Annotated in this window: 428 protein-coding genes, 7 tRNA genes, 1 other RNA gene and 1 riboswitch (1 of these 437 only partly in view); of the genes, 255 read left to right on the top strand and 181 right to left on the bottom strand. The window is 63.6% G+C overall.

Annotation, left to right across the window (positions count from 1 at the left end; translation table 11 throughout):
- On the top strand, window positions 1-48 hold the 3' portion of the coding sequence (locus tag ACGYK4_RS02180) for a nitrilase-related carbon-nitrogen hydrolase (protein WP_394431441.1). 873 nt of this gene lie to the left of the window's left edge; only the last 48 of its 921 coding nucleotides appear in the window; the start codon falls outside the window, past its left edge; it ends in the stop codon at window positions 46-48.
- Window positions 49-111: 63 nt separating this feature from the next.
- Here the strand turns inward: ACGYK4_RS02180 and fsa are convergent, their stop codons facing one another.
- Entirely contained in the window at window positions 112-765 is a 654-nt protein-coding gene (fsa, locus tag ACGYK4_RS02175) for a fructose-6-phosphate aldolase (RefSeq protein ID WP_067263530.1), read from the bottom strand.
- 122 nt (window positions 766-887) lie between these two features.
- Between fsa and ACGYK4_RS02170 the strand changes: the two genes are divergently transcribed.
- The 4 genes from ACGYK4_RS02170 (at window position 888) to ACGYK4_RS02155 (ending at window position 5,969) form a co-directional block, all read left to right on the top strand.
- Window positions 888-3,077, top strand: a complete 2,190-nt coding sequence (locus ACGYK4_RS02170) for a primosomal protein N' (protein WP_394454903.1) — start codon at window positions 888-890, stop codon at window positions 3,075-3,077.
- Window positions 3,078-3,326: 249 nt separating this feature from the next.
- Window positions 3,327-4,559 (top strand): MFS transporter, encoded by a 1,233-nt coding sequence (locus ACGYK4_RS02165; RefSeq protein WP_394454902.1) that lies wholly within the window; start codon window positions 3,327-3,329, stop codon window positions 4,557-4,559.
- A gap of 82 nt (window positions 4,560-4,641) precedes the next feature.
- Window positions 4,642-5,514, top strand: coding sequence for a 50S ribosomal protein L11 methyltransferase (locus tag ACGYK4_RS02160; RefSeq protein WP_271688066.1), 873 nt, complete (start codon window positions 4,642-4,644; stop codon window positions 5,512-5,514).
- A 110-nt stretch (window positions 5,515-5,624) separates the two neighbouring features.
- Window positions 5,625-5,969, top strand: coding sequence for a hypothetical protein (locus ACGYK4_RS02155; RefSeq protein WP_394454901.1), 345 nt, complete (start codon window positions 5,625-5,627; stop codon window positions 5,967-5,969).
- 89 nt (window positions 5,970-6,058) lie between these two features.
- On the opposite strand, the gene ACGYK4_RS02150 is transcribed toward ACGYK4_RS02155, so the two are convergent.
- Window positions 6,059-6,277, bottom strand: a complete 219-nt coding sequence (locus tag ACGYK4_RS02150) for a DUF1127 domain-containing protein (protein ID WP_394431449.1) — start codon at window positions 6,275-6,277, stop codon at window positions 6,059-6,061.
- A gap of 353 nt (window positions 6,278-6,630) precedes the next feature.
- On the opposite strand from ACGYK4_RS02150, the gene ruvC reads away from it, so the two are divergent.
- The 17 genes from ruvC to folD all read left to right on the top strand — a co-directional run bounded on the left by ruvC (window position 6,631) and on the right by folD (window position 22,779).
- A complete protein-coding gene (ruvC, locus tag ACGYK4_RS02145; RefSeq protein WP_067263543.1) occupies window positions 6,631-7,137 on the top strand; it encodes a crossover junction endodeoxyribonuclease RuvC in 507 nt (168 codons plus the stop codon).
- Window positions 7,134-7,811 carry a Holliday junction branch migration protein RuvA gene (ruvA, locus tag ACGYK4_RS02140; protein ID WP_394431453.1) on the top strand — a complete coding sequence of 226 codons (678 nt, stop codon included), beginning with the start codon at window positions 7,134-7,136 and terminating at the stop codon, window positions 7,809-7,811. The genes ruvC and ruvA overlap by 4 nt, the downstream gene beginning before the upstream one ends.
- 76 nt (window positions 7,812-7,887) lie before the next feature.
- Window positions 7,888-8,907 carry a Holliday junction branch migration DNA helicase RuvB gene (gene ruvB, locus ACGYK4_RS02135; RefSeq protein WP_067263549.1) on the top strand — a complete coding sequence of 340 codons (1,020 nt, stop codon included), beginning with the start codon at window positions 7,888-7,890 and terminating at the stop codon, window positions 8,905-8,907.
- A gap of 30 nt (window positions 8,908-8,937) precedes the next feature.
- Window positions 8,938-9,561 (top strand): hypothetical protein, encoded by a 624-nt coding sequence (locus ACGYK4_RS02130; RefSeq protein WP_394455107.1) that lies wholly within the window; start codon window positions 8,938-8,940, stop codon window positions 9,559-9,561.
- Window positions 9,558-9,956, top strand: coding sequence for a YbgC/FadM family acyl-CoA thioesterase (locus ACGYK4_RS02125; protein WP_209218189.1), 399 nt, complete (start codon window positions 9,558-9,560; stop codon window positions 9,954-9,956). The genes ACGYK4_RS02130 and ACGYK4_RS02125 overlap by 4 nt, the downstream gene beginning before the upstream one ends.
- A 130-nt stretch (window positions 9,957-10,086) precedes the next feature.
- Complete coding sequence (tolQ, locus tag ACGYK4_RS02120) at window positions 10,087-10,782, top strand: protein TolQ (protein WP_271688060.1); 696 nt, start codon at window positions 10,087-10,089, stop codon at window positions 10,780-10,782.
- A gap of 3 nt (window positions 10,783-10,785) precedes the next feature.
- On the top strand, window positions 10,786-11,259 hold the full coding sequence (tolR, locus tag ACGYK4_RS02115; protein WP_209218187.1) for a protein TolR: 474 nt from the start codon (window positions 10,786-10,788) through the stop codon (window positions 11,257-11,259).
- Window positions 11,260-11,319: 60 nt separating this feature from the next.
- Entirely contained in the window at window positions 11,320-12,399 is a 1,080-nt protein-coding gene (locus ACGYK4_RS02110) for an energy transducer TonB (protein WP_394454899.1), read from the top strand.
- 1 nt (window position 12,400) lies between these two features.
- Window positions 12,401-13,744 carry a Tol-Pal system beta propeller repeat protein TolB gene (gene tolB / locus ACGYK4_RS02105; protein ID WP_209273931.1) on the top strand — a complete coding sequence of 448 codons (1,344 nt, stop codon included), beginning with the start codon at window positions 12,401-12,403 and terminating at the stop codon, window positions 13,742-13,744.
- Window positions 13,745-13,842: 98 nt separating this feature from the next.
- On the top strand, window positions 13,843-14,373 hold the full coding sequence (gene pal, locus ACGYK4_RS02100) for a peptidoglycan-associated lipoprotein Pal (RefSeq protein WP_394454898.1): 531 nt from the start codon (window positions 13,843-13,845) through the stop codon (window positions 14,371-14,373).
- 73 nt (window positions 14,374-14,446) lie between these two features.
- Window positions 14,447-15,307, top strand: coding sequence for a tol-pal system protein YbgF (gene ybgF / locus ACGYK4_RS02095; RefSeq protein ID WP_394448071.1), 861 nt, complete (start codon window positions 14,447-14,449; stop codon window positions 15,305-15,307).
- Between the two features lie 6 nt (window positions 15,308-15,313).
- Window positions 15,314-16,585: a tRNA lysidine(34) synthetase TilS gene (gene tilS, locus ACGYK4_RS02090; protein ID WP_394454897.1), complete on the top strand. Its 1,272-nt coding sequence runs from the start codon at window positions 15,314-15,316 to the stop codon at window positions 16,583-16,585.
- 101 nt (window positions 16,586-16,686) lie between these two features.
- Window positions 16,687-18,603, top strand: coding sequence for an ATP-dependent zinc metalloprotease FtsH (gene ftsH / locus ACGYK4_RS02085; protein WP_394454896.1), 1,917 nt, complete (start codon window positions 16,687-16,689; stop codon window positions 18,601-18,603).
- Window positions 18,604-18,748: 145 nt separating this feature from the next.
- The gene (locus tag ACGYK4_RS02080) at window positions 18,749-19,402 is read left to right on the top strand and encodes a hypothetical protein (RefSeq protein ID WP_394454894.1); all 654 of its coding nucleotides are present in this window, start codon (window positions 18,749-18,751) and stop codon (window positions 19,400-19,402) included.
- A gap of 39 nt (window positions 19,403-19,441) precedes the next feature.
- A complete protein-coding gene (locus tag ACGYK4_RS02075) occupies window positions 19,442-20,026 on the top strand; it encodes an MOSC domain-containing protein (RefSeq protein WP_394454893.1) in 585 nt (194 codons plus the stop codon).
- Between the two features lie 111 nt (window positions 20,027-20,137).
- On the top strand, window positions 20,138-21,814 hold the full coding sequence (locus tag ACGYK4_RS02070) for a formate--tetrahydrofolate ligase (protein WP_394446983.1): 1,677 nt from the start codon (window positions 20,138-20,140) through the stop codon (window positions 21,812-21,814).
- Between the two features lie 74 nt (window positions 21,815-21,888).
- A complete protein-coding gene (gene folD, locus ACGYK4_RS02065) occupies window positions 21,889-22,779 on the top strand; it encodes a bifunctional methylenetetrahydrofolate dehydrogenase/methenyltetrahydrofolate cyclohydrolase FolD (RefSeq protein ID WP_394454892.1) in 891 nt (296 codons plus the stop codon).
- Here the strand turns inward: folD and ACGYK4_RS02060 are convergent.
- From ACGYK4_RS02060 to ACGYK4_RS01985, 16 genes are all read right to left on the bottom strand, one after another.
- Window positions 22,776-23,198 (bottom strand): PaaI family thioesterase, encoded by a 423-nt coding sequence (locus ACGYK4_RS02060; RefSeq protein WP_394431476.1) that lies wholly within the window; start codon window positions 23,196-23,198, stop codon window positions 22,776-22,778. The two genes, folD and ACGYK4_RS02060, sit on opposite strands and share 4 nt — an antisense overlap.
- Window positions 23,198-23,869, bottom strand: coding sequence for a ligase-associated DNA damage response endonuclease PdeM (pdeM, locus tag ACGYK4_RS02055; protein ID WP_394431478.1), 672 nt, complete (start codon window positions 23,867-23,869; stop codon window positions 23,198-23,200). The genes ACGYK4_RS02060 and pdeM overlap by 1 nt, the downstream gene beginning before the upstream one ends.
- 285 nt (window positions 23,870-24,154) lie before the next feature.
- The gene (locus ACGYK4_RS02050; RefSeq protein WP_394454890.1) at window positions 24,155-26,608 is read right to left on the bottom strand and encodes a ligase-associated DNA damage response DEXH box helicase; all 2,454 of its coding nucleotides are present in this window, start codon (window positions 26,606-26,608) and stop codon (window positions 24,155-24,157) included.
- Window positions 26,609-26,652: 44 nt separating this feature from the next.
- Window positions 26,653-27,960: an ATPase gene (locus ACGYK4_RS02045; RefSeq protein WP_394454889.1), complete on the bottom strand. Its 1,308-nt coding sequence runs from the start codon at window positions 27,958-27,960 to the stop codon at window positions 26,653-26,655.
- 121 nt (window positions 27,961-28,081) lie between these two features.
- Window positions 28,082-28,576 (bottom strand): prepilin peptidase, encoded by a 495-nt coding sequence (locus ACGYK4_RS02040; RefSeq protein ID WP_322328221.1) that lies wholly within the window; start codon window positions 28,574-28,576, stop codon window positions 28,082-28,084.
- 3 nt (window positions 28,577-28,579) lie between these two features.
- Window positions 28,580-29,431, bottom strand: coding sequence for a tetratricopeptide repeat protein (locus tag ACGYK4_RS02035; protein WP_394431484.1), 852 nt, complete (start codon window positions 29,429-29,431; stop codon window positions 28,580-28,582).
- A gap of 27 nt (window positions 29,432-29,458) precedes the next feature.
- A complete protein-coding gene (locus tag ACGYK4_RS02030; protein WP_394454888.1) occupies window positions 29,459-30,058 on the bottom strand; it encodes a tetratricopeptide repeat protein in 600 nt (199 codons plus the stop codon).
- Window positions 30,058-31,035 (bottom strand): type II secretion system F family protein, encoded by a 978-nt coding sequence (locus ACGYK4_RS02025; RefSeq protein WP_394431488.1) that lies wholly within the window; start codon window positions 31,033-31,035, stop codon window positions 30,058-30,060. Before ACGYK4_RS02025 ends, ACGYK4_RS02030 begins: the two co-directional genes overlap by 1 nt.
- Window positions 31,036-31,045: 10 nt before the next feature.
- Complete coding sequence (locus ACGYK4_RS02020) at window positions 31,046-32,008, bottom strand: type II secretion system F family protein (RefSeq protein ID WP_271693166.1); 963 nt, start codon at window positions 32,006-32,008, stop codon at window positions 31,046-31,048.
- 11 nt (window positions 32,009-32,019) lie between these two features.
- Window positions 32,020-33,489 (bottom strand): CpaF family protein, encoded by a 1,470-nt coding sequence (locus ACGYK4_RS02015; RefSeq protein ID WP_394446992.1) that lies wholly within the window; start codon window positions 33,487-33,489, stop codon window positions 32,020-32,022.
- Window positions 33,490-33,513: 24 nt separating this feature from the next.
- Window positions 33,514-34,758 carry a CpaE family protein gene (locus ACGYK4_RS02010; protein ID WP_394454887.1) on the bottom strand — a complete coding sequence of 415 codons (1,245 nt, stop codon included), beginning with the start codon at window positions 34,756-34,758 and terminating at the stop codon, window positions 33,514-33,516.
- A 289-nt stretch (window positions 34,759-35,047) separates the two neighbouring features.
- Entirely contained in the window at window positions 35,048-35,743 is a 696-nt protein-coding gene (locus ACGYK4_RS02005; RefSeq protein ID WP_394431494.1) for an OmpA family protein, read from the bottom strand.
- Window positions 35,730-37,157, bottom strand: a complete 1,428-nt coding sequence (locus ACGYK4_RS02000; protein WP_067267251.1) for a type II and III secretion system protein family protein — start codon at window positions 37,155-37,157, stop codon at window positions 35,730-35,732. Before ACGYK4_RS02000 ends, ACGYK4_RS02005 begins: the two co-directional genes overlap by 14 nt.
- A gap of 204 nt (window positions 37,158-37,361) precedes the next feature.
- On the bottom strand, window positions 37,362-38,222 hold the full coding sequence (gene cpaB / locus ACGYK4_RS01995; protein WP_394431496.1) for a Flp pilus assembly protein CpaB: 861 nt from the start codon (window positions 38,220-38,222) through the stop codon (window positions 37,362-37,364).
- Window positions 38,223-38,364: 142 nt separating this feature from the next.
- Window positions 38,365-38,532, bottom strand: a complete 168-nt coding sequence (locus tag ACGYK4_RS01990) for a hypothetical protein (protein ID WP_394431498.1) — start codon at window positions 38,530-38,532, stop codon at window positions 38,365-38,367.
- A gap of 107 nt (window positions 38,533-38,639) precedes the next feature.
- Entirely contained in the window at window positions 38,640-38,843 is a 204-nt protein-coding gene (locus ACGYK4_RS01985; protein WP_394431500.1) for a Flp family type IVb pilin, read from the bottom strand.
- A 359-nt stretch (window positions 38,844-39,202) separates the two neighbouring features.
- Between ACGYK4_RS01985 and ACGYK4_RS01980 the strand changes: the two genes are divergently transcribed.
- The gene (locus tag ACGYK4_RS01980) at window positions 39,203-40,018 is read left to right on the top strand and encodes a lytic transglycosylase domain-containing protein (protein ID WP_394454886.1); all 816 of its coding nucleotides are present in this window, start codon (window positions 39,203-39,205) and stop codon (window positions 40,016-40,018) included.
- A 45-nt stretch (window positions 40,019-40,063) separates the two neighbouring features.
- Here ACGYK4_RS01980 and ACGYK4_RS01975 read toward each other — a convergent pair whose 3' ends face one another.
- The 6 genes from ACGYK4_RS01975 to tldD form a co-directional block, all read right to left on the bottom strand.
- Window positions 40,064-40,687 (bottom strand): CoA transferase subunit B, encoded by a 624-nt coding sequence (locus tag ACGYK4_RS01975; protein ID WP_067267257.1) that lies wholly within the window; start codon window positions 40,685-40,687, stop codon window positions 40,064-40,066.
- On the bottom strand, window positions 40,687-41,391 hold the full coding sequence (locus ACGYK4_RS01970) for a CoA transferase subunit A (RefSeq protein ID WP_394431505.1): 705 nt from the start codon (window positions 41,389-41,391) through the stop codon (window positions 40,687-40,689). Before ACGYK4_RS01970 ends, ACGYK4_RS01975 begins: the two co-directional genes overlap by 1 nt.
- A 95-nt stretch (window positions 41,392-41,486) precedes the next feature.
- Window positions 41,487-42,074 (bottom strand): L,D-transpeptidase, encoded by a 588-nt coding sequence (locus tag ACGYK4_RS01965; protein WP_394454884.1) that lies wholly within the window; start codon window positions 42,072-42,074, stop codon window positions 41,487-41,489.
- Between the two features lie 151 nt (window positions 42,075-42,225).
- Window positions 42,226-44,895 (bottom strand): type I DNA topoisomerase, encoded by a 2,670-nt coding sequence (gene topA, locus ACGYK4_RS01960; protein WP_394454882.1) that lies wholly within the window; start codon window positions 44,893-44,895, stop codon window positions 42,226-42,228.
- 243 nt (window positions 44,896-45,138) lie between these two features.
- Entirely contained in the window at window positions 45,139-46,293 is a 1,155-nt protein-coding gene (gene dprA / locus ACGYK4_RS01955; protein WP_394454881.1) for a DNA-processing protein DprA, read from the bottom strand.
- Window positions 46,294-46,389: 96 nt separating this feature from the next.
- Window positions 46,390-47,811, bottom strand: coding sequence for a metalloprotease TldD (gene tldD / locus ACGYK4_RS01950; protein ID WP_394411254.1), 1,422 nt, complete (start codon window positions 47,809-47,811; stop codon window positions 46,390-46,392).
- A 179-nt stretch (window positions 47,812-47,990) separates the two neighbouring features.
- On the opposite strand from tldD, the gene coxB reads away from it, so the two are divergent.
- The 10 genes from coxB (at window position 47,991) to ACGYK4_RS01900 (ending at window position 57,042) form a co-directional block, all read left to right on the top strand.
- Window positions 47,991-48,908, top strand: a complete 918-nt coding sequence (gene coxB, locus ACGYK4_RS01945; protein WP_394454880.1) for a cytochrome c oxidase subunit II — start codon at window positions 47,991-47,993, stop codon at window positions 48,906-48,908.
- A gap of 60 nt (window positions 48,909-48,968) precedes the next feature.
- Window positions 48,969-49,904 carry a heme o synthase gene (cyoE, locus tag ACGYK4_RS01940; RefSeq protein ID WP_067267787.1) on the top strand — a complete coding sequence of 312 codons (936 nt, stop codon included), beginning with the start codon at window positions 48,969-48,971 and terminating at the stop codon, window positions 49,902-49,904.
- Window positions 49,904-50,071: a cytochrome C oxidase assembly protein gene (locus ACGYK4_RS01935; RefSeq protein ID WP_271688021.1), complete on the top strand. Its 168-nt coding sequence runs from the start codon at window positions 49,904-49,906 to the stop codon at window positions 50,069-50,071. The genes cyoE and ACGYK4_RS01935 overlap by 1 nt, the downstream gene beginning before the upstream one ends.
- The gene (locus ACGYK4_RS01930; protein WP_394410158.1) at window positions 50,071-50,646 is read left to right on the top strand and encodes a cytochrome c oxidase assembly protein; all 576 of its coding nucleotides are present in this window, start codon (window positions 50,071-50,073) and stop codon (window positions 50,644-50,646) included. The genes ACGYK4_RS01935 and ACGYK4_RS01930 overlap by 1 nt, the downstream gene beginning before the upstream one ends.
- A 35-nt stretch (window positions 50,647-50,681) precedes the next feature.
- Window positions 50,682-51,488, top strand: coding sequence for a cytochrome c oxidase subunit 3 (locus ACGYK4_RS01925; RefSeq protein ID WP_271688018.1), 807 nt, complete (start codon window positions 50,682-50,684; stop codon window positions 51,486-51,488).
- Window positions 51,489-51,583: 95 nt separating this feature from the next.
- Entirely contained in the window at window positions 51,584-52,270 is a 687-nt protein-coding gene (locus ACGYK4_RS01920; protein ID WP_394416709.1) for an SURF1 family protein, read from the top strand.
- A gap of 4 nt (window positions 52,271-52,274) precedes the next feature.
- The gene (gene thrC / locus ACGYK4_RS01915) at window positions 52,275-53,663 is read left to right on the top strand and encodes a threonine synthase (RefSeq protein WP_394454879.1); all 1,389 of its coding nucleotides are present in this window, start codon (window positions 52,275-52,277) and stop codon (window positions 53,661-53,663) included.
- The gene (locus ACGYK4_RS01910; protein WP_394454877.1) at window positions 53,660-54,922 is read left to right on the top strand and encodes a M16 family metallopeptidase; all 1,263 of its coding nucleotides are present in this window, start codon (window positions 53,660-53,662) and stop codon (window positions 54,920-54,922) included. The genes thrC and ACGYK4_RS01910 overlap by 4 nt, the downstream gene beginning before the upstream one ends.
- Window positions 54,919-55,503, top strand: a complete 585-nt coding sequence (locus ACGYK4_RS01905; RefSeq protein WP_067267819.1) for a GNAT family N-acetyltransferase — start codon at window positions 54,919-54,921, stop codon at window positions 55,501-55,503. The genes ACGYK4_RS01910 and ACGYK4_RS01905 overlap by 4 nt, the downstream gene beginning before the upstream one ends.
- A 123-nt stretch (window positions 55,504-55,626) precedes the next feature.
- Complete coding sequence (locus tag ACGYK4_RS01900) at window positions 55,627-57,042, top strand: FAD-binding oxidoreductase (protein ID WP_394454875.1); 1,416 nt, start codon at window positions 55,627-55,629, stop codon at window positions 57,040-57,042.
- Here ACGYK4_RS01900 and ACGYK4_RS01895 read toward each other — a convergent pair.
- Complete coding sequence (locus tag ACGYK4_RS01895) at window positions 57,039-57,569, bottom strand: adenine phosphoribosyltransferase (RefSeq protein ID WP_067267801.1); 531 nt, start codon at window positions 57,567-57,569, stop codon at window positions 57,039-57,041. The genes ACGYK4_RS01900 and ACGYK4_RS01895 overlap by 4 nt on opposite strands.
- 167 nt (window positions 57,570-57,736) lie before the next feature.
- Entirely contained in the window at window positions 57,737-58,609 is an 873-nt protein-coding gene (locus ACGYK4_RS01890; protein WP_271688012.1) for an S-methyl-5'-thioadenosine phosphorylase, read from the bottom strand.
- 267 nt (window positions 58,610-58,876) lie between these two features.
- On the opposite strand from ACGYK4_RS01890, the gene ACGYK4_RS01885 reads away from it, so the two are divergent.
- Window positions 58,877-60,508: a SulP family inorganic anion transporter gene (locus ACGYK4_RS01885; protein WP_394454874.1), complete on the top strand. Its 1,632-nt coding sequence runs from the start codon at window positions 58,877-58,879 to the stop codon at window positions 60,506-60,508.
- A gap of 247 nt (window positions 60,509-60,755) precedes the next feature.
- Here ACGYK4_RS01885 and ACGYK4_RS01880 read toward each other — a convergent pair whose 3' ends face one another.
- Complete coding sequence (locus ACGYK4_RS01880) at window positions 60,756-61,361, bottom strand: flavin reductase family protein (protein WP_394454872.1); 606 nt, start codon at window positions 61,359-61,361, stop codon at window positions 60,756-60,758.
- A 105-nt stretch (window positions 61,362-61,466) separates the two neighbouring features.
- Between ACGYK4_RS01880 and ACGYK4_RS01875 the strand changes: the two genes are divergently transcribed.
- Both ACGYK4_RS01875 and ACGYK4_RS01870 read left to right on the top strand, forming a co-directional pair.
- Window positions 61,467-61,946 (top strand): GNAT family N-acetyltransferase, encoded by a 480-nt coding sequence (locus ACGYK4_RS01875; RefSeq protein ID WP_394455106.1) that lies wholly within the window; start codon window positions 61,467-61,469, stop codon window positions 61,944-61,946.
- A 51-nt stretch (window positions 61,947-61,997) separates the two neighbouring features.
- The gene (locus ACGYK4_RS01870; protein WP_394410133.1) at window positions 61,998-62,765 is read left to right on the top strand and encodes an EcsC family protein; all 768 of its coding nucleotides are present in this window, start codon (window positions 61,998-62,000) and stop codon (window positions 62,763-62,765) included.
- Here ACGYK4_RS01870 and modC read toward each other — a convergent pair whose 3' ends face one another.
- Genes modC through modA form a run of 3 tightly spaced genes read right to left on the bottom strand, consistent with a single transcriptional unit; the run spans window position 62,766 to window position 65,270 of the window.
- Entirely contained in the window at window positions 62,766-63,851 is a 1,086-nt protein-coding gene (gene modC, locus ACGYK4_RS01865; protein ID WP_394454871.1) for a molybdenum ABC transporter ATP-binding protein, read from the bottom strand.
- Window positions 63,851-64,543 carry a molybdate ABC transporter permease subunit gene (modB, locus tag ACGYK4_RS01860; protein WP_394454870.1) on the bottom strand — a complete coding sequence of 231 codons (693 nt, stop codon included), beginning with the start codon at window positions 64,541-64,543 and terminating at the stop codon, window positions 63,851-63,853. The genes modC and modB overlap by 1 nt, the downstream gene beginning before the upstream one ends.
- Window positions 64,533-65,270, bottom strand: coding sequence for a molybdate ABC transporter substrate-binding protein (gene modA / locus ACGYK4_RS01855; protein ID WP_394454868.1), 738 nt, complete (start codon window positions 65,268-65,270; stop codon window positions 64,533-64,535). The genes modB and modA overlap by 11 nt, the downstream gene beginning before the upstream one ends.
- 110 nt (window positions 65,271-65,380) lie before the next feature.
- On the opposite strand from modA, the gene ACGYK4_RS01850 reads away from it, so the two are divergent.
- The 5 genes from ACGYK4_RS01850 to ptsP all read left to right on the top strand — a co-directional run bounded on the left by ACGYK4_RS01850 (window position 65,381) and on the right by ptsP (window position 70,812).
- Window positions 65,381-65,848, top strand: coding sequence for an NUDIX hydrolase (locus tag ACGYK4_RS01850; RefSeq protein WP_067267814.1), 468 nt, complete (start codon window positions 65,381-65,383; stop codon window positions 65,846-65,848).
- Window positions 65,849-65,942: 94 nt separating this feature from the next.
- Window positions 65,943-66,410, top strand: a complete 468-nt coding sequence (locus ACGYK4_RS01845; RefSeq protein ID WP_394454866.1) for a DUF1178 family protein — start codon at window positions 65,943-65,945, stop codon at window positions 66,408-66,410.
- Window positions 66,411-66,436: 26 nt separating this feature from the next.
- Complete coding sequence (locus ACGYK4_RS01840) at window positions 66,437-67,081, top strand: SDR family oxidoreductase (RefSeq protein ID WP_394454865.1); 645 nt, start codon at window positions 66,437-66,439, stop codon at window positions 67,079-67,081.
- A gap of 87 nt (window positions 67,082-67,168) precedes the next feature.
- Window positions 67,169-68,407: an aspartate kinase gene (locus tag ACGYK4_RS01835; RefSeq protein ID WP_136720516.1), complete on the top strand. Its 1,239-nt coding sequence runs from the start codon at window positions 67,169-67,171 to the stop codon at window positions 68,405-68,407.
- A gap of 161 nt (window positions 68,408-68,568) precedes the next feature.
- Complete coding sequence (gene ptsP, locus ACGYK4_RS01830) at window positions 68,569-70,812, top strand: phosphoenolpyruvate--protein phosphotransferase (protein ID WP_067263814.1); 2,244 nt, start codon at window positions 68,569-68,571, stop codon at window positions 70,810-70,812.
- Window positions 70,813-70,821: 9 nt separating this feature from the next.
- Here ptsP and ACGYK4_RS01825 read toward each other — a convergent pair whose 3' ends face one another.
- On the bottom strand, window positions 70,822-71,844 hold the full coding sequence (locus ACGYK4_RS01825; protein ID WP_394454863.1) for an NAD-dependent epimerase/dehydratase family protein: 1,023 nt from the start codon (window positions 71,842-71,844) through the stop codon (window positions 70,822-70,824).
- Window positions 71,845-72,041: 197 nt separating this feature from the next.
- Here ACGYK4_RS01825 and ACGYK4_RS01820 point away from each other — a divergent pair, with 197 nt between their 5' ends.
- Entirely contained in the window at window positions 72,042-73,670 is a 1,629-nt protein-coding gene (locus ACGYK4_RS01820) for an alkaline phosphatase family protein (RefSeq protein WP_394454862.1), read from the top strand.
- A gap of 115 nt (window positions 73,671-73,785) precedes the next feature.
- On the opposite strand, the gene ACGYK4_RS01815 is transcribed toward ACGYK4_RS01820, so the two are convergent.
- Window positions 73,786-73,859, bottom strand: a tRNA-Cys gene (locus ACGYK4_RS01815).
- 143 nt (window positions 73,860-74,002) lie between these two features.
- On the opposite strand from ACGYK4_RS01815, the gene ACGYK4_RS01810 reads away from it, so the two are divergent.
- From ACGYK4_RS01810 to ACGYK4_RS01785, 6 genes are all read left to right on the top strand, one after another.
- Window positions 74,003-74,656, top strand: a complete 654-nt coding sequence (locus tag ACGYK4_RS01810; RefSeq protein ID WP_271687992.1) for a protein-L-isoaspartate O-methyltransferase — start codon at window positions 74,003-74,005, stop codon at window positions 74,654-74,656.
- Between the two features lie 121 nt (window positions 74,657-74,777).
- Window positions 74,778-76,214: a TolC family outer membrane protein gene (locus ACGYK4_RS01805; RefSeq protein WP_394454860.1), complete on the top strand. Its 1,437-nt coding sequence runs from the start codon at window positions 74,778-74,780 to the stop codon at window positions 76,212-76,214.
- Window positions 76,215-76,308: 94 nt separating this feature from the next.
- Window positions 76,309-77,472 (top strand): hypothetical protein, encoded by a 1,164-nt coding sequence (locus ACGYK4_RS01800; protein ID WP_394454859.1) that lies wholly within the window; start codon window positions 76,309-76,311, stop codon window positions 77,470-77,472.
- A gap of 126 nt (window positions 77,473-77,598) precedes the next feature.
- Entirely contained in the window at window positions 77,599-78,057 is a 459-nt protein-coding gene (locus ACGYK4_RS01795; protein ID WP_394454858.1) for a (2Fe-2S)-binding protein, read from the top strand.
- 1 nt (window position 78,058) lies between these two features.
- The gene (locus ACGYK4_RS01790) at window positions 78,059-80,299 is read left to right on the top strand and encodes a molybdopterin cofactor-binding domain-containing protein (protein WP_394431553.1); all 2,241 of its coding nucleotides are present in this window, start codon (window positions 78,059-78,061) and stop codon (window positions 80,297-80,299) included.
- Window positions 80,296-80,877: a hypothetical protein gene (locus ACGYK4_RS01785; protein ID WP_394454856.1), complete on the top strand. Its 582-nt coding sequence runs from the start codon at window positions 80,296-80,298 to the stop codon at window positions 80,875-80,877. The genes ACGYK4_RS01790 and ACGYK4_RS01785 overlap by 4 nt, the downstream gene beginning before the upstream one ends.
- Here the strand turns inward: ACGYK4_RS01785 and ACGYK4_RS01780 are convergent.
- Window positions 80,868-81,809: a YihY/virulence factor BrkB family protein gene (locus ACGYK4_RS01780; protein WP_067267703.1), complete on the bottom strand. Its 942-nt coding sequence runs from the start codon at window positions 81,807-81,809 to the stop codon at window positions 80,868-80,870. The two genes, ACGYK4_RS01785 and ACGYK4_RS01780, sit on opposite strands and share 10 nt — an antisense overlap.
- 168 nt (window positions 81,810-81,977) lie before the next feature.
- On the opposite strand from ACGYK4_RS01780, the gene ACGYK4_RS01775 reads away from it, so the two are divergent.
- The 5 genes from ACGYK4_RS01775 to ACGYK4_RS01755 all read left to right on the top strand — a co-directional run bounded on the left by ACGYK4_RS01775 (window position 81,978) and on the right by ACGYK4_RS01755 (window position 86,798).
- Window positions 81,978-82,051 (top strand) — tRNA-Gly (locus ACGYK4_RS01775).
- A gap of 154 nt (window positions 82,052-82,205) precedes the next feature.
- On the top strand, window positions 82,206-84,017 hold the full coding sequence (locus ACGYK4_RS01770) for an ABC transporter transmembrane domain-containing protein (protein WP_394454855.1): 1,812 nt from the start codon (window positions 82,206-82,208) through the stop codon (window positions 84,015-84,017).
- 148 nt (window positions 84,018-84,165) lie between these two features.
- Window positions 84,166-86,046 (top strand): acyl-CoA synthetase, encoded by a 1,881-nt coding sequence (locus tag ACGYK4_RS01765; protein WP_394454854.1) that lies wholly within the window; start codon window positions 84,166-84,168, stop codon window positions 86,044-86,046.
- Window positions 86,047-86,305: 259 nt separating this feature from the next.
- Window positions 86,306-86,548: a DUF1127 domain-containing protein gene (locus tag ACGYK4_RS01760; protein ID WP_067267708.1), complete on the top strand. Its 243-nt coding sequence runs from the start codon at window positions 86,306-86,308 to the stop codon at window positions 86,546-86,548.
- A complete protein-coding gene (locus ACGYK4_RS01755) occupies window positions 86,538-86,798 on the top strand; it encodes a hypothetical protein (RefSeq protein WP_394431563.1) in 261 nt (86 codons plus the stop codon). Before ACGYK4_RS01760 ends, ACGYK4_RS01755 begins: the two co-directional genes overlap by 11 nt.
- 191 nt (window positions 86,799-86,989) lie before the next feature.
- Here the strand turns inward: ACGYK4_RS01755 and dtd are convergent, their stop codons facing one another.
- The 9 genes from dtd to ACGYK4_RS01710 all read right to left on the bottom strand — a co-directional run bounded on the left by dtd (window position 86,990) and on the right by ACGYK4_RS01710 (window position 95,026).
- The gene (dtd, locus tag ACGYK4_RS01750) at window positions 86,990-87,436 is read right to left on the bottom strand and encodes a D-aminoacyl-tRNA deacylase (RefSeq protein WP_394454852.1); all 447 of its coding nucleotides are present in this window, start codon (window positions 87,434-87,436) and stop codon (window positions 86,990-86,992) included.
- A 1-nt stretch (window position 87,437) separates the two neighbouring features.
- A complete protein-coding gene (locus ACGYK4_RS01745) occupies window positions 87,438-88,115 on the bottom strand; it encodes a nitroreductase (protein WP_394454850.1) in 678 nt (225 codons plus the stop codon).
- A complete protein-coding gene (locus ACGYK4_RS01740) occupies window positions 88,112-89,224 on the bottom strand; it encodes a primosomal protein N' (replication factor Y) - superfamily II helicase (RefSeq protein WP_394454848.1) in 1,113 nt (370 codons plus the stop codon). The genes ACGYK4_RS01745 and ACGYK4_RS01740 overlap by 4 nt, the downstream gene beginning before the upstream one ends.
- A 110-nt stretch (window positions 89,225-89,334) precedes the next feature.
- Window positions 89,335-90,453 carry an SPFH domain-containing protein gene (locus ACGYK4_RS01735; RefSeq protein ID WP_394454846.1) on the bottom strand — a complete coding sequence of 373 codons (1,119 nt, stop codon included), beginning with the start codon at window positions 90,451-90,453 and terminating at the stop codon, window positions 89,335-89,337.
- A gap of 35 nt (window positions 90,454-90,488) precedes the next feature.
- Entirely contained in the window at window positions 90,489-91,451 is a 963-nt protein-coding gene (locus ACGYK4_RS01730; RefSeq protein WP_394454845.1) for a DUF2927 domain-containing protein, read from the bottom strand.
- Between the two features lie 22 nt (window positions 91,452-91,473).
- On the bottom strand, window positions 91,474-92,670 hold the full coding sequence (locus tag ACGYK4_RS01725; protein WP_394454844.1) for a toxic anion resistance protein: 1,197 nt from the start codon (window positions 92,668-92,670) through the stop codon (window positions 91,474-91,476).
- Window positions 92,670-93,584 (bottom strand): 5-bromo-4-chloroindolyl phosphate hydrolysis family protein, encoded by a 915-nt coding sequence (locus ACGYK4_RS01720; RefSeq protein ID WP_394454842.1) that lies wholly within the window; start codon window positions 93,582-93,584, stop codon window positions 92,670-92,672. The genes ACGYK4_RS01725 and ACGYK4_RS01720 overlap by 1 nt, the downstream gene beginning before the upstream one ends.
- 3 nt (window positions 93,585-93,587) lie before the next feature.
- Window positions 93,588-93,818 (bottom strand): hypothetical protein, encoded by a 231-nt coding sequence (locus ACGYK4_RS01715; RefSeq protein ID WP_271693214.1) that lies wholly within the window; start codon window positions 93,816-93,818, stop codon window positions 93,588-93,590.
- 113 nt (window positions 93,819-93,931) lie between these two features.
- A complete protein-coding gene (locus tag ACGYK4_RS01710; protein ID WP_394454840.1) occupies window positions 93,932-95,026 on the bottom strand; it encodes a pseudouridine synthase in 1,095 nt (364 codons plus the stop codon).
- A 62-nt stretch (window positions 95,027-95,088) separates the two neighbouring features.
- Between ACGYK4_RS01710 and ACGYK4_RS01705 the strand changes: the two genes are divergently transcribed.
- A complete protein-coding gene (locus ACGYK4_RS01705; protein WP_067267564.1) occupies window positions 95,089-95,544 on the top strand; it encodes a nucleoside deaminase in 456 nt (151 codons plus the stop codon).
- 170 nt (window positions 95,545-95,714) lie between these two features.
- On the opposite strand, the gene rpmG is transcribed toward ACGYK4_RS01705, so the two are convergent.
- The 6 genes from rpmG to gatC all read right to left on the bottom strand — a co-directional run bounded on the left by rpmG (window position 95,715) and on the right by gatC (window position 99,803).
- Complete coding sequence (gene rpmG / locus ACGYK4_RS01700; protein ID WP_007119221.1) at window positions 95,715-95,882, bottom strand: 50S ribosomal protein L33; 168 nt, start codon at window positions 95,880-95,882, stop codon at window positions 95,715-95,717.
- A 159-nt stretch (window positions 95,883-96,041) separates the two neighbouring features.
- Window positions 96,042-96,522: RNase P RNA component class A (rnpB, locus tag ACGYK4_RS01695), an RNA gene on the bottom strand.
- An 11-nt stretch (window positions 96,523-96,533) separates the two neighbouring features.
- Window positions 96,534-97,223, bottom strand: coding sequence for an N-acetylmuramoyl-L-alanine amidase (locus ACGYK4_RS01690; protein ID WP_394454839.1), 690 nt, complete (start codon window positions 97,221-97,223; stop codon window positions 96,534-96,536).
- A 3-nt stretch (window positions 97,224-97,226) separates the two neighbouring features.
- Window positions 97,227-97,991, bottom strand: coding sequence for a hypothetical protein (locus ACGYK4_RS01685; protein WP_271687965.1), 765 nt, complete (start codon window positions 97,989-97,991; stop codon window positions 97,227-97,229).
- Between the two features lie 37 nt (window positions 97,992-98,028).
- Window positions 98,029-99,516: an Asp-tRNA(Asn)/Glu-tRNA(Gln) amidotransferase subunit GatA gene (gene gatA / locus ACGYK4_RS01680; protein ID WP_394454837.1), complete on the bottom strand. Its 1,488-nt coding sequence runs from the start codon at window positions 99,514-99,516 to the stop codon at window positions 98,029-98,031.
- Complete coding sequence (gatC, locus tag ACGYK4_RS01675) at window positions 99,516-99,803, bottom strand: Asp-tRNA(Asn)/Glu-tRNA(Gln) amidotransferase subunit GatC (protein ID WP_209219074.1); 288 nt, start codon at window positions 99,801-99,803, stop codon at window positions 99,516-99,518. Before gatC ends, gatA begins: the two co-directional genes overlap by 1 nt.
- 327 nt (window positions 99,804-100,130) lie before the next feature.
- Between gatC and ACGYK4_RS01670 the strand changes: the two genes are divergently transcribed.
- The 3 genes from ACGYK4_RS01670 to ACGYK4_RS01660 all read left to right on the top strand — a co-directional run bounded on the left by ACGYK4_RS01670 (window position 100,131) and on the right by ACGYK4_RS01660 (window position 101,761).
- Entirely contained in the window at window positions 100,131-100,823 is a 693-nt protein-coding gene (locus ACGYK4_RS01670; protein ID WP_394454835.1) for a metal-dependent hydrolase, read from the top strand.
- 73 nt (window positions 100,824-100,896) lie between these two features.
- Complete coding sequence (locus ACGYK4_RS01665; protein WP_394409825.1) at window positions 100,897-101,055, top strand: hypothetical protein; 159 nt, start codon at window positions 100,897-100,899, stop codon at window positions 101,053-101,055.
- Between the two features lie 16 nt (window positions 101,056-101,071).
- A complete protein-coding gene (locus ACGYK4_RS01660) occupies window positions 101,072-101,761 on the top strand; it encodes a VIT family protein (RefSeq protein WP_067267575.1) in 690 nt (229 codons plus the stop codon).
- A 78-nt stretch (window positions 101,762-101,839) separates the two neighbouring features.
- On the opposite strand, the gene ACGYK4_RS01655 is transcribed toward ACGYK4_RS01660, so the two are convergent.
- Window positions 101,840-102,616 (bottom strand): Bax inhibitor-1 family protein, encoded by a 777-nt coding sequence (locus ACGYK4_RS01655; protein WP_394454833.1) that lies wholly within the window; start codon window positions 102,614-102,616, stop codon window positions 101,840-101,842.
- Window positions 102,617-103,241: 625 nt separating this feature from the next.
- Between ACGYK4_RS01655 and ACGYK4_RS01650 the strand changes: the two genes are divergently transcribed.
- From ACGYK4_RS01650 to ACGYK4_RS01635, 4 genes are all read left to right on the top strand, one after another.
- Window positions 103,242-103,616: a helix-turn-helix domain-containing protein gene (locus tag ACGYK4_RS01650; RefSeq protein ID WP_168612238.1), complete on the top strand. Its 375-nt coding sequence runs from the start codon at window positions 103,242-103,244 to the stop codon at window positions 103,614-103,616.
- 83 nt (window positions 103,617-103,699) lie between these two features.
- The gene (hisN, locus tag ACGYK4_RS01645) at window positions 103,700-104,500 is read left to right on the top strand and encodes a histidinol-phosphatase (protein ID WP_394454831.1); all 801 of its coding nucleotides are present in this window, start codon (window positions 103,700-103,702) and stop codon (window positions 104,498-104,500) included.
- A 134-nt stretch (window positions 104,501-104,634) separates the two neighbouring features.
- Complete coding sequence (locus tag ACGYK4_RS01640) at window positions 104,635-105,969, top strand: 8-oxoguanine deaminase (RefSeq protein WP_394454830.1); 1,335 nt, start codon at window positions 104,635-104,637, stop codon at window positions 105,967-105,969.
- Window positions 105,966-106,385, top strand: coding sequence for a CAP domain-containing protein (locus ACGYK4_RS01635; RefSeq protein ID WP_394454828.1), 420 nt, complete (start codon window positions 105,966-105,968; stop codon window positions 106,383-106,385). The genes ACGYK4_RS01640 and ACGYK4_RS01635 overlap by 4 nt, the downstream gene beginning before the upstream one ends.
- 24 nt (window positions 106,386-106,409) lie before the next feature.
- Here the strand turns inward: ACGYK4_RS01635 and guaD are convergent, their stop codons facing one another.
- Window positions 106,410-107,711, bottom strand: a complete 1,302-nt coding sequence (gene guaD, locus ACGYK4_RS01630; protein WP_394454826.1) for a guanine deaminase — start codon at window positions 107,709-107,711, stop codon at window positions 106,410-106,412.
- Between the two features lie 122 nt (window positions 107,712-107,833).
- Here guaD and mgtE point away from each other — a divergent pair, with 122 nt between their 5' ends.
- From mgtE to ACGYK4_RS01610, 4 genes are all read left to right on the top strand, one after another.
- The gene (mgtE, locus tag ACGYK4_RS01625) at window positions 107,834-109,237 is read left to right on the top strand and encodes a magnesium transporter (RefSeq protein ID WP_067267584.1); all 1,404 of its coding nucleotides are present in this window, start codon (window positions 107,834-107,836) and stop codon (window positions 109,235-109,237) included.
- On the top strand, window positions 109,234-109,821 hold the full coding sequence (locus ACGYK4_RS01620; protein ID WP_394454825.1) for a 5-formyltetrahydrofolate cyclo-ligase: 588 nt from the start codon (window positions 109,234-109,236) through the stop codon (window positions 109,819-109,821). The genes mgtE and ACGYK4_RS01620 overlap by 4 nt, the downstream gene beginning before the upstream one ends.
- Window positions 109,822-109,860: 39 nt before the next feature.
- Window positions 109,861-110,673 carry a TIGR00282 family metallophosphoesterase gene (locus ACGYK4_RS01615; RefSeq protein ID WP_067267593.1) on the top strand — a complete coding sequence of 271 codons (813 nt, stop codon included), beginning with the start codon at window positions 109,861-109,863 and terminating at the stop codon, window positions 110,671-110,673.
- 94 nt (window positions 110,674-110,767) lie between these two features.
- Window positions 110,768-112,540, top strand: coding sequence for an SLC13 family permease (locus ACGYK4_RS01610; protein ID WP_394454824.1), 1,773 nt, complete (start codon window positions 110,768-110,770; stop codon window positions 112,538-112,540).
- Between the two features lies 1 nt (window position 112,541).
- Here ACGYK4_RS01610 and ACGYK4_RS01605 read toward each other — a convergent pair whose 3' ends face one another.
- Window positions 112,542-113,576, bottom strand: coding sequence for a hypothetical protein (locus ACGYK4_RS01605; protein ID WP_394454823.1), 1,035 nt, complete (start codon window positions 113,574-113,576; stop codon window positions 112,542-112,544).
- 319 nt (window positions 113,577-113,895) lie between these two features.
- Between ACGYK4_RS01605 and ACGYK4_RS01600 the strand changes: the two genes are divergently transcribed.
- Window positions 113,896-115,125, top strand: coding sequence for a hypothetical protein (locus ACGYK4_RS01600; RefSeq protein ID WP_394454821.1), 1,230 nt, complete (start codon window positions 113,896-113,898; stop codon window positions 115,123-115,125).
- Between the two features lie 68 nt (window positions 115,126-115,193).
- On the opposite strand, the gene ACGYK4_RS01595 is transcribed toward ACGYK4_RS01600, so the two are convergent.
- The gene (locus tag ACGYK4_RS01595; protein WP_394454820.1) at window positions 115,194-116,051 is read right to left on the bottom strand and encodes a bile acid:sodium symporter family protein; all 858 of its coding nucleotides are present in this window, start codon (window positions 116,049-116,051) and stop codon (window positions 115,194-115,196) included.
- 75 nt (window positions 116,052-116,126) lie between these two features.
- Window positions 116,127-117,899 (bottom strand): SLC13 family permease, encoded by a 1,773-nt coding sequence (locus tag ACGYK4_RS01590; protein WP_394454819.1) that lies wholly within the window; start codon window positions 117,897-117,899, stop codon window positions 116,127-116,129.
- A 119-nt stretch (window positions 117,900-118,018) separates the two neighbouring features.
- On the opposite strand from ACGYK4_RS01590, the gene ACGYK4_RS01585 reads away from it, so the two are divergent.
- Window positions 118,019-118,759: a YebC/PmpR family DNA-binding transcriptional regulator gene (locus ACGYK4_RS01585; RefSeq protein WP_394454817.1), complete on the top strand. Its 741-nt coding sequence runs from the start codon at window positions 118,019-118,021 to the stop codon at window positions 118,757-118,759.
- Here ACGYK4_RS01585 and ACGYK4_RS01580 read toward each other — a convergent pair.
- Window positions 118,756-119,637 (bottom strand): LysR family transcriptional regulator ArgP, encoded by an 882-nt coding sequence (locus tag ACGYK4_RS01580; protein ID WP_394454816.1) that lies wholly within the window; start codon window positions 119,635-119,637, stop codon window positions 118,756-118,758. The genes ACGYK4_RS01585 and ACGYK4_RS01580 overlap by 4 nt on opposite strands.
- Before the next feature lie 91 nt (window positions 119,638-119,728).
- On the opposite strand from ACGYK4_RS01580, the gene ACGYK4_RS01575 reads away from it, so the two are divergent.
- The 6 genes from ACGYK4_RS01575 to ACGYK4_RS01550 all read left to right on the top strand — a co-directional run bounded on the left by ACGYK4_RS01575 (window position 119,729) and on the right by ACGYK4_RS01550 (window position 126,068).
- Window positions 119,729-120,328, top strand: a complete 600-nt coding sequence (locus ACGYK4_RS01575; protein WP_168612261.1) for a LysE/ArgO family amino acid transporter — start codon at window positions 119,729-119,731, stop codon at window positions 120,326-120,328.
- A 55-nt stretch (window positions 120,329-120,383) separates the two neighbouring features.
- Window positions 120,384-121,313 carry a DMT family transporter gene (locus ACGYK4_RS01570; RefSeq protein ID WP_136720479.1) on the top strand — a complete coding sequence of 310 codons (930 nt, stop codon included), beginning with the start codon at window positions 120,384-120,386 and terminating at the stop codon, window positions 121,311-121,313.
- Window positions 121,314-121,405: 92 nt separating this feature from the next.
- Window positions 121,406-121,981, top strand: a complete 576-nt coding sequence (gene betI / locus ACGYK4_RS01565; protein WP_209219056.1) for a choline-responsive transcriptional repressor BetI — start codon at window positions 121,406-121,408, stop codon at window positions 121,979-121,981.
- A gap of 76 nt (window positions 121,982-122,057) precedes the next feature.
- Window positions 122,058-123,515 carry a betaine-aldehyde dehydrogenase gene (gene betB, locus ACGYK4_RS01560; RefSeq protein WP_394454814.1) on the top strand — a complete coding sequence of 486 codons (1,458 nt, stop codon included), beginning with the start codon at window positions 122,058-122,060 and terminating at the stop codon, window positions 123,513-123,515.
- A gap of 158 nt (window positions 123,516-123,673) precedes the next feature.
- On the top strand, window positions 123,674-125,332 hold the full coding sequence (betA, locus tag ACGYK4_RS01555; RefSeq protein ID WP_394454813.1) for a choline dehydrogenase: 1,659 nt from the start codon (window positions 123,674-123,676) through the stop codon (window positions 125,330-125,332).
- 61 nt (window positions 125,333-125,393) lie between these two features.
- Window positions 125,394-126,068, top strand: a complete 675-nt coding sequence (locus ACGYK4_RS01550; protein ID WP_394454811.1) for a thermonuclease family protein — start codon at window positions 125,394-125,396, stop codon at window positions 126,066-126,068.
- Here ACGYK4_RS01550 and ACGYK4_RS01545 read toward each other — a convergent pair whose 3' ends face one another.
- The gene (locus ACGYK4_RS01545) at window positions 126,069-127,469 is read right to left on the bottom strand and encodes a short-chain fatty acyl-CoA regulator family protein (RefSeq protein WP_394431625.1); all 1,401 of its coding nucleotides are present in this window, start codon (window positions 127,467-127,469) and stop codon (window positions 126,069-126,071) included. It lies immediately after the preceding gene.
- A gap of 78 nt (window positions 127,470-127,547) precedes the next feature.
- On the bottom strand, window positions 127,548-128,762 hold the full coding sequence (locus ACGYK4_RS01540; RefSeq protein WP_394440501.1) for a multidrug effflux MFS transporter: 1,215 nt from the start codon (window positions 128,760-128,762) through the stop codon (window positions 127,548-127,550).
- 169 nt (window positions 128,763-128,931) lie between these two features.
- Here ACGYK4_RS01540 and ACGYK4_RS01535 point away from each other — a divergent pair, with 169 nt between their 5' ends.
- From ACGYK4_RS01535 to ACGYK4_RS01505, 7 genes are all read left to right on the top strand, one after another.
- A complete protein-coding gene (locus ACGYK4_RS01535; protein WP_168612268.1) occupies window positions 128,932-130,464 on the top strand; it encodes an acyl-CoA carboxylase subunit beta in 1,533 nt (510 codons plus the stop codon).
- 105 nt (window positions 130,465-130,569) lie between these two features.
- Complete coding sequence (locus ACGYK4_RS01530; RefSeq protein ID WP_394454809.1) at window positions 130,570-130,824, top strand: Rho termination factor; 255 nt, start codon at window positions 130,570-130,572, stop codon at window positions 130,822-130,824.
- Entirely contained in the window at window positions 130,722-131,222 is a 501-nt protein-coding gene (locus ACGYK4_RS01525) for a DUF6497 family protein (RefSeq protein WP_394454807.1), read from the top strand. The genes ACGYK4_RS01530 and ACGYK4_RS01525 overlap by 103 nt, the downstream gene beginning before the upstream one ends.
- A 214-nt stretch (window positions 131,223-131,436) precedes the next feature.
- Window positions 131,437-131,577 carry a hypothetical protein gene (locus ACGYK4_RS01520; RefSeq protein ID WP_168613065.1) on the top strand — a complete coding sequence of 47 codons (141 nt, stop codon included), beginning with the start codon at window positions 131,437-131,439 and terminating at the stop codon, window positions 131,575-131,577.
- Window positions 131,578-131,658: 81 nt separating this feature from the next.
- Complete coding sequence (locus ACGYK4_RS01515) at window positions 131,659-132,006, top strand: hypothetical protein (protein ID WP_271693800.1); 348 nt, start codon at window positions 131,659-131,661, stop codon at window positions 132,004-132,006.
- 319 nt (window positions 132,007-132,325) lie between these two features.
- The gene (locus tag ACGYK4_RS01510) at window positions 132,326-132,532 is read left to right on the top strand and encodes a hypothetical protein (protein WP_067261646.1); all 207 of its coding nucleotides are present in this window, start codon (window positions 132,326-132,328) and stop codon (window positions 132,530-132,532) included.
- A gap of 137 nt (window positions 132,533-132,669) precedes the next feature.
- Entirely contained in the window at window positions 132,670-134,715 is a 2,046-nt protein-coding gene (locus ACGYK4_RS01505) for an acetyl-CoA carboxylase biotin carboxylase subunit (RefSeq protein WP_394454806.1), read from the top strand.
- A 42-nt stretch (window positions 134,716-134,757) separates the two neighbouring features.
- Here the strand turns inward: ACGYK4_RS01505 and ACGYK4_RS01500 are convergent, their stop codons facing one another.
- Window positions 134,758-135,213, bottom strand: coding sequence for a DUF4174 domain-containing protein (locus ACGYK4_RS01500; protein ID WP_394431633.1), 456 nt, complete (start codon window positions 135,211-135,213; stop codon window positions 134,758-134,760).
- A gap of 165 nt (window positions 135,214-135,378) precedes the next feature.
- Here ACGYK4_RS01500 and scpA point away from each other — a divergent pair, with 165 nt between their 5' ends.
- The 5 genes from scpA to ACGYK4_RS01475 all read left to right on the top strand — a co-directional run bounded on the left by scpA (window position 135,379) and on the right by ACGYK4_RS01475 (window position 140,218).
- Window positions 135,379-137,520: a methylmalonyl-CoA mutase gene (scpA, locus tag ACGYK4_RS01495; protein ID WP_394454805.1), complete on the top strand. Its 2,142-nt coding sequence runs from the start codon at window positions 135,379-135,381 to the stop codon at window positions 137,518-137,520.
- Window positions 137,520-138,041 carry a GNAT family N-acetyltransferase gene (locus tag ACGYK4_RS01490; protein WP_394431636.1) on the top strand — a complete coding sequence of 174 codons (522 nt, stop codon included), beginning with the start codon at window positions 137,520-137,522 and terminating at the stop codon, window positions 138,039-138,041. Before scpA ends, ACGYK4_RS01490 begins: the two co-directional genes overlap by 1 nt.
- A 52-nt stretch (window positions 138,042-138,093) precedes the next feature.
- Entirely contained in the window at window positions 138,094-138,774 is a 681-nt protein-coding gene (locus ACGYK4_RS01485; RefSeq protein WP_394431638.1) for a TerB family tellurite resistance protein, read from the top strand.
- Entirely contained in the window at window positions 138,774-139,775 is a 1,002-nt protein-coding gene (locus ACGYK4_RS01480; protein WP_394431640.1) for an endonuclease/exonuclease/phosphatase family protein, read from the top strand. The genes ACGYK4_RS01485 and ACGYK4_RS01480 overlap by 1 nt, the downstream gene beginning before the upstream one ends.
- 77 nt (window positions 139,776-139,852) lie before the next feature.
- Entirely contained in the window at window positions 139,853-140,218 is a 366-nt protein-coding gene (locus ACGYK4_RS01475) for a hypothetical protein (RefSeq protein ID WP_276153849.1), read from the top strand.
- On the opposite strand, the gene ACGYK4_RS01470 is transcribed toward ACGYK4_RS01475, so the two are convergent.
- From ACGYK4_RS01470 to ACGYK4_RS01455, 4 genes are all read right to left on the bottom strand, one after another.
- Window positions 140,215-141,798 (bottom strand): Ppx/GppA family phosphatase, encoded by a 1,584-nt coding sequence (locus ACGYK4_RS01470; protein ID WP_394409900.1) that lies wholly within the window; start codon window positions 141,796-141,798, stop codon window positions 140,215-140,217. The genes ACGYK4_RS01475 and ACGYK4_RS01470 overlap by 4 nt on opposite strands.
- Window positions 141,799-141,881: 83 nt before the next feature.
- A complete protein-coding gene (locus ACGYK4_RS01465; RefSeq protein ID WP_394454804.1) occupies window positions 141,882-144,056 on the bottom strand; it encodes an RNA degradosome polyphosphate kinase in 2,175 nt (724 codons plus the stop codon).
- Window positions 144,057-144,117: 61 nt separating this feature from the next.
- Entirely contained in the window at window positions 144,118-144,798 is a 681-nt protein-coding gene (locus ACGYK4_RS01460) for a DnaA ATPase domain-containing protein (protein ID WP_271693247.1), read from the bottom strand.
- 1 nt (window position 144,799) lies between these two features.
- A complete protein-coding gene (locus tag ACGYK4_RS01455; RefSeq protein ID WP_067265471.1) occupies window positions 144,800-145,882 on the bottom strand; it encodes an AI-2E family transporter in 1,083 nt (360 codons plus the stop codon).
- 188 nt (window positions 145,883-146,070) lie between these two features.
- Here ACGYK4_RS01455 and proS point away from each other — a divergent pair, with 188 nt between their 5' ends.
- The 4 genes from proS to ACGYK4_RS01435 are packed head-to-tail and all read left to right on the top strand — an operon-like array spanning window position 146,071 to window position 149,952.
- Complete coding sequence (gene proS, locus ACGYK4_RS01450; protein ID WP_394454802.1) at window positions 146,071-147,411, top strand: proline--tRNA ligase; 1,341 nt, start codon at window positions 146,071-146,073, stop codon at window positions 147,409-147,411.
- A gap of 8 nt (window positions 147,412-147,419) precedes the next feature.
- Entirely contained in the window at window positions 147,420-147,926 is a 507-nt protein-coding gene (locus ACGYK4_RS01445; RefSeq protein WP_394454800.1) for a DUF2937 family protein, read from the top strand.
- 54 nt (window positions 147,927-147,980) lie between these two features.
- Window positions 147,981-149,276, top strand: a complete 1,296-nt coding sequence (locus ACGYK4_RS01440) for a lipoprotein-releasing ABC transporter permease subunit (protein ID WP_394409915.1) — start codon at window positions 147,981-147,983, stop codon at window positions 149,274-149,276.
- A complete protein-coding gene (locus ACGYK4_RS01435) occupies window positions 149,269-149,952 on the top strand; it encodes an ABC transporter ATP-binding protein (RefSeq protein WP_394431650.1) in 684 nt (227 codons plus the stop codon). Before ACGYK4_RS01440 ends, ACGYK4_RS01435 begins: the two co-directional genes overlap by 8 nt.
- Window position 149,953: 1 nt before the next feature.
- Here the strand turns inward: ACGYK4_RS01435 and ACGYK4_RS01430 are convergent, their stop codons facing one another.
- The 6 genes from ACGYK4_RS01430 to ACGYK4_RS01405 form a co-directional block, all read right to left on the bottom strand.
- Window positions 149,954-150,631 (bottom strand): hypothetical protein, encoded by a 678-nt coding sequence (locus tag ACGYK4_RS01430; RefSeq protein ID WP_394431652.1) that lies wholly within the window; start codon window positions 150,629-150,631, stop codon window positions 149,954-149,956.
- A 190-nt stretch (window positions 150,632-150,821) separates the two neighbouring features.
- On the bottom strand, window positions 150,822-151,295 hold the full coding sequence (locus ACGYK4_RS01425; protein WP_394431654.1) for a GIY-YIG nuclease family protein: 474 nt from the start codon (window positions 151,293-151,295) through the stop codon (window positions 150,822-150,824).
- Entirely contained in the window at window positions 151,288-153,243 is a 1,956-nt protein-coding gene (gene parE, locus ACGYK4_RS01420) for a DNA topoisomerase IV subunit B (RefSeq protein ID WP_271693252.1), read from the bottom strand. The genes ACGYK4_RS01425 and parE overlap by 8 nt, the downstream gene beginning before the upstream one ends.
- Before the next feature lie 96 nt (window positions 153,244-153,339).
- Window positions 153,340-153,717: a type II toxin-antitoxin system death-on-curing family toxin gene (locus ACGYK4_RS01415; RefSeq protein ID WP_394454798.1), complete on the bottom strand. Its 378-nt coding sequence runs from the start codon at window positions 153,715-153,717 to the stop codon at window positions 153,340-153,342.
- Window positions 153,714-153,962 carry a hypothetical protein gene (locus ACGYK4_RS01410; RefSeq protein WP_093926785.1) on the bottom strand — a complete coding sequence of 83 codons (249 nt, stop codon included), beginning with the start codon at window positions 153,960-153,962 and terminating at the stop codon, window positions 153,714-153,716. The genes ACGYK4_RS01415 and ACGYK4_RS01410 overlap by 4 nt, the downstream gene beginning before the upstream one ends.
- A 47-nt stretch (window positions 153,963-154,009) precedes the next feature.
- Window positions 154,010-154,897, bottom strand: coding sequence for an alpha/beta fold hydrolase (locus ACGYK4_RS01405; protein WP_394454796.1), 888 nt, complete (start codon window positions 154,895-154,897; stop codon window positions 154,010-154,012).
- A gap of 149 nt (window positions 154,898-155,046) precedes the next feature.
- On the opposite strand from ACGYK4_RS01405, the gene ACGYK4_RS01400 reads away from it, so the two are divergent.
- Window positions 155,047-156,402 (top strand): MATE family efflux transporter, encoded by a 1,356-nt coding sequence (locus tag ACGYK4_RS01400; protein WP_394454794.1) that lies wholly within the window; start codon window positions 155,047-155,049, stop codon window positions 156,400-156,402.
- A 3-nt stretch (window positions 156,403-156,405) separates the two neighbouring features.
- Here the strand turns inward: ACGYK4_RS01400 and ACGYK4_RS01395 are convergent, their stop codons facing one another.
- Together ACGYK4_RS01395 and ACGYK4_RS01390 are read right to left on the bottom strand one after the other, a co-directional pair.
- Entirely contained in the window at window positions 156,406-156,807 is a 402-nt protein-coding gene (locus ACGYK4_RS01395) for a hypothetical protein (protein ID WP_271693256.1), read from the bottom strand.
- A gap of 11 nt (window positions 156,808-156,818) precedes the next feature.
- On the bottom strand, window positions 156,819-158,021 hold the full coding sequence (locus ACGYK4_RS01390) for a pyridoxal phosphate-dependent aminotransferase (RefSeq protein WP_394454792.1): 1,203 nt from the start codon (window positions 158,019-158,021) through the stop codon (window positions 156,819-156,821).
- Between the two features lie 85 nt (window positions 158,022-158,106).
- On the opposite strand from ACGYK4_RS01390, the gene ACGYK4_RS01385 reads away from it, so the two are divergent.
- The 3 genes from ACGYK4_RS01385 to ACGYK4_RS01375 all read left to right on the top strand — a co-directional run bounded on the left by ACGYK4_RS01385 (window position 158,107) and on the right by ACGYK4_RS01375 (window position 159,352).
- The gene (locus ACGYK4_RS01385) at window positions 158,107-158,508 is read left to right on the top strand and encodes a multiprotein-bridging factor 1 family protein (protein WP_394454791.1); all 402 of its coding nucleotides are present in this window, start codon (window positions 158,107-158,109) and stop codon (window positions 158,506-158,508) included.
- On the top strand, window positions 158,501-158,767 hold the full coding sequence (locus tag ACGYK4_RS01380; RefSeq protein WP_394447126.1) for a succinate dehydrogenase assembly factor 2: 267 nt from the start codon (window positions 158,501-158,503) through the stop codon (window positions 158,765-158,767). The genes ACGYK4_RS01385 and ACGYK4_RS01380 overlap by 8 nt, the downstream gene beginning before the upstream one ends.
- A gap of 84 nt (window positions 158,768-158,851) precedes the next feature.
- A complete protein-coding gene (locus tag ACGYK4_RS01375) occupies window positions 158,852-159,352 on the top strand; it encodes a MarR family winged helix-turn-helix transcriptional regulator (RefSeq protein ID WP_067262129.1) in 501 nt (166 codons plus the stop codon).
- Here ACGYK4_RS01375 and ACGYK4_RS01370 read toward each other — a convergent pair.
- Window positions 159,346-160,089: a DUF1194 domain-containing protein gene (locus ACGYK4_RS01370; RefSeq protein ID WP_394454790.1), complete on the bottom strand. Its 744-nt coding sequence runs from the start codon at window positions 160,087-160,089 to the stop codon at window positions 159,346-159,348. The two genes, ACGYK4_RS01375 and ACGYK4_RS01370, sit on opposite strands and share 7 nt — an antisense overlap.
- 106 nt (window positions 160,090-160,195) lie before the next feature.
- Window positions 160,196-160,630 (bottom strand): VOC family protein, encoded by a 435-nt coding sequence (locus ACGYK4_RS01365; RefSeq protein ID WP_394454789.1) that lies wholly within the window; start codon window positions 160,628-160,630, stop codon window positions 160,196-160,198.
- Between the two features lie 234 nt (window positions 160,631-160,864).
- On the opposite strand from ACGYK4_RS01365, the gene ACGYK4_RS01360 reads away from it, so the two are divergent.
- The 4 genes from ACGYK4_RS01360 to ACGYK4_RS01345 all read left to right on the top strand — a co-directional run bounded on the left by ACGYK4_RS01360 (window position 160,865) and on the right by ACGYK4_RS01345 (window position 163,782).
- Window positions 160,865-161,698, top strand: a complete 834-nt coding sequence (locus ACGYK4_RS01360; RefSeq protein WP_394454788.1) for a thymidylate synthase — start codon at window positions 160,865-160,867, stop codon at window positions 161,696-161,698.
- Entirely contained in the window at window positions 161,698-162,177 is a 480-nt protein-coding gene (locus tag ACGYK4_RS01355; protein WP_394409945.1) for a dihydrofolate reductase, read from the top strand. The genes ACGYK4_RS01360 and ACGYK4_RS01355 overlap by 1 nt, the downstream gene beginning before the upstream one ends.
- A gap of 43 nt (window positions 162,178-162,220) precedes the next feature.
- The gene (locus tag ACGYK4_RS01350) at window positions 162,221-163,405 is read left to right on the top strand and encodes a cytochrome P450 (RefSeq protein WP_394454787.1); all 1,185 of its coding nucleotides are present in this window, start codon (window positions 162,221-162,223) and stop codon (window positions 163,403-163,405) included.
- Between the two features lie 83 nt (window positions 163,406-163,488).
- Complete coding sequence (locus ACGYK4_RS01345; RefSeq protein ID WP_394454786.1) at window positions 163,489-163,782, top strand: hypothetical protein; 294 nt, start codon at window positions 163,489-163,491, stop codon at window positions 163,780-163,782.
- A gap of 54 nt (window positions 163,783-163,836) precedes the next feature.
- Here the strand turns inward: ACGYK4_RS01345 and ACGYK4_RS01340 are convergent, their stop codons facing one another.
- Complete coding sequence (locus ACGYK4_RS01340; RefSeq protein WP_067262111.1) at window positions 163,837-164,043, bottom strand: cold-shock protein; 207 nt, start codon at window positions 164,041-164,043, stop codon at window positions 163,837-163,839.
- Between the two features lie 168 nt (window positions 164,044-164,211).
- On the opposite strand from ACGYK4_RS01340, the gene ACGYK4_RS01335 reads away from it, so the two are divergent.
- A complete protein-coding gene (locus tag ACGYK4_RS01335; protein WP_394454785.1) occupies window positions 164,212-164,532 on the top strand; it encodes an ArsC/Spx/MgsR family protein in 321 nt (106 codons plus the stop codon).
- Here ACGYK4_RS01335 and ACGYK4_RS01330 read toward each other — a convergent pair.
- From ACGYK4_RS01330 to thrS, 5 genes are all read right to left on the bottom strand, one after another.
- Complete coding sequence (locus ACGYK4_RS01330; RefSeq protein ID WP_394454784.1) at window positions 164,529-165,062, bottom strand: DoxX family protein; 534 nt, start codon at window positions 165,060-165,062, stop codon at window positions 164,529-164,531. The two genes, ACGYK4_RS01335 and ACGYK4_RS01330, sit on opposite strands and share 4 nt — an antisense overlap.
- On the bottom strand, window positions 165,059-165,817 hold the full coding sequence (locus ACGYK4_RS01325) for a putative DNA-binding domain-containing protein (protein WP_394454783.1): 759 nt from the start codon (window positions 165,815-165,817) through the stop codon (window positions 165,059-165,061). Before ACGYK4_RS01325 ends, ACGYK4_RS01330 begins: the two co-directional genes overlap by 4 nt.
- Entirely contained in the window at window positions 165,814-166,659 is an 846-nt protein-coding gene (locus tag ACGYK4_RS01320; protein WP_394432716.1) for a DUF692 family multinuclear iron-containing protein, read from the bottom strand. Before ACGYK4_RS01320 ends, ACGYK4_RS01325 begins: the two co-directional genes overlap by 4 nt.
- A gap of 59 nt (window positions 166,660-166,718) precedes the next feature.
- Window positions 166,719-167,021 carry a DUF2282 domain-containing protein gene (locus tag ACGYK4_RS01315; RefSeq protein WP_271687884.1) on the bottom strand — a complete coding sequence of 101 codons (303 nt, stop codon included), beginning with the start codon at window positions 167,019-167,021 and terminating at the stop codon, window positions 166,719-166,721.
- Window positions 167,022-167,246: 225 nt separating this feature from the next.
- Window positions 167,247-169,193 (bottom strand): threonine--tRNA ligase, encoded by a 1,947-nt coding sequence (thrS, locus tag ACGYK4_RS01310; RefSeq protein WP_394454782.1) that lies wholly within the window; start codon window positions 169,191-169,193, stop codon window positions 167,247-167,249.
- A 172-nt stretch (window positions 169,194-169,365) separates the two neighbouring features.
- On the opposite strand from thrS, the gene ACGYK4_RS01305 reads away from it, so the two are divergent.
- The 3 genes from ACGYK4_RS01305 (at window position 169,366) to ACGYK4_RS01295 (ending at window position 172,309) form a co-directional block, all read left to right on the top strand.
- Window positions 169,366-170,652 (top strand): MFS transporter, encoded by a 1,287-nt coding sequence (locus tag ACGYK4_RS01305; protein ID WP_394454781.1) that lies wholly within the window; start codon window positions 169,366-169,368, stop codon window positions 170,650-170,652.
- Between the two features lie 51 nt (window positions 170,653-170,703).
- Window positions 170,704-171,456 (top strand): alpha/beta hydrolase, encoded by a 753-nt coding sequence (locus ACGYK4_RS01300; RefSeq protein ID WP_394454780.1) that lies wholly within the window; start codon window positions 170,704-170,706, stop codon window positions 171,454-171,456.
- A gap of 142 nt (window positions 171,457-171,598) precedes the next feature.
- A complete protein-coding gene (locus tag ACGYK4_RS01295) occupies window positions 171,599-172,309 on the top strand; it encodes an alpha/beta fold hydrolase (RefSeq protein WP_394454779.1) in 711 nt (236 codons plus the stop codon).
- A 9-nt stretch (window positions 172,310-172,318) separates the two neighbouring features.
- Here ACGYK4_RS01295 and phaZ read toward each other — a convergent pair whose 3' ends face one another.
- A complete protein-coding gene (gene phaZ, locus ACGYK4_RS01290; protein WP_394454778.1) occupies window positions 172,319-173,650 on the bottom strand; it encodes a polyhydroxyalkanoate depolymerase in 1,332 nt (443 codons plus the stop codon).
- A 50-nt stretch (window positions 173,651-173,700) separates the two neighbouring features.
- On the opposite strand from phaZ, the gene ACGYK4_RS01285 reads away from it, so the two are divergent.
- The 3 genes from ACGYK4_RS01285 (at window position 173,701) to phaR (ending at window position 176,793) form a co-directional block, all read left to right on the top strand.
- Window positions 173,701-175,506 carry a PHA/PHB synthase family protein gene (locus ACGYK4_RS01285; RefSeq protein ID WP_394454777.1) on the top strand — a complete coding sequence of 602 codons (1,806 nt, stop codon included), beginning with the start codon at window positions 173,701-173,703 and terminating at the stop codon, window positions 175,504-175,506.
- Between the two features lie 151 nt (window positions 175,507-175,657).
- Window positions 175,658-176,101 (top strand): phasin family protein, encoded by a 444-nt coding sequence (locus ACGYK4_RS01280; RefSeq protein ID WP_067260985.1) that lies wholly within the window; start codon window positions 175,658-175,660, stop codon window positions 176,099-176,101.
- Window positions 176,102-176,244: 143 nt separating this feature from the next.
- Complete coding sequence (gene phaR / locus ACGYK4_RS01275) at window positions 176,245-176,793, top strand: polyhydroxyalkanoate synthesis repressor PhaR (RefSeq protein ID WP_271687875.1); 549 nt, start codon at window positions 176,245-176,247, stop codon at window positions 176,791-176,793.
- Window positions 176,794-176,824: 31 nt separating this feature from the next.
- Here the strand turns inward: phaR and ACGYK4_RS01270 are convergent, their stop codons facing one another.
- The 15 genes from ACGYK4_RS01270 to secG all read right to left on the bottom strand — a co-directional run bounded on the left by ACGYK4_RS01270 (window position 176,825) and on the right by secG (window position 191,031).
- Complete coding sequence (locus ACGYK4_RS01270) at window positions 176,825-178,003, bottom strand: DegT/DnrJ/EryC1/StrS family aminotransferase (protein ID WP_394454776.1); 1,179 nt, start codon at window positions 178,001-178,003, stop codon at window positions 176,825-176,827.
- Between the two features lie 204 nt (window positions 178,004-178,207).
- A complete protein-coding gene (locus ACGYK4_RS01265) occupies window positions 178,208-179,512 on the bottom strand; it encodes an NAD(P)/FAD-dependent oxidoreductase (RefSeq protein ID WP_394454775.1) in 1,305 nt (434 codons plus the stop codon).
- Window positions 179,513-179,526: 14 nt separating this feature from the next.
- Window positions 179,527-180,888, bottom strand: a complete 1,362-nt coding sequence (locus ACGYK4_RS01260) for a glutamine synthetase family protein (RefSeq protein ID WP_394454774.1) — start codon at window positions 180,886-180,888, stop codon at window positions 179,527-179,529.
- Window positions 180,888-181,577: a type 1 glutamine amidotransferase gene (locus tag ACGYK4_RS01255; RefSeq protein WP_394432736.1), complete on the bottom strand. Its 690-nt coding sequence runs from the start codon at window positions 181,575-181,577 to the stop codon at window positions 180,888-180,890. The genes ACGYK4_RS01260 and ACGYK4_RS01255 overlap by 1 nt, the downstream gene beginning before the upstream one ends.
- 10 nt (window positions 181,578-181,587) lie before the next feature.
- Entirely contained in the window at window positions 181,588-182,922 is a 1,335-nt protein-coding gene (locus tag ACGYK4_RS01250; protein WP_067260995.1) for a glutamine synthetase family protein, read from the bottom strand.
- A 100-nt stretch (window positions 182,923-183,022) separates the two neighbouring features.
- Window positions 183,023-183,829 (bottom strand): ABC transporter permease, encoded by an 807-nt coding sequence (locus tag ACGYK4_RS01245; RefSeq protein WP_394432738.1) that lies wholly within the window; start codon window positions 183,827-183,829, stop codon window positions 183,023-183,025.
- Window positions 183,826-184,710, bottom strand: a complete 885-nt coding sequence (locus tag ACGYK4_RS01240; protein WP_394416527.1) for an ABC transporter permease — start codon at window positions 184,708-184,710, stop codon at window positions 183,826-183,828. Before ACGYK4_RS01240 ends, ACGYK4_RS01245 begins: the two co-directional genes overlap by 4 nt.
- 79 nt (window positions 184,711-184,789) lie before the next feature.
- On the bottom strand, window positions 184,790-185,527 hold the full coding sequence (locus ACGYK4_RS01235) for a transporter substrate-binding domain-containing protein (protein WP_394454773.1): 738 nt from the start codon (window positions 185,525-185,527) through the stop codon (window positions 184,790-184,792).
- 24 nt (window positions 185,528-185,551) lie between these two features.
- Window positions 185,552-186,328, bottom strand: a complete 777-nt coding sequence (locus tag ACGYK4_RS01230; protein WP_209219002.1) for an ABC transporter ATP-binding protein — start codon at window positions 186,326-186,328, stop codon at window positions 185,552-185,554.
- 111 nt (window positions 186,329-186,439) lie between these two features.
- On the bottom strand, window positions 186,440-186,880 hold the full coding sequence (locus ACGYK4_RS01225) for a TerB family tellurite resistance protein (protein WP_209219001.1): 441 nt from the start codon (window positions 186,878-186,880) through the stop codon (window positions 186,440-186,442).
- A 36-nt stretch (window positions 186,881-186,916) separates the two neighbouring features.
- Window positions 186,917-187,354 carry a TerB family tellurite resistance protein gene (locus tag ACGYK4_RS01220; RefSeq protein WP_394400120.1) on the bottom strand — a complete coding sequence of 146 codons (438 nt, stop codon included), beginning with the start codon at window positions 187,352-187,354 and terminating at the stop codon, window positions 186,917-186,919.
- An 85-nt stretch (window positions 187,355-187,439) separates the two neighbouring features.
- Window positions 187,440-187,733 (bottom strand): DUF1330 domain-containing protein, encoded by a 294-nt coding sequence (locus ACGYK4_RS01215; RefSeq protein WP_067261008.1) that lies wholly within the window; start codon window positions 187,731-187,733, stop codon window positions 187,440-187,442.
- Between the two features lie 3 nt (window positions 187,734-187,736).
- On the bottom strand, window positions 187,737-188,528 hold the full coding sequence (locus ACGYK4_RS01210; RefSeq protein WP_394454772.1) for a 23S rRNA (adenine(2030)-N(6))-methyltransferase RlmJ: 792 nt from the start codon (window positions 188,526-188,528) through the stop codon (window positions 187,737-187,739).
- 314 nt (window positions 188,529-188,842) lie between these two features.
- Complete coding sequence (locus ACGYK4_RS01205) at window positions 188,843-190,486, bottom strand: CTP synthase (RefSeq protein WP_067262354.1); 1,644 nt, start codon at window positions 190,484-190,486, stop codon at window positions 188,843-188,845.
- A gap of 179 nt (window positions 190,487-190,665) precedes the next feature.
- Complete coding sequence (gene secG / locus ACGYK4_RS01200) at window positions 190,666-191,031, bottom strand: preprotein translocase subunit SecG (protein WP_067262351.1); 366 nt, start codon at window positions 191,029-191,031, stop codon at window positions 190,666-190,668.
- A 341-nt stretch (window positions 191,032-191,372) separates the two neighbouring features.
- Here secG and nthA point away from each other — a divergent pair, with 341 nt between their 5' ends.
- The 5 genes from nthA (at window position 191,373) to ACGYK4_RS01175 (ending at window position 194,592) form a co-directional block, all read left to right on the top strand.
- Window positions 191,373-191,990 (top strand): nitrile hydratase subunit alpha, encoded by a 618-nt coding sequence (nthA, locus tag ACGYK4_RS01195; protein WP_394454771.1) that lies wholly within the window; start codon window positions 191,373-191,375, stop codon window positions 191,988-191,990.
- Window positions 191,987-192,661 carry a nitrile hydratase subunit beta gene (gene nthB / locus ACGYK4_RS01190; protein ID WP_394432751.1) on the top strand — a complete coding sequence of 225 codons (675 nt, stop codon included), beginning with the start codon at window positions 191,987-191,989 and terminating at the stop codon, window positions 192,659-192,661. Before nthA ends, nthB begins: the two co-directional genes overlap by 4 nt.
- Window positions 192,658-192,984 carry a nitrile hydratase accessory protein gene (locus ACGYK4_RS01185; RefSeq protein WP_271687861.1) on the top strand — a complete coding sequence of 109 codons (327 nt, stop codon included), beginning with the start codon at window positions 192,658-192,660 and terminating at the stop codon, window positions 192,982-192,984. Before nthB ends, ACGYK4_RS01185 begins: the two co-directional genes overlap by 4 nt.
- A gap of 80 nt (window positions 192,985-193,064) precedes the next feature.
- A complete protein-coding gene (locus ACGYK4_RS01180; RefSeq protein ID WP_394432753.1) occupies window positions 193,065-194,360 on the top strand; it encodes an adenylosuccinate synthase in 1,296 nt (431 codons plus the stop codon).
- A 4-nt stretch (window positions 194,361-194,364) separates the two neighbouring features.
- Window positions 194,365-194,592, top strand: coding sequence for a DUF2842 domain-containing protein (locus ACGYK4_RS01175; RefSeq protein WP_067262328.1), 228 nt, complete (start codon window positions 194,365-194,367; stop codon window positions 194,590-194,592).
- 58 nt (window positions 194,593-194,650) lie between these two features.
- On the opposite strand, the gene ACGYK4_RS01170 is transcribed toward ACGYK4_RS01175, so the two are convergent.
- Window positions 194,651-196,780 carry a hypothetical protein gene (locus tag ACGYK4_RS01170; protein ID WP_394454770.1) on the bottom strand — a complete coding sequence of 710 codons (2,130 nt, stop codon included), beginning with the start codon at window positions 196,778-196,780 and terminating at the stop codon, window positions 194,651-194,653.
- Window positions 196,781-196,833: 53 nt separating this feature from the next.
- Here ACGYK4_RS01170 and ACGYK4_RS01165 point away from each other — a divergent pair, with 53 nt between their 5' ends.
- Window positions 196,834-197,529, top strand: coding sequence for a thiamine diphosphokinase (locus ACGYK4_RS01165; RefSeq protein WP_394454769.1), 696 nt, complete (start codon window positions 196,834-196,836; stop codon window positions 197,527-197,529).
- Here the strand turns inward: ACGYK4_RS01165 and ACGYK4_RS01160 are convergent.
- Together ACGYK4_RS01160 and ACGYK4_RS01155 are read right to left on the bottom strand one after the other, a co-directional pair.
- The gene (locus ACGYK4_RS01160) at window positions 197,465-198,391 is read right to left on the bottom strand and encodes a DMT family transporter (RefSeq protein ID WP_394454768.1); all 927 of its coding nucleotides are present in this window, start codon (window positions 198,389-198,391) and stop codon (window positions 197,465-197,467) included. The genes ACGYK4_RS01165 and ACGYK4_RS01160 overlap by 65 nt on opposite strands.
- A 235-nt stretch (window positions 198,392-198,626) precedes the next feature.
- Window positions 198,627-200,021, bottom strand: coding sequence for a diguanylate cyclase (locus ACGYK4_RS01155; RefSeq protein ID WP_394454767.1), 1,395 nt, complete (start codon window positions 200,019-200,021; stop codon window positions 198,627-198,629).
- Between the two features lie 98 nt (window positions 200,022-200,119).
- Here ACGYK4_RS01155 and ACGYK4_RS01150 point away from each other — a divergent pair, with 98 nt between their 5' ends.
- Together ACGYK4_RS01150 and ACGYK4_RS01145 are read left to right on the top strand one after the other, a co-directional pair.
- A complete protein-coding gene (locus ACGYK4_RS01150; RefSeq protein ID WP_271687853.1) occupies window positions 200,120-200,404 on the top strand; it encodes a DUF3572 domain-containing protein in 285 nt (94 codons plus the stop codon).
- Complete coding sequence (locus ACGYK4_RS01145) at window positions 200,395-201,090, top strand: HAD family hydrolase (protein ID WP_394454766.1); 696 nt, start codon at window positions 200,395-200,397, stop codon at window positions 201,088-201,090. The genes ACGYK4_RS01150 and ACGYK4_RS01145 overlap by 10 nt, the downstream gene beginning before the upstream one ends.
- 7 nt (window positions 201,091-201,097) lie before the next feature.
- Here ACGYK4_RS01145 and ACGYK4_RS01140 read toward each other — a convergent pair whose 3' ends face one another.
- The 3 genes from ACGYK4_RS01140 to ACGYK4_RS01130 all read right to left on the bottom strand — a co-directional run bounded on the left by ACGYK4_RS01140 (window position 201,098) and on the right by ACGYK4_RS01130 (window position 202,479).
- The gene (locus tag ACGYK4_RS01140; RefSeq protein ID WP_394454765.1) at window positions 201,098-201,619 is read right to left on the bottom strand and encodes a DUF421 domain-containing protein; all 522 of its coding nucleotides are present in this window, start codon (window positions 201,617-201,619) and stop codon (window positions 201,098-201,100) included.
- Window positions 201,619-202,266 (bottom strand): DUF998 domain-containing protein, encoded by a 648-nt coding sequence (locus tag ACGYK4_RS01135; protein ID WP_067261619.1) that lies wholly within the window; start codon window positions 202,264-202,266, stop codon window positions 201,619-201,621. Before ACGYK4_RS01135 ends, ACGYK4_RS01140 begins: the two co-directional genes overlap by 1 nt.
- Window positions 202,267-202,332: 66 nt before the next feature.
- Window positions 202,333-202,479 carry a hypothetical protein gene (locus ACGYK4_RS01130; protein ID WP_394454764.1) on the bottom strand — a complete coding sequence of 49 codons (147 nt, stop codon included), beginning with the start codon at window positions 202,477-202,479 and terminating at the stop codon, window positions 202,333-202,335.
- A gap of 192 nt (window positions 202,480-202,671) precedes the next feature.
- Here ACGYK4_RS01130 and ACGYK4_RS01125 point away from each other — a divergent pair, with 192 nt between their 5' ends.
- The 4 genes from ACGYK4_RS01125 to ACGYK4_RS01110 all read left to right on the top strand — a co-directional run bounded on the left by ACGYK4_RS01125 (window position 202,672) and on the right by ACGYK4_RS01110 (window position 206,343).
- Entirely contained in the window at window positions 202,672-203,256 is a 585-nt protein-coding gene (locus ACGYK4_RS01125) for a heme NO-binding domain-containing protein (protein ID WP_394432767.1), read from the top strand.
- The gene (locus ACGYK4_RS01120; RefSeq protein ID WP_394454763.1) at window positions 203,253-204,278 is read left to right on the top strand and encodes a diguanylate cyclase domain-containing protein; all 1,026 of its coding nucleotides are present in this window, start codon (window positions 203,253-203,255) and stop codon (window positions 204,276-204,278) included. The genes ACGYK4_RS01125 and ACGYK4_RS01120 overlap by 4 nt, the downstream gene beginning before the upstream one ends.
- Window positions 204,279-204,358: 80 nt before the next feature.
- Window positions 204,359-205,414, top strand: coding sequence for a glycosyltransferase family 2 protein (locus ACGYK4_RS01115; protein WP_394454762.1), 1,056 nt, complete (start codon window positions 204,359-204,361; stop codon window positions 205,412-205,414).
- Window positions 205,411-206,343, top strand: a complete 933-nt coding sequence (locus ACGYK4_RS01110; RefSeq protein WP_394454761.1) for a glycosyltransferase — start codon at window positions 205,411-205,413, stop codon at window positions 206,341-206,343. The genes ACGYK4_RS01115 and ACGYK4_RS01110 overlap by 4 nt, the downstream gene beginning before the upstream one ends.
- A gap of 3 nt (window positions 206,344-206,346) precedes the next feature.
- Here ACGYK4_RS01110 and ACGYK4_RS01105 read toward each other — a convergent pair whose 3' ends face one another.
- Window positions 206,347-207,093, bottom strand: a complete 747-nt coding sequence (locus tag ACGYK4_RS01105; protein WP_394454760.1) for a WecB/TagA/CpsF family glycosyltransferase — start codon at window positions 207,091-207,093, stop codon at window positions 206,347-206,349.
- Window positions 207,094-207,243: 150 nt separating this feature from the next.
- On the opposite strand from ACGYK4_RS01105, the gene ACGYK4_RS01100 reads away from it, so the two are divergent.
- The 8 genes from ACGYK4_RS01100 (at window position 207,244) to ACGYK4_RS01065 (ending at window position 225,992) form a co-directional block, all read left to right on the top strand.
- Entirely contained in the window at window positions 207,244-208,737 is a 1,494-nt protein-coding gene (locus ACGYK4_RS01100) for a hypothetical protein (RefSeq protein WP_394454759.1), read from the top strand.
- Window positions 208,738-208,906: 169 nt separating this feature from the next.
- Entirely contained in the window at window positions 208,907-215,341 is a 6,435-nt protein-coding gene (locus tag ACGYK4_RS01095) for a type I polyketide synthase (RefSeq protein ID WP_394454758.1), read from the top strand.
- Entirely contained in the window at window positions 215,341-216,348 is a 1,008-nt protein-coding gene (locus tag ACGYK4_RS01090; RefSeq protein ID WP_394455104.1) for a glycosyltransferase family 2 protein, read from the top strand. Before ACGYK4_RS01095 ends, ACGYK4_RS01090 begins: the two co-directional genes overlap by 1 nt.
- Window positions 216,348-220,931 carry a MupA/Atu3671 family FMN-dependent luciferase-like monooxygenase gene (locus ACGYK4_RS01085; protein WP_394454757.1) on the top strand — a complete coding sequence of 1,528 codons (4,584 nt, stop codon included), beginning with the start codon at window positions 216,348-216,350 and terminating at the stop codon, window positions 220,929-220,931. Before ACGYK4_RS01090 ends, ACGYK4_RS01085 begins: the two co-directional genes overlap by 1 nt.
- A 67-nt stretch (window positions 220,932-220,998) precedes the next feature.
- Window positions 220,999-221,613: a 4'-phosphopantetheinyl transferase gene (locus ACGYK4_RS01080; protein WP_394454756.1), complete on the top strand. Its 615-nt coding sequence runs from the start codon at window positions 220,999-221,001 to the stop codon at window positions 221,611-221,613.
- Window positions 221,614-221,617: 4 nt separating this feature from the next.
- Complete coding sequence (locus ACGYK4_RS01075) at window positions 221,618-222,562, top strand: hypothetical protein (protein ID WP_394454755.1); 945 nt, start codon at window positions 221,618-221,620, stop codon at window positions 222,560-222,562.
- Complete coding sequence (locus tag ACGYK4_RS01070; protein ID WP_394454754.1) at window positions 222,559-225,150, top strand: hypothetical protein; 2,592 nt, start codon at window positions 222,559-222,561, stop codon at window positions 225,148-225,150. The genes ACGYK4_RS01075 and ACGYK4_RS01070 overlap by 4 nt, the downstream gene beginning before the upstream one ends.
- Window positions 225,141-225,992: a glycosyltransferase family 2 protein gene (locus tag ACGYK4_RS01065; RefSeq protein WP_394454753.1), complete on the top strand. Its 852-nt coding sequence runs from the start codon at window positions 225,141-225,143 to the stop codon at window positions 225,990-225,992. The genes ACGYK4_RS01070 and ACGYK4_RS01065 overlap by 10 nt, the downstream gene beginning before the upstream one ends.
- Here the strand turns inward: ACGYK4_RS01065 and ACGYK4_RS01060 are convergent.
- Window positions 225,989-227,194, bottom strand: coding sequence for a glycosyltransferase (locus tag ACGYK4_RS01060; protein ID WP_394454752.1), 1,206 nt, complete (start codon window positions 227,192-227,194; stop codon window positions 225,989-225,991). The two genes, ACGYK4_RS01065 and ACGYK4_RS01060, sit on opposite strands and share 4 nt — an antisense overlap.
- Window positions 227,195-227,353: 159 nt before the next feature.
- On the opposite strand from ACGYK4_RS01060, the gene ACGYK4_RS01055 reads away from it, so the two are divergent.
- Entirely contained in the window at window positions 227,354-228,664 is a 1,311-nt protein-coding gene (locus ACGYK4_RS01055) for an oligosaccharide flippase family protein (protein ID WP_394454751.1), read from the top strand.
- Window positions 228,665-228,669: 5 nt separating this feature from the next.
- On the opposite strand, the gene ACGYK4_RS01050 is transcribed toward ACGYK4_RS01055, so the two are convergent.
- The 8 genes from ACGYK4_RS01050 to ACGYK4_RS01015 form a co-directional block, all read right to left on the bottom strand.
- Window positions 228,670-229,971: a GumC family protein gene (locus tag ACGYK4_RS01050; protein ID WP_394454750.1), complete on the bottom strand. Its 1,302-nt coding sequence runs from the start codon at window positions 229,969-229,971 to the stop codon at window positions 228,670-228,672.
- A gap of 114 nt (window positions 229,972-230,085) precedes the next feature.
- Entirely contained in the window at window positions 230,086-230,997 is a 912-nt protein-coding gene (locus ACGYK4_RS01045) for a CpsD/CapB family tyrosine-protein kinase (protein WP_394432798.1), read from the bottom strand.
- Between the two features lie 71 nt (window positions 230,998-231,068).
- A complete protein-coding gene (locus tag ACGYK4_RS01040; RefSeq protein ID WP_394410453.1) occupies window positions 231,069-231,785 on the bottom strand; it encodes a sugar transferase in 717 nt (238 codons plus the stop codon).
- A gap of 616 nt (window positions 231,786-232,401) precedes the next feature.
- Window positions 232,402-232,476: transfer RNA gene (locus tag ACGYK4_RS01035), tRNA-Glu, on the bottom strand.
- Between the two features lie 121 nt (window positions 232,477-232,597).
- Window positions 232,598-234,337, bottom strand: coding sequence for a single-stranded-DNA-specific exonuclease RecJ (gene recJ / locus ACGYK4_RS01030; RefSeq protein ID WP_394454749.1), 1,740 nt, complete (start codon window positions 234,335-234,337; stop codon window positions 232,598-232,600).
- 52 nt (window positions 234,338-234,389) lie between these two features.
- Window positions 234,390-235,352, bottom strand: a complete 963-nt coding sequence (gene glpX, locus ACGYK4_RS01025) for a class II fructose-bisphosphatase (protein WP_394454748.1) — start codon at window positions 235,350-235,352, stop codon at window positions 234,390-234,392.
- Window positions 235,353-235,676: 324 nt separating this feature from the next.
- On the bottom strand, window positions 235,677-236,963 hold the full coding sequence (locus tag ACGYK4_RS01020; protein ID WP_394454747.1) for a homoserine dehydrogenase: 1,287 nt from the start codon (window positions 236,961-236,963) through the stop codon (window positions 235,677-235,679).
- Window positions 236,964-237,079: 116 nt separating this feature from the next.
- Window positions 237,080-237,448, bottom strand: coding sequence for a hypothetical protein (locus tag ACGYK4_RS01015; protein WP_394454746.1), 369 nt, complete (start codon window positions 237,446-237,448; stop codon window positions 237,080-237,082).
- 75 nt (window positions 237,449-237,523) lie between these two features.
- On the opposite strand from ACGYK4_RS01015, the gene ACGYK4_RS01010 reads away from it, so the two are divergent.
- Window positions 237,524-238,108, top strand: a complete 585-nt coding sequence (locus tag ACGYK4_RS01010; protein ID WP_394454745.1) for a TetR/AcrR family transcriptional regulator — start codon at window positions 237,524-237,526, stop codon at window positions 238,106-238,108.
- 19 nt (window positions 238,109-238,127) lie between these two features.
- On the opposite strand, the gene ACGYK4_RS01005 is transcribed toward ACGYK4_RS01010, so the two are convergent.
- Together ACGYK4_RS01005 and ACGYK4_RS01000 are read right to left on the bottom strand one after the other, a co-directional pair.
- Window positions 238,128-239,039 carry a pirin family protein gene (locus ACGYK4_RS01005; protein WP_394454744.1) on the bottom strand — a complete coding sequence of 304 codons (912 nt, stop codon included), beginning with the start codon at window positions 239,037-239,039 and terminating at the stop codon, window positions 238,128-238,130.
- 94 nt (window positions 239,040-239,133) lie between these two features.
- The gene (locus tag ACGYK4_RS01000; RefSeq protein WP_394454743.1) at window positions 239,134-240,507 is read right to left on the bottom strand and encodes an L-serine ammonia-lyase; all 1,374 of its coding nucleotides are present in this window, start codon (window positions 240,505-240,507) and stop codon (window positions 239,134-239,136) included.
- 253 nt (window positions 240,508-240,760) lie between these two features.
- Between ACGYK4_RS01000 and rpiA the strand changes: the two genes are divergently transcribed.
- The 6 genes from rpiA to ACGYK4_RS00970 all read left to right on the top strand — a co-directional run bounded on the left by rpiA (window position 240,761) and on the right by ACGYK4_RS00970 (window position 247,229).
- Entirely contained in the window at window positions 240,761-241,549 is a 789-nt protein-coding gene (gene rpiA / locus ACGYK4_RS00995; protein ID WP_394454742.1) for a ribose-5-phosphate isomerase RpiA, read from the top strand.
- Window positions 241,550-241,639: 90 nt separating this feature from the next.
- Window positions 241,640-243,019 carry a glutathione-disulfide reductase gene (gorA, locus tag ACGYK4_RS00990; protein WP_168612717.1) on the top strand — a complete coding sequence of 460 codons (1,380 nt, stop codon included), beginning with the start codon at window positions 241,640-241,642 and terminating at the stop codon, window positions 243,017-243,019.
- A 68-nt stretch (window positions 243,020-243,087) separates the two neighbouring features.
- On the top strand, window positions 243,088-244,302 hold the full coding sequence (hflK, locus tag ACGYK4_RS00985) for an FtsH protease activity modulator HflK (RefSeq protein WP_394416455.1): 1,215 nt from the start codon (window positions 243,088-243,090) through the stop codon (window positions 244,300-244,302).
- Window positions 244,302-245,369, top strand: a complete 1,068-nt coding sequence (gene hflC, locus ACGYK4_RS00980) for a protease modulator HflC (RefSeq protein ID WP_394454741.1) — start codon at window positions 244,302-244,304, stop codon at window positions 245,367-245,369. The genes hflK and hflC overlap by 1 nt, the downstream gene beginning before the upstream one ends.
- Window positions 245,366-245,560 carry a DUF2065 domain-containing protein gene (locus tag ACGYK4_RS00975; protein WP_394454740.1) on the top strand — a complete coding sequence of 65 codons (195 nt, stop codon included), beginning with the start codon at window positions 245,366-245,368 and terminating at the stop codon, window positions 245,558-245,560. Before hflC ends, ACGYK4_RS00975 begins: the two co-directional genes overlap by 4 nt.
- A gap of 235 nt (window positions 245,561-245,795) precedes the next feature.
- Window positions 245,796-247,229 (top strand): Do family serine endopeptidase, encoded by a 1,434-nt coding sequence (locus ACGYK4_RS00970; RefSeq protein WP_394455103.1) that lies wholly within the window; start codon window positions 245,796-245,798, stop codon window positions 247,227-247,229.
- Between the two features lie 57 nt (window positions 247,230-247,286).
- On the opposite strand, the gene ACGYK4_RS00965 is transcribed toward ACGYK4_RS00970, so the two are convergent.
- Window positions 247,287-247,838 carry a peptidoglycan-binding domain-containing protein gene (locus tag ACGYK4_RS00965; RefSeq protein WP_394454739.1) on the bottom strand — a complete coding sequence of 184 codons (552 nt, stop codon included), beginning with the start codon at window positions 247,836-247,838 and terminating at the stop codon, window positions 247,287-247,289.
- A gap of 164 nt (window positions 247,839-248,002) precedes the next feature.
- On the opposite strand from ACGYK4_RS00965, the gene ACGYK4_RS00960 reads away from it, so the two are divergent.
- Both ACGYK4_RS00960 and ACGYK4_RS00955 read left to right on the top strand, forming a co-directional pair.
- Window positions 248,003-248,326: a 2Fe-2S iron-sulfur cluster-binding protein gene (locus ACGYK4_RS00960; RefSeq protein ID WP_067266186.1), complete on the top strand. Its 324-nt coding sequence runs from the start codon at window positions 248,003-248,005 to the stop codon at window positions 248,324-248,326.
- Complete coding sequence (locus ACGYK4_RS00955; RefSeq protein WP_394454738.1) at window positions 248,326-249,021, top strand: FG-GAP repeat domain-containing protein; 696 nt, start codon at window positions 248,326-248,328, stop codon at window positions 249,019-249,021. Before ACGYK4_RS00960 ends, ACGYK4_RS00955 begins: the two co-directional genes overlap by 1 nt.
- A 34-nt stretch (window positions 249,022-249,055) precedes the next feature.
- Here ACGYK4_RS00955 and purD read toward each other — a convergent pair whose 3' ends face one another.
- Window positions 249,056-250,321 (bottom strand): phosphoribosylamine--glycine ligase, encoded by a 1,266-nt coding sequence (purD, locus tag ACGYK4_RS00950; protein WP_394454737.1) that lies wholly within the window; start codon window positions 250,319-250,321, stop codon window positions 249,056-249,058.
- A gap of 70 nt (window positions 250,322-250,391) precedes the next feature.
- Here purD and xseA point away from each other — a divergent pair, with 70 nt between their 5' ends.
- Entirely contained in the window at window positions 250,392-251,954 is a 1,563-nt protein-coding gene (gene xseA / locus ACGYK4_RS00945) for an exodeoxyribonuclease VII large subunit (RefSeq protein WP_394454736.1), read from the top strand.
- A 6-nt stretch (window positions 251,955-251,960) separates the two neighbouring features.
- Here xseA and ACGYK4_RS00940 read toward each other — a convergent pair whose 3' ends face one another.
- Window positions 251,961-252,350 (bottom strand): hypothetical protein, encoded by a 390-nt coding sequence (locus ACGYK4_RS00940; protein WP_394454735.1) that lies wholly within the window; start codon window positions 252,348-252,350, stop codon window positions 251,961-251,963.
- Window positions 252,351-252,391: 41 nt separating this feature from the next.
- Window positions 252,392-253,393, bottom strand: coding sequence for an alkane 1-monooxygenase (locus tag ACGYK4_RS00935; RefSeq protein ID WP_394432831.1), 1,002 nt, complete (start codon window positions 253,391-253,393; stop codon window positions 252,392-252,394).
- 158 nt (window positions 253,394-253,551) lie between these two features.
- On the opposite strand from ACGYK4_RS00935, the gene ACGYK4_RS00930 reads away from it, so the two are divergent.
- The gene (locus ACGYK4_RS00930; RefSeq protein WP_394454734.1) at window positions 253,552-255,264 is read left to right on the top strand and encodes an NAD(P)H-dependent oxidoreductase subunit E; all 1,713 of its coding nucleotides are present in this window, start codon (window positions 253,552-253,554) and stop codon (window positions 255,262-255,264) included.
- 95 nt (window positions 255,265-255,359) lie between these two features.
- Complete coding sequence (ftsY, locus tag ACGYK4_RS00925) at window positions 255,360-256,715, top strand: signal recognition particle-docking protein FtsY (RefSeq protein ID WP_394454733.1); 1,356 nt, start codon at window positions 255,360-255,362, stop codon at window positions 256,713-256,715.
- Between the two features lie 33 nt (window positions 256,716-256,748).
- Here ftsY and ACGYK4_RS00920 read toward each other — a convergent pair whose 3' ends face one another.
- Window positions 256,749-257,234, bottom strand: a complete 486-nt coding sequence (locus tag ACGYK4_RS00920) for an MgtC/SapB family protein (RefSeq protein WP_394454732.1) — start codon at window positions 257,232-257,234, stop codon at window positions 256,749-256,751.
- Between the two features lie 63 nt (window positions 257,235-257,297).
- Between ACGYK4_RS00920 and ACGYK4_RS00915 the strand changes: the two genes are divergently transcribed.
- From ACGYK4_RS00915 to ACGYK4_RS00890, 6 genes are all read left to right on the top strand, one after another.
- Window positions 257,298-258,200, top strand: coding sequence for a DMT family transporter (locus ACGYK4_RS00915; RefSeq protein ID WP_271693343.1), 903 nt, complete (start codon window positions 257,298-257,300; stop codon window positions 258,198-258,200).
- Window positions 258,201-258,210: 10 nt separating this feature from the next.
- Window positions 258,211-258,816: an inner membrane-spanning protein YciB gene (locus ACGYK4_RS00910; RefSeq protein WP_394454731.1), complete on the top strand. Its 606-nt coding sequence runs from the start codon at window positions 258,211-258,213 to the stop codon at window positions 258,814-258,816.
- Window positions 258,817-258,878: 62 nt separating this feature from the next.
- A riboswitch (SAM riboswitch) is annotated at window positions 258,879-258,955 on the top strand.
- A gap of 64 nt (window positions 258,956-259,019) precedes the next feature.
- A complete protein-coding gene (gene metZ / locus ACGYK4_RS00905; protein ID WP_067262840.1) occupies window positions 259,020-260,210 on the top strand; it encodes an O-succinylhomoserine sulfhydrylase in 1,191 nt (396 codons plus the stop codon).
- A 77-nt stretch (window positions 260,211-260,287) separates the two neighbouring features.
- The gene (folE2, locus tag ACGYK4_RS00900; protein ID WP_271693344.1) at window positions 260,288-261,379 is read left to right on the top strand and encodes a GTP cyclohydrolase FolE2; all 1,092 of its coding nucleotides are present in this window, start codon (window positions 260,288-260,290) and stop codon (window positions 261,377-261,379) included.
- Between the two features lie 215 nt (window positions 261,380-261,594).
- On the top strand, window positions 261,595-261,843 hold the full coding sequence (locus ACGYK4_RS00895) for a hypothetical protein (RefSeq protein WP_067262845.1): 249 nt from the start codon (window positions 261,595-261,597) through the stop codon (window positions 261,841-261,843).
- A gap of 81 nt (window positions 261,844-261,924) precedes the next feature.
- The gene (locus tag ACGYK4_RS00890; protein ID WP_322328020.1) at window positions 261,925-263,373 is read left to right on the top strand and encodes a TrkH family potassium uptake protein; all 1,449 of its coding nucleotides are present in this window, start codon (window positions 261,925-261,927) and stop codon (window positions 263,371-263,373) included.
- Window positions 263,374-263,439: 66 nt separating this feature from the next.
- Here the strand turns inward: ACGYK4_RS00890 and ACGYK4_RS00885 are convergent, their stop codons facing one another.
- Window positions 263,440-265,290 carry a serine protease gene (locus ACGYK4_RS00885; RefSeq protein WP_394454730.1) on the bottom strand — a complete coding sequence of 617 codons (1,851 nt, stop codon included), beginning with the start codon at window positions 265,288-265,290 and terminating at the stop codon, window positions 263,440-263,442.
- 155 nt (window positions 265,291-265,445) lie between these two features.
- On the opposite strand from ACGYK4_RS00885, the gene ACGYK4_RS00880 reads away from it, so the two are divergent.
- The 10 genes from ACGYK4_RS00880 (at window position 265,446) to ACGYK4_RS00835 (ending at window position 277,459) form a co-directional block, all read left to right on the top strand.
- Window positions 265,446-266,393 carry a glycine--tRNA ligase subunit alpha gene (locus tag ACGYK4_RS00880; RefSeq protein WP_394454729.1) on the top strand — a complete coding sequence of 316 codons (948 nt, stop codon included), beginning with the start codon at window positions 265,446-265,448 and terminating at the stop codon, window positions 266,391-266,393.
- Window positions 266,390-266,905, top strand: a complete 516-nt coding sequence (locus ACGYK4_RS00875; RefSeq protein WP_394454728.1) for a DUF6446 family protein — start codon at window positions 266,390-266,392, stop codon at window positions 266,903-266,905. The genes ACGYK4_RS00880 and ACGYK4_RS00875 overlap by 4 nt, the downstream gene beginning before the upstream one ends.
- 81 nt (window positions 266,906-266,986) lie before the next feature.
- Window positions 266,987-267,802, top strand: a complete 816-nt coding sequence (locus ACGYK4_RS00870; RefSeq protein WP_271687773.1) for a DUF1206 domain-containing protein — start codon at window positions 266,987-266,989, stop codon at window positions 267,800-267,802.
- A gap of 92 nt (window positions 267,803-267,894) precedes the next feature.
- Window positions 267,895-270,132 carry a glycine--tRNA ligase subunit beta gene (glyS, locus tag ACGYK4_RS00865; protein WP_394454727.1) on the top strand — a complete coding sequence of 746 codons (2,238 nt, stop codon included), beginning with the start codon at window positions 267,895-267,897 and terminating at the stop codon, window positions 270,130-270,132.
- Window positions 270,133-270,206: 74 nt separating this feature from the next.
- The gene (ppdK, locus tag ACGYK4_RS00860) at window positions 270,207-272,744 is read left to right on the top strand and encodes a pyruvate, phosphate dikinase (protein ID WP_209217889.1); all 2,538 of its coding nucleotides are present in this window, start codon (window positions 270,207-270,209) and stop codon (window positions 272,742-272,744) included.
- A gap of 129 nt (window positions 272,745-272,873) precedes the next feature.
- Entirely contained in the window at window positions 272,874-273,515 is a 642-nt protein-coding gene (locus ACGYK4_RS00855; RefSeq protein ID WP_067262593.1) for a cell wall hydrolase, read from the top strand.
- Between the two features lie 106 nt (window positions 273,516-273,621).
- Window positions 273,622-274,548, top strand: coding sequence for a dihydroneopterin aldolase (locus tag ACGYK4_RS00850; RefSeq protein ID WP_394433032.1), 927 nt, complete (start codon window positions 273,622-273,624; stop codon window positions 274,546-274,548).
- Window positions 274,548-275,555 (top strand): dihydropteroate synthase, encoded by a 1,008-nt coding sequence (gene folP, locus ACGYK4_RS00845; RefSeq protein WP_394433034.1) that lies wholly within the window; start codon window positions 274,548-274,550, stop codon window positions 275,553-275,555. The genes ACGYK4_RS00850 and folP overlap by 1 nt, the downstream gene beginning before the upstream one ends.
- A 2-nt stretch (window positions 275,556-275,557) precedes the next feature.
- Window positions 275,558-276,907: a phosphoglucosamine mutase gene (gene glmM, locus ACGYK4_RS00840; protein WP_394433036.1), complete on the top strand. Its 1,350-nt coding sequence runs from the start codon at window positions 275,558-275,560 to the stop codon at window positions 276,905-276,907.
- A 60-nt stretch (window positions 276,908-276,967) separates the two neighbouring features.
- Window positions 276,968-277,459, top strand: coding sequence for a hypothetical protein (locus ACGYK4_RS00835; RefSeq protein ID WP_394433038.1), 492 nt, complete (start codon window positions 276,968-276,970; stop codon window positions 277,457-277,459).
- Between the two features lie 42 nt (window positions 277,460-277,501).
- On the opposite strand, the gene ACGYK4_RS00830 is transcribed toward ACGYK4_RS00835, so the two are convergent.
- Together ACGYK4_RS00830 and ilvC are read right to left on the bottom strand one after the other, a co-directional pair.
- Window positions 277,502-278,422 (bottom strand): DMT family transporter, encoded by a 921-nt coding sequence (locus ACGYK4_RS00830; RefSeq protein WP_394433041.1) that lies wholly within the window; start codon window positions 278,420-278,422, stop codon window positions 277,502-277,504.
- A 76-nt stretch (window positions 278,423-278,498) separates the two neighbouring features.
- Window positions 278,499-279,521, bottom strand: a complete 1,023-nt coding sequence (gene ilvC / locus ACGYK4_RS00825; RefSeq protein WP_168611968.1) for a ketol-acid reductoisomerase — start codon at window positions 279,519-279,521, stop codon at window positions 278,499-278,501.
- Window positions 279,522-279,655: 134 nt separating this feature from the next.
- On the opposite strand from ilvC, the gene ACGYK4_RS00820 reads away from it, so the two are divergent.
- The 3 genes from ACGYK4_RS00820 (at window position 279,656) to ACGYK4_RS00810 (ending at window position 281,750) form a co-directional block, all read left to right on the top strand.
- The gene (locus ACGYK4_RS00820) at window positions 279,656-280,111 is read left to right on the top strand and encodes an Lrp/AsnC family transcriptional regulator (protein ID WP_394433043.1); all 456 of its coding nucleotides are present in this window, start codon (window positions 279,656-279,658) and stop codon (window positions 280,109-280,111) included.
- Window positions 280,108-280,563 (top strand): Lrp/AsnC family transcriptional regulator, encoded by a 456-nt coding sequence (locus tag ACGYK4_RS00815; protein ID WP_394433045.1) that lies wholly within the window; start codon window positions 280,108-280,110, stop codon window positions 280,561-280,563. Before ACGYK4_RS00820 ends, ACGYK4_RS00815 begins: the two co-directional genes overlap by 4 nt.
- A 62-nt stretch (window positions 280,564-280,625) precedes the next feature.
- A complete protein-coding gene (locus ACGYK4_RS00810; protein WP_394454726.1) occupies window positions 280,626-281,750 on the top strand; it encodes an aminotransferase class V-fold PLP-dependent enzyme in 1,125 nt (374 codons plus the stop codon).
- Window positions 281,751-281,768: 18 nt separating this feature from the next.
- On the opposite strand, the gene ACGYK4_RS00805 is transcribed toward ACGYK4_RS00810, so the two are convergent.
- Together ACGYK4_RS00805 and ACGYK4_RS00800 are read right to left on the bottom strand one after the other, a co-directional pair.
- The gene (locus ACGYK4_RS00805) at window positions 281,769-282,968 is read right to left on the bottom strand and encodes a UbiH/UbiF family hydroxylase (RefSeq protein WP_394454725.1); all 1,200 of its coding nucleotides are present in this window, start codon (window positions 282,966-282,968) and stop codon (window positions 281,769-281,771) included.
- Complete coding sequence (locus ACGYK4_RS00800) at window positions 282,968-283,615, bottom strand: pyrimidine 5'-nucleotidase (protein ID WP_394455102.1); 648 nt, start codon at window positions 283,613-283,615, stop codon at window positions 282,968-282,970. The genes ACGYK4_RS00805 and ACGYK4_RS00800 overlap by 1 nt, the downstream gene beginning before the upstream one ends.
- A gap of 101 nt (window positions 283,616-283,716) precedes the next feature.
- On the opposite strand from ACGYK4_RS00800, the gene ACGYK4_RS00795 reads away from it, so the two are divergent.
- The gene (locus ACGYK4_RS00795; RefSeq protein ID WP_209217897.1) at window positions 283,717-284,370 is read left to right on the top strand and encodes a GntR family transcriptional regulator; all 654 of its coding nucleotides are present in this window, start codon (window positions 283,717-283,719) and stop codon (window positions 284,368-284,370) included.
- Here the strand turns inward: ACGYK4_RS00795 and ACGYK4_RS00790 are convergent.
- The gene (locus ACGYK4_RS00790; protein WP_394454724.1) at window positions 284,321-286,264 is read right to left on the bottom strand and encodes a glycosyltransferase; all 1,944 of its coding nucleotides are present in this window, start codon (window positions 286,262-286,264) and stop codon (window positions 284,321-284,323) included. The genes ACGYK4_RS00795 and ACGYK4_RS00790 overlap by 50 nt on opposite strands.
- A 93-nt stretch (window positions 286,265-286,357) precedes the next feature.
- Window positions 286,358-287,518: a glutamine-hydrolyzing carbamoyl-phosphate synthase small subunit gene (carA, locus tag ACGYK4_RS00785; RefSeq protein WP_394454723.1), complete on the bottom strand. Its 1,161-nt coding sequence runs from the start codon at window positions 287,516-287,518 to the stop codon at window positions 286,358-286,360.
- A 195-nt stretch (window positions 287,519-287,713) separates the two neighbouring features.
- Here carA and ACGYK4_RS00780 point away from each other — a divergent pair, with 195 nt between their 5' ends.
- Window positions 287,714-288,172 carry a GatB/YqeY domain-containing protein gene (locus tag ACGYK4_RS00780; RefSeq protein ID WP_394454722.1) on the top strand — a complete coding sequence of 153 codons (459 nt, stop codon included), beginning with the start codon at window positions 287,714-287,716 and terminating at the stop codon, window positions 288,170-288,172.
- A gap of 68 nt (window positions 288,173-288,240) precedes the next feature.
- Here the strand turns inward: ACGYK4_RS00780 and ACGYK4_RS00775 are convergent, their stop codons facing one another.
- The 5 genes from ACGYK4_RS00775 to ACGYK4_RS00755 all read right to left on the bottom strand — a co-directional run bounded on the left by ACGYK4_RS00775 (window position 288,241) and on the right by ACGYK4_RS00755 (window position 294,788).
- The gene (locus tag ACGYK4_RS00775) at window positions 288,241-288,723 is read right to left on the bottom strand and encodes a DUF2244 domain-containing protein (RefSeq protein ID WP_168611976.1); all 483 of its coding nucleotides are present in this window, start codon (window positions 288,721-288,723) and stop codon (window positions 288,241-288,243) included.
- Window positions 288,724-288,802: 79 nt separating this feature from the next.
- The gene (locus ACGYK4_RS00770; protein WP_394433054.1) at window positions 288,803-289,177 is read right to left on the bottom strand and encodes a VOC family protein; all 375 of its coding nucleotides are present in this window, start codon (window positions 289,175-289,177) and stop codon (window positions 288,803-288,805) included.
- A 49-nt stretch (window positions 289,178-289,226) separates the two neighbouring features.
- Window positions 289,227-292,667 carry a pyruvate carboxylase gene (locus tag ACGYK4_RS00765; RefSeq protein WP_394454721.1) on the bottom strand — a complete coding sequence of 1,147 codons (3,441 nt, stop codon included), beginning with the start codon at window positions 292,665-292,667 and terminating at the stop codon, window positions 289,227-289,229.
- 101 nt (window positions 292,668-292,768) lie between these two features.
- Entirely contained in the window at window positions 292,769-293,917 is a 1,149-nt protein-coding gene (locus tag ACGYK4_RS00760) for an alpha-hydroxy acid oxidase (protein WP_394454720.1), read from the bottom strand.
- A gap of 97 nt (window positions 293,918-294,014) precedes the next feature.
- The gene (locus ACGYK4_RS00755; RefSeq protein ID WP_209217903.1) at window positions 294,015-294,788 is read right to left on the bottom strand and encodes a hypothetical protein; all 774 of its coding nucleotides are present in this window, start codon (window positions 294,786-294,788) and stop codon (window positions 294,015-294,017) included.
- A 194-nt stretch (window positions 294,789-294,982) separates the two neighbouring features.
- Here ACGYK4_RS00755 and ACGYK4_RS00750 point away from each other — a divergent pair, with 194 nt between their 5' ends.
- Window positions 294,983-297,400: an ATP-dependent helicase gene (locus ACGYK4_RS00750; protein ID WP_394454719.1), complete on the top strand. Its 2,418-nt coding sequence runs from the start codon at window positions 294,983-294,985 to the stop codon at window positions 297,398-297,400.
- A 238-nt stretch (window positions 297,401-297,638) separates the two neighbouring features.
- Here ACGYK4_RS00750 and ACGYK4_RS00745 read toward each other — a convergent pair whose 3' ends face one another.
- Window positions 297,639-297,851, bottom strand: coding sequence for a DUF1127 domain-containing protein (locus ACGYK4_RS00745; RefSeq protein WP_067262642.1), 213 nt, complete (start codon window positions 297,849-297,851; stop codon window positions 297,639-297,641).
- Between the two features lie 598 nt (window positions 297,852-298,449).
- Here ACGYK4_RS00745 and ACGYK4_RS00740 point away from each other — a divergent pair.
- Entirely contained in the window at window positions 298,450-299,514 is a 1,065-nt protein-coding gene (locus tag ACGYK4_RS00740; protein ID WP_271693368.1) for an Mrp/NBP35 family ATP-binding protein, read from the top strand.
- 18 nt (window positions 299,515-299,532) lie between these two features.
- On the opposite strand, the gene ACGYK4_RS00735 is transcribed toward ACGYK4_RS00740, so the two are convergent.
- On the bottom strand, window positions 299,533-300,300 hold the full coding sequence (locus tag ACGYK4_RS00735; protein ID WP_271693369.1) for a hypothetical protein: 768 nt from the start codon (window positions 300,298-300,300) through the stop codon (window positions 299,533-299,535).
- Window positions 300,301-301,077: 777 nt separating this feature from the next.
- On the opposite strand from ACGYK4_RS00735, the gene mraZ reads away from it, so the two are divergent.
- From mraZ to mraY, 7 genes are read left to right on the top strand one after another with little or no spacing between them, the layout of a single operon-like run.
- Window positions 301,078-301,569, top strand: coding sequence for a division/cell wall cluster transcriptional repressor MraZ (mraZ, locus tag ACGYK4_RS00730; RefSeq protein ID WP_082851962.1), 492 nt, complete (start codon window positions 301,078-301,080; stop codon window positions 301,567-301,569).
- A 4-nt stretch (window positions 301,570-301,573) separates the two neighbouring features.
- Window positions 301,574-302,557: a 16S rRNA (cytosine(1402)-N(4))-methyltransferase RsmH gene (rsmH, locus tag ACGYK4_RS00725; RefSeq protein WP_394440700.1), complete on the top strand. Its 984-nt coding sequence runs from the start codon at window positions 301,574-301,576 to the stop codon at window positions 302,555-302,557.
- A gap of 3 nt (window positions 302,558-302,560) precedes the next feature.
- Window positions 302,561-302,935, top strand: a complete 375-nt coding sequence (locus ACGYK4_RS00720) for a cell division protein FtsL (protein WP_394412071.1) — start codon at window positions 302,561-302,563, stop codon at window positions 302,933-302,935.
- A complete protein-coding gene (locus tag ACGYK4_RS00715) occupies window positions 302,932-304,719 on the top strand; it encodes a peptidoglycan D,D-transpeptidase FtsI family protein (RefSeq protein ID WP_394454718.1) in 1,788 nt (595 codons plus the stop codon). The genes ACGYK4_RS00720 and ACGYK4_RS00715 overlap by 4 nt, the downstream gene beginning before the upstream one ends.
- A 12-nt stretch (window positions 304,720-304,731) precedes the next feature.
- Complete coding sequence (locus ACGYK4_RS00710) at window positions 304,732-306,213, top strand: UDP-N-acetylmuramoyl-L-alanyl-D-glutamate--2,6-diaminopimelate ligase (RefSeq protein WP_394454717.1); 1,482 nt, start codon at window positions 304,732-304,734, stop codon at window positions 306,211-306,213.
- Window positions 306,210-307,643 (top strand): UDP-N-acetylmuramoyl-tripeptide--D-alanyl-D-alanine ligase, encoded by a 1,434-nt coding sequence (gene murF, locus ACGYK4_RS00705; RefSeq protein ID WP_394454716.1) that lies wholly within the window; start codon window positions 306,210-306,212, stop codon window positions 307,641-307,643. Before ACGYK4_RS00710 ends, murF begins: the two co-directional genes overlap by 4 nt.
- A gap of 39 nt (window positions 307,644-307,682) precedes the next feature.
- Entirely contained in the window at window positions 307,683-308,765 is a 1,083-nt protein-coding gene (mraY, locus tag ACGYK4_RS00700; RefSeq protein ID WP_168611989.1) for a phospho-N-acetylmuramoyl-pentapeptide-transferase, read from the top strand.
- Between the two features lie 4 nt (window positions 308,766-308,769).
- Here the strand turns inward: mraY and ACGYK4_RS00695 are convergent, their stop codons facing one another.
- Entirely contained in the window at window positions 308,770-309,696 is a 927-nt protein-coding gene (locus ACGYK4_RS00695) for a glutaminase (protein ID WP_067261778.1), read from the bottom strand.
- A gap of 74 nt (window positions 309,697-309,770) precedes the next feature.
- Here ACGYK4_RS00695 and murD point away from each other — a divergent pair, with 74 nt between their 5' ends.
- Complete coding sequence (gene murD, locus ACGYK4_RS00690; protein ID WP_394454715.1) at window positions 309,771-311,171, top strand: UDP-N-acetylmuramoyl-L-alanine--D-glutamate ligase; 1,401 nt, start codon at window positions 309,771-309,773, stop codon at window positions 311,169-311,171.
- 8 nt (window positions 311,172-311,179) lie between these two features.
- Here the strand turns inward: murD and ACGYK4_RS00685 are convergent, their stop codons facing one another.
- Window positions 311,180-312,355: an NAD(P)/FAD-dependent oxidoreductase gene (locus ACGYK4_RS00685; protein WP_394454714.1), complete on the bottom strand. Its 1,176-nt coding sequence runs from the start codon at window positions 312,353-312,355 to the stop codon at window positions 311,180-311,182.
- Between the two features lie 111 nt (window positions 312,356-312,466).
- On the opposite strand from ACGYK4_RS00685, the gene ACGYK4_RS00680 reads away from it, so the two are divergent.
- The 16 genes from ACGYK4_RS00680 to ACGYK4_RS00605 all read left to right on the top strand — a co-directional run bounded on the left by ACGYK4_RS00680 (window position 312,467) and on the right by ACGYK4_RS00605 (window position 329,383).
- Window positions 312,467-312,994, top strand: a complete 528-nt coding sequence (locus ACGYK4_RS00680; RefSeq protein WP_394454713.1) for a peroxiredoxin-like family protein — start codon at window positions 312,467-312,469, stop codon at window positions 312,992-312,994.
- 172 nt (window positions 312,995-313,166) lie between these two features.
- Window positions 313,167-314,333 (top strand): putative lipid II flippase FtsW, encoded by a 1,167-nt coding sequence (ftsW, locus tag ACGYK4_RS00675; RefSeq protein ID WP_067261784.1) that lies wholly within the window; start codon window positions 313,167-313,169, stop codon window positions 314,331-314,333.
- Complete coding sequence (locus tag ACGYK4_RS00670; protein ID WP_394433082.1) at window positions 314,333-315,457, top strand: UDP-N-acetylglucosamine--N-acetylmuramyl-(pentapeptide) pyrophosphoryl-undecaprenol N-acetylglucosamine transferase; 1,125 nt, start codon at window positions 314,333-314,335, stop codon at window positions 315,455-315,457. Before ftsW ends, ACGYK4_RS00670 begins: the two co-directional genes overlap by 1 nt.
- The gene (gene murC / locus ACGYK4_RS00665) at window positions 315,454-316,872 is read left to right on the top strand and encodes a UDP-N-acetylmuramate--L-alanine ligase (RefSeq protein WP_394454712.1); all 1,419 of its coding nucleotides are present in this window, start codon (window positions 315,454-315,456) and stop codon (window positions 316,870-316,872) included. Before ACGYK4_RS00670 ends, murC begins: the two co-directional genes overlap by 4 nt.
- Window positions 316,869-317,120 (top strand): DUF2484 family protein, encoded by a 252-nt coding sequence (locus ACGYK4_RS00660; RefSeq protein ID WP_271693380.1) that lies wholly within the window; start codon window positions 316,869-316,871, stop codon window positions 317,118-317,120. Before murC ends, ACGYK4_RS00660 begins: the two co-directional genes overlap by 4 nt.
- A complete protein-coding gene (locus ACGYK4_RS00655) occupies window positions 317,117-317,383 on the top strand; it encodes a DUF2484 family protein (protein ID WP_394454711.1) in 267 nt (88 codons plus the stop codon). Before ACGYK4_RS00660 ends, ACGYK4_RS00655 begins: the two co-directional genes overlap by 4 nt.
- Window positions 317,380-317,679, top strand: coding sequence for a hypothetical protein (locus tag ACGYK4_RS00650; RefSeq protein WP_394454710.1), 300 nt, complete (start codon window positions 317,380-317,382; stop codon window positions 317,677-317,679). Before ACGYK4_RS00655 ends, ACGYK4_RS00650 begins: the two co-directional genes overlap by 4 nt.
- A gap of 39 nt (window positions 317,680-317,718) precedes the next feature.
- Window positions 317,719-318,666: a UDP-N-acetylmuramate dehydrogenase gene (gene murB, locus ACGYK4_RS00645; protein ID WP_394454709.1), complete on the top strand. Its 948-nt coding sequence runs from the start codon at window positions 317,719-317,721 to the stop codon at window positions 318,664-318,666.
- A gap of 85 nt (window positions 318,667-318,751) precedes the next feature.
- Window positions 318,752-319,675: a D-alanine--D-alanine ligase gene (locus ACGYK4_RS00640; RefSeq protein ID WP_394412105.1), complete on the top strand. Its 924-nt coding sequence runs from the start codon at window positions 318,752-318,754 to the stop codon at window positions 319,673-319,675.
- The gene (locus ACGYK4_RS00635) at window positions 319,663-320,544 is read left to right on the top strand and encodes a cell division protein FtsQ/DivIB (protein ID WP_322327986.1); all 882 of its coding nucleotides are present in this window, start codon (window positions 319,663-319,665) and stop codon (window positions 320,542-320,544) included. The genes ACGYK4_RS00640 and ACGYK4_RS00635 overlap by 13 nt, the downstream gene beginning before the upstream one ends.
- Window positions 320,545-320,574: 30 nt before the next feature.
- The gene (gene ftsA / locus ACGYK4_RS00630; RefSeq protein WP_067263257.1) at window positions 320,575-321,909 is read left to right on the top strand and encodes a cell division protein FtsA; all 1,335 of its coding nucleotides are present in this window, start codon (window positions 320,575-320,577) and stop codon (window positions 321,907-321,909) included.
- Window positions 321,910-322,082: 173 nt separating this feature from the next.
- On the top strand, window positions 322,083-323,693 hold the full coding sequence (gene ftsZ / locus ACGYK4_RS00625) for a cell division protein FtsZ (protein ID WP_394454708.1): 1,611 nt from the start codon (window positions 322,083-322,085) through the stop codon (window positions 323,691-323,693).
- A 207-nt stretch (window positions 323,694-323,900) separates the two neighbouring features.
- Window positions 323,901-324,824: a UDP-3-O-acyl-N-acetylglucosamine deacetylase gene (gene lpxC, locus ACGYK4_RS00620; protein WP_394454707.1), complete on the top strand. Its 924-nt coding sequence runs from the start codon at window positions 323,901-323,903 to the stop codon at window positions 324,822-324,824.
- A gap of 241 nt (window positions 324,825-325,065) precedes the next feature.
- Window positions 325,066-325,932, top strand: coding sequence for an outer membrane protein assembly factor BamD (locus ACGYK4_RS00615; RefSeq protein ID WP_271693389.1), 867 nt, complete (start codon window positions 325,066-325,068; stop codon window positions 325,930-325,932).
- Window positions 325,933-325,964: 32 nt separating this feature from the next.
- Window positions 325,965-327,635, top strand: a complete 1,671-nt coding sequence (recN, locus tag ACGYK4_RS00610) for a DNA repair protein RecN (RefSeq protein ID WP_394454706.1) — start codon at window positions 325,965-325,967, stop codon at window positions 327,633-327,635.
- 62 nt (window positions 327,636-327,697) lie between these two features.
- Window positions 327,698-329,383, top strand: a complete 1,686-nt coding sequence (locus ACGYK4_RS00605) for a chloride channel protein (protein ID WP_394454705.1) — start codon at window positions 327,698-327,700, stop codon at window positions 329,381-329,383.
- A 7-nt stretch (window positions 329,384-329,390) separates the two neighbouring features.
- On the opposite strand, the gene ACGYK4_RS00600 is transcribed toward ACGYK4_RS00605, so the two are convergent.
- The 5 genes from ACGYK4_RS00600 to ACGYK4_RS00580 form a co-directional block, all read right to left on the bottom strand.
- The gene (locus ACGYK4_RS00600) at window positions 329,391-329,735 is read right to left on the bottom strand and encodes a DUF427 domain-containing protein (protein ID WP_394454704.1); all 345 of its coding nucleotides are present in this window, start codon (window positions 329,733-329,735) and stop codon (window positions 329,391-329,393) included.
- Between the two features lie 30 nt (window positions 329,736-329,765).
- Window positions 329,766-331,556, bottom strand: a complete 1,791-nt coding sequence (locus ACGYK4_RS00595) for an aminopeptidase P family protein (RefSeq protein ID WP_394454703.1) — start codon at window positions 331,554-331,556, stop codon at window positions 329,766-329,768.
- A gap of 42 nt (window positions 331,557-331,598) precedes the next feature.
- Window positions 331,599-333,476: a cobaltochelatase subunit CobT gene (gene cobT / locus ACGYK4_RS00590; protein ID WP_394454702.1), complete on the bottom strand. Its 1,878-nt coding sequence runs from the start codon at window positions 333,474-333,476 to the stop codon at window positions 331,599-331,601.
- Window positions 333,477-333,581: 105 nt separating this feature from the next.
- Window positions 333,582-334,568, bottom strand: coding sequence for a cobaltochelatase subunit CobS (cobS, locus tag ACGYK4_RS00585; protein ID WP_067263280.1), 987 nt, complete (start codon window positions 334,566-334,568; stop codon window positions 333,582-333,584).
- Between the two features lie 131 nt (window positions 334,569-334,699).
- Window positions 334,700-335,326 carry a J domain-containing protein gene (locus ACGYK4_RS00580; protein ID WP_168612010.1) on the bottom strand — a complete coding sequence of 209 codons (627 nt, stop codon included), beginning with the start codon at window positions 335,324-335,326 and terminating at the stop codon, window positions 334,700-334,702.
- 77 nt (window positions 335,327-335,403) lie between these two features.
- On the opposite strand from ACGYK4_RS00580, the gene ACGYK4_RS00575 reads away from it, so the two are divergent.
- On the top strand, window positions 335,404-335,661 hold the full coding sequence (locus tag ACGYK4_RS00575; RefSeq protein ID WP_067263286.1) for a BolA family transcriptional regulator: 258 nt from the start codon (window positions 335,404-335,406) through the stop codon (window positions 335,659-335,661).
- A gap of 9 nt (window positions 335,662-335,670) precedes the next feature.
- On the opposite strand, the gene ACGYK4_RS00570 is transcribed toward ACGYK4_RS00575, so the two are convergent.
- From ACGYK4_RS00570 to ACGYK4_RS00555, 4 genes are all read right to left on the bottom strand, one after another.
- The gene (locus tag ACGYK4_RS00570; RefSeq protein ID WP_394454701.1) at window positions 335,671-336,159 is read right to left on the bottom strand and encodes a DUF4177 domain-containing protein; all 489 of its coding nucleotides are present in this window, start codon (window positions 336,157-336,159) and stop codon (window positions 335,671-335,673) included.
- Between the two features lie 45 nt (window positions 336,160-336,204).
- Window positions 336,205-336,690, bottom strand: a complete 486-nt coding sequence (locus ACGYK4_RS00565) for a thioesterase family protein (RefSeq protein ID WP_394454700.1) — start codon at window positions 336,688-336,690, stop codon at window positions 336,205-336,207.
- Window positions 336,687-338,201: an Asp-tRNA(Asn)/Glu-tRNA(Gln) amidotransferase subunit GatB gene (gene gatB, locus ACGYK4_RS00560; RefSeq protein ID WP_168612013.1), complete on the bottom strand. Its 1,515-nt coding sequence runs from the start codon at window positions 338,199-338,201 to the stop codon at window positions 336,687-336,689. The genes ACGYK4_RS00565 and gatB overlap by 4 nt, the downstream gene beginning before the upstream one ends.
- 71 nt (window positions 338,202-338,272) lie before the next feature.
- Complete coding sequence (locus ACGYK4_RS00555; RefSeq protein WP_394454699.1) at window positions 338,273-339,547, bottom strand: hypothetical protein; 1,275 nt, start codon at window positions 339,545-339,547, stop codon at window positions 338,273-338,275.
- A gap of 252 nt (window positions 339,548-339,799) precedes the next feature.
- On the opposite strand from ACGYK4_RS00555, the gene ACGYK4_RS00550 reads away from it, so the two are divergent.
- Window positions 339,800-340,540 carry a transglycosylase SLT domain-containing protein gene (locus tag ACGYK4_RS00550; RefSeq protein WP_322327975.1) on the top strand — a complete coding sequence of 247 codons (741 nt, stop codon included), beginning with the start codon at window positions 339,800-339,802 and terminating at the stop codon, window positions 340,538-340,540.
- A 1-nt stretch (window position 340,541) separates the two neighbouring features.
- Here ACGYK4_RS00550 and ACGYK4_RS00545 read toward each other — a convergent pair whose 3' ends face one another.
- Both ACGYK4_RS00545 and pepN read right to left on the bottom strand, forming a co-directional pair.
- Window positions 340,542-340,973, bottom strand: coding sequence for a hypothetical protein (locus tag ACGYK4_RS00545; protein WP_394454698.1), 432 nt, complete (start codon window positions 340,971-340,973; stop codon window positions 340,542-340,544).
- Window positions 340,974-340,995: 22 nt separating this feature from the next.
- Window positions 340,996-343,554 (bottom strand): aminopeptidase N, encoded by a 2,559-nt coding sequence (pepN, locus tag ACGYK4_RS00540; RefSeq protein WP_394454697.1) that lies wholly within the window; start codon window positions 343,552-343,554, stop codon window positions 340,996-340,998.
- A 103-nt stretch (window positions 343,555-343,657) separates the two neighbouring features.
- Between pepN and ACGYK4_RS00535 the strand changes: the two genes are divergently transcribed.
- The 3 genes from ACGYK4_RS00535 (at window position 343,658) to ACGYK4_RS00525 (ending at window position 346,967) form a co-directional block, all read left to right on the top strand.
- Complete coding sequence (locus ACGYK4_RS00535; RefSeq protein ID WP_168612016.1) at window positions 343,658-343,882, top strand: hypothetical protein; 225 nt, start codon at window positions 343,658-343,660, stop codon at window positions 343,880-343,882.
- Between the two features lie 81 nt (window positions 343,883-343,963).
- Window positions 343,964-346,126 (top strand): malate synthase G, encoded by a 2,163-nt coding sequence (locus ACGYK4_RS00530; RefSeq protein ID WP_394454696.1) that lies wholly within the window; start codon window positions 343,964-343,966, stop codon window positions 346,124-346,126.
- 58 nt (window positions 346,127-346,184) lie between these two features.
- Window positions 346,185-346,967 (top strand): gamma-glutamyl-gamma-aminobutyrate hydrolase family protein, encoded by a 783-nt coding sequence (locus ACGYK4_RS00525; protein WP_394454695.1) that lies wholly within the window; start codon window positions 346,185-346,187, stop codon window positions 346,965-346,967.
- A gap of 147 nt (window positions 346,968-347,114) precedes the next feature.
- Here ACGYK4_RS00525 and ACGYK4_RS00520 read toward each other — a convergent pair whose 3' ends face one another.
- Both ACGYK4_RS00520 and ACGYK4_RS00515 read right to left on the bottom strand, forming a co-directional pair.
- Entirely contained in the window at window positions 347,115-347,702 is a 588-nt protein-coding gene (locus ACGYK4_RS00520; protein ID WP_394454694.1) for an REP-associated tyrosine transposase, read from the bottom strand.
- Window positions 347,703-347,746: 44 nt separating this feature from the next.
- A complete protein-coding gene (locus ACGYK4_RS00515; RefSeq protein WP_394433122.1) occupies window positions 347,747-348,499 on the bottom strand; it encodes an SDR family NAD(P)-dependent oxidoreductase in 753 nt (250 codons plus the stop codon).
- A 236-nt stretch (window positions 348,500-348,735) separates the two neighbouring features.
- Here ACGYK4_RS00515 and ACGYK4_RS00510 point away from each other — a divergent pair, with 236 nt between their 5' ends.
- The 4 genes from ACGYK4_RS00510 to ACGYK4_RS00495 all read left to right on the top strand — a co-directional run bounded on the left by ACGYK4_RS00510 (window position 348,736) and on the right by ACGYK4_RS00495 (window position 354,197).
- The gene (locus ACGYK4_RS00510) at window positions 348,736-349,452 is read left to right on the top strand and encodes a hypothetical protein (protein ID WP_394433124.1); all 717 of its coding nucleotides are present in this window, start codon (window positions 348,736-348,738) and stop codon (window positions 349,450-349,452) included.
- A gap of 244 nt (window positions 349,453-349,696) precedes the next feature.
- Window positions 349,697-351,271: a Re/Si-specific NAD(P)(+) transhydrogenase subunit alpha gene (locus ACGYK4_RS00505; RefSeq protein WP_394454693.1), complete on the top strand. Its 1,575-nt coding sequence runs from the start codon at window positions 349,697-349,699 to the stop codon at window positions 351,269-351,271.
- Window positions 351,272-351,284: 13 nt separating this feature from the next.
- Window positions 351,285-352,718, top strand: coding sequence for an NAD(P)(+) transhydrogenase (Re/Si-specific) subunit beta (locus ACGYK4_RS00500; RefSeq protein ID WP_394454692.1), 1,434 nt, complete (start codon window positions 351,285-351,287; stop codon window positions 352,716-352,718).
- A 210-nt stretch (window positions 352,719-352,928) separates the two neighbouring features.
- A complete protein-coding gene (locus ACGYK4_RS00495) occupies window positions 352,929-354,197 on the top strand; it encodes a DUF3422 family protein (RefSeq protein ID WP_394454691.1) in 1,269 nt (422 codons plus the stop codon).
- On the opposite strand, the gene ACGYK4_RS00490 is transcribed toward ACGYK4_RS00495, so the two are convergent.
- The 4 genes from ACGYK4_RS00490 to ACGYK4_RS00475 all read right to left on the bottom strand — a co-directional run bounded on the left by ACGYK4_RS00490 (window position 354,133) and on the right by ACGYK4_RS00475 (window position 359,284).
- Window positions 354,133-355,206, bottom strand: coding sequence for a YeeE/YedE family protein (locus tag ACGYK4_RS00490; protein WP_394454690.1), 1,074 nt, complete (start codon window positions 355,204-355,206; stop codon window positions 354,133-354,135). The two genes, ACGYK4_RS00495 and ACGYK4_RS00490, sit on opposite strands and share 65 nt — an antisense overlap.
- Before the next feature lie 207 nt (window positions 355,207-355,413).
- On the bottom strand, window positions 355,414-356,412 hold the full coding sequence (locus ACGYK4_RS00485; protein ID WP_394433132.1) for an ABC transporter permease: 999 nt from the start codon (window positions 356,410-356,412) through the stop codon (window positions 355,414-355,416).
- A complete protein-coding gene (locus tag ACGYK4_RS00480; protein WP_067263329.1) occupies window positions 356,405-357,442 on the bottom strand; it encodes an ABC transporter permease in 1,038 nt (345 codons plus the stop codon). Before ACGYK4_RS00480 ends, ACGYK4_RS00485 begins: the two co-directional genes overlap by 8 nt.
- A 120-nt stretch (window positions 357,443-357,562) precedes the next feature.
- Window positions 357,563-359,284, bottom strand: a complete 1,722-nt coding sequence (locus tag ACGYK4_RS00475) for a peptide ABC transporter substrate-binding protein (RefSeq protein ID WP_168612027.1) — start codon at window positions 359,282-359,284, stop codon at window positions 357,563-357,565.
- A 313-nt stretch (window positions 359,285-359,597) separates the two neighbouring features.
- Here ACGYK4_RS00475 and ACGYK4_RS00470 point away from each other — a divergent pair, with 313 nt between their 5' ends.
- The 5 genes from ACGYK4_RS00470 to ACGYK4_RS00450 all read left to right on the top strand — a co-directional run bounded on the left by ACGYK4_RS00470 (window position 359,598) and on the right by ACGYK4_RS00450 (window position 366,466).
- Window positions 359,598-361,430 carry an ABC transporter ATP-binding protein gene (locus tag ACGYK4_RS00470; RefSeq protein ID WP_168612028.1) on the top strand — a complete coding sequence of 611 codons (1,833 nt, stop codon included), beginning with the start codon at window positions 359,598-359,600 and terminating at the stop codon, window positions 361,428-361,430.
- Between the two features lie 10 nt (window positions 361,431-361,440).
- On the top strand, window positions 361,441-362,604 hold the full coding sequence (gene argE, locus ACGYK4_RS00465) for an acetylornithine deacetylase (protein WP_394454689.1): 1,164 nt from the start codon (window positions 361,441-361,443) through the stop codon (window positions 362,602-362,604).
- Between the two features lie 94 nt (window positions 362,605-362,698).
- A complete protein-coding gene (locus ACGYK4_RS00460; RefSeq protein WP_394433136.1) occupies window positions 362,699-364,045 on the top strand; it encodes an NAD(P)/FAD-dependent oxidoreductase in 1,347 nt (448 codons plus the stop codon).
- 23 nt (window positions 364,046-364,068) lie between these two features.
- Window positions 364,069-365,235, top strand: coding sequence for a M20 aminoacylase family protein (locus ACGYK4_RS00455; RefSeq protein ID WP_394433138.1), 1,167 nt, complete (start codon window positions 364,069-364,071; stop codon window positions 365,233-365,235).
- Window positions 365,236-365,302: 67 nt separating this feature from the next.
- Window positions 365,303-366,466, top strand: a complete 1,164-nt coding sequence (locus ACGYK4_RS00450; RefSeq protein ID WP_394454688.1) for a M20 aminoacylase family protein — start codon at window positions 365,303-365,305, stop codon at window positions 366,464-366,466.
- 57 nt (window positions 366,467-366,523) lie between these two features.
- Here ACGYK4_RS00450 and ACGYK4_RS00445 read toward each other — a convergent pair whose 3' ends face one another.
- The 3 genes from ACGYK4_RS00445 to moaA are packed head-to-tail and all read right to left on the bottom strand — an operon-like array spanning window position 366,524 to window position 369,864.
- Window positions 366,524-367,567: a glycosyltransferase family 4 protein gene (locus ACGYK4_RS00445; protein WP_394454687.1), complete on the bottom strand. Its 1,044-nt coding sequence runs from the start codon at window positions 367,565-367,567 to the stop codon at window positions 366,524-366,526.
- Entirely contained in the window at window positions 367,560-368,852 is a 1,293-nt protein-coding gene (locus ACGYK4_RS00440) for a 3-deoxy-D-manno-octulosonic acid transferase (protein ID WP_394433144.1), read from the bottom strand. Before ACGYK4_RS00440 ends, ACGYK4_RS00445 begins: the two co-directional genes overlap by 8 nt.
- 4 nt (window positions 368,853-368,856) lie before the next feature.
- Window positions 368,857-369,864, bottom strand: coding sequence for a GTP 3',8-cyclase MoaA (gene moaA / locus ACGYK4_RS00435; RefSeq protein ID WP_394433146.1), 1,008 nt, complete (start codon window positions 369,862-369,864; stop codon window positions 368,857-368,859).
- Between the two features lie 85 nt (window positions 369,865-369,949).
- Here moaA and ACGYK4_RS00430 point away from each other — a divergent pair, with 85 nt between their 5' ends.
- Window positions 369,950-370,465: a hypothetical protein gene (locus ACGYK4_RS00430; protein WP_394433148.1), complete on the top strand. Its 516-nt coding sequence runs from the start codon at window positions 369,950-369,952 to the stop codon at window positions 370,463-370,465.
- Between the two features lie 3 nt (window positions 370,466-370,468).
- Here the strand turns inward: ACGYK4_RS00430 and ACGYK4_RS00425 are convergent, their stop codons facing one another.
- Genes ACGYK4_RS00425 through glmU form a run of 3 tightly spaced genes read right to left on the bottom strand, consistent with a single transcriptional unit; the run spans window position 370,469 to window position 374,339 of the window.
- Complete coding sequence (locus tag ACGYK4_RS00425) at window positions 370,469-371,167, bottom strand: DNA alkylation repair protein (RefSeq protein WP_394454686.1); 699 nt, start codon at window positions 371,165-371,167, stop codon at window positions 370,469-370,471.
- Complete coding sequence (gene glmS, locus ACGYK4_RS00420) at window positions 371,164-372,984, bottom strand: glutamine--fructose-6-phosphate transaminase (isomerizing) (protein ID WP_394433152.1); 1,821 nt, start codon at window positions 372,982-372,984, stop codon at window positions 371,164-371,166. The genes ACGYK4_RS00425 and glmS overlap by 4 nt, the downstream gene beginning before the upstream one ends.
- A gap of 2 nt (window positions 372,985-372,986) precedes the next feature.
- Window positions 372,987-374,339 (bottom strand): bifunctional UDP-N-acetylglucosamine diphosphorylase/glucosamine-1-phosphate N-acetyltransferase GlmU, encoded by a 1,353-nt coding sequence (glmU, locus tag ACGYK4_RS00415; RefSeq protein WP_394454685.1) that lies wholly within the window; start codon window positions 374,337-374,339, stop codon window positions 372,987-372,989.
- Between the two features lie 138 nt (window positions 374,340-374,477).
- Here glmU and ACGYK4_RS00410 point away from each other — a divergent pair, with 138 nt between their 5' ends.
- The gene (locus tag ACGYK4_RS00410; protein ID WP_394454684.1) at window positions 374,478-375,152 is read left to right on the top strand and encodes an HAD-IIIA family hydrolase; all 675 of its coding nucleotides are present in this window, start codon (window positions 374,478-374,480) and stop codon (window positions 375,150-375,152) included.
- Window positions 375,152-376,345, top strand: a complete 1,194-nt coding sequence (locus ACGYK4_RS00405; RefSeq protein WP_394454683.1) for a DegT/DnrJ/EryC1/StrS family aminotransferase — start codon at window positions 375,152-375,154, stop codon at window positions 376,343-376,345. The genes ACGYK4_RS00410 and ACGYK4_RS00405 overlap by 1 nt, the downstream gene beginning before the upstream one ends.
- Window positions 376,346-376,347: 2 nt before the next feature.
- Here ACGYK4_RS00405 and ACGYK4_RS00400 read toward each other — a convergent pair whose 3' ends face one another.
- On the bottom strand, window positions 376,348-376,824 hold the full coding sequence (locus ACGYK4_RS00400) for a pyridoxamine 5'-phosphate oxidase family protein (protein WP_394454682.1): 477 nt from the start codon (window positions 376,822-376,824) through the stop codon (window positions 376,348-376,350).
- A gap of 144 nt (window positions 376,825-376,968) precedes the next feature.
- Here ACGYK4_RS00400 and ACGYK4_RS00395 point away from each other — a divergent pair, with 144 nt between their 5' ends.
- From ACGYK4_RS00395 to ACGYK4_RS00230, 34 genes are all read left to right on the top strand, one after another.
- Entirely contained in the window at window positions 376,969-378,129 is a 1,161-nt protein-coding gene (locus tag ACGYK4_RS00395) for an isovaleryl-CoA dehydrogenase (RefSeq protein WP_271693430.1), read from the top strand.
- On the top strand, window positions 378,129-378,614 hold the full coding sequence (locus tag ACGYK4_RS00390; RefSeq protein WP_394433546.1) for a lysozyme inhibitor LprI family protein: 486 nt from the start codon (window positions 378,129-378,131) through the stop codon (window positions 378,612-378,614). The genes ACGYK4_RS00395 and ACGYK4_RS00390 overlap by 1 nt, the downstream gene beginning before the upstream one ends.
- Before the next feature lie 42 nt (window positions 378,615-378,656).
- Window positions 378,657-379,058: a DUF1622 domain-containing protein gene (locus tag ACGYK4_RS00385; RefSeq protein WP_271693432.1), complete on the top strand. Its 402-nt coding sequence runs from the start codon at window positions 378,657-378,659 to the stop codon at window positions 379,056-379,058.
- Window positions 379,051-379,767 carry a flavodoxin family protein gene (locus ACGYK4_RS00380; protein ID WP_394454681.1) on the top strand — a complete coding sequence of 239 codons (717 nt, stop codon included), beginning with the start codon at window positions 379,051-379,053 and terminating at the stop codon, window positions 379,765-379,767. The genes ACGYK4_RS00385 and ACGYK4_RS00380 overlap by 8 nt, the downstream gene beginning before the upstream one ends.
- A gap of 1 nt (window position 379,768) precedes the next feature.
- Window positions 379,769-381,274, top strand: coding sequence for an AMP-binding protein (locus ACGYK4_RS00375; protein ID WP_394454680.1), 1,506 nt, complete (start codon window positions 379,769-379,771; stop codon window positions 381,272-381,274).
- The gene (locus ACGYK4_RS00370; RefSeq protein WP_394454679.1) at window positions 381,271-382,875 is read left to right on the top strand and encodes a carboxyl transferase domain-containing protein; all 1,605 of its coding nucleotides are present in this window, start codon (window positions 381,271-381,273) and stop codon (window positions 382,873-382,875) included. The genes ACGYK4_RS00375 and ACGYK4_RS00370 overlap by 4 nt, the downstream gene beginning before the upstream one ends.
- Window positions 382,876-382,950: 75 nt before the next feature.
- A complete protein-coding gene (locus ACGYK4_RS00365) occupies window positions 382,951-384,891 on the top strand; it encodes an acetyl/propionyl/methylcrotonyl-CoA carboxylase subunit alpha (RefSeq protein WP_394454678.1) in 1,941 nt (646 codons plus the stop codon).
- Window positions 384,888-385,556, top strand: coding sequence for a glutathione S-transferase family protein (locus tag ACGYK4_RS00360; protein ID WP_394447291.1), 669 nt, complete (start codon window positions 384,888-384,890; stop codon window positions 385,554-385,556). Before ACGYK4_RS00365 ends, ACGYK4_RS00360 begins: the two co-directional genes overlap by 4 nt.
- Before the next feature lie 31 nt (window positions 385,557-385,587).
- Window positions 385,588-386,442: a hydroxymethylglutaryl-CoA lyase gene (locus ACGYK4_RS00355; RefSeq protein WP_394454677.1), complete on the top strand. Its 855-nt coding sequence runs from the start codon at window positions 385,588-385,590 to the stop codon at window positions 386,440-386,442.
- Window position 386,443: 1 nt separating this feature from the next.
- On the top strand, window positions 386,444-387,226 hold the full coding sequence (locus tag ACGYK4_RS00350; RefSeq protein WP_394454676.1) for a crotonase/enoyl-CoA hydratase family protein: 783 nt from the start codon (window positions 386,444-386,446) through the stop codon (window positions 387,224-387,226).
- A gap of 162 nt (window positions 387,227-387,388) precedes the next feature.
- Window positions 387,389-387,754 (top strand): NADH-quinone oxidoreductase subunit A, encoded by a 366-nt coding sequence (locus ACGYK4_RS00345; protein WP_067263411.1) that lies wholly within the window; start codon window positions 387,389-387,391, stop codon window positions 387,752-387,754.
- Window positions 387,745-388,359, top strand: coding sequence for an NADH-quinone oxidoreductase subunit B family protein (locus ACGYK4_RS00340; RefSeq protein WP_231886322.1), 615 nt, complete (start codon window positions 387,745-387,747; stop codon window positions 388,357-388,359). The genes ACGYK4_RS00345 and ACGYK4_RS00340 overlap by 10 nt, the downstream gene beginning before the upstream one ends.
- Window positions 388,360-388,460: 101 nt before the next feature.
- On the top strand, window positions 388,461-389,090 hold the full coding sequence (locus tag ACGYK4_RS00335; protein WP_136720172.1) for an NADH-quinone oxidoreductase subunit C: 630 nt from the start codon (window positions 388,461-388,463) through the stop codon (window positions 389,088-389,090).
- Window positions 389,090-389,263: a hypothetical protein gene (locus ACGYK4_RS00330; RefSeq protein WP_169306047.1), complete on the top strand. Its 174-nt coding sequence runs from the start codon at window positions 389,090-389,092 to the stop codon at window positions 389,261-389,263. The genes ACGYK4_RS00335 and ACGYK4_RS00330 overlap by 1 nt, the downstream gene beginning before the upstream one ends.
- The gene (locus ACGYK4_RS00325; RefSeq protein ID WP_067263416.1) at window positions 389,263-390,507 is read left to right on the top strand and encodes an NADH-quinone oxidoreductase subunit D; all 1,245 of its coding nucleotides are present in this window, start codon (window positions 389,263-389,265) and stop codon (window positions 390,505-390,507) included. The genes ACGYK4_RS00330 and ACGYK4_RS00325 overlap by 1 nt, the downstream gene beginning before the upstream one ends.
- A 79-nt stretch (window positions 390,508-390,586) precedes the next feature.
- Window positions 390,587-391,738, top strand: coding sequence for an NADH-quinone oxidoreductase subunit E (locus tag ACGYK4_RS00320; protein WP_394433566.1), 1,152 nt, complete (start codon window positions 390,587-390,589; stop codon window positions 391,736-391,738).
- Window positions 391,739-391,830: 92 nt separating this feature from the next.
- Window positions 391,831-392,703: a hypothetical protein gene (locus ACGYK4_RS00315; protein ID WP_394454675.1), complete on the top strand. Its 873-nt coding sequence runs from the start codon at window positions 391,831-391,833 to the stop codon at window positions 392,701-392,703.
- An 18-nt stretch (window positions 392,704-392,721) separates the two neighbouring features.
- Window positions 392,722-392,955, top strand: coding sequence for a DUF5337 domain-containing protein (locus ACGYK4_RS00310; protein ID WP_067263425.1), 234 nt, complete (start codon window positions 392,722-392,724; stop codon window positions 392,953-392,955).
- A gap of 5 nt (window positions 392,956-392,960) precedes the next feature.
- On the top strand, window positions 392,961-394,256 hold the full coding sequence (gene nuoF, locus ACGYK4_RS00305; RefSeq protein WP_209218008.1) for an NADH-quinone oxidoreductase subunit NuoF: 1,296 nt from the start codon (window positions 392,961-392,963) through the stop codon (window positions 394,254-394,256).
- Between the two features lie 140 nt (window positions 394,257-394,396).
- The gene (locus ACGYK4_RS00300; RefSeq protein ID WP_394433572.1) at window positions 394,397-394,723 is read left to right on the top strand and encodes a hypothetical protein; all 327 of its coding nucleotides are present in this window, start codon (window positions 394,397-394,399) and stop codon (window positions 394,721-394,723) included.
- A gap of 120 nt (window positions 394,724-394,843) precedes the next feature.
- Window positions 394,844-395,254 (top strand): DUF5333 domain-containing protein, encoded by a 411-nt coding sequence (locus ACGYK4_RS00295; RefSeq protein WP_271693446.1) that lies wholly within the window; start codon window positions 394,844-394,846, stop codon window positions 395,252-395,254.
- Between the two features lie 4 nt (window positions 395,255-395,258).
- Window positions 395,259-397,274, top strand: a complete 2,016-nt coding sequence (gene nuoG / locus ACGYK4_RS00290; RefSeq protein ID WP_394454674.1) for an NADH-quinone oxidoreductase subunit NuoG — start codon at window positions 395,259-395,261, stop codon at window positions 397,272-397,274.
- A 5-nt stretch (window positions 397,275-397,279) separates the two neighbouring features.
- On the top strand, window positions 397,280-397,654 hold the full coding sequence (locus tag ACGYK4_RS00285; protein WP_067263450.1) for a hypothetical protein: 375 nt from the start codon (window positions 397,280-397,282) through the stop codon (window positions 397,652-397,654).
- A 6-nt stretch (window positions 397,655-397,660) separates the two neighbouring features.
- Window positions 397,661-398,701, top strand: coding sequence for an NADH-quinone oxidoreductase subunit NuoH (gene nuoH / locus ACGYK4_RS00280; protein ID WP_394440813.1), 1,041 nt, complete (start codon window positions 397,661-397,663; stop codon window positions 398,699-398,701).
- Between the two features lies 1 nt (window position 398,702).
- Window positions 398,703-399,197, top strand: coding sequence for an NADH-quinone oxidoreductase subunit NuoI (gene nuoI / locus ACGYK4_RS00275; protein WP_067263454.1), 495 nt, complete (start codon window positions 398,703-398,705; stop codon window positions 399,195-399,197).
- Window positions 399,194-399,610 (top strand): carboxymuconolactone decarboxylase family protein, encoded by a 417-nt coding sequence (locus ACGYK4_RS00270; protein ID WP_093926559.1) that lies wholly within the window; start codon window positions 399,194-399,196, stop codon window positions 399,608-399,610. Before nuoI ends, ACGYK4_RS00270 begins: the two co-directional genes overlap by 4 nt.
- Complete coding sequence (locus ACGYK4_RS00265) at window positions 399,607-400,209, top strand: NADH-quinone oxidoreductase subunit J (protein ID WP_067268146.1); 603 nt, start codon at window positions 399,607-399,609, stop codon at window positions 400,207-400,209. The genes ACGYK4_RS00270 and ACGYK4_RS00265 overlap by 4 nt, the downstream gene beginning before the upstream one ends.
- Before the next feature lie 261 nt (window positions 400,210-400,470).
- Window positions 400,471-400,776 carry an NADH-quinone oxidoreductase subunit NuoK gene (nuoK, locus tag ACGYK4_RS00260; protein ID WP_007119508.1) on the top strand — a complete coding sequence of 102 codons (306 nt, stop codon included), beginning with the start codon at window positions 400,471-400,473 and terminating at the stop codon, window positions 400,774-400,776.
- Between the two features lie 4 nt (window positions 400,777-400,780).
- Window positions 400,781-402,913, top strand: coding sequence for an NADH-quinone oxidoreductase subunit L (gene nuoL / locus ACGYK4_RS00255; protein WP_394454673.1), 2,133 nt, complete (start codon window positions 400,781-400,783; stop codon window positions 402,911-402,913).
- The gene (locus tag ACGYK4_RS00250; protein ID WP_271687634.1) at window positions 402,913-404,475 is read left to right on the top strand and encodes an NADH-quinone oxidoreductase subunit M; all 1,563 of its coding nucleotides are present in this window, start codon (window positions 402,913-402,915) and stop codon (window positions 404,473-404,475) included. The genes nuoL and ACGYK4_RS00250 overlap by 1 nt, the downstream gene beginning before the upstream one ends.
- Before the next feature lie 14 nt (window positions 404,476-404,489).
- Window positions 404,490-405,935, top strand: coding sequence for an NADH-quinone oxidoreductase subunit NuoN (gene nuoN, locus ACGYK4_RS00245; RefSeq protein ID WP_394454672.1), 1,446 nt, complete (start codon window positions 404,490-404,492; stop codon window positions 405,933-405,935).
- Window positions 405,936-405,967: 32 nt separating this feature from the next.
- Complete coding sequence (locus ACGYK4_RS00240) at window positions 405,968-406,699, top strand: biotin--[acetyl-CoA-carboxylase] ligase (RefSeq protein WP_394454671.1); 732 nt, start codon at window positions 405,968-405,970, stop codon at window positions 406,697-406,699.
- Window positions 406,700-406,721: 22 nt separating this feature from the next.
- Entirely contained in the window at window positions 406,722-407,498 is a 777-nt protein-coding gene (locus tag ACGYK4_RS00235) for a type III pantothenate kinase (RefSeq protein ID WP_394454670.1), read from the top strand.
- Between the two features lies 1 nt (window position 407,499).
- Window positions 407,500-409,167, top strand: a complete 1,668-nt coding sequence (locus tag ACGYK4_RS00230) for a ribonuclease J (RefSeq protein ID WP_067268157.1) — start codon at window positions 407,500-407,502, stop codon at window positions 409,165-409,167.
- Here the strand turns inward: ACGYK4_RS00230 and ACGYK4_RS00225 are convergent.
- The 4 genes from ACGYK4_RS00225 to ACGYK4_RS00210 form a co-directional block, all read right to left on the bottom strand.
- Window positions 409,151-409,810: a hypothetical protein gene (locus ACGYK4_RS00225; protein WP_394454669.1), complete on the bottom strand. Its 660-nt coding sequence runs from the start codon at window positions 409,808-409,810 to the stop codon at window positions 409,151-409,153. The genes ACGYK4_RS00230 and ACGYK4_RS00225 overlap by 17 nt on opposite strands.
- A 100-nt stretch (window positions 409,811-409,910) precedes the next feature.
- On the bottom strand, window positions 409,911-411,419 hold the full coding sequence (locus ACGYK4_RS00220) for a DEAD/DEAH box helicase (protein WP_394433586.1): 1,509 nt from the start codon (window positions 411,417-411,419) through the stop codon (window positions 409,911-409,913).
- Between the two features lie 149 nt (window positions 411,420-411,568).
- Window positions 411,569-412,504 carry a glycosyltransferase family 2 protein gene (locus ACGYK4_RS00215; protein ID WP_394454668.1) on the bottom strand — a complete coding sequence of 312 codons (936 nt, stop codon included), beginning with the start codon at window positions 412,502-412,504 and terminating at the stop codon, window positions 411,569-411,571.
- A gap of 77 nt (window positions 412,505-412,581) precedes the next feature.
- Complete coding sequence (locus ACGYK4_RS00210) at window positions 412,582-414,201, bottom strand: peptide chain release factor 3 (RefSeq protein WP_394455100.1); 1,620 nt, start codon at window positions 414,199-414,201, stop codon at window positions 412,582-412,584.
- A 104-nt stretch (window positions 414,202-414,305) separates the two neighbouring features.
- Between ACGYK4_RS00210 and ACGYK4_RS00205 the strand changes: the two genes are divergently transcribed.
- Entirely contained in the window at window positions 414,306-414,689 is a 384-nt protein-coding gene (locus ACGYK4_RS00205; protein ID WP_394454667.1) for a SnoaL-like domain-containing protein, read from the top strand.
- On the opposite strand, the gene ACGYK4_RS00200 is transcribed toward ACGYK4_RS00205, so the two are convergent.
- Window positions 414,686-415,699 (bottom strand): Hint domain-containing protein, encoded by a 1,014-nt coding sequence (locus ACGYK4_RS00200; RefSeq protein ID WP_394454666.1) that lies wholly within the window; start codon window positions 415,697-415,699, stop codon window positions 414,686-414,688. The two genes, ACGYK4_RS00205 and ACGYK4_RS00200, sit on opposite strands and share 4 nt — an antisense overlap.
- Window positions 415,700-415,835: 136 nt before the next feature.
- On the opposite strand from ACGYK4_RS00200, the gene ACGYK4_RS00195 reads away from it, so the two are divergent.
- The 5 genes from ACGYK4_RS00195 to ACGYK4_RS00175 all read left to right on the top strand — a co-directional run bounded on the left by ACGYK4_RS00195 (window position 415,836) and on the right by ACGYK4_RS00175 (window position 419,944).
- Entirely contained in the window at window positions 415,836-416,615 is a 780-nt protein-coding gene (locus tag ACGYK4_RS00195) for an SDR family oxidoreductase (RefSeq protein ID WP_394454665.1), read from the top strand.
- 143 nt (window positions 416,616-416,758) lie between these two features.
- Complete coding sequence (locus ACGYK4_RS00190; RefSeq protein ID WP_394454664.1) at window positions 416,759-418,117, top strand: sodium:proline symporter; 1,359 nt, start codon at window positions 416,759-416,761, stop codon at window positions 418,115-418,117.
- A 42-nt stretch (window positions 418,118-418,159) separates the two neighbouring features.
- Entirely contained in the window at window positions 418,160-419,248 is a 1,089-nt protein-coding gene (locus tag ACGYK4_RS00185) for an ABC transporter ATP-binding protein (RefSeq protein WP_067268171.1), read from the top strand.
- Window positions 419,245-419,595: a Lin0512 family protein gene (locus ACGYK4_RS00180; RefSeq protein WP_394454663.1), complete on the top strand. Its 351-nt coding sequence runs from the start codon at window positions 419,245-419,247 to the stop codon at window positions 419,593-419,595. Before ACGYK4_RS00185 ends, ACGYK4_RS00180 begins: the two co-directional genes overlap by 4 nt.
- Window positions 419,588-419,944 (top strand): Lin0512 family protein, encoded by a 357-nt coding sequence (locus tag ACGYK4_RS00175; RefSeq protein ID WP_394433594.1) that lies wholly within the window; start codon window positions 419,588-419,590, stop codon window positions 419,942-419,944. The genes ACGYK4_RS00180 and ACGYK4_RS00175 overlap by 8 nt, the downstream gene beginning before the upstream one ends.
- Window positions 419,945-419,962: 18 nt before the next feature.
- On the opposite strand, the gene ACGYK4_RS00170 is transcribed toward ACGYK4_RS00175, so the two are convergent.
- Window positions 419,963-420,625, bottom strand: coding sequence for a helix-turn-helix transcriptional regulator (locus ACGYK4_RS00170; protein ID WP_394454662.1), 663 nt, complete (start codon window positions 420,623-420,625; stop codon window positions 419,963-419,965).
- A gap of 183 nt (window positions 420,626-420,808) precedes the next feature.
- Here ACGYK4_RS00170 and ACGYK4_RS00165 point away from each other — a divergent pair, with 183 nt between their 5' ends.
- The 4 genes from ACGYK4_RS00165 to ACGYK4_RS00150 are packed head-to-tail and all read left to right on the top strand — an operon-like array spanning window position 420,809 to window position 423,354.
- The gene (locus ACGYK4_RS00165; RefSeq protein WP_067268177.1) at window positions 420,809-421,075 is read left to right on the top strand and encodes a twin-arginine translocase TatA/TatE family subunit; all 267 of its coding nucleotides are present in this window, start codon (window positions 420,809-420,811) and stop codon (window positions 421,073-421,075) included.
- A gap of 4 nt (window positions 421,076-421,079) precedes the next feature.
- Window positions 421,080-421,646 carry a Sec-independent protein translocase protein TatB gene (gene tatB, locus ACGYK4_RS00160; RefSeq protein WP_394414477.1) on the top strand — a complete coding sequence of 189 codons (567 nt, stop codon included), beginning with the start codon at window positions 421,080-421,082 and terminating at the stop codon, window positions 421,644-421,646.
- Window positions 421,647-421,651: 5 nt separating this feature from the next.
- Complete coding sequence (gene tatC, locus ACGYK4_RS00155) at window positions 421,652-422,509, top strand: twin-arginine translocase subunit TatC (protein WP_067267932.1); 858 nt, start codon at window positions 421,652-421,654, stop codon at window positions 422,507-422,509.
- A complete protein-coding gene (locus ACGYK4_RS00150; RefSeq protein ID WP_394454661.1) occupies window positions 422,506-423,354 on the top strand; it encodes an ATP-binding protein in 849 nt (282 codons plus the stop codon). Before tatC ends, ACGYK4_RS00150 begins: the two co-directional genes overlap by 4 nt.
- Window positions 423,355-423,411: 57 nt before the next feature.
- Here ACGYK4_RS00150 and ACGYK4_RS00145 read toward each other — a convergent pair whose 3' ends face one another.
- The 11 genes from ACGYK4_RS00145 to cysG form a co-directional block, all read right to left on the bottom strand.
- Entirely contained in the window at window positions 423,412-424,653 is a 1,242-nt protein-coding gene (locus ACGYK4_RS00145) for a peptidoglycan DD-metalloendopeptidase family protein (protein ID WP_394454660.1), read from the bottom strand.
- A gap of 61 nt (window positions 424,654-424,714) precedes the next feature.
- Entirely contained in the window at window positions 424,715-425,371 is a 657-nt protein-coding gene (locus tag ACGYK4_RS00140) for a protein-L-isoaspartate(D-aspartate) O-methyltransferase (protein ID WP_067267929.1), read from the bottom strand.
- Window positions 425,368-426,153, bottom strand: a complete 786-nt coding sequence (gene surE, locus ACGYK4_RS00135) for a 5'/3'-nucleotidase SurE (RefSeq protein WP_394454659.1) — start codon at window positions 426,151-426,153, stop codon at window positions 425,368-425,370. Before surE ends, ACGYK4_RS00140 begins: the two co-directional genes overlap by 4 nt.
- 72 nt (window positions 426,154-426,225) lie before the next feature.
- Window positions 426,226-426,879: an SDR family NAD(P)-dependent oxidoreductase gene (locus tag ACGYK4_RS00130; protein WP_394454658.1), complete on the bottom strand. Its 654-nt coding sequence runs from the start codon at window positions 426,877-426,879 to the stop codon at window positions 426,226-426,228.
- A 64-nt stretch (window positions 426,880-426,943) separates the two neighbouring features.
- Complete coding sequence (locus tag ACGYK4_RS00125) at window positions 426,944-427,141, bottom strand: pilus assembly protein PilZ (RefSeq protein ID WP_248646410.1); 198 nt, start codon at window positions 427,139-427,141, stop codon at window positions 426,944-426,946.
- A 253-nt stretch (window positions 427,142-427,394) separates the two neighbouring features.
- Window positions 427,395-428,243 (bottom strand): ferredoxin--NADP reductase, encoded by an 849-nt coding sequence (locus tag ACGYK4_RS00120; RefSeq protein WP_394454657.1) that lies wholly within the window; start codon window positions 428,241-428,243, stop codon window positions 427,395-427,397.
- Window positions 428,244-428,311: 68 nt separating this feature from the next.
- Entirely contained in the window at window positions 428,312-428,743 is a 432-nt protein-coding gene (locus tag ACGYK4_RS00115) for a DUF934 domain-containing protein (RefSeq protein WP_394454656.1), read from the bottom strand.
- The gene (locus tag ACGYK4_RS00110; RefSeq protein ID WP_394454655.1) at window positions 428,740-429,531 is read right to left on the bottom strand and encodes a phosphoadenylyl-sulfate reductase; all 792 of its coding nucleotides are present in this window, start codon (window positions 429,529-429,531) and stop codon (window positions 428,740-428,742) included. Before ACGYK4_RS00110 ends, ACGYK4_RS00115 begins: the two co-directional genes overlap by 4 nt.
- Window positions 429,521-431,197, bottom strand: coding sequence for a nitrite/sulfite reductase (locus ACGYK4_RS00105; RefSeq protein WP_394454654.1), 1,677 nt, complete (start codon window positions 431,195-431,197; stop codon window positions 429,521-429,523). The genes ACGYK4_RS00110 and ACGYK4_RS00105 overlap by 11 nt, the downstream gene beginning before the upstream one ends.
- On the bottom strand, window positions 431,197-431,493 hold the full coding sequence (locus ACGYK4_RS00100; RefSeq protein ID WP_136720162.1) for a DUF2849 domain-containing protein: 297 nt from the start codon (window positions 431,491-431,493) through the stop codon (window positions 431,197-431,199). Before ACGYK4_RS00100 ends, ACGYK4_RS00105 begins: the two co-directional genes overlap by 1 nt.
- Before the next feature lies 1 nt (window position 431,494).
- Window positions 431,495-432,889 (bottom strand): siroheme synthase CysG, encoded by a 1,395-nt coding sequence (gene cysG, locus ACGYK4_RS00095; RefSeq protein ID WP_394454653.1) that lies wholly within the window; start codon window positions 432,887-432,889, stop codon window positions 431,495-431,497.
- 144 nt (window positions 432,890-433,033) lie between these two features.
- On the opposite strand from cysG, the gene ACGYK4_RS00090 reads away from it, so the two are divergent.
- The gene (locus ACGYK4_RS00090) at window positions 433,034-433,495 is read left to right on the top strand and encodes an Lrp/AsnC family transcriptional regulator (protein WP_067265010.1); all 462 of its coding nucleotides are present in this window, start codon (window positions 433,034-433,036) and stop codon (window positions 433,493-433,495) included.
- Between the two features lie 40 nt (window positions 433,496-433,535).
- Here the strand turns inward: ACGYK4_RS00090 and tpiA are convergent, their stop codons facing one another.
- From tpiA to ACGYK4_RS00050, 8 genes are all read right to left on the bottom strand, one after another.
- The gene (gene tpiA, locus ACGYK4_RS00085; RefSeq protein ID WP_394454652.1) at window positions 433,536-434,285 is read right to left on the bottom strand and encodes a triose-phosphate isomerase; all 750 of its coding nucleotides are present in this window, start codon (window positions 434,283-434,285) and stop codon (window positions 433,536-433,538) included.
- An 83-nt stretch (window positions 434,286-434,368) separates the two neighbouring features.
- A complete protein-coding gene (locus ACGYK4_RS00080; protein WP_067265014.1) occupies window positions 434,369-434,731 on the bottom strand; it encodes an iron-sulfur cluster assembly accessory protein in 363 nt (120 codons plus the stop codon).
- Window positions 434,732-434,784: 53 nt separating this feature from the next.
- Window positions 434,785-435,498: a DUF3307 domain-containing protein gene (locus ACGYK4_RS00075; RefSeq protein WP_394454651.1), complete on the bottom strand. Its 714-nt coding sequence runs from the start codon at window positions 435,496-435,498 to the stop codon at window positions 434,785-434,787.
- A 113-nt stretch (window positions 435,499-435,611) separates the two neighbouring features.
- Window positions 435,612-436,229, bottom strand: coding sequence for a hypothetical protein (locus tag ACGYK4_RS00070; RefSeq protein WP_394454650.1), 618 nt, complete (start codon window positions 436,227-436,229; stop codon window positions 435,612-435,614).
- A gap of 117 nt (window positions 436,230-436,346) precedes the next feature.
- The gene (locus tag ACGYK4_RS00065) at window positions 436,347-437,558 is read right to left on the bottom strand and encodes a glycerophosphodiester phosphodiesterase family protein (protein ID WP_394454649.1); all 1,212 of its coding nucleotides are present in this window, start codon (window positions 437,556-437,558) and stop codon (window positions 436,347-436,349) included.
- 187 nt (window positions 437,559-437,745) lie between these two features.
- Window positions 437,746-438,108: an SUF system Fe-S cluster assembly protein gene (locus ACGYK4_RS00060; protein ID WP_209218051.1), complete on the bottom strand. Its 363-nt coding sequence runs from the start codon at window positions 438,106-438,108 to the stop codon at window positions 437,746-437,748.
- A gap of 93 nt (window positions 438,109-438,201) precedes the next feature.
- On the bottom strand, window positions 438,202-439,584 hold the full coding sequence (gene rimK / locus ACGYK4_RS00055; protein ID WP_067265023.1) for a 30S ribosomal protein S6--L-glutamate ligase: 1,383 nt from the start codon (window positions 439,582-439,584) through the stop codon (window positions 438,202-438,204).
- A gap of 68 nt (window positions 439,585-439,652) precedes the next feature.
- A complete protein-coding gene (locus ACGYK4_RS00050; protein ID WP_394454648.1) occupies window positions 439,653-441,278 on the bottom strand; it encodes a mechanosensitive ion channel family protein in 1,626 nt (541 codons plus the stop codon).
- Between the two features lie 371 nt (window positions 441,279-441,649).
- Here ACGYK4_RS00050 and tgt point away from each other — a divergent pair, with 371 nt between their 5' ends.
- The 9 genes from tgt (at window position 441,650) to ACGYK4_RS00005 (ending at window position 448,953) form a co-directional block, all read left to right on the top strand.
- On the top strand, window positions 441,650-442,777 hold the full coding sequence (tgt, locus tag ACGYK4_RS00045) for a tRNA guanosine(34) transglycosylase Tgt (RefSeq protein ID WP_394454647.1): 1,128 nt from the start codon (window positions 441,650-441,652) through the stop codon (window positions 442,775-442,777).
- Window positions 442,778-442,882: 105 nt separating this feature from the next.
- Window positions 442,883-443,977, top strand: coding sequence for an alkene reductase (locus tag ACGYK4_RS00040; protein ID WP_394454646.1), 1,095 nt, complete (start codon window positions 442,883-442,885; stop codon window positions 443,975-443,977).
- A gap of 232 nt (window positions 443,978-444,209) precedes the next feature.
- Window positions 444,210-446,621 (top strand): endopeptidase La, encoded by a 2,412-nt coding sequence (gene lon / locus ACGYK4_RS00035; RefSeq protein WP_394403451.1) that lies wholly within the window; start codon window positions 444,210-444,212, stop codon window positions 446,619-446,621.
- A 152-nt stretch (window positions 446,622-446,773) separates the two neighbouring features.
- A tRNA-Val gene (locus ACGYK4_RS00030) sits at window positions 446,774-446,848 on the top strand.
- Window positions 446,849-446,981: 133 nt separating this feature from the next.
- A complete protein-coding gene (locus ACGYK4_RS00025) occupies window positions 446,982-447,563 on the top strand; it encodes a histidine phosphatase family protein (protein WP_394454645.1) in 582 nt (193 codons plus the stop codon).
- Window positions 447,560-448,129 carry a histidine phosphatase family protein gene (locus tag ACGYK4_RS00020; protein ID WP_394454644.1) on the top strand — a complete coding sequence of 190 codons (570 nt, stop codon included), beginning with the start codon at window positions 447,560-447,562 and terminating at the stop codon, window positions 448,127-448,129. The genes ACGYK4_RS00025 and ACGYK4_RS00020 overlap by 4 nt, the downstream gene beginning before the upstream one ends.
- A gap of 41 nt (window positions 448,130-448,170) precedes the next feature.
- Window positions 448,171-448,246 (top strand) — tRNA-Val (locus ACGYK4_RS00015).
- Window positions 448,247-448,648: 402 nt separating this feature from the next.
- Window positions 448,649-448,725, top strand: a tRNA-Asp gene (locus ACGYK4_RS00010).
- Window positions 448,726-448,876: 151 nt separating this feature from the next.
- Window positions 448,877-448,953 (top strand) — tRNA-Asp (locus ACGYK4_RS00005).

The raw sequence follows: 448,953 nt of genomic DNA, 5'->3' as shown, positions 1-448,953 counted from the left end.
GGCCTGTGGTCGGGCGATCACCTGACGGTCGAAGGGAGTGCGGCCTAAGGCAAAGAAAAACCCCCTCCGCCACGGGCGGAAGGGGTTTGATGTTCGCGCGTTAAGGCCGGATCAGAGGATGTTCTGACCGGTCTTTTTCCAATCGGCCATGAACTGCTCCAGCCCCTTGTCGGTCAGCGGATGCGCGGCCAGTTTCTTGATCACCTCGGGCGGCGCGGTCATCACATCGGCACCGATGCGCGCGGCGTCCAGAATGTGGTTCACGCTGCGGATGGAGGCGGCGAGGATCTGCGTCTCGAAACCGTAGTTGTCATAGATGGTGCGGATGTCTTGGATCAGGTCCATGCCATCGAGGTTGATGTCATCCAAACGGCCAATGAAGGGCGAGATGAAGGTCGCGCCCGCCTTGGCCGCGATCAGCGCTTGGTTCGCCGAGAAGCAGAGTGTCACGTTGATCATGTGACCTTCGCCCGACAGAACCTTACAGGCTTTCAGCCCGTCCCATGTCAGCGGCAGTTTGATGGTGATGTTGTCGGCGATCTCGGCCAGTTTGCGGCCTTCGGCGATCATCGCGTCGGCTTCCAGCGCCACGACTTCGGCGGAAACGGGGCCATCGACGAGGTCACAAATCTCTTTGGTGACTTCAAGGATGTTGCGGCCCGATTTCAGGATCAGGGAGGGGTTGGTGGTCACGCCGTCGACCATGCCAAGGTCGTTGAGTTCGGCGATGGCGTCGATCTCGGCTGTATCTACGAAGAATTTCATGGGCTTTCCTTCCGGGTTGGAATGTGATCGCTATCGGGTCAATTCGTTGCCTTGGCTTTACCGCATGATCTGCGATGCTTAAAGCCTCAATTCCCCCAAGTGACACGGAGCATGCAGCAGGTATGGCTGAATTCTACCACCATGGTGAGTTGTTGTCGGTGATGACCACCCAGCCTTTGGGCCGCGCGCTGGATTATCGCGCGCCCGAGGGCGGTTGCCGTGCAGGGGCCTTTGTCGAGGTGCCGCTGGGGCCGCGCAAGGTGATGGGTGTGGTCTGGGGGCCGGGTGCCGGGGATTACGACATCAACAAGGTGCGCCACGTGATCCGGGTGCTCGACGCGCCGCCGATGCGCGAGGAGATGCGCGAGTTTCTGCTACGGTCCGCAGCCTATACGCTGACCCCGCTGCCCGCCATGCTGCGGTTGGCAACCCGTGCGCCGGGGCTGGGCGATCCGCCCTCGATGCGCAAAATCTACCGGGCCGGTGAGGGCGTGCCGTCGCGCATGACCGATGCGCGCCAGCGGGTCATGGCGGTGCTGGAGGAATATGGCGATCTGGCTTTCACGCTGAAGGAGCTTTCTGAGATGGCCGGGGTGACGTCCTCGGTCGTGAAAGGGCTGGTCGACCAAGGCGCCGTGCGCGAGGAGGAAAGCCCCCGCGACCTGCCGTTCCGCCCGCTCGATCCCTCGCTGCCGGGCAAGGCGCTGACCGAGGATCAGGCCAAGGCAGCGGCGGTGCTGCGCGAGGGGATCAAGTCCGAGACCTACGGCACGACGCTTTTGCGCGGGGTCACCGGCTCGGGCAAGACGGAGGTCTATCTCGAAGCCGTGGCGGCGGCGGTGCAGGCGGGGCGGCAGGCGCTGGTGCTGCTGCCCGAGATCGCGCTGACCGAGCAGTTTTTGGAGCGTGTCGAAGAGCGTTTCGGCGCCAAGCCCGCCGAATGGCACTCGGGCGTGACCATGACCGAGCGGCGCCGCATCTGGCGCATGGTGGGGCAGGGCAACGCGCAGCTGGTGATCGGCGCGCGCTCGGCGCTGTTCCTGCCGTTTCAGAATCTCGGGCTGATCGTCGTGGATGAGGAACATGACACCTCCTACAAGCAGGAGGACGGCGTGCTCTACAATGCGCGGGACATGGCGGTGCTGCGGGCCTCAATCTGCGGCGCGCAGGTGGTGCTCGCAAGCGCCACGCCGAGCCTCGAGACATGGGCCAATGCCGAGGCCGGGAAGTACCGGCGGCTGGAGTTGACCTCGCGTTTCGGCCCGGCGGTAATGCCGCAGATGGGCGCGATCGACATGCGGCAGGCGGGGCTGCCGGGGGACAAGTGGATTTCCGCGCAGATGAAGGCCGAGGTCGATGCGCGCTTGGCGCGGGGCGAGCAGGCGATGCTCTTCATCAACCGCCGCGGCTATGCGCCGGTCACGCTTTGCCGTGCCTGCGGCGAGCAGATCGGCTGCGATCAATGCGATGCGCGGATGGTCGAACACCGGTTTCTGAAACGCCTCGTCTGCCACCAATGCGGCGAGAGTAAACCGATGCCCGAGGCCTGCCCCTCATGCGGGGTCGAAGGCAAGCTCGCGCCCGTGGGTCCGGGGGTGGAGCGTCTGGGCGAAGAAGCGGCGGCACTCTGGCCCGAGGCGCGGATCGCGACGCTGAGTTCGGACATGTACGGCTCTGCCCGCGCGCTCAAGGCCGAGATCGCAGGCATCGCCGAGGGGGTGGCGGATATCATCATCGGCACGCAGCTGGTGGCCAAGGGGCATAACTTTCCCAAGCTGACGCTGGTGGGGGTGATCGACGCCGATCTCGGGCTCACGGGGTCGGACCTGCGCGCGGCGGAGCGGACGTTTCAACTGATGCGGCAGGTGGCGGGGCGTGCGGGCCGGGCCGAGGCGCCGGGCGCGGCGCTGTTGCAGACCTATCAGCCTGAGCATCCGGTGATCCGGGCGATCTTGGCGGGTGAGGAGGAAGCCTTCTGGGCCGCCGAGGCCGGGGAACGGCGGCAAGCCGGGGTGCCGCCCTATGGGCGCATGGCGGGGATCATCCTGAGCGGCAGCGATGCGGCGGCGGTCTTCGATCTAGGCAACCATCTGGCGCGGCATGACGGGCCTTTGCGTGCGGTAGGGGCGCAGGTTTTCGGCCCCGCCCCCGCGCCAATCGCCCGGGTGCGCGGGCGGCATCGTGTGCGGTTGTTGGTGAAGGCGGACAAGGGCGTGGCGCTGCAGGAGGCGCTGGGCCGCTGGGTCGGTGGGCTGCGGCTTAAGGGGGATTTGCGTCTGGCGGTGGATATCGACCCGCAGAGTTTTTATTGAGGCTGGCTGGCAGGGCATCTGCATTGAACAAAACAGCCCGGAATCAAGGCCGAAGGCCGCCGGGCAGCGCCAGACCGTCCCATGGTCTGGCGCTTTTTCTATCGGAGTGGCAGCTTGCGCATGTGTCATATGAGTAGCCGCCATAAAGTGCCCAACTGAAAGATCATCTGCGCCAGCCCCCGGTCTGGCGCTGCCCGGCTCTGCGCGTTTTCTCTCGCCATCCCCGGGCCTTAGGCGTAATGAAATCCCATGACCCGTTTCATCACCCTCGAAGAGGCCAAGCGCCTGCCGTTCTGGCGCCGTCCCGTGGCCCTGCTGTTTCTCATGGCGCTGGCCATGCCTATTGCGTTCAACACATGGTCGGCGCTGCTCAATAACTTCGTCATCGAGGTCGCCGATTTCGACGGGTCCGACATCGGGCTGCTGCATACGGTGCGCGAGATCCCGGGCTTCTTCGCCATCGGTGTCATCGCCATTCTGCTTTTCATGCGCGAACAGGTGCTGGGGCTGGTCTCGCTCGCGCTTCTGGGCGCGGCCACGGCGGTCACGGCCTATTTCCCCTCCATGGGCGGTATCCTGACGATCACCATGCTCAGCTCCATCGGCTTTCACTACTACGAGACGGTGAACCAGTCGCTGCAACTACAATGGCTGAAGATTGAGGACGCCCCGCGCATGATCGGCTGGCTCATGGCCGCGGGCTCACTGGCCACGTTGGTGGCCTATCTGGCGATCATGGCGCTGTGGGAGACGCTGAGCCTGAGCTACAGCATCGTCTATATGATCGGCGGCGGTGTCACCGTCGCCATCGCACTCACCGCCATGCTGGCCTATCCGCAGTTCGAGGCACCCACGGTGCAGAACAAGAAGATGGTGCTGCGCCGCCGCTACTGGCTTTATTACGCGCTGCAATTCATGTCCGGCGCGCGGCGGCAGATTTTCGTGGTCTTCGCGGGCTTCATGATGGTCGAACGCTTCGGCTTTGAGGTGCATGAGATCACCATGCTGTACCTCATCAACCTTGTCGCCAATATGCTCTTTGCCCCGCTGATGGGCCGCGCGGTGGGCCATTTCGGCGAACGCCGGACCTTGGCAGTGGAATACATCGGGCTGATCTTGGTCTTTCTGGCCTATGGCGGGGTCTATTACCTCGGCTGGGGCGTGGTGATCGCGGCGGCGCTCTATGTCATCGACCATATGTTCTTTGCCCTCGCACTGGCGTTGAAGACCTACTTCCAGAAGATCGCGGACCCTGCGGATATTGCGCCCACGGCGGCGGTGGCCTTCACCATCAACCATATCGCCGCGGTCTTCCTGCCGGTGCTTCTGGGGCTCTTGTGGCTGGCCTCTCCGGCGGCGGTGTTCTTCCTCGCGGCTGGCATGGCAGCAGTGTCGCTGATGCTGTCGCTGCTGATCCCGCGCCACCCCGCTCCGGGGCATGAGACGATCTTTCAACCTGTCGTGCCGCAGGCCGCCGAATAAGGCGCAAAACCCAGCATGGCTTGACCCGGCGCGCGCGCGGCCCTAGGCGAAACGCAACCGCACCGCAGCAAAGGACCGCGCCATGCCCACTTTCACCGCCCTGACCACCCTCGAAGGCCGCGACCCCGCCTATGCCCTGGGCGAGGCGATGGAGCGGCTGACCCCAGAGCCCACCGGCGTGGGTGTTTTCGAGGTCGAGGACGGCTCGGGCCTGTGGGAAGTCGGCGGCTACTTCGAAGAAGCGCCCGATACCGCAGCACTTGCCGTGCTGGCCAAGGCCATGGGCGCCAAGGAATTCACCGTCTCCGAACTGCCCGAGACCGACTGGGTCGCCCATGTGCGGCGCGAATTGGCGCCGGTGGAGGCGGGCCGCTTCTTCGTCTACGGCAGCCATGACGCGGACAAGGTGCCCGAAGACTGCGAGCCGTTGCTGATCGAGGCCGCCATGGCCTTCGGCACCGGGCATCACGGCACCACCTTGGGCTGTCTCAAGGCGCTCGACCGGCTGGCGAACGAGGGGTTCCACGGCCGCAACGTCGCCGACATCGGCTGCGGCACCGCGGTGCTGGCGATGGCCGCCGCGCGCATCTGGCCGGAAACCGTGCTGGCCAGTGACATCGACGAGGTCGCGGTCGAAGTGGCGCAGGCCAATGTCGATGCCAACGGGCTGACGGGCCGCGTGACCTGCGTGGAGGCCGCGGGTTTCGACCACCCCGCGTTGGCCGAAGCCGCCCCCTTCGATCTGGTCTTCGCTAATATCCTCAAAGGCCCGCTGGTGGCGCTGGCCCCCGACATGGCGGCGGCGCTGCAACCCGGCGGCTATGCGATTCTCTCCGGCCTGCTGAACGAACAGGCGGAAGAGGTGATCGAGGTTTATGCACGATCCGGCATCAATCTGACCCACCGCGAGAGCATTGGTGACTGGACGACACTAACGCTTCAAACGAAAGTATAATTCACGCCTCATTTTCGTTGCATTCGACCCTTTTGCCGCTTTGTTGCCACATTTGGACTTTATTCAAATTGGCAGCAAACGGTGGGGGCCGGATTGCTACGGAGGCTGTGATGGCTGAAGGACACGCTCAATTCGCGAAACGGATCGAACTTCTGGTGCGCAAGCATCGGAAGCTGGAACGAGGATATGTCACCCGCGTCGGACGCGATGGGTTGATCTCTGTCTTGCCGAAACGCGCCCGCCGGGGCTTCCCGATGACAGGGCTTTTCCTGATAGTGCTGGTGTTTTCCGGCTTTAAAGCCTTCACCCTCGCCGCGATTGGCCCGGTGACCTATAACGAACGCCTCTCGCGCCTCGCCAATGGGTCGAACCTTGAGCAGATCGGCGCCAAGATGATGGCCATCGACCCGGTGACCCAGACATTGGCCGAGCTGACCGGCCCGATCATGCGGTAACGGGGCATCGCCCCTTGCGTAAAGAAAAAGCCGTAGCGGAGGCTCTCCGCTACGGCTTTTCTAATTGGGCTGGTGCTTATCCCTTAGGGTCAACGCACGAAGTGGTTTTGCGCCACAAGGTCGATGTCGCCCCGGATCAAGCCGATGTCTTGCAGTTCAAGATCGGTCAGGTCCGACAGCGCCTTGCGGGTGGCGCGGCTGTCTTGCCAAGCTTCGACCGCGGCGAAGAAGGTGCCGAAAAAGCCAAGGATGCGTGTGACGGCCGAGGGGGAGCCGTAAGCGGTGCGGGTAGTGTCGAAAGCTGCCATGGGGCCGTCCTTTGTTTGATCTCAGGTTGCGTCGGCAGGGGGGCGGGATGGCGTTCCTTACCGAACGGAATTTTCGGCAAGTATGCCCGAAATTCGCCCCGCGCAATCCCTCAAAAACGACAGTGAGCCTTGCGTTTTTTGCATGGGTCGAGAACAGGGTTAACCCACTATCATTAAGGGAAAAATTCACCGCGCGGCATGTCGGTTTTGAGCCATGGAGAGGCGCAATTCGACGCTGCGGTTCAAAAGCGACAGAGCGCCTGTCGTAAAGCGCCCGCGGCGCATGAGGGCTTTGCGATGTTCGCCTTTCGTGCTAGTGCACCAAAAAAGCAACAATTTTATCGAGGGCAGAGATGATACGGGTGATCGGTATAGATCCGGGGCTGCGCAATCTGGGTTGGGGCGTGATCGATGTCTCGGGCAGCCGAATCGCCCATGTGGCCAATGGCATCTGTCACTCCGAAGGCGACGACCTTGGCGCTCGGCTCTTGTCCTTGCATGGGCAGCTTACGCGCGTGCTGACGGCATGGCGGCCCCAAGCGGCAGCGGTTGAGCAGACCTTCGTGAACAAGGATGGCGCCGGGACGTTGAAACTGGGGCAGGCGCGGGGCATCGCCATGCTGGTGCCCGCGCAGTTTGGTTTGACGGTGGGCGAATATGCCCCCAACAAGGTCAAGAAAACCGTGGTCGGCGTCGGCCATGCGGATAAGGGGCAGGTGGCGCATATGGTTAAGATGCAGATGCCGGGGATCGAGATTGCCGGGCCGGATGCCGCCGACGCGCTGGCCATCGCGATCTGCCACGCGCATCACGGCGGGGCGAGCACCTTGGCCCAAGCGGTGGCGAGGGCAAGCGCATGATCGGCAAGCTTTCGGGCCGCATCGACTACCGCGCCGCCGATCACGTGCTGATCGACGTGCGCGGGGTGGGTTACCTCGTCTATGTCTCCGACCGAACCATGGCAGTACTCCCGGGCGTGGGCGAGGCGGTGGCGCTTTATACCGACCTCGTGGTGCGCGAGGACCTGATGCAGCTCTTTGGCTTCCAGACGCTGGTGGAGAAGGAATGGCACCGGCTACTGACCTCGGTGCAGGGGGTGGGGGCCAAGGCCTCGCTCGCGATCCTCGGCACGCTGGGGCCGGATGGCGTGAGCCGCGCCATCGCGCTTGGTGACTGGAACGCGGTGAAGGCCGCGAAGGGCATCGGCCCGAAAATCGCGCAGCGCGTGGTGCTGGATCTCAAGGACAAGGCGCCCGGCGTCATGGCGATGACCGGCACCGTGGCCGACGCCATGGGTGAGACTGCGGCCGCCGCCGACGAGGCGGTGATCGAAGCCGCCGCCCCGCGCCCCGCGCCGAAACCTGCCGCCGCCAACGCCTCCGCCCAGTCCGAGGCGCTCTCGGCGCTCGGCAACCTCGGTTATGCGCCGGGCGATGCGGCGGGCGCCGTGGCGCAGGCGGCAGGCGAGACGCCCGAGGCCGATACCAAGGCGCTCATTCGCGCGGCGCTGAAGCTGCTGGCGCCGAAGGGGTGAGCACGAATGCGCGCGGCGGCTGGTGCGTGAACCTTCCGCTGGAAGAACCACGCACCCTACGGCATAACGAGGCCCTATGACCGACATCGACCCAACCGTGCGGCCCGACCCGCTGCCCGAAGACACCGACCGCGCGCTGCGGCCGCAGATGCTTGGCGAATTCGTCGGGCAGGCGGAGGCGCGGGCGAATCTGTCGGTCTTTATCCAATCCGCCCGCCAGCGGGGCGAGGCGATGGACCACACGCTGTTTCACGGGCCGCCGGGCTTGGGCAAGACGACACTGGCGCAGATCATGGCGCGCGAGCTTGGCGTCGGCTTTCGCATGACCTCCGGCCCGGTGCTGGCCAAGGCCGGTGACCTCGCCGCGATCCTCACCAATCTCGAGGCGCGCGATGTGCTGTTCATCGACGAGATCCACCGGCTCAATGCCTCGGTTGAAGAGGTGCTCTACCCTGCGATGGAGGATTTCGAGCTCGATCTGGTGATCGGCGAAGGCCCCGCCGCGCGCACCGTGCGGATCGAATTGCAGCCCTTCACGTTGGTCGGCGCCACCACCCGCATGGGGTTGCTGACCACGCCGCTGCGCGACCGGTTCGGCATCCCGACGCGGCTGCAATTCTACACCGAGGACGAGCTTTACATCATCGTCGACCGCAACGCCCGCAAGCTCGGCGCCCCGGCGGACGAAGGCGGCGCGCGCGAGATCGCCAAACGCGCCCGCGGCACGCCGCGCATCGCGGGCCGACTGTTGCGCCGGGTGGTGGATTTCGCCGTGGTCGAAGGCGATGGCCGCGTGACGCGCGAGTTGGCCGATATGGCGCTGACCCGGCTCGGGGTTGATCACCTCGGCCTCGACGGAGCCGACCGGCGCTACCTGCGGCTGATGGCGGAGAACTATCAGGGCGGCCCGGTGGGGATCGAGACGCTTTCCGCCGCGCTTTCGGAAAGCCGCGATGCGCTGGAGGAGGTCATTGAGCCGTTCCTGTTGCAGCAGGGGCTGATCCAGCGTACCCCGCGCGGCAGGATGTTGGCCGCCAAAGCGTGGAGCCATCTCGGGCTTGCCGCGCCCAGAGGGCAGAGCGACCTTTTTGGCTGACGTTTCGGAGCGAAGGTAGACAAGATGACGATGACCGCAGAGCAGATCGAGACCCTTTTCACCCGCCGCGACGGGCAGTTCGCCTTTGCCCGCTGGGGCCGCCCCATCGCTCCTGTGGCCTTTGGGATCGAGGAAGAGGCGCTGCCGGTGGTGAAAGGCGCGCTCGAAGCGGTGGCCAAGCTTGCCGGTCACGACATGGCCGAAACCGACCCGGAGTTGGGCAGCAACCTGATGATGTTCTTCTTCGCCGATTGGGCGGAACTGCTCGACGTGCCGGGTATGGATGGGCTGGTGCCCGACCTCGCGGCGCAGGTCGAGCGGCTGCAGGCCGCGGGGGCGAACCAGTACCGTTTCTTCCGTTTCGACGAGAACGGCGCGATCAAGGCGGCTTTCGTCTTCCTGCGCATGGACAAGAGCCTGCAAGACATGTCCGCGCAGGTGCTGGCGCTGAGCCAAGCGGTGCAGGTCATTCTGCTGTGGTCCGAGGATGCCTTTCAAGAGCAATCCCCGCTGGCGATGGCCGATGACGCGCTGGTGCTGCGCCCCGAGGTCGCGGATGTGATCCGCGCCGCCTATGACCCGGTGATGCCCCCTGCCGCCAATGATGCCAGCCATGCGCTGCGCCTTGCCGCGCGGGTGCAGGTGGCATCATGAGCCATAGCTTCCCGGTCCGCATCTTCTATGAAGACACCGATATGGCGGGCGTCGTCTATTACGCCAACTACCTGCGCTATATCGAACGGGCGCGGTCTGATATCGTCGAACAGATCGGCCTTGATCAACGCGCCATGCGCGATGAGGGGCTGGTCTTTGTCGTGACGCGGGTGGAGGCGGATTACCTCGGCGCCGCGCGCTTTGGCGACCGGCTGGAGGTGCAGACCACCCATCAGGCCGAAGGGCCCGTGCGTTGGGTGTTCGACCAAGACGTGCTGCGCGATGGCAAGGTCATCTTTCGCGCCAAAGTTACCGCCGTTTGCATGACGACGGGCGGAAAACCCACGCGGCTGCCAGCGAAACTCCGCCTGTCGGACGGCGATCCGGCGCGGTGATACCATAATTCTGGCAATCTAGGTTGCAGTCCGTTAGCTTTGCTCCAAATTGAGGCCGGAAAATAGGGCCCAGAGATAGAACCCAGAGGCAGAATGCCCCGAAGGGGCGGCAGTAAAAGAGCATAGTTAAATGGAAGCAGAGACGCTGGCATTGGCACAGGGGATCGATTTCTCCCTGTGGGGTCTGTTCGCGAAGGCGACGGTCACGGTCAAACTTGTAATGATCATGCTGATCGGGGCCTCTTTCTGGTCTTGGTCGATCATCATTCAGAAAACCATCCAATACCGCAAAGCCCGTGCCGAGGCGGCGCAGTTCGATCGGGCCTTCTGGTCAGGCGAGCCTTTGGATGGTCTCTTTGACACCATCGGCGCCGACCCCGATGGGCCGTCGGAAAAGATCTTCGCCGCCGGCATGTCGGAATGGCGCCGCTCGCACCGCGAGGATGGCGCGCTGATCCCCGGTGCCACCGCACGCATCGACCGGTCGATGGACGTGGCGATCGCCAAGGAAGCGGAGCGTCTGCAAAAGGGGCTGCCGGTGCTGGCGACCGTGGGCTCCACCGCGCCTTTCGTTGGCCTCTTCGGCACCGTCTTCGGCATCATGAACTCCTTCATCGAGATCGCGGCCCAGCAGAACACCAACCTCGCCGTCGTGGCCCCGGGCATCGCCGAGGCGCTTCTGGCGACCGGCATCGGCCTTCTCGCCGCGATCCCGGCGGTGGTCTTCTACAACAAACTGAGCGCCGACAGTGACCGGATCCTCGGCACCTACGAGGCCTTCTCGGACGAATTCGCGACCATCCTCAGCCGCCAGTTGGACAGCTAAGCCATGGGTGCGGGTGTCATGAAAAAGCAAGGCGGCAAGGGGCGGCGGCGCGGCCGCGCCCAGCCGATGGCTGAGATCAACGTTACGCCCTTCGTGGACGTGATGCTGGTGCTGCTGATCATCTTCATGGTCGCAGCCCCGCTTTTGACCGTCGGTGTACCGGTGGAACTGCCCAAGACCGCCGCCACGGCCCTGCCGGCCGAGCAGGAAGAGCCGCTAACCGTCACCGTCACCGCCCAAGGGGCAGTGCAGATCCAGACCACCGACACGCCACGCGACCAGCTGGTGACCAAGCTGCGCGCCATCGCGGCGGAGCGGGCCAGCGACCGGGTCTTCCTGCGCGCGGATGGCGCGGTGCCCTATGCGCAGGTTATGGAGGTCATGGGCGCGCTCAACGCGGGCGGATTTTCCAACATCGGTCTGGTGACCGACATCGGCGGCCCGGCGATGGACGGCAGCGACACGTCGGGTGGCTGAGCGGTGCATACCGGGCATTACATATCAGGTGCCGGGCATCTGGGTCTTATCGGCTGGCTTTTGTTCGGGAACATCTTCACCTCCGAACCGGACCCGGTTGAGATGACCGAGGTCTCGGTGATCTCGGCGGCGGAATATGATGCGTTGGTCGCAGCGCAGCAGGCGCCGGACTCCACCACCGAAGTGGCCCAGCCCGCCCCGCCAGACGTGAGCGAGCCAGCGCCCGAGGTCACCGCCGAACCCGATAGCCAGATTGAACAGCCCGAACCGGTCCAGACCGAGACCCCGCCCGAGGACACGCCCCCCGAAGTGACGGAACTGGAGCTGCCGCCGCAGACTGAAGTGGACGACAGCGCCCCCGAGATGAACGAGCCCATTGGCGACACTGCCGTGCTGGTGCCCGAGATCGCCCCCGAGGCCCGCCCGCGCGAAGCGCCGCGCGTCGCACCCGAGCCGGTGGCTCCGCCCGAACCCGAGGTCCGCCCAGACCTCGACGAACAACCCGCCGTCGCGCCCGAACCCGAGGCCGAGCCGGAAGTCGTCGTCGAAGAAGAGCCGCAAGAGGCGCAGACGCCCGAGGATACCACGACCGAGATCGTGACCGAAGCCGATCAGGCACCGGCGGCCTCGGCACGCCCGCCCGGTCGCCGTCCGGCCCCGCCGCCCCCCGTTGAGGTGGCCGAGGCCCCGGAGGAACCCGAGGAGGGGCCCGCGCCGGAGCCCGCCGAGGAACCTGCGCAGGACAGGACCGAGGACGCCATCGCCGATGCGCTGAGCGAAGTCCTCGGCCAGCCGGAGGCCGAGGCCCCGGTGCCGAGCGGCCCGCCGCTGTCGTCGGGCGAGCGCGAGAGCCTGCGCGTCGCGGTTTCCGCCTGCTGGAACATCGGCGCGCTGTCGACCGAAGCGGCGCGGACCACGGTGATCGTGGGGCTGCAGATGAATCAGGACGGCACGCCGGTGATCGGGTCGATCCGGATGCTCAGTGCCTCGGGCGGTGGCGATGCCGCAGCAAGGCAGGCCTTCGAGGCGGCCAAACGTGCAATCATCCGCTGCGGCAGCCGCGGCTACGACCTGCCACAGGAGAAATACAGCCAGTGGCAAGACATCGAGATGACATTCGATCCAATGAGGAGCCGATAACATGCTGACGAGACTTCTGGGACTTCTGGCACTGGGGGCCGCGACCGTCTTCGCGGCGGCCCCGGACACCGCGCGCGCCGAGCCGCTGCGCATCGTGATCGACGATCCGACCATCGAACCCTTGCCCTTTGCCGTCCCCAGCTTTCAGCCCGAAAGCGGTGAGGCGGGGCAATTGGCCGTCGACATCGCCCGCGTCGTTTCGGACGACCTGACCGGCACCGGCCTCTTCCGCGAGATTCCGGCCAGCGCCTATATCTCCACCGTGAGCGACTTCAACGCGCCGGTCGAATATGCCGACTGGAAGGCGATCAATGCGCAGGCGTTGATCACGGGGGCGGTCAATGTCACCGGCAATAGCGTGAACGTGAAATTCCGCGTCTACGACGTTTTCTCGGGTGAAGAGCTGCTGGATGCCAGCGGGCAGGGCGGTTTGCAATTCAGCGGCACCGTCGACGGCTGGCGCCGCATGGCACATAAGGTGGCCGATGCGGTTTACAGCCGGATCACCGGCGAGGGCGGCTATTTCGACAGCCGCGTGGTGTTCGTCTCTGAGACCGGGCCGAAGGACAATCGCCAGAAACGTCTGGCCGTGATGGACTATGACGGGGCGAACCTGAAATACCTCACCGAATCCGGCTCTATCGTGCTGGCGCCGCGTTTTTCGCCCAGCGGGGACCGTGTGCTCTACACCAGCTATGAAAGCGGCTTCCCGCGCATTTATGTGCTCGACATCGGCACCGTCCAACGCCGCGCGCTGCAAAGCGCCGAGGGCTCCATGGCTTTCGCGCCGCGGTTCTCGCCCAGCGGTCAGACGGTCGTCTATTCGCTGAGCCAAGGCGGCAACACGGATATCTATTCGATGGACATCAACAGCGGCCAGTCGGTGCGCCTGACGAACACGCCTGCGATTGAGACGGCGCCGAGCTTCTCGCCCGATGGCAGCCGGATTGTCTTTGAGAGTGACCGTTCCGGCAGCCCGCAGCTTTATGTCATGCCCGCTACCGGCGGAGAGGCGACGCGTATTTCCTTTGGCGAGGGGCGTTACGGCACGCCGGTCTGGTCGCCGCGCGGGGATTTGGTGGCCTTCACCAAGCAGAACAAGGGCCGCTTCCACATCGGTGTCATGCGGCTGGATGGCTCGGAAGAGCGTCTGCTGACAGCCTCCTTCCTTGATGAGGGTCCGACTTGGGCCCCCAATGGGCGGGTCATCATGTTCGCGCGCGAAACCCAAGGGGCGGGCGGGTCCTCCTCGCTCTATTCCGTCGATATTTCGGGGCGCAACCTCAAGCCTGTGCGCACGCCCGAAGGCGGCTCTGACCCCTCGTGGTCACCGCTGCAAGACTAAGGTTTCCACATGCCACCCACGGGTGCGGGCAATTCCAATGATCCCGCGCCTGTGTTAATACCAGCAACGATAACGCCACCATATAGAAGGCAGACCCCATGAAACGCATTCTGACCAGCACGCTTTTGATTTCCGCATTGGCCGTGTCGGCCTGTACGAACCCTGACCGCTTTGGTGCCGATGGCATGGGCGGGGCCGGGGCCAATGCAGGCGCAGGGGTCAACGCCGGTGTGGTGCCGGGCAGCGCGAATGACCCGACATCCACCGCCTATTTTCAGCAAGCCGTTGGCGACCGGGTGCTGTTCTTGGTCGATCAATCCACCCTGACCGACGAAGGCCGCGCCACGCTTGACGGGCAGGTCGCATGGCTTCAGGCCAATTCCGACTACCAAGCCGTGATCGAAGGCCACGCCGATGAGCAGGGCACCCGCGAATACAACATCGCCCTTGGCGGTCGCCGCGCCAACGCGGTGCGCGAATACATGATCTCACGCGGGATCGCGGCCTCGCGGCTCAAGACCATCAGCTACGGCAAGGAACGCCCGATCGAGATCTGCTCGGCCGAGGCTTGCTATGCCAAGAACCGCCGCGCGGTGACCGTGCTGGCTGGCGGCGCGTTGACCAGCTGACCGCGGCAACAGCCCAAGCAATGACCAATCCAAGGAGGCCTATGTGCTGAAGCGATATATCTTCGTGGCCGTGATGGGGCTGATGACCGCCCCCGCCGCGCTTATGGCGCAGGACAACGATCAAACGCTGGCGGATATTCGCCAGCAGTTGACCGTGCTCAACGTCGAGGTGCAAAAGCTGCGCCGCGAACTGTCGACAACCGGCGGCGCCTCGGTCGAGACCGGCGGCAACTCCGTGTTGGAGCGGGTCAGCACCATGGAGAGCGAGTTGCAGCGCCTCACCTCCAAGACCGAGGAGATGGAGAACCGGATCAACCGGATCGTCGCCGATGGCACCAACCGGATCGGGGATCTGGAATACCGTCTGGTCGAGCTTGAGGGCGGCGATCTGGGCGCTTTGGGTGAGACGTCGACCCTCGGTGGAGGGGAGGCGCCCGCCGTGGCGGCCCCCGCCCCCGAAGCGGGCCGCGAGGTGGTCGAAGTGACCCCCGGAAACGGCGAAGCGGGCGCTTCCGGCGGCATCATCACCCCGATCAACGAAGCAGAGCTGGCGGTCAGCGAGAAGGCCGATTTCGAGCGGGCGCAGGAGGCGCTCGCATCGGGTGACTTTCGCAGCGCCGCCGATCTCTTTGCGTCCTTCAATACGACCTACCCCGGCGGTCCGCTAGCCGCCGAGGCCGAGATGCGCCGGGGCGAAGCCCTGACTGGTCTGGGCGACAACCGCGAAGCCGCGCGCGCCTATCTCGCGGCCTTCAGCACCGATCCCGAAGGGCCGGTGGCCCCGCGGTCGCTCTTCGAGCTGGGCCGCGCCCTTGGCGTGTTGGAGCAGACCCAAGAGGCCTGCGTGACCCTCTCCGAAGTCGCCGTGCGCTTCCCGAACGCCCCGCAGGTCAGCCAAGCCGAGGCGCAGCGCCAGACGCTGGGTTGTTCCTGACCGCAGATGACTGCACCCGCCGCAACGGCTGATGCAGCGCTGACCGAGGGGCTGCTTTCGGGCTTGGGCGGCGCGCTGCCGGCTCGCCTTGGCGTCGCCGTCTCGGGTGGGGGCGATTCCATGGCGTTGCTGTCGCTTCTGCATGGGCTGGCGATGGCAAAGGGCAGCCATCTCGAGACCGTGACCGTCGACCATGGGCTGCGCCCAGAAGCGGCGGAAGAGGCCGCCATGGTCGCGCGCCATGCCGCCCGCCGGGGGCTGGCCCATGAAACCCTGCACTGGCGCGATTGGGACGGGCAGGGGAATCTTCAAAACGCCGCGCGTGAGGCGCGCTATCGCCTGATGGCCGATTGGGCCGTGCGGCGCGGGCTTCCCGTCGTGGCCCTTGGCCATACGGCAGACGATCAGGCCGAGACGGTGCTGATGCGCTTGGCGCGCCGGTCGGGGGTCGATGGGCTTGCGGCCATGGCACCCCGCAGCGAAAGGTTCGGTGTCACATGGCTGCGCCCGCTGCTTTTCGCCCGGCGCGCGGCCCTGCGCGATCATCTGCGACGGGCGGGGCTTCACTGGGTCGAAGACCCCAGCAACGATGACCCGCGCTATGCCCGGATCAAAACCCGCCATAGCCTTGATGCCCTCGCGCCGCTTGGCATCGATGTAGAGACTTTGGCCGAGGTCGCGCGCAACATGGCCACCGCCCGGGCGGCATTGGACGTCCAAACCGACCGCGCCGCGGGCGATATTCTGCGTATGGAGGCGGGCGCGCAGGTGATGCAGGCCGATGCCTTTTTCGCCGAGCCGGAAGAGATCCGCCGCCGCCTGATGCTCCGCGCGCTCGGGCAGATCAACGGCGGCGCTTACCCCCCGCGCCGCGGCCCCGTGGCCGCCCTGATCGCGGGGCTAGCGGAAGGGCAGGCGGCCACGCTGGCGGGCTGTCAAGCGCTGCTCCGGCGCGGTGAAATCTGGATCTTTCGCGAGTATAACGCGGTGCGCGATCTGCGCGTGCCTGCGGATCAGCTTTGGGACGGGCGTTGGCGTGCGATTCCCCCCGAAGGGCTGCCGCCCGTGGCCGAATTGCGCGCGCTTGGCCCCGAGGGGCTGGCCCAATGCCCCGATTGGCGCAGCCTTGGGCGACCCCGTGCCGCCTTGCTGTCGACCCCGGCCATCTGGCAGGGCCCTCGGCTGCTTGCCGCGCCCCTTGCCGGGCTGGACCAGAAATGGCATGTCCGGCGCGAAAGCGGCGCGGAATGGAACAAAACCGCGCCATTATCGCATTGAACATGAGCGCATCATGTCTATCTTAGTATGGTGGTTGCCCGAACGGGCGCCCCTTGGGTTGCGGGACTTGCCCGCGGCCATGTGAATTTAGGAGAATTCCCTTGGGAAATGTTCGTAACCTCGCCTTCTGGGTTGTCCTGATGTTGCTTGTGCTGGCGCTGTTCAACCTGTTCAGCGGGTCCAGCGGGTCGCTGCAAAACAACGAAGTCAGCTATTCCGAATTCGTCACCTCCGTACAGGATGGTGATGTCCGAAATGTGACATTGGATGGTGAGCAAGTGCGATTCCGCCAAGCGGATGGTGCCGACTATCTGACGATCAAACCCGGCGATGCCGAGCTGACCCAGCTTCTGATCGACAACGACATCCCCGTCAAAGCGCGCCCCCAGCAACAGTCCGGTTTCCAGACCTTCCTGATGTCGCTTTTGCCCATCGCGCTGCTGATCGGCGTCTGGATTTACTTCATGAACCGCATGCAGGGCGGCGGCAAAGGCGGGGCCATGGGCTTTGGCAAATCCAAGGCCAAGATGCTGACCGAAAAGCATGGCCGCGTGACCTTTGACGATGTCGCGGGCATCGACGAGGCCAAGGAAGAGCTTGAAGAGATCGTCGAATTCCTGCGCAACCCACAGAAATTCTCGCGCCTCGGCGGCAAGATCCCGAAAGGCGCGCTGCTGGTGGGCCCTCCGGGCACCGGTAAGACGCTGCTGGCCCGTGCGATTGCGGGTGAAGCGGGTGTGCCCTTCTTCACCATTTCGGGCTCCGACTTCGTCGAGATGTTCGTGGGTGTCGGTGCCAGCCGCGTGCGCGACATGTTCGAACAGGCCAAAAAGAACGCGCCTTGCATCGTCTTCATCGACGAGATCGACGCCGTCGGTCGCCACCGTGGCGCAGGCTATGGCGGCGGCAATGACGAGCGGGAGCAGACCCTGAACCAGCTTCTGGTCGAGATGGACGGTTTCGAGAGCAACGAGGGCGTCATCATCCTCGCGGCGACCAACCGTCGCGACGTGCTCGACCCCGCGCTGCTGCGTCCGGGCCGTTTCGACCGTCAAGTCACCGTGCCCAACCCCGACATCAAGGGCCGCGAGAAGATCCTTTCGGTGCATGCCCGCAAGACCCCGCTGGGGCCGGACGTCGACCTGCGCATCATCGCGCGCGGCACGCCGGGCTTCTCGGGTGCTGACCTTGCGAATCTCGTGAACGAGGCCGCGCTGATGGCCGCCCGCGTGGGTCGCCGTTTCGTCACCATGGTCGACTTCGAGCAGGCCAAGGACAAGGTGATGATGGGCCCCGAGCGCCGCTCGATGGTGATGACCGCAGAGCAGAAGGAAATGACCGCCTATCACGAGGCCGGTCACGCGCTGGTGGGCATGACGCTGCCCAAATGCGACCCGGTCTACAAGGCCACGATCATCCCGCGCGGCGGCGCGCTCGGCATGGTGATGAGCCTGCCTGAGATCGACCGGCTGAACATGTTCAAGGACGAATGCCACCAGCGTCTGGCCATGGCCATGGCGGGCAAGGCGGCGGAAATCCACAAATACGGGCCGGATTCGGTCTCCAACGGTCCGGCGGGCGACATCCAGCAAGCGTCTGCGCTGGCGCGTGCGATGGTGCTGCAATGGGGCATGTCGGATAAGGTCGGTAACATCGACTATTCCGAAGCCGCGCAGGGCTATCAGGGCAACACTGCGGGCTTCTCCGTCTCAGCCAACACCAAGGAACTGGTCGAGAAAGAGGTGCAGCAGTTCATCCAAGACGGCTATGACCGCGCGATGAAGATCATCACCGAGAAAGAGGTGGAGTTCGAGCGTCTGGCCCAAGGTCTGCTGGAATATGAGACCCTGACCGGCGATGAGATCAAACGCGTCATGGACGGCCTGCCGCCGGCAGAGGATTCCGACGACGACAACTCCGACACCGGCAGCGCGCCGAGCGTCACTGCGATCCCCAAGGCGAAGGGCAAGAATACCCCGCCGAAGGATGGCGGGATGGAACCTGAACCTTCGGTCTGATCCGACCTGCGACATATGACAGACCCCGCTTCGGCGGGGTCTTTTCGTTTTCGGCACTCCCTCCGGTCGGGGCGGGAATTCCACTATCGCTTCACAGTCGCCATCGCGTTAGACAGGGACGGAATTCTGGAACAAGCCGGGTCTTATGCGACGCATCCTTTCTGCCCTCGCCCTTCTCCTCGCGTTCACCGCCGGACCCGTTTGGGCCGAGCCGCAGACCTATGCTGTCGCTTTAGGTGGGCGGCAGCTGGGGACCTTGCAGTTCAACGGGCAAAGCCGGAACGCGGCCTTCCTCTTGTCGCTCGACAACGCGCCCTTCGGCATTAAGAACGGCAGCTTCAAGGCGGTCACTCAGTCGCGTGGCACCGCGGTCAGCTATCTCGGGTCCAACCGGGGGAGCGAGACGCGCGATATCGCGATTGACCGGGCTGCGGGTCAGGTCACCTCGGTGGCGATCACCCCGGCTTCGGAAATGACGAAAATGTCGGAGGCCGGAGCGGTGCCTGCCGGTGTCCTCTTCCCGCCCGAGCTTTTCGCCGCCCTTGCCACCGGCAAAAGCTGCCCCGCGCCGCTGTCGCTCTACGATGGGCGCCGCGTGGTGCAGATCGCGACGCAGAGCAGCCGAGAGGAGGGGGCTTCGGTGTTTTGCGATATGTCCTACCGGGTCGTCATGGGGCCGGGCTATGTCTCTCCCTTTTATCTCAAATCTTTCGGGATGGGGCTTGTCTATACGGCGGGTACCCTCGACAAAGCCTCATTAAGCGGGGGCGGTTTCAAGGTGCATCTGATCCGGCAATAGGCATAGGATGCCATAGCAAACCACGTCAAAGGACGCCCCATGCCCGAACTGCGCAAGACAGACCATACCGCCCGGATCACTTGGCTGGGCATGGTCCCTCAGGACCGCGAAAACATCCGCTCGGTCGCGGTGGAGCAGGCCTTTGCGACCTATGCGGGCATCAAAGGTGATTTTCACGCAGGGCTGACCCGCCCCGCCTGCGTGCGCGTGCGCAACCTGCATGCCAAGGGGACGGAGATACGCAACACGCGTCAACTCTCCATCCTCTCCGCCGAAGAGATGGCCGAGATCGCCGCCGCCATCGACCTGCCCACGCTCGACCCGACCCTGCTGGGCGCTTCGATCATCCTTGAAGGGATCCCGGATTTCACCCTTGTCCCGCCCGGGTCGCGGCTGCAAAACGAGCATGGCACCACCTTGGTCGTGGACATCGAAAACGGCCCCTGCAACCTGCCGGCCCGTGAGATCGAGGTGGAGGCCCCCGGCCATGGCAAAACCTTCAAAGCCGCCGCCCAAGGCAAACGCGGCGTGACCGCATGGGTTGAGCGGGAGGGGCCGTTGAGCTTTGGCGACACGCTGCGGCTTTTCGTGCCGAACCAGCCGGTCTGGCCGCATCTGGGCTAAGCGCGCGCCGTTTCGCGAACTTTGAGTGTCGGAAACACGGCCCCCCATCGGGGGCTTGTCGCGCTATGGCTAAAGCATAAAGATCGCCACCAACGGCAACAGGGGATTCTCATGGCTTTTAAAACCGACATTCAAATCGCCCGCGAAGCGGCGAAACGCCCTATCCAAGAGATCGGCGCGAAGCTGGGCATCTCAAGCGACGACCTGCTGCCCTATGGCCATGACAAGGCGAAGGTGAGCCAATCCTTTATCGACTCTGTACAGGATCGTGCGAACGGCAAGCTGATCCTCGTCACCGCGATCAACCCGACCCCGGCGGGGGAGGGCAAGACAACGACCACCGTCGGGCTCGGCGACGGGCTGAACCGGATCGGCAAAAAGGCGGCGGTTTGCATCCGCGAAGCCTCGCTCGGGCCGAACTTCGGGATGAAGGGGGGCGCTGCGGGCGGCGGCTATGCCCAAGTGGTGCCGATGGAAGAGATGAACCTGCATTTCACCGGCGATTTCCATGCCATCACAAGCGCCCACAACCTGCTGGCGGCGATGATCGACAACCACATCTACTGGGGCAATGAGCTGGAGATCGATACCCGCCGCGTCACATGGCGCCGGGTGGTCGACATGAACGACCGCGCCCTGCGCCAGATCACCGCCTCCTTGGGCGGTGTGCCCAACGGTTTCCCGCGCGAAACGGGCTTTGACATCACCGTAGCCTCCGAGGTGATGGCGATCCTCTGTCTGGCCAAGAACCTCACCGATCTGCAAGAGCGCCTTGGCGCGATGATCGTCGCCTACCGCCGCGACCGCAGCCCGGTCTACGCCCGCGACATCAAGGCGGATGGGGCGATGACAGTGCTCTTGAAGGACGCGATGCAGCCGAACCTCGTGCAGACGTTGGAGAACAACCCCGCCTTCGTGCACGGCGGGCCTTTCGCCAATATCGCCCACGGCTGCAACTCGGTCATCGCCACGACCACAGCGTTGAAACTGGCAGATTATGTGGTGACAGAGGCAGGCTTTGGCGCCGATCTCGGGGCCGAAAAATTTATGAACATCAAATGCCGCAAGGCGGGGCTGGCGCCTTCGGTGGTGGTCGTCGTCGCCACGGTGCGCGCGATGAAGATGAACGGCGGCGTGGCGAAAGCCGACCTAGGGACCGAGAATGTCGAGGCCGTGCAACAGGGCTGCGCCAACCTTGGCCGCCACATCGAAAACGTGAAATCCTTTGGCGTGCCCGTGGTCGTGGCGATCAACCATTTCGTCACTGATACCGATGCCGAAGTGGCGGCTGTGAAGGACTATGTCGCGGCCCAAGGGGCTGAGGCGATCCTCTCGCGCCACTGGGAGTTGGGCTCGGAAGGCTCCGCCGATCTGGCCACCCGCGTGGCAGAGATCGCCGATGGCGATCACGCGAATTTCGCCCCGCTCTATGCCGACGAGATGCCGCTGTTCGAAAAGATCGAGACCATCGCCAAACGTGTTTACCGTGCCGACGAAGTGCTGGCCGACCAAAAGGTGCGCAACCAGTTGAAGGATTGGGAGGCGCAGGGCTATGGCGATCTGCCGGTCTGCATGGCCAAGACCCAATATAGCTTTTCGACCGATCCCGACCTGCGCGGCGCGCCCACTGGTTTCAGCGTCCCCATCCGCGAGGTGCGCCTCTCAGCAGGGGCGGGTTTCGTTGTCGTCATCTGCGGTGAGATCATGACCATGCCGGGCCTGCCGCGGGTGCCTTCTGCCGAGGCAATCAAGCTCAACGCCGATGGCGATGTGGAGGGATTGTTCTAAGGCGGGTTGCAATGACCCGCCGTCGCGGTGATGTAGAGCATGTTCAACCTGCAGCGAGCGAAAGTGAGACGGATATGGCAGCGACAATCATCGATGGTAAAGCCTTTGCAGCAACGGTGCGTGAGAAGGTCGCGGGCCATGTCGACCGGTTGAAGACGGATCACGGTGTCACCCCCGGCCTCGCCGTGGTGCTGGTCGGCGAAGACCCGGCAAGCCAAGTCTATGTCCGTTCCAAGGGCAAGATGACCCGCGAGGTTGGCATGAAATCGGTCGAGCATAAGCTGCCCGCGACGGTGGATCAGGACGACCTGCTCAAGCTTATTGATGAGCTGAACAATGACCCCGAAATACACGGCATCCTCGTGCAACTGCCACTGCCGGATCATCTGGATGAAACCCGCGTGGTCAATGCCGTCTCGCCCGCCAAGGACGTGGACGGTTTCCACATCTCCAATGTCGGGCTGCTGGGCACAGGGCAGAAAAGCATGGTGCCCTGCACCCCGCTGGGCTGCCTGATGATGCTGCGGGACCATCACGGCGATTTGACGGGCATGAACGCGGTGGTTATTGGCCGTTCCAACATCGTCGGCAAACCGATGGGGCAGCTGCTCTTGGGCGATAGCTGCACGGTGACCATCGCGCATAGCCGCACCCGCGATCTGCCCGAGGTGGTGCGCCGCGCCGATATCGTGGTCGCCGCCGTTGGCCGCCCCGAAATGGTGCCCGGCGATTGGATCAAAGAGGGCGCCACGGTGATCGACGTGGGCATCAACCGGATCGAGACCGGCGAGAAAACCAAACTGGTCGGCGACGTGGACTTCGACAGCGCCAGCCAGCGCGCCGGGGCCATTACCCCGGTGCCCGGCGGGGTCGGGCCGATGACGATCGCCTGCCTGCTGGCCAATACGGTCACCGCCTGCTGCCGCGCCAATGGGTTGGCAGAGCCCGAAGGCCTGACCGCCTAAGCGCCTGGCACCGGCACGATGGTGCCCTGCAGGATGGCGATGAGCTTGGCCGCGCCATCCGTTTCCGCATGCACCTCTGCCGTGACCACACAAAGCCGCCGGCCCGGTTTGACCACCCGGCCCGTGGCAACCAGCCGGTCTCCCCGGGCGGGGGCCAAAAGGTTGATCTTGATCTCCGAGGTCACGACGTCCACCTCCGGCGGCAACATGCTCAAGGCCGCATAGCCCGCCGCGGAATCGCCGATGGAAAAGGTCAGCCCCGCATGGCCAAAACCCTGCTGCTGCATCGCGCCCGGCAGGACCGGCGCGGCAACCCTGACCAGACCCGACTGCACTTCGATGATCTCGGCCCCCAAGGTCTGCATCATGGTCTGCTTGGCAAAACTCTCCCGCACCCGGCGTTCAATCTGATCGTCCATCATCGCATCTTTCCGGGCATGGGGATCGCCACAGGGTGCGGCCCCGTCAGCACCGCACAGGCCTCTGGTCCCATCAAATCACAAAGCACCCGCGACTGGCTGCGCAGCCCGCCGGTATAGGTGCCATATGCAGGCAGGATCAGCCGCTTGCTGTCAAACAAAAACGCCGGACGCGAGATGCTGCGGCCCCGCGCACGGATCGATGCCTTGGGGTGATAATGCCCTGACACCTCGCCGCAGGCACCCTCCGCGGCAATATGCCGAAAGGTCAGCGGGCCGAGCGCCAACTCAGCCAAATGGGTACCACCCAACCCAACCGGGCCCGGATCATGATTGCCTTCGATCCAATCCCACCGCCGCCCGGCCTGCAGACCAAGAATCCAAAGCCGCTCTTCCTCTGGCAGCGCCTGCGCCGCGCCGAGGTCATCAAAACTATCGCCAAGACAGATCACATGGCGCGCCTGCGTGAAAGACAGGTCGGCCGCTAACCGGTTCAACGTATCGCGCGTCTCATAAGGCGGCAGCGCCGACCCGCCGCGCCGCGCGATCCGTTCCGACTTGCCCAAGTGAAGGTCGCTCACACAAAGCAAATCCCTTTCGCGCCACCAAAGCGCGCCAGAACCAAGCGCAGTGAGCCCGGCCCCGGCGAATGAAAACTTAAGTCCGTTCATCCTTTGTTCATCTGGGATCGGCACAGATTTGGCAAGGGGCCAAACGCGAAGGTTGCGCAGACGGAAAGGTCAGCGCAGAGGTATTTAAGAAAGGATGAATTGCAGAAAGCGCGCCCCGCGATCGGGTGGTCATTGGACCGGAGACGCGCCTTCATCCTTTGCGGTCATCGGCTCCTCAGCCTGTACCGCGAGAGGAAGATGCGCCACCTTGGTTAAAGAACCCTTAACATCTTCATCCTTTTTCAAATACCTTGCAGACCCTCTCTGCCCGCGAAACGCTCAAGTTCAACGACCATCCCGCCATGGCGGCTGATCCGACGGCGGTGGGGTGAGCTGCGCGAGGCCGGAGGCTTCCATCAAACGTTCCGCCTCTTCTGCCAACAGACGATCCTGCCCGGCGCCTTCGACCGGAACGCGGCCCATTTCGAGAAACAGCGGCGCGGCTAGGGGGCTTACGCGGGAGAGCTTGCGATGGGTGATCCGCCCGGCAATTCGCCCGAGCATTTCTTCGATTCTGCCGAAATCCACCAACCCGCTGAGGGCTTCTTCTCGGGTGATGTCGAGCATCAGGTGGTCCGGTTCATAGCGCTGCAGCGTGTCGTAGAGGATATCGCTGGAAAAGGTCGTCTGCCGTCCGGATTTGCGCGCCTGCGGGCTGTTGCGCTCGATCAGCCCGGCGATGGTGGCGGCGGCGCGAAACGTGCGTTTCATCACGGCATTGCCCGCGAGCCAACTGTCGAGCCCTTCGTGCAGCACCGTCGGATCAAGCAGCGGTGCCGGGTCGTCGACAGGGGAGAGCCCCCAGATCAGCGTGGCATAGTCCGTCGCGACGAAGCCCAAGGGGCGCAGGCCGAGGTCTTCCATGCGTTTGGTGAGCAGAAGGCCGAGCGTTTGTTGGCCGTTGCGCCCGGCGAAGCCGTAGAACACCGTCTGTTCGGCAAAGTCATGGGGGAAGCTTTCCACAAGCAGCGTGCCCGGCTGCGGCAATTGGCTGACCTCACGTTGCAGGCTGAGCCATTCGGCGGTGTGGGGCGGCAGTTCGGGCCAGCTGTCTTGGGTGAACATTTGTTGCACGCGGGCCGAGAGTTGGGTGGAGGTGGCGAATTTCGTACCGCCGAAGGTCGCCACTTTCGGCTTTTTGGCGGCGTTGCGGCTGACCTCGACCACGGTTTCGCGCAGCCCTTCGTAGCGCACGATTTGCCCGCCGATCAGGAAGGTATCGCCTTTGGTCAGCGTGGCGGCAAAGCCTTCTTCGATCTCGCCTAGGGGTTTGCCGCCGCGGTTGCGTTTCATGCGGACCTTGAGCTTGTCGGTGTCCTGAATGGTGCCGATGTTCATACGGATGCGTTGCGCGGCGCGGGGGTCACGCAGTTGCCATTGCCCATCGGGGCGTTGCAGCAGCCTTTGCCAGCGGTCATAGGCGCGCAGCGCGTAGCCCCCCGTGGCGCAGAAATCGAGGCAAGCATCGAAGGCGGCGCGCGAGAGGCTGGCATAGGCGCCGGCGGTGCGGATTTGGGCAAAGAGGTCCTCGGCGTCGAAGGGGCCAGCGCAGGCGGCGATGAGGATGTGCTGGCAGAGCACGTCGCGGGGGCCGTCCCCCCGTGGGTCGCCGTCGAGCGCGCCTTCGAGAACCGCCTCTAGGGCGGCGACGCATTCCACCACTTCGAAGCGGTTGGCGGGGACCAGAAGCGCCTTGGAGGGCGCATTGTAGCGGTGGTTGGCGCGGCCGATGCGCTGGACCAGACGTTTCACGTTCTTCGGCGCGCCGATCTGGATGATGAGGTCCACGTCGCCCCAGTCGATCCCGAGGTCGAGCGTGCCGGTGCAGACGATCGCGCGCAAATCGCCGCGTACCATCGCCGCCTCGACCTTTTCGCGCTGCGCGCGGTCGAGGCTGCCGTGGTGGATGGCGATGGGCAGGGCGTCCTCGTTGGCGAGCCAGAGCTTGTGGAAGAAGATCTCGGCCTGCGCGCGGGTGTTGTGGAAGATCAGCGTCGTCTTGTGTTGGCGCACCTGTTCGAGGACCGCGGGGATCGCATAGGCCGCGCCGCCGCCGGCCCAGGGCGGGGCCTCCTCGGTGCGCAGCATCTGGATGTCGGGGGCGGGGCCAGGATCGGCCATGAGCACTTCGCAGGGGGCGGGGTGGCGGGCCATCAAGTGGGCGATCGCGGCGGGGTCTTCGACAGTGGCCGAGAGGCCCACGCGTTTCAGACCCGGGCACAGCGCTTGCAGCCGGGTCAGCACCAACATCAGCTGGTCGCCGCGTTTGCTTTCGGCCAGCGCGTGAATCTCGTCAATCACCACGCGTTTGAGGCCCCGAAAGGTGCGCCCGGCGTCCTCATAGGAGGTCAGCAGGGCGAGGCTCTCGGGTGTGGTCAGCAGGATATGCGGCGGGTCGGCGCGTTGGCGACGGCGGCGCGCGTGCGAGGTGTCGCCGGTCCGGTCCTCAATGCGGATCGGCAGGCGCATCTCCTCGACCGGGCGGGTGAGGTTGCGCTTGATGTCTGCCGCGAGCGCCTTCAGCGGCGAGATGTAGAGCGTGTGCATCCCCTCGTGATCATGCTCGGACAGATCGACGAGGGTGGGTAGGAAACCGGCCAGCGTTTTGCCGCCCCCTGTGGGGGCGATGAGCAGCAGGGCGTGGGCCTCGGCACGGTCCAGCATCTCTTGCTGGTGCGGGTGCAAAGACCAGCCATTCTGGGCGAACCAATCGGCGAATTTTGGGGGTAGGGCGCGCATGCACCCAATGTAGTATCGGCAGGGCGCGGTGCCAGCGGCGAAGGCTATTTAACGATCACCTCATCGCGAACGAACATATTGGCCCATGCCCGGTCCACCAGATCGGGGTTCATCTGATAGGGGATGCCTTCGAAATCACAGATCGCGATCATCTGGTCGATCAGGAAGTTCGGCTGATAATTCGCATAGACATTGTCGATGGTGGGGTATTTCACCTTGAGCAGATGGACCAGCGTCGCCTCATCCAGCGGCATGCCGCGTTTGCGGGCGACCATGGCGAAGATCTTGAGGAAGTTCTCTTGGTCCGGCCCGTCGATCTTGATCTTGAAAAAGATGCGCCGCAGGGCGGCTTGGTCGAAAATCTCGTTCGGGTGGAAGTTGGTCGAGAAGATCACCAGCGTGTCGAAGGGCACCTCGAATTTCTCGCCCGATTGCAGGGCGAGGATGTCTTTGCTTTCCTCCAGCGGGACAATCCAGCGGTTGATGATGCTTTGCGGCGGCTCTTTTTGGCGGCCAAGGTCGTCGACGATGAAGATGCCGCCCGTGGCCTTGAGTTGCAGCGGCGCCTGATAGGTCCGCGCCGTGGGGTTGTAGACCAGATCAAGCATGTCGAGCGTCAGTTCGCCACCGGTGATGACCGTCGGGCGTTCGCAGCAGACATAGCGGGCGTCATAGCGGGTGACGCGGCGCAGGGAGGTGGGGTCTTGGACCTCCGCTTCGGCGGCGGAATGGACGATCGGGTCATAGACGGTGATGACTTGTCCTGCGTATTCGATGGCACGGGGGACATAGACCCGATCGCCAAGCGCGTCGCGTATGCCATTGGAAATGCTGGATTTGCCGTTTCCCGGCGGGCCGTACATCAGGATCGACCGCCCGGCAGAGACGGCGGGGCCGAGGTGATCCAGCAGGCTGTCGTGCAGCACCAAATGGCCCATGGCGCCGGTCAACTGGTCACGGGTGATTTGCAGATTGCGCACGGATTGGCGTTTGACCTGCTCGCGATAAACCTCAAGCGGGACGGGCATGGCGCCGAAATATTCCGACTGCGCCAGCGCATCCAATGCGCGCGCCTTGCCCGCATCAGTCAACTGATAGCCCATCTCATTGCCGCTGGTGGCGCTGAGCGTGCCGGTGGCTTCGATCAGGCGCTGGCTGCGGGCTTGGTCGACCATCTCCTGCGTGACCGGGATCGGCAGGCAGAGCGCTTGAGCCAGATCGCTGACCATCTCGACGTTCTTGCGAAAGATCGTTTTCAGAAGGATATCGCGCATCATCACGATGGGCAGCTTCATATCCTCCAACCGCTTGGGGGGCGGCGGGGCAAGCACGGTGCTGGTCGGGGCGTTCATCTATGGCTTCCTTGGAAAGTCATGCGGCGGTGCGGCTTGTCAGTCAGACTGGACGGTAAATCTTGAATATGGCGTGAATGTGGACGCTTTCTCGCGATGAAAAGAGTTTGCAGCGGGGCGGTCAGACCCCGAAGAGCGCCCCCAAGATCAGATAGAGCCCCAGCGTGGTGCCAAGGGCGAGGCCCATGGGGAATTTCTTGGTCTCCTGCCAGCTTTGCCAATCGGGCGCGAGACGGCGCAGGGGGGTGTATTTCACCCCGCGGTGCGTGGCGGCGGCGGCGAGAAGGGTGGCCATGAAAAGCATCATTAAGAGGCGCAGATCGCCCCATGCGATATAGGGCGCGGCGGCGGCGGCGAACTTTGCGTCACCGGCCCCCATGACTCCGGCGGCGTTCAGGACGATGCCGACCACCAGCACCACGACAAGGCTCAGCAGGCGCCAGAGATAGGTGTCAAAGGGCAGTAGAAACAGCCCCAGCAGCACAAAGATCGCGGTCAGCACTAAGACCGCCTGATTGGTGATCCGCATCTGCTTCATGTCGGTGAAGGCGACATAGAGGCAGATCGGCAGGACGAAGGGCAGAAACCACAGGGCCGCCGTGGCAGAGATCGCCATGGATCAGCCGTTTTCCAATGCGCGCAGAGAGCGGACGGCGGCTTCGAAGTGCTGGGGGTGCGTGTCGATCGCTTCGCGCAGCAGGCCCTTGCCGGTCTCCACATCGCCGCGTTTGATCGCCGACAGGGCCATCGTGTGCAAAAGCTGGGCGCGCTCAGATTGCTCCATCGGCATGACGGGCAGGGTATAGTCGCGCTGTGCGGCGCGGGCCATGACGAGGTTGTTCTTGGCGGTGAAAAGCGTGTTGTCTTGGCGGATCGCCTCGCCAAACAGACGCTCGGCTTCGGGGTAATCGCCGCGGGTTAGTTTGGAGTAGCCCCAGTTGTTCATCACGGCGGCGGGGGTCGTGGTCAGGCCGACGGCGATTTCATAAAAACTGTCGGCGCGTTCCCACTGTTCCTTGCTGTCGGCAACCATAGCCTCAAGCCGGTAGCGGGCAAAGGTCTCATGAGTGGGCGGGATGCCGTTGAGCACCGTCTCGGCCCGCGCCCAGTTGCCCGAGCGGATCAGCGCATCGGCCAATTGCACGCTGTCTTCGGGGGTGGCGCCTTCCATCTTGGTGACCTTGTCCCATTCGGAAACGGCCTCAGTCGTGCGTTTGGCGCGGACCAGTGACGCGGCGAGCCCGCGCTGGTGGTCGATCCGGTCGGGGCTTTCCTTGATGGACCTCGCGAAATAGCTCACCGCCTCATTGGGGTCGGCCACGGTCAGCATGACGTCAGAAAGGTTGGTTTCATCCACCACATTGACGTCCTTGAAGGCCCGTTCAACGGTGGCGTTCGCGTCTTTTTCACCGCAGCCTGCAAGGGCGGTGACGCCTGCCATGCAGACGGCCAGAATGATTGGATGGCGCATTTTGCGTCCTCTTACTGCTCTGCCGGGTCATGGTGTCGGACGGATCAGGTAATCCCCGCCGCCGCGCCGCACCAATTTGTAATTATCCTCATTGACTTCTGTTATAACAGATTTTTCCGTTTTTGCGAGCGCCAAGCGCAGATTGTCCCGAATTGCGTCACTTTCGCCATTATCGAGGGCATAGGCTTTGCGGAAAATCTGCTCGGCCTCGGCGGTCTGGCCGCTTTCCATCAGCACGACGCCAAGGTTGTTCCAGACTTCCGGCTCGGCGGCGTCTTTCTCAACGGCGCGGCGCAGCAGGGTTTCCGCCTGTCCCAAACGCCCAAGCCCAAGGTTGGCGCTGCCGAGAGCCGAGAGGATTTCCCCGGTCAGCCCATGCTCCAGTGCGGCGCGGTTGAAGGATTTGATGGCCAATTCATATTGCCCCGCCGCGATGAGCCTATGGCCCACCTCGATCCCATCAACCGCCTCGGCCCGTTGGTTCACGCCGGGGGCATAGAGGTTTTCGGGTGTCTGATCCCCGCGCAACGCGGAAAAGCCGCCTGTCGAACAGGCGGCCAGAGCAAGGCCCAAGATCGGCCCGATGAAAACGGCGCGGAGAAGGCTGCGCCGAATTTCCTTTTTCATTAATTCCCCATCTGACCCAGTTGCGAGATGCCATGCGCCGAGGGGCCGACCAGAATGATCAGCAGCGGCGGCACGGTGAGGCCCATAGTGGCAAGGGTCATCTTGGTTGGCAACTTGTTTGCCGCTTCCTCGGCCCGCATCACACGTTTGTCGCGCATCTCGGCGGCATAGACGCGCAGGGCGTCGGCGATGGAGGTGCCGAAAGCCGCCGATTGGATCAGCACGGTCACGAAAGAGGAGACATCCTGCACGCCGCAACGCTCGCCCATGTCGTTGAGCACCGATACCTTGTCCTTACCCGCTTTCATCTCATAGGCGACCATCTCGAACTCTTCGGAAAGGGCGCGGTAGGAGGCGCGCAGCTCGCGGGCGACGCGGACGATGCATTGGTCCAGCGATTGCCCGGCTTCGACGCAGACAAGCATCATATCCAGCGCGTCGGGGAAGCCGCGGGTGATCTCTTCTTTGCGGGAATCGACCCGGCGGCGGACCCAGTATTTCGGCAGGTAGTAACCAATGGCGCCGGGGCCGATGGCCCACATCATGGTCTGCTGCGTGGTCAGCCCTTCGCCGCCGCCCAAGACATTGGTATAGACCAGACCGCCGACCAGCCCGAGCATCCCGAGTGCAAATTGGGCAAAGTAATAAAGCCGCACCGCATCGCGCGAACGATAGCCCGCTTGGCGCAGCATCAACTGTTTGGCGCTGAGTTCGGCCACGTCCTCGGGCTCAAGAAACTTGGCGAATTTTTGCAACTGCGCGTTTTGATCCGATTGGCGCAGCTTTTCGCGCGAACTGTCGCCCGTCGGGGCAGAGCTAGTGCGCTTAAGCTTGGTCAGCGGGTCTTCGGGCTGGCGCAGCATCAAGACCAGCGTGATCGCCACCAAGGCCACGCCCAAAGTGCCGATGATGATGATCAGCCCCATCGGCCCCAAGGCTTGGTTGATCTGATCGTTAAGCTGATTGAAAAATTCCATCACCGGCCTCTCAGACTTTGATATTGGTAAGGATGCGCATCACGAAAAGGTTTAGCACAAGGAAGATCCCCACAAGGAAACAGGCGGGAATGAAATAGGGGTGATCGCGCACCTCGTCGTAGTAATGCGGATCGCCGAGGTTGATCACCACCAGCGCGGCCAGCGGGAAGCCCGACAGGAACTTGCCCGACCATTTCGCCTCGGCCGTGATGGCTTTGACACGGCGGAACAGGCGGAAGCGGGCGCGGATCACCTTGGCCAGACCGGCGAGGATCTCGGCCAAGTTGCCGCCCGATTGCTGCTGAATGGTCACGGCGACGGCGAGAAAGCGCAAATCCTGCATGTCGAGCCGTTCGGCCATATCCTTCAGCGCCTCGCCCAGATCGCGGCCATAGGCGGCCTCATCGGCGATCACGCCAAATTCCGAGGCAAGCGGGTCTTGGATTTCCTTGGACACGATGGAAATCGCGTTGGAGAAAGGGTGCCCCACCCGCAGGCTGCGCACCATCAGTTCCACCGCATCGGGAAGCTGCTCTTCGATCATCGCCATGCGTTTACTGGCCTTATGCGACACCCAAAAGAACACTGCGCCCACGCCCATGGCGATGGACATCAGCGCGCGCACCGACACGGAGGTATCGGTGCCGATGGTCAGCCCCAGAAAGGCCAAAGCGGCCAACCCGGCCATGATCATCAGCAACTGCTGCGGCGTGAAGGCAATTGCGGCCTTCTGCGCACGTTCTGACAGCAGGGAGTAGAGCGGGATCGACTTGGCGTTCATATGCTGCTGCATTTCCTTGCGCAGCTTGTCGAGCACCTCTTCGCGGCGCGCGCCTTTCTCCAGCATCTCAAGGCGGCGGTTCACGCGGCTGTTGAGGCTGATGGATTTGCCGAATGCGACAAGGTACAGCCCCTCGACCAGCACCAGAACGCCGATGAAGATCAGACCATAGATGATTGGTTCGGCACTCATTGCATCAATCCTTACTGGGCCGCCACGGGTTCGTAGATGGAGGCGGGCAGGTCATAGCCCCACATGCGGAACCGCTCAGAGAAGTGGCTGCGCACGCCGGTGGCGGTGAAATGGCCGATGATCTTGTTCTCGGGCGTCAGGCCGACGCGCTGGAAGCGGAAGATCTCTTGCATCGAGATGACCTCGCCCTCCATGCCCGTGATCTCGGTGATCGAGGTCATCCGGCGCGAGCCGTCTTGCAAGCGGCTGGCCTGCACGATCAGGTTCACAGCCGAGGAGATCTGGCTACGCATCGCCTTGAGCGGCATTTCGATCCCGGCCATGGCAATCATGTTTTCCAGACGGCTGATGCCATCGCGGGCCGAGTTGGCGTGAATCGTGGTCATGGAACCGTCGTGGCCGGTGTTCATCGCCTGCAACATGTCGATGACCTCTTCGCCGCGCGTTTCGCCGACGATGATGCGGTCGGGGCGCATCCGAAGGGCGTTTTTCAGACAGTCGCGGGGCGAGACTTCGCCCTTGCCTTCGACATTGGGCGGGCGGCTTTCCATCCGGCCCACATGGGTCTGTTGCAGTTGCAATTCGGCGGTGTCTTCGATGGTCAGAATGCGTTCGGCATTGTCGATGAAAGACGACAGCGCGTTGAGCGTGGTGGTCTTACCCGAGCCCGTACCGCCCGACACGATGATGTTAAGACGCGTGGCCACGGCGGCCTGCAAATAGGCGGCCATCTCTTCTGAGAAGGCGCCGAAGTTCACCAGATCGTCGATGCCCAGCTTGTCTTTCTTGAACTTACGAATGGACACGAGCGAGCCATCGACGGCCACCGGGGGCACCATGGCGTTGAAACGTGAGCCATCCTTGAGACGCGCGTCAACGTAAGGGTTGCTTTCATCCACCCGACGCCCCACCGCCGAGACGATCTTGTCGATGATCCGCAGCAGGTGTTTTTCGTCTTTAAAGGTGATGTCGGTCAATTGCAGCTTGCCTTCGCGTTCGACGAAAATCTGCTGCGGGCCGTTCACCAGAATATCGTTGACGCTGTCGTCTTTCAGCAGCGTCTCAAGGGGGCCAAGACCGGTGACCTCGTCATAAAGCTCGGAGTTCAGCGTCATGCGGTCTTCGCGGTTGAGCACGATGCTCTTTTCGGAAAGGATCTCGACGGCGATATCGTTGATTTCCTGCCGCAAATCAGCTTCCGAGGCATGTTCCAGCGCGGCGAGATTGAGGTTGTCCAAGAGCGCGCGGTGCAGTTCGAGCTTGATCTCACTCATCCGCTGCTTGCGCTTGACCTCACGGTCCTCGGGGGAAGCGGCGGCGGGTTTGACCGCGCGGCGCATTGAAACCGGTTTGGCTGCCGGTGTGGGCGCAGGTGCCGCGGGGGCGGGCTGGGCGGCTTTGGCTGGCTTGGCCTCACGCGCCGGCGCGGGGGCGGCGGCTTTCGAGGTGGCAGAGGCTGGTTTCTTGTATTTCGAGAACATCGGTACGCTCTTTCGCTAGGGGGCTCAGGCGGCTTGGGCCTGCTCGCCCTTGAGATCGTGGATGGAGCTTGCAAGTTTGGCGATTTCGCGGCGCAGTGGGCTTTTCGGCGCGGAATTGGCCAGTGGCAGCCCGTGGTCATTGGCCTGCGTCACCGCCTTGCCGCCATCGGGCATCTGCACGTCGATCGAAATGCTCAGCGATTCGGCCATGCGCTTGACCCGGCTCTTGGCGCTGAGATCGGTGAATTTCGGCGCGCGGTTCATCACATAGCGCAGCTTTTCAAAGGGCAGTTCCTCAGACTGCAGCGCCCGTTTGAAGCGCAGCGCGTTCTGGGCCGAGCGCATGTCGAGTTCCAGCATGGCAAAGTAGACATGCGCGCTGGTCAGCACCGTCTCGGACCATTGAACCAGCGTCGAGGGCATGTCGACGATGACATAGTCGAACTGGTTGCGCGCCATGTTGAGGATGCGGTCGATATCTTCGTTGGTCACGATATCAAGCGGCAGCATCTCTGCCGGGGCGGTCAGCACATGCAGCTTGTCCTCAAAGGTTTGCAGCGCTTGGCCAAAGATCTCTTCGTCCATGGATTCCGTGTCGGACATCATCTCATAGACCGCCTCGCGGCGTTGCAGATCAAGGAAGGTCGCGACCGAGCCATATTGCAGGTCGAAATCCAGCAGGCAGACCGAGGGCGGGTTTTTCTTGTCGGCATTTGCCAGTTCCCAAGCGAGGTTCACGGCAAGGGTCGTGGCCCCGGTGCCCCCAGCCAAACCATGCACGACGATCAGTGCGCCATCCTTTTGCGCACCGGCCTTCAGCTGCGGCGCACTGCTGTCGGCTGCGGGGGCAGGGGGGGCGTTCTCTCCGGCCCGGACGCGGGCAATGGCCTGGGCCAATTCGCCTTCGGGCAGCGGATAGGGGACGAATTCATCCGCCCCCTGCCGCAGCAGCGAATGCAACGCGGCGGGGGTCATGTCTTCGGCGATCAGGATCACCCGGATGTCGCGCGCCTTGGCCTGCGTGATGATTTCGCTCATCAAAACGAGGTTGTCCTCATCGGTCTCATCCATGGCGAGGGCGACGAATTCCATCGCCTCGGCTTCGGGTTGGCTGAAGAATGCCAGCGCCTCGGCGAATCCCAGATCACCCCAGCTTTCGCCCAAAGTGGCTTCCATATCTTCGATCAAGAGGTCGAAGTTCTGTACATCACGGCTGATTGTGCAGGCAACGATCGGCGCTGCTTCGGGTTGTGGCATAGTGCTGCTCATGACCTTTTGTCCTTTACATCAACGGTTTGGCCGGAGGGCGGCGATATTCTGTCGCTGCGAACGCTCTGACCTCTGCCTTATGCGCGGCTCTTGAGCCGGGCACATTTATCCTTCTGCGTCGAATATCACCCCCAACTGGGGCGAGATTGGGGCCAAAAAGCCTCTATTGTTGGGTATCTTGAAACGATACGTCCATTCGCGCCCGATTGGACATGGCTTTTCAGAGACGAAAACCCCCGCGGCCCAAAGGCGCGGGGGGATATTATCCATGCGAAAGAAGGGCTTACCCTTACTCCCCGCCGCCGCCACCTGCTTCGGTGGCACCGGAGCTTAGCTGAGAGGGGGGCACGGCGCTGGCTACATATTCGCGGTAGATGATCTGCGCATATTTGCCGTCCAGCAGCATCGGGTGGCCGTGGACGAAGCCGCTGACCTCGGTCACCGTGCGCCGGTTGCGACGCTCGCGGCCCTGGGTCACGATCAGAGGCTGAGTTTCGCCAAAGGAAACAACGGCTTCCAAACGGCTGGGGCTGATTCCCAAGGTCGAGAGATAGCGCACCACGGCCTGCGCCCGGCGCAGCCCCAAGGCGCGGTTATAGGCCTGCGAGCCGACCAGATCAGTGTGGCCATAGACGCGGAAGCGAATCTCGGGGAATTGGCGAATCCAGCTGGCCTGCTGGCGCAGGACGGCTTTCGCATTCGCGTCCAGTCGGGCCGAGTTGAAGGCGAAGGTCACGGTCGAGCGGACTTCGTTAGAGAAACGGTTCGCCAAATCAAAGGTCACACGCTTTTCGCCGGTCATGACTTGGCGGTTGTGCAGCGTGGCATTGCCGAATTGGCCCGTGTCCACGATCGACCCCGACTCGCGGTAGAACTGCGTATAGACCGGATCGTTGCTGGGCGCGCAGGCGGCGAGCCCGGCCAGGGCCGCGGTGCCCGCGATCAACGTAATATGTCTGCGTGTCATCGGATCAATCCAGTACATAACCGTAGGAGCCGCGGAAGTCCTGCTTGGCCACTTCGCCCGCAGCGCCCCGACTGGGGGTGCGGGTGCCATCCGCCGTGCGCCCGTGCAGGAACAGGTCTTTCTCAGAGGGCGGTTTGATGCGATCCGTGGGCAGGGCCAGCGCTTCGCCACGGGTCGGGGTGACCAGATGGGCGGTGACGATGATGACCAATTCGGTCTGGCTGCGCTGGTAATCCGCCGAACGGAACAGCGCGCCCAACACCGGGACATCGCCGATCCACGGCAGTTGCCGCGTGCTGTCGGTGAAGTCGTCGGTCAAGAGGCCCGCGATGGCAAAGCTTTCCCCGTCACGCATCTCGACCGTGGTCGAGGTTTCGCGCCGGGTGAAGGCGGAAATCTCGATGCCGTTGCCCAATGAAATGCTGTTGCTTGCGTCGATGGCCGAAACGGCGGCGTTCATCTCAAGGTTGATGATATCCTTGTCCACGACGCGCGGAATAAAGGCGAGTTCTACGCCGAAGGGTTTGAACTCCACCGATACCGTATCACTGGTTTGGGCGACTGGGATCGGGTACTCGCCCCCGGCGAGGAACTTGGCCTCTTGGCCCGAAAGCGCCACGAGGTTCGGCTCTGCCAAGAACCGGACGACGCCTTTTTCTTCCAATGCTTCCAACAGGATGCCCACTTGGGTAGAGCCTGCGTTGAAGCCGAATAGCACTGCGCCTGCGTTCTGGTTCGCCGATGGGATCGACCCGCCCAGCGAGGTGGCGACCCCGCCTGACGTATTGGTGCTGCCGGTGCCCGCGCTGAAATCGGAGCCGCCGTTGATTGCCAGCGAAGAGCCGAGCGATTTCGACACATTGCGCTGCATCTCGGCAAAACGGACCTTCATCATGACCTGCTGGATGCCGCCCACGCTCATCAGGTTGCTGACCCGTTCGGGAGCGTAGCGTTCGGCCAGATCGAGCGCGCGTTGCAGCCGTTGTGTGGAAGAGACGATGCCCGACAGCACGATACCGTCATTAGCCGTGCGCACTTCGATCTTCTCACCCGGCAGGATTTGACGCAGCCGTTCTTTGAATTCAGAGACATCCGCCGCGACGCGGACATCGACATTGGTGATCAGCTGCCCCGCCGCGTCGAGCAGCGTGAGCGTGGTCAACCCCGGCGATTTGCCCAACACATAGATCGTGCGGTCAGACAGAGAGGAAATATCCGCGATGCCGGGGTTGGCGATGCTGAGTTCCGCGAAGGGAATGTCGCTTTCCACCACCACGGCGCGGTTCATCGGGACGTCGAGGCTGGAATTAGTGCCGCGTTTGACAACGCGAAGCGTGTCGGCGCCAGCTGAACTGGGCAGGGTCAATGCCATCGGCATTGCGCCCAGTGTCAGCCCCAGCAGGGCCGCTTTCAGAAATCTATCGATTTTCATGTGACCTGCCTTTTTGATCACGCCTCGGGATGGGTCTTTTTGCCCTCGTTTGGCAACACTCTGCGGCAATTCCAAATTTATTGCAAGAATCAAGCTCTTCGCGGGCGCTGTGCATGTGGGCTATGCGCAACATACCTGCAAAAATGAAAGACGCCGCAGGGGGGTGCGGCGCCTTCGTTAACTTAGCAAGAGGTTGTTTTTAGGTCAGTTTGTGCAGGGGATCGGCAGTTCGACCACCTCAGCCCCGCGGCGGGTGCGGATCGTGCAAACCTTCTCTTTGGTTACTTCGGCGATGGTCTCTTGCGCCTCGATTCCCAGAAGCGAGCGTTGGTCGACTTCGATGGCCTCGGCCACGGTGTCGTCATTCGTGCCGACGAGGGAAAGGTAGAGTTTGCCGGTCGATTGTGCCTGTGCAAGCGCGGCAACCTGCTGCGGGTTCACGGCAACCGTCACCGTTTTGGCAATCGAGGCTTCCCCCACGACCAACGCATCGGCGCTTTGGTCGATGGCGATTAGCTGAATGGCCGATTCGATCAGCTTGGTGACATCGCCATTGCTGGACTGGTTGCCAACGTTTACGCGGCCCGTCCAATAGATATCCACCCGGTCACCGGGGCGCAGGAAGCCCGAAACGCCGCTGGAAACATCAACTTTAAGTGCAAAGGCCCGCATTCCGCGCGCAAGGCGGGAGGTCAGGCCAGAGTCCTCGCCCGGCTCGGTCACCTTCACGGCCATGATCGCTTCATCTTTCTCGATGTTGCGCAGCACGATGCGTTGTTCTTTTGTGTTTTCAGGGAACAATACGGTTTCCTCGAAGAAGGAACCCTCAGGAATGGCGTTCTCGGGCCACTTCACGGGGCGGACGTCTTCGCGGGTCAGGGGTTGCCCGTATTTCAACGGTTTGTCAGCCACCCAAACGGTCTTGGTTGGCACGACCTGCGCAAGCGCGGCCTGGGCGCGGGCGTTGGCAGCCTGATACTGTGAAATCCGGTCTTTCGCCAGATAAACGGCGCCGCCGGCAAGTGCGACACCTACCAAAAGAACCAATCCGAATACGGCTCGCATGATGTTACCTCTTTGCTATGGAAGCGAGTCTCGGCCCGCTTTGATCTCCTAGGCAGGTTAGCTGCCGAATATGGCGAGAATTGGTCTGCCCGGAGGCGATCCGAAGGAGCTTGCCGTGCCGCGTTTGGGGGGCGCTGTCGTCTTAAGCGGTCAGCTGGACCCGGATGTATTCAACTAGCACATCAAGGCTGTCCGAGAATACGCCTAGCATGAGGATCGCGAGGCCAACCAGTCCGACCGTCAAGACAATCCAATCAACGCTGATGGCGCCATTCTGGTCGCGTGCGAAGTTCGCAAAGAATCTGCTCATTTTTGTTTCCGTTGATTTGGTAGGCGACATTCGGGTCAACAAACAAAAAGGGCTGCCTTCCGGACGAAGCCAGCCCTTTAATGGAAGTGATCTATTGCCCAAACATATTAGGTGTCGTTGTCGGTGCTATCCTCAGTAACCGAAACATCACCAATCGCATCTGCAATTTCACCTGTGAGCGTTTCCGTATTCGTGCCGATTGTGTTGAAAGCAACCACGGCCAAGCCAACGATCGCAGCGGTCAGAACGACCCAGTCAACTGTCACGGCACCGTCTTCGTCTTTGCGGAAGTTTTTGATAAAGTTCATCATGTCATGTCCCTCCAAGGATCACTGAGTAAAAGGTCTTAACCTCGCCGTCCGGTGTGCCTCGTTCTCTCATTTGAGGCTGTCCGACTTGGTATGACCCTATATAGCCGTCGGATTGGGGCGCGAATTTGGCAGCAAACGTGCCTTTTCCAGACTGTCCGCGATTTTCTTGCGGAAACATGTTAACCCTTTGTTTATTGGCGTTTTAATTCTCGTATCGGGTCTTCCGCCTGCGCTTTCCCACCGTCTAACACCGCAATTGCGGCGAAATTGCCATGATCCCCGCCTCAAACGCTGGCCCGATTCCACGATTCGTGAGATATTGCCGCGCAAAGGCGCGTCAGACGCAAGGTAGAGCAGGCATGTATCGCATATTGGCATTCTCGCTGGTCACGGCTCTCATGGCCCCTGCCGCCATGGCAGAAGGGCCGAAACCGTTCCCTGAGTTCTCGGCCAAACGGGTCGGCCCGCCCAAGAAGGGGGCCAAACGCATCACCGTGCAAATCGATCCGGCGGCCCGCGCCGCGGCAGCGGCGGAGGTGGACACAGGCCCCGCGGTCGCCGCGACCCCGAGCGGCGCGATCGCGCCTTTGAACGCCGGGCAGTTCGATTGGTTCTGGGATAAAATCTCTCCCGCGGCTGAGCGGAGCGGGGCAGGGCGATTGGCCCCCGCGATGGCGGCGCTTTCGGGCGGCAAAGTGCCCGCACCGCGCCTGCAACATTTGCAAGATATCGCGCGCAGCAATGGGGCGGACATCTTGCGCGCCACCGTGGGCACCAAGGTCTCTCCGGCGCTCGTGTTGGCGGTGATCAGCGTGGAATCCGCAGGCCGGGCCGATGCGGTGAGCCGGGCGGGGGCGGCTGGCCTGATGCAACTGATGCCCGATACCGCCGCCCGTTTTGGCGTGCGCGACAGTATGATCGCGGCCGAGAATATCTCAGGCGGGGTCAAATACCTCGACTGGCTGATGGGGGAGTTCGACCGCGATCCGATTCTCGTGCTGGCGGGTTATAACGCGGGTGAGGGGTCGGTGCGGAAACATGCGGGCGTGCCGCCTTTTGCTGAGACGCGCGACTATGTGCCCAAGGTGCTGGCGGCGTTCCAAGTGGCGCAGGGGCTTTGCCTGACCCCGCCGGAACTGATCAGCGATGGCTGCGTCTTTGCCGCGATGAACTGAGCGCGACGGGCATGCCCCCGGCGGATGCCGCCGAGGGCTGTTTTCTCAAACGATCGTCGCTTGGGTCGCCGCGCGCAGCTCATCCTCGGTCACGCCATCGGCGCATTCGACGATCTTCAAGCCACCTTCGACCACATCAAGCACACCGAGGTTGGTGATGATCCGGTCGACCACGCCTTTGCCGGTCAGCGGCAGGGTGCATTCTTTCAGCACCTTCGAGTCCCCGGCCTTGTTCTGGTGGTCCATCACGACGATGACCTTGCGGACACCGGCCACGAGGTCCATCGCGCCGCCCATGCCCTTGACGAGCTTGCCGGGGATCATCCAGTTTGCCAGATCGCCGTTCTCGGCCACTTCCATCGCGCCGAGGATCGCCGCTGCGATCTTGCCGCCGCGGATCATGCCAAAAGACATGGCGCTGTCGAAATAGGCGGTGCGGCTCAGCTCGGTAATGGTCTGCTTGCCGGCGTTGATGAGGTCGGGGTCTTCCTCGCCCTCATAAGGGAAGGGGCCCATGCCCAACATGCCGTTTTCCGACTGAAGCGTGATGTCCTTGTCGCCGACATAGTTCGCCACCAGCGTCGGAATACCGATGCCGAGGTTCACATACATGCCGTCTTCGAGTTCCTCTGCGGCGCGTGCCGCCATCTGATCTCTATCCCAAGGCATTAGGCTTCCTCCCGCTTGCGTGTCGTGACCTTTTCGATGCGTTTCTCGTGCTCGCCTTGGATGATGCGATGCACATAGATGCCCGGCAGGTGGATGTGGTCGGGGTCGAGGCTGCCGCGAGGGACGATCTCTTCGACTTCAACGATGCAGACCTTGCCGCACATGGCCGCGGGCGGGTTGAAGTTGCGCGCGGTCTTGCGGAAGACGAGGTTGCCGGTGTCGTCGGCTTTCCATGCCTTCACGATCGACAGATCGGCAAAGATGCCTTCTTCGAGGATGTAATCCTCACCGTGGAACTGCTTCACTTCCTTGCCTTCGGCGATCTGGGTGCCGACGCCGGTCTTGGTGTAGAACCCCGGGATGCCGGCACCGCCAGCGCGCATGCGCTCGGCCAATGTGCCCTGAGGATTGAATTCAAGCTCAAGTTCGCCCGACAGATACTGGCGCATGAATTCGGCATTCTCCCCCACATAGGAGGAGATCATCTTTTTAACCTGCCGCGATTGCAGCAGAATGCCGATGCCGAAGTCATCGACGCCCGCATTGTTCGACGCAAAGGTGAGGTCTTTGGCCCCGTTATCCTTGATCGCCTGCAACAGCAATTCCGGAATGCCGCAAAGGCCAAAGCCCCCGGCGGCGATCAGCATGCCATCCGACAGAACGCCTTCCAGCGCCTCGGCGGCGGATCCATAGATTTTGTTCACGGGCGACCTCCCTACAGTTTCGCTGCGCCATATGTGACCCTGCGTCGGGGCAGTGTCAATTACGTGGTGCTACGCAGGAAAGGCCGCCCGGAAGGTCAGATGATGCGCACCTGCGTGCCCACGGGGCAGAGGCCGAAAAGCTCTTCGATCTTCTCGTTATAAAGCCCGATGCAACCGTCCGAGGACCGCCGCCCGATCTTGCGCGTGTCATGGGTGCCGTGGATGATATAGGCGGGCCAGCTAAGATACATCGCATGGGTGCCAAGCGGGTTGTCCGGGCCCGGCGGCATGTATTTGTAATGCGGGAAACGCTCCATCATCGAGGCGGTCGGGGTCCAGTCGGGACCGACTTTCTTGCGCACGATCTCGGTGTAGCCGCGTTTGGTCAGTTCCTCGGTGGCGGGCACGGAGGTAGGATAGACCTTGTAGATCTGGCCGTCCGCGCTCCAGTAATGCAGCGCGCGGCTGGTGGTGTCGGCGACGATGGCGCCTTTGCCAAGGCTGTCGAAGTGATCCTGCCAACGTTGGGTGGCAAAGCTCGACGTGTTGCGCGATACCGGAGGTTCGGCGGAATATTCGCGGGGCGCTTGGCCGGGTTCCTGCGCGCGCAGGATCTGCGGCGTCATCAGCGCCGCGCCGCTTGCGGCGATCAGCCCGCGCCGGGTGAATTTCATGCCTGACATTGATCTGCCTTTCATAGTGGTCTTGCCGCCGCCCCTGATCCGAAAATCGAAGGGGAATGGCAAATCACATATTCATGATGCTGGATATAAAGGCAGGCCACAGGCGGAACCGCGCCGATCCCCCGGCGCGGTTGCTGTGCCTAGGCGCGGCTTAAGCGCTGTCGGCTTTTTTCGCGGTTGTTTTCTTGGCCGCGGGTTTCTTTGTCGCTGTCTTTGCCGGGGCCTTTTTGGTGGCCGTCTTTTTCGCCGCGGGCTTCTTGGCTGCCGTCTTCTTGGCCGGTGCCTTCTTCGTCGCCGCTTTGCGTTTGGCGGGGGATTTGGCGAGCTTCTCTTCGATCAGCTCGACCGCGCGCTCCATGGTCAGGTCCGCCGGTTCGATCTCTTTCGGGATCGTGGCGTTCACCTTTTCCCATTTCACATAAGGCCCGTATTTGCCCTCCATGACGTTGACCGCGCCGCCCATATCCGGGTGCTCACCCATCTCACGGATCGGTTTCGCGGCCTTGCCCCGGCCACCGCGGCTGGCGACTTTCTCGGCCAACAACTGCACCGCGCGGTTCATGCCGACGGTCCAAACCTCATCGATACCTTCGAGATTGGCATTGGTGCCGCCCCGATGCGAGGTGCTTTCGGCGTGCTTGATGTAAGGCCCATAGCGCCCGATGTTGGCCCAGACCATGACGCCATCCTCGGGGTGGGGGCCGATCTCACGCGGGAGCGACAGGAGCATCACGCCCTGTTCCAGCGTCAGATCCTCGGGCACCCAATCCTTGGGGATCGACTGGCGCGGGGGTTTCTTGTTCTCTTCCGTCACCGGGCCGCGCTGGACGTAAGGCCCGAAGCGGCCCTTGAAAACGCGAATTTCGTCACCCTGATCTTCGCCCAGAAGCTTACCGTCGGGCGGAATGGCCGAGGCTTCGGCCTCCGGGTCTGGCGGGCCGAAGGGGCGGGTGTAGCGGCATTCGGGGTAGTTCGAGCAGCCGATAAAAGCACCGCCCGAGCGCGCGGTACGCATGGACAGGCGGCCAATCTCGCAATTGGGGCAGAGCCGCGGGTCGCTGCCGTCTTCGGTGGGCGGGAAGAGATGCGGCTCCAGCACCTCGTTAATCTTTTCCAGCACCTCGGTGATGCGCAGCTCGGATGTCTCGGCGATGGCCGCCGAGAAATCGCGCCAGAAGCGGCGCAGCACTTCCTTATAGGCGGCATCCCCGGCGCTGACCTTGTCGAGTTGATCCTCCAGATCGGCGGTGAAGTCATAGCCGATGTAGCGGCGGAAATAATTCTCAAGGAAGGCGGTCACCAGACGGCCCTTGTCCTCGGGGATCAGGCGGTTGCCATCCTTGCGAACATATTCGCGGTCCTGAATCGTGGTGACGATGCTGGCATAGGTCGAGGGGCGGCCGATGCCGAGCTCTTCCATCTTCTTGACCAGCGTCGCCTCGGTGTAGCGCGGCGGGGGCTGGGTGAAATGTTGCTCGGGCGTGACGCTGCGCTTGTCCATCGCGTCGCCTTGGCTGATCTGGGGCAGGCGTTTGTCGTCCTCGTCGACGACATCGTCGCGGCCTTCCTCGTAGACCTTCAGGAAGCCATCAAACAACACGACCTGACCATTGGCACGCAGACCCACCTGCGCGTCATCGCTGCCGATCTCCACGGTGGTGCGCTCAAGACGCGCGCTTTCCATCTGGCATGCCAGCGTGCGTTTCCAGATCAGGTCATAGAGTTTCGCCTGATCGGCGTCGAGCTTCAGCGCCTTGGCGTCCTTGGTCATATCCGTCGGGCGGATACATTCGTGGGCTTCCTGCGCGTTCTTGGCCTTGTTCTTGTAAATGCGCGGCTCTTTCGGCACGTAATCGGCGCCGAAACGGTCCTTGATCGCATCGCGCGCCATCGAGACGGCCTCTGGCGCCATGTCGATACCGTCGGTCCGCATGTAGGTGATGTGCCCGGCCTCATAGAGGCGCTGCGCGGTCGACATGGTTTGGCGCGCGCCCATCGAAAACTTGCGGCTGGCCTCCTGTTGCAGGGTCGAGGTCATGAAGGGGGCCGAAGGGTTGCGGCTCGCCGGTTTCGCCTCGACATTCATCACCTTCAGCGCCCGGCTGGTGATCGCCTGTACCGCCATTTCGGCCTGCGTGGCGTCTGCGAGATCGAACCGCTCCAGCTTCTTGCCGGCGAGCGAGACGAGACGGGCTTCGAATTCCTGACCGCGCGGCGTGGCGAGCAGCGCCCTTACCGACCAATACTCACGGGCGCGGAAAGCCTCGATCTCCATCTCGCGCTCGACGATGAGGCGCAGGGTGACCGATTGCACGCGGCCCGCAGACTTGGCGCCCGGCAGCTTGCGCCAGAGCACGGGCGAGAGGTTGAACCCCACCAGATAGTCCAGCGCCCGGCGGGCGAGATAGGCCTCAACCAGCGGCATGTCGACCTGACGCGGGTTCTGCATCGCCTCGGTCACCGCCTTCTGGGTGATCTGGTTGAAGACGACCCGGCTGACGGGGGTGTCTTTCTTGATCGATTTGCGTTTGGTCAGCGCTTCTTGCAGGTGCCAGCTGATCGCCTCACCCTCGCGGTCGGGGTCAGTCGCGAGGATCAATGCGTTGTCTTGGGCCAGCGCATCGGCGATGGCTTTGACGTGTTTCTTGCTGTCGCTGGCGACCTCCCATTTCATGTCGAAATCGGCGTCGGTATCCACCGAGCCGTCTTTTGGCGGCAGGTCGCGGACGTGGCCGTAAGAGGCGAGAACGGTGTAATCGTCGCCCAGATATTTGTTGATCGTTTTGGCCTTGGCTGGGGATTCGACGACGACGACGGGCATAAATACAGGCACCTTAGATCAAAAACGGGGGCGGCTTTGCGCTGTCTCATGTGGGATTGCAGGGGTGTTTGTCAATGCAGCTGCTGCGTAACACGGGTTTGCGGCGCAGCGGTTTCGCAGGCCGGATGGGCCATTTCGGCGGCATCGACCCTCGGCATTCGAGGCTTGCTTGGCCCGACCAACTGCCCCCCGGTTGGTCCCCGGTTTCGCGGCGCTGAGACCGGGCCGCGCTCCTTCGCGGCGTCAGGCGGAGCGGCTGAGCAGCCCGCCGGGTTGGCGCTGAATTTCCCCCTCCATCTCAAGATCGAGGAGCGCGGGGGCGACATCGCTGCTGGGCACTTGCAGGTCGCGGATCAATTGATCCTCCGCAACCGGCGCATGGCCGAGACGAGAGAGGATCTGCGCATGGAGCTTCGCGACAGGGCTTTGGTTTCGCGGCGGCGTTTCCGGGCGCGGGGCCGCGGGGGGCTTGCTGCGGGGTAGCGGGGGCTGAGTTTTCTCATCCGGCAAAACCTCCAACACATCCGCGGCAGAGCGCACCAGCACCGCGCCGTCGCGGATCAGCATGTTACAGCCTGCCGCGCGGGCGTCCATCGGGTGGCCGGGGACCGCCAGCACGTCGCGCCCTTGATCCAGCGCATCGCGCGCGGTGATCAAACTGCCTGAGCGGGCCGCCGCCTCAACCACCACCGTTGCACGGCTCAGGCCCGAGATGATGCGATTGCGGCGGGGGAAGTGCCGGGCCATCGGTTGCAGCCCCATCGGTTGCTCTGACAAGCGCAGCCCCAGCGCGGCGATCTGGCCCGCTAGCGCGGTGTTCTCATTAGGGTATATAATGTCGACCCCGCCCGCCTGCACGGCGATGGTGCCGCGGGGCAATGCGGCCTCATGCGCCGCCGCGTCGATGCCCCGAGCAAGGCCGGAGACGACGACAAAGCCAGCTTCGCCCAGTTCGGCGGCGAGGTTGCGGGCCATGCGCAGCCCAAGCGAAGAAGCGTTTCGCGCGCCCACGAGGGAGATCATCGGACGGCCCAGCAATGCCGGGTCGCCGATCAGCCATAGGAAGGGCGGCGCATCGGGCAGGTCGCTGAGCAGGCGCGGGTAGGGTGTCTCCCCCTCAGCCAGTAGCCGGGCCCCGGCGCGGCGGGCGGCGTTGAGTTCCGCCTGAACCACCCCTTCGGGGCAGATGCGGTAGTCTGATATCCCGGCGGCATGCGCGACTTCCGGCAGCGCCTTCAGCGCCTCTTGGGCAGAGCCATGTTCATCCAGCAGGCGCCGATAGGTCGAAATACCCACGCGGCGAGAGCGCAACAGACGAAGCCGGGCAAACTGTTCATCTTCCTGGGTGGGTGGGAGTGGGGGGTGAGTGGAAGAAGGATGTAGGTCCTTGTCAGTCATCCCGAAACTCCGTCCGTTGCAGAATCAGGTATAGGATTTAGTGCTTAACAACCTATGAACATTTCCCCGCGTATTTGATTCAACCCCAGCGTGCCGTCAGGTCGCAGCGCCGCCGACAGTCAGCCCGCCGATCATCAAAGTGGGCTGGCCCACACCCACCGGCACCCATTGCCCCTGTTTGCCACAGTTGCCCATGCCGGGGTCTAGCGTCGGGTCATTGCCGATGGCGCGGATCTTTTGCAAGGCCGTGGCCCCATCGCCGATCAAGGTCGCTCCTTTGACCGGCGCGCCGATCTTGCCGTTCTGCACGCGGTAGGCCTCAGTGCAGGAGAAGACGAATTTACCATTGGTGATATCGACCTGCCCGCCGCCGAAACCCACGGCATAGATCCCGTCCTTGAGGTCGGCCACGATATCGCCCGGTGCCGCGTCGCCGCCCAGCATATAGGTGTTGGTCATGCGCGGCATCGGGATATGCGCATAGGATTGCCGCCTCCCGTTGCCCGTTGAGGCGCTGCCCATCAGCCGCCCATTCTGACGGTCCTGCATATAGCCGACCAGCTTACCATCTTCGATCAGCACATTGCGCGCCGAGGGGGTGCCCTCGTCATCGACAGAGATCGAGCCGCGCCGGTCGGGGATCGTGCCGTCATCCAGCACGGTCACGCCCTTGGCTGCGATCTGTTGGCCCATCAGCCCGGCGAAGGCGCTGGAGCCCTTGCGGTTGAAATCGCCCTCAAGCCCGTGACCGATGGCTTCGTGGAGCAGGATGCCGGGCCAGCCGGGGCCAAGCACCACGTCCATCACGCCCGCGGGCGCGGGGACGGCTTCAAGGTTCACGCAGGCGATGCGCAGGGCTTCGCGGACCTTGGCCTGCCAGTCTTCGGGGGCGAGCATACCGTCGAGCCCGATCCGCCCGCCGCCGCCGACACCGCCGCTCTCGCGACGGCCATCCTGCTCGACAATGACCGAGACATTGACCCGCGTCATCGGGCGGACGTCACGCACCGAATGTCCTTCGGGGCGAAGAATCTCGACCTCCTGAATGCTGGCGGCGATCGTGGCGCTCACCTGTACCACGCGGGAATCGAGGCTTCGGGCATAGGCGTCGATCTCGCGCAGGGTATCGACCTTGACCGGGAAGGCGTGGCCCGCGATCGGGTCTTCGTCCGTATAGAGACGCGTGTTGCTGGCCTGAGGCGCATCCGCCCAAGTGCCGCCGCCATCGCCCACCGCCAGCCGCGCCGTTTCCGCCGCGCGGCGCAGGGCGGCCTCGCTCAGCTCGGTCGAATGGGCGTAGCCTGCCACCTCACCGCGCACGGCGCGCAGGCCAAAGCCCTCGGCGGCATCATAGCTGGCGGTTTTGAGGCGTCCGTCGTCGAAAACCAGCGCCTCAGAGCGGCGCCGTTCGAGGAATAATTCGCCGTCATCGGCACCGGCCACGGCCTCGCGCAGCACGCTCAGAGCGGTTTCTCGGTCCAGATCGGCCTCGAAGGGGGTGAAATGCGCGCGGCTCATCGGGGGTATCCTTGCTTGCTGTCACAAAACTGTCTCGCGCGGCTCTATGACGCAAGCATGTGACTTTATCTTGTAGGCAGAATATGATTGTAAGCACCCAGGATTACAACGGCACCGGATCGCAGCAGCGGTTTGGGGTGCTTATCGGCTTCTTAATGGTCACAAGATCAGGACGACATATGAAACATCTACTCCCCCTTTCCGGTCTTTTGACCAGCCTTGCCGCCCTGCCTGCATTGGCACAGGACAGCCTGCGCATTGACGGGCTTGATGTCATCGGCAGACCTGTTGACGGCGAGACAGGCTTTCAACCCGCCGTTACCGAATTGGCGCGGGATATCCATGATTTGGATCACCTGATTCTGGTGATCATCGCCGCGATCACCGTCTTCGTGACCGGCCTGATCATCTGGGTCATGATCCGCTACAACAAAAAGCGGAACCCGAACCCCTCGTCCTTTACCCACCACACCCCGATCGAAATCGCCTGGACGATCGGGCCGATTCTCATCCTTGTGCTGATCGGTGCCTATTCGCTGCCGATCCTGTTCCGCCAGCAGGAAATCCCCGAAGCGGACATCACGATCAAGGCCATCGGCAACCAGTGGTACTGGACCTATGAATATGTCGACGAAGAGATCGCCTTTGACAGCTACATGATCGGCGCTCCGGCGACGCTGGGCGACGGTGATGAGGACGTGACTCCCTTCGTGCTGGATGACGCGATGGTCGGCAAGCTCGAAGACGAAGGCTACAGCCGCGACGACTTCCTGCTGGCCACCGACACTTCGGTCGTCATCCCCGTCGGCAAGACCATCGTCGTGCAGGTCACCGCCAGCGACGTGATCCACTCTTGGACCATCCCCGCCTTCGGCGTGAAACAGGATGGCGTGCCGGGTCGTCTGGCCGAATTGTGGTTCACCGCCGAGCAGGAAGGCGTCTACTACGGCCAGTGTTCCGAGCTTTGCGGTCAGGCGCACGCCTATATGCCGATCACCGTCAAAGTGGTTTCGGAAGAGGCCTATGCGGAATGGCTTGGCAACGCCAAGGCGGAATATGCCGGCATCGAACAGCCGCTGACCGTCGCCTCTAAGTAAGCCAGTGCCACGGGGCAGGGCACAGGCCCGTGCCCCGTGTTTACCCTTGGAAGGTTCGGGATGACTGACATCACCAATACGCCAACAAGTGAATACGACGCGCAGCTGGGGGATTACTTCGCCCTGCTGAAACCGCGCGTCATGTCGTTGGTCGTCTTCACGGCCTTCGTGGGGCTGTTGGCCGCGCCGGTTTCGGTCAATCCCGTCATCGGCTTTTGCGCGATCCTGTTCATCGCCATCGGCGGCGGTGCCTCGGGCGCGCTGAACATGTGGTGGGACGCCGATATCGATGCGGTGATGCGCCGCACGCGCGGGCGCCCGATCCCCTCGGGCCGGGTCCAACCCGGTGAGGCGCTGACGCTTGGCGTCGCGCTCTCGGGTCTGTCGGTGATGATGCTGGCGCTGGCGACCAACCTGCTGGCGGGGGGGATGCTGCTTTTTACCATCCTCTTCTACGCCGTCTTCTATACCATGTGGCTCAAACGGCTGACGCCGCAGAACATCGTCATCGGCGGTGCCGCGGGGGCCTTCCCGCCGGTGATTGGCTGGGTCGCCGCCACTGGCAGCTTCTCGGTAGAGGCATGGCTGATGTTCGCGCTGATCTTCATGTGGACCCCGCCGCATTTCTGGGCGCTGGCGCTCTTCATGCGCTCGGACTACGACGATGCCAAGGTGCCGATGCTGACCGTGACCCATGGCCGTCCGGCCACGCGCCTGCATATCTTCGTCTACACCGTCCTTCTGGCTGCACTGGCCATCGGCACGGCCTTCACTGCCATCGGCGGCATCTTCTACTTCGCCGTGGCGCTGGTGCTGAACGCGGCTTTCCTCTTGGGGGCCTACCGTATCTGGAAGCGGGATGAGGTCATGGCCGAGGGTGACGACTATGCCGAAGAGCGCAAGTTCTTCCGCCTGTCGCTGGCCTATCTCTTCTTGCACTTCGGCGCGATCCTGGGCGAAGCGGCCCTGCGCACCTTTGGCTTGGGAGGCTGGTAATGGGCATCCGACCCGAGCATGAGCTGCACAATCGCCGCCGCGGCCGCAACATCGGCGTGGGCCTGATGCTGGGCGCTTTCGTGGTGCTGATCATGGCGCTGACCTACGTCAAGATCACCCAGACCGATTTCGAACTCCCCCCGGAGCAACGCGAGGTGACACAGTAATGGCGCTTTCCGGTCCTCAGAAAACAGTGATGCAAACCGTCGGCGTGGTGGTGCTCATGGGCGGGCTCGCCTGGGCGTCGGTGCCGTTTTACGACTGGTTCTGCCGCGTCACCGGCTTTGGCGGCACGCCGGGGCAGGTCTCTGCCGCCAGCGCCGACGTGCTGGATAAGACGGTCAAGGTCCGTTTCGACGGCTCCCTGAACGACGGTATGCCGTGGGAATTCAAACCCGTGGTCCGCGAAATGGAGATCCGCATCGGCGAGACCGGGTTGGCCTTTTACGAGGCGTACAACCCGACCGACAAACCGGTGGCGGGGCAGGCGAGCTATAACGTCACCCCGTATACCGCCGGGGCCTTCTTCGAGAAGATCGACTGCTTTTGCTTTACCGAACAGGTGCTGGCCCCAGGCGAGCGCGTGCAGATGCCGGTAAGCTTTTTCGTCGACCCGGAAATGGTCGAAGACCGTGATGGGAAGTTTGTACATACCATCACTCTGTCCTATACATTCTACGAAATTGACCTGCCCGAGGGCTATGCCGCCCTTGATCAGGACAGCGCCACAACAACCAATTAACGACCTGATTGAACAAAGGTGAGGGACCCGCAACCATGGCCCATGCAAAAAACCACGACTACCATATTCTCCCCCCCTCGACCTGGCCGCTGCTGGGGTCGGTAGGCGGATTTGTCATGCTGGCGGGCGCTGTCCTGTGGATGCACGGGATGACCCCCTTCGTCTTCTTGGGCGGTCTGGTGGCCACCCTCTACGTCATGTTCGGATGGTGGGCCGAAGTGGTCTCCGAAAGCGAAGTGGGCGATCACACCGGCGTGGTGCGCATCGGCCTGCGCTATGGTTTCATCCTCTTCATCATGTCCGAAGTCATGTTCTTCGTCGCGTGGTTCTGGTCCTTCTTCAAACAGGCCCTTTATCCGATGTATGAATATGTCGGCACGGAATACGTCCAGCCCGACATTCACGCGGTCGACGCCTTCCACCTGCCGCTGATCAACACGCTGGTTCTGCTGCTGTCGGGCTGTGCCGTGACATGGGCGCACCATGCGCTGGCCCATGAAAACAACCGCAAAGACCTGATCTCGGGCCTGACCATCGCGGTGATCCTCGGCGTGCTCTTCACTGCGCTGCAGGCTTACGAATACTATGAACTGCTGGTCCATGACGATTGGACATTCGGCGGCGACATGTATTTCTCCAGCTTCTTCATGGCGACCGGCTTCCACGGTTTCCACGTGATCATCGGCACGATCTTCCTCTTCGTTTGCCTGCTGCGCGCCATGCGCGGCCACTTCACCCCCGAACGCCATGTCGGCTTCGAGGCGGCAGCGTGGTACTGGCACTTCGTTGACGTGGTCTGGCTGTTCCTCTTCTTCGCCGTCTACATGTGGGGCCAGCCCTGAACATAGGGCGGGGTTGCATCCGCGCCCCACACCCGTAAAACCCAAACGCGCGAAGCCCTCTTCGCGCGTTTGTCGTTTCAGCCAGAGAGATTCGAATGCGGCGCAGCCTGTTCTTCATCATCGTCGGCCTTGGCGGGGCAGCCATCCTCGTCGCACTCGGGGTCTGGCAGGTGCAGCGGCTGGCGTGGAAAGAGGCGATCATCGCCGACATCAACAACCGCATCGCCGCCACGCCCGTCGCCTTGCCCGCCGATCCTGACCCGGAAGCCGACGCCTATCTGCCCGTCACCGTCAGCGGAGAGATCGGGGGGCAGGCGCTGCATGTACTGGTCAGCCAAAAGCAGAAAGGGGCGGGCTACCGCGTCATCGCGCCTATGGCGCTGGAAGGCGGGCGGCGCGTGCTCATCGACCTCGGCTTTACCGCCACATCGAACAAAGACGCCATCGCCCCCGCAGGCACCGCCACTCTGACCGGCAACCTGCAATGGCCTCAGGAGGTCGACAGTTTCACACCCGAGGCCGACACGGATCGCAACATCTGGTTCGCCCGCGATGTTGAGGTCATGGCCGAAACCCTCGACACCGAACCGCTTTTGATCGTCATGCGCGAAGGCGCCGGGCCGGACCCAAAGATCACCCCGCTGCCCGTCGATACCGCCCGCATCCCCAACGATCACTTGCAATATGCGATCACCTGGTTTTCCCTCGCCGCCATCTGGCTGGCGATGACCGTCCTTTTCCTGCGCCGCCGCCGCGCCCCTGCAACGCCGAAAGTCGACTGACCCTATGCGCTATATCTCTACCCGTGGCTCCGCCCCTGTTCTGTCCTTCGAAGAGGCAATGCTGACCGGCCTTGCCCGTGACGGCGGCCTCTACGTCCCCGAAACGATCCCGACGCTGAGCGCGGAACAGATCGCGGCCATGCAGGGCCAAAGCTACGAAGAGGTCGCCTTCACCGTCATGCGCCCCTTCATCGGTGACACTTTCACCGACGCAGAATTCCGCGCCATCATCGCCCGCGCTTACGCAGGCTTCGGCCACACCGCCCGCGCGCCGATGGTGCAACTCGCCCCGAACCATTTCCTGCTGGAACTCTTCCACGGGCCGACGCTGGCCTTCAAGGACTTCGCCATGCAGCTCATCGGCCAGATGTTCCAGGCCGCCTTGGGCCGCAAGGGCGAGCGGGTGACCATCGTGGGCGCCACCTCGGGTGACACCGGCTCCGCCGCGATCGAAGCCTTCAAGGGGCTCGACAATGTCGACGTCTTCATCCTCTACCCTCATGGCCGCGTGTCTGACGTGCAGCGCCGCCAGATGACCACGCCCGCGGAATCCAACGTGCACGCGCTGGCCATCGACGGTGATTTCGACGATTGCCAAGCGCGCCTTAAGGACATGTTCAACGATTTCGACTTCCGCGATACCGTGCGGCTGGCAGGGGTGAATTCGATCAACTGGGGCCGGGTGCTGGCGCAGGTGGTCTATTACTTCACCGCCGCTACGAGCCTTGGCGCGCCCCTGCGTGAGATCAGCTTCACCGTGCCCACCGGCAATTTCGGCGACATTTTCGCAGGCTATATCGCCAAGCGCATGGGCCTGCCCATCGCCGATCTGGTCGTTGCCACGAACCAGAACGACATCCTGCACCGCTGCCTCTCGGGCCAAGGCTATCACAAGGGGAGTGTGACCCCCTCGATCAGCCCCTCGATGGACATTCAGGTCTCCTCGAATTTCGAACGCGCCCTCTTTGATGCCTATGATCGCGACGCCGGTGCCGTGGCGCAGTTGATGGACGAATTGGGGAAGGGCGGTTTCGACGTCTCTCAAGGGGCGATGCAAGCGCTGCAAGACATCTACCGCTCGGGCCGCGTCTCCGAAGAGGAAACCACCGCCACCATCGCTGACCGCCGGCGCACCACGGGTGAGCTGCTCTGCCCGCATTCCGCCGTCGGCGTGAAGGTCGCGGATGATCTGCGCGATCCGGCCACGCCGATGGTCACGCTGGCCACCGCCCATCCGGCAAAATTCCCCGACGCGGTCGAAGCCGCCACTGGCATCCGCCCGGGCCTGCCGCCCCGTATGGCGGACCTTTTCGACCGGGAAGAACGTTTCACCCGGCTGCCTAACGACCTCGACGCGCTCAAAGCGCATATCAAAGGAAACCTCTCCGCGTGAGCCTACAACAGACCACATTGCCCAACGGCTTTCGCATCGTTACCGAGCATATGGAGGGGCTTGCCTCCTCCGCCATCGGCGTCTGGGTCAACGCAGGCGCGCGGCATGAGACGCCGCAGCAAAATGGCATCGCGCATTTCCTCGAACATATGGCGTTCAAAGGCACCGCGACCCGTTCTTCGCTGCAAATCGCCGAGGCGATTGAGGATGTGGGCGGCTATATCAACGCCTATACCTCGCGCGAAGTCACCGCCTATTATGCCCGCGTGTTGGAAAATGACGTGGCGCTCGGCCTCGACGTGATCGCCGACATTCTGCGCAACCCGGTACTGGACCCTTCGGAAGTCGAAGTCGAACGCGGCGTGATCCTGCAAGAGATCGGCCAAGCGCTCGACACGCCCGACGATGTGATTTTCGACTGGCTGCAAGAGCAGGCCTACCCGGATCAGCCCATCGGTCGCACGATCCTTGGGCCGAGCGAGCGGGTCTCCGCCTTCTCGCGCGATGATTTGCAACGTTTCATCGCCGATCACTACGGGCCGGAGCAGATGATCCTTTCGGCTGCCGGTGCGGTGGACCACGACAGAATCGTCAAGCTCGCCGAAAGCCTCTTTGGCGACATGCCCGCCAAGACGCTCTACCAGATCGACAGCGCCCGTTTCGGGGGCGGCGAATATCGACAGGTCAAACAGCTGGAACAGGCGCATTTCGCGCTTGGCTTTGAAAGCCCCGGCTACCGCTCCGACGACATCTACATCGCGCAAATCTACGCCTCTGCCTTGGGCGGTGGCATGTCGTCGCGCCTGTTCCAAGAAATCCGCGAGAACCGCGGCCTCTGCTACACGATCTTCGCCCAAGCAGGCGCCTATGCCGACACCGGCATGACCACGATCTACGCTGGCACCAGCGCCGAGCAGCTTCCCGAACTGGCCAATATCACCATCGACGAGATGAAGCGCGCCGCCTCCGACATGTCGCCCGCCGAAGTCGCCCGCGCCCGGGCGCAGATGAAAGCCGGGCTGCTCATGGGGCTGGAAAGCCCCTCCAACCGTGCCGAACGTCTTGCCCGGCTGATCCAGATCTGGGACCGCGTGCCGCCGCTGGAAGAAACCGTCGCGCAGATCGACGCGGTGACCACCGGCGACGTGCGCGATTTCGCCGAACGCATGGCCACGCAAGCCCCTGCGGCTCTCGCGCTCTACGGTCCGGTCCACGCCGCCCCGACGCTGGACGACCTTCACAACAGACGCGCCGCCTGATGCTGGGGCGACGCAAACTGCGGATTGAAACGGAACGGCTGACCCTGCGCCCGCCGATCCACGCCGACTTCCGCGCCTGGGCCGCCCTGCGCCGCGCCAGCAACGACTACCTGCGCCCGTGGGAGCCGACATGGGCCGAGGATCATTTGACCCGCAAGGCTTTTACAAACCGTGTCTACTGGGCGCAGCGCTCGGTCTCCTCGGGTAACGCCATGCCGCTCTTTCTCATCCGGCGCAGCGACCAAAACCTCGTCGGTGCGATCACCCTCGACAACATCCGTCGCGGGCCGGCTCAATCCGGCACCCTGGGCTATTGGACGGGCGAACCCTTTGCCCGCCAAGGCTACATGCGCGAGGCGATCGAAGCGACGGTGCATCAGGCCTTCACCCGCCTCGACCTGTCGCGCATCGAGGCCGCCTGCCTGCCCGAAAACCAAGCCTCCCGCGGCCTGCTCGAAAAGGCGGGCTTCAAATACGAGGGCGTCGCGCAGAGCTATCTGCAAATCGATGGCCGCTGGCGGACCCATGTGCTCTACGCTTCTCTCCGAAAAGACCGGCGCGGCCGCACGGACGTAGGCTAAGCCTCAAGGCGAAACGCTTCGCTGACAACATAAGCATCGCCGGGGCATGATCGCCTCGCATTCTCCCCGCCGGTCCGGCGCTTTGCCCTTGCATCTGCGCGCCCCGCGCAGGATCAAAGGCCCATGACACTGAACCCCGCCGACACCGCCTTCATCGACACCCTGCGCGCGCAACTGCCAGACGATGTGCTGCGCGATCCCGAGCAGCGCTACCTCGAAGAACCCCGCGGCCGCTACGCGGGGCAGGGGGGCGTCTTGGCCCTGCCGCGCAGCACCGAAGAGGTCGCCACCCTGATCCGCGCCGCCCATGCCGCCCGCGTGCCGGTCGTGCCCTATGGCGGCGGCACCGGGCTTGTCGGCGGCCAGATCAGCAGCGATGGTCCCGCACCGCTCATCCTCTCCCTCGAACGCATGAACCGCATCCGGGCCGTCCTGCCCGAAGAGAATGTGCTGGTCGCCGAAGCAGGCACGATCCTCGCCGATGTCCAAACCGCCGCCGAAGAGGGAAACCGCCTCTTCCCCCTGTCTCTCGCCGCCGAGGGCACCGCGCGCATCGGCGGCACGCTTTCGACCAACGCAGGCGGCACCGGCGTGCTGCGCTACGGCAATGCCCGCGACCTCTGCCTCGGCCTCGAAGCCGTCCTGCCTGACGGCCAAATCTGGCACGGGCTGACCCGCCTGCGCAAAAACAACACCGGCTACGATCTGCGCAACCTGCTGATCGGCGCCGAAGGCACCCTCGGCGTGATCACCGCCGCGGCCCTCAAGCTCTACGCGCGCCCCGCCCGCAGCGGCACCGCGCTCATGGTGGTCGAGAGCCCCGCCGCCGCATTGGCGCTCCTCTCCCTCGCGCGCGATCACTTGGGCGAAATGATCAGCGCTTTCGAATTGATGCACCGAAGAGGTTTCGATTTCCTTAACGAAACCCTGCCCAACATCCGCCAACCTTTCGCCGAAACCCCGCAATGGTGCGTCCTGATCGACATCGGCACCCCCGGAGAGATCGATACCGACGCCGCCCTAGAGGCCCTCTTCGCCGCCGCCCTCGACGCGGGCCTCGTCTCCGACGGCCTCATCGCCCAGAACGCCCAACAGGCCCAAGACTTCTGGACCATCCGCGAAACCATCCCCGAGGCCAACCGCCTGATCGGCTCGGTCTCCAGCCATGACATCTCGGTGCCCCTCGGCGCGATCCCCGAATTCATCACCCGCGCTACCAAAGCGCTGAACGCCCTCGGCGATTTCCGCATCAACTGTTTCGGCCATGTCGGAGACGGCAACCTGCACTACAACGTCTTCCCCGCAAAGGGCAAAAGCCGCGCCGATTACGAAGACAAGCGCGACGCCGTGAAACGTCTGGTGCACGACCTCGTCCACGACCTCGGCGGCTCATTCAGCGCGGAACATGGCGTGGGCCGCATCAAAGTCGACGACCTCGAACGCTACGGCGACCCCGCCAAACTCACCGCCATGCGCGCCATCAAAACGGCGCTCGACCCTCAAGGCATCATGAACCCCGGCGCCGTCCTAAGGGCTTAAAGCCCGTCGAAAGCGCAGAGCGCATGGACCTCTTTGCCAAGTGCTTCCAACCGCTTGCGCCCGCCCAACTCGGGCAGGTCAATGATAAAGGCGCAAGAGACGATCTCGCCGCCCAAACGCTCGATCAGTTTGATCCCGGCCTCCGCCGTGCCGCCGGTGGCCAAAAGATCATCCACAACCAGAACCTTTTCGCCCGGTTTGATCGCATCGTCATGCAACTCGACAATGGCCTCGCCATACTCAAGCTGATAGTCCTGACTGATCACCGTGCCGGGCAGCTTGCCTTTCTTGCGGATCGGCACGAAACCCACGCTCAGCTGATGCGCAATCGCCCCGCCAAGAATAAAGCCCCGCGCCTCCAGCCCCACGACTTTATCAATCGCAATCCCCGCATAGGGGTGCAGCATCTGGTCGATCGCCATGCGAAACCCGCGCGGATCGGCAAAAAGCGTTGTCACGTCACGAAACATGATCCCCTCATGAGGGAAATCTACGATCGTGCGAATATAGTCCTGAACCTGTTTCATGCCGCCCTTCCGCGTGTTTGACCGGACCCGTCTTAGCGCAACGCGCCGCCCGGGCGAACCCCCCATCTGCGCCCGCCGCTCAACATCCGAGAAGGGGCGCCACCCCCCTCCCTTCATCCTTTCTTAAATACCTTCCGCACTCAGCCAAGAAAAGCCGCCGCCCGCGGTCAAAGCATCCGCCCCGCCACCGCATCCAGCTTGGCCAGCAATTCCGGATCCCGCGCATCCGGCTGGGTCAGGATCGCAAATTCCAGCGCCCGGTCACAGCCGTGCGGGCAGGGCGCGCGCTCGGCCCCCAGAAGCGCGGGCAGGCGCGAGACCATGGCGCGGCCCTTGTCAGCGTTGCCCATCAGCGTGGCGATGATCTGCGTCACATCCACCTCGCCGTGGTCCGGGTGCCAGCTGTCGTAATCGGTGATCATCGCGACACTGGCATAGCAAAGCTCCGCCTCGCGGGCGAGTTTCGCCTCGGGCATATTGGTCATGCCGATCACATCCGCCCCCCAGCTGTCGCGGTACATCTTGGATTCCGCGAGCGTCGAGAATTGCGGCCCCTCCATCGCCAGATAGGTGCCGCCCCGGTGGACGTTGATGCCCGCGTCTCGTGCTGCGGTCTCGCAGGCGTCCCCCAAGCGCGGACAGGTCGGGTGGGCGACCGAGACATGAGCCACGCAGCCGGGGCCGAAGAAGCTCTTTTCGCGCGCCATGGTGCGGTCGATGAATTGGTCGACGATCACGAAGTCGCCCGGGGCCATCTCCTCGCGGAACGACCCGCAGGCTGAGACGCTGATTACATCCGTGCAGCCGAGCCGTTTCAGCGCGTCGATATTCGCGCGGTAGGGGACAGAGGTTGGCGTATGCACATGCCCGCGGCCATGGCGCGGCAGAAAGACCATGGCGACCCCATCCAGCGTGCCGGTCAGCACTTGATCCGAGGGCGCGCCCCATGGCGTCTCCACGGTGACCCAATCGGCATCCTGAAGCCCGTCGATGTCGTAAATGCCGGAGCCGCCGATCACGGCGATTTTCGTATCTGTCATGAGGGGTAAGCCTGTGCCTTGGATGGTTGCGGGTAAGGGTCAAAGAACCTCATAGAATGCCACGGGGATCAAGTGTTTTTGCCGAGAGGCAAGACACGACTGCGTCAGGGGAGGGGGGCGAAAGTGTTTCTGCATTGCAGCAACTTCCGTGGCCCCATTGCCAAGACGCTTTTCTTTGCGGCGAAATTCCTCTAGGTGCAGCCAAAAGCGCCCCGCATCCGCGGTCAGGGCGCTATATCCGTTTTCCGAAAGTCAAAGGACGCCCTCATGCGCGCCACGCTGCACAATTTCGCCAAGAACCTCGATGTGACCGATCTGCGTTGGATGCCGGATGACGGTTTCTCCATCGGGCGGCTGCGGATCGAACTGCTGTCAGGGCTGACCGTGGCGCTGGCGCTGGTGCCCGAGGCGGTGGCCTTTGCCTTCGTCGCCGGGGTGCACCCGCTGGTCGGGCTCTATGCCGCCTTTCTCGTGGGCCTCATCACCGCGCTGATCGGCGGGCGGCCCGGGATGATCTCTGGCGCGACCGGGGCGCTCGCCGTGGTCATGGTGGCGCTGGTGGCGCAGCACGGGGTCGAATACCTCTTTGCCACCGTCGTGTTGATGGGGCTGTTGCAGATTTTCGCGGGCGTCATGCAATGGGGCAAGTTCATCCGGCTGGTGCCGCATCCGGTGATGCTGGGCTTCGTCAACGGTCTGGCGATCGTGATTTTCCTTGCCCAGATGAGCCAGTTCAAAGTGCCCGGCACCATGGTCGACACCGGTCATGGCGTGGGCGGTGGTGAATGGCTTTCGGGTCAGCCGCTCTACCTCATGCTGGCGCTGGTGGCGGCGACCATGGCGATCATCTGGATCACCCCGCGCATCACCAAGGTCATCCCCGCGCCGCTTGCGGGCATCGGCGTGATTGCCGCCGTGGTGATCGGTTTCGGCCTCGACGTGCCGCGGGTGGGTGACTTGGCGTCGATCCAAGGTGGCCTGCCGAGCTTGCATATCCCCATGGTGCCGCTGACTTGGGAGACCTTTGAGATCATTCTGCCCTATGCCGTCATCCTCGCGGCCATCGGTCTGATCGAAAGCCTGCTGACCCTGAACCTCGTTGGTGACCTCACCGGCAAGCGCGGCGGCGCGAGCCAAGAATGTATCGCGCAAGGTATGGCCAATACGGTCACCGGTTTCTTCGGCGGCATGGGCGGCTGTGCGATGATCGGCCAGTCGATGATCAACGTGAAATCTGGCGGTCGCACCCGTGTCGCCGGGATCGCGGCGGCGGTGTTCCTGCTGCTTTTCATCCTCGTCGGCTCCTCGGTGATCGAGCTTATTCCGCTGGCCGCTCTGGTGGGCGTGATGTTCATGGTGGTGATCGGCACCTTCGCGTGGAACTCGCTCACCATCCTGCGCAAAGTGCCGCTGATGGACGCTTTCGTCATCATTCTGGTGACCGTGGTGACCGTGATGGAAGACCTCGCCGTGGCGGTTGTGGTCGGCGTGATCGTCTCGGCATTGGCCTATGCGTGGAACAACGCCCGGCGCATCCACGCGACCACGCGGGAATCGGTGACCGAGAAGGGCGCCAAGGTCTATGAGATCCACGGGCCGCTGTTCTTCGGCTCTTCCGACGGCTTTGCCGAGCTTTTCGACGTGGAGAGCGACCCCGAGGTGGTGATCGTCGATTTCGCCGACAGCCGGGTGGTGGACCAATCCGCGCTTCAGGCGATCGAAGCGATGGCCGCGAAATACGAGGCCGCGGGCAAACGTCTGCAACTGCGCCACCTCAGCCGGGATTGTCATCGTCTGCTGAACAAGGCGGGGCATTTGATGGTCGATAGCGATGACGACCCCGATTACGAATTGGCGGTTGATTACGATGTGCGCACCGGGGTTCTGGGCGGACACTGAATGGAAAACCCGGCGCCGAGAGGTGCCGGGTTTTTTGTTTTTGGTCGAGTTTGCCACCGGCCCGGAATCAAGCCGCAGGCGCCGGGCCATCGCCTGCCCGCCCGGACGGGTAGGCGATTAAGAGAGGCTGGGCGCGAGCCTGCGGACCGCACATCATGGTTGAGCCATAAAGTGGCACGCAGCGCCGTTAGATCGCCGACCCGCGGACAGGCGCTGGCCCTCGCATCTCGACTCCGGCCCTCAGCCCTCAATCATCCGGACGCTTCAACTCAAATACATCCCGCACCACCGTGTAATCGCGGTACCCCAGACGCGACAGCGGCTGGAACCGGGTCACGTCGAACCGCCCGTCAACCACGCAATCGTCGCGCATATGCACGCCCACGACCTCACCGAAAACCGCGAAATTCGCCTCGCCCGGCAGTTGCACGACCTGGGTCAGCTTGCACTCAAGACTGGCCGGCGCATTGGCCACCCGCGCACATGCGATCTGTTCGCACTCGGCCTTGTCGATCCCGGCGCGGGCAAATTCATCCTCGCCATGAGGCAGCATGGCAGAACTCACGTTCATCACGTCGCGCGCCGCATATTCCACCACGTTCACACAGAACACCCCGGTCTCCCGGATGTTGGCCACGGAATCCTTGGTGCCGTCCACGTCTTCCTTGGCGCTGGTCGAGGCGAACATCACCTGCGGCGGCACATAGGCCACGGCGTTGAAAAAAGAATAGGGCGCGAGGTTGCAGCGCCCCTGACCATCGCGGGTGGAAATCCAGCCGATTGGGCGGGGGCTGATGATGGCGTTGAACGGGTTATGCGGCAGACCATGGCCGTCTTCGGGACGATAGAACATGTACACTCCTTGATGGTTTGCACCCATGGCTAGCCTCATGCTACGTCCAGCGCCACCCGCAATTGCTCCCGAAAGCCTCCGGCCTTGCATCAGACGCCTTACAAGATGACCCCGGAGGTGCCCGCCGACCATTGGGAGGTCGAAGCGCTCTATGACACCTGTTTCGCGCCGGGGCGCGAGGCGTTGTCGTCTTACCGTCTGCGCGATGGCGTGCCGCCGGTGGCGGGGCTGAACCATGTGGCGCGCGATAGCGGTGGGATTCTGGCCGGGGCGATCCGCTATTGGCCCGTGCGCATCGGCGCGGCGAAGGCGCTTTTGCTGGGGCCGGTGGCGGTGCACCCCACAAGGCAGGGCGAAGGGCTGGGCGCGGGTCTGATCGAAACCTCGCTTGCGCAGGCGGCCCCGCTGGGGTGGGAACGGGTGATGCTGGTGGGCGATGCGCCCTATTACAACCGCTTCGGCTTTGCCCTGTTGCAAGGGGTCGAGATGCCGCCGCCCACGAACCCCGCGCGCATCTTGGGCCGCGCCTTGACCGAGGGGGCTTGGGCCGGGGTGACGGGCAGGGTTCGCCGCTGGCACGATTGATTTTACCCCGCCCGCGACCCACATTGAGCCTAAGCTCAAAGAGGGACGCCCATGCAGATCGAAAGCAACCTGCCCAGCACCATTGATGTCGATGCCCGGCTGGATGAGATCGCCCGCCGTTACAAACAGGCGGGTGGCGTGGGCATCCATGTGCTCAACCTTATCGGCGGCAGTGCGGATGGGTTGATCGACCGTTTGCCGGGGGTGGTGCGCCGCAACCTTGAAGGGGCGACGATGAAGGCGCTTGGCCATGCCATGCAGGCCGCCCATTCCAGCCGCAGCTATGTGAAAGACCAGCAGGGTTGGCTGAACCAAGCCGTCTCGACCGCCATGGGCGCCGCAGGCGGGGCCGGGGGGCTGCCGACCGCATTGGCCGAACTGCCGGTGACCACCACGCTGCTGTTGCGTGTCATCCAAGGGGTGGCGGCGGAACATGGGTTCGATCCCTCGGCGGAGAATGTGCAATTCGACTGCGTGCATGTCTTTACCGCCGCCGGGCCTTTGGCAGATGACGATAGCGCCGATCTGGGGTTCCTCACCGTGCGCATGGCGCTCACGGGCCGCGCGATGAATGCGGTGATTGCCCGGGTGGCCCCGCGTCTGGCGCTGGTGCTGGGACAAAAGCTTGCCGCGCAGGCGGTGCCGGTGCTGGGCGCTGTGGCTGGGGCTGCGACGAATTATGCCTATACCAGCTATTATCAAGACATGGCCCATGTGCATTTCGGCCTGCGCAAACTGGCGATAGAGGCGGATATCCCGCAAGAGGAACTGGTCGCCCGCCTACGCAAGAAAATGGGCAGGACGCCGCCCAAACTGTGATCAGCGCCCGATGCTGCCCGGGGCCACGGTGGTGGCCTTGAGGATGGCATAGCAGCCCATGCCCGCGCGCAGATCAAGGTCGCGGACCGCCCGCGCCGTCACCCGCGCCAAAAGGCGGTCTCCGCCTGCGTCGAGCGCGATGGCCGCACCGGGGCCGTCGCCCGGATGCACGGCCTCGACCCGGACGGGCAGGATGTTGACCGAAGACAGCCCCTCGGGCCGCGCGCGCGACAGGATCACATCCTGCGCCAAGACCCGCAGCCGCACCCGCGCGCCCACCGGCGCTTGCACGCCGGGAAGCTCCAACTGCCCCGCCCGCACGGCGAGGGTCGAAAGCCCATCCTCGGCATGGGCGATGACATCGGCCTCCAGCACCGCCCCGGCTTCGCGCACGCCCAGCAGCGGCACGGCGGCGGGGTCGGCCATCACATCGAACAGCGCGCCTTGGGCCTTCAGCCGCCCGCTTTGCATCAGCACCAAACGGTCGGCGAGGCGGGCGATCTCGTCCACCGCATGGCTGACGTAGAGGATCGGCAGGCCCAACCCCCCGTCGCGGAGCCGTTCGAGATAGGGCAGGATCTCTTGCTTGCGCGGACCGTCGAGGCTGGCCAGCGGTTCGTCCATCAGCAACATGCGCGGATGGCACAGCAGGGCGCGACCAAGGGCGACGCGCTGTTTCTCCCCGCCTGAAAGCGTTGCCGGGGCACGGTCGAGCAGGGGCTCAAGCCCCAAAAGCGCCACGACATCGGCAAAACCCGCGCCTTGGCTGCCGCGCGGGGCATAGCGCGCGCCGAAGGTCAGGTTGCCGCGCACGTCAAGATGAGGAAAAAGCCGCGCGTCTTGAAAGACATAGCCCAGCCTGCGGCGATGCGGCGGCACCCAGATGCCGCGCTGCGTATCCAATAGCACCTCACCGTCCAGTACCACGCGCCCGACACTGGGGCGCAGCAATCCGGCAAGCGCATTGATCACCGTCGTCTTGCCCGCGCCGGAGCGGCCAAAGAGCGCGGTAATCCCGCCTTGGGTCGTGAAAGACAGGTCCAGATCGAAGCCGGCGAACCCATGGCGCAGCGTGACCTCAAGCATCAGCGCGCCCCCGAAATGCGTTTGGCGACCCGCCGTGCCAAGGCTTCGGAGAGCAGCACGGCAGCGAGCGCCACCAGACCGGCCAACGCCGCCATGGCCAGTGCGCGGCTCTCGCCGCCCGGCACTTGCAGGGCCGTCCAGATCGCGCTTGGCAGGGTCTGGGTCTGACCGGGGATATTGGCGACAAAGGTGATCGTGGCGCCGAATTCGCCCATCGCCTTGGCAAAGCCCATCACCGCCCCAGCAAGGATGCCGGGAAAGATCAGCGGCAGGGTGACGCGGCAAAATACGCTGAGGCGCGGCGCGCCGAGGGTGGCGGCGGCGTCCTCTATCCGGGGGTCGACCGCCTCGATCGCCAGCCGCATGGCGCGAACCATCAGCGGGAATCCCATGATCAGCGCAGCCAGCACCGCGCCCGTCCAATGAAAGGCAAGACCAATGCCGAGGCTCTCCAACAGGCGGCCCAAAGGCGCGTTGCGGCCAAAGCTGAGCAGCAGCAGATAGCCCGTCACCACGGGCGGCAGCACCAGCGGTAGATGGACCAGCGCGCTCAGCACGCCTTTGCCGCGAAACTCTTTCCGGGCGAGAATCCACGCGACCCAGAGCGCCAGCGGCAGCGAACAAAGCATCGCCACGCTCGCCACCCGCAACGACAGCAAGAGCGCGGCCCAAGCGGCGGCGTCAAGATCCATGATCGGCCCGAAGGAACCCGTGGTCCACAAGGATCGCCTGAGCCGCGTCGGTGGTCAGAAAGTCGACCAGTGCCTTGCCCTTGGCCGTCAGCGCCGCGGCAGGATAGGTAATCGGGGCATGGGCCTCGGCAGGGACCTCGTAGACGGTCTGCACCTCCGGCTCGGCCTGCGCATCGCTGGCATAGACCACGCCAAGTGGCGCATCGCCCCGCGCGACCAAGGCCAGTGCGGCGCGGACATTGTCGGTCTCGGCCAAGTGGCTTTGCAGCCGTTGCCAAAGCCCCGCATGGGTGAGCCATGCACGGGCATAGCTGCCTGCGGGAACGGCGTCGCGTTGCCCCATGGCAAGCCGCCCTTCGGCGCCGAGCCGGGCGGGCAGCTCGGCGGGATCGGCAAGTGGGGCGCTGTCGGCGGGGGCAATCAGCACGAGCCGGTTGCGGGCGATGATCTGCGCATTCCCGGCCCCCTCCACGCCTTCATCTGCGAGCCATGTCATCCAGTCGCTATTGGCCAGCAAGACCACATCGGCGGGCGCCCCGGAGGCGACCTGCCGCGCCATCGTGCCTGAGCCGCCATAAGACAGCACCACCGGCGCGGGGAAATCCGCCGTGACCTCCTCCAACGCGCCGCGCAGGCTGGCGGCGGCAAAGACCGTCACGGGTGCCTCGGCCCGAAGGGGCAGGGCAAGGCTGCAAAGCACTGTCAGAAGAGCGGAAAATCTTATCATTTTGGTAGTATCTTTGATGCGATGAAAGGGGGCAAGGGGATATGGCCAGACGGGGATCGCCGCGCTAGGGTCTAAGGGAAACAACCTGCCAAGGGGCGCGGCTGCAACGGATGGTGAAACAGGCTCCGATATCCTTGAACGGCGGACAGAAGGATGAGCTGCGCATTCAATTCGCGGCGCTCTGCTGGCGTCGTAAACGGGGCAAGTTGCAGATCCTGCTGATCACTTCGCGCGGGAGCAAACGTTGGATCATTCCCAAGGGCTGGCCGATGGAGGGCAAGACCCCCGCCGCCTCGGCCTTGGTCGAGGCTTGGGAGGAAGGCGGCGTCGTGGGGCAGGCGCGGGGGCAATGTCTGGGCGTCTACAGCTATGCCAAAACCGGCGCGGATGGGACCTTGCCCTGTCTGGCGATGCTCTACCCGGTAAAGGTCAAGGCGCTGGCCAAACACTTCCCCGAGAAGGGACAGCGCAAGCGGATGTGGTGTTCGCGCCGCAAGGCCGCCCGGCTGGTGGAGGCCCCCGATCTGGCGCGGCTGATCCGAGATTTCGATCCGCGCAGCGGTGGTTTGGCAGGCTGACAGCGCGGCGTTTCGATGCGCGCCGCGCCCGCGCTTGTCTTGACCTCTTTCGCGCCGCAGCCCATTTAAAGCAGAGAGTTTGAGGACCGGGCGAATGATCCGTTATGCATTGAAATGCGAGGCCGGGCATGGTTTCGAAAGTTGGTTCCAATCCGCGGCAGCCTTTGACAGCCTCGCCCGTGCGGGCCATCTGAGCTGCGCGGTCTGCGGGTCGACGGAGGTGAGCAAATCGCTGATGGCCCCGCGGGTCACCTCAGGCGGCAGCGCCCCGGCTGCGCCGGAAGCGGCAGAAAAACCGCAATCGGCCAAGACACCCGCCTCGGCCCTGTCCAATCCGGCAAGTGATGTGGAAAAGGCACTAACGGCCCTGCGCAAAAAGGTCGAATCCACCTCCGATTACGTCGGCAAGAATTTCGTGCGCGAGGCGCGGGACATGCACGCAGGGCGTACACCCGAGCGCCCGATCTATGGCGAAGCGCGGCTGGATCAGGCACGGGAATTGGTGGCGGAGGGTGTGCCCCTGATGCCGCTTCCGTTCAAACCCAAACGCCAACTTTCCTAAAGGCCCGTTTTCATAAAGGATCGCCCATGACCATCGTTATCACAGGCGCCAGCCGCGGCATCGGCGCGGCGCTGGCCCGCCAGTATGAAGACGCGGGCGAAGAGGTGATCGGCACCGCACGCGGCGCAGACGCGCAGGCCGTGCTGGACGTGACCGACCCGGCAAGCCACGCGTCCTTCGCCGCAAGCCTGCAAGACCGCCCGCTGGACCTGCTGATCTGCAATGCGGGTGTGTATCTGGACAAGGGCGATGACTTGGATACCGGCTTTGGCCCCGACCTCTGGGCCCAGAGCTTTGCGACCAATGTGACCGGGGTTTTCCTCACCGTGCAGTCTCTGCTGCCCAACCTGCGGGCGGCGCAGGGGGCGAAAATCGCGATCATTGCCTCGCAGATGGGCTCGCAGACGCGGGCGCCGGGGGGCAGCTATATCTACCGCGCCTCCAAAGCGGCGGCGATCAATCTGGGGCGCAATCTGGCGGTGGACCTGAAGCCCGAGGGTATCGCGGTGGGCATTTACCACCCCGGCTGGGTGCGCACCGATATGGGCGGCGATCAGGGCGAGATCAGCGTTGAGGATTCGGCGCAGGGGCTCGCTGGGCGGATCGCCGCGCTGGACCTTGCCCAAACGGGTTGTTTCGAAACATGGGACGGTCGCGCGCATCCGTTCTAAGCGGCGCTACATAACGTCATGTTAAATAGGCTTGCCCTTGCCGTGCCGTGGGCTTAGACCGCGCTGGACTGTTGCGCGGGGGACAATATGCCTGTTCTGGTTATGAAATTCGGTGGGACTTCGGTTGCCACTTTGGACCGTATCCGCCGCGCGGCAAAGCGCGTCGGTGTCGAGGTGGCCAAGGGCTATGACGTGATCGTCATCGTATCCGCCATGTCGGGTGAGACGAACAAGCTGGTGGGCTTCGTCAATGAGACTTCGCCACTCTATGATGCGCGCGAATATGACGCCATCGTGTCGAGCGGGGAGAATGTCACCGCTGGCCTGATGGCGCTGACTTTGCAGGAAATGGACGTGCCCGCACGCTCGTGGCAGGGCTGGCAGGTGCCGGTGCGCACCACCGATGCCCATTCCGCCGCGCGGATCGAAGAGATCCCCACCGACAACATCAACGCCAAGTTCGGCGAAGGCATGAAAGTTGCCGTGGTCGCAGGTTTTCAGGGCATCAGCCCGCAGGGCCGGATCACCACGCTGGGCCGGGGCGGGTCTGACACGACCGCCGTGGCCTTTGCCGCCGCCTTTGGCGCGGAGCGTTGCGATATCTATACCGACGTCGATGGTGTCTACACCACCGACCCGCGTGTCGAATCCAAGGCCCGCAAACTTGACAAGATTTCCTTTGAAGAGATGCTGGAACTGGCCTCTCTGGGGGCGAAGGTTTTGCAGACCCGTTCGGTCGAACTGGCGATGCGCTACAAGGTTAAACTGCGGGTGCTGAGCAGTTTTGAAGAACAATCTGACGACGCCGGGACGCTCGTCTGCGATGAGGAGGAAATCATGGAAAGCAATGTGGTGGCCGGGGTCGCGTTTTCCCGTGATGAGGCAAAGATGACCTTGGTGTCCGTGGCGGACCGCCCCGGCATCGCGGCGACGATCTTTACCGCGCTCAGCGAGGGCGGCGTGAACGTTGATATGATCGTTCAGAACATTTCCGAAGAGGGGCGCACCGATATGACGTGGTCCTGCCCCGTCGATCAGGTGATCCGCGCTGAAAAGGCGATGGAAAAGGCCCATGAAGAGGGGATCATCAACTATCAGGAGTTGATCGCCGACAAGGCCGTGGCCAAGGTTTCCGTGGTGGGGATCGGCATGCGCAGCCACACCGGCGTGGCCGCCAAGATGTTCAAGGTACTCTCGGACGAGGGGATCAACATCAAGGTGATCACCACCTCCGAGATCAAGATCAGCGTGTTGATCGACCGCAAGTATATGGAATTGGCCGTGCAAGCTCTGCACGACGCTTTCGAGCTTGATAAAGCGGCCTAAACACCTGCGATGACACGGGTTTTACGCAAGGTGACCCCTTGCGTAAATCTGCAGCATCCCGCCGATATGCTGGCTGAGGATGTAGGGTATGGCGCGAATAGCATTTCTATCCTTGCGCGAGTGCGCTAAACCCTGCTCCAGAGGGACAGGGACCGGATCATATGGCCGAACGGGTTGAGACAGAAAGCCGCAAGCTGCTGGGGCGGCTGCGTGATGCGATGGCCAGCGATGTGGCGGGCCAGGCGCGGCTGGACAAGATCACCCAGTTGATCGCCAATTCCATGGGCTGCGAAGTCTGCTCGATCTATCTGTTCCGCGACGAAGACACGCTTGAGCTTTGTGCCACCGAAGGGCTGAACGAAGCGGCGGTGCATGAAACGCGCATGAAACTGGGCGAAGGTCTGGTCGGTCGGGTCGCCAAAAGGCGCACGGTCATCAACACGCCCGATGCGCCCCAAGCCGCCGGTTTCCGCTTCATGCCCGAGACGGGGGAGGAGATTTATTCCTCCTTCCTTGGGGTGCCGGTGCAACGTCTGGGTGAGACGCTGGGTGTGCTGGTGGTACAGTCCAAGGTCGCGCGGGAGTTCTCCGCCGATGAGGTCTATGCGCTTGAGGTCGTGGCGATGGTGCTGGCCGAAATGGCCGAGCTTGGCGCCTTTGTCGGCGAGGGGGCTGCGATGTCGGCCCGGCATAGCCAGCCGGTGCTGCTGCGCGGCACCGTGGGGCAGGAGGGCGTGGCCGAGGGGCACGTCTGGCTGCATGAGCCGCGGGTGGTGGTCTCCAACCCCATTGCCGACGATCCTGAACGTGAGACGGAGCGGCTGACCGAAGCGGTCGAGCAATTGCGGCTCAGCGTTGACCAACTGTTAAGCCTTACCGCCGACAAAGAGCAGCAGAAGGTGCTCGAAGCCTACCGCATGTTCGCCAATTCCAAAGGCTGGATGCGGCGCATGGTGGAGGATATTCAAAGCGGGCTGAGTGCTGAGGCCGCGGTCGAGAAAGAGCAATCTATGGCCCGCGCCCGTCTGGGGCAGGTCAATGATGCCTATCTGCGCGAGCGGTTGTCGGATCTGGATGATCTGTCGAACCGCTTGCTGCGCAATCTGACGGGGCAGGGCAGCGATACCGGGGCCGAGATGCCGGTCGATCCGATCCTTGTGGCGCGCAACATCGGCCCGGCGGAACTGCTGGATTACGGGCGGTCGCTGCGCGGTATCGTGTTAGAGGGCGGCTCGGTCGGCTCTCACGCCGCTGTCGTCGCGCGGGCGCTGGCGATTCCGCTGATCGTCCATGCCAGCCGCGTGACCAATGACGCGCTGAACGGCGATCACATCATGGTCGACGGTGAGCAGGGCGTGGTGCATCTGCGCCCGGACGATACCGTGGCCACGGCCTTTCGCGACAAGATCGCGATGCAAGCGGCGGCGCAGGAACGCTATGCCTCGATCCGCGATAAACCGGCTGAGACGAAATGCGGGCGGATCATCAGCCTACAGATGAACGCGGGTCTGATGGCCGATCTGCCCTCGCTCGAAGGGTCGGGGGCCGAAGGGGTGGGGCTCTTCCGCACCGAATTGCAGTTTCTGGTGCGCAACCAGATGCCCCGCCGGACCGAGCTTGCCGCGCTTTATGCCCGTGTGCTTGACGCCGCCCATGGCCGCCGCGTGGTTTTTCGCACGCTCGACATCGGGTCGGACAAGGTGCTGCCCTATATGAAGCCCCATGATGAGCCGAACCCGGCCCTCGGCTGGCGCGCGATCCGGGTGGGGCTGGACAAGCCCGGTGTCATGCGGATGCAGTTGCAGGCCCTGATCCGCGCCGCCGCGGGCCGCCCGCTGGCGGTGATGTTCCCCTTTATCGCCCAGTTCGAGGAATTCCGCGCCGCCCGCGCCGAGGTCGACAAAGCGATGGAGCGTGAGCGTATTCTTGGCCATGTCTTGCCCGAAAAGCTGGAGGTCGGCGCCATGCTGGAGACCCCCAGCCTCGCCTTTGCCCCAAAGAAATTCTTTGAAGAGGTCGAGTTCCTGTCGATCGGGGGCAATGACCTGAAGCAGTTCTTTTTCGCCGCCGACCGTGAGAACGAACGGGTGCGGCGGCGCTATGACACGCTGAACGTCTCTTTTCTTACCTTCCTTGAGGGCATCGTAGAACGCTGCGCCGAAACAGATACCGCGCTGTCTTTCTGCGGGGAGGATGCGGGCCGCCCGGTCGAGGCGCTGTGTTTCGCGGCCATCGGGCTCAAGACCCTGTCGATGCGCCCGGCATCGATCGGGCCGGTCAAAAGCCTGCTGCGGCGCTGCAATCTCGATGACGTGCGCGCGGTCATCCATGCCGCACGAGAGCAGGGCGAGATGTCGGTCAGGGGTGCGGTGATGGACTACGTCCGCCAGCAGCACCAGCACTAAGCGCTGCGGCTATCTGCCGTGATAATCCCGAAACCAAGCGACGAAACGCGCGATGCCTTCGTGAGTGTCGGTCTGTGGGCGGTAGCCGGTGAGCCTATGTAGCAGGGTCGCATCGGCCCATGTGGCGGGGGCGTCACCCATCTGCATCCCCATGTAATTGCGGACCGCCCGCTTGCCGAGAGCGGCTTCGATCGCCTCGACGAAATCCAGCAGGCGCACCTTTTCGGAATTGCCGATATTCACCACACGGTAGGGGGCCGCGGGAGAGAGCGAATCCCAGTCCGGCGGCGGTGGCGCCGTGCCCGGTTGCGGCGGGACGCAATCCATCAGCAGCCGGATGGCGCGCACAAGATCGTCGACACAGGTGAAATCGCGGTACATCTCGCCGTGGTTGTAAATATCGATCGGGCGGCCATCGAGGATCGCTTCGACAAATTTACTCAAGGCAAGGTCGGGCCGCCCCCAAGGCCCGTAGACGGAGAAAAACCGAAACATCGTCGTCGGCAGACCCCATAGGTGGGCATAGGCATGGGCCATCCCCTCATTCGCCTTTTTCGTGGCGGCGTAGATCGACAGGGGCCGGTCGGTGGCCCCGGTCTCGGCGAAAGGCATATCGGTATTGGCGCCGTAGATTGACGAGGAGGAGGCCATGAGCAGGTGTTTCACCTCCAATCGCCGCGCAGCCTCCATCACGTTGAAGGTGCCGGTGATATTCGCCTCCAGAAAGGCGCGGGGGTGGTCTATGCTGTGGCGCACGCCCGCCTGTGCGGCAAGGTGCACGATCATGTCGGGGGCAAAGTCATCAACCAGCGCGTCGAAGGTCTCGCGGTCTTCCAGCAGCGCTTCTTTGGTGGTGAAATGCTCATGCTGAAGCAGCATCGCGTGGCGGCGTTGTTTCAGGGCGACATCGTAGTAATCGGTCATCCCATCATAGCCCTGCACCCGTGCGCCTTCGGCCAGCAATAGCCGGGCAAGGTGAAAGCCGATGAAACCGCCCGTGCCGATGACAAGTATCCTTTGCGTGCTGTCCATTCTGGCATCCTCGCTTTGCGCGGCTTGAGTTGCCTTTCCCATCGTCCTGGTGAAGGTTGGGCCGTGAATGCTAAAAATTTAGTTAAATTTGGGCCGGAAACTGCAAAGCATTGTCAGGCGGGCCAAAATCAAGTCGCAGCACGACGCAACGCTTCGCGGGCAGGGCGCGCGAAGGACCATCACAGGGAAAGCGGCCCATGCCCAAGAACGTTCTTTTCATCATGTGCGACCAGCTTCGCTGGGATTACCTCTCCTGCACCGGCCATCCGCATCTGCACACGCCGCATATCGATGCGTTGGCCGCGCGCGGGGTGCTTTTTGACCGCGCCTATGTGCAATCGCCGATTTGCGGTCCCTCGCGCATGTCGTTCTACACGGGCCGCTATGTCAGCTCGCATGGGTCGACGTGGAATGGCATCCCGCTGAAGGTGGGGGAGATGACGCTGGGCGACCATCTGCGCCCCTTGGGTGTGCGCACGGCGCTTTGCGGCAAGACCCATATGGCCGCCGATATCGAAGGGCTGCGCCGTCTCGGCCTGTCGCCTGACAGCGAGATTGGCGTACTGATTTCCGAATGCGGGTTCGAACCCTATGAGCGGGACGACGGGCTGCACCCCGAAGGCGGGCCCTACGCCCGCAACCCCGCCTATGACGCGCATATGAAGGACCGCGGTTGGCAGGATGAGAACCCTTGGCATTCCGTCGCCAACAGCGCCGAAGATGCAGAGGGCAATATCCTGAGCGGTTGGTTCCTGGACCATGCCGACAAACCGGCCCGCGCCGCGGATGAGGAGAGCGAGACGCCCTATATCACGGGCCGCGCCATGGATTTCATCCGCGAGGCCGGCGATCAGCCGTGGTGTCTGCACCTGAGCTATATCAAACCACATTGGCCCTATATCGTCCCCGCGCCCTACCATGATCTCTATGGGCCCGAGAGCCATCTGGACCCGGTGCGAAGCGCGGCGGAGAAGCGCGATCCGCATCCCGTCTATGGCGCATTCATGCAGGAGCGCGTTTCCCAAGCCTTTTCCGATGATGCCACCCGAGGCCGGGTTCTGACTGCCTATATGGGGCTGATCAAACAGCTCGACGACCAGATCGGTCGCCTGATGGCGTTTCTCACCGAACAGGGGGTCGCGGATGACACGATGATTGTCTTCACCTCGGATCACGGCGATTACCTTGGCGACCACTGGATGGGGGAGAAAGAGCTTTTTCACGACCCCTCCGCCCGCATCCCGATGATCGTCGTCGACCCTAGCCCCAAGGCCGATGCGACCCGCGGCGCAAAATCCTCGGCACTGGTCGAGGCGATCGACGTGGTGCCCACCATCCTTGATTATTTCGGCGGCGCCGCCGTGCCGCATATCATCGAGGGCCGATCCCTCTTGCCGCTGCTACATGGCAAGGCCGAAGGGCTGCGCGATTTCGTGGTCTCGGAATACGACTACGCGCAGCGCGACGTGCGCAAACGCTTGGGGGTCGAGGTGAAGGACGCCAAGCTGACGATGCTTTTCGACGGGCGGTGGAAATACGTCTTTGCCGAAGGGTTCGGCCCGATGCTGTTCGATCTTGAAAGCGACCCCGATGAGCTGGTGGATCTGGGGGCCGACCCCGCCCATGCGCCTGAGCGCGCCCGGCTAGAGCAACTGCTGTTCCGCTGGACGCGCCGCACCGCTCAGCGCACCACCATCTCCGACGCCAAGATTGCAGCCAGCGATGCCACGATGGGTGAGGCGACGGCGGGCATTCTGATCGGCTACCGGAATGAGGATGAGTTGCGCGAGGTTTTGGCGGCGGCGGGGAAAGGTGGTGGGGGGTGAGGCATGGCCGCGCCGTTGATGACGAGGGGTCCTGGGTGGCTTTTAAGAGGAGCGCGCGCGAATAGTGGTTTCACCGGGGGGGGGCGGTATCGCGTAGCCGCTTATGTCGTGGAAATGGAGGCGAGTACCGGAATCGAACCGGTGTACACGGATTTGCAATCCGCTGCGTAACCACTCCGCCAACTCGCCGACCGGTGGTTGGCGCACTGCTAACGGATCACGAAGGAGGCCGCAAGACCCATATGCGCGCGAAAATGCGGTCAGGGCGTTGCCGCTGGCCCGGCAATGTGGCACATCACTCTTCAGACACCCTGAACGAATGAGTTTAGCTGATGAGTGATTTCGCCGCCCGCCGCGTAACCATGGTAGATACGCAGGTTCGCCCTTCGGATGTGACCAAGTTTCCAATCATCGACGCGATGCTGACCGTGCAGCGCGAAGACTTCGTGCCGGCGGCACAGCGCGAGGCTGCCTATCTGGGAGAAAACCTCGATCTGGGGCAGGATCGGGTGCTGCTCGACCCGCGAACATTGGCCAAGATGCTCGATCACCTCGACATCACCAATGAGGAACTCGTGCTCGATATCGGCTGCGCCATGGGCTATTCCAGCGCCGTGATCGCGCATATGGCTGAGGCCGTCGTCGCCGTTGAGGAAGACGAAGCCATGGCCGCCGAGGCGCAAGAGGCGCTGGCGCAGGCGGGCGCGGACAATGTGATCGTCCATGTCGCCCCGCTGACCGAAGGCGCGCCGCAGCATGGGCCCTATGATGTGGTCATCGTCCAGGGTGCGGTGGGTGAGCTGCCCGCAGCGCTGGTGGAACAGGTGAAAGAGGGCGGGCGGATCGCTTGTCTCTTTATGGATCGGGGTCTGGGCGAGGTACGCGTGGGCTATAAACGCGGCGGTCAGGTGTCTTGGCGGCCCGAATTCAACGCCGGTGCGCCGGTGCTGCGTGGCTTTGAACGTCAGGCAGAATTCCAGCTGTAAGCGACAGGATGGCGCGCCGATCATACCGCGCGCCACTTCGCTTTCAGGGGAGGGGCACCCGCCCCGATCGGCCTACGGGCCGGTCCAAAGGTCTATAAAAGCCATTCAGGGGCATTGAGCCATGAGCGCGAACAGTTTTACGAAATCCCTCAAACGTTTTGCCATCGCCGTGCCGGTGAGCCTTGTCCTCGCCAGTGGCGCTGCCCTGCCGCGTGTGGCTGCCGCCGAGACATTGGCCGATGCGCTGGTGGGGGCTTATGAGCATTCCGGCCTGCTGGAGCAGAACCGCGCGCTTTTGCGGGCCGCCGATGAGGATGTGGCCGCGGCGAAATCGGCGCTGAAACCCGTGTTGCGGTGGGCCGCCGGGCTGACGCAGAGCTTTGGCACCACGCGCAGTTCCTCCCTTTTGCCAGCCCAATCGACGGAAAGCCTGAAGGCGTCGATCAGCCTGATTGGCGAGCTTCTGCTCTATGATTTCGGCGCGAGCGCTTATCGGGTCGAGGCGGCGAAAGAGGCCGTGCTGGCCACCCGCCAGACCTTGGTCAACCTAGAGCAGCAGGTGCTGCTGCGCGCGGTTGCGGCCTATATGGGCGTGATCGAAGCCTCGGAAACGGTTGAGCTGCGCAACAACAACCTGCGGCTGCTGACCCAAGAGCTGCGCGCCGCGCGGGATCGTTTCGACGTGGGCGAAGTTACCCGCACCGATGTGGCCTTGGCCGAAGCGCAGCTTGCCAATGCCCGCAGCGGGCTGGCGGGCGCCGAAGGCGCGCTGCTGCGCGCGGTTGAGGAATATCGCAACGCCGTGGGCCATGCCCCGGGCAACCTTAGCCAACCGCCGAGCCTGCCGAATGTCGGCGGCAACCTCGCCTCGGCCAAGGCTTTGGCTGTGCGCACTCACCCGTCGATCATCGCCGCACAGCATCAGGTGGCGGCGGCCGATCTCAGCGTCGAAGCCAATGAGGCCGCCATGGGCCCGCGGATCACGCTGAACGGGCAATATGGTCTGAACGAGACTTTCGACAGCGAAGCCTATACCCGCAGCGGCAGCGTCGGGGTCGAGGTCGGTCAGACCATCTATCAGGGCGGGGCGCTTTCTTCGGCCGTGCGCAGCGCGATGGCGCAGCGGGACGCGCAGCGCGCGAACCTGCATGTGGTGCGCCAAGATGTTGAGCAGGAGGTGGGCAACGCCTATGCCGCGCTGGCCTCGGCACGGGCGCAGTTGGAGGCTTCCGACCGCCAGATCCGCGCGGCGCGTATCGCCTTCCGCGGCGTCCGCGAAGAAGCAACCCTCGGCGCGCGTACCACATTGGACGTGCTGGACGCCGAACAATCCTTGCTGGATGCGGAATCGACCCGCGTGTCGGCCCGCGCCAACCTCTATGTGGCGGCCTATTCCGTGCTGGCGGCCACGGGCCGTCTGACCGCGCAGGACCTGAAGCTGCCGGTGCAGATCTATGACGCGGGGGCCTATTACAACCTTGTTAAGGACGCCCCTGCTAAATACTCGAAAGAGGGCCAAGCGCTGGATCGGGTGCTGCGCGCGCTGCAAAAAGACTGACGTTTCGCGCGGTCGTTTGGCATTTTGCACCGCCCCATTGTGAGAATCCTCCCACGCGGTTAAGCTATCCGCGAGGCAAGAGTGGTAGAGAAATATGTCCGAACCCGTCACAAACGCGGAGGTGGAAGACGTCCTGTCGTCGATTCGCCGATTGGTGTCCGAAGACAAGCGTCCCCTGCAAACGTCCAACCCTACGCCGGTTTCCAAGCCGGAGGCTGGCGATTCTGCAAATGACACCGGGGCCGCGTTCAAGAGCATGCGGGGGAGTGCATTGGACGAGCCGACATCGGACAGCGTCACGTCCGAGGATTTCACCCCGCATCTGTCGCTGCGCACAGCCTCGGGCGGCACGGCGCGTCCCGCTTCTGACGAAGGCGTCGGTGAAACACCCAAAGCCGCGCCACAGCCGCTGAGCCTGACCCAAGCCATGCAGACCGAAGCGGAAGGCAGTGCCGATGAGGCAGAGCGTCCATTCGTCTCGGCCCGTCACCCCGCGACCCCGCCTGCCGACAAGGCTCCTGCGGCGTCGAGCGACCGGTTGGTGCTGACCCCCGCTCTCAGAGTCGCCACGTCGGATGGCGAGGATCGCCCAAAGGCCGCTGCCGTTGATCCGGCCAAGGTCTCGCCCTTGGACTATGACATGCTGCATGACGATCCGAGCGATCTGCATGCCGAAGACTATCGCACCCCCGCGCCGGAGACCGCGGATGATGCCCGGGCCCGCGCCGTCTCAGACGCCGTGGCCAAGGCGACCGGGGCCAGCCGTAGCGACAAGCTGGCGGCGCTTGAGACGGCCATTGGCAAGATTTCTGATGATTGGGATCCGGACGCGCCCGGCGATAATGACTATTCCGGCACCGAACCTCCGGCGATGCAGTGGAAAGACGATGCGGAGCTTGACGCGCCTGAGGCCCCGATTGCCGATACGGCGACGGTAGAGGCTGAGACGCCCGCCCCAAGCCGCCCGCAGCCCACGACACCGCAACTCGAAGAGCAGGTGCGCCGTTTTGCTGACAGTGGCCCGCGTGTGGCCGATCCCGCCGCCACCGCGCCGGAATTCGACTATGCCGCCCCCGCGCAGGAGGCGGGCAGCGCGGGCGAGGATCAGTTCCTCGACGAGGAAGCACTGCGCGACATGGTGACCGAGATCGTCCGCGCCGAGCTTCAAGGGGCCTTGGGCGAGCGGATCACCCGCAATGTGCGCAAATTGGTCCGCCGCGAAATTCACCGCGCGCTGACGGCGCAAGACCTCGAATAGGCGAAACGGCGGCACCCGCCGCCATGGCCGCCCCGCCAAGGTGACGCTGCGCGACCCACTTCGCGCGGTCTTGCGCGATAGGCGCTGCCCGCTACATTGGGGGGCACCAGCGCGGAAGGATCACCGATGGAATTGACGGTTAACGGCACGGTCCACGAGGTGGACGTGGAAGACGACATGCCGCTGCTCTGGGTTTTGCGCGATGAGTTGGGGATCACCGGGCCGAAATACGGCTGCGGCATCGCGCAATGCGGTGCCTGTACGGTGCATATCGATGGGCTGGCCGTGCGGTCTTGTCAATTGCGGGCGGCGGATGTGAACGGCGATGTCACCACCATCGAAGGCTTGGGCACGCCCGAGGCGCTGCATGTGGTGCAGGCGGCATGGGTGGAGCATCAGGTCGCGCAATGCGGTTACTGCCAATCGGGGCAGATCATGCAGGCGGCCTCATTTCTGGACCTGAACCCCGAGCCGACCGACGATCAGATCGACGCCGCGATGAGCGGGAACCTCTGCCGCTGCGGCACCTATCCGCGCATTCGCGCCGCTGTTCACAGCGCCGCCGCGCGGCTGCGGGGGGCCTGACATGTCGCGCCTGCGCACCATCACCCGCCGGAGCTTTATCGTTGGCTCCGCCGCCATTGCCGGGGGCGTGGCCTTTGGCACCTATCTGTACAAACGTGACCTGAAGAACCCGCTGCTTGAAGGCTTACCGCCCGGTGCGGCGGCGATCACGCCCTATGTCAAGATTGATGCAAGCGGCGTCACCCTGATCACCCCGCGCGCCGATGTGGGGCAGGGGGCCTATTCGATCCAAGCCCATATGATCGCCGAGGAATTGGATGTCGACCTTGATACGGTGCAGATCACGCCCGGGCCGCCCTCGCCGGTCTATTACAACGGCGTGGTCGGGGTAGAGGCGATGCCGATTGCCGCGACCTCGGAAACGCTGCTGGCGCGGACCGGGCGCGGCGCCTCGGATGTGGCGGGAAAGCTGCTCGGCCTGCAATTGACCGGCGGCAGTTCCACCGTGCCGGATATGTACGACCGGCTGCGCATGGCAGGGGCCGTGGCCCGCGAAACCCTGTTGGCTGCCGCCGTGGCGCAGACAGGGCTAGAGCGGAGCCAACTCAAGACCGAGGCGGGCGCGGTGGTGCTGCCCGACGGCATGCGGCTGGCCTATCAAGACCTCGCCGCCGCCGCGGCGGAGATCGACCCGGTGACCGAGGTCACGCTGCGCGACCCCGGCGCGTGGCGGCACCTTGGCAAGACGCAGATGCGCACCGATATCATGGCCAAATCCACCGGCACCCAGACCTATGGCATCGACACGGTGATGGAGGGGATGCTGCACGCCACGACCCGCACCAACCCGGCGCAGGGCGGGGCGATCATGGGCTTTGACGCGGGCCGCGCCGAAAAGATGCGCGGTGTGAAGGCGGTCTTGCCCATCACCGGCGGCGTCGCCGTGGTGGCCGACAATACGTGGCGGGCCTTTCAGGCCGCGCAGGCGGTGAAATGTGATTGGGGCCCGTCGCCCTATATCGGCGACACGGCGGATCAATTCAAAGCCGTGGCGGCCTCCTTCACCGATGACCGGCAGGACAGCCGGTTTCGCGATGACGGCGATGTCACCGCAGCACTGGCCGATGGGGAGGTGTTGGAGGCCGAGTACCGCATCCCCTATCTGGCTCATGCCCCACTGGAGCCGATGAGCGTGGTGGTGAAGCTGGAGAAGGCCCGCGTCGATATCTGGACCGGCACGCAGATCCCGCGTTTCATGCAGGCGAATGTCGCCGCGCTGACCGGGATCGACGCTGAGAATGTGCATATCCATGTGCTGATGTCAGGCGGCAGTTTCGGGCGGCGGTTGGAGGATGACTATACCCTGCGCGCCGTCGAAGTGGCGATGCAACTACCCGGCACGCCGATCAAGATGGTCTGGTCGCGCGAGGAGGATTTCACCCATGACTTCCCCCGCCCGCTGGCCATGGCGCGGGCGCGGGGCAAAGTCTCGGAGGGGCAGATCGCGGCCTATGATTTGGCCATCGCGGCACCTTCGACGGCGGAATCGCAGATGGCGCGGTTGAACCAGCCGGTTTTCGGCCCTGACATCGCCATCGTAGCGGGCGCGTGGGATCAGCCCTTCGCGATCCCCGACTACCGTGTGACCGGCCACCGGGTGCCCGCAATGGTGCCGGTGAGTTCGTGGCGGTCGGTCGGGGCGTCGGGCAACGGTTTCCTGCACGAAAGCTTCATGGATGAGATGTGCCATGCCGCAGGCGTCGATCCGTTGGAGGAGCGGTTGCGGCTCTGCAGCCATGCGCCCTCGCGCGGGGTGTTGGAGGCCGTGGGCGAGATGTCGGACTGGGGCACAGACCTTGGCCCGGGGCGGGGCCGGGGGCTGGCGTTCTGCCTGTCCTTCGGCGTGCCGGTGGCCGAGGTGGTCGAGGTCAGCCAGACCGACGCGGGCCTCAAGATCGACCGCGTTTTCGTCGCCGCCGAAGTGGGCCGCGTGATGGACCCGGTGAACTTCGAGGCGCAACTTTCCGGCGCGGTGATCTGGGGTTTGGGCCATGCGATGAACTGCGAACTGACCTATCGCGACGGGGTGCCGCAGCAGGACAATTATCACCTCTATGAAGGGTTGCGGCTGTATCAAACGCCGAAGATCGAGGTGCGCGGGTTGGAGAATGGCGGCAAGCTGCGCGGCATTGGCGAGCCGGGGGTGCCGCCCGCCGCCCCCGCACTGGCCAATGCAATCTTCGCCGCCACGGGCCAGCGGATCCGTGAACTTCCCCTCTCCAAATCCGTGGATTTCGCATGAGATATCTATCGATCTGCGCCGCACTCATGCTGGCCGTCCCCGCCTTTGCGCAGGAGGCGCCTGATCGCGCCGAAGGGCTGGCCGCTTGGGATCGGATTTTTACCGTCACCGCGCATCCGCGTTGCACCAATTGCCATGTCGGCGAAGAGGGGGAGCCGATGTGGCAGGGCTTGGGCTATGGGCCGGAGGCGGTGCACGGCATGAATGTGCGCGCGGGCGAGAGCCGGATTGGGGCCGAGAGCATCCCTTGCGACGCCTGCCACGTCACCTCTGCCGCCGCGAACACGGTGCCCCATGCCCCGCCGCATATCGACGATGCTTGGCGGCTGCCGCCGGTAGAATTGGCGTGGTTCGGCAAATCCTCAGCCGAGGTCTGCATCCAGTTGCGCGATCCTGAGAACAACGACGGGCATGACATCGCCTCATTGGTCGATCACCTGCAAAACTCGGCCTTCGTGAACTGGGGGTTCGCCCCCGGCGCGGGGCGATCGGTGCCCGAAGGGACGCTCGATGCGTTGGTGCATGACGTGACGGTCTGGGGCGCTGCGGGCACGCCCTGCGAAGGGGATCAGGGCTGATCGCTCATCGCGCGGGCCAGTCTGCGGATGCGCAATGCGCGGTTCAACTCACCGCCAAAGATCAGCACCAGTGCGGCGAGATACATGAAGTAAAGCGCCGCGATGATCCCTGCCATACCTGCGTAATAGCTGGCATAGGTGCCAAAGCTGCGCAGGTAGGATGAAAACAGCACCGCCAGCACCGTCCAAGCGGCGGCGGTGGCGACGACGCCGGGCCAGATGTTGTTAAACCGCGTCCGCCGCGCAGGCAGGATCACATGGGCCGCGAAAAGCGCGACCAGCAGGATCGTCGCCGAGGCGGGAAAGCGGACCAGCCCCACGGTAACCGAGCGCGGATCGAAACCCGGCATCAACATATGCAGCCAAGACCCGGCCCGGGGGGCCAGCACCAGCAGATACCCCACGATCACGAGGATCAGGCTTGCCAGCAGCACCATGGCCACCTGCACCGCGTAGATCGTAAAGACCGACCGCGTCTCGCGCAGCCCATAGGCGCGGTTTAACCCCACGCGCACCCCATCGACCCCGCCCACGGCGAACCAAACGGTCAGCAGGATACCCACGCTCAGCAGATCGCCGCGCGGCACGGTCATGACCTTTTCCACCTCCGACACGATCGGCTCGATCAGGGCAGGGGGGACGATGGCGATCAGGAAGTGGATCAGGTCATCGGCCATCGACCGGTCGCCGACAAAGGCGGTGAGCGAACTGGTGAAGATGAGAAACGGAAAGATCGCCAGCAGCGCACGAAAGGCCACGTTCCCGGCCATGCCGAAAGCATCATCGCTCCACAGCCGCAGCACCGCCTCGTGCAGGACGGCCCGCACCACCCGCAACCCGGTGCCGTGAAACAGATCCTCGGGGTCCTCGCTGAGAACACCGTGGGTCATGACGACCTCGCGCTTTTGGTCTTGGGCCGGTCTGGCGTCCATTCCAATGCCTCGTTTTCATCCCGTGAGGCTAAGCTAGTGCCCCTTGACCTGGGCTGCCACCTTGATGACGGGCCACAGGCGAGAGCAGGCTCATGTGATTGATCTTGCCAAAGGGGCATCGCTCCACTTGACGCTCAGGGAGCGATAAAATAGGAGAGGAACCGTAGCGCGGGCGTTGTGTAATGGTAAGACCTCAGCCTTCCAAGCTGATGATACGGGTTCGATTCCCGTCGCCCGCTCCACTCTTTCCCCGACACTTTCGTGACCGCCGCCGCGCGGGATAGATGCGCCCGCCGCTGTCTGTCGGGGGCGGCAGATTGTCCTTATCGGGGCGGTCTTGCTTGACCCCGCCCAGCCCCCGCGCCATGACCGATGTGGAAAGACAAAGGAAAGCCCATGGCACGCACCCCAGCCCCCGCACCAAGCGCCAAAGACGAACGCGAAAAGTCGCGGCGGATCGGGGCTTTGGCGGCGCTGATGCCCTTCATGGCGCCCTATCGCTGGTTGATGGCCGCCGCCGGGGCGGCGCTGGTGCTGACCGCGATGATCTCGCTCACCTTGCCCTTGGCCGTGCGGCGGGTGATCGACAATTTCGGCACGGGGGAGAGCGAATTGCTCGACCTCTATTTCATCGCCGCGCTCTTGATCGCGGGGCTGCTCGCCCTTGGCACCGGGCTGCGCTATGCGCTGGTGACACGGCTGGGCGAACGGGTGGTGGCCGATATCCGGCGCGCGGTGTTCGACCGTGTCGTGGGCATGAGCCCCGCCTTTTATGAGCGTATCATGACCGGCGAAGTGCTGAGCCGGATCACCACCGACACGACGCTGATCCTCTCGGTGATCGGGTCTTCGGTCTCCATCGCGCTGCGCAACCTGCTGATCTTTGTGGGCGGCTTGGGGCTGATGCTGCTGACCTCGGCCAAGTTGACCGGGCTGGTGCTGCTGATCGTGCCCGCCGTGGTGATCCCGATCCTGACGCTGGGCCGCCGTCTGCGGGTGCTCAGCCGCGAGAACCAAGATTGGATCGCGGCAAGTTCGGGCAACGCTTCAGAAACGTTGGGCGCGGTGCAAACGGTGCAGGCCTTTACCCATGAGGCCGCAAGCCGGGGCCAATTCGCGCAGATGACCGAAGCCTCTTTCGATGCTGCGCAGCGCCGGATCAAAACCCGCGCCGTGATGACGATGATCGTGATCTTTCTGGTCTTCGCGGGTGTGGTGGGCGTGCTGTGGATCGGCGCGCGCGACGTGCGGGCGGATGTTATGAGCGCGGGCGCGCTGGTGCAATTCGTGATCTATGCGGTCATGGTCGCGGGCGCGGTCGCCGCCCTGTCAGAGATCTGGGGCGAGTTGCAGCGCGCCGCGGGCGCCACGGAGCGGCTAATCGACCTGTTGCAAAGCGAGGATACGGTGCAAGACCCGGCGCCCGCAGATCAGAGCAGCCTGCCGCAGCCTGTCGCGGGCCGGATCGCATTTGAGAACGTGCAGTTCACCTATCCCGCCCGCCCCGATGTGGCGGCGCTGGATGGTGTCAACCTTGAGATCAACCCCGGTGAGACGGTGGCCTTTGTCGGCCCCTCGGGCGCGGGGAAGACGACGATCATTCAGATGATCCTGCGCTTTTATGACCCGCAGGCGGGGCGGATCACCTTGGATGGGGTCGACCTGCGCGATGTGGCGCGGGACCACTTCCGCCGTTCGGTGGCGCTGGTGCCGCAAGACCCGGTGATCTTTGCTGCCACGGCGGCTGAGAACATCCGGTTCGGACGCCCCGATGCCAGTGACGCAGAGGTCGAGGAAGCCGCCCGCGCCGCCGCCGCGCATGACTTCATCGCCGCGCTGCCCGATGGCTATGACAGCTATCTGGGCGAACGCGGCGTGATGCTGTCTGGCGGGCAGAAACAGCGCATCGCCATCGCCCGCGCCATCCTGCGGGACGCGCCGGTGCTGCTGTTGGACGAGGCGACCTCGGCACTGGATTCCGAGAGTGAGGGGCTGGTGCAGGCCGCCGTCGACCGGCTGAGCGCGGATCGCACGACGCTGATCGTGGCGCACCGTCTGGCCACCGTGAAAAAGGCCGACCGCATCGTGGTGATGGAGGCCGGGCGCATCGCGGCCATAGGCACCCATGACGAATTGGTCGCCAGTGACGGGCTTTATGCGCGTCTGGCGCGGCTTCAGTTCACTGATGGGGCCGCCGCCGCAGCCTGAGCCGCCCTTGAACAGTGCAACCCCGGCGTTACGTCACCCTAGTGTGACGTTGCGTTTGTTGCCGCCGATTGCTTGCGAAACGGCGCGTTTCGCCGCAATCTGGCGCGAGGAGAATAAGCCGGAACACCGGCACAGGGGAGGAGACACCATGACATTCGCCGGGATCGAAGACCGCAATGCCATCGCGGCGGAAATGCCGTGGGAAGACCGCGACGTGGCCAAGACGCTTTACGGAATGCTGAGCAATACGGCCGCGAAATTCCCCAGCCATAATGCCGTTAGCTATCAGATTTTCTCGGGCCCCAAGGACAAGGCCGAAACGCTGTCTTGGAAAGAGTTGCATGGCCGCGTGACGCAGGCGGCGAACCTCTTCCGCAGCCTCGGCGTGGGTGAGAAGGACGTGGTGGCCTATGTGCTGCCCAACTGTAACGAGACGACGATCACCCTGTTGGGCGGTGCCGTGGCCGGGATCGTGAACCCGATTAACCCGTTGCTGGACGCCGAACAGATCGGTGCCATCCTGCGCGAAGTGGGCGCCTCCGTGGTCGTCACCCTGCGGCCTTTCCCCAAAACGGATGTGGCCCAAAAGACCGCCGAAGCGGTGCGGCTTGCGCCCAAGGTGCACACGGTGCTCGAGGTCGATCTGGTGCGCTATCTCACCCCGCCGAAAAGCTGGATCGTCCCGCTGGTACGGCCTAAGGGGATGGTGAACAACCAAGCCAAATACCTCAACTTCAACGCGGAGATCGCCAAGCAGAACACCTCGCTCAATTTCGAGGATGTGCAAGAAGATCGCGTTGCCTGCTATTTCCACACTGGCGGCACTACCGGCATGCCCAAAGTGGCGCAGCACAAGTATTCGGGGCTGATCTACAACGGCTGGCTGGGGCATCGGCTGCTGTTCAGCGAGCAGGACAATATCATGTGTCCGCTGCCGCTGTTCCACGTCTTTGCCTGCCATGTGATCCTGATGGCCGCCGTGTCGTCAGGCGCGCATGTGGTCTTCCCGACGCCGCAGGGCTATCGCGGGGATGGGGTGTTCGATAACTTCTGGAAGCTGGTCGAGCGGTGGAAGATCACCTTTATCATCACCGTGCCGACGGCGATTTCGGCCAAAATGCAGCGCCCGATTGATGCGGATGTCAGCACGGTGAAAACCGCCTTCTCCGGCTCCGCCCCGCTGCCGCTGGAACTCTTCCGCCGGTTTGAGAAGGCCACTGGCGTCACGCTGGTCGAAGGCTATGGGCTGACTGAGGCGACCTGCCTTGTCTCTTGCAACCCGACGGACGGGATCAAGAAGGTCGGCTCCATCGGTATCGCCTTCCCCTATTCGGACGTGCGGATCATCAAGGGCACCATGGATGGGCCGATCGACGCGGAGACGGATGAGATTGGCGAGATCTGCGTGTCGAACCCCGGCGTCTTCTCGGGCCATACCTATGTCGAGGAAGACAAGAACAAAGACCTCTTCTACCACGGCAAATACCTGCGGACCGGCGATCTGGGCCGGATCGACAGCGATGGCTATATCTGGATCACGGGCCGCGCCAAAGACCTGATCATTCGCGGCGGCCACAACATTGACCCCGCCGAGATCGAAGAGGCGCTGCTGGGCCATGAGGCCGTCGCCTTTGCGGGTGCCATCGGCCAGCCCGACCCCCACGCGGGCGAGGTGCCCTGCGCCTTTGTCGAACTCGTTGAGGGTGCCAATGTCACCGAAGAGGAACTGCTGGCCTATGCGCGTGAGCATGTCGCCGAACGCGCAGCGCAGCCCAAGCACCTCAAGATCATGGACGAGTTGCCCAAGACGGCTGTCGGCAAGATCTTCAAACCCGATCTGCGCAAGGACGCGATCACGCGGGTCTATAACGGCAGCCTTGAAAAGGCGGGCTGTGCCGCGCGGGTAACCGAGGTGGTGGACGACAAGAAGCGTGGGTTGGTGGCGCAGGTCACGATGAACGACGCGACCCACGATGAGGTCTCAAAGGTGCTCAGCGTCTACACGCGCCCTTGGGAACCGGTGAGCTAAACGACTCACGCAAGAAAGGGCGGCACGCCGCCGCCCATCCCCAAATCCCAGATTGCAGCCCCGCTGCGTTGCGCCGATGCACATTTCCTGTGTATCGGCGCAAAAATTTTAGGCTGTTTACCTGTAGTTAGCCCCCGGCCTTTCGTTTCGGGCATAGCGCCTATGCAAATTCTGCGGGTTCAAAATAGGGTCAGAGCGTACTACTTCTGCATTGCAGCATTGATAATGCACTTGCAGCATTCTGAAAGGAGTTGCGCTTATGACGATGGCAATCTCACGTGGCACTACCCTGAGCTCCGCGCTCGATGGGCTTCATCACAGCGTTGACGGCATGCGCCGTCGCGTGGCCCAGATCAAAGCCCGGCGCGCAGCTTACAACCGAACTTTCACAGAACTCAACGTACTGAGCGATCGCGAACTGTCCGATATCGGCATCGCACGGTGCGAGATCCGGCGTGTGGCGTCGGAAGAACTTTCAAAGGAACAGACCTATGAAGTATGACAACACCCTATCCGCCCCCCACGGTTTCTCCCTGCGTGATGCATCCGCTCCGGTTCTCGGTGCGCTTGGCACCGCTGCGGGCAAGGTCGGCAGCCTGCTGGCGCGTGGCGTCACCCAGATGCAGATCTCGCGCATGCAGGCCGTCCTCAACAGCATGAGCGACGCGCAGCTTGAGCGTGCGGGCATCGACCGCAACCAGATTCCCCAGCACGCCCAAGCGCTGGTGACCGAAGAATACGACGGTCTCTAAGCCACTGCGCTTTTAGACCCTCAGCCATCAATGTCGCGCCTTACGCGCTGCATTGTCAGGTGCCGGACCCCGCTCCTTCCCGGGTTGATCTGACACCGCATATTAACGGTCCTCCTCCTCCCGGACCCGTTATACCGGCCGGCAAGCTTACCTCCTCCCAAGCTTGCCGGCCCATGCTTTCCACCGAATTATCAGGGCGCCGCTGTATCGAGCCAGAGGGTCACCGGCCCGTCGTTGACCAGCGCCACGGCCATATCCGCGCCGAACCGTCCGGTCTGCACGGGGATGTCGAGCCCGGCGAGGCTGCGGGCGAAATGGGTGTAGAGCGCCTTGGCCATGTCAGGCTTCGCCGCGCCGGAAAAGCCGGGACGGTTGCCGCGCGAAGTATCGGCGGCGAGGGTGAATTGGCTCACCACCAGGGCGCTGCCGCCGGTCTGGGCAAGGCTCAGGTTCATTTTGCCGCCGTCATCCTTGAACAGCCGCAGTTTGGAGATCTTCAGGGCCAGTTTCTCGGCGGTTTCTTCGGTGTCCTCGGGCATGGCGCAGACGAGGATCAGCAGGCCGGGGCCGATCTCTCCGATAACCTCACCCTCGACCGTGACCGAAGCCTCGGTCACCCGTTGCAGCAATGCGCGCATGTCAGTCTTTCCAATCGATGATGTCAGAAGGGGTGGCCCGCTCGGTGCGAAAGGCGTTCGCGGGATGCGTCTCATCGGCATAGCCGAAGGAGATTGCGCAGAGCACCAGCCGATCCTCGGGCAACGCCAGCGTCTCGCGCACCAAGGGCGCATAGGCGGCGATGGCGGCCTGCGGGATGCTGGCCACGCCAAGCGCCGTCGCGGCGAGGGTGAAGGCGGTGACGAAGCCGCCGCAGTCCATCGCGCCATAGGGGCCAAGCTCGGCCGGGGCAGTCACGATGGCCACATGCGGCGCGTCGAAAAGCGCGTAGTTGCGCAGCATCTGCGCCCGACGCGCGGCGCGGTCGGATTTGGCGATGCCAACCGCATCATAAAGCTGGAAGCCGCAGGTGCGGCGGCGTTCGGCATAGGCCCCGGAGTAACCCGTGGGCCATGGCAGGTCTGGCGCGACCGGGGTATTGGCGCTGGCGGCTTCAAGGAGGGCTGCGCGAAAGGCATCGGTGCCCGCGCCGCGCGTGATGGTCACCTGCCATGGCTGCGCGTTGCACCATGAGGGCACATGGCGCGCGGCGCTGACGATCTGGGTGATGCTGTCTTTGGGGACGGGATCGGGCCGAAAGGCGCGGCAGGAATAGCGCGCCTGCAAGAGGTCGGTGAACTGGTCGTAGGTCTGGGTCATTGCTGGGCCATGAAATAGCCGACGATGGCGGCGGCGATCAGCCCCAGCACCACGGCAAAGGTGATTTTGACGGCGGAATAGGGGCGTTCGCCCTGCACCTTGCCGGAATGGCCGTTCACCACGAAACGGTAGGTCTTGCCGCGGTATTTATAGGCAGCGAGCCAGACCGGTAGCAGGATATGCTTGAAGGTCACATCGCTGACTTGGGTGTTGATGTCATGTACGCGCTGGCGGTCGCCGCCGATGTCGAACTTCACGTCCCGCTCGATCACCCGGTCCATATGGGCGCGGGCCTGAACAAAGCCTTCCTCCAGCGTGATGCCGTAAGCCTCGGCCCGGAAACCGGCGAGATATTCGGGCGCATAGGGCTCCAGCGCCGAGAGGTCCCAAGGGTGCAGCGCGTCGGTGTGTTTCTTGGGTAGCGATCGGGAGGCCAGCACCAGCACATCGTCAAAGAAGCGTGCCACCCGCCCCGAAGCGGCCCGCCAGCGGATTTTTGGCACCTGCTGCTTCACCCGCTTGCCATCGCGCATGACGGTGCGGGTGACGTAATAGACGGTTCCACGCTCCCCGCGATAACTAGAGGCGGTCTGTGCGTCATAGGTCCAGAAGGGCACATAGATGCCCTGCATCCGGCGGCCCCTGCGGGCATATTGTTGCAGGCCGTTGGGCGCGAACCAGAGGCTGCCCAGCCAGTCTTTCATCGCATCGCGGGCGCGTTCTTCGGGCAGGGCGAAGGGCAGCACGGCGCGCGGTTTGATATGGCGGTTGGTGCCGGTGTCGATCACCACGGGCGTCGCGCAGAAAGGGCATTCGGCGGCGTGTTTGCCGGGCTCGAACTCCACCTGTGCTGCGCAATTGGGGCAGGTGGTGACGCGGGTCTCTTCCATCTCAGCAGCGGGCAGGGCGGCCTGCAATCCGGCGCGGAAGTCTTGCTCGGCGATGGCGTGGGCGTGGCGTCCGCTGCCGTCGATAGGTTCCACATTGCCGCAATGATCGCAGATCAGCAGCGACTGCGCCGGATCAAAGCGCATGTCCGACCCGCAGGTGTCACAGGGGAAACGATGCTCTTCTAGCGGCGCGGCGGGGGGCAGATCGGTGGCGGACATAGGGGATGCTTTGCTAGATCAATCGCGGAGATGCGGATGGGGATGGCCCGTGGTCCCGAGAGGCCACGGGCAGGACGCGCGCGAAGGTCTTGGGCCCACGCGCCAGCAGATCAGGCCGGGGGCGGCGGAGGCGGGGGCATCACCGTAAAGAGCTGTGCCAGTTCGGCCACGTCCTCGGCCCGCTGCCAGCCATCCTGCCCCGGCGTCCAGACCAGAGACTCGCGGGTAAGGCTGCCCTCACTCGCCTTGCGGCCCATGGCGGCCTTGGAAAACGGGCCTGAGGTCGCGCCGTCCTTGGCGATATGCCAGACCTTTTCGACCGGCGGCGGGGGCGGCGGCACCGGTGCGGCGGCGGTGGGGGCAGGGCGCGCGCCCCAAGGGCCAGCCTGCGCGGTGGCGGCTTGGGCCATGCTCATCCCCAGTCCCGCGCCTAGGCCCGTTTGCATCGCGGCCCCGCCCGCACCTTCGCGGCCAAGCGCCTCAGCCGCTTGGAATTGCATGTATTCGTTGAGGTTGCCGACCACGCCCATCGAAGTGCGCTTGTCCATCACCGCTTCGACCGCGGGCGGGAGGGAGATGTTTTCGATGTAAAGCTCGGGCATCGCCAGCCCGTATTCCGCGATCTGGGCGGCAATATCCTTGCCCACCAACTGCCCCAACTCGCGCGTGTTGGCGGCCATGTCGAGCACCGGGATGCCGGAGGAGGCTAGCGTGCGCGAGAAAGCCTGAACGATGATGTTACGGATCTGGAACGAGATTTCGTCCATGGTGAACTCACCATCGGTGCCGACAATCTCGGTCAGGAATTTCGCGGGGTCGCTCACCCGCACGGAATAGGTGCCATAGGCGCGCAGGCGCACCGGGCCAAACTCAGGGTCGCGGGCGACGATCGGGTTCTTGGTGCCCCATTTCAGGTCGTTGAAGCGGGTCGTGTTGACGAAGTAGATCTCGGATTTGAACGGGCTGCGAAAGCCGTGATCCCAGTGCTGCAGGGTCGTCATGATCGGCATGTTGTTGGTCTCAAGCATATAGAGACCGGGGGTGAAGACATCCGCCAGCTGCCCCTCATGCACAAAAACCGCCGCTTGCCCCTCACGCACTGTCAGCTTGGCGCCGTATTTGATCTCATGGCCCTCACGCTCGAACCGCCAAACCATCGTGTCGCGGGTGTCGTCGGTCCAATGGATGACGTCGATGAACTGGCCAGAGAGGAAATCGAAAATGCCCATGGGGATGGTCCTTATTCTTTCGTCGTAATGCTGCGTTACACCGGGCCGTCCGTCAACTCGCGCGCGATGATCCGGGTGATCGGGTTGACCTGCTCTGCCGTCATGCCGGGGCGCAGGCGCCGGTCGTAGAGCATCTTGAGCAGAAGTTCGTCATGTTTGGTAAGCAGGGCGAATTCGTCGTCGTCATTGAAAATCGACGGTCGCGCGGCGGGGCTGTCATTGGCAAGGCCCAAGCCCTGCGCCAATTCCTCGTGAATGCAGGAAAGCCGCAGCAATTCGGGGTTTTCCGAGCGGATCACGGCCACGGCGGCGGTATAGACGTTGGGGTTGTCGCCCGCGGCATAGGCGGCCACGGCACAATAGGTGTCCCGGCGCATGTTGCGCATGGCCCGGAGCGAGGATTTGCTGACGCCCGCGACCTCTTCCGCCGTTTGAGCCAGCGCATCGACCCGGTCATCTTCCGAGGCCACGACCACCATGAAATTCGGCCTATCGCTGATAGAGACCGAATGCCCGGTCACCCGCGCCAAACGGCGGGCGAAGGCGTTGATCTTAGCGGTGTCGGATCGGCGCTGCGAGGGCGGCACGCTGTCGCCAAAGATGATCTGCATCCGCACCGGCGCATCCCAACGGCGCAGCGGACTGGCCCCGCCTTGGCCTGAGAAATTGCCGTCATATTCGTTATAAAGCGCGATCTGCTCGAAATTGCGCGCCAGCATTTCGCTGGTGAAGGGTGTGTCCACTCCGCCCCCGTCTTGGCGCAGTAGATCTTGGCCCAACTGCGCCTTTTCGACCTGATGCAGATAGCTGCGCAGCATGGCGCTTTTCTGCGAGGTCGGTTTTGCCACCGCCGCCGGGGAAGGGGTGGCGGCGGCAGGGCGGGCCTGCGGTTTGGCGACCTTTTGCAAGACGGGCGCAGGCTCGGCGCAGGCCAAGAGCAGCGTGCTCAGCGCCAGCGCCCCTGCGGCGCGCAGATTTCTGCGCAGACGTCCTTGCATGGCCTGTTCCCTCACGTCGGTTTTAGCTTGGCACCGCGCCGCCGGTGGTATCGCCCAACCCCGTTTCGCGGGCCTTGGCGGCGGCGAGCGTGTCGCGCAGGCGGCCTTCCATTTCCTGCAACTCCTTCTCGGCATTGGCGCGTTTCGCCTTGCCCTCATCCGCGATTTGCAGGGATTCCTCAATGGTGCCGATCAGGTCTTCATTGGCCTGTTTCACCGCCTCGATGTCGAAGACCCCGCGCTCCATCTCCTGACGGATCACCTTGTTGCTGTCGCGCAGGTTCTTGGCGTTGGAGGTCAGCAGTTCGTTGGTAAGGTCATTGGCCTCGCGCACCGCATTTGCCGCCTCGCCGCTGCGCTGGATGGTGACGGCCTGCGCCAGTTGCGTCTCCCACAGGGGCACGGTGTTGACCAAGGTCGAGTTGATCTTGGTCACAAGGCTCTTGTCATTCTCCTGCACCAGACGGATCGAGGGCAGCGACTGCATGGTGACCTGCCGCGTCAGTTTCAGGTCATGCACCCGACGCTCCAGATCATCACGCGCGGCACGCAGATCGCGCAGCTCCTGCGCGCGCATCACCTGATCGTCTTCGCCCGCCTTATCCAGCGCGGTCTGTTTGGCGGGGATGGTCTTGTGATCCAACTCTTCGATCTTGGCCTCCCCAGCAGAGATATAGAGTGCCAGTTCGTCGTAGAATTGCAGCGTCTTTTCATAGAGCAGGTCGAGAGATTTGATATCTTTCAACAGCGTATGCTCATGGGCCAGCAGGTTGTCGGTGATCCGGTCGATCTGGCCCTGCACCTCTTCGAAACGGGCGGTGAACTTGGCAAAGGGCGTGGCACGGCCCAGCAGTTTCTCCCACCAGCTTTGCTTGCGCCGCACGTCCAATTCCGAGACCGAGAAGCCGCGGATCGCGCTGACCATGGTGCGCAGGCTGTCGCCCGCAGGGCCGACATCCTTGTTGCGCACATCGGCCAGCATGGATTGGCTGATCTCTTGCAACTCGGCCTGCGCGGCAGAGCCGAAGCTGACGATGGACTGGGTATCGTTCACGTCGATCTCGGCCATGCGCTTTTGGATTTCCGCGCTCTGTTCGGGATCGGCTTTGTTCAGCGGCACGATGGCATTGGCATCCGCCGGTTCGGGCAAGACGGTTGCGTTTACTTCTTCCACCAACCCTTGCGATTGGGCAGCTTTGTCACGGAGGGCATCGGTCATCACTGATCTTCCTTAGTATTTGCAGGGGTGGGTTGTTCCAGTCGGACCCCCTCACGAGAGAGGCGCGCCCGCAGCACGTCGATTTCCACGTTCAGATCGCTGCGGTCGTCCAGCAGCGATTTGGCCGTGCGCGCGGCAAAGTTCTGATCCAGATCGTCCAGCAAGGCGAGGTAGTCATCGCGTGCTTGGGCGTCCTGGTTGCGGGCATAGAGGTCGGCGAATTTCACCGTCGCATCATGCGCGCCGCGTAGATAGACGACAAGGTATTTGCGCGCGGCGGTCAGGTCGCGGGGGTCTTCTTCGACCGTGCGGATCAAATGGCGGGCGGTTTCCTGAAACTCGGCCAGCCGCGCTTCGGCGCGGCGGTCGCCCGTGCGCTGAATCGCTTGGCTCATGCCCGACAGCAGTTTTTCGGCCTCATCCACCACGCGGGCGACGCGGTCTTGCTGGAAAGTGTCGATGCCTTCCATGCCCTTGTTCTGTAACGGATCAATGCCGAAGGCGGCGAGGTGCAGTGCCGTGGCGGCGATACCATAGAGCAGGGCTGCGGTAAGGCTCGGCTCATTGGCGTAGGCGGCGAGGGCAGCGCCTGCACCGGCCAAGAGGGCGGCCAGAATTTTGCGCGGCAAGACGGGGCGGCGGGCGACTTTGCGTTCGTTGTATTCGGCCTCGGCCAGCAGGCCGTCGCGCAGAAGCCAGACGCCTGACGCCAGCAAGAACGCGCCGCCGAGGCCAAGAACCAGCGTGCCCGCCCCGCCGATGAGCGAGGTTGCTGCGAGCAGGACCGGGGGCAGGAACATCAGGTTCACACGCCCGCCCGCTGGATCGACCCGCAGGCGCTGCGTCTTGCGCGAAGTGCGGCCGGGAGCGGCATCGGTGTCGGGGCTATATTTGCCGCCAAAGCGCTGCGCCATGGATCAAAGCCCCCCGAGAAAACCGCTGGTCAGCCCAAGCAGCAGCACCAGCAACGCCGCAAAGGCGATTTTCTGAAAGGTCGTTGGCGCCATCATGTTTCCCCTTTTGCTGCCCCAGATCGGGCGCAGCGCTGTGCCAGCACTGTCAGCCGCACGCCCCACGAGCGAGGCTGCGCCGAGGATGATAACCACGAGCGCGGCCAAGGCCACCAAAAACATCACTATTCGCGCCATATTGCCCTTTTCTGACAGCGGTTTCGCGCTGATCTTGCCTGCTGTTCTCTATTCAACGCACGCAGGTCGGCCGCGTTCCGGAAACGCGCAGGGGCAGCTCGGGGCAGGGCCGTTCAGCGGCGGGGTTTTGGCCCCCGGCCTGTGGGTTTTGGCCCCGGTTTGCCGTTCGGTCGCCCCGTGGGGCGTGCCCCCGGTTTGCCGCTTGCTTTGCCGCCTGCTTTGCCAGCCGTCTTGCCCATCGCGGCCTTGCCACGCGGTGCGTTCTTTGCCTTGCCGCCGCCACGGCGGGGCGGCGGTTCGTCGTCTTCGCCCCGTTGCACGGGCAGGCCCGGTTGGCCAGCGCCGCCGAAACCGCCGGGCTTGCGGCGCGGCGGGCGGCGCAGACCGGTGGGTTTCTTGGTGGCGGTGCCGCTGGGGTCTTCCAACTCGAGCCCCAGTTGATCGCGCACGACCTTGCGGCGCAGCTCTTCCACCTCGCCGATCTTCAATTCGCCCAGTTGGAATGGGCCGTAGGAGATGCGGATCAGCCGGTTCACGGTCAGGCCCACGGCCTCCATCGCGCGGCGAATCTCGCGGTTGCGGCCTTCGCGCAGGCCGACGGTCAGCCAGGCGTTGGCCCCCTGTTGGCGGTCGAGCGTCACGTCCATCGGCTGAAAATTCTCGCCCTCAACGGTGATGCCTTTGCGCAGCGGCTCCAGCATCTCATCGGTGGGGCGGCCATTCACCCGCGCGCGGTAGCGGCGCAGCCATCCGGTGCTGGGCAGTTCCAGCTTGCGCTTCACCCCGCCGTCATTGGTCAGCAGCAAGAGCCCTTCGGAGTTGAGGTCAAGCCGACCCACGGTCATCACGCGGGGCATATCCTCGGGCAGGGCGTCAAAGATCGTCTCGCGGCCCTTTTCATCGCGGGCGGTGGTCACCAGTCCGGCAGGCTTGTGATACAGCCACATGCGCGGCGGTTCGGGCGCGCCGACGGGGGTGTTGTCGACGGTGATCTTATCCTCTGGCGTGACGTTCAGCGCGGGCGAGGTGATCTGCTCCCCGTTCACGCGCACGCGGCCCGCTTCGATCATGCGCTCGGCCTCGCGGCGCGAGGCGATGCCCGCGCGCGACAGCACCTTGGCGATGCGGTCGCCGGTGGGGGTGCCTGCACTTGCATCGGTGTCAGAGTTTTGCGGGCCGGAGCCGGAGGGGGGCGTTTTTGCGTTCATGCACTGCGCTTACCCTGTTTCACGGGCTTGCGAAAGGGTGGCGTTTGCGGCCATGTGACGGAATGGAGTTTCGCTCGTATATGGGACAGGCCTTGGCCGAGGCCCGCGCCGCCGCCGCGCGCGGCGAAGTGCCGGTGGGGGCAGTCGTCGTCTCTCCGAAAGGGCAGATCGTTTCCGCCGCAGGCAATGAGACTCGCGCCCGCAATGACCCAACTGCCCATGCCGAGATGCTGGCCCTGCGCGCCGCCTGCGCCGCTGTTGGCTCGGAACGGCTGATCGGTCACGCGCTTTACGTCACGCTGGAACCCTGCGCCATGTGCGCCGGTGCCATCGCCGCCGCCCGGGTGGAGCGGCTTTACTACGGCGCGGCGGACCCCAAATCAGGCGGCGTGGCGCAGGGCGCGCGGGTATTCTCGCATCCCCAATGTCACCATGTGCCAGAGGTCTTCGACGGGATCGCGGCGGGAGAGGCGGAAGAGATGCTCGTGAGGTTTTTCCGCGAGAAGAGAGACCGCTAGCCGGGCAGCGCCGGACCGGGGATGACATTCAGGCGTCTCAACGATTATCCGGACGCCCCGCGTCCGGATCGCGCCCGACCCGCCCCCAGGGCGGGCGCGATCCAGCCCTACACAATGCAAAAGGCCACGCGAAACCGCGTGGCCCTTTGAAACCTAAAAGTCAGGCGATCTTACTTGATCTTGCCTTCCTTGTATTCGACGTGCTTGCGCGCAACGGGGTCGTACTTCTTGATGACCATCTTTTCGGTCATGGTGCGTGCGTTTTTCTTGGTCACGTAGAAATGGCCTGTGCCCGCGGACGAGTTCAGGCGGATCTTGATCGTGGTTGGCTTCGCCATGTGTCTTCTCCTGCTGCAGCGCCGCGCAGGCCTGCGTGAATTCTGAATTTCGGGTTCTAGTCAGACCCGCGCCCGAGTCAACCGCTATTTGCCCGCCCGGTGCCGAAAGACGCCGGTTTCGTCGAAAAACCTGCCTTTCAGCCTCGAAAGAGCAGAAATATGCGCGGAAGGCCTATAAGCCGGATTTTGTACCTGTCCGAAAACAGGCGATGACCATTCCTCTGACCGCACCGTTGCCGATGCGGCTATAGCTGCCAACCCGGACCTGCTGGGGCAGAAGAGCCCCGCCTTTGACCCGAGGATCATCGGCGCGCGGTCCCTATTTGGCATTGCTCCCGGTGGGGCTTGCCATGCCGGGGCTGTTGCCAGCCCCGCGGTGGGCTCTTACCCCACCGTTTCACCCTTACCCTTCGGCTGATCCGGCAAGGCCGGACCGAAGGGCGGTTTCATTTCTGTGGCGCTTTCCGTCGGGTTGCCCCGCCCGGGCGTTACCCGGCACCGTTTCTTCTTGGAGTCCGGACTTTCCTCTACGTCGCTTTTGCCCCGCAAAAGCGGCGCCGCTCTCGTCACACATGCGTGTGACAAGAGCGGACGTCGGTCATGCGACGCGAGTCGACGCAGCGGCCATCCAGCCTTCCGCGCAGCCCCGCCCTAGACGCCGCCGCGCGGCGCGTCAATGGGGGCGGGCAGGGCGGCGAGGTCTGCGGGGCTGAGAGGGCCGCGCCCCCATGGCCTGAAACGCAACCGCACGGTGTCTAGCAGCGTGTCATCGTCGCAGGGCGCAGTGAAGCCTGCGGCCTGCGCAGCGGCGCGGAAAGTTTCTGTGGTTACCCTGTCAGGAAGGGGGCCATCGCCCGCAGGCAGCGCCAGCCCGCGCCCTGCGAGCCGGGCCCAATCGAATCGGGGGCCGGGGTCGATCTTGCGGCCCGGTGCCATGCAGGAATGGCCGATCACCCCTTCGGGCGGGATGCCGTGGCGGGCCATGATGCCGGGCAGGAGGGTTTCGAGCGCCCGCATCTGTGGCTCGGAAAACGGGTGATCGCCGCGGTTGTCCAACTCAATCCCGATTGAGCGTGAGTTGATGTCGTCCTGCCCGGCCCATTCGCCCGCGCCAGCATGCCACGCGCGCAGGTCTTCCTCGACCATCTGAATGACCTCTCCGCGCCCTGAAATCAGGTAATGGGCCGAGACTTCGGCAGAGGGGTCGCACAGCCGATCCAGCGCTGCTTGGGCGCTGGTCATGGCGGTGTAGTGCAATACGATCAGCCGGGGGCGCAGCCCACCGCGCCGCGGGCCGCAATTGGGTGAGGGATGCGCCGTCACATCAGGCGCGGCAGGCATCTGTCAGCCCTGTGCAGCCCGGCGGAAGGGGGTGGGGTCCCAGTCGCAGGCGAAACCATCGCCATCGGGGTCCATGCCAAGGCGGTCTTTCTCGGGGCCGCCGGCCTCAAGGAAGGCGATCTGTGCTTGGTCGGCGTGGCCGTATTGCGCACAGGCGCGTTCGAACTTGCGGGCCTTGTTGAAACCGATGCGGCTATAAATCTGCTGACCGACCGACTGATTGGTTTGCAGCGCATAGGCAACGATATTCGGGCCGACATTGCGGCGCTCGGGCAGGGCCTCGGGTTGGACGACCTCATATTGCGCGCGGTTGGCGGCCACGCGGGCGGCGTCGTCTTGAATGCTGCGCTGGCCCGACACGGCGTCAAAGTTGTTCTCGTTCGAGATGCCCACGGCGTTGACCGCGGCGGGGGGCGGGTTCGACGGGCTGGCGTTCACCGGGGCCACGCCCGAGTTGGTGGCCGCGTCATTGCCCAGACCGTTGCTGGCCCCGCCCGGACGGGTGGCGGCGAGAACGCGGGCGGTTTCCGCCGCCGTCGCTTCGGGAGAGCCGTCATCCAAAGGCTGGGCGGTCACCTCCGAGGCGGCGGGCATGTAGCTGCCGTCGCCCGCCAGCGCGGCATCGCGCGCGCGCTGCTCGGCCTCGAAACTGCCGTCGCCAAAGCCGACACCGCGCCCGGTGTTGATGTTCCCGGAATCGGGGATCGCCGGTTGGCAGGCTGCCAAAAGACCGCCTGCCGTCATCGCTAGAAGTGTCCGTGTGATCATCTGACCCGCTCTCGCTTCTTGTTCACCGCTCTGCGGCTTACCACCATTTCTCAGGCTTGGCCACAAAACCGGCGGCCTTCTCCAGCGCATAGGCGGAGGACAGCAGGTCGGCCTCTTCCCACGGGCGCCCGATCAGTTGCAGACCCAGCGGCAGACCCGTGCTGCTTTGCCCCGTAGGCAGCGCCACACCGGGCAGACCGGCGAGGTTCACCGTTACGGTGAAGACGTCGTTGAGATACATCGCCACCGGATCGGCATCCTTCATCTCGCCCAGACCGAAGGCGGCGGAGGGGGTCGCCGGGGTCAGGATGCTGTCGATGCCTTGGGCGAAGACGTCTTCGAAGTCCTTCTTGATCAACGTGCGGACCTTGCGGGCGCGGTTGTAATAGGCGTCGTAGAAACCGGCAGAGAGCACATAGGTGCCGACCATCACCCGGCGCTGGACCTCATGGCCGAAGCCCTCGGCGCGGGTTTTTTCGTACATCTCGGTGATGCCGTCGCCGTGGTCGAGCTTGGCGCGGTGGCCAAAGCGCACACCGTCATAGCGCGCGAGGTTCGACGAGGCCTCGGCGGGCGCGATGACGTAATAGGCGGGCAGGGCATATTTCGTGTGCGGCAGCGAGATGTCGACGATCTCGGCGCCCGCGTCCTTCATCATGGCGATGCCGTCTTGCCAGAGCTTCTCGATTTCCTCGGGCATGCCATCCATGCGATATTCGCGCGGAATGCCGATCTTCTTGCCGCGAATGTCACCGGTGAGCGCCGCCTCGAAGTCCGGCACGGCCAGATCGGCGCTGGTGCTGTCCTTGGCGTCATGGCCGCACATGGCCTCCAACATGATGGCCGCGTCGCGTACCGTCTTGGTCATCGGCCCAGCTTGGTCGAGCGAGGAGGCGAAGGCCACGATGCCCCAGCGGGAGCAGCGGCCATAGGTCGGCTTGATCCCCACGGTGCCGGTGAAGGCGGCGGGCTGGCGGATTGAGCCGCCGGTGTCGGTGCCGGTGGCCGCAAGGCAGAGGTCGGCTGCCACGGCGGCAGCAGAGCCGCCGGAGGAGCCGCCGGGTGTCAGTTCCGCCGTGTCACCTTCGCGACGCCACGGGTTCACCGCGTTGCCGTAGACGGACGTTTCGTTCGACGAGCCCATGGCGAACTCGTCCATGTTGAGCTTGCCCAGCATCACCGCGCCGCTGTCGCGCAGCTTTTGGCTCACGGTGCTTTCATACTCGGGTAGAAAGCCTTCGAGGATGCGGCTGCCCGCTTGGCTCGGCACGCCCTTGGTGCAAAAGAGATCCTTGATGCCGATGGGTAGGCCGCACATCGCGGGGGCGTCGCCCTGTGTGATGCGGGCGTCGGCCTCGGCGGCCTGTTCCATCGCGATCTCTGGCGTGCGGTGCACGAAGGCGTTCAGCGCGCCTGCGCCGTCGATGGCTTGGATGCAGGCCTCGGTCAGGTCTTTCGAGGTGGTCTCACCCTTGCGCAGGGCATCGCGGGCCTCGGCCAGGCTCAGTTTGTTCAGATCGGTCATTATTCCACCACCTTCGGCACGGCAAAGAACCCTTCACGGGCATCGGGGGCATTGGCCAGCACGCGGTCCTGCTGGTCGCCATCGGTGACCACGTCTTCGCGCCGTTTCAGGCGCTGCGGGGTCACGGAGGTCATCGGCTCGACGCCGTCGACATCCACCTCGGACAGCTGTTCGATAAAGCCGAGGATGGTGTTGAACTCTTCCGCCAGCGCCGGCAGCGCGTCGGGTTCAACCTTGATCCGGGCCAGTTTCGCCACGCGTGCGGCGGTGTTTTCGTCGATCGACATGAACATCTCCATCTCTTTGAGGCTCCTCTACCGTTTGGGGGCGGGCCTCGCAAGGGTTTGAGAGGTTCGGAACGGAGCCGGGCGGCGCCAGACCGGGGGATGGTGCTTGCTCCGAGGCAGTCGGGCAATTCATGGCTACGGCGGTATCCGGTGATGTCCTGATGGCGTCCGGGTTGCGCAAGCGCCAGCCCGTCGGGCCGCTCTGTCGCTGCCCGGTGGGCATGCGCCCTTGATTCCAGGCTGGGGTGGCATGTTCGGGTGTTACTTGATTCCGCGCAGCATAGGGTCAAATCTGATGTTAGACCCACCGCAATCAGGAGGACCCCCATGAACATCATCTGGCTCGGCCACGGCTCATTCCGCATCGAGATCGAAGACCAAGTGCTGCTGATCGACCCTTGGCTCAAAGACAACCCCATGCTGGACGACGCGCACCATGCCGATGCAATCAAAGGCGCCACGCGGATCCTCGTGACCCATGGCCATTTCGACCACACGGCAGATATCGCTGACATCGCCAGCCGCACCAATGCCCCGGTCGCGGGGATGGTCGAGCTGATGGGCTGGCTGGAAAGCAAAGGCGTGCAGCAGACCAGGGGCTTTAACAAAGGCGGGACGATCCGCGCAGGCGAGGTGGCGATCACCATGGTCCCGGCCTCGCATTCATCATCGGTCGATGGCGAGAACGGCCCGATCTACACCGGGATGGAGACCGGCTTTATGATCTCGGGCGAGGGGCATACGATCTACCATTCCGGTGATACGTCGATCATGGCGGATATGGATTGGATGGGCGACTATCACAAACCCGATATCGGCATTCTCTCGGCGGGCGGGCATTTCACGATGGACATGGCGCAGGCCGCCTATGCCGCCAAACGCTATTTCGATTTCAAGACGGTCATCCCCTGCCACTACCGCACCTTCGACGCGTTGGAGCAATCGGCGCAGACGCTGATCGACGGGCTTCCGGGCGTCGATGTGGTTGAGCCGCAGGTCATGCAGCCGATCACCGTCTGATCCTCCTCCGCCCCGACGCCTTGCGCGGCGGGGCGGAACGGGGGATACCTGAAGGAACTGCCGGGGGAATGCCATGTTTGCCAAATCGACTGCCGTGATCTTGCTGCTGACACTGGGGGCCTGCGCACCGTTGAGCCGGGCGGAGCCCACAGGCAGTGTCGGCTTTACCGGGGTGGGCGGTGACAAGCCGGTCATCTTCCCGGCGCATCTGTTGGTGTATCAGCCGCAGTAGACGCAAGGCGGGTCAGATGCCCAAAGAAGGCCACTTCATAAACCGCAGCAACTGGCTGCGCGCCGCCGTTTTGGGGGCCAACGATGGTATCGTCTCTTCGGCCAGCCTGCTGGTCGGGGTGAGCGCGGCGGGCATGACGCAGGGCAATGTCCTGCTGACGGGGCTTGCGGGGCTAACCGCCGGGGCGCTGTCGATGGCGGCGGGGGAATATGTCTCGGTCTCGGCGCAGGCGGATGTGGAGAAGGCCGATCTGGAGCGCGAGCGCGTCGCCCTGATCGAAGACCCGGACTATGAACTCAGCGAACTGGCCGAAGGGCTGGAGAACCGGGGCGTGCAAAGCGACCTCGCCCTAGAGGTCGCCACCCAGATGACCGACCATGACGCCCTCGGCGCCCATGCGCGCGAAGAGTTGGGCATGTTCGGCCTCGCCGGTCAGGCCGATCCGTTACAGGCGGCGGGCGCTTCGGCGCTGGCCTTTGCCTTGGGGGGCGGGCTGCCGCTGTTTGCGGCGGTTCTGGCGCCTGCGGGGCTGCGCGGCGTGACCATTGCCTTGGTGGCGCTGTTGGCGCTGATACTGCTCGGCGCGGGCGGCGCGCAGCTGGGCGGTGCGCCAAAGCGGCCCGCCATCGGGCGCGTCGTGGTTTGGGGCGGTCTGGCGATGGCTGTGACGGCCGGGGTCGGGCATCTGTTCGGCGCGATTGGGTGAGCGCATTGGCCTAAGGCGGTGCCAAAGAAAAAGGCCGGCCCTTTCGGAGCCGGCCTTTCGCATCGGATGGCAGAGCGATTACTCGCGGTTGCCGAAGAGCGACAGCAACATCATGAACATGTTGATGAAGTCCAGATAGAGGCTCAGCGCGCCCATGATCGCGGCCTTGCCCAGCCACTCGGTGTCGCCGTGATGGGCGTGGGCCAGATACTCGTTTTTGATCTTCTGGGTGTCATAGGCGGTCAGACCCGCGAAGATCAGAACACCGATCGCCGAGATCGCGAACATCAGCGCCGAGGAGGCGAGGAAGATGTTGACGATCGACGCGACGACCAGACCGATCACACCCATGATCAGGAAGCTGCCCCAGCCGGAGATGTCCTTCTTGGTGGTGTAGCCCCAGAGCGACAGGCCCGCGAAGGCGATGGAGGTGATCAGGAAGACCTGCGCGATGGAATAGCCGGTGAACACCAAGAAGATCGAGCTGATCGAGATGCCCATAACGGCGGCGAAGGCGTAGAATACGACCTGCGCCGTGGCGGCGGACATGCGGTTGATCATGGCGCCAAAGCCGAAAACAAAGGCAAGAGGCGCAAACATCACGACCCATTTCAGCGGCGAGGCGTAGAGCGCATAACCCAATTGCGTCAGGTATTTATCTTGACTGAGCTGCGCCACGGCGGCGGAGGGGTCGGAAGTGACCGACAGGCCCGAGATGGCCCAGGCCGCGGCGAAGGTGATGAGCATGCCGATGGACATGGTGCCATACACCTTGTTCATATGAGCGCGCAGACCCTCGTCGATCGCGGGAACGCGCGACCCGGCAGCAGAGCGAATTGAATTGACGTCAGCCATTTAGTGACTCCCATTGGCAAAGTTGCGTGTCGAAACCCGGCCGACACGTTCTTGGGTCTGAATATCGGGCCTGAGGGGGCGAATTTCAAGTGTCTTGCGGGCTGATAACACGGCAATAATCGCGGGTTTTACGGGTGGGGATGTTCGGGGCATGCGCGGGGCGTCGGCTTGCCCTGCGCGCGCCTTGGACGGGACTGCCGCGACCGGTCGATCGGCGGAAAAGCACCGATGCGTTTCAAGCGACACGCGCGCGGGCGGCAGCCATTCCCACCGTCCCAAACACGGAAACATGGCATTTGACGCATTCCGACGGGAACCGATTGATATTCTTCGCGTTCATCCATTGGTTGCCGAGCGGGAAACCGACAGGCCCAAGGAAACTTGGGGATTTCACACCCGCCGGTCGCAGAGAGAGAGGGGCAGTGCACCGCCTGAGGTTGCAGTCGATACAGGGCAGATTTTTACCATCCCGTGAAAATTCTTGGCCGAATTCAACGCAACCGCTATGATAGGAGGTAGAACTTTCGCGCAACCCCTGCGGTATCGTGCGAGGCGACGGCACACTTCGTCCTTGTTTGGAACTGAGATTGGCACGGTCGCATGTGCCCTATAAGGATTAGAGAATATGGTGCATGTGGTAGATGTACATGTAGGCAAACGTATCCGGCAGCGCCGCTGGCTGACGGGGATGACCCAGCAGAAACTGGCGGAACTGGTTGGGATCAAATTCCAGCAGATACAGAAATACGAAACCGGCGCGAACCGCGTCAGCGCATCTCGGCTGTGGGATATCGCCGATGCGCTCGGGGTGCCGGTGTCTTTCTTCTTTGAGGGTCTGAAAGACGAAGAGGTCGCGGAGGGGGCGCCGATGGACGGGCTGCCCGCCGATCTGATGGCCGATAAGGAAGCGATGGAACTGGTGCGCTCTTACTACGCCATCCCCGAGAACCAGCGCCGCCGGTTGTTTGAACTGGCACGCGTCTTGAGTGACGTGGCCTGAGCCTCCCCCTTATCCGCTGCAAGGCTCGGCTCTAACGCACTGACAGGCTTGCGCAAAGGGGCGCAAACTGTCAGGTCTTCGCCATGATGAACGCCATTGACTTCGATCCCGATATTCGCCGCGTTGCCCATCTGATGGCGGATGCGGCGCGGCAGGTGATCCTGCCCTATTTCCGCAGGCTTGATTTGCAGGCCGACAACAAGCTCGGCACGGGTTTCGATCCGGTGACAGAGGCCGACCGCGCCGCCGAACGGGCGATGCGCGATATCTTGGCGGCGGAGCGGCCCGCGGATGGTATTCTGGGTGAGGAATATGGCGCGCAGCCCGGCACATCGGGGCTGACTTGGGTGCTCGACCCCATCGACGGGACGCGCGGCTTTCTCAGCGGTACACCGACTTGGGGCGTGCTGATCGCGGTCTCCGACGCCTCGGGGCCGTTCTATGGCATCATTGACCAGCCCTATATCGGGGAGCGGTTCGAGGGGGCGCCGGATGGCGCGCTGTTGACCGGGCCCCACGGCAGCCACCCTTTGCAGACCCGCGCGGCGCGGGATTTGCGGCAGTCCATCGTTTTCACCACATTCCCCGAGGTCGGCAGCAGTGAGGAGGGCAGCGCCTTTCGCGCCGTCGCCTCGCAGGCGTTGCTGACCCGCTATGGCATGGATTGTTATGCCTATGCGCTGGTCGCGACGGGGCAGGTCGATCTGGTGATCGAGGCGGGGCTGAACGCCTATGACATTCAAGCGCCCATTGCGGTGATCCAAGCCGCCGGGGGCATCGTCACCGATTGGCAGGGCAACCCGGTGCATGAAGGGGGCAGGGCGCTGGCCGCGGCCAACCGCGACATCCACGCCCAAGCGCTTGCGATCCTTTCCGTCTATTGATCCAATTGTCGGGAAAGCCCGGATTGACCGGCCCCGGCGGGATGGGATAAATCCCGCAGAAGGTCGGTTCTCTCGCCCGTTTTCCACCGATCACACACGCTTTGCATGAGACGGGCATAGCGAAAGTGTGACCTATGGCAGAGACCCTCATCCGCGGCGCGGATTACCTTATCACGATGGACGACACCCGGCGGGAGCTTGCGGGCGCGGACCTGCTGCTGCGCGACGGCGTGATTGCCGAGATCGGGCAGGGCCTTCGGACAGAGGGTGAGATTGTTGAGGCGAAGGGCTGTGTCGTGACGCCGGGCCTCGTGAACACCCACCACCATCTCTACCAAAGCATGACCCGCGCCGTGCCGGGGGCGCAGGATGCGCTGCTCTTTGGCTGGCTGCAACGGCTCTACCCGATCTGGGCGCGCATGGGGCCGGAGCATATGTTCGTCTCGGCCCAGATCGGGCTGGCGGAACTGGCGCTTTCGGGCTGTAGCCTGAGTTCGGACCACCTTTATCTCTACCCCAACGGCGTGCGGCTGGAGGATACGATCCACGCCGCCGCCGAACTTGGGCTGCGCTTCCACCCCACCCGCGGCTCGATGAGTATCGGCGAAAGCGATGGCGGCCTGCCGCCCGATGCACTGGTGGAGCGTGAAGCGGCCATTTTGGAAGACTGCATCCGCGTGGTCGACGCCTTTCACGACCCCGCCGAAGGGGCGATGTGCCGCGTCGGATTGGCACCCTGTTCGCCCTTTTCGGTCAGCCGCGAATTGATGCGCGACACGGCGCTGCTGGCGCGCGACAAGGGCGTGATGCTGCACACCCATTTGGCCGAGAATGCCGAGGATGTCGCCTATTCGCAGGAGAAATTTGGCTGCCGCCCGGGGGAATATGCCGAAAGCCTCGGCTGGCTCGGCGACGACGTTTGGCACGCCCACTGCGTGCAGTTGGATGGGGCCGAGATCGACCTTTTCGCCCGGTCCCGCACGGGGGTTGCGCATTGTCCCTGCTCGAACTGTCGCCTCGGCTCGGGCATCGCGCCGGTGCGGGCGATGCTGGACGCGGGCGTGCCGCTGGGGCTGGGCGTCGATGGCTCGGCCAGCAACGACAGCGGCAATCTGGCTGCCGAGGCGCGGCAAGCGATGCTGTTGCAGCGCGTGGCGCGCGGCGCAGATGCGATGAGCCCGCGCGCGGCGCTGGAACTGGCCACACGCGGCGGGGCGGATGTGTTGGGGCGGCCCGACTGCGGGCGGCTGATGCCCGGCAAACGCGCCGATGTGGCGATCTGGGATGTCTCGGGCGTGCAGAGCGCGGGCAGTTGGGATCCGGCTGCGCTGCTTCTTGCCGGTCCGACAGCGGTGCGCGACCTTTTCGTTGAAGGCCGTCAGGTGGTGCGCGATGGTCAGATCACCACCATCGACTTGGCCGCTCAGGTGGCGCGGCAAAACGATTTGGCGAAAGGCTTGGCTGAATGAAGCCGGTTCTATTTTCGATACTGATATTGGCCGGGTTGCCCGCTTTTGCCGATCCGATGGGGTTGGAGCGGGTGAATGCCCTGCGGGATGTGCAGGGCCTCAAACCGTTGCATTATGACAGCCGCTTGGAACAGGCGGCGGAAAACCACGCCCGCGATATGGCCACACATGACTACTTCAGCCACCAAGGCCGCGATGGCACCGATGTTGGCCGCCGCGCGGCGGTGGCGGGCTATGAATGGTGTTTCGTGGCCGAGAATATCGCCAAGGGGCAGAAGTCGCTCGATGAGGTCATGACCGGCTGGACCAACTCGCCGGGGCATTACCGCAACATGGTCGACGCCCGGGCCGAGGAGATGGGGCTGGTCCGTGCTGATGACGCGGTCTGGGTCATGGTGCTGGGCGCGCCCTGCTGATCCCAGCCATAGGCGCAAGGCGCGTTACGCCGTGCCGCCCCGCCGTGCGCCCGCCACCCAAACATCCGCAATCGCGCGGTCATCGCCCATCATGATCGTGGCGAAAAGGCTTTCCCAAATGTCCTTGGCCGCGGCGTGGCGCTGCGCGATGGCGGGGGTGGAGTCGAGCGACAGCACGGTGATGTCGGCCTCCATCCCTTCGGCCAGTGAACCCACATGATCTTGCAAATGCAGGCTGCGGGCCGAGCCCGCGGTCGCCAGCCAAATGAGCTGTGCCGCATGCAGCGGCGTGCCGCGCAACTGGCCGACCTCATAGGCCGCTGCCATGGTGCGCAGCATCGAAAAGGACGAGCCGCCGCCGGTATCCGTCGCCAGCGCCAGCGGGATGCCCCGCGCAGCAAGGCCGGTCATGTCGAACAGCCCCGAGCCGATGAAGGTGTTTGAGGTCGGGCAATGCACCAGCGCACCGCCGACCTCCGCCAGCCGGTCGATCTCGCGCGGTTCCAGATGGATCGCATGGCCGTAGAGGCCGCGTTCGCCCAGCAGGCCATGGGCCTCATAGGTATCAAGGTAATCGCGCGCCTCTGGGAACAGGTCTCGGACCCATTCGATCTCATCCGTCTGCTCGCTGAGATGGGTCTGCATCAGGCAGGTTGGGTGCTCTGCCCAAAGCGCGCCGAGGGCGGAAAGCTGCTCGGGCGTGGAGGTGGGCGAGAAACGCGGCGTGATCGCATAGCTGGCGCGGCCCTTGCCATGCCAGCGCTCGATCAGCGCTTTGCTGTCGTCATAGGCCGATTGCACCGTGTCGCGCAGCCCTTCGGGCGCGTTGCGGTCCATGCAGGTCTTGCCCGCGACGATCCGCTGGCCGCGTTCTTCCGCCGCCTGAAACAGCGCATCGGCGCTATGGGGGTGGATGGTGCAATAAGACGCGACCGTGGTGGTGCCATGGGACAGCGTCAGGTCCAGATAGCGCGCGGCAATCTCGCCCGCATAGGCGGGATCCGACAGGCGCATCTCTTCGGGGAAAGTATAGGTGTTCAGCCAGTCGATCAGCCGCTTGCCCCATGAGGCGATGATCGCGGTCTGCGGGTAGTGCACATGGGCATCGACAAAGCCCGGGCAAATCAGCGCATCGGCGTAGCGTGTCACCTCGGCCTGCGGATGCGCGGCGCGCAGCGCGTCCCCCTTGCCGACGGCGGCGATCCGGCCGTTTTCGATCAGCACACCGCCTTGGGTGTCGATCTTCACGGCATCCTCCCAAGCGCTTTGCATCGGGTTGCCGGAATAGGTGAGCGTCGCGCCCAAAAGGAGTCGTTGATTTGTCATGCCAGTGGTTTAGGTGAGGGCGGGACGGGGAACAATACCGAAGCGTCGCAGGTGCCGTTGTACCGGCTTGGGCGCTCGCATACTATCGTTCTCAACAAAGGCGCAGAGACGGAGAGCAGCGGATGTCAGAGCAGATTGAAGAGCTGGATCCGGCGGCCTCCCCGGAAGAGCGTGCCGAGGCCTATGTGCTTGACCGGAAAGCCGTGGCCGCGATCCTTGAGACGGTAGAGGCCAATGATCAGGCGCATCTGACCCAACTCATGGAGCCGCTACACGCGGCAGATATCGCCGACCTTCTCGAGCAGATCGACGAAGACGACCGCGCTGCGCTGATCCGGCTTTACGGGCAGGAATTCGACGGGGAAATCCTGTCGGAACTCGACGAGTCGGTCCGCGAGGAAGTCATCAGCATCCTGACGCCGCAGGTTCTGACCCAAGCGGTGCGCGAGCTGGACAGCGACGATGTGGTCGACCTGATCGAAGATCTGGAAGACGCGCAGCAGGAAACCATTCTCGACGCGCTGGAAGAGACCGACCGCGTCGCGGTGGAACAGGCGCTGAACTGGCCCGAATATTCCGCCGGTCGTCTGATGCAGCGCGAGGTTGTCATGGCGCCAGAGCATTGGACGGTGGGCCAAGCCATCGACCATCTGCGCGCCACCAAGGAAGAAGACCTGCCGGATCAGTTTTATCACATCGTCATGGTCGACCCGCGCCTGCACCCGGTGGGCAATGTGACCTTAGGCAAGCTCATGCGCTCGCGCCGCGAGACGCGTCTGGCGGATATTCTGGAAGAGACCTTTCAGATCATCCCCGCCATGCGCGATGAGGGCGATGTGGCCTATGCCTTCAACCAGTACCACCTGATCTCGGCCCCCGTGGTCGATGAAGAGGGGCGGCTCATCGGGGTCATCACCATTGACGACGCCATGGCCGTTCTCGACGAAGAGCATGAGGAAGACATCCTGCGTCTGGCGGGCGTGGGCGAGGGGTCGCTCTCTGACCGGGTGACGGAGACGACGAAGCAACGCCTGCCGTGGCTGGCGGTGAACCTCGTCACCGCGATTGCGGCCTCCGTGGTGATCTCGCAATTCGAGGCGGCGATTGCGCAGATCGTGGCGCTGGCCGTGTTGATGCCGATCGTGGCCTCCATGGGCGGCAACGCGGGCACGCAGAGCTTGACGGTGGCGGTGCGCGCCATCGCGACCAAAGACCTCACCGGCTCCAACGTTTGGCGGGTGATCCGGCGCGAGGTCTTGGTGGGGCTGGTCAACGGGCTGATATTCGCGGTGATCATGGGGATCGTCGGCGTGCTTTGGTTCGGCTCGCCGGGGCTGGGCTATGTCATCGCCACGGCGATGGTGATCAACCTCGTGGTGGCGGGGCTTGCGGGCACCGGCATCCCGATCTTGCTGGAGCGGTTCGGGGTGGACCCGGCGCTCGCCTCGGGCGCGTTTGTGACGACGGTGACGGATGTGGTGGGCTTTTTCGCCTTCCTCGGCCTTGCCGCCTTGGTGCTGTTGTGAGCGATTGCGCCGCCCGGAAGGCCGAGGCGCGCAAGGCGGCATTCGCCCGCCGTAAGCCCTTGTTCGAACAGGCGAATGCAGCGCAGGCAGGCTATCTTTCCGAGGTTTTGGCGGGCTACCGCGGCGTGCCGCTGTCGGGTTTCATGCCGATCCGAACGGAGATTGATCCACGCCCTGCCATGGCCGAGGCATGCGCCCATGGTCCCGTCGGCGTGCCGGTGATCGAAAAGCCGAACCACCCGCTGTCTTTTGCCCGTTGGACGCCCGAGACTGCGATGGTGCCGGGCACCTTTGGCGCGATGATCCCCGCTGAGCCCGATTTCTTCGAGCCCGAGATCGTGATCGTGCCGCTTCTGGCCTTCAACCGCGCAGGCGGGCGGCTGGGCTATGGCGGCGGGTTCTATGACCGTACGCTGGCGATGCTGCGCGCGCGGCGGGCCACGCTGGCCCTCGGCTTTGCTTTCGCGGGGCAGGAGTGGGATGACATTCCGCTGGAAGACACCGACGCGCCGCTCGATCTGATCGTGACCGAGGCCGGGGTGATCGAGGTGACGCCGGGCCAGCCTCCGTCCCGAGCGGAATAAGGGTTGCCGCCAAGCCGCGCGCGTCCTAGTCCATGGGGCATGAAGATTTTGTTTCTTGGCGATGTGATGGGCCGGGCCGGACGGCGGGCGATCACCGAAAATCTGGCGCGGCTGCGGCGCGACTGGAAGCTCGATTTCATTGTGGTCAACGGCGAGAATGCGACCGGCGGCATGGGGCTTTCGGGCGCACATGCCAAGACGCTGCTCGATGCCGGGGCCGATTGTCTGACCCTTGGCGATCACGCTTTCGACCAGAAAGACATGCTCAGCTTTATCGAGCAGGAGCCGCGGGTAATCCGACCGCTGAACTTCTCCAAATCCGCGCCGGGCAAGGGGGCTAAACTCTTCACGGCGCAGAACGGAAAGAAGGTTCTAGTCACCCAAGCGCTTGGGCAGGTCTTTATGAAACGGCCCTTCGATGACCCTTTCTCGGCGCTGGAGCCGGTGCTGAAAACCCATCCGTTGGGCGGCATGGCGCAGGCGATCATCGTCGACATGCACTGCGAAGCCACGAGTGAGAAGATGGCCATGGGCCATTGGTGCGACGGGCGTGCGAGCCTTGTGGTCGGCACCCATACCCATGTGCCCACGGCGGATGCGATGATCCTGCCGGGCGGGACGGGCTACCTGAGCGATGCTGGCATGTGTGGCGATTATCATTCGGTGATCGGCATGGACAAGGCCGAGCCGCTGCGCCGTTTCATCACCGGCATGCCGCGCGAACGTTTCACCCCCGCCAACGGCGAGGCGACCCTGTCGGGCGTCTATATCGAAACCGATGACCGCACGGGTCGGGCCACGCGGATCGTCCCGGTGCGTGAGGGCGGTGCCCTTCAGGCCAGCGCCCCTTAAGATCGGCAAGGCGCGGCCCGTGCGTCGCGCTTGCACCGGGGGCTGCAATCGGCGTAACTGGACAACGGCCTTTTGCCCGAATGACAGGTTCTTGATGGAATTTTTCAGCTTCTCTCCGATGGAGACGGCGGTGCTCACCCTCGTGGTCGTCGGCATGATGTTCGTGCTTTTCCTGCGCGAAGCTTTCCCCACCGAAGTGGTCGCCATCGCCGGGGCGGCCTTGCTGCTGGCGCTGGGCGTGCTGCCCTATGACGACGCGCTTGAGGTGCTTTCAAACCCCGCGCCATGGACCATCGCGGCGATGTTCATCATCATGGGGGCCTTGGTCCGCACCGGGGCGCTGGATGTCTTGACGCGACTGGCCGAACGTTCGGCCAAGACGCATCCCAAAACGGCGGTGGCGGGGGTGATCCTGTCGGTCATGGCGGCCAGTGCGATCATGAACAACACCCCCGTGGTGGTAGTGATGATCCCGGTGGTGGTGCAACTGACCCGCACGCTGAACACCAAGGCCTCCAAGCTGTTGATACCGCTCAGCTATGCCGCGATCATGGGTGGCTCCTTAACGCTGATCGGCACCTCCACCAACCTCTTGGTCGATGGTGTGGCGCGGTCGCAGGGCATGGCCCCGTTCGGTATTTTCGAGATCCTGCCCGTGGGCCTCGTGGTCTGTGCTTGGGGCCTGCTTTACATGCTGCTCTTCGCTGACCGGCTGCTGCCCGCGCGCGACAGCATGGCGAATATGCTCTCTGACCGCTCCAAGATGAAATTCTTTACCGAGGCGGTGATCCCGCCCGAAAGCAACCTGATTGGCCGCGAAGTGCTGGACGTGCAGCTTTTCAAACGCGAGGGCGTGCGGCTGATCGACGTGGTGCGGGGCGACGACTCACTGCGCCGCAACCTTAAGGGGGTCGCGCTTCAGGTCGGCGACCGTGTCGTGCTGCGCACCCAGATGACCGAGCTTCTCAGTCTGCAAAACAACAAGGAACTGCGCCGGGTCGACCAGCTGTCGGCGGTGGAGACCACGACCGTCGAAGTGCTGATCACCCCCGGTTGCCGGATGGTGGGGCGCAGCTTGGGCTCGATGCGGTTGCGGCGGCGCTATGGGGTCTATCCGCTGGCGGTGCATCGGCGGAACCAGAACATCGGCCAGCAGCTTGACCAATTGATCGTGAAGGTCGGCGATACGCTGCTGCTGGAAGGGGCTGCCGAAGACATCCAGCGGGTGGCGAGCGAGATGAACCTTGTCGATGTGACCCAACCTTCGGCCCGGGCGTTCCGCCGGGGGCATGCGCCGATCGCCATTGTCGCCCTCGTGGGGATCGTGGCGCTGGCGGCCTTCAACGTGGCGCCAATCCTCCTGCTGGCCGTGATCGCCGTGGCCGTGGTGCTGGTGACGGGCTGTATCGACGCGGAGGAGGCTTTCTCTTTCGTCGAGGGGCGTCTGCTGGCGCTGATCTTTGCCATGTTGGCTGTTGGCGCGGCCTTACAGAATTCCGGCGCGATCACGCTGATCGTCGACAATATCGCGCCGGGGTTGGCGCAATTGCCGCCGTTTTTCATCATCTGGGCGGTGTTCCTGCTGACCACCATCCTGACCGAGATCGTCAGCAACAATGCTGTCGCGGTGATTATGACGCCCATCGCCATCAGCCTCAGCACCGCGCTTGGCATGGACCCGCGCCCGTTGGTGGTGGCGGTGATGATCGCGGCCTCCTGCGCCTTTGCCACGCCCATTGGCTATCAGACCAACACGCTGGTTTATGGGCCGGGGGGCTATCGCTTCACCGATTTCATGCGCATCGGGATCCCGCTGAACCTGAGCATGTCGGTGCTGGTCAGCGCGGTGATCCCGCTCATCTGGTAGCTTAGGCGCTGCGCGGCACGTCGGACTGGGCGACGATTGCGTCAAAGCCCGCTTGTGCCTCAAGGAAGTTGCGGGTCAGCGGGGCGGTGAGTTCGGATTGGTCCGAGAAATAGGCTCCGACCCGACAGATATGCGCCGCAAATTCAGGATGCACCCCGGCGTCGTCATAGCGTCGGATGCGGTCCTTGCTCAGCCAGCCGCGCTTCTTGGCCTCTTTGCTGATCAGTTTGAGCCGCTGCACCGCATGGAAGGTCAGGTAGACCGAGAGGTAATCGAGGTAGTCGGGCAGGGCGATGCCGCAGGTCGGATCGAAGGCGTCGATCACCACGTCAACCATATCCGGCGGGGCGATGGGCCATGCCTCATCCCCGATCAGCCAAGCGATGTCTTCGGCCCCGTGGCGCAGACCGGCATATTCAAAGTCGAACCAGCGCAGCTTGTCATCCGCCCCAATCGCGGCATTGCCTGAGCGGCAGTCCCATTTGACGAATTGCCGCGCCGGGGCGTTGATGCGCTCATAGGCGGCGGTGCGGTCGAACTGGTCCGAGATGCCGCCGCCGAGGTCTTTTAGAAAATCCACCGCATCGACGAAGTTCAGCACCCAGTCGCGGTTGTTGCCCAGATGCGGCATGATCGCGTTCAACTCGGTCTGGCGCGCGGCGCCGTGGATGCGGAAGATGGCTGAGACGGCCTCGGCTGCGAGGTCAAGCTGTTCGGCGCGTTCCACCCGCGCGACCTCGACGTTGAGGCGGCGCTTGCCGACGTCGGATTGGAACATGATCTCGCCCACCACGCCCAGACATTCGGGCAGGTCGCTGCAGTGGCGGCCAAGCTCGGTCAGCACATGGGCTTCGAGATGGGTGCGGCGGAAGTTCGGGCGCAGGGTGGCGATCACCGTGCGGTCGGTCAGATGCAGCCGAAAGCTCGACCGGTTTTCGCCGCCCGGCGCCGATACCCGCGCCACATCTTGCCCGAAATGCTTGCGCGCCGCCGCGGCGATCTGGGCCTGAGCGCTTTGTTCCTTGGGTCGTGCCATGGGGCCTCCGCTGGTGTTTTCGCCTGTCTAGGTCGGCTGGCTGACGAGGGTACGGCGGGTTTTGGGCAAAACAAAGGCAATTTCCACCTATCCCGACGGGAGTGATTCGCACCCCATCAGCGCATTTGACCTATACGAAAGAACAATGCCCTCTCAGGGTGTCTCACTGTTTCGACTTATCACGCTTTGTCGGCCCAATTTACCCAAAAAATGGAAAGAATTTGGCGGAAATAGGCGCCGCTGCTAGGTTTAAAGGCCAGTGGGGGATGCGGCGCTGCAAAGCGGCCGCGGCTGCAAATGCATATGAGGGATTGGCGTCATGGGTTACAGATTCTCAAAGGGTTGGAACAGCAAGGACAATAGCTGGTCCACTGGCGGTGAAGCGGAAAGCAGTTGCGATGCCAGCGGAACGAAGTCCTATCACAACGGCGGGGTAGAGGGCTCCTCCTTCGCGAAGTGGTATGACAAGCACTTGGCCGAGAAGTTCGACGGGAACGATGACGGCAAAGGCTTTGGTTCGGGTGGGACCAAGGGGTCCGGTTCTGGCGGCACGAAAGGTTCCGGCTCGGGTGGTACAAAGGGTTCCGGTTCGGGTGGCACGAAGGGGTCTGGCTCGGGCGGCACCAAGGGTTCCGGTTCTGGTGGCACGAAAGGTTCGGGCTCTGGCGGTACGAAGGGCTCCGGCTCTGGTGGCACCAAGGGCTCCGGCTCGGGTGGCACTAAGGGTTCCGGTTCTGGCGGTACGAAAGGCTCTGGCTCCGGTGGCACCAAGGGTTCCGGCTCTGGAGGCACGAAAGGCTCCGGCTCGGGTGGCACGAAGGGTTCCGGTTCTGGTGGCACGAAAGGCTCCGGTTCTGGCGGCACCAAAGGCTCCGGCTCTTGCGGCACTAAGGGGTCTGGCTCGGGTGGTACGCAAGGTAGTGATACCGGTGGCGACGATAAGTCCGTTCTTAATTTCCTGATGGGAGAGAATGGGGAGATCACAATCGCCGTCACGGAAACGCCGGAGGGGCAGCTGCACTTCAACCTTTCGCCCACTGATCCCGAAGCGGAATCCCACGCTGACATCAACGGGCTTTTCTTCAATGTGACTGATGGCAGCGCAATCGAAGAACTGAACTTCTTCCCTGATGTGAACGCCGAAGGCTATCACCTGACGGATGTGAAGGCCGTGGATGACGGTGTCGACGGTTTCGACGATGGTCCCCAAGCGGGAGGCAGCTTCGATGTGGGTCTGCAGTTCGGCACGACCGCTGACAGTTCCGATGATGAGGTCACAAGCACGAACTTCACCCTCTGGACCTATCCCGGCTCGCTGTCTTTCGAAGATATCGATCTGAGCGGCATGCGTGTTGTGGTGGACTCGGATGAGAGCGGCGGCGAGGTGCTTGAGGTGTCCGGTATGGTCGATCCTGACATGGAGGACTCCGATGCCGATACCTCCGACCCCGCGAGCGCCCTCATGGACGCGCTGACCCTCACTTCCGTGCCGGAGGAGGAAGACGAAGGGGGCGACACCTGCGAGGATGACGCCTTCGACATGGCCTAAGGGGCCGTCAGTCTAAAAACGAAAGGCGCGTCCCTCGGGGCGCGCCTTTTGCTTGGCGGGCGTCGCCCTCAGCGTCCGCGCATCCAAAGGACGAAGGGCAGGGCCACCAGATACATCGTGATGCCATAGACCGCCGAGGGCAGAGCATAGGCCCTGAACCCCGACGCTTGGCCCGAGATCAACCCGGCGAGGGTGATGCCAAGCGTCGCGTTCTGGATGCCCACTTCGATCGAGATCGTCTTGCGCGTCTGCCACGCCAGCCCGGCCGCTGCGGCAATGCCCAGCCCCAGCAACATCAGCGCCGCGTTCATGCTAATGAGCGCGGGACCAAGCCGGGCGAGGTTCTCGGTGAAAACGCTCCAATTTCCGGCCAATGCGGCGAGGACAATCAGCACGAAGAGCAGCGCGGCGAGGGCGGAGAGGCCCGGCTCGATCCGCGCGGCAAAGCCGGGGGCGAGGTGGCGCAGGGCAAGCCCAAGTGCCACGGGCAGGGTGGTGATCACGAACATCGCCACCGCCAGCGCCGCGACCGAAACATCCGGCGCGGCATCGCCCATGAAGTGCCGCACGGCGATGGCGGTGAAAACCGGCACGGTCAGGATGCTCAGAAGCGAGACCACCGCCGTCAAAGTCACCGACAGCGCCACATCGCCCCGCGCGAATTTGCTGATCATATTCGAGGTCACGCCGCCCGGGCAGAAGGAGAGGATCATCAGCCCCACGGCCAGTTCTCCGCGCAGGCCGAAGGCCATGGCCACCGCCCATGCGGCAGCGGGCACCAGCACCACTTGGCAAAGCGCGCCCAAGGCAAAGGCGCGCGGGTATTTCGCCACGCGGGTGAAGTCTGGGACCGTGAGGCCCACGCCCAGCGACAGCATGATGATCGCCAATGACAGCGGCAATACGACGTTGATTAGAATGTCCATTTGTCCCCCCAAAGCTGACCTTCAGCCTAGGGGCGGCAAATATGCTCTGGCAAGTCCGACGCGCGGGGGTGGCGATTAAAGCGGCCAGAAGAACAGGATGGCGGGGATCGACACGGCGACGACGATGATCTCGAGCGGCAGCCCCATGCGCCAATAGTCGCCAAAGGAATAGCCGCCGGGGCCGAGGATCAGCGTGTTGTTCTTATGCCCAATCGGCGTCAGGAAAGCCGAAGAGGCCGCCACCGCCACCGCCATCAGGAACGGATCAGGAGAGACGCCGAGCGACTGCGCCATCTGGATGCCCACAGGCGCCGCGACGATGGTCGTCGCCGTGTTGTTGAGCACATCCGACAGCGACATGGTCACCACCATCAGAACCGTGAGGACCACCCAAGCGGGCAGCCCCTCGGTCAGCCCCACCAGCGCGCCCGCGATCAATTCGGTCCCGCCCGAAGTCTCCAGCGCCGCGCCCAGCGGGATCATGGAGCCTAACAGAACGATGACCGGCCATTCGATATGGGTATAGAGTTCCGACAGCGGCACGATCTTGGCCAGCACATAGCCAACCACGACGATTCCAAGCGCGATGGGCAGGTAGATCAGCCCGAAGGAGGCCGCCGCCACGGCCCCCGCGAACATCGCAATGGCGAGCCATGTCTTGCTGTCTTGCGTCACCGCAAGCCCCCGGTCGGCCAGCGGCAGCACGCCCAGCCAATCGGTGACATGAGCCACCGTGTCACGCGGCACCAGCAGCAAAAGGATGTCACCGGGTTTCAGCTCGGTCGTGCGCAGTTGCGAGGTGATCTTGCGGCCCTGTCGCGACAGGCCCAGCAGCACCGTGCGCTGCCGCCACGACAGGCCCACCGCCTGCGCCGTGCGCCCGTTGAGCCGCGAGCCATCGGTCACCACGACCTCGACAATCTCGACCCCGTCGCCATCGGCCAGCAGCAGGTCTTCGCGATCCCGGTCAGCCAGCGCGAGGTTCAGCGTGCTGCGGAATTCGTCCAGCGCGTCGGGCGTGGCCTCGAGCACGATCGCATCTCCGGCTTGCAGCACCACGTTGCGGGCCGTGCCATAGCGCCGTTTGCCATCGCGCATCAGGCCCAAGATCGCCACATCGGCGCGATGCGCCTCTTCTTGCAACTCGGCCAGACGTTTGCCGATCTGTTTGTTGCCCTCGGGCACGGTCAGCTCGGCGATATATTGGGCGATGTCCTCGGTCTCGATCATGGCGTCTTCGCGGGCGGGGATCAGCCGCCAGCCGATCAGCGCGACAAAGATCAGCCCCGCGATGGCGGCCAGCCCACCGACTGGGGCGAAATCGAACATCTTGAAAGGCGCGCCCAAGGATTCCTGCCGGATGGAGGCGATGATGATATTGGGCGGCGTGCCGATCAGCGTGGCCATGCCGCCAAGGATGGTGGCAAAACTGAGCGGCATCAGGCTCAGCCCCGGCGCGCGGCCCGCTTTGCGTGCGGTCTGGATGTCGACCGGCATCAGCAGGGCCAAGGCGGCGACGTTGTTCATAAAGGCCGACAGCACCCCGCCCACGGCACCCATCATGGTGATATGCGCGCCCAAGCTGCGCGAACTGTCGACCAGCGTGCGGGTGATCAGCATCACCGCGCCCGAACGGACCAACCCAGCCGAAACCACCAAGACCAGCGCCACGATCAGCGTGGCCGGATGGCCGAAACCGTCAAAGGCGTTTTCCGTGGGCACCACCCCCAGCACCACGCCGAGCATCAGCGCCCCGAAGGCCACGATGTCATAGCGAAACCGCCCCCAGAGCAGCAGACCAAAGACCGCGCCGAAGAGGGTGAAAAGGATGATCTGATCAGTGGTCATAAGTCCGGTCTAACGTGGTTGCCCCATTGGCGGAAAGCTAAGCACAGGCCGGGTGGCTTGTTCCAGCGGTGATGCTGGCATATAGAGTGGCGCAAACGCATTGCCAGAACGAGGTATTCATGGCCGGTCACTCCAAATGGGCAAACATCCAGCATCGCAAGGGCCGTCAGGACAAGCTGCGCGCCAAGGTGTTTTCCAAACTCTCCAAGGAAATCACCATCGCGGCCAAGATGGGCGACCCCGACCCGGACAAGAACCCGCGTCTTCGTCTGGCGGTGAAAGAGGCCAAGGGCCAGTCCATGCCCAAGGACAACATCGAACGCGCCATCAAGAAGGCCGTCGGCGGTGAGGGCGAGGATTACGAGGAAATCCGCTATGAGGGCTATGGCCCCAATGGCGTGGCGGTGATCGTCGAGGCGATGACCGACAACCGCAACCGCACCGCTTCGACCGTGCGCTCGACCTTCACCAAGAACGGCGGCAATCTGGGCGAAACCGGTTCGGTCGGCTTCATGTTCGAGCGCAAGGGCGAGGTGATCTACCCGGCTTCCGTCGGTGACGCAGACACCGTGATGATGGCTGCGATCGAAGCGGGCGCTGAAGACGTGGAAAGCTCCGAGGACGGTCACGTGATCTATTGCGCGGACACCGATTTCAACGACGTGTCGACCGCGCTGGAGGCCGAATTGGGCGAGTCGGAATCGACCAAGCTGATCTGGCGTCCGACCACCACCACCGAGATGGATCTTGAGAACATGGAAAAGCTGATGAAGCTGATCGATGCGCTTGAGGAAGATGACGACGTGCAGCGCGTCACCACTAACTTTGAGGCCTCAGACGAGGTTATGGCGCAGCTTTAACGCGGCATTTGCACCAGCGCCTCGCGCGCCGCGGCTCTTATGGCGGCGGTGAGCGGGGCCAGCGCGGGCGCCATGATCCGCGCGACCTGCCAGTAAAGCGGCACATCCAGTGGCAGCGCGTTGTCGAGTGATACGAGCCGCCCCGCCGCCATATCCTCGGCCACCAGCGGCGCGGGGTTCATCCCCCAACCCAGCCCTTGCTGCGCCGCCGCGACAAAGCCGTGGCTTGAGGGCAGATGGTGGCTTGGCGGGGTCAGTCGCTGCCCGGTCTTTCGCATCAACCATCGCCCTTGCAGTTGATCCTTATGATCGAAGGTGAGCATCGGCGCGCGGGCCAGTGCCTCGGTCGTGACGCCCTCGGCAAACCAGGTCTCGCGATAGGCGGGGCTGGCGGTGGCATGGTAGCGCAGCGCCCCCAAGGGCAGCACGTCGCAGCCCGGTGCCGCGCGGGCTTGCCCCGTCACCGCCGCGCTGACCTCTCCCCTTCGCAGCCAATCGGCAGAGGTGTCTTGGTCGTCGATCATCAGATCGAAAAGCATGTCGGGCACCTGCGCCAGCGCCGGGATCAGCCATGTGGCCAAGACATCCGCAGGCACCGCAAGGCGCAGCCGGGGCGGGGCGGTGGCATCGCCCGCGCCAAGCGCCTGCGCTTCGAGCAGGGCCACATCCTCCGCATGTTTGGCAAGACGCTGGCCCATGGGGGTGCCGGTGCAGGGCTGGCCGCGCAGAACGAGGGTGGCCCCCACACGATCCTCCAGCGCCTTCACCCGTTGCGAGATTGCCGAGGGGGTCACCCCCAGCACCGCCGCCGCGGCGTCAAAACTGCCGAGCCGTAGGATATGGGCCAAGGCGGTTAGCTGCGCGCTGTCGAGCTTCATAAGTTTTGCTAATCCTGACGTAGACTATTGAATTTGAGTAATCTGAACCGCCGGGTTAGGCAAAGGCAACCCATGTTATAGGACGCTTTTGATGTTGACCTCTCTCCTTCCCGGCTTCGCCCTCAGCCTCACCCTCATCATGGCCATCGGGGCGCAGAATGCCTTTGTCTTGCGCCAAGGGCTGCGCCGCGAACATGTGCTGCCGGTGGTGCTGGTTTGTGCTGCCTCGGATGCGGTGTTGATCATGTCGGGGGTCGCGGGCTTTGGCGCGCTGGCTGAGGCGGCCCCGTGGTTCGGCCCGCTGATGCGCTATGGCGGCGCGGCCTTCCTGCTGTGGTACGGCTGGCGCAATGCGGTTTCCGCATGGCAGGGCGGGGAGGCGCTGGAGGCCGAGGGGCAATCCACCCGCAGCCTGCGCAAGGCGATCCTGACGCTGCTGGCGCTGACGTGGCTGAACCCGCATGTCTACCTCGACACCTTGGTGCTGCTCGGCTCGATCTCGGCGCAATATCCGGACCGGCTCAGCTTTGGCATCGGGGCGGTGCTGGCAAGCTTCGTCTTCTTCTTCTCACTGGGCTATGGTGCGCGGCTGCTGGCGCCGCTCTTTGCCAGACCGCGCAGTTGGCAGGTCTTGGACGCCATCATCGCCGTGACCATGTGGGCGATTGCCATCAAATTGCTTGCGATGTGAATAAAAATGCCGCGCCCATCTTGCCCTTGGCAGCGCTTTGGGAAAGGGTCGCGGCATGACACACTCTCCCGCCACCACCCCCGACATCCCCGCTCCGCCCAACCGCCCGCTTGTCGGGGTCTTTTGGATGTTGGTGACGGGGGCCTGTTTCATCGGCGTGACCGCGCTGGTGAAATACATGGGGCCGCGGCTGCCTTCGGCAGAGGCCGCTTTCCTGCGCTACGCCATGGGGTTGGTCTTTGTCCTGCCGGTCCTGCGGTCGCTGCTGGCCACACCGGTAAGCCGGCGACAATGGGGTCTGTTCGGCATGCGGGGCCTGTGCCACGCAGGCGGGGTGATCCTGTGGTTCTACGCCATGACACGCCTGCCCATCGCCGAGGTGACCGCGATGAACTACCTCGCGCCGATCTATGTCACCGTGGGTGCCGCGATCTTTCTGGGAGAGAAGCTGGCCGCACGGCGTATCGTGGCGGTCTGTCTGGGGCTGGCGGGGGCGGCGATCATCCTGCGGCCCGGTTTTCGCGAAGTCTCTACCGGGCATCTGGCGATGTTGTTGGCGGCGGTGGTCTTTGCCGGGTCCTACCTCTTGGCCAAGGTGCTGGCGGATGAGGCGCGCCCGGTGATGATCGTGACGATGCTGTCGATCTTTGTGACCATCGGGCTGGCGCCCTTTGCCTTCGCCGTCTGGATCACGCCGACACCGCAGGAACTGCTGATCCTCGCCGGGGTCGCCTTTTTCGCGACGGCGGGGCATTTCACCATGACGCTGGCCTTTGCCGCCGCCCCGGTGACGGTGACGCAGCCGGTCACTTTCCTGCAATTGGTCTGGGCTACGATCCTCGGCGTGGTGGTCTTTGCCGAGCCGGTGGACCTCTGGGTCGTGCTGGGCGGGGCGGTGATCTTGGGCTCTGTCACCTTTATCACATGGCGCGAAGCGATGCTGAAACGGCAGGTCACGCCCCCCTCACATGCGACGAAATTCTGACCTTCCGCCCCGTCGGTCGGTACTTGATTGACGAGTCAATAAAGATTCCCCTATCCTGAGGCGGTCAACACTGCCCCAAGGATCCGAATCCAATGCCCAAAGTCGGAATGGAACCCATTCGCCGCTCTGCGCTGGTCAAAGCCACCATCGCCGAGATTGGCGAGGCCCAGTCGCTGGATGTGACGGTGAGCCAGATCGCCAAGCGGGCAGGCATGTCGAGCGCGCTGGCGCATCATTACTTCGGCGGCAAGAACCAGATCTTTCTGGCGGCGATGCGGCATATCCTGTCGGAATATGCCGCCGGGGTCCGCGAGCGGCTTGCCACGGCCCGCACGCCGCATGACCGCGCGGCGGCGATCATCGTCGCCAGTTTCGACGATACCGGCTTTCACCCCGGCACGATCAGCGCGTGGATGACACTCTACGCCCATGCCCGCACCAACCCCGAAACCCGGCGGCTGCTGACGGCTTACCAAAGCCGGTTGCGGTCCAACCTCACCCACGCGCTGCGCCCGATCAGCCCTCAGCCCGAAGGCGACGCCGAAACCTTGGCGGCGCTGATCGACGGGCTCTACCTGCGCGCGGCGCTGTCGGATGGCGTCAGCGCGGCAGAGGCTATGACTCGCGCGCTCTATACACTCGACCTGCTGCTTAAAGCGGGCCGTTGAACACCGCGGAGACGGGCGGCACCGCCGCGCTCCGCCTCTCTGAACACTCCTCGCCTCAGGCAAGAAAGTCCCTTTGATGTCCTATGATCCCCAACCCACCGCCAGCCACTTCATCGATGGCGCCTATGTCGAAGACACCAATGGCACGCCGATCCCGGTGATCTATCCCGCCACGGGCGAGAAGATCGCGACGGTCTATGCCGCCACGCCTCATATCGTGGAACAGGCCATCGCCTCGGCCCGCCGCGCGCAGGCCGCATGGGGCGCGCTAAGCGGCACCGAACGGGGCCGCATCCTGCGCCGCGCCGCCGACATGATCCGCGACCGCAACCACGACCTCTCGGTGCTGGAAACCCAAGACACCGGCAAACCCTATCAGGAGACCTCCGTCGCCGATGCCACCAGCGGGGCGGACGCGCTGGAGTATTTCGGCGGCCTCGCCGGCAGCCTGACCGGCGAGCATATCCAGCTTGGCGAAGACTGGGTCTATACCCGGCGCGAGCCCTTGGGCGTCTGTGTCGGCATCGGCGCATGGAACTACCCCACCCAGATCGCCTGCTGGAAGGCCGCCCCCGCGCTGGCCTGCGGCAATGCGATGATCTTCAAACCGTCCGAAACCACGCCGCTCTGCGCCCTGAAGGTCGCCGAAATCCTGATCGAGGCCGGCTTGCCCGCGGGCCTCTTCAACGTGGTCCAGGGCATGGGCGGAGTGGGCCAGTCACTTGTCACCGATGCCCGCGTCGACAAGGTCTCGCTCACCGGCTCCGTGCCCACGGGGCGCAAGGTCTATGCCGCGGCTGCCGAGGGCATCAAACATGTGACGATGGAACTGGGCGGCAAGTCGCCCCTGATCGTTTTCGAGGACGCGGGCATCGACAACGCAGTCGGCGGCGCGATCCTCGGCAACTTCTACAGCTCGGGGCAGATCTGCTCGAACGGCACCCGCGTCTTCGTGCACCGCGACATCAAGGAAAAGTTCCTCGCGCGCCTTTCCGAGCGGCTGGACAACGCCGTGATCGGCGACCCGATGGACTCCGACACCAGCTTCGGCCCGATGGTCAGCGAACGACAGATGCAGATCGCGCTGGACTACGTCGAAAAGGGCAAGGCCGAAGGCGCGCGACTGGTCTATGGCGGCACCCGGATCGAACGTGACGGTTTCTACATGCGGCCCACAGTCTTTGCCGATGTGACCGACGACATGGTCATTGCCCGCGAAGAGATTTTCGGCCCCGTCATGGCGGTGCTCGACTTCGAGGACGAGGGTGAGGTCATGACCCGCGCCAACGCGACCGAGTTCGGCCTCGCCGCCGGTGTTTTCACCCGTGATCTTGCCCGCGCGCATCGCGTGGCGGCGGGGTTCGAGGCCGGGACCTGCTACATCAACAGCTACAACGACGCGCCGGTCGAGGCGCCCTTCGGCGGCATGAAGAACTCCGGCGTGGGCCGCGAGAACGCCAAGGCCGCGATCGAGCACTACAGCCAGGTGAAGTCGGTCTATGTGCGCATGGGCGATGTTGAGGCGCCCTTCTAAGGGGTGAATTTTCTGAGAGGTGCTTGAGGGATCACTCCGATCCTCAAGTCACCTCGTCAATTCTGGGGTGCGATTCCCCACCGCCTCAAGGACAAGCCGCGCATTCGCGCGGTGCTGCGCATCCTTGGCCCGGCGCGGAATCACGGAAGGTGAGTGTTATGGAAGCTGAATTTGTCATCGTCGGCGCGGGCTCCGCGGGATGCGCCATGGCCTACCGTCTGGCCGAGGCGGGCCGCAAGGTCATCGTCATCGAACATGGCGGCAGCGATGCGGGGCCCTTCATCCAGATGCCCGCGGCCCTCAGCTATCCGATGAACATGCCGCGTTACGACTGGGGCTATAAATCCGAGCCCGAGCCGCATCTCAACAACCGCGAGCTGGTCTGCCCGCGCGGCAAGGTGATCGGCGGCTCGTCCTCGATCAACGGCATGGTCTATGTGCGCGGCCACGCCAAGGATTTCGACCATTGGGAAGAGTCCGGCGCGCGCGGTTGGTCCTACGCCGATGTGCTGCCCTACTACAAGCGCATGGAGACATGGCATGAGAACGGCCATGGCGGCGATGCGGCATGGCGCGGCAAGGACGGCCCGCTGCACGTCAGCCGCGGCCCGCGCGAGAACCCGCTTTTCGACGCCTTCGTGCAGGCCGGGGCACAGGCCGGCTACCCGGTGACCCATGACTACAACGGCGAGCAGCAAGAGGGCTTCGGCCCGATGGAGCAGACCGTCTGGAACGGGCGGCGCTGGTCGGCGGCCAATGCCTATCTGCGTCCGGCGCAGAAGACGGGCAATGTCACCCTGATCCGCGCGCTGGCGCAGCGCGTGGTGATCGAAGAGGGCCGTGCTGTGGGGGTCGAGGTCAAGCGTGGCCGCGCGACGGAGGTGATCCGTGCCAGCCGCGAAGTGGTGCTGGCGGCGTCGTCGATCAACTCGCCGAAACTGCTGATGCTCTCGGGGATCGGCCCCGCCGCGCATCTGGCCGACCACGGGATCGAGGTGCTGGCCGACCGCCCCGGCGTGGGTCAGAACCTGCAGGACCATCTGGAGCTTTACATTCAGATGGCCTCGCGCCAGCCGATCACGCTCTACAAGCACTGGAACCTCTTGTCGAAGGCCGTCATCGGCGCGCAATGGCTCTTTACCAAGACCGGGATGGGGGCCTCGAACCAGTTCGAATCCGCGGCCTTCATCCGCTCGAAGCCCGGCGTGGAATACCCTGATATCCAATACCATTTCCTGCCCATTGCCGTGCGCTACGACGGGCAGGCGGCGGCCGAGGGGCACGGGTTCCAAGCCCATACGGGGCCGATGCGCTCCAAATCGCGCGGTGCCGTTACCCTGCGCTCCGCCGACCCGGCCGAGGCGCCGCGTATTCGCTTCAACTACATGTCCCATCCCGACGATTGGGAGGAGTTCCGCACTTGTATCCGCCTCACGCGGGAAATCTTCGCGCAGGATGCCTTCAAACCCTTCGTTAAACACGAGATCCAGCCCGGCGCCGCGCTGCAGTCGGACGCGGAGCTTGATGCCTTCATCGCCGAACACGCCGAGAGCGCCTATCACCCCTGCGGCACCTGCGGCATGGGGGCGGCGGACGATCCCGACGCCGTGGTCGACCCGCAAGCACGGGTGATTGGGGTCGAGGGGCTGCGCGTGGCCGACAGTTCGATCTTCCCGCGGATCACCAATGGCAACCTTAACGCGCCTTCGATCATGGTCGGCGAAAAGGTCTCCGACCTGCTTTTGGGCCGCGATCCGCTGCCGCGCGCGAATGACGAACCTTGGCTGCATCCGAACTGGCAGGTGGCGCAGCGCTGATCGTTAACCTGCCTTAACATCCTGTCTTGAAGGCCGCGGGGCGGGGCGTCATACCTGCCTCATGTTAAGGATTTGTTCACTTTTCGCCCTCAGTCTGACACTGAGCCTCGCAACTGGATCAGCGGGGGCGCAGACCGTCTCGGGGGTGGTCCGCGTGATCGACGGGGATACTTTCGATCTCGGCGGTACGCGCATCCGCTTACATGGCATCGATGCGCTCGAGGCCAGCCAGACCTGCGAGACAGAGGTCGGGCAGGCTTGGGCCTGCGGAGATTGGACAACGAGGGAGGTGCGCGACAGATACCAAGGGGCCAACGCGCGTTGTGAGGCACTAGACCGCGACCGCTATGATCGCATTGTCGCCCGCTGCCATGTGGGCAACGTTGACGTGGGGCAGGCGCTGGTGCGTGACGGGCTGGCCTTTGCCTATCGGAAATATTCGATGGACTATGATCTGGATGAGAAAGCCGCCTTTGTCGCAGGCCGTGGGATTCACGGGTTCAAGACGGTTTCCCCCGCCCGCTACCGCGTGACCCGCCGCAGCGGGTCCGAGCCTGCCCGGCCGGAGGGGAGCTGCCAGATCAAAGGCAATATCAGCGCCAAGGGGGTTAAGATCTATCATATGCCGGGGCAAGAATTTTACAGCCGCACCCGCATCAGCGCCCGCAAAGGCGAGCGTTGGTTCTGTTCCGAGGCAGAGGCACGCGGCGCGGGGTGGCGGCGCGCGCGGCGCTGATCACTCCACCCGGTAGGGCAGGGTGTCGCGCAGATGCGGGTCGACCACCAACTGCCGCTCCAGCGGCGGGACGGAGCGTTGATGGCAATCCCGGCGTTCGCAAATGCGGCAGGAAATGCCAATCGGTTCAAAGGCATCGCTGCGGGTGACATCCATCCCATCGGCATAGACCAGCGCGGGCGCATGGCGCACCTCGCAGCCCAGTGAAATCGCGTAGCGCCGCACAGGCGCGCCAAACCGCCCCGCCGGTTTCGAGATGTCCCGCGCCAAACTGATATAGCGCACCCCATCCGGCGTCTCGGCCAGTTGGCGCAGGAACCTTCCCGGCGTCTCGAAAGCGCGGTGGACGTTCCAAAGAGGACAGGCGCCGCCAAAACGCGCGAATTGCAACCGGGTGGCCGAGTGGCGCTTCGTGATCGTGCCCGCCTGATCGACCCGCACAAAGAAGAAAGGGACCCCTTTCGCGCCGGGCCGCTGAAGCGTCGAAAGCCGATGCGCCACCTGTTCGATCGAAGCACCGAAATGCCCGGCCAGCACCTCAAGATCATGGCGGCAGTCCTGCGCTTTTTGCAGGAACCGCCCATAGGGCAACAGGGCCGCCCCGGCGAAGTAATTGGCCAGCCCGATCTTCGCGATATCCCGTGCCGCAGCGCTGTGGAAACGGGCAAGGTCAAGCGTGGCCTCCAGCAGCGCATCCTGCTGCGTCAGCGCCACCTGCAACAGCATTTGAAAAGTCTGTGTTTCGGGTGCTGCACGGGCCGATAGATGCAGCGTTTTGCGCGCAGGATCATAGGCGCGCAGGCGGTCGTCATCTTCAAAGACTACGGTCACCCCGGCGCGTTCGAGAGCGGCTGCCGCAGTCGCTCGCGTATCACTGCCGCTGCCTTCGCGTGTCGCGAAATGCTCTGCCGCACGGTCGACGGCGTCGATGTAATTGTCGCAATAGTGAAAGAAGTCCCTCACTTCCTCCCAAGGGGAGGGCATCGCCCGGGCGTCTTCGCGGCCCAAGGCTTCGTCCAGTGACGCCAGCCGCTCATGCACTTGCCGGTAGCTTTGATGCAGGGCAAGAAAGGCGTGCGCCAGCCCCGGGGCGTTGGACGCCGTGAGGCGCAGATCGGCCATCGGGGGTGCCTTTCCGGCGAAAATCGGATCGGCCAGCGCCTCGCGCAGATCGCTGACCAACCGCTCCCCATCGCCGCTGGAAAGCTCGGTCACATCCAGCCTGAACTCCGACGCCAAGGCGAGCACGACATTGGTGCTGACAGGCCGGTTGTTGTTCTCCATCTGGTTGAGATAGGGCAAGGAGACGCCCAGCCGGGCGGCGAAGTCTTTTTGCGTCAGCCCCGCGCGGGTGCGGGTCTCACGCAGTTTCACACCGGCATAGAGTTTCTGGATCGCCATCCGCGCACCTTTGCAACTTTGCAGCTGGGTGCAGCCTAGCTTTGCAAAGCCTGGGTCACAAGTGCGAGGAGCGTAGGCCTAGAGGCCCAAAGCCTTCTCACGCCGGATCACCACCCAGATGGAGGCGACCGAGGCGATGGCCGTCAGCAGCATGAGCCACAACAGCGGATAGGCTCCGGTTTCGGGAGTGAGCAGGGCGCCCGCCAGCGCGCTCAAAGCCGCGCCGCCGACGATCATGATCGCCCCGCCCAGCCCGGAGGCCGTGCCAGCCAGATGCGGGCGCACCGACAGCATCCCGGCGGTGGCATTGGGGATGCACAGCCCGTTGCCCAGCCCCACCAGCGTCATCAGCCCGAAAAAGCTGAGCGGAGAGCCGTAGCCCGCAAGAAAGATCAGCAGCGACACCGTGCCGCCCAGGGCGTTGGAAATGCAGCCCCAAAGCACCAGCGTATTGACGCCAAACCGGGTCGCCGTCCGCGCGGTGACGAAGTTGCCGATGAAATAGCCAATCGCGGGCGCGCCGAAATAGAGGCCCAGCACCGCAGGTTCCATCCCGAAGACCACGGTGCCTACGAAGGGTGCGCCGCCGAGATAGGCAAAAAAGGCGCCCGAGCAAAAACCCGTGGCCAGCGCATAGCCCCAAAAACGGGGGGAGCGGAGCAACTCGGGGTATTCGCCGAACTGCTGGCGCAGCGATTTGCCGCTGGCCCGGGCGGTTTCGCCCAAATCCGCCCAAGCCACCCAAAACACCAACCCGCCGAGGATTAGCATCGCCCAGAAGGAAGCCTGCCAGCCGAAACCCTGTTCCAGCAACCCGCCCAAGGCTGGGCTGATCATGGGCACCAGCGCCATGCCCATGGTCACATAGCCGATCATGGAGGCGGATTCGTCCTGGGTATAAAGATCGCGGATCACCGCACGGCTCAGCACCATGCCCGTGGCGATCACAGCCTGCGCCATGCGGAATACCAGAAACACGGCGATGTTCGGCGCCAGCAGACAGCCGACCGTGGCCACGAAAAAGATGCCCAAGCCCCAAAGCATCACCCGCCGCCGCCCGAGGTTGTCCGAAATCGGCCCGATGAAGATTTGCAGTATCCCGCTGAAGAACAGGTAGAGCGGTACCGAAAGCTGGATTACCGCATAATCCGTGCCGAAATGCTCTGCCATCTTCGGCAGACTGGGCAGGAAGATGTTCATGACCATGGCCGAAAGCCCGGCCAGCAGGATCAGCGTTGAAATATGGGGCGGGGTCGTCCGGTCTAAATACCGGACCCGGGGGATATCGCTCATGCAAATGCAAGTAGTCGCGGGTATGGGAAATGTCCATGTTAACTAGATTGTTTTGCAACTTTTCATTTTGCTTCACCACGCCTGTATTGATTTTGCAAATTTGCAAAATTGCGCTTTGGTCAGTTGCGCTCCTCCGGTAGACTGGTCGAAATCACAATAGGGGTGCGTCATGAAAGACATTCTCGAACAACTGGAGCGGCGTCGCGAAGATGCGCGTTTGGGCGGCGGTCAGGCACGGATCGATGCGCAGCACGGCCGCGGCAAGCTCACCGCGCGGGAGCGTGTCGATCTGCTGCTCGACGAAGGCTCCTTCGAGGAATTCGACATGTTCGTCACCCACCGCTGCACCGATTTCGGCATGCAGGATCAAAAGCCCGCGGGCGATGGCGTGGTCACCGGCTGGGGCACGATTAACGGCCGCCTCGTCTATGTCTTCAGTCAGGATTTCACCGTCTTCGGCGGCTCCCTATCTGAAACCCATGCTCAGAAAATCTGCAAGATCATGGACATGGCAGTGCAAAACGGCGCGCCGGTGATCGGCATCAACGATTCCGGCGGCGCGCGGATCCAAGAGGGCGTGGCCAGCCTTGCAGGCTATGCCGAGGTATTCCAGCGCAACATCGAAGCCTCCGGCGTGATCCCCCAGATCAGTGTCATCATGGGCCCCTGCGCGGGCGGGGCAGTCTATTCGCCCGCGATGACCGACTTCATCTTCATGGTCAAAGACAGCTCCTATATGTTCGTCACCGGCCCGGATGTGGTGAAAACCGTCACCAACGAAGTCGTCACCGCCGAAGAGCTGGGCGGCGCCACGACCCACACGCGCAAATCCTCCGTCGCCGACGCGGCCTTCGAGAACGATGTGGAGGCACTCGCTGAGGTGCGCCGCCTCGTCGATCTGCTGCCCGCCAACAACCGCGAAAAGCCGCCGGTCCGCCCCTTCTTCGATGATCCCAATCGGATTGAGCCCTCGCTCGACACGCTGGTACCGTCGAACGCCAACACCCCCTATGACATGAAGGAATTGATCCTCAAACTGGCGGATGAGGGTGACTTTTACGAAATCCAAGAGGAATTCGCCAAGAACATCATCACCGGTTTCATCCGCCTTGAGGGGCGTACCGTTGGCGTGGTGGCCAACCAACCAATGGTGCTGGCCGGCTGCCTCGACATCGACAGTTCGCGCAAAGCGGCGCGTTTCGTGCGTTTCTGCGACGCCTTCGAGATCCCGATCCTCACGCTCGTCGACGTGCCCGGCTTCCTGCCCGGCACCGGTCAGGAATTCGGCGGCGTCATCAAACACGGCGCGAAACTGCTCTTCGCCTATGGCGAGGCGACCGTGCCGATGGTCACCGTCATCACGCGCAAAGCCTATGGCGGCGCCTATGACGTGATGGCCTCGAAGCACCTGCGCTCGGATTTCAACTACGCTTGGCCCACCGCCGAAGTCGCCGTGATGGGCGCCAAAGGCGCAACCGAGATCATTCACCGCAAGGATCTGAACGACCCCGAAAAGATCGCCAAACACACCAAGGATTACGAAGACCGTTTCGCCAATCCCTTCGTCGCCGCCGAACGGGGCTTCATCGATGAGGTGATCCAGCCCCGCTCTACCCGCAAACGGGTCGCCCGCGCTTTTGCCTCGCTGCGGAACAAAAAAGTGCAGACCCCGTGGAAAAAACACGACAACATTCCGCTCTGAGCGCCATCATGCAGCTTCATCCTTTCTCAAATACCGATCCCACGAGGGCCGCGCGCGGAACCCTCGGCGGGCTGGGTGGTTTTCCTTACAAAGGAGGACCGCATCATGCCGAATTCATCCATCAAGGACGAAGAGACCTACAAGTCCCTGCGCGAGGATGGGGCGAGCAAGGAGAAAGCCGCCCGGATCGCCAACGCGCAGGCCAACGACAGCCAGCATCCCAGCCAGAAGGGGGGCAAACAGCTGCCCTACGAGGATTGGACCAAGGACGATCTCTACGACCGGGCGCAGGATCTCGGGATCGAAGGGCGCTCGGACATGGACAAGGACACGCTGATCGACGCGCTGCGCAACCACTAGGCGCTCTTCTGCGCCGGGCTTGGCTGCCAGCCCTGCTGGCGGTCGGGCTTGGAGGCCCCGCGCGGGCCATTGATGTCCCCTCTGGGCAAACCGTTGACCTGCAAGAGGTCTTGGTTGAGGATCTCGGCGGTGAGACTTGGCTTCGCTTCCGTTTTATCGCGCCGCAGATCGCCAAAGGGCCGGGGGCCATCGCCTATGACCGCGCCGCACCGGATATGGAACATCTCTGCGCGGTCGTCGCACTTCCTTACATGACTGAACATGCGCTGGCAGGGCAGGTGATCGTCGTCTCCCTCGCCGACCGTCCGGTGGAATTCGGCGCGGCCGACCCCGAAGCGACCCAGTATTTCGAAGCTTTCCGGGCGCAGGATGACACCTGCATTTGGGAGGGTTTGTGATGCACAGGCAATATCTTGCAAGAATCCGCCGATCCTCGGATTGGATTGATGCTTTGGAGTCACAACGCGACCGATTGCACTTGCAACCGTATCCATTGCCATGTGAATCGCATATGATGCGGTCAAGGAATACCCACGTATCCCTTACCTCAGAACCCGGGCTTGGCCGGCGTGTTGTCGTGTCAGGTTCATTTAACATTGATAGGAGATTTACATGTCCAAGAGCATCAAGTTGCTGGCAGCCATCGGTTTCGTCGCAGCGGTTTCGGCCTGCGCACAGCAAGAAGAAGAGTACGTCGTGGTCGAGCCCGAGCCCATCTCGGTTGAGCCCGTCTACACCGGCAAGTACAAGTAATGCCGTTGCAGGGCAGGCGTCTGCGCCTGCCCTGATCCCAGCCACCCCTGCAACCGGGAGGGGTGTCTGATGCCCGCCTATATGCTAAAACACCGCGGGTTCCCCGGGCGTCTGCCCGGCACCGATTTCCAATTCACAATTCGCCGTCCGAACCCCAAAGGGGTCACGCCCATCACGCGGCGTGAGCGTCGCCCCGACCGCCGCGCTCCGGACCGCCGTGCCGATACCGCTTTTGTCAAAGCCCTATGGGAGGCCTTTGGCGAACATCCTTTCGAGCGGGGCAATCTGGATGCGGGCCGTCTGTCTTGGCTCTTTGGCCGTGAGGTTCTGCCCGCGACCGATCCTTTCGATCCTGCCGATTACGAAGCTCTGCTGGTGCTTGACGTGCCTGCAGCCCGCGCCGCATTCCCCGAAGCTTTCGAGGATTGATCGGCATGATGTCGCCGCGCCTGTTCACAGATCAGCATGGCTTTGCCGAAGTTCCCTCCGGGGCTGGCGCAGGCTTGGCGCCGCTGGCGGCGTGGGCCAAGCTTACCATGGCTAGCGGCACATCATTTGTCCTTCGTGCTGCTGGACATGAAGACCATACCCCTTCCCCTATCGGGCAGTCGCGCGCTGGTGCGGGGCTGCCCGACTTTTCGAAAGGGTGGTTTTCGCGCCACAGGGCAGCAGACCGAAAAACCGACCGGGAACTTGTCAAACGGCAGGGCGTTGGTCGGATAGTAGATAGCAGTGAAGGAACAGGCACATGTCCATTCGTAACATCATTCTCGCGCTTGGCGCGACAGCCGGTCTGGCCGCATGCGGTGACAACATCGGCGAGCAGGGTCTGGGCGGCGCAGCCGTCGGCGCAGGTGCAGCAGCCGTCACAGGCGGGTCGCTGGCGCAGGGCGCAGCCATTGGCGCTGCAGCCAACGTCGGCTACTGCCAACTCAACCCCGGCAAGTGTAACTGATCACGCCGCAATCGCCGCTTTGCCCGCCATTCGCGCGGGCAGGGCGGCTCCCCTTTCCAACTCTACCCTACAGGCACCCGCGCAGCTCCGGCTGACGCGGCATTTTGCGTGGCCTGTCACCGTCAAAGGAACTGCTGATGTTTGACAAGATCCTCATTGCCAACCGGGGCGAAATCGCCTGCCGCGTGATCAAGACCGCCAAGAAAATGGGTCTGACTACCGTGGCGATCTATTCCGATGCGGACGCACAGGCGCTGCATGTGGAAATGGCGGATGAGGCCATTCACATCGGCCCACCCCCCGCGAACCAGTCCTATATCGTCATCGACAAGGTGATGGAGGCGGTCAAGCAATCCGGCGCGCAGGCGGTGCATCCCGGGTATGGTTTCCTGAGCGAAAACAGCAAGTTCGCCGAGGCGCTGGAGGCCGCAGGCGTGGCCTTCGTCGGCCCGCCGAAAGGGGCCATCGAGAAGATGGGCGACAAGATCACCTCGAAAAAGATCGCCAAAGAGGCCGGGGTTTCGACTGTGCCGGGCTACATGGGGCTGATCGAGGACGCCGAAGAGGCGGTGAAGATTTCCAATGACATCGGCTACCCGGTAATGCTTAAGGCCTCCGCCGGCGGTGGTGGCAAGGGTATGCGGATTGCATGGAACGACGAGGAAGCGCGCGAGGGTTTCCAATCGTCCAAGAACGAGGCCGCTAATTCCTTCGGCGACGACCGGATCTTCATTGAGAAATTCGTGACGCAGCCGCGCCACATCGAAATTCAGGTGCTTTGCGACAGTCACGGCAACGGCATCTATCTGGGCGAGCGTGAATGCTCGATCCAGCGCCGCAACCAGAAGGTCGTCGAAGAGGCCCCGAGCCCCTTCCTTGACGAAGAGACCCGCCGGGCCATGGGCGAACAGGCCGTCGCACTGGCGCAGGCCGTGGGCTACACCAGCGCGGGCACCGTGGAATTCATCGTCGACGGCGACAAGAACTTCTACTTCCTCGAGATGAACACCCGCCTGCAGGTGGAACACCCGGTGACCGAGCTGATCACCGGCGTCGATCTGGTGGAGCAGATGATCCGCGTGGCCAATGGCGAGAAGTTGTCGATCACGCAAGGCGATGTGACGCTGACCGGCTGGGCCATTGAGAACCGGCTCTACGCCGAGGATCCCTACCGCGGCTTCCTGCCCTCCATTGGCCGCTTGACCCGCTACCGCCCGCCGCGGGAGGTGGCCGCGGGGCCGCTTCTGGAGCAGGGCACATGGCAGGGCGACGCGCCCGCAGGCGACATGGCCGTGCGCAACGATACCGGCGTCTACGAGGGCGGCGAGATCTCGATGTATTACGACCCGATGATCGCCAAGCTCTGCACTTGGGCGCCGACCCGCGAAGAGGCGATCGAGAAGATGCGCGTGGCGCTCGACAGTTTTGAGGTCGAGGGCATCGGGCACAACCTGCCCTTCCTCAGCGCGGTGATGGATCACCCCAAGTTCGTCTCGGGCGAGATGACCACCGCCTTCATCGCCGAGGAATATCCCGATGGTTTCGAAGGTGTGACCCTGCCGGAGAGCGAGCTGCGCCGCATCGCCGCCGCCTGTGCCGCCATGCACCGCGTTGGCGAAATCCGCCGCGCCCGCGTCTCGGGCCGGATGGACAACCACGAGCGTAAAGTCGGCAGCGACTGGAACGTGAAGCTTCAGGGTGAGAACTTTGATGTTGTCACCAAGGCCGATCCCGAAGGGGCGACGGTGGCTTTCTCCGACGGCAGCGAAATGCGGGTCAGCGGTGATTGGACCCCGGGCGACCAACTGGCCGAGATGACCGTCGATGGCGCGCCTCTGGTGCTGAAGGTCGGCAAAATCTCAGGCGGCTTCCGCATCCGCACCCGCGGTGCGGACCTAAAGGTCCATGTCCGCACGCCGCGTCAGGCGGAACTGGCGGCCCTGATGCCCGAAAAGCTGCCGCCAGACACGTCGAAGATGCTGCTCTGCCCGATGCCGGGTCTGGTGGTGAAGCTCGACGTCGAAGTGGGCGACGAGGTTCAGGAGGGCCAAGCGCTCTGCACCATCGAGGCCATGAAGATGGAAAACATCCTGCGCGCCGAGAAGAAGGGCGTCGTCAGCAAGGTCAACGCGGGCGCGGGCGACAGCCTTGCGGTGGACGATGTGATCATGGAGTTCGAATAGGGTGCGAGGCGGGGGCGATCAGGGCGGGCAGGGCGCGGGGCATCAGCGGATGATGTCGCGCTCCTTCGCCTCTCTGATCTCTCGCTGCCTCAGCGGCATCTTGTCGATGCTACGGGTGATCTCGCGCACGTCCCAAGGGAAGGGTTTGCGCAGCTCGATCTGGCCTTCCTTGTCGACCAGCACCAGCATGAAACCACGCGGGCGCATCCGCAGCCGCAGCGGGCTCTGCGCGGCGGGGTCGGTATCGGTCAGCACGACGACATCGCGCAGGCGCAACTCATCCTCACGCTCGCGGAGGTATTCCATCTGCGCGACGAAGGCGGGGTCGTTCTCGGAATTGGCAAAGACCAGCACGGGCCGTTTGGTCCATTGGAAGGTGCTGAGATCGGCCATATCGGCAGGCAGGAACAACGGATCCTCCATCGGGGCATCCGCCCCTTGGGCCATGGCGGCCGTGGTCATCAATCCTGCAAAAACTAGTGAGATCAAACGTTTCATCAAGGCTCCTGTCCCCTCAAATATAGGGGGCCTGTGCCAGTTTGCGAAGGGCAAAGCGCCGCAGGGGCAATTTATCCCCCTAGGGGCGCGGCCTTTGACAATTCAGCCGCCACAGTTGCGCAGGCCGATGCCTGCCGCCGGGCGCTAAGGGAGAAGGACAAGCATATGACATCCGACCAAAATGACGCGAAGGCGCGTTGGCAGGAACTGGCCACGGGCGAACTGCGCGGGCGCAGCCTTGACGATCTGACGTGGAAGACGCTGGAGGGGATCGACGTCCAGCCGCTCTACACCGCCGAGGACGTGGACGGGCTGGAGCATCTCGGCAGCATTCCCGGCGAAGCGCCGTTTACGCGCGGCGTGAAGGCCACGATGTACGCCGGCCGTCCCTGGACGATCCGGCAATATGCGGGTTTCTCCACCGCGGAGGAATCAAACGCCTTCTACCGACGCGCCTTGGCGGCAGGCCAGCAGGGTGTCTCCGTCGCCTTCGATCTGGCGACGCACCGCGGCTATGACAGTGATCATCCCCGCGTTGAGGGCGATGTCGGCAAGGCGGGCGTGGCCATCGACTCTGTCGAGGACATGAAGATTCTCTTCGATGGCATTCCGCTCGATCAGGTCTCGGTCTCCATGACGATGAACGGCGCGGTGATCCCGATCCTCGCCAATTTCATCGTCGCGGGCGAGGAACAGGGCCACGACCGGGCCAAGCTCTCGGGCACGATCCAGAACGACATCCTCAAGGAATTCATGGTGCGCAACACCTATGTCTACCCGCCGGAGCCGTCGATGCGGATCATCGGGGACATCATCGAATATACCTCGGATCACATGCCCAAGTTCAACTCGATCTCGATCTCGGGCTACCACATGCAGGAGGCGGGGGCGAACCTCGTGCAGGAACTGGCCTTCACCATCGCCGACGGGCGCGAATATGTGCGCACGGCGATTGCGGCGGGTATGGACGTGGACCGCTTCGCGCCGCGTCTGTCGTTCTTCTTCGCCATCGGCATGAACTTCTTCATGGAGGCTGCCAAGCTGCGCGCCGCGCGCCTCCTGTGGTCGCGGGTGATGGAGGAGTTCGAGCCTAAGAACCCCAAGTCCTCGATGCTGCGGACCCACTGCCAGACTTCCGGCGTCAGCTTGGCCGAACAGGACCCCTACAACAACGTTGTGCGCACCGCTTACGAGGCGCTTTCGGCGGTGCTGGGCGGCACCCAGTCGCTGCACACCAACTCGCTGGATGAGGCCATCGGCCTGCCCACCGACCATTCCGCGCGTATCGCCCGCAACACCCAGCTGATCCTGCAGGAAGAGACCGGCATCACCAATGTCGTCGACCCGCTGGCAGGCTCCTACTACGTCGAGAAGCTGACCGCCGATCTGGCAGAGGCGGCGTGGAAGCTGATCGAGGAGGTCGAGGAGATGGGCGGCATGACCAAGGCGGTGGCCTCCGGCATGCCCAAGCTCAGGATCGAGGAAGCCGCGGCGCAGCGACAGGCAGGCATCGACCGCGGCACCGAGGTGATCGTGGGCGTCAACAAGTACCGCCGCGACAAGGAAGAGCCGATCGACATTCTCGACGTCGACAACGTCAAGGTGCGCGCAGGACAGGTGGCGCGTCTGGAGCGCATCCGCGCCGAGCGCGACGAAGAGGCCTGCACCGCCGCCTTGGCAGAACTGACACGGCGGGCGGCCGAGGGCGGCAACCTGCTCGACGCCGCGGTCGAGGCCGCGCGCGCACGCGCCACAGTGGGGGAAATCAGCATGGCGATGGAAAAGGAATTCGGACGGCACCGGGCCGAGGTCAAGACGCTCTCGGGTGTCTATGGCGCGGCCTATGAGGGCGACGCGGGCTTTGCCGACATCCAGAAATCGGTCGATGAATTCGCCGAGGCCGAAGGCCGCCGCCCGCGTATGCTGGTGGTCAAGATGGGCCAGGACGGCCACGACCGCGGTGCCAAGGTGATCGCCACTGCCTTTGCCGATATCGGCTTTGACGTGGACGTGGGCCCGCTGTTCCAGACCCCTGCGGAGGCCGCGCAGGACGCCGTGGACAACGACGTGCATGTCATCGGCATCTCCAGTCAGGCGGCGGGGCATAAGACGCTGGCGCCACAGTTGATCCAAGCGCTGAAGGATGCGGGCGCCGAGGATATCCTCGTGATCTGCGGCGGGGTGATTCCGCAGCAGGACTACAAGTTCCTGCAAGACGCGGGCGTGAAGGCGATCTTCGGCCCCGGCACCAATATCCCAACCGCCGCGCAGGATATCCTGAAGCTGATCCGCGAGACGCGGAAGTGATGCAAGACGACGGAAGCGCCGCCCTGAGAGGCGGCGCGATCCGCCCCGCCGTGGCGCAGGATGCCGCCGCCGTGGCGGCGCTGTGGAACGGTATGATCCGCGACAGCCTGTCGACCTTCACCACCGACGAAAAGACGCCGGCGGAGATCGCAGCGCTGATCGCCGCCCGCGCCAATGCCTTTTGGGTGGCCGAAGGGGAGGGCGCGGTGCTGGGCTTTGTCACCTATGGCAGTTTTCGCGGCGGGCCGGGCTATGCCGCGACGGTGGAGCATAGCATCGTCCTGTCCGCGGCGGCGCAGGGGCAGGGGCTGGGCCGCGACCTGATGACACAGGCCATAGAGGCGGGGGCGGCGCAGGGCTGTCACACCATGGTTGCCGCGATCAGCAGCGCCAATCCCGGCGCTGTGACGTTCCATGAAAAACTGGGCTTTGCACAGGTCGGGCGGATGCCCGAGGTGGGGCGCAAACATGGCCAATGGCTCGATCTCATCTTGATGCAAAAAACGCTGACTGCATCCTGACTTCCCCGATGCCAGCGGTTAAGCTGGGGGCCGAATACCAAAGGGTCAGCCCATGTCGATCTGGACGCGCATCTCCGAAGCTCTGTCAGCCCTCACCGCGGGCGAAGGGCTGTCGGCTGTCTTTGACCGGCTGCGCAGCCCGCCCGAGCGCTCGGTCGCCTTTACCATCGCGGTGATCGCGCTTGGCGCCAAGATGGCCAAGGCCGATGGGCTGGTGACCCGCGATGAGGTGACCGCCTTTCGCGAAGTGTTCCAGATTGCCGAGGCGGATCAGGAAGGGGCGGCGCGGGTCTTTAACCTTGCCCGCCAAGACGTAACCGGTTTCGAGGATTACGCCCGCCGCATCGCGCGGATGTTCAGTGACCAGCCTCAGACCCTGCATGACCTGATGGAGGGGCTGTTTCACATCGCGATGGCTGATGGCATCTACCACCCCAACGAAAACGCCTTCCTTGAGGATGTGGCCGCGATTTTCGGCATAGATGAAGAGGCTTTCGCCTCGCTGAAAGCGCGTTTCGTGCCGGATAGCTCGCCCCTGCCGCGCACGGTTCTGGGCATCGGCCCCAATGCGACGTTGGAAGAGGCCCGACGCGCCTGGCGGCGGCTGGTGCGCGAGAACCATCCCGATGCGCTGGTGGCGCGCGGCCTGCCGCAAGAGGCGATCAAGATGGCCGAGAAACGCATGATCGACATCAACCGCGCATGGGAAACGCTCTCGGGCAAACACGCTTGATGCGCATCGCGACCTACAATGTTGAGTGGTTCGCGAGCCTTTTTGACGATGACAACCGGCTTCACGACGATGACGCTTGGGCCGGGCGGCACGGGGTGACCCGTGCGCAGCAGACGGCGGCTTTGGGCCAAGTGTTCAGCGCGCTGGATGCCGATGCGGTCATGGTGATCGAAGCGCCGAACCACGGGCGGCGGCAATCCACCGTGGCGGCGCTTGAGCATTTCGCCGCGCGGTTTTCCCTGCGCACGCGGGCCGCTGTCATGGGGTTTTCCAACGACACCGAGCAAGAGATCGCGCTGCTCTATGACCCCGACAAGCTCAGCGCCCGCCATGTACCTCAGGGTGCCACCAATGCCCCGCGCTTTGACCAGACGCTGCGGATCGACCTTGACGTGGATGCGACGGAAGACGCGGTGGTCTTTTCCAAACCGCCCTTGGAGTTGGAGGTCACCACGAAGGCCGGTTTCGTCTTTCAGATGATCGGCGCGCATCTCAAATCCAAAGCGCCCCATGGGGCCAAGTCCAAGGCCGATGTGTTGCGCATCGCCATCGCCAACCGGCGCAAACAATTGGCACAGGCGATCTGGCTGAGGCGGCGGATCGACATGCATTTGGCGGCGGAACGGCCCGTGATGGTCTTGGGCGATTTAAACGACGGGCCGGGGCTGGATGAATTCGAAAGCCTGTTCGGGCGGTCCTCGGTCGAGATCGTGCTGGGGCAGGGGGCGGCGGCGCTCTTCGACCCTCATGCCAAACAGGCGCTCAGCCGCCGTTTGGGGGCCGCGCCAACGAGCGCGCGTTTCTGGATCGCGCCGGAGGAACGCTATCTTCAGGCGCTGCTAGACTACATCATGGTCAGCCCGCAGATCGCCGCCCGTGCGGCCCGCTGGCGGATTTGGCATCCGATGGATGATCCGGCCTGCTGGCAAGACGTCGCCCTGCGCGACGCGCTGCTGGCCGCTTCGGATCACTTTCCCGTCACGCTGGATGTCGATCTTTAGGCGGGGGGCTGCCAGCGGCGTGGCGTAAGACTGGACATGCGCGCGGGGCCGCCTACCTCAATCCCATGACACACTTTATGCCCCTTATCGCTCTTTGTACGGTGCTGCCCCTCGCAGCCCATGCGCAGGAAGAATCCGAAGAACGCGGCCTCGGCCTGATGGAGCGCGGCGCGCAGATGTTCATGGACGGGATCATGGATGAGATGGGCCCGGTCATGGAGGGGTTTGAAGGGTTCACCGAGGCCATGCGCCCCGCGCTGCGCGATTTCGCGCGGGAGATGGGGCCGAAGCTTACGGAGCTTTTGGACGAGGTCGAGGATTGGAGCGCCTATCAAGCGCCCGAGATGCAGCCCAACGGCGATATCATCATCCGCCGCAAGCCCGATCATCCGATGGTCCCGCCAGAGACCCCAACCGAACCCGCGCCGCAGATCGAGCTTTAACGCGCGGCGCGTTTGCCGGTCCGGACATGCACCTCTGCCTCAAGCGATTTCGCGAGTGAGTTCAGCCGCGCCTCTGCGACCTCGCCGAAAAGCGGCACCATGTCGGGGGTGAGCCAGAGTTCCAATTGCTTCTTCTTGGGGAACCAGCGCAATTCGCCGCGCTGTTCGCCCTTGTCCATCCAGAGCATCGCACCAAAGCGCATGGCTTTGCCAAGGATTTCGGCCTCCAACCGGGTCTTTTCGTCGACCATTTCATAGAGGTCTTCGAAACGCGTGTTTTCACGCTTGTTGGAATAGCGGTGCAGCAGGGCGAGCCCGAGGTAGATGCGTTCGGCGTGTTTCAGCCCGCCGAGATTGGCGCGGGTGGCATTGTCGAAACAGGTCTCGGCCCGGTAGTCGGGATGCGCGCGCCAACTGACGTCGTGCAACAGGCAGGCCGCTTTGACCAAACGCCTACGGGCGTGGGGGGCAGAGCGGTAGAGCGGCAGGATGAAGTTATAGAGCACCTTGCCGAAACCGGGCATCCGCGCGTCTTTGGCCTCGGCGAAATAGCAGGCTTCGATCAGCGGATCCCGGTCGCGCAGGCGCTGCGGCATCTGCTCATAGAGCATGCCTTCGCGGATGCCGTAGCTGGAAATGGCGATGTCCTTGGGCCGGAAAGTCTTGACCAGCCGGCTCAGCACCTCCGCGGCATAGGGCACCAGCGACATCCGGCTGGAGGAGACACCGCAAGCGCTGCGCAATTCCTCAAGATCGGAGGTTTGGATAAATTTCACCGTCTCGCGAACCGAGGTCACGGTCATGCGGTATTCGTGTAGCACATGCAGTGGATAGCCCCGGCGGTACATGTCGATCCGCGCGATTGCCCGCCATGAGCCGCCCACAAGGAACAGCCGGTCGCGCTGGCTGCCCATCTTTTCCTGAAGCCCGGTGATGACCTCTTTGATATGCGCGTGCCGTCCTTTGGCACCACCCTTGAGGTCGCGCAGCTTGAGCGGGCCGAGCTGGGAGGTGACCCGCCGCCCGACGCGCCCGCCCGAGATTTCGGCAAGCTCCATCGAAGAGCCGCCGATGTCGCAGACAAGGCCGTAAGCGCCGGGCCAGCCCAAAAGCACCCCTTGCGCCGAGAGCCGCGCCTCTTCCTCGCCGTCGATCACCCAGATGCGCAACCCGGTCTCGCGCAGCACATCGGCGCAAAAGGCGCGGCCATCGCTGGCATCGCGTACCGCCGCCGTGGCGACGACGGTAAGTTCCGACAGGCCCATCCCATCGGCCAGTTTGCTGAACCGCCGCAGGGCCGAAAGCGCGCGGGCGCGCCCTTCGGGGGACAGATGCCCGGTCTCGGCCATGCCCGCGCCCAAGGCGCACATGATCTTTTCGTTGTAAAAATAGGCCGGAGAGCGCGCCGCGCCGTCAAAGACCACCAGCCGGACGGAGTTCGACCCCACATCCACCACGCCGACGCGCGCCAGCGCCCGCGCGCCCGGATCCTGAAACAAGGGTTTTCCGAAAAGGCCCAGTTCCGCCACACCCGTCTCAGGGACGGGGGCGGCTCGGGAAGGGTCGGTCTGGTCTGCCATCAATGCTCCTGCGGGCCATCCGTTTCACTGGATAATTGGCGCAGGGGGGCGGTGAGGTCAATTGCCAAAGGGGCGCTTGCCGGTCAATCCTCGGTATGGGTTAGCTTGGGCACATCCGACGCCCCGGCGCTGCCCCGACCGGAAAGCGAGGGGTTTTCCATGAAAAAGCGGTGGCAGCTGAAGGCGAAAGTGCCTTCGGGGATCGCCGGGCGGGTGAATTTACCATCCGGCCCCATGACCCAGCTTTGCGCCACGTCAGCCAGATTGGCCGCCATGATTTGGCTGGTGATCTGCGCCTTGACGGTGGGGTTCTCGATCTCGACCAATGTCTCGACCCGGCGGTTCAAGTTGCGGCCCATCCAATCGGCAGAAGACATGAAGACCCGTGCCTTTTTATGCGGCAGCCCGTGGCCATTGCCGAAACAGACGATGCGGCTGTGTTCCAAAAAGCGCCCGATGATGGATTTGACGCGGATGTTGTCCGACAGCCCCTTCACCCCGGGGCGCAGCCCGCAGATGCCGCGAATGACGAGGCTGATTTCCACCCCGGCTTGGCTAGCGTCATACAGCGCGTCGATCACCTCGGCGTCGATCAACGCGTTCATCTTGGCCCAGATCACGGCGGGGCGTCCGGCGCGGGCATGTTCGGCCTCGGCCCGGATCATCTCAAGCAGGCGCGGCTTGAGCGTCGTGGGGGAGATGGCGAGGTTTTCCAACTGCTCCGGCGGGGCGTAGCCCGACAGGAAATTGAACACTTTCGTCGCATCGCGCCCTAGGCTGGAATCGCAGGTGAAGAGCGACAGGTCCGTATAAATCCGCGCGGTGATCGGGTGGTAGTTGCCGGTGCCGTAGTGGGTATAGGTCACCAGTTGATCACCCTCGCGGCGCACCACGGTCGAGATCTTGGCGTGGGTCTTGAGGTCGAGAAAACCGTAGACCACATGCGCGCCCGCCCGCTCCAACCGGCGCGATTGGCGGATGTTGGCAGCCTCATCAAAGCGGGCCTTCAGCTCGACCAGCGCGGTGACCGATTTGCCATCCTCCGCCGCTTCGCAAAGCGCGCTAACGATGGGGCTGTCGCGCGAGGTGCGGTAGAGCGTCTGCTTGATCGCCACCACATCTGGGTCGCGCGCCGCTTGGGCAAGGAAACGCACCACCATGTCGAAGGTCTCGTAGGGGTGGTGCAGCAGCATGTCTTTCTGCCGGATCGCCGCGAACATATCGCCGTCATGGTCGCTGACGCGCTCAGGCACGCGGGGGGTAAACTGCGGCCAGAGCAGGTCTGGCCGGGCATCGGTCACCAGTTTCGAGAGGTCGGCGATGCCCAACATGCCGTCGATCTCGATCACGTCTTGAGGGCGCACGCAAAGCTCGCGCATGACGACGGATTTCAGCTTTTCCGGCGCGCCTGCGGAATGGGTCAGGCGTACGACCTCGCCCCGGCGGCGACGTTTCAGGGCGACTTCGAATTCCCGCACGAGGTCTTCGGCCTCGTCCTCCACCTCAAGATCGCTGTCGCGCAGCACACGGAATTCGAAATGCGCCTTGAGTTTGTAGCCCGGAAAGAGGTTGGGGATATTGATGATCAGCAGATCTTCAAGCGGCAGGTAGCGCAGGCAGCCATCGGGGGCGGGCAGGGGCACGAAACGGTCGATCTGCGCCGGGATCGGCAAGAGCGCCTGTAGCGGGCGTTTGTCGCGGGTCCGCTCCAGTTGCAGCGCCAGCGCGTAGCCGGTGTTGGGAATGAAGGGGAAGGGGTGCGCGGGGTCGATCGCCAGCGGCGAGAGCACGGCGAAGACTTGGTTGAGGAAGACCCCTTCGAGATGTTTGTAATCGGCCTCGGTCAGGTCGGCCGTGCGTTCCAGCATGATGTTCTGCGCGTCCATCTCGGCCATGAGGTCGACCAGCACCCGTTGCTGGGACATCATCAGATTGCGCGCGTCTTCGTTGATCAACACCAGTTGCTCGCCGGGGCTCAGCCCATCGGCGGCGGCGGTGGTGTTGCCTGCCTGCGCAAGCTCGCGCAGGCCCGCCACGCGCACGGTATAGAATTCATCGAGGTTGGTGGCCGAGATCGACAGGAAGCGCAGCCGCTCCAAAAGTGGCACGCGCGGGTTTTCGGCCTCTTCCAGCACGCGCCAGTTGAAGTCGAGCCAGCTCAACTCACGGTTAAAGAACCGGCCCGGCCCGGTGGTGTCGAGATCGGGCAGATCGGTGGCGGGCGGAAAGGGCGCTTGCAGGAAATCGGCTTGGGTCATGCGGGCCTCATGACATTGGAATGTAACGGGTTTGCGAAGGCTTGCGTTAATTATTCCAGTATCACGCGCGAGGCGGGGCGATGTCCAGCACCTGCGCGGCCAGTGCGCGGGTCAGGGGGCGCTTCTGTGCAAGGCTGGCGGCATCCAGCCGGTCGACCAGCGCGATGGCGGCGGCAAAGGATCGGTCCATCCGCGTCATTAGGTAGTTGATCAGTTCCGGCTTGGGCGTCAGTTGCCGGTCGGCCAGCAGTTTGACCAGCAGGGCCGAGAGCAGCGCATCGTCGGGCGCCTCCATCTCGACCATCGTGGCGCCGCGCATCCGGCTGACCAGATCGGGCAGCGTAAGGCCCCAATGCGCCACCGGCCCGGTGCCGGTGAGCAGCAGCGCCTGACCTTCGGCCAGCACGAGGTTGTGCAGATGAAAGAGCGCCGTTTGCGCGGCCGCGTCACCGGCGATCAGATGCACATCCTCCACCGCCACGGGGCCACGGGCAAGGGCTGGAATGTCGGCCTCCAGCAGGTCCGCCGCGCTGATGATCCGCGCGCCGGAAAGGTCCGCCCAAACATGCGTCAGATGCGTCTTGCCCGAGCCTTGCGGCCCGGTCAGGGCCAGTTTGCCGCCCGCCCAACCGCGCCAGCCGTCGATCATCGCCATGGCCATGGCGTTGGAGGGGGCGACAAAGAAAGCGTCGCGGCCCAGAGCCGTTCGGCTGGGCAGGTTCAACCCGAGTTGGTGGGCCATGTTAGCGGATGTCCTCGTCGACGGTCGTTTCAGGCTCTCGGCCTTTGTAGAGCACGCTTTCGCGGTAGCGCGCCGTGGCAAAACGCGCGATCACCCCGATGGCGGCGGCCACGGGCACCGCGACCAGCAGACCCACGAAGCCGAAGAGCGTGCCGAAGACCGACAACGCCAGCAGCAGCCAGACCGGGTGCAGGCCGACCGAATTGCCGACGAGCTTTGGTGTCAGCAGGTTGCCCTCGACCACTTGGCCCAGCACGAAGATGCCCGCGACGAGACCGATGGAGAGCCAATCGCCCCAGAATTGGAACAATGCCAGACCGATCGCCAGCGCCCCGCCGATCAAAGCGCCGAGGTAGGGGATGAAGGTCACCAGCCCCGCGACAAAGCCGACGACGAGGCCGAATTGCAGCCCCACCAGCATCAACGCCACGGCGTAATAGGTGCCAAGGATCAGGCAGACCGTGCCCATGCCGCGCACGAAAGAGGCCAACGTCGCGTCGATCTCGCGCGCCAATTGGCGAATCGTCGGGGCATGGTCGCGCGGCAGCAGCCGGTCGATGGCGGCGACCATACGGTCCCAATCGAGCAGCAGGTACACCGCGACCACGGGGACGATGACGAACAAGAGCAAGACGTTGATCAGCGAGGCAAAGGAGGCCAGCGCGGTTTGCAGCAATTGCCCGCCGCGTTCCTGAATGGTGGTGCCCAGCGTCGTCAACGAGGTGCGCAGGGTCGAATCATCGTCCAAGAGAGAGGGGAAACGGTCGGTGATGAAATCGGTGAAATTACGGGTCAGCTTGGGCGCGGTCTCGATCAGGTTCACGGTCTGGTTCACCAGCGTCGGGATCACCAAAAGCGCCATCAGCACGAAGACCAAAAGCGCCACCACGGTGATGACGGCGGTGGCCATGGTGCGGCTGAGCCCCAAACGCTCCAACCGGTCGGCCACGGGGTCAAGGAAATAGGCAATCGCCCCGCCCAGCAGGAAGGGCAGCATCACATCGCCGATGAACCACAGCGCCACCATGAACACCGCTGCCGCGATGCCCCAGTACTTCAATTGGTCTCTGATTGGCAGGGCCATGGCGCTCTCCGGCAGGGAATGCCATCACATCGCCCATGTGGCGTTTTGTTTCAAGTCTTGGCTGCGGGTGGCGCGCGCGGATCAGGCGGCCGTGGCAGTATGCCAAGCCGCAGCTATGCCGCGCGATGTGATTGTCTCGCCCTTTGACATGCACTAGTCAGGGGGCAATGCGTCAATGAGGAAACACCATGCGTCTGTCCCAATATTTTCTACCCGTGCTGAAGGAAAACCCTGCCGAGGCGCAGATCGTCAGCCACCGGTTGATGCTGCGGGCGGGGATGATCAAGCAATCCAGCGCGGGGATCTATTCCTGGCTGCCGCTGGGCTACAAGGTGCTGCGCAAGGTCGAAGAGATCGTGCACCAAGAGCAGCAGCGCGTGGGCCATATCCCGATGCTGATGCCAACGCTGCAATCGGCGGACCTGTGGAAGGAATCGGGCCGCTATGACGCCTATGGCCCCGAGATGCTGCGCATCCGCGACCGGCAGAACCGCGACATGCTTTACGGACCCACCAATGAGGAGATGATCACCGACATCTTCCGCAGCCATGTCGGCTCTTACAAAGACCTGCCGCTGACGCTCTACCACATCCAATGGAAGTTCCGTGACGAGATCCGCCCGCGTTTCGGCGTGATGCGGGGCCGTGAGTTCCTGATGAAGGACGGCTATAACTTCGACCTCACCAAAGAGGACGCGTTGCACGCCTATAACCGCCATCTGGTCAGCTACCTGCGCACCTATGAGCGGATGGGCCTGCAAGCGATCCCGATGCGCGCCGACTCTGGCCCCATCGGTGGCGATGACACGCATGAGTTCCTCGTGCTGGCCGAAACGGGCGAGTCGGAGGTTTTCTACGACAGCGAGATCACCGATCTGACCTTTGGCGACCGCGAGATCGACCCCAATGATCACGACGCCTGCCGCGCGGTGCTGGAGGAGTTCACCTCCCGCTACGCCCGCACGGATGAGACCCATGACCCCGAGGTATTTGCCAAGGTGCCGGAAGAGCGCCAGCGCAGCGCCCGCGGCATCGAAGTGGGGCAAATCTTCTATTTCGGCACCAAATATTCCGACGCGATGAACGCCAAGGTGCAAGGCCCCGACGGCAAACAGGTGCCGGTGCATATGGGCAGCCACGGCATCGGCGTCAGCCGTCTGCTGGGCGCGATCATCGAAGCCAGCCATGACGACAAGGGCATCATCTGGCCCGAGGGGGTGACGCCTTTCCATGCGGGGATCGTGAACCTCAAACAGGGCGATGCGGAGGCCGACGCGGCCTGCGACGCGCTTTACAACAGCCTCAAGGCGCTGGGCCTCGATCCGCTTTATGACGACCGCAAGGGCGGGGCGGGGATGAAGTTCGCCACGATGGACCTCATCGGTCTGCCATGGCGCATCACCGTCGGCCCGCGCGGGCTGAAGAACGGCGTGGTCGAACTTACCAGCCGCCGCACGGGTGAGAGCGAGGAACTGCCGCCCGAACAGGCGGTTGAGAAGATCGCCAAGATCTACGCCGGTATCGTCTGAGGGCCGCGATGATCCTTCGGGCGCTGACATTGGCCGGTGGGATCGTAAGCGCAGGCATTGCCGCACAAGGCCCGGGGTTCACCCGGGCCTATGTGTTTCAACTGGAGGCGGCGGAGCAGCGCCTCGCCAAAGTCGTGGCGGATTTCGATGCCGCCGCGCAGACCGCAGGGCTGGTGCGGGAAGACGCCGTGGCGCGGCTGCGCGGATCGGCGCTGCTAGAGCGCCGGGGCTTGGACCTGCGCCGCAACATCGAACGGCAAGGGTGGCTTGAGGCCGCATTGCCAAGGCTCCAATCAGCGGGCCCGTTCCTGCGTTGCTATCTGCTATGGCGTAACCCGGATGCCGGAGCTTTGCGCGCCGCCCTGCGCGGCTTTGCCCCCACCGCCTCGCGCAGCCGTGCCGAATGGCTCTTCGCCGGTTTGGGGCTCATCACGGGGGCCAGTCTCACCCGCCTGTTGCTGTGGCTGCCCACATGGCCCGCGCGCTTCCGCCGCCGCCGGGCATTGCGTTCTTGACCCTGCTGGGGCAAAGCCTCAGGTTGCGCGCACCTCAGACCGGAGCCTTCCCGCATGGCCAGCAAACCCACACGCACCGCCCCATTCGCGGCCTTTGAATGGATGATCGCTTGGCGCTACCTGCGCGCCCGCCGCGCCGAAGGGGGCGTCAGCGTCATGACGTGGATCAGCCTCATCGGCATCACGCTGGCGGTCTTTGCGCTGATCGCCACGCTTTCGGTCCGCTCAGGGTTCCGCGCTGAGTTCGTCGACACGATCCTCGGGGCCAATGCCCATGTCACCGTCTACACGATGGGGGAGGTGCTGCCCAACGGCCAGATCGACCGCACCATCGACGATTACGAGGCCATGGCCGAGCGGGTGGCAGCCGTCGAAGGCGTGACCCGTGTGGCCCCGCTGGTGCGGCAACAGGTCATGGCCAATCGCCGCCAGTCGAACGCAGGGGTTGAGGTTTTCGGCATCGCTTCGGACGATTTGATGACCATCCCCGGCATCCAGCCTTCGGAGCGTTCTTTCGGTGACATCACGCGTTTTGAAGAGGGCATGGCCATCGGCAGCGGCGTGGCGCAGTCCTTGGGCGTGCAGGTCGGCGATAGCGTCAAGCTGATCTCGCCCAATGGGGTAAAGACCGCCTTTGGCACCAGCCCGCGGGTCAATGCCTATGAGGTGGTCTATATCTTCTCTGCTGGGCGCTACGACATTGATAAAACACGGGTTTACCTGCCGATCACCGAGGCGCAGAGCTTTTTCAATCGCGAGGGCGTGGCCGATGAGCTGGAGGTCATGGTCGAAGACCCGGAAGGCGTGGATGCCATGGCGCCCGCGCTGATGCAGGCGGCGGGTGAGCGCGCGCAGGTCTGGACGTGGCGCGACGCCTCAAGCTCCTTCCTCTCGGCGCTCGACATCGAGGACCGGGTGATGTTCGTGATCCTCAGCGTTCTGGTGCTGATCGCGGCGATGAACATCGTTTCGGGGCTGATCATGCTGGTCAAGAACAAGGGCCGCGACATCGGCATCCTGCGCACAATGGGGCTGTCTGAGGGTTCGGTGCTGCGGGTGTTCTTCATCTGCGGGGCCTTCACGGGCATCATCGGCACCGCCGCGGGCGTCGTGCTGGGGGTGCTGTTTGCCACTTACGTCGACCAGATCTTCGGCTTCGTGAACTACCTCAGCGGCGGCAATGCCTGGGATGCCTCGATCCGGGGCATTTATTTCCTGCCCGCGAAACTGCAACTGGGCGATGTGCTCTCAGCCGTGGCGCTGTCGCTCGGTCTGTCCTTCGTCGTCACGATCTTTCCCGCCCGCCGCGCGGCGCGGATGAACCCGGTGGAGGCCCTGCGCTATGAATGATCCCGTCCTGCGTCTGAGCGGCATTTCCAAGGCCTACAATTCCGGTGCGCCGAACGAGGTGCAGGTGCTGCGCGGCATCGACCTTGAGGTGGCCCCCGGCGAGGTGGTGGCGCTGGTCGCACCCTCCGGGGCTGGCAAGTCGACGCTGCTGCATATCGCGGGGCTTTTGGACACCGCTGACAGCGGCACGGTGGAGATCGGGGGCGATGACCTGACGGGCCAGAGCGACCGCCGCCGGACGGCCGTGCGCCGCGCCGACGTGGGCTTCATCTACCAGTTCCACCACCTGCTGCCCGAGTTCACGGCGCTGGAGAACATCGTGTTGCCGCAGCTGGCAAATGGCGTGGCGCGCAAGGAGGCCGAGGCGCGGGCGCGGGAGCTACTGACGCAGGTCGGCATCGCCGAGCGCGCCGATCACCGCCCCGCCGCCATGTCGGGCGGTGAGCAGCAGCGGGTGGCCTTCTGCCGCGCGCTGGCCAACGCGCCGCGGCTTCTGCTGGCGGATGAGCCCACGGGCAACCTTGACCCCTCGACCTCGGATCAGGTCTTTGCCGCGCTGATGGCGCTGGTGCGCGGCACCGGGCTTTCGGCGGTGATCGCCACGCATAACCTTGAACTGGCGGCCCGGATGGACCGGCAAATTCGGCTCGACGCGGGGCAGTTGCTGCCGGTCTGACTCAGCCGCAGATGTTTTCTAACTCGACCCCGTCCCAGGGCAGGCCCACGTCATAGGGGCGGCTTTGGGGCAGGGGGGCCACGGGCATGACCTCCGACAGCATCGCATGCAGCCGCTTGGTGCGCGGCGCCTGCGGGTCGAGCGCGCGGCAGCAAACGAATTCCTCAACGATCGAGCCTTGTTGCTCATAGCCAAAATCGAGAAACCGCGGCTTGGTATCCACGTCGAAGAGGTAGGGGTCCGGACTGGTGAACTGCTCGGAGGCCGCGCGCAGGGGCGTGTAGCCGGTGAGGTCGCGGTTCTGCCATTGCCAGACATGGGTGATCTCATGCGCCAGCAGCATGGCGGCGATCAGCCCGATGCGGTCGGGGTGATCGGGCAGGTAATCCTCGAGGTACCAGTCCTTGTCGAAGAGCACACGGTTGAAGAGCGCCACGGCGGCGGGTTTCGAGGTGACGGTCTCGCCCACCTGCGGCGGCAGAATGCGCTCGCGGCAAGTGGTGCGCGGGCGCGGCTTGCGGCGGAAGGTGACCGCGCGGGTGGGGGCGCCGTCATGCAGGCGCACGCGGTCGTAGTTGAGGGTGGGCCCGTGGATGGTGGCGAGATAGGCGCGTTCGTTGTCCGTCAGCGGTCGACCGCAGGCGGCGAGGAGGAGGCAGAGGAGAAGCGCGCGGATCATGGGATGAGTTAGGCGCGGGGGAGGTTGTGGATCAAGGGGGAAGTTTGGGGTGATCGCGGACGGTACAGGTAACTGCTGTCGCGGTCCCGACCTATCGTTGTGTGGAAGCCCCTTCCCCATGGGGGGAAGGGGCTATGCGCCAAAGGCGCAGGGGATACGGACAGATGTGGCTGGCTAGTAAGGCTATTTCTTAGTGAGAGTCGAAACCCGTCAATTCAAGATCCAGTTCAATCGTTGCATACAACTCTAACAGATATTGCTCGATCGGATCAGGCACTTCCAAGAATCGAAAACTCATTGATCTAATCGCATCAATCTCATCGCGAAATGTCTGACCATACTCCGGATGTTCAACAATCGCTTGTCTGCTATTTACTGAAGAGTAAGTAGCCTTAGCAATCTCTGGGTGTTTTGCCCTTGTTCGCTTTAACGCGAAAGATGCGGAATTGTGAGACCTTGTTGTATGAGCTCGGAACCGGCCCTCCAAATTTCGGGTGCGGCCTACATACACAGGGTCCTCGTTCTCATAGAGTATGTATATTTCTGACTTACCCTTATCTTTAACGCTGGCCCTAAACTTCTCTATTGGCATATTCGTCAGTGCTTCAAACAGACTTGGAATCTTACCCGTATAGTCCGAAAAACTTTTCTTCCCCTCAAACATCCAACTCCTCCACAAACTGCGCGTTCTGCTGAATATACGCAAACCGCATCTCCGGCTTCTTCCCCATCAGCCGCTCGACAAGATCCCCGGTCTCGCCCGGCACGTCCTCGTCCACGGTCACGCGGATGAGCTTGCGGGTCTCGGGGTCCATCGTGGTCTCCTTGAGGTCCTTCGCGTCCATCTCGCCCAGACCCTTGAAGCGGCTGACGTCGATCTTGCCTTTCCCGCCGAGGCCCTTCTCCAGCCACATGTTCTTTTCCGCCTCGTCGAGGCAATAGACCCGCTTGGCGCCTTGGGTCAGGCGGAACAGCGGCGGGCAGGCGAGGTAGAGGTGGCCCGCGTCGATGAGTGGACGCATCTGGGTGAAGAAGAAGGTCATCAGAAGCGAGGCGATATGCGCGCCGTCGACGTCGGCGTCGGTCATGATGATGATCTTGTCGTAGCGCAGATCGTCGAGGTTGAACTTCGTGCCCATGCCAACGCCGAGCGCTTCGCAAAGGTCGTTGATCTCGGCATTGGTCGACAGCTTGCTCGAGGCCGCGCCCAGCACGTTGAGGATCTTGCCCTTCAAAGGCAGCAGCGCCTGTTTCTCGCGGTTGCGCGCGCCCTTGCCGGAGCCGCCGGCGCTGTCGCCCTCGACGATGAAAAGCTCCGTGCCCTCGCGCGACTTGCTGGTGCAATCGGTGAGCTTGCCGGGCAGGCGCAGTTTCTTGGTGGCGGATTTGCGGGCGGTTTCCTTCTCCTGCTTGCGGCGCATCCGCTCCTCGGCGCGCAGCACGAGGAAGTCGAGGATCGCGCCCGCGGATTTCGTGTCCGCCGCCAGCCAGTTGTCGAAATGGTCGCGCACCGCGTTTTCGACCAGCCGCTGCGCCTCGGTGGTGGCGAGACGGTCCTTGGTCTGGCCCACGAACTCCGGCTCGCGGATGAAGCAGGACACCAGCGCGCAGCCCCCGGTGATCAGGTCGTCGCGGGTGATGTCCTTGGCCTTGCGGTTGTTCGCCAGCTCGCCGTAAGCCCGGATGCCCTTGAGGATCGCAGCCCAGAAGCCGCTTTCGTGGGTGCCGCCCTCGGGCGTGGGGACGGTGTTACAGTAGGACTGGATGAAACCGTCGCGCGCGGGCGTCCAGTTGATCGCCCATTCGACCTTGCCCGGCACGCCGAAACGCTCTTGGAACTCGACGGTGCCGGCAAAGGGGTTCTCGGCATAGGTCGTGGCCTTGCCCAGCGTCTCGCGCAGGTAGTCGGCCAGACCGCCGGGGAAGTGGAAGGTCGCCTCCATCGGCGTGTCGCCGTCCTCGATCTCGGACTTCCAGCGGATCTCGACGCCGGAAAAGAGATAGGCCTTGGAGCGCACCATCTTGAGCAGGCGTGCGGGCTTGAAGCGATGCGCGCCGAAAATCTGTTCGTCGGCGTGGAAGGTGACGGTGGTGCCGCGCCGGTTGGGGGCGGCACCGATTTTCTCCACCGGCCCTTGCGGGATGCCGCGCGAGAAACGCTGCTCGAAAAGCTCGCGGTTGCGCGCGACCTGAACCACCATGGAATCCGACAGCGCGTTCACGACCGAGGCGCCCACACCGTGCAGGCCGCCCGAGGTCTGGTAGGCCTTGCCCGAGAACTTGCCGCCCGCGTGCAGGGTGCAGAGGATCACCTCGAGCGCGGATTTGTCCGGAAACTTCGGATGCGGGTCGATCGGGATGCCGCGGCCGTTGTCGCGGATGGTGACCGAATAATCGGCGTTCAGCTCGACCTCGATCCGGTTGGCATGGCCCGCGACCGCCTCGTCCATCGAGTTGTCGAGCACCTCGGCCACCATGTGGTGCAGCGCGCGCTCATCGGTGCCGCCGATATACATCCCGGGGCGTTTGCGGACGGGCTCCAGCCCCTCCAGCACTTCGATGGAGGAGGCATCGTATTCGGTGGGTTCCTGGCCGGAAAGAAGGTCGGTCATGCGGGCCTGCTCTTTGTTTGTGGGTGGGGGCCATTTTGACAGCCCCGCGCGCCGGGGGCAATCGCGGGTTTGTCTTGGGCTGCTGTTTTGCCCCGGTTAGCCAGCTTTGGCGCGCAGCCAGTCGGCAAGGGTCTCTTCATCGATGCGGCCTTGGGCCACCTCGCGGATCAGATCGCCTGCCTCGACGGTGTCGTGGTCAAGTTGCACCCCATTGAGATCAAGGCAGATATCGAGAACGAGATGCGCGGTTCGCTTGTTGGCATCGTTAAAGACATGCCCGGTGGCAACTGCCACGCAATAGGCCGCGGCAAGGTCGAAAACATCTTCGATCATGCCGTAGACCAGCCGGTTATCGACCCGCGCCAATGCCCCTTCTAGCGATTTGTCCAAGGCCATACCGGCCACCTCGCCGGGGTTTAGCGCGGAATCGTGAATTTTGACGACGAGGTCAGGTGAAAGCAGCACATAGGTCATTTATCTTTGAGGTAGTCCAGAACGGGCTGATTGATGTGCTTCCTGCGGGCAATGCTTTCCATCACCTCATCCAGCGTGGCCACGCGCGGCTCTTCTTGCAACGTCGCCTCGGCGGGTACGAAATAGCCCACGCAGCGCGAGTTCTTCATCACCGCCACGGGCTTGCCGCCCGAACGTTCCAATACCTTATGCGGTTCGCGCATCTCGGTCATGGTGGCGATGTGGTTGGTGTGAATGCGGGTCATGGCGCGGCTCCTGAATGCATAACTGAATATACATTCTTTCGCCCATTTTACAAGGGCCGCTGCCTGCACCAGTTGAGCACCGCCGCCGCCACCTCCGACGGCTTTTGGTGGTGCAGCCAATGATCCGCCCCTTCGATCTCGACCCGGGTGAGGTCCGGCGCGAAAGCCTCCAACCCGGCGGTGGCTTCGGGCAGCAGGGCGGTGTCTTCGGTTCCCCAAATCAGCAGGTGCGGGCAGGCGACGCGCAAACGGTCGACCGGGAATTCTGGCAGGTCGCGCAGGGGCTTGCCCGGCGGGGCGACTTGCAGGGGGGAGGCGCGATACCAGTTGATCATCGCCCTGAGTCGCCCCGGCCGCCCCCATTCCGCGCGGTAGTCCTCAAGCCGCGCGGGCGTCAGCCAGCTGAGGTCCATATTGGCGGAAAAAAGGTCGAGCAGGCCCGCGAAATCGTCCCGCGCCAGCCGCACCGCGCTGCCTTCGGCGCGCAGGGCGTTGATATATTGCGAGGCGCGCGACTGCGCCCCGCCTGCGGCCATGGCGCGCTGAAACGGCACGGGATGCACGCCGTTGAGCACGATCAGACGGGCCACCAGCTCAGGCCGGAACATCGCCAAAGCGTAGCCCACGGAGGCCCCCCAGTCATGTGCCAAGACGGTCACTGGCCTGTCGCCGATCAAAGCGGCCATATCGGCCATGAGATGCGCCATCGCATAGGGTTCGATCCCCTCGGGCGCGCTGCTTTGGCCATAACCGCGCTGGTCGGGCGCGATGCAGTGGAAGTCTTGGCACAGCAGCGGTGCCAGATCACGCCACGCGCCGCCGTATTCGGGAAAACCGTGGAGCATCAACAACGGCGGTAGGCTTTCATCGCCCCAATGGCGGATGAAAATTTCCTGACCGTTCAATCGGCGGGTTTCGGTCCGTGTCGGTTCCATCGCGAGCCCTCCTGCCACCAGCTTTGCCGTTAAGGGCCGCGGACGCAAGGATTTCATGGCAAAACAGTGGCATCGGCCCCGCGCAAACCCATGGCAGAGCGTAAAAACCGCACTTCCCCTTTGCAGCGACCCGGCGTAAGGCTCGTGCCATGAGCAAGACAATGACCAACCGCAATCACGTCCGGGCGATCCTGACACTCGGCCTGCCGCTGATCGGCGGGCATCTGGCACAGATGGCCATCGGCGTGACCGATACCGTCATGCTCGGCTGGTATTCGGTCGAGGCACTGGCGGCGGTGGTCTTGGGCAGCACCTATTTCTTCGTCCTGTTTATCTTTGGGTCGGGCTTTGCCATGGCGGTAATGCCCTTGGTGGCCGCCTATGACGCCGAGGATGACGAGATCGGCCTGCGCCGCGCCACGCGCATGGGGCTGTGGCTCTCGGTGGGGTTCGCCATGATCGCGCTGCCCGCGATGATCTGGTCGCCCGCGGTGCTGGACCTTTTGGGGCAGGGGCCGAACCTTGCCGACCGGGCGGGCGATTACCTCAAAGTGGCAGGCTGGGGCATTCTCCCTGCGCTTTTGGTGATGGTGTTGAAATCCTACCTCGCCGCGTTGGAGCGCACGCAGGTGGTGCTGTGGATCACCCTGCTGGTCGCCGGGGTCAATGCGTTGGCGAATTACGCGCTGATCTTCGGCAACTGGGGCGCGCCGGAGCTTGGCGTGATGGGGGCGGCTGTGGCCTCGGTCACGACGCAATGCGTCTCGTTGATCGGGGTGGTGATCTATGTGCTGATCGCCCTACCGCAACACAGCCTGTTCGTGCGCCTCTGGCGGGTGGACGGGCAGATGTTGCTGCGGGTGTTCACGCTGGGCCTGCCGATTGGCCTGACCACGCTGAGCGAAGTCGGGCTATTCGCGGCCTCCTCGCTGATGATGGGCTGGCTGGGGACGATCCCGCTGGCCGCACATGGCATCGCGATCCAACTCGCCTCACTGACCTTCATGGTGCATTTGGGGCTGAGCAATGTCGCCACGATCCGCGCGGGCAATGCCTATGGCCGCCGCGACGTGCCGCATATGAAGCGCGGGGCGGTGATCGTGACCGTGCTGTCGCTGGTCTTTGCGCTGCTCACCATGGTTGGTTTTGTCGGCTGGCCCGAGCCGCTGATCTCGGTCTTCATGCAAGAGGATGAGCCGGCGCGGGCTGAAATCCTCGCCATTGGCACCGGGCTTCTGGTGATGGCGGCGCTGTTCCAACTGGTCGATGGGGCGCAGGTGGTGGCCCTTGGGCTGTTGCGCGGGGTGCAGGATACCAAAGTGCCGATGGTCATGGCCGCGGTCAGCTATTGGATCGTCGGCATGCCCTGTTCCTACCTGCTGGGCTTTGTGCTGGGCTTCGGGGCCATGGGCATCTGGGCCGGGCTGGTGGCTGGGCTGGCGGTGGCCGGGCTGCTGCTGAATGCGCGTTTCTGGGGCGTGATCGTCAAGCGGCTGGCGGTTTAGACCTCAGCCCCGGTCCATCCGATCCGCCTTTTTGCGTACCAGCGTGCTGCGCAGGTCGTGCATGGCCAGCAGCAACTCATCCGTCACCGCCTCAAGCTCGGCATCCGTGGCGCGGGACTGCGCCCATTGGGTGGTGAGGTTCAGATGCTCCACGGCGCGGCGGATGTCGTCGATCTCGCGCGCCGCAAGGGTCTCGCGGCGGGCCTTGGTCCAGCGGGCAATCTCGGCCTGATCGGCCTCGGTCAAACGGTGCTGCCCATGGGGCTTTACCTCTCCGTTGCGGATGTTGACGACGGCGATCTGCTCCATCTCGATCCGGCGCTGGCGGTTCGCGGCATCCAGCCGAAACACCGCCGCGCCATTCTCGCGGACCCTGAAGTAATAGTCGGGAAGATCGCCCGCCATGGTGTTGTCCCTTACGTCAGCCCGGCGCAGAAGCTCTGGATGCGGCTGCACGCCTCTTTCAGCGCCTCATCCGAAGTAGCGTAGCTGACCCGGAAATTCGGCGAAAGCCCAAAGGCCGCGCCAAAGACGACCGCAACGCCGGTTTCCTCAAGCAAAGCGGTGGCGAAAGCCTCGTCATCCGTGATCTTGGTGCCCGCCGCCGAGGTCTTGCCGATCAGCCCGGCGATAGAGGGATAGACGTAAAACGCCCCCTCGGGCGTCGGGCAAGTGATGCCCTCGATGGCCGAGAGCATCTCCACCACCAGATTGCGGCGGCGCACAAAGGTCTCATTGTTTTCGGCGATGTAATCCTGCGGGCCGTTGAGCGCCTCCACCGCGGCCCATTGGCTGACCGAACAGGGGTTCGAGGTGCTCTGCGACTGGATCTTGCGCATCGCACCGATCAGCTTTTCCGGCCCCGCGGCATAGCCGATACGCCAGCCGGTCATGGCATAGGCTTTCGACACGCCATTGACCGTCAGCGTGCGGTCGTAGAGCGCGGGTTCCACCTCTGCCGGCGTGCAGAACTCGAAACCGTCATAGGCGAGATGCTCATACATGTCGTCGGTCATCACCCAGACATGCGGGTGGCGCATCAGCACATCGGTCAGCGCCTTCAGCTCGTCGCGGCTGTAGCCCGCCCCGGTGGGGTTCGAGGGGGAGTTGAAGATGAACCATTTGGTCTTGGGCGTGATCGCCTCTTCCAGCGCCTCGGGGGTGAGCTTGAAATCGTTCTCCAGCGTCGCGGGGGCGATGACCGGCGTGCCGCCCGCCAAAAGCACCATGTCGGGGTAGCTCACCCAATAGGGCGCGGGGATCACGACCTCTTCGCCGGGGTTCATCGTGGCCATCAGCGCGTTGTAGAGGATCTGCTTACCCCCGGTGCCGACGCTGACCTGCGCGGGCGTGTAATCGAGCCCGTTGTCGCGTTTGAACTTGGCGCAGATCGCCTGTTTCAATTCGGGGATACCGTCGACGGGGGTGTATTTCGTCTTGCCCGCGTTGATCGCGGCCACGGCTGCGTCCTTGATGTTCTGCGGCGTGTCGAAATCCGGCTCGCCCGCGCCAAGCGCGATGATGTCGCGCCCCGCGGCCTTGAGTTCTGCCGCTTTGGTGGTGACGGCGATGGTGGGCGACGGTTTGACCCGATCAAGGGTCGCGGACAGCAGTTCCATTTCAGCCTCGGGTTGCTTATGAATATCTCCACGTTCATAGGGGGCGTCCCCGCACCCGGCAAGGGTGTCTGGCAGGAGATAAAGCATGACCGACGAGATTGACTGGTACGGCCCCGAGGCCGCCACCTTTGGCGACCGGGTCGCGGCGGCCCGCGAACAGACCGGCATGACACAGGCGATGCTGGCCAAACGGCTGGGCGTGCGCCTGTCCACCCTGCGCGGTTGGGAAGACGACCTGTCGGAGCCGCGCGCCAACCGGCTGTCGATGCTGGCGGGGCTGCTCAACGTTTCGATGATGTGGCTGATCAATGGCGAAGGCGAGGGGGTCGATGCCCCCGAAGCGGGCGAGACCGCGCGCCGTGTCGACCTCGAAGAGGTGTTGGCCGATATGCGCGCCCTGCGCAGCGACCTGCTGAAAAAGGCCGAGACTGTCGGCAAATTGGAAAAGCGCATTCGGCGCCTCATGATGGAGCCCGCAGATGGCTGAAGCCCCCGAACACCGGATCAAACGCCTGCAAATGCGCTCTATGCGCCGGGGCATCAAGGAGATGGACCTGATCCTCTCGGCCTATGCCGAGGCGCGGTTGCCGCAGATGGATGACGCGGGCCTCACACTTTACGACCAAATGCTGAACGAGAATGACCACGACCTCTATCTTTGGGTCAGCGGACAGGCAGAGGCACCCGCCGAATATGAGGGATTGATCGCGGATATCCGAGGGCAATTGGCCGAGGCGCGGGGCTAATTCAAAAAACCCGAAAGGGTTTAACGAATTATTCTGATTTTTTAGCGAGTTTCCGGTTCAAACAAAGTGAACCGGAGATTTCGCATGAGCATTCAAGACCCCGCCACGCAGCCGATGGCCATAAAGGGTTTCATGGCAGGCTATCTTGAGTCCCTGTCTTTGGTCGAGCGGTTGCACCGCTTGCTGCTGGACGTGATCAAGGACGAATTCGAACGCGTCGGCGTGTTGGAGATCAACGCCGTGCAAGCGCTGCTTTTGTTCAACATCGGCGATAATGAGGTCACCGCGGGGGAGCTTAAAAGCCGCGGCTACTATCAGGGCAGCAACGTCAGCTACAACCTCAAGAAACTGGTCGAAATGGGCTATATGCACCACCAGCGCTGCGAGATTGACCGCCGTTCCGTGCGCGTGCGCCTGACCGAAAAGGGGCGCTATATTCGCGATGTGGTCGCCGATCTATTCTCGCGCCATGCGGATGGGATGGAAAGCAAGGGTGTCTTAGGGGATGCGGGGATCGAGGATATCACCCGCTCGCTCAAACGGATGGAGCGGTATTGGACGGATCAGATCCGCTATATCTATTGATCCCGGGCAGGGGGGAGCTGGGCATAGGCCCGCCCGTCCAATTCGCGCAGCAGTTTTCGCGTCATGGCGCGGGCGTAGTCTTCGAACCCCTCTGCCGTCTCAACGAATGCCCCGGGGCCGAGGATAACTTCGGCCCGGTAGTATGACGCCAGCGCGCCGACCTCGGCTTGCCCATCGTCGTCAAGGCCCGCGTCTTTCGCGCCGATCACCAAGCCGTTGATGATCAGCCCTTGTGGCCCAAGGGGCGTGTTTTGCAGACTGTCGCGTATATCCCGGGGCCGCGGGCCGAAGTTCGAGATACCATCGCCCGAAATATCCAGCGTGTGTTTCCGGCAGTCCGAACGCGCCGCCAACTGCCGCGCGCCGAATTGCATCGCATCGCCCAAGGCCGTGCCGGGAGAGGCCGCGATCCGCTCGGTACTGCGCAAAAGGGTGATGGCATCGTCAAGCGTGGCGGTATCGCGCAAAGGCGTCCAAGGTAGGATCACCCGCTGATCGTCGGACCCGCTCCACTCATAGACCATCAGATCGACGTGATCTCCGGGCCGCGCCAGCAGGGCATCCCGCAGGCGCGGATCGTCCAACGCCTCGGCCAAACCGCCCAACTGCAACCGATACTCCCGCGCATCGACAGAACCGGAAACGTCCAGCCCCAAGGCCAGCGCCTGCCGACAGGCGGCCTCGGCCCATTGCGGGCCTGATAGGGTGAGAAAAAGGGCGAGGGCCGCGCGGATCATCTCTCTGCCTTCGGCAGGGCATCAGAAAAACGCGGCTCAAGCGGGGGAGGCGGAAAAGCCCCCCGCGCTACACTCATCAGCGCCGGGGCGGCGCGGGGGCTACCTCTTACCAATGGCCGGTGTTTTCCATGCTGGCCCATGGCTCCTGCGCGGGCAGGGCGTCACCCTCTTGCAGCAGTTCGACGGAAATATTGTCGGGCGAGCGGACAAAGGCCATGCGCCCGTCGCGCGGCGGGCGGTTGATGGTCACGCCGTTGTCTTGCAGGTGCTGGCAGGTCTCATAAATATTCTCGACCGTATAGGCGAGGTGGCCGAAATGGCGACTGTCGCTCGGCAACCCGTCGTCGCCATCCCAATTGTAGGTCAATTCGACATCTGCGTGGCCATCATCCATGCCCGGCGGGCAGAGGAAAACCAGCGTGAAGCGGCCCCCTTCGTTGTCGATGCGGCGCCGCTCGACAAGGCCCAGAAGTTTGTAAAATGCGATGGAGGCGTCGAGATCTTTCACGCGCACCATGGTGTGCAGGTATTTGATGGGCATCAGTTTTCCTTTGGTTGGCTGGCCTGAACGGGGCGGCGCCCCTTCCAAGCTTGAATGTCGTTCAAAGCGGGCGGGGGCAAATTAACCCTTCGCGCTTCGCGGTGGAGTTTAGGGGCGAAACCGCCGGTGTCAAAGTGGGCAGGCGATGTCAGTTGATTGCGCAATGATTGGCTGTAGGCTAAAGGCCCGGAAGGCAACGCAAAGGCAAATGCCAAGATTGACGAGGGTCGCCGCATGAAACAGTACCATGATGCGCTGCGCGAAGTGCTGGAGCAGGGGGTGACCTCGACCGACCGCACGGGAACGGGGACGATCTCTCATTTCGGGATGCAGCAGCGTTACCGGATGGCCGATGGCTTCCCGCTGGTCACCACGAAAAAGCTGCATCTGAAATCCATCGTGCATGAGCTTTTGTGGTTCCTCGCCGGGGATACGAACATTGCCTATCTCAAGGAAAACGGTGTTCGCATCTGGGACGAATGGGCCGATGAAAACGGTGATCTTGGCCCGGTTTACGGCCACCAGTGGCGGCGTTTTCCGATGGTGGGTGAACCGATGCCCCAGCCCGATGGCACGCTGCTCCATCAAGCCGGGCAGGTCGATCAGATCGCCAAACTGGTCGAGGCGATCCGCAAGACCCCCGACAGCCGCCGCCTGATCGTTTCGGCGTGGAATCCGGGCGAGGTGGACCAGATGGCGCTGCCGCCCTGCCATACGCTCTGGCAGGTGCGCATCGCGGGCGGCAAGCTGCATTTGCAGCTTTACCAGCGCTCGGCGGATATGTTCCTCGGCGTGCCGTTCAACATCGCCTCCTACGCGCTGCTCTTGGAAATGCTGGCCCATGTGACCGGCTACACCCCCGGCGATTTCGTCCATTCCATGGGCGACGCGCATATCTATTCCAACCATCTGGAGCAGGTGAAAACCCAGCTTGCGCGCACGCCCAAGCCGCTGCCCAAGCTGCAGATCAACCGCGAGGTCAGCTCGATCTTTGATTTCCGCTATGAGGATTTCACCTTCGAGGGCTATGATCCCGACCCCGCGATCAAAGCGCCGGTGGCCGTCTGATGCTGAGCCTGATCGTCGCCCGCGCCCGCAATGGTGCCATCGGCAAAGACGGGGATATCCCTTGGTCCTTGCCCGAAGACCTGAAATTTTTTCAGCGTGAAACCACCGGCGGGGCCATCATCATGGGGCGCCGAACGTGGGAGAGCCTGCCCTTCAAGCCACTGAAAAACAGGTTGAATTGCGTTGTCTCTAGTAGCGAGGTCGAGGGCGTCCATGTGGCGCGCGACCCGCAAGCCGCCTTGGGCTATTGCGCGGCAGAGGGCTATCGCCGGGTCTACGGTATCGGCGGGGAAGGTATCTACCGCGCGCTCTTGCCCTTGGCGGATCGGCTTTTGGTCACCGAAGTGGATGTGGAAATCGACGGCGCCGATGCGTTCTTTCCCGCGTTCGACCCAGACGAATGGATCGAATTGGGCAACCTTTGCCTGCGCACATCCGGTCCGCGTGCCATCGCGCGGGAGTGGCTGCGCCGCTGCTGACCGGCCATTGACATAGGCCGCGCGGCGGGCATCACTGCGGGTCATGTTTGATCTATCCGCACCGCCCGAAGGGTTTGTCGAGAACCCGTTCCCCCATTACGACCGCCTGCTGCGCGAGGCCCCGGTGCTGCGCCAGCCTGACGGCTCGGTCCTGATTTGCCGCCATGCGGATCTGAACGCGATCTACCGCGACACCACGCTTTATATCTCGGATAAGAAACTGGCCTTCGCGCCGAAATTCGGCCCCGGCAGCCCCCTGTTTGAGCATCACACCACCAGCCTCGTTTTTAATGACCCGCCTTTGCATACCCGCGTGCGGCGGATCATGACCTCGGCCCTTACGCCCAAGGCGCTCGCGCGGATGGAGCCGGGGTTGATCGACACGGTCGACCGGCTGCTTGAGGGGCTGAGCCCCGCGCCGGACCTGATCGAGGACTATGCCAGCTGCATCCCGGTGCAGATCATCGGCAACCTGCTGGACGTGCCGATGGAAGAGCGTGGCCCGCTTCGCGATTGGTCGCTGGCGATCCTCGGCGCGCTGGAGCCGACCTTGAGCGATGCTGAGCTTGAGGCAGGCCATACCGCTGTGCGGGAGTTCAAAGCCTATCTGCAAGACCTCATCGCGCGGCGCCGGGCCGCGCCGGGGGATCCCGAAACTGATGTGTTGACCCGGTTGATCGCGGGGGATGACGGGGGGCAGTTAACCGAGATCGAGTTGATCCAGAACTGTATTTTCATCCTGAACGCGGGCCATGAGACGACGACCAATCTGATCGGCAGCGCCCTTGCGCTGCTGCATGACCATCCCGACCAGAAGGCGCGGCTGCTGGCCGAGCCTACTCTGATCGGGCCTTTTATAGAAGAGGTGCTGCGCTTTCGCTCGCCCAACCAATTCGGCAACCGGGAAACCACGGCCCCGGTCACCATCGGCGGGGTCGAGATTGCCGCGGGCAGCAACCTGCATCTCTGTATCGGCGCTGCGAACCGCGACCCGGAAGTCTTTGAGGAGCCGACAAAATTTGATATCGGGCGCAAGCCCAATCGGCATCTGGCCTTTGCCGGTGGCCCGCATGTCTGCGTGGGGCTGACTTTGGCGCGGATGGAAGGGAAGATCGCGCTTCAACGCTTCCTGAACCGCTACCCGGATTATGAAATCAGCGCGGCGCGCCAAGGGGGCGGGCGCATCCGCTTTCACGGCTATGCGACGCTCCCGGCGCGGCTGAACTAAAACGGACCTGCCATAAAAGACTGGACTAAAGGAAATCGCCCCGGCAATCTTTGTTAATATTATACATAGTTACGAGGGTTATCATGCGTGTAATGACAGCTATTGCAGTGGCGGCAGGGCTGCTTTCAGCCGGGCTGGCCAGTCAGGTCTCGGCAGAGCCCAAGGTCTACGCCTATCCCAGTTCCGCAAATTACTGCCCGGCGGGGCTGCAACCGGTGACCCTTGGCGGGGCGATCTGCTGTGGCACGCCGAACCAGACCATGACCTATGCTGAGGTCAAGGCGCACCCTGTGCAGCGCCGTCACCGCGTGGTCACACCGCGCCGTTCAGCCCGCGTGCCTTGCCCGGTTGGGACCAAGGGCTGTTCGTATAACTGATCTTTCAAGCAACCCCCGGCGCGGGACGCCGGGTGTTTTCTTGCAATATCGTGGCTAGAGCAGCGCGAGGTCGGTGGCCATCTGCCGTCCGTCGCGGCCTTCGGTCAGTTCATAGCTGACCTTTTGATCGTCCGCCAAGCCGGTCAGGCCAGACCGTTCGACCGCCGAAATATGAACAAATACATCGTTACCGCCGCTTTCGGGGGCGATGAACCCGTAGCCTTTGGTGGTGTTAAACCATTTCACGGTGCCAGTTGGCATAATCTCCGCGCCTCCTTTGTCTTTGCGTCTCTGCGTCCAGCAGAATGGCGAAAGCGATTGAATTGCGACCCGCCATAATAGAAAGATCGCGCGGACTGGAAAAAAATCAAGCGATCAGCTGCGAGATCCGCAACTGGGCGTGGGATCGCGAGGCTGAGGGAGACGGATGTGCTAATTTATGGGCTGAAAAATTGTGACAGCTGTCGTAAGGCGAAAAAGGCGCTGCCAGAGGCGCAATTGGTCGACGTGCGGGAGGAGGGCGTGCCCACCGCGGTCTTGGAAAAGGCCCACGCGCAGTTTGGTGCGGCCTTGCTCAACACCCGTTCGACAACCTGGCGCGGGCTGGATGACGCGGCCCGCAAGGAAGAGCCGCTGGCCCTGATTAAAGCCCATCCGGCCCTGATGAAGCGCCCCCTGATTGCGGTGGGTGATCGGCTGTTTCTGGGGTGGAACAAGGAGATAGAAGCCGACGTTCAAGCGATGCTTTAACCGCGGCCTGCTATCAGCCGGTCCAGTGACAGGGGGCCGGCCCCTTTGATGACCAGCACCAAAAGCAAGAAAATCCAGAGCGCCCGCTGGTCGAGGATATGGGCGTCGGGGAAACGGTCGAACCACGCGCCGAGGGCGCTGCCGTGGCCGTAGAGATCGGTCAGCGATTGCACCACGACAAAGCCCACCATCGCCAGCGCGGCCAGTCGGGTCAGCAGGCCGATGACGATAAGCAGGGGCAGGATGAACTCCGCCACTGTTCCGGCGACGACGACAAGCCAATGAAACAGCCCAAGCGCGTCGGTGTCATAGCCGACCGCCTCGAAAACGCGGGGGAAGATCTGGGCGTAGGCCCCGGTGGAGGGGGTGAAGATGCCCAAAGGGCCGGGGCCGAGTTTTGTCAGACCGGCGTTCAGGAAATAGACCAGCAACACCGCGGCAAAGAGGAAACGGGCAAGGGTTGGAAGCAGCCAGTCGGCACGCTCCAGTCGGTCGGCGGTGGTGCGGTAAAGGGGCAGAAATCGGGTCATTGGCTTTCCTCCACGGAAATCGCGCTGAAGACGCCGTGGCTCAGTGCAAAGCCTAGGGCGGCGGCGAGGTCGAACTCAGGTGCGGCACCGACTGTGGCTTCATGGGCCGCCCCGAAGGTCCGCCCCTCGGCAAGGTGACCGAACCATTGCGCCGCGCCGGGCGGCGCCAGATGCGGGGCGGGATCATAAGCGGGGCGGGTGATCACCACGTCCTGCGCCACGTTGTGCGGTTTGGGCGCGTTCTCGGTGAAATTATAGCGCCAGATGTCGAAAAGCGGCCAATCTGATCGCAAAAGGCGGGTCGCGGGGGCGAGGGTCAGCTTCGCCCCCATCAGCGCATCGGGAGGGAGCGCCTCGAAGGTCTGCGGATCCAGCGGTGCCGCGTCGGCGGCGTGGTAGGAGGACCGCAGCGCGAGGTCGAGCCTTGCGGCATCGGCGAGATAGCCGATTTTCGCCAGTGGCGCGAAACCTGCGATAAACCCCGGAAAATCCGCGCCATAATGCATCATCATCGGCGATTTCGGCGGATGCGCCCGGACATAGAGCGGCGCGAGGTCGGCAAAATTGCGGGCACCGATCAGCTTGCGCACCAGCGGAAAGGCCACTTCGAGAGTCGCGATCAGGGAATGGGTGACATTGTTGCGATAGACGCCATAACGCGCGCCCGCCGGTTGCCCCTTGCCATCGCGCAGCCCCGCGGGGGCGGGGCGTGCGGGGTCAAGCAACCCCGCGCGAAAACTGTGCTGGTCGGTCACGCCAGCACCTCGGCGGCGCGATTGGCTTCGGCCCGCAGGACGGGCCAGTCGGGCACGTCATTGTCCCACTCGACCAGTACCGGCTTTGGACCGGTTTGGGCCAGCGTGTAGCTGAGCAAGTCCCAGACCGGATCGACGACCTCTTTGCCATGGCTGTCGATCAACAGTGGCGCGCCGTGATCGTCGGTGTCGTCGTCATGGCCGCCCACATGGATCTCCCCCACATGGTCTGTCGGGAAGGCGTCGATGTAGCCCTGCGGCGATAGCCCGAGGTTGGTGGCTGAAATGAAGACATTGTTGACATCCAGCAAGAGCCCGCAGGAGGTGCGCGCGATGATCTCGGCTAAAAAGTCAGTTTCGGATAAGTCAGATTCTTCGAATGCGAGGTAGCTTGAGGGGTTTTCAAGCAGCATTTGCCGCCCCAAGACCTCTTGCACCTGATTGATATGCGCGGCGACGCGGGTCAGCGTTTCTTCGGTATAGGGCAGGGGGAGGAGGTCGTTGAGATATTCCATCCCATGGGTCGACCACGCCAGATGTTCGGAGAAGGACGCAGGCTGGGTTCGGTCACAGAGGGTCTTGAGCCGCGCGAGGTGGTCTGCGTCGAGGGGGCCTTCGCCGCCGATCGACAGGCCGACGCCATGAACCGACAGGGCGAAACGTTCCTGCAAGGCGCGCAGCTGCGCATGGGGGCGGCCACCGTCGCCCATGTAGTTCTCGGCATGCACCTCGATCCAGCGGACCGGGCCGGGATCAGCCATCAAGCCATCGAAATGCCGGGATTTATATCCGACACCGGGGGCATTGGGCAGCGTGGTGAGAGGGGGGGTATTGTCGCGCATATCGGCCTCCGGCATGGGGCGGGGCAGGGTCCGGGCGGGTGCCGCCCGGACCGCTTTGATTAAGCGGGCAGGTCGCGGTCGAGCGGCTCAAGAGAGCCGGTCCGCTCGGTCCCGTCGGCCATGGCGGGGAGGTCGATCTCGGCGCAGGTGCCTTCGTCGACGAGGGTCCATGCGTTGCCTTGGTAGTCGGTCACGGAGGTGCCGGCGCAGGTCGTGCCGGGGCCAGCGGCGCAGTCGTTCTCACCGGCCAGCGATACGCCATAGCATTTCTCTTGCGAGGCGGCAGTTGCGGTGGTGGCGTGGCTGCCGAGAGCGGCGGCAACGGCCCCTGCGATGGCGGCGGTCTTGAGTGTGTTGGACATTGTCATTTTCCTTCCTGATGGTGTTGACAGGCTTACTAGAGCAGCCCGTTCGCTCACAAGCCAGTCACGAGCGAGTGTGTCACAGTCCCGTCAGAATTCACGCGGAAAAACGGCGAAAGTTGTAACGATCCCGCGCAGGAAGGGAGGGATTGTTACAAAAACGCTCCGGCAGGTAGGGGGCATATTGCCCGCAAACCCGCCGGAGCGCATGTTTGTTACAGCGCGTTAGCGCAGGTCAGGCGGGGTCGCGTCCTGTGCCAGTTCGGCGGTGAGTGCGTCGAGCGGCTGTACGGATGTCTGCTTTTGCCCCAGACGCCGGACTGAGACCGTGCGCTCCTCGACTTCGCGCGCGCCCACGGCGAGGATGACCGGCACCTTGCCCAGCGAATGCTCGCGGACCTTGTAGTTGATCTTCTCGTTGCGCATGTCCGCCTCGGCCCGGACACCAGCGGCCCTCAGCGTCTCCACGACCTCTGCCACATAGTCATCGGCCTCGGAGGTGATGGAGGCCACAACGACCTGCCGCGGCGCGATCCAGAAGGGCAGCTTGCCGGCGTGTTCCTCGATCAGGATACCGATGAACCGCTCGAAACTGCCCAGGGTGGCGCGGTGCAGCATCACGGGGCGATGCTTATTGCCGTCCTGCCCGATGAAGCTCGCCTCCAGCCGTTCGGGCAGGTTCGCGTCGACCTGCAGGGTGCCGCATTGCCAGTTGCGCCCGATGGCGTCGGTCAGGGTGAACTCGAGCTTCGGGCCGTAGAAGGCGCCTTCGCCCTCGAGCACCTCGAAGTCATAGCCCGCGGCCTTGCAGGCATCGCCAAGCGCCTGTTCCATATGGTCCCATGTCTCGTCCGAGCCGATCCGCTTTTCGGGGCGGGTGGAGAGTTTGATGATCCAGTTATGGAAGCCGAGGTCGGCATAGACTTTGGACAGGAAGGCAATGAATTTCGCGGTTTCCGAGGTGATCTGATCCTCGGCGCAGAAGATATGGCCGTCGTCTTGGGTAAAGCCGCGCACCCGCATGATGCCGTGCAACGCGCCCGAAGGCTCGTAGCGCGCGCAAGAGCCGAACTCGGCCATGCGCAGCGGCAGGTCGCGGTAGGATTTGAGACCTTGGTTGAAGACCTGAACGTGGCAGGGGCAGTTCATCGGCTTGAGCGCATTCACCGCCTTTTCGCGGGCATGGTCCTCGTCGACTTCGACGATGAACATGTTCTCTTGATACTTGTCCCAGTGGCCGGATTTTTCCCACAGCTTGCGGTCCACGACCTGCGGGGTGTTCACCTCGACATAGCCGTCGCGGTCCTGCATCCGCCGCATGTAATCTTGCAGGGTGGTGTAGATGCGCCAGCCGTTGGGGTGCCAGAAGACCTGACCGGGTGCCTCTTCCTGCATGTGGAACAGGCCCATCTCCTTGCCCAGCTTGCGGTGGTCGCGTTTGGCGGCCTCCTCCAGCATGTTGAGGTGGGCGCGCAGTTTCTCCTTGCCGGTGAAGGCCACGCCGTAGATGCGCTGCAACATGGCGCGGCTGCTGTCCCCGCGCCAATAGGCGCCGGCGATGGACATCAGCTTGAAGGCGTCGCCCGGCACTTGCCCGGTGTGCTGTAGGTGCGGGCCGCGGCAGAGGTCCTGCCAATCGCCGTGCCAATACATCCGCAGCGGCTCGTCGCCGGGGATCGCCTCGATCAGCTCGACTTTATAGGGCTCGTTCAGGTCCTCGTAATGTTTGATCGCGCGGGCGCGGTCCCAAACCTCGGTGCGGACGGGGTCGCGCTTGTTAATGATCTCCTTCATCTTTTTCTCGATGAGGCCGAGATCCTCGGGGGTGAAAGGCTCTTTGCGGTCAAAGTCGTAATACCAGCCATCCTTGATCACCGGACCGATGGTGACCTTGGTGTCGGGCCAGATTTCCTGCACGGCGCGGGCCATGATGTGCGCAAGGTCGTGGCGCACCAGCTCGTTGGCCTGTTCCTCGTCGGCCATGGTGTGGATTGCGATGCTGGCGTCGGTTTCGATCGGCCAAGCCAGATCGTAATGCGCGCCGTTCACGGTGGCACTGATGGCCTTTTTGCCGAGCGATTTAGAGATATCGGCAGCCACTTCACCAGCGGTGATCCCGGCGTCGTACTGCCGGCTGTTGCCATCGGGAAGGGTGAGGGAGATTTGGGCCATCTTGGGCGCTCCTCGTCGGTTTGGCGCCTACGAGACGCCCGGTTGCGGGTTATGTGTCGGGCCTATGTGGCGGCGCGGGCGCGGCTTGTCAATGCAAGTGAGACCGTTTCGGGAAAGTTGCGGCAGGGCGATGGCGCGCTATGTCAGGCGGGCAACAATGAGGATCGGTCAGATGCAAGACGACACGGCGCAGCGCGCATTCGAGACGATTTCGGGGGCGGACGACCCGGCACCGGGGTTGGACGACAAGGCGCAGCGGGCCGAGGCGCGCAACGGCCTGCGCCATATCGTGTCGCTGTCGATGACCAAGGTGGCCGATGGTCTGATCGATCCGAAACTGGTCTTGGCTTGGCTGTTGAGCGCTCTTGGCGCGCCTGCGGTTTTCGCGGGCGCCTTGGTGCCGATCCGCGAGGCAGGCTCGCTTTTGCCGCAGATCGCGTTGGCGGGCGTGGTGCAGCGCATGGCACGGCGCAAATGGGCTTGGGTCTGGGGCTCGGTCGGGCAGGGGGTCGCGGCGGGGCTGATCGCCCTTGCTGCGCTGAGCCTTGAGGGGGCCATGGCGGGCTATGCGGTCTGCGCCGCGCTGGCGCTGCTCGCCGTTTGCCGCGCGGCCTGTTCGGTGTCGTTCAAGGAAATTCTGGGCAAGACCGTGGGCAAGACCCGGCGCGGATCGGTGACCGGACTGGCGGGGTCTGTCTCCTCGGTCGGCGTGGTGATCTTTGCAGGGCTCCTGATGTCGGGGCTGTTTCAAAGCCGGGGCGTCGTGGTGGCGGCCATCGCGCTGGCGGCGGGGCTTTGGATCGCGGCGGCACTGTTGTTCTCAACGATCATGGAAACGCCGAGCGAGACCGAAGAGGCCGATGGCGTGGATTTCAAACTCCTGCGCGGCAACCGCGATCTGTGGCTTTTCATTCTGGTGCGCGGTCTTTTGGTCTCTACCGCGCTGGCGCCGCCCTATTTGGTGGTGCTTGCCGGTTCGTCAGAGAGCGGGCAGTTGGGCCAATTGGGCGCCTTGGTGCTGGCCTCGGCGCTGGCGTCTTTGGTCAGCTCCTACGTCTGGGGGCGGCTGTCGGATATGTCGAGCCGCCGGGTGCTGATGTTGACCGGGATCGTGGGCGCGGTGGCGATGGCGCTGGCGGTGGGGCTGTGGTTCCTTGGTCTGGCGCAGGCGGTCTGGGCGATGCCCGCCGTGCTCTTCATCCTGATGATCGCCTATCACGGCGTGCGGCAGGGGCGGTCGACCTATCTGGTCGACATGGCCCCGAAAGACCAGCGCGCCGCCTATGCGGCGGTGAGCAATACAGTGATCGGGCTGCTCTTGCTGCTGGCGGGCGTGCTGGGCGGCGGGGCTGCGCTGATCGGGGCGCAAGCAACGCTGATGCTTTTTGCCGTCATGGCGCTGGCCGCCGCCGTGTTGGCCCATTGGCTGCCGGAGGTTGAGCATCTATCCGAGGACTGACTTGCTCTCAACCGCCGCGATGCTCATGATTGGACCAAAGACGGAGGCAGCATGGCAGACAGCAAATTCATCGACACGCCGCAGGGGCGGCGCATCGCCTATCACAAGACCGAAGGGGCGGGGCCCTGCGTGGTGTTTCTGGGCGGGCTGAAGTCCGACATGATGGGGACCAAGGCGGTCTATCTCGAAGACTGGGCCCGGACTGAGGGGCGCGCCTTTCTGCGGTTCGATTATTCCGGCCATGGGGAATCGTCGGGCCTATTCACCGAAGGGTGCATCGGCGATTGGCACGAAGACACGCTGGCTGCAGTCGCGGCGCTGACCGAGGGGCCGCTGATCGTCGTCGGCTCCTCGATGGGCGGCTGGCAGGCGCTGCTCTTGGCGCGGCATCTGCCCGAGCGGGTCGCCGGGCTGGTCGGCATCGCCGCGGCCCCCGATTTCACCGAAGATGGCTATTGGGCGAATTTCACCGAGGCGCAGAAACAGACCTTGGAAGAGGTCGGGCAGGTCGAATTGCCGTCGGACTATATGGAGCCCTATGTCATCACCCGGCGGATGATCGAGGACGGGCGCAAGCGGTTGGTGCTGCGCGATCCGCTGAACCTGCCGTTCCCGGTGCGCCTGTTGCAGGGCACGGCGGACACCGCCGTCAGCACGGCCACGGCGGTGCGGCTGTTGGAGCATGCGCAAAGCCTTGACATGCAACTGACGCTGGTCAAGGATGCCGATCACCGTTTCTCGGACGCGCGCTGTCTGGCGATGATCGTGGAGGCGATCAACGCGGTCTCCGGCGACGCGGGGTGACCAAGGGCGCGGGCATGGAACCGCCGACGCGCCTGCGCCCCGCTGTCCCCCCGAAACCGCCCATGCTAAGAGACTGCCAAACCCAAGGGGGACGGCATGAAACCACGTCATTTCAACCGCATACCGCACCGGAGCCTGGCCAATGGCTGAGCCGATCGTTCTGCTGCCCGGCATGATGTGCGACGCGCGTGTCTTCACGCCGCAGATTCAAGCGCTCTCGCCGCGCGGGACCGTGGTGCTGGCCCCGATCACCCAAGGCGAACGGATCGAGGAGATCGCCTCGGGCCTGTTGGATCAACTGCCGCCGCGTTTCGCGCTGGTGGGGCAGGGCATGGGCGGTGTGGTGGCGCTGGAACTGCTGCGCCGCGCGCCCGACCGGATCAGCCGCATTGCCCTCTTGGCCACCCACATGCTGGCCGAATTGCCCGCCATTGCCGCGGACCGTGAACCGCAGATCATCATGGCGCAGTCGGGCAAGCTGGGGGAGGCGATGCAGGCGCGGATGGCCAATGGTTTCCTCGCCCCCGGCAAGGGGCGGGGCGAGGTGCTGACCCGCGCGATGGAGATGGCCGAGACGCTGGGCGGCGATGTCTTCGTCCGCCAATCCCGCGCCCTGCAACGGCGGCGCGATCAACAGCCGGTGCTGCGCAAATGCAAGGTGCCCGCGCTGGTGCTCTGCGGGGAACATGACGCGCTCTGCCCGGTCAAACGCCATGCCTTCATGGCCGAGATGATCCCCTATGCCAAGCTGACGGTGCTCGAAGACGCTGGCCATCTGCCCAGCCTAGAGCAGCCAGAGGCGACCACCGCCGCGCTGCGCGACTGGCTGCATCAACCTCTGGTGCTGCAATAGGTCAGCGGGTCAGGCCGCTGCGGGTTTATCGCTCTTCTTGGCCTCGGGTTTCTGAGACGCGGGCTTTTGCGGCCCGGGCGTTTGGGGCGCAGGGCTCTGCGGCTCAGGCGTGCCGTTGTTCGCGTCGATAAAGTCGAGCACCAAGGGCCGGATGTTATTGCGCCAGCTTTTGCCCGCGAAGATCCCGTAATGGCCCGCGCCCTGCTCAAGATGGCTGGCCTTCTTGGCATCTGGCAGCCCGGTCAACAGATCAAGAGCGGCGATGCACTGGCCGGGGGCGGAAATGTCGTCCTTGCTGCCCTCGACCGTCTTGACGGCGACGGTCGTGATCTTGCCGATGTCGACCTGACGGCCCGCCACGGTAAAGACATTCCGCGCAATCTCGCGCTCTTTGAAAATGCGTTGCACGGTCGACAGGTAGAACTCCGCCGGCATGTCCATCACCGCGAGGTATTCGTCGTAGAACTTGTTGTGCTTGTCATGCTCATGCGCCGTCTTTTGCGCCACGCGGGTGATCTGATTGGCAAAGGCATCGCGGTGGGTGTCATTGTTCATCGAAATGAAGGAGGTGAGCTGCAACAGCCCCGGATAGACCTTGCGCCCCACGCCCGCGTATTTGAAGCCGACCTGCTGGATCATCATCTGCTCAAGCTGGCCCATGGTCACGCTATGCCCGAAATCGGTCACATCCGTGGGCGCGGCATCCGGATCAATCGGCCCGCCGATCAGCGTCAATGTGCGCGGCTGCGCTTCGGGCGCTTCCTCGGCCAGATAGGCGGTGGCGGCCAGCGTCAGCGGCGCAGGCTGGCAGACCGCGATCACATGGGTGTCCGGCCCGAGGTGATGCATGAAATCAACGAGGTAGAGCGTATAATCCTCGATGTCGAACTTGCCCGCACTAACTGGAATATCACGCGCGTTGTGCCAGTCCGTCACATAGACGTCGCAATCAGGCAGCAGGGAGATCACAGTGGAACGGAGCAGCGTGGCGTAATGACCCGACATCGGCGCGACCAAAAGAACCTTGCGGCCCGTCTCTTCGCGGCCTTGGACCGAGAATTTCAGCAAATCGCCAAAGGGCCGTTCCATCACAGGCTCGATGCTGACCAGACAGTCCTGCCCCTTGGGGCCGACCACCGGGGGGATGTCCCAATCGGGTTTCACGACCATGCGGGCAAAGGTCCGTTCCGTCACCTCACCCCAAGCGGCGAGCCATTCCATCGCAGGGTTTGGAAACAGAGAGAAAGCCGGGTAGGATGCCATAGCAAGCGCAGACGCGCCGAGCCATTGATTGGTGTTCCGGATGGACTCCATCATGTCGTAGGTGGCCATATAGCGCATGTGGGGGCTCCTTTATGCTGCACCTGCGAAGATAGGAGGTAAGGGTTAAGATGACAACAGAATCCGAGAATCCCGAGATTGCCGAGCCTCAAGCCCTGTCTCGTATGGCGCAAAACTTGAAAAAGGTTGAAGAATTAAGCCAGCGCCTGACCCGTGTGATGGCGCAGCGCGAGGGCCATCAGCCCGCGCTCGATGGTCCGAACCAACAGCTTTTCGCCAAGGCGGCACAGTCTTACTGGGCCGAGGCGATGACCAATCCGGCCCGTTTGATGGAGCATCAGATGGGCTATTGGACCAAATCGGTCGCCCATTTCGTCGAGGCGCAACAGGCGCTGGCCAAGGGCGGTTTGGCCCCGGTTGAAGAGGACGCGCCGACCGACAAACGTTTCGCCAATCCGCTGTGGCAGACGCATCCCTATTTCAACTTCATCAAACAGCAGTATCTGATCAACGCCGAGGCGCTGCGCCAAGCGGTCGAAGATGCCCAAGACATGGACCCGGCCGAGAAAAAGCGGCTGGTCTATTTCAGCCAGCAGATCATCGCGATGATGTCGCCGACCAATTTCCTCGCCACCAATCCCGACGTGCTGGAACGCGCGGTTGAGACCGAGGGCGAGAGCCTCGTGAAAGGTCTGGAGAACCTGATCGCGGATCTGGAGGCCAACAACGGCGAGCTGGTCGTGAAACTGGCGGATGACAGCGCCTTTGAGCTGGGCCGCAACATCGCCACCACGCCGGGCAAGGTGGTGTTTCGCAACCGCATGTTCGAGTTGATCCAATACACCCCCAGCACCGAAGAAGTCCATAAAACACCGCTGCTGATCTTCCCGCCGTGGATCAACAAGTTCTACATTCTCGACCTCAAGGCGCAGAACAGCCTCGTCAAATGGCTGGTCGATCAGGGGCACACGCTGTTCATCGTCTCATGGGTGAACCCCGATGCCAGCTATGCCCAGATCGGCATGGAGGATTATGTCGAAGAGGGCTACCTCGCCGCGATTGAAGAGGTGAAGGCGATCACTCAGGAGAAACGCCTTAACGTGGTGGGCTATTGCATCGCCGGCACCACACTGGCGCTGACCCTGTCGCTGTTGAAAAAATGTGGCGATAGCTCGATCAAATCCGCCACCTTCTTCACCGCGCTCACCGATTTCTCGGATCAAGGAGAGTTTCAGCCCTTCCTCACCAATGACTTCATCGACGGGATCGAGGCCGAGACGGCGGATAAGGGCATTCTTCCCTCGGTCGTCATGGCGCGCACCTTTTCATTCCTGCGGTCCAACGATCTGGTCTATGGTCCCGCCGTGCGCAGCTACATGATGGGCGAGACGCCCCCGGCCTTTGACCTGCTCTATTGGAACGGCGACGGGGCCAATCTGCCGGGGCAGATGGCAATGCAATACCTGCGCGGTCTCTGCCAGCGAAACGAATTGGCCGAGGGCGGTTTCAAACTGCTCGGAGAGCGGCTGACGCTGGATGATATCGAGGTGCCGCTCTGCGCCGTGGCCTGCGAGACGGATCACATCGCGCCGTGGAAAGACTGCTACCGCGGGGTGCAGCAGATGGGGTCGAAGGACAAGACCTTCATCATGGCGCAATCGGGCCATATCGCGGGCATCGTCAATCCACCCAATCGGAAGAAATACGGCCACTATGTGAACGGCGATCTCACGCAGGACTACGCCGCATGGCGCGAGGCCGCCGCCTTTCACGAAGGGTCTTGGTGGCCGCGGTGGGGCAAGTGGCTCACCAAACGGGCAGGGCCGATGATTCCCGCACGGTTTCCCGGCGACGATGGCCGGGATATTCTCGCCGATGCCCCGGGCAGCTATGTGACCCGCAAGGCAAACGACTGATTACCTTGGGTAATCCAAACACCCTTCGGGCTCATGCTGCAATGCAGAAAAAACCTTGAAATGCTGCGCTGCGGCATCTATGTTGTGGTCAGACGCGAAACGGACGGGTCTCCCCGCTCCCTTGCCACAGTAGCATTAAAAGGATTGAGACATGACCAAGACACCTGACATGACCGCGATGTTCAAAGACGTTCTGGGCGCTTTCCCGGTGGATAACGCCGCCATGCAAGACGCATTCAAAAACACCGCCACCCTGAACGAGAAACTCTCCGGCGTTGCCTTCGACGCGGCTGAAAAATCCGCCGACATTTCCACTGCGTGGACGAAAGAGACACTGGCCCGCCTGACCGAGATGACCAAGGTCAAAGCCGAGCCCACAGACTACGCCAAAGCGATGACCGATTTCGCTTCCGCTTCCGCCGAATCCGCGGCCGAGCATATGGCCGCCTTCGCCGAGATCGCGAAAAAGGTTCAGATGGACACCGTCGAGCTGATGATGTCGGCTGGTAAAGACCTGCAAAGCGACGCCAAAGCCGCCACCACCGAAGGCGTGGCCACCGCACAGGCTGCCGCCAAAAAAGCGACTGTGAAGTAAATCTGACGCTGGGCTTTCCAGCGCCAGGGAATGCTTAAAGAAAGGGCAGGTCCAGACGGGCCTGCCCTTTTGTCATGCGCTCTTTCTATTTGCCGATCCCTGTCCTAAGCTGCGATGCAGCACCATTGGTCGGGAGTAACATCATGGCGGACAAACCGAAGCCCTTGCTGATAAAACGCTACGCCAGCCGCAGGCTCTACAACACCGAAACAAGCGATTACGTCACGCTGGAAGATATCGCCGGTTTCATCCGCGATGGCCGCGAGGTTCAGATCGTCGATCTGAAATCTGGCGACGATCTGACACGGCAATATCTGTTGCAAATCATCGCCGAACATGAAAGCCGGGGCGAGGCCGTCTTGCCGGTCGATGTGCTGACCGATCTGGTGCGCAGCTATATGTCAGGCAACGTCTCGGTGGTGCCGCAGTTCTTGCAAGCCTCCTTCGACATGCTGCGCGATGGCCAGTCCAAGGCGATCGAAAACATGAGCGCGATGAACCCGATGGCCAAGATGCCGGGCATGGAAGCGATGCAGGCGCAGCAAGAAGCCTTCATGAAGGCGATGACCGGCGGCTGGGCCAAATCAACCACGCCAGAGCCGCCCAAACAGCAGGCCGAACAGGGCGACGATCTGGACGCGATCAAAAAGCAGTTGGCAGAGTTGCAGGATAAACTGTCAAAGCTGAACTAACCCCAGAAGAAGCGGGCGTCGCGCGCCCGCCTCAGGCCGCCTGCGCCTCGGCCACATCCCTCAGCGCGCCCAAAATCACATCCGCCACGGCGTCGATCTCCTCCAGCGTCAATTGTACCGGCAGCCGCACGTCGCAGGCCCGCATCAGCATGGCGCGGGTGCGCGGCAGCTCGGGCAGGTCTGCAATAAATTGCCAGTTCCAAAAGGCGCGGGCGTTGTCGGTGCTTTGGCCAAAGACCTGCACCTTCACCCCCACCGCCTCCGCCGCTGCCGCGAAAGCGCGGATGCTGGCGTCAGAGAGGCCCACCAGATTGAACTGGATCGAATCCGGCGCGCGGGTCTCACCGGGCAGGGGGCTTGGCACCTCGATCAAGGGGGAGGCCGCCAGCCGCGCCGCCATGTGATCGTGATTGCGCAGTCCATCGGCCACCCGGCGCGGCAAATGCGGCAATTGCGGCCGGATGATCGCAGCCGAAAGGTTGGACATGCGCAGATTGTACAGCGGCAGCCGGTTCTGCCATTTGGCAAAGCTGTCTTGCAGGGCCGCGTGTTTCTTCCAATTATGCTCATAAGCGCCCGACATGATGATCGCCCGCGCCACCAGATCGGCGTCATCGGTGATCAGGATGCCGCCTTCGCCTGCGTTTATCATCTTGTAGGACTGGAAGGAAAAACAGCCGATCTTGCCAATCGTCCCGAGTTTCCGCCCCCGCCAAAGCGTGCCCAGCGAATGGGCCGCGTCTTCGATCACCGGCACGCCAGCAGCCTCGCAAAGCCCCATGATCGCATCCATATCCGAAGTATGCCCCCGCATATGGCTGATGATCACCGCCCGAACGCCCGGCAGTTTGGCGGCGAAATCCTCCAAATCCACACGGTAATTCTCGCCCACCTCACAAAGCACCGGCTTGCAGCCTGCGTGGATCACTGCAGAAGGCACGGCAGCAAAGGTGAAACCCGGGATCAACACCGGCGCCCCAACCGGCAAGTCCAAAGCAAGCAAGGACAGAAACAGCGCGGCCGAGCAGGAGGACACGGCCAGCGCATATTCACTGCCCATCATCTGCGCAAATTCGACCTCCAACAGGGAAACAGGCGCGTCCTTGGCCGCAGTATAGCGAAAAAGATCGCCACTTTGCAAAAGCTCCGCAATGGCGGCCTCCGCTTCGGCAGGGATCGGTTCGGCACGGTGCATGTCGGGCAAAGCCATATTTCAAAATCCTGAATAATGATTTCCAGAATAGTAAAACAAACGCCTACGCAAACCAAGGGGGGATGCCCCCACAACAGGCCACCCCCTCTTCCCCTTCATCCTTTCTCAAATACCCTCGGGGGAATCGCGCCAAAGGCGCGATGGGGGCAGAGCCCCCGCACTCCACCACCAGCCAAACCCGCGCGACCGCTCAGAGCGAAGTCAAAGCCCCAACCGATCCCGCGTCGCATACCAAAGCATCGCAAGCACCAAAAGCGGGCTCCGCAGAGAGGCCCCGCCGGGGAAAGCCTGCGTCGGGATCGCGGCCATCGTGTCGAAACCCGCGGCATCGCCTTTGATCGCCTTGGCCATCAGATAGCCCGCATGGGTCGCGGTCCCAACCCCGTGACCGGAATAGCCCGAGGCCGAGAGGATGTTCGGCGCGAGCCGGGCCACATAGGGCAGGCGCTTCATCGTGATGCCAAGAGTGCCGCCCCAAGCGTAGTCGATCTCAACGTCCTTCAACTGCGGAAAGACCTGCGACATCGGTTTGCGCACCTTGGCGGCGATGTCCTGCGGGAAGCGATAGCCATAGCTCTCGCCGCCGCCAAACAGCAGCCGTCCGTCGTGCGACAGTCGGAAATAGTTTACCACAAAGCGGCTGTCGGCCACGGCCACGTCGCGGGGCAGCACGTCTTTCACGCGCGCGCCCAAGGGTTCGGTCGCGGCGATGAAATTGTTGATCGGCATGACCTTGGCGGCCACGTCGCCGTTGAGCTTGCCTAGATAGCCGTTGCAGGCCAGCACCACATGATCGGCGCTCACGCTGCCCGTGGCGGTTTGCACCAGCGCCTTGCTGCCCTCGACGATGTTCTCGGCGGGGCTTGTCTCATGAATGCGCACGCCTGCGGCGGCAGCGGCGCGGGCAAGGCCGAGGGCGTAGTTCAAGGGATGCAGATGCGCGGCCCCCATGTCGAGCACGCCACCCTTGTAGTCGGGCGAGGGGCAGACCGATTGCAGCGCGGCGTGATCCAACACTTCGATCTCATCATAGCCATAGCGCTTTTGCAGATGCTCGGCATAATCGTGCAGATGCCGCACGTCAGATGTGGTGGAACCGGTCCAGGCCACGCCGGGCTTCAGGTGGCAATCGATCTCATGTTTCGCGATGAGGGATTTGACCAGTTCCTTGGCCTCTTCGCCCATCTGCCACAGCTTGACGGCATGGTCTTCGCCCAGCATCTTTTCGAGCCCGTCCTGCTCGACCCGTTGGCCCGAGCCCAATTGCCCGCCATTGCGACCCGAGGCGCCGAAGCCGACGCGCTGCGCGTCCAAAAGCACCACGTCGTAACCTGCTTCGGCCAGATGCAGCGCGGCGGAAAGCCCGGTGTAGCCGCCGCCAACGACACAGACATCGGCCTTGGTATCGCCCTGAAGCGGCGGGTAGGCCGCGTGTTTCGTGGCGGTGGCGGCGTACCAGCTGGTGGGGTACTGGCCGGGCGTGTCATTGGCGTAGAGCAGGTTCATCGGGCCTCCGGGCGTTAGACGTTCATCAGCAGATGTTCACGTTCCCAAGGTGAGATGACCTGTAGGAACTCCTCATATTCCGCCCGTTTCACGATGGAATAGACGCGGGCGAAATCCGGGCCCAAAGCCTCATGCAGCTCTGTCGCCTCCTCGAAAAGGTCGAGCGCTTGGCCCAGAACTTGCGGAATATCCCCTTCGCCGACATAGGCATCGCCCTTGAATTCGGGCAGTGGGTCTTTTTGCTGGATCAGCCCCAGATAGCCGCAGGCGAGGCTGGCGGCGATGCCGAGGTAGGGGTTGCAGTCCATCCCAGCGAGACGGTTTTCCACCCGGCGCGACTTGGGCCCCGAGAGCGGCACGCGAATGCCCGTGGTGCGGTTGTCGCGGCCCCATTCAAGGTTGATCGGCGCGGCGTGATCCTTGACGTAGCGGCGGTAGGAATTGACGTAGGGTGCGATCACCGCGAGCGCGCTTGGCATGTGGTTTTGCAAACCGGCGATGAAATGGCGGAAGGGGGCGGTCTCTTCCCCTTCGGCATCGACAAAGATGTTTCCGCCGGTTTCCACGTCCAGCACCGAATGATGGATATGCATGGCGCTGCCCGGCTCATCGGCGATGGGTTTGGCCATGAAGGTGGCGTAGCACTCATGCCGCATCGCGGCTTCGCGGATCAGCCGTTTGAAATAGAACACCTCATCGGCCAGCCGCACCGGATCACCATGTTGCAGGTTGATCTCAAGCTGCCCTGCGCCACCCTCTTGGGTGATGCCGTCGATCTCGAAACCCTGCGCCTCGGCAAAGTCGTAGATGTCGTCGATCACGGGGCCGAATTCATCCACCGCGGTCATCGAATAGGCCTGCCGCGCCGCTGCCGGGCGGCCCGAGCGGCCCATCATCGGCAGGATTTCCTTGGCCGGGTCGATGTTGCGGGCCACGAGGAAAAATTCCATCTCGGGGGCGACAACCGGCTCCCACCCCTTGTCGCGGTAAAGCTGCACCACGCGTTTGAGCACATTGCGCGGCGAATAGGCCACCGGCTTGTCGTCGCGGTCATAGGCGTCGTGGATGACCTGAAGCGTCCAGTCCCCGGTCCAAGGTGCGGCGGTGGCCGTGTCCATATCCGGGCGCAGGATCATGTCTTTTTCGATGAAACCGTCATCGCCCGCCGCTTCGCCCCATTCGCCGGTGATGGTCTGGTAGAAGATGCTGTCGGGCAGGTGGAAATACTCTTGCCGCGCGAATTTCGACGCCGGGACGGCCTTGCCCCGGGCGATGCCGGGCAGGTCGGGGATGATACATTCCACTTCGTCCAGACGCCGGCCCTCAAGATAGGCGCGCGCCGCTTCGGGTAGTGCTTCTGTCCAATCCTCGGCCATCAGGCCCTCTCTTTCCTGTTGTCTTTAAAGAATGCGGCCATTTGGTCCGCGATTTTTTGGTTGTCGATGGGGCCGCCCAAGGCGGCAGTCGCCTGTTCCAGCAGATGCTCGGGCACCACGCCCTTGCCGCGGGTTTTGATCAAGCCGTCGATGAAGTCATGGCCGAACTCAGGGTGCGGCTGCACCGTCCAGATGCGGTCGTCATAGGCCAGCGCCGCATAGGCGCAAAAGTCAGATGAGGCGACGACGCGCGCCCCTTCGGGTAGGTCCACGATCTGATCCTGATGCCATGCGTTCAGCGCCAGTTTCTCACCATCCATGTCGTATTCGGTGCGGCCAATGGACCAGCCGTTGGTAAACTTCTCGACCTTGCCGCCAAGCGCTTGGGCGATGATCTGATGCCCGAAACAAACGCCGATCATGGGGCGGCCATCGGCATAGGTCTGGCGGATGAACTCCTCAAGCGGCGGGATCCAATCGTGATCTTCATAGGCGCCGTGTTTCGATCCGGTAATAAGCCAGCCGTCGGCCTCTGTCACGCTGTCGGGCAAGACACCATCGACGACCGACCAGATTTGAAAGTCAAACCCGTGGCCGTCCAGCAGTTTGGTGAACATCTCGCCGTAGTCGCCCAGCTGTTCGCGAAAGTCGTCGGGGGAATGGCCGGTTTGCAGAATGCCGATTTTCATGTGTCACCTGTTACACAGTGTCGAGATAGATCTCGACCTGTTCCTCTGGGGTCAATTCCTGCATGTAATGCAATTCCTGACGCTTCGTCAGCACGAAGTTGCGGATCATCTCGGGCGCGAAAATCCGCGCGACATGGGGGCAGCTTTCAAACAGGTCGATGGCGGTTTTCCAATCGCTCGGCATGCGCGGCAATTCGGCGGCATAGGCGTTGCCGGTGATCGGGGCGGGCGGCTCAAGCGCGTCTTCGATCCCGTTGAGCGCGGCACCCAACACGGCGGCGAGCATCAGATAGGGGTTCACATCCCCGCCCGAGACGCGGTGTTCGATGCGCCGCGCCTTGTGGCTGCCCGAGGGGATGCGGATCGCGGCGGTGCGGTTCTCATAGGCCCAGCAAACCCCGGTGGGCGCATGGGATTCCGGCACCATCCGGTCAAAGCTATTGGCATGCGGGCAAAAGACCAGCGCCGAGCCCTGCATCGCGTTCATGCAGCCCGCCACAGCGTGGCGCAGCGTGTCGGTCCCCTTCGGCCCGCCATCGTCAAAGATGTTGTCGCCCTTCTCATCCAATACCGAGAAATGGGTGTGCAGGCCGGAGCCGGAGTAATCCTCGTAAGGTTTCGCCATAAAGCTTGCGGCAAAGCCGTGCCGCCGGGCCAGTCCCTTGACCAGCATCTTGAACAGCCATGCGTCATCGGCGGCGCGCAGGGCGTCGTCGCAATGCATGAGGTTGATCTCGAACTGACCCAGACCCGCCTCGGAAATGGCGGTGTCGGCGGGGATGTCCATCTCTTCGCAGGCGTCATAAAGATCGGTGAAGAACAGATCGAACTGGTCAAGCGCGCGGATCGACATGGTCTCGGCCGCCTTGCGCCGCTTGCCCGACCGGGGCGACACAGGCACCTGAAGGTTGCGGCCCGAATCGTCGATCAGGAAGAATTCCAGCTCAACGGCGCAGACCGGCGTCAGCCCGCGCGCCTTGTAGCGGTCCAGGACCGCGCGCAGCGCATGGCGCGGATCGCCGGGGTAGGGGCGGCCATCTTCGCGGAACATCCAGATGGGCAGCAGGGCCGAGGGCGCGTCGAGCCATGGCATCGGCATGAAGCCCCGTTCGGTCGGTTTCAGTACGCCATCCGCATCGCCCGTTTCAAACACCAGCGGGCTGTCGTCGATATCCTCGCCCCAGATGTCGAGGTTCAACACCGAGACGGGAAAGCGGGTGCCCTCGGTCGTGACCTTATCGGCAAAGCGCGAGGGGATGCGCTTGCCCCGGGCTTGGCCATTGAGGTCTGCGGCGGCCACACGAATGGTGCGGACCTGAGGATTTTTGCGAAGCCAGTTGTTCATACATCACCTGAAAGGGCGGTGGGCATGTCACAAAGCGGTTCGCCCGGGGGCAAAAGCGGTTGGCGCCCACGCGCCGCGTAATTTGATCAAATAATGGATACTACCGGATCAAATTAGGACGCAAGCGAATTTTACGGCGTTGCGCTTGGGGCAGGTGGCGGTTGAGGCGGGAATTGATCAAACCAAAGACGCCGATGATGCAGAGCGTCAGAAGGATGAAATACCCGGCAAGAATGGGATAGGGGACGAAGGGGTTGAAGGTCTTATCCGCGAAATAGCTGGCGTAGTAGAGCGCGTCGCCACGCTGCTGCCATGCCGGGAAACCGCTGAAAAACACCAGCGTCGTGGCGTGAAACAGGAAAATCGCCTCATTCGTATAGGCGGGCCAAGCGAGCCGCAGCGAGGTGGGCCAGATCACCCGGCGAAAGCGTGACCAACCCGACAGACCATAGGCATCCGCGGCCTCTACGTCCCCCTTAGGGATGGATTGCAGCGCGCCGTAAAAAATTTCGCCCGAATATGCGGCAGTGTTAAGAAAGAGCACGATCAACGCGCCCAGCCATGCCGCCGTGAAGGGGGCGAAGAAGGCGTATTGCGATTTCAGTGACAGAAACAGGAAGTAGCCGAAAAAGAACTGGATGAAGAGCGGCGAGCCACGGAAGATGAAGATGAACCACTCCGCCGGTTTGCGGAACCACGGGTTCGCGCTGGCCTTGCCGACGCCAAGCGCCGTGGCAAAGAAAAAGCCGGTCAACAAAGCGACGACGCCGAAATAGACGTTCCAGATCATGCCCGAACCGATCAGCGTGAACTGCTCGCAAAGCGTGAAACCGTCGCGCGGCAGCAGCCGCTCGCCATAGCCCAAGGACCGCAGACCGTAGTCCTGAATCGTTTGCAGACAGCTCATGCGCCGGCCCTCCGCTGGGCTTCGCCGCCGGTGGTGGCTTGGCCGCGTGTCAGTCGTTTCATCAGACGGTCCAACGTGATCTCGGAAATGCGGGTGAAGAGCAGGTAGAACACCAGCAGCGCGAGGAAGTACCACATGCGCCAGTCCGGGTGCGGGTAGTCGGTAAAGCGCGGCGTTTTGGTGCCGCCCAGTTCACGCGCCCAATAGACGATGTCTTCGACACCCAGCAAAAACAGCAGCGGCGTGGCCTTGATCAGCACCATCCACAGGTTGCTGAGGCCGGGCAGGGCATAGACCCACATCTGCGGCACCAGCACCCGCCAGAAGGTCTGGCGATGGGTCATGCCATAGGCTTCGGCGGTTTCGAGTTGCGGGTGCGGCACGGCGCGCATGGCCCCGAAAAGCACATTGGCCGCGAAAGCCCCGAAAACGATGGCAAAGGTAAAGACCGCAAGGCCGAAGCCATAGGTCTCATGCACCCATTGGGCGGCATTGCCCAGGGGCATCTTGGCTTCCTGGCAGACGACGAAGTCGCTGCCTTGGCGGATCGGCATATCCCAATCGGGGCAGAGCACCTTGTGGCGCAGATACTCGATGCCCTGATCGAGCGCGATCACGAAAAACAGGAAGAAGGCGATATCCGGCACACCGCGCACCAGCGCGATATAGCCCTTGCCGACCCAACTGAGCGGCGCGAAACGCGCGCGTGCCATCATGGCCCCGCCAAAGCCGAAGGCCAGTGCCACGGGGGCGGTAACCGCCAAAAGCAGCAAGACCTTCAGGAAGGACAGGTAGAAGGACATATGGACGCCGGTGGTCAGGTAACAGGCGGTCCAGAGCCAGTCATTCAGGGTCGACGGATCGGTGCAGAAAGAGAACATGGGCCCCCGTGGGCTGATCTGCGCGCGGGGCCCGCGCAGGCGTGGTCAGGCGCGCCGCGAAGGCGCGCCTGAGGTGGGATCACTCGTAGGTGGTGGTGTCTTCGCCGAACCATTTCTTGAGCATCTCGTTGAGCGTACCGTCTTCCTTCATCTCGGTGATGACGGCGTCAAAGGTGTCGCGCAGCTCGGTGTCGGACTGGCGCAGGCCCATGCCGATGCCACCGCCGAGCGGCACATCGTCGCCCACGAACACCAGCTCACCGCCGGATTCCTCGACGATTGGCACGAGGTAGTCCTTGTCAGCGAAGACCGCGTCGGCCTCACCGTTGCGCACGGCGGCGACGGTCTCTTCCGGGGTCGCGAATTCGATCAGCGTGGCGCCGCTTTCGGCAACATAGCCCGCCTGAATGGTCGCGGTCTGACCGGCGACAACGCCGCCTTCGAGGTCCGCGTCCTCAGAAGCCGCGACATAGGCCGAGGCGGTGGGCGGATAGTAGTTCTGCGTGAAGGCGATGACTTCCTTACGCTCGTCGGTAATGCTCATGCCCGCCATGATGGTGTCGTAGTTGCCCGACACGAGGTTGGGGATGATGCTGTCCCAGTCGTTCTTGACCCATTCGCAGGTCAGTTCGGCGCGCTTGCACAGCTCGTCGCCCAGCTCACGCTCGAAACCGTCGACTTCGCCGGCGTCGTTGATGAAGTTGTAGGGGGGGTAGGCGCCCTCGGTGCCCATGCGGATGGTTTTGCCATGGGCTTCGGCCATCGCGAAGCCAGCGGTCATGCTGAGCGCGACGCTTGCCAGTAGGATCTTTTTCATTTGGTAACTCCCTTTGGTTCTTGTTTACGCAGGCTGGGTTGCCGAAAGGAACCCACGCAGACGTTCCGATTTGGGCGCGCCGAAGACCTCTTCGGGCGTCCCTTGTTCTTCGATCAGACCTTGGTGCAAAAAGACGACATGATCGCTGACATCGGCGGCCAGTTTCATGTCGTGGGTCACGATCACCATCGTGCGCCCCTCTGCGGCCAGATCCTTGATAACCTTGACGACTTCCTGTTCCAGCTCGGGGTCGAGCGCGCTGGTCGGCTCATCAAAGAGCAGCGCCTCGGGCTCCATGCAGAGCGCGCGGGCGATGGCGGCGCGCTGTTGCTGCCCGCCGGAGAGTTGGGCGGGATAGACATCGCATTTGTCGCCGATGCCGACCTTTTCCAGATAACCGCGCGCGGCGCGCTCCACTTCGGCCCGGTCGCGGCCCAACACGGTCAGCGGCGCTTCCATCACGTTTTGCAGGATCGACATATGCGCCCAGAGATTGAACTGCTGGAAGACCATCGACAGGTTGGTGCGGATGCGCAGCACCTGTTTGGCGTCCGCCGGACAGCGCTGGTGGCCGTCGCCCTTCCAACGCACCGGTTCGCCCTTAAAGATCACCTCGCCCTGTTGGCTGTCTTCGAGCAGGTTGCAGCAGCGCAGAAGCGTCGATTTGCCCGAGCCCGACGACCCGATGAGCGAGATCACATGGCCACGCGGGGCGGTCAGATCGACCCCTTTGAGAACCTCCAGCGCGCCATAGGCCTTGTGGAGGTTCTTGATCTGGATAACCGGGGTGTCTGTGGTCACGGAAACTGTCGCCAATCTGTCATTTCAGTGCGCTATAAAGCGACGAATCGACGGAAATTGCAACGCAGAGTTTGCCCCGCGCTGCATCACAGTCCCGGTGCTGACGCTAGGTCAGTTTTCTTTGGCAACACGCTGGCGCGCCATGGCGCTGTCGGTATCGGTGACGCCCAATAGGTTCGACACCAGCCGCAGCAGCGCGTCTTCTTCGTCGGAACGGCTGCCGTCGGCCAGAACCACCTGCCAAAGCGCCTCGATGACCTCCAGCCGGTGCTCATAAGGCACCGCATCCTTGATCGCGCGGGTAAAGCGCACGGTGTCGGGGGCTTGGGCCTCCAGCGCCTCGGCCTCTTTACGCAGGGCGGTGGCGTCGGCCTCGTTCAGGCCGTAGCGCTCGGCGGCGATCCGGTCGATCAGACGCCGTTCGCTCATCGCGTAGTCATTGTCGGACCGGGCGATGCGCACCAAAAGCGCGGTCAGCGCGAGGCGGGCGTCATTATCGGCCAATGGATCGGGTTCGGGCTGGGTAAGCCGTTTGAGAAAGTCACCAAACATATATGCGTCATCATCCTGCTGCGGGAAAAGGGAATGTCATAGCTCGTTCAAAGCGTTGGCGCGGGCCGCGGCCATATCCTCATCCGACAGGCCAAGCGCGGTTTCGATGGCGACAAGCTGGATCTCCTCGTCATCATTGCGCGCCCCGTCCGAAAGGGCCACCTGCCACATCGCTTCGCCCAATGCCTTGCGGTCGGCATAGTCGACCTCTTCGCGCAGGATGCGGGTGAACTCCGGCGTGCCGGGGGCGTCGCGCTCAAGCGCTTCGCAAGTGGCACGCAGTTTCGCCGCCTCGATGGGTTTGAGGCCAAAGGTCTGCGCCAGAATGCGGTCGATCTGGCCAATCTCAGAGGCGCGATAGTTGCGATCGGCAAAGGCCACACGCACCAAAAGCGCGCCCAGTGCCAGTTGGGCATTGGGCTGCGGCAAAGGTTTCGGCTGTGCCTTGCGGCGGGGGAAAAGTCGGTTCAGCATGGGGCTCACTTATCGCAGGAAACAGGGTCGCCATAGAGGAAACTGCGCACCGGGGGCGCGGGTTCCTGCAGGGGGCCGCATCGGCTTAGCCGTCATAGCCTTCGACGATCACCAAAGACCCGTCCGCCACGTTCAGGCGAATGTCTTTCGCCCGCTGGTAGCCGGGGCTTTCGTAACAAGCGACCGCATCGGCGTAGCTGTCGAATTCCAAAACAACGGTGCGGGCGCGCATCTGCCCTTCGCGGATCTGCTGGGTGCCGCCGCGAACAAGGAAGCGTGCGCCGTAATCCGCAAAGGGTTTGGCATTGGCAGCACGGTATTTGTCGTAAATCGCAGTGTCGTGGATATCCATGGTGGCGATCCAATAGCCCTTTGGCATCTGTTATCTCTCCTGTTGGGTCAAGGTGGCGAAACGGGCGGTGAGGTTCTTTGCCTCATTGTCGAGCCCGTAGGGGGGATTGATCACGAACATGCCCGAGCCGACCATACCATGCCCGGGCCGCGCGGGGGGAAAGCGCACTTCGTGGCGCAGCGCATCGGGGTGGTTGGCGGTGAGCTTGTCGAGCATCGGCTCATGCGCGCGATTGGTCAGGATCGGATACCACAGCGCGATGATGCCCACGTTCCAAGCGCGGTTGAGTTTGGCGATCTGGCGCGGAATGGTCTCGTAATCGGTTTTGATCTCGTAAGAGGGGTCGATCAGCAGCATCCCCCGGCGCGGTGTTGGCGGGGTGAGGGCAAAGGCCATCTCGAACCCGTCGCTGAGGTGGCATTTCGCGGGGTAGGGCGACATCGCTAGATCAAGGGCGCTGTGTTCTTGCGGGTGCAACTCGGCCAGATGGATGCGGTCATCGGGGCGCAGCAGTTTCGCGGCCAGCAGGGGAGAGCCGGGGTAGGCGCGCGGGCCGTGGGCCTCGCGCAGCGCTTCCAGAACCTGCCTGTAAGGGTGATCTGGGGCGAACCAATCGCGCACCTTGTCGATGCCCTGCCGCGCCTCGCCGGTCTTTTCCGCCGCCGCATCCGACAGGTCATAGAGCGCCCGGCCTGCATGGGTTTCCAGATAGGTGAGCGGTTTGTCCTTGCGGGTAAGATAGGACAGCATACACGCCAAAAGCGCGTGTTTCTGCACGTCTGCAAGGTTTCCGGCGTGGTAAATGTGTTGATAGCTCAGCATGGCCTAGCTGTAGCGGAGTGGTTGGCGGGTGCAACGTGAAAGAGGGGGGAGGGCCAGCGCCTGTCCGCGGGTGGGCGAACCAAACCGCGATCCATGCCACTTTATGGTGCTACCGTGATGTGTTCTCGCAGAAGTACGCGCCCGTCGCGAAATCGCCTACCCGACGCACCGCAGGTGCGCCGAATGAATGATGGCACGCCTACGGCGTGGCGGGCGGGCAGGCGATGGCCCGGCGCCTGCGGCTTGATTCCGGGCCTTTTAGTGGTTGCCCGGCAGAAAAAAGGCCCGGCGCAAAACGCACGGGCCTCAAAAGCTTATACCAACCGCGACACATCCTTGGCGGCGCGCACGAAATCCTTGAACAGGGGGTGCGGGTCGAAGGGCTTGGACTTCAGCTCGGGGTGGAACTGAACGCCGATGAACCACGGGTGATCCGACCATTCGACGATCTCAGGCAGCTTGCCGTCGGGCGACATGCCCGAGAACTTCAGCCCGGCCTTTTCAAGCTGATCCTTATAGGCGATGTCGACCTCGTAGCGGTGGCGGTGACGCTCGTCGATGGTGGTGGTGCCATAGGCTTCGGCCACGCGCGACCCTTCGACCAGCGTCGCGTCATAGGCGCCCAAACGCATGGTGCCGCCTTTGTCGTCATCGACTTTGCGCGCCACCTTGTGGTTGCCCTGAACCCATTCCTTGAGGTGATAAACCACCGGCTCGAAACGCTTTTTCCCGGCTTCATGGTCGAATTCTTCCGAGCCTGCCGTTTTCAGGCCCGCCACATTCCGCGCCGCTTCGATCACGGCCATCTGCATGCCAAGGCAGATGCCCAGATAGGGCACCTTATGCTCGCGGGCATATTGCGCGGCCTTGATCTTGCCCTCGGTCCCGCGCTCACCAAAGCCGCCGGGGACGAGGATCGCATGGAACCCTTCGAGATGCGGACCGGGGTCTTCGCTGTCAAAAATCTCGGCGTCGACCCATTCAACTTTGACCTTGACCCGGTTCGCCATGCCGCCATGGGTCAGCGCCTCGGCGATGGACTTATAGGCGTCTTCAAGCTGGGTGTATTTGCCGACGATGGCGACTTTGACTTCGCCCTCGGGGTTGTAAATGCGGTCGGCCACATCTTCCCAACGCGACAGGTTCGGCTTGGGCGCGGGGGTGATCTGGAAGGCATCCAGAACCGCCTGATCCAGCCCCTCGCGGTGATAGGCGAGCGGGGCTTCGTAGATCGATTTCAAATCCTGCGCGGCGATCACCGAATCCGGGCGCACGTTGCAGAAGAGCGCCAGCTTCTCACGCTCCTTGGCGGGGATCGGCCCTTCGGAGCGGCAAACCAGAATGTCGGGCGCGATGCCGATGGAGCGGAGTTCTTTGACCGAGTGCTGCGTCGGCTTGGTCTTCAATTCGCCGCTGGCCTTGACGTAGGGCAGCAGCGTGAGGTGCATGAATATACACTGGCCGCGCGGCTTGTCTTGGCTGAACTGGCGGATCGCCTCGAAGAAGGGCAGCCCTTCGATATCGCCCACGGTGCCGCCGATTTCGCAAAGCATGAAGTCGACCTCATCATCGCCAATGTCGATGAAGTCTTTGATTTCGTTGGTAACGTGAGGGATCACCTGAATGGTCTTGCCCAGATAATCGCCGCGGCGCTCTTTCTCTAGCACGGTGGAGTAAACCCGGCCCGAGCTGATGCTGTCGGTCTTGCGCGCAGCAACACCGGTGAAACGCTCGTAATGCCCAAGGTCGAGGTCGGTCTCTGCGCCATCATCGGTGACGAAGACTTCGCCATGCTCGAAAGGCGACATCGTGCCGGGATCGACGTTCAGATAGGGGTCCAGCTTGCGCAGACGCACCGAAAAACCGCGTGCCTGAAGCAAGGCACCCAAAGCCGCCGAGGCCAGACCCTTGCCCAGCGACGAGACCACACCGCCTGTGATGAAGATATAGCGTGCCATGTGATCGGAGACCCCCGTGAATTCAAAGTTTGTTGCAGGCAAAAACCAGCCAAACGCGCTGCGGAAAACCGCAACACCACGGGATTTAAGCCTTACAGGATTCGTGCGTTTGAGGCAAGGTCCGCCGCAACATACAGTTGCGGAACCGGGCCGTGCCTCAAGGTTTTGTGTTCGTTAGCTTAATCGGCCGCAGGGACCAGCGGTGTGTTGCCATCCGCGGAAGGCGGCAGCAGATCGTCGCCCGCGGGCAGAGCCGGGCTGCCATCTTGGCTCTGGGCGGGCGGTGTCGCGCTCAGCCGGTCGATGACAGACGAGCCTGCGGATTTTTCCGCCGCGATGATGGTCAGCGTGATCGATGTGGCGATAAAACCGGCGGCGAGCGCCCATGTCACCTTGCCCAGTGCCGTGGCCGCCGCACGGCCCGAAACGGCACCGCCGCCACCACCGCCCATGCCAAGGCCGCCGCCCTCGGACCGTTGCAGAAGTACCACGGCGATCAGGCCAAGAGCCAGAATCAGGTGAATGATCAGAACGACATTTTCCATGGGTGCGACAGCTTTCGGTTTTGGTTGGCGGGTATCTATTCGTCTTTGCCCATGGGGGCAAGGGTGGATTGCCGCCGGGTGATGATCGGATCAGGAGGGGGAGGCCTAAGGGATCAAAGGCACGCGCAAAGACCGCCGCATGGGGGCGACGGTCTTTTGAAGCAGTACTCAACCACAATATGTAAGAGGGCTATCCTGGAATTAAGGTGGTGCAGACTCGCTTCGTACATTCACTATAGCATGAAATGCGGGCAAATTCGCCCATATTCTTTGCAGAGAAATGAAGGGATTGCCTGTGATCGGCGATGGACAGCCGAGTGCCGCTGGGGCAGTCTGCCGCCATGCCACATGATCATTCGGACCACGACCACCCCCATGCCCTGCTGCCGCCCGAGCCTGCGCTCAGGGTCAAGGCGTTGGAGACACTGCTGACGGCCAAGGGGCTTATCGACCCCGCCGCCTTGGATGAGATCATCGACACCTATGAAAACCGCATCGGCCCGCGCAACGGGGCCGAGGTCGTTGCCCGCGCTTGGAGCGATCCTGATTTCCGCGCGGCCCTGCTTGAGGATGCGATCGCAGTGGTGGCCGAGATGGGGTTCTTCGGGCGGCAGGGCGAGCATATGGTCGCGGTCGAGAATACGGATGAGGTGCATAATATCGTCGTTTGCACCCTGTGCTCTTGCTACCCTTGGCCGCTTTTAGGCATCCCGCCGGGCTGGTATAAATCCGATGCCTACCGTGCCCGCGTGGTCCGCGAGCCGCGCAAAGTGCTGGCTGAATTTGGCATCGACCTGCCCGAAGAGACCGCCGTGCGCGTTTGGGATTCGACGGCTGAGGTGCGCTATCTGGTGATCCCGCAACGCCCGGCGGGGAGCGACGGCATGGATGTCGCCGCGCTGGCTGATCTTGTCACCCGCGACAGTATGATCGGCACCGGATTGGCCAAAGCGCCATGACCCGCGTGCATGACATGGGCGGGCGTTTCGGCGATGGCGCTGTAGTGCCCGAGGGCGAAGATGTGGTCTTTCATGCCGATTGGCACCGCCGCGCGCTGGCGCTGACCTTGGCCACGGGGACGTTGGGCAAATGGAACATCGACGTGTCGCGCCATGCCCGCGAATGTCTTGCCCCGACCGATTACATGCGGTTCAGCTATTACGAGAAATGGATCGCCGGGGTGGCCGATATGCTGGTCGCCCGCGGGGTGGTCAGCCGCGAGGAACTCTCGGGCGAAGCCGCGCCCACGCTCAGCCCGCTGGCGGAAAAGGCGCTGAAAGCGCCGCAGGTGGCCGGGGTGCTGGCCCGTGGTGGTCCGGCGGATCGCCCCTCGGGCGTCACGCCGCTCTTTGCGCCGGGCGACAGGGTCGTCACCCGCAAGCAGCCGGAAAACAGCATCGTTCCGGGCGGGCACACCCGGCTGCCCGCCTATGCCGCGGGCGCTTCAGGGCGGGTGCTGCGGTTGCATGGCACCCATGTTCTGCCTGATAGCAACGCCCATGATCTGGGCGAGGCGCCGGAGCCGCTTTACGCGGTGGCCTTCCCGGCCTCTGAACTTTGGGCGCATCCCGAACATCCCCGCGATGAGGTCGTGCTCGACCTCTGGCAAAGCTATCTGGCGGCCCCATGAGCGCCCCGGAACCCGTGTTCGAGGCGCCATGGCACGCGCAGCTTTTCGCGCTGACGGTGCATTTGAACGAAAGCGGTCTTTTCGACTGGCCCTTCTGGGCCGACCGCTTTGGCGCAACCTTGGCGCGCCACGGACTGACGCGGGCGTTGAACGGCGGGGAGGACTATTTCAACGCTTGGCTCGAAACCCTCGAAACCCTGCTGATCGACGCGGGCCATGCCCGCCCCGGTGACCTGCGCGCCCTGCGTGACGGGTGGGAGGCCGCCTATCTCAGCACCCCGCATGGCGAGCCGGTGCATCTGAAGGCGGGGCAAAGCGTCTAAATCCGCTCCCGCGTTTTTTCGAGTTTCACACGCCTGCCACTGTCGCTATACGGGCGCGGGACATCGCAAAGGAATATATCATGGCCAATGTCGTCGTTGTCGGCGCCCAATGGGGTGACGAGGGAAAAGGCAAGATCGTTGACTGGCTCAGCGAACGCGCCGATGTGATCGCACGCTTCCAAGGCGGGCATAACGCGGGCCACACTCTGGTCATCGACGGCAAGGTCTACAAGCTGCATGCGCTGCCTTCGGGCGTGGTGCGCGGCGGCAAGCTGTCTGTCATCGGCAATGGCGTGGTGCTGGACCCGTGGCACCTGCTGAAAGAGATCGAGACGATCGAAGGGCAGGGGGTTAAGATCAACCCCGAGAACCTGATGATCGCGGAAAACACGCCGCTGATCCTGCCGTTCCACGGCGAGCTTGACCGCGCCCGCGAAGAGGCGGCGAGCAAGGGCACCAAGATCGGCACCACCGGGCGCGGCATCGGGCCGTGCTATGAGGACAAGGTTGGCCGCCGCGCCATCCGCGTGGCCGATCTGGCCGACGCCGCGACATTGGAGGCCCGCGTCGACCGCGCGCTGCAGCACCACGACCCGCTGCGCAAGGGGCTGGGCGTCGAGGCCATCGACCGCGACGCGCTGATCGCGCAACTGCAAGAAATCGCACCGAAAATCCTGCGTTTCGCCGCCCCCGTCTGGAAGGTGCTGGCCGAGAAGCGCAAGGCGGGCAAGCGCATCCTTTTCGAAGGGGCACAGGGCGCGCTTTTGGATATCGACTTTGGCACCTATCCCTTCGTCACCTCCTCAAACGTGATCGCGGGGCAAGCGGCGACCGGTGTGGGCCTTGGCCCCACCGCCATCGACTATGTGTTGGGCATCGTGAAGGCTTACACCACCCGCGTCGGCGAAGGCCCCTTCCCGACCGAGCTTGAAGATGCGGATGGTCAACGTCTGGGCGAGCGCGGCCATGAGTTCGGCACCACCACCGGGCGCAAGCGTCGCTGTGGTTGGTTCGACGCGGCGCTGCTGCGCCAGACCTGCGCCACCTCCGGCATCACTGGCATCTGTCTGACCAAGCTTGACGTGCTTGACGGCTTCGAGACGCTGAAGGTATGCGTGGGCTATGAGTTGGACGGCGAACGGCTGGACTACCTGCCCACCGCCGCCGAGCAGCAAGCCCGGTGCACGCCGATCTACGAAGAGCTGCCAGGCTGGTCCGAATCGACCGAAGGCGCGCGCAGCTGGGCCGATCTTCCGGCCAATGCGATCAAATATGTGCGCCGGGTCGAAGAGTTGATCCAATGCCCCGTGGCCCTCGTCTCGACCTCGCCGGAGCGGGAGGACACCATTCTGGTGACCGACCCTTTCGCGGACTGATCTGATGGCGCTGAGCTACAAGGCGCGCCGCCGTTGGGCGCTGGTGATCCTGCTGATCGGGCTGCCGAGTTATATCGCTGTGGCGGTCTGGACGGTGGCCCAGTTCGACCGCCCGCCGGTGCTGCTTGAGCTTGGCATCTATGTCGCCCTTGGCATCGTCTGGGCGCTGCCGTTCAAATTTGTCTTTCGGGGCATCGGACAGGCCGACCCCGATGCGGAAGACGATCGTTAAAACCCAATAAAAAAGCGCCCCGCGGGGCGCTTTTTCGTATCTGGCGGAGGGCCGTGGTTTAACCCACAGCGCGGTGATCGGGGCGGTAGCCGATCTCATCCGAGACGGTGAAACGCCCGCCTTTGATCTTTTCGATCTTACCTGCGCGCAGCAGTTGACCGAAGGAGCGCAACCCGTCTTCGCGGGTGAAATCCGGCAGGCCGATCGAGCGGACCTTGCCCATCAACTGCGGGCGAGAGAATTGGTCACGCCCCTCGACGAAAGACATGTATGATGCCGCCGCCTCAAGCAGTTCGGGCAGTTTGGTGGCACCCATGTCGGCGGCGAAATCGGCAAAGCTTTCGGCATCGGGGTTGGTTTTGACCGGCTCGACCACGGCGGCCACTCGGCGCGGACGCACGGGGCCCGCGCTGCGCAGCTTGTCGACATCGATGCGCTGTTCGGCCACCAGTTTCAGCGGCGCGGAGCGGGCATCGGCCTTGGGCCGCTCGGTCCGGGCCGGGCGGGTGACGGGGCGGCGCGGGCGGACCACATCGGCCAAGTCTTCGCGGTAGGCGTCATCCGAGGTCGCGGTGGTGGCGCGGCCCCCCATTGCTTCGTCGGCTTTCTTGGCGGCCACGGCGGCGCGCAGGTGGGCAAAGGCATCGCGGCGCGTGGTGCTTTCGGCCTCGTCCATCTTGCTGTCGGTTTCCGCCATCAGGCGCGACATGTCGGGGCCGGTCTCATCGTCGATGGTGGGCAGGCTGTGACGGGCCGCTTGCGCAGGCTCGGGCTGCTCTTCGACTGGCTCCGCTGTGGCTTCGACCTCTTCGGGCTCTTCCTGAGCAGGCGCCGCTTCCGGCTCGGCCATTTCAACCGCAGGCGCAGGCGTCTCTTCAGCCTCTTCCGGGGCGGCGGCACCGAGTTCGGCTTCCAAAGCGGCCAATTCGCGGGCCAGCTCGTCTTCATCCTCGGGCGACAGGGAAGAGCTGCGCTTTTCATCTGTCTTCGCGGCAGGCGCCTCTTGCGGTGCCGGGTCCGAGACCTCTTCGAGATCGCCCCGCGCCACGGCGGCTTCGAGATGCGCGCGCTTGACCTTGATCACGCGCCCTTTGCGCGGCAGGTCGGCGGCGTCGATTTCCGGTGCGGCTTCGGCTTGGGCTTCGGCCTCAGGCTGCTCATCGGCCTCGGCGTCGAACAGGCTCTCGTCGGTCTCGGCGCTTTCGGCCTCATCTTCCTCTTCGGCCTCAAGCCGGTTGAGGATATCGGCGAGATCGTCGTCCTCATCCTCCGCAGCCTCCTGCGCCATTTCGGTCGCTTCATCGGCCTCCAGCGCGTCTTCGATGTCACGGCGGGCGGCGGCGATGGCGGCTTGGCTCTCTTCCGGCGCTGCTTGCGTTTCGGCGGTGGCGCGGGCCACGGGCGCGGCTTCTTCTTCGTCATAGCCAGCCGCTTCGTCTTCGTCCTGCTGGGCGACGACGGCGCGGATGCGCTGCAATTTCGCGGCGATGCTGTCGGCAGGAGCGGCACTCGCGGCGGGCAGCTCTTCGACGCTGGCTTCCTGCGCTTCGTCCTCGAACTGAGTCTGCGGCTGCGGGCTGGCGGCAAAGAAGGCTTCGGCTTCGCTGGTGTCCTCGGCCTCGGCAGCCGGTGCAGGCTCTTCGGCAGGCGCGGGCTCTTCAGCGGTCTCTGCGATCTGGGGTTCCGGCGTGGCGGGCGCTTCCACTGCGGCGGTGTCGGCGATCTCGGCCTTGAGGGGGGCGGGGGCCTCTTCCTCTACCGGCGCAGGCTGTGCTGCGACGGGGGCTTGCGGCGCTGCGGCCTCGGCCTGAGCCGCCGCGGGGGGCGCTTGGGCCGGAGCTTCGGCGCTCTGGTTCTCCAGCGCACTCAGTACGATCTTGCCTTCTTGCTCGCGGGCTTGCACCCGGCGGGATACTTCGCGCTGCGCGATCCGGGCGAGCATCTCGGCATCGGGTTGCGGTGGTTCGGCACCGAAGTAGCGGTCATCCGAGGCCAAATCGCGGAAATACTCGGCAATGGCCTTCATCGTGCCGAAGGAATCGTCGAAGCCTTCCAGCGTGCACGAAAAAGTGCCATAGGAGACCGTCAAGATTTTGTTGCTGTTCATCATCGGATGCTCGTCCTCTGCGGTGTTGCAGGTATCGTTTACCACGATGTCCAAGACCAAAGCGGCTCGAATCTGTGCCATTCAACGTATGATTTCAAGGCAAGATTAAGGCAGATTTCCAAAAGGGGCATTAATTGACCACTTCAGAGCATATCGTAAGGGAGGAGGGGCCAGTCACGCTGCTCGGCGGCGGAGAGGTCTTTGCAGGGGACATTGAAGCGGCGCTGGCGCTGGCCCCGACCTGCGTGGCGGCAGACAGCGGGGCTGCGGTGGGCGTGGCGGCGGGGGTGGAACTGGCCGCGGTCATCGGCGATCTTGATTCCGCCCCGGCAGAGGTCTTGGCCCAAATCCCGGCCGCGCGGCGCCACCGCATCGCCGAGCAAGAGAGCACCGATTTTGACAAGGCGCTGACGCGGATCGACGCGCCGTTGGTGCTCGGGGTCGGCTTTACCGGGGCGCGGTTGGATCATCAGCTTGCGGCTTTCAACACGCTCGCGACCCATCCGCATCGGTCCTGCATCTTGTTGGGCGCACATGAGATCGTGCTGCTGGCACCGCCGCGGATCACGCTGCCGACGGCGGCGGGGGATGTCGTCTCACTCATGCCTCTGGCCCCGGTGACGGGGCGCAGCCAAGGGTTGGAATGGCCAATCGACGGGCTGGATTTCGCGCCCGGTGGCCGGATCGGCACGTCGAACCGCGCCTTGGGGCCGGTCACGCTTGAGATCGATGGCCCGGATATGCTGCTGATTCTGCCGCGTCGTCTTATGGCGCCACTGGCGGCGCAACTGCTGCGGCCAGTGCACGCGCCGTGGCCCGCTCGCGCATGACGATGTAGAGCCCCGCGCCGACGGTAATCAGAATGCCAACGCCCGCCAATGGGTTGGGCAGGTCGGAAAAGATCAGCAGCCCAAGCAGCGTGGCAAATGGAATTTCCAGATATTGCATCGGCGCCAAAGTGGCCGAGGGGGCAAAGCGCAGCGACCAGGTCATCAAAAGATGCGCCACCGTGCCGAGCACCCCGATCCCGAGCAGGAGGGTCCAGTCGAGCGCATCGGGCTGGATGAGCCGAAGCGGCGCAATCTGTGTCATGGTGCCAAGCGCAAGGAGAGGCAGGATCATCAGCACCGCCATGACCCCGCTGACGGCCTGCAGGCTGATCGGATCGGTCTCTTTCGCGATCTGGCGCGTCACCAGCATGAAGAAAGAAAAGACGACCGCCACGACGACGGGCAGCAGCGCGGGCCAGCCGACATTGGCAAAGCTCGGCTGTACGATCAAAAGCGTGCCGAGAAATCCCACGATGCTCGCGCCCAAACGTCTGGGGCCGACCTCTTCGTTCAGGATGAATTTGCCGAGCAGCAGCATGAAGAAAGGCATGACAAATGCGATGGCGACCGCATCGGCGAGGGGCAGGTATTTCAGCGCGGTGAACATCGCCGCGATGCCCGCCATATGCAAAAGGGTGCGTAGAAAGGTGAGCCGTAACACCCGGCCCCGCATCCGCCAGATGCGCCCGGAGTACCAGACGATGGGGATCAGGATCAGCGCCTGAATGGCAAAGCGGAGCAGCACCACCTGCCCCAAGGGGACCGAAGCGCCCAGCAATTTTGCCATCGCATCGCCCACGGGGGCGACGATGCAGAAGCCCATCATGAGGGCTATTCCGATGAGGGGCCGATCCTGTTGCATTGCGTTACGCTAAGGAAGCTTTGTTGCAAATGCAATCTTTGGTTGAAGTTTGATTGCTGTTGTCTCGTGCTTTTTCTCAGAGGCAGAGGCAGAGGCAGAGGCAGAGGCAGAGGCAGAGGCAGAGGCAGAGGCAGAGGCAGAGGCAGAGGCAGAGGTCCGATCAGCCCCCCCCCGCTCATGAAGGCAGTCAATGTAGCCCGCCGTCCAGCGGCAACGCGCCCCGCCTGTCCGAACCTCAGGCCGCGGGGCGGCTCAGGTTCACCCGGTTCCGGCCATGGGTTTTTGCCGTGTAAAGCGCCCGATCCGCCCGCGCCATCAAGGCTTCGGCTGACAGCGGGTGGCCTTCCTCTTCCACTGGGCCGACGGAAAGACCGATGCTGATGGTCACATGGATCGGCTGGGGCGTGCCGGGGACGACAAAGCCGCGGTTGCCGATATCGGCACAGATGGCTGCCGCCGTCTTCTCTGCATCCGCAAGGCCGGTGCCGGGCACGACGATCAGAAATTCCTCCCCCCCGATCCGGGCCACAAGGTCCATGCCGCGTAGGTTGTTGCGCAGCCGTTCCGCCGTTTGCACCAGAACGGAATCCCCCGCGGCATGGCCGTAACGGTCATTGATGCCCTTGAAGTGATCCAGATCGGCGACCATTACCGAAAAGGGGCGGGCAGTCGCAACGGCATGTTCCGCGATATGGTCCAGATGGGGCAGGGCATAGCGGCGGTTGTGCAGCCCTGTCAGCGGGTCGAAAACGGCGGCCTTCAGCCCCGTGCGCACCGTGTCGCGCAGTTGGTCTGTCATCCGCTTGCGGCGCAAGATCGCATGCAAGCGTAGCGCCATTTCTGCCGGGTTGAAACCTTCGGTCATCAAATCATCCGCCCCTAGGTCAAGGGCGGTGGCGGCAAGCGCCGCATCCGGGGCCAGCTGCACCACCAGCAAGCCGGTATGGCGGGTCTGGGCGTTGGCCCGCAGGGTCGAGATCAGACGCAAGGCTGCCGTGGCGGGCACAGGGTCTTTTGGCAGAACCAAAACAAAAGCGTCGGGCGGTCCATTGGAGGCGGCGGCGCGAATGGCCTCCTCCGGATTGGCGAGGGTGAGGCGCGCGCGCAACTGAGGGCGGAGTTGCTTCGCCCAATTCACGCTTATCGCGCTGTCGGAATGGATGATCACACAGTGGCTGCGGGCGGTGAATTCCGCCGCAGGCTCCGCCAGCCCGAGCGCGCGGGTCGTATCCTCACGCATTTCCCATTCGTCCGCCGCGTTGCGGGCGCGGATAAGGCTGCGGGTCCGGCCCAACAGCAGCGTGCAATCGAGCGGTTTCAGCAGCACATCGCTCACCCCCGCTTCGAGCGCGGTAAAGCGATCCACGGCCTGATCGCTATTCCCGATGGCCAAAACCGGGAGCTGCGCGGTATCGGGAGTGGCTTTGAGCACGCGACAGAGGTCCGCCGCTCCGCCACCCGGCAATGTCAGCGCGCAGATCACCAGATCCGGCGGGTTTTCCCGCAGGCAGGCCAAAGCCTCTTCCATGTCTTCGGCCTGAACGACGTGATAGTATGCCGCACAAAGCTTGACCTTGAGGGCGATGCGATTGGTCGCGATCGCATCTGCAATAAGGATGGTACCTTGCACGACAACTCCTTCACCGTACAAATCAGTTTGATGCGAGAGTCTTTGCCCCCTAATGGTTAACAAAGGGTTTCCAACCTTCAGCAAAAGACGGTTTTCCAATGTCCTATACCCAAGACACCGCTGAGACTTTGGCGCTTCAGGCGCTGGGCTGGCTGGCGGCGAATGATGATCTGTTGCCGGTGTTTCTGGGCAGCACCGGTGCCTCCGAAGCGGACCTCAAAACACAGGCCAGTGACCCTATTTTTCTGGGCGCTGTGCTGGATTTCCTGATGATGGACGACGCGTGGGTGATCGGGTTTTGCGACCATCTGGCGATCCCCTATGAGCGGATCATGCAAGCCCGCGCGGCGCTGCCCGGGGGGGAGCAGGTGCATTGGACTTAAGAAATGTTAAAGCGCTGCTGTTCGACAAGGATGGCACGCTTTTCGATTTCGCCGCGACTTGGGAGCCTTGGGCCGAGGCCTTGTTGCTGCGGGTCTGCGAGGGGGATCGCGGGCTGGCCGCACGGGTGGGCGCGGACATCGGCTTTGACCTCGCCACGCGCCGTTTCGCACCGGACAGTATCGCCATCGCCGGCACGCCGCAGGAGGTGGTCGATGCCTTGGTCCCGCATTTCCCAGACCGGCTGCCAGCGGATCTGTTGGACATCATCAACGCCGAAGCCAGCGCCGCGCCACAGCGGGAGGCGGTGCCGCTAAGACCGTTTCTGCAAGGGCTCCGCGACCGGGGCCTGCGCCTTGGCGTGGCGACGAACGATGCCGAACACCCCGCGCGGGCCCATCTGCTGGCGGCGGGGGTGGTCGATATGTTCGACTTTATCGCAGGATTTGATAGCGGGCATGGGGGCAAACCTTCGCCGGGGCAGTTGCACGCCTTTGCCGCCCATGTGAACCTTCCCGCCGCCTCTGTCGCGATGATCGGGGACAGCGTTCACGATCTGGAGGCCGCGCGGGAGGCGGGGATGCTGCGGGTCGCGGTGCTGACCGGTCCCGCCACGGCGGAAGATCTCGCCCCCTACGCCGATCTGGTCTTGCCGGATATCGGCCATTTGGCGCAGCGCTTGGCCTGAGGGCGCTTTATTTTTCGACCATGCGCGCGCCTTCGAGCAGGCCCTCTTCAAGGGTATCGCCATGCAGGACCGAGATATCGCCCGTGGTCTCCAACACCACGGCGCGCACATCAGAGAAGCGCAGGGCATTGGCCTCTCGCAACTTGGCGATCAGATCGGCGCGCGCGACGCGGGTCTCGTTGAGGGCGGCATCGAAAATCTCACCCTCCCGCATCAGGATCACGGGTTCGTTCTGCACGGCCTGCTCAAAGCTGTCGGAAGCCTGCCGTATCTTCGCGATGACGAATTGCGCGCCGAGCAGGGCGGAGATGGCCAAGGTCGGCTGCGCAAACTCCGGCCAAGTGGTGGCCTGACAGGCGCCGGCGAGCAGCGAGCCGGTAGCGACCGTGGCGACAAAGTCAAAAGCGGTCATCTTTGAGAAGGTGCGCAGCCCGATCACCCGGACCACGATGATCACCCAAGTCAGCGCAATGGCCGAAAGCAGCAGCGCGCGGGCGAGGATATCCAGCGGGACGTGATCAAAGAACATCAGCCATGCCCCCCGTTCAAAGCTCGGCCCCGTTGGATAAAGAACCGCCCCAGAAGCACCACCATCGCCATGGCAATCAGGCCCAGATAACGCTCATAGACGCCATCGATCCCGGTGGGCAGAAAGAAAAAGGGCGGGGCCGAGACCAGCCAGAGGAGCGAGATCACTTTGAGCGATTTGGCAAGGAAGCTTGATATATCGGCGAAGCCTCTCGACAGCAGCCAAGGCACGGTGAGCATGATCAGGCCGAGCGCGTAGACCAGATAGATATGGATCACCACGCCATCGGAATCGCGGTCTCCGTATTCGTTGCGCGCGCCCACTAGAAAGACGATGAGACCCAGCAGGGCGAGCCCGATGGTGGCGATGCTCCACCAGCGGTCGCCGAAATGCACATGGGCGCAAAGCAGGGCGCAGGCGATGAGCGCGGCAGAGAAGGCATAGATGCCGATGTCGACGATGAACTCATACCGTCCCGCGCCCAGATCGCTGATCGTGTCGGCGATCCAATCGTGATCCGGCACCACGAAATCCGCGATCAGGATCGATACGGCGAATATCACACAGCCAAGGATGGCCACCCAGCCCAGACAGACCATAAACCCCGGCGCGCTGTGCTGCCGGGGTGCTGTGACGTCATTGTTCATGTTGCGTAACCCTTCTTGGCCGCCTTGGTCGGTCAAAGGTCCGACCCCGTGGTCGGACCCAATGCATCAATTCGAAAGCCGCGAGCGTTCTTCGGCGTTGGGGCTGCCGGCGGGGGCTTCGTCCAATGTGGCCTCGGGGCGGTGCAGGTCTTCTTGAGGTTTCTTGGGCGGCGTCTTGTTCTCGTCCTTGGGGTGTTTGGGATCATCGCTCATGAAAAGTCTCCTCAGGCTGGGGAGAGACGGGGCATCGCCTCTTCTTCCTTTACCGAACGCGCAGCATATAGCGGCGGTTCCGCGCGCGGCGCGGGCCGGGACCAAGGCAATTTCCCGACAACTGTATTCATCAGGTCAATCTTAACCACTGCCCCCGCAATCTGGGGTTGGGAAAATGGGAATGAGGCAATCATGCACGGGCTTATCAACCGCAGCATTCAAAACTACTTTTGCGCGAACTACGGGCAGAGGCTCTGGGCCGATGTGGCCGCGCGGGCCGGGTTGGATTTCACCGAATTCGAGGCGATGCTGACCTATCCGGATCACGTCACCCCGGCGGTGCTCGAAGCGGTTTGTGCCGTGCTGGACCGGCCCCTGGCCGAAGTGATGGAGGATGTCGGCACCTTCCTCGTGGCGCAGCCGGGCTATGAGGCCGTGCGGCGCTTGCTGCGGTTCGGCGGGGTCAGCTTCAGCGATTTTCTGCAATCGCTCGACGATCTGCCGGACCGGACCCGCCTTGCCCTATCGGAACTGCATCTGCCCCCGGTCGAACTGCGCGAAGACCCTGATGGTCAATATTCCCTGATCTGTGAGGCGCCGCTCGTGGGATACGGCTATCTGATGATGGGGGTTCTGCGTGCTATGGCCGACGACTATGGCGCGCTGGTGCTGTTGGAGCATTGCGGGCGATCCGAAGGCGTCGAAGCGTTGAAAATCATTCTGGTCGAGGCCGAATTCTCCGAAGGGCGTCGGTTTGAGCTTGGGGCGCGGGCATGAGTGGCGCAGGCCACGATCCGGCGGTTCTGGACAAGCTTTGCCCGATGCATCTGCTGCTCTCAGCCAGCGGCAGAATCCGCCACGCTGGGCCCACGATCCAGAAGCTGCGCCCGCGATCGCCGCTGGCGGGGCGGCGGTTTCTGGATACGGTCACCGTCAAACGGCCCCGTGGCATAGCGGGGATGGAGGACCTGCGCCGGGCGGCAGGGGTCAAGCTGCACCTCGCTTTTCGTGACGCCCCCCGGACCGAGTTGAAGGGCCTGCTGGTGCCGCTGGGGGATCGGCGTTTGATCGTGAACCTCTCTTTCGGGATTTCGATTTTCGACGGGGTGCAGGACTATGCGCTGACCAATGCGGATTTCGCCGCCACCGATCTGGCGATCGAGATGTTGTACCTGATGGAAGCGAAATCCGCCGCGATGGAAGCCTCGCGCCGTTTGAACCTGCGTCTGCAAGAGGCGCGGATCGCGGCGGAGGAACAAGCCTTTACCGATACGCTGACGGGGCTGAAAAACCGGCGCGCATTGAACGCGGTGCTGGAGCGGTTGATCACCGCCGGTGAGGGGTTTGCCGTGATGCATGTCGATCTCGACTATTTCAAAGCGGTGAATGACCGATTGGGCCATGCGGCGGGCGATCATGTGCTGCAAGTCGTCGCCCACATCATGCAGCAAGAGACGCGCAGCTCTGATATGGTGGTGCGTTTGGGCGGGGATGAGTTCACCGTGGTTCTGCCCGATGTGCGCAGCGAGGGCATCCTGCGCGGGATCGGCCAGCGGATCATCGACCGGCTGGAAGAGCCCATTCATTTTAAGGGCGAGGTCTGCAAGGTCTCGGCCAGCATCGGCACGGTCTGGATTCAGCGGGGGGACCGGCGATCGCGCGACGTGGTTTTGGCCAATGCCGATGCTGCGCTCTATGCCTCGAAACACGCAGGCCGGGCGCGGCATACATTCTTTGACCCCACCCTGCGCGCGGGGGCCGGGATGGTTGCCGCGCCTGCAGAAAAGGGCGGCGGCTAATCGCTCGGGAGCGCTGCGGGGCAGGGCGGGAGGGCACGGGGGCAGTGGACCGCGTAGATCGGCTGGCGTATCAGAAGGGCATGAAATCGCCCCTGCATCTGCTCCGCCGCCTGCGCCAACGCCTGCACAACGCCCGCCGCCGCGCGCGCTTTGCTACCTCCTTACAGCATCTGCATGGGCCGAGCAAACTCGACACCGCCCCGGGCGAGGTGGTGCTGATCGCCTTGGTGCGCGACGGCAGCTATTACCTCGACGCTTTCTTTCGCCATTACCGCGCGATGGGGGTGCAGCATTTCGTCTTTATCGACAACGGCTCACGCAATGATACCATCGCCCGGATCAAGGCGCAGAAGGGCACGGTGATCGACCGTTGCACTCTGCCGTTGGCCGAATACGAAGACCTGATCCGCCAGTACCCCGCGCAGACCTATGGCAAGGACCGCTGGTGTCTCTATGTCGATATGGACGAGATTTTCGATTTCGAAGGGCGCAGCCAGATCGGCATCAGGGGGCTGACCACCTATCTCGACCGGCAAGGCTATACCGCCTTGGCCGCGCAGATGCTTGAGATGTTTCCCAAAACCAGCCTCGCGGCGGCGGCGGGGATGCCCTACAAACAGGCGCTGCAATCCTTCCTGTATTACGACATCAGCGCGGTGCGCAAAATCGATTACCACAGCCCGGAGATTCCGTTCTCCGCCCTGCTGGCCGACAATGCGCTATCCAACAAGGCGGTGAAATTCGCCTTCGGCGGCGTGCGTGGCAAGGTCTTTGGCGAAGACTGCTGCCTGACGAAACATCCGCTGATTTTCAATGGGCCAGAGGTCACGCCCGCGCCGCATCCGCATCTCTCTTCGGGGGTGCGGGTGGCGGATATGACGGCGGTGATCAAACACTATAAATTCGCCAATGACGCCGCCGCGCGGGATGCCGAGACGCTGGGCGCGGGCAACCTGTCTCATGGCGAAGACGCGCGGCGCATGGCGGTGATCGGGCAGAACCCTGATGTCTCGCTCTTCTCGCTGGATGCGCGACGCTGGAACCGGGTCGAACTTCTCTATCGCGCGGGCTTTCTGGTGCCGTCGGAGGCCTATAGCGCCCATGTCGCCGCTTGGCGTGAAGAGCATGCCGCATGAGCATCGGTGCCGTCGTCATCGGCCGGAATGAGGGCGCGCGGTTGGAGCGGTCCTTGCAAGGACTGGCAGGGCAGGTGGCGCAGATCGTCTATGTCGACAGCGGCTCGACCGATGGCTCCGTCGCCATGGCGCGGGGACTAGGGGCCGAGGTGGTCGAGCTTGACATGCAGCAGCCCTTCACCGCCGCGCGGGCGCGCAATGCGGGCATGGCGGCATTGGGTGAGGGGATCACGCTGGTGCAGTTCCTCGACGGGGATTGCATCCTGCGAGACGGTTGGCTGGCGGTGGCGGAAGCCCATCTGAGCGCTCATCCGCAGGTCGCCGTGGTCTGCGGCAGGCGGCGTGAGGAAAACCCCGAGGCCTCTGTCTACAACAGGCTGATCGACCGCGAGTGGGATACGCCCGTGGGCGAGGCGCTTGCTTGTGGCGGTGACGCGCTGATGCGCTTGGACGCGCTGCGCGCCGTGGGCGGCTACCGGGCCGAGATGATCGCCGGGGAAGAGCCGGAGCTTTGCCAAAGGCTGCGCCGCGCGGGCTGGCAGATATGGCGGCTCGACGCCGAGATGACATGGCATGACGCGCAGATCACTAAGGTCGGTCAGTGGTGGCGGCGCAGCCTGCGGGCGGGCCATGCCTTTGCCGAAGGGGCCGCGCTGCATGGCCGCGGGCCGGACCGGCATTGGGTGGCCGAAACGCGCCGCGCGCTGCTCTGGGGGGCGCTTCTGCCCGCCGTGATCCTGCTCTTGGCGCTGATGCTCCCTTGGGTTGGGCTTGGGCTGGCTCTGATCTATCCGCTGCAACTGTTGCGGTTGATGCGGCGGGGCGGGGCGGCTTGGGGCTTCTTCACCCTGCTGGGCAAATTTCCCGAAGCCTTGGGCGTGCTCAAATACCACATGCGCCGCGACGGGCGGATCATCGAATACCGCTGAGGGCTAGCGCGCGCGCCATGCCGCCAGCGTCAATCGCGGCAGGATCGCGAAACAACGGGCATAGCGCGGCACCATCCGCGCCGGGCTTTGCATAGCCCGCCAAAGCCACTCCAAAGCCAGCATCCGCATCCATTTCGGCGCGCGGCGCTGCCGCCCGGCGAGGAAGTCCAACCCCGCCCCGATCGAGGCAAAGCCCACCCCCGGCGCGATGTCGCGCCCGCGTGCGGCAAGGATCTCTTGCTTAGGCGCGCCAAGGGCTAGAAAACAAAGGCGTGCGCCGCTTTGGGCGATCTCCCGCAGGGCGGTATCCGCCTCGGCACTTTCGGGGTCAAAGCCCATGGGCGGGGCGGCGATATGGCATATCTCCAACCCCGGCAGACGGGTCCGCAGGGCCGCTGCGGCCCCCTGCAGCGCGCCCTCATCGCTGCCGAAAAAGGCGACAGGCAGCGAGTGTGCGGCGGCCAATTCGCAAAGCGGCAGGATCAGATCGGAGCCGGGCATCAGCTCGACCGGCTGGTTGGCGAGTTGCGAAAGCCAGACCACGGGGCGGCCATCGGCCACGATGAAATCCTGCGCGCGATAGGCGGCGGCGAAGCCCGCATCGCGGGGCAATTTGGTCAGATGGTCGAGGTTGAGCGTAGCAAGGGCGAATCCCTGACCCGTGGCAAAGCGGGCGCGCAGGGCCTGAAACAATGCGGCCCGCGTCGACACATTGACCTCCACGGCGGCAGTGCCCGTGCCATACTTCATGCCGCGCCTTCCGCTGTCGCACCGACGCTGGCAGGCAAAGAAGCATAAGCTTCGCACTCTATCCCATTGATTTCATGTGCCATCTATCAAACACGCCCGCGCCAAAGTGAACCTGCCGCAAAACTAGCGGGATGACAGGGCTGGGGCCAGATGGTATTTTCGCCCGGCCCCATCCTGCCGCGCCCCGACGCGGCTTTCGCGAAGGACGTCATGCCAAATCCCGTCGCCTATCTGATGTTGCTGATCTGGCCCTTCGTCTGTCTGGCCCTGTTTCGCAACCTGCCGCTCCAGCGGGCGCTGATCTGGTCGATCCTCGGCGGCTATCTGTTCCTGCCCCCGCTGGCGGAGTTCAACCTGCCGCTGGTGCCGGGGCTCGACAAAGTGTCGATCCCGAACCTGAGCGTCTTGCTGATCATCTGGCTGGGCACGCAGGAGAAATTGCAGCTTTGGCCCACTTCGCGTCTGGCGGGGCTTTTGGTGCTGGGGCTGGTCTTTTCGGCGGTGCCCACGGTGCTGACCAACGGCGATCCGATCCTGTTTCAGTCGATCCGCGGCTTTGAGCCGATCCTTTTCCCCGTCGACACGCTGCCGGGGCTTTCGATCCGTGACATCGGCTCGGTGCTGATCGGGCAGGTGCTGATGCTGGTGCCCTTCCTGCTGGCGCGGCAGTTCCTTGCGGATGAAAACGGGCTGCGGGAATTGCTCTTGGCCTTCATGGTTGGCGGGGTGATCTACTCCGTGCCTTCGCTGTTCGAGATCCGGTTCTCACCGCAGCTCAACACATGGATCTACGGGTTCTTCCAGCACTCCTTTGAACAGATGATGCGCAATGGGGGCTTTCGCCCCATCGTGTTCCTGCCCCATGCGCTGTGGCTGGCGTTGTTTATGTGTATCGCGCTGCTGTCGGCGGTGGCGCTGGCGCGGCAGACCCCAGTGATCGACCGCTGGAAGATGCTCTTGCTGGCGGGCTATCTCGCCGTGGTTCTGCTGCTGTGCAAAAGCCTTGCCTCGCTGGCCTATGCGCTTCTTTTGGTGCCGATGGTGCTGCTGACCCCGGCGCGGTGGCAGATCCGTCTGGCGGTGGTCTTTGCCATCGTGGCGGTGATCTATCCGATGCTGCGCAATGCCGGTCTGGTGCCGCTCGATGCGATCCTTGCACAGGCCGAGGCGATCAGCGCGGACCGGGCGCAATCGCTTGGCTACCGCTTTATGAACGAAGAGCAACTGCTGGCGCGGGCCGCCGAGAAACCGTGGTTCGGCTGGGGCGGATGGGGGCGCAACCTGATCCGCGATGCGACGAACGGCAATATCCTGTCGATCCCCGATGGCCGCTGGATCATCGTTTTCGGCACTTTCGGCTGGCTGGGCTACCTATGTGAGATGGGCCTTCTGGCGCTGCCGATCATCCTCGTGGGGCTGCACCTCTACCGGAGGGGCGATGCGGCCCTATCCCCATGGCTCGCACCGCTGCTTTTGATCCTTGGCATTACCATGATGGACATGTTGCTTAATGCCACGCTGACCCCGCTTACTTGGCTCACGGCTGGGGCGATCCTTGGCCATGCGGAAGGGTTGGCGGCGGCGCGCAAGGGGCGGAACAGGATGGACGCCCCCGCGTTGAACGCAAAGCGGACGGTTTTCTAAACCGCGGCCCATTCACGGCGCTGTGAAGTGATTTTGGCCGAAAGTGACCCTAGGGCACGTTATCGGCTCATTTTCGCCAGATTTGCCTGTTGTATGCTTCACCCGAAGCTTAAATGGAACCTCAAGGGTGCCGCACTCTGGCCAAGCGGGCGGTGGGACATGTGTCGCAATGAATAGCACGGACAACACTCTTTCGCGCGGTGACATCGCGATCGTCGGCATGTCGGTGACGGTGCCGGGCGCCGAAGGGATAGACGCCTATTGGGCGAACCTGCGCGACGGGGTGAGCGCTCTCAAGCGCCGCGACGCGGCAGAACTGCGCGCCGCCGGAGAGAGCGCCGAGCGGATGGCCCGGCCAAACTATGTGCCCGTCACCGCCGATATGCCCGGCTATGACATGTTCGATGCGGAGTTCTTTGGCTTTTCGCCAAAAGACGCCGCCATCCTCGATCCGCAGCACCGCAAGTTTCTTGAGATCGCATGGGAGGCGATGGAGCAGGCGGGGCATATGCCCGAAAGCCTTTCCGGCCCGGTGGGTGTCTATGCCGGCTGCGGCATGGGGAGCTATTTCTATTTCAACATCTGCTCGAACCCAGACCTCGTCGACGATGTGGGCATGTTCCTGCTGCGCCATACCGGGAACGACAAGGATTTCCTCTCGACCCGGGTGAGCCATGTGCTTGACCTCAAAGGCCCGTCGATCAACCTGCAAACCGCCTGTTCGACTTCACTGGTGGCAATCCATTACGCGGCTCAAGCGCTGCGTGCGGGTGAGATCGACATGGCGCTGGCAGGCGGGGTGACGATCGAACTGCCGCAGGGGCGCGGCTATGAGTTCAAGGAAAACGAGATCCTTTCGCCCGATGGCGAATGCCATGCTTTCGACCACCGCGCGCAGGGCACCGTCTTTGGCTCCGGCGCGGGCGCCGTGGCGCTGCGGCGGTTGGAGGATGCTGTCGCGGATGGTGACCACATCTGGGCGGTCATCAAAGGTTCGGCGGTGAACAACGACGGGGCGGCCAAGGCGGGCTATCTGGCACCTTCGGTGGACGGGCAGACCGCCGCCATTGCCCGCGCGCTGGATGATGCGGGCGTGGCGGCGCAGAGCATCGGCATGGTCGAATGCCACGGCACCGGCACCTATTTGGGCGACCCGATCGAGGTGGCCGCGCTGACCCAAGCCTACCGCGCCGAGACGCCGGCCGAAGACTTCTGCTGCATCGGATCGGTCAAGACCAACATCGGCCATCTCGACACCGCGGCGGGGGTGGCGGGGCTGGCCAAGGCGGCGCTGTCGCTGCACCACCAGCAGATCCCGCCTTCGCTGGGCTATGAGGCGCCGAACCCGGCGATCCCTTTTAAGGGCTCGCCCTTCCGCGTCAATGACCGGCTCTATGACTGGCCCGGCCAAAGCACCCCGCGCCGCGCCGCGGTCAATGCGCTTGGCGTGGGCGGCACCAATGCGCATATGATCTTGGAAGAGGCACCGACCCGCGCGGCCTCCGAAGACAGCGATTTCCCTTTCCATGTGCTCTGCCTCTCGGGGCGCAGCAAAGCGGCCTTGGACGCCAATAGCGCCGCGCTCGCAGCACATCTGCGCGCCCATCCCGAACAGCCCTTGGCCGATGTGGCCTTCACCCTGAAAGAGGGCCGTCGCGGTTTTGACAAACGCCGCGTCTTGGTGGCCGAAAGCCATGCGGAAGCCGCGGCCCTGCTGGAGGCGGGCGACAGCCGCCGCGTCTTTACCCATGACCACCTCGGCCCTGATCCCGAAGTCGTTTTCATGTTCCCCGGCGGCGGCGCGCAATATGCCGATATGGCGCGCGATCTTTACGAGACCGAGCCGGTCTTTGCCGAATGGATGGACCGGGGGCTGGCCCATCTGGCCCCGCAACTCGACTACGACATTCGCGCGATCTGGCTGCCGGAGGCTGAGGGCCGCGCAGCAGCCGAGGCCAAGCTGAAACGCCCCTCGGTGCAACTGCCGCTGATCATGATCGTTGAATATGCGCTGGCGCAGCTTTGGCTGTCTTGGGGCGTGAAACCCGCCGCGATGGTGGGGCATTCCATGGGCGAGAATGTCGCCGCCTGTCTTGCCGGGGTGATGCGTTTTGAAGACTGTATCGACCTTGTGCTGCTGCGCGGGCGGTTGTTTGACGAGGTGCCATCGGGCGGGATGATTAGTATCGCCGCGCCGCTGGAGCGGATCACGCCGCTTCTGGGCGAGGCCCTTGATATCGCCAGCGTAAACGGCCCGGAACTGATCGCCGTTTCCGGCCCCGAAGACGCGCTGGAGGCGCTGCAAGAGCGGCTCGACGCCGCCGGTCTTGACCATCAGCGCATCGCCATCGACATCGCCGCGCACTCGCGGATGTTGGACCCGATCCTCGACCGATACCGCGCCTTCCTCGCCACGCTTGACCTGCGCGCGCCGCAGATGACCTTCCTGTCGAACCGCAGCGGCGAGGTGATCACGGCGCAGATGGCGACGGACCCCGATTATTGGGTCGAACAGCTCCGTCACACGGTGAATTTCGCGAATTGCATCAACACTCTGAGCCGCGATGCACCGCGGGTTTTCCTTGAGGTCGGGCCGGGCAAGGCGCTTTCCGCTTTGGCGCAGATGCACACCAATGTGGCCCCGGGGCAGGTGATGTCTTCACTGCGCCACCCCGAGCAAGAGATCGCGGATGATGCCTATTTCCTCGGGGTGATCGGGCGGCTCTGGGCCTGCGGGGTCGAGGCCGATTGGGCGCAGATTTGGGGCGAGGCACGGCGCAACCGTGTGGTGCTGCCGACCTATCAATTTCAACGCGCGCGCTATTTCATCGCGCCGGGTGAGGCGGCGGCGCGCCCTGCCGAGCAACCGCTGCAACGGCTGGAGGATATCGGCGACTGGGGCGCGCTGCCGCATTGGCAACCGCGCTATGCCGAACGGGATTTGGACCTCTCCGGCCCGCTGAATTGGCTCGTCTTTTCCGACACGGCGGGGCTGGGGGCCGAGGCCGCGGCACGGTTGCGGGCCGAGGGGCACCGGGTGGCAGAGGTCACGGCGGGGGATGCCTTTGACCGCGTCAGCGCCGATCATTTCACGCTTGCCGCCGAACAGGGGCGGTCGGGCTATGACCAGTTGATCGCAGCGCTTGAGGCCGATGGGCGGAGGCCCGACCGGATCGCGCATTTCTGGCTGACCGATGATCAGGCCGCCCCGCGCCCCGGCTCCAGCCGGTTTGACCGCAATGTCGAACAGGGGTTCTGGAGCCTGACGTGGCTCGCGCAGTCCTTGGCCGAGGCCGAGAACCCCGGGCCGCTGCACCTCAGCGTCTTCACCACCGGCGCGGCGCAGGTGGCCGAGGAGGGGTTGGCCTATCCCGAAAAAGCGCTCATTTCCGGCCCCGTCGGGGTCATGGCGCGCGAGGTACCGGGGCTGACGGCGGCCCAGATCGACCTGCCCGAGGCCGCCCCTGTGGCGCCTTCGAGATGGTTCGCGAAACCGGTGGCGCCCGCGCCGGTGATTGACCCCTCGGACTTGATCGAAGAGCTTTTGGCGACCCCCGCCAACCTCCAAGTCGCCCACCGTGCTGGCCGGCGCTATGAGCTGGGCTACCGCGCCGCCGCGCTGCCCGAGGCTGATCTGCCAGGCTGGAAGACTCAGGGAAGCTACCTCATCACCGGCGGTTTCGGGGGCATCGGCATGACCCTCGCGGCGGATATTCTGGAGACGCCCGGCACCCGCGTGATCCTGCTGAGCCGCGCGGCCCTCCCGATGCGCCATGAATGGGACAGCTACCTTGCCAGCCACGGCCCGGCGGATGCCACGGCGCGGCGTCTGCGGGCAGTCCTGCGGCTTGAGGCCAAGGCGGCGCAATCCGGCGGCGCGGTCGAAGTGGCCCGGGCCGACGTCGCCAACCTTGCGCAGATGCGCCGGGTGATCGAGGACCTGACCGCGCGCCACGGCGGGCTGACGGGGGTGATTCATGCCGCGGGGGTGCTGGACGACGCGCCGCTTTTGGCCAAGACGGATGCGGATATCGACGCCGTGCTTGCGCCCAAGGTACAGGGGCTGCGGGTCTTGGATCAATTGCTGCCCGATGGCGCGCTCGATCTCATGGTGCTCTTTTCCTCGACCTCTACCGCGACCCGCGCGGCGGGGCAGGTGGATTATGTGGCGGCCAATGCCTGGCTCAACGCCTTTGCGCAATCGCGGCGCGCGGCGCAGACCCGCGTGGTGGCGGTGAACTGGGGCGTTTGGGCCGATGTCGGCATGGCGGCAGAGAGCCTTGGCGGCGGCGGTGCCGTGGCGCTGCCCGCCCGCCCGATCAAGGCGGCGCTGCTGGAAACCGCCGGGTCGGGTGAGAGCGGCGCGCCCGAATTCACGATCGAGGTTGCAACCTCGCATTGGCTGCTCGACCAACACCGCACTTTGGATGGCCGCGCGATCATGCCCGGCACGGGCTATATCGAGCTGTTGGCCGAAGCGGCGGCGGCCCAAGGGCTAGACGGCTTCACTCTGCAAGACCTTTACTTCCTGCGCCCCCTGCCGCTGGCCGAAGGGGCGCAGCGCCGGATCAAGATCACCCTGACGCCTGAGGGCGCGGGCTTTGCCGCCGAGTTGCGCAGCGCCTGTGTGGTCAACGGCAAGCCTGCGTGGCAGTTGCATGTCCAAGCGCGGATGTCTCCGGCGGACGGCAGGGCCGAACCGCTTGACCTCGCGGCCATCGCCGCCCGGTGCGAGGATGTGGCCGAGGCCGCACCCGGGCGCCATCTGCCCGCTGTTCAAGAGGCACATTTGAAGTTCGGCCCGCGCTGGCATGTATTGCAGCGCATGGCCCTCGGGCAAGGTGAGGGCATCGCCACGTTGCACCTGCCTGAGGCAGCACAGGGTGATCTGACCGATGGCTACCTGATGCACCCCGGTCTGATGGATATCGCCACCGGCTGGGCCATGGCGCTGATCCCCGGCTATGCCGCGCGCCACCTCTGGGTGCCGCTGTCCTATGGGGAAATCACGCTCCACGCCCCGCTGCCTGCCGAAGTCCGCTCGCATGTCCGGCTGGCCGAAGGCACGGGGGCCGAGGGTTTGGCCCGTTTCGACGTGACGATCACCGATCTGCAGGGCATTGTTCTGATCGAGGTCCGCGATTTCGCGATGAAGCGGCTCGAAGGGGCCTTTGCCGATGTGTCCCCGCCTGACGCCCGCGAAGTGATCTTTGAGGATGCCGACAGCAGCGAAAGCCTCAGCCCCGCCGAGGAGCGTCTGGCCCGTCTGGTGCGCCAAGGCATCCGCGCGCAGGAGGGGCCAGAGGCGCTGCGCCGCGCGCTGGCGCTGGAGGCGCCGCAGGTCATGGTCTCTTCGCTGCCCTTGCAGGGGCTGATCGCGCAGGCCGATGCGCCGCTGACCGATGCGGCCGCCCAAGGGCAGAGCTTCGAGCGGCCCGATCTCGACGGCTCCTTCGTGGCGCCGCGCAATGGGATCGAAGAGAGATTGGCCGAGATCTGGTCGAACCTATTGGGCGTCAGCCCCGTGGGGGTCGAGGACAGTTTCTTTGACCTCGGCGGCCATTCCCTGATGGCGGTGCGCCTCTTCGCGGCGGTCAAACGGGAGTTCAAGGTGGAGTTCCCGATCTCCGTCCTTTTCGAAGCGCCGACCATCGCCAAATGCGCAGCGCTGATCGCGGCGGAGCGCGGGGATTTGGCGCAGGCGGAGGCGGTCGAGACGCAGGCGGCGGGCTCGCAACAGCGCTTTGACTACCTCGTGCCGCTCAACCAGTCCTCGCAGAACGCGACGCCGCTGTTCGTGGTCGCCGGGATGTTCGGCAATGTGCTGAACCTGCGCCATCTTGCCCTGCCGTTTAGCAATGAGCGCCCGGTCTATGGGGTGCAGGCCCGTGGGCTGATCGGAGACGCGGCCCCCCATGAAGAGGTGCAGACCGCCGCGGCGGATTACATCGCCGAAATACGCGCCTTGCAGACCCAAGGGCCTTATTTGCTAGCCGGATACTCTGGCGGCGGGATCACGGCCTATGAGATGGCGCAGCAGTTGAAAGCCGCGGGGCAGGAGGTGGCCGTTCTTGCGATGCTCGACACGCCGTTGCCCGTACGCCCGTCGCTCAGCAAAATCGACAAGGCGCATATCAAACTGGCCGAACTGAAGCGCAAAGGCCCGGCCTATCTGCTGGAATGGGCGCGCAACCGCTGGGCGTGGGAGCGTGAGCGGCGCCGGGCGCCGCAAGAGACGAGCGGCGAGGGCGAGGGGGTTTCCTTTAACAGCCTGCGCATTCAGGCGGCGTTCCTCCGCGCGGTGGGACGGTATGAAACCCCGCAGTGGGACGGGCCGATGACCCTGTTCCGCCCGCCGCTGGATCGCCATTGGGCGGTCTCTGCCGGGCAGTATGTCACGGCGGAAAAGGAATATGTCTATGAAGACAACCAGTGGCGGCAATACGCGCCGCGCTTGCAGGTGATCGAAGTGCCGGGCGATCACGTCAGCATGGTGCTGGCCCCGAATGTGACCGTGCTGGCCCAAGAGCTGGCCGAGGTGATTGCGGCAGCCCTGTCCGAAGGCGCAGGCCAAGACCACACCCAAGCCACGGCGGCGGAATGATGGAGCAACCGCCCCGCCTTCTGGTCGTCATCCTCAATTACCGCACCGCAGAGATGACCCTGCGCGCAGCTGAGGCCGCATTGGCCGATATGCCCGATGCGGGTGCTGAATTGGTGATCGTCGACAATGACAGCGGCGATGGCTCTGCCGCGCTTCTGGCGCAGGAGATCGCCGCGCGGGGCTGGGGCGCGGGCAACCGGGTGCGGCTGATCGCTTCGCCCCGCAATGGCGGCTTTGGCGCGGGCAACAACTTGGCCATGCGGGCGGGAATGTCGGACGGGTCCGCGCCGGATTTCGTGCATGTGGTGAACTCGGATGCCTTCCTCGATCGCGGCTGTATCGGGGCGCTCTTGGACCACCTGCAAAACCACCCCCGCGCCGGATTGGCCGGAAGCCATGTGCGCGGGGAGGATGATCTGCCCCATGCCACGGCCTTTCGTTTCCCCTCTGCCGCCGGAGAGTTGGAGGCCGCTGCGCGCTTTGGCCCGCTGACACGGCTGCTCTCTGCCTCGGTCGTGGCGCCGCCCCTGCCTGAAAAAGCGGCGCAGGTCGATTGGGTGGCCGGGGCCAGCGTCATGATGCGGTGGGAGATGTTGGCCAAGATCGGCCTCTTCGACGAAGCCTATTTCCTCTATTATGAGGAAACCGACCTTTGCTTGCGGGCCGCGCGGGCGGGTTGGGACTGCTGGTATGTCCCGCAGGCGCGCTGCGTGCATGTCGGCTCGGTCTCCACCGGGATGAAGGAATGGCGGCGCATGCCGCGCTATTGGTTCGACAGCCGCCACCGCTATTTCGCCAAGAACCATGGCCGCGCCTATGCCGCACTGGCCACGCTCGCGCGGCTTGCCGGGGGCGGGTTGCACCATCTGCGCTGCCTGCTCACCGGGCGCCGCCCCGAAGACGCGCCGGGTTTCTATCGCGACCTTGCGGCCCATGCGCTCACCGCGCGGCGCGCGGCCCCCGCCGTTCAAGACCCAAGCCGTAGCCCCGCCACGGAGGACCGTTGATGACCGTCAGCTTCAAGACAGACCCGTTCACCGCCTTCCTGATGGGCGACGAATCCCTCACCATCGCCTGCGGCGACATGCTGCTGGCGGGCGGGCACCGGATCGCTGCCGTGATCACCCGCGACGACGCGGTGCGCGCTTGGGCCGAAGGACATGGGCTGGCGCTTTGCCGCGATGCCGAGGAACTCTTGCTGATGGGGCTGGCCGCCGACTGGCTGTTGAGCATCGCCAACCTGCGGTTGATCCCCGAGACGGTTCTGGCGCTGCCCAAACGCGGGGCGGTCAACTTTCACGATGGTCCGCTGCCGCGCTATGCCGGGCTTAACACACCCGCTTGGGCGATCATCAATGGCGAGGCGCGGCATGGGGTCAGTTGGCATCTGATCGAGACCGGCGTCGATACCGGCGACCTGCTGGCGCAGCGCGAGGTTGATATCGCAGCCGATGAGACGGCCTTCAGCCTCAATTCCAAATGCTACGCCGCCGGGATGGAAAGCTTTGGCGAGGTTCTGGCCCAGTTGGAAAGCGGCAGCCTGCAAGCCACCGCCCAAGACCTGAGCCAGCGCAGCTATTTTGTGAAGGACAAACGGCCCGAGAACGGCGGGCTGATCGATTTTACCAAGACGCCGGAGGAGATCAATGCGCTGGTCCGCGGCCTTGATTTCGGCAGCTATTGGAACCCGCTGACCACGGCGAAAATTCTGGGCACGGGTGGCGCGGTGCTCTCCGTGCCCCGCGTGGAACGCGCGCAGGGGCAGGGCGGCACGCCCGGCGAGGTTGTTGAGGTCGACGAGGCGCGGGTGATCGTGGCGGCGCAAGACCGGCATATCGCCCTCCATGACCTGCGCGATATGGCGGGCGAAAGCGTTGCACTGGCGCAGTTTTTCGCCCCGGGGGATATGTTGCCCCAGACGGCAGGCCCGGTTCCGGCTCCGGCTGATGAGGCATATTGGCGGCGCGCTCTGACCAGCTTCGACGCGCTGCCGGTCCCCTTGGCCACCGCAACCGAAACGCCGGAGACAGGGGCGGCGCGGGAGATCACCTTGCCACAGGGAAGCGACCCGTTGCACCAAGTCGCCGCCGCCGCCCTCGTCGCGCTGCGCAGCGCCGGGGCCACCGAAGGCGGCATCGCTTTGCGGCGTGAAGGCGCGCCAGCACCGCTCATCGCCGATTGGCTGCCGATCACCATCACGGCAGAGGCGGAGACACCGGTGGCGGAGTTACTGGCTCAGTTGGACCCGCAACTCACCCGCGCGAAGGATGCCGCGGGTTTTGCCCGCGACCTGCCGCTGCGCGATCCGGCAATTGATATGGCTGCCGCCCCGGAGTTCGCGATCTCCTTTAGCGATGAGCCGCTTGCGGGGGCGGCGCTGACCCTCTGCCTCACCCCACAGGGCGCGCGGCTCCATGCCGATAACGCGCGGCTGTCCGGCGCCGCGGTCGACCTCCTCGCAGCGCGCCTTGAGGCGGCATTTGCCAAGATCATCGAGGCCTCGGACTGCGGCACCGTCTGGGCGCTTCCAGAGACCGAGGCGCAGACCTTGGCCCGCGTCAACGCGACGACGCGCGCCTGTGACCCCCACACCATCCACGCCGCTTTCGAGGCGCAGGTGGAGCGCACCCCCGACGCGCCCGCGCTGGTCTTTGAAGGTGAGACGCTGAGCTACGCCGCATTGAACACCCGCGCCAACCAATTGGCGCATCTGCTGCGCGATAGGGGGGCGGGACCGGGGATGCCGGTGGCGCTTTGCGTCGCACGAGGGGTGGACCTGCTGGTTGGCACGCTTGGCATTTTGAAAGCCGGGGCCGCCTATGTGCCGCTTGATCCAGCCTATCCGGCGGACCGTCTGGCGCACTACCTCTCAGACAGCGGCGCATCTATTGTGGTGACGCAATCGGCCCTCATCGCCAGCCTGCCGTCGCATGAAGCGCAGGTGGTTGAGATCGACCGCGACCCGCGCCTTGCCACGGCACCGAGGGCGAACCCCGCCGCCAGCGCCGGGCCGGATGACCTCGCCTATCTGATCTACACCTCCGGCTCGACCGGGACGCCCAAGGGGGTGATGGTCAGCCATGGCAATGTGGCGAATTTCTTTGCCGGGATGGACGACCGGATCGACCATGAGGCGGGGGCGGTCTGGCTCGCCGTGACAAGTCTCAGCTTCGACATTTCGGTCTTGGAGCTTTTCTGGACCCTTGCGCGGGGGTTTAAGCTGGTGCTGGCGGGCGATGACAGCCGGGCGCTGATGTCGAACGGCCCAATTGCCACGAGCGACCGCAGGATCGACTTTAACCTGTTCTATTGGGGCAATGACGATGGCGTCGGCCCCAAGAAATACGAGTTGCTTCTCGAAGGGGCGAAATTCGCCGACGCCCACGGCTTCAACGCGGTCTGGACGCCCGAGCGGCACTTCCATGCCTTCGGCGGCCCTTACCCCAACCCCTCCGTCACCGGCGCGGCTGTGGCGGCGGTGACGCAGAACCTCGACGTGCGGGCAGGGTCTTGCGTGGCGCCGCTGCACCACCCCGCACGGATTGCCGAGGAATGGGCGGTGATCGACAATCTGACCAATGGGCGCGTCGGTCTCGCCATTGCCAGCGGTTGGCAGCCCGACGATTTCGTGCTGCGCCCCGAGAACACGCCGCCCGAAAACAAGCCCGCGATGTATGACGCCATTGACCAGTTGCGCAGGCTCTGGGCCGGGGAGCCGGTAGAGTTTCCCCGCGCCGATGGCACACCCCACGCGGTGGTGACCCAGCCGCGCCCCGTCTCTGACAAACTGCCGATCTGGGTGACCACGGCGGGCAATCCGCAGACTTGGAAGGAAGCGGGGGAGATTGGGGCCAATGTGCTGACCCACCTACTGGGCCAGTCCGTGGAAGAGGTTGCCGATAAGATCGAGATTTACCACGACGCCCTGCGCGCGGCAGGCCATGATCCGGCGGACCACAAGGTCACCGTCATGCTGCACAGCTATCTCGCCGAGACCCGCGCCGAGGCCGAAGAGACCGCGCGCGGGCCGATGAAGGACTACCTGCGCTCGGCGGCGGGGCTGATCAAACAATACGCTTGGGCCTTCCCGGCCTTCAAGAAACCAGCGGGCACGACGAATCCGTTTGAGATCGACCTCGAAGGTCTCTCGCCCGAGGAAATGGACGCGATCCTAGAGTTCGCCTTTCAACGCTATTTCAACGACAGCGGCATGTTCGGCACCGTGGCCGATGGTCTGGCGCGGGCCGAGCAGCTCAAGCGGATCGGCGTGGATGAAATTGCCTGTCTGATCGACTATGGCATTCCGACCGACAAGGTGATGGCGGGGCTTGCGCCCTTGGCCGAGGTGTTGCGCCGCGCCAATGCGGGCGGGCAACCGGCGGCGGATGACCACTCCATCGCCGCGCAGATCATCCGCCACGGGGTGACCCACCTGCAATGCACGCCTTCGATGGCGCAGATGATGGTGATGAACGACGAGGCGCGCGGCGCTTTGGCGCGGATCAAATCGCTGATGATCGGGGGGGAGGCGCTGCCCTGCACTCTGCTGCGCACCCTGCGCGGTGCGACCCCGGCGCAGATCCAGAACATGTATGGCCCGACCGAGACGACGATCTGGTCCACGACCCATATGCTCGACAGTGCCGAGGCCACCACCGCGCCCATCGGCAGGCCAATCGCCAATACGCAGGTCCATATCCTCGACCCCGCGCGGCAGCCGCTGCCCATCGGTGCACCGGGGGAGCTATGGATCGGGGGCGATGGCGTCACGCAGGGCTATTGGCAACGGGCCGAGATGACAGCGGCGCGTTTCATCGACGATTCTTTCACCGGCAGGGGCCACCTTTACGGCACGGGCGATCTGGTGCGGATGGACGCCGAGGGCGTGCTGCATTTCGAGGGGCGCGCGGATGCGCAGGTTAAGATACGTGGCCATCGGATTGAGCTGGGCGAGGTTGAGGCGCGTCTTGCCGAGTTGCCGGGGGTGCGCCAAGCCGTGGCGGTGCTGCGCGAGGATGCCGGGCAGGGTGGCGCGCAGTTGATCGGCTATGTGGTCGCGGAAAAGACGGTGGATAGCGACGCCGCGCGGCGGCGATTGGTCGCGCATCTCCCTGATATCATGGTGCCGCAGGCCATCGTCACCCTCTCTGCCATGCCACTGACGCCGAATAAGAAAATCGACCGCAAGGCGCTGCCCGCCCCGACCCGACAAAGCGCGCCGACCCCTGCCGCGCCGCAGGCCGAGACGCCCGCAGGCGGCAGCCAAGCGGCGATCGCGCAGGTCTGGAGCGCGCTTTTGGGGATAAGGGACATTCGCGGCGAGGATAACTTCTTTGCCCTCGGCGGCCACTCGCTGCTGGCGGTACAGGCGCAGCGCGACATTAAGGCGGCTTTGGATGTCAGCGCCCTGTCGATCACCGATATCTTCCGTTTCCCTACCCTTGCCGGACTGGCGGCACATATCGACGGGCTGGGGGGCAAGACCACCGCACCGGCCAAGACGCCTTCTGCCGCCGAGCCCTCCGCGCGGTCCGAGACCATGTCGAAACGTCGCCTCATGCGGGCCGCGCGTGGCCGCGGGCGGGGTTGAAGTGACGGCGGAAGCCGAGATCAGGACTGCCGTTCAGGCTCTTTTCGATCTCCCGGTCGCTGTTGCCGTGACCCGACCCGACGGAGCCTATCCGCCGTTGCTGGGGGACGAGGCGACCCTCATCGCACGGGCACGACCCAAGCGTGCAGCCGAATTCACCGCCGGACGCCACGCGGCACGCGAGGCGATGCGCGCACTCGGTCATCCGCCCGCGCCGGTGCTGGCCAGCGCCGACCGCGCGCCGATTTGGCCACCCGCCCTGACCGGCTCAATCAGCCACTGTGACGACTGGTGCATCGCGGTTCTGGCGCGCAGGGCAGAGGTGGAGACCCTCGGCGTCGATATTGAAGACGACAGCCCGCTGCCCGCAGACCTGCTCACCGAAATCTGCCTTCCGGCGGAAATCACCCGCCTCGGCGGCGCGGACCTAGCGGCTGCGAAACGCGTCTTTTGCGCCAAGGAGGCGGCCTATAAGGCGCAGTACCCAGCGACCAAGGCGCTTTTTGGCTTTGATCGGCTTGAGGTCACCCTATCTGGCGATAATACCACCTTCGACGCGCGATTTACCCAAGACACAGAGGGCTTTAGCCGCGGCGATAAGCTGCGGGGGCGGATCGCGTCGGTGGCGGGCCACCTTGTCAGCGGGGTGGCGATTGGGCAGATTGATCGCAAAGGAGCTTGATCTCATGGTCGCACTCTCACGCCGTCTCTTTCTGGGGGGCGCCGCGCTTGCCAGCCTCGGCGGCGGGTCTTGGGTCTTTCGCCGGGCGCAGTTGCAGGACCGGGCGGAGGAACTCTATGCCACGCCGCTGAGCGCGCCTTCGGGACCGCTGCAGGTCTATCATCTGGGGCATTCTCTGGTGGGCCGCGACATGCCCGCGATGTTGGCGCAAATGGCAGGGGCGGGGCATAGCTATCACAGCCAGACCGGGTGGGGCAGTTCGCTGCGCGACCATTGGGAGCCGGATGTGCCTGTGAACGGGTTCGAGCGGTCCAACGATCACGCGCAGCACCAGCCCGCCCGGGCGGCCATCGGCTCGGGCGATTACGACGCGGTGGTGCTGACCGAAATGGTCGAGATCGCCGATGCCATCCGCTATCACGACAGCCCCGACTACCTTGCCCATTGGGCGCGGCTGGCCCATGCCGCCCGGCCCGACACCCGCGTCTACCTCTATGAGACTTGGCACCATACGGATGACGGCCAAGGCTGGCTGAAGCGCATCGACCGGGACTTGGATAAATACTGGCGGCGGCAGGTGATCTACCCCGCCTTGCAGGAAGCGGAGGTGCCCATTCATCTGATCCCCGCGGGGCAGGTCATGGCGGCCTTTGTCCGCGCGGTCGATGCCGCCGGTGGGGTGGGCGGTATCATCAGCCTGCATGACCTCTTTTCGCGCGATGAGAATGGCCGCCCCGATACGATCCACTTTAACGATCAGGGGGCTTACCTCGTGGCGCTGACCCATTACGCGACCCTCTATCACCGCGACCCGGCAGGGCTGCCGCACGAATTGCTGCGCGCCGACGGCACCCCGGCGCAGGCCCCAAGCGCGGAGGCCGCGCGGCTGATGCAGCGGGTGGTCTGGGACGTGGTCCGCGCCCATCCCGACAGTGGGGTCGCGGCATGAGCGGTCTGGGCGGGCTGTTCTCGGTCCTGATGGTGGGTCACAGTCTTTTTGGGGCCGATGGGCCGGATATGCTGCAAGAGGCGCTGCGCGCCGGGGTGGGCCAAGGCGAAGTGCGCGCGCAGATCATCAACGGCGCGCCCCTGCGCTACAATTGGGACGAATCGGACCGGGCCGAGGGGGTCGATGCCCGTGCGCTGCTGCCCGAGGGGGACATCACCCATCTCATCTTGACCGAGGCGATCCCGCTGGCCAATCACACCCGCTGGTCGGACACCGAAGTCTATGCGCAGGCCTTCTTTGATCTTGCGGCGGCGGCCAATCCGGAAGTGAAAGTCTATCTGCAAGAGACATGGCATTCGCTGAAAAGCGGCAGCGGGGAGGCGGTGGCCTATGACGATCACGCCCATATCCCGTGGCGCGAGAGGTTGGAGAGCGATCTGCCCGCGTGGGAGGGGATCGCATCGGCTATGCGTGCGGGGCGCAGTTCGGAGAACGCGACGATCGAGGTGATCCCAGCCGGGCAAGCGATGGCCCATCTTTATGACGAAATCGCCGCCGAAAACCTTTCTGGGCTGACCGGGATCGACGCGCTCTTCGCGGATGACATCCATTTGAACGACCTCGGCCACTACTTCGTCGCCATGGTGCAATATGCCAGGCTGACGGGCAAAGACCCCCTGGGGCTGCCGACGGATTTTAACGATCGCTGGGGCAAGGCTTTCGACACGCCCCAGCCTGATCTTGCCCGCGCCCTGCAGCGGGTGGCCTGGGAGGCGGTGCAGGACTATCAGGGCGGTGCCGTGATGCCGGCGCCCCTCGCGACGCGGCCCGTGGCCGAGGACAACGCCCAGACCGCGCCGATTACCCCGACCGGCCCGCCCGCGCCCAGCCCGGCCAGCGATGCGACCGAGGCGGCGAAGCCCCTCGATCCGCCGACCCCATTCGAGATCACGGCCTCGGAAGAGGCCGTCGCGGGCACCCGTGACATGGGCATCGGCCTTGCCGCCATCGCGGATTGGAGCGTGCAGACCCCCTTTCTTGACCTGATGAAAACCGCCCGCCCGTGGCTTGGCCATGTGGCCGGGCGCTTTGGCGGGATGGAATATGCGCAGCTGGTCCAAGGCGGCTATCTCAATGCCGAGGGCTGGCCGGTGAAAATGCCGCGCGAACTTGGCAGCATTGGCACGCTGATCCTCACCGACATGCCGGCGCAGGCGACGACGCTGAAGGGCCGCTATCTGCTCCGCTTCAAAGGGCAGGGCGTGATCGAGGTCACGGGCCGGGCCGAGAATGTGCGCTATGGCAAGAACGAAGTGCGGTTTGACTATGCGCCGGGGCCGGGCAGTGTCGACATTCGCATTCAACGCATGCACCGCAGCGACCCGCCGCGCGAGATCACCGTGGTCCGCGAAGACCGCGTCGCCGATTACGACGCCGGGGCGCGCTTCAACCCCGATTGGACGCGGCATCTGACGGGGATGAAAGTGCTGCGCTTCATGGATTGGATGGGCACCAATGACAGCCAAATATCCACTTGGGAGGAGCGCCCGCGCCCCGAGGATGTGACCTATGCCCTGCGCGGCGTCCCGGTGGAGGTGATGGTCGCATTGGCCAATGAGCTGGGGATCGACCCGTGGTTCAACATGCCGCATCTGGCGTATGATGGCTATGTGACCGCCTTTGCGACCTATGTCGAAGAGGCGTTGGAGGGCGAGCGCAAAGCCTATGTGGAGTTCTCGAACGAGGTGTGGAACTGGCAATTCGCCCAGACCCAATGGGCCGATGAGATGGCGCAGGCCCGCTGGGATGAGGCCGAGAAGGGGATGCAGTTCTATGGTCTGCGGGCCGCCGAAGTGGCGCGCATCTGGACGGATGTTTTCGGCGGAGAGGCCAAGGCGCGGTTGCGCAATGTGATCGCGAGCCAAACCGGGTGGCTGGGGCTTGAGCGCGAAGCCTTGGACGCGCCGCTTTACGTGGCCGAGCAGGCGGGCAACAGCGCCCCCGCCACGGCCTTCGATGCCTATGCGATCACCGGGTATTTCGGCGGCGTGCTGGGGTTGGAGGAGAATGCCGAATTGGTCAGCGGCTGGCTGGCCGATAGCCTTGCCAAGGCCCGCGCCGAGGGGGAGGCGCAGGGGCTGAGCGGCGCGGCTTTGGCCGATTATATCGCGGCCCACCGCTTCGATGCGGCAACAGCCCTTGCGGCGCAGGACCTGCGCAACGGGGGCACCAGCGGCTTGGAGACTGACACGCTGGCCGATCTCATTGGCCGGGTTTGGCCCCATCACGCTGCCGTGGCGCGGGCGCATGACCTCGATCTGGTGATGTACGAAGGCGGCAGCCATGTGGTCGGCCTCGGCGCGCAGGTGAATGACGAAGGGCTGACCGCGTTCTTTCACCATCTGAACTACGCCCCCGAGATGGGCGCGCTCTATACTGATCTGATGGCGGGCTGGCGGGCTGTTGGCGGGCAGCTTTTCACCCATTACTCCGACGTCTACGCCCCGACGAAATGGGGCTCTTGGGGGGCGCTGCGCTATCTGGCGGACGACAATCCGCGTTGGCACGCTTTGACCGCATGGAAGTGACCAACGCGTTCCACGGGGTGAGCGTGTTGATCCCCGCCCATGATGAAGCTGACTGGCTGCCCGCCTGCCTCGATGCCCTTCGCGCTTCGGAACCGGTCGCGGGGCCGGTCGAGGTCATCGTCGTGGCAAATGGCTGCTCGGACAACACCGCCGAACTGGCCCGCGCGGAGGTCCCGTCGTTTAAGGCGCGGGGCTGGGTGTTGCGGGTGCTGGAACTGGCCGAAGGTGGCAAGCTTGGCGCGTGGAACGCAGGCGAGGCGGCGGCGCGGGGGGCGGTGCTGGTCTATCTCGACGCCGATGTGCTGGTCTCACCGCCCCTGCTGAGCCAGTTGCAAGAGGCGCTGGCCGGGGACGCACCGCGCTATGGCAGCGGGGTGCCGCGGGTGACGACCTCAGGCGATTGGGTGACGCGCCATTACACGCGGTTCTGGCGGACGACCGGTTTCATGACCCATGGCGTGCCGGGCTTTGGCGTCTTTGCGATGAATCGCGACGGGCGGGCGCGGTGGGGGGCGTGGCCCGATATCATCTCGGACGACACTTTCGCGCGGCTGAACTTTCGCCCCGAGGAGCGTATCACCGTGCCCGCCCGCTATGACTGGCCCATGATCGAAGGTTTCGCGCCGCTGGTGCGGGTGCGTCGGCGGCAGGACGCGGGCGTGGCCGAGGTGGCGCGGCTGTTCCCCGAATTGATGCGCAATGACGATCCCCATGACCGACTGCGCCCCTTTTGGCGGCGGGCGCTGGCCGATCCCTTGGGCGCGCTGGTCTTTGTCGCCGTGCGGCTCACGATCCATGCGCCGGTTCTGCGCAGCGCCAACCGTTGGGTGCGGGGGCGCTAGCGGGCGGCCTCTTGCATGTGCTGGGCGAGTTTCGCCGCCTCATGGGCGACATCATGGCGTGCAAAGACCCGCCTGCGGGCTTTCGTGCCCATTTCCTCTAACGCGGGGAGGGGGACGTCGTGCAGGGCGGCCATCGCCTCGGCCAAGGCTGCCACATCGCCTGCGGGCACCAGCCATCCGGTCTCGCCCGGCTGCACCAATTCCGGCGTGCCTGCGATATAGGTGGCGATCACGGGGCGGGCGGCGGCCATCGCCTCCATCACCACCATGGGCAGTCCTTCGGCGAAACTGGGCATCACAAGCGCATGGGCGGCGCCGAGTTCCGCCGTCACGCGGGCCTCATCGACCCAGCCGGTCAGGGTGACGTGCTCTTGCAGGCCGTGGTGGGCGATCTCGGCTTCGATCACGCCGCGCAGGGGGCCGTCGCCGATCAGGGTCAGATGCAGATCGGGGTGGCTGTCACGCAGCCGTGTCATGGCGTCGATCAGGGCAAGCTGGCCTTTCTGCTCTACAAACCGTCCGATGGAGACGAGACGGCGCGGGCCATCGGGCAGGGGGGCGGGGGCCGCGAATTTGGCGAACTCAATGCCGCAATGCACGACCTTGATGCGCGGCCAATCCGCCGGGTCGGCCCAACGGCACAGCTGGCTGCGCCCGAACTGGCTGATCGCCACGGCAAAGGCCGCGTGGTGGATTTTCGCGCCGAGCGAGAGGGCGCGCGGGCTGTCAAATTCCTCAGGCCCGTGGGTGGTGAAACTATAGCGCGGCCCGCCCAGCCTGTGGCAAAGCATCGCGACCATCGCGGCGTTGGTGCCAAAATGGGCGTGCAGATGTTGGGTGTCGCTGCCCTCAAGCCGGGCGCGCAGATAACAGGCCTCGGCCAGATAGATCAGATGGCGGGCCAGCCCCGTCTCGGCCCGGCGGGCGGCCTGCCAGACATCGCGCAGCGCTTGGCCGAACCGCCGGGGCGCGCGCAGCATTATGCCCAGACTGGCACGGGCGAGGGCGCTGCCACCGGCGGCCAGCACATAATGGGTCGCTGCCGCCTCGGCCTTGTCCTGCGGATCGACCAAAGGGACATCGGGGCCGCGCATGGCGAAACGGTCCACCTCATGGCCCGCCGCCTCTAGCGCCGCAATCTCGCGCCGGATGAAGGAATGCGAGGGCTGCGGATAGGTGTTGAGGATATAGGCGATCTTCACGGGCGGTGCGGCCTTGGCTTGGGGCTGATAAACCTTGTTACCCGCCCGCTTGCCACTGGCACAAGGGCGGGCAAGGCTTTAGGCTTTCGCAGAGAACTGGCAGAGGCGCAGCAACGGGTGTTTTCCAAGCTTTCCCAAGCGGTAACGGGCAATCGCCTGATGGCACGGGCACTGCGCTCGACCTCTTGGATCGTCTTGGGGTACGGCGGGTCGCAGGCGATCCGGCTGGCGTCGAACCTGATCCTGACGCGGCTGCTCTTTCCCGAAGCCTTTGGCCTGATGGCGCTGATACAGGTGGTGATTGTCGGGCTGACGCTGTTCTCGGACGTGGGCATCGCCCCCTCCATCGCGCAGAGCAAGCGTGGCGATGATCCGGATTTCCTGAACACCGCTTGGACAATCCAAGCGATCCGAGGGGCGTGTCTGTGGCTGGCCGCCTCTGCTTTGGCATGGCCGGTGGCGGCGTTTTACGACGAGCCGCTCCTGCTGACCTATCTCCCCATCGCGGCGCTGAGCCTTGTGGTCGCCGGGTTCAATCCCACGCGGATCGAGACGGCGCACCGGCACCTGCAAATGGGGCGGCTGACGCTGCTGGACCTGACATCGCAGGTAATGGGCATCGCGGTGATGATCTTGGGCGCGGCGCTCTATCAATCGGTGGCGGCGTTGGTGATCGGCGGCGTGGTGGGGGCCGTGGCGAAACTGGCGCTGACCCATGCCTTCCTGCCGGGGCCGGGCAACCGCTTTCGCTGGGAGCGTCCGGCGGTGCGCGAATTGGTGCATTTCGGCAAATGGATTTTCCTGTCGACCATGTTTTGGTTCTTTGCCAGCCAAGGGGACAAGGCGATCTTGGGCAAGTTCCTCTCACTCGAAGGGTTGGGCATCTACAACATCGGTTATTTTCTGGCGAGTTTCCCGCTGCTGCTGGGGCAGAATGTCACCGGGCGGGTGATGATCCCGATCTACCGAGAGGCGGGGGGCGGCGATCATCCCAAGCTCAAGCGGATGCGCTATGGGCTAAGCGGCGGGTTACTGGCGCTTTTGGTGGGCATGGCGCTGGCGGGGCCGTGGTTGGTCTCGGTCCTCTATGACCCGCGCTACCTGCAAAGCGGCGCGATTCTGGTGATGTTGGCGCTGGCGCTGATGCCGCAGGTGATCGGGATGACCTATGATCAAGCGGCTTTGGCCGCCGGGGATTCACGGCGGTTCTTCATCTCTTCGGCCTCAAGGGCCAGCCTGCAAGTGGGGCTACTGCTGGCGGGGGTGGTCACCGCCGGTCTGCCGGGGGCGCTGATCGGGTTGGGTGCCGCGATGGTGCTGTCGCATCTGGTGTTGATCTGGCTCGCAAGGGCGCATGGCGTCTGGGACGCGCGGCATGATCTGTTTTTTACCCTCTTAGGGCTGGCGCTTGGCGCGCTGTCGCTTTGGCTGCATTGGGATCGGGTGCTGGGGCTGAGCGCCACGGTCTGAGCGGTTCACCCCTTTTGCTTGCGGGCCATCCGCGCGGCGCGGCCCTCTTTCCCGGCCTTCAAGCGCTCCTGCCAGACTTTGCCCAAGGTCCGGCGCTTTTCGCGCGGGCTGAGGTCGGGGATCGAGACAACGGGGATCAACCCCGTCTCGCGCGTCATCTGCCGGGCCGAGCGGATCACCGGGCGGCGCAGTTCCAGCAGGAAGGCCACGATCAGCGCCAGCGCCAAGCTGGCCATCCCGCCCACCGCCGCGCGTTTCTTGCGGCTGAGCGATACGGGGTAATCAGGCAGTTCGGCCTGCTCCAACGTGATCAGCTTCTCGCCCCGCTGATCGGATTCGAGAGAGAATCCCACCTCCGCCTCATTCCGGCGGGCGGTGATCACCTCCAACTGGTCTTGCAACTGGGTCAGGCGGCGCTCAAAACGGGCCAGCTCGCGCTCGACCTCGGGCGAGGTTTGCAGGCTGGCGGTCAGGGTTTCGCGCTGTTCTTGCAGCAGGTCGCGCTGCGTGGTCAGGCTTTCGAGCGTGGCATTCAACTCGGCCTGTTCGCGGGCGATGGTGGCGGCGCGGGCATCGGGGTTGACCCGATCGCGCGCCAGCCGCGTGGCGATGATTTCACGGTCAAGTTCAAGAATGGCGTCATTGAGGCTGCTGATCTCGCCGCGGCGAAACTCAAGACTGCCTTCGAGCGACAGGTCGTTTTCGGTCCGGTAATCCGCCAATTCGGCCTCAAGCTCAGAAATGTCGCGGATCAGGTTCTGCTCTTGGCGCTGGAAAAACTCCAAGGTTTCTTGGGTCTGGCTCTGGCGTCGGGCGGCGGACATCTGGCGCGTGCGGTCGGCGAATTCGCGGGCCACGGCCTGCGCATCGGCGGGGTTGTCCATCTCGGCGGTGAAGGTCATGACCGAGATGGTGCCGTCATCCGCATAGCCTTCGCGCGGCGCAGCGACGCCGGTGATGGTGACCGAACGGCGCAGCAGATCGACTTTCTCGGACATGCGCAGCGCAGTCAGATCGTCATAAAGATCAAAGCGTTGAATGATATCGATCAAGGTGCCGCGCGCCATCAACTGCTGTTCGATCAATTGCAAACGGCGGGCCGAAGACCCTTCGACCGTAGAGGGGGCCAGATCATTGGCGATCTTGGGCTGCTCGATCTGGATGACTTCGGAGGATTGGTAGACATGCGGGGTCGCAAGCGCCCAGTAGACCGAGGCGATACAGCCCAGAAGCGTGATCAAAATGATCACGCCCGCGCGGCGGCGGATCATGTCGATGAAGTCATCGAATGTATAGATCGGTCCCATGTGCCTCTTTCCAACCTGCCCAAAGCCCCCGACCGTTGCCCGGCGGAGTTTCCCTGCCTAGATCAGATGACTTGGGCGATAATAGGGCGCAAGCAAGGACGGCGACAGGGGGTCTTAGGCATATTTCGGCAGGCTAGAGGCCCGCGCCCGGTTCAGCACGATGCCCAAGAGCGGCACCTGACCTTCGAGCATCCGTTCGCATTCGCGCAGGTGACGCGCCATGGTCTGGCTGCCGTCCGAGATCAGCAAAACACCGTCCAATTGCGGCAAGAAGGCCGAAAGATCATCATGTTCCAGCATCGGCGGCATGTCGTAGAGGACGATTTCAGGCTGGAGCGAGGCCCGCAGACGCAGCAGGGTTTCCGCCGTAGCGCTGTCTTGCAAGATTTCGGCGGCGTTCACTTCGGCCCGGTCGTTCAGCCCAAGGGCAAGCGTATCGCTCACCCGCAGCATCCCCTTGCCGAGGTCGGCGCGGCCACTGAGCAGATCGCTCATCGCGCCAGGGGCCTGCATGTCAAAGGCACGGGCCAGACCGGGGCTGCGCATGTTCATGTCCATCAACACGGTGCGCGATCCCGGCACCCGCGACAGGCTCAGCGCCAGATTGGTCGCCGAAAAGCTGTTGCCGCAGCCAGAGGTGGGGGCGGTGATGGCGATATTGACCCAGCGATGCTCTAACGTTGTCTGACGCAGGCGTGTGCGCAGCAGGTCAAAGGCCCGCGCGGCGGCGCTGTTGCGATGATCGTCGACCAGCGGCATGTCGCCGCCGGGGCCAGGGGTGGCGATGGGCAGATCTTGCCAGCGCGGCGCGCGGTCGTCACCGATGTAGCGGGAAACGGCAGGGGCGGCGGGTAGGCTGTCTTCAAAGGTCAGGTCGCCTTCGGAGAAATCGCCGTCGAACTCATCTTCATGGTCGATCCCGGTGCGGCGCGGGCGGATGCTGTGGCGCATCCCCGGGCCGCCGAACTGCGCCGTCACATCGCTGTTATCCGCGCCGAGGGCATCGGATGCGTAGAGGTCCCTCATCGTCTTCCCTTTCGATTTCTTGAACATAAGGCGCTGGATTTCTCGTTATTGCCGGGCGCGGCGAGCATCGCTTAGCACCCGGTTCGGCGCAAGACGACGCCGACGGTTTTCAGCAGAATGGTCAGGTCCATCGGCAGCGACAGATTGCGGCGATAGGCGGCGTCGACCTCATTGCGGTAGGTGAAACGGCTGTTGTTACGGGCCGAGACCTGCCACAGCCCGGTGATGCCGGGGCGCAGCGCGAAATAGGCTTTCGCATCGCCATACATCTCAAGCTGGTCGGGCATCATGGGGCGCGGGCCGATCAGGCTCATGTCACCTTTGAACACGTTCCAAAGCTGCGGCAGCTCATCCAGCGAGGTGGCCCGCAGGAAAGCGCCGACCCGCGTGATGCGCGGATCGTCCTTCAGCTTTTGCATCTCATCCCATTCCGCCCGCATCGCCGGGTTAGCGGCAAGGTAGCTCTCCAGCACCGCGTCGGCATCGCGCACCATGGTGCGCAGCTTCAGGATTGAGAAGCCTTTGCCGCCCCGCCCAAGGCGTTTTTGCGTATAGAAGGGCTGACCGCTTTCGATCCACAGCGCCAGCGCGCAAAGCGCGATGATCGGCAGGGCGATGGGCAGGGACGCGAGGATCAGCAGCCGGTCGAGAAGCGGTTTCGCGTAGCGGCCATAAAGGCCGGTCGGACGCAGACGAAGGGCCGCCAGCGCGCGCGGCGCGGGCAGCACCGCAGTCCCCGCCATGGCAGGCTGCGCACGGCCCAGCACCGGACCGGCGATCACTTCCATCGAGCCATAGACATGGTTGTGTGCGTCAAAGTACTTCATTCCAAACCCCCCAGGGTTCAATCGCATTCATTCGGACCGTTTCGGCCCACGGCGCCTTCGCACCGCTCCGTCTCAACGACCTATCCGGCCTATACGTTCAGGTAGGATATGTATCATTTGTTACCACCTTTTCGCCTTATTCGATCCTTTTTCTCAGAAACAGACTGTTTCGCGGGGCGGCGGGCAGGTGGGAATTTAGGAGTGAGTTGAGGGCCTTATGGGAGCGCCATGGGGTGCAGATGTGTGGCGTTCGATGGTGGAGGGGAGGGCGTGCGCAGGCGTAGATGAGATATTAAGTCGTTGATAAATATGAGACTTATAGGGTTCTGAAGTTCCGGGTAATCATCTGTCTTAGGTGTCGGCCACTAAGCTTATGTGCCTTCGGATAGCGAGGTTGCAGAGGCACAAGCCACCAGCCATCGCGCAATTCTCACAATAATGTCAGGGCGATAAATGGGCGACAGTTGGGCGCAGGGGGCAGGTGGGTAAACGCCAAAAACCGCGGATCGGCTGCGCGATTCCGAGGGGATTCTTTAGTGTCTCTAGAGGCTTGTCTTTGAATTTTAGAGAAGAAAAGTGGCAGCCCGTAGGGGAATCGAACCCCTCTTTCCAGGTTGAAAACCTGGCGTCCTAACCGATAGACGAACGGGCCACTCTTTTGTCTGGCAGGTCAGTGCAGCGTTTAGTGTGTGCTGCTCTGTCTGTGAGCGGACGTTTAAGTAATACTGCGGGGGGCTGCAAGCGGAAAAATGAAGTTTCTTCAGAAAAAGTTTTCAGGCCCGTGCGGCGTCCTCCAAACGCAGTTGAACGGTGCGCCGACCGCGGAAATTGTTAATGTCGAGACGGCCCGCGAGGTGGAAACGTGCGCCGCCGTGGTTCTCCAGCGCGGGGCCGAGGGGGCCGTCGTAGGCGCCAAAGGAAATCGCCTCTAGATTCGCGCCGAGGCCGTCGCCAAAGCTCACTTTCAGGTGGTTCTCGCCCACGCGTTTGGCAAAGCGGATTTGCATGTCCGCAAAGGCATAGCGCGGGGCAGGGGCGCCGGCGCCGAAGGGGCCGGCTTGGTCGACCATCTCGGCCAGCTCCACGGTGGCTGCGCCGGGCATCATCATGCCGCAGAGGTTGAGGTCGGCGGGGCCTGCCAAATGCGCGCCCTGTTTGGTGAGCAATTCGCCTAAGCGCGCCATCGCCGCGTCGATCTTGTCTTCCGCCACGGTCAGGCCTGCGGCCATCTTGTGCCCGCCGCCCTTGATCAGCAGCCCTTCGGCGGCCAGACGCTGGATCGGCGCGCCGAGGTCGATGCCGCTGATCGAGCGGCCCGAGCCCTTGCCGATGCCGTTTTCGATGCCGATGACGATAGAGGGGCGGTTGGCGGCTTCTTTCAGGCGTGAGGCAACGATGCCCACCACGCCGGGATGCCAGCCGGGGCCAGCGGCCCATGCCAGCGGTCCGTCAAAGCCGCGGTCTTCGGCCTGTGCCATGGCACTGGCGCGCACAGCGGCCTCAACCTCGCGGCGGTCGGTATTGAGCTGGTCCAGCCGTTCGGCGAGGGCCGCGGCCTCATGCGGGTCGGCGGTGGCCAAGAGACGCGCACCAAGGTCTGCTTGCCCGATGCGCCCGCCCGCGTTGATGCGGGGGCCGAGCAGAAAGCCGAGGTGATAGGCCGTGGGGGCGGTGTCCATCCGCGCCACATCCGACAGGGCGGCAAGGCCGGGGCGCGCGCGCCGGGCCATGACCTTGAGCCCCTGACGCACGAAGGCGCGGTTGACGCCGGTGAGCGGGGCCACATCGGCGACGGTGGCCAGCGCCACCAAATCAAGCATCGCCATCAGGTCTGGCCCCTTGCGCCCCGCTTCGCGCAGTTGGCGCCCCACTTCGACGAGCATCAAGAACACGACTGCAGCGGCGCAGAGATGCGCCAGCGTGCCATCTTCGTCCTGTCTGTTGGGGTTCACCACGGCCAGCGCATCGGGCAGCGTTTCGCCGCCAAGGTGGTGGTCCAACACGATGACATCCGCGCCCTTGGCGGCGGCGATGGGGCCATGGGACAGCGTGCCGCAGTCGACGCAGACGATCAGGTCATGCTCAGCGGCGAGGGAGGCCATCGCCTCGTCATTGGGGCCATAGCCCTCGTCGATACGGTCAGGGATATAGAGCGTCGCACGGTGGCCCATGTCGCGCAGCCAGACCAGCAGCAGCGCGGCGGAAGAGCCGCCGTCCACGTCGTAGTCCGCGAAAATTGCGATGCGCTCACGGTTTCGCAGGGCCGAAAGAAACCGCGTCGCCGCGGCCTCCATATCGCGCAGGGAGCGGGGATCGGGCAGCAGGTCGCGCAGGGCGGGGGCCAGAAAGCCCGCCGCTTGGGTATCGACCACGCCGCGGCGCGCCAGCACTTGGCACACCGGGTCGGGCAGGCCCGCGCGCTGCACCAGCAGTTCCGCCGCGCGGGTCAGTTCCACGTCAGGACCGATCCAGCGCCGCCCGGTCAAAGATGTTTCGACACCGAGAAAGCTCATGCGGACCTCATTTGGCCGTTATGGAATAGGGTGGGAAGGGCCAGTCTGGCCCTCACTCCGCCGGGGTGCGGTAGTTGATGCGACGGACCGAGCCGGTGCGCGAGCGCATGATCAGCGTCTCGGTGGTCAGCCAGCCCGGCTCGCGTTTCACGCCCGGCAGAATGTTGCCGCCGGTGACGCCTGTCGCGGCAAAGATCACGTCTTGGGTGACCATCTCGTCGCGCGAATAGATGCGGTCAAATTCGGTGATCCCGGCTTTGGCAGCGCGGCCCTTTTCGTCGTCGTTGCGGAACAACAGGCGGCCATACATCTGCCCGCCCATGCATTTCAGGGCGGCAGCGGCCAGCACGCCTTCGGGCGCGCCACCTTGGCCCATATACATGTCGATGCCGGTTTCAGGGTCGGCGCAATGCATCACGCCAGCCACGTCACCATCGGTGATCAGACGGATGGCGGCACCGGTGGCGCGGACTTCGGCGATCATGTCGGCGTGGCGCGGACGCTCAAGGATGCAAACGGTGATGTCGGACGCCGCGCAGCCCTTGGCGCGGGCCAGCGCTTCGACACGTTCACCGGGGCTCATGTCGAGGGTGACGACATCGGTCTCGAAGCCTGGGCCGATGGCGAGCTTGTCCATATAGGTGTCCGGCGCGTGCAGCATGGAGCCGCGCGGGCCCATGGCGATCACGGTCAGCGCGTTGGGCATGTCCTTGGCGGTCAGCGTGGTGCCTTCGAGCGGGTCGAGCGCGATGTCTACGCCGGGGCCCTTGCCGGTGCCGACTTCCTCGCCGATGTAGAGCATCGGGGCCTCGTCCCGCTCACCTTCGCCGATGACCACGACGCCCGCGATGTCAAGCATGTTAAGCTGTTCGCGCATGGCGTTCACGGCGGCTTGGTCGGCGGCTTTCTCGTCACCCTTGCCGATCAGCTTGGCCGAGGCCAGCGCGGCGGCTTCGGAAACGCGGGCGAGGCCCAGAGAGAGCATGCGGTCTTGGAATTCGGCGGAAGCGGTCATGGAGTGTCCTTGGGTGCAATGTGTTTTCTGTCCTGTACCCTTGCGCGGGCCTCGGGGCAAGTTTTGGGTTGGGGGAGCGGCTGCCACTTCGGCCGAAACTGCGACCCCGGCCCGGAAACAAGCCGTAGGCGCCGGGCCATCGCCTGCCCGCCTCGTCACGCCGAAGGCGGGTGGGTCTATCTAGGCGCAGCTTTGGTGCGACAGGGTAGGCGATTTGGTGGGGCTGGGTGCGACCCCGCGGGCGCGCACCATGGTTGAGCCATAATGTGGGACGAAGCACCGCTCATCGCCCGCCCGTCCGCGGGCAGGCGTTGGCCCTCAGTCTCAGACCTCTTCGATCCGCAGCGCTACCGGTTCACCGGCCAGCACGCCCGTCTTGTCCATATTCGCCAGCGCTTCCAGCAGCGCGTCGCGGCTTGTCTTATGAGTCACGATCAGCACGGGGGCCGAGACATCCGCATGTTCATACTGGCGCATCCGGTAGATGCTCACACCCGCTTCGCCCAGCACCGTGGCGATTTTCGCCAAAGCGCCGGGTTTGTCGACCAGCGCCATGCGCAGGTAGTAGGGGGCAGGGCGCTGACTGCTGGCGGGGGTGGTTTGCTCAAGCGTTCCGGCAGGCTGGCCAAAGACCGGCCCGCGCAACCCGCGCGCGATGTCGCAGACATCGGCCATCACGGCGCTGGCCGTTGGCCCTTCACCCGCACCGGCACCGCGCAACACGATCTGGCCCACGGCATCGCCTTCGATCACCACCATATTGGTGCCGCCATCAAGCTGCCCCAAAGGCGATGTTTGCGGCACGAGGCAGGGCATCATCCGCTGCTCCAGCCCGCGGCCGGTTTTCTGGGTCACGCCCAGCAGTTTGATCTTATAACCCATGTCGGCGGCGGCGCGGATGTCTTCGATGGCGACTCGCTCGATCCCCTCAAGCTGGATGCCGTCAAAGTCGATCTTGGTGCCGAATGCGATCGATGACAGGATCGCCAGCTTATGCGCCGCGTCGATGCCGCCCACATCCAATTGCGGATCGGCTTCGAGATAGCCCAGCCCATCGGCCTCGGCGAAAATCTTTTGATAGGTTTTGCCTGAGTCCTCCATCCGGGTGAGGATGTAATTGCACGAGCCGTTCATCACCCCCATGATCCGGGTGATCTCATTCCCGGCAAGCCCCTCCATCAGCGTCTTGATGACCGGGATGCCGCCCGCCACAGCCGCCTCATAGCGCAGGGCCACGCCCGCGCCCTCGGCCTGTTCGGCCAGCGCTTGGCCATGGATCGCCAGCATCGCCTTGTTCGCGGTGACCACATGTTTGCCCGCCGCCAGCGCGGCCTCGGTCGCGGCCTTGGCGGGGCCATCCGCGCCGCCCATAAGCTCCACGAAAACATCCACGTCATCGCGGGTGGCCAATTTGACGGGGTCATCCTCCCAATCATAGGAAGAGAGTGACAGCCCGCGATCCTTGTTGCGCGTGCGGGCCGAAACCGCCGAGACCGTCATCGCGCAGCCGGTGCGGGCCTCTAACAGGGCGGCCTGCTGGCGCAGAATGCGCAGCACACCCACGCCCACGGTTCCCAATCCGGCAATCCCGAGGCGAAGCGGCTTAGACATGGCGGTGGTCCTTCTGGTCTGATCCGAAAGGCCCGGCAGGCGGGGCCGGGCATAGCCGCGATGTAGCGGGTTCGGCGCCTGCGTGCAACGCGCATACGCATCACGGGGATGCCCGTTTATTCAGCGCTTTCGTTGCCCTCGGCGGCTTGGCGGGCGCGCCGGAGTTCGGCAGCACGCGCCCTGAGCCGCGCCACCCGCGCGGCACTGGCGGATTGGGCGCTTGTGCGGCTGACGCGCGCCGCGCGGGCTTCAAGATTGGCCGCACGCCCCGTGAGCGCCGCTTCGGTCCGCGCCGGGTCGATCCGCCCGGCGGTGGCCTTGGCCAAGAGCGGGTCGATCGGGACCAGATCGGGGTAGGGGGCGGCCTCCAACGCGGGCGTGATGGTGCGGTCGAGTTCGGGAAACTGCGTGCAGCCCGCGAGCAGCGAGACGCCCAGAAACAGGGCGATGGTCGAGAGGGGGCGGGGCGGGCGCGCTTGGGTCATGCCTCGTTCTGCCCCAGCCGTGATCTTCGCGCAAGCGGGGTTTGCTTTTGAACGCTTGTTCATTAAATTGCTGCCATGGCAAGAACCACAGGCTCCCACTCCGATATCACCGGCCCGCGTGTCCGGGCAGCCGCGCTGCGGCTTTTCGCACGGGGTGGCTATGCCGCCGTGTCCATGCGCGCCATCGCCGCCGAAGTCGGTGTGCAGGCCGGGGCGCTCTATAACTACACGCCCGACAAGCAGAGCCTGCTGTTCGACCTGATGCAGGCGCATATGACCGACCTGCTGGCCGAAACACCCCATGACCCCAACCGCTCCGCCATGCAGCAGTTGCAGGATTTCGTGGCCTTCCATATCCGTTTTCACGCGGATCGGCCCGATGAGGTTTTCATCGCCTATATGGAGTTGCGCAATCTGACGGAGCAGAATTTCGCCGTGATCGAGCGCCTGCGCCGCGACTATGAGGACCGGTTGGAGACGATCCTGCGTGCCGGGGTGGCGAGCGGCGATTTCGCCGTCGCCGATACCAAGATCGTGACACTGGCGATTATCGCCATGCTGACCGGGGTGAACACTTGGTACCGCGCGGGCGGACGGCTGTCGCTGGACGAGGTCGTGGCGCAATATTGGGATATGGTGCGCAAGGCCGTGACCGTCTGAGCGGCCACGGCCCTTTGGGTCAATGGGCGGGGCGGATGAAGGTCCCGTTGTTCAGATCCCGCATCGCCTGCTGTATCTGGGCGCGGGTGTTCATCACGATCGGCCCGTGCCACGCCACCGGCTCTTCAATCGGCGCGCCCGAGATCAGCAGGAAGCGTACGCCGTCCTCACCGGCCTGAACCGTCACCTCATCGCCGGTGCCAAAGCGGATGAGCGTGCGGTCCCCGGACATGTCGCGGATGTTGACCTCCTCGCCGGCGACCTCCTTCTCCAGCAGCACGCCCGAAGGGGCGGAGGCATCGGCGAAAGCGCCCGCGCCTTGGAAGACATAGGCAAAGGCCCGGCGGTAGGTGTCGATCGGAAAGGTCTTTTTCACGCCCGCAGGCACGAAGATATCCAGATACTGCGGATCGGCGGCGATGCCGTCGACGGGGCCGCGTTTGCCCCAGAACTCGCCCGTGATAATCTTGACCCTTGTGCCGTCATCATCGGTCACCACCGGGATCTCGGCGGATTTCATATCCTGATAGCGCGGCGCGGTCATCTTCTGCGCCGAGGGCAGATTGCCCCATAGCTGGAAGCCATGCATCTGCCCCTTGGCATTTCCGCGCGGCATTTCTTGGTGCAGGATGCCCGATCCGGCGGTCATCCACTGCACGTCGCCCGCGTTCAGATCACCGGTATTGCCGAGCGAATCCGCATGGGCCACGGTGCCTTCGAGCACATAGGTAATCGTCTCGATCCCGCGGTGCGGGTGCCAAGGGAAGCCTTTCTCGAAGTCGCGCGGATGCTCGTTGCGGAAGTCGTCGAACAACAGAAAGGGGTCAAGCTCCGACGGGTCGTGGAAGCCGAAAGCGCGGTGCAGTTTCACCCCGGCGCCTTCCATCGTGGGCGTGGCGCGGCGGGTTTCCAATGTGGGTCTGAGGGACATGATGCTCTCCTTTGCGGTTGCTTAGAAGATAGGCGGTGGCGGTCACCTCAACAATTGGCCCTGCCGAACGGGGCCTGTGCAAATTTGCGCAGCTTCAGCAATTCGGCACATTCACCGCCAATCCGCCGAGGGAGGTTTCCTTATACTTCTCGCTCATGTCCGCGCCGGTCTGGCGCATGGTCTCGATACAGGCATCGAGCGGCACGAGATGCGTGCCGTCGCCGCGCAGTGCCAGAGATGCCGCCGAGACCGCCTTGATCGCGCCCAAGCCGTTGCGCTCGATACAAGGCACCTGCACCAGCCCTTTGACGGGGTCGCAGGTCATGCCGAGGTGATGCTCCAGCGCGATTTCGGCGGCGTTTTCGATCTGCTGCGGGGTGCCGCCCATCACAGCGCATAGCCCGGCGGCGGACATGGCGGCGGCGCTGCCGACTTCGGCCTGACAGCCCGCCTCGGCCCCCGAAATGGAGGCGTTGTATTTCACCAGCCCGCCAATCGCGGCGGCGGTGAGTAGGAAGTCTTCGATATGCGCCTCAGACGCGCCGGGGACATGGTCGAGGTAATAGCGCACGGTGGCGGGCATCACACCTGCGGCCCCGTTGGTCGGCGCGGTCACGACCTGCCCGCCTGCGGCGTTCTCCTCGTTCACCGCCATGGCATAGACGCTCATCCAATCGTTGATCGTATGCGGGGCGGATTGGTTCTGTCCGCGCTCCGCCATCAGCGCGTCGTAGATGCCCTTGGCGCGGCGTTTTACCTGCAACCCACCGGGCAGGGTGCCTTCGGAGGTTAGCCCCCGGTCGATGCAGTCGCGCATGACCTGCCACAGCCGTTTCGACCCGGCGCGCAGGTTCTCGGCCCCGCCACGCGCCTCTTCATTGGCGCGTTTCATACCCGCGATGGTTTTGCCAGATTTGGCCGACATCTCAAGCATTTCCGCGGCGGACTTGAAGGGGAAGGGCACCGGCGCGCCCTCATCCGTGTCCTTGCCTGCGGCCAGTTCCTTTTCGGTCATCACGAAGCCGCCGCCGATGGAATAATAGGTCTCGCGTAAGGTCACGTCGCCTTGGGCATCGGTGGCCATCAGCATCATGCCGTTGGCATGGCCCGCAAGCTTGGTGTCGTAGTCAAAGATCATGTCGCGCTCAGGGTCGAAACGCAGTTCGGGCAGACCGTCGACGTTGATGCGGCGGGTCTGTTTGATCTCTTCCAACACCTTTTCGGCGGCATCGGCGTCATAGTCCTCGGGCGTGAACCCGGCGAGGCCGAGGATCGTGGCGCGGTCGGTCGCATGGCCGACGCCGGTAAAGGCGAGGCTGCCGTGGAGCGAGGCGCGCAGACCGGCGAATTGGAAGGGCGATGCGCGCATCTGGTCAAGGAAACGCCCCGCCGCCACCATCGGCCCCATGGTATGCGAAGACGAGGGGCCGATGCCCACTTTGAACATGTCGAAGACCGAAAGAAACATCAGATGGCGGACCCTTTTATGGTTGCGGGTGGCGGGCGCGGTGGGACGGGTATCGCCCAGACCTCTGGCGCATTGCAAGCGACCTAGGCCCGATCCAACCATTTCCCGCCACCCCGCGGCGCGCCGAAAGCGACAGGCCGTGCGCTCTGCCCGTCCTGTCGCCACGCGGCACCGCCAAAAACCGCCGACTTGCCCCTCGCACCCTATGCCAATTCGCCCTATAACGCGGCAAACGCCTGCAAGGGAGCACCCGATGTCCGGAGACCTATCACCGATCGACAAGGCCAAATTCGTGGCCGCGAAACGGTCGTGCGAATTCGTGGAAGACGGGATGCGCGTGGGGCTTGGCACCGGATCGACGGCGGCGTGGCTGGTGCGCTGTCTGGGCGAGATGGTGCGCGACGATGGGCTGCGGATCAAAGGCGTGCCGACCTCCTCGCGCACCGCGCAACTGGCGCGGGATGTGGGGATCGAGGTGATCTCGCTCGATGAGGCGAAATGGCTTGATCTGACGATTGACGGGGCAGATGAATTTGACGGCGACCTGAACCTCATCAAGGGCGGCGGCGGGGCCTTGCTGCAAGAAAAGATCGTGGCGACGGCCAGCGACCAGATGGTGGTGATCGCCGATATCGGCAAAGAGGTGCATCATCTGGGTGCATTCCCCCTGCCGATCGAGGTGATTCCCTTTGGCTGGCAGACCACGCAGGCGCTGGTCGAAGAGACGCTGATCTCGATGGATGTGCTTGGCCAAAGCTCGACCCTGCGGATGAATGGCGAGGTGCCTTTTATCACCGACGAGGGGAACTATATCCTAGACCTGCGGCTGGGGCGCATCGGCAACGCACGGCAATTGGCGCTGGTGCTGAACCAGATGCCCGGCGTGGTGGAAAACGGCCTGTTCATAGATATCTGTGACGCGGTTGTGATCGGTTACGGGGATGGCAGGGTAGAGGTGCGCGACATAAATGAAGGCACCGTGGCGACCGACCGTTTGGAATTCGTCGAGACCGACAACCTGTTTTCCGACCTGAGCGATTAACGCCGACACAGCGAGACACGCGCGACCCCGCGCAACACCGAAATATGCGCGATCCCGCGCAAGACCCAAAACGACTAAGAGAGGCGCCAAATGGCCAAGAATGAATTCGACTACGACCTGTTTGTCATCGGTGGCGGCTCGGGCGGTGTGCGCGCGGCGCGTGTCGCGGCGGGCGAACATGACGCCAAGGTCGGTCTGGCCGAGGAAGACCGCTATGGCGGCACCTGCGTGATCCGGGGCTGCGTGCCCAAAAAGCTGATGGTCTTTGCCTCGGGCTATGCCGATGTGGTGGATGAGGCGAAGTGCTTTGGCTGGGATCTCAAGGCTGGGCCGTTTGACTGGCATGACTTCAAGGGCCGTCTGAACACTGAGTTGGACCGTCTCGAAGGTGTCTATCGCAAGCTTCTGAAGAACTCCGGCGTTGACACATTCGACGCCCGCGCGCGGATCAAGGACCCCCATACCGTCGCGCTCTCCGACGGGACCGAGAAGACCGCGAAACACATCCTCATCGCCAGCGGCGGTCGCCCCGTGCGCCCCGAGATCGAGAATGCGGAACTGGGGCTGGTCTCTGACGATCTGTTCCACCTTGAAAAGCTGCCCAAGTCGATCCTGATCATCGGCGGCGGCTATATCGCCTGTGAATTCGCCTGTATCCTCAATGGTTTGGGTGTCGAAGTGACGCAATACTACCGCGGCGCGCAGATCCTGCGCGGCTTTGACGACGAAGCCCGAGGCATGGTGGCCGAGATGATGCAGGAAAAGGGGATCGACCTGCATCTTGGCACCAACATTCTGGAGATGACGCCCAGCCACGAAGACGGCAGCGGCCCGATGAAGGTCAAGCCGACCAACGGCACCGAAAAGATGTTCGACCAAGTGCTCTTTGCCACGGGCCGTCGCCCCAATAGCGATGACATGGGGCTGGAAGACCTGGGCGTGAAACTGGGCCGCAGCGGTGAGATCGAGGTGGATGAATACAGCCAGACGGCGGTGCCTTCCGTCTATGCCATCGGCGACGTGACCAACCGCATCAACCTCACCCCCGTGGCGATCCGCGAGGGCATGGCTTTTGTCGAGACCGTCTTTGGCGGCAACCCGACGCCGGTGGATCATGATCTGGTGCCTTCGGCGATCTTCACCCAACCCGAGATGGGCACCGTGGGGCTGAGCGAGGAGGCCGCGCGGGAGGCGGGGCCGATTGAGGTCTATGCGACCTCTTTCAAACCGATGCAGGGCGCCTTTGCGGGCAAGGCCGACCGGGTGCTGATGAAGCTCATCGTCTGCGCCGACACGCGGGTGGTGCTGGGCTGTCATATCGTCGCACCCAACGCGGGCGAATTGATCCAGATGGTTGGCATCGCGGTCAAGATGGGCGCCACGAAAGAGCAGTTCGACGCCACATGCGCGGTGCACCCGACCATGTCCGAAGAACTGGTGACCATGCGTAATCCGACTCGCACGGCTTGAATATCACGCGAAAGCGTACAATTTTTGGAACGATAGGCCGCATGGGCGGCCCAGAGGGGAACATATCAATGGCAGGAAATTCGCAAGGCCCCTGGGGGGGCGGCGGAGGCGGCAACCGGGGCAACGGCGGAGACCGGGGCAACGGGGGTCGCAACGACGGGCCGCAGGGTCCACGCGGGCAGGGCGGTGACCGCCCCCAGATGCCCGAGATCGACGATCTGGTGCGCAAGGGGCAAGAGCAACTGCGCGTCTTGATGGGGGGGCGCGGCGACGACCGGGGCAATGGCACCGGCGGCGGCGGTCGCGGCTCTGGTGGGCCGGGCGTGACACGTTCAACCCTTGGCATCGCGCTTTTGGCGGGTGTGGCGCTTTGGGGCTTTGCCAGCTTCTACACCGTGCGGCCCGAACAGCAGTCGATCGAACTGTTCTTGGGCGAATTTTCCGGCATCGGCACCGAGGGTTTGAACTTTGCCCCATGGCCGCTGGTCACGGCGGAGGTATTCGACGTCACCACCAACCGCACCGAGGAGTTGGGCGTGCGGCGCGGCGGCGGCGGCAACGAAGGCTTGATGCTGACCACGGACGAGAACATCGTCGACATCGACTTCCAAGTGGTCTGGAACATCAAGAACGCGCGCGACTTCAAATTTTCGCTGCGCGATCCCGAAGCCTCGGTCAGGGCGATCTCGGAATCCGCCATGCGTGAAGTCATCGCGCAGTCCGAACTGGCGCCGATCCTCAACCGGGATCGTGGTGCGGTGGCGGATCGGGTGAAGGAGTTGATCCAGAACACCCTCGACAACCGCAACACCGGCATCAACGTGCTGCGTGTCAACGTGAACAAGGTCGACCCGCCCAGCCAGACCGTGCAGGTCACCGATGCCAATGGCAACACCACCACGCAGTCTGTCGTCGATGCTTTCCGCGACGTGCAAGCCGCCGAGCAGGAGCGTGACCGGGTGGAACGTCAGGCTGACGCCTATGCCAACCGGCGCACTGCCGAGGCACGCGGTGAATCCGCGCAGCTTCTGGAAGCAGCCGAAGGTTACCGCGCCCGCGTCGTGAACGACGCTGTGGGTGAGGCCAGCCGCTTTGAAGCCGTGTTGGAAGAATACCGCAACGCCCCCGATGTGACGCGCAAACGTCTATATCTTGAGACCATGGAAAAGGTGCTGGGCGACGTGGATAAAATCATCCTCGAAAACGGCAGCGGCCAAGGTGGGCAGGGCGTCGTTCCCTATCTGCCACTCAATGAATTGCGGCGCGGCGGAGGGTCGAACTGATGCGGAAAACAAGTCTTATCATTCCCATCTTGGTGATCGCCATCGTGGGTGTCCTTTCGGCTGTCTTTGTCGTGGACGAGCGTGAAAAAGCGCTGGTGCTGCGTTTCGGCCAGATCAAACAGGTCCGCAACGAGCCGGGCATTGGGTTCAAAGTCCCGCTTTTGGATGAGGTCGTGCGCTACGAAGACCGCATCCTGTCGCTGGAAACCCCGGTGATCGAAGTCACCCCCGCCGATGACCGGCGCCTTGAGATCGACGCCTTCGTGCTCTACCGCATCGACGATATGGTGCAGTACCGGCAAGCTCTGGGTGCGGGCGGTGAACGTCAGGCCGAAAGCGAGATGGGCGGCATCATGGAAAGCCAAATCCGTGCCGTGCTTGGTTCGCAGGGCGTGACATCCAACACCATCCTGTCGCCCGAACGGGCCGACCTGATGGAGCAGATCCGTGTTCGCGCCGATGCACGCGCGCAGGCGCTTGGCCTCAAGGTGGTGGATGTGCGTCTGCGTCAGACAAACCTGCCCGAGCAGAACTTCGACGCGACCCTGCAACGGATGATCGCCGAGCGTGAGCGTGAAGCGACCGACGAACGCGCCCGTGGCCGCGAAGCCGCGCAGCGTGTCATCGCCCTTGCCGATCGTACCTACGAAGAGATCCTCTCGGAGGCCCGCCGTGACGCGCGGATCATCGAAGGTGAGGCGGACGCGCAGCGGAACAACATCTTCGCGCAGGCCTATGGCAAGGATCAGGAATTCTTTGAATTCTACCGCTCGCTCAGCGCCTATGAGCAGGCTTTGCAGGGGCAGAACTCCACCATGGTGATGTCGCCGGATAGTGAGTTCTTTAACTACCTGCGGTCGGATCGCAGCGCCACGACCTCGGTCGATGCGGTTGCACCACCGCAGACCCCTGCCGCTGATGCGCCCGCGGCTGAGCCTGCGCCGGAGGCAGATAACGCCGCCGCGGTAGAGGATACGCAGGAGGAGGCCGCCCCCGCGGCCCCCGCCACGCCAGCCCCCGCCGCACCGGAGGCTGAGACAGATCTGCCAGCGGCGCTGGAAGAATGACGCTGGTTCTACTGGCTCTAGGGTCGGTTCTGATTTTCGAGGGGCTGGTGTACGCACTGGCCCCTTCGTTTTTGGAACAGATGCTCGAAATGCTCCGCCGCATCCCAGAGGCCGCGCTGCGCCAGCTTGGCGCGCTGGCGGTGGTGGCCGGGTTGATCTTGGTTTGGCTCTCCTTTCAACTGGGGTTGTGACGCCGCGCAGGCGGGGTGAAACGGCGTCCGTTTTGCCCACGACCTCGCAGGCCGGGGTCGCAAATCGTCACACTCCCACCCGTTGAAATGCCCGTGATCGGCCCCATCTTTGCTGTTGCAGCCCGTCCTTTCGGAATGCACTCTGCCCACGTTGGCAACAACAGGAACAATCAGGAGACGATGAATGCAGGCCAAGGCGGTTTCCCTGTCCACAACAGCACAACACACCCAATGGATGCGAGCGATGGCGATGGGGGTGATGGCGCTGACCCTCCTGATCCTGCAAGCCAGCATGGCGCTGGCCAAACCCGAAAGCCTCGCCCCGCTGGCCGAAAAAATTAGCCCCTCGGTGGTCAATATCACCACCTCTACCACGGTTGAGGGCCGCACCGGGCCGCAGGGCATCGTGCCCGAAGGCTCGCCCTTCGAAGACTTCTTTCGCGAGTTTCAGGACCGCAACAATGGTGAGGGCAACCGGCCCCGCCGTTCCTCGGCCCTTGGCTCGGGTTTCGTGATCTCCGAAGACGGCTATGTTGTGACCAACAACCACGTGATCGAAAGCGCGGATGAGATCACCATCGAATTCTTCTCGGGCGAGGAATTGATTGCCGAGGTCATCGGCACCGACCCTAAGACCGACATCGCGCTTTTGAAGGTCGAAGCGGACGCGCCGCTGCCCTTCGTCTCTTTCGGTGACAGCAACGCCGCGCGGGTGGGGGACTGGGTGATTGCCATGGGCAACCCGCTCGGACAGGGCTTCTCGGTCTCAGCTGGCATCGTGTCAGCGCGCAACCGGGCGCTGTCGGGCACCTATGACGATTACATTCAGACCGATGCCGCGATCAACCGGGGCAACTCCGGCGGTCCGCTGTTCAACATGGATGGCGAGGTGATCGGGGTGAACACCGCGATCCTGTCGCCCAACGGCGGCTCGATCGGGATCGGTTTCTCGATGGCATCGAACGTGGTCACCCGCGTGATCGACCAGTTGCAGGAATACGGCGAAACCCGCCGCGGCTGGCTGGGCGTGCGCATTCAGGACGTGACCGATGACGTGGCCGATGCCATGGGCCTCAAGAAAGCCGTCGGCGCCCTGATCACCGATGTGCCCGAGGGGCCTGCGCGTGAGGCGGGGCTCAAGACCGGTGACGTGATCAAATCCTTCGACGGTGTCGAAGTGGTCGATACCCGTGGTCTTGTCCGTCAGGTGGGCAACAGCCCCGTGGGCGCGACGGTGCGCGTGACCGTGCTGCGTGACGGCAAGACCCAAACCATAAAGGTTGTACTTGGCCGCCGCGAAGAGGCCGATGGCGCGGTTCCCGCCGGTATGGACGAGAACGCCGATGAGGGGGCCGAGGCCGAGCCGCAGTCGACCATGCTGATGGGCCTGACCCTGATGCCGCTTACGGATGATCTGCGCGCCGAACTGGGGGCCGATGACGGTATGACCGGCCTTGCCGTGACGGATGTGGATCAGACGTCGGAGGCCTTTGAGAAGGGTCTGCGCATGGGCGACATCATCACCGAAGCGGGGCAGGAGCAGGTGTCGAGCATCGCCGACCTCGAAGCCCGGATCGAGGCGGCAAAAGAGGCGGGCCGCCGGTCTCTGCTGCTGTTGGTCCGCCGCGGAGGCGACCCGCGTTTTGTGGCACTCTCACTGGCCGAGTGACCTAGCATCAAGGTTTGGGGAAGGGCGCCTGCGGGGCGCCCTTTTTCGTTTCTGAGGTCAGCCGCCCTGTCGCGGCACCGTCACAAGCCCAAGCGCGCGGGCGGTATTGAGCGACAGCACCTCGCTGTTCGGCCCTTGCCGCGCCTGATAGCGCCGCACCGCTTGCCGCGTGGCCGCGTCCATTTCACCCGTGATCGGCCCTGCGTAGAACCCGCGCGCCTCTAGCGCCCGTTGCAGGCTGCTGTTGAACTCGGGCGTCAGCACATCGGGGCAGGGGGTTTCGAACCAATTGTCGACCCGTGCGCGCACGATCTCTTGCCGGGTCTCGGTCTTGTAGACGGGCGGTTTGGCGATGCTGCCATCGGGGTTCATCTTGGCCGGGGTCACTTCGACCTGTTCGGTCACCGTCTCGATCACCGCAGGGCTGACCGTGCGGCCCCAGCAGCTTCCCTCCGGCGCGCCTGCGGGGCCGTTGCGGGTGGCCTCCAACACTCCCGGCTCGGGGCGGGGCGTGGCCGGTGCCCCTGTCTCGCAACCCGCCAAGGCCGCGACGGTCAGCAGCAAAGCGGCGCAGCGCCGCGCGGTTCTGAGGGGGAGGGGCTGTATCATGCCGGTCTCTCGGGCTCGCCTGTTGTTCGCGGGCAGACTAGCCGGATGCGTGGGCCTTGCCCACCGCAATGTCGGGCGCGCCGTGACCTTGCGAAAAGGGGGCTGGAACCGGCTGCCATAGCCCGCTAAACAAGGCCGAACTTTTAGGACGAAAGGGCATCATCATGGCCAAAATCACCTATGTCGAACACTCCGGCACCGAACATGTGGTCGAGGTGGCCAATGGTCTCACCGTCATGGAAGGCGCGCGGGACAATAACATTCCCGGCATCGAAGCCGACTGTGGCGGGGCCTGCGCCTGCTCCACCTGCCATGTCTATGTCGATCCGGCCTGGGCCGAGAAACTGCCGCCGATGGACGACATGGAAGAAGACATGCTCGACTTCGCCTTCGAGCCCGATCCCGCGCGCTCGCGTCTGACCTGCCAGATCAAGGTCACCGATGCGCTGGACGGTCTGCGCGTGCAGATGCCAGAAAAGCAAATCTGATGCGGGCGATCGGCGCGGCATTGCTGGCGCTGATTGCAACAGATGCGGCGGCGGAGACGATCACCGCCGCGCATTACATCGCGCCCACGGGGCGCTATGCCCATGGCATTCTTGGCGACGCGCTGGAATGGGGCGGCTTGCAGGTCTCTCTGACAGATGGCGGTGCGCGGCGCTTCCATCTGCCGCGCGACCATGTTTTCGAAGATATCGCCCCCCGGCTCGTGGATGTGACCGGCGATGGCGCGCCCGAGGTTCTGGTGGTCGAGACGGACGTCAATCGTGGCGCGGCGCTGGCGATCTATGGCCCCGAGGGCAAGATCACCGAGACCTCGCATATCGGCCAGAGCAACCGGTGGCTCGCCCCCATAGGTGCCGCCGATCTGGATGGCGATGGCGCTGTCGAGATCGCCTATGTCGACCGGCCGCATCTGGCGCGGGTGCTGCGGGTCTGGCGCTTTGCCGATGGGCGGCTCAGCGAAGTCGCGCAAATGACGGGGCTGACCAATCATCGCATCGGAGAGCGGCATATCTCAGGCGGTCTGCGCGATTGCGGTGCGGGGCCGGAAATGGTGCTGGCGGATGCCGACTGGCAGCATGTGGTGGGGGTGCGCCTGACAGGCGGACAGCTGACGCGGCGCGATATTGGCCCCTTCGCGGGGGCCGAGAGCTTTGCCAAGGCGCTGGCCTGTGAATGAGAGGCGGCTGCGGCTCTGGTAGAGCCGCCACCCGTCAGCTCAGCGCGCGCCAGCCGATGTCGCGGCGGCAGAACCCTTCGGGCCAATCGATCCCATCGACCATCGCATAGGCACGCTCTTGCGCCTCGGCCAGCGTGGCCCCGCGTGCGGTGACGTTCAGCACGCGCCCGCCATTGGCCAAGATCGCCCCGTCCTGCGCCTTGGTGCCTGCGTGGAACACCATATTCGCGCTGTCCTCTGGGAGGGCGGAGAGGCCCTTGATCTCACTGCCCTTTTCATAGTCACCGGGGTAGCCTTTGGCGGCCATCACCACGGTCAGCGCGTGATCTTCGGCCCAGTTCACCTGCATATCGGCAAGCGCCCCCTTGGCCGTGGCCTGCATCAGGTCGAACGCTTGCGCGCCGAGGCGCATCATCAGCACTTGGCATTCCGGATCACCGAAACGGACATTGTATTCCACGAGACGCGGCTGGCCGTCTTTGATCATCAAACCGGCATAGAGCACGCCCTGATAGGGCATCCCGCGTTTCGCCATCTCGGCCATACAGGGGCGGATGATCTCATTCAGCGCGCGTTCGGCGATCTCGTCGCTCAGCACCGGGGCGGGGGAATAGGCGCCCATGCCGCCGGTGTTAGGGCCGCTGTCGCCTTCGCCGACGCGCTTGTGGTCTTGGGCCGTGCCGATGGGCAGCACCGTCTCCCCGTCGCAGAGCACGAAGAAAGACGCCTCTTCGCCTTCCATGAACTCTTCGATCACGACCTCGGCGCCTGCCTCGCCAAAGGCGCCGTCAAACATCTCATCCACGGCGGCGAGGGCTTCGGCGTCACTCATGGCGATGATGACACCCTTGCCCGCCGCCAGACCGTCGGCCTTGATCACAATCGGCGCGCCTTGCTTTTCGACATAGGCGCGGGCGCTGGCGGCATCGGTGAAATGGCCATAGCCCGCCGTGGGTGCATTGCAGGCGTCGCAGATTTCCTTGGTGAAGGCTTTGGAAGCTTCCAGCGCCGCTGCCGCTTTGGAGGGGCCAAAGACATCGAAACCCGCCGCGCGCAGATCGTCGCCCACACCCGCGGCGAGGGGCGCTTCGGGGCCGATGATGACGAAATCGATGTTATTTCCCTCGCAGAAGGCCACAACCGCCGCGCCATCCATGATGTCGAGCTTGGCGCATTGCGCGATGGCGGCGATGCCCGCGTTGCCCGGTGCCACGATCAGCTTGTCGCATTTGGGGTTCTGCATAACCGCCCAAGCAAGTGAATGTTCGCGGCCACCGCTGCCGAGGATCAGGATATTCATGCCGCGCACTCCCTTGGACTTCGTTGCTCCGCGTTCTAAGCTGGGGGGCCCACAGACACAAGGTGCCCAGATGGATCTGTTCGACGACCCCGCCCCCGGTGGCAACAGCCCCGAATTCACGGTGACCGAGCTTTCGGGCGCGATCAAACGGGTGATCGAGGGGGAGTTCGGCCATGTGCGGATTCGCGGTGAAGTGGGCCGCGTCAGCCGCCCGCGCTCGGGGCATGTCTATCTCGACCTCAAGGATGACCGCTCGGTCATCTCGGGCGTGATCTGGAAAGGCGTGACCGCGCGGCTTGAGACTCAGCCCGAAGAGGGGATGGAGGTCATTGCCACCGGGCGCATCACCACCTTTGGCGGTCAGTCGAAATATCAGATCGTCATTGAGGACATTAAACCGGCGGGCATGGGCGCGCTGATGGCGCTGTTGGAGAAACGAAAGGCGGCGCTGGCGGCGGAGGGGCTGTTCGCCCCCGAACGCAAACGCCCGCTGCCCTATCTGCCTGAGATCATCGGCGTTGTGACCTCGCCCTCGGGGGCGGTGATCCGTGACATTCTGCACCGGCTGCGGGATCGTTTCCCGCGCAAGGTGTTGGTCTGGCCGGTCGCCGTTCAGGGCGCGCAATGCGCGCCCGAGGTGGTGCGCGCCATCCAAGGGTTCAACCGGCTCACCCCCGGTGGCGCATTGCCCCGGCCCGAGTTGATCATCGTGGCCCGTGGCGGTGGCTCGGTCGAAGACCTCTGGGGCTTTAACGAGGAAAGCGTCGCGCGCGCGGCGGCGGCGTCGGACATCCCGCTGATCTCTGCCGTGGGGCATGAGACCGACACGACGCTGATCGACTTCGTCTCGGACAAGCGCGCGCCCACGCCCACGGCAGCGGCAGAGCTTGCCGTGCCGGTGCGGCATGAGCTGGCAGCGTGGCTGGAGGGGCAGGGCGCGAGGATGCGGCAGGCGCTGAGCCAAGGGTTGACCCGCCGGGGCCAGCGGATGCGGGATCTGGCGCGGGCCTTGCCCCGGGCCGACACGCTGCTGGAGGGGCCGCGCCAGCGACTTGATCGCGGGGGGGAGAAACTGGCCCCTGCGCTGATCGCAGGCGTCCAAGGGCGCCGCGTCAAGCTGGCCGATATGTCTGGCGCTCTGCGCCCCGGCACCCTGCGCCGCCAGTTAGAGGCGGATCGCCAACGTCTGGCGCAGCTCTCGGCGCGGCTCGACCCCGCGTGGCAACGCAATCTGGCCGGACAGCGCGAGCGGCTGGCCGCGCGGATTGACCGGTTCCACCCCGAGGTGCTGCACCGTCAGATCCTCCGCCGCCGGGAGCGGCTTTTGGACCGCACGCAAACCTTCCGCCCCGAGGTTCTGCGCCGCGACCTCTCGCGCCAAGACCAACGGTTGAAAGAGGTGCTGGCCCGGCTGGCGCGCGCAGGCCGCGCCGATCAGGACCGCCGCCGCCGCCAGATCGCCGCGATGGGCCGCACGCTCGGCACGCTCGGCTATCGCGAAACGCTGGCCCGTGGTTTCGCCGTGGTGCGGGGCGACGGTGATGTGGTGACCAGCGCGGAGGCTGCCAAGAAGGCGGCGCATTTGGAGATCGAATTCGCCGACGGTCGGCTGCCGGTCAAAGGCGAGGGCTGAACCCGCTTAGACCCCGACTTCCGGCCCGAGGCAGAGCAGCGGATCGGTCCTCTCTCGTGCCTCGTAAAGCTCGGTCTGGGCCGGATCATTCTCGAACCGCGCCACCAGTCCGGTCGGGCTTTCGGTAAAGCTCCAGCATTGCGGGGTGGGGTCGTCTTCGTAGACAAAGCAGATCAGCCCATCGGCCTCATACCAGCGCCCCTCTTTGCAGTGGCCATCGAGAAAGGACCACTGTACGCGCCGGTCCTCGTGGTAGATTTCCGCCCCATAAGGCGCGCCGGATTGGCCGAAGTAGAGGGTTTTGCCCTCAGTATAGTCTTCGAACTCCGCCGCCGCCATCTCGGCCAAGGCAGGCAGGGGAAGGAGAGTGCAGATCAGGGCAAAGGCATGTCTCATGCCACGAGCCTGCCAGAAGCGCGCGCCCCGCGCCAGTGGGGTCAGCGCTGATGCCACCGCGCCACGCGCCGGTCCATCACCCGCCGCCACAGCGGGGGGACGAGGGCGATCACCGCCATCACGGGCAGGGAATAGGGCAGTTTCGGCATCTCTGGCGTCACCTCCAGCGCCGGGAAGGCGCGGGCGGGGCGCATGTGGTGGTCCGAATGGCGCGGGGCGTTCAGCATCATCGCGGCGGAGTACCATTTCGGCGCGTTCCAACTGTGCAGCGGGCCCATCGGCTCGAACCGGCCATCGGGGCGCTGCTCTCGCCGGAGCCCATAGTGCTGCACATAGTCCGACAGCAGCAGTTGCATCTGTGCATAGGCTGCCAGCCCGATATAGGCGAGCAGCCCGGCGACCCCGCCCAGCAGCAGCGCCGTGAGCAGCGCCAGCGCCGCGCCAGTGAGGTAGAGCGTGTAAGGGTGCAGCCCCTGCGGCCCCGTCGTGCGCGCCCGCTGCGCACTGTCGGCCTGCCACCCGGCGCGAAACTCCCCCCAGCTTGCGCTCAGCAGAAACCGCCAGAACCCCATGCCCTTGGGGGCGGAGTTGGGATCAGCCGGGGTGGCGGCGGCGGGATGATGCACCCGCAGATGGGCAGAGACGTGATGCCCGTGCAGCAGCGAGATATAGATCGCCGTGCCGATCCGCCGGGGCAGGCGGCGGCTGGCGTGGATCAACTCATGGGCGTTGGAATTGCTGATCTGGCCCAGAAACAGGCCAAGGGCGGCAAAGATCAGGGCGCGGTCCAACGCCTCAAGATGCGGGGCTGCGCCAATTGCCCAGACCCCGAGCGGCAGCAGCAGGAAATGCGTGGCGGCCAAGGTCAGCGTCAGGGCGCGGCCTGAGCTGTCGGAAAGGCGCAGGGCGCGGCCCAACCGGTCCATGAAGGCCACATGCACCGTGATCGACAACAGTGCCAGCACGGGCCAGACCCCGCCCCAGAGGGCGGCGGCGGCGATCAACACCGCCGGTGTCAGACTTGCGATCACATACCACAGCATGCGTTTTCCCCTGCGACCCCGGCCAATCGGCTCGGCCCCCGTATTCTGCCCGCCGCAGGGGCCGCGCACAACGCAAACACCCGCGCGATTGTCGCTTTTTGATCGCGCCTAGGGCTTTGGATTTGTTACCAAGGCGGAAAGCAAGGCGGGGGAAAGACATGGCGCTGGACGATCACGGCAAGGCTGCGGCGGGGGAGCCGCGAAAGGGCGTTTGGAAATCCGGCAAGGGCAAGGGGCGGCATCACCCCAAGGGGCGGCAGTTGCAGGATACGGCGTGGGATGAGGTCCGCGCGCTGTTGGGCGACCGCCCGCGCGCCCGCGATCTGCTGATCGAGTTTCTGCATCTGATCCAAGACCGCTTTGGCCACCTGTCGGCCGCGCATCTGCGCGCCTTGGCCGAAGAGATGCGCCTGTCGATGGCCGAGGTCTATGAGGTCGCCAGTTTCTACGCTCATTTCGACGTGGTGAAAGAGGGCGAGACCCCGCCGCCCGCGCTGACCATCCGTGTCTGCGATTCGCTGTCTTGTGAGTTGGCCGGGGCGCAGGCCTTGAAAACCGCGTTGGAGGAGGGTTTGGACCCGACCGAAGTGCGCGTCTTGCGCGCGCCCTGCATGGGGCGCTGCGACACGGCGCCGGTGCTGGAACTGGGGCATAACCATATCGACCACGCGACGCCCGAGAAAGTGCTGGCGGCAATTGGTGCCGGAGATACCCATGCCCAGCTGCCTGACTATGAGGCTTACGAAACCTACGCGGCATCAGGGGGTTACGACGCGCTGTTGAACCTGCGTCAGGGGGGCGATTGGGAAGAGGTGCAGGAGCAATTGTTAGAGGCCGGGCTGCGCGGTCTTGGCGGGGCTGGTTTCCCCTCGGGCAAGAAATGGGGCTTCGTGCGCGGCAACCCCGGCCCGCGTTATCTGGCGGTAAATGGCGATGAGGGCGAGCCGGGCACCTTCAAGGATCGCTGGTATCTTGAACGTAGGCCGCATCTCTTCCTCGAAGGCATGTTGATCGCCGCTTGGGCGGTGGAGGCGGAGAAGGTCTTTCTCTACATGCGCGACGAATACCCGGCGGTGCTGGAGATCCTGCGCCGTGAGATCGCCGCTCTGGAAGGCGCGGGCCTCATCGCGCCCGGCTATGTCGATCTGCGGCGTGGGGCGGGGGCCTATATCTGTGGCGAGGAAAGCGCCATGATCGAAAGCATCGAAGGCAAGCGTGGGTTGCCGCGCCACCGCCCGCCCTATGTGGCGCAAGTGGGTGTCTTTGGCCGCCCGACCTTGGTGCATAACGTCGAGACTCTGCATTGGATCGCCCGCATCTGCCGCGAGGGGCCGCAGGTGTTGAACGGGGTCGAAAAGAATGGCCGCAAAGGGCTGCGCAGCTATTCCGTATCGGGCCGTGTGGCGCGCCCGGGGATGTATCTGCTGCCCGCAGGCTCGACCATCACCGATATCATCGCGGCGGCGGGGGGCATGGCAGAGGGCCATCTGTTCAAAGCCTATCAACCGGGTGGGCCGTCCTCGGGGCTTTTGCCCGCGTCGATGGCGGATCTGCCGCTGGACTTTGACACGTTGCAGCCGCATGGGTCTTTCATCGGCTCGGCGGCGGTGGTTGTCCTGTCGGAACACGACAGCGCGCGGGCCGCCGCCCTCAACATGTTGCGGTTTTTCGAGGATGAAAGCTGTGGCCAATGCACGCCCTGCCGGGTCGGCTGTGAAAAGGCGGTGAAGCTGATGCAGGAGGACCGCTGGGACCAAGACCTGCTGGAGGCGTTGTCGACCGCCATGGTCGATGCCTCGATCTGCGGGCTGGGGCAGGCGGCGCCGAACCCGATCCGGCTGGTGATGCAGCATTTCCCCGATGAAATCTGACCCCGCCCCCTCCCGGCGGGCTTGATCTGCCCGGGCGCCCTTCCATCTGCGCGGGCAAGCCTATAGATCAAGACGAAACTGCATGGGAGACGCCGATGGCCTTCTTCACGAAGCTCAAGGACCGCTTGTTCAAATCCTCGTCCAAACTCGACGAGGGGTTGGAGGCAATCGTCAGCGATGGCGGAGAGGCGGAGGCCGAAGCCGCCCCCGTGGATGCGGTGATGGACCAGCCCGGCGCGGCCTCTGACGTGATGCCCGACGGGCAGGAGGACAGCGGCCCGATGTTGGCGGCAGAGCGGGAGGCGGTGGAAGAGCCGACCCCCGCGCCTGAACCCGTCCCGGAACCCGAGACGCTCCCAGAGCCCGAGCCGCAGCCTGCGCCTGAACCGCAGCCCGAACCGGCTGAGCCCCAGCCGGACCGCACGCCCGCGCAGGAACCGCCCGCCGCTGACCCCGAGCCTGCACCGACCCCGGAGGAAGTTCCCGCGGCGACCGACCTGCGCCAAGCGATGACCCCCGTCGCCCCGGCGCTGGACGAATCCCCGGGAGAGGCCGCCCCCGCCAAACCGGGCATTCTGGGCCGCCTCATGGGCCGCAGTGCCGCACAGCCCGTGGTGCGCCGGACGCTCGATGACGAGATGCTCGAACAGCTCGAAGAGTTGTTGATCAGCGCGGACATGGGCGTCGACACGGCGCTGCGGGTCACCGCGAATATGGCCGAAGGGCGCTTTGGCAAAAAACTCTCGGTGGCTGAGATCAAACAGCTGCTCGCCAGCGAAGTCAGCCGCATCATGGAGCCTGTGGCTCGGCCCCTGCCGCTCTATGCCAAGACCCCGCAGGTGGTGCTGGTGGTCGGCGTGAACGGCTCGGGCAAGACCACGACCATCGGCAAATTGGCCTCGCAATTCCGTGCGGCGGGCAAGAAGGTCGTGATCGCCGCCGGTGACACGTTCCGCGCCGCCGCGGTGGAGCAATTGCAGGTCTGGGGCGAACGCGCAGGCGTGCCCGTGCTGACCGCGCCCGAGGGCAGCGACCCCGCGAGCCTTGCGTTTGACGCCATGGGCCGCGCGCAGGAAGAGGGGGCCGATCTGCTGTTGATCGACACGGCAGGCCGTTTGCAAAACCGGGGCGACCTGATGGAGGAACTGGCCAAGATCGTGCGCGTCATCCGCAAGAAGGATGAGACCGCGCCGCATAACACCCTATTGGTGCTGGATGCGACGACAGGGCAGAACGCGGTCAATCAGGTGAAGGTTTTCCAAGAGATCTCCGATGTCAGCGGTCTGGTGATGACCAAGCTTGACGGCACCGCCAAGGGCGGCGTGCTGGTGGCGCTGGCGGATCGCTTTGGCCTGCCCATTCATGCCGTGGGTGTTGGTGAGCAGATTGACGATCTGTCGCCCTTTGACCCGGATGAATTCGCCGCCGCTTTGGTGGGCACGGATGGCTGAGAGTACACTGGCCGCCGAAAGTGGCGGCCCTGTTCAGTCATGGGTGCCAAGCTTCCGCTCGATCCAGCGCAGAACGGTGAGAACCAGCACCACGACCCCTGCGGTCAAACAGGCCAGCAGGATTTGCCCCGCGCCGCAGGACAGGCCGATGGCCCCGGCCAGCCACATCGACGCGCCGGTGGTGATGTTGCGCACCTCGCCGTTCGAGGTGAAGATGATCCCCGCCGCGAGGAAGGCGACACCTGCGGTCACCGCCTCAATGAGGCGCAATGGATCGAAGCGCATTTGGTCGCCATCGCCAAACTCCAGACTGCCAAGCTCTTGCCCAATGATGATGAAGAGACAGGCGGCGATGGCCACCATGATATGGGTCCGCAGCCCCGCAGGCTTGTCGCGCCGCTCGCGCTCATACCCGACGATACCCGCCAAAAAGGCCGCCATGACCAGCCGCGCCGCGGCCACGGTAACCGGCACTTTCGAAAAACTGTGGGTGAGATCCGCGATCAGGCTTTCAAACATGGAATTTCCGTTGGTTATAAAGGCTTTGAAGTATAAACCTCTCGCCGCGGTGGTGGTTCCGCGATGACCGATTGGATCCTGTCGATCGAAGGCACCCCCGCGGGCCATACCGCGGCCCTGTGGCTAGCGCTTTCCGCAGCCTTCCTGCACGCGGTTTTCGGCGCCCTGCAAAAGGGGCGACATGATCCTTGGCTCACGCGCGGGGCGATTGATGTCTCCTATGGCGTGATGGCCGCGCCCTTTGCGCTGTTCGTCGTGCCTTGGCCCGAACCGCATATGTGGGTGATCTTCCTCGGCGCTTTCGTGATCCATGTGATCTACAAGCTGTTGCAGGCATGGGCCTATACCAAGGGCGCCTATACGGTGGTCTACCCGGTGGTGCGCGGCACGGGGCCGCTCTTTGCCGTGGTCGGCGCCTATTTGATCTTTGGTGAGCGGTTCAACGCGGTGCAGTGGCTTGGGGTGGCGGTGCTGCTAAGCGGTATCTTCGGCCTTGCCCTCTATAATCTGCGCAATCTGGTCGCCGCGCGCGATACGCTGCACGCAGCGCTCGGGCTGGCGGTGCTGACGGGCTTGTTCGTGGCGCTTTACACCACATATGACGCATACGGCATCCGCGCCACGGCGGATCCTTTCACCTTCCTCGCATGGTTTTTCATGATCGACGGGTTGGTGATGCCGGTGATCGCATGGCGGCGCTGGCACGCGATGGAGAACCCGCCCGAGGTGGCGCCGCTGATGCTGCGCGGCTTTATCGGCGGGATCATCGCTTTTGCGAGTTTCGGGTCGGTCATGCTGGCCACGCGGCTCGACAAGGTGGGCGAGGCGGCGGTGCTGCGCGAGACCTCGACCGTCTTTGCCGCGCTGATCGGGGTGCTGGTGCTGAAAGAAACCGTCGGCCCGCGCCGCATCGCGCTGATGGCGCTGATCGCAGCCGGGGCGGTGATTGTTGAAATGGGCGGCTGAAGGAACAGGCATGTCAGAACCAAGAGAGATCAACCCAATGCTGCGGGCAGGCTTGGAATACGGGCCGGTCTTGGCCTTCCTCGTGGCCTATCTGTGGCTCAAGGATAACACCTACACTTTCGGCGGGACGGAGTATGACGGCTTTATCGTCGTCACCGCGATGTTCGTGCCGCTGCTGGTACTCTCGACCGGCGCGCTTTGGGCGCTGACGGGCAAGCTCAGCCGGATGCAGGTCGCCACCGTGGTGCTGGTGGTGATCTTTGGCGGGTTGTCGGTCTGGCTGAACGATGACCGCTTCTTCAAGATGAAGCCGACGCTGATCTATGTGCTCTTCGGCGGCCTTTTGGCGGTCGGCCTGCTGCGCGGGCAATCCTATCTGAAATACGTCATGGAAGAGATGATGCCCCTGCGCGATGAGGGCTGGATGCTGCTGACCAAACGGCTGACGTATTTCTTCTTTGGTCTGGCGCTGGCGAATGAGGTGATTTGGCGGTTCTTCTCGACCGACACATGGGTCTACTTCAAGACCTTCGGCCTGACGGCGGCGATTTTCGTTTTCTTCATGGCGCAGGGCAAGCTGTTCGAAGCCTACGGCGAGAAGAAAGACCAAGGCTGATCCGCTCAAATTTAACGAAGGCCCTACGCGAAACTGTTGACCTGTAGCGCCGCGCGGCGTAATCCACCCCGCGTGGCGATTTGTTACCGGATTGTGGGCCACGTTAAACATGCCGCTAAAAGGTCAGGATGAAAGACCCCTTTCGCTTGGCCGCGTCTGGGGTTTTTTTATGCCCGCGAGGTCGGGCCGGAAGGATGAGATTGATGAGCAACGACCGTCACGCGCGCACCCAAGCGATCCACGCAGGCACCCGCCGCAGCCAATATGGCGAGGTGAGCGAAGCGATCTACCTGACCCAAGGTTTCGTCTATGACAGCGCCGAACAGGCCGAGGCGCGTTTCGAAGAGATCGGCCCGGATGAGTTCATCTATGCCCGCTATGGCAACCCCACGGTCGCCATGTTCGAGGACCGCATCGCCACTTTGGAAGGGGCCGAAGATGCCTTTGCCACCGCCAGCGGCATGGCGGCGGTCTCGGGCGCGCTGATCTCGATGCTGAAGGCGGGCGATCATGTCGTCTCGGCCCGGGCGCTATTCGGCTCTTGTATCTATGTGCTGGAAGAGATCCTTGGCCGCTACGGGGTGGAGGTTACTTTCGTCGACGGCAGCGACCTCTCCGCTTGGGAGGCCGCGATCCGCGAGGACACCCGCGCGGTGTTTTTTGAATCCGTGGCCAACCCCACGCTTGAGGTGATCGACATCGAGGCCGTGGCCAAGCTTGCCCATGCCAAGGGCGCGCTGGTGGTGGTCGACAATGTCTTTGCCACGCCGGTCTTTTCGCGCGCGATCTCGCAGGGCGCGGATGTGGTGGTCTATTCCGCGACCAAACATATCGACGGGCAGGGTCGTGCGCTCGGCGGTGTTGTGCTGGGCAGCCGCGAGTTCATCCGCGGCACGCTTGAGCCTTACATGAAACATACCGGCGGCTCGATGAGCCCCTTCACGGCTTGGATCATGCTCAAAGGGTTGGAGACCATCGACCTGCGGGTGCGGGCGCAGGCGGCCAGCGCACAGGAATTGGCCGAGGCGCTGGAAGGTCACGCGGCACTGGCGCGGGTGCTTTACCCGGGCCTTGCGGGCCATGCGCAGAACGCACTGGCGATGCGCCAGATGGGGGCAGGGGGCACGGTGCTGTCCATCGACCTCAAGGGCGGCAAGGCGGCGGCTTTCGCTTTCCTGAATGCGTTGCAGGTGGGGGTGATCTCAAACAACCTTGGCGACGCCAAGACCATCGTCACCCATCCGGCCACCACCACCCACCAGCGTCTGCCGCAGGACACCAAAGACCTCTTGGGCATCACGCCGGGGCTGGTGCGGATCAGCGTAGGGCTGGAATATAGCGGCGATCTCAAGGCGGATCTGCTGCAAGCCTTGGACGCGGCGGCGCAAGCCTGACCTGATGTGTCGTGGGCGCGGTGGCATTTTGGCCCCGCGCATCATACATTGAGAGCGACAGACCGGAGGGCCGCGCAATGAACATCGTGACTGAGATGTCCGAGACACCGGACCGGGAGGCGGCGCAATCCGCGCTCGCCACGCTGCGCGCTTGGGCCGAAACGGCCACCCCGGCCGAGATTGCGGCGCTGGACCCGGCCATGGCCCGGATGCTGGCCCCCGCCGAATATCCCGCCCTTAGCCGCGCCTATCCCGAAGATTTCACCGCGGGCGACAACTACCGCGCCAGCCTGCCGGACCTGCAAAACGGCCCCTCCAGCCTGATCCGCGGCGCGCAGCAGTTGATCCAGCATGTCGGCATCTCGAACTTTCGCCTGCCGATCCGCTATCGCAGCCGCGAGGGCGGGGATCTGCGGCTTGAGACCTCGGTCACCGGCACGGTCTCGCTCGATGCGGAGAAGAAGGGCATCAACATGTCCCGCATCATGCGCAGTTTCTACCGCCATGCCGAGGCCACTTTCAGCTTCGAGGTGATCGAAGCGGCGCTGGACGACTACAAAGCCGATCTTGAGAGCTTGGACGCGCGAATTCAGATGCGCTTTTCCTTCCCGATGAAGATCGGCAGCCTGCGCTCGGGCCTCACCGGCTATCAGTATTACGACATCGCGCTGGAGTTGGTTGAACAGAACGGCGAGCGCAAGAAGATCGTGCATCTCGACTATGTCTATTCCAGCACCTGCCCCTGTTCGCTGGAACTGAGCGAACACGCGCGCCAGACCCGCGGGCAACTGGCGACACCGCATTCGCAACGCTCCGTCGCGCGGATATCGGTCGAGACGCGGGACGAGGGCGATTGCCTCTGGTTCGAAGACCTGATCGAGATTTGCCGCCGCGCCGTGCCGACCGAGACGCAGGTCATGGTCAAACGCGAAGACGAACAGGCGTTCGCCGAGCTTAACGCCGCCAATCCGATCTTTGTCGAGGATGCCGCGCGGCTGTTTTGCGAACAGCTTTTGGCCGATGGTCGGGTGGGCGATTTCCGCATCGTCGCCAGCCATCAAGAAAGCCTGCACAGCCACGATGCGATCAGCGTGCTGACCCAAGGTGAGACCTTTGCCGCGCAGAGCATCGACCCCAAGCTTTTCAACACGCTCTTCCACGTCGGCTGACCCCGGACGGCGCGGCAATCGCGCATTGGTTGTTCGCAGCCCGCGCCGCGCCCCTTTGCGGGGCATTCCGCCTGTCTTAGCGCGGAAATGGTGAATGTCGCCCTGTCAGCCCTGCAAGTCCCGACCAGCGGCTATGCGAAAACGTCGGTTCTGCTGCGGCGCAGCATTGCCTATCTAACGGTCATCGAAATACTGGAAATTGCAAAGGCAATCAGATGACCTACCAGAGCACTGCTCACCCCGCCCACTCCGTCTCTCCCCTCGAAGGGCTGCGGCGCGCCGGCGCCGGTCTGCGCCGCTTTTTCGCGGGGATCGGCCATGGCATCATGATGGGCTCCACCGCCCAACGCCGTTTTGAGCAGGTCCAAGGCCTGCAAGCGAAAAGCGACGAAGAACTGGCCGCCATGGGCATCAAGCGTGACGACATCGTTCACCACGTTTTCAAAGACCTCTACTACATCTAAGACGACACGGACCGGGGCCAAATCGCGCCCCGGTCCCGTCTCGGCTTGACAGCGACGAGCGGCCAAGCCAACGCTGCGCGCATGTTGGATATACGACCTGTCGGATATGTCGTGGGCCTTTTGGTGGCCGTGCTCGGCCTTGCCATGATCATCCCGATCTTGGTCGATCTGGCCGAAGGCCGGGGCCAGTGGTGGGTCTTCGTCGAAAGCGCGCTGATCACGACGCTGGGTGGCGGTATGATCGCCCTCGCCAGCGCCAATGGAGTCCGTGAAGGGCTCACCATTCAACAGACATTCATGCTGACCACCGGCGTCTGGCTGATGCTGCCGCTCTTCGGGGCCTTGCCTTTCGTGCTTGGCGCGACCGAGGCCAGCGTGACCGATGCCATGTTCGAGGCGATGTCGGGTCTGACGACCACCGGCGCGACGGTGCTGACGGGGTTGGAAGACCTGCCCAAAGGGCTGCTGATCTGGCGCGGTATCCTGCAATGGCTAGGCGGCATCGGTATCGTTGTCGTCGCCATGGTGTTTCTGCCCGAGTTGCGGGTCGGTGGTATGCAGATCTTCAAATCCGAGTCCTTTGACACATTCGGGAAAATCCTGCCCCGCGCGGGGCAAATCGCGACGCAGATTTCGGTGATCTATCTCTGGCTCACGCTGGCCTGTATGCTGAGCTATCTGGCCCTCGGGATGACCACATTCGACGCCACCGTGCATGCGCTCACCACCGTCTCGACGGGTGGTTTTTCCAACTACGACGCCTCCTTCAGCACCTTTTCCGGCCCCGCCGAATATGTCGCCGTGATTTTCATGATCCTCGCCGCGCTGCCCTTCGTACGCTATGTGCAACTAATTAACGGCAACCCCGTGGCCCTGCACCGCGACCCGCAGGTGCGCGGCTTTTTCATGACGATGACCTTTCTGGTGGTGATCGTCTTTTTCGTTCTGCGCAGCGGCACGACCTATGAATCCGAGCGGGTCTTGCGCGAAGCGCTGTTCAACATCACCTCGATCATTTCGGGCACCGGCTATGCCTCGGCGGACTATATGCAATGGGGCAGCTTTGCCGTGGCGCTGTTCTTTTTTATCGGCCTGATCGGCGGCTGCGCGGGCTCGACTACCTGTTCGATCAAAATCTTCCGCTATCAACTGCTCTTTGCGTCGATCCGCGCGCAGCTGCGGCGGATCCGTTCGCCCCACGGTGTCTTTACCCCGCGCTACGATGGTCGCCCGGTGGGGGCGGACGTGCTGAGCTCGGTGATGTCCTTCTTCATGTTCTTCGTCGTATCGCTCGGCCTGATCTCGGTCGCGCTGAGCCTGACGGGGTTGGATTTCGTCACCTCGGTTTCGGGGGCCGCGGCGGCGCTGGCGAACATCGGCCCGGGCTTGGGAGAGATCATCGGCCCGGCGGGGAATTTCAGCAGCCTTAATGACACGGCGAAGTGGATATTGATCATCGCCATGTGGATCGGGCGACTGGAGCTCATGGCGGTCTACGTCATGTTCACCGCCAAATTCTGGCGCGCTTGAAACGCGAAAGGGCGGCGCCGATGGCACCGCCCTTTGTCTTTGTCGCTTGGGGCTGAGCCCGCCGCGTTATTCCCAGCAGCTGACCAAGACGGTCATGCCCTGCGCGCGCAGCGTCAGGTCGCGCGGCGCAATCGGGCCTGTGGCGCCTTGTGCCTGCTTGCTGCCCAGCCCGGCCTCCTGCACTGCCTTGAGGATCACATCACCATCGAGGGCAAAGCTCACGTCTTCGGGCAGTTTGCGGTCCGCTTCCGTCTGGGGCAGCAACATCCCCACGACATGGCCATTCTCGTCGAATACCGGACCCCCGGCATCGCCGGGCTGGGCCTTGACCGACAGGCGCTTGAGGGTCTCATCTCCGTTCAGCCCCTTGAGGTCCGACAGCGCGCCAAAGGTCAGGGTCGCGGCGCTCAGCACGCCCTCGTAGGAGTAGCCCGCGACGGATATTTCCGATTGCAGGCGCGGGGCCGCGTTGCTGAACTGGGCCACGGCCAGCGGGGCGAGGCGGCTTTCGGGTTTGAGCAGTGCAAGGCCGCGCGCCTCATCGGTGGCGACCACCGTGGCATCGGTATCGGCGTCCAGCGTCACCCGCCCGCAAGAGGCGACGACTTCGCTGGTGGTCACGACCGCGCCGTTGTCATCGACGAAAAAGCCGCTGCGGGCGATCTTGGGCTGGCGGATCTGCAAACCGGCGACCAGATCAATCGCCTGCGCATCGCTATTGCCTGCGGCGGCGTCGAGCACGCCGGGCAGGCGGGTCAGGCTTTTGGACATTTCGGCCACCACGCGGCGGCGGCGGTCTTCGTCCCCGGCGGGCCAGATCAGGGTGAAGCCCTTGATCTGACCGTTCTCCAGCGAGACCTGCGTCTGGCTGATGATGCTGCCGTTCTCGCCGATCAACTCAAAGGAATTGCGCTTGCGCTCGCGCGGGCCATCCAAGGGGACGATCTCAAGCGTTTGCATGATGTCGTACAGGCCATAGAGCGTATCTTGATTGCCCGGCTGGCTGATCAACAAGACCCGCGCGCCGATGTTGCCACTGCTGTCGTAATGGGCAAAGGGCGGCTCGTAGCGGGCGAAGTCGACCTCGGCGGTAGGCATCATGATCTCGATCCCGGCCTTCTCGTCGCGCACCAGTTGCAAGCCCAGCCCGTCGAGCACGGCGTTATACTGCGCCATCAGAGCCGCCCGCTGGCGCGTGGTCAGCACACCGGTCGGCTCATAGCTGTTGGCGCCCTGCCACGCGCGCATGGAGGCCCGGGTGCCACGGCCAAAGGCACCGTCAATCGCGGCATCATAAAAGCCCGCCCATTGCAGGGCGATTTGCAGGTCCTTGCGCTCTTGCGCCGAGAGGGCGCGTTCCGAGCGGCGCGCTTCTGCAGCGGTCTCATCTGGTTCGGGCGGGGTGGGGGCCGGGGCGGTCTCGGCCTCTGCGGCTTCGGTTTCACCCTCCGTCCCTGCGGGATCAAGCGGGGTTGTCGTGACATCGGGGGTGCTGCTGCCCGCGGCGGCTTCCTCTGGCGCAATGCCATCCACGCCCACGGGGGCGTCGATCACGCCGGTTTCCAGAACGTTGTCACCAACGGGCCAGAACTGCTGCTGGAAACGGTTGGATTGCTGGATGAAGCTGTCGCGCGGCACCAGACCGTCGCGCACATAGCTGCGCAGCACCAGTTCCGCATCCTCGCGCCGGTAGGGGCCCACGGCGATGCCGTACCAGCCACCGCCCAAGGCAAAGCCATTCACGTCATCCAACAGGGTCTCATAGGCGCGCGCCCGGTCCGTGGCCTCGGCCAAGGACGGTTGCGCCTCGATCTGAACCCAAACGACATCCTCTGCCGATTGCGCCCGCGCAAGGCCCGCCCAAGTCAGGCTCAGGGCCAAGAAGATCGCCACGGGGGCAGGTAGAATTCGCTTCATCGTCACTCAACTCTCGCAAAACCAAATCCGAGCCAGATTACGCCGGAAAGCAGCGCGAATGCCATGCAAAAGGGGGCGAAATTCTGATAAAGCTGTGATTGACCCCCATGGCTTGCAGACGTAGGAAAGGCGCGCATCATTAAGGGGCAATCACCATGTCTGACGCAGCGCAGAAACCACGCTCTTTCCAAGAGATCATCCTTGCTTTGCAGAGCTATTGGGCGCGGCAGGGCTGCGCGGTGCTGCAACCCTACGACATGGAAGTGGGCGCGGGCACCTTTCACCCGGCCACCACGCTGCGCAGCCTTGGCACGCAGCCTTGGGCTGCGGCCTATGTTCAGCCCTCGCGCCGCCCCACGGATGGGCGCTATGGTGAGAACCCGAACCGTTTGCAGCATTACTACCAGTATCAGGTGCTGATCAAACCGAGCCCGCCCAATCTGCAAGAGCTCTACCTCGGCTCGTTGGAGGCCATCGGCATCGACATGGCGCTGCATGACATTCGTTTTGTCGAAGATGACTGGGAAAGCCCGACGCTCGGCGCTTGGGGGCTGGGCTGGGAGGTCTGGTGCGACGGCATGGAAGTGTCGCAGTTTACCTATTTCCAGCAGGTCGGTGGCCATGACTGTCACCCCGTCTCGGGCGAGCTGACCTACGGGCTGGAACGTCTGGCGATGTATGTGCTGGGCGTCGACCACGTCATGGACATGCCCTTCAACAGCCCCGACGCGCCGATCCCGCTGACCTATGGCGATGTGTTCAAACAGACCGAAGAAGAATTCGCGCGCTGGAACTTTGACACGGCCAATACCGAAGTGCTGCTGGACCAGTTCAACGAAGCCGAGGCACACTGCCAGTTCATCCTTGAGCAACCCGCCGAAGACCCCAAGACCGGGAAACGCATCGTTATGGCGCATCCGGCCTATGATCAATGCATCAAGGCGAGCCATATCTTTAACCTGCTCGACGCGCGCGGCGTGATCTCGGTCACCGAGCGGCAGGCCTATATCGGGCGGGTGCGGGCGCTGGCCAAGCAATGCGCGGATGCCTTCGTGCAGACCCGCGCCGGCGGCTGGACGCCCGAGGCGGACAGCGCGGCATGAGCGGCAAGATTGTTGGCATCGTGATCCTTCTTTCAGCAGCGATCGCCGGTGCGGCGCTCTATTACCTCCAGATCTACGGCTTTTATCACGATGTGCCCGAGGCCAAGGTTGAACTTGTCTCTCTGACAACGCAGGAGGCGGAGGAGATCGCCGCGAACAACCTACAGGCCATCGACGCCGACAGTTCCCCGATCCGGTTTCGCGCCTGTTTCGAGCATGACATCAGCCTCGCCATGGCGACCGAGACCTATGAGATGACCGACCACACCGATCCGCGCAACGCGCCGGGCTGGTTCGATTGTTTCGACGCCCCCGCCATCGCGGCCGAGATCGCGGCGGGCAGCGCGCTGACCTTTCTCGGCGGCAAAAACGTGCACTACGGCGTCGACCGGATCGTGGCGCTGACCGACGACGGGCGCGGCTATATCTGGCATGAGCTGAACGACTGTGGTGAGAAGTCCTATGACGGCACCGTGGTGGGCGAGGCCTGCCCGGAACGCCCCGCCGACTGATCTTATCCCCGCGCGCGGACCCTTTCGGCGGAACCTTTTGGCACCGCCGAACGCTTGTCCCCACATAGAACGGGGGCAAGAATGTCAGAGAAAACACATGAGGGGCTGAAATGGGTGATGCGCGCAGGCTATGGCGCGCGCGGGGTGATCTATACGATCATCGGGGGGCTGGCGCTTTTGGCCGCTCTGAAACGCACCCAAGCCTCGGGGACGAAAGACGCCCTCGCGGCGCTGCGGGATGAGCCCTATGGCATCCCCGCGCTATTTGCCATCGGCATCGGGCTGCTTGCCTATCTGGTATGGCGTGTGGCCGCGGGTGTGAAGGATGTCGAAGACCACGGCACTGATGCCAAGGGGCTGATCGCGCGGCTGGGGCAGATCACGACCGGGCTGATCCACGGCGGTATCGGCGTCTCGGTTCTCGCTCTGGCGCTGAGCGGCAAGAACTCCGGCGGCAGTTCCGCGCAGGACTGGACGCAAAAGCTGATGGCCATGCCCGCCGGGCGCTATATCGTGGCCGCGGGGGCGCTGATCCTGCTGGGCGCGGGGATTTACTACGCCTACAAAGGGCTGAGCGGGAAGTATAAGGGCCATCTGGCCCGCACCCATTTCACCGAAAGCATCGACCCTATCGTGAAGATTGGCCTTGTCATCTATGGCGGCATTCTCGCGCTCGTCGCCTTTTCGCTGGGCTATGCGGCGCTGACCGCCAATCCCGAACAGGCGGGCGGTCTGGGCGAGGCGTTGCAAGACCTGCGCGGCATGGCCTTTGGGCGCTTCCTTCTGGGCGGGGCCGGGCTGGGGTTGATCGGTTTTGCGGTCTATAACTTCGTCGAAGCGGGCTATCGCGTGGTGCCGAAATTCTCCGACCCGGATATCCGCACCTTGTTGGATTAAACGCGGGGCGGGGGGCTAGACCCTCCGCCTAGCACTCGTTATCCAAGCCCCCGATGAGACGCCGCCGTCGCGGCAAGAATTGGGGGCCGCCCGTGCCAGATCTGCTGATTGAACTTTTTTCCGAAGAAATTCCCGCGCGGATGCAGAAACGCGCGGGCGAAGACCTGCAAAAGCTGGTGACCAACGGTCTGGTCGAGGCCGGTTTGACCTATGGCTCCGCCGCCGTCTTCACCACCCCGCGCCGGTTGACGCTGGCGCTTGGCGACATGCTCGCCGCCAGCCCCCGACAGGTGGAAGAGCGCAAGGGTCCCAAGGCCGACGCGCCCGAGAAAGCCGTCGAAGGCTTTTTGCGCGGCGCGGGTCTGACCCGCGACCAGCTTGAGGAGCGCGACACGCCCAAGGGCAAGGTGCTTTTTGCCAAGATCGAGAAACCGGGCCGCCCCGCCGCCGAGATCGTGGCCGAGGTGCTGGAGCAGACCATCCGCAACTTCCCCTGGCCCAAGTCCATGCGGTGGGGCAGCGGCAGCCTGAAATGGGTCCGCCCGCTGCATTCCATCCTCTGCGTGATCAGCGATGAGGCCGGGGCCGAGGTGGTGCCGCTGACCATCGACGGGATTACCGCGGGCAATACCACGCGGGGGCATCGCTTCCTCGCCCCCGCCGAGATCGAAGTCTCGGGCTTCGAGGATTATCAGGACAAGCTCAGCCGTGCCTTCGTTGTGCTCGACCCCGCCGCGCGGGCTGATACGATCTGGCATGACGCCACCAACATGGCCTTCGCCGCCGGGCTGGAAGTGGTTGAGGACGCAGGGCTTCTGGCCGAAGTCGCGGGCCTCGTGGAATACCCCGTCGTGCTGATGGGCCGCATCGGCGAGGACTTCCTCGGCCTACCGCCCGAGGTGCTGCAAACCTCTATGAAAGAGCATCAGAAGTTCTTCTCAGTCCGCAATCCGAAGTCGGGGCAGATCGAGCGGTTCATCACCGTCGCCAACCGCACCACCGCCGACGATGGCGCCACGATCCTTGCCGGGAATGAGAAGGTGTTGGGCGCGCGGCTGTCGGATGCCAAATTCTTCTGGGACAACGACCTGCGCACAGTCACCACCGGCGCGGGCATGGAGACTTGGGTCAAGGCGCTGGAAAACGTGACCTTCCACAACAAGCTCGGCACGCAGGCCGAGTTGATCGACCGCATGGCGACCCTCTCGCGCGCATTGGCGCCGCTGGTTGGCGCCGATGCGGAGGAGGCCGAGAAGGCCGCGCGGGTCGCCAAGGCCGATCTCAGCTCCGAGATGGTCTACGAATTCCCCGAGTTGCAGGGCCTGATGGGCAGCTACTACGCGCGCAAGGCGGGGATGTCGGATGCCGTCGCAGACGCCGCCAAAGACCACTACGCGCCGTTGGGGCCGTCCGACGACGTGCCGACCGCGCCGGTTTCCATTGCCGTGGCTTTGGCCGAGAAGATCGACAAGCTGACCGGGTTCTGGGCGATTGACGAGAAGCCGACCGGGAGCAAGGATCCCTTCGCGCTGCGCCGTGCGGCTTTGGGCGTGATCCGGATTCTGGTGGAGAATGATGTGAGCGTACACCTTGAGAGAGTATTGGCAGTCAAAAGCGCTAAGCACCTAGGGGCCATCCGCGGAGGAGCGCAGTCAGTTTGGGCTGCCTCTGCGCGTGATAGTTTGGGTGAAATCGGTCAAGAAGAGCTTGGGCAAAAATTGTATAAGGAGTCCTGGGAAAATGCCCTTGTCCAGCCGGGTAGCCCAGAAGCGGTTGCGCTTGTGAATGAGGTGCATACTTTAACGATCAGCCTCCTCTCCTTCATCCACGACCGCCTGAAAGTCTACCTGCGCGACCAAGGCATCCGCCACGACGTCATCGACGCCTGCATCGCCATGGACGGCAGCGACGACCTAACCCTTTTGGTCAAACGCGCGCGCGCCCTGTCGGACGTGCTCAAAACCGACGATGGCGAAAACCTGATCCAAGGCTTCAAACGCGCCAACAACATCCTCAGCCAAGCCGAAGAGGCCGATGGCGTGGAATACTCCTTTGGCGCCGACCCGAAGTTTGCCGAGACGGAGGCCGAGAAAGACCTCTTCGCCGCACTCGACAAGGCAGAGGCCAAGATCACCCCTGCAATGGCGGCGCAGGATTTCTCGACCGCGATGGCGGCCATGGCGGAATTGCGCGGGCCGATCGATGCCTTCTTTGAGGCGGTACAGGTCAACGCCGAGAACCCCACGGTGCGGCGCAACCGGCTTAATCTGCTGAGCCGCATCCGCACGATCTGTAGCGCCGTGGCGGATTTGACCAAACTGGACGGCTGACCCCAGAGGGGGCGAGATCCCTTGCCCCTTCAGCCTCAACCCCTATGCTGCACCGGAACGATTAAGGTGCCGCAGTGCAGAACGATCCCCATACCACGCTGGTGACCCCCACCGCGCCGATTGCCAATACCACCCACGGCGGGCGGGCCAAATGTTTGCAACGTCTCGTGCGGCTCGACCTGCCGGTGCCGCGCACCATTGCGCTGTCCTTTGACGCTGTGCAGCAGATCGCGCGCGGGCAGATGCCCGACGTGCAGGCGGTGGTCGATCAGTTTCCAAAGGGTGCGCTGCTTTGCGTGCGGCCCTCCAGCCAAGACCCCGATTGGGGCGGGCCGGGGGCGGTGTTGAACATCGGGATTAACGACGCACTCTTCGAAAGCTACGCGGGCACCATTGGCGAAGGGCCAGCGGCGGCGCTTTATTCGCGTTTCGTGCAGTCCTACGCGGTCAATGTGGCCCGTCTCGACCCGGATATGTTCGACGATGTGAACGGCGATGGCCGCGCGGCGCTGATGGAATCCCTGCGCGCCTATGAGGCCGAGACCGAAGAGCGTTTCCCCCAAGACCCGGCAACGCAACTGGCCGCCGTGCTGCGGTCAATGGCGCGGGCGTGGAACGGCACCTCGGCGCGGCTGTTGCGACAGGCGAAAGGCGCGCCTGCGGATGCGGGGTTGGGGCTGGTGGTGCAGGAAATGGCCTTTGGCGTGGGGCAGGGGCAATGCGGCTCGGGCGTGTTGCAACTGGTCGACAGCGACACCGGCCTGCCGCAGATCACCGGGCGCTATCTGAGCCAGAGCCAAGGCCGCGATGCGCTCGAAGGCGATGCGGCGGCGATGTATCTCACCCGTGATCCGCGCGGGCCATCGCTTGAAGAATTGGTGCCCGAAGCCTTTGCCGAGTTGAAGGATCACGCGGCGCTGATGCGCAAGAGGCTGCGCGCCGAGATGCAGGTCGAATTCGTGATCGATCAGGGCAAGCTGCATATCTTGGACGGTGTGAAGGTCGCGCGGTCCTCCCGTGCGGCGGTGCGGATCGCCGTGGCGCTGGCGGATGAGGGGATCATCAGCCGCGAGGAAGCACTCATGCGGGTGCAGCCGCGCACGCTGTCGGAACTGCTGCACCGCCAAGTCGATCCAAGCGCCAAGCGGGACGTGATCGGGCGCGGCATCGCAGCCAGCCCCGGCGCGGCCACGGGGCGGATCGTCTTTTCCGCCAGCGACGCGCAGGCCAGCGCCGCGCGGGGGGAGCCTTGCATCCTCGTCCGGCGTGAGACGTCGCCCGAGGATATTCGCGGCATGCATGCCGCCGCCGCCGTGCTGACTGAACGCGGCGGCATCACCAGCCATGCGGCGGTGATCGGGCGCGGCATGGGGCTGCCTTGCGTGGTTGGTGCCTCGAACATGCGCTTCGTGGTGACCCAACGGCAGATCATCGCCCCCGACGGGCGGGTCTTTGTCGAAGGGGATCAGGTCACCGTCGATGGCTCCACCGGGCAGGTATTGGCCGGGGCTGCCAAGATGCAGGAGGCCGCGCTTGACGATACCTTCAACCGCCTGATGGGCTGGGCCGAGGATGTGGCCGATATCGGCATTCGCGCCAATGCTGATACGCCGACCGACGCGCAAACCGCGCGCAACTTCAACGCCCATGGCATCGGCCTGTGCCGGACCGAGCATATGTTCTTCGAGCCGGGCCGCCTCACCGTGATGCGCGAGATGATCTTTGCCGAAAGCGGCGAGGACCGTCGCGCCGTGCTGGAACGTCTGTTGCCCATGCAGCGCGAGGATTTCACCCAGCTGTTCCGCATCATGCAGGGGCAGCCGGTCTGCATCCGCCTGTTCGACCCGCCGTTGCACGAATTCCTGCCCTCCGACAAAGCCGGGCAGCGCGAATTGGCCGAGGCGCTTGGCCTGCAAATGTCCGACGTGACGCGCCGCGTGGCGGCGATGACGGAATATAACCCGATGCTGGGCCTGCGCGGCGTGCGTTTGGGGGTCACGGTGCCCGAGATCTATGAGATGCAGGCACGCGCCATTTTCGAGGCCACTATTGAGGCCAGCCGCGATGGCGAGCCGGTGGTGCCCGAGATCATGATCCCGCTGGTCAGCGCCCGGCGCGAGGTGGAACTGGTGAAAGCCAGCGTTGATGCCGTGGCCGCCGCTGTGCGCAGCGAGCGTGACGCGAGCTTTACCTACCGCCTTGGCGTCATGGTGGAGACCCCGCGCGCCTGTCTGCGCGCCGATGATATCGCGCCGCATTGCGCCTTCCTCAGCTTCGGGACCAACGACCTGACGCAGATGACCTACGGTCTCTCGCGCGACGACGCGGGCCGCTTCATGTCGAACTACGTCCAGCAGGGGGTCTATCCAGAGGATCCCTTCCATGTGCTCGACACCGATGGGGTCGGCGAATTGCTGCAACTCGGGGCAGAAAGAGGACGCAAGGCGCAGCCTGGAATCACCCTTTCCATCTGTGGGGAGCATGGCGGTAACCCCGAATCCATCGCGTTTTGCCGCGAATCGGGGTTCGATTATGTTTCCTGTTCGCCATTTCGCGTACCAGTTGCACGTCTGGCCGCCGCCCAACTCGCCATTGCCCACAAGATCGGGTAGGGGCGGCGGGCTCCAGCCCAATTTATACCATAATTCGGCGAGTTTCTGCACATAACGTCTGGTTGGGTTTACCGCCGGGAACCTTTTGGCTATCCGCCCCGCAGCCCTAACAATGATGCGAGGCGCATAATGCGTTTTATCCGGTCGATCTCTTTTGCTCTTTCCATGGCGCTGTGCAGCAGCCCGCTGGCGGTTCAGGCCAGCTCTGAAAGTGCGAGCGATCTTGCGCAGATTGAAATTCAAGGTCTGAAGTCCGCCGGTGCGGCGCGGCTTCAGGAGATGGTCGCACAGCCCGTGTCGGCCAGCGAGACAGATGTGAAATTCTCCACGGCTTGGATCGACAGCCAGCCCAAGGCCGAAGGCAACGCCGAGTTGCAGTGCCTTGCCGAAGCGCTCTATTTTGAGGCGCGCGGTGAGACGGTCAAAGGCCAGTTCGCCGTGGCCGAAGTGATCATGAACCGGGTGAAATCCGCCCGTTTCCCCGGCACGCTCTGTGGCGTGATCAATCAAGGGACGGGGCGCAAGTATCAGTGCCAGTTCACCTACACCTGCGACGGCCACAAAGAGGTCATCAACGAGCCGCGTGCCTTTGCCCGTGTTTCAAAAGTCGCGCGTGCGATCATCGACGGCAGCGCGCCCAAGCTGACCAACGGCGCGACGCACTACCACACCACCGCAGTGAACCCCAACTGGGCGCGGGTCTATACCAAGACCGCGCGGATCGGGCAGCATCTTTTCTATCGCCACACATGGAAGACCGCCTCGAACTGAGGGGCGGGATGTGCCTTCGGGTGCTGGCCTGCCGCCGGTGGGCCTGCTAAATGTGCATCGAAGCGCCCCCGGTGGGGCCATTACCCTGATCCGATAGGCGCTGCCGATGTCCGACGACGAAATTCGACTTGCCTTTGCCCACCCTTCCGAGCGGGCAGAGACGATGGCCGGCCCCGAGCCGCGTGATCGTATCTCGCTCCGCGATCACATCGTCGAGGTCGAGATCGGCGCTTTTCAGGCCGAGCGGGACGTCACCCAGCGGGTCTGTTTCAACGTGGTGGTCGAGGTGGCCCCCCTGACGGGGGTGGTCGACGATGATGTGGACCGCATCCTTTCCTACGACCGCGTGACCGAGGCTATCGCTGCCGAGCTTGCCGCCGAACGGCTCAACCTCTTGGAGACACTGGCCGAACGGGTGGCCGACCGTATCTTGATTGAGCCGCAGGCGATGCGGGTCTTCGTGCGGATCGAAAAGCTCGACCGTGGCCCCGGTGCGCTTGGGGTCGAGATCGTCCGCGCGCGGGAGGAGGCGGCAGCGCATGACGCGGCCCAAAAGGCCCCGCAGCCGCGCGTGGTATACCTCTCCAATGCGGCGATTGCCTCGACGCGTTTGCCGAGATGGTTGGATCAATTGGAAGCGGCGGCGGAGCCGGTGATCCTTTGCGTTGGCCCCCCGGACATTGCCGTGCCACAGGCCGAGGATGAGAAAGCGCAGCGCCACATCGACCTCTTGGCGATCGAACAGAACGCTTGGTTGCTTTCAACCCGCGATCCGCGGGGCGCGGTGGTCGGCAGCCGGACGGAGTTAGACTGGGCGATGAAGAACGGCCAGATCAGCATCTGGGCGCCTGCGCGAATCGTGCTCGACGCAGTGGACGGCCCCGCCGCCCCGCCAAGCGCGGCACCCGCCCTAGCCGCATGGTTCGCGGAGAGTTCATCGGCCTGCGAATTGGTCTTGATCGGCGCGGAGCGGTCCGAGGGCGCGAAACTGCCGCTACGTCTGCTTGACGTCGACAGCGCGGAGATCGTTTGATGGCCGAGTACCATCGCCCCTTGGTTCAGATCGGCCCCGCACGGCCCGAAGGCGCGCTAACCCTCGCGAGCGGTTGGGGCTGGTTCACCCATGTTGAGCTCTTGTCGCGGGGGCAGACGCCGCGCGTGATCCCGGCAGATGCGCTCTCCACCGCCGCGCGCGATGCCCTCACCACGCCGCGCCCGGCCATCGCGGGGTTAAGTTTCGACCGCCCCCGCGTGATGGGCATCCTCAATGCCACGCCTGACAGTTTCTCCGACGGGGGCCGCCATGTAGACCCGCAGGTCGCGGTCGCCGCGGGGGTGGCGATGCGGGCGGCGGGAGTTGATATGCTCGACATCGGCGGGGAATCCACCCGCCCGGGTGCGGAGACCGTGCCGGAGGAGGAAGAAATCGCGCGTGTTCGACCGGTGATCGAAGGGCTGCGGGCGGCCGGGGAAGGGGCGATCAGCATCGACACCCGCAAAGCTGCTGTGGCCGAAGCCGCCGTGGCGGCGGGGGCGGATCTGGTCAATGACGTGGCGGGGCTGACCTTTGACCCGGCGCTTGCGCCCTTCTGCGCGGCGCGGGGGCTGCCGGTCTGTGTGATGCACGCCCAAGGCGGCCCGGCCACGATGCAGCGCGACCCGCGCTATGATGACGTGCTGCTCGACGTCTATGACTATCTGGCCGAGCGGATCGCGGCGCTTGAGGCGCAGGGCATACCGCGCGAAAATATCATCGCCGATCCGGGCATTGGCTTTGGCAAGACGCTGGAACACAACCTTGCGCTGCTTGCGCGGCTGAGCCTGTTCCACAGCCTCGGGGTGCCGATCTTGCTCGGTGCGTCGCGCAAACGTTTCATCGGCACGATCGGCGGCGGCGCGGCGGGGGAAGATCGCGCGCCCGGCTCTATCGCGGTGGCCCTGGCGGCACTGAACCACGGGGTCCAAGTCTTACGCGTTCACGATGTGGCGCAAACCATTCAATCCATTTTACTTTATCGTTCGGCACTGGCAGGAAAATAGATATGACAAAGCTTTTTGGTACAGACGGCGTGCGGGGCACCGCCAATATTCACCCCATGACCGCCGACATGGCGCTGCGTATCGGTGCCGCCGTCGGGCGCTATTTCCGGCGTGAGAAAAGCGGCGTGCACCGTGTGGTCATCGGCAAAGACACGCGCCTGTCAGGCTATATGTTCGAAAACGCGCTGACTGCGGGCCTCACCAGCACCGGCATGAACGTGTTGCTGCTGGGGCCGGTGCCGACACCGGCGGTGGGGCTTTTGACGCGCTCCATGCGGGCCGATCTGGGGGTGATGATCTCTGCCAGCCACAACCCGGCCAGCGACAATGGCATCAAGTTCTTCGGCCCGGATGGGTTCAAACTCTCCGATCAGGTCGAGCAGGAAATCGAAGCGTTGGTCGCCGAGGGGGTCGAGCCATCGGCGCCGGATCAGATTGGCCGGGCCAAGCGGATCGACGACAGCCGATTTCGCTATATCGAACGGGTCAAATCCTCCTTCCCGCGGCAGATGCGTCTCGATGGGCTCAAGGTGGTGATCGACTGCGCCCATGGCGCGGCCTACCATGTGGCGCCGATGGCGCTGTGGGAATTGGGCGCGAATGTGATCCCCGTGGGCGTGGACCCGAACGGGTTCAACATCAACGATGGCTGCGGTTCCACCCAGCCGCAATCGGCGGCGGAGGCCGTGGTGGCCAATGGCGCCGATGTGGGCATCTGCCTTGATGGCGACGCTGACCGGGTGATCCTGATCGATCAGAATGGCCGCATCGGCGACGGCGATCAGTTCATGGCGCTGATGGCCGCGCGTTGGGCCGAAGAGGAGCGTCTTGCGGGCAAGGCGCTCGTCGCTACGGTGATGAGCAATCTGGGGCTGGAGCGTTTTCTGAATGACCGCGGTGTGCGGCTGGAGCGGACCGGCGTCGGCGACCGCTATGTGGTGGAGCGGATGCGCGATGGGGGCTTCAACCTCGGGGGGGAGCAGTCGGGCCATATCGTGATGACCGACTATGCGACCACGGGCGACGGGCTGATGGCTGGGATGCAGTTTCTGGCCGAGATGGTACGCTCGGGCAAACCTGCCTCGGAACTGCTCTACCAATTCGACCCGGTCCCGCAGCTGCTGAAAAACGTGCGCTTCTCCGCCGGGCAGGCCCCGCTGGAAGACGCGCAGGTCAAAGCCGCCATCGCGCAGGCAGAGGCCGATCTGGCGCAGGGTGGGCGGCTGTTGATCCGCAAATCGGGCACGGAACCCTTGGTGCGCGTCATGGCCGAACATGAGGACGCGGCGCTGATGGAGCGTGCCGTCGACAGCGTGGTCGAGGCGGTGGGTAGGGTGGTCGCTACAATTTAAGGTTGATCGGCATTGGTCGGCGTGCATAGTTTGATGGTTTAACTTTATAGGATTTCCACAATGCGCTTTTCGCTGACTTTCTGCGCCACCCTGTTTCTCGCCGTCCCTGCATTTGCCGATATGAAGGCGCAAGTTCTCGCGCCGTGGAATGGCAAGACTGTCCCCGCCGGACAGCAATGCACCCTGTTCGGCGGTAAGGGGATGACACCGCCCTTTCAGGTCACCGGTCTTCCCACCGGGACCGCGATGGTCGTGGTCGAGTTCAATGACCGTAGTTATGGCCCTCTGTCCTCCGGCGGTGGGCATGGGACAATCGGCTATAACGTAAAGGGCAGTAGCGCCAAATTGCCCGCGGTTCCGGGGCTGACCGCGAAAATGCCGCGTGGCGTGCGGGTCATCAAAGCGGCAAGGGGGACGGGCGACTACCGCTCTGCCGGTTATCTGCCACCCTGTTCAGGGGGAAAGGGCAACAGTTATGAGGCCGTGGTGAAGGCCGTCAATGGTGCCGGAAAAGTTACTGCAAAGACCAAGATGGCCTTAGGACGCTACTGATCCGACGGGTTCGCGGGCGCGTTCGTCGGCCGCGAGCCTACCTCAGCTTCCCCGGAACAACCGTTTCAGCGCGCCGTATTGGCTGAGCCCGACCCCCGCAAGGATCAGCGCCATCGCGTAAAGCAACGACATTGGCAGCGGCTCTGACAGCACCAGCGCGCCCAGCAGGACCGACCAGACCGGCACTTGGTAATTCACCAAGGACATGAAGACCGGCCCCGCGGTGCGCACCACATAGACCCGAAGGAAGGCCGCGCCCGCGGTTGGGATTAGGCCGAGAAAGGCCAAAACGGCGAGTATTTTAGGCGCGGGCAGGGATGGCGCGCCCTCGCTGAGGAAGGCTGCGGGCAGCATCACCGCGGCGCCGATCAGCATCAGCACCGTCCCGAGCCCGATCGGATCAACCGAAGGCAGCCGCCGCATGAGGATTGAGCTTACCGCATAACAAGAGGCCGCGGCGACGCAGGCCATACGCCCTGCCGTCTCCATCGCAGCGCCGGTGCTTTCAAAGGCTTGCCCGCCGATCAACACGACGACGCCGATGAAACCGATGACAAAGCCGCCGACCTTGCGCGGGGTCATGCGCTCCCCCGGCAGCAGGAAATGGGCCATGGGTAGGACGATCAGTGCGACAGAAGCCATGGTCACCCCGGCAAAGCCCGAGGTCACATATTGCTGCCCCCATGCGAGCAGCGAAAAGGGCAGGGCCGAGCTGATGATGCCGATGGTCACCAGCACGAGGATGTCGGAGGCAGAGGGGCGCGCGGTGAAAAGCGCGAACCCCCGCAGGGCCCAGAGCGCCAGCATCACCACCGCCGCCAACCCGATCCGCGAGGCGGCGAGCCAGAAGGGCGTGATCCCGGTGAGCGCCACTTCGGTAAAAAGAAAGGTGCCCCCCCAAACAAACCCCAAAAGGGCGATCAGCAGCCAGCTTGTCAGCGTGATTTGAGGCGTGGTGTTCATCGGGGCTCCGGCGTAAAGGCAAAGACCCCGGCGCGAGGCCGGGGTCGATGTCGTCTTATCTTTGGGGAGATTTGGCTCAGTTCTTGGCCTTGTCCACCATCTTGCCTGCGGAAATCCACGGCATCATCTCACGCAGCTTCTCGCCGACCTGTTCGATGCGGTGCTCGTCGTTGATGCGACGGGTCGCTTTGAACGAAGGCTGGCCAACAGCGTTTTCTTGCATGAAGTCACGCACGAATTTGCCGTTCTGGATGTCGGTCAGCACGTCTTTCATGCGCTTCTTGGTCTCGTCGTAGGGCAGAATGCGGGGGCCGGAGACATATTCGCCGTATTCCGCGGTGTTCGAGATCGAGTAGTTCATGTTGGCGATGCCGCCTTCATAGATCAGGTCGACGATCAGCTTCACTTCGTGCAGACATTCGAAATAGGCCATCTCAGGGGCGTAGCCGGCTTCGACCAGCGTCTCGAAGCCCATGCGGATCAGTTCAACCAGACCGCCGCAGAGCACGGCCTGCTCGCCGAAGAGGTCGGTTTCACATTCCTCGCGGAAGTTGGTCTCGATGATGCCAGAGCGGCCACCGCCGATGGCGGAGCAGTAGGAGAGGCCGATTTCCAGCGCCTTGCCGGAGGCGTCTTTGTCGACGGCCACGAGGCAGGGCACGCCGCCGCCTTTGGTGTATTCGCCGCGCACGGTGTGGCCGGGGCCTTTGGGGGCCATCATGATCACGTCGACGCCTTCTTTCGGCTCGATCAGGCCGAAGTGGACGTTCAGACCGTGGGCGAAGGCAATGGCGGCACCCTCGCGGATGTTGTCATGCACGTATTTCTTGTAAGTTTCAGCCTGAAGTTCATCGGGCATGGTGAACATGATCAGGTCGGCCCAAGCGGCGGCTTCGGCGATGCCCATGACCTTGAGGCCTTCGCCCTCGGCCTTGGCGGCGGAAGCGGAGCCTTCGCGCAGGGCGACGACGAGGTTCTTGGCACCGGAATCGCGCAGGTTCAGCGCGTGGGCGTGGCCTTGGGAGCCATAGCCGAGGATCGCCACCTTCTTGTCCTTGATGAGGTTCACGTCGCAGTCGCGGTCGTAGTAAACGCGCATGATCTTGTCCTTTGGTTTGTCTCGTTCTGGGTCTCACCATAGCGAAGTCGCGCGCAGTAGCCATTGTCATCGCAGAGGTATTTGTGAAAGGATGAAGATAGTTATTCGTGGTATCGCTCTAAAACGGAAAAATCATGCTTGATGATCTGGATCGCCGTATTCTACGGTATTGGCAGGCGGAGCCGAGTCTCAGCCCCGGGGAATTGGCGGAGCGGTGCAATATCACCTCCGGCAAAGCGGCGCGGCGGATTGCGCGGCTGCAAGATCAGGGGATCGTGCAGGGCAGCGGGGTGGTGATCGATTGGGCGGCGCTTGGCTATGCTTTGGAAGTGTCCTTGCGGGTGACCTTGGACAAAACGCAGGCGAATGCTTTTGATGTCTTCATGGCACAGGCGCGCCAGGTGCCTGAGGTGATCGAGTTGCAGACCTTTTTGGGGCGGGTCGATCTGCGGCTGTCGATCATTGCGCGGGACATGGGGCATTATCAGCAGATTTACCGCAGTCGCATCCTGACCCTGCCGCATATCGCTGAGATCGAGGCGTTGATGCATGTGGCGCGGATCAAGACGCAGGAGGGGCTGCCGCTTTGATCGAGCTTGATGACATTGACCGCGCCTTGCTGCAGGCGCTGGCGCGGGACGCCAATCAAAGTGCCAGTGCCTTGGGGCGGCGGTTTGGTCTGTCGCAGCCTGCGACATGGCGGCGGATCAAACGGCTGGAGGAGGGCGGCGCGATTGCCGGGCGGCGGTTGCGCTTGAATGCAGAGGCTTTGGGCTTTGGTGTCACGGTGTTTCTGGGCATCAAGCTGGCCACGCGCGGGCGGGTCAGTTTGGAGGATTTCGAGCGGGCGGTTTCGGCCATTCCCGAGGTGCAGACGGTGGAACATGTTTTGGGACTGTTCGACTATCGTCTGCGGGTCGTGGCGCGGGACCTGCCGGATTTCGAACGTGTTCTCAGGCGGCGGATCATGACCCTGCCCGGCGCGGGGGAGGTGGAGGCGAATGTGCTGTTAAGCGAAGAGCGCCTGCCGGGGCCGCTTTAGCCGCATTTGCCTTTTGCCGTGGCGGGCCATATGCCTTTGCTTCGAATGATGGAGGAAGAACGATGGCATTGCTCGACACGGTAGACCCTTCGGGGCTTGACGAATTCAGCGTGGTCTTTACCGACCGGTCGCTCAACCACATGTCGGCGGAGTTTCAGCAGGTCATGCGCGACCTCTCGCACTGGCTGGGTGAGGTGTATAACGCCGATGCCGTGTTGCTGGTGCCCGGTGGCGGCACCTACGCGATGGAGGCCGTGGCGCGGCAGTTCGCGCGGGGGCAGGATGTGCTGGTGGTGCGCAACGGCTGGTTCTCTTACCGCTGGAGCCAGATCATCGAGAGTGCCGATCTGACCAATAGCGCCGAGGTGATGAAGGCGCGGATGCAGGGCAATGCCAGCCCCGCGCCCTTTGCGCCCGCCCCGATCGACGAGGTCACCGCCGCGATCCGCACGCAGAAGCCGCAGGTGGTGTTCGCCCCGCATGTGGAGACAAGCTCGGGCATGATCCTGCCGGATGACTATATCAAGGAAATGGCCACGGCGGCCCATGAGGTGGGCGCGCTGATGGTGCTGGATTGCATCGCCTCGGGCTGTGTCTGGGTGGATATGAAGGCGCTTGGGGTAGATGTGCTGATCTCGGCCCCGCAGAAGGGGTGGAGTGCCTCTCCCTCGGCCGGTTTGGTGATGATGTCGGCGCGGGCCGAGGCGCGGCTGAATGAGACCACGTCGGACAGTTTTGCCATCGATCTGCGCAAATGGCGCGACATCATGAAGGCTTATGAGGCGGGCGGCCATGCCTATCACGCCACCATGCCGACGGACGCACTGCGCGTGTTCCGCGATACGGTGCAAGAGACGCGGGACTATGGGTTTGACCGACTGAAAGAGGCGCAGTGGCGGTTGGGCGAAGCGGTGCGTCAGGTCTTGGCCGACCGCGGTGTAACCTCAGTCGCCGGAGAGGGGGTCGCCGCGCCGGGGGTGGTCGTGTGCTATACTGCTGATCCCGATGTGCAAAACGGCAAGGCTTTCGCCGCCCATGGCATGCAGATCGCCGCCGGGGTGCCGTTGCAGGTGGGGGAGCCGGATGATTTCCGCACCTTCCGTCTGGGGCTGTTCGGATTGGATAAGCTTTATGATGTCGACGCGACCGTGGCGCGGCTGACGGCGGTGTTGGATGAGGTTCTGTAAGACCCTCTGCGCCGCAGTTCAGCGGCGCAGGCCCAGCCCCATTTGCATCAGCATTTTTCGCACCGGGGGCAGGGCGTAGAGCGCGTTGAGCCCTGCCGCCCGCGCGCCTCGGGCAAGCGGGCTGCTGGCTTGGCTGGCGCGGTTCAACAGGTCGATGCCCCGGACCCTGAGCGCGATATCGGCGTGGCGGGCCTTGTGATAGGCCTCCAGCATCTCGGCATCGCCGAGGCGTTCTGGTGCGGCGCGGGCGAGTTCCAGCAGGGTCGCCATATCGGTCAGCGACATGTTCAACCCCTGTGCCCCGATGGGGGGCAGCACATGGGCGGCTTCCGCCACGAGGGCCAGCCGTTCGGCAGAAAGACGTTTGGCCTCTCGGCTGATGATGGGCCAGAGGGCACGGGGGCTGGCGAGGGTGAGCGGGCCGAAGAGATTGGCCGACCGGGCGGTCGCCTCGGCCTCAAAAGCGGCGGGGTCGCGCGTGGCGCGGGCCTGGGTTGCGGGGCCATCGTCCATCCAGACCACGGCAGAACAGGGCATGCCGTCGCGGTCGGGCAGGGGCACGAGGGTGAAAGGACCGCCGGAGCGGTGCACCTCGGTCGAGACGTTTTCATGGGGGATCGGATGGGTCACGCAGAAGGCCAGTGCCTTTTGCCCGTAGCGCCGGGTGGTGACCTCGATCCCGGCGGCTTCGCGCATGGGGCTGTTGCGCCCGTCGGCGGCGATGACGAGCCGGGTTCTGATCCGGCTGCCATCGCTCAGCCCCACGCGCGCTTCACTTTGGCGGGTGAAAAGCGTGGTGGTGCCGGTGCCGGGGCGGAAATCCACGTTCGGCAATTCGTTAAGCCGGGTCAGGATTTCGCGCCGCAGCAGCCAATTGGGAAAGTTCCAGCCGAAGGGTGCGTCAGAGATATCGGCGGCGTCGAACTCGCGGGTCACCCGCGGCGTCGGGTCTTCGCCGCCCGCATCGACGATCCGCATGATTTGCAGGGCGGCGGCATGGGGGGCAAGACAGTCCCAAAGACCCGCGTCCTCCAACAGGCGCCGCGCCGGTTGCAGCAGCGCGGTGGAGCGCATGTCGGCCCCCTTGGCGGCGCCATCGGTGACGGGCGGGGTGGGGTCGACGCAGATCACATTGAAGCCCGCCGCGCCAAAGGCCGCCGCCGCGGTCAACCCGGCGATGCCGCCGCCGGAAATCAGGATATCGCAATCGAAGGTCATCAGCCCGCCACCCGTGTTAAGAATTCGCAAAGATCTTGCGTATGGTAGTGGATGTGATCGCCTTCGCCACGTTCCGGGGCCACATGCACCGTGCGCATCCCCAGAGCGTGGGGCGCGGCGAGGTTGCGTGGATCATCCTCGAACATGGCGGCGGAGGCGGTCTGGAACCCGTCGATGCCAAAGACCTTGTCATAGGCGGCGGCTTCGGGTTTGGGCAGGAAATCAGCGTGTTCGACACCATAGACCGCGTCGAAAAGCCCCGAAAGGCCGCGGGCCTCAAGCGCCCGTTCGGCGTAGGGCGCGCAGCCGTTGGTGTAGACGATCCGCCGCCCCGGCAACACGCGAATGGCCTGAGCGAGCAGGGGATCGGGGGTGAGCCGGTCCATCGGGATGTCATGCACCTCGGTCAGGTAGGGGCCGGGGTCGACGCCGTGTTCGCGCATCAAGCCGGCCAGCGTGGTGCCGTATGTCTGCCAATAATGCTGGCGCAGGTGGTTGGCCTCGGCGCGGTCGACCTTGATCGCGCGCATCACCCAATCGACCATACGCGCTTCGATCAGGTCGAAAAGCCGCGCCTCGGGCGGATAGAGTGTCTGGTCAAGGTCGAAGACCCAAGTGGTGACATGAGAAAAAGCATCGCGCGGCATGGCGCAGAGGTAGGCCGAGACGCGCAGCCGCGCAAGCCCTGCCGGGTTGCGCAAATGGTCGCGGTGAGTAAGGTGGCGCAACTTTCAAGGACTGATAGCTGATGCCCGACCCCAAGACCGGCCCGACCGACGCCTATTCGATGATTCTGGAGGCCATCGACATTGGCACCTATCGCCCCGGTGACCGCTTGGTGGAGAGCGAATTGGCCGAGCGTTTCGGCGTCTCGCGAACGCCGATCCGCGAGGCATTACAACGGCTTGAGACGCAGTCTCTGCTCATGCGCGATGGGCGTAGCCTGATCGTGGCCTCGCTGGATCACAACCAGATGGCCGAGCTTTACGTCGTCCGGGGCGAGCTGGAGGGGCTGGCCGCGCGACTGGCCGCGCGCCATGCCACCGCCGAGGAGGTGCGCGTGCTGCGCGAGATGGTGGATGCCGACAACGCGCTGGCGGGCAATCCCAATGCGCTGGCACGGGCGAATAAACGGTTTCACAAGCAGATCCATCTGGCGTCGCACAACCGCTATTTGGTGCAGCAGCTCGACCTCGTGCACCGCTCTATGGCCTTGATGGCGACTTCATCTCTCGCGGTGGAAGGGCGGGGGGAGATTGCGCAGGCCGAACACAACCGCATCGTGGAGATGATCGAAGCCCGCGATGAGGATGGCGCGGATGAGGCGCTGCGCACGCATATCTCTGTCGCCTTCATGACGCGTTTGAAGCAGGAAGCGGCCCGGCGCGAGGATGATTTTTGAGCCTTTTGCGCGGTTTTACATAGCGCGGCAGGGTGTGGCCATGGGCGGTTTTGTCCCAGAAATGTGGGCTGCGATAGAGCTCAAACAGCGCTTTGGCGGCGGCCAAGGCGCCTAATGCGAAGTAGAGCGGGCAGGTGATGACCCAAGGCAGAAGATGCCGTTGACCCCGGTTTGAGACCGCGATGGTGGCGGCGCAGAAGTTCAGCAATTCCGATAGGATGAACAGCGCGAAGATCGCCGTCAGGACGGGTGGCGCAAGCCAGTCCGTGACCGGGTGATACAGCCCGAAAAAACTCAGCCACAGCGACCAGAGAAGGGGCGCGAGGGCGAATTGCGAAACCGTGGCGAGAAAGATCGCCTGCACGCCGGTGAACCGCAGGGGGCCGAGGTCATTCAGCAGGGCACGTGGCCTTTGCATATGGACCGCCCAAGTGATGAGATAGCCCTTCAGCCAACGGGATCTTTGCCGCACCCAAAGCCAGGGGCGGCAATTGGCCTCTTCATAGGTGGTGGTGCGCATCAGTTCGGTCACATAGCCGCGCCGCGCCAGCCGGAGGCCGAGATCGGCATCCTCGGTCACGTTATGGGCGTCCCAAGCGCCGATCCTTTCGAGGATGTCGCGCCGAAAAAACAGCGTGGTGCCGCCCAGCGGGACGACCAGCCCTAGCCGGGCCACGCCCGGTAGGATCATCCGCCACCATGTCGCATATTCGATCGAAAAACAGCGGGCCATCCAATTGCCGCGGCTGTTGTAGAAATCCAGAACCCCCTGCAAACAAGCGGTATTTTCGGGCGCATTATGAAAGCGGGTGACGATCTGTTCGATCTGATCCGGCTCCGGCGCATCCTCCGCATCCCAAACGCCGATAATGCTGCCGCGGCAGAAATCGAGCGCGTAATTCAGCGCGCGGGGCTTGGTTTTGAGCGCCCCGGCATCGGGCACTTCGATCACGCTGATCCATGGCGGCAAGGGCGTGCGGGCGATGGTCTCACGGGTGAGCTTGTCACTCGCTTCGAGGACCAGAACCACCTCCAGCAGCGATTTTGGGTAGGTGAGCCGCGAAAGCCGCGCGATCAGCGCCTGCGCGATCTCTTCCTCATGCAGCAAGGGCACGAGAACCGAGACACGGGGCAGGCGAAATCCCTTAATCTCTGCGGCATTTGGCGGCGACCGAGGGGGCTTGGGCCGGGTGAGAGAGGCCCAAAGGGCCGCGGCCTTGAGCCCGCTGGTCAGCAGCAGAGTGAGCGCGCCACAGAGGAGAGCGATCGTAAGGAGGGCGGAGGGGAAAAACAGCAGTAGCGCAAAAAGCGACAGCAGAATACCCCGCAGCGCAAACCGTCGTTTCCAGCTGCGCACCCCCCAGTTCCGACAGCTTTCCGCATCCGCGACGCGGGTGACGGCATGTTCCGCGAGTTCCGCGGCATAGAGCCTGCCGATCTGGCTGCGCACCTCCCGGGGGTCGGCGACGACCAACACCAAAGTTTTCCCCCGCTCCCCCAAAGCTTTGCAAAGTTGAGGAAAATCCGCGGGGCGACCGCTGGCCACGAAAAGCCGGTCCCCAAGTTCCAGCCATGGCACGGCACCGAATTGCAGACAGAGACGCGCGGGTATCCGAGCCGCAAGACGTTGATCGCAGGGGCTGCGGGTCAAGTCGACAGGTTGGGCGCCATATTGCCGGGCAAGCGCTTTGACGATGTCATCGGGGGCGACCAAGCCTTCGGTGGCCAGAACTTCGCCCAGAGGGGCGTCGATGCGGCGCTGTAGGTCAAGCCCGTGCAGCAGATCGCGCGGGCCGATGACCCCTGCGGCGATTAAATGTTGGCCCAACCGCATCCGGCGGGCGGGCGCGGTGGCCATCCGCGGCGCTGAGAGTTTCAGGCGAAGGTTGCTCATTCCGTGCCCCGTCGAGGTTCCGGAATGAGACTGGCAGGCGACCGTTAATCGAGAGTTAAAAGTCGCCTGTGCAATCAGTGCATGTAGAAAATTTTACGCGCTGCGCTCGGCCATCGCTTCGCTGAACCGTTCGAACAGGTAATAGCTGTCTTGCGGGCCGGGGCTGGCTTCGGGGTGGTGCTGGACGGACCAGATCGGGCGGCCATCGACGCGGATGCCACAGTTCGACCCATCAAAGAGCGAGACATGCGTCTCGTGCACGCCCTCGGGCAGGGACTGCCCGTCGACAGCGAAACCGTGGTTCATCGAGGTGATCTCGACCTTGCCGGTGTCGTAATCCTTGACCGGGTGGTTGGCGCCGTGATGGCCGTGGCTCATCTTAACGGTGGTCGCCCCAAGCGCTAGCGCAAGCATCTGGTGGCCAAGGCAAATGCCAAAGACCGGCAGATCGGTCTTGTCTAAAACCTCGCGGATCATCGGCACGGCATAGGCGCCCGTCGCCGCCGGATCGCCGGGACCGTTGGAGAGGAAGACGCCATCGGGCTCATGGGCCATGATGTCGTCATAGGTCGCGGTGGCGGGCAGCACGGTGACATCGCAGCCCGCAGAGGCGAGGCAGCGCAGGATGTTGCGTTTCGCGCCATAGTCCACGGCGACGACCTTGTGCTTGGCTTCTGTTTGCGGCGCGTAGCCGTCGGGCCATGCCCACCGCATCTCGTTCCAGCGATAGGTCTGGGCGCAGGTCACGTCCTTGGCCAGATCCATCCCTTCGAGCCCGGCAAAATCGCGCGCGGCGGCGACCAGCGCTTCGATGTCGAAGTTGCCATCTGGGTCGTGGGCGAGGGCGGCGTGCGGCGCACCTTGCTGGCGGATTGCGCGGGTCAGGCGGCGGGTGTCGACACCGCCGATGGCGATGCGTCCGCGCGACGCCAGCCAATCCGACAGCGGCTGAATGTTGCGCCAGCTGCTGGGCGTGGTGGGCATCCATTTGACGACCATGCCCGCGGCGACCGGATCGCCCGTCTCATCATCTTCGGGATTGGTGCCCACATTGCCGATATGCGGGAAGGTGAAGGTCACGATCTGGCCCGCATAGGAGGGGTCGGTCATGATCTCTTGGTAGCCGGTCATCGCGGTGTTGAAGCACAACTCCGCCACGGTCTGGCCGGTCGCGCCAAACCCCATGCCGTAGAAAATCGATCCATCCGCAAGGGCAAGGCAGGCGGTTGGGCGTGGGCGAGCGGGCGCGGACATGGGGCAGTCTCCGGGCAGAAAGGGTGCGGGTAAACGGGTGGCAACCTAATCCCGCGCGGGCGCGGGGTCAATAGGCGGAGGGAAATGAGATATCGTTTCAGATCAGTAGTTTACCTATGGTCGCCCCCCATTGCTCCGCAGCGAGAGAGCCGCTAAGCTGCGACCCTTGGATTTAGCGAAACACAGGAAACCACCATGTCATTGCGGATGCGCATCTCGGATGCTTTGAAACAGGCCATGAAAGACAAGGCGGCGGACCGGCTTTCGACGCTGCGGCTTATCAACGCCGCGATCAAGGACAAGGACATCGCCGCCCGGGCCAACGGCACGGATGAGGGCGTGTCGGATGCCGAAGTGCTGGGCATCCTCAGCAAGATGGCCAAACAGCGTCAGGAATCGGCGCGCGCCTATGAAGAGGGCGGGCGGCTGGACCTTGCGGAGCGCGAGCGCGAGGAGGTCGAGGTGATCGAAGAATTCCTGCCAAGGCAGCTCAGCGTCACCGAAACCGCCGCCGCCGTGGATAAGGCCGTGGCCGATGTCGGTGCGACCTCGATCCGCGACATGGGCAAGGTTATGGGGCTGCTGAAAGAGCGTTATACCGGCCAAATGGATTTCGGCGCAGTGGGCCCGGTTATCAAAGACCGCCTGAGCTGAGCCGCAATTGAGTTGAAAAACAGAGGGCTGGGCCGCAAGGTCTGGCCCTTTTTAGTGTCTGGCCCTTTTCAGTTCCGCAGATGCCGTGCCAGATCGTCGTAGAGCGCGATACGCTCTTCTTCGCTGAGGAAGGCACCGATCTCAACCTCGCGGCCCTCGCCGCGTAGGGTGACGTAATGCGGCACGGGGCCGTCATCGTCGTATTTCTTCACTTGGGTCCAGTAGCGGTTACAGTCCCAATCCTTGACCTCGCCCTTGGCGGTGGTGTGCACCAGCCGCGCCGTGGTGTCATCGAGGGTCAGCACCTCTTCGATCTGGCGGGCGCGGTGATTGTGTTGCAAGGCCCAGTAGACCGCCCCCAAGGCCAGAAGTACGAAGGGCAGCAGCCCCCAGAGCAGGGCGGTGCCGAGCATGGCGAAAAGCGGAATCATAGCCAGCGTAAAAGTGGCCAGCATAAAGGCCGCAAAACCGCGCGCGGGCAGGGATTGATGCGGCCAAAGGCGCATCTGCTGCGGAGTGGCGCGGGGCGGGGTGGTCCATTCGTAGGGCATGGGATCGCTCAGGCTCAGTCAAAAGCCAAAATAGCGATGGGCCGGGCAATGGCAATGCGGCGCGGAGCCGCGGGAGGGGTCAATCACCCAGCAAATCCCAACGGTTTCCGAAAGGATCGCGAAAAACGGCCACTTTGCCATAGGGCTCATGACGCGGTTCTTCTTCGAAGGTCACGCCCGCAGCGGTCAGACGGTCGAATTCCGCCGCGAAATCCTTAGCCTTCAAGAACAGCCAAACACGGCCCGCACCCTGATTGCCGATGGCGGCGCGCTGCGCCTCTCCGTCCGCCCGGGCCAGAACAAACCCCGTCTCAGCGCCGGGCGGGGTGACGCGGACCCAGCGTTTGCGGCCTTGGTCGACGTCCTCAGTCAGTTCGAACCCCATGACGCCGCAGTAAAAGGCGATGCCGGCGTCATAGTCGGGGACGATCAGGGTTATCGCAGAGAGATGCATCGGCTCGCTCCTTGTGGGGGCGCGGCAAGGGGCCGCGCCCGGGGGTGATTTACTCTAACTCGACAAGCAGGTCCTTCGCATCGATCTGGCCACCGGCCTGCACATGCACGGCCTTTACCACCGCATCGCGTTCTGCGTGGAGGCCCGTCTCCATCTTCATCGCTTCGATGGTCAAAATCAGGTCGCCCGCCTTGACCTGCTGGCCCGCCTTCACCCCGACGGAGGCCACGACCCCCGGCATCGGCGCGCCGATGTGATCGGGATTGCCCGCCTCGGCCTTGGGGCGCTGCACCGTGGCATCCTTGACCAGCCGGTTCGCCACGCGGATCACCCGCGGTTGGCCGTTGAGTTCAAAGAAGACCTTCACCTCGCCATCCTCTCCGGCCTCGGATTCGGCCTGAAGACGGATTTCCAAGGTTTTGCCGGGGTCGATCTCGGCCGAGATCTCCGCCCCCGGTTCCATGCCGTAGAAGAAGGTATGCGTGGGCAGGGTGCGCACCGGGCCATAGATGCGGTGGCGGCCCATGTAGTCGAGGAAAACCTTGGGATACATCAGGTAGCCGCAGAGGTCTTCGTCGTCGATCTGCATGCCGTCCAACTGCTCGGAAAGCTCCTTGCGCACGGCCTCAAGATCGACGGGCGCCAGATGTTTGCCGGGGCGTTCGGTGTTCGGCGTCTCGCCTTTCAGCACCTTGTTGACGATGCCCGCTGGGAAACCATTCGGCGGCTGGCCGAGGTTGCCGCGCATCATGTCGATCACGCTGTCGGGGAAGGAGACATCGACATTCGGGTCTTCGACCTGCGCCCGGGTCAGCCCTTGGGAGACCATCATTAGCGCCATGTCGCCCACCACTTTGGACGAGGGCGTGACCTTTACGATATCGCCGAACATCTGGTTCACATCCGCATAGGTGCGCGCCACCTCGGGCCAGCGGTCCTCCAGCCCCATGGAGGCGGCCTGCGCCTTGAGGTTGGTGAACTGGCCGCCGGGCATTTCATGCAGGTAAACCTCGGAGGAGGGCGCCTGCATCCCGGTCTCGAAGGCGGCATAGTGGCCGCGCACTTCTTCCCAGTAATCAGAGATTTCGCGCACGGCCTTCATGTCGATCCCGGTGTCGCGGTCGGTATGTTGCAGGGCCGAGACCACGGTGCCGAGCGTCGCCTGAGAGGTGTTGCCCGAAAGCGCATCCATCGCGCAGTCGACCGCATCGACACCCGCCTCGGAGGCCGCGAGGATGGTGGCCGTGGCACTGCCCGCCGTGTCATGGGTGTGGAAATGGATCGGCAGACCAACCTCGGATTTCAACGCCTTGACGAGCGCGCGGGCCTGAGCGGGTTTCAACAGGCCTGCCATGTCTTTCAGCCCCAACACATGCGCGCCGGCGGCTTTCAGTTCCTTGCCCATATTGACGTAATACTGAAGGTCGTATTTCGCGCGGTCCGGGTCAAAGATGTCGCCCGTGTAGCAGATCGTTCCCTCGCAAATCTTGCCGGATTCGACGACCGCATCCATCGCCACGCGCATGTTCTCAACCCAGTTGAGACTGTCGAACACGCGGAACACATCGACGCCGGTATTGGCCGCCGTGGCCACGAATTTCTGCACCACATTGTCGGGGTAGTTGGTATAGCCCACGCCGTTAGAGGCGCGCAGCAGCATCTGGGTCATCACATTGGGCAGGGCCGCGCGCAGATCGCGCAGGCGCTGCCACGGGCATTCCTGCAAGAAGCGATAGGCCACATCGAAAGTCGCCCCGCCCCAGCATTCGACCGAGAAGAGCTGCGGCAGATTGGCGGCATAGGCGGGGGCCACCTTGATCATATCAAGGCTGCGCATCCGCGTGGCCAAGAGCGACTGATGCGCATCGCGCATGGTGGTGTCGGTGATGAGCAGTTGCCGCTGTTGGCCCATCCACTCGGCCACGGCCTCGGGGCCCTTTTGTTCCAATAGGTTACGCGTGCCCATCTGCGGCTCGCCGCGCAGCACGGGCGGCTTGGGGTCGCGGACATGGGCGGCGGACAGGGCATGGCCCTTGGTCTCTGGATGGCCGTTGACGGTGATGTCGGCGATATAGGTCAGCACCTTGGTCGCACGGTCGCGGCGCTGCTCGAACTGGAACAGCTCGGGCGTCTCGTCGATGAATTTGGTGGTGTATTCGTTGCTCAGAAACGTCGGATGTTTCAGCAGGTTCTCGACGAAGGCGATGTTGGTGCTGACCCCGCGCACCCGGAATTCGCGCAGGGCGCGGTCCATGCGGGCGATGGCCATCTCGGGCGTCGGCGCCTTGGCGGTGACCTTGGTCAGCAGGCTGTCGTAATAGCGCGTGATGACCCCGCCCGCATAGGCCGTGCCGCCGTCGAGCCGGATGCCCATGCCGGTGGCCGAGCGGTAGGCGGTGATGCGGCCATAGTCGGGGATGAAATTGTTCTGCGGGTCTTCGGTTGTGACGCGGGTTTGCAGGGCGTGACCGGTGAGGGTGATGTCCTCTTGCCGCGCCTTGCCCGTCGCCTCGGCCAGCGGTTTGCCCTCGGCGATGAGGATCTGCGCGCGGACAATGTCGATGCCGGTGACTTCTTCGGTGACGGTATGTTCGACCTGCACGCGGGGGTTCACCTCGATGAAGTAGAAATTCCCGGTTTCCATATCCATCAGAAATTCGACGGTGCCCGCGCATTCATAGTTCACATGGGCGCAGATTTTGCGGCCCAATTCGCAGATTTCGGCGCGTTGCTCCTCGCTCAGGTAGGGGGCGGGAGCGCGTTCGACGACCTTTTGGTTGCGGCGCTGGACCGAGCAGTCGCGTTCGTACAGATGGTAAATGTCGCCCTGTTTGTCGCCGAGGATCTGCACTTCGACATGGCGGGCGCGCAGGATCATTTTCTCCAGATAGCCCTCGCCATTGCCGAAAGCGGCTTCGGCCTCGCGGCGCCCTTCGCGGACTTTCTCCTCCAGTTCCTTTTCGGACATGATCGGCCGCATCCCGCGCCCGCCGCCGCCCCAAGAAGCTTTGAGCATCAGCGGATAGCCGACCTCGGCCGCCTCGGCGCGGATCGCATCCATGTCTTCGCCCAGCACTTCGGTGGCGGGGATGACCGGCACGCCCGCCGCCATCGCGACGCGGCGGGCAGAGGCTTTGTCCCCCAAGGCGCGCATCGTCTCGGCCCGCGGGCCGATGAAGGTGATGCCGTTCTTCTCGCAGGCATCGACGAATTCCGGGTTTTCCGACAGCAGGCCATAGCCCGGATGGATGGCATCGGCACCCGCCGCCTTGGCCACGCGGATCATCTCGTCAATGCTGAGATAGGCCGCGACGGGGCCGAGACCTTCACCGATGCGATAGGCCTCATCCGCTTTGAAACGGTGCAGGCCCAGCTTGTCCTCTTCGGCGTAGACCGCGACCGTTTTCTTGCCCATCTCATTGGCGGCGCGCATGATGCGGATCGCGATCTCACCACGGTTCGCGATCAGGATCTTTTTAAAATCGGTCACTGGCTGGTCTCCCCTGCTGGTTTTAAAGGCAGCTTAGGGATGCTGCGGTGCAGCGCAAGAGGGCTGTGGCCGTCTTTGTCACATTTCTGCAAGCTTTCCGATCAGAGCGGCGACAGATCAAAGGGGGGTGGAAGGTCGCGCAGGTTCTGCGCGCCCAGCTGTCCCATATTGGCGGTCAGGTCGCGGGCAAGCACATCAATCAGGTGATCGACCCCGCGCGGCCCAAGGGCGGCGAGGGCGAAGTGGAAGGCCCGGCCCAGCATGACAAAATCCGCGCCGAGCGCGAAGGCACGCAGGATATCAAGGCCCGATTCCACGCCGCTGTCAAAGATCACCGGCAGTTTCGTGGCGGCACGAATGGCGGGCAGCGCCTCGGCGCTGGCGGGGGCCGCGTCGAACTGACGGCCCGCGTGGTTCGAGACCCAGATCGCATCGGCCCCGGCCTTTTCCATTTTCGTGGCGTCTTCGGGGCGCAGCACGCCTTTGATCACCAGCGGACCCTGCCAGTGGTCGCGCAGCCAATGCAGATAATCCCAATCGGGCGCGGTGCGCAGCAGATAGCCCACATGCGCGGTCGGGGGCAGGTTCGCGGTGGCCGTGCCTTCGGTGTATTTGTCGAGCATTTTCATATGCGGCAGCCCCCGTCGGGCCATGCCCATTGCCCAAGTCGGGCGCATCGCGACCTGCGCCATCAGCCGCGGGGTCAGTTTGGGCGGGCTGGTCAGGCCAGAGCGGGTCTGCCGCTCACGGCGCGAGGCGACTGGTACGTCGACGGTCAGGACCAAAGTCGTGAAACCCGCAGCCTTGGCCCGCGCCAGCATATCGGTCCGAATTTCCGGGTCGCGCGGGGGGTAGAGCTGGAACCAACCATGCGCGCCAAGATGGGGCGCTACATCTTCCGGGCAAGTTGCGGCCACGGTGGACAGGCCGAAGGGGATGCCGGCGCGACCCGCCGCGCGGGCAAGATGGGCTTCGGCATCGGGCCAGATTAGGCCGGACATGCCCAAAGGGGACATGCCGAAGGGCAGGGGGAGCTTTTGCCCCATCAGATCGACGCTGAGGTCAGGGGTGAATTCGCCGTGCAACACCGAAGGCATCAGCCCAACGCGGTCTAGGGCCGCGCGGTTGCGGTGTTTGGTGGCCTCCGTCCCAGTGGCGGAATCAAGGTATTCCCAAACGAATTTCGGCAGGCGCGACTGCGCGCGGCTGCGAAGGTCCGAAAGGGCGGGGTAGGTTGCATGTAGGTCCATGGCGGCATTTGCGCCAAAGGGTTGCGGTTTGTCCAGATGGTGCGGCTGCGTCGGAAATCGGTTGAGAGTGCTGCCGTCTTGGTCGGGCGCCGGAGCCCTACTGACGGAACGCCGAGCGGGCGAGGGGGGCGGCCTCGCTTACCTTGCGGCCCGGCGGTGTCGGTAGGTTGTCGGCCATATCCACAAGCGCCGCGATGGCTGCTTCGATTTCGTCCCCTTCGCTGGCGGCGGCGCCTTCCATGTCGATCAGGTGAACGGTCGGATTGGCCTCAGCGTCCAGCCGTTCCTGCGCGATGGAGCGTAGCTCTTGCATGGTGCTGTCGATCGCGCGGCAGAGCCCGGCCAGCATCCCCGCCGATCCGGTAAGCTTCGCCGGATCGATCAGCCCCTTTTCGGCGGCATCCAGCACCGTCGAGATTTGTTCGAGTTTGAACGAAGATGTCGCCGCGAAATAGCGCACATCCTCGAAAGCGAGGGTATCGCGGTTGTCCCGTTGGACCCGCTCCACAACGATGGCGCTGCCCACCACCCGGTCAAGACCGCGGTAGGATTGTACATGATGCAACGTGGTGTCCCAAATGAGCGGCCCGCGTGGCATATGCAGCATCTCGCGATAGCGGATTTGCCCCGCGTTCGAGACGCAGCGCGCATAGCGTTCATTGACCGCCTCGGCCTCTTCATGGGGCATGAAACTGTGCAGGGGGCGGTTTATGACCTCGCTCATCACCATGCCGCTATGCGCCTCATGGGCGGTGTTGAGGGCCAAAAGTTCGAAATGCCCGCTGTCGGCGTTCAATTCCGCAATGAACATCGGCAGTTTGAACCGGTCAATCTCTCGGCGCAGTACCGAAGTATCATCGTTTCTGAACATGAGCGGTTCCTCTCGTTTATCGTTGTGTCAGCACATTGCCGCCAAAGCATTATCAACGGGTAAAGATTTCCCCCGCATTTTAAATTCACCCGGTTTTGCCCGCAGTGGCGCAAAATCGGGGCTTGAATATCTTTCGAAAGAACATTTGAGGAACGTCTCTTTATCTCGTACCCCGGACGCGCTAGATTGCGGGCATGAGTGATTTTGACGAAATTGACGCCTTTGAGGGCGCCTCCCTCTCCGCCCGCGCCATGGCCGCGCGTCCGCAGCCTTATCTGGAGGGGTTGAACCCCGCCCAACGGGCCGCGGTCGAGACGTTGGATGGCCCCGTGCTGATGCTCGCCGGGGCGGGCACTGGCAAAACGCGGGCGTTGACGGCGCGAATCGTGCATCTGCTCAACACCGGGCGCGCGCGCCCGCATGAGGTTCTGGCGGTCACCTTCACCAACAAGGCCGCGCGCGAGATGAAGACTCGCGTGGGCCAGATGCTGGGCCAGCAGGTTGAGGGGATGCCATGGCTCGGCACCTTTCACGCGATCTGCGTCAAGCTGCTACGGCGGCATGCGGAATTGGTGGGGCTGAAAAGCAATTTCACGATTCTCGATACGGATGACCAGCTGCGCCTGCTCAAACAATTGGTCGCTGCCCAAGGGATCGACGACAAGCGCTGGCCCGCGCGGATGCTGGCGGGGATCATCGACGGCTGGAAGAACCGCGCGCTGACCCCGGACAAGATTCCGAGCGCGGATGCCGGGGCATACAATCATCGCGGGCCTGAGATTTACGCGCAATATCAACGCCGTCTGATCGAATTGAACGCGACCGATTTCGGCGATTTGCTGCTCCATATGGTGACGATTTTCCAGGCGCACCCGGATGTGTTGGCGCAGTATCAGCGCTGGTTCAAATACATCCTCGTCGACGAATATCAGGATACCAACGTGGCCCAATATCTGTGGCTGCGGCTTTTGGCGCAGGGGCACAAGAACATCTGCTGCGTGGGTGACGACGACCAGTCGATCTATGGCTGGCGCGGGGCTGAAGTGGGCAACATCCTGCGGTTTGAAACGGATTTCCCCGGCGCCCATGTGGTCAAGCTTGAGCAGAATTACCGCTCGACCCCCCATATCCTCGCCGCCGCCTCGGGCGTGATTGCGGGCAATGAAGGGCGCTTGGGCAAGACACTCTGGACCGAAGAGACCGAGGGCGAAAAGGTCCGCCTGATCGGCCATTGGGACGGCGAGGAAGAGGCCCGTTGGATCGGGGATGAGATCGAATCCGCGCAGCGCGGCACAAGAGGGCTCGACCCATTCTCGCTTGACGATGTGGCGATTCTCGTCCGGGCGAGCCACCAGATGCGCGCTTTTGAGGACCGGTTTTTGACCATTGGCCTGCCTTATAAGGTGATTGGCGGCCCGCGATTCTATGAGCGTTTGGAAATCCGCGACGCCATGGCCTATTTCCGCGTGGTCACCAGCCCCGATGATGATCTGGCTTTCGAGCGGATCGTGAACACGCCCAAGCGGGGTTTGGGCGAAAAGGCGCAGCAGAAAATCCAGCGCACGGCGCGGGATCATGGGGTGAACCTTGTCGAAGGCGCGCGAATCCTTCTCGCCCATGGCGGGATCAGCGGCAAAGGGGCGGCGCAACTGCGGCTTTTGATCGACGGGATCGACCGTTGGTCATCCATGCTGCAAGGCCCGCGGATTGAGATCAGCGAGGGCGACTCGGTGCTGGACGATGGTGCCGCGCCGCTGCGGGTGGATTATGGCCCGCCTGAAGTGTCTCATGTCGAATTGGCCGAGATGATTCTCGACGAAAGCGGCTATACCGGCATGTGGCAGAATGACAAAACGCCCGAAGCGCCGGGGCGGCTGGAAAACCTTAAGGAACTCGTCAAAGCCTTGGAAGGCTTCGAGAACCTGCAAGGCTTCCTCGAACATGTCAGCCTGATCATGGATAATGAGCAGGAGGGCGATGGCGAGAAGGTCTCGATCATGACGTTGCACGCGGCCAAGGGTTTGGAATTCCCCATGGTTTTCCTGCCAGGCTGGGAAGATGGGCTGTTCCCCTCGCAGCGTTCGATGGATGAAAGCGGGATGAAGGGGCTCGAAGAGGAGCGGCGGCTGGCCTATGTCGGCATCACCCGGGCGGAGCGGATTTGCACCATCTCTTTTGCTGCCAATCGCCGGGTCTTTGGCCAATGGCAAAATGCGATGCCGTCGCGTTTCATTGATGAGCTGCCCGAAGAACATGTGGATGTGCTGACTCCGCCGGGGCTTTACGGCGGTGGTTTTGGCGCGGCTATGCCGCAATCGGATCTACATGACCGCGCGGCAAGCGCGAATGTCTATAATTCACCGGGTTGGAAACGCCTGCAATCACGCAGCGGGGCGCGGGGCACCAGCCAGCCGCGCGAAAGCCGCAATGTCACGATCGACATGCAAGCGGTCGCCGCTTTTGAGATGGGTGAGCGTGTTTTCCACGATAAATTCGGCTATGGCGAAGTGATTGGCATCGAAGGTGACAAGATGGAAGTCGCCTTTGAGAAGGCCGGGACCAAAAAGGTCGTCTCACGTTTCTTGACCGGCGGGAAAGACGTGCCCTTCTAAAAGCGTATCCTGGGGCGGGCTGCCAAAAGCCCGTCCAAACAGGGCCTTACAAACAAAAACGACGACACCTTGGGAGGAAGGTGCCGCCGTTTCTATGTCGGCCCGAAGCGTCGAGGGAGGGTCGGCTTCGGGTCTCCTTGCGGGGTCCGCCTCATTCAGGGAGGAGGAAAGTGACGCGCACCCCGGCTTTCAGACGGCAGAACAGGGAGGGGTTCTGACGTCCGATCTCTATCTCTACTTAGCCGCGGGAAGATTCCCATGCGACGCGGCGCAGTTCGGAACGGCTCAGACCAAGGTCGGCCAGTTCACGGTTGCTCAACGCGCTCAGACCGTCGAAAGTTTCGCGGTACAGACGGTGCTGCTTGTAGCGGGTTGCCAGTGCTTCGAATGCGCCGCCGATACGGGCGAAGACGGAAGTTGTGTTTGCGGTGGTTGTGTTCATGTAAGCCATTTCGGCGCCTCTTTTTTCATCTGTGGATCATCTCGTTGCCTGCTATTTACGCCCTTTCTGCATTTGCACAACGGGCATAAAGTCAATGCCGCTATGCAGAAAGCGCATAGGTTCTGAGTGGCGCAACTTGTTGATAAAAAACGGTTTTGCCCGCGCGGCAAAAGGGCGCAGGGTCATAAAACTGTCATATATGGGGGGGGAAAGGGGGCGACGACATCTGGGAGGAGGTAGATGTCGCCGCCAATAACAGACACATCCGGGAGGAGGATGGACGCGTCTGGTCTTTCCAAACTTGCCTGCATCCGGGAGGAGGAGTGGATGCATCCAAGTCTTGGTAAAATCAGACACATTCGGGAGGAGGAAGAATGTGTCCGGTCTTTCCGAAAGCGGGGCGCTTGGCCCTGCCTATGAACCTAAGTTAGCGCTAATTGCTGCGCGTGCACAATATTTCTTTTTGCAATGCTGCTATGCGGCAAAAACATGGTACCTCTGCGTAATCCTTGGGCATTGCGCCTCTTCCCTATGCAAAAAGGGCCGTCCCCTTGCGCTTGGCGCAGAACCTGCCATTTCAGAAGCCGTAATAGAGGAGAATTTGCGCATGTCTGTGACCAAAGCAGAAGTCGAAGCGGCGCTGGCGCGGGTGCAACTGCCCGACGGCAAGAGCCTGCTGTCCCATGATCTGGTCCGCGCGCTGGTGGTCGAAGGCGATAAGGTGCGATTCGTCATCGAAGCGCCCAATGCCGATGTGGCGCGGCAGATGGCACCGTTGCGCGACGCGGCAGAGCAGGTGGTCCGCGATCTGCCGGGGGTGGGTGATGTATCGGTCGCGCTGACCGCGCATGGCCCCGCGCCGAAAGCGCCTAGTCTCAAGGTCGGCGGGCATCCCAAACCGCAAGAGGGGCCGATGAAACCCAGCGGCGTGAAGCGCATCCTCGCCATCGGCTCGGGCAAGGGCGGTGTGGGTAAATCCACCGTCAGTTCCAACCTTGCCGTGGCGCTGGCGCGGGCCGGGCGCAAGGTGGGGCTTCTGGATGCCGATATCTATGGTCCCAGCCAGCCGCGCATGATGGGGGTCAACAAGCGCCCCGCCAGCCCCGACGGCAAGACGATCATTCCCTTGCAGGCCCATGGCGTCACCATGATGTCGATCGGCTTCATGTTGGAAGAGGGTAAGGCCGTCGTCTGGCGTGGGCCGATGCTGATGGGCGCGCTGCAGCAGATGCTCGGGCAAGTGGAATGGGGTGAGCTTGACGTGCTGCTCGTCGATCTGCCCCCCGGCACCGGCGATGTGCAACTGACGCTCTGCACCAAGTCCGAGCTTTCGGGCGCCATCGTGGTCAGCACTCCGCAAGACGTGGCCTTGATCGACGCGCGCAAGGCGCTCGACATGTTCGCCACATTGAAAACCCCGGTGCTGGGGCTGATCGAGAATATGTCGACATTCGTCTGCCCCGATTGTGGCTCTCAGCATGAGATCTTCGGCCAAGGCGGTGTGGCGGCGGAGGCCGAGAAGATGGGCGTGCCGCTTTTGGGCAGCCTGCCGATTGATCTCGATACCCGTTTGGCCGGGGATAGCGGTACGCCAGTCGCCGCGGGCGAGGGGCCGATGGCCGATGCCTATGCCCGGCTCGCAAAGGGCTTGATCGACGGTGGTATGGCTTGATGAGGGCGGCGCGGGCGGTTACCCCAGCTCGCGCCCTTCGATCAGGTGTCCATAAAGTGTGGTCAGCATCGAGACGAAAACCAGCCCCTCTATAAGATAGAGCAGGGAATCCAGCATCAGTCGCAGGCCGGGGTCGGCGGGCAGCAACATGCTGGCGATCACGCCGAGCAACGTATTCACCACCGCCAGCAATACGGCCAGCGCCCAAAGCGTGCCGGCCAAAGGCTCGGTCGCGCGCCAGCTGTCGCGGACCGACATGACGTGGCCAAGAGCGGCGGCGGGCAGCACGAGGCTGAGCCGCAGCGCCAGCCAAAGGAAGGCCACTCCTGCCACCAGCCCGATCAACAGCAGTGCCGCCGGGCTCGACCCGGTCAGCCCGCCCAAGAGTAGCATGGCGAGGCCGATGGGAATGGCCGCGAGAAACTGCACGAAGCCCAAAACGATGGCCCGCCAGACATAGGCCCAGAACAGCCCCATGCCCGGGCGCAGGGCGCTTCCCTCGTGATCAAGCAAGACATAGCGGTGCCAGAGGATGGCCATCAGCGCATAGCCAAGGATGCCCGCCAGCCCGCAGGCGATCAGGATCAGAAGTTGACCCGCAGGCGGCGGGGCGGCGTTCTCGATCACCTGATCCATGGCCCCAAGCGCATCCCCCGCCAGCAAGCCCGCGGCAGCGGCGGCCCCCATCACCCAAAGCACCGCAGGCAGGATCACCCGCAGCGTGGTTGAGGGCGCGTGAAAAAGCATGTTCAGCGCGTGGGTGAATAGAGCCGTGGCTTGGATCATGATGCACTCCCTCCGTTTCGCGCCATTACATGCCGTGCGTGGGCCGAAAGGACAAGATACCGCTGTCAGGAAGGGCTATGCGGCTGGGAAAGCATGGGCCGCTGGGAGGTCATGGGAAAAGTCGCGGGAATGCATGGGAAGTCTGGGAAATCATGGGCGCCCCTTGCGCCATTGGGGGTCTTGCCCGATTCGCAGCCACGGGAATTGGCGTGTAATTCGAACGCCCTCGACGCATTCTGCGGAACAGGCAACGAACACGTCCTGTGGATAACTATGTGAGCAAATTTTAGTGGGAAACTGTGGGATATTGTGCAGGTCGCAATTCGTTAACAAGATATAGTGTTTCAGACTTAAATAATCCCAAATTAAGCCACGCGGCACCCGAAAAGTTATACCAGATGTTGTTCTCACAGCCTGTGCAAAACAAAATATTGGGCAGAAATCCAAAAAATATCTAGACGCCCATCAATTCCCATGGCATCCCTAATGCATCGGATGAGAACGGGACACGGGGCAACAAACGACCCCAAAATAAATCAAAACCTAGCAGGTTTCATACAGGCACCTCGCTTTCATCAGACCAAAGAGATCCGGCGCGCGAGCGAGCAGACATCCCCCCAGGTGGCGCGCGCAGTCGGACTTCCCCCGCCAAGCTGCGGGACGTGGGCGGCGGGTTGATCAGTGGCAGCAGATCAACCCGCCGTTTCCATTTCCGGGGCAGGGGATTGAGGCGAATAACGAGTTTAAGCGCAAAGGCGCAAGAGGCAGGGACAACAAGTGAGCCGCAGGTTCAGAGGCGAAAGCCACCACAAGGTCGATACGAAGGGGCGGGTGTCTATCCCAGCCTCTTTTCGGCGTGTGTTGGAGGCTGGCGACCCGAACTGGAAGAACGGCGACAATCCCGAACTGGTCATCGTCTATGGCGACCACCGCCGCAACTACCTTGAATGCTATACCATGGAAGCCATCGAAGAGGTTGACGCCAAGATCGACCGCATGCCGCGTGGCTCCATGCAGCGCAAGGCGCTTCAGCGTCTGTTCCACGGCCAGTCTTTCCCCACGACGGTAGATGAGACAGGCCGTTTGGTGCTGCCCGCCAAGCTGCGCAACAAGATCGAACTCAACGGCGAGGCGTTCTTTATCGCCGCCGGTGACACCTTCCAAATCTGGAAGCCCGAAACCTACGAGACCGAGGAAGAGGCATGGCAGCAGGAACTGCCCGACGATGTCGATCCGCTCTCGTTCCTTGATGGTGATATGGAGATCTGAGGGAATGGTTGCTGCCTCTGACCCTTCCGCCCCTCACACCCCCGTTCTGCTGCGCCCGATCCTATCTGCCGTGGCGCCCGTAGAGGGGGTCTGGTTGGACGGCACCTTTGGGGCGGGCGGCTACACCCGTGGCTTGCTTGAGGCCGGAGCCGCGCGTGTGGTGGCTGTCGACCGCGATCCGCTGGCCTTTGAGATGGCGGCGGCATGGGCCGGTGACTATGGCGATCGGATCACCATGCAACAGGGCGTCTTTTCGCGCATGGATGAATATGCCCAAGACCTCGATGGTGTGGTGCTGGACCTCGGTGTCTCCTCCATGCAGCTCGATCAGGCGGAGCGTGGCTTTTCCTTCATGAAAGATGGCCCGCTCGACATGCGGATGAGCCAAGATGGCCCCTCGGCTGCCGATTTGGTCAACGAGGCCGAGGAAGAGGTGATCGCCAACATCCTCTTTCAATACGGTGAAGAGCGCGCCTCGCGCCGGATCGCCAAGGCGATTGTCCGTGCCCGCGAAGAAGCGCCGATCACCACCACGTTGGAATTGGCAAAGCTGGTCGAAGGCTGCCTGCCGCGCTCCAAGCCCGGCCAGAGCCATCCGGCAACCCGCAGTTTCCAAGCGCTGCGGATTGCGGTGAACAATGAATATGGCGAACTCTTTCAGGGGCTTATGGCCGCCGAGCGGGCGTTGAAGCCGGGCGGGAAGCTGGCGGTGGTGACCTTTCATTCGGTCGAGGACCGCATGGTGAAACGCTTCCTTACCGCACGCGCCGGGGCTGGGGGCAATGCCAACCGTTTCGCCCCCGCGCTGGAGCAGGCGCCGCCGCAGTTCACGCTGAAATCCCGCAAGGCGATTGGCCCCGACGCGCAGGAATTGGAAGAGAACCCGCGCAGCCGGTCGGCCAAGCTGCGGGTCGCCACGCGCACCGACGCGCCCAGTGGTGAGATTGACGCGAAAACCATCGGCATGCCGATGGTCAGGGGGATCTGAGTGATGCGCACGGTGATGTATATCCTCACCACCATTGCCGTGGTTGGATTGGCCTTCTGGGCCTACCGCGAGAATTACGCGACCCAGCAGGCGCTGAGCGATGCCGACAGGCTGCATGCCAATATCCGCGCGGCCCACGCTCGTCTGGCCGTGCTGCGCGCCGAATGGGCCTTTCAAAACCGCCCGGACCGGCTGCGCGATCTGGCGGATCTGAACTTTGACCGTCTGGGCCTGTTGCCGCTGCATCCCGGCCAGTTCGGTCAGGTCGATCAAGTCGCCTATCCGCCCCAGCCCTTGCTGCCGATCACCGATCCTGTGGATGTCTCGACGATGAATTACGAGGCGCTGAACGGTCTTTCCGAGGAGAAGGTTGAATGATCCGCACCCCGCTGCGCCCGCTGGCCCGCATCCTCGAGGCCCGCGAGAAGGGGGAAAACCCCGATGCGATCGAACGTGAGAACAAGCGCATCCGCCATGAGCAGATGCGTGACAAGGCGCGGATGCGCGCCGAAGGGCGGCTTCTGGTGCTGGGGGTCTGTTTCCTTTGTGCTTTCACCGTGATCGGCGGACGCATGGGGCTGCTGGCGATGTCGGAACCGTCCGAGCCGCGCGGCCATGCGCCGGGGGCCGTGATCTCGGCCTCGCGTGCGGATATTACGGACCGGAACGGCAACCTTCTGGCCACCAATTTCGAGACCCACGCGCTCTATGCGCAGCCGCGTCATATGATCGACCCGGAGATGGCCGCTAAAAAGCTGGTCAAAATCTTTCCCGATCTGAAAGAAGAGCGCCTGATCAAAGACTTCACAGGCAAGCGCAAGTTCCTGTGGATTAAGAAGAAAATCAGCCCCGAACAGATGCAGGCCGTGCATGATATCGGCGATCCGGGCCTTTTGTTCGCGCCGCGCGACATGCGTCTTTACCCCAACGGCTCGCTTGCAGCCCATGTGCTGGGCGGAGCGAGCTATGGCAAGGAAGGCGTCCATGCCGCCGAGGTGATCGGCGTGGCGGGGGCCGAGAAGTATTTCGACGACTATCTGCGCGACCCGGCCAATGGCAACAAACCGCTAGAGCTGTCGCTCGACCTCACCGTGCAGGCCGCGGCGGAGCGGGTGCTTTATGGCGGCATGAAGCTGATGAACGCCAAAGGGGCCACCAGCATTCTGATGGATGTGCACACGGGGGAGGTGATCTCGGTCGCCTCGCTGCCGGATTTCGACCCCAACAACCGGCCCCGGCCTTTGACCCAAGGGGATGCCTCCGACAGCCCGCTGTTCAACCGCGCGGTGCAGGGGGTCTATGAGCTCGGCTCCACCTTTAAGATTTTCGCCGCTGCACAGGCGGTGGAACTGGGGCTGTTCAACGCCGACACGATCATCGACACCTCCGGCCCGATGAAGGTCGGCGGCTTCCGCATCGGTGAATTCCGCAACAAGAACTATGGCAAGCTGAGCGTCGCCGACATCATCGTGCATTCCTCGAACCGGGGCACAGGTCGCATGGCGCTGGAAATCGGCATCGAACGGCAGCAGGAGTTCCTCAAAAGCCTCGGTTTCTTTGAGCCGACCCCCTTTGAGATCGTCGAAGCCTCGGGCGGCAAGCCGCTCTTGCCGAGCCGTTGGACTGAATTGTCCAGCGTGACGATCTCCTACGGCCACGGGCTGTCGAGCACGCCGATGCACCTTGCCGCGGGCTATGCCGCCATCGCCAATGGCGGGCGGGCGGTAAAGCCCACGCTGCTGAAGCAATCCGCCCCCCAACTCGGCCCCCGCGTCATGTCCGAAGAGACCGCCGCGCAGGCCCGGATGATGCTGCGCAAGGTGGTGACCGATGGCACGGCCAGCTTCGCCGAGGTGCCGGGCTATCAAATCGCGGGCAAGACCGGCACCGCCGACAAGCCCAAGCCCACGGGCGGCTATTACGACGACAAGGTGATCAACACTTTCGCCAGCATCTTTCCGGTCAACGATCCGAAATATGTGCTGATCGTCACGCTGGACGAACCGGTTGAGACCTCGGGCCCGAAACCGCGCCGCACGGCGGGGTGGACCGCCGTGCCCGTGGCCGCCGAGATGGTGCGCCGCATCGCACCTCTGCTGGGACTGCGCCCCGCTGTTGAACCGGTGAACGACGCTGTGCTAACGCTGACCAGCAGCAACTGAAAAGACATCTCTATGACCGACCGGGCCGTACCGCTTTCCTCTCTCGGGCTGACCGCGCGGGCGGGGGCCAACCCTATGATCACCGGCATCGCGGTCGACAGCCGTGAGGTGCGCGAGGGGACGCTTTTCGCGGCCCTCCCCGGCAGCCGTGTGCATGGGGCAGAATTCATTCAATACGCCCTGCGCATGGGCGCGGCGGCGGTGCTGACCGATGCGGCGGGCGCCAAACTCGCCGCCGAGGAATTGGCGGGCTCGGATGCTGCGCTGGTGGTCTCCGACCTCCCGCGGGAGGCGCTGGCGCGCACGGCGGCGCTTTGGTTCGGCGGCCAGCCCGCCACGATGATCGCGGTCACGGGCACAAATGGGAAAACCTCGGTCTCGACCTTCGTGCGCCAGATTTGGGTTGAGATGGGATTGCCTGCCGTGAACCTTGGCACCACCGGGGTCGAAGGCGCATGGGCCGCCCCCTTGGCCCATACCACGCCCGAGCCGATCACCCTGCACCGCACGCTGGCCGAGGCGGCGGCGAATGGCATCACCCATGCCGCGATGGAAGCGTCGAGCCATGGGCTCGACCAGCGGCGGCTGGATGGGGTGACGCTCAAGGCGGCGGGCTTTACCAACTTCACCCAAGACCATCTGGACTATCACGAGACATTCGAGGCCTATTTCGCCGCCAAAGCCGCGCTTTTCGCCCGTGTCCTTCCCGAAGATGGCACGGCGGTGGTCAATATCGACGATGAAAAAGGCGTCGATATCGCCGCCATCGCCCGTGCGCGGGGCTGTGAGGTGATCACCGTGGGCCGCGACGGGGGCGATCTGCATCTGCAAGGCCAGCGGTTCGATGCCACGGGCCAAGACCTGCGCTTTAGCTGGCGCGGCAAGACCTATCAAAAGCGGCTGAATCTGATCGGCGGTTTTCAGGGCGACAATGTATTGCTGGCCGCAGGGCTGGTCATCGCCTGTGGCGCCGACCCGCAAGAGGTCTTCGACACGCTGCCGCATCTCACCACCGTGCGGGGCCGGATGCAGCTTGCCGCCACCCGCGACAATGGCGCGGCGGTTTTCGTCGATTACGCCCATACGCCCGATGCAGTGGCCACCGCACTCGCCGCCATGCGCCCGCATGTGATGGGCCGGCTTGTCGCCATCGTCGGCGCGGGCGGTGATAGGGACCGGGCCAAGCGCCCCTTGATGGGGCAGGCGGCGGCGGAACATGCGGATATGGTCATTGTCACCGACGACAACCCGCGCAGCGAAGACCCCGCGAGCATCCGTGCCGCCGTGCTAGACGGCGCACCCGACGCGATGGAAGTCGGCGACCGCGCCGAAGCCATCCTGCGCGGTGTGGATGCGCTAGAGCCGGGCGACGCGCTGCTCATCGCGGGCAAGGGGCATGAGACCGGGCAGACCGTGGGCGACGACGTGCTGCCTTTCGACGATGTGGAACAGGCCAGCGTGGCCGTGGCGGCACTGGACGGGAGATTGGCATGAGCCTTTGGACAGCGAGCGAAGCGGCGGAGGCCACGGGCGGGACGGCGCAGGGCGATTGGGCTTGCAACGGTGTCTCCATCGACACACGGACCTTGCAGCCCGGCGATCTCTTCGTCGCACTCAAGGCCGCGCGGGACGGGCATGAATTTGTGGCCCAAGCGCTCGACAAAGGGGCCGCTGCCGCGCTCGTGACCCATATCCCTGAAGGCGTGGCCACGGATGCGCCGCTGCTGATCGTTGAGGATGTGCAACAGGCGCTCGAAGCGCTTGGCCGGGCAGGGCGCGCCCGCCTCGGCCCGCAGGCCAAGGTGGCGGCGGTGACCGGCAGCGTCGGCAAGACCTCGACCAAGGAGATGCTGCTGGCGATCTTTGGCGATCAGGGCCGCGCCCATGCCAGCGTCGACAGCTACAACAACCACTGGGGTGTGCCGCTGACCCTAGCGCGGATGCCGCGCGACACCGATTACGCGGTGATCGAGATCGGAATGAACCACCCCGGAGAGATTGCCCCCCTCGCCAAACAGGCGCGCCCCGACGCCGCGATGGTGACGAATGTCGCCGCCGTCCACCTCGAAGCCTTCAAGGATGTCGCCGCCATTGCGGTGGAAAAAGCCAGCATCTTCGACGGGATGGAGCCGGGCGGCGTGGCGGTGATCAACGCGGACCACGAGCACAGCGATATCGTCTTGAACAAAGCGCTGGAACGCGGCCTGCGCGAGACGACCTTTGGTCAGGCGGGCCATCACTACAAGCTGGGCGAGGTCAAGGTGCAGGGCGATGCCACCGTGGCCCAAGCCGAAGTCGAAGGTGCGCCGTTGATCTTCAAGATCGCCACGCCGGGGCGGCATTTCGCGATGAACGCCCTCGGTGCGCTGGCAGTGGCCGAGGCGCTTGGCGCGGATCGGGCGCTGGCCGTGCAATCGCTGGGCCGCTGGTCGCCCTATGCCGGGCGCGGGGTGCGCGAGCGTATTTTGCTGGATACTGTCGATACCCATTTGGCGCTGGAGCTGATCGACGACAGCTATAACGCCAACCCGACCTCCATGGCCGCCGCGCTTGAGGTGCTGGCCGCCTCGGAAGTCACCCATGACATCGGGCGCGTCAGCAAGGGGCGGCGGATTGCATTTGTCGGTGACATGAAAGAACTTGGTCCCGAGGCCGTGGCGCTGCACGCCGGTCTGGCCGATCTTGAGGCCACCCGCGCGCTCGACGTGGTGCACTGCGTCGGCCCATTGATGAAAGCCTTTTACGACAATCTACCCGAACATCAGCGCGGCGATTGGACGGAAACCGCCGAAGAGATGTTGCAAGGACTCCGCGCAAGGCTCGATTCCGGCGATGTCGTGCTGATCAAAGGGTCGCTTTCGATGAAGCTGGGCGGTATTGTTGACGCCATCCGCAAAATGGGCCATCCGGTCCCGACCGCCTGATCGGCGATTCACCCCACATGATGAGTTAGGACGCGATATATGCTCTATTGGTTGACGCTGCTGTCGGATGGCGGCGATTTTTTTAACCTGTTTCGCTATATCACCTTCCGCGCGGGCGGGGCGTTTCTGACGGCATTGGTGTTCGGCTTTATCTTCGGCAAACCGCTGATCGAAGTGCTGCGCAAACGGCAGGGCAAGGGCCAGCCGATCCGCGATGACGGCCCAGAGGGGCATTTCGCCAAGGCGGGCACGCCCACCATGGGCGGGCTGCTGATCGTGGGGGCCTTGCTGACCTCGACCCTGCTTTGGGCGCGGCTCGACAATCCTTTCGTCTGGCTGGTGCTTTTCGTCACCATGAGTTTCGCCGCCATCGGCTATGCCGACGACCACGCCAAGGTCAGCAAGCAAAACACCGATGGCGTTCCGGGTAAGCTGCGGCTTTTGCTGGGCTTTCTGATCGCGGGCATCGCGGGCTACTGGGCTGCGCAATACCATCCAGCAGAGTTGCAGTACCAGCTTGCGCTGCCGGTGTTCAAAGACACGCTGATTAACCTCGGGGTGCTCTTCGTCCCCTTCGCCATCATCGTGATCGTCGGCTCGGCCAATGCGGTGAACCTGACCGACGGGCTTGATGGCCTCGCCATCATGCCGGTGATGATCGCCGCCGGAGCGCTTGGCGTCATCGCCTATGCCGTGGGACGGGTCGACTTCACCGATTATCTTGACGTGCATTACGTTCCGGGCACGGGCGAGATCCTGATCTTTACCGCCGGTCTCTTCGGTGGCGGCCTCGGGTTCCTGTGGTACAACGCGCCGCCCGCCGCCGTCTTCATGGGCGACACTGGCTCGCTGGCGCTTGGCGGGGCCTTGGGCGCCATCGCCGTGGCCACCAAGCACGAATTGGTGCTGGCGGTGGTCGGCGGGCTCTTCGTGGTCGAAGCGCTCTCGGTCATCGTGCAGGTGCTCTACTTCAAACGCACCGGCAAGCGGGTGTTCCTGATGGCACCGATCCACCACCATTACGAGAAAAAGGGCTGGGCCGAGCCGCAGATCGTGATCCGTTTCTGGATCATCTCACTGATCCTCGCCCTGCTGGGTCTGGCGACGCTGAAGGTGCGCTAAGCCCTTAAAAGATCGACCAATCCATGTGACGCGCCAAAAGGGCCAGTGCTTCGGTGCCCTTTTGGCTGTTGCCATAGCGGTTGAGCCCCGGCGACCAGACCGCGATGCTGGCTCGCCCTGGCACGATGGCCAGGATGCCGCCGCCCACACCGGACTTGCCCGGCAGGCCCACGCGATAGGCGAAATCGCCCGAACCGTCGTAATGCCCGCAGGTCAGCATCAGCGCGTTGAGCCGTCGGATGCGGCTGGGGGCCACCAAGCGCGGCACGTCCGGCGCTTCGATCAAGAAACGGCCCGCCATGGCAAGCTGTTCCACCGTCATCTCCATCGCGCAATGGTGGAAATAGGTGCCGAGCGTGCGTTCCGGCGCGTTGATGAGGTTCCCGTAGCTCGCCAGAAAATGCGCCAGTGCAAAATTGCGGTGGCCAAAATCGGTCTCTGACGCGGCGACGGTGTCATTGATGTGGATGTCGTCCGTCCCCGCCGCTTCGCGCACGAAACGCAGAATCTCGGCCAGCGCCTCGCGCGGCTCGCGGTTGCCCAAGACTTCATCCGTGGTGACGATCGCACCTGCGTTGATGAAGGGATTGCGCGGCCGGCCCTGTTCCTGCTCCAACTGCACGATGGAGTTAAAAGCCCGGCCCGAAGGCTCCCGCCCCACGCGGTGCCACAGTTGGTCGCCCGAGCGGCCAAGCGCGATGGCCAGCGTGAAGACCTTGGTGATGGACTGAACTGAAAAGGGCACCTGCGTATCGCCCGCCACATGACATTTGCCATCCGCCGTCACCACGGCGATGCCGAACTGTGCCGGGTCCACCTTGGCCAGTTGCGGGATATAGGCCGCCACGTCACCCCAGTGGTCATCCTCGCGCATCATGGCATTGAGGCGCGGCAACACATCGTCAAGGTCAGGTTTGGCGGGGCTGGACATCTTCGGCGGCCTCTGGCTTGTGATGGGCGCATCATGCCCCCATTCTGGGGTCAACGGGTAGCAGGGGATTGCAGATGATTCCAGTACAGGGCTTGGAAGGCGCACGCGTGGCAGTGCTGGGATTGGGCCGCTCGGGCCTGAGTGCGGCGCGCGCGTTGCAAGCGGGCGGGGCCAAGGTCAGCTGCTGGGACGACAACCCCGCCGCACGGGCGCGGGCCGAGCGGGAAGGCTTCGCCTGTGTCGATCTCAACGCCCCCGGTGCCTTGGACAAGATCGCCCGGCTGATCGTGAGCCCCGGCATCCCGCATCTCTACCCCGCGCCGAACCCAGTGGTGGCGGCGGCGCTTTCCGCAGGGGTGCCGGTGGACAATGACATCGGCCTCTTTTTCCAAAGCTTCGCCACGCTGGCATGGGATCACTACGACGTGGCCCCGCGGGTGGTGGCGGTGACCGGGTCGAATGGGAAATCGACGACTTCGGCGCTCATTCACCACATCCTTGAGCATGTCGGGCGGCCTTGCCAACTGGCGGGCAACATCGGGCGCGGAGTGCTGGACCTCGATCCCGCCGTGGATGGGGAGGTCGTGGTGCTGGAGCTTAGCAGCTACCAGACCGAACTGGCGCGCGCGCTGACGCCCGATGTGGCGGTCTTCACCAACCTCAGCCCCGACCATCTGGACCGCCATGCGGGGATGGGGGGCTACTATGCCGCGAAGCGTCGCCTCTTTGCCGAAGGCGGCCCGGACCGCGCGGTGATCGGCGTGGATGAGGCCGAGGGCCGCTTCCTTGCCGGGCAACTCAGCGAGGGGCCAAGCGACGACCGTGTGATCCGCATCAGCGCCGAGACCAAGCTTTCCGGTCCCGGCTGGCATGTCTTTGCCCGAAAGGGTTTCTTGAGCGAATATCGGCGCGGCAAACAGGTCGGCGCGATCGACCTGCGCGGCATCCAAGGGCTGCCGGGCGCGCACAACCACCAGAACGCCTGCGCCGCCTATGCCGCCTGCCGCGCGCTCGGCCTTGCCCCGCGGGTGATCGAGGCGGCGTTTCACAGTTTCGGTGGCCTGCCGCACCGCAGCCAGACCGTGGCCGAGGCGCATGGCGTGCGCTACGTCAATGACAGCAAGGCCACCAATGTCGACAGCGCGGCCAAGGCGCTGGCGGCGTTCAAGAACATCCGCTGGATCTGCGGCGGGCTTGAGAAAGAGGGCGGTCTGAAAGGGCTGGCAGAGGTGCAAGGATCTGTCCGCAAAGCCTATGTGATCGGGCGCGAAGCCGCGCATTTCGCCATGCAACTCACCGCAGAGACCGAAGTCTGCGGCACGATGGAACAGGCCGTGGCGCGGGCGGCGGCAGAGGCCGAAGAGGGCGATGTCGTCCTGCTGGCCCCGGCGGCGGCGAGTTTCGATCAATACGACAGTTTCGAACGCCGCGGTGAGGATTTCGTGGCGCAGGTGCAGAAGGTGCTGGCGGAGTAGGGCGGTGCCTAGCCCGCAATCGCCCGTGCCGCCGCCATGCCCGAAGACCACGCCCACTGAAAGTTATACCCGCCGAGCCAACCGGTCACATCCACGGCCTCGCCGATGAAATAGAGCCCCGGCACCTCTTTCGCCGCCATGGTCTTGGAGGATAGCCCGTCGGTATCGACCCCGCCCAGTGTGACCTCTGCTGTGCGATAGCCTTCGGTGCCACCGGGGTGAAGCTGCCAGTTCTCGATGCCTTGAATGAATGCGGAAAGCCGCGCGTCGGACCAATCTGCCAGATTGCCCGACAGGTCGAAAGTCTGCCCCAGATGCTCCACCAGCCGCGCAGGCAGATGTTGGGCGAGCACGGTGGTGAAGTTCCGCCGCCCCGCGCGTTGCCGCTGGTCGCGGAGCGCGTCCAAGAGGGTGCCTTCGGGGGCAAGGTTCACGGTGATCGGCTCGCCTTCGCGCCAGTAGGAGGACGCCTGCAAGACGGCGGGGCCAGAGAGGCCGCGATGGGTGAAGAGCAGTGCCTCGTCAAACGCGGCCTCTCCGGCGGTGATACGCGCCGGGGTGGCCACACCGGCCAGCGGCGCGAAGCGGCCTTCGGCAAAGGTAAAGGGCACCAGCCCGGCCCGCGTATCGGTGACGCTCAGCCCAAACTGGCGCGCGATGTCATAGGCGACCCCGGTCGCGCCCATCTTGGGGATCGACTTGCCCCCGGTGGCGATCACGAGGTTGCGAGCCGTGACTTTCACTAACTTATCAGGTGTTTGCAGGTCGAAGCTGAACTGCCCATCGACCTTCGCGAAATTGCTGGCACTGCTCTTCAGTTGCAGATCGACCCCGGCCTGCTGCATCAACCCGCGCAGCATGGCGATGATCTCTTTCGCGCTGGTGTCGCAGAAAAGCTGGCCGAGGGTTTTCTCATGCCACGCGATGCCGTGACGGTCGACCAGTTCGATGAAATCCCACTGTGTGTAGCGGGCCAAAGCGGATTTGGCGAAATGCGGGTTCTGGCTCAGAAACGCCTGCGGCTCGCAATACATATTGGTGAAATTGCAGCGCCCGCCGCCAGAGATGCGGATTTTCTCGCCCGGGGCTTTGGCATGGTCCACCACCAGCACCCGCCCGCCCGCATGGGCGGCGCACATCATACCCGCGGCACCGGCTCCGATAATGGCTGTATCGACTTGCATGGGCGCGCTCTGCCTCAATGTGCCGCCCCGGTCAAGAAGACGTGAGACCGGTTGCCGCTTTGCCAAGGCGCCATAGCTGGGGTGCAACGCAACTGACGAAAGGAGCAGAGAATGACCAAACTGACCGCAGAACAGGATTTTCCGAAGATGGACGTGAGCAAGCTCGGCGGCGGCACGCTGACCTTGGGCCAGCCACAAGAGGGGCGCGATTGGCAGTTGGTGGTGGTTTACCGCGGCCTGCACTGCCCGATTTGCAAAAAGTATCTCGCGCAATTGGAAAAGCTGCAAAGCCAGTTCCATGAGATAGGCGTCGATGTGATCGCCGTTTCCGGCGACCCCGAAGAGAAGGCCAAGGCCATGGCCGAGGAAGACAGCCTGACCCTGCCCATCGGCTATGACCTCAGCCTCGACCAGATGGCGGAACTGGGGCTCTACATTTCTGACCCGCGCAGCCCGCAGGAGACCGATCGGCCCTTCGCCGAACCTGCGACCTTCGTTATCAACGATAAGGGCAAGGTGCAGATCATCGACATTTCCAACGCGCCCTTCGCGCGGCCTGAGTTGGAAGGTCTGCTGAACGGCCTCAAATTCGTCCGCGACAAGGGCTACCCGGTGCGCGGCACCCATAAGGCCGCCTGATCGCGCGCGTTGAAGGGGCGACCTGATCGCCCGTCAGCGGGGCTTGGCAAAGCCCCGCTGACCCCGCCCGCCTTAGCGGGGTGAAATGCACTAGCTTCATATGACAATTCGGGCTATTCTGCCCGGATGAGACCCCGCAAAGGGGCCGTTGAGGCAGTTAAGGCAGATACCCATGACAGAGATGGTCTATGGCGCGGTCCCGGTGCGGGATGGTGAACCGATCCTTCCAAAATGGTGGCGCACGGTCGACCGTTGGGCTTTGTCCTGCGTGTTGATCCTCTTTGCCGTCGGCATGCTTTTGGGGCTGGCCGCATCCCCGCCCTTGGCCGCGAAAAACGGCTTTGATGCTTTCCACTATGTGCAGCGACAGGCGTTCTTCGGCGGATTGGCGCTGATCGCGATGTTGCTGACCTCGATGATGTCCCCGGTGCTGGTGCGGCGTCTGGCGGTGCTGGGCTTTGTGGTCGCCTTCGTGGCGCTGGCGCTGTTGCCTTTCTTCGGCACCGATTTCGGCAAGGGTGCGACGCGCTGGTATTCGCTGGGCTTCGCCTCGTTCCAACCTTCCGAATTTCTGAAACCCGGTTTCATGGTCGCCGCCGCATGGATGATGGCTGCTGCGACCGAGATTAATGGCCCTCCGGGCAAATCTTGGTCCTTCGCGCTGTGTATCTCCATCGTGCTGATGCTGGCGATGCAGCCCGACTTCGGGCAGGCCTGCCTTGTGCTGTTCGGCTGGGGCGTGATGTATTTCGTCGCAGGCGCGCCGATGGTGCTGCTGGTCGGCATGGCGGGGCTGGTGGTTCTGGCGGGCACATTCGCCTATTCCAATTCCGAACACTTCGCGCGGCGGATTGATGGCTTTCTTAGCGTCGATGTCGATCCGACCACCCAGCTTGGCTATGCCACCAACGCCATCCGCGAGGGCGGGCTTTTCGGCGTAGGCGTCGGCGAGGGCGAGGTGAAATGGTCGCTGCCTGACGCGCACACCGACTTCATCATCGCCGTCGCCGCCGAGGAATATGGCCTGATCATGGTCGTCTGCATTATCGCCCTATATACTGTCGTGGTCGTCCGGTCGCTGCTGCGTCTGGTGCGCGAGCGTGACCCCTTCATCCGGCTGGCCGGAACCGGGCTGGCCTGCACATTCGGAGTACAGGCAATGATCAACATGGGTGTGGCAGTGCGGCTTTTGCCCGCCAAGGGCATGACCCTGCCTTTCGTGAGCTACGGCGGCTCTTCGGTGATCGCCAGCGGCATCGCCGTGGGCATGCTGTTGGCCTTTACCCGAACCCGCCCGCAGGGTGAGATCAGCGATATTCTGGGCCGGGGCCGCCGCTGATGGCTGCCCCACTGTTGATCATCGCCGCCGGGGGGACCGGTGGGCATATGTTTCCTGCGCAGGCCTTGGCCGAGGTGATGTTGAAGCGCGGCTGGCGGGTGAAGCTCAGCACCGATGCGCGCGGCGCGCGCTATACCGGCGGCTTTCCCGAAGCGGTCGAGATCACCCAGATCAGCAGCGCCACATTTGCCCGCGGCGGGGTGGTGGCCAAGGCGCTGGTGCCCTTCCGCATCGCCGCCGGTGTGGTCCGCTCGGGCCTCAACATGCTGCGCGACCGGCCATCGGTCGTGGTGGGCTTTGGGGGCTATCCGTCGATCCCGGCGCTCGGTGCTGCTTGGGCGCTGCGCATGCCCCGGATGATCCACGAGCAGAATGGCATTTTGGGCCGCGTGAATGAGATTTTTGCCAAACGGGTTCACGCCGTGGCCTGCGGCATCTGGCCCACCAAGCTACCCGAGGGCGTGCAGGGCTGGCATGTGGGCAATCCGGTCCGCGCCGCCGTGTTGGACCGCGCCGGTGCCGCCTATATCCCGCCGGGTGACTACCCGATGGAGGTCTTGGTGATGGGCGGCAGCCAAGGCGCACGCATCCTCTCGGACGTGGTGCCCCCGGCGCTTGCGGCCCTGCCGATGAACATGATCCGCAATATCCGTGTCAGCCATCAGGCCCGCGACGAAGACGGCCAGCGGGTGGCGGACTACTACGCCGAATCCGGCATCAGCGCCGATGTGCGCCCCTTCTTTGACGATGTGCCCCGCCGCATGTCCGAGGCGCAGCTGGTGATCAGCCGCTCCGGTGCCTCCAGCGTGGCCGACCTGTCGGTCATCGGGCGTCCGTCGATCCTGATCCCCTTTGCCGCCGCGGCGGGGGATCACCAAAGCGCCAATGCCCGCGGCTTGGTCGAAGCCGGGGCCGCGATCATGGTGCCCGAACGCAAAGCCAATCCAGATATCATGACCGACCAGATCCTCGCTGTGCTTGAGATGCCCGAAGGGGCAATGCAGATGGCGCGCGCCGCGCTTTCGGTCGGCAAACCCGACGCGGCCGAGACATTGGCCGATATGGTTGAGCAGCTTGCCGCCCAAGGCACGCTCACCCCCGCAGAAGAGGAACACCCGCAATGAACGCCGCCGCCACAAAACTGCCGACCGATGTCGGCCCGATCCATTTCGTCGGCATCGGCGGCATCGGCATGTCCGGCATCGCCGAAGTGCTTTTGAACCACGGCTACAAGGTGCAGGGGTCGGACCTCAAAACCACCAAAATCACCGTGCGGCTGGCCGAATTGGGCGGGCGCATCTTCGAGGGGCAGGCGGCTGAGAATATCGAAGGCGCGGCGGTGGTCGTGATCTCTTCGGCGATCAAGCCGGGCAATGCCGAGTTGGACGAGGCTCGTCGCCGTGGCTTGCCCGTCGTCCGCCGGGCCGAGATGCTGGCCGAGCTGATGCGGCTCAAGTCCAACATCGCGGTGGCGGGGACCCATGGCAAGACGACGACCACCACGCTGGTCGCAGAACTGCTGGTCGCAGGCGGTATCGACCCCACGGTCGTCAACGGCGGAATCATCCATGCCTATGGCTCCAACGCGCGCATGGGGCAGGGCGACTGGATGGTGGTCGAGGCGGATGAGAGCGACGGCAGTTTCAACCGTTTGCCCGCCACCATCGCCGTCGTCACCAATATCGACCCCGAGCATATGGAGCATTGGGGCGACTTCGACACGCTGCGGCAGGGGTTTTTGAACTTCGTCTCGAACATCCCCTTCTACGGGCTGGCGGTCTGTTGCACCGATCACCCGGAGGTGCAGTCGCTTGTGGGCAAGCTCACCGACCGCCGCGTGATGACCTATGGGTTCAACGCGCAGGCCGATGTCCGCGCCGTGGGGCTGCATTACAAAGACGGCGTGGCGCATTTCGACGTGCATCTTCAGTCCGAAGACAAGGTGATCGAAAATTGCGCCCTGCCGATGCCCGGCGATCACAACGTCTCGAACGCGCTGGCGGCGGTGACCGTGGCGCGGCACCTTGGGATGAAGCTTGAGCAAATCCGCGACGCTTTGGGCAGCTTTGGCGGGGTGAACCGCCGCTTTACCCGCGTGGGCGAGGTGGACGGCGTGACCATCATCGACGACTACGGCCACCACCCGGTCGAGATCGCCGCCGTGCTGAAAGCTGCGCGGCAGGCCAGCGCGGGCCGCGTGATCGCCGTGCACCAGCCGCACCGTTACTCTCGACTGTCGCATCACTTTGACGAGTTCTGCGCCTGTTTCAACGATGCCGATGTGGTGGGCATTGCCGATGTCTATGCCGCGGGCGAAGAGCCCATTCCCGGCGCCGACCGGGACGGGCTGGTCGCGGGGCTAATCCAGCACGGCCATCGCCACGCCTATGCGGTCGAGGATGCCGAGGCGCTGACCCAACTGGTCCTGCGCGAGGCGCGCCCGGGCGATATGGTGGTCTGCCTTGGGGCGGGCACGATCAGTGGCTGGGCCAATGACCTGCCCGAGGCGCTGCGCGCGGCCAAGGGGGCGGCTGCGTGACCCTCGTCTGGCTGTCGATCCTCTGGGTCTTCGCCGCCGTGACCGTGGCCATGCTGCCGCTGCGCTCTCAATACCTGCCGGGGGTGGTTCTGCTGATTGCCGCGCCCTTGCTGATCATCGCCATCGGTGTGACCCAGTCTTGGGCCTATGCGCTTTTGGCGCTGCTGGCGTTCCTGTCGATGTTCCGCAACCCGTTGCGCTATCTCTTGGCGCGGCTGCGGGGCCAAAAGCCGGAGCTGCCGAAATGAGCCTCTCTCTCATCCTCGCCTGCTTCTGGTTCGTGATCGCGAACATCCTTGCCATGACGCCCAGCAAGGATTCCCATTGGCGCAGCGCTTATCTGCTGATCGCCGTGGGCATTCCCATCGTCGGTTTCGTCACTGCGCAGCACGGCCCGTGGGTGGGCTTACTGGTGCTGGCGGGGGGCTGTTCGGTGCTGCGTTGGCCCGTCGTCTACTTCGCGCGCTGGCTGCGCCGCGGGGCGGGGCGGGTCAAAGGCCCGGCAGAATGACCCTGACGCCGACCCTCGTGGCGCTGCTCTCGGTCTTTGCGGTCTGGATGATCGCCTGTATCTGGACCGGTTTTCGCGCCCGCCTACTGTGGTTCTTTTTTGTGCTGGCGACAGGCTTTGCGCTCAATGCCACATGGATGGTTTTCGGGCTGGATGCGCGGGTGTTCGAGCCGCATGCGCTTTTGGCGCAGCTTTCCGTCTTATTCTATGCGGTGGGCGGTTTCGGGCTGGGCTGGCTTGCGGGGCGGGTGGCCAAACGCTGGCGCGAGAGCCGCGTCGATCCGCCGTCTTCTTGATGGTTTGCCCCGCCTTATAAATGCGCTAAGTCCGGCGCCATGATTAAGCTGAACATTCCCGACCTGCGCGGCAGGCTGACCCCAAATCGCGCCCTGAGCGACCTGACATGGCTCCGCGTCGGCGGCCCTGCGGATTACCTGTTCCAACCCGCCGATGTGGAGGACCTGTGCCTTTTCATGCGGCGTTTGCCGCAAGGGGTCACGGTTTTCCCCATTGGGGTGGGCAGCAACCTCATCGTGCGCGATGGCGGGCTTCGGGCGGTGGTGATCCGGCTGGGCCGGGGTTTCAACGGGATCGAGGTCGACGGAGATCAGGTGACGGCGGGGGCCGCAGCGCTCGACGCCCATGTGGCACGCAAGGCGGCGGATGCGGGGCTGGATCTGACCTTTCTGCGCACCATTCCCGGCAGCATCGGCGGCGCGTTGCGCATGAATGCGGGTTGTTACGGCAGCTACACGGCGGATCACTTCGTCTCGGCTCAGGCTGTGACCCGCGCGGGCGAGGTGGTGACCCTTACGGCGGATGACCTCAACTTCCGCTACCGGCAGAGCGATCTGTCGCCCGGCGCGGTGCTGATCGGGGCGACCTTTGCGCCGCCCAAAGGCGAGCCGGAGGAACTGCACGCCCGGATGGAGCAGCAGCTTGCCAAACGGGATGAGAGCCAGCCCACGAAAGATCGCAGCGCCGGATCCACTTTCCGCAATCCGGCGGGCTTCTCTTCGACCGGGAAGGCGGATGATGTGCATGATCTGAAGGCGTGGAAAGTGATCGACGACGCCGGGATGCGCGGGGCCACCGTAGGCGGCGCGCAGATGAGCCCGAAACACTCAAACTTCCTGATCAACACCGGCGGCGCCACGGCCCATGATCTTGAGACATTGGGCGAAGAGGTGCGAAAAAAGGTTTACGCTTCAAGCGGTATAAGGCTAGAATGGGAAATTAAGCGCGTCGGTGAGAAATTGGGCGATCCGGCGCCGCAAAGCTAAGCCGCGGCGCAGCAGCTAAGCCACGGCAGAAGCAAAGAAAACAACGATAGGGGCCGCAAACGGTCCGAGGCGAAGAGGCACTTTGGTGGGTAAGTCGAGCGGACAGACCCCGACAGTGGCGGTATTGATGGGTGGCCCCTCGGCCGAGCGTGAGGTGTCCCTGTCCAGTGGGCGTGCATGCGCCGCTGCCTTGCGGGAACATGGCGGATATAACGTGATCGAGGTCGAAGCCGACCGCGATCTTCCAGCCGTTCTGGCCGATCTTAACCCCTATGCCGTTCTGAATTGCCTACATGGCCGTTGGGGCGAAGATGGCTGTGTGCAGGGGCTGCTGGAATGGCTCAAGCTGCCCTACACCCATTCCGGCGTGCTGGCCTCGGCGCTGGCGATGGACAAACAGCGCTCCAAAGATGTGTTCCGCCACGCGGGGCTGCCGGTGTTGGAAAGCGTGATCGCGCCCAAGGCCGATGTGATGGCCGCCCATGTCATGGCGCCGCCCTATGTGGTGAAGCCCAATAACGAAGGCTCTTCGGTCGGGGTCTACCTCGTGGCCGAGGAAAACAACGGCCCGCCGCAACTGTCCGAAGACATGCCCGCCGAGGTAATGGTCGAGACTTTCGCGCCGGGGCGTGAGCTGACCACCACCGTGATGGGCGACCGGGCGTTGGCGGTGACGGATATCATCACCACCGGCTGGTATGACTATGACGCGAAATACAAGCCCGGCGGCTCGCGCCATGTGGTGCCCGCCGATCTGCCGCAAGAGATCACCGATCTGTGTTTCGATTATGCCCGCCGCGCCCATGCGGCGCTTGGCTGCAAGGGCATCAGCCGCACCGATTTTCGCTGGGACGAGGCGCGCGGCCCCGAGGGGCTGATCCTGTTGGAGACCAACACCCAGCCCGGCATGACTGCCACTTCGCTCTCACCCGAGCAGGCCGCCGCCTGCGGCATTTCATTCCCTGAGCTATGCGCCTGGATGGTGGAGGACGCTACATGCGATCGCTGATCCGCCGCCGCCCGGAAACGGTCAAGGCCGACCCCGCCCCATCGCGGTGGTCATGGCGCATGCAGCGCCTGATGCTGACGCCGGGTTTCCGCTTTGCCCTGCGCGTGGGGCTGCCCTTCACGCTGAGCCTGCTGGCAGGCACGATCTATATGGCGGACGAGGAGCGGCGCGGCACCGTGGTGCAGGCCATCGCCGACGTGCGCGCCAGCATCGAAGAGCGGCCCGAGTTCATGGTCAAACTCATGGCCATCGACGGGGCGAGCGACATGCTCTCGACCGAAATCCGCACCGCGCTGCCGCTGGAATTCCCGCTGTCCTCCTTCGATCTCGATCTGCCGCAGATCCGCGAGAAGATCACCGACATCGACGGGGTAAAACAGGCCAATGTGCGCATCCGCCCCGGCGGCGTGCTGCAAATCGACGTAACGCCGCGCGTGCCTGTGGCCGTCTGGCGCAGTGAAACGGGGCTGGCTTTGGTGGACAATACCGGTGCCCATGTGGCACGGATCGAGGCGCGTCGCGATCATGCCGACCTGCCGCTGATCGCCGGGGCAGGGGCTGACAAAGCGGTGCCGGAGGCGCTCAGGCTGATCGGGGCCGCGAATGTCTTGGGCGACCGGCTGCGCGGTTTGGTCCGCGTTGGTCAGCGCCGCTGGGACGTGGTGCTGGACCGCGATCAAACGATCATGTTGCCCGAAGAAAACGCGCTGCAAGCGCTGGAACGGGTGATCGCGCTGGAAGGCGCACAAGAGGTTCTTACGCGGGACGTGGCGCGTGTGGACATGCGGTTGGCGGCAAGACCAACCCTTAGAATGAACGAAGATGCCACCCGCGAATGGTGGCACATCAGGCAGCTTTCCGGCCAGTAAGATGGCCATTGGAATCGGGACAGTAACGAAATGATGGACCTATACGACAGTCAGCGTTCGATGCGGCACATGCGCAAATTGGCGATCCAACGCGGGGTGGTTGCCATTTTGGATGTGGGCAGCTCCAAGATCGCCTGTCTGGTGCTGCGCTTTGACGGAGCGGGGCTTGATAGCGACAGCGGCGACATCGGGTCCTTGGCCGGGCAGTCGGGGTTCCGGGTCATCGGGGCGGCGACCACCCGCTCGCGCGGGGTCCGCTTTGGTGAGATTTGCGCCATGGGCGAGACCGAGCGCGCGATCCGCACTGCGCTTCAGGCCGCACAGAAAATGGCTGGTATCCGCGTCGATCACGTCATCGCCTGTTTCTCGGGCGGGGAGCCGCGCAGCTATGGGCTCGACGCCTCGGTCGAGTTGGAGGGGCAATCGGTCTCGGAGCAAGACGTGGCGCGGGTGCTGGCGGGCTGCGACGTGCCGGAATATGGCGAGGGCCGCGAGGTGCTGCACGCCCAGCCGGTGAACTTCGCGCTGGATCACCGCTCCGGTCTGGCCGACCCGCGCGGCCAGTTGGGCAACAGCCTCTCGGTGGACATGCATATGTTGACCGTCGACGCCGATACGGTGCAGCATCTGGCCCATTGCATCAAACGCTGTGATCTGGAACTGGCCGGGATCGCCTCATCCTCCTACGCCTCGGGCATCTCGGCGCTGGTCGAAGATGAGCAGGAGCTAGGTGCCGCCTGTATCGACTTTGGCGGTGGCACCACGGGCCTGTCGATCTTTATCAAGAAACATATGATCTATGCCGATACGGTGCGGATGGGCGGGGATCACGTCACTTCCGACATCTCCATGGGCCTGCAAGTGCCGATGGCCAATGCCGAGCGGATCAAGACCTTCTACGGCGGGGTGCATGCCACCGGCATGGACGACCGCGACATGATCGAGATCGGCGGCGAGACCGGTGATTACGAACACGACCGTCGCACCGCCAGCCGGGCGGAGTTGATCGGCATCATGCGCCCGCGTGTCGAAGAGATCCTCGAAGAGGTCCGCGTTCGGCTGGATGCCGCCGGTTTCGACCACTTGCCAAGCCAACAGATTGTGCTTACCGGGGCGGGCAGTCAGATACCGGGCCTTGACGGGCTGGCCAGCAAGATCCTTGGCCAGCAGGTTCGTCTGGGACGTCCGCTGCGCGTGCATGGGCTGCCGCAGGCCGCGACGGGGCCGGGCTTCGCCTCTGCCGTGGGGCTTGCGCTGTTCGCGGCGCATCCGCAGGACGAATGGTGGGATTTCGACATTCCCGCCGATCGCTACCCGTCCCGCTCGCTCAAACGCGCGGTGAAATGGTTTAGAGACAACTGGTGACCCCAATATCGGGTGAGAAGCCCGAGATAAGGCGGAAACTGGCAAGTTTCTGCCCATATTTAGCGTCAAAACGATGTTTTTTAGGTGACGATGCGGCCCTAGCCCGGTAGGGTCGGGTAAATTTGGTCGAAAAACTCCCGCAGAACGCGGATAACTGGACAGGCGGACAGCACATGACACTCAACCTTTCAATGCCAGGACATGATGATCTGAAACCCCGTATCACCGTCTTCGGTGTTGGCGGGGCAGGCGGCAACGCGGTCAATAACATGATCGAAAAGCAACTTGACGGTGTTGATTTCGTCGTGGCCAACACCGACGCACAGGCGCTGCAACAGGCGCAGGCCGAGAACCGCGTGCAACTGGGCATTAAAGTGACCGAAGGTTTGGGTGCGGGCGCCCGCGCCTCTGTCGGCGCTGCCGCTGCCGAAGAGAGCATCGAGCAGATCGTCGACCACCTTGCTGGCGCGCATATGTGCTTTATCACCGCAGGCATGGGCGGCGGCACCGGCACCGGGGCGGCCCCGATCATCGCGCAGGCCGCGCGTGAACTGGGCGTGCTGACCGTCGGCGTCGTGACCAAGCCCTTCCAATTCGAAGGCGCCAAGCGCATGCGTCAGGCCGAAGACGGCGTTGAGACGCTGCAAAAGGTCGTCGACACGCTGATCATCATTCCGAACCAGAACCTTTTCCGTCTGGCGAACGAAAAGACCACCTTCACCGAAGCCTTCTCGCTTGCCGATGACGTGCTGTACCAAGGTGTGAAGGGCGTGACCGACCTGATGGTCCGTCCGGGCCTCATCAACCTCGACTTCGCCGATGTCCGCGCCGTGATGGACGAGATGGGCAAGGCGATGATGGGAACAGGCGAGGCCGAGGGCGAAGATCGCGCCATCCAAGCCGCGGAGAAAGCCATCGCCAACCCGCTGCTGGACGAAATCAGCCTGCGCGGTGCCAAGGGCGTGCTCATCAACATCACCGGCGGTCAGGACCTTACCCTGTTCGAACTCGACGAAGCGGCCAACCGCATTCGCGAGGAAGTGGACCCCGAGGCGAACATAATCGTCGGCTCCACGCTGGACGAAAGCCTTGGTGGCCTGATGCGCGTCAGCGTTGTCGCCACTGGCATCGACGCCACCGATGTGAACACCGAAATCCCGGTCCCGCGCCGCTCCATGAGCCAGCCTTTGCGTCAGAACGTATCGGTCGACGATGTGGCGCAGGTGTCCGCTGCGCAGGCGCCAGTCGCTGCATCCGTGACTGCCGAAGCGCCGCAGGAAGTTGAACAGGCTGCCCTGTTCCAAGACCTCCAGCCGACACAGCGTGAGCAGGATCAGTACGAGGACGAGAACGTTGTCGAAGACGACGACGGTCTGCCCGCACCGGCCTACCAACCTGAGGTCGCCGCATTCGAGCCGCGTCAGGAAGAGAATATCGAAGCTGAGCCCGAAGCCTTCGTCGCACCGCGTGCGCCGACCCCCGGCACACCGTCCCCCGAAGCGCTGGCCCGTCTGCGCGCCGCCGCTCAGAAGGCCGCGCCCGAGCAGCACCGTCAGGCCCAGCAGCAGCAGGGTGAGCAGGGCGATAAGGGCCGTTTCGGCATCAACTCCCTGATCAACCGGATGACCGGCCACGGCGAAGGCGAGGCGCAAGCCCGCCCCGCGCGTCAGCAGCCGCCGGTGCAAACCCGTGCCTCTGCTGCCGCGCCGCAGCCGCAGGAAAACAACGATCCCGATCAAGAACGCATCGAAATCCCCGCGTTCCTGCGCCGTCAGGCCAACTGAACTGATCACGATAGATGACGAAAGGGCTGCTTTAGGGCGGCCCTTTTTCTTTTTAGAACAACGCCTTGCCTCCGGGTAAGCGCAGCCGCGCTCAAATGTTGCAGTGATGTTTCAGACCGTTGCAAAGATTGAGTTGAGCAAAACGAACCCGCCCCTTAATCCAGAGTTCAACACACAAGAAGATGTTCGAAGCTTGAGGATGACCCGGTGCAGACAACGATCGAATCAGCGGTAAGTTTTACTGGCACAGGCCTGCACTCCGGTCTGCCTGCGACGGTGACACTGCGCCCGGCGTCGGCCCATCACGGCATCTGGTTCTCGCGCAGCGATGTGGCGGTCGGTGACCGTCTGATCCCCGCCCGCTGGGACGCGGTGAACCGCTCGCCGCTCTGCACCAAGCTGGAAAACCCCACCGGCCTGTCGATCTCGACCGTCGAGCATCTGATGGCCGCCGTGGCGGGCTGCGGCATCCACAACCTTTTGATTGAGATCGACGGCCCCGAAGTGCCGATCCTCGATGGTTCCTCCGTGCCTTTCGTGCGCGGCATCATGCAGCGCGGTCTGCGCCAGCTTGCAGCCCCCGTGATGGCCTTCGAAGTGCTGAAAACCGTTACCGTGCAGGATGGCGACGCGGTCGCGACGATCTCGCCCGCCGATACGCTGCGCATCGACTTTGAAATCGACTTTGCCGATGCCGCCATCGGCCAGCAGCGCAAGTCGCTGGTGATGAACAATGGCTCTTTCGCGCGCGAACTCTGCGACAGCCGCACCTTCTGCCGTCAGGCGGATGTCGAGGCCATGCAGGCCAATGGTCTGGCGCTTGGTGGCGAAGCGGGTGAGAACGCGGTGGTTTTTGACGGCGATGCCGTCGTCAGCCCCGGCGGCCTGCGCCACGCGGATGAGCCTGTGCGGCACAAGATGCTCGATGCGCTCGGCGATCTGGCGCTGGCTGGGGCACCGCTTTTGGGCCATTACGACGGCAAACGCGCGGGCCATTCGCTGACCAACACGCTGCTGCGCGCGCTCTTTGCCACGCCGGACGCCGTGCGTCTGGTGGCCTGCGATGCGGCGCAAACGGCGCGGCTGCCCGGCTCCGGCCTGATCTGGGACGAAATCCCGCAGGTCGCCTGATCACGGGACAGGGGAGGAGCACCGCAAAGCGCAGGGCGCTTAGGCGGCGAAGTGCCATTGAACGCCCTGCCAATGCCTTGTATTCACTAAGCCGAAGTGACAAGCCTGACCCAGCGATGCGCCACCGCGCAGCCGCCTGCGGACGGGGGCGGAATGGGCGTTTTGCAACGCAGTTTATTGTGCTAGTCACATGCGCAAGAGGGTCAAAGACCATGGGTTGGACGATGCAAGGGGTGCGGGCATGACGGTAGCGGGATCGCGCAAGCGGACGATCAGTGCGGTGCTTCTGGTCGCGACATTGGCAGCCTGCGGCGGTGGTGACGGACGCTCTGACGGGAACTTCTTCAACCCGCAGGAAATCCCGCTTGAAACCTATTCGGCTGAGCAGATTTTCGAGCGCGGCGAATATGAGCTGACCAACAACAACCCCGGCGAAGCGGCATTCTATTTCGCCGAAATCGAGCGTCTCTATCCATATTCCGAATGGGCCAAACGCGCCCTGATCATGCAGGCTTTCGCCTATCACAAGGATCAGGACTATCCCAACAGCCGCTCCGCCGCGCAGCGCTTCATCGATTTCTATCCCGCCGATGACGACGCCGCCTATGCGCAGTACCTCTTGGCGCTGAGCTATTACGATCAGATCGACGAAGTGGGCCGCGACCAAGGGCTGACCTTCCAAGCGCTGCAATCCCTGCGCGCCGTGATCGAAGGCTACCCGGACAGCGAATATGCCCGCTCCGCGATCCTGAAATTCGACCTCGCCTTCGACCATCTGGCGGGCAAGGAGATGGAGATCGGCCGCTACTATCTGCGCCGCGATCACTATACCGCCGCGATCAATCGCTTCCGCGTCGTGGTCGAGGATTTCCAGACCACGACCCACACCGCCGAAGCGCTGCACCGTCTCGTGGAATCCTATCTGTCACTGGGCCTGAACCATGAGGCGCAGACGGCGGGGGCCATCCTTGGCCACAACTACCGGGGCTCCGAGTGGTATGAGGACAGCTACAAACTGCTGACCGGGCGCGGCCTTGAGCCTGCCTTCTACAAAGACAATTGGCTGGGTGCAGCCTATCGCCAGACCATCAAGGGCGAGTGGCTTTAAGGGGGGTGGGATCGCCCACCCGACGGTTCTAGATGCTGCGCGGACTTGATATTTCAGACATGCTGATCATCGACCGGCTGGAGCTTGGCTTCCAGCCGGGGCTGAACGTGCTGACCGGTGAGACGGGCGCGGGCAAGTCGATCCTATTGGATTCGCTCGGCTTCGTTCTGGGCTGGCGCGGGCGTGCCGATCTGGTGCGCCAAGGGGCAGAACAGGGTGAGGTGAGCGCGTGGTTCGATCTGCCGCCGGGCCACCCGGCCCATGCGGTGCTGGAAGAGGCGGGATTGCCTGCCGGAGACGAATTGATCCTGCGGCGGATTAACACTTCCGACGGGCGTAAGACCGCTTGGGTCAACGACCGCCGCTGTTCGGGTGAGGTGCTGCGCCGCCTGTCCGAAACATTGGTGGAACTGCACGGCCAACATGACGATCGCGGCCTGCTGAACCCACGCGGCCACCGTGCCATCCTCGACGACTACGCCGGAAATGCCGCTGCGATTGCCAAGGTTCGCGAGGCGTGGAGCGCGCTCGGGGCCGCCCGCAGAGCCGCTGCCGCCGCCGCTGCCGAACGCGAAGCCATCGCCGCCGAGGAAGAATTTCTGCGTCACGCGGTGGCCGAGTTGGACAAGCTCGACCCCGAAGCGGGAGAGGAGGCCACCCTCGACACCCGCCGCCGCCAGATGCAGGGGGCCGAGAAAATCCGCCGCGATGTGGTCAACGCTTACGAATTGATGGGTCAAGGCGGCGCAGAGACCGCCATGGGCGACGCGCTGCGCTGGCTCGATGGGGTGGCCGACAAGGCCGAAGGCGCGCTGGAGGGCCCGCTCGCCGCGCTCAACCGGGCCATGGTAGAACTGGACGAGGCGATGTCGGGCGTGGCCGATGCGATCGACGGCATGTCGTTCGACCCCTATGAGTTGGAAGCCTGCGAAGAGCGGCTCTTTGCGATCCGCGGCCTTGCACGCAAACATGACGTGCAGCCCGATGAACTGGCCGGTTTCGCCGACACGCTGCGTGCCAAGCTCGATGCGCTCGATGCGGGCGAAGCGGCGCAGGAGGGGCTGGAGAAAGCCGTCCGCGACGCGCAGGCGCTTTATGACGAACGTGCCACCGCGCTGACCGACAAGCGCCGCAAGGCCGCGGCCAAGCTCGACAAATCCGTGGCGGCAGAGCTTGCCCCGCTCAAGATGGAACGCGCAGTGTTCCAGACGCAATTGACCGAAGAACCCGCAGGCCCCGAGGGGCGCGATGCGGTCTCTTTCACCGTCGCCACAAACCCCGGCGCGCCTGCCGGGCCCTTGGGCAAGATCGCCTCGGGCGGGGAGTTGAGCCGGTTCCTCTTGGCGCTGAAGGTTTGCCTGACCCAGACCCAATCCGGTCTCACCCTGATCTTTGACGAGATCGACCGCGGGGTAGGGGGCGCGACCGCCGACGCCGTGGGCCGCCGCCTGAAGGCGCTGGCCGCCGAGGGGCAGGTCTTGGTCGTCACCCATTCGCCGCAGGTCGCAGCCCTTGGCGCGCATCACTGGCGTGTGGCGAAATCGGTGTCCAAAGGCATGACCACCTCGACCGTCACACCCCTCGGCCCCGAAGAGCGGGTGGACGAAGTTGCACGGATGCTCGCGGGCGATACCATCACCGATGCGGCCCGCGCGGCGGCTGAGGTGCTGCTGAACGGGCAACAGGGCGCGACGACGTCATAAATGACGGTTTTACCTAAGGTCAGCTTGTCTTAGACAGGAAGAGCCTAACTGGTTAAAGTCCCATGCCTCCGCAAGATAACGCATTCTTTTCCCAACAACTTCAGCAGGCGCTTGGCGGCTGCAAACAGGGCTGGACGGTGCTGCGCACCCGGGGGCCGGGGAAGGTCACATTCTGGTTCATCGCGCTGCTGGTGGGCATCGCCGCGGGCTTTGCCGCCCTGTTCTTTCGCAAGGGGATCAACTGGTTGCAGGCCACGCTTTACGGCACCGACGATGTGCAATTCCTGCACAGTTTTCTTGCCGGGCTGCCGTGGTATTGGGTGGTGCTGATCCCGACCTTAGGCGGGTTGCTTGTGGGGTTGATCTTGCACCGTTTCACCCGCGACGGGCGCGCGCGCAGCGTGGGCGATGTGATCCTCGGCGCCGCCATGCACGACGGTCGGGTTGAGACGCGCGCCGGGGTGGCCTCGGCGCTGGCCTCGCTCATCACCCTGTCGACAGGCGGCTCCTCGGGCCGCGAAGGGCCGGTGGTGCATCTGGCCGCCGTGATCTCGACCAAGGTCAGCCGCTTCATCAAGGCCGATGGGATCACCGGGCGGGATCTCTTGGGCTGCGCCGTGGCGGCGGCGGTCTCGGCCAGCTTCAACGCGCCCATCGCTGGCGCGCTCTTCGCCCTCGAAGTGGTGCTGCGCCACTTTGCAGTCCACGCCTTCGCCCCCATCGTCATCGCCTCCGCCGCAGGCACGGTGATCAACCGGCTGGAGTTCGGCGGGCTCACGGAATTCGTGCTGCCCGGCCTTGGCGACGTGCAATTCTACGTCGAACTGCCCGCCTTCCTGCTTTTGGGGCTGACCTGCGGTCTGGTGTCGGTCGTGCTGATGCGCGCGATCTTCTGGGCCGAGGATTTCGGCAACTACTTGCAAGCGCGCACCGGTCTTGCCCGCTGGCTGCGCCCGGCGGTGGCGGGGGCGATCCTTGGGGTCATCGCGCTCTGGTTTCCCCATATCATCGGCGTGGGCTATGAGACGACCTCCCGCGCGCTGGTCGGCGAACTGGTGCTGCATGAGGCGATCATCTTTGCCGTGCTCAAGGTCGCCGCCGTGGCGATCACGCTTGGCGGGCGGATGGGCGGCGGGGTGTTCTCGCCCTCGCTGATGCTGGGCGCTTTGACCGGGCTTGGCTTCGGGATCATCGCCACCGGTGTCTTCCCCGAGATTTCGGGCTCTTCCTCGCTCTATGCTCTGGCGGGGATGGGCGCGGTGGCCGCCGCCGTGCTGGGCGCGCCGATTTCGACCACACTCATCGTATTTGAGATGACGGGCGACTGGCAGACTGGTCTGGCGGTGATGGTCGCCGTCAGCATGTCGACCGCACTGGCCTCCCGTCTGGTCGACCGGTCCTTCTTCCTCACCCAGATGGAGCGGCGCGGCATCCATCTGGCCGCAGGTCCGCAGGCCTATCTGCTCTCGATGTTCATGGTGGGCCGCATCATGCGCCGCCCCGATGATGAAGACGCGGCCTCGGAAGACGCCTGTTGGGATTTGATCGACAAGGGTACCTATATCGACGGCAGCGCTACGCTAGAGGCCGCTTTGCCGCTGTTCGATCAGACCCATTCCAATTTCATCCCGGTGGTCACCCTCAGCGCGGATGCGCCGCCCGAATTGCTGGGCGCGCTGTTCCATGTCGATGCGCTGAAAGCCTATAACCGCGCCCTCGCCGCTACGGCGGCAGAGGAGCATTCCTGAGCCGCGCTCAGATCCGTTCGATGGCGATTTCTTCCATCGGCGTGAAGGCCAGATAGCCCTTGATCTCGGCCACATCGGCTTTCGGGTTTTCATAAGACCAGACGGCGTCTTGCAAGGTCCGGCTCTTGGTCACCACCGAGAAATAGGTCGCATCGCCCTTATGCGGGCAATGGCTGGTCTTGTCAGTGCCATCGAGGAACGCCATGGCGATGTCGCCACGCGGGAAATAGATCACCGGCGGATAGTCCCCCTCGCGCAGTTCCAGCGCGCCCGTGGACTCGCCCAATACGGCCCCGCCAGCGCGAACAACCCATGTGCCCTCAGCCGGAGTAATCTTGATATGGTCGGCCATGCCGTACCCCCCTTTACTTAAATCGGACGCTCACAGGGGCGCCGTTGCCGCATCCAACCACAGTTTTGTAACAGGTGATACCCGCGGCCCGATCTTTTCCGCCACGTCGCGGTGATAGGCGTTTAGCCAGTCCCGCGCCTCAGGGCTGAGCGCCGCCACATCAATCAAACGCCGATCAATCGGCACCAGCGTCAGCGTGCGCCAATCAAGCATCTTGCGATGCGCATCACCGCCGGGCAGGGCGGGGGCCTCTTGCACCACCAACAGGTTCTCGATCCGAATGCCAAAGGCCCCCTCGCGGTAATAGCCCGGCTCATTGCTAAGGATCATACCCGGTTGCAACGGCACATGGCTCATCCGGCTCAGCCGCTGCGGCCCCTCATGGACCGAGAGATAGGCGCCCACCCCATGGCCCAAACCGTGATCGAAATCCTGCCCCGCCATCCAAAGCGGCAAACGGCCCAGCATCTCGATATCTCGCCCCGCAAGCCCACGCGGCCAGCGCAGACGGCTCATGGCGATCATCCCTGAAAGCACCCGCGTGAAGGCCGCGCGCGCCTCTTGATCGGGGCTGCCGATGGCGATGGTGCGGGTAATATCGGTGGTGCCGTCCAGATATTGACCGCCGCTGTCGAGCACCAAAAGATGCCCCTCCTGCAAAACGGTATCGGTCTCTTCATTCACCCGGTAATGGATGATCGCCCCATTCGCCCCGGTGCCCGAGATCGTCTCGAAACTGATGTCGCGCAGCGCAGGGTCCCGGCGGCGCAGGCCTTCCAACTGCTCCACCACCTGCGTCTCGGTGACCGTGCCGTGCGCCTGCGCATCCAGCCAGGCGAGCAGCTCGACCATCGCGGCACCATCGCGCAAATGCGCCTCAGCCGCCCCGGCAATCTCGGCGTCATTCTTGCAGGCTTTGGGTAAAGCACAGGGGTCTTCACCGGCCTGCGCCCGATCCCCCAGCAAATCCGCGAACAACAGCGGGGCCGACTGCCGATCAAGCCGCACCGGCCCCTCGAGCGCGCGCAGGTAATCGGGCAGCCCCTCAGGATCCCGCTGCACCACCGCTGGCCCCAGATGCTCTTCCACATCTACCAGTTTCTCAGCGGCCATGAACAGATCGACCCGCGCATCGTCATGCAACACGGCAAAACCATGCGCCACCGGGTTGCGCGGAATGTCTTGCCCGCGAATGTTCAGCAACCAGTTGTGGCTGTCGGGCAGGGTGATCAATGCCGCCTTCTGCCCCGCCGCGCGCAAATCCGCGGTCAAACGCCGGCGCTTGGCCTCATGGCTTTCCCCTGCAAAACGCTCAGGATGCGCCGCCACCTGGCCCATCGGGGCATCGGGTTGGTCTTCCCAAATACGGTCGACCATATTCGAGACGCACCGCATCTCGATGCCAGACCCCGCCAAGGCCTCGAACAAAAGATCCATCTGCGCGGGCGTATGCAACATCGGATCGAAACCAACCACACCGCCCTCGGGCAATTGATCCTTCAACCAATCGGCCAAAGACACCTCGGGCCAAGGCACCGGGGTAAAGACATCCGCCACCTGCGCTTTGACCTGCGTCCGATAGCGCCCGTCGATGAAAACCCCCGCCACATCGCGCAGCGCCGCACAGAACCCGGCAGAGCCGGTGAACCCCGTCAGCCAAGCCAGCCGATCATCCCGCGGGGCAACATACTCACCCTGATGCGTATCGGCGCGGGGCACGAGAAACCCTTCCAAGCCCGCCGCCTGCAACTCCGCCCGCAGCGCCGCCAAACGCGGGGGACCCTGTTCCGGACGCGCGGTGACCTCGAAACTCTGGAACACGCGGCCCCTCCTTCATCCTTTTTCAAATACCGATCCGACGGTTCAGCCCACGCGGCGCATGCCCATGACACGCGCCCGTTTCCGCGGATCGCTGTCAAAGAGCGCTGCAAGCTGTTCTGTCATCGCCCCGGCAAGCTGATCCACATCCGTGATCGTGACGGCGCGGTCGTAATAACGCGTGACATCATGGCCAATCCCGATCGCCAAAAGCTCGACCGCGCGGCGTTTTTCGACCATGGCGATCACGTCGCGCAGGTGTTTTTCCAGATAGTTGGCTGGGTTTACCGACAGGGTGCTGTCATCCACCGGCGCGCCGTCGGAAATTACCATGAGGATCTTGCGCGCCTCATGCCGCGCCAGCATCCGCCGGTGCGCCCATTCCAGCGCCTCACCGTCAATGTTCTCTTTCAGCAGACCCTCTTTCATCATCAGACCCAAGTGGTCGCGCGTCCGGCGCCACGGGGCGTCGGCGCTTTTGTAGATGATGTGGCGCAGATCGTTCAGCCGACCGGGCTGCGCGGGGCGGCCATCGTTAAGCCACGCCTCGCGCGCCTGTCCGCCCTTCCAGGCGCGGGTGGTAAAGCCGAGGATCTCGACCTTGACGTTGCAGCGCTCCAGCGTGCGGGCGAGCACGTCGGCGCAGATCGCAGCGATGGAAATCGGGCGGCCTCGCATCGAGCCGGAGTTGTCCAAGAGCAGCGTCACCACGGTGTCACGGAACTCGGTGTCCTTTTCGATTTTGAAGCTAAGCGGCGTCGTGGGGTTGGCCACCACCCGCGCCAGACGGCCCGCGTCCAACGTGCCCTCTTCAAGGTCGAATTCCCACGAGCGGTTTTGCTGCGCTTGCAAGCGGCGTTGCAACTTATTCGCCAGACGGCCCACAGCGCCTTTCAGCGGCTCTAGCTGCTGATCCAAATAAGCGCGCAGGCGTTCCAATTCGATTGGCTCGGCCAGTTCCTCGGCCCCGATCACCTCGTCATGCTCGCCCTGATAGACACGGTATTCCGGGTCGGCGTCCGAGACGGGCGGCGGCGGCGGCGGGTCCATGGGCGCGTCGCCCTCGGGCATCTCCGCCTCGTCGCCCAGCTCCTGATCGGCCTCGTCATCCATCGAGACCTGCGCCTGACTTTCGTCGTGCTGCTGCTCTTGGCTGTTCTCGGGGGTGCCTTCGGCCTCTTCCTCGTCCTGATCGTCTTGGCCGGTGCTGTCGGGATCCTGCTCCTCTTCGGTGCCCTCTTCGGCCTGATCCTCTTGATCCTCGTCTTGGCTGTCGGGATCGTCGCCCAACTGATCGCCATAGCCGAGGTCCGAGATCATCTTGCGGGCCAGCCGCGCGAAATCCGCCTGATCGGCAAGGCTGCCGTCGATCCCTTCGAGCGTGCCGCCCGCCTGATCTTCGATAAAGCCGCGCCAGAGTTCCATGGCGTTCTCGGCCCCTGCGGGCAGATCCCGCCCGGTGGCCAGATGCCGCACCATATAGCCCGCCGCGACCGAGAGCGGCACGTCGCTGGCCTGTTTGGCCTGATCGTAGCCGCGGCGCAGGGCTTCATGCTTGATCTTGACGTCGATGTTGCCAGCCGTGCCGGGCATGTCGCGCGCGCCCATCGCCTCACAGCGCGCGGTCTCCATCGCCTCGTAAAGCTCGCGCGCCATGTCGCCTTGGGGAGCATAGCGGGCGTGGGTCGCGGCATCATGGTAGCGGCGGTTCAGCGCCAGCGCATCGGCTGTGCCGCGCGCCAGCAGCACCTCTTCGCGGGTCATCCGGCGGCTCACTTGCGGCAGGCGCATCGCATCGCCCGAAAGCCCCGAAGGGTCGACCGAGTAGCTGACCGTCAGCTCGGCGTCATCGGCCATGACCTTGGTCGCCTCGGCCAGCGCCTTTTTGAACGCGTCAGCGGGGTTGTCGCTTTGTTTACTCATGCCGGTCCCCTTGTCTGTCAGGCAGGCGCGCGTCTGGGAAGGGCAGGGCGCCTTTGCGTGCCGAAACGCGTCCTGCAGGGCGGCGGGCGAACCCGCCGGGGCGGCTTAGCCCAAGCTCAGGCTGGCCGCGCTTTCGGGCAGTTCCTCGTCGAACAAACGCTGGTAGAACTCCGCCACGGTCTGACGCTCCAGCTCATCGCATTTGTTGAGGAAGGACAGCCGGAAGGCATAGCCCACATTGCGGAAGATCTCGGCGTTCTGCGCCCAAGCGATCACGGTGCGCGGGCTCATCACGGTCGACAGCTCGCCGTTCATGAAGGCGGTGCGGGTGAGGTCGGCCACGGTGACCATCTGCTTGAGGGTCTTGCGGCCCTTCTCGGTGTTGTAATGTGGGTTCTTGGCCAGCACGATGGCGGTCTCGGCGTCGATGCTGAGGTAGTTCAACGTGGCGACAAGGCTCCAACGGTCCATCTGCGCTTGGTTGATCTGCTGTGTGCCGTGGTAAAGCCCGGTGGTGTCGCCCAAGCCCACGGTGTTGGCCGTGGCGAAGAGGCGGAAATAGGGGTGCGGGGTGATGATCTCGTTCTGATCCATCAGCGTGAGCTTGCCGTCATGCTCCAGCACGCGCTGGATTACGAACATCACATCGGCGCGGCCCGCGTCGTATTCATCAAAGACAATCGCGGTCGGGTTGCGCAGGGCCCAAGGCAGGATGCCCTCGTGGAATTCGGTGACCTGTTTGCCGTCGCGCAGTTTGATCGCGTCTTTGCCGATGAGGTCGATCCGGCTGATGTGGCTGTCGAGGTTGACGCGCACGGTGGGCCAGTTCAGCAGGGCGGCGACCTGTTCGATATGGGTCGATTTGCCCGTGCCGTGGTAGCCTTGGATCATGACGCGGCGGTTGTGGCTAAAGCCTGCGAGGATCGCCAGCGTGGTGTCGGGGTCGAACTTATAGGTGCTGTCGATATCTGGCACGCGGCTGGTGCGCTGCGGGAAACCCTTGACGACCATATCGGTGTCGATGCCAAAGACATCGCGCACCGAGACCTCTTCGGTGGGTTTCATGTCATGTTCCAGTGCACCGTCGGCCATCGCTCGTCATCCTTTTCCTTAGGCGCGCGGTCGGGGCCGCGCGCGTATCTGGTGCAACATATCGTGCATATCCGCAAGGGGAAGGGGGCAACTGGCATTATCCGCAACCGGCCGCTGGTCCGGTCGCGGGATCAGTCCTTGAAGTTGCGGCTGCCCTTGATCTGGTCCCATGCCCAGACGACCAGTTGCAACTGCTCTTCCTGACTGCGGTCACCGCCGTTCATATCGGGGTGCAGCACCTTGATCAGCGCTTTGTAGGCTTTGCGGACCTCGGGCTTTGTCCAAGTGTCTTTGGCTTCGAGAATCTCGATCGCGCGGCGTTCGGTGGGCGGCAGGCGGCGGCCGGCTTGCTGGCCCTTGCCGGGGTTTTGGGTCGCGTTCTTGCCCAAGACCTGATGCGGATCTTCGATGCCAAGACGCGCCCATGCGCGCTGCTCGGGGTCGCCCAGTGGTTTGGTGGTGCGCTCCCAGACCTTGTCCTTGGACATCTGCGCGTTCATCTCGGCCTCGGTGGTGCCGTCAAAGAAGCTCCACTTCGCGTTATATTCGCGCACGTGTTTCTGGCAGAACCAGAAGTAGTCATCCAGCACATCGGGCGCTTTGGGCGCGCGGAACTTGCCCGGCTCGTCGCAGCCTTCGTGGTCGCAAATCCGGGTCGAGGTTTCCGACGCACCGGACATGCCGCGGCGGCCGCGGGGGTTTTTCTTTTTGGAGGACGACACGGACATGTCGAATCCGAAGGGATCAGGTTTTGGCATGTGGATAGACCTTTCCGACTCAGGCCGGTCACCATATACCCTGCGTCGCAGGATTGAAGGGGGCCGGGGGTAAAAACATGTCCACAACACAAGAGATTTCGGATCGGCTGGAAGCCGCTTTTGCGCCGCGTGAACTGGAGGTGGTGGATGACAGCGAAAGCCATCGCGGTCATGCCGGATTTCAGGAGGGGGGCGAAAGCCACTTTAACGTGCGCATCCGGTCAGAGCGTTTCAAGGGCCAGAACCGGCTGGCGCGGCACCGGGCGGTGCACAGCGCTTTGGGGCCGGACCTGATGGGGCGCATTCACGCGCTGGCGCTTGATCTGGACGAATAAGCGCCGCGTTCAGGGCTTTGTTTTATCGTCGTCTTCGTCGCTGCGCTGCGGCGAAGCTTCATCCGTTGAGGGGCCGGACAGAAACGCAGGCGGCGTCGCCGCTTTGGCGGGTTCCTCTTTCGCGGGCGCGTCATCCTCGGGCGTGATGGAGGCGGGCGCATCGGCCTGAAGCGCGGTGTCTTCGCCTTCGATCGTGGCGGCCAAGGCGGGCGTTGCGGCAGCAGTGGCGGGCGGCAGCAGATCGCCATCCTCCTGCGGACCCGCAGCAGTCGCCAAGCGGCGGAACACCAGCACATTGCGCCATTCCGTGGTGGTCGAGGTCAGGCCCGAACGCTCTTGCGAAGGCAAAGTCTCGGCCCGCTGGTATTCCCAGCCCTCGGCGGCCTGTTCGTTCAGGCATTCTTCCAAGGTTTTGGCGAAACGCGCTTCGGGGGCCTTCAGACCTTTGGCTTTCTGCCCTTTGCTGGGGGCGGGAAGGATCTTGTATTCGTAGCGCATAGGGGCCTCGGCTGGGTTGGCGACATAAGCTGCGTCAGGTGAGTTTCAGGCGGATTTGCGGCGGATGCCGATGCTGCGACCGGCCTGTGCTGGTTTGGGCAGATTGGCATGGCTGCGGCGCATCGCGTCAAGACGGGTCAGGATATCCTCCGGCATGGGCGCCACGCGCGGGCCGGACTGGTCCACATGCAGGGTCAGCCCCTCGGCGGTGGCGGCGAGCCAACCGTCGACGTGCCACAGCTCTTGAAAGCTGTGAAACCGCTTCTCGTCATGGTCGAGCAATTGGAAGGTGGTATAGACGCGGTCACCCTCATGCAGTTCGCGCAGGTAGCAGACGTGGAATTCAGCCACATAGGTGGTGCAACCCGTGCGTTGATACTCCGGCCCCAGACCGATTTCGCCATAGGCTTGGTCAACGCCCTGATCGAACAGGACGTTGTAATAGGCCATGTTCAAATGGCCATTGAAATCGATCCATTCGGGGAGAACCGTCATCTCGCCCGAACGGAAGGGGGCCGGGGTGTCGCTCATTGCTGGGCGAGCTTGCGCGACACGATTTCGTTGACGGCCTTGGGGTTGGCCTTGCCGCCCGTGGCCTTCATCACCTGACCGACGAACCAGCCCGCCAGCTTCGGGTTCTGCTGAGCCTTCTCGACCTGCGCGGGGTTGGCGGCGATGATCTCATCCACCGCCGTTTCAATGGCGCCGGTGTCGGTCACCTGCTTGAGGCCCTCGGTCTCCACGATCTCTTCCGGCTCGCGCCCGGTTGTATAGGCGATTTCAAAGACTTCCTTGGCGATCTTGCCGGAAATCGCATCCGAGGCGATCAGGTCAACAATGCTGCCCAATTGCGCCGGGGTGACGGGGCTTTCGGTGATGCCCTTGTCGTCTTTCTTGAGGCGGCCGAAAAGCTCGTTAATGACCCAGTTCGCGGCCATCTTGCCGTCGCGGCCTTTCGCCACGGCCTCGAAATAGCCCGCGCTGTCGAGATCGGCGGTCAGCACAGAGGCGTCATAGTCCGACAGGCCGAAGTCATTGATGAAACGGGATTTCTTTTCGTCCGGCAGTTCGGGCAGATTGGCTTTGATGTCGTCCACCCATGCCTGTTCGATCTCCAGCGGCAGCAGATCGGGGTCGGGGAAATAGCGGTAGTCATGCGCTTCTTCCTTGGAGCGCATCGAGCGTGTCTCCTGCTTGTCGGGGTCGAAGAGGCGGGTTTCCTGCACGACCTCGCCACCGGCCTCGACAATCGCGATCTGGCGTTTGGCTTCGACTTCGATGGCTTGCTGGATGAAGCGCATGGAGTTCATGTTCTTGATCTCGCAGCGGGTGCCCAGATGCGAGAAATCCTGCGTTTCCTGATATTTCTCGTATTGGCCCACACGGCAGACCGAGACGTTGACGTCCGCGCGCATCGCGCCCGACTGCATGTCGCCGTTACAGGTGCCCAAGTAGCGCATGATCTGGCGCAGCTTGGCGAGATAGGCGGCGGCTTCCTCGGGCCCGCGAATGTCGGGGCGGGAGACGATCTCCATCAGGCAGACGCCGGTGCGGTTCAGATCGACGAAGGACATGTTCGGGTCCATGTCATGGATCGACTTGCCCGCGTCCTGCTCCATGTGGATGCGCTCGATCCGCACCAAGCGCGCAGTGCCGTCGCCCAGTTCCACCAGCACTTCGCCTTCGCCGACGATCGGCTCATAGAGCTGGCTGATCTGATAGCCTTGCGGCAGGTCGGGGTAGAAGTAGTTCTTGCGGTCAAAGGCGGACTTGAGGTTGATCTCGGCCTTCAGGCCAAGCCCCGTGCGAACGGCCTGTTCGACGCAATATTCGTTGATCACCGGCAGCATGCCGGGCATGGCGGCATCGACGAAGGCGACATTGCTGTTGGGCTCGGCGCCGAATTTGGTGGACGCGCCAGAGAAGAGCTTGGCGTTCGACGCGACCTGCGCGTGGACCTCCATCCCGATGACCAGTTCCCAGTCATGTTTGGCACCGGCAATCACGCGCGGTTTCGGGGTGTCGTAACTCAGATCAAGCATCGCGGCCGCCTTCGGTCAATTGGAACTTGGCCGGTCATACTGGAGCGCACCACGCGCTTCAAGAGGCAGGCTTAGCCCGGCACAGCAATCTGGCGGCGGCCTTCGGTGAAAATAACCCGTTTGCCCGCTTCGATCTCGCGTTGAAACAGGCCGGTGATGATGCGCATGGCCTCGTCCCGGCCTGAGGCGGCGAAACGCCGGGCGGAGCGGACGCGCAGGTTGTTGTCAAAGCCGCGCGCGGCATGGGCCCAGAGCATCGGGTGCAGTTCCGTCATGTGGTCGCGCACGATCCAACGCGCGCAATCGGCGATCTCGGCCCGGACGGCCCCGGCGGCATCCGCTGTCTCTGCCGCCTGACCGATGGCGCTGGCGCAATAGGCGGCCAGCAGGTTGGCGGTATGCGGATCGGGGCGGCGGGCGAGGATGTCGTGCAGCCCTTCGATGAAAAACGGCACATCTAGGTTGGCACAGGCCTGCGCATCGCAGCTGATCGCGTCGAATTGCACCCAAGTGTAGCCGCCCGCGCCCCATGTCTCTTGGGTCCGCGCGGCGGTGCGGCGGGCCTCGAGTTCCAACTGGTCATATGAGCCATGCCACCGCGGCAGAAGGTGGTTGCCCATGGCCCGCATGGGGCGCGGGTTTGCGGGGTTCAGGTCGATGAGCCGGGCGTAGCGGTCTGCCACGGCGCGGGCGTCACCGCCGGTTCCCCCAAGCAGGGCACAGTGCGTCGCCGCGAGCAGGGGCGAGGCGGCTGTGTCCTTGTCGAATGGCGCGAGAATTTGCTCGGCGCGTTCAAAATGCGCGGCGAAGGCCGCATGGTTGCGGGCGGGCACGTCGCTGTCCCATCCCGTGCCGCGCCAGGCCCAGCCGATGTCCATATGCGCCTGCGCCACGATGGCGGCGATCATGGCGCTCCCGGCGTGGTCGGCCAGCACATGTTCCAGCGCTTCGATCCCGGCCATCAGGGGCGCGTCACTGGCCGGTTTTCCGTCGTAAAGCGCATGTTCCGCGGCGAGAATCACATCCGCCCGTGCGCCAAAGGCCATCAGCTCGGCCACCGGCATCGCACCCGGTGTCATCTCGCGGTTCTCGTCGGCCTCCTGCAAAAGCTCTGCCATCTCCTCCCAACGTTCTTGGCGCACCAGCCATTGCGCGCGGTACTGGTGACGGTCGCGCTGCATCTCTTCGGCGGTGGGGTCGGGGCAGGAAATGCGCAGCAGCGCGTCGCGCGGCGCACGGCGGCGCAGGAGCGGCATTTCCAGCGGCTCGAACTCGGGCGCTTGCGGTGCGGGCTTGGCAAAGAACCCTTGCAAGGCGGACGGGATCATATGCGAGAGTTTCTTCATCTGGGGCCGGTCCTGCCTGCTGTTTGTCGATGATTTAGGTTTGACCGGGCAATGGGGCGGAACCGTGTCCGGCGTGCGGAGCTTTCGGGAAAATTCTGCAGCGCGGTTGGGCAGGCGAAGGCGATCCTTCGCGACAATCCGGCGGCGCGGCGGGCGCTGTTTCCCGATCAGAGGAAATCTGCCGATCCCGCGCCGCTGCCGCGCTTGCCAAGCGCGTTTTGGGGCGGTCTTATGCGCGTCATGAAACCTGCCATGATCGCCCTCTTGCTCTGCGCCAGCCCCACCATGATTTGGGCCGAATTGCCCAAACAGCCCGCCCCGGTGGTGGAAGTGGATAATGTGGTGCAGACCGCCGCCACGTCTTTGTCCTTCCCCGATGAGGTCGAGGCCGAAGACGAACCGCCCGCACTTGAGACCGCGCCCTTCACCACAACGCTGCGCCCGCCCGCGCGTCCGGGCAACCTGCCGCGCACGCGCTGGCAGCATATGCGGGGGCATTCGCTTTGGACCCGCGCGGCGATCTCGGCGCTGAAATCCCACGGCAAGCCCTTGGTGGATATGGTGCCCGGTGATGTGGCGGAGTGGTGCCCGGCCTATCCCACGGCATCCGACAGTCAACGCCGCGCCTTTTGGGTCGGCTTCATGTCGGCGCTGGCCAAACATGAAAGCACCTATCGGTCTTGGGCCGTGGGCGGGGGTGGCCGCTGGTACGGTTTGTTGCAAATCCTGCCGGGCACCGCGCGGGGCTATAAATGCAATGTCGGCAGCGGTGATGCGCTCAAGAACGGCGCCGCGAACCTGAGTTGTGCCGTGCGCATCATGGCGACGACCGTGCCGCGCGATGGGGTGATCGCCGGAAACGGGCGGCGCGGCGTCGGGGCCGATTGGGGGCCGATGCGCAGCGCGTCCAAACGGGCGGATATGTCTCGCTGGCTCCGGCGGCAGTCCTATTGCAAACCGTTGAACGCGACTCGACCCCGCAGCCGTCCCTAGATTACTGGATCAGCGTGAAGTGATGCCGTTCCGTCGTGATGCCGCGCGCCTGAAGCGCGGCTTCCAATGCGCGGTGCGGTGGGGTGGCCTCGAAAGGCAGTTTGATCTTGCGCCCGGTGCGGAGAATGACCGTGGCGCGCACGGACATATCAAGCCGCGTATCAAGCCGAACCCGGTCGACCTGCGCCAGCGCGATTTTCGCATCCCGTTTGCCGGTGAACCACGACAGGCTGTGCTGGTCGAGCGTCAGGCCGCTCGCTGGATTGCTGAAGACCTCCCATAGCGCGGGCAGGGTAAAGAGCCCCAGCATCCCGATGATCCAGCCCGAGGCGTCGAGCCAGATCCACGCCGCCGCGAGGGCCAGCCAGATCACGGGCAACAGCAACAGGGCCGTTCGGCTGCGGGCATGGCGGCGGTAAGTGAAGGCCGCCATGCCCTCTGTTTGAGCAGGCGCGTCAGGCACCGCGAATGCGGCTGAGCATCTCGGAGGTGTCCCGGCTAAGATCGGGGCTGGCGAGGATGCGGTCGAGTTGGGTCTCGATCATCTCTTGCCGCGCCATGTCGTAGCGCCGCCATGTCTGGAAGGCCGAGCACATCCGCGCCGTGGTCTGCGGGTTGACCGGGTCTAGCTTGATCAGCCAGTCGGCCAGCAGGGCGTAGCCTTTGCCGCTCTCATGGTGGAACCCGGCGTGATGCATGGCAAGGCTGCCAAAGACCGCGCGGAAGCGGTTGGGGTTCTTCCAATTGAAATCGGCATGCTCGGTAAGCCTGCGCGCCACTTCGGCCGCCTCTTCCGGCGCGGCTTGGCTGACTTGCAGCCCGAACCATTTGTCCATCACCAGACGGTCATCCCGCCACTGCGCCTCGAAGGCAGCCAGCGCCTTGTCGCCTTGGCCCGCGCGCAGCAAGGCGGCGAGGGCGCTGAGCTGTTGGGTCATATTGTCGGCATCGTCGAACTGCGCTTGCGCGCGCGCTGGTCCCTCAACGCGGGTCAGCAGGGCAAGTGCTGCATTGGTCAAGGCGCGTTTGCCCGATTGTGCCGCATTGGGTTGATAGGGGGCGTCGACCCTGTGGCGGTCATTGAGATCACCCAGCAGTGCGGCAAACCGTTCGGCCATGGCATCCCGGGTGGCCTCCACCGCCTGATGGATCGCCGCCGGATCCGGCGTTTTGCCTGCGTCATGAAGGGTGCTGGCCAGATCAGCGTGGCTGGGCAGCCCCAGCATCAACGCGCGGTAGGCAGGCTCAAGCGTTTCATCCTCCAACACGGCCCGCAGGGCTTCGAGCCATGCGTCATCCGGCGCGCTGCCTTCGGTGATCACGGCCAGCAAGGATTGCCGCGCCAAGGTGCGCCCGGCCTCCCACCGGTTGAAAGGATCGCTGTCATGGGCGAGCAGCAGCAGGCGCTCTTCTTTCGAGAGGTCATGTGCAAGCACCACCGGGGCGGAGAAACCGCGCAGCACCGAGGCCACGGGGCGCGCATCCAACCCGTCGAAGGTAAAGCTCTGTTCGGCCTCGGTCATCTCCAACACGCGAGAGGGGGCCACTTCGGCCCCATCCGCGCCGATCAGCCCCACGGTGATGGGCAGAACCTGCGGTTTCGGCTCGGGCGTGGCGGTGCTGGGTGGGGTGTGCTGGGTGAAGGTCAGCGTGAAGATGCCTTTACCCGCATCCCAAGCCTCCACCACCGAGAGGCGCGGTGTGCCCGCCTGCGAATACCAGCGCTTGAACTGGGTCAGATCGCGGCCCGTGGTGTCTTCAAACACCTTCAGCCAATCTTCGATCGTCGCCGCATCGCCATCGTGACGCTCAAAATAGAGGTTCAGCGCCTTGGCATAGGCGTCATCGCCCACCAAGGTCTTGAGCATGCCGATCACCTCGGCGCCCTTCTCATAGACGGTGGCGGTGTAGAAGTTGTTGATCTCCTGAAAGCTTTCGGGCCGCACCGGATGGGCCAACGGGCCTTGATCCTCGGCGAACTGACGCCCGCGCAGGTCGATCACATCGCTGATGCGTTTTACCGCCGGAGAGCGCATGTCGGAGGTGAACTGGCTGTCGCGGTAGACGGTCAGCCCTTCTTTCAGGCAAAGCTGGAACCAATCCCGGCAGGTGATGCGGTTGCCCGTCCAGTTGTGGAAATACTCATGGGCGATGATCGCTTCGATCCGCTCGAAATTATCATCCGTCGAGGTCTCGGGCGAGGCGAGCACGGCGGCGGAGTTGAAGATGTTCAGCCCCTTGTTCTCCATCGCGCCCATGTTGAAATCATCCACCGCAACGATGTTGAAGATGTCGAGGTCGTATTCACGACCATAAACCTCTTCGTCCCATTTCATCGAGGCTTTGAGCGCCTCCATCCCAAAGGCGCATTTGCCTTCGTCGCCGGGGCGTACATAGAGGTTCAGATCGACCTCGCGGCCCGACATGGTGGTGAAACGGTCGGAATGGGCGACCAGATCGCCCGCCACCAGCGCGAAAAGATAGGCAGGCTTGGGCCATGGGTCATGCCACTCGGCATGGTTCTGCCCCTGCGCAACTGGATTGCCGTTGGACAACAGAACGGGATGCGGACCGTTGATGGTCACGGTGAAGACGCTCATCACATCGGGGCGGTCGGGGTAATAGGTGATCTTGCGAAAGCCTTCGGCCTCGCATTGAGTGCAATACATGCCGCCCGACATGTAAAGCCCTTCGAGGGCGGTGTTGCCCTTGGGGTCAATCTCAACCTCGGCCTCCCAGATGAAGGGGCCGTCGGGCACATCGCAGGTCAGACCGCGTTCCGTCACCTTCGGGGTGACCGGCTTGCCGTCAATCTGCGCGGAGATAAGCTTGAGTTGCTCGCCATGCAGGAAAAAGTCAGCCTCCTGCGCCGCCGGGTCGGGGCGAAAGGCGATGCGGCTTTTGACCCGCGTCTTATGGGGATCGAGGTCAAAGGTCAGGGCCACCTCATCCACCAGAAAGCCGAAGGGCTGGTAGTCACTGAGATAGATCGTTTGGGGGGTGGCGTCGCGCATTGGGCCTCCAGTCGCGGGAACGTAATTGGTCTGGGAAATGTTATGTCTCCAGAAGGCGGCCTGCAAGCCGAGCTGCCCCAACTTCGAGCAATGAGGTGTATCCATGTCCGCCCCCGACACCGATACCGAAACGCAGAAGAAACGTCACCGTCCCGCTTTGATCGGTATCAAAACCGCGATCATCGCAGGGGCGCTCTTGATGATTGCCGGGATCGTCTACGCGGTGTTGCAGGCCACCGACCCCTCGCCGGAAGGTGAGGTTCAGCCCGTCGATGGCCCGGCGGACGCCGAGCCGGTGATCGCCACCCCGGAGCCGGTTGCCGACTAGCGCCTGCCTGCCCGCGCTTGCGCCGCTTTGCCTTTCTGCTAGACCTTTCACAAAGGTATCCAGCGCGGGAGAGGGCGGAGAATGACGGGTAGAATTGACAAGAACGGTTTGCAGGTAGAGCCCGCGCTGGTCGACTTCATCGAAGGATCGGCGCTGCCGGGCACCGGTGTGGACGCGGATGTCTTCTGGGCGGGGCTGTCGGACCTAGTGCATGACCTCGGGCCGAAGAACCGTGCGCTTCTTGAAAAACGGGCCGAAATTCAGGCCAAGATCGACGACTGGCACCGCGCGCGCGCAGGCCAGCCCCATGACGCGGAAAGCTACACCGCCTTCCTGCGCGAGATTGGCTATCTTCTGCCCGAAAGGCCGGCGTTCCAGATCGAAACGCAGAATGTAGACCCCGAAATCGCGCAGGTGCCCGGGCCGCAGCTTGTGGTCCCGATCACCAACGCACGCTTCGCGCTTAACGCTGCCAATGCGCGCTGGGGCAGCCTCTACGACGCTTTCTATGGCACCGATGCGCTGGGCGACTTGCCGACGGGCAAGGGCTATGACGCCGCGCGCGGCGCGCGGGTGGTGGCACAGGCAAAAGCCTTTTTGGACGAGGCCGTGCCGCTTTCGGCGGGCAGCCATGCGGATTTGGCCGGATATCGCGTTGTGGACAGGCACCTAGAAGCTGTGATGGCACAGGATGCCGCGCCCTGTGGCTTGGCCGATCCGGCGCAGTTTGCGGGCTACCAAGGCGCGGCGGAGGCGCCCGACGCGGTGCTCTTGCGCAACAACGGGTTGCATATTGAGATCAAGATCGACCCCGACCATGCCATTGGCAAGGACGACCCCGCCAGCGTTGCGGATGTGATCATCGAATCCGCGCTTTCCACCATCATGGATTGCGAAGACAGCGTCGCGGCGGTGGATGCCGAAGACAAAGTGCTGGCCTATGGCAACTGGCTGGGGCTGATGAAAGGGGACCTTGCCGAGACCTTTGAAAAAGGCGGCCAGACCGTCACCCGCCGCATGGCCGAGGACCGTCGCTATACCGCGCCCGATGGTTCAGGTGAGATCACGTTGAAAGGCCGCTCGCTAATGCTGGTGCGCAATGTCGGCCATCTGATGACCAACCCCGCCGTGCTCGACCGTGAGGGGCGCGAGATTGGCGAAGGGCTGATGGATGCCATGGTGACCACGCTGATCGCCATTCATGACCTCAAACGCGCGGGCGGCAACTCGGTCACCGGCAGCGTCTATGTGGTGAAGCCCAAGATGCACGGGCCCGAGGAAGTGGCCTTTGCCGATGAGATTTTTACCCATGTGGAAAAGACACTCGGCCTGCCGCAATATACCGTAAAGCTCGGCATCATGGACGAAGAGCGCCGCACCAGCGCCAACCTCATGGAATGTATCCGCGCCGCGAAACACCGCGTGGCCTTTATCAATACCGGTTTCCTCGACCGCACGGGGGACGAGATCCATACCAGTATGGAAGCCGGTCCGATGGTGCCCAAGGGCGAGATGAAGAACAGCGCTTGGATCGCCGCCTATGAGGATCGCAACGTCGATATCGGCCTCGCCTGCGGATTGCAGGGCCGGGCGCAGATTGGCAAGGGCATGTGGGCCATGCCCGACCGTATGGCCGAGATGCTGGAGGCCAAGATCGGCCATCCCCAATCCGGGGCCAATTGCGCATGGGTGCCATCGCCCACCGCGGCTACCCTGCACGCCACCCATTACCACAAGGTTAACGTCTTGGCGCGGCAGGAGGAGATTAAAGAGGGCGGCGCACGCGCCACGCTTGACGCGCTGCTGACCATCCCGGTGATGGAGGGCCGCAACCTCAGCACCGAGGAAATCACCCGCGAGATCGAGAACAACGCGCAGGGCATTCTGGGCTATGTCGTCCGCTGGATTGATCAGGGGGTCGGCTGCTCCAAAGTGCCGGACATCAACGATGTGGGCCTGATGGAAGACCGCGCGACCTGCCGCATCTCGGCCCAAGCGCTGGCGAATTGGCTGCATCACGGCGTCATCAGCCGCGAGGAAGTCGAGGCCGCGCTTAAAAAAATGGCAGCCGTGGTTGACCGTCAAAACGCCGACGATCCCAGCTATCGCCCCATGGCGCCGGGCTTTGACGGGGCGGCCTTTCAGGCGGCCTGCGATCTGGTGCTGAAGGGGCGCGAACAGCCCTCGGGCTATACCGAACCAGTGCTGCACGCGCGCCGGTTGGAGCTGAAGGCGCAGAGCTGAGGTTGAGACCACGGCGCGAAGCGCCTATGTTCGGGCCATGGTGAATAAGAGGTAACTCATGGCCCGACCCGTCGTTGGTATCATTGGCAATTCCTACCTGCTGAACGATCAATACCCCGTCCACGCAGGCGGGCAGATGAACACCGAAGCGATTGCCGAGGTTTCGCGCTGTCTGCCGCTCATCGTGCCGAGCGATCCGCGCTTTGTCTCGGTCGAGGAATTGCTGGAGGTCTGCGACGGTTTCCTGCTGACCGGCGGGCGCCCCAATGTGCATCCCGAAGAATATGGTGAGCCTGAGACGGAGGCCCATGGTGCCTTCGACCGCGCGCGCGACGCGGTGGCGCTGGCGCTGGTGCGGGCCTGTGTGGCGCGGGGCCAACCCTTTCTTGGCCTCTGCCGCGGGTTTCAGGAGGTGAACGTCGCCATGGGTGGGTCGCTCTATCCTGAGATTCGCGATCTGCCGGGGCGAATGAACCACCGGATGCCCCCCGATGGCACCATCGAAGAGAAATTTGAACTGCGCCATGACGTGAGCTTTACCGAATGCGGCGTGTTCCACCGTGTGATGGGCGCGTCCAAGGTGCTGACCAACACGCTGCACGGGCAGGGGATCAAGGAACCCGGCCCGCGCGTGGTGATCGACGGCCAAGCGGATGATGGCACGCCCGAGGCGATCTATATCAAAGACGCGCCGGGCTTTACCCTCGCCGTGCAATGGCATCCCGAGTGGAACGCGGCCAATGACCCCGTTTCGCGCCCGCTGTTCGAACATTTCGGCGCGGCGGTGCGGGCTTGGGCGGCAGATGGATCGGCCATGCCGGTGATGACCGCCGCGCAGTAAGGCGGGGCGCAGGGCGCGCGCGTTGCACTCTCGATAAACGCGCGCCGCGCTTCTCGGGGCGCGGCAGCCTGCATCGCGACGCAGTCGTTCTGTCGATCCCCCGCGACCCCGATCGCGCCGCTAACGGGTGCCTTGCCTCGACGCCTTTCAACTGTGCAGCCCGCTCAATGGCGCAACAGCTGGGGCCGCGTGGTTCAGCGGCGTTACATCATCATCCAAAACCGCGTCCTCCTCTAGCGGCCCCGCTTTCGCGCCCTGAGGCGCTGCCGGACGTGAACAGGCGCGGCGATAGGAGCTGTAAGGCCAAGCCTCAGGACGGTCACAATAGCCTGCATGCACGGGGCTGAGGTGCACCAAGCTGCAATGCCGTTCAAAATCCGCGGGGTCGCGGATCCGATGCTCCCAGAATCGCCGCTGCCAAATCCCTTTCTCGCCCCGTTTGATCTGCCGCAGACTGCGATGCGGGGCCGGGGGGAGATGGCGGGAAAACCGCCCCTTCCACATGCCGATCCGATTGCCGTAATCGGTGTCGTCGGGCGGCAGGGTCCAGACCGTATGGAGCACATCCGGCAAGATGGCGATGGCATCGATCCGGAACGGTTTACGCGCCAAAGTCTCACGCATCGCTTGGCGTAGGGCCGTGATATGCCGCAGCAGCGCATCATCATCGCGCCGCGCGAGGCGCAGGGTAAAGAAATAGCTGTTCGGGCCATAGGATGGAAGGCTGTCTCTCATGGCCCTGAGCTTGGCCCAGCTTGGTTAAAGCAACCTTAACGCCGCTACATTTGCCCGCCAGCGATCTCGATCGACTGGCCGTTGACGCTTTCGGAGCCTTCGCCGACCAGCCATGCCGCCGCAGCGGCCACTTCCGAGGGGGCGATCAGGCGTTTGTGGCGGTTGGCGTTGACCATGACATCGCGGGCCTTTTCCTCGGACAGCCCGGCGCGTTTGGAGATCGCTTGCGTGTTGCGCGCGATGATCTCGGTATCGACGTAACCGGGGCAGAGCGCGTTGAAGGTAAAGGGTTGGCCCATGTAATCTTCGCTGAGCGAGCGGATCAGCCCGATCATCCCGTGTTTCGAGGCCGAGTAGCAAGCCGCCCCCGGCAGGCCGCGCAGCCCGGCCATGGAGGAAACGGCGATGACCCGGCCCCAATCGGTCTGGCGCATGGATTTCAGGCTCTCGCGGATGGTGAGAAAGGCCCCGTCGAGATTGGTCGCCATCATGTCGCGCCAAAAATCGAGGTCGGTTTTATGCAGTGACCGGCCTTCGGCCACGCCCGCATTGGCCAGGCAGATTTGCACCGGGCCATTTGCCTCGACCGCGCGGGCGATGGTGTCGGTGACCTGCGCCTCGTCGCGCACGTCCATCGCCATGCCGCTGATGCCATTGCCCGACACGGCGTCGAGCACCTCCTGCCGCCGCCCGGTGATGGTGACCTTCGCGCCCTTGGCGGCCAAGTCCTGCGCGATGGCCAGCCCGATGCCTGTGCCGCCGCCGGTGATGAATGCGTGTTTGTCTTTCAGCGTCATAAAGCCTCCCCTTTGCGGGCAGGGTGGCGCGGAGGGGGCGGCAGTACAATAGGCAGCTTGTCATGACGGGGCGTTATGTGCGGGGCGGCTGGCACGGCGATAGGCCAAATCTTGCCGCCCGCCGATCACATTTGCGGAAGCCTTACGCCTGACTATTGCAGCGCTCGCCGCCTTGGCGCACTGGTCGGATGGGTAACCTGATGACAGGGCCTTGCCAGAACCATTGGAGCAGTAATATGAAACACATAGAATTTTCAGTTCTCGCCCTTTCCGCAGCCCTCGCTTTTGGGGCAACCACAGCGCAGGCGGTCGAAGTGACGGGCGGATCGGTCGGGCTTTCCTATTCCGCATTCGCGGACGACACCGATTTCAGCCGGCTTGGCATTGATGGGTCGGTAGAGCTTGGCTTTAACCGCAACCTTAGCTTGCAGTTCGACGCCGGTTACAGCGACTTCGACTTTGTCGATGAAGACAGCCATTTGCTGGGCCTGCACGGCATTTACCACTGGGATGAAGCAACCTCTTTCGGGGCCTTCTACACCCGGGAGGAAGCCTTGGGCGGAGATGCGGATATCTTGGGTCTCGAAGCAGGCTATGAAATGCTGGATTGGGACTTCGAAGGCTATCTGGCCCATGTCGATACCGATGCAGGCGACGGCACGCTTGGCGGTATCAAGGCGCGTTATGCGCTGGCCGAAGGCTTTGGCATCAGCGGCTCCTATGATCGGCTAGGCAGCGATGGAGACGACCTGTCGCGTTTTGCCATGCGGCTCGATCGTGAGGTTTCCCCGACCACCAATCTGTTCTTGGAAGTCGGGTCTGCTAAGGTGGACGTGGGCAGCATCAGCGAGTCCGAGCCCTTCGTCGGTCTGGGCGGTGAGATCAACTTCGGCGCGGATCGTGGCACCACCTTCGACCAGCGCGGCTTGGCGCGTCTGATCCCCGGTCTTTGATCGCGACTTAGCCGTCGTTTGACACTTCGGCATGGCCCTCGGGCCATGCTACTGGCGCGGGGTGGAACGGCTGTTCTATCTCTGCGCCGAAAACAGCAAACCGTTCTTCCGATGTCGCGGTGCAGCAATTTTGCACCGTTTCACCCCGCGGTTTGCTTGTACTATTGCTGCGCGCGCGCTATCGCTCTGACTAACAAAGTTGCGCCAGAGCGGCGCGACGGGCCAGCAAAGGGGGACTCTTGGTTTGAAGATCGGGACACCAAAAGAAATATTTGAGGGCGAGAACCGGGTCGCGATGACCCCGGAAAGCGCGCTGCAACTGCAAAAGCTCGGGCATAGCTGCGTCATCGAGACGGGCGCCGGGGCGGCTGCGGGCTTTGACGATGCCGCCTATGAAGCCGCGGATGTCGAGGTGGTGCAATCCGCCGCCGCGCTTTACGAGGCCGCCGATGTGGTCGCCAAGGTGCGCCCGCCCTCTGAGGATGAGGTAAAGCACCTGCGCGCAGGCCAGACGCTGATCTCCATGTTCAACCCCGCCGGCAATACCGAGCTGATGGAGGCCGCCGCCCAGAAGGGCGCGACCGTCATGGCGATGGACATGGTCCCGCGCATCAGCCGTGCACAGAAGATGGACGCGCTTTCGTCCATGGCGAACATCGCGGGCTACCGCGCGGTGATCGAGGCGGGCAACAACTTCGGTCGTTTCTTCACCGGTCAGATCACCGCGGCGGGCAAGGTGCCCCCGGCCAAGGTGCTGGTCGTCGGCGCGGGCGTCGCGGGCCTTGCCGCCATCGGCACGTCAACCTCGCTCGGTGCGATCACGCTGGCCTTCGACGTGCGCCCCGAAGTGGCCGAACAGGTCGAATCGATGGGCGCCGAGTTCGTCTATCTCGACTTCGAGGAAGAGCAGCAGGATGGCTCCGCCTCGGGCGGCTATGCCTCTGTTTCCTCTCCCGAATTCCGTGAAGCACAGCTCGCCAAGTTCCGCGAGTTGGCGCCGGATGTGGACATCGTCATCACCACGGCGCTGATCCCCAACCGCGAGGCGCCGGAGCTTTGGACCGAGGACATGGTGCAGGCGATGAAGCCCGGCTCCGTGATCGTGGACCTTGCCGCCGAGAAGGGCGGCAACTGCAAGCTCACCAAGATGGACGAGAAGATCGTCACCGAGAATGGCGTGACCATCATCGGCTATACCGACTTCCCCTCGCGCATGGCGACGCAGGCCTCGACGCTTTACGCCACCAACATCCGTCACCTGATGGCGGACCTCACGCCCGAGAAGGACGGGGTCATCAACCACGACATGGAAGATGATGTCATCCGCGGTGCCACCATCACCCACGAGAAGGAAGTGACCTTCCCGCCGCCACCGCCCAAGGTCGCGGCCATCGCGGCGGCGCCGAAGAAGGAAAAGCCGAAGGAAAAGACGCCCGAGGAAAAGCACGCCGAGGAACTGGCGGCCTTCAAGCAGCAGACCAAGAACCAGGTCACGCTGCTGGCCGTGGGTGCGGCACTGCTGCTGGGTGTGGGCCTCGTGGCCCCCGCCAGCTTCATGCAGCACTTCATCGTCTTCGTTCTGGCGGTCTTCGTCGGTTTCCAAGTCATCTGGGGCGTGGCGCACAGCCTGCACACGCCGCTGATGGCGGTGACCAACGCGATCTCCTCGATCATCATTCTGGGCGCGCTGATGCAGATCGGCTCAGGCTCTTGGCTGGTGATCCTACTTGCTGCCCTGTCGGTCTTCATGTGTGGGATCAACATTTTCGGCGGCTTCCTCGTAACACGGCGCATGCTCGCCATGTTCCAGAAATCCTGAAGGAGCGAGCATCATGGAATACGGATTCACGACAGCGGCCTATGTGGTCGCAGCGGTTCTTTTCATCCTGTCGCTTGGCGGTTTGTCGGGGCAGGAAAGCGCGAAACGCGCGGTATGGTACGGCATCGCCGGCATGGCGCTGGCGGTCATCGCCACGCTGATCGGGCCGGGGGCGGGGCTGTGGCTCCTTTCGCTCATCCTGATCGCCGCCGGTGGTGCCATCGGCTACCAGCTGGCCACCCGCGTGCAGATGACGCAGATGCCCGAGCTTGTCGCGGCGATGCACAGTCTTGTGGGCCTCGCCGCCGTCTTCGTCGGCTACAACGCCCATATCGAACTGGGCAACGTGCTGGCGATGGACGACACCGCACGCAAGGCGACCGAAGGCTTTGCCGCGCTGCTGGCCAAGAAGGACGGCGTCGAGATCGCGATCCTGCGGGTTGAGCTGTTTCTCGGCGTCTTCATCGGTGCGGTGACCTTCACCGGCTCCGTTATCGCCTATGGCAAGCTCGCAGGCCGTGTCAGCTCTGCCGCGACGAAACTGCCGGGCGGTCACCTGCTCAATGCCGGTGCCGCGCTGATCTCGCTTCTGTGCCTGATCTGGTACTTCAACACCGGGGGCTTCCTGCCGCTGTTTGTCATGACGCTGGCGGCGCTGTTCATCGGGTATCACCTAATCATGGGCATCGGCGGCGCGGATATGCCGGTGGTTGTCTCCATGCTGAACAGCTACTCCGGCTGGGCCGCAGCGGCGATTGGCTTCTCGCTCGGCAACGATCTTCTGATCGTGGTCGGCGCGCTGGTCGGCTCCTCGGGTGCGATCCTCAGCTACATCATGTGCAAGGCGATGAACCGCTCGTTCATCAGCGTCATCCTGGGCGGCTTTGGCGGCACCTCTGGCCCCGCGATGGAGGTCGAGGGCGAGCAGGTGGCGATTGAGGCCGACGGTGTGGCACAGGCGCTTAACGAGGCCGACAGTGTCATCATCATCCCCGGCTACGGCATGGCGGTGGCACAGGCACAGGGCGCAGTCAGCGATCTGGTCAAGAAGCTGCGCGCCAAGGGCAAGAACGTGCGTTTCGCCATCCACCCGGTGGCGGGCCGTCTGCCCGGGCATATGAACGTGCTCTTGGCCGAGGCCAAGGTGCCCTATGACATCGTGATGGAGATGGAGGAGATCAACGAAGACTTCCCCGAGACCGACGTCGCCATCGTCATCGGCTCCAACGACATCGTGAACCCCGCCGCACAGGACGATCCCAATAGCCCCATCGCCGGGATGCCGGTGCTGGAATGCTGGAAGGCGAAGACCGTCATCGTCTCCAAGCGCGGGCAGGGCACGGGCTATTCCGGCATTGAGAACCCGCTGTTCTTTAAGGAGAATACGCGCATGTTCTACGGTGATGCCAAGGCCAGCCTCGACAAGTTGCTGCCGCTGATCGACTAACGTTTTCTTTTAAAGAAAACGGCCGGGAATTTTTGCAACATTCCCAGCCCACCGCATGAGCGCCCCGCCGGAAACGGTGGGGCGTTTGCCGTTATGGCCTTGCGGTATACCTCGGTATGCAGCAACCCTTTGAAAAGACGTGATTTTTCACTGTTCATCGGCGGCAATGACGCTATTCTTGACGGGATACACCCAACAGCGGACCCCGTCATGGCCCCGATCAAAGACCACCCGCAGCGGCTTGCCCTTACCGGCGAAATTCACGCCCGCCCGTTTCCGCAGCTTGCTGCGCCCTCTCGGGTTGCCTTTCTGGCGGTGAAACCCGCGCCCGATGCCGTGCCGCAGGCCGAGTTGAACGCGCTGCTGGCCCATTACGGCGCCCCGCGTGCCGATGCGGCGGCCACGCATTATTACGGAGAGATGGGCCGCTTCACCCTGAAATGGGAGCAGCATACCGAGTTCGTCACCTATACGGTTATCGCCCCCTCGGGCCGGAGCTTACCTTTCGCGGCCACGGATTTCGACGCCTTCCCAGAGGATTGGCTGGCCAAGGTGCAGGGGGAGCGGATCACCTCGGCCCTGCTTGCGGTGCTGCCGAAGCCGGAAGCCGACGATGAGATCGCGGCGCATTTGCAAGACTGGTTCGTGCCCGAAAGCCTCGCCGTGGCGGAGGTGCTGGATGGGGCGGCGGTGGTGGCCAGCGACTTTCGGATTGATCCCGCAGGCCATCTGCGCCTCGCGCTTTTTACCGATGCCACGACAGGCCAGCGGCGGATTGGGCGGATCGTGCAGCGGCTCTGCGAGATCGAGACCTATAAGGCGATGTCGATGCTGGGGTTCATGCAGGCGCGCGACATGGCCGGGGCGTTGAACGATCTGGACGGGCAGCTCTCGACGCTCATGGGGGCGATGCGCAGCGGGGCGGGCACGGCGGCTGAGGAAACGCTGCACGCGCTTTTGGACGTGTCGGTCGCACTGGAGGCGCTGACGGCAGAGACCGCCTATCGTTTCGCCGCCACGGGCGCCTATGAGGCCATCGTCTATGAACGTATCTCGGCCCTGCGTGAGGCGCGTTTTCTGGGGCGGCAGGGCTTTGGCGAGTTCATGATGCGCCGCTATGCGCCCGCGATGCGCACGGTGAAATCGACCGAGACGCGCTTGCAGACCCTCGCCGCGCGGGCACTGCGGGCCGCGGATCTTTTGCGGACGCGGGTGGATGTGGAACGCTCGGCCCAGAACCAAGCGATCCTTGCCAGTATGGACCGCCGCGCCGATCTGCAACTGCGGCTGCAACACACCGTAGAGGGGCTGTCGGTCGTGGCGATCAGCTATTACGCGGTGTCGCTGGCGGGCTATCTGCTCTACCCGCTTGCTGCGCCGCTGGGGGTCAGCAAAGGGCTGCTGACCGCCGCCGTCACTCTGCCGGTTGTGCTTGGCGTGTGGTGGACGCTGCGCCGTCTGCGGCGGAAGATCGGTTGAGCAGCGCCTGCATGGCCAAGCCGCCCAAAGCGATCATCACGATGGCCTCGATGGCTGCGACCGAAAGCGTCGGCACGCCGGAGAGCCCCGCGCCCAAGGTGCAGCCCCCGGCCAACACGCCGCCCACGCCCATCATGGCGGCCCCGGTCAGGTAGCGCCCGGTCTGGCGGGGGGCGTCAAAGCTCTGCCACCGGAACTCCCGCGCGAAAAGGCTGGCGATCAGCGCACCGACAAAAACGCCGCCCAATAGCCCGGTGCCAAAGCCTGCGGGGATTGAACTGCTGGCGATGGTCCAGAACAGCGTATCGGCGGAGGGGGAGGTGAAGCTGAGGCTTTCCATCGCGATCGGGTCGAATTCATCAAGCAGGATGAACCCGGTGCCCACCCATGCGGCGGGGACCAAGAGACCGATCAGCGCCGCCATCGCCAATTGCCCCGGACGGTTGCCCGAGCGCAGCGCATAGGCCAGCGCCGCCACGGCGATCACACCGGCCCAGAGCAGCGCACCGCCGGGCAGGGCGGCGAGGCTCACGTTCTCTCCCATATTTACGGTGACGGAGCCGAGTGCTACGCGCAGCGGTGCCAAGACGCCTTTCAGCGTCGCATGGGCCACCACGGCAAAGACCAGCACCACCAGCGCCGCGCGCAGGTTGCCGCCGCCTGTCAGCACCGTGAGGCGCGAGATGCAGCCGCGTGTCAGCACCATGCCCGCGCCAAAGAGCAGCCCGCCGATGCCAATCGCCAGAAACGGCACGTCACTGGTCATAAAGCGATGCGCGTCAAAATTGATCCACCCGGCGGCCACGGCGGCCTGCGTGCCGATCACCGCCAGCGCCAGTGCGGTCAGCCAGATGCCAAGCGCTTGGCGTCGGTCTTCGCCCACGAGGCTGCGGCGAAAGCAAAACCGCGTGCGCTGCGCCAGCACGCCGAACGCCAGCCCGATGAGGGCCGCCAGCAGAACGGACGCCTCTTTTGCTGTCGTCTCTTCAAAGCCGAAAGACTCAAACATCGCGAAAACCCTCGAAAACGGAATTATTTCCCATTTGGAGCGGCTGCGGGTCACAATCAAGTGAAAGCGCACAGGGCCGATCCCCAGAGGGGTGAATTAAATTCCGCATTGATGGGAAAAGGGGCGACGCTGTTCACCCTGCGTCAAGGGGCGCGAAACAATCGGCCCCCGCCTCAGGGGGCAGGGGCCGGTCGGTTCTTATTTTGCTCAGCGTCCGCGGATGCGCGGGTCCAGCGCGTCGCGCAGACCGTCGCCGAGGTAGTTCACCGCAAGCACCGTCAGCGAAATGGCGATGCCCGGCAGCATCACCCGCTCGGGGAACTCTTGCATCCGGTCCACGGCATCGGCCAGTTGCTTGCCCCATGTGGGGAAGTCCGAGGGAAAGCCGACGCCAAGGAAGCTCAGCGCGCTTTCGGTGATGATTGCCGTGGCGAGGCCAAGGGTGGCCGAGACCATGATGGGCGAGATCACGTTGGGCAGCAGGTGGCGGCGGATGATCTTGCCCGGCGTCGTCCCGATGGAGCGCGCGGCGAGGATGAACTCACGCTCTTTCAGCGCGAGGATGTCGCCGCGCACGATCCGCGCGGTTTGCATCCAAGAGGTCAGGCTGATGACCGAGACGATGAGGATGAACATGCCACCCTCCGGCCCGAACTGCGCCCGCAGCGGTTGGCCAAAGAGCGTCACGGCGAGCAGGACCAGAGGCAGGATCGGCAAGCTGAGGATCAGGTCGGTGAACCGCATCAGCCAGAAGTCCATGCGTTTGAAAAAACCCGAGAGCACGCCGACGGCGGTGCCGATGATCAGCGCCAGCACCATCGCCATCCAGCCCACGGCCATCGACACCCGCCCGCCAAAGAGCATCTGCGCAAGGATGTCGCGGCCCAACTGGTCGGTGCCGAAGGGATGCGCCCAGCCCGCCTTGGCATCGCCATCCCACAGCAGGGTATAGATCGGCCGCCAGTTCTTGTTGCGGATGTCCAGCTTCTTGGCGTCGATGTCCCACAGATAGGGGCCAAAGATCACGGCCAGTGTGATGAAGATCAGGAAACCACCGCCGAAAAGCGCGCCCTTGTGTTTGCGGAACTGGTCCCAAACATCGCGCCATTGGCTGCGCGGCGGTTTTTGCGGGCCCTTGTCTTGCAGGGCCTTCATGAACTCGAGGTCGGCTTCGACCGGGCTTGCGGGAATGGGTTGCTCAGTCATAACGGATCCTTGGGTCAAGCAGGCCGTAGAGGATATCTGCGATCAGGTTGAACAGCACGATCAGCACCGCGAAGATGAAGGTTAGGGTCATCACCATCGGCAGGTCGTTGGCGCGTAGCGCGGTCAGCAGCAGTTGGCCGATGCCGTTCACCTTAAAGACGTTCTCGGTGATGATGGCGCCGCCAAAGATCGCGGGCATGCCAAGCGCGATAACGGTGACCACTGGGATCATCGAGTTGCGCAGCACATGCACCATGACCACGACGCTTTCCTTCAGCCCCTTGGCGCGGGCGGTGCGCACGTAGTCTTGGTTGAGGTTGTCGAGCATGGCACCACGCATGTAGCGGCTGATCTGCGCCGTGGTTTGCAGCGCCAGCACCATCACCGGCATGATCATCTGGAAGAACTGCACCTTGAAGCTCTCCCAATCGTTCACAACATGGGTCGTGTCATAGATCGACGGCAGCCAGCCGAGAGAGACCGAGAAGATCACGATGAGCAGCGGCCCGGTAAAGAAGGGCGGGATCGAAAAGCCAATCATGGTAATGAACGTCCCGGCCTGATCGAAGACCGAATAGTGCCGGTAAGCCGAGTAAATGCCGATGGGGATCGCGATGACGATGCCGACGATATAGGCCAGTCCCACGACCCAGAGGGTCTGCGGCATGCGCTGGATCACGATGTCCATCACGGGCGAGCGGGTCTGCCACGAGATGACGCGCAGCTTGCCTTCGGAAAGCGCCGTATCGGGCAGCCAGCTGAACAGGGCGGAGTGGTTGGTCAGATAGTCGATGAAAACCTGCGGCTCGATCCAAAAGACCTGCACGAGCCATTTCCAATATTGGATATAGATCGGCTGGCCGAGGCCGAGCGCTTCGCGCATCTTCTCTTTCACCTCGGGCGGGACCGTGAGCGGCACTTGGGCCATCGGGTCGCCGGGGGCGAGTTGCAGCAGCAGGAAAATCACCAGGCTGATAAACAAAAGCGTCGGGATCGACAAAAGAAGTCGTCGGATGGTGAAGGTCAACATGGGCGTCGCCTTTGTAGGTCAGTCTGTGAGGGGGTGGGGGCGAGACGGGGGCGCGCGGATGACGCACACCCCCGAAGGTCGTTGAAGGGAGGCGCGGGCCTGCCGCGCCTCCGTCCTAGATCACTCTTCCATGCGGTACCAATCGGCGGCATTCCACAGCTCGGAGTCCCATGTGTTCAGCACAACGCCACCAAGGGTGTTGGAAGCAGCCGAGACGCGGCCACGGTCCACCAGCGGCAGGATCGAGTAGCTGTCTTTGGTCAGCATGTCGTTTAGCTTCTTGGCCAGTTCGCCACGCTTTTCCATTTCGCCGGTGCGGCCCAGTTCGGCCACCATCGCATCATACTCTTCGTTACAGAAGCGGTTGATGTTTTCGCCCTGCCACTGTGTCTCGGGGCTGGGGAACTTGGCGCAGGTCCGCTGGGCAAGGTAGCTCTGCGGGTCGGTGCCGTCGAAGTTGTTGGCGTACATTTCAACGTCTGCATAGAAACGCTGGAACGTGTCGGTCGAACCGGGGTCACCGCCGAAGAAGACCGAAGAGTCGATGTTGCGCAACTCGGTTTCAACACCGATCTGGCTCCACCAATCCTTGATCAGCGCTTGGAAGTCCTGACGCACGGCGTTGGTCGAGGTCTGGTAGAGCAGGGACAGTTTCTCGCCATCCTTCTCGCGCACACCGTCGCCATCGCTGTCAACCCAGCCCGCTTCGTCCAAGAGCGCCTTGGCGCCTTCGATGTCTTGGGTCAGACAGTCGGTGTTGTCCGAGGCGTAGAGCTCAGGCGCAGGCACCATGTTGCAGGTGGCGCGGCCCGCTTGGCCGTAGCCGACCTCGACCAGCAGTTCGCGGTCGATCGCCATGGAGAGCGCCCGGCGCACTTTCTCATCGCTCAGGATCGGGTGCGGATGTTTAGCTGTGGCGCGTTCACCTTCGGGAAGGTCTGGCGAGGCATCGGTCATGTTCAGCTCAAGACGCTCAACCAGCGTGCCGAAAGCCGACATGGGCTTGCCCTTGCCGCCTTCGGCCATCTTGGCGATGACATCAGGGGCCAGCTGCAGGTTCCAGGCGTAGTCGAACTCACCCGTTTCCATCACGGCTCGGCCCGCCGCTGTCGCGTCACCGCCGCCTTTGAAGGTCAGCGTGGCGAAGGCAGGCTTGCTGGGGTCGCGGTAATTCTCGTTCGCGGCCATGGTGATCACGTCGTTCGGGCGGAACTCGGTGACGGTGAAGGGGCCGGTGCCAATGGGGTTGAAGTTGGCCTCGGTGCACTCAGGCGCTTTGGCGCCGGTACAATCGGCAAACTGTGCCGCCTGAATGATCGGGGATTGGCCGCCCATGAAGGGGCCGTAGGGGTTCGGCATCGGCTCGGAGAAGGTAACTTTGACTGTCTGGTCATCGACCACGTCGACCGAGGAGACACCTTCGAATTTGGCCAGCTGCGCACAGCCGCCTTCGGGGTTCATGCAGTAATCGGCGGTGAACTTGACGTCATTGGCGGTGACGGGGGTGCCGTCGGACCACATCAGCCCGTCTTTCAGCTTCCATGTGATGGTCTTGAGGTCTTCGCTCACGCCGCCGTTTTCCAGCGTCGGAATCTCGGTCGCCAGATAGGGCACCAGCGCGCCGTTCTGGTCGTAGCGGCCCAGCGGTTCGAGAACCAGCGAGGAGGCTTCGACGTCTTTTGTGCCGCTCGACAGATAGGGGTTCAGGATCGAAGGCGCCTGCCAATAGATGATCTTGACTTCGCCGTCGCGGCCCCGCTCGCCCTCATGGGCTTCGGCAAAGGCCATAGGGGCAAGCGCCGTCGATGCGACAGCCCCCATCAATAGGGTCTTCAATTTCATATCTTACTCCATGTTGGACACGTGGGCGTGCCGCTTATTGTCGACGGGATGTTCCCCGCCTTGTTGTTGTCGCCCCAGAAAGAACATGAGCTTCGCCAGCTAAACATAACAAAACAAGCAATATTCAACCTGTGATCGAAGCGCTCTTTCCAAACCGCATGGGCTATATCGAAACAGGTTTGCCGGAAATTGCAAGGGCGGACGTGGCGCAATTATGACAAAGCTCGAACTCTGCGCGTCAGGTTTGACAGTCTCGTGACATTCGCCGTAGCGTCGGGCAAAATCTGCGCCAATAAAAACAACAGGGAAACAGATGCTGGATCACACCAATGGGGCGCCAATCGCCCAAATTCAGGGCCTGCGCGTCGAATTTCAAACCAAAGATGGCCCCGTGGTCGGTGTTGAGGATGTCAGTTTCGACATCAATCCCGGTGAGACGGTTTGCGTGGTCGGAGAATCAGGATCGGGCAAATCGGTGTCCTCTCTGTCGCTGATGCGACTGGTCGAGTATGGCGGCGGTGAAATTGCAGGCGGTCGCCTGCTTTTTGAGCGCGGTGAAGAAGGGCAGGTCGATCTCGCGGCCAGCGGCGGCAATCTGATGCGCAAGATTCGCGGCAATGAGATCGGCATGATCTTCCAAGAGCCGATGACCGCGCTGAACCCGGTCTTCACCATCGGCAAGCAGATGACCGAAGGGCTGCGCCTGCATCTGAACATGACCCGCAAAGAGGCCGAGGCCCGGGCGCTGGAACTGATGAAACAGGTCCGCATCCCCGAGCCGGAGCGCCGCCTCAAGCAATACCCCCACGAACTTTCGGGCGGCATGCGCCAGCGTGTGGTGATCGCTATGGCGCTGGCCTGTGAGCCGCGCCTCTTGATCGCCGATGAGCCCACCACCGCGCTCGACGTGACCATTCAGGCCGAGATCCTCGCCCTGATGGATCGGCTTAAGCGCGAGACCGGGACGGCGGTGATGTTCATTACCCACGACATGGCCGTGGTGGCGCAGATGGCCGACCGTGTGGTCGTCATGTTCCGTGGCAAGAAGGTCGAAGAAGGCACCGTCGAGGAGATCTTCGAGAACCCGCAGCACCCCTATACCAAGGCGCTTCTGGCCGCCGTGCCGAAGCTCGGCGAGATGACGGGCAAGCCATACCCCGAGCCGATGAAACTCTTGGGCACACCCGACAAGGAGATCGTGCCGATCAAGGGCCGCGAAGAGACGCTTCTCTCGGTCAAGAACCTCACCACGCGCTTCCCGGTGCAGGGCGGTTTCCTGCGCCGCACCGTGGCCAATGTGCACGCGGTCGAGGACCTGTCGTTTTCGCTCAACAAGGGCCAGACGCTCAGCCTCGTCGGCGAATCGGGCTGCGGCAAATCCACCGCAGGGCGCTCGATCCTGCGGCTGGTGGAGCCGATGTCGGGGGAGGTGAACCTCGACGGCGTCGACATCATGTCGCTGGACCAATCGGCGCTGCGCACCGCACGGCTCGACATGCAGATGATCTTCCAAGACCCCTTCGCCTCGCTCAACCCGCAGATGCAGCTGGCCGATCAGGTGGCCGAGCCGATCCACAATTTCGGCACGCTCAAGGGCGGTGAGATCAATAAGCGGATCGAGATGCTCTTCGACCGCGTGGAACTGCCGCGCAGCTTCATGCGCCGCTTCCCGCATGAGCTTTCGGGCGGCCAGCGCCAGCGCGTGGCCATCGCCCGCGCGCTCGCGCTGAACCCCAAGCTGATCATCGCGGACGAGGCGGTCTCGGCGCTGGACGTGTCTGTGCAGGCGCAGGTGCTGAACCTGATGATGGAGCTTCAGGCCGAGATGGAACTGTCGTTCTTGTTCATCAGCCACGACATGGCCGTGGTCGAACGCGTCAGCCACTATGTCGGCGTCATGTATCTGGGCCGCATCGTCGAGATGGGCTCGCGCCAGCGGGTCTTCGAGAACCCGCAGCACCCCTATACGCAGGCGCTGATGAAGGCCGTGCCGATCGCCGATCCGCGCCGCCGCAAGTCCGAGAAGGACCTGAACTTCAAGCCGATCCCCTCGCCAATCCATCCGGTCAGTTACCGGCCCGAGCCTTCGGTCTACCGCGAGGTGGAGCCGGGGCACCATGTGCTGACCACCGACAGCGGCTATTGAAAGAACACCCATGACCGAACGCCTGACCCCGCTCGAGTTGATGACCAAGCTCATCAGCTTTCCCACCGTGTCGCGCGACACCAATATCCCGCTGATCGACTGGGTGGCTGACTACCTCGCCTCGCACGGGATCGAGAGCCACCGCTACATCGATCCCGACCAGCCGAAACACGCGCTCTTTGCCCATGCCGGCCCGTGGGAGGAGGGGGCCGTGGTGCTCTCGGGGCACACGGATGTGGTGCCGGTCGACGGGCAGGCTTGGGACACCGACCCTTTCACCGTGACCGAGAAGGACGGCCGCTACTACGGCCGCGGCACCTGCGACATGAAGGGCTTTGATGCGCTGGCGATCTGGGCGCTGGTCGAGGCGCATTATGCAGAAGTCAGACGCCCGCTGCAGATCGCCCTCAGCTTCGACGAGGAAATCGGCTGCACCGGCGCCCCGCCGATGATCGAGGCGATGCAGGGCGTAGTGCCCAAGGGCAAGGCGGTGATCGTGGGCGAGCCTTCGACCATGCAGGCGGTGACCGGCCACAAGGGCGGCATCGGCTTCAACACCCATCTGGTGGGGTTCGAGGTGCATTCCTCGCTGCTGCACACCGGGGTCAATGCGATTATGGCGGGCGCGAAGCTCATCGAATGGGCCAATGACGTGAACAGCGATAACATGGCCGCCAAACCGACCGAGACGGCGGCGATGTTCGATCCGCCCTTCACCACCGCCCATGTCGGCGTGATCGAGGGCGGCACGGCCCATAACATAACCGCGAAGGACTGCAAATTCGCAATGGATTTCCGCGTGGTGCCGGGCGAGGACAAAGACAAATGGGGGACCGCCTACCTCAAGAAGGTGCGTGAGGTCGAAAAGCAGATGCAGGACGTGGTGCCCGAGACCTATATCGAAACCTCGACCCGCTTCGACGTGCCCGCCCTGCAGCCCGAGAAGGACGGCGAGGCCGAGCAGATCGTGCGCCAGATCACCGGTGACAACGCCAGCCACAAGGTGAGCTACGGCACCGAGGCCGGGCAGTTCCAGGAGGCGGGCTATTCCGCCGTGATCTGCGGCCCCGGTGACATCGCGCAGGCGCATCAGCCCAATGAGTTTATCGAGGTGGCGCAATTCGAGGCCGGTCACGACTTCATGCGCCGTCTGCTGACCCGCTTGCAGGGCTGAGCCATCCCTGACAGACCTGTGGCTGGCCCCGCGCGGGGCAGTCCTTTTCACGGCCGCACGGTGCAGCCGCGCGGCGTCAGCCACCGGGGTCCGCATGTCCGCTTTTCCTATCACCCTTGCCACCCCCGCCAGCTACCCGCGCACCCCGCCGCGCGAGAGCGAGGTCGTCGTCATCGGCGGTGGGGTGATCGGCGTCTGTACCGCCTTGTTTCTGGCCCGCGCAGGCAAACAGGTCACGCTCTTGGAAAAGGGCCGCATCGCCGCGGAACAATCCAGCCGCAACTGGGGCTGGATCCGCCAACAAGGGCGCGACTCAGACGAATTGCCGATCATGGTCGAGGCCGCGCGGCTTTGGCGTGAGCTTGCGCCAGAACTCGACCGCGACATCGGCCTGCAGCAGACCGGCGTCACCTATCTGGCGGGGACCGAAGCCAAGATGCAGGGCTATGCCGACTGGCTGCCCCATGCCAAGACCCACGGCGTCGACAGCCGGTTGATGGACGCGGGCGAAGTTGCCAAGGCTTTCCCGGGGCTGGCCGGGACCTATGCCGGGGCGCTCATTACCCCCTCCGACATGCGCGCAGAGCCTTGGGTCGCCGTGCCCGCCTTGGCGGCATTGGCAGCGAGCGAGGGCGTGAAGATCATCGAGAATTGCGCGGTGCGGCGCCTTGACCTCGCCGCTGGTCGCGTGGCGGGCGTGGTGAGCGAGGCGGGCGCGATCCGCTGTTCCTCGGTCGTGCTGGCGGGCGGGGCGTGGTCGGCGCTGTTCCTGCGTGCCCATGGTGTCAGCCTGCCGCAGCTTTCGGTGCGCGAGAGCGTGCTGGCCACCAATGTTCTGCCCGAGGTCCACGCCGGGGCCGCCGCCGAGGCGGGTCTTGCCTTCCGCCGCCGCGCCGATGGCGGCTATACGCTGGCGCCCGGCGGGCGTCCCGATCTCTATGTCGGCCCCGATGCCTTCCGCGCGCTGCGGCACTACCTGCCGCAACTGCGCCAAAGCCCCTTCGGTCAGCGTCTGCGCGCCGCGGCCCCGCGCGGCTTTCCCGATGCGTGGCGCACGCCCCGGAACTGGGCGGCTGACGCGCACAGCCCCTTCGAGGCGATGCGCATCCTCGACCCCATGCCGGACCACCGCGCCCAGCGCCGGGCGCGCAAACGTTTTGCCGCGCTCTATCCCGATCTGCCGCCCATCACCGCCCGCGCCTCATGGGCCGGCATGATCGACACGATGCCCGATATCGTGCCGGTGGTGGATGCTTGCGCGCAGATCCCGGGCCTTGTGATCGGCACCGGCATGTCGGGCCACGGCTTTGGCATCGGGCCGGCCATGGGGCGGGTGCTGGCGGCTCTGGTCATGGGCGACGCGCCGGGCCATGATCTGCGCAGATTCCGCGCCGACCGTTTCAGCGATGGCAGTGCCATCCGCCTTGGCCCGACGCTCTGAGCATATTTCGAAAAGGACATTCCATGCCGATCAAGAACCGCTTTGCCGAGACCCATGCCGAGATCACCGCCTGGCGCCGTCACCTTCACCAACACCCGGAGCTCATGTTCGACCTGCCCGAGACTTCGCGCTTCGTCGAGGAGAAGCTGCGCAGCTTCGGCATCACCGACATCACCACTGGCATCGCCCAGACCGGCGTGGTCGCGGTGATCGAGGGGCAAAGCAACACCTCGGGCCGCACCATCGGGCTGCGGGCGGACATGGACGCGCTGCCGATCACCGAAGCGACGGGATTGCCGCACGCCTCGAAACACCCCGGCAAGATGCATGCCTGCGGCCATGACGGTCATACGGCGATGCTGCTTGGGGCGGCGCAATACCTCGCGGAGACGCGCAATTTCGACGGGCGCGTGGTGCTGATCTTCCAGCCCGCCGAGGAGGGCGGCGGTGGCGGCAATGTCATGGTGCAGGAAGGGCTGATGGACCGCTGGGGCATCGATGAGGTCTACGGCATGCACAACATGCCCGGCCACCCCACGGGGCAATTCGCGATCCGCGAGGGCGCGCTCTTGGCCGCGGCGGACGAGTTTGCCATCACGCTGACGGGCCAAGGCGGCCATGCCGCGGCCCCGCATGAGGCGGTGGACACGAACCTCGCCGCCGCGCATGTGATGATCGCGCTGCAATCCATCGCCAGCCGCAACACCGATCCGCTGAAACAGGTCGTCGTTTCGGTCTGCACCCTGCGCAGCGACACCGACAGCCACAACGTATTGCCGCATAAGGTGCTGTTGCGCGGCACGGTGCGCACGCTGGATCCGGAGGTTCAGGATTTGGCCGAGCGTCGGCTGCACGACCTCACACGCCTGACGGCGGAGGCACATCAATGCCGGGCCGAGATCGACTACCAGCGCGGTTACCCGGTCACCCGCAACCACGCCGATCAAACCCGCTTTGCCGCAGAGGCCGCCGACAAGGTCACTCCCGGCACCGACCGGGACACGCCGCCGATCATGGCCGGAGAGGATTTTTCCTATATGCTCAATGCGCGACCGGGTGCCTATATTATGATCGGCAACGGGGAAGGGGCGACGGTCCATCACCCGGAATATGACTTTGACGATGCCGCGATCCCGGCGGGCTGCTCGTGGTTCGCGCAGGTGGTTGAGGACCGGCTGGCAAGGGCGTAAGCATGTCGCAGATAAATGCGACTGCATGAAAACAGCGCCCAACCCAACTCCGGAGGATACTTCCTAAATGCCCGTTAAGAACCGATTTGCCGAGCTGCATGACGACATTACCGCATGGCGCCGCGACCTGCATGAAAACCCCGAGATCCTGTTCGAGACCCACCGCACCTCGGCCACCGTGGCCGAAAAGCTGCGCAGCTTCGGCTGCGACGAAGTCGTCGAGGGCATCGGCCGCACCGGTGTCGTTGGCGTGATCAAGGGTAAGGAGACCGGCTCGGGCAAGGTCATCGGGTTGCGCGCCGACATGGACGCGCTGCCGATCCACGAACAGACCGGGCTGGACTATGCCTCCAAGACCGACGGCGCGATGCATGCCTGCGGCCATGACGGTCACACCGCCATGCTGCTCGGTGCCGCGCAATACCTCGCCGAGACCCGCAACTTTGACGGCACTGTCGTGGTGATCTTCCAGCCCGCCGAAGAAGGCGGCGGCGGTGGTCGCGAAATGTGCGAAGACGGCATGATGGAGCGTTGGGGCATCCAGGAAGTCTACGGGATGCACAACTGGCCGGGCATGCCCACCGGCTCCTTCGGCATCCGCGCAGGCTCCTTCTTCGCCGCCACCGATCAGTTCGACATCACCTTCGAAGGCCGCGGCGGCCATGCTGCCAAGCCGCATGAGACCGTCGACACCACCGTGATGTCGGCCCAAGCCGTGCTCGCGCTGCAAACCATCACATCGCGCAACGCCGACCCGGTGGAGCAGATCGTGGTGTCGGTCACCGCTTTCGAGACTTCTTCGAAAGCCTTCAACGTGATCCCGCAGAAGGTGCAGATCAAAGGCACCGTGCGCACCATGTCCGCCGAGATGCGGGAACTGGCCGAAAAGCGCATCAACGAAATCTGCAACGGCATCGCAGGCACCTTCGGCGGCAGCGCCGACGTGACCTACCATCGCGGCTATCCGGTCATGGTGAACCACGAGGAGCAGACCGAGTTTGCCGCCGACGTGGCGCGCTCGATCTCGGGCCAATGCGAGGAAGCGCCGCTGGTGATGGGCGGCGAAGACTTCGCCTTCATGCTGGAGGAGCGCCCGGGCGCCTATATCCTCGTCGGCAACGGCGACACGGCGGCGGTGCACCACCCGGAGTATAACTTCAACGACGAAGCCATTCCGGCGGGTTGTAGCTGGTGGGCAGGCATCGTCGAGCAGCGCATGCCGGCGGCCTGATAGCGACGAAAGACGTGCGAGCGCGCCTCCCTTGGGGGGCGCGTTTTGCTTTGGGGGCTAGCCGCGCTCCCAAAGCGCGTTGTAGACGGCTTCGATCCCATCGGCCTCGGCCCGGGCGCTGAAACGCTGTTCAGCCCAGTGGCGCGCGGCCTCGGAGAGGGCGGCTTGATCCTCGCGCTCGAGCAGGGACAGCGCGGCTTGGGCCGCAGCCTCTGCCGCACCCAGTGGCACGACTTTGCCCACGCGGCCCCCGTTCGAAAAAGCGCCGTAATAGCCCGCATCGCTGCCCACGAAAGGCACGCCTGAGGCCAGCGCTTCGAGCGGGACCATGCCATAGCCCTCGTAGCGCGGCAGTTGCACCACCAGAGACAGGGCGCGCATCAGTTTCGGTAGATCGGCGGCGGGGTATTCGCCGATGAAAAGCAGCCGATTGGCAAGGCCTGCGGCCTCGACCTGGGCCCTGAGCTTGGTCAAAAACGCCTCATGTTTGCCGCCCGCCCGGCCAATCACCAGCGCCACCGCGCCGGGGCGTTGGGGCAGCAGGCGCAGCATGGCCTCCACGAAAAGGTCGGTGCCTTTCTCAGGCCGGATGCGCCCCACGGTGGCGATGCCATGGGTGCCGCCAAAGCCCAACTGCTCCCAAGCGTTCGCCCGGTTGGTGGCGGGGGAGAAGACATCGGTGTCTACCCCATGCGGCACCACGGCGCGGACATGGGGCACAAACTCCGCCGCGCGTTCGGTCGTGGCGATCACCGCGTCCATTTGCCGGATCAGCCAACGCGGATAGGCCGAATGCAGGCGCTGCGCGGCAGAGGTAAAGACGATCCGGATATTTGCCCCACGCACATCGCGCAGCCAAAGCGCGCTGCGCATTTCGGTGTTGCGGCGCACATGCCAGATGGCGAAAGGGCGGTCTTGGGGGGGATGTTTGCGGGTGATCCGCCCCGCCGCGACGCGGGTCAGTGGCACCGGGCAGCCGGGCAGGGGCTGGCCCACCAGCGCCAAGTCATGCCGGTCGACCTGTTGCCGGACCACATTGGCCGCCGTGGCCGACACCCCGGTGAAATTACGGTTGTAGTTGGTGACGAAAAGCTCAGGCATCGCTGTCCTCTCGCAGGTGCAGGGCCGTGATCAGACGCTCGGCAATACTGTCGAGCTTGTCGGTCTGCCCGGCGGCATAGGCCTTGGCCGCGGCTACACCACTTGCACGGGCAATATCGTTGCGCAGCAGAGCCCCCACACGGTCCGCCAAATCCTGCGTGCCCGCCACCAGCCGCGCGGCGCCCTCGGCTTCCATCTCGGCATAGGTCTCGGCAAAATTGGCGACATGGGTGCCCGAGAGCACCATCGCCCCGGCCTGCGCGACCTCATAGGGGTTGTGCCCCCCAATCGGTTGCAGCGACCCGCCCAGAAAGACGATGTCGGATAGCGCGTACCATGTGCCCAACTCGCCCAGAGTGTCGGCCAGATAGACCTGTTCGCGCGGCATGTCGCCCCGTGTTCGACGCCCATGCGTCAGACCGTAGCTGGCGATGAGACCGGCGACCTCGTCACCCCGCTCGGGGTGGCGGGGGGCAAGGATCAAGCACAGCTCGGGGATGCGCTCCAGCAGTTGGCGATGCGCCTCCAAGACCGCTTTCTCCTCGCCCGGGTGGGTTGAGGAGGCGATCCAGACAGGGCGGCCCTCCAAGGCCTCCCGCGCCTCGGCGATGGTCTCCTCATCCTGTGGCAAGGGGCCCGCCATGGACTTGAGGTTGATCCCCGGCGTGACCCGGTCAGCCGGGGCGTTGATCGTGGCCATGGCCCGGGCCATCGCGTCATTCTGTGTCAGGATCAGGTCAAACACGCCAAAGAGGAACCCCGCCAGTGCGGGCCGTTTCTGCCAGCTTTCGATAGAGCGTTGCGAGAGGCGGGCGTTGATCAGCGCCATCGCCGTGCCCCGTGCATGGGTCCGTCGCAGCATCTGCGGCCAAAGCTCGCTTTCCACGAAGAGCGCCGCATCGGGCCGCCAATGGTCAAGGAAACGCTTTAGCGGGCCGGGGGCGTCGAGCGGGGCGAACTGATGCTGCGTGCGCGGGGGCAGGCGGCTGCCCACCAAACGGGCCGAGGTGGCGGTGCCGGAGGTGATGAGGAAATGCGCCTGCGGCAAAGCGCGCCCCATCCGGTCGATCAGCGCCAGAACCGACAGGCTCTCCCCAACCGAGGCTGCGTGAAACCAGATCAACTGCCCCTCGGGGCGGTGTTGGCTGGCATGGCCCAGCTTTTCGCGCGCGCGTTCTGTTGCGACCTCGGCGCGGCGCAGTTTGGCCATGGAGCGCCGCCCGGCCACGGGCAAGATCATACGGCTCGCCGCGACCCATGCCCGGTAGAGAAACGGCACAGCCAAAGGCTCAGCCGCCCGTGTGGCTCATGTGGCGGGGCATCTGCCCGTCGACACGCTGCCGCGAATAGTCGAAATCATGGCCTTTGGGCTTGCGGTCGATGGCCGCGCGAATGGCCTCCTGCAACGGCAGGTCCGTGTCCGGGTGGTCGCGCAGAGGTTTGCGCAGATCGGCCACGTCCTCTTGGCCCAGACACATGAAAATCTCGCCGGTGCAGGTGACCCGCACGCGGTTACAGCTTTCGCAGAAGTTGTGGCTCAGAGGCGTGATGAAGCCGATCTTCTGCCCGGTCTCCTCCAGCCGCACATAGCGCGCAGGGCCCCCCGTACGCTCAGCCAGATCGGTGACGGTGTAATGCTCGGCGTAACGCGCGCGCACGTCGCGCAGCGACCAGTATTGGCCGAAACGATCCTCATTGCCCAAGTCGCCCATCGGCATGACTTCGATCCACGTGAGATCTATGCCCCGCTCGGCGCACCATTCGGTCATATGCAGCAGTTCCGGCTCGTTGAAGCCCTTGAGCGCCACGGCGTTGATCTTAATCTTCAGGCCTGCGCGCTGCGCCGCGTCGATCCCGCGCAGCACCTGCGGCAGGCGGCCCCAGCGGGTGATATCCGCGAATTTCTGCTCGTCCAGCGTGTCGAGCGAGACATTCACCCGGCGCACCCCGGCGGCATAGAGATCGTCAGCGAAACGCTCCAACTGGCTGCCGTTGGTGGTCAGCGTCAGCTCTTTCAGCTTGCCACTGTCGAGGTGCCGTTTCATGCCGTCAAAGAAGGTCATGATGCCGCGCCGGACCAGCGGCTCGCCCCCGGTGATGCGCAGCTTCTCGACGCCGAGGTCGATGAAATTGCTGCACAGGCGGTCGAGCTCCTCCAGCGTCAGCAATTCCTTCTTCGGCAGGAAGGTCATGTTCTCCGACATGCAGTAGACGCAGCGAAAATCGCAGCGGTCGGTGACGGAGACGCGCAGATAGGTGATCGCGCGCATGAAAGGGTCAATGAGGGGTGCTGTCATGCTTCATAGGTAATGCCCCGCCCAACCCGGGGCAAGCGCCATTTGGGCGATTGATAAGGGGGCAGGGCACGGATAGGCTGCGCGAATGACACGTATAATCTTACCGCTTTTCATCGCCGCCGCCACCGCCGGTTGCAGCAACCTGACGGAACGCCTCGGGATGGATGCCAGCCAGTCAGAGCCTGCACCCGCACCCGCATCGGTCGATGCCACGGCTGAGGTCGCAACTCCGAGCGCAACGCCGCCCGCCGCCTCTCCCATCGCCACCGCGGGCAGCAGCGCCGAGGCGCTGGATACCACCACGGCCGCAGAGCGCGAAGCGGCCACCCGCGCGCCTGCCAGCGCCGGTGCCGCCTTGGGGTCGACCGTGGTCAGCTTGGGCAGCGCGACGGAGCCGGGGCTGTGGTTGAAAACACCTCTGATCGACGCCGAACAGCCGGGGCGGGTGACCAACCCCGCAACGGGCAAATCCGCCGCCGTGACATTGATCCCGCTGGAGGGGCCCGCAACCGCAGGCAGCCGCATGTCGCTGCCTGCCTTGCGTTTGATCGGCGCGTCGCTGACCGACCTTACCACGGTCGAGGTCTCGACCGAAGGCTAAGGGTCAGCCTGCGCCTTCTGACTTTTTCAGCAGGCGCAGGGCTTCTTTCACCGCGAAAGGTTTCATCGCCTCCCCATGGGTGGCGATGAAGGCGCTGGTGCGGTCAGCGTCGTGTTTCGACAGATCGCGCAGCCACCAACCGATGGCTTTCTGGATGAACCAGCGGTGATCCGGCACCATCGTCGCGGCCCAGCCGAGGATACGGTCGCGGGCTTCAAGCTCCTCTGGTTTGGGATTGTTCTGCTTGGTCCAAGGCAGGGTGGAGACAAGTGCCGCGCGCCGGGTCCAAAGGTGATCCGAGGCGACCCAGTCTTCCACCTCGTCCAAGCGGGTGGGGTCAGCCACCAGACGTTTCTGTGCCGCCATGCTGGCATGATCGGCAATCGCCCAACTGTCGAAATCCGCCGTCCAACTTGCGATCAACGCCCAAGCGGCCTGATCATCGGGGCGCAGCCGCGCTTGGGTCAGCAATTTGGCCGCCGCCACACGCGCCTCGAAAATGTCGGACTGCCAAAGCCCATCGGCGAGGGCGACACGGCCTTCGACATCGAGTGCCGCTCGCCAGCTTTGCGCAAGCGCTGCGATTTGCGGGTTGGTCAGGCCGAGATAGCGCCGGTCGGCCTTGTGATAGGCGCGCATCTCTTCCGCGCGGGCCGGGTTGGCCTGCGCTTCGAGCTCCTGCAAAGCGGTTTCGGGGGTCATTCCACCGTCACCGATTTCGCCAGATTGCGCGGCTGGTCCACATCCGTGCCCTTCGCCACGGCGGTGTGGTAGGCCAGCAACTGCGCTGGAACCGCATAGAGGATCGGCGCCAGCGCATCCGGCACCGGGGGCATTTCGATGCTGAACCAGACCCCGTCATTGGCCTCGGCCTGACCTTTGGCATCGGAGATCAAGATCACCTTGCCCTTGCGCGCCATGACCTCTTGCATGTTGCTGACGGTCTTGTCGAACAGCGCGTCGCGCGGGGCCATGACGACCACCGGCACATGCTCATCCACCAGCGCGATGGGGCCGTGTTTCAGCTCACCCGATGCATAAGCTTCGGCGTGGATGTAGCTGATTTCCTTGAGTTTCAGCGCGCCTTCAAGGGCGAGGGGGTACATCTGGCCCCGGCCAAGGAACAGCACGTCGCGGGCATGGGAGAGCTTGAGCGCGGCCTCCTGCATCGCGTCGTTTTGTTCAAGCGCGGTGCTGATGGTCGCGGGCAGCCCGCGCAGGGCTGAGATGTGATCCGCGAAGTTCTCTGTGCTGATCACATCGCGGTCCCGCGCGGCTTTGAGCACCAGCGCGAAGAGGACGACCAACTGGCAGGTGAAGGCCTTGGTCGAGGCGACGCCGACTTCGACACCGGCGTGGATCGGCAGCGCCAGATCGCTTTCGCGGGCGATGGAGCTTTCGGGCACGTTGACGACCGACAGGATACGCGCGGCTTTGCCCTCGCAATAGCGCAGAGCGGCGAGCGTGTCGGCGGTCTCACCCGATTGGCTGACGAAAACCGCGAGCGTCCGGGGCGGGATCGGCGGTTCACGGTAGCGGAATTCCGAGGCAACATCGATCTCGACCGGCAGGCGGGCGATCTGCTCAAACCAGTATTTCGCGGTGAAGCAGGCGTAGGAGGCCGTGCCGCAAGCGACCATGAGGATCCGGTCAAACTGCGTAAAATCAATATCCTGCGCGCTGATGTTGATCTCGCCTTCGGGGGTGAGGTAATGGCCGATGGCCGCGCCGATCACGCCGGGTTGCTCGGCGATTTCCTTGGCCATGAAGTGTTTGTGCCCCGCCTTGTCGATGCGGGTATTGTCGATCTGCACGGATTTGATCGCGCGGTTGGCGAGCGCCCCGTTGCGGTCGGTGACCTCGACCGAGGTCCGGGTGATGACTGCACAATCCCCTTCTTCGAGGTAGGCGATCTGGTGGGTCAGCGGGGCAAGCGCGATGGCGTCACTGCCCACATACATTTCACCCTCGCCATAGCCGATGGCCAAGGGCGAGCCCTTGCGCGCCGCGATCATCAGGTCGTCGTGTCCGTCAAAAAGGAAAGCCAGCGCGAAAGCGCCTTCGAGCCGGGCAAGCGTCTGTTTGGCGGCCTCTACCGGGCCTGCGCCCTGCGCCATGTGATGCTGGGTCAGGAGGGCGACGGTCTCGGTATCGGTCTCGGTCACGAATTGCGCGCCATGTTCGGCCAGTTCGGCCCGCAACTCACGAAAGTTTTCGATGATCCCGTTATGCACCACGGCCACTGGTCCCGCCTGATGCGGGTGGGCGTTGGTGACGCTCGGCGCGCCATGGGTGGCCCAGCGGGTGTGGCCGATGCCCGACTTACCCGCCAGCGGCTCATGCACCAGCGCGTCCGAGAGGTTTACCAGCTTGCCCAAGGCGCGACGGCGCTCAAGCTTGCCTTCGTTCAGGGTCGCGATGCCCGCGCTGTCATAGCCGCGATATTCCAGCCGTTTCAGCGCTTCGACCAAGATCGGCGCGACTTCATGGGTGCCAAGCACCCCGACAATTCCACACATAATTAGCTGCCTCTTTGCAATTTTGCCTTCTTGGCCTTCAAAATTTCGAACATTTTGCGCGCCATGCCGGGTTTCTCAACCTGCGGGGCGCGCGACAGGGCCAGCGCCTCTGGCTCCACGTCCGAGGTGATGACCGAGCCCGAGCCGGTCATCGCGCCCTCGCCGATGGTCACCGGGGCCACGAGCATGGTGTTCGACCCGATGAACGCCCCTGCGCCGATGGTGGTGTGATGTTTCATCACCCCGTCATAATTGCAGGTGATCGTGCCCGCGCCGATGTTGCTGCGCGCGCCGACGGTAGCGTCGCCGATGTAGCTCAGGTGGTTGACCTTGGCCCCTTCGGCGATCTGCGCGTTCTTCACCTCGACGAAATTGCCGATGCGCACGTCTTCGGCCAGTTCCGCGCCGGGGCGCAACCGGGCGTAGGGGCCGACGACCCCGCCGCGTGAGACATGGCACCCTTCGAGATGCGAGAAGGCGCGGATGGTGCTGCCGGATTCCACGGTGACATTCGGGCCGAAGACGACATTCGGCTCCACCACCGTATCGCGCCCGATGAAAGTGTCGCGCGACAGGAAGACGGTTTCGGGGGCGACCAAGGTTACGCCGTCTTCCATCAGTAGATCGCGGGCGCGGGATTGGAACGCGGCCTCGGCCCTCGCCAGATCGGCGCGGGAGTTGACGCCCATGGTCTCGGCCTCATCGCAGGTAACAACCGTGGCGCTGCGGCCCTCGGCGCGGGCGATGCCGATGATATCGGTGAGGTAGTATTCTTCCGATGCGTTGTCGTTGCCGACCTTGTCGATCAAATCGAAGAGCAGTTCGGATTTACAGGCCACCACGCCGGAGTTGCACAAGGTAATCGCGCGCTCTTCGGCGGAGGCGTCCTTGAACTCGACGATCCGCTCCAAGGCGTCGCCCTGCATCACCAAACGACCATAGCGGGCGGGATCGGCAGCCTCAAACCCCAGAACCACCACGTCATGTGTCGCCAGCGCCTCTTGCATCTTCTCAAGGGTCTCGGGCTGGACGAAGGGCGTGTCACCGTAGAGCACCAGCGCCATGCCCTCGAACCCGTCCAGCGCCGGGCGGGCCTGTGCCACCGCATGGGCCGTGCCCAACTGCTCGGTCTGTTCGACGACCTGCGCGTCTTCGTCAAAAAGCGTGGCGGCGGCGCGGACCTGATCGGCCCCGTGCCCGGCCACCACGACCGTATGGCGGGGGCCGAGCATGGCGCCCGCGGCCATAGCGTGTTCCAGCATCGGGGCAGAGGCCACGCGGTGCAGCACCTTTGGCAGGTCCGAGTTCATCCGTGTCCCCTTGCCCGCGGCGAGGATGATCAATGCAGTTTCCATGTAAATCTCTTTGTCCTTCAGCTTGCATTCTCTTTACGCGCTTCGCACAAAGGCGCAAGGTTGCGGCCCATCAAACTAGATTGCGGACTGCAACACGATGCCATTTTGCAAGGCGGGGTTCCGCCCAAGGAGTATCCAGTGAAGACAGTGGTTTTCGATCTCGACGGCACCTTGGCCGATACCTCGGGCGATTTGATCGCCGCCGCCAATGCCTGTTTCCGTGACATGGGCGAGGGCGATGTGCTGGTCCATGCCGAGGATGCGGGCACTGCGCTGCGCGGCGGGCGGGCGATGCTGACCTTGGGGATGCAAAAGCTGGGCCGTGCCGATGACGCGGCGACGATCGACCACTATTACCCGATGCTGCTCGAAGCCTATGGGCGCGACATCGACACCCATACCATCATGTACCCCGGCGCGATGGAGGCTGTGGCCGCGCTCAAAGCCGCAGGCTACCGCGTGGCGATCTGCACCAACAAACCCGAGGCTTTGGCGGAGTTGCTGCTGACCCGTCTTGGCGTGCGCGACGCATTCGGTGCGATGCTGGGGGCCGATACGCTGGCCGTGCGCAAACCCGACCCGGAACACCTGTTCGAAACCGCCCGCCGTGCCGGGGGCGATCCGGCGCAATGCGTGTTGATCGGCGACAGCGACACCGACCGCAAAACCGCCAAAGCCGCAGGGGTTCCGTGCGTGCTGGTGACCTTCGGCCCCTCGGGCGAAGACATGGCCGCGCTGGAGCCCGAAGCGCTGTTGGACGATTTCGCCGACCTGCCGGAGGTCATTGAACGTTTAATCGGCAAAGCCGCCTGATGGCCGAGCGGTTCACCGGCAGTTTCACGCAGCAAGAGCCGATCCCCGAAGATGCGATCGAGGCGGCAGTGGCGGTGATGCGTCACGGACGGTTGCACCGCTACAACACAGTCCCGGGGGAGGTGGCCGAGGTTGCCCTGCTGGAGCAGGAATTCGCCGCGATGACGGGGGCGAAATATTGTCTCGCCGTGGCCTCGGGCGGCTATGCCATGGCCACGGCGCTGCGCGCGGTGGGGGTGAAACCGGGCGACCGGGTGCTGACCAATGCCTTCACGCTCGCCCCGGTGCCGGGGGCGATTGCCGCACTGGGGGCGGTCCCGGTTTTCGTCGGCGTGACGGAGCAACTGGTGATCGACCTTGATGACCTCGCCGCCAAGGCGGATCAGGCCGATGTGCTGCTGCTCAGCCATATGCGTGGCCATCTGGTGGACATGGACGCTCTGATGGCGCTTTGCGATGCGCGCGGCATCACGGTGATCGAAGATTGCGCCCATACGATGGGGGCGGCGTGGAACGACAAGCCATCGGGCACGCAGGGGAAACTGGGGTGTTTTTCCTGCCAGACCTATAAACATGTGAACGCGGGCGAGGGCGGGCTGCTGATCACCGATGATGCCGAGGCCGCGGCGCGGGCGATCATGCTGTCGGGGTCTTACATGCTCTATGACCGCCACGCCGCCGCGCCGGGGCCGGATGCTTTTGAGACGATCCGCTATGAGACGCCCAATATCTCGGGCCGGATGGACAACCTGCGCGCAGCGGTCCTGCGCCCGCAATTGCGGCGGCTGGCGGAACAGGTGGCCCGCTGGAATGAGCGTTATCGGGTGATCGAGGCGGGGCTGCGCGACACGCCGGGGCTCACGGTCATCGACCGGCCCGAGGCGGAGAGCATCGTCGGGTCGTCAATCCAATTCCTGCTGAAGGGTTGGTCGCCGGAGGATGTCGAGGCGGTGTTGGCGCGCTGCGCTGCGCGCGGGGTGGAGTTGAAATGGTTCGGCAGGGCCGAGCCTACGGGCTTCACCAGCCGCTACGACACATGGCGCTATGCGCGGGCTGAAAGAATGCCCGCCAGCGATGCGGTGCTGGCGGGGTTGATCGACATGCGTGTGCCGCTGACCTTTTCGCTGGAGGATTGCGCCCTGATCGCGCGGATCATCCGGGCCGAGGTCAGCGCCGTTTTTCAAGGGGGCTAGGCTTAGAAACGGATGGTGCCGTGTGTGCCCATGTCGGGCTTTTGGCCGGTCATCTGCGCCTTGCCGATCTCATAGAGGAACTTGAACCCACCATCGGTCGCCCAAACCTCGGCTTCGGTGAGGTCAAAGCGGATCAATTGCACGTCCGGGTCCTGCTTGCCGTCCTCGAACCATGCGCCCGCGATGGCGTTCCAAATCTTGTCCAACTCAGTCGGGTTGGTCACGGCAGAGACATGGCCGTCGATCCGCGCCCAGAGGGATTCGTCTTTGCTGGCGATCAGGTATTCAGCGGCGGCACGGCCTTCGGCGGATTGCGCCAGATCGGTGCCTTTGGCCGTGATGAACCACAGCACGGCGGCGCGGTCGTCTTCGTCGATGTAATGGGTCATTGGGATCGCGCGGGCGGTCTTGGTCATCAGCATCCCGGCGCGGGTGTCGTCCAGACGGTCCCAGAACTCTTTTTTCAGATCATCGCTCATTTGCATCTCGCTTTGTTGTAGTGTTCGCTTGGTCGCAGGGCCAACCCGCCGCGGCGCGGGGCGGTTCCACATCGCGCCGCTTGACGCAAAGCGGGCGGGGCGGTAGGTAATGAACAAGCGTTCAATAAATCGGGGGGAGAAGCCGTGTTCAACGCAAGTATGCAGTTTGATCTGGGAGAAGACGTCGCGGCCATGCGGGAGATGGTGCACCGCTGGGCGCAGGAGCGCGTCAAGCCAATGGCCGCCGAGATCGACAGCAAGAACGAATTCCCCGCCGAGCTTTGGCAGGAAATGGGTGAGTTGGGCCTTCTGGGCATGACCGTCGAGGAAGAGTTCGGCGGCTCGGGGCTGGGCTATGTCGCCCATACCGTCGCGGTGGAAGAGATCGCCCGGGCCTCGGCTTCGGTCTCGCTCTCCTACGGGGCGCATTCCAACCTCTGCGTGAACCAGATCAAGTTGAACGGCACCCCGGAGCAGAAGGCGCAGTTCCTGCCCAAGCTCTGCTCGGGCGAGCATGTCGGTGCGCTGGCCATGTCCGAAGTGGGCGCGGGCAGCGACGTGGTCAGCATGAAGCTGCATGCCGAGAAGCGGAACGACCACTTCCGTCTGAACGGCAACAAGTATTGGATCACCAACGGCCCCGACGCCGAGACGCTGGTGGTCTATGCCAAGACCGACCCGGATGCCGGCTCCAAGGGCATCACCGCCTTTTTAATCGAGAAGTCGATGAAGGGGTTCTCGACCTCCAAGCATTTCGACAAGCTCGGCATGCGCGGCTCGAACACCGCCGAGTTGATCTTCGAGGATTGCGAAGTGCCCTTCGAGAACATCCTCGGCGAAGAGGGCAAGGGCGTGCGCGTGCTGATGTCGGGCCTCGATTACGAGCGCGTCGTGCTGGCGGGCATCGGCCTCGGCATCATGGCGGCCTGTCTCGATGAGATCATGCCCTACATGGCCGAGCGCAAGCAGTTCGGCCAGCGCATCGGGGATTTCCAGCTGATGCAGGGCAAGATGGCGGATATGTACACCGCGATGAACTCGGCGCGGGCCTATGTCTATAGCGTGGCGCAAGCCTGCGACCGGGGCGACGTGACCCGTCAGGACGCGGCGGCCTGCTGTCTCTATGCCTCGGAGCAAGCCATGGTGCAGGCGCATCAGGCGGTGCAGGCGATGGGCGGCGCGGGGTACCTCAGCGACAACCCGGTGGGCCGCATCTTCCGCGATGCCAAGCTGATGGAGATCGGCGCGGGCACGTCCGAGATCCGCCGCATGCTGGTGGGCCGTGAGATGATGGGGGCGATGTGATGCGCGCCCTCCTGCTGGCCTGCGCGTTTCTGGCGGGGCCGGTATCCGCGCAGGACATCACCTATTCCGATGCCGCCACGGCGGACTGTCTGGCCGGGGCCGAAGAGTTCACCGACCAGCGCGCCTGCATTGGCCTTTCGGCCAACCTCTGCATGGAAGGGCCGGGCGGCTATACGACCGTCGGCATGGGCGGGTGTCTTGATGCTGAGTTGACCTTTTGGGACGGCCTGCTGAACGAGAATTACCGCGCCCGCATGGTGCAGGCGAAGTCCGCCGATGAGGAGAATGCCCTCTACCAGCCGCAACTGCCTTCGCAGGCCGAGGCGCTGCGTGACATGCAGCGCGCGTGGATTACCTTTCGTGATGCCGCCTGCGATTATGAACGCAGCCAATGGGGCGGTGGCACAGGCGGCGGGCCTGCAACCTTGGCCTGCCTGATGCAGATGACGGGGGAACAGGCGCTGCGTTTGGGGGCGGCCTATTAACCGCATCTCGCTGTGTCGGCCAAACAGGACGGAGGGATCAGGATGGAAAACCTGATAGAACTGGAGACAGAAGGCGGTGTCCTGCACCACTTTCTACCTTGGCTGATCGAGGGGTTCGAGATCCTCGCCGCGGTCATCGACATCGCGGCCATCATTCTGCTGCTGATCGGTGCGGCACGTTTCCTGACCGGGGTGACGATTGCCGAGGTTTCCAAGAAAGGCCCCGAGCGGGTCCGCCGCACCAACCGCGAGCGGATCGAACTGGGGCGCTACATCCTTGCGGGGCTGGAACTCTTCATCGTCTCGGACGTGATCCACACCGCGATCAGCCTGCGTTTTGCGGACCTGCTCTTCTTGCTGATGCTGGTCATCATCCGCTCCATCACCTCCTATTTCCTTGACCGGGAACTGGAGCAACTGAAGAAGGAACTCGGCCGTGACTGACTATTCCGATCTCAAGGCGCTCTACGTCAATTGCTCGCTCAAGAAGACCCCGGGCGACAGCCACACCCAGCTTCTGATGAACGCCAGCGCTGGGATCATGGAGGCGCAGGGCGTGGGTGTCGAACACCTCTACCTGCTGGATCACCAAGTGCCGCCGGGCGTCTATCCGGACATGACCGAGCATGGCTGGGGCCGCGATGACTGGCCCGCGATCTGGGAGAAGGTGCTGGCCGCCGACATTCTGATCATCGGCACGCCGCTGTGGCTGGGCGAGGAGAGCAGCACCTGCCGCGTGCTGATCGAGCGGCTCTATGCCATGAGCGGTGAGCTCAATGACAAGGGCCAGTCGGTATTCTACGGCAAAGTCGGCGGCACCGTGGTGACGGGCAACGAGGACGGCATCAAACATGTCGCCATGACCACCGGTTTCGCGATGAACCATCTGGGCTACACGATCCCGCCGCAGGCCGATTGCGGCTGGATCGGCGAGGCCGGGCCGGGGCCCTCCTACGGCGATGATGTGGACGGCAAGCGCGCGGGTTTCGACAACGAGTTCACGCAGCGCAACACCACCATCATGACATGGAACGCCCTGCATCTGGCACGGATGCTGAAGGACGCGGGCGGCTACCCGCGTGAGGGCAATGACCGCAACGCCTGGGACGCGGGCGCGCGGTTCGATTTCGAAAATCCGGAGTACCGAAGCTGATATGAAGAACGAAGGCGACTGGCCCATCTGGCAGGGCAACATGGCGGCGCAATGCCTCGCCCAGCCCGACGGTGCACTGGCGATCATCGACCTGACCGCTACAGAACGGCGCGACGTGAGCTACGGCGCGCTGCACGAGATGGTCGACGGTTTGGCCCGCGCGCTGAAAACGCAGGTCGCCCGCGGCGACCGGGTGGGCGTGCTGCTCAGCCAGTCGCCTTGGTGTGCTGCCGCCCATCTGGCGATCTGGAAGATCGGCGCGATTTCGGTGCCGCTGTTCAAGCTGTTCAAACGTGACGCGCTGGCCAGCCGGGTGGGTGACGCGGGCTGCGAAATCGTGCTGACCGATGCGGAAGGCGCGGAACTGCTCGGCGATCTGGCCACCCCGTGGATCGCGGCGGAGGCGGGCGTGGCGGGCGACGCGGTGGATTTCGCCGAGGTCGGCCCCGACGATCCCGCCGTGCTGATCTACACCTCCGGCACCACCGGCACGCCGAAAGGCGCGTTGCACGGGCACCGGGTGCTCTCGGGCCATCTGCCGGGCGTGTCGGTGAGCCATGACCATCTGGGGCAGGCGGGCGATTGCCTCTGGACCCCGGCGGATTGGGCGTGGATCGGCGGGCTTTTCGACGTGGCGATGCCCGCGCTGGCGCTCGGCGTGCCGGTCGTGGCCACCCGGATGCCCAAGTTCACCGTCGAGGGCTGCGCCGAGGTGATCGCGAAAGGCGAGGTGCGCAACGTGTTCTTTCCGCCGACCGCGCTGCGGATGCTGAAAGCAGCGGATGTCGCGCTGCCGGGCCTGCGCTCGGTCGCCAGCGGCGGCGAGCCTCTGGGGGCCGAGATGCTGGCCTGGGGCCGGGAGGCGTTTGGGCTTGAGATCAACGAGTTCTACGGCCAGACCGAATGTAACATGGTGGCTTCCAGCTGCGGCGTCGATTTCCCCGCCCAGCCCGGCTGCATCGGAAAGCCGGTGCCGGGGTTCGAACTGGCTGTGCTGGATGAAAACGGTCAGCCCACCGATGCCGAGGGCGACGTGGCGGTGCGCAAAGGCGCGCCTTCGATGATGCTGCGCTACTGGAACCGGCCCGAGGAGACGGCGGCGAAGTTCCACGGCGACTGGCTGCTGACCGGCGACCGCGGTATTTGGGACGGCGACTACCTGCGCTTCGTGGGGCGCGAGGATGACGTGATCACCTCCGCGGGCTACCGCATCGGCCCGGCGGAGATTGAGGATTGCCTGCTCACGCACGCGGCCGTGGCGACTTGCGGCGTGGTGGGCAAACCCGATGCGCTCCGCACCGAGATCGTGAAGGCCTATGTGGTGCTGAAACCGGGTGCCGTGGTCGAGGCGAAGGAATTGCAGGACTGGGTGAAAGACCGGCTCGCCAGCTATTCCTACCCCCGTGAGATCGCATTCGTGGAGGACCTGCCGATGACCGTCACCGGCAAGGTGATCCGCAAGGAATTGAAGCGTCTGGCGGCGCGAGAGAATGAGGACGTAACATGAAACTGACATCGCAAGCCCTGCCATCCTCGGATGCCTACAAGGCCAACGAGATGGCCCATCTGAAAGCGCTCAGCGAGGTCCGCGAGGCGGCCGAGGCCGCGGCTTTGGGCGGGGGCGAAAAATCCCGTGCGCGGCACGAAAGCCGTGGCAAGATGCTGCCCCGCGAGCGAGTGGCGAATCTTCTCGACCCCGGCAGCCCGTTTCTTGAGATCGGGGCCACCGCGGCGCATGGGCTTTACGGTGGCGCGGCGCCCTGTGCGGGCGTGATCGCGGGCATCGGTCGTGTGCAGGGGCACGAAGTCATGGTGGTCTGCAACGACGCCACCGTGAAGGGCGGCACCTATTACCCGATGACGGTGAAAAAACACCTGCGCGCCCAAGAGATCGCCGAGGCGAACCATCTGCCCTGCATCTATCTGGTGGACTCTGGCGGTGCGAACCTGCCGAACCAAGACGAAGTTTTCCCCGACCGCGACCACTTCGGTGCGATCTTCTACAACCAGGCGCGGATGAGCGCCAAGGGCATCGCGCAGATCGCCGTGGTGATGGGGTCTTGTACCGCAGGCGGCGCCTATGTGCCTGCGATGTCGGACGTCACCATCATCGTGAAAGAGCAGGGCACGATCTTCCTTGCCGGCCCGCCCTTGGTGAAGGCGGCGACGGGCGAGGTGGTCTCAGCCGAAGACCTCGGCGGCGGCGACGTGCACACCCGGCTCTCGGGCGTGGCGGATTACCTCGCCGAGGACGACGCCCATGCGCTGGCACTGGCCCGCCGCGCAGTGAGGCAGCTCAACAAGACCAAACCGACAACCGTCGATTGGGCCAGCCCCGAGGAACCGGCCTATGACCCCGCCGAGATGCTGGGCGTTGTGCCCGCCGACCTGCGCACGCCCTACGACATCCGCGAGGTGATCATGCGGCTCGTCGACGGCAGCCGCTTCGACGAGTTCAAGTCGCGCTTCGGCGAGACGCTGGTCTGCGGCTTTGCCCATGTGAAAGGTTGCCCCATCGGCATCATCGCGAACAACGGCGTGCTCTTCTCCGAAGCGGCCCAGAAAGGCGCGCATTTCGTGGAGCTTTGCAGCCAGCGCAACATCCCGCTGGTCTTCTTGCAGAACATCACCGGCTTCATGGTGGGCCGCAAATACGAGAACGAAGGCATCGCGCGTCACGGCGCCAAGATGGTGACGGCGGTGGCCACCACCAACGTGCCCAAGATCACAATGCTCGTCGGCGGCTCCTTTGGCGCGGGCAACTATGGCATGTCGGGCCGCGCCTACCGGCCGCGCTTCCTCTGGACATGGCCCAACAGCCGCATCTCCGTGATGGGCGGCGCGCAGGCGGCGGGCGTCTTGGCCACCGTCAAGCGCGACGCGATGGAACGCGCGGGCGAGACTTGGACCGAAGAGGAAGAGACCGCCTTCAAACAGCCCACGATCGATATGTTCGAGGAACAGAGCCACCCGCTCTATGCCTCCGCGCGTCTGTGGGACGACGGGATCATCGATCCGCGCAAGAGCCGCGACGTGCTCTACCTGAGCCTGTCGGCCAGTCTGAACGCGCCGATCGAACCGACGAAATTTGGGTTGTTCCGGATGTGATCGCGACGCGGTCCGGGGGCTGCCCCCGGAACGCCCGACATATTTGGAGCCAGAAAGAGATGAAAAGGGTAGGGCATGTTTGACACGATCCTGATTGCGAACCGGGGTGAGATTGCTTGCCGGGTGATGGAAACGGCGCAAGCCATGGGGGTGCGCTGCGTGGCGGTGTATTCGGACGCGGATGCGGGCGCGAAACATGTCGCCATGGCGGATGCCGCGGTGCATATCGGCGACTCGGCGCCGGCGGAAAGTTATCTGAAGGGCGATGTGATCATCCAAGCCGCGCTCGATACCGGCGCGCAGGCGATCCATCCGGGCTACGGGTTTCTCAGCGAGAACCCCGATTTCGTGGAGGCGGTCGAGGCCGCGGGGCTGACCTTCATCGGCCCTTCGGCCAAGGCCATTCGTGCCATGGGCCTCAAGGACGCCGCCAAAGCGCTGATGGTCGAGGCGGGCGTGCCCGTGGTGCCCGGCTATCACGGGGCGGATCAGGACGATGCGCTGCTGGCGCGCGAGGCCGAGAAGATCGGCTACCCGGTGTTGATCAAGGCCGTCGCGGGCGGCGGCGGCAAGGGCATGCGGCTCGTCGAGGAGGCCGGGGGCTTTCAGGCGGCACTGGAGTCTGCGCGCTCCGAGGCCAAGACCGCTTTTGGCAACCCGGACGTTCTGGTCGAGAAATTCGTCACCAAGCCGCGCCATATCGAGGTGCAGGTCTTTGGCGACGGCACCCATGCGGTGCATCTGTTCGAGCGCGACTGCTCGCTCCAGCGCCGCCACCAGAAGGTGATCGAGGAGGCGCCGGCGCCGGGCATGACGGAAGAGATGCGCGCGGCCATGGGCCAGGCGGCGGTGCGCGCGGCCGAGGCCATCGGCTATGCCGGGGCGGGGACGGTGGAATTCATCGTCGACGGCTCGGGCGGGCTTTCGACCGACGGGTTCTTCTTCATGGAGATGAACACGCGGCTTCAGGTGGAGCATCCGGTGACCGAACTGGTGACCGGGGTCGATCTGGTGGAATGGCAGTTGCGCGTCGCCGCGGGCGAAGCCCTGCCGAAGCGCCAAGATGAGCTCTCGATCAACGGTCATGCCTTCGAGGCGCGGCTTTATGCCGAGGACGTGCCGAAGGGTTTCCTGCCCGCCACCGGGACGCTCACACATCTGTCCTTCACGCCCCAGACCCGGGCCGACAGCGGCGTGCGGGCGGGCGACACGATCAGCCCCTTTTACGACCCGATGATCGCCAAGGTCATCGTGCACGGGCCCACGCGCGACGTGGCGCTGTCGCGCTTGCGCGCGGCACTGAAGGGGTGTGAAGTTGGCGGTACGGTCACCAACCTCGCCTTCCTCGGTGCGCTGGCCGAACATGAGGGCTTTGCCAAGGGCGACGTGGATACGGGCCTGATCGCGCGCGACATCGAGGCGCTGACGGCCCAGCCTGAGGTGCCGGGGCGGCATGTCGCGCTGGCCGGGATGGCAGCACTTTGGCTGGACCAGCCGCAAGCGGAGGCCGGGTTCAACCTTTGGCGGCCCCTGCGGCATCAGGTGATGCTGGGCCGCGAGGGCGAGGAGCATCTGCTGAAGGTGCGGGTGCTTTCAGAAGACGTGCAGCTATGGTCCGTGGGCGATCACGAGGTGCGCGCCGAGCGCATCGCGGGCCGCTGGAAGATCGACGGCCATATAGCGCCCCCGGTCTCGGTCGCGGGCGACGTGGTCACGGTCTTCGATGCCTATGGCATCGCTTTTGACGTGATCGACCCACTGGCCCGCGCCGCCGCCGCCCATGGCGATGGCAATATCGTCGAAGCGCCGATGCCGGGCCTCGTCCGCGCCATTGACGCCGAGGTCGACCAGAGCGTCACCAAGGGCGACCGTCTGGCGGTGCTGGAGGCGATGAAGATGGAACACTCGCTGCTCGCCGCACGCGACGGCGTGGTGGCCGAGGTGCTGGCGCAAGCGGGCGATCAGGTCGAGGCCGGGGCGGCGCTGGTGCGTCTGGAAGCCGAGGAGGGCGCATGATTACGCTGCATCACTGTCCGCAGACCCGCTCGATGCGCACGCTCTGGCTGCTGCACGAGCTGGACGACGTGGAGTTTCAGGTCAAGATGCATGCCTTCGACCGCAGCCTGCGCGATCCGGAATACCTCGTGCTCTCGCCCGCAGGCCGGGTACCAGCGCTGGAGATCGACGGCGAGCGCATGTTCGAAACCGGGGCGATCACCCAGTACCTCTGCGAGCGCTACAGCCCCGACCGTATGGGCCGCTCGGTCGGCAGCCCGGACCGCATGGCTTGGCTGGTCTGGGTGCATTTCGCCGAGACCATCAGCCAGCACACGGCGGCACTGACCCAGCAGCACATCGCCCTGCGCGAGGATCACATGCGCAGCCCCATCGTGATGAAGCTCGAGGCCGCGCGGATCGGCAAATGCTACGACGCGCTGGAGGCGCGGCTCTCGACGCCGCTGGAGAACCGCGACTACCTGCTGACCTCCGGCTTTTCTGCCGCCGACATCTCGGTCGGGCAAGCGGTCTACATGGCGCGGCATTTCGTGAAATTGGATGACCACCCCTCGGTCGCGGCGTGGTATGAACGGATCACGGAGCGCGACAGCTTCGCACAGGCGCTGCCCGAGGGGGCGAAGCTCTACGAAAAGGATTTCTACGCGCCATGGCCGGTCGAGTGACCATGGCCCAGTCAGGGAAGGAAAGCGGCCAATGAGCCTTGGACCATGTGAGATTTTCGAGGTCGGCCCGCGCGACGGGCTGCAGAACGAGAAACGCGAGATTCCCGTGGCCGAGAAGGTCGCTTTGGTGAACAAGCTGAGCCAAGCGGGCTTTGCCCGCATCGAATGCGCCAGTTTCGTCAGCCCCAAGTGGGTGCCGCAGATGGCCGGCTCGGGCGAGGTGCTGGGGCAGATCACCCGTGCCGAGGGCGTGCGCTATGCGGCGCTGACGCCCAACATGCACGGCTATGAAGATGCGCTGGCCGCGAAGGCCGACGAGATCGCCATTTTCGCCTCCGCCTCCGAAGGGTTCAGCCAGAAGAACATCAACGCCAGCATCGACGAGGCTTTCGAGCGTTTCGCCCCCATCCTCGAAGAGGCGCGGCACGTGGACATTCCGGTGCGCGGCTATGTTTCCTGCGTGGTGGAATGCCCCTATGACGGCAAGGTCGATCCCGGCGCCGTGGCGCGCGTGGCCGACCGACTTTTTGCCATGGGCTGCTACGAAATCTCTCTCGGCGACACCATTGGCGCGGGCACGCCCGACAGTATCGCGCGGATGCTGCTTTCGGTGCGCGACGTGGTGCCGGCGGGGCGGCTCGCGGGGCATTACCATGACACCCACGGGCGGGCGATGGCCAATATCGACGCCTCATTGTCGATGGGCCTGCGGGTCTTCGACGCGGCGGTCGGTGGCTTGGGCGGTTGCCCCTATGCGCCGGGGGCGGCGGGCAATGTCGCCACCGAGGCGGTGAACGAACATCTGACGACGCTTGGCTACGACACCGGCGTCGATCAGGCGGTGGTGCTGGAGGCCGCCGAAATGGCACGGGCAATGCGAGGCTGACATGTACGAGACTTTGACGATCGAAACCGACGCGCGCGGGGTGGCGGTGCTCACCCTCAACCGGCCGGAGAAACACAACGCCATGTCGGCGCAAATGCTGGCCGACCTGACCGCGGCGGCGGGCAAGCTTGCCGAGGATGACGCGGTGCGTGTCGTGGTGCTGACCGGCGCGGGCAAATCCTTCTGCGCGGGCGGCGATCTGGGCTGGATGCGCGACCAGCGCGACATGGACGCCGAGACCCGCTCGGCGGAGGCGGGTAAGCTGGCGACGATGCTGGGCGCGCTCAACGCGCTGCCGAAGCCGGTGATCGGCAAGCTACAGGGCAATGCCTTTGGCGGCGGCGTCGGAATGGCCTCGGTTTGTGACGTGGCCGTGGGGGTCGATACGCTGAAGATGGGCTTCACCGAGACCCGTCTGGGCATCATCCCGGCCACCATCGGGCCCTACGTGCTGGCACGGATGGGCGAGGGGCGCGCGCGGCGGGTCTTTATGTCGGCGCGTCTGTTCGATGCCGCGGAGGCGGTCGATCTGGGGCTGTTGGCCCGCGCCGTTCCGGCGGATGAACTTGACGCGGCAGTCGAGGCCGAGGTCGTGCCTTACCTCTCCTGCGCGCCTGGGGCGGTGGCGGCGGCCAAGAAGCTGGCGCAGGACTTGGGTGGAATCGCCACGCCCGAGGCGGTGGAAATGTCCATCGATGCCCTCGCGGCGCGTTGGGAAACCGATGAGGCCGCCGAGGGAATCGGTGCCTTCTTTGACAAGCGCAAAGCCGCTTGGGTGGTCTAGCTCAAGGCTTTGGCGAAATGGCTCTATTGCGGGCCCGTGGGCGGCATTAACCGGGCTTGGCCCGTTGACCCTACCCACGGGCAGAGTTAAACCCGTTCCAAGTTTGTCTGCGCGGGCTTTTGGCCTTTGCCTCATGCCGCGCACCGCGAAAGGAGCATCCCCTTGGACGACATGCTGCGGGAATACCTGCCCATCCTCGTTTTTCTGGCCGTGGCGATTGGCCTTGGCCTTGTGCTGATCCTCGCCGCCGTGGTCGTGGCCGTGCGCAATCCTGACCCGGAGAAGGTCTCGGCCTATGAATGCGGGTTCAACGCATTCGACGATGCGCGGATGAAGTTTGACGTGCGTTTCTATCTGGTCTCGATCCTCTTCATCATCTTCGACCTTGAAATCGCCTTCCTCTTCCCATGGGCCGTGGCCTTTAAAGAGGTGAGCATGGTGGGCTTCTGGTCGATGATGGTGTTCTTGGGCGTGCTGACGGCGGGCTTCGCCTATGAATGGAAGAAGGGAGCGCTGGAATGGCAGTAAAAGATGACGCACTCGTCACCCCGGTGATGGGCGATGGCCACCAAAGCCCGCGGGTGAAATCCGGCGCCTCCGCCCCTGCGGCCTACGGCCAATATGGCGCGGGGCCGGACCCTGAGTTCGCCACACAAAGCCTGAATGCCGAGTTGCAGGACAAGGGCTTCCTGCTGACTTCTACCGAAGACATCATCAACTGGGCGCGCACCGGCTCGTTGCACTGGATGACATTCGGTCTGGCCTGCTGCGCGGTTGAGATGATGCACAGCTCCATGCCGCGCTATGACCTTGAGCGTTTTGGCACCGCGCCGCGCGCTTCTCCGCGCCAGTCGGACCTGATGATCGTCGCGGGCACGCTGACCAACAAGATGGCCCCGGCGCTGCGCAAGGTTTACGACCAGATGCCAGAACCGCGCTATGTGATCTCGATGGGGTCCTGCGCCAATGGCGGCGGTTACTATCACTACAGCTATTCGGTTGTGCGCGGCTGTGACCGCATCGTGCCGGTCGATGTCTATGTGCCCGGCTGCCCGCCGACGGCGGAAGCACTGCTTTATGGTATCCTCCAGTTGCAGCGTAAGATCCGCCGCACCGGGACGATCGTGCGCTAAGGCAACCGCCTGCGCCACCAGCGGGGCAGGCAGAAGGACAAAGCGCCAAAGGCGCGGGACAGTGAGATGGCGTTGATCGGCGCGTGGAAGGAAGATTTGCGATGAGCGAACAACTGCAGGAACTTGGGGCCTATATCGAAGCCAAACGCCCCGATTGCGTGCTCGGATGGGATGTCACCAAGGGTGAGTTGAACATGGATGTGGCGCTGGCCAATGTCGCCGGGCTTGTCGAGTTCCTCAAAGGTGACCCGACCTGCCGCTTCTCGACTTTGGTGGACATTACGGCGGTGGATTATCCGGGCCGGGCCAAGCGTTTCGACGTGGTTTACCACTTCCTGTCGATGTACCAAAACCAGCGCATTCGCCTGCGCGCCGCCGCGCGGGAGAAGGACATGGTGCCCTCCATCACCGGCGTGCACCCCAGTGCCGATTGGTTCGAGCGTGAAGTCTTTGACATGTTCGGCATCCTCTTTTCCGGCCACCCGGACCTGCGCCGTATTCTGACGGACTATGGTTTCCGCGGGCACCCGCTGCGCAAGGATTTTCCGACCACCGGCTATACCGAAGTGCGCTATGACGAAGGCGCCAAACGTGTGGTCTATGAGCCTGTGAGCCTCGTTCAGGAATACCGCCAGTTCGACTTCATGTCGCCTTGGGAAGGGGCTGATTACATCCTGCCCGGCGACGACAAGTCGGCACCCGACGGTCATGTGAGCAAGGACGCGAAGTAATGGGCGGGCTTTGGTGGCTGATCCTCTCGGCGCTGACCGCCATTCCGATGGTCAAACTGCTGCCGTTCTTCGGCATCAACAAATACTGGGCGGTGGCCTGTCTGATCCCGCTGGGCACGATTGCCCTGCTGTGGTGGATGGGCATGAAGCTGCAAGAACTGGAGAAACGGTAATGGACGGCGACATTCGCACAAAAGCCTTTGACGACGGGTCGACCGACTTTGAGTCCGGCGAGCAGAAGATTCGCAACTTCAACATCAACTTCGGCCCGCAACACCCTGCCGCACACGGGGTTTTGCGTCTGGTGCTTGAGCTTGATGGTGAGGTGGTAGAGCGTTGCGACCCCCATATCGGCCTGCTGCACCGTGGCACCGAAAAACTGATGGAAAGCCGCACCTACCTGCAAAACCTGCCGTATTTCGACCGGCTGGATTACGTGGCCCCGATGAACCAAGAGCACGCTTGGTGTCTGGCCATCGAAAAGCTGACCGACACGGTGGTGCCGCGCCGTGCCTCGCTGATCCGGGTGCTGTTCTCGGAAATCGGGCGCATTCTGAACCACCTTCTCAACATCACCACGCAGGCGCTGGACGTGGGCGCGCTGACGCCGCCGCTCTGGGGCTTTGAAGAGCGTGAGAGCCTGATGATCTTTTACGAGCGGGCCTGCGGCGCGCGTCTGCACGCGGCGTACTTCCGCCCCGGCGGTGTCCACCAAGACCTGCCGCCCGCGCTGCTGGACGATATCGAAGCCTGGTGCGAACAGTTCCTCAAGAAGTTCATGGTCGACATCGATGAGCTGCTGACCGAGAACCGCATCTTCAAACAGCGCAACGTCGACATCGGCATCGTGACCGAAGAGGACATTCTCAACTACGGCTTCAGCGGTGTGATGGTGCGCGGGTCTGGCTTTGCTTGGGACCTGCGCCGCGCGCAGCCCTATGAATGCTACGATGAATTCGACTTCCAGATCCCCGTGGGCAAGAACGGCGACTGCTTTGACCGCTACCTCTGCCGGATGGAAGAGATGCGCCAGTCGACCTACATCATCCAGCAAGCGATCGAGAAGCTGCGCGCCCCCGAAGGGCAGGGCGATGTGCTGGCCCGGGGCAAGATCACCCCGCCATCGCGCACCGCGATGAAGACCGACATGGAAAGCCTGATCCACCACTTCAAGCTTTACACCGAAGGGTTCCACGTCCCCAAGGGCGAGGTTTACTGCGCCGTCGAAGCGCCCAAGGGCGAGTTTGGCGTCTACCTTGTGGCCGATGGCTCCAACAAACCCTATCGCTCCAAAATCCGCGCGCCGGGCTTCTTGCACTTGCAGGCGATGGACCATGTGGCCAGCGGCCACCAGCTTGCCGATGTGGCCGCGATCATCGGCACCATGGACGTCGTCTTTGGAGAGATCGACCGGTGATGCCGCTGGCGTCACCCCGTTTTGAAGAAATTTACGCCGGGGGCATCATTGGCCTCCGCCTGACCATAGGTTCGAACTAATGCTCCGCCGTCTACACCCTGACCAGCCCGACAGTTTTGCCTTCACGCCCGCCAACCAAGAATGGGCCGAAGCGCAAATCACCAAATACCCCGAAGGCCGTCAGGCCAGCGCGATCATCCCGCTTTTGTGGCGCGCGCAGGAGCAAGAGGGCTGGTTGACCCGCCCGGCAATCGAACATGTGTCGGAAATGCTGGGCATGGCCTATATCCGGGGCCTCGAAGTGGCGACCTTCTACTTCATGTTCCAACTGCAACCCGTTGGTTCCGTGGCACATATCCAAGTTTGCGGCACCACCTCCTGCATGATTTGCGGGGCCGAGGATCTGGTCGCCGTCTGCAAAGAGCGTATCGCCGCCAAGCCGCATGAGTTGTCGGCGGATGGGCGTTTTTCTTGGGAAGAGGTCGAATGCCTCGGCGCCTGTTCCAACGCCCCCATGGCGCAGATCGGCAAGGACTATTACGAAGACCTGACCACCGCGCGGCTGAACGAAATCCTTGATGAGTTGAGCGAGGGGCGCGTGCCCGTGCCTGGGCCGCAGAACGGGCGCTATGCCTCCGAGCCTCTGGGCGGGTTGACCAGCCTCACGGATCACGAAAGCGGGCGCACGCAGTATAACGCCAGCGCGCAAGCGGCGGTCGATATCGGCGATACGGTCAAGCGCATCGACGGCACCGAGGTGCCGCTGCTGACCCCATGGCAGCGCAAGCCCGACGCGCCGGAGCCTGAAACCGTGGAAGAGGTCGAAGCCGAAGAGCCGCGTCCCGCCGAGGGCGAAAGCGCCGACAAGACCGGCATCACCGAGCAGGAGGCCGAGGCCGCCTCGAAAAGCAAGCCGCGTTCCAAGCGCGACCCCGCGGGTGAAACCGTCGATGCCGCCGAGGCCGAGACCGACACCCCCGCGACGCCCGGCCAAAAGCCCGCACAGTTGGACGGCCCGCGTGAGGGCGAGGCGGATGATCTGAAAAAGATCAAAGGCGTCGGTCCGAAGCTGGAGCAGATGCTCAACGGAATGGGTTTCTACCACTTTGATCAGATCGCCCAATGGGGCCCTGAGGAGGTCGCTTGGGTCGACCAGAACCTCGAAGGGTTCAAAGGCCGCGTCAGCCGCGACAACTGGGTAGAGCAGGCCGCGCGCCTCGCAGAAGAATAAGACGGAGATTAACAACGGGCCAAAGACGGCACCCACACCACCCCGCAGAGCCATAAGCCGCATCGCCCGCATCAAGGGAGAGAAGGACAGTCATGACGGATATTTCGGAACGAGAAGCCTGCACCAAGCGCTGCTGGTGGCTGGGTGCCGGTGTCGGTTTGCTCGTGGCATTCCTGTTGCTGGCTTTCGGCATCTGGGGTCTGTTGATGTCTATTTTGGCCGGTGTGCTGGTGGCGGTGATCGTGGGCTATCTGGCGATGACCCTGCTGTGCAAAGACGTGCCAGCCGCCGCACCGCAAGACAACACGCGCAGCGCGGCAGCAGCATCGGTTGGAGCGGCACCGACAGCATCGGACAGCGTCTCGCCAGCGGTGGGCACGGTCCCTGCCGGTGACGCGGGCATCGGGGCCGCGCGAAAGGCCAGCACGCCGGTTGAGCCTGTGGCAGAGACACCACCGAATGCGCCCGTGGCCGATACGGCTGCCGTTGAGGCCGCGCCGGATGATGTTGCCGAGGTCGACGTGGCGGGCGAGGAAGAACCCGCCGGAACCTCCGAGGAAACAACGCCGACGCCGCCTGTGGCCGACACAGCCGCCGTTGAAGCTGCCCCGGAACAGGTTGTCGAAGCCGAAGAGGCGCCCGCGGTGGTGACCACCCCGGAAGAGACCGTCGAGACCGCGCCCAAGGGGGCGACAGGCGGCGCATCGACCGATGGCAAACCCGCGCTGCTGGAGGCACCCCGTGCGGGTGGGGCGGATGACCTCAAGCGCATTGGCGGCATCGGGCCGAAGCTGGAGCAGACGCTGAATGAATTGGGCATCTTCCATTTCGACCAGATCGCGGCCCTTGAGGGGGAGGAAATCGACTGGGTCGATTCCCGTCTGCGTTTCAAGGGCCGTATCCGGCGCGATGATTGGATCGGTCAGGCCAAGGCGCTTGCCAGTGACGGCAAGGCCGAGGGCTGATCGGGGTAAGAGAGAGACATGAGCGAAGCCGAAGACAGAGCGCTTGCCCGCAAGGGCCGCACCGCGGGGCTGGTCATTGCCGTGACCATGTGCTTGTGGCTGGCCATGCAATGGGCTGGCCCGGCGCTTGGCCTGCCGGGGCGTTATGCGCTGCTCTTCGACTTTGCTGCACTGGCCGCGCTTTTCTGGGCGATGGTCGTGATATATCAAATGTGGCAGGCCCGCCGGGCCAGCCGTGAGAACCAAAGGTAGGCATCATGCTTCAGGACAAAGACCGCATTTTTACCAACATCTACGGCATGCATGACCGCACCCTGAAAGGCGCGCAGGCGCGCGGCCATTGGGATGGCACCGCCGGGATCATTCAAAAGGGCCGCGATTGGATCGTCGACCAGATGAAAGCCTCTGGCCTGCGGGGCCGGGGTGGGGCGGGCTTCCCCACGGGGCTTAAGTGGTCCTTCATGCCGAAGGAAAGCGATGGCCGCCCGGCATACCTTGTGGTCAACGCCGACGAATCCGAGCCGGGCACCTGCAAAGACCGTGAGATCATGCGCCACGATCCGCATACGCTGATCGAAGGCTGCCTGATCGCCTCTTTCGCGATGAACGCGCATACCTGCTATATCTACCTGCGCGGCGAGTATATCCGCGAGCGCGAAGCCCTGCAGGCCGCGATTGATGAGGCCTATGAGGCCGGTCTGGTGGGCAAGAACGCCAGCAAATCGGGCTGGGATTTCGATATCTACCTGCACCACGGGGCAGGGGCCTATATCTGCGGCGAAGAAACCGCGCTGCTGGAAAGCCTCGAAGGCAAGAAGGGCATGCCCCGGATGAAACCGCCTTTCCCGGCGGGTGCAGGCCTCTACGGTTGCCCGACCACGGTGAACAACGTCGAATCCATCGCCGTGGTGCCGACCATTCTACGCCGTGGCCCAGAGTGGTTCGCGGGCTTTGGCCGCGCCAATAACGCGGGCACCAAGCTCTTTGCGATCTCGGGTCACGTCAATAACCCCTGTGTCGTTGAAGAGGCGATGTCGATCTCCTTTGAAGAGCTGATCGAGACCCATTGCGGCGGCATCCGCGGCGGCTGGGACAACCTCAAGGCGGTGATCCCCGGCGGGTCGTCGGTGCCGTTGATCCCCGGCAAGGACATGCGCGACGCGATCATGGATTTCGACTACCTGCGTGAGCAGCGCTCGGGCCTCGGCACCGCGGCGGTGATCGTGATGGACAACTCCACCGACGTGATCAAAGCGATCTGGCGGCTGTCGAAGTTCTACAAACACGAAAGCTGCGGCCAGTGCACGCCCTGCCGCGAAGGCACCGGTTGGATGATGCGGGTGATGGACCGTCTGGTCTCGGGCGATGCCGAGCCGGAAGAGATCGACATGCTGCTCGACGTGACCAAACAGGTCGAGGGCCACACGATCTGCGCGCTCGGCGATGCGGCGGCTTGGCCGATCCAAGGTCTGATCCGCCACTTCCGCGATGAGATCGAAGATCGGATCAAACACAAGCGCACGGGCCGCGTCAGCGCGGTCGCGGCGGAGTGAAACCCTGCGCGGCGGCGGGCCTTACCGGCTTGACGCTTGACGCAGGAGCGGCGATAGCGGGCGCGCGTCAGGCGCGTCCGTCCACAACAGGCGCGGGGCGGTCGGCAAGGCCGAGGCCCATGGCGCATCGGAGTAGGTCTATGAAATATGCTTTGACGGTTCTGACGCTCAGCGCCCTGCTGGCGGGCTGCGCCAATGATGGCGAGCGGATTGCCTTTGACGGGCAGTATTTCAACACCAAACTACGCAAGGTCGACGGCCAGCGGGATGTCTTTCAGGTGACGGTCAAGGACGCCGGCAAATCCATCGACGGCGCCCGTGCAGCGGCGCGCTATGAGGCGGTGAAATACTGTGTCGGCAACTACGGCAACTCGAAAATCGACTGGACCTTTGGCCCCGATGCCCCGGCAAGCGCGCTGCGGTTCGATGGCGGGGCGCTGACCTTTCAGGGCCACTGCCCACAGTGATCGCATCGGCGACATATCGCGGGCCTGCGGGTCTTTGCGGCGGTGATATTGAATATCACGGCCTGCAATCTCCATCTGTCAGACGGGCCGTTCCGGCCCGCTGCTTGAAGGAGAATTGATATGCGCACCCTGATGATCGCCGTGATGGGCCTGAGCCTGACCGCCGCCACCGTGACACCGGTCGCCGCCAAACCGCCGCTGCGCGAGGTGGCTGCCATCGACGATGCGCTCTTGGACATGGGCGTGGCCGACATCATCCGTAAGAACTGCCCCGACATCAGCGCGCGGATGCTGCGCGCGGTCAAGATGGCTTGGGACCTGAAAGGCAAGGCGGGCGATCTGGGCTACTCCGACGCCGAGATCGACGCCTATATTGATAGTGACGCTGAAAAAGCGCGCATGAGAGCGCGGGGCGCCGCGTTTTTCAAGGCCAAGGGGGTCGATACTTCGGACCCGCAAAGCTATTGTGCGCTTGGACGCGAAGAGATTCAAAAATCGAGCCGGATCGGTTCGTTACTGAAGGCAAAGTGAGCTTATGAGCGATATCCGCAAGATCATCATCGACGGTAAGGAAGTCGAAGTCGAAGGGGCGATGACGCTCATTCAGGCCTGCGAGCAGGTCGGCATCGAAGTGCCGCGCTTCTGTTACCACGAGCGTCTGTCGATCGCGGGCAACTGCCGCATGTGTCTTGTGGAAGTCGTCGGCGGGCCGCCCAAGCCCGCCGCCTCCTGCGCCATGCAGGTGCGCGACCTGCGCCCCGGTCCCGAGGGCCAGCCGCCGGTCGTGAAAACCAACTCGCCCATGGTCAAGAAGGCCCGCGAAGGCGTGATGGAATTCCTGCTCATCAACCACCCGCTCGATTGCCCGATCTGCGACCAGGGCGGTGAGTGCGACCTGCAGGACCAGGCGATGGCCTACGGCGTCGACTTCTCGCGCTACCGCGAGCCCAAGCGCGCGACCGAAGATCTCGATCTCGGCCCGCTGGTGGAAACCCATATGACGCGCTGTATCTCCTGCACCCGCTGCGTGCGCTTCACGACCGAGGTCGCGGGCCAGCACGTCATGGGCCAGACAGGCCGCGGCGAGGATGCGGAGATCACGACCTATCTCGGCGCGCTGATCGACAGCAACCTGTCGGGCAATATCATCGATCTTTGCCCGGTGGGCGCGCTGGTGTCCAAACCCTACGCCTTTACCGCGCGTCCGTGGGAACTCAGCAAGACCGAGAGCATCGACGTGATGGATGCGCTCGGCTCCAACATCCGCGTCGACACCAAGGGCCGCGAAGTGATGCGCTTCCTGCCGCGCAACCATGACGGCGTGAACGAGGAGTGGATTTCCGACAAGACCCGCTTCGTTTGGGACGGTCTGCGCCGCCAGCGTCTTGACACACCTTACATCCGGGAGAACGGCAAGCTGCGCAAAGCCAGCTGGCCCGAGGCGCTGAATGCCGCCGCCGCCGCGATGAAGGGTAAGAAGCTGGCCGGTCTCATTGGCGATCTGGCCCCGGTGGAGGCGAGCTTCGCGCTGAAGCAGTTGATCGAAGGGCAGGGCGGTGTTGTCGAATGCCGCACCGATGGCGCGAAACTGCCCGCGGGCAACCGTTTCGGCTATGTCGGCAACGCCCGGATCGAAGATCTGGACAGCGCCAAGATGATCCAGCTGATCGGTTGTAACCCGGCGGTCGAAGCACCCGTGTTGAACGCGCGCATCCGCAAGGCGTGGACCAACGGTGCCGAGATCGGCCTGATCGGCGAGGCGGCCGATCTGACTTATCCGCATCACCATCTGGGCAACGACCGCGCGACGCTCGACAAGCTGATGGGCAGCGACTTCGACGAAGTGTTGGAGCAGCCTTCGGTGATCGTCGTCGGGCAGGGCGCCCTGCGCGAAGCCGATGGTTCGGCGGTTCTGGCGAAAGCGATGGAACTGGCCGAGAAGACCAAGAGCAAGCTGATGGTCCTGCACACCGCCGCCTCGCGCGTCGGTGCCATGGACATCGGTGCCGTGGCCGAAAACGGTATGGACGACGTGAACGCGGCAGAGGTGATCTACAACCTCGGTGCCGACGAGATCGAGATCGGCGAAGGCCCCTTCGTGATCTACCAAGGCAGCCATGGCGACCGCGGCGCACACCGTGCCGACATCATCTTGCCGGGTGCTGCCTACACCGAGGAGCCGGGGCTGTTCGTCAACACCGAAGGCCGTCCGCAGCTGGCGCTGCGCGCAGGCTTTGCACCGGGGCAGGCGAAAGAGAACTGGGCGATTCTTCGGGCGCTTTCGGCTGAGATGGGCGCGCAACTGGGCTATGATTCCATTGCCGAGCTGCGCCGCAAGCTGACCGAGGCCGTGCCGCATCTGGCGAATGTCGATGAGGTGCCGGAAAACGAATGGAACGCGCTGCCTGAGGGCAAGCTGGGCGATGCGTCTTTCGCGCCTGCGGTGCGTGACTTCTATCTCTCCAACCCGATCGCGCGGGCCAGCCAGTTGATGGCGGAACTGTCGGCACTGGCCGCCGCGCGCCGGGCCGAGCCGATGGCGGCGGAGTGAGAACAATGGCGTTGGCCCCCTTGATGCTACTGGCCGCCTGCGAACCGCAGGTGCCGGTGGCCGAGGATTTTATCCCCGATTACAAGGGGGTCGAAACCCAGCTTTTGGACGGGGATTTGGTGCAATTCAACGTGGCGATGACCAAGGCGCTTTCGGCGCAGGACGTGTCGGACTACGCCGAATGCGCCGCCGCGCAATACACGCTGATCCGGGGCTACGGTTTTGCGCGTCATGTGCGGACAAATGTGAGCGAAGAGGGTGGCATATGGCGGGCAGATGCTGTTTACACAATCTCGCCGAGCCTGCCCAAAGGCTTGAAGACAATTGATGCCGAAGTGACCGCGTTTCAATGCGCGGAACGCGGCATTCCGACGGTGTGAGGACTTATGGCTGATTTCTTTTACAACACCTATCTGGGCATCGGCCTGCTGACGGTTGGGCAGGTGTTGCTGCTGGTGGTGCCGCTGCTGCTGGCGCTGGCCTTCCTCATGTATGCCGACCGCAAGATCTGGGCCGCCGTGATGATGCGCCGCGGCCCCAACGTTGTGGGCGTCTTCGGCCTGCTGCAGAGTTTTGCCGACTTCCTCAAATATATCGTTAAGGAAGTGGTGGTTCCGGCGGGCGCAGACAAGGGGGTTTTCTTCCTTGCGCCGATGATTTCCTTTGTGATGGCGATGATCGCCTGGGCGGTGATCCCGTTTAACGACGGCTGGATCCTGTCGGACATCAACGTGGCGATCCTCTATGTCTTCGCCGTCTCCTCGCTTGAGGTTTACGGCGTGATCATGGGCGGTTGGGCGTCGAACTCGAAATATCCCTTCTTGGGTTCTCTGCGCTCCGCCGCGCAGATGATCTCTTACGAAGTGTCGATCGGTCTGATCATCATCGGCGTGATCCTCTCGACCGGTTCGATGAACTTCTCGTCCATCGTGGCGGCGCAGGACGGCGACTGGGGCCTGTTCAACTGGTACTTCCTGCCGCATTTCCCGATGTTGATCCTGTTCTTCATCTCGGCGCTGGCGGAGACCAACCGCCCGCCCTTCGACCTGCCGGAAGCAGAATCGGAACTCGTCGCGGGTTACCAGGTGGAGTACTCCTCGACCCCGTTCCTGCTGTTCATGATCGGCGAGTTGGTGGCCGTGGTGCTGATGTGCGCGCTGGTGTCGCTGATGTTCTTCGGTGGCTGGCTGTCGCCGGTGCCGTTCCTGCCCGATGGCTTCTTCTGGATGTTCATCAAGATGCTGATGGTCTTCTTCATGTTCGCCATGGTGAAGGCTATCACGCCGCGCTACCGCTATGATCAGCTGATGCGGCTGGGGTGGAAAGTCTTCCTTCCCTTCTCGCTCTTCTGGGTGGTCTTCGTGGCATTCGCTGCAAAATTCGATTGGTTCTGGGGCATCTACGCCCGCTGGACCGTAGGGGGCTGATATGGCTGCGACTGATTACACCCGCGCCGCGAAATATTTCCTGCTGGCGGATTACGCCAAGGCGTTCATGCTGGGGATGCGCTATTTCTTTGCGCCGAAAACCACGCTGAACTACCCGCATGAGAAGGGGCCGCTGTCGCCCCGCTTCCGTGGCGAACACGCGCTGCGCCGGTATCCCAATGGGGAGGAACGCTGCATTGCCTGTAAGCTTTGCGAAGCGATCTGCCCTGCGCAGGCGATCACCATCGACGCCGAAGCCCGCGAAGACGGCAGCCGCCGCACCACGCGCTATGACATCGACATGACCAAATGCATCTACTGCGGTTTCTGCCAAGAAGCCTGCCCGGTGGATGCCATCGTCGAAGGCCCGAACTTCGAGTTCTCGACCGAGACCCGCGAAGAACTCTACTACGACAAGGCCAAGCTTTTGGACAACGGCGAACGCTGGGAAGCCGAGATTGCCCGCAACCTCGAAATGGACGCGCCCTACAGATGAGCGACCCCAAGAACCCTTTTGATGCGATGATGAAGCAAGCGCAGGAGATGGCGAAAGCCTTTCCAGCGATGGATGCTTTTTCGCCAAAAGGGTTCGAGGCGATGATGGGCACCATGCCGAAGGAAATGATGGATTTCTGGTTCGGCGACACGGTCAACAAAGGCGGGCTGGACGCGCGGACACGGCTGCTTCTGACCCTAGCCGGGCTGACCATGCAGGGCGCGCAGAATGACATGGCCCTTCGCCAAACCGTGCGCCACGCGCGCGAGGCGGGGGCCACGAAACAACATATCGTCGAGACGATCAGCCAGATGTCGGTCTTTGCCGGGCTTCCCGCGATGACCCGGGCGCTGGAACTGGCGCAATCGGTCCTAGACGAAGAAAAAGATACCAAGAAGGAAGACGGCGCATGACGGTCTTTTCATTTTACCTCTTCGCGATCAGCGTCATCACCGGCGGGCTGTTCACGGTTATCAGCCGCAACCCGGTGCATTCGGTGCTTTGGCTGATCCTGTCCTTCCTTTCGGCGGCGGGGCTCTTTGTTCTGCTCGGCGCGGAGTTCGTGGCAATGCTGCTGGTCATCGTCTATGTGGGCGCGGTGGCGGTGCTTTTCCTCTTCGTCGTCATGATGCTCGACGTGGACTTCGCCGAACTCAAGGCCGAGATGGCGCGCTACATGCCCTTGGCCTTGCTGATCGGGCTGGTGATTTTGATGCAATTCGTCATGGCCTTTGGCGCATGGGAGCAGAGCGCGGCGGCGGAGAGCCTGCGGGCCAATGCGATTGATCCCGCGCGGTTCAACACCGAAGCCCTCGGCCTGCTGCTGTATGATCGTTACTTCCTGCTGTTCCAACTGGCGGGGCTGATCCTGCTGGTGGCGATGATCGGGGCGATCGTGCTGACATTGCGTCACCGCAAGGACGTGAAGCGCCAAGACGTGGTGGCCCAGATGATGCGCGACCCGGCCAAGGCGATGGAACTGCGCGACGTGAAGTCAGGGCAGGGCCTGTAACAGACGGAATTTTTTGAAAATTCCGGGGCCGTTCTCTTTGAAAGAGAACGGCTGAACCAAGAGAGAGAAGGGACGTCGAAATGTCGAGAACAACAATCGTGGTACTGGTCGTGGTGTTGATCGTCGTGTTTTTCGGCGGCTACAGCTTTATCGGCTAAAGCATCGGCAATCCCGGTGGCAGCCGGGGCAAAGTGATACTAAAAGCCCCGTTAAATGGGGCGCGACCAAAGCCCATCAAAGGGCGGGAACGTAAGGGACGACATGATCGGACTTGAGCATTACCTGACAGTGGCGGCGACGCTGTTTGTCATCGGCATCTTCGGGCTATTCCTGAACCGCAAGAACGTGATCATTCTGCTGATGAGCATCGAATTGATGCTGCTTGCGGTGAACATCAACCTCGTCGCCTTTTCCAGCTTCCTTGGTGATCTGACGGGGCAGGTCTTCACGCTTTTCGTGCTCACCGTCGCTGCTGCCGAGGCTGCCATCGGCCTCGCCATTTTGGTCTGTTTCTTCCGCAACCGTGGCTCGATCGCGGTGGAAGATGTCAACGTGATGAAGGGCTGAGGCAATGGAAACCACGATCCTATTCGCCCCGCTGGTGGGTGCCATCCTCTGCGGTTTCGGCTGGAAGATCATCGGTGAGAAGGCCGCCCAGTGGGTCGCCACCGGGCTGCTGTTCCTTGCCGCCTTCCTGTCTTGGGTGGTCTTCCTGACGCTGGACGGCCCAGCCGAGCAAATTCAGATCCTGCGCTTTATCGAAAGCGGCACGCTGAGCACAGATTGGGCGATCCGGCTCGACCGTTTGACCGCGATCATGTTGATCGTCATCACCACGGTGTCGAGCCTCGTACACCTCTATTCCTTCGGCTACATGGCCCATGACGAGAACTTCCGCGATAACGAAAGCTATCGCCCTCGGTTCTTTGCCTATCTGTCGTTCTTTACCTTCGCGATGTTGATGCTGGTGACAGCCGACAACCTCGTGCAGATGTTCTTTGGATGGGAAGGCGTCGGTGTCGCCTCCTACCTGCTGATCGGTTTCTACTTCCGCAAGCCGTCGGCCAATGCCGCGGCGATGAAAGCCTTTGTGGTCAACCGGGTGGGGGACTTTGCCTTCCTGCTCGGCATCTTTGGCCTTTACATGCTGACGGACTCGATCCGCTTTGATGATATCTTTGCCGCCGCACCCGATCTGGCCGAACAGTCCGTTACCTTCCTGTGGAACGACTGGAACGCAGCGAACCTGATCGCCTTCCTGCTGTTCCTCGGCGCGATGGGTAAATCGGCGCAGCTTTTCCTGCACACATGGCTGCCTGACGCGATGGAGGGCCCGACGCCTGTGTCGGCGCTGATCCACGCCGCGACCATGGTGACCGCGGGCGTTTTCCTTGTCTGCCGCATGTCGCCTGTGATGGAATTCGCGCCCGAGGCGATGGGTTTCGTCACCGTGATCGGCGCCACCACTGCCTTTGTCGCCGCGACCATCGGCCTTGTGCAGACCGATATCAAACGCGTCATCGCCTATTCGACCATGTCGCAGCTTGGCTATATGTTCGTGGCCGCGGGCGTGGGCATGTATTCGGCGGCGATGTTCCACCTTTTCACGCACGCCTTCTTCAAGGCGATGCTCTTCTTGGGCGCGGGCTCGGTCATCCATGCGATGCACCATGAGCAGGACATGACCAACTACGGCGGTCTGCGCAAAAAGATCCCCTATACCTTCTGGGCGATGATGATCGGCACGCTGGCCATCACCGGCGTTGGCATTCCGCTAACGCATATCGGTTTCGCGGGCTTCCTGTCGAAGGACGCGATTATCGAGAGCGCTTGGGGTGGCGGGTCGATGTATGGCTTCTGGATGCTGGTGATCGCAGCCGCGATGACGAGCTTCTATAGCTGGCGCCTTATCTTCCTGACCTTCTTTGGCAAGCCGCGCGGCAACAAGCACACGCATGAGCATGCGCATGAAAGCCCGATGGTCATGCTGATCCCGCTTGGCGTTCTGGCGCTTGGCTCGGTCTTTGCCGGGATGATCTGGTACGGCAGCTTCTTTGGTCATGCGGATCAAGTCGGCAAGTTCTACGGCATCCCGATGGCCGAGATGGCAGGCCACGGCGACGATCATGTCGAAGGGGCCGAGGATGACCACGGCGCAACTGGTCCGGTCGATGGCGACCATGGCGCGGATGCGCTGGTTGAAGGCCACCAAGACGCAGGCACCCATCACGAAGCCTTCGGCGGTGCGCCGGGCGAGGGGGCGCTTTACTTCGCACCCGACAACCATGTGCTGGAAGATGCCCATGCCGCGCCGAAATGGGTCAAGGTCTCGCCCTTCATCGCGATGCTGGCCGGTCTGGTCATGGCCCTGTGGTTCTATATCTGGAGCCCGACCGTCCCGGGACGGCTGGCGGCAAACCAACGCCCGCTTTACCTGTTCCTGAAAAACAAATGGTACTTTGATGAGGTTTACGACGTGATTTTCGTGCGTCCTGCCAAAACGATCGGCCGGTTCCTGTGGAAACGCGGCGATGGCACTGTGATCGACGGCACGCTTAATGGCATCGCCATGGGGATCATCCCCTTCTTCACCCGCCTCGCAGGTAAGGCACAGACGGGCTATATCTTCACCTATGCCTTCGCCATGGTGATCGGCATCGCCGTTCTGGTGACATGGATGACGATGAGCGGAGGAGCGAACTGATGGACACGCATCTGCTTTCAATCATCACATTCATTCCGGCATTCGCAGCGCTGATCCTTGCGGTCTTTCTGCGGGGCGATGATGCTGCCGCCGGGCGCAATGCGAAATGGTTGGCCTTCATCACCACTACGGTCACCTTCCTGATCTCGCTTTTTGTGCTGTTCGAGTTTGACCCGTCGAACACCGATTTCCAATTCGTGGATGAGGCGGACTGGCTGCTGGGCCTGAAGTACCGACTTGGCGTTGACGGGATTTCGATCCTTTTCGTGATGCTGACCACCTTCATGATGCCGTTGGTCATCGCGGCAAGCTGGAATGTCGAGCACCGCGTCAAAGAATACATGATCGCCTTCCTGCTGCTGGAAACGCTGATGCTAGGCGTCTTCATGGCGCTGGATCTGGTGCTCTTCTACCTCTTCTTTGAGGCCGGCCTGATCCCGATGTTCCTGATCATCGGCATCTGGGGCGGGAAAGAGCGTATTTACGCGAGCTTTAAGTTCTTCCTCTACACCTTCCTCGGCTCGGTGCTGATGCTGGTCGCGATGGTGGCGATGTTCACCGAAGCGGGCACCACCTGCATCGGCGGCTGCGAAATCAGCCTGCTCACGCATAACTTCGGCTCCGAAAGCTTTGAGGTTCTGGGCATCCAGATCGTCGGCGGCATGCAGACGCTGATGTTCCTCGCCTTCTTCGCCAGCTTCGCGGTCAAGATGCCGATGTGGCCAGTGCACACTTGGCTGCCCGATGCCCACGTTCAGGCGCCGACGGCAGGCTCCGTGGTGCTGGCGGCGATCCTGCTCAAGATGGGCGGTTACGGCTTCTTGCGCTTCTCTTTGCCGATGTTCCCAGTGGGGGCCGAGGTGATGACGCCGCTGATCCTGTGGATGTCGGCCATCGCCATTGTCTACACCTCGCTGGTGGCGCTGGTGCAGCAGGACATGAAAAAGCTGATCGCCTATTCCTCGGTCGCGCATATGGGTTTTGTGACCATGGGCATCTTTGCGGCCAATCAGCAAGGTGTCGATGGGGCGATCTTCCAGATGATCAGCCACGGCTTCATCTCAGGCGCGCTCTTCCTCAGCGTCGGTGTGATCTATGACCGGATGCACACTCGTGAGATCGACGCCTATGGCGGTCTGGTGAACCGGATGCCCGCCTATGCGCTGGTCTTCATGTTCTTCACCATGGCCAATGTGGGCCTGCCGGGGACTTCGGGCTTCGTGGGTGAATTCCTGACGCTGATGGCGACCTTCCAAGTGAACACTTGGGTGGCGGCCGTGGCCACGACGGGCGTGATCTTCTCGGCGGCCTATGCGCTGTGGCTCTATCGCCGCGTGGTGATGGGTGACCTGATCAAGGAAAGCCTCAAGGCGATCACCGATATGACTGCGCGTGAGAAATGGATCATTGCCCCTCTGGTGGCGATGACCCTGATCCTGGGCGTCTACCCGGCGCTGGTGCTGGACATGATCGGGCCCTCCGTGGCGGCCCTGATTGAAAATTACGACATGGCGCTGGAGGCGGCTGATACCGCCGTGCAGACCGCCGATGCCTCGCATTAAGAAGGACTTGGCGCATGATATCCGCTGATCTGAACATCATTCTGCCTGAGATCGTCCTTGCGGGGTTTGCCCTGCTTGGCCTTCTCGGCGCGGTCTATACGTCGAAAGACAAGGCCGCCGGGGTGCTCGTCTGGGTGACCGCGGTGGTGATGGTGCTGCTGGCCGGTTGGGTGGCCATGTCTGGCGACGGCACCACCAATATCGCCTTCCACGGCATGTTCATCGACGACACTTTCGCCCGTTTCGCCAAGGTGACGATCCTGCTTTCTGCCGCTGCCGTCTTGATCATGTCGGAAAACTACATGAAACTGCGCGGCTTGCTGCGGTTCGAGTATCCGATGCTTGTGGCCTTGGCTGTCGTCGGCATGATGATGATGGTCTCAGCAGGCGACCTGATGGCGCTCTACATGGGCCTCGAGCTGCAATCGCTGGCGCTTTACGTCGTGGCCTCCCTGCGCCGCGACTCGGTTAAGTCTACGGAAGCGGGTTTGAAGTATTTCGTGCTCGGCGCGCTCAGCTCGGGCCTGCTTCTCTATGGCGCATCGCTGGTCTATGGCTACGCCGGGACCACGCTGTTCGCGGGCATCATCACCACGGCGCAGACGGGCGGCACATCGCTTGGCTTGCTCTTTGGTCTGGTCTTCTTGATCTCCGGTCTGGCCTTCAAAGTCTCCGCCGTGCCCTTCCACATGTGGACACCGGACGTCTATGAGGGCGCGCCCACGCCGATCGCGGCCTTCTTTGCCACGGCGCCCAAGGTTGCGGCGATGGGGCTCTTCGCCCGGGTGATGCATGACGCCTTTGGTCAGATCGTCAGCGATTGGAGCCAGATCGTCGCGCTGCTGTCGGTTCTGTCGATGTTCTTTGGCTCGGTCGCCGCGATCGGTCAGACCAATATCAAACGTCTGATGGCCTTCTCCTCCATCGCGCATATTGGCTATGCGCTGATGGGGCTGGCCGCGGGCACCGCTTTTGGCGTGCAGGCAATGTTGGTCTATATGGCGATCTATGTGACCATGAACCTCGGCACCTTCGCCTTTATTCTGTTGATGCAGAAAGACGGCGCGCCGGTGACCGATATCACCCTGCTTAACATGTATGCCAAAACTAACCCGGGCAGGGCGCTGGCGATGCTGGTGCTGCTGTTCAGCCTTGCGGGCGTGCCGCCGATGCTGGGCTTCTTCGGCAAGTTCTATGTGTTGCGCGCGGCCTATGACGCCAATATGACATGGCTGGCCATCGCAGGCGTGATCGCCAGTGTGATCGGTGCCTATTACTACCTGCGCATCGTCTTTTACATGTACTTCGGCGAAGAGCGTTCGGACACGCTCGACCACCAGAACGGCGGCGTGCTGACCGTGGTGTTGATGGCCTCTGCCGTCATCATGATCGTCGGCATTGCCAATATGTTCGGCGTCGAAGGCTTGGCCGCATCGGCAGCGGCATCGCTGGTGAACTGAGCGGTGCGGCACGAGATCGGCCAGAGACGCGCATGACCCCTTGGCCGGAAGGCTATGGCCGGCGCGTCTATGACACGCTCGATTCCACCCTCTCAGAGGCGGCGCGGTTACAGCAAGAGCTGACCGCGCCGACTTGGATTTTGGCGTTAGAGCAGACGGCGGCGCGCGGGCGTCGGGGCCGGAGCTGGGCCACCCCCCGCGGCAATTTCGCGGCCACCCTGATGATGCCGCGCAAAGAGCCGCCGGGCGTCGCCGCGCTGCGCTCTTTCGTGGCCTCGCTCGCGCTCTATCGCGCATTCGTGGCTGTGACGGGGCGGGAGGACGCATTTGCGCTCAAGTGGCCGAATGACGTTCTGCTGCGCGGGGGCAAGGTCGCTGGCATCCTGCTTGAAAGCGTAGGTGAGCATTTGGCCATCGGCATCGGCGTGAACCTTGCCCATGGACCGGCGGCGGACAGCCTTGAAGCGCGCGCCTTACCTGCGGTGACCCTGCGCGAAGCGGGGGGCAATGTGGGCGCAGAAGAGTTCCTCGACGTGCTTGCGCGGGAATACGCCGGTCTGGAAGAGCAGTTCACGACCTATGGGTTCAGCACGATCCGCACGGCGTGGCTCGCCCATGCCGCGCGGCTCGGAGAGGTCATCACCGCGCGCACCATGCGCGACGAGATGACCGGCGTTTTCGAAGATGTAGACGGCGCAGGCAATCTGATCCTGCGCACCCGCGACGGCGCGGTGCCCATCACCGCGGCGGACGTGTTTTTCTAAAATCGGGGGGAGGGGAGGCACCATGCTTCTGGCAATCGACTGCGGCAATACCAACACCGTTTTCTCTATCTGGGACGGGGACACGTTTATCGCCACATGGCGCACATCGACCGAATGGAAACGCACTGCCGACCAATATTACGTTTGGCTCAACACCTTGATGCGGCTTCAGAATACCGACGCCGACATCACCGATATGATTATCAGCTCGACGGTGCCGCGGGTTGTGTTCAACCTGCGCGTTCTGGCGGATCGCTACTTTAGCACGCGGCCCTTCGTTGTCGGGAAACCGGGCTGTGCACTGCCCATCGACGTGCGTGTGGACGAGGGCACGCAGGTCGGCCCGGACCGGTTGGTGAACACCGTGGCGGGCTATGACCTCTATGGCGGCGACCTGATTGTGGTGGATTTCGGCACGGCCACGACCTTTGACGTGGTGGCCGACGACGGGGCCTATATCGGGGGTGTGATCGCGCCGGGGGTGAACCTCAGCCTAGAGGCGCTGCACAACGCCGCCGCCGCCCTGCCGCATGTCGATATCTCGAAACCGCCCTCCGTCATTGGCACCAATACGGTGGCCTGTATGCAGTCCGGTGTCTTTTGGGGTTATGTCGGGCTGGTTCGTGAGATATGTGAGCGGATAAGGGCGGAACGTGCAAGACCCATGCGCGTTATCGCCACGGGGGGTCTGGCACCGCTGTTTCAGCAGGCAGTCGACCTGTTCGATGATTATCAAGATGAACTCACGATGCACGGGCTGACCGTGATCCACGATTATAATAAGGACAAAGCTGAATAATATGAGCAGCGAACGATTTATCTATCTGCCCCTCGGTGGGGCGGGTGAAATTGGCATGAACGCCTATGTCTATGGCTACGGCAAGCCCGGGAAAGAGCGGCTGATCGTCGTCGACATCGGTGTCGCCTTCCCGGATATGGACAGCACGCCGGGCGTGGACCTGATCCTGCCCGACATCACTTGGTTGAAAGAACGTCGCGATCAGATCGAGGCGATCTTTATCACCCATGCCCACGAAGACCACATCGGTGCCATCGCGCATTCCTATGAGGTGCTGAAGGCGCCGATCTATGCGCGCGCCTTTACCGCCAATATCGCCCGCCGGAAGATGTCCGAACACGGCCATCCTGAGGATGCGGTCACGACCGTCAGCGCATGGCCCGAGCAGATCACCGCAGGCCCGTTCAAAGTGGGCTTCCTGCCGATCTCGCATTCGATCCCCGAATCCTCGGCCATGGTGATCGACACGCCCGAGGGGCGCACGATCCATTCGGGCGATTTCAAGATCGACCGGACGCCGGGCGTCGGCGAAGCCTTTGACGACGCGCTTTGGGCCGAGGTCTGCAAGGATGGCGTGAAGGCGTTGATCTGTGACAGCACCAATGTCTTCTCCGCCCATCCCGGTCGCTCCGAAGCCACCGTCGGCCCGGAGATCGAAAAGCTCGTGAGCAGCGCCGAGGGTATGGTCGTTGCCACCACCTTCGCCTCCAACGTGGCGCGGGTCAAAACGCTGGCCGAAGCCGGTGCGCGGGCAGGGCGGTCCATCGTGCTCTTGGGCCGTGCGATGAACCGCATGGTCGAAGCCTCGATCCAGACCGGTGTGATGAAAGACTTCCCGCCCGTCATCTCGCCCGAGAATGCCCGCGCGATCCCGCGCGAGAATCTGATGCTGCTGGTCACCGGCAGCCAAGGGGAGCGCCGCGCGGCCTCTGCGCAACTGGCCCGCGGCAAGTATCAGGGGATCGAGTTGAAAGAGGGCGATCTCTTCCTCTTCTCCTCGAAAACCATTCCGGGCAATGAGCGTGGCGTGATCGGCATCATCAACCAGTTCTCGGAAAAGGGCGTCGATGTTGTCGACGACTCTTCGGGGCTCTACCACGTTTCGGGCCATGCCAACCGCCCCGATCTGGAAACCCTCCATGCCATCGTAAAACCGCAGGTTCTGATCCCTATGCACGGGGAGCACCGCCACCTGCGCGAACACGTCAAGATCGCCGATGCCAAGGGCATCACCGGCGTTCTGGCGGTGAACGGGATGATGGTGGACCTGTCGGGCAACCAGCCCAAGGTGGTCGAACATGTCGATACAGGTCGCATGTATCTGGACGGTTCGGTTCAGGTCGGCGCGCTGGATGGTGTGATCCGCGACCGTATCCGCATGGCGCTGAACGGCCATGCTACAGTGACGTTGATCCTCGATACCGATGACGAGCCTTTGGGCGAGCCTTGGGTCGATCTGATGGGCCTGCCGGAAACGGGCCGCTCCAACGCGCCGCTCGTGGACGTGCTGGAACAAGACCTCAGCCAATGGCTGAACCGTCAGAAAGCCGCCACCCTGCGGGATGACGACAAGCTGAATGACGGTTTGAAAAAGGTCGCGCGGCAGTCGTCCTATGACGAAATCGGCAAGAAGCCCGAAGTCACCGTGGTGGTCAGCCGTCTGAGTTGACCTCCGCGTCACCGCTGCACATATAGACCGCGCCGCCCACCGCGACCACGCTTACCCCCGTGGCCGCAAGGGCGGCGGGGGTCGACAGTGCGGTGGCCAGCGTGCTGCCTGTCGTCGCCAAATTGGCGCTGAGGGCAGAGGCCCCTCCCGTCAAAATGAACGCCCCCGATTTATGTGCCACGGCGCGGAGGTTGTCCGGCTGGCTGAGCCTGTCCACGGCGGAGCGCGCAATGTTCTTGCTGATCTCGACGGTCTCTTCCTTGGTGGTGTTCACCCGCTCGCAGAAGGTCTTCTTGCAATAGCCGCGATAGTTCCGCGCGCCGGGGATCAGGAAATGCCCGTCTTCGGGCGTGGCGGTCAGGCAATAGCCGTCGATCTGATCCAGCGGCACAGTGGTGGCGAGGTAGTCGAACAGCACTCCGCTGTCGCAGGCGGGCGGCGTGCCCCAAAGCTTGCTCCACTTCCGCGCGGGCCAATTCATCAGACGCTCGCGGGTGCCGACCTCTTCGGCGAAATTGGCAAAATTCTCGGCTTCCACCACAACTTCGGCGCCATTGACCTCGGCCCGGCAGCGTTCCGCGCTGGCGGGGGCGGCGGTGAAGGCGGTTAGGATCGTGAGAGCGAGGAGGGCGGGGCGCAGCATGATTGTCCTATCTGATGGGTTTCCCCTCACATAGCACAGACGAAAAAGCCGCCAATCCCGGCGGGGATCGGCGGCGAATTCATGCCCGCGGTGGCGGGGTTTAGATGCGTTCGCGGAAGCTTAGACCGATGAAGTCTGGCGTGTGATCGCCCAGACCGACGACACGGTTGTCGTTACCGCCCCGTTTGTCGCCCCGGCCACGTCCGCCGCGCGACTTCTTCTCGTCCTTGTTGCCGCGGCCCGACTTGCGCTCGTCCTGCGCGGCCTCTGCCTTTTCGGGCTGCGCTTTGTCGTCGGTTTTGGCGTCGACCTTGGCCTCAGCCTTATCGGCCTGCGGTTGCTTGTCCTCGGCGGGTGCCTCGACAGGTTTGTCGGCCTTGCGGCTGCGCGAGCGCGTCCGCTTGGGCTTGTCATCGGACTTGGCCGGCGCGTCGGAGGTCTCCTCGGCGGGTTTGGCTTTGCCAAGCGGGTTTTCGATGCGCGGGATTTCCTTTTGCACCAGACGCTCGACATCCTCGAAGTTCTTCTCGTCACGCGGCTGGCAGATCATGATCGCCTTGCCATCGCGGCCCGCGCGGCCGGTGCGGCCAATGCGGTGAACGTAGTCTTCGGCATGGCTGGGCACGTCGAAGTTGAAGACATGGCTCACGCTTGGCACATCAAGGCCACGCGCGGCGACGTCAGAAGCCACGAGGAAGCGCAACTCGCCACCCCGGAACCCTTCGAGCGTGCGGGTCCGCTGGCTCTGGTCCAGATCGCCGTGGATCGGGGCTGCGTCATAGCCGTATTTCTTCAACGACTTAGCGACGATATCCACGTCCATCTTGCGGTTGCAGAAGATGATCGCATTGGTGCATTTCTCGCCTTCGGCATCGATCAGCAGGCGGAGCAGTTTGCGCTTCTCGCTCGCCTCGCGGTCCTTGCGCGAGCCTTTGAACATGACGACGCCCTGTTCGATATTCTCGCTCGTGGTCGCCTGACGCGCCACTTCGATCCGCTCAGGGTTGCTGAGGAAGGTGTTGGTGATCCGCTCGATCTCAGGCGCCATGGTGGCCGAGAAGAACAGCGTTTGCCGGGTGAAGGGCGTGAGGCCGAAGATCCGCTCAATGTCAGGGATGAAGCCCATGTCGAGCATCCGGTCGGCCTCGTCCACGACCATGACCTTGACGTCCGACAGGATCAGCTTGCCACGCTCGAAATGATCCAGAAGGCGGCCCGGGGTGGCGATCAGCACGTCGACGCCCTTGTCGATTAGCTTGTCCTGCTCCTTGAAGGAGACGCCGCCAATGAGCAGCGCCTTGGTCAGTTTCAGATGCTTGGAATAGGTGTCGAAGTTCTCGGCCACCTGTGCGGCCAGTTCCCGCGTGGGGCAGAGCACGAGGCTCCGCGGCATCCGCGCGCGCGCCCGGCCACGGGCGAGAAGTGAAAGCATCGGCAGCGTGAAGCTGGCTGTTTTGCCGGTGCCGGTTTGGGCGATGCCCAAGACGTCACGACCTTCAAGAGCGGGGGGAATGGCGCCCGCCTGAATAGGTGTGGGCGATTCGTAGCCAGCCTCATCAATAGCTTTGAGGACCTTGGCATTCAGGTTCAGATCGGTAAATTTTGTCATGTGCGTCCGAGTTGAGCGGACACTGACTTGGCCCGCGGCAGCAATACAAGCCGGCCCGAATGGCCCAAGGGGCGGCATTTGCCGCGGCATGTTGCGAAAGCGCATAGCAAGTTGCGGCCCAGCCGTCAAACACTTGCCCTCTCAGGCGCTTAACTTGGGAAATGGCGCGACACCTTTGCATCAAGGTCGAGATCGGCGAGACGCAGCAGACCGTGGTCCTTCAACGTTTCGCGCAGCTCAGGCGTATCGGCGCAGACCTCATCAAAAAAGGCGCGCAATCCCGGCTCACCCCCTTCGGATTCGATCATGGAAAAGAGTTCATGCATCGACAATCCGCCGCGATCGCGGGGGCGGTTGGGGGCCAGATCGGCGCGGTAGGAGCCTTTTTCCAGCCGGTAGCGATAGGCGGCGATCCACTCCGGCCAGCTTTTCGCGTGAAGATGCGCGAGATCAATGCCGGGCTGCTGCTCTGGCCCGTCGATCATCGTATCGTTCTGAAAAGCATTGTGGATCTGTAGCCGTACCTCCGCCATCCCGGTGCGGACGAAAACTTTCCCGGCCAAATGGCTCAGAAAGCCGCCTTTGACGTAGTCACCATAGGTCGGGTAAAGCGCCGAGACGATCTGGGCGCGCTCGGGGCCGTTCGGAATGAAGGCCTTGAAGGCCGTGCCATCACCGGCCAAAGCCTCCATCGGGCGGATGCGGGTGATTTTTTGTGCCGGGGGCAGGGTGGCAAGCACCTCGTCCACCGGGCGGTCAGAGACGAGGAATTCGTCCACATCCATATGGATTAGCCAATCCACATCATCCGCCCGGTTATAGGCGCGGGTCGCGTTCTGGCTTTGACGGACTTGGTGCTTTTGCGGACGTTTGCCGCAGAGCCTTTGCCAATAGGCGTCATCGCAGGTGGTGACACGGATTTTCGGATGGGCCTTCAGGCTTTCGAAAGCCTCTGGGTTTTCGGCATCGAGGTATAGGTAGAGGCGATGCGCGCCCGCCTCCAGATGGTAAGCGGCAAAGCGTCGTATCTCCTCTGCGGGGGCCAGGATCGTGGCCACCAGCCCCCATTTCGTCGTCGTCGTCATCGCGTCTCCCCAGTTGGGGTTAGAATGCCATGATCGGCCCCGAAATCAAGGTTTTCTGCCCCCGGGGGCGGGCCATTTTACACCATCATTTCCTTGGTCGCGGTCAGCTTCACATCCGGGTAATCGCGCTCGACGCGGTCGATGTCCCATTGCAGGCGGGTCAGGTAAACGATGTCGCCATCATGGTCATGCGCGATGTGCTGTTTGTTACTATCGATAAACTTATCAACGGCTTGCTTCGTGCCGTTCACCCAACGGGCCGAGGTGAACTGAGACGGCTCAAATCGAACCGGCAGGCCATATTCCAACTCGATCCGGCTGGCGAGCACTTCGAATTGCAACTGGCCGACAACGCCCACGACGAACCCTGAACCAATCGAGGGTTTGAACACTTTTGCAGCACCTTCTTCGGCGAATTGCATCAGCGCTTTTTCAAGGTGTTTTGCCTTTAGCGGATCGCCCGCGCGGACCGATTGCAGCAATTCGGGCGCGAAGGAGGGGATGCCGCTCACGCGGAGCGCTTCGCCTTGGGTCAGCGTGTCACCGATGCGCAATTGCCCGTGGTTGGGGATGCCGATGATGTCACCGGCCCAAGCCTCCTCTGCCAACTCGCGGTCGGAGGCGAGGAACATCACCGGGTTGGACACCGTCATCGGCTTTTTCGTGCGCACATGGGTCATTTTCATGCCACGCTCGAAATGCCCCGAGGCGAGGCGGACAAAGGCCACGCGGTCGCGGTGTTTAGGGTCCATATTGGCCTGCACCTTGAAGACAAAGCCCGCAACTTTTTTCTCTTCGGGCAGGATCTGGCGCGGGGTGGCAGCTTGGATTTGCGGCTCCGGCCCGTATTTGGCGATGCCTTCCATCAATTCACGCACCCCGAAGGAGTTGATCGCCGAGCCGAACCAAATCGGGGTCAGCGTGCCTTCGTGCATCGCCTTGAGGTCCAGCGGTGGCAGCAATTCGCGCGCCATTTCAAGATCTTCGCGCAGTTTCTCAAGCAGCGCGGCGGGGATGTGTTCGGCGAGCTTTGGGTCGTCCAGCCCTTCGATCTTGATGCTGTCGGCGACGCGGTTCCGGTCGGCACGGTCCATCAGTTCCAGCCGGTCGCGCAGCATGTCATAGCAGCCCACGAAATCGCGGCCCAGGCCGATGGGCCAGCTAGCGGGCGTCACGTCAATGGCGAGGTTTTCCTGAATCTCGTCAATGATTTCAAAGGTATCGCGGCTTTCCCGGTCCATCTTGTTACAGAATGTGAGGATCGGCAGGTCGCGCATCCGGCAGACTTCGAAAAGCTTTTGCGTCTGGCTTTCCACGCCTTTCGCGCCGTCGATCACCATCACGGCGGCATCCACCGCCGTCAGGGTGCGGTAGGTGTCTTCAGAGAAATCCGAGTGGCCGGGCGTGTCAACGAGGTTGAACCGGTAGTTGGTGTCACCGCTATGAAAGTCAAAGGACATGGCCGAGGCCGAGACGGAAATGCCCCGGTCCTTTTCCATCGCCATGAAGTCCGAGCGGGTGCGCCGCGCCTCGCCCTTGGCGCGTACCTGTCCGGCCATCTGAATGGCCCCGCCGAACAGCAGGAACTTTTCAGTCAGCGTGGTTTTGCCCGCGTCAGGGTGGCTGATGATCGCAAAGGTGCGACGGCGCGCGATCTCGGGCGGCAGGGCGGGGCGGTTTTGCGGCGTGTCCAACATCCGACCCATATAGGCCGCGCCGCGACCGGGCGCAATCTGGCCATTGCTGCGAATCGCCGGGTGGCGTAGGGTGAGAACATAAGGGGTACATGGAGGGGGATGCGATGGAACTGAAAGAGATTGCCCGCGAATTGGTCGCGGGCTGCCGGGAGGGAAATGCTGCGGTGCGTGCGAACCTTGATCGGCTCTATGCCAAAGATGCCGTCTCGGTCGAGGCGGCCGATATGGGCGGGCAGGGGCGAGAGACCCATGGGGTCAAGGCGATCCACGGCAAGCACGACTGGTGGGAGAACGCGATGGAGGAACATAGCACCGAGGTGATCGGCCCGTTCTACTTTGGCGACAGCCAGTTCAGCGCGATATTCAAGGTCGATGCCACCGACAAGCAAAGCGGTGAGCGGTTCCAGATGGAAGAGATCGGCGTTTACCACGTCAAAGACGGCAAGATCGTCCGGGAGGAGTTCCACTACGCCGTCGAGGCGCCTTAACGGGTTGAGGCTTTGCGCAGCAGCGCCGCCGCGTCGGGGCGGTCAAGCAGTGCCTCTGCCAGATCGAGCCCGGCATGGGGCAGATCGGAATGGCCGGGGATCACCTCGCCCAAGGCTTCGGACATTTCCGGCGGCAGGACCGACCGGGTGCGGCTGTCGACCAACATGGATTCGGCGGCGATCCCCTCGGCATAGATGATCTGATGCCCGTCAAAGAGCAGTTGGAAGTAGTCGACGAATCCGCCGTCCTGCACCGTCACGCTGTCGCCGTTGACCAGATGCCGCGCCTTGACCAGCAATTCGGACCGGCCCGCGCCCATCTCATCGCTGCGTTGATAGATGAACAGCCGGTGGTCGGGGCTGACGATCAGGTCGTGTTCGTTGTTGAGCGTGCCTGCGCGGATGCGGATCGGGGCAAACTCGCCGACCGCACGCAGGGTGCTTTGCCCGATCCAGCGCAGGGTTTGCACGCCATCATCGCGGGTCAGGATACGGTCCCCCACGCGCAGGTCTTCGATAGGCCGTAGCTCTCCGGTGCTGAGCGAGATATGGGTGCCGCGCGTGAAAGAGACGCAGGCCAGCTGACCGAATTTTTGCCGCGCGGTCTGGGTGTCGATGCCCACAATCCGGTAGCCCGTCTGCGGTGTCAGCGGGCCAAGCGGCAAAAGGTAAACCTCTGCCGCGTGACCGTGTTGATCGACCTCCACCAGCAGCAGCGCCTCTTGGGTCTGCCCATCGGGCGACATCAGCGTCAACAGGCTGTCGAGATGCAGATCGCCCCCGGGGCGGCCCACGCCGGTATCCTCAGTAAGGCGGAATTGATCGCCGGGCAGGGTCAACAGCGACAGGCGCTGCGGCTTTGCCGCGCGGTCTAACTCATAGACATCATCGAGGACCAATTCGGCGGCAAAGGATAGCGCATCGCCCATGTTTGCCCCATCGCTCGCGCGGAATTGCCCGGCGCGGTAGACGGCGAGGTTCTGTGCGGGGGCGGTGCGGCTGGGGGGCATGACGGGCCTTTGGTTCAGGGGCTTTCGCCAGTGAGATAGGCTAGAATTGTGGCCCGGATGGGTCAAGGCTCGGGTGATTTGCTGGCATTGGCGGCGCGGCGTGGTAGGCATATGCAAATGCATAGGAGGAATCAAAATGGATTTGGGAATCAAAGGGAAGAAGGCGCTGGTCTGTGCCTCGTCCAAGGGGCTCGGCCTTGGCTGCGCCGAGGCGCTGGCGGCGGCAGGGGTGAACCTTGTGATGAACGCCCGCGGCGCAGAGGCGCTTGAGGCCTCGGCCGAGCGCATCCGTCAGGAACACGGCGTCGAGGTCACCACCGTCGCGGCGGATGTGGCCACGGAAGAGGGGCAGGCGCTGGTCATCAAGGCGGCAGAGGGCTGTGACATTCTGGTCAACAACGCGGGTGGCCCCCCTCCCGGCATGTGGCAGGATTGGGACCGCGACGATTTCATCAAGGCGCTCGACGCCAATATGCTGGCCCCCATCGCGCTGATCAAAGCGCTGGTGCCCTCAATGATGGAGCGCGGCTGGGGCCGGGTCGTGAACATCACCAGCCAGTCGGTGCGCGCGCCGATTCCCGTTCTGGGGCTGAGCAACTCCGCCCGCACCGGGCTTACCGGCTATGTCGCGGGCACCGCGCGGCAGGTGGCGGGCAAGGGGGTTACGATTAACAACCTTCTGCCGGGCATTCATGCGACCGACCGGGCAGATTCGCTCGACGCCAATGTGGTTAAGCAAAAGGGCATCACGCTGGACGAAGCCCGCGCCGAGCGTCAGGCGGGCATCCCCGCGGGGCGCTATGGCACCCGTGAGGAGTTCGGCGCGACCTGTGCTTTCCTTTGTTCGCAGCACGCGGGCTTCATCGTGGGGCAGAACCTGTTGCTGGATGGCGGCGGCACCAATCTGACCATGTAAACCCTCCATGGCCGGGGCGTGTGTCTCGGCCATGGCACGTCGCGGCGGATCACATTCCTGACAGCAGCGGTTTCAGTGCTGGCCCGGATTGCAGGCGGCGGCTAACCCTTGTGGATCAGCTTTTCGCAAAAGGTCCGCCGCCCATGCAAACCACTGTTCTTGTCCTTCTTTTCGCTGCCGTGATCCTTGCCAGCCTCTTGGTTGCACCGCGCCGCGCGACGGTCGAAGGCTTCTTTGGCGGCGCCAATGCGGCAGGCCGCGCGCCGGGGCTTTGGGTGCTGGTGCTGAGCCAAGTCACCACATGGATTTTCGCCCGCAGCCTGATGAACGCGGCGATCTTGGGCTATTTCTACGGCATCGCGGGCACGCTGGCCTATGCGGCCTATTACGGGTCTTTCCTGACGGGCGGTTTCATCGTCGGCCACCTGCGGCGCGGCGGCGCGCGCTCCGTGCAGGACTGGCTGGCGGGGCATTTTGGGGGCGCGGGGACGGCGGCCTATAACCTCGTGATCGGGCTGCGGCTGCTGTCTGAGGTTTTTGCCAATCTCTTGGTCGTCGCGTTGATTTTCGAGGCCGTCTGGCCCGGGTCGGGCACGCTTGCTGTGCTGATCGTCGCCGCCCTTGGCTTTGGCTATTCGGCGTGGGGCGGGCTTTCCGCCGCGCTGCGCACGGATGTGGTGCAAATGCTGGTCTTTCTCATCGTCTTCGGCCTTGCGCTCGGAGCTCTGCTGCTCAGCCCGGGGTTCGAGCTTGGCGCGGTGCTGAGCGCGCCGGGAGTCTCTGGCCCCTACAACGGTTGGGTGCTTTTGGTCGTGGCGCTGTTGCAGGTCTTTTCCTACCCGGCGCATGACCCGGTGATGATGGACCGCGGCTTTCTGGCGGATGAGGCAACCACCCGGGCGTCTTTCCTCCATGCCTTCTGGATTTCGACCCTTTGCATCATCGGTTTTGGCTTTTTCGGCATCCAAGCCAGCCTGACCGGCGCGGCCTATGAGGGTGAGTTGATCGGCACATGGGGGCAAATGTTCCCGGGCTGGATTTTTGTGGCGCTGATGCTGTCGCTGCTGGTCTCGGCCCTCTCGACACTCGACTCGGCGCTCGCCTCTGCCGCGCGGCTGATGGTTGAGGAATGGCGCATTGCGCCGCGCAGCTTGAAGGGCGGGCGGCTGGTGATGGCGGGGTTCATGGCGCTTGGTGCGCTGCTGACGCTTTGGGGCAACGCCACGCTCTTTGATGCCGTCGCGGTGAGCGGCACCGCGTCGATGTTCCTCACCCCGGTGCTGCTCATCGGGCTGGTGGCGGGGCGCGCGATCCCGGTCTGGAGCTACCTTGCCGCCTTTGCCGCCGCGATGCTGGGGGCTGCGGCCTATTTCGCACGGGGCTGGGCATGGGTCGCGGCACTTCTCCCTGAGGGGCATAAATACGAGCAATTGTTGGTGATCTGCATCTTCGTGCTGCTGGCCGGGTTCGCGGCGGTGCTTGCGGGGGCGCGGCGGGGCTGATAGCTGGGTTTCCGAGCGATTTGATCGGATACCGCAGCCTCCATGAGTGACCCCACCCCCCGTCTGGAAATCCGCAACCTGCGCCGCGCCTATGGCGGGCGGCAGGTGGTCGATGACGTATCTTTGCAGATCTTGCCGGGGCAGGTGACCTGCCTGCTTGGCCCCTCGGGCTGCGGCAAATCCACCACGTTGCGCATGATCGCGGGCGTTGAGATGCAAGACAGCGGCACGATCCATGTCGACGGCAAATTGATCTGCGACACCATGTTCCGCGTCCCGCCCGAGCGGCGCGAGATCGGCCTGATGTTCCAAGACTTCGCCCTGTTCCCGCATCTGAGCGTTGCCGACAACGTGGGCTTTGGCCTCAAGAAAGGCACGCGTGAGGAGAAACGCGCGCGGATCGAAGAACTGCTCGAACGGGTGGACCTGCTGCGCTATATCGACGGCTATCCGCACCAGCTTTCGGGCGGGGAGCAGCAGCGCGTGGCGCTGGCCCGCGCGCTGGCGCCGCAGCCGCGCATCATGCTGATGGATGAGCCCTTTTCCGGTCTCGATAACCGCCTGCGTGATGGCATCCGCGACGAGACGCTGAGCATCCTCAAGGAAGAGGACACCGCCGTTTTGCTGGTCACCCATGAGCCGGACGAGGCGATGCGCATGGCCGATGAGATCGCGCTGATGCGCGACGGCAAGATCGTGCAGCAAGGCGCGCCCTACAACGTCTATACCCGGCCCGTCGACCGCGCCTCCGTCGCCTTTTTCAGCGATGCCAATGTGCTTGAGGCCACGGTGACCGGGGCGTTGGCCGATACGGTCTTCGGCCAATTCCTCGCCCCCGGTGTGGCCGATGGCACGCCGGTGAATATCGTCTTTCGCCCGCAACACCTGCGCATCGATTTTGACCGAGCGGGCAAGGGGCCGCGCCCCACGGCGACCGATGGCACACCGGCCCGGGCGGTGGTGGAACGCGCGCGTTTCATGGGCAACGAAAGCCTCGTGGAATTTGTGTTGGAAGAGGACGGATCGCGGCTCAAGGCCACGGTGCCCAATGTCTTTCTGCCGCAACCCGGCGCCGTCATGTGGCTGACCGTGCGCCGCGACCGTTGCTTTGTCTTTCCGGTGACCTCATGAAGCCGCTGTTGGTAGAATTCGGCATGGGCTCCTCCCTGCGGTGCGGTGATTATACGCAGGCCGCGAAACGCGCGGTGCAGGATGCGCTGTGGCATAATTCGATCAATCTGGCTGAGCTTTTCGGTTTCGATAAGTCGGCCATGCGCATCACCCTCGACGTGGGCGTGCAGCGCCCCGATCTGGTGGATGCCGAAGCGCTGCGCGCGGTCTTTCCCTATGGCGAGGTGACGGTGAAGCTGCATCACGGCGGTCTCGACGTGCCGCGCCCCGAAGGGGAAGGGAACCCAACGGTCATGGCCAATGTGGCGCTTTCCGTCGGCTTCGAGATGGAGCGTGCCGATGGCTGAGCAGCGGATTATCATCGAAATGGGCATGGGCAACGATCTGCATGGGATGGACTATACCAAGGCCGCCGCCCGCGCGATCGAAGATGCCTTGCGCCATTCCTCCCTACCGCTGTTCGGCGCGCTGGAGGTGACGCCGGATCAGATGGGCGTGCAGGTCACCGTGGCGGTGCAGGAGCCTGAGAAGGTGGATGTCGACGCACTGGTGGCCAAACTGCCGCGCGGTCGCGCCGAGGTGCACGCGGTAAAGGGCGGACTGAACGTGAAAACGGGACAGGATACCATCGTGATCGCGCAGGCCAGTGTCGAGGCGTTTTTGCCCCCGCAAACCGGCTGGCGATTGAAGGGCTGAGGCGGCGTTGATCTGGGGTTAGGGGCGATGATCCGCGAGCGTTCTGCCCGGCTCGTCCACGAACAACTCCGGTAGCGGCTCAGCGCTCTCGATCTGATCAAGCGGCAGGGTCACGAAATCCGCCGCCCCCTCGCTCCACGCGGTCAGCAGCCAGAACCGGCCCCAGTTGCGTACCTCAAGCGGGCGCACCACTTGCGGCGCTTCGCCGATCACCGCAATCCGCAGCTTTTGGCGGGCCTGCACCGCGGCACGCAGCACCGGCAGATGAGTGAAAACCCGCGTGGCTTTGCCCTGCGACCTCAGCGCCTGCGCCCATGCGGCACCCTCGGCAATGGCCTCGGTCGGCAGCACCGCGTCGAACTTGGCGGCCAATGTCTCTGCCGCGGCTTGCAGGGCGGGGTCGCCCACCTCTGCTGCCACGGCAAGGCCGAGGTTCAGCGCCTCCAGCTCCGCCGCCGTCAGGGTCAGCGGGGGCAGGGTGATCGCAGGGATGATCCGATAGCCTTCGCCCCGCGTCCCAGCGATGGACAGGCCCGCCGCGCTGAGCTTGCCCATATCGCGGTAGATCGTGCGGGGGGAGACGCCGAACTGTCGGGCCAGATCCTCGGCCCGGTGCAGCCGCCCATCCCGCAGCCTGTCGATCAGCCGGACAAGCCGATCTTCGGTTTTCGCTGATACCATGCTGCCTCCTGACGCTCCTGACAAAAACATGTCACAACTCGAATTGCACGCGCGAAAATCGGCAGTCCTTCGCCCGCAGCACCGCCCATTCGCCGCATTGCCCCTTCATGGTCCCGGCGCCGCCCGCTATCACGGTGCAGACTGGCGCGACCAGACTGCGCCAAAACTGATGGGAGAACAGACATGTTGAACAATATCGGACTGCCGGGCCTGCTGCTGATCGCGGTTGTCGTGCTGGTGCTTTTTGGCCGTGGCAAGATTTCCTCGCTCATGGGCGAAGTCGGCAAGGGCATCACCAGCTTCAAGAAAGGCATCAGCGAAGGCGAAGAAGAGAACAAGCGCGACGAGATCAAACATGTCGAAGACGTGCACCATGCTGACCTGCCGGAACATGCCGATCAGGGCACCCATCCCAAGACCGACCTGAAGGCCGACAAGGACCGGGTGTAACCCGATGTTCGATCTGGGTTGGACGGAACTTTTAGTCATCGGCGTGGTGGCCCTGATCGTGGTCGGCCCCAAGGACTTGCCCGTGCTGTTTCGGCGCGTCGGGCAATTCGTGGGCAAGGCCAAAGGCATGGCGCGTGAATTCAGCCAAGCGATGAACGATGCCGCCGATGAAAGCGGCATGCGCGAGATGTCATCGTCGCTGAACAAATCGCTCAAGACGGCCAGCAACCCGCTAGGCAGCGCCATGGATGAGGTCAAGGACGCGACCCGGTCACTGACCAATTTCGACCCTGAGAGCGAGACCGGCAAACTGGCGGCGCAAAAGGCCGAGGATGTGAAGAAGATCCAAGCCAGCACCGCGCGGGCCGCCGCCGAACGCAAGCAACGCGAAGCGGCGGAAGCCATGGCCGAGGCCGAAGCAGCAGAGGCGAAGCTTTCGGACGCCGCCCCGGCCAAGGAAGCCCCGGCGCGGCCTGTGATCGAAAAAGACACAGGTCAGGCCCAAGCGGCATCGGACGATGCCGCCGCCAAGACCTCAACGGCACCCAAAGCTGCCGCCAAGAAAGAGTGAGTTGAATGAGCGCCACCGACGATTATGACGAGATCGACGACAGTTCCGCCCCGTTGATCGAGCATCTGGCCGAGCTGCGCACGCGGCTCATCCATTCGGTCATCGCCTTCATCATCGGGATGGTGATCTGCTTTACCGTTTGGAACCCGATCTTCAACTTCCTGACCGAACCGCTCTGCTCGGCCATGGCCGAACGGGGGCAAGAGGATTGCGGGCTGATCCTGATCAAGCTGCAAGAGGGTTTCTTCGTCGCGATCTCGATCTCGCTTCTAGGCGGTCTGGTGCTGGGCTTCCCCTTCATCAGCTACCAGCTGTGGCGCTTCGTGGCGCCGGGGCTTTACAAGAACGAGAAGGGGGCCTTTCTGCCCTTCCTGATCTCCTCGCCAGTAATGTTCTTCCTTGGCGCGGCTTTCGCCTTTTACGTCGTCACGCCGCTGGCCTTCGACTTCTTCCTTGGCTTCCAACAAGCGGGCACGCTGGTCGGTGGGCCGGATGGTGAGAACGGCATCGCCGCCATCGCCTTCCAAGGCTCGGCGCAGGAGTATCTGTCGCTCACGATCAAATTCATCGTGGCCTTTGGCCTGTGTTTCCAGCTCCCGGTTCTGCTGACACTGATGGGCAAGGCGGGGCTGGTCAGTTCCGAAGGCCTGGCCAATGTGCGCAAATATGCGGTGGTGGCGATCCTCGTGCTGGCCGCGCTGGTCACCCCGCCTGATGTGATCACGCAGGTAATCCTTTTCGTGGTGGTTTATGGCCTCTACGAAATCTCGATCTTCCTCGTGCGTCGGGTCGAGACAAAGCGCAACGAAAAGCTGCGCGAAGAGGGCTACTTTGACGACGAAGACGAGGAAGACCTGCTGTGATCAATGATCCGATGGACCGTATCGCGGCGGCGCTGGAGCGTATGTCTCCCGCGCCGCTCGCCGCGCCGGACTTCGATGCGGCCACTGCCTTCGTCTGGCACACCGACCCCGACCGTCTGATGCCCGTGCCGCAGGTCGCGCGGATCGACCTGCCGCTTTTGGTGGGGGTGGATCGGGCGCGGGATACGCTCTTGGCCAACACCCGCCAATTTGCAGCGGGGTTGCCTGCGAACAACGCGCTTCTTTGGGGCGCTCGAGGCATGGGGAAATCCAGCCTTGTCAAAGCGATACACGCGGACGTTCAAGCATCACATGAAGCATTGCGCATCGTTGAATTGCAGCGCGAAGACCTGCCGTCGGTCGGACGGCTTCTGTCCCTCCTGCGCGGGGCCTCGCAGCGGTTCATCCTGTTTTGCGACGACCTCAGCTTTGGCCATGACGACGCGCATTACAAATCGCTGAAGGCCGTGTTGGATGGGGGCATCGAAGGGCGGCCCGAGAATGTCGTGCTCTATGCCACATCGAACCGCCGCCACTTGATGCCGCGCGACATGATCGAGAACGAGCGCGGCAGCGCGATCAATCCTTCCGAAGCGGTCGAGGAAAAGGTCTCTCTCTCTGACCGGTTCGGGCTCTGGCTGGGGTTCCACCCCTGCGATCAGGACCAGTATCTGGCGATGATCCGCGGCTATTGCGATGCCTTCGGCGTAGAGATCGACGACGACACCCTGCGGGCCGAGGCTGTCGAATGGCAAGCCACACGCGGCGCCCGCTCGGGCCGGGTGGCATGGCAGTATTTCGTGGATTTGGCGGGCAGGAAAGGCGTTCCCGTTTCGGGCGTTTGAGCGCCGGACGGTATGAGCGAAAGGGCCCGCATATTCTGCGGGCCCTTTGTCGTTTGGTTACTGAATATAGGGCGTCGGATCGACGCTCTCAAAGCCTTTGCGCACCTCGAAATGCACATGCGATTCCGATCCGCCGCGCAGTTTGGCAATCTGCTGGCCCCGGCTGACACTGTCGCCCTTGGCGACATTCACGCCGTCGACATTCGCATAGACCGTGAGCAGGTTGTTGGCATGGCGCACCACGACGATCGGGATGCCCTCCGCACTTTTGGTGATCGCGGCGACGGTGCCCGCCTCGGCGGCTTTCACCGGCCCGCCGGGGCTGCCCTTGATGTTGATGCCCTCGTTCTTGCCCTTGGAATAGGCGCGGATGATGGAGCCTTGGACCGGGGGTGTCATCTTGGTCGCCTTTGCCGGGGCGGTGGGCTTGCCCACATCGGCCACAGGCTCTTTCGGCTCGACCTTGGGCGGCAGGGGCTGTGCGGTCTCATCCTGCGGCAGCGGTTTGGCGGCGGAGGGCGGCGTCGGCGTGGGGGTACCTGCGCCGGGGGCGCTGGTGACCGACTGCACGGGGCGCGAGGCGGCGGCGCTCGACTCGGTGTTGGTCGCCTGACGCGGGGGCGCCTGTTTCTCGACCGGGATCAGCAGGAATTGGCCCTCGCGGATCGCGAAATCGGGGCCGAGGCCGTTCCACTCGGCCAGTGCCTTGACCGGCACGTTGTAAAGACGCGCCACGGTATAGGCGGTCTCGCCACGCTCGACCCGGTGGCGCACAGGCTCTTTCGTCTGCGGTGCTGCGGCGGGCTGTGGTGCGGGGGTGCTGGTGCCTACGGGCGGCAGGCTTTGGGTCTGGACGCTGGGGGTCGCCGGGGCGCGGTCGATGGCGCTGCCGGCAAGGGTGGTAATGTCCACGGCGCCATTGGTGCCGGGCGCAGGCTCAGAGACGCGGCGGGGCAGGGCGATGATCTCACCCTGGCGGAGCGGGACGCCCTGATCGATCCCGTTGTAGCGGGCCAATTCGCCGCTGTCGGCGCCCACGCGCGCGGCCACGTCTTTCAGCGTATCGCCCCGGCGGGCGACGACGACTTGGTAATTGGGATAAGAGATCACGCCCCGTGCGTCGGGTTTTGGCCGGTCTGCCAAAGGCCCGCGCGCGGCTTCAGCGGTGGAGAACCCATCGCCAAAGGTGCTGCGCATATCGTAATCCAAGGGCTGATTTTCGCAACCTGCCAGCAGTATCGCACTGGTCCCGGCCATTAGGGTCAGCCGCATGGGGCGGCGCAAGCGTGTTTGGCGCATCTGCAAGTCCTCATCTTCGCCCCCAGACGGTATGGGGCGTTGTCCGTGTCTCTGTAACCTATTAGCCGTCCTTGCCCAAGCCTTCCAGCAGGGGGACAAAGCGCACGGCACGCAATTCGTCGTATTCCAGCCCATCAGCGGTCTTTCGCACGCGGATGAGGTGTTGGACCGTGTCGGATTGGCCGACGGGTAGCACCATGATGCCCCCCTCTTTTAGCTGCGCGAGCAGGGGGCCGGGCGGGTCTTCGGCGGCGGCGGTCACGATGATCCGGTCAAAGGGGGCCTGTTCGGCAAGGCCAAAGCTGCCATCGGCGGTGATCGCGGTGATATTGGTCAGATCCATCGCCTCGAAGACACCGCGCGCCTCCTGGACCAGACGGCGGTGCCGGTCGATCGTATAGACCCGCCGGGCGAGCTTGCTCAGGATCGCGGCCTGATAGCCCGAGCCGGTCCCGATTTCGAGCACCTTATCGCGCGACGACACCTGCAAGGCTTGGCTCATGAGCCCCACGACAGAGGGTTGGCTGATGGTCTGGCCGCAGGCGATGGGCAGGGGCATATCCTCATAGGCGCGGCTGGCAAAGAGGCCGCGAATGAAGGGGCCACGGTCGATCGCTTCCATCGCTGTCAGCACGCGCGCATCAGTCACGCCTTTGGAGCGCAGCGCGTAGAGGAACTGCATCTTGCGTTCCGCTTCAGAGATGGGTGGCTCATTCATCGGTTGATGCCCGCCAGCGTTTCGAGGGCCGCGTGATCCGTCAGGTCGCAGCGCATCGGGGTGACCGAGACATAGCCGTCAAGGTTGACGCAGGCATCGCTGCCCGGTGCCGTTTGCACGCGTTGATCGCCGCCCTTGATCCACAAAAAGCGGCGGCCCGAGGGCGACAGATGTGCTTCGGTCGAAAACCCGGTGCCGGAGCGGCGGCCCTGAGGGGCCAGCCGGATGCCACGCACATCGGCGCCTGCCACGGGGGGGAAGTTCACGTTGTAGAAAAGCCCGTAAGCCGCGTCTTCCTTGGGGCTATGCTCAAGAATGCGGCGGCAGGTCTCGGCGCCGTGCTGGGCGGCGGCCTCAAAAGGATCGGCCAGATCGCGGTTGGCGGGGCCGTAGTATTGCGACAGGGCGATGGCGGGCAAACCCTGCAACGCCGCCTCGATCGCGCCGCCAAGCGTGCCGGAATAGAGCGCGTTTTCAGCGGCATTGTTGCCCCGGTTCACGCCGGAGAGCACCAGATCGGGGGGGGCGGCGGTCATCGTGTCGTGGATCGCGGCAAGCACGCAATCGGCAGGAGAGCCTTCGGTAGCGAAGACACGGTCGTCCAATTGCGTGATCATCATCGGCTTGGTGTAGCTGATGCAATGGCCCACACCGGATTGCTCAAACGCCGGTGCCACGGTCCAGACCTCGCCCGCAGGCCCGGCCAGTTCCTCGGCAATGGCGCGCAGCACGGCCAGACCGGGCGCGTTGATGCCGTCATCGTTTGTAATCAAAATACGCATGAATGGCCCCTTTTTGCCTTGATAGGCGAGGGGCGGACCGGCGGCAAGCGCAGCGCGCCGGTGCCGCGCGGTTCAGGAGGCGGAGTTTTCCGACAGTTGCGCCAATACCGCAGCGGCCTGCGTGGCGGTGTCGCTGAGCGCCGCGCGGTCTTCGCCGGGGAAGAAACGCGCGCGGGTGGCGGTGGGCATCGGCTCGGGCGTGAGGATGTGCACGCGGGGGCCGATCTGCGCGGTCTCGACCTGCCAAGAGGTCGCCAGCGCGATCTGCGCGGCCTTGGTGGCCCCGTAGCTGCCGAAGAATTTCGTCCCAGCCCGCGGATCGTCAAAAAAGACCGCCGCGCCATCTGCCCCCAAAAGCGGCGAGACAAAGGTGATCAGCCGCGCGGTGGCGGTGACGTTTCCGGCGATGGATTTCTCCATATCCTTGGCGTCGATGTGATCAGTGGGCGTCAGCGGGGCGGCATGGACGGCGCAGTGCAGCCAAAGGTCAAGCCCGCCCCAGCGGTCATGGATGCCCCGGCACAGCACGGCCATGGCATCGGCGTTGGTGATGTCCATCGGCGCCAAGGTGGCGCTGCCGCCCTTGGCTTGGATACGGTCGTCCAACTCTTCGAGCGCGCCGGTCGTGCGGCCGACCGCGATGATGTGATGGGTGGGGGCCAAGGCTTCTGCCAATGCGGCCCCAAGGCCGCGCGACGCGCCGGTGATCAATGCTGTCTTGCTCATGCGCGGGATGTGCACTGCCCCGCGCGGCAGGTCAAGAGGCGCGAGGCGCGCGCCGCTCAGGGTTTCAGCCCTGCGGCAGGCGCAGCACCTGATTGCCGCGGCGGCTGGAAAGCACCAAGGTCCCTTGCCCGATGGCAGAGACGACGCCGCCGGCGACCTGATCACCCACTTCGACGCGAGAGATCTTGCCGCCACCTTCGCGGATCAGCGCGCCGGGCGTGCTGTCGCTGCCGAAGATGCCGATCAGCGCCGTGCTGGACAAGTCGGCTTTTTGAGTTGCCAGATCGGAGACTTTCTTTGGGGTCGGGGTCCCATTGCTCGCCATTGATATGCCTTTCGCCTGTGGTTGCGTTTCGCGCGGCAGTCCCCCGCGCTCGCAAGGCGTCAGCTAAGCCCTGCCGCAGTGCAGCGGAAGGGGGCGTTTTCGGGATGCGCAGGGTTCTGCCAAAGCGTCGGCAAAGCTGCGCCGACACCTTGGTTGTAACGCTGCGACCTTTCGTAAGGCTTAATTCGGCTCAGCCGACGAAAGCCTTTTCGACGACGAAATGCTGGGGGTCGGAATTGGCACCCTCGGTCAGGCCAAAGCCTTCGAGAATCTCCATAATATCCTTGTTGAAGCCAAGGCTGCCGCAGACCATGGCGCGGTCATGGGCGGCATTGATTTGGGGCACGCCCAGATCTTTGAACACCGTGTCATCCTGCAAAAGGTTGGTGATCCGGCCCATCTTGGGGCTCTCTTCGCGGGTGGTGGTCGGGTAATAGCGAATCTTGGCAAGGTTTTCCGGGCCGATCAGTTCCTGCATCAACTCGTCAGCCTTCAGCCCTTCGATCAACTGCCGGCCATACTCAAGCTCTGCCACATCGCGGCAGGTGTGGGTGACGATGACCTCGTCGAATTTCTCATAGGTCTCAGGCTCGCGCAGCAGGCTTGCGAAGGGGGCAAAGCCGGTGCCGGTGGCGAACATCCACAGCCGGTCGCCGGGCAGCAGCGCGTCATGGACCAGCGTGCCCACGGGTTTTGGCCGCAGGATGATCTGATCGCCGGGCTGGATATGTTGCAGCTTGGAGGTCAGCGGGCCGTCTTGCACCTTGATCGAGTAGAACTCCAACTCATCGTCCCACGCGGGCGAGGCGATGGAATAGGCGCGCAAGAGCGGTTTTTGCTTGCCGGTTTCGGGATGCGGGTCGCCCATCAGGCCAATCATCACGAATTCACCCGAGCGGAACCGCAGGGAAGCGGGCCGGGTTACCCGGAACGAGAACAGCTGATCGGTCCAGTGGGTGACCGAGGTCACGGTCTGGGCGTCGGGCAATGTCGGGACGGGCTTGGCGGCGGTTTGGTTCACTGTGCTCTGCTCGGTCATCATGGTTTCCGCAAATCGGGTTGCGGCCTCTACTTATGGCAAGGAAGGGGGGAGGGCAATGAAGCGGCCTATTTGGCCGCGGTCGCCGGTCCGGATGAGGCACCGCGCAGGCGGGACTGATAGTCATGGGCCTGCCAATCGGCGCGGGCGCGCCATTGGTCCTCAGGCTGGCGGGCGGCCAGATCCTCGTCGATCTCGACCTCATCGAACCCGGCGCGGCGGGCCATGGCATATTGATCGGCCAGCACATGCCCGCGGGCGCGCAGGCGGCCCGTGTAGCCGCGCAGGCGCAGGACGCGGGCGATTGTAAAACCACGCCCATCCGCGAAAGAGGGGAAGTCGACGCGGATCATCTTAAGCGCCGGGGTCAGCGTAAGGGCATGGGCATCGGCGTCAGAGGCCAGATCGACGGCGCGGCAATCGTTCGCGGCGCCATCCTCGCAATAGCCTTGGGTCCAGTCGTCGGCGGTGAAGCCTGTGTCGGTGACGAGTACGCTCATGATTTGTCTCCTGTTCGGACCACTTTGCCGTTCACAAAATGGATGCCGCATTCTTCTTTATTCTGATCGCGCCAGCGCCCCGCGCGCGGGTCTTCGCCCGGGGCCACGGGCGAGGTGCAGGGCGCGCAGCCGATCGATGGGTAGCCCCTGGCCACTAGCGGATGTCGGGGCAGGCGGTTTTCGGTGATGTAATCGCTCACATCGGAATTGGCCCAATAGGCCAGCGGGTTCACTTTGATCCGGGGTGCTGCACCGTCTTCGGGGATCTCGGTCTCGAAAAACTCCAAGGCCGCGCGGCTGCCCGATTGAAAACGTTTACGCCCGGTGATCCAGCCGTCATAGCCCGCCAGCGCGCTCTGGAGGGGCCGGGTCTTGCGCAGGGCGCAGCAGGCATCGGTGTCATATTGGTGCAGCGTGCCATCGGGATCCTGCGCTGCGATCTCTGCGCTGCGCAGGGTGGTGACATTGCGCAGACCGAGGCGCTCACTCAGCTCCTGTTGGTAGACGAGGGTTTCGGCAAAGAGCATCTCGGTGTCGATGAAGAGCACCGGGATATCGCGCGATACCATGGATACGAGGTGCAAGAGCGCCACTGATTCCGCGCCGAAGCTGGAGACGAGGGTAAGGTTCTCGATCTCCGCATCGGCGCGGCGGATCACATCCGTTGCCCCCTGGTGGCGCAACTCGGCGTTGAGCCGTGCCACCTTTTCCTCGACCGCGCGCAGCCCCACGGGGGGCGGCGCATCGGTATTTGAGAAAGGATGAAGTTCGGGGGTATCAAGCGGCATTGGCCCGATCCTTCTCTGCCGCTTCGGGGTAGAGCACGGCTTTGAATGGCGCGAGGCCGAGGCGGCGGTAGGCTTGCAGGAAGGTCTCGCCGGGATCGTTGCGCAGGTCGAGATAGCCCCGCACGAGGCGTTCGATGGCGGGGATGATCTCCTCGGCCGAGAAGCCGGGGCCGGTGCGGGTGCCGAGGCTCGCGTCCTCGGTGCCATCGCCGCCGAGCGTGATCTGGTAGTTCTCTACGCCTGCGCGGTCGAGGCCGAGGATGCCGATATGGCCCACGTGGTGGTGGCCGCAGGCGTTGATGCAGCCGGAGATTTTGATCTTGAGCGGGCCCACGTCATGCTCGAGCTTTAGCTCGTCGAAACGGGTGGCGATTTCCTGCGCGATGGGGATGGAACGCGCGGTGGCCAGCGCGCAGTAATCCATGCCGGGGCAGGCGATGATGTCCGAGATCAGTCCGATGTTGGCGGTGGCGAGTTTCGCCTCTTTCAGCGCGGCGTGCAGTTCGGGCAGGTCGCTGCGGTGCACATGGGGCAGGATCACGTTCTGCTCGTGGCTGATGCGCAGCTCGTCATGGCCGAAGCGGCGGGCGAGGTTGGCCATCACGCGCATTTGGTCCGCCGTGGCGTCGCCGGGTGTGGCGCCATGGGCCTTGAGGCTGATCGAGACGATGGCATAGCCCGGCACGCGGTGCGCAGCGAGGTTGGTATCGGCCCAGGCGCGGAAGACCGGATCGTTGGTATAGGCGGATTCGTAAGCCCCGAGGGAGGCTGTTTTGAACGCGGGTGCTGCGAAATCGGCTTCGATACGCGACAGCATTTGCTGGTCGACGCCGGTGAACTGGTCGCGGATCAGCGCGTATTGCGCATCGACCCGGGCGCGGATGTCTTCGATGCCGTTCTCGTGCACGGTGATCTTGATGCGCGCCTTGTACTTGTTGTCGCGGCGGCCCAGCACGTTATAGACGCTGACAATGGCTTCGAGCGTGGGCAGCAGGTCCTCATGCTTCACGAAATCATAGAGCACCTTGCCGATCATCGGGGTGCGGCCAAGACCGCCGCCGACGATGACTTCGAAACCCTGCTCGCCGTCACGCTCGACGATGCGCAGCCCGATGTCATGGGCCTTGATCACCGCACGGTCGGCGGCGGCGCCGGTGACGGCGACCTTGAACTTGCGCGGCAGGAACTGGAATTCCGGGTGGTCGGTGGACCACTGGCGGATCAGCTCGGCCACCGGGCGGGGATCGGCGACCTCATCGGCGGCGGCCCCTGCGAAATGGTCCGCCGTCACGTTGCGGATCGTGTTGCCGGAGGTCTGGATCGCATGCAGCTTCACTTCGGCCAGCGCGTCGAGCATATCGGGCACGTCGCGCAGCTCGGGCCAGTTGTACTGGATGTTCTGACGCGTGGTGAAGTGGCCGTAGCCCTTGTCCCACCGCTCGGCGATATAGGCGAGTTGGTCCATCTGGGCGCTGTTGAGCGTGCCATAGGGGATCGCCACCCGCAGCATATAGGCGTGCAGTTGCAGGTAGAGGCCGTTCATCAGGCGTAGGGGTTTGAACTCATCCTCGGTGAGCGAGCCGTCGATGCGGCGCTCGACTTGGGCGCGGAACTGGGCGTTGCGCTCGGCGAGGAATTTGTCGTCGAATTCGGTGTAGCTGTACATCAGACGGTCTCCTGTTTGCCGTGGGCGTAGTTTGAGGGGCCGGTGGCGCGGAACTCTTCGCGGAAATGGGTGGGGCGGGGGCCGCCCGCTTCGGGGGCCACATCGGCGAGGTAGACGCCGACGACCAAATCCTGTTGGCTCAGCGCGTCGATCAGGCGCAGGTCTGCGTCGGCCTCATCGGTGAGGACTTCGGCTTCACTCAGTTTGCGGGTCCAGCCGGTGGCGGTTTGATAGACGACATCGCCTTCGAGCAGCGCATTGGCGGTGATGACCTTGGGGGTGAAGGGTTTGGGCATGTCAGGCCAGCTCCTCTAGCGGGGTTTCGGTGGCAACTTGGACGGCGGCGCGCGGGGCGAGGCCGTAGAAGGTGAGCGCGGGGCCGGTCATTTCGGCATCGGCCAGATCGCGCGGCAGATCGTTCAGCGTGGTCGACAGCACCCGCTGATCGGCGCGCGAGGCGTTTTCGATCACGGTGACGGGTGTGGCGCGGTCGGCGCCGTGCATCAGCAGGCGACCTTGGACGAAACGGGCGGATTTCTTGCCCATATAGATCGCGGCGACCTCATTCGGGCGCGCGAGGGCGGCCCAGTCGTGATCGGCGAAACCTTTCATGTCGTGCCCGGTGAGGAAGCGGACCGAGGCATTGCGGCCCCGTTTGGTCAGGCTTTGCCCGATGCCCGCCACGGCGGCGGAGGCGGCGGTGATGCCGGGCACGATGTGCCAGCCGATGCCATGGGCGTCGACCGCGTCGATCTCTTCGTCGAGACGGCCAAAGACCGTCGCGTCGCCGGATTTCAACCGCACCACCTGCGCGCCGCTTTGCGCGTGTTCGACCAGTAGGGCGTTGATGTGCTCTTGGGCCGTGGAGGGGCCGAAGCCCTCTTTGCCGACGTCGATCATCAGCGCTTCGCGGCGAGCGAGTTCGAGGATCTCGGGGCTAATCAGCCGGTCGTAGATCACTACATCGGCCTCATCCAACGCGCGGCGGGCCTTGAGCGTCAGCAGTTCCGGGTCGCCCGGGCCGCCGCCAACAAAGGCCACATGGCCTGCGCGGGCTTTGCGGGTGAGGTGGGTGTGCAGCAGGGTCTTCAGCGCCGGGCGCACGGTATCCTTGCCCTCAGCCATGGCGCGGGGGCCGGTGGCGAAATAATACTCCCGCCAGAAATCACGGCGCGCGCGGCCCATGGGCAGGGCATCGGCCAGCTTGCGAAAGCCTTTGCCGATGCGCGCCAGCGGGCCGAGGGTGACGGGCAGACGCTCTTCCAAATCGGCCTTGATGGCGCGGGCCAGCACCGGGGCGGCGCCTTCGGTGCCGATGGCCACGGTCACGGGATCGCGGTCGACGATGGCGGGGGTGATGAATTCGCTGTCGTGCAGGTTGTCGACGATGTTGACCAGCACGCCCGCCGCATGGGCCAGCGCGGCATTCTCGGCATCCAGCGTGTCATCTTCATCCGCCGCGTAGAACAGCCGCGCGCCGGGGAGATCGGCGGCGGTGAGGGGGCGGCGGTGCAGGGTGAGCTTGCCCGCCGCTTGCCAGTCGACGATCTCTGCCGCCGGGTCGGGGGCGAAGACATGCAGCGCCGCTTTGGTTTTCATCAGCAGACGCAGCTTGGCCAGAGCGGCTTCGCCGCCGCCGGAGAGGAGGATCTTTTGCCCGCGGGTGGCGAGGAAGATGGGAAAGTGATCCATGATGCGCCCTGTATTCTGTTTGACGTGACCTCTTATATAGGAAATATTCCCGATAATTGGCTATATGCTGGCGCAGATAAGAACATGCGTTCGCTTTGGCCGCAGGTTGAGTGTGAACGTCCTGCCGGGGCGAGAGAGAAAAGAATGACTGTCCGAATTGATGAGACCGACCGGAAGATTTTGGCGCAGCTGCAACGGGATGCGAGCCAATCGCTGGACGATATTGCCCGTGAAGTGGGGTCTTCGAAAACGCCGGTGTGGAATCGGATACGCAAACTGCGCGAAGCCGGGGTGATCGGCCAGCAGACCGTTGTGTTGGATTCCGAAGCGCTTGGGTTCGAGGCCTGTTTCTTTGTCCTGATCCGCACGTCCGAGCATGAAGCGGCGTGGCAGGCGGCGTTTTTGCAGGCGTTGAAAGACCGGCCCGAGGTGCAAGAAGCGCACCGTCTGGCGGGGGATATCGACTATATCCTGAAGGTGCGGGTCAAGAACGCACGGGCCTATGATGTCTTTTATCAGGCGCTAATTTCAGAGGTGAAAGTGCATAACGTCACGGCGCTTTTGTCGATGGAAGAGATCAAATCGACGACGATGCTGCCGTTGTAAGAGGGCGGGGCGGCAAGTGCATCCGCCGCCCCGCATTGGCTTAGGACTGGGCGAGTGCCGTCACGATGGGCGCGAAATCCTCGGCCTTGAGGCTGGCCCCGCCGACCAACGCGCCATCGACGTTTTCGACGGCAAAGATTTCGACCGCATTCCCGGCTTTTACCGAACCGCCGTAGAGCAGGGGCAGCGCGTTGCCGATCTCCGCGCCGAAACGGTCGACCAGGCGGGTGCGGATGAAGTCATGCACCTCTTTGATCTGCGCAATGCTGGGGACTTTGCCGGTGCCGATGGCCCAAATCGGCTCATAGGCGATAACGGTGTTCCCGGCCTCCACGGCATCGGGGAGGGAGCCGTCGAGCTGCGCGTCGATAATGTCGAGGGTCTGGCCTGCCTCCCGCTCAGCCTCGCTTTCGCCGATGCAGATGATGGCGGTGAGACCGGCACCCCATGCGGCCCGCGCCTTGGCTTGCACATCGGCATCGGTCTCGCGGTGGGCATCGCGGCGCTCGGAATGGCCGAGGATCACATGGCTGGCCCCGCTGTCGGCAACCATCGCGGCAGAGATATCGCCGGTGTAGGCGCCCGCTTCTTCGGCATGGCAATCCTGTGCGCCGATCTGGATCGGGCTGCCATGGGTGGCGTCGGTGGCGCGAAAGAGAAGGGTGCTGGGCGGGCAGATCACGACCTGCGGCGGGTTGTCGGGCAGGCCGGTGGCAAGGCTGTGAAGCTCTGTCAGCGCGGCGGCGGTGCCGTTCATTTTCCAGTTGCCGGCGGCGATTTTGGGGCGCATCGGTTCCGTCCTGATCTGTTACTGTTGCCAGATCAGTTCGCAGGCCCGCAGCCTTTCGTCAAGGCCGGGGCCGATCGGCGCGCTTACTTCGCGCCGAGGCTTTCGTCGAATTTAATCGATTCGCCGCAGCCGCAGGCTTCGGTCACATTGGGATTGCGGAATTTGAAACCGGACTCGAGCAGCGTGGTTTCATAGTCGATCTCGGTGCCGAAGAGGAACATCTGCGCCATGGGGGCGATCATCACCCGCGCGCCGTCTTGTTCGACCACCTCATCATTGGGGTCGGTCGCTTCGACGTATTCCATGGTGTATTCCATGCCCGCACAGCCGCCTTTCTTGACGCCAATGCGCAGCCCGGCGTGGCCCGCCGATTGCATCAACTTCGCAATCTGGCCAGCGGCTTTGGGGGTCATGGTAACGGCTTGCTTGCCGGGAATGCCAAACATCACAAATCTCCTATGCCGCCAAGATAGGGGTGCAGCGCGGCGATCTCAAGCCGTCAGAAGGAATTCATTGCCGCCTTGGTGGCAAAGGCCGCGATGAGCGCCCAACCGAAGGAGGCCAGCGTGCCGATGATCACGTATTCGCTGATCTTCTGGTTCTTTTTGACGGTGTCAAAGCGCAGGATCGACTTTGCCGCGATGAGGAAACCGATGCCCGCAGGCTCACCGATCATGACCATGAGGAAAATCAACGCGCGTTCCAGCAGGCCGATCATCCGCCCGGCATTCTCCAGCCCGTCCGGTTGGGCTTGCGCTTTGTGCGGCAGCATCAGGCCGCCCACGGCGGGACCGCCTGCGAGCGTCGCGGTGATCAGCCCCGCGATAAACACGGCGGGCGGGATGAGCATGCTGCTGTGGTCGGCCCAGATGCCGCGGGCAAAGGCGTCGGGGGCATAGTGGACAAGGGCTACGATGGTGATGAGATGGGCGAGTTGATCGGTAAGGTAGGGCCAAAGCCGGTCGCGCTTGTGCGCCGACACGGCGTAGGTCTTAAGCGCATCAATTGCGGTATGGGCAAGCGCGAGGAGGGCGGCAGGGATCAAACTGCCGCCGAGGGCCAATGCGGTCAGGGCAAAGACGATAGCGCCGTGGAGCAGTAGCACTTGCGGCTTGCGCTTGGCGGCGACCATGGCATTGGTTTGAAACACGAAATCCGCCAGCAAGTGAGCGATCAGGCAAGCGAGAGCGGTGGCGATGGCCTGTTCGGTCATAGAAATTCCGGTAGTTGGTGATGGCGTCCATTTGAAAAGCCATGGCGAGCCGGGACAAGTGTTTTCTTATGGTGTTTAACAGTCTAATTTGGCTGTAATTCGATAAAACAGGCTTAAAGGGCTGTTTTGCGCGCCTCGAGAACCTCGCAGACCTCCCGCAACTCATCTATCCCCGCCGCGTCCACATGGCCCTGTACGCTCTGCTGCGTCAGGTCGAACTCCCGCGCAAGCTCCGCCTGCAGGGGTGGTTCGGGGGTCAGCATGTAGTAGGCGACCTCGGCTTGGCGCTTGGTCCAGCCGCCCGCGATCCGGTCGGCGAGGGGCAGGGCCGTGCGCAGGGCGAGGGGGGCGTCGGGCGCGTGCATGCGGCGCGCGCGGGGCATGTTGTCGAGCGCGTGGCCGGAGCTGACCAGTGCCGCTCCGTCCGCGCGAGATAGGTCGTCACCTGCGAAATGCGCGGGGCCGATACCGATGCCAAAGCGGGTGTCGGCGGTCTTGCCGCAGCGGCGCACGGTGGCGCGTAGGACGAGGGCTGCGCGGAAGGTGAAGGCGGGCGCCACGGCCATCTGCCAGCCATCTCCGCGAAAACGGGTCATCCGGGCGGGCTGGCCTTGCCAAGCAGTCAGCGCCTCGGCGGCGTCGTCAAGGCGCGCGAAGATGGCATCCAACTCCGCCCGGCTCATCGCGGAGGATTTCACGATATCGCCGGTAAAAATTGCCCAAGTTTCCATGGCTTGCCCCTTGTTTCCCGCAATGTCGCAGGAAGGCGAAATCCATGCAAGCCCGGCCACGGAAAAGGGCCGCCCGGGAGGGGGCGGCCCTGACGGCGTTCTAACGGCTAGGACCGATCAGAGGCCCATGCAGTTCGCATAATAGGTCACGGTCGCGGGCCAGTCAGAGAAGACACCGGCCACGCCCACGTCTTGTGCCAACACATCCAGCGCCACTAGATAGTCGCTGTCGTCTTTCACAATGTCATTGACCGACTGGAAGTACCAACCACCACCGGAGGCGAGCGGGCCGGAGCGCTCCAGCGTCCATGCGATCAGGGTCAGCCCTGCTTCTTTCGCGGCCATGGCGTATTCGGATGCGGCGATGGCGCCGTCCTTATTGGTCAGCATCATGTTGAGCGAGGGGGCAAGGTAGTTCACGCCCTTGGCTTTCAGATCGGCGAAATCCTCGGCCCAAGTCTCGGGGTTTTGCTCATCGAAACCATCGGACCATTGCACCAGATAGACGGCCTGTTTGCCGAATTCCGGCGTGTTGTCGACCCAGTAGAGCACGTCTTCGAGATTGAAAGACTGTGGCCAAACGTCGGAGGCGGGGATGCCTGCGGCGACATATTCATCCACCAGTTTCTGCGCGTAGTCTTCCTGCGAGAAACCGTCATGCGGCATCTCGACGGAGGGGGATTTCAACTCGGGCGTGAACTTGGCGCCGAGGGATTTGAACAGTTCGATCGATTCCGCGTGGGTCATCAGATCGGCTTTGTCGCTGTAAAGCTCGGTGCGCCAATTCGCGACACCGCCTTGGTAGTCTTCGGCGGTGGTGGCGGTCTTGTCGGCGCTGTCCATCTTGGGCATCAGGGTGCGGAACTCTGCCAGAGTGATGTCGGAGGTCCGGCATTCGGCGCTGGCGGGCGTGTCACCCGAAGCGGCGGTGAAGCCGGTGGTGCATTTCTCGGCCAGATCGGAGACGAGGATGTTCGTCGTGGTGTGCAGATCGTTCTGGGCGTGGCGGCAGACCAGCTCATGATCGGCGGTAAAGGTCACGTCGCATTCCAAGATGCCCGCGCCCATGCGCGCGGCGGCGACGTTGGATTGCACGGTATGCTCAGGAAACATCAGCGGCGCGCCACGGTGGCCGATGGAGAAATCGGTTTTGGTGGCGTCTTGCCCCATGCAGGAGGCCAGCTTGTCCTTCAATGCGCCCTCGGGCAGCTTGTCCACCAGATAGGCCGGGCGGGGGCCGTATTCGACCGGGGTCGCGGCAGCATCGGCCTGAGCCAGCGCCATGCCGGGCGCGAGGGCCAGAGCGGCGAGAGAAACAAGTGTTCGCATAATGTTATCCGTTCGTGAATGAAGTTCTGGGGCTTCTATGGGTGCCCGATGTAACGGTTTCACGACCGGATCATGTCAGTCAAATGAACAATCCGCGGTGACCCCGCTCGGCGGGAAGCGGCCAAAAGAAAACGCCGCCGATGAGTTACATCGACGGCGTCTGTTGTTCGCGCTGCGAGACTGTCGGTTACATGAAGCCCAGTTCGAGACGGGCTTCGTCTGACATCATGTCCATGCCCCAAGGCGGCTCCCAAACCAGTGCCACATTGACCTGCTTGACCCCGGCGATCGGCTCAACCGCATCGGCAACCCAGCCGGGCATCTCACCGGCCACGGGGCAGCCGGGCGCGGTCAACGACATCTTGATGTCGACTTCGTTCTCGTCGTTGATGTCGATGGTATAGATCAGCCCCAGTTCATAGATATTCACCGGGATCTCAGGGTCATAGACCGTGCGACAAGCCTCAACGACCTGCTCGTAAAGCGGGTGGTCGGTGGAAGAGGGCGCAATCAGCGGTGTCCCTTCGAGCGGTTGGGTCTGTTCGGTCATCTCTTGCCTCGCATCATTCTCGACGTTTTATATAGGGATTGCGGGCAGGGGCGTAAAGTGGCCCCGAGCCGGGCGGGGCCGGTGCCGCCCCCGCTAGCCGCCTTTGCGACGCCGTGCGGGCTGTGGCTTCACCCGGGCTTCGATCTCATCATAGACCTTGCCGACGATGTCTTTCTTGGTGGCATTCTCGATCCCCTCGAACCCGGGGGAGGAGTTGACCTCAAGCACCTTTGGCCCGCTTTCCGACCGCAGCAGATCGACCCCGGCGATGCCAAGGCCAAAGGCCCGGGCGGCGCGCACGGCGGTATCGCGTTCCTCTTTTGAGATGCGCACGACCTTGGCCGAGCCGCCCCGGTGCAGGTTTGAGCGGAAGTCCCCCTCGGCGCCCGTGCGTTTCATAGAGGCCACGACCTTGCCCGCCACCACGAGACAGCGGATGTCTTCACCGGCGGCCTCCTTGACGAAGTCCTGCACGAGGAAGTTGGCGCGCAGGCCACGGAAGGCGTCGATCACACTTTCGGCGGCCTTTTTGGTTTCCGCCAGCACGACGCCCTTGCCTTGGGTTGACTCCAGTAGCTTTACGATCAGCGGCGCGGTGCCCACCAGCGCCATCAGGTTGGAGGTGTCTTTCGGCGATGCGGCAAAAGCCGTGGTCGGCATACCGATCTTTTTCGCGGCCAAGACCTGATGCGCGTGCAGCTTGTCGCGGCTCGCGGTGATCCCGGCAGAGCCGTTGACGCAATAGGTGCCGATCGTTTCGAACTGGCGGATCACGGCGGTGCCATAGGGGGTGATCGACGCGCCGATGCGTGGGATCACCGCGTCGTAGCGCGGCAGACGCTTGCCGTCGTAATGCACCTCGGGGGCGAGTTGGTTGATCGCCATATAGCAACGTGTGGTGTCGATGACTTCGACCACATGGCCGCGCGCTTCGCCAACCTCGACCAGTCGGCGGGTGGAGTAGTTGTCTTCCCGGCTTAGCACGGCAATGCGCAGGGCGCGCTGCGGCGCTTTGTGACGCAGGCTGGCGGTATGGTAGACGTCGTAATTCAGGTCAGGCTGCAAACGCCGTTCGGTGGCTGAGATGTTGATATGTTCGGTCAGCGCCTGACGGCCCAGCAGCATGCGGCTGGTCATGGTGCCCCGGTTGGTCAGGGTGACGTCGATGGGCCAGCTTTGGCCGCCGACCTCAAGCGTGGTGGCTATGACGAAACGTTGCTCAGACTCGCCGTTGGAAGAGGTCACCTCGCGCCGGTCGATGATCGGGGCGGAACAGGTGATCGAGATATCTTCGCGCCCGGCGATGGGATGCACGTTGAACCGCACCTTGGGTTTTGACGCGGGGCCGAAAACTTCGATGTCATGGGCATGCAGCGCCGAGGTGCGCGCGCCGGTGTCGACTTTTGCTTTGATCGCGGGCAGGCCAAGATCGGGCAGGGCAACCCATTCTTCCCAACCGAATGTGAGTTTTTCCATTGCCTGCTCCTTGGGTCATTGGTCTGCCTGCCTAACCTGCGGCAGGGGCTGCATCAAGCGGCGCGATGTCAGGGGGTGCCCATATCCGCGGGGGCGGGGGGCAACATGCGGACGTCGTCTTCTTTCTCCATCCGCGCGGCGGCGGCAAGAAGTTCCTCACGCACGCGGCATTCGATATCCCAAAAGGTGGCGGCATTGTCGGTGGGCAACTCGAAGCGCACCTTGATGCCAAAGGCATCTTGGTCGAGCACATGCACCTTGGCCTTGTCCATCGGTTTGACATCATCGGGGTCTTCGCGGGCCAAGAGGTCAAAGAACACACGGCGCAGAGCAGCCACATCGGCGTTTTGCGACAGGGTCAGAATGATGGGGCGCACCATGGCGTGATCCTCGATCGACCAGTTTTCAAAAGCGTCGGAGACGAAATAGCTGACCGGCACGATCAGCCGGGTGCCGTTCCAGTTGAGCAGTTGCACGTAAGTAAAGTGAATTTGCTCGACCGTGCAGAAATGCCCTTCAAAGATCAGCTGGTCCCCGATCCGTGCAGAGCGGTTCAGCGCGATCTGGATGGAGGCGAGGATATTGCCCAGAACCTCACGCGCGGCGAAACCCAAGACGATGGTCACCGCACCGGCAGAGGCCAGCAGCGACAGGCCAATGGTGTTGTCCGCGTTGCTGGAAACGAGGATCACCCCTGAGGCCACCAGCACGGCGATCACGATCACCCCTTTGCGCGCCGCCGCGATTGTCGTGGCGATGGAGCGCATATGGGCGTTCATCGGATCGGCAAGCTCATAGGCGTTGTTGGGGCTGATCCGGTCAAAGATCTCGTCAAAGGTAAAGACAATGGCGAGGGCGGCGGCTGTGACATAGGCGATCAGCAAAAGCGGGCTGAGCACCGCGTCGATAAAGCCCGAGACAACCAAGACCCTGCTGGTGGCCGTGCCAATGATTGCCGCGCAAAGCACGATGGCGGCGGGCCAGCGGAAGGAGCGCAGCACAAAGCGCATCCAGCGGCGTTTGGCGGCCTGCCCGAGACGGCGCATGATGCTGAAGGCGAACCAACCGGCTGTCAGGGCGACGACGACCAGCAGAGGCAGGAACAGCACCTCCCACAGATACATGCCCCAAAAGGCGCGGATGCGCAGCCAGTCGGGCAGCATCGTCTCAAGGTCCGTCGGCCCATACTGCGCGTGCAGATGCGGAATGTTGTCGATGCTCTGGCGCGAGAAGACCCAGACCGGCTCGGCATCCTCACCGGGTTTGATCCGGTTAAGCCGCAGTGGCACGTCATGGCCGCCCAGTTCCAGACGGTCGATCAAGAGCGAACGGCGCACGCGCCCGGTGTCATTGTCCTCGGTGGAGCCTGAGAGCCAGCCGTCGGGCCGGTCCGCCAGCCTGCGCCATGGCACGACGACCTTGCGCTCCATCAGAACGGAAAGTTGAAAAGCGCGCTCGGCCCCAATAACCGCCTGATCCCCTTGCGGCAGGTCCGACAGGTCAAGGATATGGGCCGCGTCCGAATAGTGCCCATTGTCGGTGAGGTAGATGAAGCTTTCTAACGCGGCCATCGGTGTGCCGCGGTCCAGCGTCTCAGGCGGGGGCGGCAGGCCGGGGTTCAGCTCGGTTGTTTGGAACCATTTCTCCTGCGCCTGCCCGGTGGCGGCCCCCGTCAGCAGCGCAATCGCCAGCACGAAGGCCCCCAGAAAACGAGGATACACAGACGCGAAATCGCGTGGGAGTAAGGCAAGCCGCTGCATGGTTAGCGCAATGTAGCGGGGGTTCGGGCAATTCAAGGCTACGCGGCGCTTTGAAACGCTATTTGCGGGCTTTGGGGCTGCGTTGCGGTTGCGCGTAGCGAGCCGTGCATAGTTGGATTGCTGGCTTCAAAGCCTGCGCAGGAATGCGTTGGCGGTGATCAAGCGGCGACGATCCAGCCCGGCCAAGCACCAAGCCCGTTATCCTTTGAACGATACCATTCTCGTGCAATCTGGGCTATTTCGGCTTTATTGCATGTTTCCCGCCACTGGTTTATCGCGCCAGTCGCAGGCAGAGAGGGCAGCGTATGACCAGCACCGGATTCACCAAACACGCGCAGGACGGCAAGGCACGCAGCGGCGTGATCCAAACCCCGCGCGGCGAGATCCGCACACCCGCCTTTATGCCCGTGGGCACAGCGGCGACGGTCAAGGCGATGATGCCCGAAAGCGTGGCCTCCACCGGCGCGGATATTCTGCTGGGCAATACCTACCACCTGATGCTGCGCCCCACGGCAGAGCGTGTGGCCGCCTTGGGCGGGCTGCATAGGTTCATGAACTGGGACAAGCCGATCCTGACCGACAGTGGCGGCTTTCAGGTGATGAGCCTTGCTGGCCTGCGCAAGCTGACCGAACGCGGCGTGACTTTCAAAAGCCACATTGATGGCTCCAAGCATGAGATCACGCCGGAACGCTCGATGGAGATTCAGGAGCTTCTGGGCTCGGACATCGTTATGTGTTTCGATGAATGCCCGGCGCTGCCCGCCGACCGGGACCGCATCGCCGAAAGCATGCGCCTGTCGATGCGCTGGGCCAAGCGCAGCCGGGAGGCTTTTGGCGACCGCCCCGGTCACATGCTGTTCGGCATCCAGCAAGGCGGGTTGGAAGAAGACTTCCGCCAAGAAAGCGCCGAGGCGCTGCGCGAGATCGGCTTTGACGGCTATGCCGTCGGTGGTCTGGCCGTGGGGGAGGGGCAGCAGGCGATGTTCTCTACCTTGGATTTCTCGACCGACATGCTGCCCGAGGACAAGCCGCGCTACCTGATGGGCGTGGGCAAGCCCGACGATATCGTCGGTGCCGTGGCGCGGGGCATCGACATGATGGACTGTGTGCTGCCCTCACGCTCTGGCCGTACGGGGCAGGTCTTTACCCGGAGGGGCGTGCTCAACATCAAGAACGCGCGGCATCAGGATGATCCGCGCCCGTTGGATGAGAATTGCAGCTGCCCGGCCTGCCGCAACTATTCGCGCGCCTATCTGCATCACGTCTTCCGCAGCCAAGAGATCATCTCGTCCATGCTGCTGACATGGCACAACCTGCAATACTACCAAGACATCATGGCCGGCATGCGCGAGGCCATCGCGGCGGGGCGGTTCACCCAATGGCAGGCCGATTTCCACGCAGGCCGCGAACAAGGTGACATCGACTCGCTCTGAGGGGTGGGCGCTTCGGCCTCACGGGAATTTGTGCGGATGATCCTTGCTGCAAGGTGGCGGGGTCTTAGGTGCCTTGCACATTCTATTGCAAGGAAAGGCCCGAATATGACCGAGAAGCTTTTTACCCCTTTCACCGCCGGTGAGATCGCGGCCGAGAACCGTTTGGTAATGGCCCCGCTGACCCGCAACCGCGCTGACAATGAGACTGGCGAAGTCTCGGATATGCATGTCGACTATTACCGCCAGCGGGCGGGCGCGGGCATCATCATTACCGAAGCCACCCAGATCAGCCCCGAGGGCAAGGGCTATTTCCAGACCCCCGGCATTCATAGTGAGGGTCAGGTCGCCGCGTGGCGCAAGGTGACCGACGCGGTGCATGCCGAAGGTGGGCGGATCGTCATCCAGCTTTGGCATGTGGGCCGGATCAGCCACACCTCCCTACAACCCGATGGCGGCAAGCCTGTCGCGCCTACTGCTATCGGCGCTGGCGTGAAAACCTTCACCGCCAACGGGTTCGAGGATACCTCCGAGCCACGCGCGCTCGAATTGGATGAGATGCCGCGTCTGGTCGCCGACTATGCCCATGCCGCCGAGATGGCCAAGAAAGCAGGCTTCGACGGGGTCGAGGTTCACGGGGCCAATGGCTATCTGCTGGACCAATTCCTCAAAACCGGCAGCAACAAACGCGAGGACGCCTATGGCGGCAGCGTAGAGAACCGTGCGCGGCTGCTGTTCGAGGTCTTGGATGCGGTGACGAAGGTCTGGGGCGGCGAACGTGTGGGGCTGCGCCTCTCGCCCTTTTCGCCCGCCAACGGGATCGAAGACGCCAATCCGCAAGAGACCTTTGAATATGTCGTGAAGGGGCTCAGCCGCTACAACCTGTCCTATCTGCACCTTGTCGAAGGCGCGACAGGCGGCTCGCGCGAGTTGGACGAAGGCGAAAGCATAGCCGCGCTGCGGGCGCTCTTTGACGGGCCTTACATGGCCAACAATGGCTATGACCGCGAGATGGCGATCAAGGCCGTGGCCGAGGATAAGGCCGATCTGATCGCCGTGGGTCGCCCCTTCATCGCCAATCCCGATCTGCCGCGCCGCTGGCAGATGAACGGGCCGCTGAACGAGGGCGATACCGATACCTACTATGGCGGTGGGCGCGAGGGCTTTACCGATTACCCGACGCTGGAACAGGCCGAAGCCTGACCGATCAGGGGCGCCCGCGCGGCGCCCCTTTCTTACGACGCGTGCAATTGGGGCGAAATCACCCCATCGCGCGCTTGCCTCCATCCCGCCGAAGCGCGATGATGGCGGTCGAATAGCCCGCAAGGGATTGAAACAGGCGGATGGGATGCACACATGTCCTGTCCAGAAGAGGGGATGTCAGAGGCCGCCTATGACAGGGGCCCGGATGTCTTGCTAAGATAAGGAATTGAGCATGTTAGAGCCACTGAACGCATCCTACCCGGTGCTTCCGCTGCGCGACATCGTCGTGTTTCCCCACATGATCGTGCCGCTTTTCGTTGGCCGCGAGAAATCCGTCCGCGCCCTTGAAGAGGTGATGGCGGACGATAAACAAATCCTGCTGTCGAGCCAGATCGACCCCGCCGAGGATGATCCCGACACATCCGGCATCTACAAGGCCGGTGTGCTGGCCAATGTGCTGCAACTGCTGAAACTGCCCGATGGCACCGTAAAAGTGCTGGTCGAAGGTCAGGCGAGGGTGCGCATCACCGAATACCTTGAGAACGACAACTTCTTCGAGGCGCGCGCCGAGTATCTGACCGAGATGCCGGGTGACGCGGCCACCACGCAGGCGCTGCTGCGCACCGTGGCCGATGAGTTCGAGCGCTATGCCAAGGTCAAGAAAAACGTACCCGAGGAAGCGCTTGCCGCCGTTGGCGAAAGCGCCGAGCCTGCGCGTCTGGCCGATCTCGTGGCCGGTCACCTCGGCATCGAGGTCGAGCAGAAGCAGGATTTGCTAGAGACGCTGAGCATCTCCGAGCGGCTTGAGAAGGTTTACGGCCTGATGCAGGGCGAGATGTCCGTGCTGCAGGTCGAGAAGAAGATCAAGACCCGCGTGAAGTCCCAGATGGAGCGGACACAGCGCGAATATTATCTGAACGAACAGATGAAGGCTATCCAGCAGGAGCTGGGCGACGGAGAGGACGGCAAGAACGAGGTTGCCGAGCTTGAAGCCAAGATCGCCGAGACCAAGCTGAGCAAGGAAGCCCGTGAAAAGGCCGAGGCCGAGCTGAAGAAGCTCAAGAACATGTCGCCCATGTCGGCCGAAGCCACCGTGGTGCGCAACTACCTCGACTGGATGCTGTCGATCCCGTGGGGCGTGAAATCCCGCGTGAAGAAGGACTTAGGCCGCGCGCAAAAGGTTCTCGATGACGATCACTATGGCCTTGAGAAGGTCAAGGAGCGCATTGTCGAGTATCTGGCCGTGCAACAGCGCTCGACCAAGATGAAAGGCCCGATCATGTGCCTCGTCGGCCCTCCAGGCGTCGGCAAGACCTCCTTGGGCAAATCGGTCGCTAAGGCCACGGGGCGCGAGTTCATCCGCATCTCGCTGGGCGGCGTGCGCGACGAATCCGAGATCCGCGGCCACCGTCGGACCTACATCGGCTCCATGCCCGGCAAGATCATCCAGGCGCTGAAAAAGGCCAAGACCACGAACCCGCTCATCCTGCTCGATGAAATCGACAAGATGGGGCAGGACTTCCGTGGGGATCCGGCCTCGGCCATGCTCGAAGTGCTCGACCCGGAACAGAACGGCACCTTCGTGGACCACTATCTCGAGGTGGAATACGACCTGTCGAACGTGATGTTCCTGACCACCTCGAACAGCTACAACATGCCCGGGCCGCTGCTCGACCGGATGGAGATCATCCCGCTTTCGGGCTACACCGAGGATGAAAAGCGCGAGATCGCCAAGCAACATCTGGTGCAGAAACAGATCAAGAACCACGGTCTGAAGAAGAAAGAGTTCGAGATCGAGGATTCGGCCCTGACCGGCATGATCCGTTACTACACCCGCGAGGCCGGCGTGCGGAACCTTGAGCGCGAGATCGCCAAGGTGGCGCGTAAGTCGCTGACCAAGATCGTTAAGAAGGAGGCCGAGAGCGTCACCGTGACCGGCGACAACCTCGAAGACTTCCTTGGCGTGCGCAAGCACCGCTTCGGTCTGGCCGAGGAGAAGGACCAGATCGGTGTTGTGACCGGGCTGGCCTATACCTCCGTGGGCGGTGAGCTTCTGAGCATCGAGGCGCTGCGCCTGCCGGGCAAGGGCCGGATGAAGACCACCGGCAAGCTCGGCGACGTGATGAAGGAAAGCATCGACGCGGCCAGTTCCTACGTCCGGTCGATCTCTCCGCAGATCGGGATCAAGCCGCCGAAGTTCGACACGCTGGACATCCACGTGCACGTGCCCGACGGCGCTACGCCGAAAGACGGCCCCTCGGCCGGTCTGGCGATGGTGACCTCGATCGTCTCGGTGCTGACGCAGATCCCGGTGCGGCGCGACATTGCCATGACGGGCGAGGTTTCCCTGCGCGGTAACGCCATGCCAATCGGCGGATTGAAGGAGAAACTTCTCGCGGCCCTGCGCGGCGGCATCACCACGGTGCTGATCCCCAAAGAGAACGAGAAGGACCTGCCAGACATCCCCGATAACGTCAAAGAGGGGCTGACCATCATCCCGGTGGGCCATGTCTCAGAGGTTCTGGAGCATGCGCTGGTGAGCAAGCCGAAAGCGATCGATTGGGACGAAGCCGCCCAAGAGGCCGCCGAGGCCGCCGCGATGAAGGCCCGTGCCGCAGGCGTGGACGCCACGACCACGCATTAAGGCGAGCGGCCTGTCAGAATGTCATCAACGCGCGCCTTTCGGGGCGCGCGTTTTTCGTATCCACCGTGGGGCAGGGCCCGCCGCATCTCGCGACAGTTTTTGCGCTAAACCCTCTTGCAAGCCGCGCCGCAATTGGCTACTTCGCCCCGCAAGGGTGATTAGCTCAGTGGTAGAGCGCTTCGTTCACATCGAAGATGTCAGGAGTTCAAATCTCTTATCACCCACCATTTTCCCCCTAGTTCGCGTTGGATTAGCTTGCCACTCCGAGCCTGCGCCCATCTCCCATGGCTTGCCTTCTCCGCGTCGGAGTGATCCTTATCCCCATCGGCCCATACCACGGGCACCACGGGCGGAGAGAGCATGTCGGCACATCCTAAAATCTGGTTCCTGCGCCACGGGCAGACCGAGTGGAATCGCGCGTTTCGTCTACAAGGGCATCTCGATTCACCGCTGACCGATCAGGGCATCGCCGAGGCTGAGCGGCAGGCACAGATCATGCCAGCGGTCCTTGCGCAAAAGCCGGATATCCTCGTCTCTCCGCTTGGCCGCGCGCAGCAGACGGCGCGGATTGCGTTGAATTGGGCCGCTTTCCAAACGGATGCCCGGCTGAAAGAAATCCATGCAGGCGATTGGCAGGGGGCAACCCGGGATGAGATATTCGCCGCGCACCCCGACCTCGCTGCCCGCGACCCGGCCCCGTTGGAGATCTACGCCGCCGCGCCGGGCGGGGAGGGGCTGGCGGCCTTTCGCGCGCGGATACGGGCGGTGCTCGACAGTTTGACCGCGCCCACGGTGCTGGTCGCCCACGGGCTCTGGGGGCAGGTGCTTCGCGCAGAGGTATGCGGCGTCGATCCGGCAGAGGCCGGTCGGCTCAGCAACCGACAAGGCTGCGTCTATCTGCTGGAGAACGGGACCGAGCGCATCTTGGAAGCCCCCGCATGAGCCGTTACCCGACGCTCTATATCCTGCGCCATGGGGAGACGGAGTGGAACCTCGCCAATCGGCTCCAAGGGCATTTCGATTCCCCGCTGACCGAGCGGGGGCGCGAACAGGCCGCGGCGCAGAATGCGATTCTGAAACGCTGCGATCTGGCGGGGGTCTCGGCGCTGAGCAGCCCGCAGGGGCGGGCGGTGGTCACAGCCGAAATCGCGCTGGCGGGGACGGGGCTAAAGGCTGCGCCTGATCCCCGTTTGGGGGAGATCGGCATCGGCGCTTGGGCCGGAATGTCGCGCGAGGCGTTGCTGCGCCAAACCCCCGCCGCGCGTGATTCCTACGATCTTTATGAACACGCCCCCGAGGGCGAGGGATTCGCGGCGCTGCATAAGCGCTGCCAGCGCTTTCTGGACAGCCTGACCGGCCCCCATGTGCTGATCACCCACGGCATCACATCGCGCATGTTGCGCCTTATTTTATTGGGCCGCACGCCCGCCGCGCTGCGGGAGATGCAAGGCGGGCAGGGGGTGGTTTTCCGTCTTGAGAACGGTCAGCAAGAAAGGCTGACATTATAGGCTTGAAGCCCGCCCCCACCTTGGGCTATCAGGTCCAAGTCGGGTCGTTAGCTCAGTTGGTAGAGCGCTTCGTTTACACCGAAGATGTCGGGAGTTCGAGCCTCTCACGACCCACCATCCCTCCAACCTATTTATTTGGATCAATCGGCTGCCCCAGTGGTGAGCCCGACCGACGCCCGCCCGCTGCGCGGTCAGTCTGGGTCGGGAGTTCGAGCCTCTCACGACGCAGCATTTCCCTCTCGTTCAGCGATTGATGTTGGGCCAGCAGCTCAATGCCTCCGCGGCATAGCAGTATTCCAAGCCATAGCCTTCGTCAGTCCTGACCATCGGGGCGGCCAAGTAAAAGCGGCCCGATCCCTCCGCGAAAACCACCCGATTTTGGGCCTCAAACCCAGCCCATCAAACGCCCCAAAAACAACTTACGAAAATTTCACATTTTCGCGCAAACCGCGCTTGACGGCGGAGCGCCCTCACCATAGAACACCCAAACGCTCCGGGGCGACCTGGAGAGTGCAGCGGGCGGTTGTAGCTCAGTTGGTTAGAGTACCGGCCTGTCACGCCGGGGGTCGCGGGTTCGAGCCCCGTCAACCGCGCCACCGCTGCCTGAAAAGGGGACCTCTCTGAGGTCCCTTTTTTCGTTTCCAATCCCCTTAAAATGCCGCGCAAAAACTTCTTTCGAGAAAGCACATTTTCTCGCGCGAATACGCTTGACGCCCCGCGCCCCGTGGCCTATTCCGCCCACATCGCGCGGTTGTAGCTCAGTTGGTTAGAGTACCGGCCTGTCACGCCGGGGGTCGCGGGTTCGAGCCCCGTCAACCGCGCCA

Origin of the sequence: Sulfitobacter sp. 1A13368, assembly GCF_043557275.1 — a bacterium.
GTDB lineage: Bacteria > Pseudomonadota > Alphaproteobacteria > Rhodobacterales > Rhodobacteraceae > Sulfitobacter > Sulfitobacter faviae.
Note: the sequence above shows the minus strand (reverse complement) of the source record. Positions and strands in the feature narration are given on the sequence as shown.

Coding starts and splice junctions, on each gene's coding strand:
- fsa (WP_067263530.1), bottom strand. CDS start 765: ATGAAATTCTTCGTAGATACAGCCGAGATCGACGCCATCGCCGAACTC.
- ACGYK4_RS02170 (WP_394454903.1), top strand. CDS start 888: ATGGCTGAATTCTACCACCATGGTGAGTTGTTGTCGGTGATGACCACC.
- ACGYK4_RS02165 (WP_394454902.1), top strand. CDS start 3,327: ATGACCCGTTTCATCACCCTCGAAGAGGCCAAGCGCCTGCCGTTCTGG.
- ACGYK4_RS02160 (WP_271688066.1), top strand. CDS start 4,642: ATGCCCACTTTCACCGCCCTGACCACCCTCGAAGGCCGCGACCCCGCC.
- ACGYK4_RS02155 (WP_394454901.1), top strand. CDS start 5,625: ATGGCTGAAGGACACGCTCAATTCGCGAAACGGATCGAACTTCTGGTG.
- ACGYK4_RS02150 (WP_394431449.1), bottom strand. CDS start 6,277: ATGGCAGCTTTCGACACTACCCGCACCGCTTACGGCTCCCCCTCGGCC.
- ruvC (WP_067263543.1), top strand. CDS start 6,631: ATGATACGGGTGATCGGTATAGATCCGGGGCTGCGCAATCTGGGTTGG.
- ruvA (WP_394431453.1), top strand. CDS start 7,134: ATGATCGGCAAGCTTTCGGGCCGCATCGACTACCGCGCCGCCGATCAC.
- ruvB (WP_067263549.1), top strand. CDS start 7,888: ATGACCGACATCGACCCAACCGTGCGGCCCGACCCGCTGCCCGAAGAC.
- ACGYK4_RS02130 (WP_394455107.1), top strand. CDS start 8,938: ATGACCGCAGAGCAGATCGAGACCCTTTTCACCCGCCGCGACGGGCAG.
- ACGYK4_RS02125 (WP_209218189.1), top strand. CDS start 9,558: ATGAGCCATAGCTTCCCGGTCCGCATCTTCTATGAAGACACCGATATG.
- tolQ (WP_271688060.1), top strand. CDS start 10,087: ATGGAAGCAGAGACGCTGGCATTGGCACAGGGGATCGATTTCTCCCTG.
- tolR (WP_209218187.1), top strand. CDS start 10,786: ATGGGTGCGGGTGTCATGAAAAAGCAAGGCGGCAAGGGGCGGCGGCGC.
- tolB (WP_209273931.1), top strand. CDS start 12,401: ATGCTGACGAGACTTCTGGGACTTCTGGCACTGGGGGCCGCGACCGTC.
- pal (WP_394454898.1), top strand. CDS start 13,843: ATGAAACGCATTCTGACCAGCACGCTTTTGATTTCCGCATTGGCCGTG.
- ybgF (WP_394448071.1), top strand. CDS start 14,447: ATGGGGCTGATGACCGCCCCCGCCGCGCTTATGGCGCAGGACAACGAT.
- tilS (WP_394454897.1), top strand. CDS start 15,314: ATGACTGCACCCGCCGCAACGGCTGATGCAGCGCTGACCGAGGGGCTG.
- ACGYK4_RS02080 (WP_394454894.1), top strand. CDS start 18,749: ATGCGACGCATCCTTTCTGCCCTCGCCCTTCTCCTCGCGTTCACCGCC.
- ACGYK4_RS02075 (WP_394454893.1), top strand. CDS start 19,442: ATGCCCGAACTGCGCAAGACAGACCATACCGCCCGGATCACTTGGCTG.
- ACGYK4_RS02070 (WP_394446983.1), top strand. CDS start 20,138: ATGGCTTTTAAAACCGACATTCAAATCGCCCGCGAAGCGGCGAAACGC.
- folD (WP_394454892.1), top strand. CDS start 21,889: ATGGCAGCGACAATCATCGATGGTAAAGCCTTTGCAGCAACGGTGCGT.
- ACGYK4_RS02060 (WP_394431476.1), bottom strand. CDS start 23,198: ATGGACGATCAGATTGAACGCCGGGTGCGGGAGAGTTTTGCCAAGCAG.
- pdeM (WP_394431478.1), bottom strand. CDS start 23,869: ATGAACGGACTTAAGTTTTCATTCGCCGGGGCCGGGCTCACTGCGCTT.
- ACGYK4_RS02050 (WP_394454890.1), bottom strand. CDS start 26,608: ATGCGCGCCCTACCCCCAAAATTCGCCGATTGGTTCGCCCAGAATGGC.
- ACGYK4_RS02045 (WP_394454889.1), bottom strand. CDS start 27,960: ATGAACGCCCCGACCAGCACCGTGCTTGCCCCGCCGCCCCCCAAGCGG.
- ACGYK4_RS02040 (WP_322328221.1), bottom strand. CDS start 28,576: ATGGCGATCTCTGCCACGGCGGCCCTGTGGTTTCTGCCCTTCGTCCTG.
- ACGYK4_RS02035 (WP_394431484.1), bottom strand. CDS start 29,431: ATGCGCCATCCAATCATTCTGGCCGTCTGCATGGCAGGCGTCACCGCC.
- ACGYK4_RS02030 (WP_394454888.1), bottom strand. CDS start 30,058: ATGAAAAAGGAAATTCGGCGCAGCCTTCTCCGCGCCGTTTTCATCGGG.
- ACGYK4_RS02025 (WP_394431488.1), bottom strand. CDS start 31,035: ATGGAATTTTTCAATCAGCTTAACGATCAGATCAACCAAGCCTTGGGG.
- ACGYK4_RS02020 (WP_271693166.1), bottom strand. CDS start 32,008: ATGAGTGCCGAACCAATCATCTATGGTCTGATCTTCATCGGCGTTCTG.
- ACGYK4_RS02015 (WP_394446992.1), bottom strand. CDS start 33,489: ATGTTCTCGAAATACAAGAAACCAGCCTCTGCCACCTCGAAAGCCGCC.
- ACGYK4_RS02010 (WP_394454887.1), bottom strand. CDS start 34,758: ATGAGCAGCACTATGCCACAACCCGAAGCAGCGCCGATCGTTGCCTGC.
- ACGYK4_RS02005 (WP_394431494.1), bottom strand. CDS start 35,743: ATGTACTGGATTGATCCGATGACACGCAGACATATTACGTTGATCGCG.
- ACGYK4_RS02000 (WP_067267251.1), bottom strand. CDS start 37,157: ATGAAAATCGATAGATTTCTGAAAGCGGCCCTGCTGGGGCTGACACTG.
- cpaB (WP_394431496.1), bottom strand. CDS start 38,222: ATGCGAGCCGTATTCGGATTGGTTCTTTTGGTAGGTGTCGCACTTGCC.
- ACGYK4_RS01990 (WP_394431498.1), bottom strand. CDS start 38,532: ATGAGCAGATTCTTTGCGAACTTCGCACGCGACCAGAATGGCGCCATC.
- ACGYK4_RS01985 (WP_394431500.1), bottom strand. CDS start 38,843: ATGATGAACTTTATCAAAAACTTCCGCAAAGACGAAGACGGTGCCGTG.
- ACGYK4_RS01980 (WP_394454886.1), top strand. CDS start 39,203: ATGTATCGCATATTGGCATTCTCGCTGGTCACGGCTCTCATGGCCCCT.
- ACGYK4_RS01975 (WP_067267257.1), bottom strand. CDS start 40,687: ATGCCTTGGGATAGAGATCAGATGGCGGCACGCGCCGCAGAGGAACTC.
- ACGYK4_RS01965 (WP_394454884.1), bottom strand. CDS start 42,074: ATGTCAGGCATGAAATTCACCCGGCGCGGGCTGATCGCCGCAAGCGGC.
- topA (WP_394454882.1), bottom strand. CDS start 44,895: ATGCCCGTCGTCGTCGTCGAATCCCCAGCCAAGGCCAAAACGATCAAC.
- dprA (WP_394454881.1), bottom strand. CDS start 46,293: ATGACTGACAAGGACCTACATCCTTCTTCCACTCACCCCCCACTCCCA.
- tldD (WP_394411254.1), bottom strand. CDS start 47,811: ATGAGCCGCGCGCATTTCACCCCCTTCGAGGCCGATCTGGACCGAGAA.
- coxB (WP_394454880.1), top strand. CDS start 47,991: ATGAAACATCTACTCCCCCTTTCCGGTCTTTTGACCAGCCTTGCCGCC.
- cyoE (WP_067267787.1), top strand. CDS start 48,969: ATGACTGACATCACCAATACGCCAACAAGTGAATACGACGCGCAGCTG.
- ACGYK4_RS01935 (WP_271688021.1), top strand. CDS start 49,904: ATGGGCATCCGACCCGAGCATGAGCTGCACAATCGCCGCCGCGGCCGC.
- ACGYK4_RS01930 (WP_394410158.1), top strand. CDS start 50,071: ATGGCGCTTTCCGGTCCTCAGAAAACAGTGATGCAAACCGTCGGCGTG.
- ACGYK4_RS01925 (WP_271688018.1), top strand. CDS start 50,682: ATGGCCCATGCAAAAAACCACGACTACCATATTCTCCCCCCCTCGACC.
- ACGYK4_RS01920 (WP_394416709.1), top strand. CDS start 51,584: ATGCGGCGCAGCCTGTTCTTCATCATCGTCGGCCTTGGCGGGGCAGCC.
- thrC (WP_394454879.1), top strand. CDS start 52,275: ATGCGCTATATCTCTACCCGTGGCTCCGCCCCTGTTCTGTCCTTCGAA.
- ACGYK4_RS01900 (WP_394454875.1), top strand. CDS start 55,627: ATGACACTGAACCCCGCCGACACCGCCTTCATCGACACCCTGCGCGCG.
- ACGYK4_RS01895 (WP_067267801.1), bottom strand. CDS start 57,569: ATGAAACAGGTTCAGGACTATATTCGCACGATCGTAGATTTCCCTCAT.
- ACGYK4_RS01890 (WP_271688012.1), bottom strand. CDS start 58,609: ATGACAGATACGAAAATCGCCGTGATCGGCGGCTCCGGCATTTACGAC.
- ACGYK4_RS01885 (WP_394454874.1), top strand. CDS start 58,877: ATGCGCGCCACGCTGCACAATTTCGCCAAGAACCTCGATGTGACCGAT.
- ACGYK4_RS01880 (WP_394454872.1), bottom strand. CDS start 61,361: ATGTTCTATCGTCCCGAAGACGGCCATGGTCTGCCGCATAACCCGTTC.
- ACGYK4_RS01875 (WP_394455106.1), top strand. CDS start 61,467: ATGACCCCGGAGGTGCCCGCCGACCATTGGGAGGTCGAAGCGCTCTAT.
- ACGYK4_RS01870 (WP_394410133.1), top strand. CDS start 61,998: ATGCAGATCGAAAGCAACCTGCCCAGCACCATTGATGTCGATGCCCGG.
- modC (WP_394454871.1), bottom strand. CDS start 63,851: ATGCTTGAGGTCACGCTGCGCCATGGGTTCGCCGGCTTCGATCTGGAC.
- modB (WP_394454870.1), bottom strand. CDS start 64,543: ATGGATCTTGACGCCGCCGCTTGGGCCGCGCTCTTGCTGTCGTTGCGG.
- modA (WP_394454868.1), bottom strand. CDS start 65,270: ATGATAAGATTTTCCGCTCTTCTGACAGTGCTTTGCAGCCTTGCCCTG.
- ACGYK4_RS01850 (WP_067267814.1), top strand. CDS start 65,381: ATGGTGAAACAGGCTCCGATATCCTTGAACGGCGGACAGAAGGATGAG.
- ACGYK4_RS01845 (WP_394454866.1), top strand. CDS start 65,943: ATGATCCGTTATGCATTGAAATGCGAGGCCGGGCATGGTTTCGAAAGT.
- ACGYK4_RS01840 (WP_394454865.1), top strand. CDS start 66,437: ATGACCATCGTTATCACAGGCGCCAGCCGCGGCATCGGCGCGGCGCTG.
- ACGYK4_RS01835 (WP_136720516.1), top strand. CDS start 67,169: ATGCCTGTTCTGGTTATGAAATTCGGTGGGACTTCGGTTGCCACTTTG.
- ptsP (WP_067263814.1), top strand. CDS start 68,569: ATGGCCGAACGGGTTGAGACAGAAAGCCGCAAGCTGCTGGGGCGGCTG.
- ACGYK4_RS01825 (WP_394454863.1), bottom strand. CDS start 71,844: ATGGACAGCACGCAAAGGATACTTGTCATCGGCACGGGCGGTTTCATC.
- ACGYK4_RS01820 (WP_394454862.1), top strand. CDS start 72,042: ATGCCCAAGAACGTTCTTTTCATCATGTGCGACCAGCTTCGCTGGGAT.
- ACGYK4_RS01810 (WP_271687992.1), top strand. CDS start 74,003: ATGAGTGATTTCGCCGCCCGCCGCGTAACCATGGTAGATACGCAGGTT.
- ACGYK4_RS01805 (WP_394454860.1), top strand. CDS start 74,778: ATGAGCGCGAACAGTTTTACGAAATCCCTCAAACGTTTTGCCATCGCC.
- ACGYK4_RS01800 (WP_394454859.1), top strand. CDS start 76,309: ATGTCCGAACCCGTCACAAACGCGGAGGTGGAAGACGTCCTGTCGTCG.
- ACGYK4_RS01795 (WP_394454858.1), top strand. CDS start 77,599: ATGGAATTGACGGTTAACGGCACGGTCCACGAGGTGGACGTGGAAGAC.
- ACGYK4_RS01790 (WP_394431553.1), top strand. CDS start 78,059: ATGTCGCGCCTGCGCACCATCACCCGCCGGAGCTTTATCGTTGGCTCC.
- ACGYK4_RS01785 (WP_394454856.1), top strand. CDS start 80,296: ATGAGATATCTATCGATCTGCGCCGCACTCATGCTGGCCGTCCCCGCC.
- ACGYK4_RS01780 (WP_067267703.1), bottom strand. CDS start 81,809: ATGGACGCCAGACCGGCCCAAGACCAAAAGCGCGAGGTCGTCATGACC.
- ACGYK4_RS01770 (WP_394454855.1), top strand. CDS start 82,206: ATGGCACGCACCCCAGCCCCCGCACCAAGCGCCAAAGACGAACGCGAA.
- ACGYK4_RS01765 (WP_394454854.1), top strand. CDS start 84,166: ATGACATTCGCCGGGATCGAAGACCGCAATGCCATCGCGGCGGAAATG.
- ACGYK4_RS01760 (WP_067267708.1), top strand. CDS start 86,306: ATGACGATGGCAATCTCACGTGGCACTACCCTGAGCTCCGCGCTCGAT.
- ACGYK4_RS01755 (WP_394431563.1), top strand. CDS start 86,538: ATGAAGTATGACAACACCCTATCCGCCCCCCACGGTTTCTCCCTGCGT.
- dtd (WP_394454852.1), bottom strand. CDS start 87,436: ATGCGCGCATTGCTGCAACGGGTGACCGAGGCTTCGGTCACGGTCGAG.
- ACGYK4_RS01745 (WP_394454850.1), bottom strand. CDS start 88,115: ATGACCCAGACCTACGACCAGTTCACCGACCTCTTGCAGGCGCGCTAT.
- ACGYK4_RS01740 (WP_394454848.1), bottom strand. CDS start 89,224: ATGTCCGCCACCGATCTGCCCCCCGCCGCGCCGCTAGAAGAGCATCGT.
- ACGYK4_RS01735 (WP_394454846.1), bottom strand. CDS start 90,453: ATGGGCATTTTCGATTTCCTCTCTGGCCAGTTCATCGACGTCATCCAT.
- ACGYK4_RS01730 (WP_394454845.1), bottom strand. CDS start 91,451: ATGCAAGGACGTCTGCGCAGAAATCTGCGCGCCGCAGGGGCGCTGGCG.
- ACGYK4_RS01725 (WP_394454844.1), bottom strand. CDS start 92,670: ATGACCGATGCCCTCCGTGACAAAGCTGCCCAATCGCAAGGGTTGGTG.
- ACGYK4_RS01720 (WP_394454842.1), bottom strand. CDS start 93,584: ATGGCGCAGCGCTTTGGCGGCAAATATAGCCCCGACACCGATGCCGCT.
- ACGYK4_RS01715 (WP_271693214.1), bottom strand. CDS start 93,818: ATGGCGCGAATAGTGATGTTTTTGGTGGCCTTGGCCGCGCTCGTGGTT.
- ACGYK4_RS01710 (WP_394454840.1), bottom strand. CDS start 95,026: ATGAACGCAAAAACGCCCCCCTCCGGCTCCGGCCCGCAAAACTCTGAC.
- ACGYK4_RS01705 (WP_067267564.1), top strand. CDS start 95,089: ATGGAGTTTCGCTCGTATATGGGACAGGCCTTGGCCGAGGCCCGCGCC.
- rpmG (WP_007119221.1), bottom strand. CDS start 95,882: ATGGCGAAGCCAACCACGATCAAGATCCGCCTGAACTCGTCCGCGGGC.
- ACGYK4_RS01690 (WP_394454839.1), bottom strand. CDS start 97,223: ATGCCTGCCGCGCCTGATGTGACGGCGCATCCCTCACCCAATTGCGGC.
- ACGYK4_RS01685 (WP_271687965.1), bottom strand. CDS start 97,991: ATGATCACACGGACACTTCTAGCGATGACGGCAGGCGGTCTTTTGGCA.
- gatA (WP_394454837.1), bottom strand. CDS start 99,516: ATGACCGATCTGAACAAACTGAGCCTGGCCGAGGCCCGCGATGCCCTG.
- gatC (WP_209219074.1), bottom strand. CDS start 99,803: ATGTCGATCGACGAAAACACCGCCGCACGCGTGGCGAAACTGGCCCGG.
- ACGYK4_RS01670 (WP_394454835.1), top strand. CDS start 100,131: ATGAACATCATCTGGCTCGGCCACGGCTCATTCCGCATCGAGATCGAA.
- ACGYK4_RS01665 (WP_394409825.1), top strand. CDS start 100,897: ATGTTTGCCAAATCGACTGCCGTGATCTTGCTGCTGACACTGGGGGCC.
- ACGYK4_RS01660 (WP_067267575.1), top strand. CDS start 101,072: ATGCCCAAAGAAGGCCACTTCATAAACCGCAGCAACTGGCTGCGCGCC.
- ACGYK4_RS01655 (WP_394454833.1), bottom strand. CDS start 102,616: ATGGCTGACGTCAATTCAATTCGCTCTGCTGCCGGGTCGCGCGTTCCC.
- ACGYK4_RS01650 (WP_168612238.1), top strand. CDS start 103,242: ATGGTGCATGTGGTAGATGTACATGTAGGCAAACGTATCCGGCAGCGC.
- hisN (WP_394454831.1), top strand. CDS start 103,700: ATGATGAACGCCATTGACTTCGATCCCGATATTCGCCGCGTTGCCCAT.
- ACGYK4_RS01640 (WP_394454830.1), top strand. CDS start 104,635: ATGGCAGAGACCCTCATCCGCGGCGCGGATTACCTTATCACGATGGAC.
- ACGYK4_RS01635 (WP_394454828.1), top strand. CDS start 105,966: ATGAAGCCGGTTCTATTTTCGATACTGATATTGGCCGGGTTGCCCGCT.
- guaD (WP_394454826.1), bottom strand. CDS start 107,711: ATGACAAATCAACGACTCCTTTTGGGCGCGACGCTCACCTATTCCGGC.
- mgtE (WP_067267584.1), top strand. CDS start 107,834: ATGTCAGAGCAGATTGAAGAGCTGGATCCGGCGGCCTCCCCGGAAGAG.
- ACGYK4_RS01615 (WP_067267593.1), top strand. CDS start 109,861: ATGAAGATTTTGTTTCTTGGCGATGTGATGGGCCGGGCCGGACGGCGG.
- ACGYK4_RS01610 (WP_394454824.1), top strand. CDS start 110,768: ATGGAATTTTTCAGCTTCTCTCCGATGGAGACGGCGGTGCTCACCCTC.
- ACGYK4_RS01605 (WP_394454823.1), bottom strand. CDS start 113,576: ATGGCACGACCCAAGGAACAAAGCGCTCAGGCCCAGATCGCCGCGGCG.
- ACGYK4_RS01600 (WP_394454821.1), top strand. CDS start 113,896: ATGGGTTACAGATTCTCAAAGGGTTGGAACAGCAAGGACAATAGCTGG.
- ACGYK4_RS01595 (WP_394454820.1), bottom strand. CDS start 116,051: ATGGACATTCTAATCAACGTCGTATTGCCGCTGTCATTGGCGATCATC.
- ACGYK4_RS01590 (WP_394454819.1), bottom strand. CDS start 117,899: ATGACCACTGATCAGATCATCCTTTTCACCCTCTTCGGCGCGGTCTTT.
- ACGYK4_RS01585 (WP_394454817.1), top strand. CDS start 118,019: ATGGCCGGTCACTCCAAATGGGCAAACATCCAGCATCGCAAGGGCCGT.
- ACGYK4_RS01580 (WP_394454816.1), bottom strand. CDS start 119,637: ATGAAGCTCGACAGCGCGCAGCTAACCGCCTTGGCCCATATCCTACGG.
- ACGYK4_RS01575 (WP_168612261.1), top strand. CDS start 119,729: ATGTTGACCTCTCTCCTTCCCGGCTTCGCCCTCAGCCTCACCCTCATC.
- ACGYK4_RS01570 (WP_136720479.1), top strand. CDS start 120,384: ATGACACACTCTCCCGCCACCACCCCCGACATCCCCGCTCCGCCCAAC.
- betI (WP_209219056.1), top strand. CDS start 121,406: ATGCCCAAAGTCGGAATGGAACCCATTCGCCGCTCTGCGCTGGTCAAA.
- betB (WP_394454814.1), top strand. CDS start 122,058: ATGTCCTATGATCCCCAACCCACCGCCAGCCACTTCATCGATGGCGCC.
- betA (WP_394454813.1), top strand. CDS start 123,674: ATGGAAGCTGAATTTGTCATCGTCGGCGCGGGCTCCGCGGGATGCGCC.
- ACGYK4_RS01550 (WP_394454811.1), top strand. CDS start 125,394: ATGTTAAGGATTTGTTCACTTTTCGCCCTCAGTCTGACACTGAGCCTC.
- ACGYK4_RS01545 (WP_394431625.1), bottom strand. CDS start 127,469: ATGGCGATCCAGAAACTCTATGCCGGTGTGAAACTGCGTGAGACCCGC.
- ACGYK4_RS01540 (WP_394440501.1), bottom strand. CDS start 128,762: ATGAGCGATATCCCCCGGGTCCGGTATTTAGACCGGACGACCCCGCCC.
- ACGYK4_RS01535 (WP_168612268.1), top strand. CDS start 128,932: ATGAAAGACATTCTCGAACAACTGGAGCGGCGTCGCGAAGATGCGCGT.
- ACGYK4_RS01530 (WP_394454809.1), top strand. CDS start 130,570: ATGCCGAATTCATCCATCAAGGACGAAGAGACCTACAAGTCCCTGCGC.
- ACGYK4_RS01520 (WP_168613065.1), top strand. CDS start 131,437: ATGTCCAAGAGCATCAAGTTGCTGGCAGCCATCGGTTTCGTCGCAGCG.
- ACGYK4_RS01515 (WP_271693800.1), top strand. CDS start 131,659: ATGCTAAAACACCGCGGGTTCCCCGGGCGTCTGCCCGGCACCGATTTC.
- ACGYK4_RS01510 (WP_067261646.1), top strand. CDS start 132,326: ATGTCCATTCGTAACATCATTCTCGCGCTTGGCGCGACAGCCGGTCTG.
- ACGYK4_RS01505 (WP_394454806.1), top strand. CDS start 132,670: ATGTTTGACAAGATCCTCATTGCCAACCGGGGCGAAATCGCCTGCCGC.
- ACGYK4_RS01500 (WP_394431633.1), bottom strand. CDS start 135,213: ATGAAACGTTTGATCTCACTAGTTTTTGCAGGATTGATGACCACGGCC.
- scpA (WP_394454805.1), top strand. CDS start 135,379: ATGACATCCGACCAAAATGACGCGAAGGCGCGTTGGCAGGAACTGGCC.
- ACGYK4_RS01490 (WP_394431636.1), top strand. CDS start 137,520: ATGCAAGACGACGGAAGCGCCGCCCTGAGAGGCGGCGCGATCCGCCCC.
- ACGYK4_RS01485 (WP_394431638.1), top strand. CDS start 138,094: ATGTCGATCTGGACGCGCATCTCCGAAGCTCTGTCAGCCCTCACCGCG.
- ACGYK4_RS01480 (WP_394431640.1), top strand. CDS start 138,774: ATGCGCATCGCGACCTACAATGTTGAGTGGTTCGCGAGCCTTTTTGAC.
- ACGYK4_RS01475 (WP_276153849.1), top strand. CDS start 139,853: ATGCCCCTTATCGCTCTTTGTACGGTGCTGCCCCTCGCAGCCCATGCG.
- ACGYK4_RS01470 (WP_394409900.1), bottom strand. CDS start 141,798: ATGGCAGACCAGACCGACCCTTCCCGAGCCGCCCCCGTCCCTGAGACG.
- ACGYK4_RS01465 (WP_394454804.1), bottom strand. CDS start 144,056: ATGACCCAAGCCGATTTCCTGCAAGCGCCCTTTCCGCCCGCCACCGAT.
- ACGYK4_RS01460 (WP_271693247.1), bottom strand. CDS start 144,798: ATGGCCCACCAACTCGGGTTGAACCTGCCCAGCCGAACGGCTCTGGGC.
- ACGYK4_RS01455 (WP_067265471.1), bottom strand. CDS start 145,882: ATGGCCCTGCCAATCAGAGACCAATTGAAGTACTGGGGCATCGCGGCA.
- proS (WP_394454802.1), top strand. CDS start 146,071: ATGCGTCTGTCCCAATATTTTCTACCCGTGCTGAAGGAAAACCCTGCC.
- ACGYK4_RS01445 (WP_394454800.1), top strand. CDS start 147,420: ATGATCCTTCGGGCGCTGACATTGGCCGGTGGGATCGTAAGCGCAGGC.
- ACGYK4_RS01440 (WP_394409915.1), top strand. CDS start 147,981: ATGGCCAGCAAACCCACACGCACCGCCCCATTCGCGGCCTTTGAATGG.
- ACGYK4_RS01435 (WP_394431650.1), top strand. CDS start 149,269: ATGAATGATCCCGTCCTGCGTCTGAGCGGCATTTCCAAGGCCTACAAT.
- ACGYK4_RS01430 (WP_394431652.1), bottom strand. CDS start 150,631: ATGATCCGCGCGCTTCTCCTCTGCCTCCTCCTCGCCGCCTGCGGTCGA.
- ACGYK4_RS01425 (WP_394431654.1), bottom strand. CDS start 151,295: ATGTTTGAGGGGAAGAAAAGTTTTTCGGACTATACGGGTAAGATTCCA.
- parE (WP_271693252.1), bottom strand. CDS start 153,243: ATGACCGACCTTCTTTCCGGCCAGGAACCCACCGAATACGATGCCTCC.
- ACGYK4_RS01415 (WP_394454798.1), bottom strand. CDS start 153,717: ATGACCTATGTGCTGCTTTCACCTGACCTCGTCGTCAAAATTCACGAT.
- ACGYK4_RS01410 (WP_093926785.1), bottom strand. CDS start 153,962: ATGACCCGCATTCACACCAACCACATCGCCACCATGACCGAGATGCGC.
- ACGYK4_RS01405 (WP_394454796.1), bottom strand. CDS start 154,897: ATGGAACCGACACGGACCGAAACCCGCCGATTGAACGGTCAGGAAATT.
- ACGYK4_RS01400 (WP_394454794.1), top strand. CDS start 155,047: ATGAGCAAGACAATGACCAACCGCAATCACGTCCGGGCGATCCTGACA.
- ACGYK4_RS01395 (WP_271693256.1), bottom strand. CDS start 156,807: ATGGCGGGCGATCTTCCCGACTATTACTTCAGGGTCCGCGAGAATGGC.
- ACGYK4_RS01390 (WP_394454792.1), bottom strand. CDS start 158,021: ATGGAACTGCTGTCCGCGACCCTTGATCGGGTCAAACCGTCGCCCACC.
- ACGYK4_RS01385 (WP_394454791.1), top strand. CDS start 158,107: ATGACCGACGAGATTGACTGGTACGGCCCCGAGGCCGCCACCTTTGGC.
- ACGYK4_RS01380 (WP_394447126.1), top strand. CDS start 158,501: ATGGCTGAAGCCCCCGAACACCGGATCAAACGCCTGCAAATGCGCTCT.
- ACGYK4_RS01375 (WP_067262129.1), top strand. CDS start 158,852: ATGAGCATTCAAGACCCCGCCACGCAGCCGATGGCCATAAAGGGTTTC.
- ACGYK4_RS01370 (WP_394454790.1), bottom strand. CDS start 160,089: ATGATCCGCGCGGCCCTCGCCCTTTTTCTCACCCTATCAGGCCCGCAA.
- ACGYK4_RS01365 (WP_394454789.1), bottom strand. CDS start 160,630: ATGCCCATCAAATACCTGCACACCATGGTGCGCGTGAAAGATCTCGAC.
- ACGYK4_RS01360 (WP_394454788.1), top strand. CDS start 160,865: ATGAAACAGTACCATGATGCGCTGCGCGAAGTGCTGGAGCAGGGGGTG.
- ACGYK4_RS01355 (WP_394409945.1), top strand. CDS start 161,698: ATGCTGAGCCTGATCGTCGCCCGCGCCCGCAATGGTGCCATCGGCAAA.
- ACGYK4_RS01350 (WP_394454787.1), top strand. CDS start 162,221: ATGTTTGATCTATCCGCACCGCCCGAAGGGTTTGTCGAGAACCCGTTC.
- ACGYK4_RS01345 (WP_394454786.1), top strand. CDS start 163,489: ATGCGTGTAATGACAGCTATTGCAGTGGCGGCAGGGCTGCTTTCAGCC.
- ACGYK4_RS01340 (WP_067262111.1), bottom strand. CDS start 164,043: ATGCCAACTGGCACCGTGAAATGGTTTAACACCACCAAAGGCTACGGG.
- ACGYK4_RS01330 (WP_394454784.1), bottom strand. CDS start 165,062: ATGACCCGATTTCTGCCCCTTTACCGCACCACCGCCGACCGACTGGAG.
- ACGYK4_RS01320 (WP_394432716.1), bottom strand. CDS start 166,659: ATGCGCGACAATACCCCCCCTCTCACCACGCTGCCCAATGCCCCCGGT.
- ACGYK4_RS01315 (WP_271687884.1), bottom strand. CDS start 167,021: ATGTCCAACACACTCAAGACCGCCGCCATCGCAGGGGCCGTTGCCGCC.
- thrS (WP_394454782.1), bottom strand. CDS start 169,193: ATGGCCCAAATCTCCCTCACCCTTCCCGATGGCAACAGCCGGCAGTAC.
- ACGYK4_RS01305 (WP_394454781.1), top strand. CDS start 169,366: ATGCAAGACGACACGGCGCAGCGCGCATTCGAGACGATTTCGGGGGCG.
- ACGYK4_RS01300 (WP_394454780.1), top strand. CDS start 170,704: ATGGCAGACAGCAAATTCATCGACACGCCGCAGGGGCGGCGCATCGCC.
- ACGYK4_RS01295 (WP_394454779.1), top strand. CDS start 171,599: ATGGCTGAGCCGATCGTTCTGCTGCCCGGCATGATGTGCGACGCGCGT.
- phaZ (WP_394454778.1), bottom strand. CDS start 173,650: ATGCGCTATATGGCCACCTACGACATGATGGAGTCCATCCGGAACACC.
- ACGYK4_RS01285 (WP_394454777.1), top strand. CDS start 173,701: ATGACAACAGAATCCGAGAATCCCGAGATTGCCGAGCCTCAAGCCCTG.
- ACGYK4_RS01280 (WP_067260985.1), top strand. CDS start 175,658: ATGACCAAGACACCTGACATGACCGCGATGTTCAAAGACGTTCTGGGC.
- phaR (WP_271687875.1), top strand. CDS start 176,245: ATGGCGGACAAACCGAAGCCCTTGCTGATAAAACGCTACGCCAGCCGC.
- ACGYK4_RS01270 (WP_394454776.1), bottom strand. CDS start 178,003: ATGGCTTTGCCCGACATGCACCGTGCCGAACCGATCCCTGCCGAAGCG.
- ACGYK4_RS01265 (WP_394454775.1), bottom strand. CDS start 179,512: ATGAACCTGCTCTACGCCAATGACACGCCCGGCCAGTACCCCACCAGC.
- ACGYK4_RS01260 (WP_394454774.1), bottom strand. CDS start 180,888: ATGGCCGAGGATTGGACAGAAGCACTACCCGAAGCGGCGCGCGCCTAT.
- ACGYK4_RS01255 (WP_394432736.1), bottom strand. CDS start 181,577: ATGAAAATCGGCATTCTGCAAACCGGCCATTCCCCCGACGACTTTCGC.
- ACGYK4_RS01250 (WP_067260995.1), bottom strand. CDS start 182,922: ATGAACAACTGGCTTCGCAAAAATCCTCAGGTCCGCACCATTCGTGTG.
- ACGYK4_RS01245 (WP_394432738.1), bottom strand. CDS start 183,829: ATGAGCTGTCTGCAAACGATTCAGGACTACGGTCTGCGGTCCTTGGGC.
- ACGYK4_RS01240 (WP_394416527.1), bottom strand. CDS start 184,710: ATGTTCTCTTTCTGCACCGATCCGTCGACCCTGAATGACTGGCTCTGG.
- ACGYK4_RS01235 (WP_394454773.1), bottom strand. CDS start 185,527: ATGAAAAAGATCCTACTGGCAAGCGTCGCGCTCAGCATGACCGCTGGC.
- ACGYK4_RS01225 (WP_209219001.1), bottom strand. CDS start 186,880: ATGTTTGGTGACTTTCTCAAACGGCTTACCCAGCCCGAACCCGATCCA.
- ACGYK4_RS01220 (WP_394400120.1), bottom strand. CDS start 187,354: ATGCTGAACCGACTTTTCCCCCGCCGCAAGGCACAGCCGAAACCTTTG.
- ACGYK4_RS01215 (WP_067261008.1), bottom strand. CDS start 187,733: ATGCCAAAGGGCTATTGGATCGCCACCATGGATATCCACGACACTGCG.
- ACGYK4_RS01210 (WP_394454772.1), bottom strand. CDS start 188,528: ATGCTGAGCTATCAACACATTTACCACGCCGGAAACCTTGCAGACGTG.
- ACGYK4_RS01205 (WP_067262354.1), bottom strand. CDS start 190,486: ATGGCACGCTATATCTTCATCACAGGCGGTGTGGTCTCGTCGCTGGGC.
- secG (WP_067262351.1), bottom strand. CDS start 191,031: ATGGAAAATGTCGTTCTGATCATTCACCTGATTCTGGCTCTTGGCCTG.
- nthA (WP_394454771.1), top strand. CDS start 191,373: ATGCCACATGATCATTCGGACCACGACCACCCCCATGCCCTGCTGCCG.
- nthB (WP_394432751.1), top strand. CDS start 191,987: ATGACCCGCGTGCATGACATGGGCGGGCGTTTCGGCGATGGCGCTGTA.
- ACGYK4_RS01185 (WP_271687861.1), top strand. CDS start 192,658: ATGAGCGCCCCGGAACCCGTGTTCGAGGCGCCATGGCACGCGCAGCTT.
- ACGYK4_RS01180 (WP_394432753.1), top strand. CDS start 193,065: ATGGCCAATGTCGTCGTTGTCGGCGCCCAATGGGGTGACGAGGGAAAA.
- ACGYK4_RS01175 (WP_067262328.1), top strand. CDS start 194,365: ATGGCGCTGAGCTACAAGGCGCGCCGCCGTTGGGCGCTGGTGATCCTG.
- ACGYK4_RS01170 (WP_394454770.1), bottom strand. CDS start 196,780: ATGGCACAGATTCGAGCCGCTTTGGTCTTGGACATCGTGGTAAACGAT.
- ACGYK4_RS01160 (WP_394454768.1), bottom strand. CDS start 198,391: ATGCAACAGGATCGGCCCCTCATCGGAATAGCCCTCATGATGGGCTTC.
- ACGYK4_RS01150 (WP_271687853.1), top strand. CDS start 200,120: ATGTCCTATACCCAAGACACCGCTGAGACTTTGGCGCTTCAGGCGCTG.
- ACGYK4_RS01140 (WP_394454765.1), bottom strand. CDS start 201,619: ATGTTCTTTGATCACGTCCCGCTGGATATCCTCGCCCGCGCGCTGCTG.
- ACGYK4_RS01135 (WP_067261619.1), bottom strand. CDS start 202,266: ATGAACAATGACGTCACAGCACCCCGGCAGCACAGCGCGCCGGGGTTT.
- ACGYK4_RS01130 (WP_394454764.1), bottom strand. CDS start 202,479: ATGAGCGATGATCCCAAACACCCCAAGGACGAGAACAAGACGCCGCCC.
- ACGYK4_RS01125 (WP_394432767.1), top strand. CDS start 202,672: ATGCACGGGCTTATCAACCGCAGCATTCAAAACTACTTTTGCGCGAAC.
- ACGYK4_RS01120 (WP_394454763.1), top strand. CDS start 203,253: ATGAGTGGCGCAGGCCACGATCCGGCGGTTCTGGACAAGCTTTGCCCG.
- ACGYK4_RS01115 (WP_394454762.1), top strand. CDS start 204,359: ATGAAATCGCCCCTGCATCTGCTCCGCCGCCTGCGCCAACGCCTGCAC.
- ACGYK4_RS01110 (WP_394454761.1), top strand. CDS start 205,411: ATGAGCATCGGTGCCGTCGTCATCGGCCGGAATGAGGGCGCGCGGTTG.
- ACGYK4_RS01105 (WP_394454760.1), bottom strand. CDS start 207,093: ATGAAGTATGGCACGGGCACTGCCGCCGTGGAGGTCAATGTGTCGACG.
- ACGYK4_RS01100 (WP_394454759.1), top strand. CDS start 207,244: ATGGTATTTTCGCCCGGCCCCATCCTGCCGCGCCCCGACGCGGCTTTC.
- ACGYK4_RS01095 (WP_394454758.1), top strand. CDS start 208,907: ATGAATAGCACGGACAACACTCTTTCGCGCGGTGACATCGCGATCGTC.
- ACGYK4_RS01090 (WP_394455104.1), top strand. CDS start 215,341: ATGGAGCAACCGCCCCGCCTTCTGGTCGTCATCCTCAATTACCGCACC.
- ACGYK4_RS01085 (WP_394454757.1), top strand. CDS start 216,348: ATGACCGTCAGCTTCAAGACAGACCCGTTCACCGCCTTCCTGATGGGC.
- ACGYK4_RS01075 (WP_394454755.1), top strand. CDS start 221,618: ATGGTCGCACTCTCACGCCGTCTCTTTCTGGGGGGCGCCGCGCTTGCC.
- ACGYK4_RS01070 (WP_394454754.1), top strand. CDS start 222,559: ATGAGCGGTCTGGGCGGGCTGTTCTCGGTCCTGATGGTGGGTCACAGT.
- ACGYK4_RS01065 (WP_394454753.1), top strand. CDS start 225,141: ATGGAAGTGACCAACGCGTTCCACGGGGTGAGCGTGTTGATCCCCGCC.
- ACGYK4_RS01055 (WP_394454751.1), top strand. CDS start 227,354: ATGGCACGGGCACTGCGCTCGACCTCTTGGATCGTCTTGGGGTACGGC.
- ACGYK4_RS01050 (WP_394454750.1), bottom strand. CDS start 229,971: ATGGGACCGATCTATACATTCGATGACTTCATCGACATGATCCGCCGC.
- ACGYK4_RS01045 (WP_394432798.1), bottom strand. CDS start 230,997: ATGAGGGACCTCTACGCATCCGATGCCCTCGGCGCGGATAACAGCGAT.
- ACGYK4_RS01040 (WP_394410453.1), bottom strand. CDS start 231,785: ATGGAAGTGATCGCCGGTCCGGTGCTGGGCCGTGCGCAGCCTGCCATG.
- recJ (WP_394454749.1), bottom strand. CDS start 234,337: ATGAGCTTTCTCGGTGTCGAAACATCTTTGACCGGGCGGCGCTGGATC.
- glpX (WP_394454748.1), bottom strand. CDS start 235,352: ATGACCGCTTCCGCCGAATTCCAAGACCGCATGCTCTCTCTGGGCCTC.
- ACGYK4_RS01020 (WP_394454747.1), bottom strand. CDS start 236,963: ATGTCTAAGCCGCTTCGCCTCGGGATTGCCGGATTGGGAACCGTGGGC.
- ACGYK4_RS01015 (WP_394454746.1), bottom strand. CDS start 237,448: ATGACCCAAGCGCGCCCGCCCCGCCCCCTCTCGACCATCGCCCTGTTT.
- ACGYK4_RS01010 (WP_394454745.1), top strand. CDS start 237,524: ATGGCAAGAACCACAGGCTCCCACTCCGATATCACCGGCCCGCGTGTC.
- ACGYK4_RS01005 (WP_394454744.1), bottom strand. CDS start 239,039: ATGTCCCTCAGACCCACATTGGAAACCCGCCGCGCCACGCCCACGATG.
- ACGYK4_RS01000 (WP_394454743.1), bottom strand. CDS start 240,507: ATGTTTCTTTCGGTCTTCGACATGTTCAAAGTGGGCATCGGCCCCTCG.
- rpiA (WP_394454742.1), top strand. CDS start 240,761: ATGTCCGGAGACCTATCACCGATCGACAAGGCCAAATTCGTGGCCGCG.
- gorA (WP_168612717.1), top strand. CDS start 241,640: ATGGCCAAGAATGAATTCGACTACGACCTGTTTGTCATCGGTGGCGGC.
- hflK (WP_394416455.1), top strand. CDS start 243,088: ATGGCAGGAAATTCGCAAGGCCCCTGGGGGGGCGGCGGAGGCGGCAAC.
- hflC (WP_394454741.1), top strand. CDS start 244,302: ATGCGGAAAACAAGTCTTATCATTCCCATCTTGGTGATCGCCATCGTG.
- ACGYK4_RS00975 (WP_394454740.1), top strand. CDS start 245,366: ATGACGCTGGTTCTACTGGCTCTAGGGTCGGTTCTGATTTTCGAGGGG.
- ACGYK4_RS00970 (WP_394455103.1), top strand. CDS start 245,796: ATGCGAGCGATGGCGATGGGGGTGATGGCGCTGACCCTCCTGATCCTG.
- ACGYK4_RS00965 (WP_394454739.1), bottom strand. CDS start 247,838: ATGATACAGCCCCTCCCCCTCAGAACCGCGCGGCGCTGCGCCGCTTTG.
- ACGYK4_RS00960 (WP_067266186.1), top strand. CDS start 248,003: ATGGCCAAAATCACCTATGTCGAACACTCCGGCACCGAACATGTGGTC.
- ACGYK4_RS00955 (WP_394454738.1), top strand. CDS start 248,326: ATGCGGGCGATCGGCGCGGCATTGCTGGCGCTGATTGCAACAGATGCG.
- purD (WP_394454737.1), bottom strand. CDS start 250,321: ATGAATATCCTGATCCTCGGCAGCGGTGGCCGCGAACATTCACTTGCT.
- xseA (WP_394454736.1), top strand. CDS start 250,392: ATGGATCTGTTCGACGACCCCGCCCCCGGTGGCAACAGCCCCGAATTC.
- ACGYK4_RS00940 (WP_394454735.1), bottom strand. CDS start 252,350: ATGAGACATGCCTTTGCCCTGATCTGCACTCTCCTTCCCCTGCCTGCC.
- ACGYK4_RS00935 (WP_394432831.1), bottom strand. CDS start 253,393: ATGCTGTGGTATGTGATCGCAAGTCTGACACCGGCGGTGTTGATCGCC.
- ACGYK4_RS00930 (WP_394454734.1), top strand. CDS start 253,552: ATGGCGCTGGACGATCACGGCAAGGCTGCGGCGGGGGAGCCGCGAAAG.
- ftsY (WP_394454733.1), top strand. CDS start 255,360: ATGGCCTTCTTCACGAAGCTCAAGGACCGCTTGTTCAAATCCTCGTCC.
- ACGYK4_RS00920 (WP_394454732.1), bottom strand. CDS start 257,234: ATGTTTGAAAGCCTGATCGCGGATCTCACCCACAGTTTTTCGAAAGTG.
- ACGYK4_RS00915 (WP_271693343.1), top strand. CDS start 257,298: ATGACCGATTGGATCCTGTCGATCGAAGGCACCCCCGCGGGCCATACC.
- ACGYK4_RS00910 (WP_394454731.1), top strand. CDS start 258,211: ATGTCAGAACCAAGAGAGATCAACCCAATGCTGCGGGCAGGCTTGGAA.
- metZ (WP_067262840.1), top strand. CDS start 259,020: ATGAGCAACGACCGTCACGCGCGCACCCAAGCGATCCACGCAGGCACC.
- folE2 (WP_271693344.1), top strand. CDS start 260,288: ATGAACATCGTGACTGAGATGTCCGAGACACCGGACCGGGAGGCGGCG.
- ACGYK4_RS00895 (WP_067262845.1), top strand. CDS start 261,595: ATGACCTACCAGAGCACTGCTCACCCCGCCCACTCCGTCTCTCCCCTC.
- ACGYK4_RS00890 (WP_322328020.1), top strand. CDS start 261,925: ATGTTGGATATACGACCTGTCGGATATGTCGTGGGCCTTTTGGTGGCC.
- ACGYK4_RS00885 (WP_394454730.1), bottom strand. CDS start 265,290: ATGAAGCGAATTCTACCTGCCCCCGTGGCGATCTTCTTGGCCCTGAGC.
- ACGYK4_RS00880 (WP_394454729.1), top strand. CDS start 265,446: ATGTCTGACGCAGCGCAGAAACCACGCTCTTTCCAAGAGATCATCCTT.
- ACGYK4_RS00875 (WP_394454728.1), top strand. CDS start 266,390: ATGAGCGGCAAGATTGTTGGCATCGTGATCCTTCTTTCAGCAGCGATC.
- ACGYK4_RS00870 (WP_271687773.1), top strand. CDS start 266,987: ATGTCAGAGAAAACACATGAGGGGCTGAAATGGGTGATGCGCGCAGGC.
- ACGYK4_RS00855 (WP_067262593.1), top strand. CDS start 272,874: ATGCGTTTTATCCGGTCGATCTCTTTTGCTCTTTCCATGGCGCTGTGC.
- ACGYK4_RS00850 (WP_394433032.1), top strand. CDS start 273,622: ATGTCCGACGACGAAATTCGACTTGCCTTTGCCCACCCTTCCGAGCGG.
- folP (WP_394433034.1), top strand. CDS start 274,548: ATGGCCGAGTACCATCGCCCCTTGGTTCAGATCGGCCCCGCACGGCCC.
- glmM (WP_394433036.1), top strand. CDS start 275,558: ATGACAAAGCTTTTTGGTACAGACGGCGTGCGGGGCACCGCCAATATT.
- ACGYK4_RS00835 (WP_394433038.1), top strand. CDS start 276,968: ATGCGCTTTTCGCTGACTTTCTGCGCCACCCTGTTTCTCGCCGTCCCT.
- ACGYK4_RS00830 (WP_394433041.1), bottom strand. CDS start 278,422: ATGAACACCACGCCTCAAATCACGCTGACAAGCTGGCTGCTGATCGCC.
- ilvC (WP_168611968.1), bottom strand. CDS start 279,521: ATGCGCGTTTACTACGACCGCGACTGCGACGTGAACCTCATCAAGGAC.
- ACGYK4_RS00820 (WP_394433043.1), top strand. CDS start 279,656: ATGCTTGATGATCTGGATCGCCGTATTCTACGGTATTGGCAGGCGGAG.
- ACGYK4_RS00810 (WP_394454726.1), top strand. CDS start 280,626: ATGGCATTGCTCGACACGGTAGACCCTTCGGGGCTTGACGAATTCAGC.
- ACGYK4_RS00805 (WP_394454725.1), bottom strand. CDS start 282,968: ATGACCTTCGATTGCGATATCCTGATTTCCGGCGGCGGCATCGCCGGG.
- ACGYK4_RS00800 (WP_394455102.1), bottom strand. CDS start 283,615: ATGCCGCGCGATGCTTTTTCTCATGTCACCACTTGGGTCTTCGACCTT.
- ACGYK4_RS00795 (WP_209217897.1), top strand. CDS start 283,717: ATGCCCGACCCCAAGACCGGCCCGACCGACGCCTATTCGATGATTCTG.
- ACGYK4_RS00790 (WP_394454724.1), bottom strand. CDS start 286,264: ATGAGCAACCTTCGCCTGAAACTCTCAGCGCCGCGGATGGCCACCGCG.
- carA (WP_394454723.1), bottom strand. CDS start 287,518: ATGTCCGCGCCCGCTCGCCCACGCCCAACCGCCTGCCTTGCCCTTGCG.
- ACGYK4_RS00780 (WP_394454722.1), top strand. CDS start 287,714: ATGTCATTGCGGATGCGCATCTCGGATGCTTTGAAACAGGCCATGAAA.
- ACGYK4_RS00775 (WP_168611976.1), bottom strand. CDS start 288,723: ATGCCCTACGAATGGACCACCCCGCCCCGCGCCACTCCGCAGCAGATG.
- ACGYK4_RS00770 (WP_394433054.1), bottom strand. CDS start 289,177: ATGCATCTCTCTGCGATAACCCTGATCGTCCCCGACTATGACGCCGGC.
- ACGYK4_RS00760 (WP_394454720.1), bottom strand. CDS start 293,917: ATGGACCTACATGCAACCTACCCCGCCCTTTCGGACCTTCGCAGCCGC.
- ACGYK4_RS00755 (WP_209217903.1), bottom strand. CDS start 294,788: ATGTTCAGAAACGATGATACTTCGGTACTGCGCCGAGAGATTGACCGG.
- ACGYK4_RS00750 (WP_394454719.1), top strand. CDS start 294,983: ATGAGTGATTTTGACGAAATTGACGCCTTTGAGGGCGCCTCCCTCTCC.
- ACGYK4_RS00745 (WP_067262642.1), bottom strand. CDS start 297,851: ATGGCTTACATGAACACAACCACCGCAAACACAACTTCCGTCTTCGCC.
- ACGYK4_RS00740 (WP_271693368.1), top strand. CDS start 298,450: ATGTCTGTGACCAAAGCAGAAGTCGAAGCGGCGCTGGCGCGGGTGCAA.
- ACGYK4_RS00735 (WP_271693369.1), bottom strand. CDS start 300,300: ATGATCCAAGCCACGGCTCTATTCACCCACGCGCTGAACATGCTTTTT.
- rsmH (WP_394440700.1), top strand. CDS start 301,574: ATGGTTGCTGCCTCTGACCCTTCCGCCCCTCACACCCCCGTTCTGCTG.
- ACGYK4_RS00720 (WP_394412071.1), top strand. CDS start 302,561: ATGCGCACGGTGATGTATATCCTCACCACCATTGCCGTGGTTGGATTG.
- ACGYK4_RS00715 (WP_394454718.1), top strand. CDS start 302,932: ATGATCCGCACCCCGCTGCGCCCGCTGGCCCGCATCCTCGAGGCCCGC.
- ACGYK4_RS00710 (WP_394454717.1), top strand. CDS start 304,732: ATGACCGACCGGGCCGTACCGCTTTCCTCTCTCGGGCTGACCGCGCGG.
- murF (WP_394454716.1), top strand. CDS start 306,210: ATGAGCCTTTGGACAGCGAGCGAAGCGGCGGAGGCCACGGGCGGGACG.
- mraY (WP_168611989.1), top strand. CDS start 307,683: ATGCTCTATTGGTTGACGCTGCTGTCGGATGGCGGCGATTTTTTTAAC.
- ACGYK4_RS00695 (WP_067261778.1), bottom strand. CDS start 309,696: ATGTCCAGCCCCGCCAAACCTGACCTTGACGATGTGTTGCCGCGCCTC.
- murD (WP_394454715.1), top strand. CDS start 309,771: ATGATTCCAGTACAGGGCTTGGAAGGCGCACGCGTGGCAGTGCTGGGA.
- ACGYK4_RS00685 (WP_394454714.1), bottom strand. CDS start 312,355: ATGCAAGTCGATACAGCCATTATCGGAGCCGGTGCCGCGGGTATGATG.
- ACGYK4_RS00680 (WP_394454713.1), top strand. CDS start 312,467: ATGACCAAACTGACCGCAGAACAGGATTTTCCGAAGATGGACGTGAGC.
- ftsW (WP_067261784.1), top strand. CDS start 313,167: ATGACAGAGATGGTCTATGGCGCGGTCCCGGTGCGGGATGGTGAACCG.
- ACGYK4_RS00670 (WP_394433082.1), top strand. CDS start 314,333: ATGGCTGCCCCACTGTTGATCATCGCCGCCGGGGGGACCGGTGGGCAT.
- murC (WP_394454712.1), top strand. CDS start 315,454: ATGAACGCCGCCGCCACAAAACTGCCGACCGATGTCGGCCCGATCCAT.
- ACGYK4_RS00655 (WP_394454711.1), top strand. CDS start 317,117: ATGAGCCTCTCTCTCATCCTCGCCTGCTTCTGGTTCGTGATCGCGAAC.
- ACGYK4_RS00650 (WP_394454710.1), top strand. CDS start 317,380: ATGACCCTGACGCCGACCCTCGTGGCGCTGCTCTCGGTCTTTGCGGTC.
- murB (WP_394454709.1), top strand. CDS start 317,719: ATGATTAAGCTGAACATTCCCGACCTGCGCGGCAGGCTGACCCCAAAT.
- ACGYK4_RS00635 (WP_322327986.1), top strand. CDS start 319,663: ATGCGATCGCTGATCCGCCGCCGCCCGGAAACGGTCAAGGCCGACCCC.
- ftsA (WP_067263257.1), top strand. CDS start 320,575: ATGATGGACCTATACGACAGTCAGCGTTCGATGCGGCACATGCGCAAA.
- ftsZ (WP_394454708.1), top strand. CDS start 322,083: ATGACACTCAACCTTTCAATGCCAGGACATGATGATCTGAAACCCCGT.
- ACGYK4_RS00615 (WP_271693389.1), top strand. CDS start 325,066: ATGACGGTAGCGGGATCGCGCAAGCGGACGATCAGTGCGGTGCTTCTG.
- recN (WP_394454706.1), top strand. CDS start 325,965: ATGCTGCGCGGACTTGATATTTCAGACATGCTGATCATCGACCGGCTG.
- ACGYK4_RS00605 (WP_394454705.1), top strand. CDS start 327,698: ATGCCTCCGCAAGATAACGCATTCTTTTCCCAACAACTTCAGCAGGCG.
- ACGYK4_RS00600 (WP_394454704.1), bottom strand. CDS start 329,735: ATGGCCGACCATATCAAGATTACTCCGGCTGAGGGCACATGGGTTGTT.
- cobT (WP_394454702.1), bottom strand. CDS start 333,476: ATGAGTAAACAAAGCGACAACCCCGCTGACGCGTTCAAAAAGGCGCTG.
- cobS (WP_067263280.1), bottom strand. CDS start 334,568: ATGGCCGACGGTGCACTGGAACATGACATGAAACCCACCGAAGAGGTC.
- ACGYK4_RS00580 (WP_168612010.1), bottom strand. CDS start 335,326: ATGCCAAAACCTGATCCCTTCGGATTCGACATGTCCGTGTCGTCCTCC.
- ACGYK4_RS00575 (WP_067263286.1), top strand. CDS start 335,404: ATGTCCACAACACAAGAGATTTCGGATCGGCTGGAAGCCGCTTTTGCG.
- ACGYK4_RS00570 (WP_394454701.1), bottom strand. CDS start 336,159: ATGCGCTACGAATACAAGATCCTTCCCGCCCCCAGCAAAGGGCAGAAA.
- ACGYK4_RS00565 (WP_394454700.1), bottom strand. CDS start 336,690: ATGAGCGACACCCCGGCCCCCTTCCGTTCGGGCGAGATGACGGTTCTC.
- gatB (WP_168612013.1), bottom strand. CDS start 338,201: ATGCTTGATCTGAGTTACGACACCCCGAAACCGCGCGTGATTGCCGGT.
- ACGYK4_RS00555 (WP_394454699.1), bottom strand. CDS start 339,547: ATGAAGAAACTCTCGCATATGATCCCGTCCGCCTTGCAAGGGTTCTTT.
- ACGYK4_RS00550 (WP_322327975.1), top strand. CDS start 339,800: ATGATCGCCCTCTTGCTCTGCGCCAGCCCCACCATGATTTGGGCCGAA.
- ACGYK4_RS00545 (WP_394454698.1), bottom strand. CDS start 340,973: ATGGCGGCCTTCACTTACCGCCGCCATGCCCGCAGCCGAACGGCCCTG.
- pepN (WP_394454697.1), bottom strand. CDS start 343,554: ATGCGCGACGCCACCCCCCAAACGATCTATCTCAGTGACTACCAGCCC.
- ACGYK4_RS00535 (WP_168612016.1), top strand. CDS start 343,658: ATGTCCGCCCCCGACACCGATACCGAAACGCAGAAGAAACGTCACCGT.
- ACGYK4_RS00530 (WP_394454696.1), top strand. CDS start 343,964: ATGACGGGTAGAATTGACAAGAACGGTTTGCAGGTAGAGCCCGCGCTG.
- ACGYK4_RS00525 (WP_394454695.1), top strand. CDS start 346,185: ATGGCCCGACCCGTCGTTGGTATCATTGGCAATTCCTACCTGCTGAAC.
- ACGYK4_RS00520 (WP_394454694.1), bottom strand. CDS start 347,702: ATGAGAGACAGCCTTCCATCCTATGGCCCGAACAGCTATTTCTTTACC.
- ACGYK4_RS00515 (WP_394433122.1), bottom strand. CDS start 348,499: ATGACGCTGAAAGACAAACACGCATTCATCACCGGCGGCGGCACAGGC.
- ACGYK4_RS00510 (WP_394433124.1), top strand. CDS start 348,736: ATGAAACACATAGAATTTTCAGTTCTCGCCCTTTCCGCAGCCCTCGCT.
- ACGYK4_RS00500 (WP_394454692.1), top strand. CDS start 351,285: ATGGAATACGGATTCACGACAGCGGCCTATGTGGTCGCAGCGGTTCTT.
- ACGYK4_RS00495 (WP_394454691.1), top strand. CDS start 352,929: ATGGCCCCGATCAAAGACCACCCGCAGCGGCTTGCCCTTACCGGCGAA.
- ACGYK4_RS00490 (WP_394454690.1), bottom strand. CDS start 355,206: ATGTTTGAGTCTTTCGGCTTTGAAGAGACGACAGCAAAAGAGGCGTCC.
- ACGYK4_RS00485 (WP_394433132.1), bottom strand. CDS start 356,412: ATGACTGAGCAACCCATTCCCGCAAGCCCGGTCGAAGCCGACCTCGAG.
- ACGYK4_RS00480 (WP_067263329.1), bottom strand. CDS start 357,442: ATGTTGACCTTCACCATCCGACGACTTCTTTTGTCGATCCCGACGCTT.
- ACGYK4_RS00475 (WP_168612027.1), bottom strand. CDS start 359,284: ATGAAATTGAAGACCCTATTGATGGGGGCTGTCGCATCGACGGCGCTT.
- ACGYK4_RS00470 (WP_168612028.1), top strand. CDS start 359,598: ATGCTGGATCACACCAATGGGGCGCCAATCGCCCAAATTCAGGGCCTG.
- argE (WP_394454689.1), top strand. CDS start 361,441: ATGACCGAACGCCTGACCCCGCTCGAGTTGATGACCAAGCTCATCAGC.
- ACGYK4_RS00460 (WP_394433136.1), top strand. CDS start 362,699: ATGTCCGCTTTTCCTATCACCCTTGCCACCCCCGCCAGCTACCCGCGC.
- ACGYK4_RS00455 (WP_394433138.1), top strand. CDS start 364,069: ATGCCGATCAAGAACCGCTTTGCCGAGACCCATGCCGAGATCACCGCC.
- ACGYK4_RS00450 (WP_394454688.1), top strand. CDS start 365,303: ATGCCCGTTAAGAACCGATTTGCCGAGCTGCATGACGACATTACCGCA.
- ACGYK4_RS00445 (WP_394454687.1), bottom strand. CDS start 367,567: ATGCCTGAGCTTTTCGTCACCAACTACAACCGTAATTTCACCGGGGTG.
- moaA (WP_394433146.1), bottom strand. CDS start 369,864: ATGACAGCACCCCTCATTGACCCTTTCATGCGCGCGATCACCTATCTG.
- ACGYK4_RS00430 (WP_394433148.1), top strand. CDS start 369,950: ATGACACGTATAATCTTACCGCTTTTCATCGCCGCCGCCACCGCCGGT.
- ACGYK4_RS00425 (WP_394454686.1), bottom strand. CDS start 371,167: ATGACCCCCGAAACCGCTTTGCAGGAGCTCGAAGCGCAGGCCAACCCG.
- glmS (WP_394433152.1), bottom strand. CDS start 372,984: ATGTGTGGAATTGTCGGGGTGCTTGGCACCCATGAAGTCGCGCCGATC.
- glmU (WP_394454685.1), bottom strand. CDS start 374,339: ATGGAAACTGCATTGATCATCCTCGCCGCGGGCAAGGGGACACGGATG.
- ACGYK4_RS00405 (WP_394454683.1), top strand. CDS start 375,152: ATGGCCGAGCGGTTCACCGGCAGTTTCACGCAGCAAGAGCCGATCCCC.
- ACGYK4_RS00400 (WP_394454682.1), bottom strand. CDS start 376,824: ATGAGCGATGATCTGAAAAAAGAGTTCTGGGACCGTCTGGACGACACC.
- ACGYK4_RS00390 (WP_394433546.1), top strand. CDS start 378,129: ATGCGCGCCCTCCTGCTGGCCTGCGCGTTTCTGGCGGGGCCGGTATCC.
- ACGYK4_RS00385 (WP_271693432.1), top strand. CDS start 378,657: ATGGAAAACCTGATAGAACTGGAGACAGAAGGCGGTGTCCTGCACCAC.
- ACGYK4_RS00375 (WP_394454680.1), top strand. CDS start 379,769: ATGAAGAACGAAGGCGACTGGCCCATCTGGCAGGGCAACATGGCGGCG.
- ACGYK4_RS00370 (WP_394454679.1), top strand. CDS start 381,271: ATGAAACTGACATCGCAAGCCCTGCCATCCTCGGATGCCTACAAGGCC.
- ACGYK4_RS00365 (WP_394454678.1), top strand. CDS start 382,951: ATGTTTGACACGATCCTGATTGCGAACCGGGGTGAGATTGCTTGCCGG.
- ACGYK4_RS00360 (WP_394447291.1), top strand. CDS start 384,888: ATGATTACGCTGCATCACTGTCCGCAGACCCGCTCGATGCGCACGCTC.
- ACGYK4_RS00355 (WP_394454677.1), top strand. CDS start 385,588: ATGAGCCTTGGACCATGTGAGATTTTCGAGGTCGGCCCGCGCGACGGG.
- ACGYK4_RS00350 (WP_394454676.1), top strand. CDS start 386,444: ATGTACGAGACTTTGACGATCGAAACCGACGCGCGCGGGGTGGCGGTG.
- ACGYK4_RS00340 (WP_231886322.1), top strand. CDS start 387,745: ATGGCAGTAAAAGATGACGCACTCGTCACCCCGGTGATGGGCGATGGC.
- ACGYK4_RS00335 (WP_136720172.1), top strand. CDS start 388,461: ATGAGCGAACAACTGCAGGAACTTGGGGCCTATATCGAAGCCAAACGC.
- ACGYK4_RS00330 (WP_169306047.1), top strand. CDS start 389,090: ATGGGCGGGCTTTGGTGGCTGATCCTCTCGGCGCTGACCGCCATTCCG.
- ACGYK4_RS00325 (WP_067263416.1), top strand. CDS start 389,263: ATGGACGGCGACATTCGCACAAAAGCCTTTGACGACGGGTCGACCGAC.
- ACGYK4_RS00320 (WP_394433566.1), top strand. CDS start 390,587: ATGCTCCGCCGTCTACACCCTGACCAGCCCGACAGTTTTGCCTTCACG.
- ACGYK4_RS00315 (WP_394454675.1), top strand. CDS start 391,831: ATGACGGATATTTCGGAACGAGAAGCCTGCACCAAGCGCTGCTGGTGG.
- ACGYK4_RS00310 (WP_067263425.1), top strand. CDS start 392,722: ATGAGCGAAGCCGAAGACAGAGCGCTTGCCCGCAAGGGCCGCACCGCG.
- nuoF (WP_209218008.1), top strand. CDS start 392,961: ATGCTTCAGGACAAAGACCGCATTTTTACCAACATCTACGGCATGCAT.
- ACGYK4_RS00300 (WP_394433572.1), top strand. CDS start 394,397: ATGAAATATGCTTTGACGGTTCTGACGCTCAGCGCCCTGCTGGCGGGC.
- ACGYK4_RS00295 (WP_271693446.1), top strand. CDS start 394,844: ATGCGCACCCTGATGATCGCCGTGATGGGCCTGAGCCTGACCGCCGCC.
- nuoG (WP_394454674.1), top strand. CDS start 395,259: ATGAGCGATATCCGCAAGATCATCATCGACGGTAAGGAAGTCGAAGTC.
- ACGYK4_RS00285 (WP_067263450.1), top strand. CDS start 397,280: ATGGCGTTGGCCCCCTTGATGCTACTGGCCGCCTGCGAACCGCAGGTG.
- nuoH (WP_394440813.1), top strand. CDS start 397,661: ATGGCTGATTTCTTTTACAACACCTATCTGGGCATCGGCCTGCTGACG.
- nuoI (WP_067263454.1), top strand. CDS start 398,703: ATGGCTGCGACTGATTACACCCGCGCCGCGAAATATTTCCTGCTGGCG.
- ACGYK4_RS00270 (WP_093926559.1), top strand. CDS start 399,194: ATGAGCGACCCCAAGAACCCTTTTGATGCGATGATGAAGCAAGCGCAG.
- ACGYK4_RS00265 (WP_067268146.1), top strand. CDS start 399,607: ATGACGGTCTTTTCATTTTACCTCTTCGCGATCAGCGTCATCACCGGC.
- nuoK (WP_007119508.1), top strand. CDS start 400,471: ATGATCGGACTTGAGCATTACCTGACAGTGGCGGCGACGCTGTTTGTC.
- nuoL (WP_394454673.1), top strand. CDS start 400,781: ATGGAAACCACGATCCTATTCGCCCCGCTGGTGGGTGCCATCCTCTGC.
- ACGYK4_RS00250 (WP_271687634.1), top strand. CDS start 402,913: ATGGACACGCATCTGCTTTCAATCATCACATTCATTCCGGCATTCGCA.
- nuoN (WP_394454672.1), top strand. CDS start 404,490: ATGATATCCGCTGATCTGAACATCATTCTGCCTGAGATCGTCCTTGCG.
- ACGYK4_RS00240 (WP_394454671.1), top strand. CDS start 405,968: ATGACCCCTTGGCCGGAAGGCTATGGCCGGCGCGTCTATGACACGCTC.
- ACGYK4_RS00235 (WP_394454670.1), top strand. CDS start 406,722: ATGCTTCTGGCAATCGACTGCGGCAATACCAACACCGTTTTCTCTATC.
- ACGYK4_RS00230 (WP_067268157.1), top strand. CDS start 407,500: ATGAGCAGCGAACGATTTATCTATCTGCCCCTCGGTGGGGCGGGTGAA.
- ACGYK4_RS00225 (WP_394454669.1), bottom strand. CDS start 409,810: ATGCTGCGCCCCGCCCTCCTCGCTCTCACGATCCTAACCGCCTTCACC.
- ACGYK4_RS00220 (WP_394433586.1), bottom strand. CDS start 411,419: ATGACAAAATTTACCGATCTGAACCTGAATGCCAAGGTCCTCAAAGCT.
- ACGYK4_RS00215 (WP_394454668.1), bottom strand. CDS start 412,504: ATGACGACGACGACGAAATGGGGGCTGGTGGCCACGATCCTGGCCCCC.
- ACGYK4_RS00210 (WP_394455100.1), bottom strand. CDS start 414,201: ATGTTGGACACGCCGCAAAACCGCCCCGCCCTGCCGCCCGAGATCGCG.
- ACGYK4_RS00205 (WP_394454667.1), top strand. CDS start 414,306: ATGGAACTGAAAGAGATTGCCCGCGAATTGGTCGCGGGCTGCCGGGAG.
- ACGYK4_RS00200 (WP_394454666.1), bottom strand. CDS start 415,699: ATGCCCCCCAGCCGCACCGCCCCCGCACAGAACCTCGCCGTCTACCGC.
- ACGYK4_RS00195 (WP_394454665.1), top strand. CDS start 415,836: ATGGATTTGGGAATCAAAGGGAAGAAGGCGCTGGTCTGTGCCTCGTCC.
- ACGYK4_RS00190 (WP_394454664.1), top strand. CDS start 416,759: ATGCAAACCACTGTTCTTGTCCTTCTTTTCGCTGCCGTGATCCTTGCC.
- ACGYK4_RS00185 (WP_067268171.1), top strand. CDS start 418,160: ATGAGTGACCCCACCCCCCGTCTGGAAATCCGCAACCTGCGCCGCGCC.
- ACGYK4_RS00180 (WP_394454663.1), top strand. CDS start 419,245: ATGAAGCCGCTGTTGGTAGAATTCGGCATGGGCTCCTCCCTGCGGTGC.
- ACGYK4_RS00175 (WP_394433594.1), top strand. CDS start 419,588: ATGGCTGAGCAGCGGATTATCATCGAAATGGGCATGGGCAACGATCTG.
- ACGYK4_RS00170 (WP_394454662.1), bottom strand. CDS start 420,625: ATGGTATCAGCGAAAACCGAAGATCGGCTTGTCCGGCTGATCGACAGG.
- ACGYK4_RS00165 (WP_067268177.1), top strand. CDS start 420,809: ATGTTGAACAATATCGGACTGCCGGGCCTGCTGCTGATCGCGGTTGTC.
- tatB (WP_394414477.1), top strand. CDS start 421,080: ATGTTCGATCTGGGTTGGACGGAACTTTTAGTCATCGGCGTGGTGGCC.
- tatC (WP_067267932.1), top strand. CDS start 421,652: ATGAGCGCCACCGACGATTATGACGAGATCGACGACAGTTCCGCCCCG.
- ACGYK4_RS00145 (WP_394454660.1), bottom strand. CDS start 424,653: ATGCGCCAAACACGCTTGCGCCGCCCCATGCGGCTGACCCTAATGGCC.
- ACGYK4_RS00140 (WP_067267929.1), bottom strand. CDS start 425,371: ATGAATGAGCCACCCATCTCTGAAGCGGAACGCAAGATGCAGTTCCTC.
- surE (WP_394454659.1), bottom strand. CDS start 426,153: ATGCGTATTTTGATTACAAACGATGACGGCATCAACGCGCCCGGTCTG.
- ACGYK4_RS00130 (WP_394454658.1), bottom strand. CDS start 426,879: ATGAGCAAGACAGCATTGATCACCGGCGCGTCGCGCGGCCTTGGGGCC.
- ACGYK4_RS00120 (WP_394454657.1), bottom strand. CDS start 428,243: ATGACCGAGCAGAGCACAGTGAACCAAACCGCCGCCAAGCCCGTCCCG.
- ACGYK4_RS00115 (WP_394454656.1), bottom strand. CDS start 428,743: ATGAGCGTACTCGTCACCGACACAGGCTTCACCGCCGACGACTGGACC.
- ACGYK4_RS00110 (WP_394454655.1), bottom strand. CDS start 429,531: ATGCCGCTTGATACCCCCGAACTTCATCCTTTCTCAAATACCGATGCG.
- ACGYK4_RS00105 (WP_394454654.1), bottom strand. CDS start 431,197: ATGTACAGCTACACCGAATTCGACGACAAATTCCTCGCCGAGCGCAAC.
- ACGYK4_RS00100 (WP_136720162.1), bottom strand. CDS start 431,493: ATGCCCAAACCCTTCACCCCCAAGGTCATCACCGCCAATGCGCTGCTC.
- cysG (WP_394454653.1), bottom strand. CDS start 432,889: ATGGATCACTTTCCCATCTTCCTCGCCACCCGCGGGCAAAAGATCCTC.
- ACGYK4_RS00090 (WP_067265010.1), top strand. CDS start 433,034: ATGACTGTCCGAATTGATGAGACCGACCGGAAGATTTTGGCGCAGCTG.
- tpiA (WP_394454652.1), bottom strand. CDS start 434,285: ATGCGCCCCAAAATCGCCGCCGGCAACTGGAAAATGAACGGCACCGCC.
- ACGYK4_RS00080 (WP_067265014.1), bottom strand. CDS start 434,731: ATGTTTGGCATTCCCGGCAAGCAAGCCGTTACCATGACCCCCAAAGCC.
- ACGYK4_RS00075 (WP_394454651.1), bottom strand. CDS start 435,498: ATGACCGAACAGGCCATCGCCACCGCTCTCGCTTGCCTGATCGCTCAC.
- ACGYK4_RS00070 (WP_394454650.1), bottom strand. CDS start 436,229: ATGGAAACTTGGGCAATTTTTACCGGCGATATCGTGAAATCCTCCGCG.
- ACGYK4_RS00065 (WP_394454649.1), bottom strand. CDS start 437,558: ATGCGAACACTTGTTTCTCTCGCCGCTCTGGCCCTCGCGCCCGGCATG.
- ACGYK4_RS00060 (WP_209218051.1), bottom strand. CDS start 438,108: ATGACCGAACAGACCCAACCGCTCGAAGGGACACCGCTGATTGCGCCC.
- rimK (WP_067265023.1), bottom strand. CDS start 439,584: ATGGAAAAACTCACATTCGGTTGGGAAGAATGGGTTGCCCTGCCCGAT.
- tgt (WP_394454647.1), top strand. CDS start 441,650: ATGACCAGCACCGGATTCACCAAACACGCGCAGGACGGCAAGGCACGC.
- ACGYK4_RS00040 (WP_394454646.1), top strand. CDS start 442,883: ATGACCGAGAAGCTTTTTACCCCTTTCACCGCCGGTGAGATCGCGGCC.
- lon (WP_394403451.1), top strand. CDS start 444,210: ATGTTAGAGCCACTGAACGCATCCTACCCGGTGCTTCCGCTGCGCGAC.
- ACGYK4_RS00025 (WP_394454645.1), top strand. CDS start 446,982: ATGTCGGCACATCCTAAAATCTGGTTCCTGCGCCACGGGCAGACCGAG.
- ACGYK4_RS00020 (WP_394454644.1), top strand. CDS start 447,560: ATGAGCCGTTACCCGACGCTCTATATCCTGCGCCATGGGGAGACGGAG.